We start from the raw sequence: 457995 nt of genomic DNA on the forward strand, positions 1-457995 counted from the left end.
GTGATCGCGACCGCCTTTTCAACGAACGCGTCGAAGTGCCGTTCGGCAACATAGATGCGCTCGATGCCGCAGCAGCACTGGCCGGAATTGTACATCGCCGCGTCGACCAGCGTGGCAGCCGCCGCGTCCAGGTCGGCATCGTCCATCACATAGCCCGGGTCCTTGCCGCCAAGCTCGGTGGCAACGGCGGTGAAGGTGCCGGCCGCGGCTCGCTCCATCGCCTTGCCGCCGCCGACGGAGCCGGTGAAGTTGACGAAATCGAAGGCGCGTGAGGCAATAAGGCCGGAGGTCGTATCGTGGTCGAGGAAGACGTTCATGAAGACGTCTTCCGGCACGCCGACGGAATGGAAAGCGCGGGCCATGCGCTCGCCGACCAGCAGCGTCTGCGTTGCGTGTTTCAACACCACGACATTGCCGGCAATCAGCGCCGGCGCGATGGTGTTGATGGCCGTCATATAGGGGTAGTTCCAGGGCGCCACGACGAACACCACGCCATGCGGCACGCGCCTGATGTAGCGGCGGAACTGCGCGTCGTCGGCAACCTTGATATCGGCAAGCGCTTCTTCGGCAATCGACGCCATATAGGAGGCGCGCTCGGTGAAGCCGCCGAACTCGCCGCCATAACGCACGGGCCGGCCCATCATGTGCGCAAGCTCGGGCACGATCTCGTCATTCATCGCGCCGACGGCTGCAACGCCGGCCAGCACCAGATCGATGCGCTCGCGCATCGGGCGCGCGGCCCAGGCGGCCTGTGCTGCGCGCACGCGGGCAATGGCGTCGGCAGCCTCGTCTTTCCCCATCACGGGGCGTTCGGCAAACACCGATCCGTCGATCGGCGAAATACATTTCAGGGTCTCAGTCATGATGTTTCCGGTTCAGGCCTTCTCGAAGCCGCGTGCAATTTCATAGTCGGTGACGACACGGTCGAAGTCTTCAAGCTCGACCTCCGCCGCGCGCACATAGTGGTCGATGACGCCGCTGCCGAAGGCTTCGCGCAACATTTTCGAGCGCTTCAGCGTAGCGGCGGCGTCACGCAGGGTTCTGGGTATCTGCTTCGCCTTCGCCGCCTCATAGGCATCGCCCTTGAGCGGCGGCTGCAGCTCCAGCTTCTCTTCTATGCCGGCGATGCCCGCAGCCAGAAGTGCGGCCATCGCCAGATAAGGATTGAGGTCGGAGCCGCCGATGCGGCATTCGGCGCGCACCGCCTTGGTGCCTTCGCCGCACAGACGGAAACCCGCCGTGCGGTTATCGATCGACCAGACGATACCTGTCGGCGCAAAGGTGCCTTTCTGGAAGCGCTTGTAGCTGTTCACATAAGGCGCCAGGAAGCAGGTCACGTCAGGCGCATATTTGATCATGCCGGCGAGATACTGGCACATCAGTTCCGACATGCCGTAGTCGCCCTTCGGATCGTAGAAGGCCGACTTGCCGCCTTTCCAGAGCGACTGGTGGATATGCGAGGACGAGCCTACGCGGTTGTGATGCCATTTCGGCAGGAAGGTCGCCGAATGACCGTTCTGCCATGCGATCTCCTTGACCGCGTGTTTGGCAATCGTGTGGTGGTCCGCCGTTGCTAATGGTCCGTCATAGCGGATGTTGAGCTCCTCTTGCCCAGCCTCCGCCTCGCCTTTCGAATTTTCCACCGGAATGCCCGCCGCCCGCAGATGGTTGCGGATCGGACGCATGACGTGCTCTTCCTTGGTGGTCTGGAAGATATGGTAGTCCTCATTGTAGCCGCTGATCGGTTTCAGATCGCGGTAGCCCTCGCGGCGCAGTTCGTCATAACCCTTCTCGAACAGGAAGAATTCGAGCTCGGTGGCCATCGCCGCCTCGAAGCCCATGGCCTTCAGCCGCGCGATCTGCACCTTCAGTATCTGGCGCGGCGAATGCGGCACCGGCTCATGCGTGTGGTGGTCGAGCACGTCGCACAGCACCATCACAGTGCCTTCGAGCCACGGCACCGGGCGCAATGTCTCAAGGTCGGGCTTCAGCACATAATCGCCATAGCCCTGCCGCCAGCTCGTCGCGGCATAGCCGTCCGGCGTTGCCATTTCGAGGTCGGTCGCCAGGAGATAGTTGCAGCAATGCGTTTCTTCCCAGGCGCTTTCCACGAAATGCTCGGCCACGAAACGCTTGCCCATCAGGCGGCCCTGCATGTCGACCATACAGGCGAGAACCGTATCGACGCTGCCATCGGCGACGCGTTTCTTCAGCTCGTCGAAACCAAGCATTGCAGTCATTAAGCTGGCCTTTCTGCCACTTGCGGTTCAGCCGGGCGCCAGAAGCGCCCGGCCAGGTTCTTGAATCCGACGTTAGCTGTAGCGGTAGGGCCGCCCTGCCTTCTGCATGTCGGAATTGTACTTGCGGAAGATCTCGACGATCTTGGCCTTGGTTTCGGACTCGGCCGCAATCTCGTCCCAGAACTTGATCGCAGCATTCTCCACCTGCGCCCATTCGGCATCCGGGATCGACGTGAGCTGCATTTTGGTGCCGTTGACGCGAAGATCTGCCTCGCCGCCCCAGTACCACCACTGGCGGTAGTAGTGGCTCTGCTCCATGCAGACCATCAACAGCGCCTGCAGGTCTTCCGGCAGTTCGTTCCAGCGCTCCATATTGGAGAAGAAATGGCCGATCCAGGCACCGGAGATGTTGTTGGTGAGGAAGTAGTTGGTCACGTCAGCCCAGCCCACCGTGTAGTCCTCGGTGATGCCGGACCAGGCGATGCCGTCGAGCTCGCCGGTCTGGACGGCGACCTCGATGTCTTCCCAGGGCAGCGTTACCGGCACGACGCCGAACTGCGCCAGGAAGCGGCCTGCGGTCGGGAATGTGAAGACACGCTTGCCCTGAAGATCGGCCAGCGAGTTGATCGGGTCCTTGGTGGCGAAGTGGCACGGATCCCACGAACCGGCGGAGATGTGCTTGACGCCCACCTTCGCATATTCCTCTTCCCAGATTTCCTTCAGGCCGTACTGGTTGAACAGCACCGGCACGTCGAGCGAATAGCGCGAGCCGAAGGGGAAGTAGCCGCCGAACACCGTCACCTCGGTCGGCGAGGCCATGGAATCGTCGTCGGACTGCACCGCGTCGATCGTACCGCGCTGCATGGCCTGGAAGAGCTCGCCGGTCGGCACCAGCTGGTCGGCAAAGAACAGCTCGATCTGCATGCGGTCGCCGGCGATCTTGTTGAAGGTGTTGATGGCCGGAACCACCACATGTTCGGCAAGTGCGGCGCCGGCATAGGTCTGCATGCGCCATTTGATCGTGGACTGCGCGATTGCCGGCGCAGCGAGGGCGGTGGCGGGCGCTGCGAGTGCTGCACCCTTGATGAATGTGCGTCTTGTGGTCATCGATGTTCTCCTCTTTGCTTGAGCGTGTTGCGCTTCTTGTCGTCGCTTATTTTCCGTAGACATATTCAGGCAGCCAAAGGGCTATCTGCGGAAAGGCCATGATGATCGTCAGCGCCAATATCATGACGGCGACGAACGGAATGATGGAACGGTAGATATCGCTGAGCGCGATCTCGGGCGGAGACATCGCCCGCATCAGGAACAGGTTGTAGCCGAAGGGCGGCGTCATATACGCGATCTGAGTGGTGATGGTGTAGAGCACGCCGTACCAGATGAGATCGAATTCCAGGGCGCCGACCAGCGGGATGTAGAGCGGCGCAACGATGACCAGCATGGCCGTGTCGTCGAGAAACGTCCCCATCAGGATAAAGCTCAGCTGCATCAGGATGAGGATCATCCAGGGCGAAAGGCCGAGCCGTTCGGTGAACAGGCTCTCGATCGCTTTCACCGCGCCCAGCCCGTCGAACACCGCGCCAAAGGCGAGTGCGGCAAGGATGATCCACATGAACATGCAGGTGATGCCAAGCGTGTTCTTCACCGAGGTCTCGAAAACCTGCCAGGTCATGCGACCCTTGAGCACGGCGGCCATAAAGGCTGTGATCGCGCCGATGGCCGAGCTTTCCACCAGCGATGTCCAGCCGTTCACGAACGGGATCATCATGGCGAAGAAGATGGCGAGCGGCAGCAGACCGGCGAGCAGCAGGCGGTATTTCTCACGCGGCGGCAAGTTGCGCTCTTCCTTCGACAGTACCGGCCCGAGCTCGGGATTAATGCGGCAGCGAATGGCGATGTAGAGCACGAACATGCCGGCCATCATCAGGCCCGGAATGATGCCCGCGAGCCAGAGCTGGCCGACCGGCTGGCGCGCGATCATGGCGTAGAGCACAAGCACCACCGAAGGCGGCACCAAGATGCCGAGCGACGACCCTGCCTGAATGACGCCGGTCACCATGCGCTTGTCGTAACCGCGACGCAGCAGCTCGGGCAGCGCGATGGTGGCGCCAATCGCCATGCCGGCGACAGAGAGGCCGTTCATCGCCGAGATCAGCACCATCAGGCCGATCGTACCGATGGCCAAGCCGCCGCGCAGGCCGCCCATCCAGACATGGAACATGCGGTAGAGATCGTCGGCGATGCGGCTTTCCGAAAGCACATAGCCCATGAACACGAACATCGGCACTGTGAGCAGCGGGTACCAGCGCATCAACTTGATCGACTGCGAAAACGCGATGTCGAATCCGCCGCGGTCGCCCCAAAGCGCCAGTGCGGCGATGACCGCGACAAAACCAATCGCACCAAAAACCCGCTGGCCGCTGAACAACAGCAGCATCATGGACGCGAACATCAGCAGCGCGATCATCTCGTAGGACATGATCAGGCCTCCTCGCCGCGCAGATGCATGATGTCCTTGGCGAGTTCGGACAAAGCCTGCATCAGCATTAGAAGCAGGCCAAGGCACATGATCGCCTTGATCGGCCAGAGGTAGGGTCGCCAGATCGTGCGGCTGCGCTCAAGCGTGCCGATGTCCTCGGAACCCGTGATCAGGCCGGCAAAGAACGAAAGCGGCTCGGAACCGAAATAACCGAGCGAATAGGCCGTCGAGCTGATGCCGCCCCACAGCATGACCACGAGGTAACCCATCAGGCACAGCACGGTGACGGCATCGACCGCAGATTTCCGCTTCAGCGACCAGTTCTCGTAAAAGAGGTCCATGCGCACATGCGAGCCGGTTTGCACTGCGTAGGGGCCACCGAGAAAGAAGTAGGCGATCATAGCGAACTGCGCCACTTCCAGCGTCCACAGTGACGGCCGGTCGCCGAACTTGCTGAGTGTCGACCAAAGCAGCACCGCCATCATGACGAAGATGCCGTACATGACGATGCGGCCCACACGCAGATTGATGGCGTCGACCACGGCGACATAGCTGCGCAGGAACCTCACTTGGCGGTCTCCCCGAGCTGCGGCTGGCGAGGCGTCGCCAATGCGGCCTCGAGCCAGCGCGCGAGATAAGCAGCCATCGCCAGGCACTGCTCCGGCGTGGCGATGAGATCGTTGCGGATTTCGATCATCACGTTGTTTATGCCGCGCGGCAGTGCATGCCGCTTCAGTGTGTGGGTGACGCCGTCGCCGGGACCATACGGCTCGTTACGGCGGATGTCGTAGCCCTCAGCCATCTCCAGCATTGCATCGGCGAAGCGGCTGTCGGCGTCGTGGAGCACGCCGATTTCGACGTCGCGTTGCACGCCGTTGTAGACCGGCGTGAAGCTGTGAAGGGTCACGATCACCGCATCGTCGCCGCGTTCGTTCAGCACCTCTTCAATGCGCTGCTCGAAAGGCCGGTAATAGATGTCTGTTCGCAGCCGGCGGTCGGCTTCGGTAAGATCGGCGTTTCCCGGGACGGTGTAGATTTCGCTTTTCGCCGGCATTGCCCCGCTCGCCTCGGGCGGGCGGTTGCAGTCATATACGAGGCGCGAAACGGTGCTGTAGACGAGTGCCGCGCCTAGCCGGCCGGACAAGGCCAGCGCCGTCTCCATCGCGCCCGGGTCCCAGGCAATGTGGCTGGTCAGCGCATCGGCCTCCAGCCCGAGATCGTGGAACTCCGGCGGGATACGGGAACTGGCGTGCTCACAGATCAGCACAATGGTATGGGCCCCGCCCGGATTGGCGGTCCTGACCACATCGTCTTCGGCAAAAGCTCCGGCCGGTAGCTGCACGCACGATCTCCCTGGATGGGCCAATGTTCGTCGTGTCGCGCGGCCGAGTCAATTCATTTCGTACAAATATTTTCAATCGTCATGTTTCTGTGAATTTTTTGACAGAAGTGCGCGGAACGCTATACGCTGCGCGTCGATGCACAGGGAGTGGACGCAAGTGAGCGCGAAGACGGTTGCGGAAAAGCTGCGCGCGGGCACCGACGATCTGACCCGGTCCGAACGGCAGCTCAGCAGCGTCATCCTGCAAAATTATCCTGTTTCCGGCATGGGCACGATCACCGCGCTTGCCGAGGCCGCCAACGTGTCTACTCCAACAGTCGCGCGGCTTGTGCAGAAGCTCGGCTTTTCCGGCTTTCCAGACTTTCAGCGAGCGTTGCGCGCGGAGCTGGACGAAAAGATCTCCAGCCCGCTCACCAAACGCGCCACCTGGGTGGACGACGCGCCCGATGCTCACATCCTCAACCGCTTCACCAAAGCCGTGATCGAAAATATCGGGCAGTCCATGTCGACGATCGACCCGGCGGATTTCGACACTGCCTGTACGCTTCTGAGCGAGCCCAAGCGGCGGGTCTTCGTGGTCGGCGGACGTATTACGCGTACCCTTGCAGACTACTTTTTCCTGCACATGCAGGTCATCCGCGACGATGTGGTTCATATCGCGTCAAACTCGAACGCATGGCCGCACTACATCCTGAACCTGAAACCGGATGATGTGGTCGTCATCTTCGATATCCGCCGCTACGAAAACAGCACGCTGCGGCTGGCCGAACTCGCCAGCGAGCGCGGCGCGAGCATCATCCTGTTCTCAGACCAGTGGGTTTCGCCGATCGCCCAGCATGCCGAAGTCTGCTTCAAGAGCCACATCGCGGCACCGTCGGCCTGGGATTCCAACATCGCGGTGATGCTGATCGCCGAAATCGTGATTGCCGAGGTACAGGAGCGCAACTGGAAAGAAACCCGTCAGCGCATGGAGGCGCTTGAGGAAATGTTCGACCGGACGCGTTTCTTCCGCAAGTTCTGACCGGTGCCGCTCTATGTGGCGTCCCAGCCTTGCCTGATATGGCGGTAGCCATCGCGATAGACCGCCTCCGGGCTTTCGGAGAAGTCGCGCCATACCTTGGTGGCGGCTGCAAGGTCCGGCAAGCCGCGCCCGAAGGCCTCGATGGTAAGCCAGTCGTCGTAGCCGCTTGCCTTGATGGCCGCGAAAGTCTCGGCCCACGGTATGTTGCCCCTGCCCGGCACACCTCGATCGTTTTCCGAAATGTGCACATGAACGATGTTGCGCAGGTTGCGGGTGAACGCGCCGACCGGGTCGGTTTCCTCGATATTGGCGTGGAAGGTGTCGTACATCGCCTTGATGTTGGGATGCCCGACATCTTCGACCAGCTGCGACAGATCATCCATCGTGTTGACCAGATAACACTCGAAGCGGTTCAGCGCTTCGAGGCCAAGCGTTGTTTTCCTGTCGGCAGCGTAGGGGCCCACCGCCTTTAACGCGTCCACGGCGCGCGACCATTCCGCATCGCTGGGGCCCTCGCCGCTGAAATGGCCGAGCGTGGAATGCAGCGGTCCGCTCACCTTGTCCGCGCCGAGCGCCGCGGTGCAGTCGATGACCCACTTCAGACGGTCGATGCCGGCCGCGCGCTCGTCCGCATGGGGCGAAATCAGGTTCATCGCCGGGTCGCCCATTGCCGCCACCGCGGTGCGCTCCAGGCCCAGATCGTCAAGCATGCCGCCGAGCTCGGCAAAATATGCCGGCTCGCCTTCGAAGACCGGCACCTCCACGCCATCGAAGCCGGTCGCCTTGATGTCGCGCAGCAGGGGAACATGGTCACGCGTCAGATGCGTGGTCCACAAGAACATGCACATCCCGATTTTCATGACCTGGCCGCTCCGCCGTACAGCTATTCGATCAAAGTGCGAGCTTCGTCCATTTCGCATTCGCCTTTGCCGACTTCACGCAGGCGTCCACAAAGGCAACTCCCTCGACGCCGTCGGCGGCGGTCGGGAAGATGACGTTCTTGTCGAGTTTGCCGGATTTCGGGCGGGCGGCGCGGATGGCGCGTGCTGCCTCGGCATAGATGTTGGCGAACCCCTCAAGATATCCCTCGGGGTGTCCGGGAGGTACACGCGAGACGCGGGCCGCCGCGTCTCCAGCGCCAGCGCCACCACGCGTTATCAGCCGCTTTTCCTCGCCGAACGGCGTGTACCAGAGATGGTTGGGGTGCTCCTGCTCCCACTCCAGTCCGCCCTTTTCGCCATAGATGCGGAGCTTGAGCGCGTTTTCATTGCCGGGCGCGACCTGGCTGGCCCAGATCATTCCCTTGGCGGCGGGGGCCGCACCCTTTTTCTTGAAGCGCAGCATGATGTGCGCGTTATCGTCGACCCGGCGGCCCTTCACGAAGGCGTCGAGGTCGGCCGACAGCGCATCGAGTTCCAGCCCGGAAACGAAGCGCGCCAGATTGTAGGCATGGGTGCCGATATCGCCGGTGGCGCCGCCGGCACCGGACTGCTTGGGGTCGGTGCGCCAGGAGGCCTGTTTCTGCCCGGTCTTTTCGAGATCGTTGGTCAGCCAGTCCTGCGGGTATTCCGCATGCACGAGACGGATGTTGCCGAGCTTGCCGGACTGCACCATTTCGCGCGCCTGCCGGACCATCGGATAGCCGGTATAGTTGTGGGTGAGCACAAAGAGCTTGCCGCTCTTTTTCACCAGGGCCGCAAGCTTCTTTGCGTCGGCCAGTGTCGAAGTCAGCGGCTTGTCGCAGATGACGTGAATGCCGGCTTCCAGAAATGCCTTGGCAGCGGGCCAGTGTACGTGGTTCGGGGTGACGATGGCGACCGCCTCGATACCGTCCACGCGTTTCGCCTCGGCCTTCGCCATCGCCGCGAAGCTCGGATAGGACCGGTCCGCCTCGATGCCGAGCTCGGCTGCGCTCGCCGCCGCGCGCTTGGGATCGGACGACAGCGCGCCGGCCACAAGCTGAAACTCGCCGTCGATCCGCGAGGCGATGCGATGTACCGCGCCGATGAAAGCGCCCTGCCCTCCGCCGACCATGCCAATGCGGATCGGGCCGCTGCCCTCCTGCGATCTGGATGCGCTGACCATCTGGTGCTCCTTTGAGGCGGGTTAAGGGTGTAGGGGAATAGGGGAGTAGGGTTAGACCGGCAGCGGGCTATCGGACCAAGGACCTTGGTAGAGACAAAGCTCCATCTGCTATTTCCCTGTTCCCATACTCCCTTATTCCCCTATTCCCCTAGATTCCCATCATCTTCCTGAGTGCGGCCTTGTCGGTCTTGCCGCCGGCGAAGTCGTCGAAGGCAACGTCGGTCACCTCTATGATGTGGGCGGCGATGAAAGGTGCGCCTTCGGCCGCGCCCTGCTCCGAACTCTTGATCGCGCATTCCCATTCGAGCACCGCCCACGACGTGTAGCCATACTGCGCGAGCTTGGAGAAGATGCCGGGGAAATCGACCTGGCCGTCGCCCAGCGACCGGAAGCGGCCGGCGCGTTCCATCCAGCCCGCATAACCGGAATAGACGCCCTGGCGGCCCGTCGGGTTGAACTCCGCATCCTTCACATGGAAGGCCGAAATGCGCTCATGATAGATGTCGATGAAAGCCAGATAGTCGAGCTGCTGGAGCACGAAATGCGACGGATCGTAGTTGATCATGCAGCGCTTGTGGCCGCCCAGCGCATCAAGGAAGAGTTCGAAGGTCGCGCCGTCGAACACATCCTCGCCGGGGTGGATCTCGTAGGCATAGTCGACGCCGTTGTCCTCATAGATGTCGAGGATCGGTTTCCAGCGCTTTGCCAGCTCGGCGAACGCTTCCTCGATGAGTCCGGCCGGCCGCTGCGGCCATGGATAGAGATAGGGAAAGGCGAGCGCGCCGGTGAACCCGACAGAGACGTCGAGCCCCATGTTGCGCGACGCCTTTGCAGCCTTCGTAACCTGATCGACCGCCCATTCCTGGCGGGCCTTCGGATTGCCATGCACGCTCTCGGGCGCGAAAGCATCGAATGCGGAATCATAGGCCGGGTGAACCGCAACCAGTTGACCCTGGAGGTGCGATGACAACTCTGTCACCTCGACGCCGGCGTCGGCACAGATGCCCTTCACCTCGTCGCAATAGGCCTTGGAAGATGCGGCCTTGTCGAGGTCGAACAGGCGCCCGTCCCAGGTCGGTATCTGCACGCCCCTGTAGCCGAGATCAGCCGCCCATTTGGCGATCGAGGGGAGCGAATTGAACGGAGCCGCGTCCCCGGCAAATTGCGCCAGAAATATCGCGGGGCCTTTCATCGATGCTGGCATGAAACTGTCCTCCCAGATGTTTCGTCCGACCGGCAAACCCCGCATCTGGTCCGGCCAATTCGCCGGGCTATACCTACGGAGCGGCACTTAAATCGTTTCATCTGGTATTACCAGCCACACGCCGCAGGTCAAGAGATGACCGGGTGCAGTTTGCGCCCATTCCGGCCATTCACAGCGCATTATATGCCTGTTTTTAGCCAATCCATCGGGTACGCCGCAAATTTCCGGCATAGCTTGCGAACACCTGCATAATACGATACTGGATTTTCAGCAGCCGAAATTGGTCTAACCAGATTGAGGCGGCAGAGAAAATCTAGCGGCCTGACCACGGGATCGAGGACCGCGGCCAAACCGGGAGGAATTGGGTCATGCACCTTTCAACGCACAACTGGATGCGCGCCGAACCACTGGAAGTCACGCTGAAGCGCATCAAACAGTTCGGCTATGAATCGATCGAGATTTCCGGCGAGCCAGAACAGTACAAGACGAAAGAGACCCGCGCCCTTCTCAAGGAGCATGGCATTCGCTGCTGGGGCGCCGTCACGCTGATGCTCGGCGAGCGCAATCTGGCCGCGAAAGACCAGGGCCAGCGCGAGCGGTCGGTGCAGTATGTCAAAGATGTGCTGACCATGGTGAGCGAGCTCGACGGAGAAATCATCACGCTGGTGCCTGCGACTGTCGGCAAGGTGGTTCCTGACGGCACCGAGGAAGAAGAATGGGGCTGGGTGGTCGATGCCACGCGCGAGTGCTTTGCCCACGCCAAGAAGGTCGGCGTCCGCGTTGCGGTCGAGCCGCTCAACCGTTTCGAGACCTACCTGTTCAACCGGGGCGAGCAGGCGCTTGCGTTGGCGGATGCCGTAAGCCCCGAATGCGGCGTATGTCTCGATGCCTATCATATTCACATGGAGGAGTTCGACGTCGAGGAAGCCATCCGCAAGGCCGGCAAGCGCCTGTTTGACTTCCACGTCGCCGACAACAACCGCTTTGCCGCGGGCGTCGGCACGATCGACTGGCCGAAGATCGTCGGCATTCTCAAGGACATCGGTTACGACGGTGCGCTGACCAATGAGTTCGTCGCGCCGGTAGACCGCACGCCGGCCAACCGCTACCCCGACATGGTGGAGCGCAATCCGGTGGATATCTCGCCCGAGCAGCTGAAGTTCATTCAGGACCACGGCTCGAGCCTGCTCACCGAGAAGTTTTATACCGACCAGATGCGCATCACGGCGGAAACGCTTCTGCCGCTGATGAAGTGATGGCGCGCGCGGCGCCCAAGCGCGCCGCGGCCCGCACCGACATGGTGAGTTTATGATGCGTATCCGGACCGTCAAAGCCTGGTGGGTACAGATTCCGATTGAAGCCAGCCGGCAGCATCGGAGCGATTTCGGCCAGCTCAAGACCTTCGATGCGGCAATCGTGCGGATCGAGACCGACGACGGCCTCGTCGGCTGGGGCGAAGGCAAGAACGCCGCCGGCAGCGCCGGCAAATACGGCACGCTGGTTGCGCTCATCAATAACGAGATCGCGCCGGCGCTGATCGGCCGGCACGCCGGCGACATAACCGCCATCTGGGAGATGCTGTACAATGGCGTGCGCAGCGAGCTTGCCTCGACCTCCGGGCACGCAATGCCGGAGCTCTCACGCCGCGGCCTCACCATCGCCGCCATCAGCGCAATCGACATCGCGCTGTGGGACATTCTCGGCAAATCGCTCAACCAGCCGGTCTGGCAGTTGCTCGGCGGACGCAAGGCGGAACGTTTGCCGGCTTATGCCTCGGGCGGATGGGCCGGCGTCGACACAATCGGCGAACAGCTCGCCTCCTATGTCGAGGCGGGCGGCTTCAAGACCGTGAAGATGCGGGTAGGCGCCATGGATGGCGCACCGCATGCGTCGGCAGCGCGTGTGCGCGCGGCGCGCAAGGCACTGGGCCCCGAGGTGGAGATCGCGGTCGATGCCCATGGCACCTACACCGTGGCCGACGCCAAGCGTTTCGTGCATATGGTCGCCGATTGCGACCTGGCGTGGTTCGAGGAACCGGTGATTGCGGATGACAAGCGCGGCGCCGCCGAAGTGCGCGCCGCAGGCCCGGTTCCGATTGCAACCGGCGAATCGGAAGCGACACGCTTTGCCTTCCGCGAACTTGCGCTTCTGCGCGCGGCCGACATCTTCCAGCCCGATCCCGGTTTCTGCGGCGGAATCACCGAGGCCATGCGCATCGGCGCCATGGCGAGCGCCTTCAACCTGCGCTTCGCTCCGCATCTTTGGGCCGGCGCGCCATGCTTCTTTTCCGGCCTCCACATCTGCGCGGCGTCCCCAGCAAGTTTCGTTATCGAATATTCGCTTGGCGCCAATCCGATGATACATGACCTCGTGGAAGAGACTGTGGACGTAGAGGATGGTATGGTGGCAATCCCCGACGCACCGGGACTTGGCTTCACCATTTCAGAATCATTTCTGAAGAAACACGCGCAAAGCTGCTGACATGAAGGAAGACGGGCTGCTGCCAGAACTGGCGGCGTATCTTTACACACACTCCGATCCGGAGCGGGGGCGCACGCCGTCGGAGCGCGAGCTGGCGGAGCATTTTTCAGTCAGCCGCGGACAGATACGCGAGGCGCTGGCGATACTGGAAGCCATGCGCATCGTGGAGCGGCGTGCAAAATCGGGCATCTACCTCACCACCAACGACACCAGCGTGGAAGCGCTGGCGCTTTTTGCCAAGGCCGGGCTGCCGCTCGATCCGATCCAGATCTACGAAACGGTGGAACTGCGCAAAATCCATGAGATCAAGGCGGCGGAGCTTGCCTGCGAAAGGGCAACTGACGAAAATTTCGACAGGCTGCGCGAAATCCTGAAGTCTTCGGAAGAGAAGCTGAAGACAGGCGAAGCCCTGTCGCGCGAGGATCGCGATTTCCATCTGGAGATCGTGCGCGCAACCAAAAACAGCGTCTTTTACCGCATCTGCAGCATCTATTACGTGCTGGGCGAACAACGCCTGCCGGTCTACTTCTCCGATCCCGAACGCGGACACAGGTCGCACCAGGAACACATCCAGATTTTCAACGCGCTTGAGCGCCGTGACGGCAACCTGGCGCAGGCACTGATGAGCTCGCATCTGCAAGGCGCGGAAAGCTACTGGAAGGGCCTCATCAGCGGCACAGATGCGCCATCGCCGGTCCAGGCCCTCGAAAAGGCCTGAAGCATTGGCGGAGATTTTCTCCACACATAATCTGCACCCCGATGCGGTGGCCATGCTGGAGCGAATGGGCACGCTCACTTTCGCGACACGGCCAGACCCGGATACTCTCCTGCGGGAAGGCACCGGCGCCGATATCCTCATCGTGCGGGCGCCTATCCCGCCGCAGCTGTTCGAGCGGGCGAAGAACCTGCGCGCGGCAATCCGCCATGGTGCCGGCCTCGACATGATCCCCATGGAGGCGGCAAATGCTGCGGGCGTGCTGGTCGCCAATACGCCCGGCGTCAATGCGCGCACGGTTGCCGAGTTCGTGTTTTTCGCCGCCATGGCGCTGCTGCGCCGGTTCCGCAACACCGATCATGACCTTCGCAGCGAGGGCTGGACAGTTGCCCGCCGCCAGGCCGACCTGACCCGCGATCTGCAGGGCCTGACACTCGGCGTTGTGGGTCTCGGCAATATCGGACGCAGGGTCTGCGAGATCGGCCATCACGGCTTCGGCCTCGACGTTCTGGTTCACACCCGTACACAAAAGGATGCGCCGGCCGGCGCGCGCTTCGCCGAACTCGACGAACTCGCATCGCAGTCAGACGTGATCGCTTTGTGCTGCCCGCTGACCGACCGGACGCGCGGCCTTGTCGACGCGCGTTTGCTTGGCCTGATGAAGCGTGACGCACTTGTCGTCAACATCTCCCGAGGTCCGGTCGTCGACGAGAACGCGATGCTGGCCGCACTGCGCGAGAACCGCATCGGCGGCGCGGCGCTCGACGTATTCGCGACACAGCCTCTACCGTCGGACCATCCCTATTTCGGCTTCGACAACGTGCTCATCACCCCGCATATGTCCGGCATTACCGAAGGCAGCATGCGGCGCATGGGCGTCGGCGCAGCACAGGAAGCTGCGCGCGTTCTTGCCGGCGAACTGCCGCTTAATTTCTGCAATCCCGAAGTGCTCGGCGACTACCGGAACAGGTTCCCGGAATAGAAAAGGGCGGCAGCCGCCCTTTTGCGCAGACAGCTGCCGCCCGGCGCGGATTGCCGTGCGAGGGAGGGCGCCCGTCAGGCGCTGTGGCGCAGGCTCAACCCGCTGGTTTTGTCGAACAGAATCACCTTCTCCGGATTCCATGAGAAGCGAACAGTCTCGTCGATGGCGAGCTTGTCGCGCGCCGATGTCGTGAGGCGAATGACGGCGTCGCCGGCACGCAGCGTGACGATCTTGGCGACGCCATGGTTTTCGATGTCGTGGACGGCACCCTCGGCCGGCGCACCGGCTTCGAGGAACATATCCTCCGGGCGTATGCCGAAGGTGACCGGCCGGCCGTCAGCCGCCTGACCGGCGAATGGCAATGCAAAACCCGCATCGGCAACCGCCTCGCCTTTCGACACGGAACCGTCGAGCAGATTCATCGGCGGCGATCCCACCGAGCGCGCCACGAAGGTGTTGCGCGGGTTGGCGTAGATCTCGGACGGCGTACCCACCTGCACCAGCTTGCCGTTGTCGAGCACGCCGATCCTGTCGCCCATCGACATCGCTTCCACCTGGTCGTGCGTGACGAACAGGAAGGTCGCGCCCAGGTTCATCTGCAGGTTCTTCAGTTCGGTGCGCAGCGCCTCGCGCAATTTTGCGTCGAGCGCCGACAGCGGTTCATCCATCAGGAAGACGCGCGGCTGGCGCACGATTGCGCGACCGATGGAAACGCGCTGCATCTCGCCGCCGGAAAGCCGGTCCGTCTTGCGGTCGAGCAGGTGCGTGATCTGCAAAGTCTTGGCGACCCGGTTGACGCGTTCGTCGATGTCGGCCGCATCGACGCGCCTGATCTTCGACTTGAGCGGGAACTCCAGGTTCTCGCGCACCGTATAGCGCGGATAGAGCGAATATTGCTGCAGCACCAGCGCGACATCGCGCTCGGCCGCGCCCCATTCGTTCACGTTCACGCCGTCGATCAGCACGTCGCCCTCTGTCGGCTTTTCGAGGCCGGCGACAATGCGCAGCGTGGTTGTCTTGCCGGCACCCGTCTCGCCCAGAAGCACGAAGAACTGACCATCCTCGATCTCAAGATCGAGCCCGCGCAAGGCCGTCTTCGCGCCGAATACCTTGGAGATGTTTTTGAGTGCGATATGGGCCATGGACTAGAGCCTTATTCCGAGCGACTTGCCGCTTGCCGTGTCGAAGAAATGCGCTTGCGCGGGGTCGATGCGCGCATGCACCTTTTCGCCCACCTTGGGCACGAAGCCGGATGGCGTGCGCGCCCGGATCATGCCTTCGCCGACCTGAAGATCGACGATATCGTGAGAGCCGAGAGGCTCGATGATATGCGCTTCCAGCGGCACGTATCCGGGTGCGGCTTCGTGCGACACGAGCACGCCTTCGGGGCGAATGCCGACCGACAGGCCGCCCGAAGCATGGCCGTTCAGCCTCGACACCAGCTCACGCGGGAACTCGAACCCGGCATCCTTGGGATCGATGCGCACGCGGACCGTGCCGCCCTCATCGCTGACACTGGCCTCGGCGATGTTCATCACGGGGCTGCCGACGAATTGCGCGACGAAGAGGTTTTCCGGGTGGGCGTAAACCTCTTCAGGCGTACCAACCTGCTGAAGCACACCCTCATGCATGATCACGATACGGTCTGCGAGGCTCATCGCCTCGACCTGGTCATGCGTGACGTAAACCGTGGTCGAACCCTGCTTCACATGCAGGCGCTTGATTTCGGCGCGCATCTCCTCGCGCAACTTTGCGTCGAGCGCGCCGATCGGTTCGTCCATCAGCATCGCCTTGGGCTGGCGCACCAGCGCGCGGCCGATCGCAACACGCTGCATGTCGCCGCCCGAAAGCGCGGAAGGCTTGCGTTGAAGCAGATCGGTGATGCGCAGCACGCCTGCAACCTCGCGCACCGATTTGTCGATATCGGTTTTGCTCAACCCGGTCGCACGCAACGGAAATGCGATGTTCTCGTAAACGCTCATATGCGGGTAAAGCGAGAAGGACTGGAACACCATCGCGATATCGCGGTCGGAGCATTTGAGATGCTGAACCGCCTTACCGTCGATGAGGATGTCGCCCTCGTCGATGGTCTCCAGCCCGGCAATTGCGCGCAGGGTGGTCGTCTTGCCGCAGCCCGACTGGCCGAGCATGACGATGAACTCGCCGTCGGCGATCTCAAGATTCATGTCCTTGATGACCTGGTTGGACCCGAACCACTTCTGGACGCCACGAAGCTCGATATGGGTCATGCCTTGCCCTCGCGATGGTCCGAGACGTCGAACGCCTCGTCTTCCACATCGTCATCGCTGCCGATCGAGCCCGGCCCGATATGTGACGTGATGATGAAGCCAACCAGTCCGACGATGATGATCGTCACACCGTAGCGGTGCAGGAAGAAGTTCCAGGGCTGGCACAGCGCCACGATGCCGAAAATCATCAGCCACATGGAGCCCGGCTCGAGGAACCGCCTGTTCAACTCGCGAAAACTCATTTGCGTATCGCTCCGAAGCTCATGCCTCTCAGCAGATGGTTACGCAGCAGGAAGGTGAAGATCGCCACCGGCAGCAGGAACAGGAAGGTGCCAGCCGCGATCACCGTCCAGTCCGGCAGGCCGGAACCGACCTGGCTTGGAATGAAGGGTGGCGCCGTCTGTGCGGTGCGCCGCGTCATGATCAGCGCGAAGGCATATTCGTTCCAGGCGATGATGAAGCAGAACACGGCGGTCGCGGCGATGCCGGTCGCGGCCTCGGGCAGAACGATCTTGAAGAAGGCTTCCATGCGCGTGTAGCCGTCGACGAGCGCTGCTTCCTCGTATTCGCGCGGTATCTCGTCGATGAAGCCCTTCATCAGCCACACCGAGAAGGAGAGGTTGAAGGCTGTGTAGAGAATGATCAGGCCGATATGCGTGTCGTTGAGCCCGAACCATCGGTACATCAGGAACATCGGGATCGCGACGACCACGGGAGGCAGCATGCGCGTCGACAGTATGAAGAACAGCCAGTCCTGTTCGCCCGCGACCTTGAACCGCGAGAAGCCATAGGCGGTGAGCGTGCCCATGCCGACGGCGAGCACGGTCGAAACCACAGCAACGATCAGCGAGTTGGCGAAGCGGCTCGGATACCCCGAAAGCTGCACATTGCCCCTGCCGTCGCGGACGATCTTTTCGCCGCCATCGAATACCAGCCGCTCCCACCATGGCGCCGCCGCGTACTCTTCGGGCGTCGGCTGCTCGCGCAGCTGAGAGCGGCGCAGGAAGAGCTTCACGAAGGGGGAAATCTCGGGCTCGAACATGACCGTGGGCGGGATCGTGGTGGCCAGGTTGCGCGGTTTGAACGCTGTCGACGTGATCCAGTAGATCGGCGCCAGGAAGATGATCGTCACGATGAGGACGGAGGCAATCGCAATCCGGTTCAGCGCGACTTCGGAGCGTGTCTTTACGGCGGCCATTCTAGCGCTCCTTCACCTTGTTCAGATACTTCACGTAGATGTTGGTGATCGCCACGACCATGATCAGCATGATGTAGGCGAGCGCACATGACATGCCGGTCTGCCACTCCTGGAACGCCATCTTGTAAAGGCGGATCGAGATCACCTCCGTCGTCGGCTGGCTGGTCAGGATGTAGGCCAGGTCAAACGTCTTGAACGCTTCCATGGTGCGGAAAATGATCGCGATCATCAGGATCGGCGCGACCAGGGGCAGAGTGATGCGGAAGAACGTATAGAACGGGCCGGCGCGGTCGATGGCAGCGGCTTCGTAAAGGTGCTTGGGCACCGCCGAAAGGCCGGCCAGCGACAGAAGCATCACGAAGGGCGACCACATCCAGATGTCGGTGATCGCGACGGCGTAGAGCGCGACGTCGGGGTCCGAAAGCCATTCGAACCGGTCGAGCCCGAACGCATAGTTGATGATGCCGAATGACGGATCGTAGAGCAGCTTCCAGAACAGTCCCACCACCGCCATGGACAGCATCATCGGCAAAAGCAGCAGCGTCGTGATGAAGCCCTTGAACGGAATCGACCTGTTGAGCAGCATGGCCACGCCGAAGCCAACTACCACCTGGCCCGCGACCGAGACGATCACATATTTCGCGGTGATCGCGAAGTTGCGCCAGATGAAGGGGTCGTTGAGCAGCGCCTTGTAGTTCGCCAGACCGACGAAATTGGCCGGCGCGTTGGTGGAGGCGCGGAAATCGGTGAAAGAATAGCCGAGCGAATACAGCAGCGGAAAAATGTTGAAGACGATCAGGAAGACGATCGTTGGAATGATGAACATATTCCGGATCGTCAGATCGCTCCAGCCGCGGCGCGCCGCGCGCGACTGCGGATCCAGCGTCGTCATTGCCATACTGGCCAAACCCCAATCCTCCCACTGCGGTTTGCGGGATTGCCCCGCCAAATGAAGCGAGGGGGCAGCAGGCTGCCGCCCCCTCGCCTGTCACCCCCGCATCAGTAGCGGTCGTACTTCTCGAAGGTTGCCTTCCAGTCGGCGGCCAGTGCGTCCAGCGCGTCCTTGGCCGTGCCTTCGCCTGCCGTGATGAACGGGTAGATACGCTGGTTCATCTGGATCAGCAGTTCGGCATATTCCGGCGTCGCCCAGAAGTCCTTCACCTTGAACATGGTCTGGTAGAAGGCCTCGTTGTAAGGTGTGGCGTTGCGGAACTCCTCCGATTCAAGTGTCTTGGCGTGGGCGGTGTAGCCACCGAGTTCGGCCCAACGCTTCTGGACGTCATCGCGGATGAACCATTCGAGGAACTTCATCGCCTCGTCCTTGTTCTCCGAATAGGAGACCACTGAAATGCCCTGCCCGCCGAGCGCGGCAAACTGGTGGCCGTCCGGTCCCGTGGGGTTGGCAAAGAAGCCGGTTCCCGCCGCATGCGGGTTGGAGGCCTCGTTCACGAGGGCCGGGAAGAAGGCGAAGTAGTTCATGCTCATCGCGGCCAGGCCTTCGGTAATGGCCTGGTTGTTTTCCACGAAGAAGGTCTTTGCCCAGCCGGGCGGCGTGAACTGATAGAGCTCACGATAGGCTTCGAGCGCCTTGACGTTCTGGTCGGAGTTGATGATGCCCTCGACCTCGTAAGTGGCGTAGTTGCCCAGCTCGCCGCCGTAGGAGAAGATTGCGTTCTCAACACCCATCACCAGCGCGTCATAGGAATTGTCGGTGTAGATGGCGACGCCGTAGCGGTTCTCGTCCGGGCGATGGAAGAATTCGGCGATATCGCGAAGCTGAGCCCAGTTTTCGGGCGGAGCGAGGTCGTAGCCGTATTTCTCCTTGAAGGCGGCCATTTCGGCCGGATCTTCGAACCAGTCCTTGCGGTAGGACCAGCCAACGGCGTCACCCTCAGCCGGGATCGACCAGTATTTGCCGGAGTCGGCGGGATATTCGGCGTAATATTTCACCGTCGCCGGAGCCATCACCTCGTTCAGATTGTGCTCGTTGAAGAACTCCGTCAGATCGACATAGTGGCCGGCCTCGGATGCGGCGCCGGTCCACTGCGAGTCGCCGACGACCATGTCATAAGCGGAACCGCGTGCATTGAATTCGGTGAACGCCTTGGTCTGGAAATCGGACCACGGCGTGGTTTCAACGATAACCCGCACGCCGGTTTCGGCCTCGTACTCGTTGACGAGTTCCTGCAGGTAGTTGGCCGGATCCCATTCCGCCCAGAAAATTGTCAGCTCCTGCGCGAACGCGGACGTTCCGCAGGCAAGCATGAAGCCGGTACCGGCGAGCAGGCCGGTTAGTTTCTTGCGCATGTCCTTTCCTCCCTTGTGAACACGGCCGGCATTGCCCTGGCCCTGTCTTTTGGCGACTGCCGAAGCAATTCCTCCCGCTTCGTCTTCGCCTCAATCGATCCTGTCATCGCGATCGGATGCAGAACCCATTCAACTCTGACCTTCACCCTCAATCTGGTATTACCAAATGTCAGGGTGCGTCAAGCCCCCTCCAAAGGTATCAATCTACGGCGATAAGCGGCAATTTCGGTTCAGCTGTCCGAAATTCGGCATATTTCTGCAGAAAATCTGCCGAACAGCGCGCTGATCGCTTCATACAGGAGGGAACGCACCGTCGCCGTAAGTCAACAAATCTGGTCTAACCAATTTTGCGATCCACATCATTTGGACGCCTTGGCCGCGATTGCGGCCCGCACCAGAGATTGCGCGGCCCAGTCGATGACCGACACGGCTGCCTTGTCGTCCAGACCCCATATGTCCTTGAGCACGACGAGCATCTCGATGCCGTAAAACAACGACAGCGCCTGTGCGAGCCTTTCGGCATCCTCGGGCGGCAGCGTTCCGGCTAGCGGACGGACGGCATCGCGCAGCAGGTCAACGCGGTGGCCGCGGGTAAACCGGGGCTCTCTGTTTTCAGCGCTGCCGGTCGCGGCTTCAGGCTCGAGCGACAGTTTGAGTGCGGCGCGAAAGGTCGCCTCGAACTCGATGATGCGCGGCATCGAGGTGCCTATCAAATCCTCAACGCGGCTCTCGACATCCTGTGAGGACGATTGCCAGTCAAGGATCGGGCCCAGCGCTTCGTCGACAACCGCATGCACAAGCGCCGCCTGGCTCGGAAAGTAGCGATAGGCCGTTGCGCGGGAAACCTCCGCCGCTTCCGCCACTTCGGAGACGGAAGGCGTCTTGCCCGCCTGCATCAGCCGCGTCGCGGTTTCGAGCATGAGCCGCCGCGTCCGGGCACTCGGGCCCTTCTTGGCCTGGCCGGCAACTTGTTGACGTGAGACTTGCATACCAATATGATACGTACGTCTCAAAAAAGATGCAACCGGTCTCGCGACCGGGTTCGGGCGGAGGAGAAATGGGGCGCGTCTACGTCGTCGGCACGGCCGACACCAAAGGCGAGGAGATGGCATATCTGGCGGGCGTCATCCGCGCTGCCGGGCGCTCTGTTGCAACCATCGATGTCGGGACGCGCAATCCGGCAATCCCGGTCGATGTCACGGCGGAGAAGGTTGCCGCCCACCATCCTGATGGCGCCACAGCTGTGCTCGGCATTGATGACCGCGGCACGGCGGTTGCCGGAATGTCAGCGGCGTTTGCAGCATTCGCCGAAACGCTCGACGACGTTGCCGGCATGATCGGTCTCGGCGGTGGCGGCGGCACGGCGATCATCACCGCCGGCATGCGTCGCCTGCCCTATGGCGGGCCCAAGGTGATGGTGTCGACACTCGCATCCGGCGACACCGCGCCCTATGTCGACGTGTCCGACATCATCATGGTGCCGGCGGTGACCGACATTGCCGGCCTCAATCGACTGAGCCGCATTATTCTACACAATGCCGGACAAGCGATCGCCGGCATGGCTGGCGCACCGGCTCCTGCCGCCGACGACAAGCCCTCGATCGGTCTCACAATGTTCGGCGTCACCACGCCCTGCGTGACGGCCATCGCCGACCAGCTGCGCGCCGATTATGACTGCATGGTTTTCCACGCCACCGGCACTGGCGGCCGCACCATGGAGAAACTCGCCGACAGCGCAATGCTGGCCGGCGTCATCGACATCACGACGACCGAGATCTGCGACCTGCTTCTCGGCGGCGTGCTGCCGGCGACCGAAGATCGCCTCGGCGCGATCGCGCGTACAGGCATTCCCTATGTCGGCTCGGTCGGCGCGCTCGACATGGTCAATTTCTGGGCGCCGGACACTGTGCCTGCGCACTATGCCGGCCGCACGCTCTACAAGCACAATCCCAACGTGACGCTGATGCGCACTTCAGTCGAGGAATGCGCCCGCATCGGCTCCTGGATCGGCGAGCGGCTCAACCGGTGCGATGGACCCGTGCGCTTTCTCATTCCCGAAAAGGGCGTCTCGGCGCTCGACATCGAAGGCGGTGCGTTTTTCGATGCAGACGCCGACGCCGCCCTCTTCGAAGCGATCGTGGCCACGGTAGAACAAACCGACAGGCGCCGCATCGTCCGCCTGCCGCTCCACATCAACGATCCCGAATTTGCCGAGGCGGCGGTCGCTGCCTTCAAAGAAATCGCCTGACAACGAGGTCGCTTCATGCCGTCCATCCCCCGCAAGGAAATCCTGCAACGCTTCCGCACCATGATCGCGGCAGGCAAACCGATCGTCGGCGGCGGCGCGGGCACCGGCCTTTCGGCGAAGTCGGAGGAAGCAGGCGGCATCGACCTCATCGTGATCTACAATTCAGGCCGCTACCGCATGGCGGGGCGCGGGTCAGCCGCCGGTCTGCTTGCCTATGGCAATGCCAATGAGATCGTGAAGGAGATGGCGGTCGAGGTTCTGCCGGTCGTCAAACACACGCCGGTGCTTGCCGGCGTCAACGGCACAGACCCCTTTGTGCTGATGCCGCAGTTTCTGGCCGAGTTGAAAGCGATGGGCTTTTCCGGGGTGCAGAACTTTCCGACCATCGGCCTCTTCGACGGCACAATGCGGCAGTCCTTCGAAGAGACGGGAATGGGTTACGGGCTTGAGGTCGACATGATCTCGGCTGCGAACGCGCTCGACCTTTTGACCACGCCTTATGTGTTCAATCCCGACGAAGCCACCGCAATGACGAAAGCCGGCGCCGACATCATCGTCGCTCATATGGGCGTCACCACCGGCGGGTCGATTGGCGCCACCTCGGCGAAGTCGCTCGACCAGTGCGTCGCCGAAATCGACGCGATCGCCGCAGCCGCCCGCAAGGTGCGCGACGATGTGATTGTGATCTGCCATGGCGGCCCGATCTCGATGCCGGACGATGCCGGATACGTGCTGAAGAACTGCAAGCTGTGCCACGGCTTCTACGGCGCAAGCTCCATGGAGCGGCTGCCGGCCGAAGCCGCCATTCGCCAGCAGACCGCCGATTTCAAGAACCTGCCGATGAAAGCCTAGCCGGGAGAAGAAGCATGAGCGCCGAAAATGAGAAGTTCGTCTATCCGAAAGATGTCAGCGCATTCGGGTTCGACTGGGGCCGCCTTGCGCTCACCGTCGCACCGGAGGTGAACGGTGCAGAGCGCTTTTCCGGCGGCGTAGTGGATGTGAAGCTCGGCCAGGGCCATGCGCGCCACAACCATCCGGGTGCGGAAGAAATCATCTTCGTTATCTCCGGAACCGGCGAACAGATGGTGGAAGACGAAGACGGCAATCCGGTCACGCGCCAGGTCGGGCCGGGATGCACGGTCTATGTGCCCGAGAGCCGCTACCACTCCACCCTCAACACAGGCTCGGAGCCGATGCAGCTTTTCGTGGTCTATTCGCCGGCCGGACCGGAGCTCGCATTGCGCGACCAGCCGGATTTCAGGCTGCTGGCACCGGGCGAGTAGTCGCTCCCAGTAATCGCATTGTGAGTGCAAACAGCTTCGTATTCCGCTAAGCGCCGAAGCTGACCGGCGGCCGCCAATCGAATCACGCCGCCGGCACTTCACTGCGGAACCCGAAAAATGAAAAACGGCATCCTGCTGGCGCTGCTCGCCTACGCTACATATGCGTGGAGCGACGCGGCAATAAAAGCGCTCGGCGGCAGCATGTCGGTCTTCCAGATCGGCTTCTTCCAGCTGACGATCGCCGGCAGCCTGCTGGTTTTGCTGACGCGCCCAGAAGGCAATGGCTGGCGCGATTTCTGGCGCATGAACCATCCACTTCCGGTGCAGGCGCGAGCGATCATCGGGCTGGTCGCGGGCGTGATTGGCGTCTACGCCTTCACAACGATCCCGCTTGCCGAAGTCTACGCACTGGCTTTCCTTTCTCCGCTGTTTGTCACCATTTTATCCATGGTGTTCCTGAAAGAGCAGATCGGCCCTTGGCGCTGGGCAGCAGTGATCGTCGGTTTTCTGGGCGTTCTCGTGGTCGTTCGCCCCGGCTTCCGCGTTCTCGAACTCGGGCACGGGGCGGCGCTGATGATGGCGGTGTTGAGCGCGGCCAGCATCATTCTGCAGCGATCGCTTGCGGCACGCGAGCGCACGACCACGATACTCGGATATCTCATCCTCTACGCCGTGCTGTTCAATGGCGTGGCCACTGCGGCGACGGGCTTCAAGGTGCCGCAATGGAACGAAGCCGCAATCCTGCTGGTTACGGGTGCCGGAGCTGCGGCCGGCCACATGTTTCTCATGCGCGCCATCAGGATGGCGCCGGTCAACCAGTTGGCCCCGACTCATTATTCGCAGATCGCCTGGGCCGTGCTTCTGGGCGCTGTGCTGTTCGGCGAGAAGCCCGACGTCTGGTCGCTGGCCGGCCTCGCCGTGATCGCGTTTTCAGGACTGCTGATTGTGGCGCGCGAGCGCATCCGCCTCGGCACAGTTCGCTGGAACCCTTTCGGCAGGACCCGGCTTTAGTTTAGCTCCCGCCGCGGTTCCAGCCGCGGCCGCGCTCGCCGAACATCTCGTAGCCGTCGGCAGTCACCGCAAGCGTGTCCTCAAGCTTGATGAAGCCGCGCGCGGGGTGAAGCATGGTGGTTTCGACCGAAAGCACCATGCCGGCCTCGAGCGGGCGCGCGGCATCGACGCCTTCATAGGTGACCGGATGGTTGGTCATCAGGAACGGCACCTCGTGGCTGATCAGCCCCATGCCGTGGGCAAAGAAGTCGGTGTACTGGGCGACAGGAGACGACTTAAGCCGCTCCTGGCCGGCGATGACAAGGGCGCCGCCCGCCGCACCCGCTTTCACTTCGGCGAATGCCGCCTGCTGGACAGCTTCCACCTCGCCCAGCAAATCCTCGAGCTCGGCGTCGGGCTCGCCCAACACGCCCATGCGGCACAGGTCACCGATGTAACCTTCGTAATTGCCGCCGGAATCGATGGAGAGCACCTCGCCCGGGTTCCACGCCTGGTCGGACGATGCCCGGTTGTGGCTCCCGCCCAGGGTCAGAAGGCAATATTCGAAATGCAGGCCGCGATTGGTTTCCTCGCGCCGCAGATGCTCGATGATCTCGGCCTTGGTGGAGCCTTCGCGCGCGACCGAAATCGTTGCCTGCATGGCGTCGGTGATCATCTCGGATGCGTGCTTCAGCTTGGCGAGTTCTGACGGCGACTTGATGGCGCGCAGGCGCTCCAGCACACCGGTCGCGTCTACGAATGTCGCGCCTTTCAAGTTGCTGGTGATGCGGTGGTAGGCGTCGATGGGCATGAAACCCGGCTCGATGCCAATCCGGGCATTTTCCTTGCCGATCTTCTTTACATGCGCCACCGCGAGGTCGGAGGCTTCCGCCGTGTTCCAGCAGGATGCATGCAGGGTTGGCGGCCAGAACGGACGGTTTGCATGTTCACCGCCTTCCATGCGGTTGGCGATATAGGCGCTGTGGTCAGGCCTGCCCTTCTCATAAGCGACGATTGGCAGGTAGCGGCTATGGCCGATGGCATCCATCGCAACAAAGAAGATGAATCGGTATCCGCCGAGCAGATATTGAGCATTGTGTTTGGAGGTCGTGAGCAGGACGTCAATGCCGGCTTCATCCATCAGGCGGTCGAGCCGCTCGGCATCGAAGGGAACGGCAAGCCGCTCTCCGGCAGCAGTCTGATCGTTCATTTGCATCCTCCCAAAGCCGGCCATCCCGGCGCCGGCACGGCCTTCCTATTGCATGCGATCCTATACGTCAAAATCTGGTAGGACCAGATTCAAATTTGCGGTCCCTTGCCGCACTCCCAGCGAAGTGCGCCCGGCCGATACCTGCCAATGACACTCTAGTTTAGAACTCCTCTAACCTATTGATACGTTAAGGATTTTTATCGAGTTTAATTGACAACCCACCTGTGCGGACATATTTCCGGTCTGCTGCATATGGTCGGGAGACCGGCCATGTCATGGAGCTGCCACAAGTCAGCCCCACACTGTCTGGAACGAAACTGCCGCGGCGCGCATGCGCCCCAAGTAACGCACCGATGCTGATCTGCCACTGCAATCTGATCACGGAAAAAGAGATCGAGCAGACGATCCGTTCACTGCTTGCCGCAGACCCGTGGGGCCTGATCGTGCCGACGAAGGTTTACCACGCGCTCCAGAAGCGGGGGCGCTGTTGCGGCTGCTTCCCCAGTGTGGTTGAAACCATCATCCGCGTCACCGAGGAATTTCATCGCGAACTTGGCGAAGAGGCGGCGGAAAGCGTAACGTTCCTTGACCGCGTGCGCGGTCTTCGAAGACAGAATGAGGAAAACCATGAAGGGCGACAAAAAGGTCATAGAGCGGCTTAACGAGGCCCTTTTTCTGGAGCTCGGTGCCGTCAACCAGTACTGGGTGCATTACCGGCTCCTCGAAGACTGGGGTTACGGCAAGCTGGCCGCCAAGGAGCGCGCCGAATCCATCGAAGAGATGCATCACGCCGACAAGCTGATCGAGCGCATCATCTTTCTCGAAGGCCATCCCAACCTGCAGAAGGTGGGCCCGCTGCGTGTCGGCCAGAACATCAAGGAAGTGCTGGAAGCCGATTTGGCGGGCGAGCACGATGCGCGCGCCTCCTACAAGCAGTCGCGCGATATCTGCAATGAAGCCGGCGACTACGTTTCGATGAAGCTGTTCGAGGAGCTGCTGGCCGACGAGGAAGGCCATATCGACTTCCTCGAAACGCAGCTCGAACTGCTGGAGCAGCTCGGCGAAAAGAAATACGGCCTTCTCAACGCCAGCGACGCCAACGAAGCCGAGTAGGTTTCTTTCAGACCAGTCCGGAAAGGGCGGCCCTTGCGGCCGCCTTTTCTATGACCGCAACCAGCTTTCCCGCCGCCTCGCCGGAGAGCCCCTTGTTTTCGACGATCACGGAGCCGGGCAGGTCGGCGATCAGCGTAGCACGATCGAGCCGCGCCAGGATATCGTCACGCGTTTCGCGTCCGCGCGATGCCAGGCGTTCGGCCAGCATTTCGCGTGGCGCCGTTACCTGAACCACGACGACGTTTTCGTAGCGTTCGGAGATCGCCGCGAGGGCCCCGCGCGAGCTGTTGGCGACAACCACGCCGCCGTCGGCGATGACACGGTCCACGTCCGCGGGCAGGCCATAGCTCAGCCCGTGCGCCCGCCAGGTCACCGAAAAGCTCCCGGCCGCCTCGGCAGCAGCGAATGCCGCCTCGTCCATGGTGTCGTGATCTTCCGCCGAAGCGTCCGCCGCACGGGTAATCACCCGACGCGCAAACACGGTATCGGCACCGGCGGAACTGCTGCGCAGCATCTCGCGCGACAGGTTGAGGAGCGTGTCCTTGCCGGCCCCGCTCGGTCCGACAACGGCGATGAAGACACCGGGTCCGATCGGCAGCCGCGCCAGCGCGTCGGCGGCTGGGCCGGCCAGATCTTCGCAAGCGTCATAGGGCATGGAGACCTCAAGCATTTTCGAGCTGCGCCATCGCGCCAAGCATATGCGACGAGCGTACCATGAACGGCGCTCCAGGTTCAGGCTCGACAAACAGCGTCAGCGCATCGACTTCGAGCGGCTCGTCGAGCAGCGGACCGAAATGCGCGTTGATCGCATGCTCCACCCTGTTTGCCTGCGCGCCGGCAACGCGGCCTGTCAGCGTCATGTGGAAGCGGAAGCTGCCAAACACATAGGGGTAACCCCACAAATAGAGGTTCTTCAGTTCCTCCGGCGCCAGCCGGTCGGGGTTTTGTCTTTCGATGTCGCGTTCCGTCATCGGCGCGCGGTAGATGTCGAAACCGGAAACGATATCGCCGGCGAGGCGGTCAAGCGCGGCAGAGTGCTCGAAGGGTGTAATGGCGAAAAAGCCGTCGAGACGCGAAAGCGTGACGCGCGGCAGAACCACCGGCGCCGTGGTGGAGGCGAACTGGTCGAGCGCGGTAAGCAGTGATTGTTCGGTCTCGCCTTCGGCCAGCGTGAATGGCGATTTCAAGGTCGCATGGAAGCCGTAGCGGCGGGGCGCGGCGGTGTGAAATGCGACCTCCTCCGCGCTCAGGCCACCGGTCATGCGCGGCTGCGCGGCCGCAGCGCCGAACGGATCGCGCCCAAGCCACGCGGCAGCGGCGCGTGTCAGCGGGTCGTTTTGCGGCGGTGTGAAGTAGATGGCGTAGCGCATGGGTTCCTGTTCCTGCCCTTCGCGCTGCACTAGTTGATTTGCGTGACAGATTGACGAATCCGTGCCGCTTACTGGATCACGAATGGGCCCTCGGGTTTACGGCGCGGGCTGGGCACAGCTCTGGTCGCCCACCCCTTCGCAGGGAACGAATGTGAGCGCCTCGGACTCTGCGCCGTCCGACCACACGACCTGAACAGTCACGGATTTCGCTTCGCCCGGCGCAAGTTCGATCGCGATCGCCTCAAGACCGGCGTCGGATGGCAGGCTGAACGGCAGCGCCGGCACGCAGTCGACCAGCGGAAAGGTCCGGTCCAGCGCCTCGGAATTTACCGAATAGCGGATTTCGGAAAGCCGGCAGTGCATGGTCTGCAGCGGCGTGAAATAGACCAGCTGTCGGCCTCCGAACTCACGGAACTGGACCCAGCCGGAAGCTTTGTTGGCATCCAGCATGGCCTGATAGACCGCGACGGGCGGCAATTCCTGCGCGGCGGCCGGCAATGCCAGGCTGGCGGAGAGGCCAAGAGCCATAACTGGAACGATGCTGCGTTTCATGCCGTTCACCTATTCTTCGACCCGACAATTCTAGCCGCTGGCGACCGCGCCGCGCAAATGGCAAGCCACCTTCGTCACGCTGCTTTCACGCCATGTTGAGGAATGTCCACGCCCGTTTCATTTGACCCGTTCCACCTCGCCATGCTCAATCGCGACCACTTTTTCCGGGAATACCCAGGGGGTTCGATTGAAGAAACTGCTTGCCGCCGCCGCGCTGATCGCCGGCCTCACGACATCCGCACTCGCCGAGGATCCCGATCCGGCCAAGTGGGACACGGTCGTGGAACAGGCGCGCGGGCAGAAGGTCTATTTCAACGCCTGGGGCGGGTCCGAGAGCATCAACGCCTATATCGAATGGGCCGGCAGCCGGATCATGGAGAATTACGGCGTCGAACTCGTCCATGTGAAGCTCGACGACACCGCCAATGCGGTCGCCAAGGTGGTGGCGGAGAAGGCGGCCGGCCGCAACGATGCCGGCACGGTCGACCTCATCTGGATCAATGGCGAGAACTTCGCCTCCATGAAGCGGCAAAGCCTGCTGCTTGCCGGCGAATGGGCAACGAAGCTGCCCAACTGGCAATATGTCGACATCGAAAACAAGCCGACGATCCTGACCGACTTCACGATACCGACCGACGGCCAGGAAAGCCCCTGGGGCATGGCCAAGCTGGTCTTTTTCTATGACGGCGCCCGCACGGATGCCGGCACCCTGCCGCAATCAGCCGACGGACTTCTCGAATGGGCGAAGGCCAATCCGGGCCGTTTCTCCTATCCGCAGCCGCCGGATTTCATCGGTTCGTCATTCCTGAAGCAGGTGCTGAGCGAAAAGGTCGTTGACCGCTCGGTCCTGCTCAAGCCCGTCGTCGAGGAAGAGTTCGACGCTGTGACGAAGCCGCTGTTCGACTATCTCGACCAGCTCCACCCAGTGATGTGGCGCAGCGGCGGTGCCTACCCGCAGAATTATCCGGCCATGCGCCAGCTTCTGGCCGACAGCGAGCTCGACATCATCTTCGCATTCAATCCGGCGGAAGCCTCAAGCGCCATCGCCAATGGCGAACTGCCCGACACGGTGCGCTCGTTCACCTTCCCCGGCGGTACGCTCTCCAACACGCATTTCGTGGCGATCCCCTACAACGCGGCGGCCAAGGCCGGTGCGCTGGTGCTGGCCAACTTCCTGATCTCGCCCGAGGCTCAGGCGCACAAGCAGGACCCTCAGGTCTGGGGCGACCCGACGGTGCTCAATGTCGGCAAACTCGATGCCGAAGACAAAGCAAAGTTCGACGCGCTCGACCTCGGCATCGCAACGCTTGCGCCGGAGGATCTCGGCCCGGCGCTCGACGAGCCGCATCCGACCTGGTTGGACCGGCTGGAGACGGAGTGGAAACGCCGCTACGGGGTGGCGAACTAGATTTTAAGAGCGCGGTTTTCACAAACCGCGCTATCCTGCTCCCATGTTCTCAAGGCTCGGTCCGCCGCTCACCATTCTGCTATTGGCCGGGCCGGTGTTCGCCGGACTGGCCGGGACGCTGCTCCCGGCTTTCGGTTATCTGCCGGCGCTTGGCGGCGATACATTCGGCTTTGGCCCGTTCGCGGAGCTTGCCCAGCAGACAGGCATCTGGCGTTCGGCCTGGATGAGCTACTACACAGGGGTTGCCGCCGCTGCGGTATCGCTACTCCTGGTTCTGCTGTTTGTCGCCGCATGGGCCGGCACACGCGCCTTCGCCACCATCCAGCATCTCGTTTCGCCGCTGCTTTCGGTACCGCACGCGGCGGCTGCCTTCGGCTTCGCCTTCCTGATCGCGCCCTCCGGGGTGCTGTCGCGCCTTGCCTCGCCGTGGCTGACCGGCTGGGAGCGACCGCCGGACGTCATCATCGTCAATGACGGGGCGGCGCTTTCGCTGATCGCCGGGCTGGTGGTGAAGGAAGTGCCCTTCCTGCTGCTTGTGACGCTCGCCGCGCTGCCGCAAGTACCCGTGGAGCGAACACGCAAGATCACCGCGCTGTTGGGCTACGGCCGCATTGCCGGCTTCATCTATGCCAGCTGGCCGCAGATCTACCGCCAGATCAGGCTGGCAGTGCTGGCCGTGATCGCATTCTCGGCCTCGGTGGTGGACGTCGCCGCGATCCTCGGGCCGACGCTGCCTGGCACACTCGCCGTGCGCCTTGCCGGTTGGATGAACGACCCGGAGATTTCCATGCGGTTCCTTGCATCCGCAGGGGCGCTGCTGCAGCTCGGCGTAGCGGTGGCGGCGATCCTGACCTGGATTGCGCTGGAGAAAACCCTCGGCCCTCTGGTGCAGGTGATGGCGCAGGCAGGCTACAGTCTGCGCCGCGACCGCTGGTTGCGGCTGGCGGTTCTGTGGCTGATGGCGCTGGCGGCCGGCATCGTTTTTGCCGGGCTTGGCGCACTTGCCATCTGGTCGGTCGCCGGCCTCTGGCAGTTTCCCGACGCGTTGCCAGACAGCGTGACGCTTAAGAGCTGGATGCGTGCTGCGCCGCGCATAGCGGGTCCACTGCTCACCACATGTATCGTCGCAGTATGTGCGACCGCGATCGCGGTGGCGCTGGCGATGATGTGCCTTGTGCGAGAAGATGCGACCGGCAAACGGGCCACGCGTTTCGCGCTGCCGCTCATCTATCTGCCGCTGGTCGTGCCGCAGGTGGCGTTCCTGTTCGGGTTGCAACTGCTCTTCATTCTGTCGGGCACCGTGGCCAGCCTGCCTGCGCTTATCTTCGCGCATGTCGTGTTCGTGTTGCCTTATGTATTTCTGTCGCTTTCCGACCCCTGGCGCGCCTTCGACAAACGCTACGAGGCTGTTGCCGCAGGCCTTGGAAAATCGCGCAGCACGATGCTGTGGCGCATTCGTGCGCCAATGCTGCTTCGCGCCATCCTGACCGCCGCCGCCGTGGGCTTTGCGGTCTCGATCGGGCAATATCTGCCGACGCTGCTCGTCGGTGCCGGCCGCCTGCCCACGATCACCACCGAGGCCGTCGCGCTGGCGTCCGGCGGCAACCGCCGGGTGATCGGCGTCTATGCGTTTCTGCAGATGCTGCTGCCGCTGGCCGGCTTCGCCGTTGCAACGCTGGTTCCGGCGCTGCTATTCCGGCGCTTTCGCGCGATGCGCGCATAATCCCGGAGGCGACGTAGTTGAACGACAAGGGCTTGCGCCTCGACGATATCCGGATCTCGCTCGGCGGCACGCAGCTTCTGTCGATCACGCACACGATCGAACCTGGCGACGTGCTCACCGTGATGGGGCCGTCGGGCTCGGGCAAATCGACCTTGCTCGCCTTCATCGGCGGCTTTCTCGACCCTGCATTCGAAGCCTCGGGCAGTGTCTTCATCGACGGCGAAGACCTGACCTCGATCGCTTCGGAAGACCGCCATGTCGGAATCCTTTTTCAGGACCCGCTGCTCTTTCCGCACATGACGGTGGGGGGCAATCTCACCTTTGCGATCCCGTCCAGCGTCCGTGGCCGCGCGTTGCGGCGCGATATTGCCTGTCGTGCTCTCGAGGGTGTCGAACTCGCCGGCTACGAGGACCGCGATCCCGACACGTTGTCGGGCGGGCAGAAGGCGCGTGTCGCGCTGGCTCGCGTTTTGATTGCGGAACCGCGTGCGCTGCTTCTCGACGAGCCGTTTTCCAAGCTCGATGCGGCGCTGCGCCAGCAGATGCGGGACCTGGTCTTCTCGAAGGCACGGCAAAACGGCCTGCCGACGCTTTTGGTTACGCATGATGAGGCGGACGCCGCAGCCGCCGGCGGAACCGTGATCCAGCTCGGCAATTGATCGCGATGGCGCTGCCTGACCTGCCTGTTTCGGCGGCCCTGCCCGAGCTGTCCGCCGCGCTTGAGAGCGGCGGACAGGCTGTGCTCGTCGCACCGCCAGGTGCCGGCAAGACGACGCTCGTGCCGCTGCATCTGCTCGATGCGCCCTGGCTCGGCGATGGCATGATCGTCCTTCTTGAGCCGCGCAGGCTGGCTGCCCGCGCAGCGGCCCGGCGCATGGCCGAGCTGCTCGGCGAGAAGCCCGGCGAGACCGTTGGTTATGCGATGCGGCTCGACCGCAAGGTCTCGGCGCGCACCCGTATCCTTGTCGTCACCGAAGGCGTCATGGCCCGCATGATCCTCGACGATCCCGAGCTTTCCGGTATCAGCGTATTGATCTTCGACGAATTTCACGAGCGCTCCCTCGACGGCGATTTCGGCCTGGCGCTGGCGCTCGACGTCAAAGGCGGCCTACGCCCCGATTTGCGGCTGCTCGTCATGTCGGCGACCATCGACGGCGCGCGTGTGGCCGAGCTTTTGGGCGGCGCGCCTGTCGTCACCAGCGAAGGCCGCAGTTTTCCCGTCGACATTCGCCACGACGAACGTCCGGCCGGGGAAGCGATCGAGGCTGCGATGGCGCGCGCGATCCGTACGGCGATCGCGGAGCAGGAAGGCAGTATTCTCGCCTTTCTGCCGGGACAGCGCGAAATCGAACGCACCGCCGAAGCGCTCGCCGGCCGGCTGCCGGCCAATGCCGACATCACTCCGCTCTTCGGCGCCATGGAGGGCGGAGCGCAGGATGCCGCGATCCGCCCCGCAGCTACCGGGCGTCGCAAGGTCGTGCTCGCCACGGCCATCGCCGAAACGTCGATCACCATCGAGGACGTACGCATCGTCATCGACAGCGGGCTCGCCCGCCTGCCGCGCTACGAACCTGCAAGCGGCATCACGCGGCTGGAGACGGTACGCGTTTCCCGTGCATCGGCCGACCAGCGGGCCGGACGTGCCGGACGTACGCAACCGGGTGTCGCGATCAGGCTATGGCGGTCCGAGCAGTCGGCTGCCCTGCCCGCCTTCACGCCACCTGAAATCCTGCAGGCGGACCTGACCGGCCTTGTGCTCGACTGCGCAGCGTTCGGCATCGCAGATCCGGCCGGCCTCGCCTTTCTCGACGCCCCTCCGGCACCGGCACTGGCCGAGGCACGCGCGCTGCTTACCAGCCTGCATGCCATCGACGCCGATGGCCGCATCACCGAGGCCGGAACCGCGATGCGCAAGCTGGCGCTGCCGGCCCGGCTTGCTCACATGGTCGCCGAGGCGGCGAAAAAAGACATGGCACTTCAGGCGGCCGAGCTCGCGGTGCTGCTCACCGAACGCGGTCTTGGCGGCAACGATCCCGATCTCGAACACCGCGTGACGCGCTTTCGCAGCGACCGCTCGCCCCGCGCCATGGCTGCCAAAGGGCTCGCTGAGCGGCTGGCGCGTGCGGCCGGCGGCGGCAACAAGCCCTCGGCCAGCGCCGGCGAACTCCTCCTGCATGCATGGCCCGACCGGGTTGCCAGGGCGCGCGGTGCGGCCGGCCACTATGTGCTTGCCAATGGCCGCGGCGCGATGCTCGACGAAACGTCGGCACTTGCCCGCCGGGAGTGGCTGGTGGTCGCCGATTTGCAGGGCGGCGCGAAGAATGCACGCATCACCGCCGCGGCGGCGACCAGCGAAGACGAGATACGCTTGGCGCTCGGCGACCAGATCGAAAGCACGACGGCAACATCCTACGACCCTCAAGCTCGCGCCGTCAGAACGCGACAGACCGAGCGGCTCGGCGCCGTCACGCTTGGCGAAAGGCCCTTGCCCGCGCCTTCGGGCGAAGAAGCCAATACGGCTATCGTAGACTTACTCAGGGAACACGGTCTCGGCCTACTCGACTGGAGCAAGGAAGCCGCGACACTGCGCGCCAGGCTCGGCTGGCTTTACCGAGGGCTTGGAGACCCCTGGCCGGACGTCTCGGACGAAACCCTGCTCTCAGGCCTCGACACGTGGCTTGCGCCCTTTCTGCCCGGCGAAGCCTCGTTCGCGCGCATTAGCGGCAAGATCGTCGAACAGGCGCTTGCCGCGCTTGTCCCCCCAGGCGAGCATGGCCGTTTCGGGCAACTGGCGCCGACACATTACGACGCGCCCTCCGGAAGCCGGCTGCCGATCGACTACGAGGGCGAGCAGCCGGTGCTCGCGATCCGCGTGCAGGAGCTTTTCGGCCTCCATAAGCACCCCATGATTGCCAACGGGACGGTACCGCTGACCCTTGAGCTTCTTTCACCCGCGCACCGGCCCTTGCAGACGACCCGCGACCTGCCTGGCTTCTGGGCAGGTTCCTGGAAAGACGTGCGCGCCGAAATGCGCGGCCGCTACCCCAAGCACGAATGGCCGGAAGACCCGGCGAATGCACAAGCCACCAGCCGCGCCAAACCGCGCAAGTAACTCGCTTTAGAGCTTGGCCGAGCGGCCATACAATCGCATAACAGGCACATGTCCCACGAGGTTTCGACCCCCGATCCGTCAACCGTTTACCGGCTCAGGCTGAACACGCTGATCCGGCTGCGGTGGCTGGCCGTCATCGGCCAGACCGTGGCGGTACTCGCGGTTGCCTTCGGGCTCGGCTTTCCCCTGCCCGTCGGCCCCTGCCTGGCGCTGATCGCCAGTTCCGCCTGGCTCAACCTGTTCCTCTCGTTCCGCTACGCTGCGACCCACCGGCTCGAACCGAAAGCTGCGCTCGGTATCCTGACCTTCGACGCGCTGCAGCTCGGCGGCCTGCTGTTCATGACCGGCGGGCTAACCAACCCGTTTGCGGTTCTGATGGCTGTTCCGGTGGTGATTTCGGCCACGTCGCTGCCGCGCAACTTTACCGCCCTGCTCGGGGTCATCGTGGTTGCCGCCACAACCGTGCTTGCGTTCTTTCATCTGCCGATCCCCTGGTATCCGGGCACCCAGCTCATCATGCCGCTGGTTTTCATCGCCGGGGTGTGGATGGCTGTGGTTTCCTCGATCGCCTTCACCAGCATCTATGCCTATCGCGTCGCCGAGGAAGCGCGGCTGCTGGCAAATGCGCTTGCGGCGACCGAACTCGTGCTGCAGCGCGAGCAGCACCTTTCGGCGCTCGACGGGCTGGCCGCGGCGGCGGCGCACGAACTCGGCACACCGCTTGCCACGATCACGCTGGTGGCAAAGGAGATGGAGCGCGCGCTCGAAAACGATCCGCGGTTCAAGGAAGATGTCAGCCTGCTGCGCTCGCAGAGCGAAAGATGCCGCGAAATCCTCAAGCGCCTGACCAACCTTTCCTCCGAAGGCGAAGCGCATCTGGCACGCATGCCGCTCACCTCGCTTGTGGAAGAAGCTGTAGCGCCGCATCGCGAATTCGGCATCGAGCTGCGGCTTGAGCCCGGGAATTGCGAAGGTCCGGAACCGATCGGCCGCCGTAATCCCGGTGTGATCTACGGCCTCGGCAATCTGGTCGAAAACGCAGTCGATTTCGCCCGCACCACCGTGGTGATCCGCTGGGAATGGAGCGCCGAAAAGGTCGCCATCTCGGTCACCGACGACGGGGCCGGTTTCTCGGCCGAAATCATGGACCGGATCGGCGAGCCATATCTGACGCGGCGCAGCGGCGTGAGTTCCGGCGGAGGGCTCGGGCTCGGACTGTTCATCGCCAAATCGCTGCTGGACAGGTCCGGCGCGGCCATTGCCTTTTCCAACGCATCGGAGCCCGGCATGGGTGCTGTCGTCACGGTGGAATGGCCGCGGAGCGATTTTGTCAGCGGGCCTACCGCCTCGTAATGCTGGACTTGCCGTCAAATATGGCTAAACAGGCCCGAAATGCGCATAATCGGCCAGGAAAAAGAAGAAACCTCCATGTCTGAGCCTCAGGATACGAATGCAGACGTCGCGCTGGGCGCCGACCGTTCCCTGCTGATCGTAGAGGACGACCGCCCCTTTCTGACGCGCCTTGCCCGCGCCATGGAGAGCCGCGGGTTCACCGTCGATACGGCGGAAAGCGTCGAAGAGGCGCTGGCCAAAGTGAAAGCCGGAGCGCCCGCCTATGCGGTGGTCGATATGCGGCTGGGCGACGGCAATGGCATCGACGTCGTGGCGGCCATCCGTGAGAAGCGCGGCGATTCGCGCACCATCATCCTCACCGGTTACGGCAATATCGCCACGGCGGTGACGGCGGTGAAGCTTGGCGCGGTCGATTATCTGGCCAAGCCGGCGGACGCTGACGATGTCTATGCCGCACTCGTCAATACGGGCGAGCGCCCCGACCCGCCCGAAAATCCCATGTCGGCCGACCGCGTCAGGTGGGAGCACATCCAGCGTGTCTACGAGATGTGCGACCGCAACGTTTCGGAAACCGCGCGGCGGCTCAACATGCACCGCCGCACATTGCAGCGCATTCTGGCAAAACGGGCGCCGCGGTAAGGCAACCGGCATTGCCGGCAATCGCAGTTTTCCAACTGCCTGCAGCCGATGGCCTAGTCGCCTTCATTCTCCAGCGCAGCCACCGGCACGCCGGCCATTTCGGCCGCTGTTATGCGCGCCGCGCTCGCGCGTGCAAAGCGCAGCGTGAGCGCCTTGCGGGCCGGCGCTGCGAGGCGGTGCTCCGGTGCTTCGCGCAGGATTTCCGCGCCATAGCCATCGGACAGGATGAAACCGCAATCGTCGGGGAATATCTCGGCCGGTACGCCGGGATGGGTGGCAAAGAAGAACCGGTCGCAGAAAGCCCGGTATTCAGGCCATTTCCGGTCGACCCGGAAATCCTCGATCGAGGATTTGACCTCGATAATCCAGATTTCGCCCAGCCGGCTGAGTGCCACGAGATCGGCGCGCCGTCCGGTTTTCAGCGACAGTTCCGGCAGCGTGACCGCACCGGTTTGAGACAACAGCCGCTGGACGCCCCGGCGCACAAGCAGCGCGCGGTCGGATTGGCGGCCGTCGGCCAGCGGGTTGGCGGCGAAGGGAGATACAATCGGCATCAAACGACACTGCCACAAAATGTTCTTGTTTTGAACCCGTCGAGTCACATGGGGTCTTAATGTTTCCGCGCCAGTTCTTCCGCCGCCAGCGTCTCGTCGATCATCTGCTTCAGCATCGGCAGGTCGGAAAGCGTGAGCGCCAGGGCGATTTCGCCTCCGCCCTCAAGCGCCAGAATGATGCCCGGCTGGCCATGCTCGTTGAGGCCGAACGTCATGCCGGTCGTCTGCAACGCCTGGGATGACGGCCGTTCGTTCCCTGGCAGATGCTCGGTCGCCTTGCCGACAAGGCTCGCAAGCGCGGCAATAACGGCGGGGGCGACACCCGCGTCGAACTCGAGCCCGAACATTTCCCTGTCGGCCGTTCCCAGCAAAAGCGCGACCGACTTGCTTTCAGGACGGGCCTCGCCGCTGAGAACGCGCACGAATTTCGGCGCCGTGTTGACGATTTCGGTCAATGATCGCTCCTTCTGATGCCGGCCGTTGAAAACGCTGAATGCGCCTCACCCGGCCTGAGGTGGCGCCGGAACGCAGAAATGCGAGGAAACAGGCAGTCGCAGCCTCACATTTCCGTGAGCTGTTGCCGATTTGCAATATCAACGCCGCAACATTCCCCGACGTCAGCGCATGGACGATTATTCGCTTGGTCGACCTGAGGCCGCGCATTAACAATAATGTCGAAAATACGGCTCGAATCGAGCCAGGGTCACATCAGCCGGGGGAACAGGATTCCAATATGAAAATCAAAACGATTCTGGCGGTTGCCGTTGTGGGGTTCGCGACCGCATTGGCTGGCTGCACAAGCGGGCAGGTTTTCACATCCAGCTACCGCACCGTACGAGATGCGGGCTATCAGATTCCTCCGGTGCCGGTCAGCCGGCTGGATCGCAAGTATCACCGGCAGGTGGTCAAGTTCGAAACCAAGGAAAAGCCCGGCACCATCATCGTCGATACAGGCGAGAAGTTCCTCTATTTCGTCATGCCGGAAGGCAAGGCCATGCGCTACGGCATCGGCGTCGGACGTGACGGTTTCACCTGGTCGGGCACGCACCGTGTCACCCGCAAGGCCGAATGGCCGGGCTGGACCCCGCCTGCGGTGATGCGGGCGCGCGAGCGTGCGAAGGGCAAGATCCTGCCGGCATACATGCCGGGCGGTCTGCAGAACCCGCTTGGCGCACGCGCCATGTATATCGGCTCCACGATCTACCGCATCCACGGCTCGCCGGAATGGAACTCGATCGGACGCAACGTTTCGTCCGGCTGCATCCGGCTGATCAACCAGGATGTGATCGATCTCTACAACCGCGTCGAAGTTGGTGCGAAGGTCATCGTCAAACGCTGAGCGGCGGACCTGCTGCACAAAAAAACCGGGCCTTCGAGCCCGGTTTTTTTGTGCGCCGCGGAGCGTCCGATCCGCGTGTGAAAGAGTGCTTCCTCAGACGATCTGCTCAACCTGCTGCACTTCGGGTACGAAGTGGCGAAGCAGGTTCTGAATACCGTGCTTCAAGGTGGCAGTTGACGAGGGGCAGCCCGCGCAGGCGCCCTTCATATTGAGGAACACGGTGCCGTCGCGGTAACCACGGAAGGTGATATCGCCGCCATCCTGAGCCACCGCCGGGCGCACGCGTGTGTCGAGCAGTTCCTTGATGGTGAGCACGATTTCCTTGTCTTCGTCCTCGAAGAATTCGGAGCCCTCATCGGCGGCGGTGTCGTTTTCGGTGCCGTCGGCCATGACCGGCATTCCGGACATGAAGTGCTCCATGATCGCACCCAGAACGGCCGGCTTGAGATGCTGCCAGTCGGGTTCGTCTTCCTTGGTCACGGTCACGAAATCGTAGCCGAGAAATACGCCTGTGACGCCCGGCACATCGAATAGGCGGCCCGCCAGCGGCGACGTTTCGCGGGCGCTGTCGGCATCGCGGAAATCGGCTGTGCCCGACCGCATGACTTCCTTGCCGGGAAGAAACTTGAGTGTCGCGGGATTCGGGGTTGCCTCGGTCTGGATAAACATGGCGGACCCATCGCCTCCTGGTTCTTTTGAATAGTTCTAAGTAAGCTCAAGCGGGCGCCGTTTCAACCCGCCTGGGCGTCACATCTCGGTCATCAGGCGAGGCTGTCGATATCCTCGTCGGTCAGGTTCTGCGGCACGACCGTGACCGGGATCGGAAACGCCGCCGCCTTGCCCGCGATCGACGAAACAAGCGGGCCCGGTCCTTCTTTCGCGTTGCCGGAGGCCAGAACCAGGATCGCGATATCCTGGTCCTCTTCGATCAGCCGGTGAATCTCCTCCACCCGCGACCCCTCGCGAATCGCGACCTCCGGTTCGATGCCGACGCGCTCGCGAACCTTGCCGGCGTGCTGCTCCAGAGCCGCTGTGGCGACCGATTGGGCTTCCTCGCGCATGATCTGCTCGACGCCGAGAAACTGCTGAAAATCAGCGGTATCGATGACAAAAAGCAGGACCAGAACGCCGCCGGTCGATTCGGCGCGCCGCGACGCGTAGGCAACTGCCCGCTCGCACTCTTCGGTTTCGTCGATGATCGCGAGAAACTTGCGCCGGTGGCCGGCTTCCCTGCTCAGGCGTTTGGATACCATTGGCGCCCCTTGTCAGTTTTCCTCGTGGCGGGCCAATCTGCCACCGGACCAGGCTGGCAGCAAGCTGGTCCGATGGCTCGTTGAACGCCGGTGTCTCTCCGGATAAGGAAAGATCAGTTCCCCAGCAGGCCGATAATCTTGCGCGCCATCGCCAGCGTTTGCTCGGCTTCGGCCGCGGCGCGTTCGCCGCCTGCACGCAACACGCCGTCGACATATGCGTGGTCGGCCGAAATTCGGCGCATTTCAGCCGCGATGGGTGCCAGCTTTTCCACCGCAAGCTCGGCAAGCGCCGGCTTGAACTCGGAAAACTGCCTGCCGCCGAAGTCCGAAATCACCGCGGCGCGCGACGTTTCGGCGAGGGCCGCGAAGATGGTGACGAGATTCTCGGCTTCAGGCCGGCCTTCCAGACCCTCCAGTTCGGAGGGCAGCGGCTGCGGATCGGTTTTTGCCTTGCGCACCTTCTTGGCGATGGTATCGGCATCGTCGGTCAGATTGATGCGCGACAGGTCCGAAGGGTCCGATTTCGACATCTTCTTGGTGCCGTCCCGCAGGCTCATCACCCGCGGAGCCGGCCCCTCGATCAAGGGCTCAGTCAGCGGGAAGAAGCCATTCACCTTTTCCTCGCCGACCATCATCTCCACGCCCAGGCCCAGCTCCGCGATACGCTCCGAGAAGTCGTTGTTGAACTTCTGCGCAATGTCGCGCGTGAGTTCCAGGTGCTGTTTCTGGTCGTCGCCAACCGGAACATGGGTGGCCCGGTACGCCAGAATGTCTGCCGCCATCAATGTCGGGTAGGCAAAAAGCCCCACGGAGGCGTTTTCGCGGTCCTTGCCGGCCTTTTCCTTGAACTGGGTCATCCGGTTCAGCCAGCCCATGCGGGCGACGCAATTGAATATCCAGGCCAGTTCGGCATGCTGCGCGACGCGGCTCTGGTTGAAAACGATGTGTTTTTCGGCGTCGATGCCGGCGGCAAGGAAGGCCGCCGTTACTTCGCGCGTTGCCTTTTCCAGCTCGGCCGGCTCTTGCCACAGCGTGATCGCATGCAGGTCGACGACGCAGTAGATGCAGTCGTGGTCGTCCTGCAGGGCGACGAAACGCCTGATGGCACCGAGATAATTGCCGAGATGAAGGTTTCCGGTCGGTTGAACGCCGGAGAACACGCGTTCTTTGAAGCTGGTCATGATGATGTTCCGTGGCTTGTGGAGGGCCGTTTCGCGCGCGGCGAAAATCGGTGCGCGGCTTATGGACGAGCGTCAATCACTAATCAAGTCGTCTTGCGCCGCCGCCGCAGCAGACCGGTCAACTCGCGTCTGTCGATGGCGCCGGTGCCGATGGCGATAACGAAATAGGCGGCCGCGGCGCACAGGATTACGGCGGTCACCGCCAAAACCCGCACGCCAACCAGCGCGTGGCCGACATAGGGCGCGATCGCATCGGCGGAAATCCACACAAGCGCGCCCATGGCGGCGCTGGCGACAGAAAGCAGCGCAACGCGGCGCATGGTGCCGCCAGACGGACGGAAATCGCCACGCCGCCACAAAGTGCCGGCAAGCAGCACGAAATTCACCCACGCCGCGAGCGACGACGCGGCCGCGATCGCGACATGGCCGTAATAGGGAAACAGCGCCAGGCTGGCACCGATATTGACGACGACGGTGGCCAGCGCGAACCACATCGGCGTGCGCATGTCCTCGCGGGCGAAAAACCCCGGCTGAAACACCTTGATCAGCACATAGGCCGGCAGGCCGGACGCGAACGCCGCGAGCGCGGCAGCCGTCATGATCGTATCGGCGCCGGTGAATTCGCCACGCTCGTAAAGCACGTTGACGATCGGCCCCGGCAACACCATCAGCCCGACGGCGGCAGGCAGCGTGAGCGCCAGCGCAAACTCCAGCGAGCGGTTCTGCAGATGCAGCGCATCACCGGTGTCGCCCGCCCGCAGCGAACGGGCAAGCTCGGGCAGCAGCACCACCCCGACCGCGGTGCCGATCACCCCGAGCGGCAGCTGGTTGATGCGGTCGGCGAAGTTCAGAAGGCTTATGGCGCCATCCTGCGCCGACGCAATGATGCGCCCGACGAGAAGGTTGATCTGCATGATCCCGCCGGTCAGAACGGCGGGCCCCATCAGGATCAGCAGCCGCTTTACGCCGGGCGAAAGGGCGGGCGGCTTGAGGCGCAGCGCAAGACCTTGCCGCCGCACGCCGGCGATCAGCAGGACAAGCTGCAGAACACCGGAGGCAAGCACGCCCCAGGCTAGCAGCAGGCCCGTCTCGCGCGCAGCCGCGCCAGTGGCCAGCGCTACGAGCAGAATGCCCACCAGAATGACATTCAGCAGGGTCGGCACCAGCGCGGCGAAGAAGAAGCGGCGCATGGAATTCAGCACGCCCGACAGCATGGCGACCAGCGACATGCACAAAAGGTAAGGGAACATGATCCGCGTCATCAGGACGGTGAGATCAAACTTCTCGGGCGTGTCGGAAAAACCCGGCGCGATAACCGAGCCGACAAGAAAGGGCATGAAGATGATGGCGAGCGCCGACAGCGCTATGAGGAGCGTAAGCAGTACCGACAGCACATCTTCAGCGAATTTGCGTGCGGCTTCCAGGCCGCCGCCCTCGAGCTCCTTGGCGAAAAGCGGCACGAAGGCGGTGTTGAACGCACCTTCGGCGAAGATGCGGCGGAACAGATTGGGAAACAGAAAAGCGGCGTAAAACGCATCGGCAACCTGGCCGACGCCCAGAACCGCAGCGACGAGTGCCTCGCGCACGAAGCCGAGCACCCGGCTCGCCATTGTGGCGCTGCCGACACTGGCGAATTTGGTGATGAGGCTCATGTTGTGCTGCTCATTCTGCAGCCTCTGAAACGCGCGAGCGGCCATTTGCGGACGCTGCATTTCCTTCCAATGTCTCCAGCAGGCCATTCCTGACCGCGGCCATGCGGGTTTCGCTTTCCAGTTTCTGGCCGGTCAGGTCAGTCACGTAGAAGGTGTCGATGACCTTTTCGCCGAAGGTGGTGATGTGGGCCGAAGCGATGTCCAGCGAGAGGTCGGATATCTTGCCGGTGATCTCGGAGAGAAGTCCCGGCCGGTCGAGGCAGGTTACCTCGATCACCGAAAAGCGGTTCGACAGCGCATTGCGGATCTCGACCCGCGGCTCGACTCTGAAGGCCTTGGTGGAGCGTTTGGGCCTGGAACGCTCCTTGATGACCTCGGGCAAGTAACGTTTGCCCGACAGCACGCTCTCGATCAGCTTGCCGACACGCGCGGCACGCCGGCGCTCATCGTCGTCGAGATCGAATTCACGGTTGATAAGGATGATGTCGAGCGCACGGCCGTCGGAAGTGGTGAACACCTGCGCGTCGACAATATTTGCGCCGGCGGCCGAACAGGCGCCGGTGATGACGCTGAGCAAGCGCGGGTGGTCTGGTGCGAGCACAGTGATCTCGGTCACCGCCTCGAAGGTCAGCGGGCGGCTCATCGTCGCCAGATGGCGGCCCTCGCTGTCGGCCTCGCGCACGAAATTCGCCTGCCGGACCTGATCTTCAAGATCGACAGTCAGCAGGTAGTTTTCATAGAGCAGCTTGAGATAACGCTTGCGGTCCTTTTCCGGCCAGTCGGACAGCGCTTCCGACAGGCGCATGCGGGCCCCTTCGGCCCGCTCGTTGCGCGACATTTCCGAAAAACCGCCGCGCAGCAGAAGCTCTGTCTCGAAATAAAGCGTGCGCAGCAACTGGCCCTTCCAGCCGTTCCACACGCCCGGACCCACACCGCGGATGTCGCACACGGTAAGAACCAGGAGCAGTTTCAGCCGCTCGACCGACTGCACCACATTGGCGAAATCCTCGATCGTCTTGCGGTCGTTGAGATCGCGGGTCTGCGCTGTCATCGACATCAGGAGATGATGTTCGATCAGCCAGGCGATCGTCTCGGTGTCTTCCTTGCCAAATCCCATATGCGGGCACAGCCGGCGTGCTATGCGCGCACCGGCGGTCGAGTGGTCCTCCGGCCTGCCCTTGGCGATATCGTGAAACAGCAGCGCCACATAAAGCAGTTTGCGGTGCTCTTTCAGGTCCGGCATCAGCGAATGCGCAAGCGGGTGCGTTTTTGCAGCGTCGCCGCGCTCGATCTCGGAAAACACACGTATGCAGCGCAACAGATGCTCGTCCACCGTGTAGTGGTGGTACATCGAGAACTGCATCATCGCGACAATCTTGTTGAAGTCGGGAATGAGCTTGCCGAGCACGCCCGCCTCGTTCATGCGCCGCATGTTGAGTTCGGGATCCCTGCCCGACGCAAGCAAATCCATGAACAGCCGGTTGGCTTCCTCGTCGCGGCGCAGATTGCGGTCGATCAGTTTCAGCGAGCGCGTGACAAGCTGCATGGCGTCGGGGTGGTATTCCAGCCCGTGCTTGTCTGCGAGCCAGAACAGCCGCAGCAGGTTGACCGGGTCGCGCTCGAAGACCTGCGGGTCGGAAATCGTGATGCGGTGGTTGTCGACCAGAAAATCGGACGTGCCGGCCAGCTTGCGGCGGCGGCGCGAAAAACTCGAAAACAGGGAGAAGCCCGGCACCTGCTTGGCCTGCTCTTCCTCGAGCGCGGCGCAGAAAATGCGCGTCAGGTCGCCCACGGATTTCGCGGTCAGGAAGTAATGCTTCATGAAACGCTCGACTGCCGACAGCCCGGGATGGCTCTGATAGTCCAGCCGCTCGGCAATTTCGCGCTGGATATCGAAATGCAGCCGCTCCTCCGCCCGGCCGGTGAGGAAGTGCATGTGGCAGCGGACCGCCCACAGAAAGTCCTCGGCCTTGCGGAACTGGAGATACTCCTTGCGGGTATAGACGCCCTTTTCGACCAGCTCCTTCGCCGTCCTGACGCGATAGAAATATTTGCCTATCCAGAATAGCGTGTGCAGGTCGCGCAGCCCGCCTTTGCCGTTCTTGACATTGGGCTCGACCAGATAGCGGCTCTCGCCTTCCTTCTCGTGGCGCTGGTCGCGCTCGGCAAGCTTGGCCTGGACGAACTCCGGCCCGGTCTCGCGCATCACCTCGTCGTCGAACCGTTCGAGAAGCTCGTCATTCAGCTCTGAATCGCCACAGATGAAGCGCGCTTCCAGAATCGACGTCCTGATCGTCATATCGGTACGCGACAGGCGGACGCATTCGTCGATATTGCGGGTCGCGTGGCCGACCTTCAGGCCAAGGTCCCAGAGCAGATAGAGCACATATTCGATGACCTGCTCGCCCCAGGGCGTCTGCTTGTAAGGCCGCACGAACAGAAGATCGATGTCGGAGCCCGGCGCCAGCGTGCCGCGCCCGTACCCGCCGACGGCGACCACTGCCATGCGTTCGGCAGCACTCGGGTTGCGCGAGCGGTAAACATGCACCGCCGCATATTCGTAAAGCGCGGCGATGATCTCATCCATCAGATGGGAAAGGCGCGCCGCACAGGCCGTGCCGCCGCCGTCTTCGCCCAGCAGGCGCTCGGCTGTGCGGCGGCCCTCGGCCAGTGTGGCCTTGATCAGCTCGACGACATCGGCGCGTGCCTCCGTACCGCCGCCCTCGCCGCCATGGTTCGCGGCAATCGCCGACAGTCCTTCGCGCAGCGCTGCGCGGTCAACGATAAGCTCGAGCTTGAGGGGAATTTTGGCCATATGTTCAGGTCGTTGCGTCGGCGGCTTCTATAACGCCAATTGACGCGCTGCGATATGGGGCCCGCGCGCGGCTATTTCGAGGCCGCCTTCAGCCGGTAGAGCGCTTCGAGCGCTTCGCGCGGCGTCATCTCGTCGGGATTGAGACCGTCGAGCTCGTCTCGAAGGCTATCGCGCGCGGCGGGTTTTGCCGGTTCGCGGGAGACAACCGCGTTGAAAAGCGGCAAATCGTCGGCGAGCGATGCGGTCGTTCCCGTCACCTCGCCTTCTTCCAGCCGGTGCAGAACGTCGCGGGCGCGCTCCACCACCGGCTGCGGCAGGCCGGCCAGCCGCGCGACCTGCACGCCGTAGGAGCGGTCGGCCGCGCCCTTGGCGACTTCGTGCAGGAACACCACCTCGCCGTCCCACTCCTTGACCCGCATCGTCACGTTGGCGAGCCGGTCGAGCTTGTCGGACAGCGCGGTCATTTCGTGGAAATGGGTGGCGAAGACTGCGCGGCAGCGGTTTTTCTCGTGCAGAAATTCCACCGTCGCCCAGGCGATGGACAGACCGTCGAAGGTCGCTGTGCCGCGGCCGATTTCATCCAAAATCACCAGCGAACGCTCGCCGGCCTGGTTGAGGATCGCTGCCGTCTCGACCATCTCGACCATGAAGGTCGAACGGCCCCGCGCCAAATCATCGGAAGCTCCGACGCGGCTGAACAGCCGGTCCACCACGCCGATATGGGCGCTTTTGGCCGGCACGAAGGAACCGGCCTGCGCAAGCACCGCAATCAATGCGTTCTGGCGCAGGAAGGTCGATTTGCCGCCCATGTTCGGGCCGGTGAGCAGCCAGATCGCGCCGTTCTTTGCCTCACCCTGAGGCGACAGATCGCAATCATTGGCGACAAAAGGATCGGCGAGCTGTTTGCGCAGCGCCTGCTCCACCACCGGGTGGCGGCCCTGCTCGACGATGAAGGCCAGACTGTCGTCCACCGTCGGGCGGCGGTAATCGTCGGCTTCTGCAAGCACCGCAAGTGCGGCAGCCACGTCGAGCTCGGCGAGTGCCGCCGCGACTTTGCGGATCGCGTCCGCGCAGGCCGCCGCCTCCGCCACCAGCCTGTCGAACACGCCGTGCTCGATCGTCAGCGCGCGGTCGGCGGCGTTGGCGATCTTGGTCTCCAGCCCGGCCAGTTCGGTGGTTGTGAAACGCATCGCATTCGCCATCGTCTGGCGGTGAATGAAGCGCGCTTTAGCCTCGTCGGTGCCGGTCAGGGTGCCGTGATGGTTGGCCGTAACCTCGATGTAGTAGCCCAGCACATTGTTGTGCCTGATCTTGAGCGAGCGGATGCCCGTCTCCTCGATCAGGTCGCGTTCCATCGCTGCGATGACGCGCCGGGATTCATCGCGCAGCGCACGCACCTCATCGAGTTCGGCATCGTAGCTGGAGCGCACGAAACCGCCGTCGCGGCGCAGCAGCGGCAGCTCGTCGGCAAGGGCGGCTTCGAGGTGGCCGGCGAATTCCTGCGGCGCGGCCCGCAAATCGCCGAGCGCGTCGGCAATGCCCGCCGGCAGCTCGGCGGCGCCCAGCAAAGCAGCGATCTCCGCACCTGCTGCCAGGCCTGCTCGCAGCGCCCCCAGATCGCGCGGACCGCCACGCCCCAGCACCAGCCGAGAGAGCGCACGGGCAATGTCGGGGGCGGCCTTCAGCGAAACGCGTAGCGCTTCGCGGGTCCGATCCTCGTCGACGAACCAGCTCACCGCATCGAGCCGCGCATTGATAACGCCGGGATCGGTCAGCGGCGCGGTCAGGCGTTCGGCGAGCAGCCGCGCGCCGCCGCCTGTCACCGTGCGGTCCACCGCGGCAAAGAGCGAGCCTTCGCGCGCACCGGACAATGTGCGCATCAGTTCGAGATTTGCCCGCGTCGCCGCATCGATAAAAAGCGAGGCCGCCGCATCTTCGCGCGCCGGCCGTTCCAGCGGCGGGCGGGCGTCGATCTGCGTCTTCTCCACATAGCCGATCGCTGCAGCGATCGCCGCCAGCTCGGCGCGGGCGAAAGTGCCGAACCCTTCCGTCGTGGCGACGTCATAGAAGCGGGCAATGCGGCTTTCGGCGAGCGCGGAATCGAACATCGGTGCCGGCTGCGGCACCGCTATGCGGCCAAGCACATCGAACACCGGTCTGAGTTCGGGATCGGCGAACACCGCGTCGGCCAGTATCAGTTCGCGCGGGTCGACCCGCAGAATGTCCGACAGCAGCCGGTCTGCCGCGCTTTGCATCACGCGGAAAGCACCGGTCGAAATGTCGATCCAGGCGAGCGCGAAACCGCCGTCGTCCGTGCCTTTCACGCGCGCCAGCGCCATCAGCATGTTGGCCTCGGCCGGCGCGAGGATTTTCTCCTCGGTGATCGTGCCCGGCGTGACGAGCCGCACCACATCGCGGCGCACCACCGACTTCGAGCCGCGCTTCTTCGCTTCGGCAGGGTCTTCCGTCTGCTCGCAAACAGCGACACGATGGCCGGCGGCAATGAGCTTTTGCAGATAATCGTCGGCGGCATGCACCGGCACACCGCACATCGGGATATCTTCGCCCTGATGTTTGCCGCGCTTGGTAAGCGCGATGCCCAGCGTGCGGCTCGCCATCTCGGCGTCGTGGAAGAACAGCTCGTAGAAATCGCCCATGCGATAGAAGAGCAGCGAATCCGGATTGGCCGCCTTGATCTCGATATACTGCTCCATCATCGGCGTCGCGCCGACGGCAGAGAGCGGCGCCGGCGTGGCACCCTCGGTCTTGCGATGGATCGGCGTTTCGTCGTTCACGGAACCGGAATTTCCTCGATCAGGCCATTCCTGCTTGGCGCTTCGGCGAGCAAAAGTGTAGCGTTAAAGACGGTTGACGCACAAACCTCCACAACAAGACCAATACAAACATCAAATCGCGCTCAGGATTCGCACGCTCCCAAATGCCAGCTAAAGACATCAAGGACGCCGAAGGCCCGTCGGTCACCACCGAAGAGGCCCTTGAATTTCACGCTTCCGGCCGGCCCGGCAAGCTCGAGGTGAACCCGACCAAACCGATGGCGACGCAGCGCGACCTGTCGCTGGCCTATTCGCCGGGCGTCGCGGTGCCGGTCAAGGCGATTGCCGACGATCCTTCGCGCGCCTTCGACTACACGACGCGCGGCAATCTGGTCGCGGTGATTTCCAACGGCACAGCCATTCTGGGCCTCGGCAATCTCGGCGCGTTGGCGTCGAAGCCGGTGATGGAGGGCAAGGCGGTGCTGTTCAAGCGCTTCGCCGATGTCGATTCCATCGACCTGGAAGTCGATACCGAAGACGCCGAGGCCTTCATCAACTGCGTCAAACTGCTTGGGCCGTCCTTCGGCGGCATCAATCTCGAGGACATCAAGGCGCCCGAGTGTTTCATCATCGAGCAGCAGCTGCGCGAGCTGATGGACATCCCGGTCTTTCACGACGACCAGCACGGCACCGCGATCATCGCCGCGGCCGGCCTCGTCAACGCACTCGAAATCACCGGCCGCGACATCAAGACGACAAAGCTCGTGTGCAACGGCGCGGGCGCTGCCGGCATCGCCTGTATCGAACTCGTCAAGGCCATGGGCATGCCGCCCGAAAACGTCATCCTGTGCGACACCAAGGGCGTGATCTATCAGGGCCGCCAGGACGGCATGAACCAGTGGAAATCCGGCCATGCGGTCAAGACCAAGGCACGTTCGCTGGCCGACGCGCTCGACGGGGCGGACGTGTTTTTCGGCCTGTCGGCCAAAGGCGCGCTGACCACGGCCATGGTTCAGTCGATGGCCAAGAACCCGATCATCTTCGCGATGGCCAACCCGGACCCGGAAATCACGCCGGAGGAAGTGGCCGAAATCCGCACCGACGCCATCATGGCGACCGGCCGGTCGGACTATCCGAACCAGGTCAACAATGTGCTCGGCTTTCCCTACATCTTCCGCGGCGCGCTCGACGTGCGTGCAACCACCATCAACGACGCGATGAAAGTGGCGGCCGCGGAGGCGCTGGCAGCGCTGGCACGGCAGGATGTGCCTGACGACGTGGCCGCCGCCTATCGCGGCAACCGGCCGAAATTCGGCCCCAACTACATCATCCCGGTGCCGTTCGACCCGCGCCTGATTTCGGCCATCCCCGTCGCGGTTGCCAAGGCGGCGATGGATTCGGGCGTTGCGCGCCGGCCGATCCTCGACTTCGAGAAATATGCGCAGGAGCTCTCGGCGCGGCGCGACCCCATCGCCTCTACCCTGCAGCGCATCTACGAGCGCGTGCGGCGTCAGCCCAAGCGCATTATTTTCGCCGAGGGCGAAGAAGAGCAGGTGATGCGGGCCGCCGTCTCCTACGTGAACCAGAAGCTCGGCACGGCGATCCTGCTTGGCCGCGAGGAGCAGATCAAGGAAACGGCCCGCAATGCCGGCGTCGATCTCAACAAACCCGGCATCGAATTCATCAACGCGCGGCTGTCGCGCCGCAACCAGATCTATGCCGATCACCTTTACGAGCGCATGCAGCGCAAGGGTTTCCTGTTCCGCGACTGCCAGCGGCTGATCAACAACGACCGCAATCATTTCGCCTCCTGCATGGTGGCGCTGGGCGATGCCGACGGAATGGTAACGGGCGTGACGCGCAACTATTCCACGGCGCTCGACGATGTGCGGCGCGTGATCGACGCCAAACCCGGCCACCGGGTGATCGGTGTGTCGATCGCGTTGTGTCGTGGGCGCACCGTGCTTGTGGCCGATACTGCCGTGCACGACATGCCCAACTCGGTACAGATCGCCGACATCGCCGAAGAAGCCGCCGGTTTCGCGCGCCGCATGGGTTACGAGCCGCGCGTCGCGCTGCTTGCCTATTCGACCTTCGGCCACCCGCAGGGCGAACGTTCGGAGCGCGTGCAGGAAGCGGTGAAGATACTCGACCAACGCCGCGTCGACTTCGAATATGACGGCGACATGGCCGCCGACGTGGCGCTTAATCCGAGACTGCTGAAACAGTACCCGTTCTGCCGACTGTCAGGCCCGGCAAATGTGCTGGTCATGCCGGCGTTCCACTCGGCATCGATCTCGACAAAGATGCTGCAGGAGCTGGGCGGTTCGACGGTGATCGGCCCGCTGCTCGTCGGCCTCAACAAGCCGGTGCAGATCGTGTCGCTGAACGCAAAGGACAGCGACATCGTCAATATGGCAGCGATCGCGGCCTATAACGCCGGCGCGTGACCGCGCAGGCAAAACACACGCATACCGAAGGCAGAACTATGCAACTCAACGTCTATCTGGCGGGTGAAATCCACACCGACTGGCGCGAGACGATCATCGAAGCCTGCAAGGGGCTCGACATCGATTGGTACGGGCCCGTGACCGACCATGACGCCTCGGACGATTGCGGGGTGGAGATATTCGGCGCCGAGAACGACAAATTCTGGCACGACCGCAAGGGCGCGCTTCTGAACGCCGTGCGCACACGGACCGCCCTCGACCGCGCCGACGTTCTGGTCGTCTGTTTCGGCGAGAAATACCGGCAGTGGAATGCGGCTTTCGACGCAGGCTATGCGGCGGCGCTCGGCAAGCCGGTCATCGTTCTGCAGCCGCCCGAGTTCGACCATGCGCTCAAGGAAGTCGACGCTGCGGCAAACGCCGTCGCGCGCACGCCGCAAGAGGTGGCGCGGGCGCTGCGTTACGTGGTTTCGGGCAAGCTGTAAGTTCAAAAATTCTGCAAGCGGGTCTAGACCCGGATGCAGAATTTCACCTTTGCGACGGCTCAGATTTGGCGATAACTGAATAGCCCTCTGACAAACGAGGGCCACGAAATGTCACTGCTTCAGATCGCCTATCTGCTGATTGCCTTGTCCTATGTGATAGCCGCAGCGGCTCTGTTCTGGTCGCATTAGCTAGCCAGTGCCGCCGCGCCAGCCGGACCGGCGCCTGCCAGACATGCCGGCCAGTCAAGCCAGGAAGCGTTCGGCCTCGGCGCCGTAATAATTGATATAGCGCGGCGAAATCGATTCCACGCGCAGGATCATGAAGACGTCCGTCGTGCCGAAATCGTAATCGACGACGCACCCGTCTCCCACCTTGGCGCCAAGGCGCATGTAACCCTTGATGAGCGGAGGCATAGCGGCGAGCGCCGTGCGCACATTGACCGCCTCCTTGGGCATCAGGTCCATCGAAACATGGCGCGAGGGCCGCGCCCTGACGTCCCACTCGGGAAGCGGACGGCATTCATGTTCCAGGAAAGAAAGCGCCTGTGCGTGGGCGGCCGGCACCGTACCGTGGAAGGAGGCACAACCCACCATCACGTCGATATCGTGATGGCTGACATAGACCCAGATGCCCTGCCACAGCGCCTCGATGGTGCGCTTGGAGCGGTATTCGGGCAATACGCAGGAGCGGCCGAGTTCCAGAAAGCGCTGGCCGCGCTGGCGAACGACCAGCGAATCAAGCTCGAATTCATCGCTGGAGTAGAAGCCGCCTGAAGCGTAGGCGAGTTCGTCGCGCAGAAGCCGGTAGGTGCCGACGACCCTGCTCAGCTCCGGGCCGGGGAGCGCCGTGTCGAAGACCAGCAGATGGTCGCAGATATCGTCAAAACGGTCGGCGTCGCGACGGTCAAGAACCGCAGCCGCGGTCGAACGCGCACCAAGCTCTTCGTGAAAGACGCGGTAGCGCACTTCCTGCGCGGCCGCGATCTCCTCCGGCCCGCGCGCCAGCCGGACCTCGAGCGAACCTATGCGTCCGAGCGGCAAACCCCGTTCGAAGGCATGGCCGAAACGCATATTCCCTGCATTGACGCCGGCTTCCGCATCAACACGCGGGAGAATTGCGCTGCGCATGGTGATTCTCCTCACATCGCGTGGCCGGGACATAGATCACGCACTGCGACACTACCATGACAATAACGTTTGCCGGTCGTGCTCACAAGCGGAGGCCAGGCGCGGGCGCGGCACAAACCGGCGGAATCAGGCGCTGGCGTGCTGCTCCACCGCAGCCACAAGATCGGCTGGGTCCAGGGGTTTTGTGAGGAAGCCGTTGGCACCGCGAACCAGCACGGATTGCCGTGTTTCGTCCTGGCTGTCGGCCGAAAGCACGAGCACCGGTATCGGCGGAAAACCATTCGTTTCCTCGTGGCGCCGCAACCCGGCGATGGCATCCATGCCATCCATCACCGGCATGTTGAGGTCCATGAGAACGACATCGAACCGCTGCCTCGACCCGGTCAGCGCCTGCAGCGCGGCGCGGCCGTTGGGCACCACCTCGACACGGTGACCAGCCTTGGTCAGCGCGGAGCGCGCAAGCAGCGCGTTGATCTGGTTGTCCTCGGCAATGAGCACGGATGCGCCAGTTGCAGGCTGTGCCTTCAATTCGACACCCGTCCCGGCCACGACGCGCCCGGCCTGCCCGGCGCTATCCTGCAAAAGCAGACGCAGCAGGGTGTCGCTGCGCACCGGCCTTGGCAAAAATGCCGCATAACCGCCGCCGCGGAGTTCCGCCAGCCGACCGCGGTCGGACGGGGTGATCAGGGTGATCGCCTTGCCGTCAGGAAGTAGCCTGCGCAGGCTCTTCAGGCTTGCGCAATTCGGCCGTTCGAGCGCCGAGTCGATCAGGATCGAGGCATATTTGTTGCCTTCGCTCGCCAGCCGGATCGCCTCGTCAATCGATTTCGCCGTATCGACGACACCGCCGAACGCTTCCACCATGCGGGCAATGGCATCCATTTCCATCGCATTTGCGGAGACGACCAGGGCGCGCGTGCCGGCAAGTGCAGAACCCTGCTCGATCGACGCCGGCGAGGCTTCCTCGAGCGGAAGTGTAACCGTGAAGGTAGCACCCTTGCCCGGCGCGCCTTCCACTTCGATGCGGCCGTTCATCGCCTCAACGATGCGAGAGGTGATCGCCAGACCGAGGCCTGCGCCGCCATGCTTTCGCGTCGGGCTGCCGTCGGCCTGTTCGAATTCCTCGAATATCCGTTTCAGATCGCTCTTTTCGAGCCCCGGCCCGGTGTCCTTGACGCGGATTGTGAGCGTGCGCTCGGACCCGGAACCGGAACCGGCGATTTCCACGAGCACCCCGCCCGTGTCGGTGAATTTTATCGCATTTCCGACCAGGTTAAGCAGGATTTGCCGGAAACGGCCGGGATCGATCATCGCCGTGGCGGGTACATTCGGCGCGACAAAGCAGCCGAGGCCGATATCCTTGGCGAAGGCGCGCGCAGCCAGCAGTTCGACCGTGTGTTCGGCGAGCTCGCGCGGTGAACTCAGCCGCAGTTCCAGCTCCAGCCTCCCCGCCTCGATCTTGGAAAAGTCGAGCAGGTCCTCGATCAGCGCCAGCAAGGCACTGGCCGATGTCGAAATCGCACCGACATAAGTGTTCTGCTCCGGCGACAGATCGGTGCCGCGCAGCAGCTTTGCCATCCCCATGATGCCGTTCATGGGGGTGCGGATTTCATGGCTGACCGTGGCCAGGAACCGGGATTTCGCCTTGCTTGCCGTTTCGGCGCGCTCACGGGCGCTGTTCGCAGCCAGTTCGGCGCGCTTGCGGTCGGTGATGTCGCGCGCAATGGCACGGTGCGAAACGGCTTCGCTTGTCTGGTCCCGCACGGAAAGTTCAATCCAGGAATACCAGCGCGTCCCGGCTTTGGTGCGGATTGCGACATCGGTCGAGCTCAGATACTCGCCATCGTTGAACGCGGCATCCATGACAACGCCGATGTCGATGCCGACCTCGGCAAGGGTCTTGCCCTCCAGTTCTTCCACCTTGCGATCCAGCAGCGCCGCCAGCACACGGTTGGCGTAAACGATACGCCCTTCGCGGTCGCGGTGGACAACGATATCGCCCAGAGCATCGACGAGACCTCGGAAGCGTTCCTCGCTTTCCTCGAGCTCCCAGAGGCGGTCGGCCAGTTCTTCGATTTCGCGCTGTTCGCGTTGCTGCGCGTTTGCTTCGACCGCCTGCGAGCGGGCCGCCATGCTGCGCATGCGGGCGACTGTGCCTGCTCCCAGGACGCCCACCGCCGCCGCCAGCGCCTGCAGCAGAAGCGGCGCCCCCGCATATACGCTGAACCCGGCAGCTGCCACGCTTGCCGCGACCAGGGTTGCCTGCATCGCGATATCGAGCGTGTTGGTTCCGGCGCCCGGCAGCATCTGCACGGGCAGCCGGTGTTTTGGGTCATTGCGGGTGTTTTCGACACGCGAAGACGCCGGCGTTCCAGACGCCGGCTCGCGCGCCGTCCCCGCCAGGTCGAGCTCCGCCAACATAGGCAGGACGGTAACAGGCAGGCATTAGAGAAGCTTTTGGCAGTTCGCTCAAATTTTAACGGTGCGCCAAATCGTTTCCCGCGGCGGGCTACATCTCCACCACAACGCGGCCGCGCACCTTGCCCTCGACAATATCGCTGGCCGCCTGCGTGATCTCCTCGAAGGAAATCCGCTTGGAAAGCGCGGCAAGCTTCTTGTGGTCGAGATCGTTGACGATGCGCTTCCAGGCCTCGACGCGCAGCGATTTGGGCGCCATGACGGAATCGACACCAAGGAGCGAGACCCCGCGCAGGATAAACGGCGCGACGGATGCCGGCAGGTCCATTCCCTGCGCCAGCCCGCAGGCTGCGACCGCGCCGCCATACTGGGTTTGCGCCAGGACATTAGCCAGCGTGTGGCTGCCGACAGCATCGATACCGCCCGCCCAACGCTCCTTGCCGAGCGGTTTGCCGGGCTCGGAAAGCTCGGCGCGATCGAGGATCTCGGCCGCCCCCAGTTCCTTCAGGTAGTCGGCTTCCGATGCACGCCCCGTGGAGGCGATCACGTGGTAACCCAGCTTGCCCAGAACAGCGACGGCGACTGAACCGACACCGCCTGCCGCCCCGGTCACCACGACCGGGCCGCGCTCCGGCATCACGCCGTGGCGTTCCAGCGCCATCACGCAAAGCATTGCCGTATAACCCGCAGTGCCCACGGCCATCGCGTCGGCCGCGCTCATGCCGTCGGGCAGCGGTACCAGCCAGTCGCCCGAAACGCGGGCGCGTCCGGCATAAGCGCCGTAGTGGGTTTCGCCCACGCCCCAGCCATTCAGCACCACCTTGTCGCCCGGGTGCCAGTCGGCATGGTCCGAGGCCGTCACGGTGCCGGCGAAATCGATACCGGGGATCATCGGCCAGCGGCGCACGACAGGCGACTTGCCGGTGATCGCCAACCCGTCCTTGTAGTTCACCGTAGTGGCTTCCACCGCAACGGTGACGTCGCCTTCCATCAGTTCGTCCTCGGTCATGTCGACGATTTCGACCGATTGCGACTTGTCTTCGTTGCGCGATACGCGGATGGCCCTGAATGTCTCTGACATATCGTTTCCTGCGTGTTTGGCGGGTTCGTTGGAAATGTGCGGCGCGGCGGGCGCCGGGTCAACGGGCTGCGGTTCGGCGCCCGGCGCTGCCGCGGCTTCGGCACGGGTACGGCGACGCCAGTCGACAACTTCCTGCAGGATCACGAACCCGGCGCCCACCGTGATGGCGGCGTCGGCAAGATTGAACACCGCGAACGACCAGCTCGGCGTATGAAAAAGCACATAGTCGACGACATAACCGAGCATGGCGCGGTCGATCAGATTGCCAAGCGCGCCGCCCAGAATGAGCGCGAAGCCAATGCGCGCAATCCACTGATGCGCGGCAGATTTGAAGGCCAGCCAGGCGATGAACGCCAGCACCGCAAGAACAAGTCCGATCAGACGCCAGTCGTCTGCGCCCGCGAACATGGAGAATGCGACGCCGGTGTTGTGGGTGCGAAAGAGCGACAGGAAAGGCAGCAGCACGATCTGCTCGTGCATACCCATGCCGGCCTCGACCAGATGCTTGATGATCTGATCGGCCACCACCACGACGGCGCCCAGCAACCCGTAGCCGAAGAGCGGCCGCATCAGCCGGTCACCTTCAACGCGGCACGACGAACTTCGTAGAGCATCACACCGGTCGCTACGGAGAGATTGAGCGAATCCGCCCTGCCCGCCTGCGGGATCAGCACCAGCCGGTCGCATGCCTGTGCAAGGTCATCGGGCAGGCCCTGCTGCTCGTTGCCCATGAGCAGGATCACCGGGCCGGCATAATCCACTTCACGGTAGTCTACCGCACCTTTGAGATGCGTGCCGACCATCATGCCGCCGGCGCCTCTTCGCCAGTCGAGAAATGCGGCGGCGTCGCACTTCGCCAGCCTTGTCGCGAATATGGAGCCCATGGAGGCGCGCACGGCCTCCAGCGAGTACGGGTCGGTCGTGTCGCCGACGAGGATCACGCCGGCTGCCCCCACAGCGTCCACCGTGCGGACGATGGTGCCCAGATTGCCGGGATCGCGCACCCGGTCGAGCGCCACCCAGACCTCGCCCTCCGCCGGCTTTATGTCGGCAAGCGGCTGATATCTTTGCTCGAAGACCGCCAGCACCGCCTGCGGGTTGTCGCGGCGCGTGATACCGGTCAGCACCTTTTCGCTAACTTCCAGCACCAGACCGCCGGCGGCAACGGTGCGTGCCGCAACCTTGCCGACGGCAGCATTCGCCTTTTGAGACTTGGCGATCACCAGCGTGCGGATCTCCCAGCCGAGATCGAGCGCCTCGATGACGAGTTTTAGCCCCTCGGCCATGAAGGTGCCGCTCTGATCGCGGTATTTCTTCACGCCAAGCGCGCGAATGTCCTTCACGATCGGGTTGGCCAGGCTGGTGACTTCCTTCACCTGGCCGGGGGCTCCCCTGCCGCGCTGCCCGCTCATTGCGCCACCCATCGCGCAAACATGGAGGTCGACAGCGCCCGGCCTGCAGTTTCCTCGCGGATGATCAGTTCGCCCGATTCCACCACGCCGCCCTTGCCGGCCATAGCGCCGCGCAGAAGGCCGTGGATGGAAAAGAAGGACGAACGCACCGCATAGGCCGTCAGCACCATTGCAAGCGCCCTGTCGCTCAGTATTTCGCGGCACAGCGCCACCATTTCCGGCAGATCCTCGAAGAGTTGCCAGACCTCGCCCTTCGGGCCGCGCCCGAATGCCGGCGGGTCGAGCAGAATAATATCGTAGCGGTTTCCGCGGCGCACCTCGCGCTCGGCAAAACGCATCGCATCCTCGCATATCCAGCGCACCGGCTTGTTTTCCAGACGTGCTATCGCCTGGTTTTCGCGCGCCCAGCCGATCGCCTTCTTGGAAGCATCGACATGGGTGACCTCCGCTCCGGCTTCCGCCGCCACCAGCGAGGCAAGCCCCGTATAACCGAACAGGTTGAGCACCTTCACCGGGCGGCCGGCAGCGCCGATGAGCCCTGCCATATGGCGCCAGTGCGACGCCTGCTCGGGAAAGACGCCGACATGGCGGAAGGAGGTGAAACGGCCGAGATAATCGATGCCGTCATGGCGCATCGGCCAGGTTTCGCCGAGCGGCTGCCTGGGAAAACGCCAGCGTCCCAGGCCCTCCTCGTCGGTGTCGCCGGTGAAGACGGCATCGACGTTCTGCCACACATGCTGCGGCAGCGCGCGCGGCCAAATCGCCTGTCCCTCGGGGCGCACCACACGGTATTCACCGAAGCGCTCGAGCTTTTCGCCGTCGCCGGAATCGATCAGCGCATAGTTTTCGTCAGGCCCGACCTCCAGAATGATCGGCAGGCGCTCGGCCGGAAGCTCGCCCTGCCTGAAAGCAGGCCGCTGGCGTTCGCCGCCAACGGGCCTTGCCGCCGCCTGCTCGGCGGGGGGCTGGTTGCGCCCCGGCGGGCGGTTGCCGCGCTTCCTGTTCCTTGCTGGCTTCAAGCAAATGCTCTCCGGCTGGTCGCGGCGCTTTTGGCATAGGCCCGGAAGGCGCGCAACGGTTCGCATTGTTGCCCGCTGCCCCGCTTTCAGCCAATTTGGCGCATAGAAGGATTTCCGCGGCATTGGGAATGCAGGACGGGTTGGGCGGAATGAGCATTCGAATGTGTCTGCGGGCTTTGGTGTCCGCCGCCTTTGCAATTGTCTTGATCGCCGGCCAGAGCGACAAAGCTTGGGCAGCAGCGGTGCTTCTCGACAGCAAGGAAATCGCGCGCCGGGAGGAAGCCAAGCAGGCGGATCGCGCAGCACGCGAAGCCGAGCTCAAGACACTGCTCGACTCGCTGAGCACAGCTCCGACGATTGGTAGCAACGCAGGCAGCAACGGCCAAAAGCGGGTCGCGCTGGTTGTCGGCAACAACGACTATGCGGAGCTGAAAGACCTCGACAAGGCGGTCGGCGATGCCGGCACGATCGCCGATGCGCTCGAAGGTCTCGGTTTCACCGTGACCATGCTGGAAAACATGAACGTCGACGATTTCGACGTGGCGCTGTCGGCATTCTACGAGAGCATCGGCGAAGGCGATATCGCCTTCTTTTTCTATGCCGGCCACGGCATTGCGGCAGAGGGCGTGAACTATCTGCTGCCGGTCGACATGCCGGAAATCAAACCGTCGGAAGTGCGTCGGGTTGAGCGCAACGCAATCGATGCGACGCGCATCGTTTCCGAAATCACGGCGCGCGGCGCGCAACTCGCCTTCGTGGTGCTCGACGCCTGCCGCGACGATCCGTTTCCGCAGCACGACACGCGCGGAGCGTCGCGGCTTGGCGGCCTTGCGCGCATGACGCCCGACCCCGGCGCATTCGTCATCTATTCCGCTGGCACCGGCCAGACCGCGCTCGATCGGCTTTCGCCGCAGGATGAAGACCCGAATTCGATCTTCACACGCAAGTTTCATTCGATCCTGACGACGCCGGGCATGCCGATCGTGGAAATCGCCAAACGCACGCAAGTGGAAGTGAAAGCGCTGGCAGATCGCGTACGCCACGACCAGGCCCCGGCCTATTACGATCAGGTGATCGGCCAGTTCTATTTCCGCAATCCGGAGCCGAAGCTCTACGGCCTCGTCATCGGCATCGATGAATACAACCGCGCGCAGCAATTGCGCGGCGCGGTGAACGACGCGCGCTGGGTGGCCGGCGCGCTGCGTGACGCGGGGGCCGCCGACGTCATCGAAATCACCGACCGGGACGCGCGGCCGCAATTCATCGAATTCGCCTGGAAGCGTCTCGTCGATCAGGCGAAGCCCGGCGACACGATCGTGTTTTCCTATGCCGGCGCCAGCTCGCACGAAAATGTCGAGGGCAAGCCGGAGGAGCCGGACGGGCGCGACGAATATCTGGCGCTCGCCGATTTCGACTGGAATGTACTGCATCAGGCAGGCGAGCGGCCGGAAGCTTCGGCGGTTCTCTATGACGATGTGCTGACCGGCTGGATGGAAAAAGCTGCGGCGAAGAACCTCAACGTCATTCTGGTGGTCGACGGCTGTTATGGCGGTGGTCTGCTTGACCGCGAGTTTGCCAATGTCAGCTTCATCGGCGGCAGCGCCGAGGACGAGGTTGTGCTCGAGTATGAAGTCGCCGGCGAGTACCACGGCATCGTCAGCGCGCTTTTCTCCGACGCGATTGACGGCGCGGCCGACCGCAACAGCGACGGCTTCGTCTCACAGAAGGAGCTCTTCGCCCACATCCAGGCCCGCACCTTCGACTATGTCGGGTTCGACCAGACGCCACAGTTTTTCCCGGCCGTCGAAAGCTCGTCGACCGACCTGGCGCTGTTTCGCATCGGAAGCGCGAAAGCGCCGAAGGAATAAGTCAGGCGAGCCGGCCTGCGACGTAGATGGCGGCAGCGAGATCCTCCAGCGCCGCACCTACCGACTTGAAAAGTGTGATCTCATCCGCCCCGCGCCGGCCTTCCACTTCGCCGCGGGCGAGCTGGAACAGATCGCCGGCAATCGCCTCTTCGGCAAGCGCCCCCGAGGAAATCGCCTGGACTATGTCGCCCGCCTCTTTCAGCGCGCCGCCGCGCGTGTCGACATAGACCCGCGCCCGGCGGATCGCATCGTCGTCGCTTTCGCGCATGGTGGGCGAAAAGGCGCCGACCAGATCGACATGCGTGCCTTCTTTCAATGCAGCGCCGTGGATCAGCGGCACGGTCGAGATCGTTGCCGCGGTGACGATGTCGGCATCTTCGAGAGCGGCATCGATGTCCTCGACCGCGCTGGCCTGAAAACCTTCTGAAGCGAGGTCTGCCGCCACACGCTCGGCGTTGTGCGGCGTGCGGTTCCAGACCGCGATTTCGCGGATTGGTCTCAGGGCTGAGTGAGCGCGTGCCAGATAGGGTGACAGCGCACCGGCGCCCACCACCAGAAGGCGGCTAGCATCGGGCCGCGCCAGATAATCGGCGGCGAGTGCTGAGGCGGCAGCGGTACGCCAAAGCGTCAGGCTCGCGCCGTCGATCAATGCCTGCGGTTCGCCGGTGGTGCCGTCGAGCAGCAGATATTGCGCCATTACGGCCGGCTTGCCGATCTTATTGTTATCGGGCGAAACGCTGGCGATCTTAACGCCGATATGGCCGCTACCCTCAAAGCCGTCGGCGGCAAAGTCCGTCCATGCAGGCATCAGAAGCAGCGTCGTCGCTTCGCCCTGCGGCCGCTCGACGGTGTGGTGGTGCCGCACGGGCTGGATTGCGCCAAGGCGGAAGGCATCGCGCAAAACGTTGATCAACGCGCGAAAATCCAGCGTCTCATTCACCTCGGCTGCGGAGATAATGCGCATTCGGGCAAGCGCTACGCGTTCGGTTTCGGCAGCGCGGTGGTAGACACTTGCGGCGGCTGATTGCGCAAGCTGCGGACCTCCGCGCCACGCTGCCGCGCCAGCTTGCGGTACTGGCCCTGTCGAATCCAGGTAATCACCGCGCCCAGCATGAGCCCCAGCGCCAGCGCCGCGAACAGGAACACGAACAGCGGCAGGTGAACCGTCAGCGCCGGGTTGCCGGGGTTGAAAGGATCAATTGTGAAGGGGACCGAGGTCCGGTTTGCCACGGCAAGGGCGATCAGCACCACGGCCAGCGGCAGAAAAACAACGAAAACGAGAATCCGGTTCATTGCGCGTCCATCACTTCAGGAAGTCGGTCCCGGAGCCGGCCTCCCGGTCGGGTTGCCTAACTACTGCCCCCGTTGAGGCGCTCGCGCAACTCCTTGCCGGTCTTAAAGAACGGAATCCACTTCTCCTCGACCTCGACGGACTCGCCGGTACGGGGATTGCGACCGACGCGGGCCGGCCGGTTCTTGACCGAGAATGCGCCGAAGCCGCGCAACTCGACGCGGTTGCCTTCGGCAAGCGCTGTGGTGATTTCCTCGAAAATCGCATTCACGATGTTTTCTACATCCCGCAGGAAGAGGTGCGGATTGCGATTAGCGATGGTCTGCACGAGTTCCGACTTGATCATAGCCACCCCTCCTCGTTTGAGCGCCTTTGCCGCGTAGCGGAATGATTTTTAAGTGTTTATTCTGTTCAACGAGCTGTTTCAGGGTGCCAGACCGACACCAGACCGTCAAGGAAGATACGGTCCGCGCCGACCTCGGAGAGCAAGTCGCCACCGACCGGCAGTCCGAGCAGGCGCGCAATCGCGGCGGTCGCGCTACCGGCCGTAAGCCATGCCTGAGCGCCGGTATCGGCTTTCCATTCGATGACTTTCAGGTTCTTGGCGAGCCCCTTGCCCTCAAGCCAGGCACGCGCCTCGTCTTCACCGCCAAGCGAGTCGACCAGTTTGTTTTCGAGCGCCTGGCGGCCGGTGAAAACCGAGCCATCGGCAAGCGCCAGCACCTCGGCGCGCGACAGCGGCCGGCGCTCCTCCACGAGGCCGACGAACCAGTCGTAACTGTCCATGATCATGGCGCGGATCATTTCCCGCTCCTCGTCGGTGGTCGGCGAAAACGGCGACGGCTCTGCCTTGAGCGGCGACGACTTCACGCCTTCGAGCTTGACGCCGATCTTGTCCATCAGGCCGGTAACGTCGGGGAATTGGAACAGCACGCCTATCGACCCGACGATGGAAGACTGGCGCGCGACGATATGATCGCTCGCGCTTGAAATCATGTAGCCGGCGGAAGCGGCAAGTGTTCCAACCTGGGCGACAACCGGTTTCTGCGCAGAAATCTTGCGTACCGCCTCGTAGATTGCCTCGCCGCCGGCCGTTGTTCCGCCCGGTGAATCGACCGCCAGGATTACGCCTTTCACAGTCTGCGATTCCGCCACCGCCCTGAGGCGCTTCAGCAGTTCCTCGTCGTCGGTGATGGTGCCCTCGATGCGCACCTTGGCGATGTGGTCGGTGGCTTTTGGCCCTAAGCTGTCGGCGAAAAGGCCGAAACCGGACGCAATGATCGCAATCGCGGCAATGGCCAGTGCAACCACACGCCAGAAGGTAAGCTTGCGGCGCAAACGGCGGCGATCGATGATCTCATCGGCGGTGTTGGGCATGTCGGGCCTCACAGGTGAACCAGAGCGCTGATGTAGAGCATCGCGGCCTCGGGTTGAAGGGCCGCAAGCGGCCGAGTTGACGCGCCATCGCGCGCGTTCCTTCCTTTCATCCCAAAATAACCATAATGGGGTATAGGTTTCGGCTTCAATACGGTCGCCCGGGCTGAGCGGCCGAATGACGACATGTCGGGGGTTGCTTCACCTCTCAGGTTGGACAATCTCGAGCGCGGCATGCGATTCGTGGCGGGGCGCAGATGACAGATGCATCACATTCCAGCATGACGGCCCGCCTCAGGGCCGCGGTGTTTGGCCTGACATTCGGCGCCGCAGCCGCCGTTACCCCGGTGCTTGCGCAGGACAATGGCGGCAATGGCTTCGTGTTGTCCGGCAACTCGCCCATCGAGATCGTCAGCGACAGGCTGGAAGTGCGCGAAATCGACAATACCGCGGTTTTCACCGGCAATGTGTCGCTGCAGCAGGACAATTTCCTGCTGCGCACGGTGCGGATGGTCGTCCACTACGTTAATTCGGGCGGCAGCTCTGGCGCTGCGGGCTCGACACAGGTCGAGCGGATCGAAGCCGAGGGCAAAGTCTATATCAAGTCGGACGAACAGGTGGCGACAGGCGACCGCGGCACTTTCGAAATGGCCAGCGGCATGATGGTACTGACCGGCAGCGAAGTGGTGCTCACCGAAGGCGACAATGTGGTGGTGGGATGCCGCCTGACAATGAATACGCGCAGCGGCGAATCCCAGATCGACGGCTGCGGTCGCGACACCGGACGTGTACGCATGCTCTTGCAGCCCGAATCGGCGGAGAACTGATGCTGCGGATGCTTTCATCCGGCGGCAAGAGCGACGCAGCTGTGAACGCACCCGACCAGGAAGCGCGGCGCGCTGCGTTCAAAGGCACGCTCGTCGCCAGCAAACTGACCAAGAGCTACAAGGGCCGCAACGTCGTCGCCGGCGTTTCGCTCGCGGTGCGGGCCGGCGAAGCCGTCGGGCTGCTTGGGCCCAATGGAGCGGGCAAAACCACCTGCTTCTATATGGTCACCGGCCTGGTTCCGGTCGATTCCGGCAACATCTTCATCGACGGCTACGACGTGACGGCGATGCCGATGTACCGGCGTGCGCGTCTTGGCATCGGCTATCTGCCGCAGGAAGCGTCGATTTTCCGGGGGCTTACTGTCGAGGGCAATGTCCGGGCGGTGCTCGAAGTCACCGAAAAGGACCGCCAGGCGCGCGAACGCAAACTCGACGAGCTGCTTGAGGAGTTTCATATCGCGCATCTGCGCAAGGCAATGGCGATTTCCCTCTCGGGCGGCGAAAGGCGGCGGCTGGAAATAGCGCGGGCACTGGCAAGCAACCCGAATTTCATGCTGCTCGACGAACCCTTTGCCGGCGTCGACCCGATCGCGGTGGCCGACATCCAGCAACTCGTGCGTCACCTGACGCAGCGCGGCATCGGGGTCCTCATCACCGATCACAATGTGCGCGAAACGCTCGGCCTCATCGATCGCGCCTATATCATCCATACCGGCAAATTGCTGACCCACGGAACGGCGTCGGAGATCGTCGCCAACGAGGACGTGCGCCGCTACTATCTGGGCGAACGGTTCAGCCTCTAACCCGACTTCTTCCCTGCCTCGGAACGCCCGATCGCAAGTGTAACGCTGCGGTAAGGCCTTTCGGTTAGCTTGACATGCAAAAGCCGGGCCAGTTTCATCCCGGTGCCCTGATCGGCAATCGACCAAGGCTTTGCGTGCGTTCGCAGGAGTGGTCAGCGGAAGATGGCACTTTCGGCCAAGCTTCAGTTACGGCAGTCGCAATCACTTGTGATGACGCCACAGCTCATGCAGTCGATCCGGCTGCTGCAGCTGACTCATCCCGAACTCGAGCGCTTCATCGACGAAGAAATCGAGCGCAACCCGCTTCTCGACCGGGGAACGGACGACAGCAACCCCGTTCCGCCGCAGGACGCCGAAGCCGCCGACAGCGCGGAATGGAACGCCGAGGAGACGGAGTGGAGCTCCGAAGCGATGTCGGAGACCTTCGACAGTTCCATGGAAAACGTCTTCCCGGACGACCCGGGGCGTCGCGAGCAGGTCGGGCCGGATCTGAGTGCCCAATGGAAATCAGCCGGCGGCAGCGGGCGCGAGACAACCGGCAGCGGCGAGGGCTTCGACCTCGATGCCATGGTGGCCGCGCCGCAGTCGCTGGGCGACGTTCTGCTGGAGCAGATCGCCTTTGCCTTTGCCGATCCGCTTGAGCGCAACATCGCCGCCGCCCTCGCCGACGCGGTGGACGATGCCGGCTATCTCGATGGCGATGTCGAAGAATTTGCCGAGCGGCTCGGCGTCGAAGCACCTATCGTGGAAAAGGTGCTTGCCGCGTGCCAGCGCTTCGACCCGGCGGGCGTGTTCGCGCGCAATCTCGCCGAGTGCCTGTCGCTGCAGCTTGAGGCGCGCGGCCGGCTGGACCCGGCAATGAAGGCGCTGACGGCGCATCTAGAGCTGCTCGCCAAACGCGACTTCGCCGCGCTTTCGCGTATCTGCGGCGTCGGCAGCGACGATCTCGTGGACATGCTGGCGGAAATCAAACTGCTCGATCCGAAACCCGGCCTCGTCCATTCGAGCGGCACCAGCGAGCCGGTGATCCCGGATGTGGTCATATCTTCCGCGCCCGACGGAAGCTGGGCCGTCGAGCTCAACCCCGACGCCTTGCCAAGGGTCCTGGTGGACAACGCTTATTACGCCGAGGTTTCCGGCCGAACCAAAGATGCGCAAGGGCGCGAATTCCTGGCCAACTGCCTGCAAAGCGCCAACTGGCTCACCCGCAGCCTCGACCAGCGCGCACGCACCATTCTCAAGGTCGCGACCGAGATCGTACGCCAGCAAGACGCCTTTCTCGTCCATGGCGTGCGGCACCTGAAGCCGCTCAACCTGAAGATGGTGGCCGACGCGATCGGCATGCATGAATCGACCGTCAGCCGCGTCACCGCCAACAAATACATGCTCACGCCGCGCGGCGTATTCGAGCTGCGATATTTCTTCACCGCAGCCATATCGTCGGTCGAGGGGGAAGAAACACATTCTGCGGAAGCCGTGCGGGCGCGCATCCGCGAACTCATCGACGCCGAAAAGCCCGTCGATGTGCTGTCTGACGATGCGATTGTGGACATTCTGAAGAAAAACGGGGTCGATATCGCCCGCCGCACCGTGGCCAAATACCGGGAAACGATGAACATCCCCTCTTCGGTGCAGCGGCGCCGCGAAAAGCGCGCATTGGCGCGCCATGCTCATTGAGCGGCACGCCAAACCACGGTTTTCCACCGTCTGAGGCGCTTCGTTGACAAGCGCATTTTTAGGGAATAGAAGCCCGCCCGCAACCGGGATAACCGGCATGAAGACGGGTCAGCATGTGAACGGCCTGTCGGCCCGGAGTGAATAAATCCGAATTGGTGCTGTGCGGGATTTCCCTTGGCGGGAGATGACCGGTATGGTTCAGCACAGACAAATTGCCGTGCTTACAGGATCGTCGGTCTGAAATGAATTTGCGCATATCGGGCAAGCATATGGACGTCGGCGATGCGTTTCGCTCCCGGATCGAAGATCGCATCGACGACGCCGTTAACAAATATTTCGATGGTGGCTACACCGGCCATGTAACGGTCGAGAAAGCGGGATCGCGTTTCTCAGCCGACTGCCTTGTGCGGCTCGATACCGGAATCGTGCTACAGGCCACTGGCCAGGCACAGGAACCACAGGCGGCGTTCGACGCCGCCGCGGAGCGCGTCGAGAAGCGCCTTCGCCGCTACAAGCGGCGGCTGAAGTCGCATAGCGGCGCAAGCAAGGAGGCTACCGAGTCGATCGATCTTGCCTACCGCGTGATTGCGCCGGTGGCCGACGAAGACGACGAGGTTCCCGAGGACTACGCTCCAGCCGTTATCGCGGAACAGACGGTCGAACTGCGGACCATGTCGGTTGCAGAAGCCGCGATCGAACTCGATACCAAGGACAACCCCGTCTACATATTCCGCAATGCGGGCAATCGGCATGTGAGCATCGTCTACCGCCGGCCCGACGGAAATATTGGCTGGATCGACACAGCATCGGCCGAAGGCCGGTAAACCAACCCGTTGCGGCCCGCCGCTTGCCGAGCGGGCCGGACAAGGGCCAAGTCAAAGGACCCGATTATGGATCTCAGCGATCTGATCGATGTTTCGGCAGTCATGCCGACCCTGAAGGCCAATTCCAAGAAGCAGCTTCTGCAGCTGATGTCCGAACGCGCGGCGGCCATTACCGGGCTTCCGGAGCGCGAAGTCTTCGATACCATCCTGCAGCGCGAGCGCCTGGGTTCGACGGGCGTTGGCAACGGCATCGCCATTCCGCACGGCAAGCTGCCGGGCGTCGACAAGATTGTCGGCGTGTTTGCGCGGCTGGAGCAGCCGGTCGATTTCGAGGCGCTGGACGATCAGCCTGTCGATCTCATTTTCATGCTGCTGGCACCCGAAGGCGCAGGCGCAGACCACCTGAAGGCGCTTTCGCGTATTGCGCGCGTGTTGCGCGACGCCGAAACGGTGCAGAAAATCCGCGGCACCAGCGACGCGACCGCGATCTACACGTTCCTGTCGCAGACACCGGCATCTCACGCCGCCTGAGGCGCCTCGCTGACGTCATCCTCGCCCTGTAGCGAGGCCGCCAGTCGGAATCTTTCACGAACAGCTTCGCCGCCCAGGCGTGGATATCATCGCAGATCCTCGGGACAGGCCCGAGGATGACGGGTGAAACCGAAGCCGCTCACCCCGGCGGAAACGAACGCGCCCTAGTGTACGCTGACCGGTGTCAGATCGTTCTGCATGGCGCCGGCAAGCGCGCTTGCCTGTGCATCTGCCAGCAGAATGGGCGTGCCGTTGGCCGCAAAAACAGCCCAGAGCCTGGTGCCGGGCGCCATTTCGGGCGCGTCGGGGAAACGTTCCTTTAGTTCGGCGCTGTCGAATTCGCGAAGATAGGCCACGGTGCCTTCGCCAAGATGCGCCAGCTCCTCTTCGGAGAGGACATTTCTGGTCTCAAATTCAGTCATGCAAGCCTCCTTGCGTGCAGGAAGTCCCTTCTGACCAACCCGCTACAGAGCTTAATTTCGTGCGGGGCTGTAATCAGTCTCGCACCGAAATGTTGATTTTTCGTACCAGCTTCTCGGGCTGGGGACGGTCGAGGTCGATGGACAACAGACCGTTCTTCAGCTCCGCGCCGGTGACGCGCATGCCTTCGGCCAGGACGAAGGTGCGCTGAAACTGCCGGGCGGCGATGCCGCGATGCAGAAATTCGCGCTCGGTGTCGTCGGCCTGGCGGCCACGTACGATCAGCTGGCTCTCTTCGGTCGACACGTCGAGCTCCTCGTCGGAGAACCCGGCCACTGCAAGCGTGATGCGCAGCTTGTCGGTGCCGCCTTCGGCGCCACGGATGCGCTCGATATTGTAGGGCGGGTAGCCGTCGGCTGATTTGGCGACGCGCTCGAGCGTCTTTTCCATCGTATCGAACCCCAGAAGCAGCGGGCTCGAGAAAGTCGACATACGTGTCATACCGTGTCCTCAAAGAGCGACGTGGACAGACGCAAACCCTTGTGGCGTTTTCGTCTTTGACACTGATATGGTCCGCCGCAATTTCGAGTTCAAGGGCAAGGAGTTGGGTTGAACATGAGCGGCGCGCGCAAGATCATTATCGATACGGACCCGGGGCAGGACGATGCGGTGGCGATACTGCTTGCGCTGGCCAGCCCGGAACTCGACGTCGTCGGGATCACCGCGGTCGCGGGCAATGTGCCGCTTTCGTTCACCGAAAAGAACGCCCGCAAGATCTGCGAACTCGCCGGCCAGCCGGAAACACCCGTCTTTGCCGGTGCGGACCGGCCGCTTGAGCGGAAACTCGTGACTGCGGAGCATGTGCACGGCAAGACCGGGCTCGACGGCCCCGAGTTACCTGAACCCGCAATGCAGCTGCAGGACAGGCATGCGGTGGATTTCATCGTGGAGACGCTCATGGCGGCCGAACCCGGGGAGATCACACTCTGCCCGCTCGGCCCGCTCACCAATATCGCACTGGCGCTGCGCAAGGAGCCGGCCATTGCGCCGCGCATCCGCGAGATCGTCCTCATGGGCGGCGGCTTCTTCGAGGGCGGCAACATCACACCGACGGCCGAGTTCAACATCTATGTCGATCCGGAAGCGGCCGACATCGTTTTCCGCTCCGGCATACCGGTTACCATGATGCCGCTCGACGTGACCCACAAGGCGCTCTCGAGGGCCACGCGGGTCGAGGCCTTCCGCGACATCGGCAACCGTGCAGGGACCGCCGTCAGCGAGATGCTGTCCTTCTCGGAACGCTTCGACGAGGAAAAATACGGTACCGACGGCGGCCCGCTTCACGATCCCTGTGTGATCGCCTGGCTGATCAGGCCCGAGCTGTTCTCCGGCCGCGACTGCAATGTGGCAATCGAGCTGAAGTCCGAGCTGACGCTCGGCATGACGGTCATCGACTGGTGGCAGGTCACCAGCCGTCCGCACAATGCGCATGTGGTTCGCGACATCGACGCGGACGGCTTTTTCGCGCTGCTGACCGAGCGGCTGGCAAAGCTGCCCTAGGCCGAAACCCCGGCTAGCGCGGTATCGACCTCCGCGGCAAGTGGAATGGCGGGCTGCGCGCCGGGCTTGAGGCAGGCGAGCGAGCCCGCCGCGGCTGCGCGGCGCAGTGCATCGGCCAGGCCAAGGCCGGCATCGAGCCCGGCTGCCAGGTAACCGCAGAAGGTATCGCCCGCCCCGACCGTGTCGACTGGCGTGATCGGCAGCGCGGGCACGCTGAACTCATCGTCCGGCGTCACGGCCAGCACACCGTCGCCCCCGAGCGTGACGATCAGCGCACCTCCGGTCCTGGCCACGAATGCGCGCATGCGCTGTTTGCGCTCGCCCGCTTCCAGACCCAGCGCATCGGCATAAAGATCGAACTCGGTTTCGTTGGCGACGACATAGTCGGCGCGTGGCAGGAGCGGTGCCGCCGAAGCCACGAACGGCGCCGTGTTGAGCACCGACACCGCGCCTGCCTTGCGCGCGGCGCCTAGGGCCGCTGCCACGGTCTCGACCGGGATCTCGTGCTGCAGAAGCAGATGGTCGCCGCGCGTAATCGGGCTCCCGGCCAGATCGCCTTCGGCAACCAGCCCGTTCGCACCGGGCACCACGGCAATCATGTTCTCGCCGTCGCCTCCGACAAGAATGAGTGCCGTGCCGGTCGCCGTTTCGGCTTTTTTCACGCTGGAGAGGTCCACGCCTGCCTCGTCCAGCAGTGCCAGCGCTTCGCCGGCGAAGGCGTCCTTTCCGACCGCGCCGACCATGCATACCCTTGCGCCGGCGCGGCGCGCGGCGAGTGCCTGGTTCGCTCCCTTGCCGCCGGGGGCGGTCGCGAATTGCGAGCCCGGTACGGTTTCGCCTGGCCCGGGCAGCCGCCCGACATTGGCAATGAGATCGAGATTGATTGAGCCGACGACGATGATCATGAACGCACCCGTTAGATTCGCGCCGCCAAAAGAGCAGCTGCGCGCCGCTTTGGCCAGTGCCGCTATTCACATCGCACAAGGACCTGCGCCTGGTAACTGCCGGCCGGAAACGTTCCCGCGGCTCGGCTCGCCGTGAGATCGACTGCGACCGTGTAGGTGCCGTTGACCAGCCGCGTCACGACGGCCCCGCTGACCGGCGCTCCGCCATCCACCGCATAGGAGGAAGCGTAGGTGACGCTGTCGCCGCCACCGGCCGGAGCCGACAGAAATGCAGCAGGCGGCGGCGCGGACAGTCCGTAGCAGTCGAGCAGATTGAGGATCGAACAGACCAGCGAGTCCGGTTCCACGGTAACAACCGCCGCGTTACCGCCAGCCTGGTTAGAGGCCAGAACATTGAGGGCGCCGTTCGTGGTCATCGTGCCTGCGTTGACCACGGTGATCGTGCAGGTGCCGATGATCGCCGCCTGCGCCTGCGGGCCGAGTGCTGCCTGCAGCGTCATGCAGCTCACCAGCCCGGCAAGGCTGCACCGCCTCATTTGTCGCGGCCGCTGGACCAGCCTTCATTCGCCCAGCCGGCGTCGACCTGCTGGGCGCCGCCATGCCCCATGCCCATTTTCAGCATGCGGATTTCCATCTCCAGCCGCTGGATCTCAAGCGCATACAGCCTTGAACAATCGATGCGGGACGGGCGCCGTCCCAGCGGCACCACGACACGGCCATAGGTCGCCATGCCCTCGGTGGCCGAGCGCCCGCCAACCACGCCGACATCGAGATATGCACCGCTGCCTGAAATCGAGGAGCGGCAGGTCGTGCCGTCCGCGGCACGCACCTCGTCCTGGCCCTGCGGCAGAGACACGCCCGGCAGGGTGAAGCCGGTCTGGTTGAGATTGTAGACGTCGTTGGCCGCCGCGGGCGCCGAAACCATGGCTGCCAGCGCCGCCAGCAGCGCTACATGCGCCGCGCGAGAAACTTTCCACATATCTGCGCCTTTATCTGAGTTTGCTGCCCTGGGAATGGAACGCTTTCGGTACAGATACGCACTTTGCGGGACGCAGCGCCCTCAAAGGGCACAATGACGAGAACGGGGCGCGACGCCTGCCCGCCGAGCATGAAACTCGACGGCGTAATGCGGGCCGCGACTGGCGCGAAATCCTGATCGTAGACCCGCACCTCCACGCGAATGCGATGGCCGTAAGGGTTGGCGGGATGAACCCGCACGGCAAAGACGTCGGTGAAGCTGGTCACCACGCCGCGCATCGGGCTCATCGACTGGCCGAGCGCGGGCAGCGCGGCGAACAAGAAGCTGATAGCGAGAGCTATTCGCATCGCACTGTCACCGTCGCCTGATAGTTGCCGGAGGTGAAACGGTCGCTGCCGCCCTTGGCGCCGACCAGATGCACGGTCACTGTCGAGAGGCCCGGATCGTTCAGCGTGGTGGAACCGCCCGTCTCGGCGACCGTGTGCGTGCCGGCGGCGGAGTAGGTCGGGGTCCAGGTGGTTGCCGAAATGTCAGCCGGTGGCGCGGTCACCACCGTGACCGGGTCGACGCTCAGATCGACACCACCGGTGGTTGCAAGCGTGACACTGCCCGACGCGCCGCCGCCAAGCTTCGAACTCAGCGTCTGCAGGTCCGGGCTCGCCACGAGCGTGCCGTTGGAGACGATGGTCAAAGTGCAGGTCGGCGCGATCGTGGCGTTGAACAGCACGTTCTGCGTCGCAGCTATCGCGCCTGCGCCAGCCAGGGCGATCGAGACAGTTGTTGCCAGAAACAGGCCGGCGCGCATTGTTTGCACTCTTAAGTTGTATATCAACCCTAGTGCAACCTTAGATATTTTATGGTTAAGCCATGGTTAAAGCCGCGAGGTCACCCCGCGGCGAGTTGGCCTGCCTCCCAGCCCAGGATCGCGCGTTTGCGGGTCAGCCCCCAGTGATAGCCGGTCAGCGCGCCGGATTTGCCGAGCGCGCGGTGGCACGGCACGACAAAGGAAATCGGGTTCGCTCCCACCGCCGCGCCAACAGCGCGGCTTGCGCTCGGCGAACCGATGGTCTGGGCGATATCGGAATAGGCACAGGCCTTGCCCATCGGGATGCGCAGCAGCGCTTCCCACACCCGCACCTGAAAGTCGGTGCCGATGAGCACGACGCGCAGCGGTTCCTCCGAGCGCCAGCGGCCCGGTTCGAAGATGCGCGCCGCGTAAGGCTGTGTGGCCGAAAGGTCCTCGACATAACCGGCATTCGGCCAGCGGCCGCGCATGTCGTCCAGCGCAGCGCGCTCTTCGCCCGGATCGCAGAAGGCAAGACCGGCCAGGCCGCGGTCGGTGACCATCACGAGCGCAATGCCGAAAGGCGATACATGCCAGCCGTAGCGGATCACCAGACCTTCGCCGCGCAGCTTGTAGTCGCCAGGCGACATCGCCTCGTGGGTGACGAAGAGATCATGCAGGCGGCCCGGCCCAGACATGCCAAGTTCATAAGAGGCGTCAAGCAGCGGCATGCCTTCGCCGAGCAGCCGCCGCGCATGGTCCAGCGTGACCGCCTGCAGAAAGCTCTTCGGCGACAGCCCGGCCCAGCGGGTAAACAGCTTCTGCAACCCGGTCGGCGTTTCGCCGACATCGGCAGCGAGCTCTTCCAGCGAAGGCTGGTCGCGATAATCGAGGCTGATCTTCTCGATCACACGCCGCACGATCTCGTAGTCGATGCCTTCAGGCGTGATGTCGTTTTGAAGAATTGCTGTCATTGCGTTCATGGTCGTTCTCCTTGTCCGCACATATCGCGCGCATGAGAGCCGACCGCCACCCGATTCCTGACTATCTGCCCTTTGCTGTCGCAAGAGCGCGGCCGAAGGCCGACGCAAAGCTTTCCCGGTCGTCCGGGTTGAGAAAACCGCCGATGGAGACCTGGCGTCCTTCGGCTTCGACCGCCATCCGGGTGATGCCGATCTCTTCATGGCGGCGCACCGAAAAACGGGCCCAGAACGGGTTGAAACTGTGTGCCTCGGCGCGGCCGGACGGTGCAACCTTGCGGATGTCGAGGCTGGTGCGCGATACCGTCACTTCCTCGCGCGCCCTTGCGGCCCGATAATTCCAGCGGAAGGCGAAATAGATCGCCAGAACGTCCAGCCCGAAAAAACCGAAGACCGGCCAGGCTCCGATCCGCCAGAAGGCGATGCCAATACCGATCCAGATCGCGATCAGCGCGCCCATCAGCACCGCAAAGCCCCGCTTGCCCAGCGAGCGGTGCGGTCTCAGCAGCGCGCTGAAAAGCGTTTCGTCGGCGGCATGACTTGTGGCCATAACCCGGATTATAGAGGGCGCATGACAAAGCCCAAGACCAAAAGACAGCCTGCGGCAAAAACCACCGCACAACGCAGCGGCGCCAAATCCAAGCCGAGGCAGCGGCGCGCGCCTGCCACACGCTACAGCCCGGCGGAGATCGAGGAGATCTTCCGCCGCTTTTCGGTGCAGCGGCCCGAACCGAAGGGCGAGCTGGAGCACGTCAACGCATTTACGCTGCTGGTGGCGGTGGTGCTGTCGGCGCAAGCAACCGATATCGGCGTCAACCGCGCCACGCGCGCGCTGTTTGAAATCGCCGAAACGCCTCAGAAGATGGCGGCGCTCGGCGAGGAAAAGGTCGGCGAACACATCCGCACCATCGGGCTGTGGCGCAACAAGGCGAAAAACGTCATCGCGCTGTCACAGTCGCTGATCGCGGAACATAACAGCGAGGTGCCGGCCGACCGCGATTTGCTGACCAGACTGCCCGGCGTCGGGCGCAAGACCGCGAATGTCGTGCTCAACATGGCGTTCGGCCAGCCGACAATGGCGGTCGACACCCACATTCTGCGCATTGGCAACCGGCTTGGCCTCGCGCCCGGCAAGACGCCAGAACAGGTGGAAGCGACGCTGGTTCGCGTAATCCCCGAATATTATCTGCGCCACGCCCATCACTGGCTCATCCTGCACGGGCGCTATGTCTGCAAGGCGCGCAAGCCCGACTGCGAAGCCTGCGTCATCGCCGATATCTGCAAATGGCCGGAGAAAAGCTGCAACAGCCCGGCACCGCTGGTGGAGCTTCAAACCCCGTAGCCGCGGGCCATCATCGCCGCGAAGCCGATCACCAGGGCGAGCACCAGCACCTCCAGCCAGAGATAGCGGCGGGTCGCCGCGATTTCGGCTTCGGGTACGGCATAGTCGGGCTCAGCTGCCGCCCTGTTCCAGCGAATGATACGCAAAGTGGGCGGAACGGAGAGCAGCCCGACGATCAGGAAGGCGCCCATCTTGGCCCAGAATACGTGATTGTAGACGTAATATTCCCAGCCCTTCAGCCCGAAATAGACACGGGCCACGCCGACGACGATGATCGCGCCGGCCAGTGCGCCGTAATAGCGGTCGATGCCGCCAAGCAGTTTCAGTTGGCGCCGGCCGATTCCCGGCCGCAGCAGCGCAATTTCGGCGGCAAGAAGTGCTGCGATCACAAACACCAGCCAATGGTGCAGGACAGCAAGTAGCAGGTCCGTCGTCATTTTCCCCTCCCCGGCCCTTGGGCCAACGTCTAGGCCCGCGCGCGCGAACGCTCCGCAGCCGACACCATCTTGTGCAGATGAACCATCATCGCCGCTGCAAACAGCGGCGTCAGCAGATTGACCAGCGGTATGGCCATGAAGGCCGCGATCACGATACCGGCCAGAAACACCGTGCCGCCATTGCGCCGGCGCATCGCCTTGGCGTCGGGTTCGGAACGGAAACGCATCGCCGCGAATTCGAAGAATTCACGCCCCAGCAGATAGCCGTTAACGAGGAAAAACGCCGCGATATTGACGCCGGGCACCAGAAGCAGAAGCAAGGCGCCGAGATTGGCGAGAAGCACGACCCCCAGAAATTTCGCCGAAAGCACGATGCCGCGCACAAGCGGTACCGCCTTGCCGGGCGGGTCCTGCGGATAATCCCGCGCCTCCACCACTTGCGCCACATCGTCGATGAAAAGGCCCGCAATCGCCGCCGTTACGGGCGCGATCAGGAATGCCAGTCCGACGGCAATGCCCAGTGAGGCAGCAACACCCGCCAGCACGCCGAACCAGCTCGTCCAGTCGGGCATGCTGGGCAAAAACGCGTCGATCCACGGGAATACAAAGCCGGTGAGCACACCGCGCAACGCCAGCCAGGCCAGCACCAGCAAAAGCAGCGTCAGGCCCAGCGACTTGAAGAACACGCCGCGGAATTCCGGCGTGAGCAGGCGCGAAACTGCGGCGCGCGCGGCGTCTAGGATCATCGACAGGCTCCCTTTTGCGTTTTGCACATAGGTGCGCCAACGGGCCGCTGCAACGCGCGGGTTTGCAAATGCCGGTCCAGCGGCTAAACCCGCGCGGGGATTTTCACTGCCACCGCCCGGAGACCTTCATGGCCAAGTATGACGTGCTGTGCATCGGCAACGCGATTGTCGACATCATTGCGCGCTGCGACGAGACGTTTCTCGCCGACCACGGCATCATCAAAGGGGCGATGAACCTGATCGACGCCGAACGCGCCGAACTGCTCTACAGCCATATGGGACCCGCGATCGAGGCCTCGGGCGGAAGTGCCGGCAACACGGCGGCCGGCATTGCGAGCTTCGGCGGCAAGGCGGCCTATTTCGGCAAGGTGTGCAACGATCACCTGGGCCATATTTTCGCGCATGACATCCGCGCGCAGGGTGTTGCGTTCGACACCCGGCCTCTCGACAGCGAACCGCCGACCGCAAGGTCGATGATCTTCGTCACGCCGGACGGCGAACGCTCGATGAACACCTATCTGGGAGCCTGCGTGGAGCTCGGCCCCGATGACGTGGAGGTCGAAAAAGCCAGCGGCTCCAAGGTGGTCTATTTCGAGGGCTATCTCTGGGATCCGCCGCTTGCCAAGGAAGCGATCCGCATGACGGCGCGCCATGCGCACGGCGCCGGGCACGAAGTGGCCATGACGCTGTCCGATCCGTTTTGCGTCGACCGCTACCGGGGCGAATTCCTGGAGCTGATGAGGTCGGGAACCGTCGACATCGTGTTCGCCAATGAGAGCGAACTGATATCGCTTTACCAGACGTCGTCATTCGAGGAGGCGCTGAAACTCGTTGCCGGCGACTGCAAGCTTGCCGCAGTCACACGCTCCGAAAAGGGCTCGGTCGTGGTGCGCGGCGATCAGAAGGTCGTGGTCGACGCCATCGAAATTTCAGAGCTGGTCGACACCACGGGTGCCGGCGACCTTTACGCGGCCGGGTTCCTCTATGGCTACACGCAAAACCGTAGCCTGGCCGATTGCGGCAAGCTCGGTTCGCTGGCTGCCGGCCTCGTGATCCAGCAGATCGGCCCGCGTCCGCGCCAGAATCTGCTCCAGGAAGCCGAACAGCGCGGACTGGTCTAGGGAATATCCTCCGGCCTGCGGCCCGGCCGGCTGCGGTAGGGCGGGATAGACCAGCCGAAACGCAACGCTCCGCCCCGGATCGCGAACGCGGCGGCGAACCCGAGCAAGGCCGACAGAAAGAGCTCGACATCGAATATCGCGGCCGTCGTGTAGACACCGGCACCGGCAAGTGCTGCCGTGACATAGATTTCCGGCCGCAAAAGTACACTTTGCTCACCAGCCAGCATGTCGCGCAGAACGCCTCCGAAAGTGGCGGTCAGCACCCCGGTCACCACCGCGACCAGCGGCGAGCCCGTCAAGGTCAGCCCCTTCCAGGCGCCAAACACGCAATAGGCGGAGATGCCCACCGCATCGAGCCACAGGAGGAGTTTGTAGCGCGACTCAAAAAGATGCGCAGTGAAAAAGACGGCGACCGCAACCACCGCCGGTATGATCAGATAGTCGGTGTTCTCGACCCAGAAAACCGGCGCGTCGAGCACGATGTCGCGCAAGGTGCCGCCGCCGATCGCGGTCACGCCGGCAAAGAACAGGAAGCCGACAATGTCGAGCTCCTTGCGCGAGGCAGCCAGCGCGCCCGTCGCAGCAAACACGGCAATGCCCGCATAGTCGAAAAAGACGATAGGATTCATGCGCCCCTCCGCGGCCTTTAGTAACCGAGAGGTGGCGCTGACGGTAGTCAGGACGTCGTTCAGGCGTCCTTTTCGGCTTCCGGCGCGGGCGGGCCGGGTTCGGCTGCCTCTGCGGCTTTCGGTCCGCCCTTGGATACGCCGACCATGGCAGGGCGCAGTACGCGGTCGCCGATCACATAGCCGGTCTGGACCACCTGCACGACCGTGTTCGACGCCACGTCCTCGCGCGGCACCTCGAACATTGCCTGGTGGAAATTCGGATCGAACCTCTCGCCTTCGGGATCGAGCTTCTTCACGCCGTGACGTTCCAATGTCGAATGCATTGCACGCTCGGTCATCTCCACGCCCTCGATCAGCGCGGTGAACCCCTGATCGCCCGCTTCGCGCGCTTCCTGTGGAATCGCCTCGATAGCGCGGCGCAGATTGTCGGAAACCGACAGCATGTCGCGGGCGAAATTCGCAATCGCATAATTGCGCGCATCATGAACGTCGCGGGTGGTACGGCGGCGCAGGTTTTCCATCTCCGCCGCGGCGCGCAGCCGCGCGTCCTTCAGCTCCTCGTTTTCAGCCATCAGGCGCAACAGCACCTCGTGATCGTCCACGGGCGCTTCCGCCGCTTCGGCGGCGGCGTTGGCTTCCGAAACAGACGCCTCGGTGTATTCCTCGTTCATATCGTCCTTGCCGGGCGCAGGCTTGTTGTTGGGCTCGTCGCTCATCGCCTCGTCCATTATCTCGGGAGTTGTCACATTTGCGCCCGATATCGAGGTTCGGCGCACGAAAATCAAGAGCAGGTGGGCCCGGGACGGCGAGCGCGAGGCAGATCGCCCGAGAGACAGCTTCTAACCGGGCGGAAGCCCCGCGCCGCCAAGCGGCGCAGTCACGATCTGGCTTTCAAAGCCGGCGATCAGCGGACGCCCCACCGCGATCGCGGCCTGAACTTCGGGAAGCTGGAGCGAGGCGCGGTGGCTGGTTTCGTCCTGCCAGACCTCGGTGATCCACAACGCATCGGTGTCCACGACATCGTTTGCGATGATATAGCTCAGGCAGCCGGGCATGGTGTCGGTGCCCTGAAGCAGAATTGCCGCCAGTTCGTCGCGTTTGCCGGGCTGCGCCCGCATCTTGCCAATCAGACCGTACATTTCGTCCTCGCAAATGGAAGTCAGCGCAACAGCCGCGAAATCACCTGTGCGGTGTAGTCCACCATCGGCACAATACGCGCATAGTTCAACCTGGTCGGCCCGATGACGCCCAATGCGCCAATGACGCGTGAATCCTGATCCCGGTATGGCGCGACCACCAGCGACGAACCCGACAGCGAAAACAGCTTGTTTTCGGAACCGATGAAGATGCGCACGCCGGCACCGCCCTCGGCGAGATCGAGAAGCTGAATCAGTCCTTCCTTGGTCTCCAGATCCTCAAACAGATGGCGCAGCAGGTCGAGATCGGCCCCATCGCCGATATTCTGGAGCAGATTGGCGCGCCCGCGCACGATCAGCCGTGCAGGTGCAGCTCCTTCCGCGCCGGCCCAGACCGCCAGACCGCGTTCCACAAGGTCCTGCGACAGCTCATCGAGAGCAGCGCGGGTTTCGTCCTTCAGCCGCGCTATCTCCTGCCTGGCCTCGGCCAGCGTGCGGCCGCGAATATGCGCGTTGAGGAAGTTCGACGCCTCATGCAGCTGCGACAGCGTCACGCCCACCGGCAGGTCGAGCACGCGGTTTTCGACATCGCCATTCTGTGCAACCAGCACGGCCAGAGCCTTGCCGGGTTCGAGCTGGATAAACTCGATGTGCTTCAGCGCGAGTTCGCTTTTCGACGCCAGCACAAGACCTGCGCCGCGCGACATGCCCGACAGCATCTGGCTCGCCTCGGTCAGCATGTGCTCCAGCGTGCGGCCATTGCCGGAGGCCAGCACCTGCGCCTCGATGACGCGGCGTTCCTCGTCGGAAAGATCGCCGATTTCCATGAAGGCATCGATGAAGAAACGCAGGCCAAGCTGCGTCGGCAGGCGGCCGGCGGAAATGTGCGGCGAATAGATGAGACCGAGCTGTTCGAGATCGCTCATCACATTGCGCACGGTGGCCGGCGACAGCGACTGCGGCAACAGGCGCGACAGGTTGCGCGAACCCAGCGGGTCGCCGTCGCGCAGATAGTTTTCCACGATCGCCCGGAAAATCTCGCGCGAGCGCTGGTCAAGCAGCTGGGCGCCGGGCTCGGTCGCTGGCATCGTCATGCGTGGTGCTCGAAATTCGACATGTGACAAAGATATAGACGGGCATTGGAGGCACGCAAGCGCCGCGGTTCCGGCATCGTGCCGGTATTTGAGCTGTTTGGCTTTGCATCGCCGGGCACGTGAGCTACAAGCCCCCGCCTAAATCAATGACAGCGGGTGAACCTGAAAATGCGGCCATCGGGGCGAAAAGCCGACGAAATGCGCGCCATCTCTTTCGAGCGCAACATCTCCAAACACGCGGAAGGCTCCTGCCTCGTCAAATTCGGCGACACGCAAGTTCTGTGCACCGCCAGCCTGGAGGAGCGCGTGCCGCCATGGCTGCGCAATGCCGGCAAGGGCTGGGTGACGGCCGAATACGGCATGCTGCCGCGCTCCACCGGCGACCGGATGCGGCGCGAGGCTTCTAGCGGCAAGCAGGGCGGGCGAACGCTCGAAATCCAGCGCCTGATCGGCCGTTCGCTGCGCGCGGTGGTCGATTTGAAACAGCTCGGCGAAGTGCAGATCACCGTCGACTGCGATGTCATCCAGGCCGACGGCGGCACACGGACCGCCGCAATCACTGGCGGCTTTGTCGCGCTTCACGACTGCATCTCGTGGATGGAACAGCGCAAGATGACCACCGTACAGCATGTCATCAAAGACCATGTAGCGGCGATCTCCTGCGGCATATCCAATGGCGAAGCGGTCATCGACCTCGATTATATCGAGGACTCAGCCGCAGAGACCGACGCCAATTTCGTGATGACCGGCAAGGGCGGCATCGTCGAGGTTCAGGGCACCGCGGAAGGCGAGCCGTTTTCGGAAGACCAGTTCAACCAGCTCATGGCAATGGCGAAAACCGGCATTGCGCGCCTCGTCGACCTGCAGAAGATGGCGCTCGGTTAGGCTCAAGCGGCCATGACCCCCTCCGCCATACTGGAAACGGCGATCTACGCGGATGACCTCGACGCCGCCGAATCGTTTTATGGTGGTGTGCTGGCGCTGGAGAAAATTTCCCGCGCCGGCAACCGTCATGTGTTTTTCAGATGCGGAAACAGCGTGCTGCTTGTCTTCAACCCGGCCGAGACGGTGAAGCCGCCTGCGCCCGACGCCAGGCTGCCCGTGCCGCCGCATGGAACGCGGGGCGACGGGCATGTGTGCTTCCGCGCCAGCGAGGCCGAGATCGACGGCTGGAAAAAGCGGCTGAGCGAAGCCGGTGTCGCGATCGAAGCGGAATTCGAGTGGCCGCAGGGCGGACGTTCCATCTATCTGCGCGACCCGGCCGGCAATTCGGTCGAGTTCGCCAATCCGGCCATCTGGGGGCTTTGATGCGCAAACTCGAAGGCAAGGCGATTGTCGTCGCCAGCCACAACAAGGGCAAGATCGCCGAGATCGTGGAGCTGATCGCGCCTTATGGGCTCGACGCCAAATCGGCGGCCGATTTCAACCTGCCCGAGCCGGCCGAGGAAGGCACGACCTTCGAGGAAAACGCCTATACCAAAGCGTTCGCTGCGGCGTCTGCTACCGGCCTGCCGGCACTCTCCGACGATTCCGGCCTTGTGGTCGACGCACTCGACGGCGCGCCCGGCGTCTACACCGCCGACTGGGCGGAAAAGCCGGACGGCTCCGGTCGCGACTTCCTGATGGCGATGACCAGGGTCGAAGATGAACTGAAAGCAAAGGGCGCCAGCGACCCCGCGCAGCGCACGGGCCGCTTCGTTGCCGTGCTGTGCATGGCCTGGCCCGACGGCCACGCGGAATATTTCCGCGGCGAGGTCGAGGGAACGCTGGTGTGGCCGCCAAAGGGCGACAACGGTTTCGGCTACGACCCGGTGTTCAGGCCGGACGGCTATGAACAGACATTCGGCGAAATGAGCGCCAGCGAAAAACACGGCTGGGAAGCCGGGCGCGGCGATCTCGGCCTTTCGCACCGGGCACGCGCCTTCGCGCGCTTCGCGACCGCGATGCTTTCAGCGCAATGAACGACAGTTCGGCCGATCCCGGCTTCGGCCTCTACGTTCACTGGCCTTTCTGCGCGGCCAAGTGCCCCTATTGCGATTTCAACAGCCATGTCCGCCACCAGCCGGTGGATCAGCCGCGCTTTGCAGCCGCACTGGCGCGCGAGATGGCAGCGATCCGGCAGCGCACCGGGCCGCGGACATTGACCTCGATCTTTCTCGGCGGCGGCACGCCGTCGCTCATGGACCCTGCAACCGTTGGCGCCGTGCTCGATGCCGCTGCGGCCAACTGGGACATGCCTGCCAATATCGAAATCACGATGGAGGCGAACCCCTCCTCGGTGGAGGCGGAGCGCTTCCGCGGCTATCGCGACACGGGCGTGAACCGTCTTTCGCTCGGCGTGCAGGCGTTGAACGACACCGATCTGCGTTTCCTCGGCCGGCTGCATAATGTGGAGGCCGCGCTCGGCGCGATCCGGCTGGCGCGCGACATCTTCCCGCGCATGTCCTTCGACCTCATCTACGCCCGGCCGGGGCAGACGCCGGAAGCATGGGCGGCGGAACTCGGCGAGGCGATCGGCTACGCCGCCGACCATCTGTCGCTTTACCAGCTCACCATCGAGGAAGGCACGCCCTTCTTTGCGCTGCATGCGGCCGGCAAGATACCGGTGCCCGATCAGGACGCCGCCGCGGCGCTTTATGAAATCACCCAGGAGGTGACCGCCGCGCATGGGCTACCCGCCTACGAGATTTCCAACCACGCCCGTCCAGGCGCGGAAAGCCGGCATAATCTCGTTTACTGGCGTTATGGCGAATATGCCGGCGTCGGCCCCGGCGCGCATGGTCGCTTCATCGAAAGCGGCAAACGCGTCGTTACCTTCACCGAAAGATCGCCGGAGGGCTGGCGCGACCTTGTGGAAGCGAAAGGCCACGGCGTGATCGGCGGCGAAACGCTGACGCGGCCGGAAGAGGCGGACGAATTTCTGCTCATGGGCCTCAGGCTGCGCGAAGGTATCGACCTCGTGCGCTACGAAACGCTTGCCGGCCGGCCGCTGCCGGCCAAACGCATATCCGATCTGCGCGACGACGGGCTGGTGGAACCGCTCGGCAATTCGCGGCTGCGCGCCACACCTGCCGGCATGGCCGTACTCGACGCGGTGGTTGCCGACCTGGCGCGTTAGCTGCTCTTGGCCCTGCGTCAGCCGCCGCCCAGCAGACGGCCCATGGAGCGGTCGTAATCGCCACGCAGGCAGCCCAGCGTGTAGGGGAAGTCCCAGGTCGCGTGATAGTGGTACATCTCCACCCGGCGGCCGTCCCAATCGACTTCATGCGTGTGGCCGTGACACTCGTCGAGATCGGACGAACTCAGCGCCTCGCCGCCAACATCCTTGCGGCCGAAAATGCCGAAACCGTCGATCGCGTAGCCAACCAAAGCCGAGTGCCCGTCAGACTGGGTCTCGGTATCAACGCAAGTGGAAACACTGTGGTAGTGATAGACGCCCGTGCGCTGCGGGTGGCCCTGGCATTTGTCCTGCGTTTCCCAGGCGACCGCGTCGCGGCCGGGTTCGTCGAGTGGGCTGAACAGCACCGTACCCGAAAGCAGAATTCCCACCGCGCCTGGCAGACATTTGGGCTGGCCGATTTTCGGCTCTGCCGGCAGCGTGAAAGAGATGCTCTGTTCTTCGATGCTGTTCGGGTTGCGGTCGTATTTGTAGGCTTCAGAATTCCGGTCGACCGGGTAAACGCCTGTGCCGTGATTGGGCAAATCGTTGGTTGAGAACACGCGGTCGCTGCCGCGCTTTTCAATCGCGAATTTCGGGTTCCAGGAAACGTTGCCGGGCACGATCGCCTTGGCGGTCAGGTCATAGGTGCCGTCGCCGTTGAACCACGGGCCCTGCTTGTACGCGCCGCCCGCCGTGGGATCGACCCGGCACGCCCATGCCCAGCCGACCCTGGCGCCGCTGTCGGTAACGTAATCATCGCCCACCGGAAGCCGTTTCAGATCCACCTCATGCGCGGACGCGCCTCCACAGGCCATCCCTGCAAAGACCGCCGCCGCGACGGCACCCGCAGCAAATCTCAGCGTCGATTTCAACATTCTTTGTCCCTCTCTTGCCCTGAAGGACCCCCTCCCGGTCTTTTTCGCATCCGGCGTCCCACGGATCAAGAACGCGGCTTTGCCGGCCAATGTGCGCATGCCATAAGTTCGGCCATGAAACCGGCATCCAACCCAGAGCCCGGCCGCGGCTTCATGATCGGCCAGGCGCCAATGCGCGCAAAGCAGCTGGAGCCCGCGCTCTATCTGGTCGCCACGCCGATCGGCAATCTGGGCGACGTTACTTTGCGGGCGCTCGAGGTGCTGGCTGCCTCGGACGTGCTTGCCTGCGAAGATACGCGCGTGACGCGGGTGCTTCTGGAGCGCTACGGCATCCGCCGCAGGACGACCGCCTATCACGAACACAACGCCGCGGATGCCGGACCGCGCCTCATTGCCGAACTCGAGGCCGGCAAAAGCGTCGCGCTGGTCTCGGACGCCGGCACCCCGTTGATTTCCGATCCCGGCTTTCGCCTTGTGGATGCCGCTGTGAATGCCGGCATCAAGGTTGTCCCCGTTCCAGGTCCATCGTCGCTATTGGCCGCGCTTGCGGCATCCGGCCTGCCTACAGACGCATTCTTCTTTGCCGGCTTTCTTCCTGTAAAGAATGGACAACGTAAGTCGATACTTACTGAAATGACAACCATCCCGGGAAGTCTGATCTTTCTGGAATCGCCGCGCCGGCTCGCAGCATCGCTCGCTGCGATGGCGGAGGTTTTCGCAGGCCGCCCCGCTGCCGTCTGCCGCGAGCTTACAAAGGCGTTTGAGGAAATCCGGCGCGGCTCCATCTCCGAACTTGCCGCGCACTATGAAAGCGCCGGTGCGCCAAAGGGCGAGATCGTCATTTGCGTAGGCCCGCCGGCGGCGGGGACCGAAGCACGGAGCCAGGACGACATCGACAAGGTGCTGCTTTCGCTCGCCGCCGAGATGCCGGCCGCCAAGGCAGCTGCGGAAGCGGCGCGCATGACCGGCGGCCGAAAAGGCGACCTTTACCGCCGCCTGCTCGCGCTCAGAGACGATGGCCAACAGGCCTGAAAAGCTCGCCGCCTACCGGCGCGGACATCGCGGCGAATGGTTCGCCGCACTGGCGCTTTCGCTCAAGGGCTTCCGCATTCTGGCAAGGCGCTACCGCACGCCTGCGGGGGAGATCGACCTTATCGCGCGGCGCGGCAATCTGGTCATCATGGTCGAAGTAAAGGCCCGGCCCACTCTTCTGGCCGCGATGGAGGCGGTGACCTACAGTGCGGAACGGCGCATCGAGGCTGCCGCCGATTTGTGGCTCTCAAGGCGCTCGGATTATGCCAAACTGTCGGTTCGTTTCGATCTCGTCGCCATATTGCCGCGCCGCTGGCCAGTTCATGTTCCGAACCTGTTTCAGGGACGCGACTAGGAGGTTTCATGGCCACCTATGACTACGTCATCGCCGGCGGCGGTTCGGCCGGCTCCGTGCTGGCCGCCCGCCTTTCGGAAGATCCCGCGGTTTCGGTCTGTCTGGTCGAAGCCGGCGGCGACGGCACAAGCGCCGTCATCCGCATGCCGGCGGGAGCGGCCGCGCTGCTGCCGGGTTATCTGAAGGGCGGCAACTGGGCTTTCCAGACCGAACCGCAGGCCGGGCTCAACGGGCGACGCGGCTACCAGCCGCGCGGGCGTGCGCTCGGCGGCTCAAGTACGATCAACGCCATGCTCTATGTGCGCGGGCATCCGTCCGATTACGACGAATGGGCCAATCTCGGCTGCGAAGGCTGGGACTGGAAAAGCGTGCTGCCCTATTTCCGCAAGGCCGAACGCAACCAGCACGGCGAAGACAAGCTGCATGGCGGCGAAGGGCCGCTGCAGGTTGGAGACCAGCAGGAGCCGAGGCCTGTCACGCATGCGTTTCTCGAGGCCTGCGAACAGAGCCAGGTCAGGCTCAACAAGGATTTCAACGGTCCAAGCCAGGAGGGTGCGGGGCTTTATCAAGTCACGCAGTTCTTCGATGGCGCAAAGCGCGGCGAGCGCTGTTCGGCGGCAGCGGCCTATCTGCACCCGCAGATGGAGCGGCCCAACCTCACCGTCATCACCGGCGCGCATGCCAGCAAGGTGGAACTCAAACGCAAGCGCGCGGTGGCGCTGCGATACCTGAAAGGCGGCAAGGAACACAGGGCCGAGGCGAAGCGCGAGATCATTCTGTGCGGCGGCGCGTTCGGCTCGCCGCAATTGCTGCTTCTGTCCGGTATCGGCCCCGCGGTGGAGCTTGCCGCGCATGGCGTGCCGCTTGCGCATGAACTGCCAGGCGTGGGGCGCAACCTGCAGGACCATCTCGACTTCATTCATCTGTGGAAGTCGAAAGACCGCGACATGATCGGCATCAGCCCGCAAGGCACGCTGGCGCTGGCCAAAGCCACGCAGCAATGGCGACGCGACGGCACCGGGCTACTGACTACGCCCTATGCCGAAGCCGGGGCGTTCCTGAAATCCGACCCGGCGCTCAAGCGGCCCGACCTGCAGCTTCATTTCGTCATTGCGCTTGTGGACGACCATTCGCGCAAACTGCACATGGGGCACGGCTATTCCTGCCATGTCTGCGTGCTGCGCCCTTTTTCGCGCGGCGAAGTCGGCCTGCAAGACGCAAATCCCCGATCGGCGCCCCGCATCGACCCGCGGTTCCTGTCCGACAAACGTGACGCGGAATTGCTTCTGAAGGGCGCCAAGATCACGCGCGATATTCTGAGCGCCCCGGCGCTTGCACCGTACCGCGACCAGCAGCTCTACCTCACAGGGGAAGAGACCGACGCCGAACTGATGGAGCACATCCGTGCCCGCGCCGACACGATCTACCACCCGGTCGGCACCTGCCGCATGGGCACCGGCAGCGATGCCGTGGTCGATCCGCAATTGCGCGTCCGCGGCATCAAGGGGCTGCGCGTCGCCGACGCCTCGATCATGCCGACGCTTGTCGGCGGCAACACCAATGCGCCAACGATCATGATCGCGGAAAAGGCAGCTGACCTGATCCGAAACGCCGGCTGAGCGCTTTCGCCGCCCCCGCATTGCATGTGCGGCCGGCCATCGGTGCTTGACTTCTTGTGCCGGAGCCACAACATGTCGCTCATGTATATGATCGACCACCGCCGCTTCACTTTCTGCAGGGTGTGCCCTATCGCGGGCACCTGACCCCCGGCCCGGTCGCGTCGCGCCCCGGCCGCGGGGCATCAGACAGGCTCGCATTCCTGCGTAATGTAGCCTGATCTCCAAAGCGGCAATCAACCACCAGACACAGATCGCAGAGACGCCGACGATGCGTCCCGCGAGTACATTTATCGCCAGGAGGCTCGAAACATGGCTTCTGAAAACAAGAATGGGCGCAAGCCCGCCATTACCCTCACCCGCAGCGACCACGAGCGGCTGTTTCGGCTGGCGCAATCCTATTCCAGCCGAAACCACGACGTCGCCGAAGTGCTCATGGAGGAGCTCGACCGGGCGCGCGTGGTCAAGGACGACCACAGCCGCACCGATTTCGTGCGCATGGGGTCCACGCTGCGGTTCACAAGCGACCTCGGCGAAGACCGGACCGTGACGCTGGTCTTCCCCGCCGAGGCAGATATCGCGGAAGGAAAAGTCTCGATTCTCACGCCCATCGGAGCGGCCCTGATTGGATTGTCTGCCGGACAGTCGATCGACTGGGCTTCGCGCGACGGCCGGGTTCATCGGCTGACCGTCGAAAGCGTGGAAACGCCACGGCAAACGCCGCCATCGGAGACCACGGCCGAATTGGAGGCCGCGCCGTGATGGGCCTTCCCCCACCCAGCCGCCTCTCGCTGTTCGGAGGCTGCCTGATCGCAGGATCGTAGCCCCTGCGCCGCCAAGCGCGGCCAGGGGATTTCTCCTTTTTGTTTCAACGCAACCGCCCTGCCGGGACGGAGCGATGGAGAACTGCGATGACAGACGACATATGCATGCTGACGACCAAGGACTTCACGATACTTGAGGTGATGCGCGAACGCTGCCTGGGGCGCGACGATCCTCTCGCACCCCTGCTGGACAGGAAGCTCGAATGCGCAACGGTCGTGTTCAGTGACGACATTCCCGAAAACGTTGCCACGCTGAACAGCCGGGTCACATTCCGCGCCGGCGACAACGATCCCGATACGCGGATCCTGTCACACGACCAGATGCAACATGCGCCTGTCGGCATGTACCTGCCGATCAACTCACTACGCGGGCTGGCGCTGCTTGGGCTAGGCGAAGGGCAGGAAATCGTTCTGCCAGGCAACCACGGCGTGCAAGAGCGTATTGCGCTGCAAAAAGTACGATACCAGCCGGAGGCGGCGAAACGCGAGCGGACGTCCGAAGCTCTGGCCGCGCAAGCATTCCGTAGGCCAAAACTTACTCTTGTCCATGACGCAACCAGGGATTTGAAGCCCTCGCCCGGTGCCGGGCCCGACGGGTTCGGCGGTCCGGGCCCGACAGCGGCATGACCATAACGCCAGCGGCGCGGCGGGTTTGCCGCCGCGCCGCTGCAAGGCCGGGCGGATTTGCCCGGCAGTACCGGAATCAGCAATCGGAAAGATCATCATGAAGGTATTGGTACTGGGGGGCGGGGTCATCGGCGTCACGACCGCCTACTATCTCGCGCAGGCCGGGCACGAAGTCGAAGTGATCGAGCAAAGCGAGGGGCCGGCCACCCAGACCAGCTTTGCCAATGCCGGCCAGATTTCGCCCGGCTATGCCTCGCCGTGGGCCGGGCCGGGCGTTCCGCTGAAGGCGATGAAATGGCTGACGATGCGCCATGGCCCGCTGGTCGTACGCCCGAAGCTCGATCCGGCCATGTGGACGTGGATGTTGCGTATGCTGCGCAACTGTACCTCCAGCCGGTATGCCCTCAACAAGGCCCGTATGGTGCCGCTCGCCGAGTACAGCCGCGACTGCCTGCGCGATCTGCGCGCCGAGACCGGCATTTCCTACGACGAGCGCAGCCTTGGCACGCTGCAGCTCTTTCGCACGCAGCGGCAGCTCGACGACGTCTCGAAGGATGTCGACGTTCTGCGCGAATTTGGCGTCGACTATGAAGTTCTGGACCGCGAAGGCTGTATCGCCGCCGAACCCGGATTGGCCAATGCATCTACCGAATTCGTCGGCGGCCTGCGCCTGCCTGGAGACGAGACCGGCGACTGCCAGCTGTTCTCGGCGCGGCTTGCCGATATGGCGGCCGCCAAAGGGGTCCGCTTTACCTACGACACACAGTTCCTCCGCTTCCAGCGACAAGGCAGCACGGTTACGGGCGCGGTCACCTCGCGCGGCACGCATAGCGCTGACGCCTGCGTGGTGGCCCTGGGCAGCGGGAGCCCCGCAGTGGCCAGAACCGTAGGCGTCAAGCTGCCCATCTACCCGGTCAAGGGATATTCACTGACTATCCCGATCCGCGAAGAAGGCGCCGCGCCCGTATCCACCGTCATGGACGAAACATACAAAACGGCGATCACCCGGCTTGGCGACAGAATTCGCGTCGGCGGCACCGCGGAGCTGACCGGTTTCGACCGTACACTCGGTCCCGCGCGCAGGGCCGCACTTGAGCATTCCTTTTCGCAACTGTTCCCGGGCAGCGGAGATTTGTCCCAGGCGACCTATTGGTGCGGACTGCGGCCCATGACGCCGGACGGGCCGCCCATCGTATGCGCAGCACCCGTCCCCGGCCTTTTCATCAATTCCGGCCACGGCACTCTTGGATGGACCATGGCGTGCGGATCAGGCCGGGTCATTGCCGATATCATCGGCGGCGGGAAACCCGACATAGACCCGCAAGCGCTGAGTTTCAGCAGGTACCATCGCCCCTAGGCAGATGGGAGCCGGCTAATTATACTGGAGATCCGAGTGTCGCTTGCAAAGTCGGCCAGCGCAAATCCGAGCCGTATTTCCGATCTGTCGCAGAGCGCCGTGGCGCCTTTGTCCGAAAGAGCGATGCGCCATGTATCGTAAGCCGTGGGTTGCCCAGCGGCAAAGACGGTGCAGCGCAAGATAGCCAGATTTGCGCGGCCTTTCGGGTCGCGCACCGAACGGTAACGAATGATCCCGAGCCCGGCTTCGTGCGCGGCATCGGCGAGACTAAGACACGCCGCGTAGTCGCTCGGATGGGTCCAGCGCTCCTCGTCGGCACTGAAGGGCGGCACCATCAGGTCGATGGCCTTCTCCGTTGCGTAAGCTGCTTCGAACGCAGTGAATTCGAGCGGATTGCGCGGCCAGGGCGTATCGGGGCTCTCGGCGAAGAACAGCAGGCGGTAGAATACCGTCTCCGCGACCGCCGTTTCGGCTGCATCGCTGGCGTAGAAAACGCCCGGCGAATAGCCCTCGCGGCGGAAGCGCGAATTGCCCGGGTAGCGCCCGCAGCGGAAAGGCGTTGCGAGCAGATAGTGCAGGCCGGCGCATTCGGACGGCACGGGCGGCTTGGTGCGCTCGATCTCTTCTTCGAGCAACGCCTGCTCCTCCAGCGTGTCGACGAGTTTCATGGTGGAAACGCGGTGCTGCGCTTCCACCAGCCGCCAACCCGAACCCGCGGCCGGCCGGGCCTCAGACCGGAGCGCGGCGGGCGTCCAGATAGGCGAGGACATGGGTCAGCCCGTCGATGGTGCGAATGCGTGAAAGCGGTGCGCCGCCAAGCGCGGTGTTTTCAGCCCGCATCCAGCGCCGCGAAACGGCATCGTCGCCGCCGGCGATCGCATCCAGCGAGCGGTAGAGCCTGATGAACAGCAGCGCCAGCTCATAGGGCTTGCCGGTCAGCCCTGCCTGGCCCTGGCCTTTCTTCAGCCGCGACAGCGTGGCTTCCGAAACGCCAATGACGGCGGAAAGCTCCTTCGCCGACATGCCGAGCAGGTCGGCGGCGCGCAGCATCGCCTTCGACACCGTCGCGCGACGGTCGCTCGATCCTGCGTCTGGCTGCAATTGCGCTAACGCCATCTCATTTCCTTTCACATGAAAGAAAATATAGATAATGTTTCATGTGAAATCAACTCACCGCGCCGTCACGCGCATCGGCAGGCCGCCATCCGGCTGCGTCGTCAGCTTCTGCACCGGCCAGGGTTTGGTTTCGGGCAGCGTGTCGAAACGGTAGCGCGACATCAGCACAGCCAGAATGATCATCGCCTCCTGCATGGCGAAGCTGGCGCCTATGCACACGCGCGGGCCGGCGCCAAACGGGAGATACTGGAACCGGTCCATCTGCTCCCGCGCGCCAGGCTGGAAGCGCTCGGGCAGGAAGGCGTTGGGCTTTTCCCAGAGCTTGCGGTGGCGGTGGATCGTCCAGGGCATGATCAGCACCTGGGCGCCCTTCACGATTTCCAGCCCCTCGTAGCGGTCGGCCTCGATTGCTTCGCGGTTGATCGAGGGTGCGGGCGGGTAGAGCCGCATCGCCTCTTCGAAAGCGGCGCGGGTGAGCGGCATTTTTTCGAGCCATTTCGACGGGTCGGGCTCGCTCGCCACGACAGCGTCGATCTCGGCCTCCACCGCTTCGCGTTCCCAGGGCGCTTCGGCCAGGCAATAAAGCGTCCAGCCCAGCGCGCGGGCCGTCGTTTCGTGGCCGGCACCTATGAAGGTGATGATATTGTCCTCGATCTCGGCGCGCTGCAGGCCGTCCGGCCCTTCGGCGCGCAGAAGCAGCGTCAGGAAATCGGTCGGCACGGCATCCGGATCGCCACGCATGCGGCTTTCGCGCATTGCGATGGTGTCGGAGACAATTTTGCGGAAGAACTTCATCACCTTGCGGCCGCGAATGCGGGTGATGCGCGGCAGCCAGTCGGGCGCTGCCAGAATATCGAGCGGGTCGACGCGCGCCATCGTCTCGAACAACCGGTCGATGTGATGCGCAAACGAACCCGGTTCGCCCGCGATCTCGTTGGTGAACAGCGTTTCGGCCAGAATATCGTAGGTGAGCATGGTCATGTCGCGCGCCATGTCCACCCTGCCCGCCTCGCCTTCGTAGCGCGCGGCAAAAGCCTCGCTGCGCTCCAGCATCGGCCTGGCGAATGTGTTGATGTGGCGTGGCGTGAACACCGGCGCCATTGCCTTTCGCGAGCGCTTCCACACATCGCCTTCGGCGGTCAGCAGCCCGTCGCGCAGGATCGGCCGCAGGATCTTCTGGCGCACGCGCGCCATCCTGTAGTTGGCGGCGTTCTCCACCAGCACATGGCGCACGAGCCCCGGATCGTTGGCGATCACCAGCGGTCCGCCGACGCCGGTGCGGATCGAAATCCAGGGCTGGTTGTAGGACGGCTCGCCCCACAGCTCGAGCGGGTTCTTGTAGACGATGCCCATCATCTGGATCAGCGAAGGCGGGCTGGTGCGCGGCGTTGGCGCCGGCGGCTCGAATGGCTGCGGTTTTGTGTCCATGAAACGTCTCCGGCCGACCCCGTCAATCTAGGGCCGGCCGGAGCAAATGTCAGCGCTGCCGCGTCGTTTTAGTCAGGATCGCTGCCTTCCGCCTTGGTCTCGTCGGCGATCTTCGGCCGGAAATAACGGCCGACGATCAGCGGCGCGATGAAGCCCAGTATCGCCAGCGTCCAAAGCCCGATCGCCAGCGGCGAGGCAACCAGTGCGGTCCAGTCGCCATCGGAAATGGTGAGCGCACGGCGCAGGTTCTTTTCCATCTGGTCGCCCAGAAGCACGCCAAGGATCACCGGCACCAGCGGCACGTCCAGCTTGCGCAGCACCCAGCCGAGCACGCCGAAGATGATCATCACCTGCAGATCGAAGGACGATCCCGAAATGCCGTAAATGCCCACAAAGGAGATCATTGCCACCGCCGGCATCAGATATTTCGGCGGCACCAGCAGCACACGTACGAACATCGTCACCAGCGGTATGTTCATCGCCAGCAGCATGAGGTTGCCGATGAACAGCGCCGCGATCAGGCCCCAGACGACATCCGGGTTCGACTGGAAGAGCAGCGGGCCGGGCGTGATGTTGAGCGCAAGCAGCATGGCCAGAAGCACGGCCGTGGTGCCCGAACCCGGCACGCCCAGCGCCAGCATCGGCACCAGCGCGCCGCCGGCGGCGGCGTTGTTGCCGGCCTCCGGGGCGGCCACACCGCGCGGATCGCCCTTGCCGAAAGTGCCCTTGCGGTCGGAATAGCGCTTCTCGAATGTGTAGGCGATGAAGGAGCCCAGCGAGGCACCCGCACCCGGCAGAACCCCGGCGATGAAACCCAGCACCGTCGAGCGCGACATCGCACCCCAAGTCTTGTTGAGCATCGACATGGGCGGCGTCACACGCCCGATTTTCATCGATTCCGCAGTCGCCTCCGCCGCCGTCCCACGACGCTCGAGAAACACAAACACCTCCGAAAGCGCGAACAGGCCGACGATCGCCACCAGGAAATCGATGCCGTCATAAAGATGCACTTCGCCGAATGTGAAGCGCGGCACGCCGGTCTGTCCGTCAACGCCGATGGTCGCGATACCCAGACCGAGCGCGGCCGCCAATGCCGCCTTGGCCTGGTTGCGGCTGGCGATGCCGCCAAGCGTGGCAAAGGCCAGCGTGAACAGGGCAAAATATTCGGCTGGACCGAACAGAAGCGCCACCTTCACCAGCTGCGGCGCTAGGAAAACCAGACCCCAGGTGGCGAAGAACGCACCGACAAACGAAGCGATGCCCGACAGCGCCAGCGCTTCGCCAGCCATGCCCTGTTTGGCCATCGGGTGGCCGTCGAGCGTCGTCATCAGCGCCGGCTCGTCGCCCGGAATGTTGAGCAGGATCGATGAAATTCGGCCGCCATACATGGCGCCGTAATAGACGCTGGTGAGCAGGATCAGCGCCGGTGCCGCCGGCAGGCCGAGCGTGAAGGCAAGCGGAATGAGAATGGCAACGCCATTCGAGGGACCGAGGCCCGGCAGCGCGCCGAACACGGTGCCGAGAAAGCAGCCGAGCAGAGCCAGGCCGAGATTCTGCCAGGTGAGCGCGACGGCAAAACCATCTGCGAGAGCGGAAAGCGTTTCCATGATCAGAACCCCCAGGGGCCGCGTGCGAGCGACAGGCCCAGCACGAGATGGAACATGACATAGATGCCGAGCGAGGTGACAATGCCGGCGATAACAGCCGCAATCGCGTGCGCTCCCAGACGCCAGGCCAGAAAGGCGGCGGCAACGGCGGTGGACACGACAAATCCCGCCTCGGGCAGCGCCATCGTGTAGCCGACCATGACCGCGACGGCGAAGCCGATCTCCGCCAGCCGGCCGATTGCCGGCCACTCAGGCTCGGTATCTGGACGCCAGATGAAATAAGCCGCCGACAGCAAAACCACCGTGCCGATGATGAGCGGAAACGCCTTCGGTCCAACGGGGTCGGATAAAAAACTCTCTTCGATGATTGTGGCCCGCCAGATGTACAGAACACCCAGCAAAAAGGCACATGCGCCCAATATCCGGTCGCTCATTGTCGTGTCCTCCCCACGCCAAGATACAATTCGGCCCCCGCTGCCACAAGAACTGCGGGGGCCGAAGGGAAATCCTACTTGAGGATGCCGATCTTCTTCGAAAGGTCGGTGATGGATGCTACGGATTCGGCAACGAAAGCCTGGAACTCATCGCCGCGCAGGTTAAGCGGGGCTAGGCCGTTCTGTGCCATGACCTCTTTCCACTCCGCCGAATCGTAGACCTTGCCGACGGATTCGACCCAGTAGTCGTAGGCGTCGTCGGACATGCCGCCCGGCGCGTAGAAGCCGCGCCAGTTGGCGCCAACCACGTCAATGCCCTGCTCCTTGGCCGTCGGGAAGGACGCGAAGTCGCCTTCCAGGCGTTCCGGTGCAAGCACCGCGATCACGCGAATGTCGCCGGAGTCGACAAAACCCTTGGCTTCCGAAGCGTCGCCGGTGAAGGCCTGCACGGAACCAGCGAGCAGCTGCGTCACGGCCTCGCCGCCGCCGTCGAAGGCAACATATTTGATGACACGGACGTCATCGATGCCGGCCTTGTTGGCTGCGAGCAACACCTTGAGGTGATCCCAGCCGCCAACGGCCGAGCCGCCGGCGATCGACACGGAGGTCGGATCGGCCTTGATCATGTCGATCAGCTCGGGGAGCGTCTGGACCGGCGAATCCTTGGCAACGGCGATGATGCCGTAGTCGGCGCCAACCGAAGCGACCCAGCGAACCTGATCCATGGTGTTGCCGGGGTATGCGCCCTGCGCGAGGCGCGTCGAGGTGGCCGAAGATGCCGCAACGATGAGGTTGTTCTCGTTGTTGCGCTTGTTGACGACCTCGGCGTAAGCGACGCCGCCGCCGCCGCCGGCGAGGTTGACGACCTGCATGGTGCCCGGGACGAGCGACAGATCCTGCAACGTCTTGCCGACCTGGCGGCAGGTGAAGTCCCAGCCACCGCCCGGGTTAGCAGGTGCGATACATTCGGTGTTTGCGGGATCGAAGGCAAAAGCCGACGTAGCCAGTGACGCCGCGACCACCGCTGCGGCCGCAGTTATTTTTGCGAATTTCATATCTTCCTCCCATGAGCGACGAGCGCATTGCGCGCCCGCTCAGGCAGTTCCTATAATCAGTCCAGCTGTCATGAAGCTGTCAGCGGGAGGAAATGTGCGGCTGCTTGTTGTTGAAGATGCTGGCGACGTCGCCGACGCCATAACGGCGCGGCTGTCCCGCCACGGCCATGTCTGCGACAAGGCCGGTACGCTGGACGAGGCGCGGCAGCTGATTGCCGTGCAGCCGCTCGACCTCATTATTCTCGACATCAACTTGCCCGACGGATCCGGCTTCGACCTCGTGCGCGAACTGCGCCGCCAGGGCAACGAGACGCCGGTGCTGGTGCTGTCGGCCCGCATGGGCGTGGATGACCGTATCGACGCGCTCGATTCAGGCGCCGACGATTACCTGGTTAAACCGTTCGACCTGCGCGAACTTGAGGCACGCGTGCGTGCGGTGGCGCGCCGGCGCCATGGCGAGACGGACGCGGTGCTTGAGGCCGGCGATATTCGTTTCAACACCGCGACCCGGCAAGTGACTGTGGGCGGGACGGCATGCGAACTCACGCGGCGCGAGCAGACGGTGCTGGAAATCCTGCTCAATGCGCGCGGGCGCGTCATCCCGAAGGAGGACCTGCACGCACGCCTGTTCGGCCTCGACGAGGAAGCCGGGCTCAATGCAGTCGAGGTCTATGTTGCGCGGCTGCGCAAGAAAATCCCCTCCGATTCGCTCGACATACGTACCCTGCGCGGTCTCGGTTATCAGGCTTTCGTGAAATCGAATGACACCCGCATCTGAGGCCCTGAATACGGCGCGGCCGGCGCGGCGCAAGCCGTCGCTTGCGCTCAGAATCGGCGTCGCCGTCACGCTGGTCGTTGCGCTGGCCGCAACGGCTGCGCTGTTTTCGGCCTGGCGTTATGGCTGGCAGGCCGCTAACGAGGCGTTCGACCGGCTGCTGACCGGTGCGTCGCTGCAGATCGTCGAGCGCATTGGCGTGGTCGACGACAGCATCGTCGTCGACATTCCGGCCTCGGCCTTCGAACTTCTGGCACTGGCGCGGGAAGACCGCGTCTTCTATCGCGTCATCGGCCCTGACGGCACAACTCTGACCGGTTATGACGACCTGCCGGCGCTCGAGGTGCCGGAAGATGGCGGCACCGAAATCTACGAGACGCAATATTCGGGCGAGACGGTGCGCGCCGCCGTTACCGGACGGCAGCTTGTGGAGCGCAATGTCAGCGGGCTGGTCACGGTCGTCGTTGCGCATACGATGCGCGAGCGCACGGTGCTTGCGCATGATATTGCGACCAAGGCAGCGATCCTGGTCGGCGCAGCCTCTCTGGCCATCATCGCGCTGGCGCTGGCCGGCGTGCTTTATGGCCTTTCGCCGCTGACGCGGGTGGAGCGGGCATTGCTGTCGCGCGATCCCAACGATCTGTCGCCCTTCGAGATCGAGACGCCGCGCGAAATCGAGACCGTTGTCGATGCGATCAACCGGTTCACACGCCGTCTCGACCGCCGCATAGGTTCCGTGCAGGCGTTCGTTGCCGATGCGGCACATCAATTGCGTACACCGATCACCGCCATTCGGGCGCAGGCCGAAATCGCGGCGGAAGAGAAAGACCCGGAGCGGTTGGCGCGGCTCAACAAGCGTATTCTCGACCGTGCGATCGGCGTCAGCCGCCTTGCGGACCAGCTGCTGAGCCATGCCATGGTGACGCACCGCGCCGACGCGGAGCCGCGCGAGCTGCTCGATCTCAGGCGCATTGCCATGGAGGCGGAAGAAGAAAGCCAGAGGCTCGGCGATGCCGACCTGCCGCCGCCGAAACTCGATCTACCGGACGAGGAGGTGCTGATTGCCGGCGACCGGTTCAGCCTGCGCGAGGCGGTGAAGAACCTGATCAACAACGCGCAGACGCACGGCAAGGCGCCGGTTTCGATCAACGTGCGCATGCTCGATGGGTTTGCCCGGGTCAGCGTCAGCGATTTCGGCCGCGGCATACCGGCAGACAGGCGCGACCAGGCCGGTGAACGGTTCCGCGGCGGCGGTGCGTCCCGCACGGGAGCGGGGCTCGGCCTTGCCATCGTAGCCGAGGTGGCGCAATCGCATGGCGGCAAGCTCGAGTTCGCCGACCTGCCCGGCGGCGCTTTCGAGGCTGCGATCATCTTGCCGACAAAGGCTGATCAATGATGCGGTTCGTCGTCCCTGTGCTCGCCTGCCTCATGCCTTGCGTGTGCGCGGCGGAAGACTATTCGTTTCCAGCCATCGCCGATGAAGGAAGCCGCCTCGTAATCGGCAGCACCACCGATATCGGTGTCATACGGACCGTGATCGACGCCTTTCAGGTGTTAAATCCAGGCATCGCCATTACTTACCGCGAGGAAACAACCCAGCAGCTATTCGTTGAGGCGGGGGAAGCCTGCGCGGGCAACCGCCGGGCCGACGACCTCATCATTTCGTCGGCAATGGACCTGCAGGTGAAACTGGTCAACGACGGCTGCGCCAGCGAGATCGCAGCCACCGCGCTTACCGCCCTGCCCGACCACGCACGCTGGCGCGACGAGCTGTTCGGGCTCACCTACGAACCGGCGGTCATTGTCTACAACCGCAAGCTGATCGCGCCGTCGGAAGCGCCGCTCGACCATATCGCGCTCGCCGACCTTCTGCGCCAGCCCGACCGTTTCCACGGCAAGATCGGCACCTATGATATCGAGCAGTCCGGCGTCGGCTATCTGTTCGCGACCTTCGATGCCGCGCAGTCTTCCACCTGGGGCCGGCTGATCGAGGGCATGGGCCGCAACGCGGTTCAGCTGTTCTGCTGCACCTCGGACGTGCTCGACCGTGTCGCCGACGGGCGGCTTGCCATCGGCTACAATGTACTCGGCTCCTATGCGCTGACGGAGGCCGAACGGTATCCCGACATGGCAATCGTGGTGCCGAGCGACTATGCGCTGGTGCTTTCGCGTGCCGCCTTTATCCCCGTCGGCGCTTCGAACAGCGGCGACGCGCTGAAGTTTCTGGAGTTCACCCAGTCGCCCCAGGGGCGTGCCGTGCTTGACCGGGACGCGCGGCTGTTTTCGCCCGTCAATGGCGCCGAGCAGCTGCTCGACGTAGCGGGGATGGCTGAAAACGCCCACCAGTCGCTGCGCCCCATCCCGCTCGGCACATCGCTTCTGGTGGGCCTCGACGCGATGAAGCGCCGGCAGTTTCTGAAGCTTTGGCGGGACTCGCTGGCGACCGGCCGCGACTGAGGCACGGCCCGCGAAATTGCCGCCCGGCCGACTTGCCATCGCCGCATTCGCGGGCAAGATGTTCCGCGGGCTTGGGTTTTTGATGCGCTTTATCGTCGGATTTCTGTTTTTTCTCCTGATCGGCAGCTGCGGCGCACACGCAGAGCGGCGTGTGGCGCTTGTCATGGGTGCGGACGGCTACGAAACCATCCGGCCGCTGGACAATGCAGTCTCCGACGCCATCGCCATGAAGGACGCACTGGAGACGCTTGGTTTTGAGGTGTTCCTCGAAACCGACCGCGACCTGAGGCGCATGCGCCGGGCGCTGGAGGATTTCGTCTACGACGCGGAGAAGGCCGACGTCGCGCTCGTTTTCTTCGCCGGTCATGGCGTCGAGATCGACGGGCGCAACAGACTGTTGCCGGTGGATGCCGACGCAAGCTCGCTCGAAGCGCTGGAAAAAAGCACGCTGGCGCTTGAGGAGGTCCGCGACACCGTGGCCGAGATTGCGCCGATCGGCCTGATCGTGCTCGATGCCTGCCGCGACGACCCATTCGGCGCGCCGGGCGATGCCGGAGGGCGCGGAGCAACCGCGTTGTCCGCCCCTGAGTTGCCGGCGTCGGTGAAACCTGGCCTTGGCCGCATGGGGCGTTCGGAAAACGTCCTGTTCGCATTCGCGGCGGCACCGGGCGAAACGGCAGCGGACGGGACCGGAGACAATTCGCCATTCACCGCGGCACTGACCAAATACCTCGCCACGGACGGGCTCGAAATCCGCTCGGTTCTGACGCTTGTCCAGCAGGAGGTTTACGACAGGACACGCGGCCGCCAGCTCCCTTATGTCGAGAGCGGTCTGCCGAAGACGTTCTTTGCCTCGACCTCACGCGATGAACTGCCTGAGCGCGAGCGCCTGTTGCTGGCGATGGCGGATGTGACGCCGCAGATGCGCGATGAGGTCGAGCGCATCGCGGCGGAAAACGACATGCCGCTCGCGCCGCTCTATGGCGCTCTGGTCGGATCCGACCTGGTCGGGCTTTCCATCGACGACAGGCGCGCCAAGCTGACGGAAGCGGCCGTGGCCTTCGGCGAAACCCGCAACAGGCTGCGGCTATTGTCGTCAAGCGATCCCCAGGTGACACAGCTGCGGCTTCAGGCCGAGGACAGCCTGTCCCTCGGTGCGCTTGCCGAAGCGGGCGATCTACTTGAGCACGCCATCGCCATAGACGACGAATCTCGGCGCACCGTCGGCAATGCCTTTCTGGAAAGAACATTGTCGCAGGCGGCCTCGCTGCAGGCGCGCGCCGGCGTGGCGCGAACCGCGCTCGCGCATACAGCTGCGATCGCCGCATTGGAGGATGCCGCCGAGCTTCACCGGCAGATCGCTGCGCTCGACGTTGCCGACGGCGCGCGCGGCGACCGCAACCTGCTTCTGATGGAACTCGGCAATCTCTACAGGCTCGTCGGCGATACGACGAAGGCGCTCGATGCGTTCCAGCGCATGCGCGATGCGGCGACCCGAAGAGCTGAAGCCTCGCCGGAAAATCCGGCTGCAAGACTTGACCTATCGACAAGCCACAACGGGATCGGTTCGCTCCTACTGGCGCGCGGCGATCTCGCCGGTGCGCTGGAGGCTTACCGGGAAGCCACTGCCATTCGCGAGCGCCTCGCCGCCGCGTATCCCGACAACTACAGCCTGCAGGGCGACCTTTCCGAGAACCTGAGCAGACTGGCCCGCGTGCTGGCCGAGCAGGGTAACCGCGCCGAAGCACTCGATTCATACGGGGCCAGCCTCGCCATTCGCCAGCGGCTGGCCGAAATCGATCCCGGCAACGCCGACTGGAAGCGTGCACTCGCAATCACTCACAGCCGCATGGGCGATCTTCATGCGACGTTCGGCGACTTGCGCCGTGCAACTGCCGACTATGAGGCGAGCCTCGCGATCTCCATGCAGCTGGCGGACCAAAACCCGGTCAACACCGACTGGCAGCATGGGCTTGCGCTTGGTCATGCCAAGATGGGCGATGTGCTGGCGAGGCAGGGTTTTCTCACACACGCGCTGACAGCCTACCGCGCCAGCCTCGATACGCAGTCGCGGCTCGTTGCGTCTGACCCCGCGAACACGACCTGGCAGCGCGATCTGTCGGTGATGCAGAACGAAATCGGCAACGTGTTCGCAAAGATGGCGAACTACGCCGAGGCGCTGGCTGCCCACCGAGACAGCCTTGCGACCCAGGCGCGGCTCGTCGCGCTCGATCCCACCAATACGACCTGGAAACGCGATTATGCGCTAGGCCAGGTAAGTTATGGTGATCTGCTGTCGGCGACCGGCGATCTTGACGGAGCGCTGGCTGCCTTCCGTGCAGGTCAGGCTCTGCTGCAGCAGCTTGCGGCGGTCGATCCCGGCAACATGTTCTGGCAATGGGATATCGCCAGCGGCCACGACCGCATCGGCGATGCACTTCTGGCGCGGCGCGACCCGGAAGGAGCCATAAGCGCTTATCGGAGCGCACTAGAGATTGCCGAGCGGCTCGTTGCGGCGGATCCCGGCAATATGGAGCTGCAATTCAGCCTTTCGTCGGTCCATATCAGCATCGGGGATGCGCTCAGCCAGGACGGAAACCACGCCGAAGCGTTGAAAATCTACGAGGCCGCGCTTGCTGTTCGCCAGCGGGTGGTCGCCTCCAATCCCACCAATTCCGGCTGGCAGCACGGCCTCGCAATCGCATACGAGAGGGTTGGCGATGCGCGGCGCAGGTCGGGCGATGCTGCCGGTGCACTGGCGGCATACCGCGCCGATCTGGCAATCATCGAAGGCCTGGCATCGGCGGAACCTGCCAACGCCGCCTGGCAGAACAGCCTCTTGCTGGTTCAGGTCAGGATCGGCGACGCGCTCAGGGCGCGCGGCGACCGAGAAGGCGCACTGGCGGCCTATCAGGAAGCTCTCGCCATCCGCGAACGCCTGGCCGCCGCAAACCCCGGACAGGCCGTGCTGCAACATCGCCTTTCGGTTCGCCAGGTCGTCGTCGGCGACATGCTGCGCGAACTGGGCAAGCCGGAAAGCGCGCTGAAATATTATCGGGCCAGTCTGGCCATTCACGAAACGCTTCTGGCCGCCGACCCGCACAATGGCGCGCGCCAGCGCGACCTGCTCATTTCGCATTACAAGATCGCAAAAGCCGGGGGCGAACCGCATAAGCATTTCCGCGCCGCGCTCGACATCGCCGAAAGGATGGAAAAGGCCGGTCGTCTGGCGCCAGCCGACCGCTCGATGCCGGACATTTTGCGGGCGGAACTCGACGCGCTCGGCGCTGCCGCCGACTAGCCGCCGCGCAAATCCCGCCGGCGCTGCGCTGCCGCCCCGTGCCGCGGGCATTTCCTCCCCACCCAAATCGCCGGCAAACCTTCCAAAACGGGGCCTGAATCCCTATATCTTGGGGACCTGAATCAATGCGATTCGCCGCACTTTGACCGTGCTGCCGCGCAAACGCCTCGCAACGGATATTCATGACCGAAACGCCCGACACCGCGCCCAGTGCCGAAGCCGACTACGGCGCCGAATCCATCAAGGTTCTCAAGGGCCTGGACGCGGTGCGCAAGCGCCCCGGCATGTATATCGGCGACACCGATGACGGCTCGGGCCTGCACCACATGGTCTACGAGGTGGTCGATAACGGCATCGACGAGGCGCTGGCCGGCCATGCCGACCTCGTCACGGTGACGCTCAACGCCGACGGGTCGGTGACGGTCATCGACAATGGCCGTGGCATTCCGACCGACATTCACAAGGGCGAAGGCATCTCGGCGGCCGAGGTCATCATGACCCAGCTGCATGCCGGCGGTAAGTTCGACCAGAACTCCTACAAGGTTTCCGGCGGCCTGCACGGCGTCGGCGTGTCGGTGGTCAACGCGCTGTCGTCGTTCCTGAAGCTGAAAATCCGCCGCAGCGGCAAGACCCACGAAATCAACTTCACGCACGGCGTGGCCGATGCGCCGCTGGCGGTTACCGGCTCCTACACCGAAAACAAACAGCCGGGCGAATTCGACGGCCGCAGCGGCACCGAGATCACCTTCCTGCCGTCGACCGACACCTTCACCAAGACCGAATTCGATTTCGCCACGCTGGAGCACCGTCTGCGCGAGCTCGCATTCCTGAATTCGGGCGTGCGCATCGTTCTTACCGACGCACGCCATGCCGACGTGAAGAAAGTCGAGCTGCATTATGATGGCGGGCTCGAAGCCTTCGTGCGTTATCTCGACCGCGCCAAAAAAGCGCTGATCGACGCGCCGATCGCCATTTCGGGCGAGCGCGACGGCATCACCGTCGAAGTCGCCATGTGGTGGAACGACAGCTACCACGAGAATGTTCTGGCCTTCACCAACAACATTCCGCAACGCGACGGCGGCACGCATCTTGCCGGCTTCCGCGGCGCGCTGACCCGCCAGGTCACCGGCTATGCCGACAAGGCCGGCCTGACCAAGAAGGAGAAGGTCTCGCTCACCGGCGACGATTGCCGCGAAGGGCTGACCGCGGTGCTTTCCGTAAAGGTGCCCGACCCGAAATTCTCCTCCCAGACCAAGGACAAGCTGGTCTCGTCGGAAGTCCGCCCCGTGGTGGAAGGCCTGGTCAACGAAACGCTGGCCGAGTGGCTGGAAGAGCATCCCGGCGAAGCCAAGATCCTCGTCGGCAAGGTGGTGGAAGCCGCCGCCGCACGCGAAGCCGCCCGCAAGGCGCGTGAGCTGACGCGCCGCAAGGGCGCGCTCGACATCACCTCGCTGCCCGGCAAGCTGGCCGACTGCCAGGAGCGCGACCCCGCCAAGTCTGAAATCTTCATCGTCGAGGGCGATAGCGCCGGCGGCTCGGCCAAGTCCGGCCGCAGCCGCAAGAACCAGGCGATCCTGCCGCTCAGGGGCAAGATCCTCAATGTCGAGCGCGCGCGCTTCGACCGCATGCTCTCCTCCGACATGATCGGCACGCTGATCACCGCGCTCGGCACCGGCATCGGCAAGGACGAGTTCAACCTCGAGAAGCTGCGCTACCACAAGATCATCATCATGACGGACGCCGATGTCGACGGCGCCCATATCCGCACGCTGCTCCTGACCTTCTTCTTCCGCCAGATGCCCGACCTCATCGAGAAGGGGCATCTCTACATCGCCCAGCCGCCGCTCTACAAAGTCACGCGCGGCAAGTCGGTGCAGTATGTGAAGGACGAGCGCGCCTTCGAGGAGTTCCTCATCGGCTCCGGTCTCGAGGAAGCCTCGCTCGAACTCGCAGATGGCGAAGTGCGGGCGGGCGAAGACCTGCGCGCCGTGATCGACGACGCGCTTGCGGTCCGCACGCTCATTCACGGGCTCCATTCGCGCTACGACCATGCGGTGGTCGAGCAGGCGGCGATTGCCGGCGCGATGAGTGCCGCCGTGCTTGCCGATCCGGCGCAGTCGCAGGAGGCGGCCGACTATGTCGCGCGGCGTCTCGACATGATCTCGGAAGAGACCGAGCGCGGCTGGGAAGGCCGGCTCAACCCTGCCAATGACGGCACCGGCGGCTATATTTTCGAACGCACCGTGCGCGGCGTGAAAGAGACGATCGTGCTCGACGCCTCGCTGATCGGCTCGGCGGATGCGCGCGCGCTCGACCGTTATGCCGGCAAGCTGCAGGGTGTCTACACACGCCAGCCGACGCTGCGCCGCCGCGACACCAGCCAGGTGATTGCCGGCCCGCTGGCGCTGCTCGACGCGATCTTCGCCACCGGCCGCAAGGGCCTCACCATGCAGCGCTACAAGGGCCTGGGCGAAATGAACGCCGAGCAGCTGTGGGAAACCACGCTCGACCCGGAGGCGCGCTCGCTGCTGCAGGTGAAGGTCACCGACGCAACCGACGCCGACTCGCTCTTCTCCCGCCTGATGGGCGACGAGGTGGAACCGCGCCGCGAATTCATCCAGGACAATGCGCTGTCAGTGGCGAATCTGGATGTGTGAGCGACGCTAGTAGAACTGCAACCGGCATCGCTACCAGCCACGCAGCCGGCGCCGTACCTTCGCTTCGGTATCTTCCCACTGAGCCTCGCGCTCGTAGGAGTCCGCGATACTGCTCAGAACGTTCGCGACATACGGAAACTCATATCCAAGCTTCGTTGCCCAGCCTCGGTATTTCGCCGCAAGCTCGCGTTCTTGGTCACCGCCTTCGCCTCGCCAATGAACGCCGCGGCTGTTTCTGGTTCCAACCTGGAAACCGCTACTGACTTCAGGCGAGCTCATCCATTCCAGAGCATCGCACACTGCACGGCATGGCCAGACACCATCGTCATCGGCAGGCGCCTTGCAAAGTAGTTGCCCGATCCGCCCGTCGGTGACATCAGCCCTCGCCAATTCGTTGGCTTGCTCGCGAACTGCCATAAGCCAGTCCCTAAGTTTGTCGGGCTGAATCACCCCGTTCTTATCCGTTCCCGGAATCTTTCGCATGCGCTCCAGCAGGTGGAACGCCGATCGCGCCATGTCAGCGCCGCGCTCGGGATCGACTTGAAGCTCTTCCGGATCGTCACTTTCATCGTCGCGCTTGAAGACATAGGCGATTGCTTGAACGAACAGACTCGGCGATTCCGCGATCTGATTCTCCAGATTAGGAATGCCATGTTCCGAGTCTTCAAGTACGCGCAGATAAATGAACTCGAGTTGCGCCATCTCGTCGGGCCTAATCCCGGGGCGACCGTTGAGTTCCTTGATCGCTTCACCAATGTCATAGGCGGACAGTTGGTGTGTAGTTACGCTCTCGGGTTCGGTCGTGGCCAACGCACGAAGCAGGCGTTTGAGGCGAGATGTTTCTATCTTTTTCCAATCCAGGTGGAGAACGTTGAATGCTGCCGCTGGCCTATCGACCTCCAATAGCCGGTCGACAATTTCATTGACTTCGTCCGACCGGTGGTCGGCCCAATATGCGTTCACCTGCCGCCAATAGTCGCTGCGGAAAGCCTCAGGCTTGGCGTCCATCAACCGCCAAGTTTGCTCGCGAAAGGGCATCGACAGGAAAAAGAAGAGCACTTCATCCTGTCCAAATGATTTCTCCACCTCAGTTGCCAGGAATGATACACGGTCTTCGTCGAGCTTGCCCCGAAGCAGGCCACCCAGGCAGTCCGCAAATTTTGCTCGCAACTCCCCGGACGCGGCAGTGACACAATTCTTCGCGAACTCTGCCAGTGCCTCCCGGCCCTTCAGAAGCTCGACCATCAACTGGCCGACAATGTGAGGTGCGCCACTTCCCGCAACCAAATGCTTGATGCCGTCAAAACCCCGCGCTTTCCAGATTTCACGCAACGCTTCCAGCCGCTGATCATGGATCAGTTTGTGCCGGTTCTCGAAGCTGAAATCCTCGTCCTCGTATTCGCCATAAGACGGTTCGATCCAATGCGCTGCAAACAGCCACGCATGGCGGGCAACAAGATCGTTGGGTAGCAGCTTCTCGAGAACCTTTGCTGCGCGATCGGCGTGGGCCTTCGTTATTCCTCTCTTGCGGCTTCTCCTGGATAGCGTATGACGACGGATGCGCTCGCGCATTGTCGCCTTGGCGTCTTCACTCGCCGTTCCATCCGCCCACTTTTCCACCAAGTCCCAAACCTTGGCTTGATCTTCCGGTGCGAGAACGGTCAGCCGTTCAATGAGATCGCCAAGAGTCGATTCATCATGGTTGGGCCAACCCAACGCAATATCGACCGCGCGCAGAACGAATTGGTTTCGCTCACCCACCGTAATTGGCTGGCCGGCACCGGAGGCGTCGGCACGCCAACGCGGACGATGATTATAGTGGCCAACCTCCGAATGAGCCCGAAATTGTGCCATACAAATCTTCCAGCCGACATCGGGGTATCGCTTGACCAGTAGATTGAGCGCGCTGATCCGATCGACCAGTCGGGCAGCTGTTTGCGGCATCCATGATCGAAAGATCGATCGCAGCGTTTCCTCAGGCTTGTTGACCCAATTGTCGTCGATCTTCGGTCGCGACAACTGCGCCAGAATGTCTATGACCCGCGTCAGATGGGCCGGGTCCCATGCGATATTCTCCAATGCCCACAGCAGGCCAGTACGGGCCGGACTGCTTCCAAAAACCGAGTTGTCAACCGGCTTCAAGAGGCCGAAAATAACTGGCGCGGGACTCGCTAGGTCCTCCTCCAATAGCCGCAAGAACACGTGCGGGGCGGCCTCGGCATAATTCGGCAAATCGCTGTTTTGTGAGTGGAACTTGTCGAGCGAAAGTGGCTTCATGAGGCTGCGGACCAAGGCCTTGACCTCGCTGTCGGCGTCGAACCCAAGCCGCTCAAAGAAGAGCGTGTTACCGTGAACGGCAAGCAAGACGAGCGTCTCGCAAACCCCACTTCTCAGTGCTGACGAATGATCGCGTACCTTGCCATAGACACCCGCCATCCAGCGCTGATCTTCCGGTAGGTCAAGTGCGGGGTCCCGCTCAGACAAGACGTATTCTGCAGCCACCAGGAAGTCGCGAAGGTCCTTGTTAGTGATCGACCCAGCGATGGCAAACAGCGCATCAATCTTCGACGTCACGCCGCGATACTGGCCCGCGGACCAGAGAGGTGGATCATCAAACTTCAAAAAGCGCGGTATCTCGGCCTCAAAAGCGTCGTATTCGATTCCGGCCAGAAGCGAGACCACTTCTCGATCCGCCTTTGAACTGGCATGCCACGCGCCGATGAGGACAGCAGGAATGAGCCTACGGGCGACATCGTCGTTCTGCGCCCATTCCGGCGTTCGAATGCTGCCAGGATGATGCAGACGGCGGCGGAGTATCGTGGGGGAGCGGGCCGACTCGCGCGCGAGGCGATCGGCGGCATCTCCCTCGATTCCCATGTCTCCCAGTGCCTTCTCAAAATCCTCCGATCTCAGGAGGTCCAGACTTGCGTCGGGGTCGGAGTCCACGGCATTGCGCGGTCGAACGATAACGCAGTGGAACTTCTTGAACAGGGGTGCCAGCTCCCGCTCGATTTCGGGCTGCTCCGCAATGGCGACGAATGATCCCGAAGATGCCTTCGACATCATTCGCACGGCTTCCACTGTATCAAAGACGATCGAATCGTCCCCGGAGCGCGGAGCCGTCATCTTTTCGGAATCAACTAGGCAAGCCAGAAAGGCCAGTGCCTCTGCGCGGGAATCGGCGGCAACCATGAACGGCCTGCTGGGTGGCTGGCTCAGCCAGCGCGAGAACGTCTCCGCGTAGCTGTTAATGGCCGGTGCGAAAAGTAGAGGCGACAATTCATAGTCGCCTGCCGGAGCCCAATTAGCCCAACACTGGCTGAGCGATCGATACCCGGTCGTCGGCTTTCCGAGCCGCTCGGCCAACCAAACCTGAACAGGGGCCGACTGTTCCAACCACTGTTCGATATCGCTGGCATCAAATGCCTTTACATCTTTCCACTCCCCCAGTGCTTTCTTCGCCTGCGCCCACTCCTTCTTTGCCGGCCAGTTGCGCGGCGTGAAAAAGACGAAGGTGGTTTCCGTGCGTTCCTTGGCAGGAATTGACGCAACCCGCGCATCAAAATCCCCGTCGGCCTTGGTCTTGGGGTTCTTGTTGCATCCGAACTCCCATCCTGATTTTCCCTGTGGAATCCAAGGGGTCGGTGAACCGGCCTCAACAAACCCGTCCCATCCCTTGCGCTCTGCATTATCAAACGCGGGAAAATCAACCGTTGTCAGATCAAGGCCTGTCGAATTGACGAGCCTTCTCAGCAAGGCGGGCAGTTCGGACCTTGCAGCAATGTCATCCGCCCATGCGGAAAGTTCTGCCGCTTTGGTCAAGGCGACCGTCGGCGTGTACCCACGGATCACGACAGGCTTGCTTGTATCTTCCTTGGCCCGCGCGTCGAAGCGGCTCTGCATTTCGATGAGCTTGTTTCGATCTGCACCAAACGCTTTCTCAAGTCGCGCTGCCATCTCTGTTGAGAGCGCTGCCTTGCCGTTGAGAAAATTCGAAAGGGCCGGGCGGCCGACACCCAAAAGTTTTGCCGCGTCTTTCACCGTCACGTCCCGGGGAATGACGTGCTCCTTTACAAACGCGCCGGGATGGCCGGCATTTGCAGGCATTTCGAGTCCTCTCGCAGCTTGAATTGGTGTAAACTTTAGCCAATTATATCGTGTTGCGTCACACGCTACAAGTTCTTTCTTTGTACTGAATTAGTGCTGAATTGGGCGAGGATATTGCCTGCAGTAAATGTCGCCCAACCCTTTGCCCCGCCTGACAATCGCATTTTTCGCCCGCCGATTTATCCCCGCCCTTTCCACCTCCATTACGCTTCTCCGCAGTTCTTCTCGCGGGAACGCCGATCATGTCGGAGCGGGCGCTGGAGGCGATCAATCGACAACGAGGCAGGCATGATGGAAGGCGCAATAGAGCAGGAACGGGCGGCGCTGATGCGTATCATCACTCTGCTGCTTGCGCTGGCCGGTCTGGCCGAGCGCGCGGCCGCCCGTTCGCCTGCCATGCGCGGTTTCGTGCTCTGGGTCCTGCGCCGTGCCGAGGCCGTGGCGCGGGATTTCGTCGCCTGCGGCCACGATGCGCCATCGATGCCACCGGCGGGCACGCGCCCGGCGGACGCGATGCGACTCGCCCTCAGCCTTCGCAGGCTCGCGCGGCAGCTAAAACGGCAGATAAAACGTCAGGCCAAGCTGTTGATTGCGGCCCGTAGCGCGGGCTCCGCCGGGACACACGCGCGGCAACCGGTGCCGGCCATACACGACGTCGCGCATGCACTGACCATGCTCATGGGCCTCGCCTGGCCGATCCCCGCGCCCGACACGTCATAACCGGGCGAGGAAGCGATAGAGCTCGAAATTCTGAAAGGTGAGTGGGTCGTCAGCGCTCAGGCATGGATCCTCGGGTCAAGCCCGAGGATGACGACCGCTATTCGCCGCGATGGCACACGACCGAAGGCCGAGCGCGCGACTGCGCGCCGCAAGCCGCGATGCGCAGCGAAGCATAGCACGCAATACGGAGAAAGTTCGGCGCCCCCGCGGGGCCGGTGACCCCGGACGTGTTCCGGGGGAACTCGGCGTGAGCGAAATAAAGCGCCTAGCGGCGGCCGCCGGCGGCGGATTTCTTCTTGGGCAGCAGGCCTTCGCGCTGCGCCTGTTTGCGGGCCAGCTTGCGCATACGGCGCACGGCCTCGGCGCGCTGGCGCGCGCGGCGTTCGGACGGCTTTTCGTAAGAGCGGCGTGCCTTCATCTCGCGGAACACACCTTCGCGCTGCATCTTCTTCTTCAGGACCTTCAGCGCCTGGTCGACATTGTTATCGCGTACGAGAACCTGCAATTGTTCGTCCTTCTGTTGGGCGGCAAAAAGAGATGCGCCGCCGGCATGGGGGTCAGCCGCTTCGGTATCCGAGAGAAACGACAAGCAAAGGCGCGGGAAGCTTCCGTGAAGGCGCCGCCACCTCGAATCGGCGGCGCGGAGCCCGCGCAACGTGGCCGGAACATAGGGTTTCAGGCGCGAAAGGCAACCCCTGCGGGACCAACAATCGGGCTTTGGCGGGGCAAAAAACGCCCCAATTACAGCCGGCGAGGGCGGGATTCAGCCTGCGGCGCGGCGGCGCCAGGCATACCCGCCGGTCTTGTCGGATGCCTTCGCGGTCGGCTGATACTGATGCGCGATGCCGCCCGTCTCGCCCTTTTCCAGCCGCTTCAGCGTCGCCGGATTGGCGATTTCGAGTTCCGAAAAGCCGGTACGGATCATATGCGCCACCTGGTCGATCAGCACGTCGCCGGCCGCGCGCAGCGGCCCCTGATAGCCGTGGCGCGTGCGCAAGAGCTCGGCCTTGGAGTAGCTGCGCCCGTCGCCAAAGGCAGGGAAGGTCAGCGAGATCAGCGCGACATCTTCCAGAAACGGCAGCAGAGCATCCAGCGCTTCGCCGGGCGCGACCTCGACGCCGATGCGGCCGGCAAATTCGGCGCGGCTGTTGTCGCCCAGCGCCAGGAACGCGCCAAGCGGCAGCAGGTAGCGCCCATCGCCAGCATGTGCCGGCAGATCGTCGACGCGCTGCCAGCTGTCGTCGCGAAACCCTTCGGCCGGCGTCCAGAGCCGGGTGTCGTTCTGTTCGGTCATGCTCGCCTAGTTCTGCCGTGATGAGAGCGAGCTTTCCAGCCCGGTCAGGTGAATGCCGCATTCGGTCTTGGCCTGCCCCGCCCAGCGGCCGGAGCGCGCATCGCCGCCGGCTTCCACCGGCTGCGTGCAGGGGAAGCAGCCGATCGACAGATAACCATAGGCCACCAGCGGGTTTTCGCGCAGATCGTGCGCGCGCATATAGGCGGCGAGATCTTCGGTGGTCCAGTCGGCAATCGGGTTGATGCGGATGCGCTCGCCCACCGCCTCGAACACCGGCATCGTCGAACGCGTTGACGCCTGGTGGCGCTTGCGGCCGGTGAACCATGCCTTGTAAGGCTCGACGGCACGCGCCATCGGCTCCACCTTGCGGATGTCGCAGCAGGCCGTGGTGTCGGACTGATGCAGCAGCCCGTCGTGATCGCCCGCAAGCAGTGCGTCGTCCAGCGGGTGGATGATCTGAACGTTGGTCAGGCCCAGATCGTCGGCGAGCTGGTCGCGATATTGCAGCGTTTCGCCGAAATGCTTGCCCGTATCGAGAAAGGCGACCGGCACCGAAGGGTCGACATCGGCGATCAGCTTCAACAGCACGGCCGAATCCGCGCCGAAGGACGACACCACGGCGATCTCGCCGGGAAACCATTCGGTGATGGCCCGCTTGATCAGCTCATGCGCGTCGAGTGCGGCAAAACCCGCCTCAAGGTCGGCCGCTCTGGCGGCGGCGCCTGCGGCGTCAGGCTGCGCGAACTTCACGTCCATAAAGCGCCTCCTTGAACGGTGCCGCGCCCAGCCGACGATAGGCGGCGAGGAAGTCTTCGGCCTTGTCGGTGCGCTTGGCAAGATAGGTCTCGACCACGGTCTCGATCGCGTCGGTGATTTCCTCCGCCGCGAAGCCGCGCCCGACGATCTCGCCGATCGAGGTGTTCTCGTCGGCCGAGCCGCCCAGCGTGATCTGGTAGAGCTCGGTGCCCTTCTTCTCGACGCCAAGTATGCCGATATGGCCGACATGGTGGTGGCCGCAAGCGTTGATGCAGCCCGAAATCTTGATCTTCAGATCGCCGATTTCCTCCTGCCGCTCCTGCGCGCCGAAGCGCGTGGAGATTTCCTGCGCCACCGAAATCGATCGCGCATTGGCGAGCGCACAATAATCGAGGCCGGGGCAGGCGATGATGTCAGTCACCAGCCCGGCGTTGGGTGTGTGCAGGCCGATTGCAACCAGCGCGTCGTAGACGGCCTTCAGGTCGGCGCGCGCGACATGCGGCAGGATGAGGTTCTGCTCGTGGCTGACACGGATTTCGTCGAAAGCGAGCTGTTCGGCGAGATCGGCAACCGCATCCATCTGCGTGTCGGTCGCATCGCCCGGCACTTCGCCGATGCCCTTCAGCGAGATCGTCACCGAGGCGTAGTCAGGGTGACGGTGCTCGTGGACATTGCGGCGCAGCCATGCGTCGAAGCCGGCGTCTGCCTTGCGCTCAGCGGCGACAGCCGCCCAGCCATCGGCACGCTCGGCAAGTGCCGGCGGTGCGAAGTAGCTTTCGATGGCGCGGATGTCGGCCTCGGGCAGCTTCAGCTCCTCGCCGGAAAGTTTCAGCGCCGCGAACTCCGCTTCCACCTGCCGGGTCAGCTCCTCGGTGCCGGTTTCGTGCACCAGTATCTTGATGCGGGCCTTGTACTTGTTGTCGCGGCGGCCGTTCAGATTGTACACGCGCATGATCGCGGTGGTGTAGGTCAGCAGGTCTTCCTCGGGCAGGAAGTCGCGGATCAGCTTGGCGACCATCGGGGTGCGGCCCTGTCCGCCGCCGACATAGACGGCGAAGCCAAGCTTGCCGCTGTCGTTCTTCTTCACATGCAGGCCGATGTCATGCGTCTGGATCGCAGCGCGGTCGTGCTCGGCACCGGTCACCGCGATTTTGAACTTGCGCGGCAGGTAGGAAAATTCAGGGTGCACGGACGACCACTGGCGCAGAATTTCCGCGTAGGGCCTCGGGTCCGCAAATTCGTCGGCAGCGGCACCGGCGAAATGATCCGCGGTGACATTGCGAATGCAGTTACCCGACGTCTGGATGGCATGCATCTCGACGCTCGCCAGCTCTTCGAGGATCGCGGGAATGTCCTTCAGCGCCGGCCAGTTGAACTGCAGGTTCTGGCGTGTGGTGAAATGGCCGTAGCCCTTGTCGTATGTGCGCGCGATATGCGCCAGCATGCGCATCTGCTTCGACGACAGCGTGCCGTAGGGGATCGCGATCCGAAGCATGTAGGCGTGAAGCTGCAGGTAGACGCCGTTCATCAGCCGCAGCGGCTTGAACTGATCCTCGGTCAGTTCACCGGCCAGCCGGCGCTCCGCCTGATCGCGGAACTGGGCAACGCGCTCAGCTACAAAGGCATGATCGAACTCATCGTAACGGTACATGGTTTCTCTCTTTCAGGCGGCGCTTTCAGCGCCCAGCCATGCCTGCTTGCCGAGGTCGCGGCGATTGGTCGGGCCGGCGGCGCGAATGCGCTCGCGCAGACGGATCGGAACTGCCTTGCCATCGACCATTTCGACATCGACGAAATTGACATCGACGACGAGATTGGCGGCGATTCCCTGCGCGCCGATGGCTTCCATACGGGCCTCCGCGTCAGGATTCGCCGCGACATCGGCATGGGCGATGGTCTCGGCCCAGCTGTGATCGGCGGCCAGCCACACGGCCTCGCCATCGACGAGACGATTAGCGGTGAGGATTTTCATCGCGAGGCTCCACAGTCGGCGGTTACATTGCGCCGGGCGGCGATCGGCTCCGAGCGGTCGAAGCGAGCGCCGGCAACCGTGTCGCCGATAATCGTCATCACCGGACCGGTAAGTTCCGTGCGCTCGGCCAGTGCCGGGAGATCGGTCAGTGTTCCGTGCAGCAGGCGGCGGCCCGGCTGACCGGCGTTTTCGACAACCGCGACGCCGGTGTCGGGCGAGAGGCCAGCCTTGATCAGGCGCAGCGCCACGTCAGCAGCATTGGAGCGGCCCATATAGACAGCGACGGTAGCGCCATCGATTGCAAGACGCGCCCAGTCGGGCAGGCTGGCGCCTTTGAGATCGTGGCCGGTGGTGAAGACCATCGAGGAAGCAACGCCGCGCAAGGTGAGCGGCAGCTCGAAATCGGCGGCAGCGGCAAATGCGGCCGTTACGCCCGGCACGACTTCATAAGAGATATTGGCGTCGCGCAACGCCTGCATTTCCTCGCCGGCACGGCCGAAGACCAGCGGATCGCCGGCCTTGAGGCGAACGACACGCTTGCCGGACAGCGCCAGCGAAACCAGCAATTCGTTGATCTCGGCCTGCGATTTGGAGTGGCAGCCCTTGCGCTTGCCAGCTGCAATGCGCTCGGCGTCGCGGCGGCCGAGCGAGACGACCGCTTCGGGAACCAGAGCGTCATGGACGATGACATCGGCTTCCATCAGAAGCCGGTGCGCGCGCAAGGTGATCAGGTCTTCGGCACCCGGGCCAGCGCCCACCAGCGCGACATGGCCGGTGGCTTCCTCGGGATGAAGCAGGAGCTGATCGGCGGCGCGGCGGGCGCTCTCAATATCGCCTTGCTCGACGTTCCGCGCGGCTTCGCCGGCAAAGAAGGCGTTCCAGAAACGGCGGCGGGGCTGACCCTTTTCAACCAGCTGCTCGGCGAGGGAGCGATAGCCGGTTGCAAGTGCTGCAAGCGCACCGAGCGACGGCGGCAACAGGCGCTCGATGCGCGCCCGCACCTTCTGGGCGAGAACGGGGCCTGCACCTTCCGTACCGATCGCGACAGCGAGCGGCGCGCGATTGACGAGCGCCGGCGTGAAGAAATCGCAGAGTTCGGGGCGGTCAACGGCGTTGGCGGGAATACCGGCCGCCCGCGCGGCCTCGACCACCCGGCGGTCGGCGGCTTCATCTCCGGTCGCGGCAAAGACAAGTGCTGCGCCTTTAAGTAAGGCTGCATCGAAAGGTTGGCCGAGCAGCGCGATTTCGTTTTTCGCCAGCCAGTCGGCGAAAGCCGGCTCTACCTGTTCGGCAACGACGACCAGCTCCGCGCTCGACTGGGCAAGCAGCCGCGCCTTGGCGAATGCCTCCTCGCCGCCGCCGACAATGATGACAGCACGGCCAGCCACCCGCATGAAGACGGGAAAAGCATTCAGTTTGTGAACAGGCTCAAGCGCGCCCAACGTAGTTCTCCTTGTCGGGCGGCATCATCGTGCCAGGCAACAGATTTCAGAAGGTACGCGCTGGCGCGCCAGTGGGCGGCGCGAAATCGGTTTTCTCCGCGGATCGTGAAACGCGAAATGCGATTCCCGTAAACCGGCCGCGACGAACATTCCAGGCCGGAATTCCGCCTTTGCTACTGCGGCATCGTGCTCAGATGCGAGAGCAGTTCGGCGACATTGCCGGCGCCGTATTTCTTCAGAAGCCGGGCGCGATATGCCTCGACGGTGCGCGGCGAAATCGACAGCGTGCGCGCGATTTCCTTCGAGGTACGCCCCTCGCCCAGATGCATGACGATCTGACGTTCGCGCGTGGTCAGCTGCCCGACGGGACGATAGTCGGACAGGTCGGCGAAGCTCCACACGGCTTCACGCAGCGGGTCATCGTCGGGCGTGAGCGTGTGCCCCCTCACCCTGCACCAGAACAGCGAGCCATCCTTGCGTGCCATGATGCGCTCGTCCGAATAGCGGTTGAACCGCTTCAGCGGTTCGACGCCGACATCGCGAATGCGCACGAACTCCTCGATCGTGGGATAGAGGATCGCGAAGGATTTATCGAAGAGCTCTTCGCACTTGTAACCGAACATCCCGGCAAATGCCGGGTTGCAGGTTTTGATCATTCTTTGCGCCGTCATCACAATGCCGATGGGCGAGTGATGGAAGGCTGCAAGGTTCAGTTCTTCGCGTGTGCTCGACATGCGTATTTATACGATATTGCAGTGCAATCGACCCCTTGCCGATAATACAGGCCAGCTTGCAGCACTCCAAGAGTTCATCGCTCCGGAGTGTGCCGGCAAGCTGCGGGAGGAAAGCCAACATCGCCAATCGCGCCGCCATTCGGGGCAGCGCGCACCCGGCGTTCCATTCCGCGAACAACCAATCTTGCGCACCGGCCATGCCGACGGGACCGGCTGCGCATCCGGCATTGTTACGTCGCGCTTCGGAGGAATGGCTATGAAAAAGCTCTTTGCCGCACTGACGCTTACCGCCGCCGTGTTGGCCACGCCCTATGCGGGCGCGCAGGACGGCCCGGCCAAAATCGCACTGGTTCACGGGCTGTCCGGCTCGGCGTTCGAGGTGTTTTCCAAACAGACCACGACGGGGTTCAACCTCGGTCTCGAATACGCCACCAACGGCACCATGGAGATCAAGGGCCGCAAGATCGAGGTTATTGAAAAGGACACCCAGTTCAAGCCTGACGTCGCGCGCTCGGTGCTCGCCGAAGCTTATGGCGACGATGACGTTCTGATCGCGGTGGGCGGAACCTCGTCCGGCGTGACGACAGCTATGCTGCCGATCGCGGAGGAATATGAGCGCATCCTTCTGGTCGAGCCTGCGGTGGCGGACTCGCTTACCGGACCGGATTCCAACCGCTACGTCTTCAAGACCTCACGCAACTCGTCGATGGACATGCAGGCGCAGGCGCTGGCCCTGAAGCCCGACGCGAACCTTTATGTCGCGACGCTGGCGGAAGACTACGCTTTCGGCAAGGACGGCATTGCCGCCTTCAAGAAGGCGCTCGAAGGCACCGGCGCAACCGTGGTGACCGAAGAATACGTGCCGCAGAAGACGACCGATTACACCGCAACCATCGAACGGCTGTTCAACGCGCTCAAGGACAAGGACGGCCGCAAGGTCGTGCTGATCTACGTCGCAGGTTCGGGCGACCCGATGGGTGCGCTGGCCTCGGCCGAGCCGGAGCGTTTCGGCATCGAGATTTCAACCGGCGGACACATCCTGCCCGTGCTTCCGACCTACAAGCGGGTGCCCGGCATGGAAGGCGCGATCTACTACTATTACGAAGCGCCGAAGAACGAGATCAACGACTGGCTGGTGGCCGAGCACCAGAAGCGCTTCGGCAGCCCGCCCGACTTCTTCACCGCAGGCGGCATGGCGGCGGCACTCGCGATCGCCAAGGCGCTGGAAACGGCGGACGACTGGGAAACCGAAACGCTGATCTCGACCATGGAAGGCATGAGCTGGGAAACGCCGAAGGGCACCATGACTTTCCGGCCTGAAGACCACCAGGCGCTGCAGTCGATGTTCCACTTCAAGATCCGCGTGGACGACAATGTCGACTGGGCGATCCCGGACCTCGTGCGCGAGATCAAGCCCGAGGAAATGGATATCCCGATCGGGCGGAACAACTGAGCAGGGCAACAGGTGAGTAGGGCAGTAAGGCAATAGGAATTTTCCACCTGGCCACGCTGCCCTACTGCCCTACTGCCTTATTGCCCTCGCGACCCTGCTGACAGGCGCTCAACTTCGATGACCCCTTCTCTTCGCACCGAAAACCTGACAATACGCTTCGGCGGGCATGCCGCGGTGAACGATGTCACCTGCGCGTTTCAGCCAGGCGAGCTGACGGTCATCGTGGGGCCGAACGGCGCCGGCAAGACGACGTGGTTCAACCTCGTGTCGGGTCAGCTCACGCCAAGCGCGGGGCGCATTTTCAAGGGCGACGAGGAAATCACCCGGCTTTCGCCGTCGGCTCGCGCCGGCATGGGGATTGGCCGCGCCTTCCAGCTCACCAGCCTGTTTCCGAAACTCTCCGTGGAAGAAAATGTGCGGCTTGCCGTGCAGGCGAACCACAAGGCCGGTTTCCAGATTTTCCGCCGCGCCGCAGCGCTGACCGAGCTGCGTGACGCAGCGCATGAGTTTCTCGCCCGCGCCAGACTTCAGAACGTGGCGCACCTGCCCGCGGCGACGCTGCCGCATGGCGACCAGCGCAAGCTTGAAGTGGCGATGCTGATGGCGATGCAGCCCGACATCTACATGTTCGACGAACCGACCGCCGGCATGTCGGTGGACGAGGCGCCTGTCATTCTCGACCTGATCGCCGAGATCAAGAAGGACAGCTCGAAGACGATCCTGCTTGTCGAGCACAAGATGGATGTGGTGCGCGCACTCGCCGACCGTATTGTGGTGCTGCACAATGGCGAGCTGATTGCCGACGGCAAACCCGACGAGGTGATGGCGCTGCCGATCGTGCGCGAAATCTATCTCGGCATTTCGCAGGAGAAAGCGGCATGAGCGACGCGATCCTGCGGCTCGACGATGTGCACACCGACATCGCGCAATACCGTATTCTGCACGGGGTGAGCTTCGATGTGCCGGAAGGCGGCGTGCACGTGCTTCTTGGCCGTAACGGCGCCGGCAAGACAACGACGCTGCGCACGATCATGGGGCTCTGGCGGGCACGCTCCGGCGCCATCGTCTTTCGCCATCACGACATCACGGCGGTTCGCACGCCCGACATTTCGCGGCTGGGCATTGCTTATGTTCCGGAGAATATGGGCATTTTCGGCGGACTGACGGTCGAGGAAAACATGCGGCTGGCCTCGGCCACCGGCGCGTTCGACGCAGCAAGGCTCAAGCGGATCTACCAGCTGTTTCCGGCCATGGAAAAGTTCTGGGACAAGCAGGCCTTCGCGCTTTCGGGCGGCCAGAAACAGATGCTGGCGATTTCGCGGGCGATCATCGAGCCGCGCGATCTCATCCTGATCGACGAGCCGACCAAGGGGCTGGCGCCGTCGATCATCAACGCGATGATCGAGGCATTCCAGGAAATCGGCAGGGATACGACCATCCTGCTGGTGGAACAGAATTTCCATTTCGCCCGCTCGCTGGGGCGTGGCGCGACGGTGATCGACGACGGGCGGATAGCCTGGAACGGCTCGATGGAAGAACTCGCGCACGACGAAGCGCTGCAAACGCGGCTGCTCAGCCTTTCAATGGCGGAGGCGCATTGATGGACACGCTGAACGCAACCTTTTCGCGGCTGGGCGGCGTCTATCTCCTCCCCGTCATCATGGGCGTGCTGGCTTTCGTGCTGATCGGCAGCCCCTCGACCTGGGTAACGCTGACGGTTGCCGGGCTCGCAATGGGCATGATGATCTTCCTCATGGCGTCCGGCCTGTCGCTCGTGTTCGGGCTAATGGACGTTCTGAATTTCGGCCATTCTGCCTTCGTATCCTTCGGCGCCTTCATCGCCGCTTCGGTGCTGGCCGCGCTTGGCTCCTGGCTGACGGGATCAAGCGTAGCGCTCAACATGATTGCGCTGATCATGGCGATCTGCGCTGCAACCGCCTTCGGTGCGGCGGCGGGCTGGTTTTTCGAGCGCGTGATCGTGCGGCCGGTCTATCGCGACCATCTGAGACAGATCCTGATCACGATGGGCGCGCTGATCGTGGCCGAGCAGCTTCTGCTCGCCATCTGGGGCGGTGCGCCGGTATCGGTGGCACGACCGGCGGTGCTGGAAGGTTCCTTCGTCTTCGGCACGATAGCCATCGAGATCTACCGCGTGTTCGCCTTCCTGCTCGGGCTCCTCGTCTATGTCGCGCTTTATCTCGTGCTCAACCGCACGCGCATCGGGCTCCTGATCCGGGCCGGCGTGGAAAACCGCGAGATGGTGGAAGCGCTCGGCTTCCGCATCGACCGGCTCTTCATCGGCGTCTTCATGGCGGGCTCCGCGCTGGCCGCGATGGGCGGGGCGATGTGGGCCGGCTATCAGGGGCTGATCACGCCGGCACTCGGCGGCGAGATGCTGATCATCGTCTTCATCGTCGTCATCATCGGCGGGCTGGGTTCGATCGAAGGGTCGCTGCTCGGCGCGATCATGGTGGGGCTCACTGCAAACTATGTGGCGTTTCTGATGCCGAAGCTGGCGCTGGCTTCCAACATGCTTCTCATGATGGCGGTGCTGCTGTGGCGGCCCTATGGCCTGAAACCGGCGATCAAGGGGTGAGAGAATGATCAGCCAGCCCCTTGCGAATGATACCATTTCAGCGCCCGGGATGAGCAAGGCCCGCACCGGGCGCATGATCGTCTATGCGATCGTCGGGCTGATCGGGCTGGCGCTTTTGTTCGCGCCGTTCCTTTTCCCCGAAGTTCGCAGCCAGGAAGTGGCAGCGCGTATCTGCGTCTTCATCGTGCTCGTTGCGAGCTACGACCTGCTGCTCGGCTACACCGGCATCGTCTCCTTCGCACACACGATGTTCTTCGGCCTCGGAGCTTATGGCGCGGCGATAGCATTGAAGACGATGGGGCGCGGCTTCGACGCGATCCTGCTCGGCGGTGCGGCCGGCGTTGCGGCAGCACTTGTGCTCGCGATCCTGATCGGGCTTCTGTCGCTGCGCGTGAAGGCGATCTTCTTTGCCATGATCACACTTGCCGCGGCCTCGGTGATGCTAGTGCTGGCCAGCCAGCTCTCGGACTTCACCGGCGGCGAAGACGGAATGACCTACCAGATCCCGCGCTTCTTCTCGCCTGCCACCAAGCTGCTGACCGACGCCGACGGCAAGGTGTTGCGTATCTTCGACGTGGCGCTCGATGGCAAGATCGCGCTCTACTATTTCGTCTTCCTGACTTCGCTGGCACTGTTTCTCGTCATGGCGCGCATCGTCGCCTCGCCGCTCGGCACCGTGCTCGAGGCGATCCGCGAAAACGAGCTGCGAGCAGAAGCAATAGGCTACCGCGTCGTGCTTTACCGCACCGCGATCTTCTGCATCGCCGCCGTCATCGCGGCACTCGCCGGCATCGTGCGGGCGGTGTGGCTCAAATATACCGGGCCGGAGGTGGCGCTTTCCTTCGCCATCATGATCGACATTCTGCTCATGGTCGTGATCGGCGGCATGGGAACACTGATCGGCGCGATTATCGGCGTCGTGATCATGAGCCTCGCGCAGTTCTATCTGAAAGACCTGATGCAGGTGGCGGCGGACGCGACGAGCGGCGTTCCGCTGTTGCCCGAACTGCTGAACCCCGACCGCTGGCTACTTTGGCTCGGCGTGCTTTTCATCCTTCTCGTCTATTTCTTCCCGGCGGGCATCGCCGGCACACTGCTCGGCAAAGGCGGCACGAAATGACCCAGCCGAAATCGACCTATATCCCGGCGGCAGGTTTCGAAATCCATGTGACTGAGTGGGGCAAGCCGTCGAATCCCGCACTGGTGATGTGGCACGGACTGGCGCGCACAGGCCGCGACTTCGACGAGGCGGCACAAGCGCTCAGCGACAGCTATTTCGTGATCTGCCCAGACACCCCCGGGCGCGGCCTCTCGAGCTGGGCCAAGGACGCCTCGACCGACTATTCGTATGCGCGGTTTGGCGACGCTGCCATCGAACTGTTCGATCATTACGGCATCGACAAGATGCGCTGGGTGGGAACCTCGATGGGCGGGCTGATCGGCGTGACCCTTGCCGGCGGGCGGCTGAAGGATCGCATCACCCATCTCGTGATCAACGATATCGGTCCCGACATTCCCGAGGCCGCCACCGGGCGCATCGCCGACTATGTCGGCAATCCGCCGGCCTATGACACAATGATCGAGATGGAGACCTGGCTGCGCTCAAACTATGCGCCGTTCGGTCCCAATTCCGATGCCTTCTGGCGGCGGATGGCTGACACGTCGGCACGGCGGATGAGCGACGGCCGCATCACGGTGCATTACGACCCGCAAATCGTGACCCAGTTCACCTACCACAAGGCCGATCTCGACGTGTGGGACGCTTACGACGCGATTGCCGCCAGGACGATGCTGTTCCGCGGCATGATATCGGATGTGCTGCCGGCGAGTGTGGCAGCGCAGATGCAAGCGCGCGGGCCTAAGCCCGAACTTCACGAATTTGCCGGCGTCGGCCACGCGCCAACGCTGGCAACCGACAAAGAGATCAGGCTGCTGCGGGACTTTCTCGCCAGCTAGGCGCAGCTCAATTGCCGAGCAGAATGTCGAGGATCGATGTCACCCGGCTGCGCGGCGGGGCGGTTTCGTTTTCGCCCACGGCCTCGGGTGGGATGGATGCCGTGCGATCACTTGAAATGAGCGTGCCGATATCGTCGCGGCGCGCGAAGTTCGGCTGGACAGCCGCGCCGGACCAGCCCGGCAGGGACGCGACGGGAATGCCGCTATGGGCAGCGGCCATGTAGTCGTGCCATGCCTGTGCGGGAAGCGAGCCGCCGGTGACCTTCTTCGTCGGCGAATTGTCGTCGTTGCCGAACCAGACGCCGGTCGTCAGATTGGCGGTGAAGCCGACGAACCAGACATCGCGCGAGCTTTGCGTGGTGCCGGTCTTGCCGGCGGCGGGCCAGCCGAAATAGGCCTTGCGGCCGGTGCCTTCTTCCAGCGTGCGCGACATCATCGTGTTCATCATGCCAACGACGCGGGCATTGACGACGCGCGGAATGCCGCCCGAGCGGCGCTGCCACAGCACCTTGCCTTCAGGCGTCGAGACCTTCTCGATGAAATGCACGAATGGCCGGTAGCCGCCATTGGCAAACGGCACGTAGGCGGCGGTGAGTTCCAGCGGCGTTACTTCCGATGTGCCGAGCGCAATCGAGGCGTTGTTGTTGAGATCGGATTCAATGCCCATGCGATAGGCAGCTTCGATGACGCTCTTAGCGCCGACCTGGCTGACAAGGCGCGCAGCAACGGAGTTCAGCGACCGCGACAGCGCGAAGGAGAGCGAGACATCGCCATAATATTTGTCGTTGAAGTTTGACGGCGACCATTTGCCGATGCGCACCGGCGCGTCGCGCACCATGGTGTCAGGCGTCATGCCGTTTTCGACAGCGGCCATATAGACGAACGGCTTGAAGGCGGAGCCCGGCTGGCGGCGCGCCTCGGTCGCGCGGTCAAACTGGCTGTTGGCATAGTCGTAGCCGCCGACCATGGCGCGCACCGCGCCGGTATTGTCGAGCGAGACCAGCACGCCCTGACTGACATGCAGCTTCTTGCCGTTTTCATCGATCAGCCGGCGAATGGTATTCTCGGCGACTTTCTGCAGGCCGAAGTCGAGCGTCGTTTCGACCACCACATCGCTGGTGATTTCACCAATCAGGCCCGGAAGCTCCTCCATTACCTTGTCGGCGACGTAGTGCTCCGCGCCTGTCCAGAACGCAGTTGCCCGCGTGGCCGGCGCGCTCATCGCCGTAGTCATCTGGCTGTCGTCGATCATGCCGGAATCGCGCATGGCCTGCAGCACGACCTGCGCCCGCTTTTCCGCAGCCTTGGGGTCGCGGGCGGGCGAAAGTCGCGACGGTGCTTTGAGAAGTCCGGCCAGAAGGGCCGCCTCCGACAACGAAACGTCGCTGGCAGGCTTATCGAAGTAGCGGCGCGAGGCCGCCTCCACGCCATAGGAGCCCGAGCCGAAATAGACCCGGTTCAGATACATTTCGAGGATTTGCTGCTTACTGTGCTTGTGCTCCAGCCAGATCGCGAGCAGGACTTCCTGAACCTTGCGCTCGACCGTACGGTCGGGCTTCAGAAACAGGTTCTTGGCCAGCTGCTGGGTGATAGTGGAGCCGCCCTGCGAGATGCGCCCCGTAGTCAGGTTTTCGAATACCGCGCGGGCAAGGCCGATCGGATCGATGCCGAAATGGGAATGGAAACGGCGGTCTTCGATCGCGATGACGGCTTCCGGAATGTAGGGCGACATTTCGTGCAGGCCGACGGCTTCGCCGCCGGTCATGCCGCGATTGGCGACCAGCGTGCCGTCGACGGAGACGATGCGCACATTGGGCGGGCGGTCAGGGATTTCCCAGGTCGTCATGGACGGCATCTGGGCGCCATACCAAAGCACAACCCCGGCAGCAGCGATGCCTGCCCAGATTCCGAGCACAACGCACCAGTAGGTGACCGTCTTCAAAAATCCGAACAAGCCGCCGCCACGTCTTGTGCGGCGGCGCGAGCGGGCGGACGAACCCGACTTCTTGCGCGGCCGGCGCGCCGGGGCCGCGCGCCCGCGCGCACCAGCGGAGGCCGACGATGGCCTGGTGCCGCGTCCAGGCACATCCAGCCGCGGCTCGATCCTCGTGCGGGGCTTCTTTCTACGTGTCATGACATCCCTTGCAGCATCGCGCGCGATACGCACGAAACGCCGTCCCTCGGCGAAATTAGGGCGACCTGTTTAAGGGGGCGTTAAGCTTAGCGGGTGCGGCCTGACCCGGCGTTAACGGAAACGGCACGCGCCACGGCTAGAATCGCGCGACAGAAATGCCCGCAGGAAGTCATCGAAATGTCAGCGTCCGAAAGCTCCCGCATACCCTGGGTCGATACGGCAAAAGGTATCTGCATCATCATGGTCGTCATGGTGCACGCGACGCTTGGCGTGGAGGTCTATGCCGGCGCCGAAGGCTGGATGGGCAAGGTCGTTTCCTTTGCCCGGCCCTTCCGCATGCCGGACTTTTTCCTGATTTCGGGGCTTTTCCTCGGTCTGGTGATCGACCGGCCCTGGCTGCGCTACATCGACCGTAAGGTCGTGCATTTCGCCTATTTCTACGTGCTGTGGCTGACCATCCAGTTTGCATTCAAGGCACCCGGCATGGCGATGGAGCAAGGGCCCCTCTACGCGCTGTCAGCCTATGCCGAAGCTTATATCCAGCCCTTCGGCACGCTATGGTTCATCTATATCCTGCCGCTGTTTTTCCTGGTGGTGAGACTGACCAAGACCCTTCCCGCCTGGCTCGTGCTTGCATGGGCTGCGGCGCTTGAAATACTGCCCGTCGAAAGCGGATGGATCACCTTCGACGAGTTCTGCGGGCGCTTCTTCTACTTTTATGCCGGCTACCTGTTTGCCACGAACATCTTCGCAATCGCCGACTGGGCACGCGAAAACGCCGGCAAAGTTCTCGCCTTCATCGCCGTGTGGGCGCCGTTAAACGGCATTCTTGTCTTCACGCCGGCGCCGGAAGCACTTGCCCTATTCGTTCAGCCGGATATCGGCCATTCCGGCGCGACGGGCGGCATCGCCGAACTTCCATTCGTATCCATCATGCTGGCCAGCGCGGGCATTTTCGTCGTGATCAGCGTTGCGGCGCTGATATCAGGGCATCGCTGGAGCGCCTGGCTAACCTGGCTCGGCGCGCATTCCATCGTCGTCTATCTGGCGTTCTTCCTGCCCATGGCGGTGACGCGCACGGTGCTGCTGAAGACGGGCATCATCGCCGACATCGGCACGATCTCGCTGCTGACAACAATCGCTGCGGTGGCCGGTCCGGTCATTCTCTACGCGATGGTGAAATGGAGCGGCTACGGTTCGTTCCTGTTCGAGCGGCCGGACTGGGCCAAGATCGACCGTCCCAGCAATCGATCCGACAAGTTGCAGCCAGCGGAATAGCTGGCGCGCCAAAGCAGAGGATGCAACCTTGACCACAGCGTCCGCGACCGCGTTCCGCTATCCGGCCTACCGCATCGCCCTGCATTGGGGCGTTGTCGTACTGATCCTAACGCAATGGCTGACATCGGGTGCGATTCACAGGACGCACGGAACACTGCTGCCACCCTCTGCCACCGACCTTTTGCTCCACGCCATTCACAACTACTCCGGAATGACGATCGGACTGCTCGTCGGTGTCCGCGTTCTGCTGCGCATTTTCCGGCCCGTGCCGGCGCCGTCCGGGCAGCCACAGATGCTACAGCGCTTGTCCGGAGCTGTTCATTGGGGATTGTATCTTTCCCTGATGGCGCAAGCCGCAACAGGTTTTGTGACGGCCTATCTGTGGGGTGGTGCAGGCCAGGTCCATGTCCTGTTGTGGAATGTCACCTTGGCACTGGTCGCCATTCACGCCGGGGCGGCACTTCTGCACGCCGTGCGGCTGGACGGTGTGCTTTCGCGCATGCTGCCGGCGTTTGCAGGGTTGCGCATGCGAGCCAGCGAGGCAGATCCCGGCTGAGCCACGCGGCTACCGGGCTCTCTAGCTGTGGGCGAAGATGTCTTCTTCGTCCCAGCCCATCAGATCGAGTTTCGCCCTCGTGGGCAAAAAGCGGAAGCAGGCGTCGGCCTCCTTCGCCCTGCCCTCGCGCTCCAGCCGCTCCACCAGCACATCGCGCAGCCGGTGCAGATAAAGCACGTCGGACGCGGCATATTCCAGCTGTTCGGGGCTCAGCGTTTCTGCCGCCCAGTCAGACGATTGCTGTACCTTGGACAGGCTGATGCCGAGTAATTCCGAGCAGATGTCCTTGAGGCCGTGGCGGTCGGTGTAGGTGCGGGTCAGCCGCGAGGCGATCTTCGTGCAGAACACCGGCTGCGGCATGACGCCAAAGGTGTGAAAAAGCACTGCCAGATCGAAGCGGCCGAAATGGAACAGCTTGGTCACCTTCCGGTCGCGCAGCAGGCTGACGAGGTTCGGAGCCTTCTTCTGCCCCCTGGATATCTGGATCACGTCGGCGGTACCGTCGCCCGGCGAAATCTGGACGACACAGAGCCGGTCGCGCAGCGGGTTAAGCCCCAATGTCTCGGTGTCGATCGCAACCGCATCGACATCATAGTTTGCGAGGTCGGGCAGGTCGTGGCGATGAAAACGAATCGTCATTGGGCAGCTCCGGCTTGGTTGTCGGCCTGATTAGCCGGATGCCGGGCACGGAGCAATGCGCACAGACCTTTCAATCCTTTTCGTTCAGGTTCGAAATCAGCCGCTGGAGTACGGAGAGGGTCGTCGCCATCTCTTCACGCGAAATTCCGCGCCCGGCGCGGCCGATCATGGCTTCGACATGGCCAAGCATGCGCGGGAAGAGGTGCTCGGCTTGCGCCGACAAACCAATCAGGGTGCGGCGGCGATCCTTTTCATCCGCCGCGCGTGTCACCAGCCCCTTGCCGGAAAGCGTGTCGAGAAAGCGTGTCACCGTCGTGCGATCGCGCATTGTGAGCTCGGCCAGAGCCCCTACCGTCAGCGGCCTACGCTCCCGCAGCACCATCAGCAGGGCCCATTCCTCCGGCGTGATGTCGATCCCGTCCGCCGCGAAGGCGCGCTGAAGCTCGGCGCGGAAGAGGAAGGCGGCGCGGTTGATCCAGTATGGCGGCTTGTCGACAAATGAGTTCATAGCTATTATGTGTATATTACACCTATTTGGCGGACTGATACCGCCAAACTGCTGAAAGCGGGAAAAAATGACAAACCACGACCTCGTCAGACTGAAAGATGCCGGCACTTTTCCAAAGGTTTCGCTCACGGAACCCAACGGCCGGGGTTATGTGCTGCTTGCGGGCGAAGTCGATCGCCGTCCGCCGATCGGCTATTTCATCGAAAGCGCCGCCAAGAAGCGCCTGATCGCCGACATCAAGGCGCTGCTTCCGACGCTGAAAACGCATGCCGCTGTCGAGGAAGCGACCCTATTCAAGGCGCTGCTCATTCCGCCAGGACGCGGAGCTTTTCTCGAGAAGCGGCCAGATGTGCATATTGCACGGTATGACGTTGCGCTTCTGGTAAGGGTCACGACGCCGGAAGAAGCGGCCACAGTGGCTGCGCTGCCTGAATTCGCCGCCATTGAAGCCCGCATGAACGAGGCGGCAAAACACTGCTACCGCATGGTGGGCGCCAATCTAAGGCGCATCGGCGAGGTGGATCACAGCCGAGACGGAGTGTTCCTTCTCAACTATTTCTTTGCTGCCGACGAAACCCAGAATCTGGCCGTGTGGGATTACACGGCCGGCTGGTTCCAGGACCAGACCGGCCTCGACAATTCGGTGCTGACGCGGCCACTCGACCAGCAGGGTGCACGGTATACGATCATCAATCACTGCCGGTGGGACAGCCTAAGCGACATCGTGCCCTCGCTGCTCTTCAAGCGCAGCTTCGGCCGCTATGTGCTGGCGCATTTCGAGGCGAACGATACCGCCGCAATTCCCATCCTCTACCGGCTGGCCTGACCCGGCCTACGACGCGATCGCATCCAGAATGCGCGCCCAAGAGCGCTGCCCCTTGTGGAAGGACGTGACGTTGTACTTCTCATTGGGCGAATGGATGCGGTCGTCATGGAGACCGAAGCCGACCAGCAGCGAATCCATGCCGAGCATCGACTGGAAGTCGCCGACAATGGGAATAGAGCCGCCCATCGCAATGGTGAGCGCGGGTTTGCCCCATTCGTCGGAGAGAGCGGATTTCGCGCTTGTTACCATCGGCGAATCGAATGCCAGCTGAATGGCAGGCCCGGAGCCGTGCTTTTGAAACTCGACCCGGCAATCGGCCGGCAGGCGCTGCTCGACGAAGGCGCGGAACGCGGCCCTTATCTTCTCCGGGTCCTGCTGGTGAACCAGCCGGAACGACACCTTGGCCGACGCCTTTGCGGCAATGACGGTCTTGAAGCCGTCGCCCTCGTAGCCACCGGAGATGCCGTTGAACTCGGCCGTCGGCCGCGCCCATACGAGTTCCAGAACGGACCGGCCCTTTTCGCCGGAAGGGACCGAAAGTCCAATCTCGCCGAGAAACTTCTCGGCTGTCATGCCGAGCTTGTCCCAAGACTGCTTGACCTGGACAGGCGTTTCCTCGACGCCATCGTAAAAGCCGGGGATCGTGACCCGTCCCGTCTCGTCATGCATGTCGGCCAGGATTTTCGCCAGGATGCGGATCGGGTTGGCCGCGGCGCCGCCATATTCGCCGGAATGCAGGTCCCGGTCGGCGGCATGGATCGTGATCTCCTCGCCCACGAGGCCGCGCAGCCCGGTGGTGATGGCCGGCGTCTGTGCGTCCCACATGCCGGTGTCGCAGACCATGGCAAAGTCGGCCTTCAGCTCATCCGCATTGGCCTTGAGAAACGGGTGCAGCGACGGCGAACCGGACTCCTCCTCGCCCTCGAAGAGAAGCGTCACCCGGCAGGGGAGAGAGCCGTGGACCGCCTTGTAGGCGCGGCATGCTTCGACAAACGTCATAAGCTGCCCCTTGTCGTCGGACGAACCGCGCCCGGTGATGACACGCACGCCATCGACCTCCTTCACCGCCGGAACAAAGGGATCGTCGTTCCAAAGCGACAGCGGATCGACCGGTTGTACATCGTAATGTCCATAGAAAAGAACGTGCGGCGCATCAGGCCGCGGGCCGTCATGGTGACCGACGACCATGGGGTGGCCTTCGGTATTGCGCACGCTTGCTTCGAAACCGATCGACTTCAGGTCTTCCGCGAGCCATTCGGCTGCGGCGCGGCATTCGGACTTGAAGGCCGGATCGGTCGAAATCGAAGGGATGCGAAGCAGTGCAAAAAGACGTTCGAGACTGGCGTCCAGATCGGTGTCGATCCGGGCGAGGACGGAAGCGAGTTCGGACATGAAATTTCCTCGGAATGCAGGAGCGTAGAATTGCTGGCGATCCTATCTCCGGCTGACGGGAAAAGGAAAGGCGGTAGCAGCTCGGCCGGAAAATCAGGCGTCGGCGAATTCGAGATCGACGATGGCAACCAGTGCAGCGAAGACGACCGGCTCAAGATGCTCCTCGCGTGCGCCGAGTTCGCCTGCTCCCTCAGACACGAACACCCAGTCGTGGGTCGCAAGAAGCCCCTTCAGCCGACCGACCATACCGGCGGACCTTTGTCCGCCGCGCGGCAGCCGCACGAGTTGGCCAAGCGGTTTGTCGCCCGCAAGGCAAAGATAGGTGCAATTGCTGCCGTTGAGGACCGAACGCAATATTTGCCGGGAGACCGATGCAGGGTCCACGAACTCGGCGAGCACGTCATTCTGCGCGGAGGTCAGCCGGATACCGGATTTCAACCCGCCGCGCCGCGAAGCAACAGCGACAACCGCGCCGCCGGCGTCGATGAGACGCCACGTCCCCGGCTCGCGCGCCGACCAATCGACCGTCAGGGCCTGCCCGTCGGCGCCGCGGCATTGCGCACCGCCCCCCAGATGCGGCTTTTCGAGGTCGAAAACGATGCGCGGCTCCGCAATCTGGCCGTTCACATCGGAACAGACAGCGTACCGGACCGCAATGCCGGCGGGCAGATCCGCCGCGCCGGACCGCTGTTTCAGAAAACGGAGATGTGTTGCCATCAATTTATGCTCCGCCGGACAATTTTCGCGCCGAATATGCCGGGAAATGGCAAGATTTCCGTTAAGCAGCACAAGCGTATCGAACAAAAAAGTGCCGCCGTGGTGGAGGGGGAACCACGGCGGCGTTACTTCAAACTGGACGGCAGCCCGGAGAGGGGGATGAGGCTGCCGTCTTAGATGTCCGGGTAGGCGGGGGACGGGCCTATGTCCGGACCCGGCGAAAATTGCCGATGACTAGGATTTGTGACTGCGATGATGGCGATTCAAGGGCGTCAACATTACAGTTGTGTAACGAAGGCGTGAGCATGCTGCACTGCGTCAGGAGCGTTGTCAGGAACGGCTCTTAGCAATGGACACAGCGGCGAGCGCAGGCTACCCCTTCGCCCCATGGCAAAAGGCGATCATCTCTTCCTCATTGACGGTTCCGGCTACATTTTCCGCGCATACCACGCGCTGCCGCCGCTGACCCGCAAATCCGACGGCCTGCCGGTGGGCGCGGTGTCCGGCTTCTGCAACATGCTGTGGAAGCTGATGCTCGATGCGCGCAACACCGATGTCGGCGTCGTGCCGACCCATCTGGCGGTGATTTTCGACTATTCGTCGAAGACGTTCCGTCATGAAATCTATTCCGACTACAAGGCGAACCGCTCCGAGCCGCCGGAAGACCTCATTCCGCAGTTCGGGCTGATCCGCGAGGCGACCAAAGCCTTCAACCTGCCCTGCATCGAGCTGGAAGGATTCGAGGCCGACGACCTGATCGCCACCTATGCCCGGCAGATGAGCGAAGCGGGCGGCGACACCACGATCATCTCTTCAGACAAGGATCTGATGCAGCTCGTGACCGACCATGTCGGCATGTACGATCCGATGAAAGACCGTGAGATCGGCATTTCCGAAGTGATGGAGAAATGGGGCGTCGGGCCCGACAAAATGATCGACCTGCAGGCGCTCACCGGCGACTCGGTCGACAATGTACCGGGCGTACCCGGCATCGGCCCGAAGACAGCGGCGCAGCTGCTGGATGAATATGGCGATCTCGACACGCTGCTTGAGCGCGCCGGTGAAATCAAACAGCAGAAACGCCGCGAAAACCTGATCGAACACGCCGAAAAGGCGCGCATTTCGCGCGAGCTGGTGCGGCTGAAAATGGACGTTCCGGTCAAGGAGACGATCGACCAATTCGCGCTGCAGCCGCCTGACGGACCCAAGCTGATCGGCTTTTTGAAGACGATGGAATTTTCCTCGCTGACCCGGCGCGTTGCCGAGGAAACGGGCGCGGAAGCCGGCGAGATCGACCCGGTGCAGGTGAAAGTGGAGTGGGGCAGCGACGCGCACGGCCCAGATGTCGGCTCCGGCAATACCGAAAACACAGCCGACGGCGATGGCGCCAACACGTCCGGCGAAAAGGAATATGCGCCGGCGGCCCTTGCTGCGAAGCGGGCTGAGCAGATCGTTGCGCAGGACGTGGATAACGCTGGATACGAGACCGTGCGCGACGTCGACACGCTGCAGAAATGGGCGGAGGAAGCGCGGGAGCTCGGGCATTTTGCGTTCGATGTCGAGACCACGTCGCCCGATCCCATGCAGGCCGAGCTGGTCGGTTTCGCGCTGGCGATCACACCCGGCCGCGTGGCCTATGTGCCGCTGGCGCACAAGGACCGCGACAGCGATTTGCTCGGCGGCGGGCTGGTGGACGGCCAGATAGCGGTGCGCGATGCGCTTGCCGTGCTCAAGTCGGTGCTTGAGGACCGCTCGATCCTGAAGATCGGCCAGAACCTCAAGCAGTATCTCGTCGTGATGAACAGGCATGGCATCGACATCGTCAACTATGACGACACGATGCTGCTGTCCTATGTGACCGACGCCGGCTCGGGCGGGCAGAACATGGAAGCGCTCGCCGAGCGCTGGCTCGGCCACACGCCAACCGCGCTCAAGGAACTCACAGGCAGCGGGCGCAGCGCGGTCACTTTCGACCTGGTGGCGGTAGACAAAGCCGCCGCATACGCAGGCGAAATCGCCGACGTTACGCTGCGGCTGTGGCTGGCGCTCAAACCGAGGCTGATCTCGAAGGGGCTGGCGAGCGTATATGAGCGCCTGGAACGCCCCCTCGTCAGCGTGCTTGGCCGCATGGAACAGCGCGGCATCTCGGTCGACCGGCAGATCCTGTCGCGGCTTTCGGGCGAATTCGCACAGAGCGCGGCGGCGCTGGAAGACGAAATCTACGAGCTTGCAGACGAGCGCTTCACCATTGGCTCGCCGAAGCAGCTCGGCGATATTCTGTTCGGCAAGATGGGGCTTCCCGGCGGCAGCAAGACCAAGACCGGGCAGTGGTCGACCTCCGCGCAGATACTTGAAGAGCTGGCGGCAGAAGGGCACGAGCTGCCGCGCAAGATCGTCGACTGGCGCCAGGTCACCAAGCTGAAATCGACTTATACGGACGCCCTGCCCGACTATATCAACCCGCAGTCGAAGCGCGTTCACACATCCTATGCACTGGCCTCGACCACGACCGGACGGCTTTCATCGTCGGAGCCGAACCTGCAGAATATTCCGATCCGGACAGTGGAAGGCCGCAAGATCCGCGCCGCCTTCATCGCAGAACCCGGCAACAAGCTGATCTCGGCCGACTACAGCCAGATCGAACTGCGCGTGCTCGCCCATGTGGCCGACATTCCGCAGCTCAGGAAAGCGTTCGAAGACGGTGTCGACATTCACGCGATGACGGCATCCGAGATGTTCTCCGTACCTGTGGAAGGCATGCCGCCGGAAGTGCGCCGCCGCGCCAAGGCGATCAATTTCGGCATCATCTACGGCATTTCGGCTTTCGGCCTTGCAAATCAGCTCGGCATCGAACGCTCGGAAGCGAGCGACTACATCAACAAATATTTCGAACGCTTTCCCGGCATTCGCGACTACATGGAAAACACCAAAGCGTTCTGCCGCGAGCACGGCTATGTGGAAACGATATTCGGGCGACGGGCGCATTATCCCGAAATCCGCGCGTCCAACCCGCAGCATCGCGCATTTTCCGAACGCGCTGCGATCAACGCGCCGATCCAGGGCTCGGCCGCCGACATCATCCGCCGTGCGATGGTGCGTATGGACGCCGCTCTCGACAACGCCAAGCTGACGAACGTGCAGATGCTGCTGCAAGTGCATGACGAACTGATATTCGAAGCGCCCGAAGCGGATGTGGAACCGGCCATGCCCGTGATCCGCGACATCATGGAGAATGCCGCAATGCCGGCAATTTCCATGGCGGTGCCGCTGCATGTCGACGCCCGCGCCGCCGACAACTGGGACGAGGCGCACTAGACGGCCAGATGTTCGCATTCGACCCCGCCTATCTGCCGGTCATCGCGTCCTTTGCGCTCACCTCGTTTCTGATCGAGCTGACGCCTGGGCCGAACATGGCCTATCTGGCGCTGGTTGCCTCCTCGGAGGGCCGGCGGCCGGGCTTTGCGACGGTAGCCGGGGTGGCGCTCGGGCTTGCAGTCATCGGCGCGCTGGCCGCGTTCGGCGTGGCGGAGCTGATACAGGCATCGGACGTTGCCTATGACGCGCTGCGCTGGGCAGGAATTGTGTTTCTGCTCTACCTCGCATGGGACGGCTGGCGGCAAGGCACCGACGTTGTATCGCCAACCGGCCAGTCAGACCGGCGCTATTTCATGCGCGGGCTGGTGACCAACATTCTGAACCCGAAAGCCGCTGTGTTTTATGTCGCCGTGCTGCCGACCTTCATTGAGCCGGCTCTCCCAATCATGCAGCAGACGATGCTGCTGACAGCGGTCTATGTGCTTGTGGCAACTTTAATTCACGCAGGCATCGTAGCTGCCGCAGGTGCACTGGAGCCCCTGCTCAACGATCCCCGGCGTGAAATGATGGCGCGACGCACACTTTCCCTGCTGCTTGCCGCAGTCGCCATCTGGTTCGGCTGGTCCACGGCGCGGTAGCGGCGGCGGCGCCTCCCCAATCCCGCCCCATTCCTGTAGAAGCTGAGCACGGCTTGGGTTTCTTTGGGTTGGGAGATTTGAATGAGAATCGGGATTTGTGCGCGCACGCTCGCGGCCACCGTGACGCTGCTTGCCGGCGGGGCGGTGCTGACTGACGCGGAAGCGCGCACCAACCGCGCCGTTCTGGTTGCGGTGACCAAATATCCGAACGTACAGGGCGCCGACCTCGTCGGCCCCAACAACGATGCCCAGCTCGTGCGTGAATATCTTACCACCAGCGCGCCGGTGCCGTTCGCGCCCGAAAACGTGACCGTGCTTGCCGACGGGCTCGAAGGTGCGACGATCTCGCCGACACGGCAGGCCATTCTCGACGCGCTGGCCGAAGCCGCCGCGAAATCCGAGCGCGGCGACTTCGTTTATCTGCATTTTTCCGGCCACGGCATCCAGCAGCCCGCTGCGGATGTGACCTCAGAGCCAGACGGGCTGGACGAGGTGTTCCTGCCCGCCGACATCGCACCCTGGGTCGACCGTTCCAAGGGCATTCCTTCGGCCTTTCCCGATGACGAAATAGGTGCGGCGGTGCAGGCGATCCGCGACAAGGGCGCGTTCGTGTGGATCGTCATCGACGCCTGCCATTCGGGCACGGCGACACGCGCGCTCGACGGCGACGTGACCAACCGCAAGATCGATCCCGATCAGCTCGGCATTCCCGAACAGGCCTTTACGGATGCGCTGAAAGAAGCCGCCGGTGCATCCACCCGCAGCCTGGAGCGCGAGGAAACCCGCGCGCTGGCACTTTATGCCAAACAGACGGCCGGCGATGGCGATGCCTCGCCAACCGGCGCGGAGGCTATCGCGCCCGGCGGCATGGTGGCGTTCTTCGCCGCCCAGACCGTGGAGACCACGCCCGAAATGCCGCTGCCGCGCGGCAGCGAGGATGCAAAAAAACTCGGCCTCTTCACCTACACGCTTTTTTCCAAGCTCGCACAGAACCCTGCCATGAGCTACCGCCAGCTCGGCCAGAGCGTGATGCAGGAATACGCCGCGCAAAACCGAACACGCCCGACGCCGCTGTTCGAAGGCAATCTCGACACGCCGGTGTTCGGCACGTCGAGTGGCGAATTCGTGCAGCAATGGCGCGTAAAGATCGAGCCCAGCGGCATGACCATTCCCGCCGGCACCCTGCACCGGCTGGCGCCAGGCACGCGGCTTGCGCTGCTCAATTCGCCGGCCGACGCCATAGAAGACGCGATCGGTTATGCCGAGGTGCGCTCCGCGCAGTCGCTCACGGCAAAGCTCGGCACGGTGGAATTTGCAGGCAATGCAAGGATCAACCCCCGCGACGTTCCAGACGGTGCCTATGCGCGCCTGACAGAAGTAGCGTTCGACACCGAACTGGTGGTTGCGCGCCCGGCGGCGAGTTCGACGTTTGCCGGAGAAGTAGCGGCCAGCAACCGATTGCTCGATGAAATTGCCGCCAACGAGGACACACCGGTCAAAATCCGCCTTGTCGACCCCGAGGACGATGCCGACCTGAAGATGGCGGTTCTCAGCGAGCAGGACGTTGCGCTGCTGGTGGCCGACGCCGGACCGGGTGCCATGTCGGCGACAATCGACACCGGCACACGCAACGCGATCAGCGACGCGCCGCGGCTGTGGTTCCTGCCGCCGACGGCAGAGATTTCGCTCATGGAAGGCCGCCGCCCACCCTCGATCGGGCTGCAGGGCAGCACGCAGGAGGGTCTCAAGACCGAGGTTGCCGACAATCTGACCCGGATATTCCGCGCCACCAACCTCGCGCGTCTCGCAGCCGCCAACAATTTCGACGACAGCGAGTTCGAGGTCGCGTTCAAAGTGAAGCCAGCGGAAAGCAACGAACTGGCCCCCCTGGAAGCAGCGACCACACCGGTGGTGCATCCGGGCGACCAGGTGCATCTGGAAGCACATAACCGCTCCGGGCGTCCCGTCGATATCAACGTACTCTATATCGGTTCCGACTATTCGATCAGCCATATGTATGCCGAGCGGCTGCATGACGGCGCAGACGTCGAGCTGCCGCTGCTTCAGTTCAACGACGAGAGCTTCGGCGTAGAGCGCATGGTGGTGGTGCTGACGGAAGGAACCGCAATCACCACCACGGAAGACCTGAGCTTTCTCGCTCAGGAAGGCGTGCGCGTGATGACGCGCTCGGCGGCGCATCCGGAAGGCTTTGCAGGCCTGCTGCGCGACATTGGCGATGCGCCCTCGACACGCGGAGCGATGAAGCTTGGCCAGGCGCCCGCTTCGAAGGGTGCGGTGCTGATCTACCCGCTCGAGAATAAGCCAACCGAATAATGAGCAGCCTGCCGCCGCTATCCAAAAGTCGCGGCGGCGGCTATTTTCACCGCAGCAGCCGCAACCGGACGAAATCGAATGCTGAGACGAACGATTGCCGCATCGCTTTCGCTGATGCTCGCCGGCGCCCACGCAAGTGCGGCGGCAGAGCAGGCATGCGGGCTTTGCGCGAAATCGGTCGTCATTAATTCCGCGCTGGCCAGCTGTTTCCTGGAGCAATACCCGCTGCTTGAAAGCCGTTCGGCTGCGACAGTGGCAATCAATCTCGAAGACTGCGAAGAGGAACGCGGCGTGGTGGCTGCACTCAAGGGCCCCAGCGCGGCCGGCTCCGCGCAGCCAAGCCGGAAGTTCTTCCTGTCCCTTTCGCAGCTTGTGTGTCTGAAGCGAAAGCTGGAAGACCCGGAAACGGAGCTCGACCCCTCCGCGCAGATCGATCTCGGGGATTGCTGATGACGAGCCTCGGGCCCGCCACCGCGCAACAAATGAGCCGGCGCGCATCGCAGACCGAACCGGATTCCGATCTGGAAAACGGCGACGACAACCCCTTCAAATCCCGTGACTGGCGCGTCTGGTCCTATGCCTGGTCCGGCTTCGCGGTGCGCGTGCTGATCATCGTCGGCGGCATTTTCTCGGTGCTGCAATATCTCGACACGCGGGAGGAAAACCGCGTCGAGCGCACGCTGCAACTCATCGAGCTATGGGAGAAGCCGGAGTTTCAGGCCGCGCAGCAGGCGATCGGCGAACGGCTCGATGCGCTCAACGCCCAGTTCGGCGAATTGCTCGACAAGAATGCGACCGCTGCGGAACGCGCCGTCTATTTCGACCGCCTCGGCGTGGCGGCGATGCAGTCCGATGGCGGCACGATGCCAGCCGATACGTTCCAGGCGCATTTCGACCGCATGCTCTATTTCCTCAACCGCATGGCCTTCTGTGTCGATGGCGGCTTGTGCTCGAAGGAGGTCGTGGACGGATATTTCGGCGATTTCGCTTCGTCGTTCTGGGCATATTTCGGCGGCTATATCACCGAGCAGCGCGGCGGCGTGGCGCCGAACTACGGCGCGCCGCTGGAAAAATATGTCGCGAGCCTGAAGGGCTAGGAGCCAGCTCCGATTCAGACATGGGTCATGGCTGACCTACTGTGCTGGTTCGGCTGACCCCGCCTTCTCCAAATGAGCTAAGATTCGGAACGCCAATCCGAATATGAACGCCCACCAAAACGCGCTGGCCAAGATATCCAGAGCGCCGATTGCATATGTGGCAATCAGCGTTTGATTGAAGGTCCATGAATTCTCGACCGCGATGCTCGCAATATATTCGAATCCGAATTTCGACAGGAAGCGCCAGCCGACGTCACATATGGCGGAGGCAATCCCAAGCGGGATGAACTTCTCGGCCAGCCAATCCTTCATCCGCACCTCCTCCGTGTTCTCACGAAGGAAATTCTAGCATGTGGTGCGCGTCATTCCCATTTTTACTTTGGAGATATCAATCTTTCGTGCTGCTCGAAATATTGACAATACAACGGAATAAAAAAGGCCCGCCGAAGCGGGCCTCTTTTCAACTCTGTATTTCCATTCAGCCGTTGGCGGCTGCGACCGCGCGTTTCGCCATCACCACGACGAGATTGGCGCGGTAGTCGGCCGAGGCGTGGATGTCGCTCATCAGTGAGCCGGCAGAAACCGACACGCCATCGAGCGCCGCGGCATCGAAGGATTTCGAAAGTGCCGACTCGACTTCAGACGACCGGAACACGCCGTCATCGCCAGCGCCGGTGACCGCAGCCTTTACGCCGCCACCCGAGCTTGCCACGAACACGCCGGTCATGGCGTAGCGCGAGGCCGGGTTCGGGAACTTGGCGTAGCCGCATTTGTCGGGCGCGTTAAAGGAAATGGCGGTGACGATCTCGTCTTCATTCAATGCCGTTTCGAACAGGCCGGTGAAGAAATCCGCCGCAGCGATTTCGCGCTGGTTGGTAACGACCGTTGCGTCGAGCGCCAGAAGAGCTGCCGGATAATCCGCCGCCGGGTCGTTGTTGGCAACGGAGCCGCCAATCGTGCCCATGTGGCGGACATGCGGATCGCCGATATGCGCCGCCAGATGGCACATGGCCGGGCACACTTTGGCGAGGTCGGCATTGCTGGCGACTTCGGCGTGGGTGGTGGCGGCGCCGATGGTGACCGACTTGCCCGAAACCTTGACGCCTTTCAGGTCCTTGATGTGACGCAGGTCGATCAGGTCGGAAGGAGCGGCAAGCCGCTGCTTCATCGCCGGAATGAGCGTCATGCCGCCGGAAACGAATTTGCCGTCATCGGCCTTCTTCAACAGACCGGCCGCCTCATCGACGGAGGAAGCGCGGTGATAATTGGTCTGATACATCTATTTGTCCTCTTGGCTCGCGGGCCGCGCCTTCTGGCGCAGGCCCTGCGGTTGCTTCCTCAATCTCAGGCGTTCAATGCTGCCCACACCTTCTGCGGCGTGGCCGGCATTGTCAGATCGTTGTTGCCGATCGCGTCGGTGATGGCGTTGATGACCGCCGGCGGTGAACCGATCGCGCCTGCCTCGCCGCAGCCCTTGATGCCGAGCGGGTTGGACGGGCACGGCGTGTTCGAGGTCGAAACCTTGAACGAGGGCAGATCGTCGGCTCGCGGCATGGTGTAATCCATGTAACTTGCCGTCACGAGCTGGCCGGAGCCGGCGTCATACTGGCAGCCCTCAAGCAGCGCCTGGCCAACGCCCTGGGCGATGCCGCCATGAACCTGCCCTTCCACGATCATCGGATTGATGATGTTGCCGAAGTCGTCGGCGGCCACGAACTGCACGATCTCGGTGCGGCCCGTTTCAGGGTCGACCTCAACCTCGCAGATGTAGCAGCCGGCGGGGAAGGTGAAGTTGGACGGGTCATAAAACGCGCCTTCTTTCAGGCCCGGCTCCATGCCTTCGGGCAGGTTGTGCGCGGTATAGGCAGCCAGCGCCATCTGGAACCAGGGCACTGTCTTGTCGGTGCCTGCAACCTTGAGTTCGCCGTTTTCGATGACGATGTCGCCCTCGTCCGCCTCAAGCAGATGCGCGGCGATCTTCTTGGCCTTGGCCTCCACCTTGTCGAGCGCCTTGGCAATGGCCGACATGCCGACCGCGCCGGAGCGCGAGCCGTAGGTGCCCATGCCCATCTGCACCTTGTCGGTGTCGCCATGGACGATGGAAACCGAATCCAGCGGCACGCCGAAACGGTCGGCGACAAGCTGGGCGAATGTGGTCTCGTGGCCCTGGCCGTGGCTGTGCGAGCCGGTCAGCACCTCGATAGTGCCGACGCCATTGACGCGCACTTCCGCACTTTCCCAAAGGCCGACGCCGGCGCCGAGCGACCCAACCGCGGCAGACGGCGCGATGCCGCATGCCTCGATGTAGCAACTCATGCCGATGCCGCGCAGCTTACCGTTCTTCTTCGCGGCGTCGCGGCGGGCGGCGAAGCCGTCATAGTCGGCGGCTTTCATCGCGGCGTTCAATGAGGTTTCGTAGTCGCCCGCGTCATAATTCATGATCACCGGCGTCTGATACGGAAACTCGCGGATGAAGTTCCTGCTTCTGAAATCGGCGGGCGACATGCCGACCTCGCGCGCTGCGGTCTCCATAATGCGCTCCAGAAGATATGTCGCCTCCGGCCGCCCTGCCCCGCGATAGGCATCGACGGGCGCGGTGTTGGTGTAGACCGCCCGCACGTTGCAGTGGATTGCCGGGATCACATACTGGCCAGACAGCAGCGTCGCATAGAGATAAGTCGGCACCGCGCTGGAAAAGAGCGACATGTAGGCGCCGAAATTGGCGATCGTGTCGACCTTGAGGCCAGTGATCTTGTTGTCAGCGTCGAGCGCCAGTTGAACCTCCGTGACATGGTCACGGCCATGCGCATCGGTGAGGAAGCTTTCTGTGCGGTCGGCCACCCATTTGACCGGCACGCCGGACTTCTTGGAGGCCCACAGGCAGACGATCTCTTCGGGGTAGATGTAGATCTTGGAGCCGAAGCCGCCGCCGACATCTGGCGCGATCACACGCAGCTTGTTTTCGGGCGCCACATTGTAGAACGCGCTCATGACGAGGCGCGCCACATGCGGGTTCTGCGAGGTTGTCCAGCAGGTGTAGTGGTCCTCGGCTTTGTCGTAGTGGCCGAGCGCCGCGCGCGGCTCCATCGCATTTGGCACCAGCCGGTTGTTGACGATATGCATCGTCGTCACATGCGCAGCCGATGCAATCGCCTTGTCGGCAGCTGCGGCGTCGCCGATCTCCCAATCGTAGATCAGATTGTTGGCGGCCTCGGGATGAAGCTGCGGAGCGCCATTCTTCAGCGCCGAAACAGCGTCCGTGACCGCGCCTTTCTCCTCATATGTGACATCGACGGCCTCGGCCGCATCGCGCGCCTGGCCCTTGGTGTCCGCCACTACGATGACCACAGCGTCGCCGACATAGCGTACACGATCCACCGCCAGCGGCGACCAGGCGCCCATGTTCATGGGCGAGCCGTCCTTGGAGTGGATCATCCAGCCGCAGATGATGTTGCCGATACCGTCTGTCTTGAGTTCCTTGCCGGTCAGCACGGCAATGACGCCAGGCATCTTTTGCGCCGCGCTTACGTCGATGCCCTTGATCTCGGCGTGCGCGTGTGGGCTGCGCACAAACGCGGCGTGTTTCATGCCCGGCACGACCATGTCGTCGACATAGCGGCCGGCGCCGGTCACAAACCTCTTGTCTTCCTTGCGCGCCACCCGGGCGCCAATGCCTTCCATACCCATCAGAGTTCTCCTCCAGAACCAGTGCAGGAAGGGAGTAAGGGAGTAGGGCAGTAAGGCAGCAGGGAGGTCGGCTATGGTTTCCCTGCTGCCTTACTCCCCTACAACCCTGTTCCCCTCACTAGGCGGCCTTCTTGCTCTTCGCCATCGCTTCGGAAGCAGCAAGAATGGCCTTGACGATGTTGTGGTAGCCTGTGCAGCGGCAGATATTGCCCTCAAGCTCGGCGCGCACGGTTTTTTCGTCGAGACCGCCTGGATGCCGGTTGATCATGTCGACAGCCGCCATGATCATGCCCGGCGTGCAGAAGCCGCATTGCAGGCCGTGATTTTCCTTAAAGGCAGCCTGCACAGGGTGCAGGTCGGCGCCCGGCGCCAGCCCCTCGATGGTGACGACCTCGGAGCCCGCAGCCTGCGCGGCAAGCACCGAGCAGGATTTCACGGCCTTGCCGTCCAGATGCACCACACAGGCGCCGCACTGGGACGTGTCGCAACCGACATGGGTGCCGGTCAGGCCCAAAGTCTCGCGCAGAAAATGCACGAGCAGGGTCCGGTCCTCAACGGCTCCGGAAACCTCCCTGCCGTTCACGACCATTGAAACCTCAGACATGAATCCTCCTCCAAATGCCTCGCTCGCACGCCTGACTGTGCGACTGGGTACTGGAAGATTAGCGCAGCGGGGGCAGGAGTCCATGGCAGTTAAACCAATTGCCAATGCGCGGATCGGGCTGGCCCAAAACTGCCCGATATTTATGCGCGATCGCGCATAGGTGCGAATTGAAGCAGGTTAAGGTGGCGCTTGATCTCGCACAGCGGAGCGGCTATCACGCGCGCAATCCGGCGGCGCTTTGCCGCTCCGGAGCCGCTTTAGCTCAGTTGGTAGAGCACATCATTCGTAATGATGGGGTCACGTGTTCGAGTCACGTAAGCGGCACCAGCCTGTCCTCCAGTTTTGACAGCCTCCGGCGTCGCTTTAGATAGCGTCGCATTTTCAATGGGTTATCCGCTAGAGACCGGGAATTCGGGGGCATCCGAGGTCAGGTAGACGCCGCAGTCCCGTTTTCTCTCCGTGGCATCGGGAGGATGTCGCTGACATCGTCCGTGCTGCCCGGCGTGCAGGCGCAATGACTATCACGGCACCGCGGGTTACGTTCTATGGCGGTACGCTGGCTATTTACTGATATCCTGACGGACACCTGTGGGAAGTGGCCCGGAACCGCAGATGCCGCGGGGCTGATGTCGCGGAAGGGTGCGCCCTGACTTCAAACAGGGGATCCCGGTCCCTGCCTCGCCAGAGACCGGCCATCCTCCGCTGAGATATCTCAAAAGGGCCGGCAGCGTGGGCGGCCGCCCAGGCCTTCATGCGATACTTCGACTTGGCGGCAACTCATGCCCAATCCCGAAACCTGCTAAGTCAGGCTCGGGTCCTTGTATCCGCTGGATGTCGCGATAAGTGCGACACGCGAATTTTGGGAGAGCTCGTCCCGCGCCAGCAGCTTCCGGAGCCCAGCGACGGTCGCTGCTGCCGATCTTTCCAGATAAAAGCCGCGCCGTCCCATTTCCTGTCGCGCGGCGTCAGTCTCGGCGTCATTGACCGCAACGGCTCCGCCATCGCTGCCCCGTACAGCGTCGACCGCCTGATAGGTGACCGTGCTGCCTCCGATCGACGACATGCTTGTCGTACCAGGAAAATCGCCGGCCAGCGGCTCCCCCGCCAGCACCCTCGAGAGTCTCGGATACGGTTCAACGGCAAACAGGCGGGGCATCCTGGCGGCAAGGCCGGCATCGATCAGGTCGCGATATCCCTTGTAGATGCCCCACATAAGGTCTGCGCGCGCTACCGACACCACAACCGCATCGAGCCCATCGGGCCTTTCCTCATGCATTTCATAGGCGACTGTCTTGTAGCCCTCGACACCAAACGGGTTGCTGCCGACCGGCGGCACAAGAAAATTGGTGGCTGAAAGATATCCCTCGTTGCGAACAAGGTCTGCCACGATAAGCCAGCGCGCTTTCGCGTCGTTTGCATAGAGCACATTTGCGCCGGTGATTTCGATGGCTTCGCGCCAGGTGGGCGCGACATGCTGCGTGGTGACAATCGTGCACGGCAGACCGGCCGCGGCGGCATATGCGGCGACGGAGGCACCAGCGTTTCCGCTTGAGGCCGCTACAACAGGACGTCCGCCGAGATCCAGTGCCCGCGCGCACACCAGAGCACTCATGCGATCTTTGTGCGAACCGGTCGGATTCTGAAATTCGTTCTTCAGATAAAGTTCCCCAACGCCAAGCTGGGCCGCCAGATACCGGTCCTCGACCAGAGGTGTGTCGCCCTCGCCCAGCGTGAGGAAATCACGATAGGGAAGCAAAGCTCCGAAGCGAGCCATCCCCCGCCCCGCGCCCGCTGTCTGCCACTCCGCCGGCGAGAACTTCTTGCCATAGGTTGCAGCCAAGCTCGAAGGCTCGCTGCTGCCGGCACACTGCGGACACCCTTCCTGATAGTCATCAACCGGAAGGTTGTGGCCGCATCGGATGCACTTGAATCCCTGGAGCTCCCCGTTCAGGCGAGCCGGATAGTTGGACGACTTGGTTTGCATGTACATTCTGATCAGCTTTCAGCGGTTGGAGAGCGCCTTGCCAACAGCAGGGCATTGAGAAAAGCGACAACGGCAAGCACCCGCAAGCAGCCCGCGCCATCAGGTCCGATCCGGCTTCGGTCCGACATCGACGCATCTTCCGTCGTCCTTGCTTCCGCCTGATCCAGGGATCGATAGCGCTGGCCGGACCGGCCATCAGACCGCATTGATCAATCTGTCGAGCGGACACCCCAAGCGACGTGAAACGTTGTCGGCGGCCTCGGTAACAAGCCGCGCAGCCGCTTCGATCGTCTGCTGCGGTGAAATCTGCGGAGAATAGGCAACGCTCAGGCCAGCCACGGCCTTGCCGCTGGCATCACGCACGACCGCGCCGACACCGTGAATGCCTGGAAGGTTCTCTTCAATCGACGTAGCGAAACCGGTGCGGCGTACAGTTCCCAGATCGTCCAGAACAGCGTCGATTTCCGTCATGGTTCTTGATGTGAGAACAGCGAGAGGTTCGCTCCCAAGCAAAGCCCTCGCAGTCTCCTCATCGGTCGCGGCAAGCAGCGCCTTGCCCATCGCAGTGGAATGAAAATGCGATACCGTGCCAGGTGCACTGCGAATGGCAACCGGGCCACTGCTCTGTACTGCCAGTACGTAAACCAGACTGTTCCGCTGTACGACGCCGAGATAGCAATTGAGATTGCGAAGATCGGCCAGCCGACGCAGTTCCGGCATGGCACTCGAAACGAGCGCATCGTCGCTCAGCATGTTAGATCCCAGCGAGAGAGCCCTGTAGCCGAGTTTGTATTTCCTGCTGTCGGGGTCCTGAGTCACATAGTTGTACTCAGATAAGGTCGAAACCATCCTCTGCGTTACCGCTGGGGCCATCGACAAACGGCGCGCGATCTCCCTGATGCCCAATGGTTGTTCTGTGCCATCAAGCAGATTGAGAACGAGCAACCCTTTTTCCAACGAAGCGCTTTTTGTCACCTTTGCTCCAATGTCACGAATGTGCCGTTCAGTTTTCCTCATGGGGCAATCGAAACAACCGGCCGCATTGCACGTCTTCGAAATTGCACCCCGCCGCTGCCATGGCACGCCAGAGCGTTGCCGAATTGGATGATATCACCGGTCTGTCAAATACCTCTTCGAGCTCGGTCAGCACATCCATTGTCTGCATATTCGTGCAGCTTAGGAACACGGCGTCCGCCTGCTCGACCGCGGCGCGGTCTTCAAGCAAGGCTCTGCGTACCCTATCGGCGCCCAGCTCGCGGACTTGCCTGCTTTCTGCGCACTCGAACGAATAGGATGCGCTCACCCTGAAACCGTAATGGTCGAGGAAGCGGATCTCCTGATCGGCGATATCGAGTGGATAGGGGGTCAGCATATAGACCGAGCGCGCCTTCACAGCAGCCAGCGCGTCAACAACCGCGCACGAGGTCGTGAAGCTTGGAATACCAGTGCGGTCCGCGACGCGGTGCGCCAATTCGTCAACCTGCGGCGTGTCGCCGAAGAATGTGCCGCTGGTGCAGGCGCACATAATGACGCGGACATCGATACGTTTCAGGAGTTCGGCATGGTCGGGGGCGTTCAACATCATGCCGACCAGATCGTCGCCCTGCATCTGGGACCCACGTCTAGGCAAGCGGGTGAAATGACAGCTCACCCCTTCCGGCACCCGCCGAGGAAACTCGCTTTCGCACATGACATTCAGCTGCGGAATGAGAAAGCCAAGCCGAGTCGGCGCTGAGCCGGTGCCTGCCTGCGTGTCCGAAGTCATCTGAACGCCCTCACTCATCGGTAAAGCAGTTCTGGAAGGAACAGGGCGATCGAAGGAAATGCCAGCAGCAGAGCCATCATCAGGAACAGGACGCTGAGGAACGGTGTGATGCCGATGAAGACATCGCTCAGCGACCCGCTTTTGCGCACGCCCTGCACCACGAAACAAACCATGCCGATCGGCGGAGTGATCAGCGCAGTTTCGCACAGGATCATCATCAGAATGCCGAACCAGACCGGATCGTAGCCCAGCGACACGACGATTGGCGTGACTAAGGGAATGGTCAGAACCATGACCGCAAACGTGTCCATGAACATGCCCATGAGGACATACATGACAATAAGCGCCAGCATGATGAGCAGCGGCGGCCAGGCGAGTGCCGCGATTGCCTGGTTAACGACACTTACAAAGCCAATCGAGGCCAGAACGAAATTCAGGTAGTAGGCCACGAAGATGATGATCAATGTCATCCCCGTGGTACGCAGGGTCCCCTCAATGCAGCGTGCGAGCATCGGCATATTGAGCTGCCGGTTGGCTGCGGCCAGGATGAACGCGGCTACGACGCCGAGTGCGGCCGCCTCGGTGGGAGTGGCGAAACCGGCGTAGATGCTGCCGACGATAATAATAAAGAGCACCAGCGGGATCAGCAGATCCGGAAGCGCTGAAAACCGACGCTGCCAGTCGGTCTTGACGGGATTGCCCTGCAGCCTGGGGTTCCATTTGCAGGCAACGATGATCGCCATCGAGAACAGGCCAGCCATGATGATGCCTGGAATGATGCCTGCGGCATAAAGCTGAGGTACCGACGTATCGGTTAGCGCGCCGTAGAGGATCATATTGATCGAAGGCGGAATGAGGATACCGAGCGTGCCGCCGGCAGCCAGACTGCCGAGGAACAGTCTCTCGTTGTAACCGTGGCGCTCGATCTCGGGCAGCGCGACGGTACCAATCGTCGCCGCAGTGGCAACGCTTGAACCCGACGTCGCGGCGAACAGCGCGCTCGTGCCGACATTGGTGTGCATCAATCCTCCCGGCAACCAGGAGATCCACTGACCGACAGCGGCATACATTCTGGCGGCGATGCCGGCCCGCAGCATGATCTCGCCCAGAAGAATGAACAGCGGAATCGCGAGCAGAAGATATTCGTTGGAATGCTGCCAGATCACTTCCCCCATCACGCGCGTCAGCGGCATGGGCGAATAGAGGTAATCGAGGGACATGCCGATCAGAGCCAGAACGGCCATCACAGGCAGCCCCAAGGCCATCAAAATCAGCAGAAGAATGAAAGCGGTAAGCAACATCAGCGGTCACCAGAGATATTGGATGCCTGGTTCCGTTCCCGCTCGGCGGCGAGCTCGAACTCAACCTCCTGCTCGGTATTGTGCGCGCCTATCTCTCTTTCGAGACCAGCGAAATCGCCACGGAGGATGAGCTGGGCGGCACGCGCCAGCAACATGAAAACGCAAAGGCAGAAGAAACCGAGACCGGCCAGCCACAAGCTCTGCGGGATCCACAAAGGCGTCGCCAATGGCGTGCTTGCCTTGGCGCCGAGCCGCAGCGATTCGTGCAACACGCCCGAGGCGTGCCAAACCAGCGTGCCGAACACCAGCGCCAGCGCCAGAAGCGCTGCAACGTCGAGGATGCGGCGAAGCGGTGCTGGCAGATGAACATAAAGCGCGTCGATCCGGATATGGCCCTTCTGCAGCAGCGTATAGGAAATCCCCCAGGCAACGCTTATCGCCAGCGCGTATCCGGACAGCTCCTCAACGGCCAGGAGAGAGTGATTGAAAAGCTTGCGGCCGACCACCTCGAAGGTGATCAGACCGACACAGCCTAACAGGAGCGCGCCGCAGAAATAGACGGACCAGCGCGATATTCGCTCAACGGTGCTTTGCAGATAATCCACGAACTGCGCTCCTGTTTCGACAGTCAATTATTCGGCAGACGCCTGGATGCCGAGCACTTCACCAACCGTAGCGTTCCATTCCTGGACGCACTCCGTACCGCAACGCTCAGCGAATTTCGGCAGCTGAACGGTACGAACCAGTTCGCGAATCTGCGCCTTGTCCTCGTCGGTGACCGGCACGAGCTCGAGGTCGTAAGGGGTAACGAATTCGGCTTCGCCGTAGGTGCAGCGACTGTCGCCAGTCGAGCACCAGATTCCCTGCTGGTCGCCATCCCGCGCCAGCTGCCATGCATCAGCGATCATCTCCGAGTGGAGCTTGTCGAGAATGAAGTTCCGGTTTTCCTCAGAAAGCGCATTCCAGTTGGTTGTGTTGGCTACGACCAGATAGAGGCTCCAACCCATGTTGATCGGATAGAGATGGGTGGTGACTTCGGGCCACTTCGAAATGTTGCCTGACAAGGTTCCGGTAACGGCGCATTCGATTACCTTGCGCTGAAGCGCGGGCACAACCTCGGCAAATGCCAGCGTTACCGGCGTGCCGCCGATCGCCGTGATGAGGTCGGCCTGGGTTGCGGAGAATACCCGCACCTTTTTGCCCTTGATGTCTTCAAGGCCGGATATCGGCGCCGCACACCACAGACCTTGCGGAACAGAGGGATAGAGACCAAGGACGGTCACACCGACGCGCTCATCCATGATCTTGGTAATTGCGGGCGTGTAGGCGTCGACAACGTTCTGCAGCGTATCGATATCCTGGACCGCACCAGTGAGATCGTAGCCGTCGAGCTCGGCCACCTCGCCGGAGGTATAGCCGGCGACCGTGGTCGCGATGTCGGTTACACCGAGACGCACGAGGCGAAACACCTCCGGCCCCTTGATGCCCATGTCGGTTAGGCTGGTCAGCTCGACATTGATTTTACCCTCCGACATTGCGGGCAGGGTTTCCTCAAAAAACGGCCGATAGAACATCTTCCAGCTTGTGCCGTTGTTGGCCGGGCCAATGACCCGCAGGGTGACGGGTTCCGCAGCCGCGGCCAGGCCCCCAGCCCAGGTCAGAGCGGCTATCGCTCCAATTCTAACCAGCATCTTCAATGCCATGACGTTTCTCCCTCAAAGCGCGTTTGCAAAACATACAAATTTTGTTCCTATTATCGGAACAAAGTTATCATTTATTACGATTATCATCAGGAATTGCCACGGTCAACCGGCAGGTTGGCCGGGAATCGCAGCCTCCCCACAGGGACGGCCAGGATTCACCGGCACCCAGCATTTTCCTAATATTTTTAGGCTTTTTCGAGAAATGTCGCCTTGCCGTCGCGCAAAAACCGGCCTCTTTCCACTCGAGCGCACTTCCTGGCGATTGACCGGAATTCACCGGTGATGCACAATAAAACGACGTTCCAATTATAGGAACAATTATGACTCTTCTACCGGAACCCAGCTGAATGAACACTGCCTTGAATCACAAGACGCTCCAGTCCGGAGCGATCAATGTGGACCTTCGCTCGTTGGCTCGCCAGCGGCTCGCCCGGCTTCGCGACAGGATGCAAAAGTCGGCAATTGACGCGCTTTTGGTCTCGAGCCCGGAGAACGTTCTGTACGCGAGCGGCTATGAAAGCATGCCAGCAACCATCAACCGCCGATACGGCTATTGCGCTATCGTCACCGCAGACGAGTTGATCATGGTTGCCCCCACTGCGGACTGCGCCGCCGCCGAAGAGGCCGGCTTCAAGGCCGATGAATTCTATCCATTCGGCGAGTTCTACTTCTCCGGAGATCGTTCAGGCATGCATGGACGACAGTGGCATAACGATTTCGCCGATGCGCTGGCGGCGGCAATGACCCGGATCAAGCCGAAGCAGATCGGCATTGAGTTCGATCACCTGCCTGCGTCGATTGCGGAGTCACTCAAGAATTCAGACTTCGACACGACGGATGCCACAAGTTTCATGTTGCAGACGCGTGCACAGAAGTTCGGCGACGAAATTGCGCTTCTGCGTCATGCGGCGAGTATCACCGAGCAGGCGATCGATGCCGGAATCCGGGCCGCCGAAGTGGGTGTCAGCGAAAAGGAAATTGCCAGTATCGTGGCCGCAACCATGTCGATGGGCGGTGGCTTTACACGTAACGTCACCGTTGTCGGCGGGCCTCGCAGCGCCTATTGCGACTGTTTCCCGGCGAACCGCGCTCTGAAGCCGGGGGATTTGCTTCGCTTTGACGTTGGCTGCAGTTACTTCGGCTACAAGTCCGATCTTGCACGCACAGCGGTCGTCGGTGAGCCCACGAAATTACAGGCCAGCCGGTATCGCGCCCTCCTCAAAGGGCTGGAGGCGGAAATCGAAGTCGCGCGCGCGGGCACAGCTGCAAGCAAGGTATTCGAAGCCGGCATGCGAACTGTCGAACGGGAAGGTTTCGCCAATTTTCGCCGACACCACCTCGGCCACTCCATCGGCCTTGCAGTTTACGAAGCACCGGTCATCAACGCGCACAGCGAAGCAAGGCTGCAGGAAAACGCAACGTTCTGCCTAGAGACCCCCTATTACGAACCTGGCTGGGGCGGAATGATGTGCGAGGATACCGGCATTGTTACCTCATCAGGTTTCGAACTCATCAGCAGCCTCGACCGCTCCTTGAGGGTTATCCCCTGCTAGGCAGGCATACTGCACAGCTCAACTTGGCGCATGAACGCACGCACCACACCTTTGGGGTTGGGTGAACGGCGGCGAGGCGCGATCGAACGGACTTTCTCCGAGGGTATGCTGACGGCCGCTACCCGGTTATGCGGCCAACGCAAACGCGATGGCCATGCGGAAGCCGTCGTCCGGCACCTTCACCTAACAGAAGCCGAGACCGGTTCGCTGGCGACCACACCACCCCTTTACAGGTCGTCACCGCGCGAAATGCTTGGATTTCGCGCGGCGCCGGCACGATCCTATTCAGGATCGGCGATGACGTCCTGTCGCTGGGAACCGAGGCCCTCGATGCCAAGTTCGACCACATCGCCCGGCCTGAGATAGCGCGGCGGCTTCTGGCCCATGCCAACACCGGGCGGCGTTCCGGTGGAGATCACATCGCCCGGATGCAGGCTCATGAAACGGCTCAGGTAGGAAACGAGGTGCCTGACCCCGTAGACCATGGTGCGGGTCGAGCCGTCCTGCTTGGTCTCGCCATTCACCTTCAGCCACATTGAGAGGTTCTGCGGGTCTTCAACCTCGTCGCGGGTGACCAGCCATGGTCCGATCTGGCCGAAATTGTCGCTCGACTTGCCCTTGGTCCACTGACCGGCACGCTCGATCTGGAAAGCGCGCTCGGAGACGTCATTGGTCACGGCGTAACCGGCCACGTAATCGAGAGCGTCCTCCTCCGACACGTATTTCGCGCGTTTGCCGATAATGACCGCAAGCTCGACTTCCCAGTCGGTCTTTTCGCTGCCGCGCGGAATGAGGATCGGGTCGTTCGGGCCGCAGATGGCGCTCGTCGCCTTCATGAAGATGACCGGTTCGGGCGGCACGTCCATGCCGCTCTCGGCGGCGTGGTCGGCATAGTTCAGGCCGATGCAGATGAATTTGCCGGTACCGGCCACGCAGGGGCCGAGCCGCGCAGCGGCCGGCGCCAGAGGCAGCGATGCGGGGTCGACCGCCGCCAGCCTCGCCAGGCCCGCTTGCGAGATCGCATCGCCGCCGATATCGGGCACCAGCCCGGAGAGGTCGCGGATCGCCCCATCTGAATCCACAATGCCAGGCTTCTCGGCGCCGGGCTCACCAAAACGTACAAGTTTCACATTCCGCTCCTTCAGATATTGGCCCAGCCGCCGTCGATCACGTGGATCCCGCCGGTGGTGTATGCGCTTTCGTCCGATGCAAGATAGACCACGAGTGCCGCGATTTCCTCAGGTTTGCCGATCCTGCCGATCGGCTGGCGGGCCACGAAAGCGGCCCGTGCTGCATCATAGTCCCCCCCTGCGGAAAGCCGCTGTTCGAGCGACGGGCTTTCGACAGTGCCGGGGCAAATCGCGTTGCAGCGGATGCCCTGTGTCACATAATCCGCGGCAATCGACTTCGTCATGCCGATGACGGCCGCCTTGGTGGTGCCGTAGACGAAGCGGTTGGGCGCCGCGATCACCGAAGATGCGACCGAGGACATGTTGATGATCGACGCGCCGCCAGCACCGATCATGGCCGGCAGGAAAGCCCGGATCATGCGGTACATCGCCGTGACATTGAGGCTGAAGGAAAACGCCCACTGATCCTCGTCGCAGTCCATTATCGTGCCGCCGGCGACGAAGCCGGCACAGTTGAACAGAACATCGGGCGCACCAACCTCGGCCGCCGCCTGAACGATCGCCTGCGGGTCGAGCACATCGAGGATACGCGTCTCGATGCCTTCACGTGCAAGCTCGGCGAGTGCCCCGGCATTGATGTCAGTGGCGATTACCCGCGCGCCCTCGCGGGCCATTGCCAGCGCCGACGCCCGGCCTATGCCCTGCCCGGCCGCGGTTACCAGACATGTCTTCCCCTCTAGGCGCGACATTCGTTTCTCCTCAATTGTCTGTACCGGCAGGCAAATGGGCCCGACCGGTACCAATGATCAACAGAAAACACGCCAAGCGTTTTCGGCTTTGTCTCCCGGCCCAACGCTTGCGGCAAGGTACGAAACCCGCTGTTGTGTCGCCTCGCCGAAAAATACTCCTGGCGACCGGCGACGTATTCGCGCCGCCCAGCTAGTAGGTGGCGCGCCCGCCCGACAGGTCGAAGACAGCGGCGGTCGTGAAGGAATTCTCTTCCGTCGACAACCAGGCGATCATCGATGCTGCCTCGTCGACTTCCAGAAAACGGGCGCGCGGGATTTTGGAAAGCATGTAGTCGATGTGGCTTTGCTGCATCTGGTCGAAAATGCGCGTGCGTGCTGCGGCCGGAGTTACGCAATTGACGGCGATGTCGTACCCCGCCGTTTCCTTGCCCAAAGATTTTGTGAGCGCGATGACGCCGGCTTTCGATGCGGAATAGGCTGCTGCGTTGGGGTTGCCTTCCTTGCCAGCGATGGAGGCCACGTTGACGACGCGGCCGTAGTTGCGCGCAATCATGTGCGGAATTACCGCGCGGCAGCAGTTGAATACCCCGTTGAGGTTGATATCGACGACGCTCTTCCATTCATCGACAGGATAGTCCGCCACCGTGGCATTGGGACCCGCGATCCCCGCATTGGCGACAAGGACATCGATCCTGCCGAACCGCTCGGCAACTTCGTCGGCGGCGGCCTTGACCCCGGCGGTATCCGTCTGGTCGAGCACGACCGCATGCGCCTGCTCGCCGAGGTCAGCGGCTGTCGCTTCCACAAGAGAGCGGTCGCGGTCCCACAGGCTGACCTGGGCACCCGAGGCGACCAGCCTTTTTGCCACGGCAAGCCCGATGCCCTGCGCGCCGCCCGTTACAATCGCTACCCGGTCCTGGAGGTCATACTGGTTCATTCGAAACTGCCCGCGTGCATGGTGATTATGTGAAAAGGCCGGCTGCGTCCGGCGCGTATTTTGCTACCCGTTCGGGATCGAGCGAAACGCCAAGACCGGGCAGATCGGGAATGCCCAGCATTCCCTCTGCGTCGAGAGCGAACGGTTTGGCCATAATGTCGTCCACATAAGCGCTGCCGCCGATATATTCGACGAGATCGACATTCGGCAGCGCCGCCGCCAGCTGCAGGTCGGCCGCGAGACCAAGCGCGGTGTTCCACCCATGGCCGACATACCGCACGCCGAAATCGTCTGCCATGCGGGCGATCCTGCGCTGTTCGCTCAAGCCGCCGACTTTCGTGACGTCCGGCTGGACGATATCAAAAGCGCCGCGCATCAGAAACGGAAGGTAGGCCTGCCTCCTCGTCAGTACCTCGCCGCCCGCGATGGGTACCCGGCTTTCGCGCCGCAGGGTGACGAAGTCATCGATATCGTCCGGCCTGAGCGGTTCCTCGAACCAGCACACGTCGTGATCTGCGAGCATATCCGCCGTACGGAGCGCCCATTTGAGACCGTTCGGCCAATAAGCATCGCTGGCGCCCGCATCGACCATCAATTTTCCGCCTTCAGGCAAGGCACGCCTTGCCGCCTCGACAATCGCCTCGTCGAGCTTGTAGTCGTCGCGGCGGCCAAACGGACCCCAGCCGATCTTGAAGGCGCGGAACCCGCTTTCGCTGTAGCCGGCGATCTCGTCCGCCATGATGGAGGGCTCGTCCATAAGCAGTGAGCAATAGGGTGTGACACGGTCCCTGTACCGCCCGCCGGCAAGGCGGCCGATCGAGAGCCCAGTGAACTTGCCGAGAATGTCCCACAGCGCGATGTCGAGCCCGCTGATGCAGTGAGTCAGGGTGCCGCCGCGGCCCATCCAGAACGTGTTCTGGTGCAGCTTTTCGCTTACGCGTTCCGGCTCCAGCGCGTTTTCGCCGACAATAAGCGGTTCGAGCACCTTCATGCCCGCAGCCACCAGGCGGCCTTCGGCAAATGCACTGCCATATCCTGTAATGCCCGCGTCGGTGTGAACCGCAATCAACGCGTGGATCGAGTCGTCGGCCTTGATTTCCTCAGACCAGCCACCGGGCGGACTTTCGCCTACAAGCGGCGCCACCGCGACCCGCGTGATGCGAACGGCCGAGGTGCTTTTTCCAGCGGGCCCATGCATGTCGTCCTCTCCTGTTCGCGGTTTCCGAACCGTGTTGACAGCAATGGATATAGTATACAATTATACAATTCAAGAGTCATACGAGGGTTCGTTGATGAGCATGACGACAGAGAAGAGCCGCATTGCCTGCGAAATAGATTTTGACAGGAACGGCAGGCAGGCAGGGTATCTGCGGGCTCCACTATCGCGCAATACTTCGGGTTGGGGAATTGTCGAAATCCCGATCATTGTCGTGAAAAACGGGACCGGGCCGACAGTTCTTCTGACCGGCGCCGTTCACGGCGACGAATATGAGGGACCAATTGCCATCTCGCGCCTGTCGCAGACCCTGGACCCCGGTGCGGTGCAAGGGCGCGTGATCATGATGCCGGCCGTAAATGTGCCGGCGGTGCACAGCGATACGCGCCTGTCGCCGGTCGACAACAGGGACATGAATCGCTGCTTTCCAGGCAATCCCAAGGGCACGTTCAGCGAAATGCTCGCTCACTTCATGGACAGTGTGATCCTGCCCATGGCCGATATTTCAGTCGATATGCATACGGCCGGGCACTCCGGCGATTCCGCCCTGTCAACCAATATGCACGATGTCGGCGACCCGGAGCGCATGAAGCGCACGCTTGAGGCCGCGGCGGCATTCGGAGCACCCTACAACGTCGTGTTCAGCGGAGTCGACGAAGGCGCGACCTTCACATCCTGCGTTGAGCGCCGCGGCATCATCTCGCTTGGCACCGAACTCGGCGGCTGGGGCCGGGTCAGTGTCGAGGGTGTCCGCATCGGGCGGCGCGGTGTCGACAATATTCTCAAATACTTCAACGTCATTGATGGCGACCCCGAAACCGCTCAGGCCGACGGCAGTCCCGCCACGCGCCACATGATGGTGGCCGAACCGGACCTTTATTCGTTTGCGCCGGCGGTCGGTACATTCGAGCCGTGCAACGTCGTCGGCGAACAGGTCTTCGCCGGCCAGGCGGCGGGATATCTGCATTTTGTCGAAGACGTGGACCGTGCCCCCATCGAGATCAAATACAAGCGCGACGGCATTTTGTGGATGTCAGCCGGGCCGGGCCGGGTCGGGCGCGGCGACACCGTTGCCGTGGTCATGACCGACTACGCACCCTCAAACTAGCCCAACATCCAGCCGTTGCGGTTCGCGCCGCACCGGCTACGGAGAACCCCATGGCGCGAATACTTGTCCTCGACTGCAAGCAGGAAATCTCCTCGTTCAATCCGCTGCCGTCGGAATACGCAAATTTTCACATCTCGCATGGCGACGAACTGTTCAACCATCGCGGGCTGAACACCGAACTCGGCGGTGCGTTCGAGGTTTTCGAGGCCCGGCCCGATGTGACGGTGGTGCCCACCGTCGCCGCACGCGCCGGCAGCGCCGGGCTCCTGTCAGCCGACGGGTGGAAGCGGCTTTCGACCGAAATACTCGACCAGGTTCGCGCCAGTATCGACGGCGTCGATGCGGTCTATGCATCGCTGCATGGCGCAATGGGCGCCGACGGCGAGCTCGATCCGGAAGGCTATCTGCTTGCCGAAATCCGCAAGATGGCCGGCCCCGACATTCCCATCGTGATCTCGCTGGACCTACACGGCATTCTGACTGACAGGATGCTGCGGCAGATCAACGGGCTGGCGCTCTACCACACCTACCCTCATGTCGATTTCGCCGACACCGGAGCGCGTGCCGCAAGGCTGCTGCTGAAAATCCTCGACGGAACGGCAAGGCCCGTCATCGCGCGCGTTGTTGTCCCCGCACTCGTGCGCGGCGACGAGTTGATCACCGCGACAGGCTGCTATGGCGATCTCATCCGCGAATGCCAGCGCATCGAGCGTGACGGCACAGCGCTCGCCGCCGGCATCATGATCGGCAATCCGTTTACCGACGTGCCGGAACTTTGCACGCAGGTGATCGTCGAGGCCGATGACGACCCGACAGTCGCCGAAGCCGAGGCGATCCGGCTCGCAAACGAGTTCTGGCCGCAGCGTTTCCGCATGCAGGGGAAGCTGATTTCGCTCGACCGTGCGATCGCACAGGCCCGCACGATGAACGGAACGGTGGTTTTCACCGACGCGGCGGACGCGACCTCGTCAGGTGCAACGGGCGACTCCAACGCGATCATCGCGGCGCTGCGGGATGCCGGATACGGCAAGCGCGTGCTGGCGCAGATCGTCGATCCTGCTGCCGCCGCGGCGGCGCACAAGGCGGGCGTTGGCGGCACGGTTTCGGTTACGCTTGGCGGCGCGATCGATCCCGGCCGCTACAGGCCGATGCCGGTGACCGCGCGGGTCAAGCTCCTGTCCGACGGGCATTCGCGGCTGGAGACCATGCAGACGGAACTCGACGCAGGTCCGACCGCGGTCCTGACCTTCGACAATTTCACAGTGGTGGTATTTTCTCAGACAATCAGCCTGTTCGACCGCGCGATGTATTATGCCAATGGCTGCAATCCCACGGATTTCGATCTGGTGATTGTCAAATCGCCGCATACCGAATTCCACATGTACGACGCGTGGGTGGAGAAGAATTTCAACATCGACGCGCCGGGCGCGACCTCAGCCGACATTCCAAGCCTCGGCCACACCATCTGCGCGCGTCCGATGTATCCGCTCGACCCCGATGTCGAGTTCAAACCCGAAGCGACGATCTATCCCGGCCACCAGGGCCGCTGATCCAACGAGGCGGTCCAGTCCATGAAAATTGAAACGGTCGATTTCTTCTATTTCGCCATGCCGGAGGTGACGACGGATGCCGACGGCAGCCAGGATGCGCTTATCGTGCGCGTATCGGCCGGAGGCCACATCGGGTGGGGCGAATGCGAAGCGGCGCCGCTGCCCTCGATAGCGGCATTCATATGCCCCATGTCGCATGGCGCGTGCCGGCCCGTCGCAGCGTCGGTTCTGGGACAAAAGCTGGAAGGCCCCGACGACATCGCCCGCATCAGCGCGCTGGTTGCGCGCGACAGTATGGACCTGCTTCAGGCGCCTCACACGCTTTCCGGTATCGAGATGGCGCTTTGGGACCTGCTTGGCCGGCGGCGCGACGAGCCCGTGTGGAAGATGCTGGGCTACAAGCGCTCCGAACCGAAGATTCCCTACGCATCGCTTCTATTCGGCAATACGCCGGAGGAGACACTGGAGCGCGGCAGGAAAGCCCGCGCCGACGGCTTCGGCGCCGCCAAATTCGGCTGGGGGCCCATCGGAACGGGCAGTGTCAAAGCCGACGCCGACCAGTTTGCGGCCGCGCGCGAGGGTATCGGGCCGGACGCACATCTCATGGTCGATGTCGGGCAGATCTTCGGCGAGGACATCGATGCCGCTTCCCAGCGTCTGGCCGGCCTCGACGCCGCCCGGGTGCTCTGGTTCGAGGAACCGTTTTTCGGCAGCGCCTATGAAGCCTATGCTGCGCTGGCCGGCATGAAATCCAAGGTCCGGCTTGCCGGCGGCGAGGCGGCCCACAATGTGGCCATGGCCCGGCATCTGATGGACTATGGCAAAGTCGGTCATATCCAGATCGACTGCGGGCGTATCGGCGGCATCGGGCCTTCGAAGATCGTCGCCGACCTCGCCGTGGAACGCGGCATCACCTACGTGAACCACACCTTCACAACCCATCTGGCGCTGAGCGCTTCGCTGCAGGCCTATGCCGGTATCGCCGATGACCGCATCTGCGAATACCCGGCAGCTCCCCGCCCGCTTGCCCTTGCGGTGGCGGAGAACCCTATTTTGCGCGACGGCAATGGTGAAATATGTGCGCCGGAGCGGCCTGGTCTGGGCGTCGATGTCGATCTCCCGGCTCTCAAGCCATATCTGGTCGATGCGGAAATCAAGGTCGGCAACCAGACTCTCTACAGGACACCTCGGATCGACTGACGGGACACCGGCGAACGGCATGGCGAAGCGACCGAACATTCTCTTCCTGCTATCCGACCAGCATTCCTACAAAGTTGCGGGCTGTTACGGCGACGCACTTGGCGCGACACCCAACATCGATCGGATCGCCCGCCGCGGCGTGACGTTCGACAACGCGTATTGCGCTTCCCCGATCTGCACGCCAAGCCGCATGTCGCTGCTTACCGGTCAGTGGCCGCACAAACAAAGCTGCTGGACGCTGGAAGATCAGCTCGCTTCCGATCTGCCGACATATGCCCACGCGCTGGGCGCCGCCGGCTACAGGACGATCCTGGCTGGCCGGATGCATTCGATCGGCCCCGACCAGTTGCATGGTTTTTCAGAGCGCCATATCGGCGACTGCTCACCGAACTGGCTGGGCGGGGGCCGGCAGGACCTCGGCGTTCTTGCAGGCGCACAGGGACCCTCGGCGCCGGCTGCCAGCGGTGAGGCTGTGCCGGCGGTCAGCATCAGCAGATCGGGCCGCGGTCAATCCGGCTACGAGGTGGTGGACGACGCGACCACCGACGCCGCCTGCGCGCGCCTTGCGGAGCTGGGCGCCGAGCGAACTGCCGGTTCCGACCAGCCGTTCCTGCTCGCTGTCGGCTTTATTCTTCCGCACTGTCCGTTTGTCGCACGAGCAGAGGATTACGACCTGTTCGAGGGCAAGGTGGGCCTGCCGGAGCTGCCGTGCCCCGACCCTTCGGCGGAACACCCCTGGCTGGTGAACTGGCGTCGGTTCAGCGGCTGCGAGGACGCCGCTCCGGACGACAGCATCCGAGCCCGCACGGCCTATTACGGTCTGGTGCACGCCCTCGACCGGAAGATCGGCAGGATTCTTGACGCGCTTGAAGAGGCCGGGTTCGGCGATGATACGCTGGTGGTCTACGCGTCCGATCATGGCGAGCAGATCGGCGAACGTGGCCTGTGGTGGAAGAACACGTTCTACGAGGAATCCGTGCGCGTGCCCCTTGTAATGTCCTGGCCGGGTGTTCTCCCGCAGAGCGAACGCCGCGCGCACATTGTCAATCTCAGCGACCTCAACGCGACAATGCTCCAGGCCGCCGGCGCAGCCGCACTGCCGAGGTCGAACGCAAGGAGCCTTCTGCCGGTTGCCGCGGATGCCGACGCCGTGTGGGACGATGAGACCTTCAGCGAATACGTCACCGATCTGTCGTCAGTGTGGACCGGGCCGGAAGCGACCACCCAGCGCATGATCCGCTCGGGCAGATACAAATACGTCCATGTCGAAGGCCACAGGCCGCAACTGTTCGACCTAGAGACCGATCCGTCGGAACTGCACGATCTGGGGGACGACCCGGAATATGCGGAGCTGCGGCAACAGCTGGCGGCGCGGGTCCTGGACGGGTGGGACCCGAAACGGATCAGGCATGAAGTCGACTTGCGCTGCGCCGAAAAAGCGGTCCTGCGCCAATGGGGCCAACAGACGCAGCCGACGAGCACGTATCAGTTTGCGATCGCCGCCGGCGACAGCTGGGTGGACCCGCCGTCGAAATAGGCTCACGCCTTCTCCAGAACCTCAAGGCGCGGGGCGATCGACTTCGCAACGTCACCGGCGAGCTCAAGCCCACGCTCGTCGCCCATCGCGTCGGCCCAGTTTTTCATTCGCGCCACCAGTTCGCCGATGACGGCCGCATAGTCCGGATAGTGCTTGAAACGCTGGAAACCGCCATCGTCGCGCGGTGTGAGAAACACATTGAGTTCTTCTTCGGGATCGGCCTGGAGATTGTAGAGTTCATGCTCTCCATTGGCCGACGCGATCAATTTCCACCCCGCCGTCCGGATCGCGCGCTGCTCGATCTTGCTCACATGGGTGATATTCTGGACGTAATAGTCGTCGCGCCAGCCGCCGGCATCGCCGTCCAGCAGCAGCGGCTTGAGGCTGCGGCCATGCATGGAAGACGGTATTTGGGCTTCCGCGAAATCGAGCATCGTCGGCGCCAGGTCCTGCAGGCCGACCGGAGCATCCGAGCGCGTCGCGGGATCGATGCCCGGCCCTTCGACGATGAAGGGAATACGGATCGCATCGTCATGGCAGACGAATTTGTGCTCGCCTTCCCGGCGATACCAGAACGTATCTCCGTGGTCGGAAAAATAGATAACGTAGGTGTTGTCGGCGAGGCCGTTTTCTTCCAGTGCCGCGCGGACACGCGCCAGGTTTTCATCCAACGCGCTGACCGCCGCGTAATAGCCGGCGAAGGGCACTCCCTTGCCGCGATAGGGCTCATAAAAGCGCTCCGGCGCCGAATAGGGATCGTGCGGAGGATAGAAGCTCAGCACCATGGCGAATGGCTGCGTTGCGTCCTTTCGCTCATCCAGAAAGGCAACGGCGGCATCTGTCTGCCGGTCCGGCCGGTATTCGCCATCGAGTTTTCCGTCCATCCAATGTCCCTTGCGGGAGTTGAACGATTCCACCCACACATCGAAGAAGGGCGGCTGAATCTCACCCAGGTGCCATTTGCCGAAATGCGCGGTGAGGTAGCCGGCATTCCGCAGATGGTCGAACACCGTCTTCTTAACGGCAGCATGGGAGGCAAATGCGTTGTCGACACCATAGAGGTTGTCGATGAGCTGATGCCGATGCGGATAGACCCCGGTCCACATCGTGCCCCGGGCCGGGGTGCAAACCGGCCAGGGCGTAAAGGCAGCGTCAAAGGACTTGCCGGCCGCAGCCATCGCATCCGTACCCGGCGTGACCGTGAAACGGTTGCCATAGGAAGCGAGCGAGTCGGCGCGCTGCTGGTCGGAAAGGACGAGGACGATGTTGGGACGGTCGGTCATATGAGTTCCTCGGTGTGCACTGGATTGGCCGGCGTTCCCGCCAGGTGACACGCTGCCAGATGTCCCGGCATGACTTCGCGCAGCGCCGGGCGTTCGCTTGAGCAGCGTTCGACGGCGATCGGGCAGCGGGTGTGGAAGCGGCAGCCGCTCGGCGGATTGGCGGCGCTCGGGATGTCGCCCTCGATGGTGAAAAAGGATTTGCGCCCTTTCGCCGCCGACGGCACCGATTGCAGCAGCGCCTGCGCGTATGGGTGCGCCGGACTTCGAAAGATCGAGCCTTTCGCACCCATCTCGACTATCTGGCCGAGATACATCACCGCGACATTGTCCGATATGTGCCGGACCACGCCGAGGTCGTGCGAGATGAAAAGATAGGTCAGGCCAAGATCGCGCTTCAGGTCCTGCAACAGGTTCAACGTCTGCGCCTGTACCGAAACATCGAGAGCCGACACCGCCTCGTCGCAGACGATAAAGGCCGGCTCCAGCGCCAGCGCCCGCGCGATACAGATACGCTGACGCTGTCCGCCTGAGAACTCATGCGGGTAGCGTCCGGCATGAAACGCGGCGAGACCCACGCGGTCGAGCAGATATCTCAGCTTCCGCTCGCGCGAGACGGCGTCACCCACACCGTGGATAACGAGCGGCTCCACGATCAGCTCGCCGGCCGTCATGCGCGGATTGAGCGCGCCAAAAGGATCCTGGAAAATGATCTGCATGTTGCGCCGCACGGCGCGCAGCGCGTCTCTTTCGAGAGACAGGATGTCCTCGCCCTCAAAGTGAACGCTGCCGGACGTGGCTTCCAGAAGGCGCAGAACAAGCCGCCCGGTGGTCGTCTTGCCGCAGCCGCTCTCGCCGACCAGCCCCAGCGTTTCGCCCCGGTTGATCGTGAAGCTGACCTCGTCGACCGCCCTTATGGAGCGGCTCTCGCCGAAAAGGCCGCCCTTGCCGACGACGAAGTCCTTGCTCAGGCGATCGACGACCAGAATGGGTTTGCCGGCGCGCTCGGTCGTCATCGCGAAATTTCCTGTAGGAATTCATAGCCTGTATTGCGAATACATGCGGCCCGGTGCGCCGGCTGGCATTCGACAAGGCTCGGAACAGCCGTTGCACAGGCGGGGCGCGCATAACCGCAGCGCGGTTCGAAACGGCATCCGGGCGGCAGGTCGAAGATCGGCGGCACGGTTCCCCTGATTGCCTCCAACCTTTCCTCGTCGCGATCGACCGGCGGAATGCTCGCAAGCAGGCCCTCGGTGTATGGATGCAGCGGCTGAGAGAAAATCGTTTCGGCCTTGGCGTCCTCGAGCACCTGCCCGAGATACATGATCATGACGCGGTCGGTGAACGCCGACACCACACCGAGATCGTGGCTGATCAGGATGATCCCCATCTTGTACTCGTCCTGCAGGTCGAGCATCAGGTCCAGAATCTGGGCCTGCACGGTCACATCGAGCGCCGTTGTCGGTTCGTCCGCGATCAGCAGCCTGGGCCTGCAGATCAGCGCCATCGCGATCATCACGCGCTGGCGCATCCCGCCCGACAGCCGATGCGGAAAATCGTCCATGCGCTGCTCGGGCGAAGGAATTCCGACGCGCCGCAAAGCCTCGATGCCGCGCTCGCGCGCTTCGCGCCGCCCGACCTTCAAATGCCTGCGAACCGTTTCCATGATCTGGTCCCCGACGGTCAGCACCGGGTTGAGCGCAGTCATGGGCTCCTGGAAAATCATGCCCATCGAGGCACCACGCAGCTCTTCCAGCCTGGCATCGCTGGCGCCGAGCAAATCTTCGCCATTCAGCCGCAGCCGGTCCGCCGCGATCACGCCGTTTTTGGGTAGCAGCCGCATGATGGAGAGCGCGGTCATGCTTTTGCCCGAGCCGGATTCGCCGACGATTCCAAGGATTTCGCCGGGCGAAAGCGAGAAGGACAGACCGTCGACAATGTTCACGCCGCTGAACGAAACGCGAAGATTTTCGACCTCCAGAAGCAGACCGGCTCCAGCCTCGGCCGCCGCGCTCCGCTTTTCGTTTTCATCGACTTCAGCGTTCAATGTTCCACCCAAAAACCGTCTTCATCAGATTCATGATTGTATACTATTATACGATTTGCAAGGATAGACCCATAGAGAATGTCCGTCTCGGAACGGGTGTTCCGGCCTGAGAATCCCACCGTATTACCCAACCAGGGGCGAAAAAGATGAACAAGCCGAACATAATAGTGGTCCTGGTCGATCAGATGCGGCGGGATGCGATGAGCTGCGCAGGCGACCCGAATGTGCGCACACCCAACCTGGACCGAATGGCCCAGAACGGCGTCCGCTTCACCTCGGCTTGCGCGACGTTTCCGGCCTGCGTGCCATTTCGCTTCTCGATGATCACCGGCCAATATGCTCATTCGCGCAACGTTCCGGCACTTGGTTTCAGGCTATCACCAGCCGAACGGACAATCGGGGACGCGCTGAAAGACGAGGGTTACGCTACCGCCTATATCGGCAAATGGCACCTTTATTCGGCCTATGGAGTGAGCGGCGGACTGACCCTCTCGCAGGCGTGCCGCACTCCGATCCCGGCCAGCCATCGGCGTGGCTTCGACTACTGGCGGGGCTTCGAGCTGCGCAATGAATTCTACGATACCTACTATTTCGCAAACGACGATCCGCAGCCCCGCCGGATCGATGGCTATCAGACGGACGGGCTGTTCTCGCTTGCTCTGGAGTATCTGGAAAAAGACCGCAGCGGCGACCAACCCTTTGTCCTGATGCTGTCGGTCGAGGCACCGCACCCGCCCTTCACTGCTCCGGAGGACAGCCTTCGGCGCGTTCGCGATCGGGGCCCCCTGTTGTTTCGGCCTAATGTCGACCTTGGCGGCATCAGGTTTTTTCCGCCCGAATGGTTTGAAGAAAGCGGCCCGGCCGGGAAAGTGGACCCGGACGACCCGGCTTCGGTTGAGCGCGTCGCGGAGGCCAACATGCAAGCCTATTACGCGATGATCGAGAGAATCGACGACAATATGGGCCGGTTGAATGCGGCGCTTGAGAAGGAAGGCCTGGCGGACAATACCGTGGTCGTATTCCTGTCCGACCACGGCGAGCTCGGGGGCAGCCACGGCATGCTGGGCAAAGCCGAGCCATGGGAAGAATCGGTCGGAATTCCCCTGATCGTTTCAGGCCCGGAAGCTCTGGTTGCGCGGCGCGGGCAAACCGCCTCGGTCCCGGTCAATACGGAGGATCTCTTCCCGACGTTCCTGGGGCTTGCCGGAGGAAAGGCCGGCGATGGCCTGCCCGGCATGGATATCTCGCCTTTCATTCGCGGTGAAACAGGGGAACCGGACCGACGAGGCGTACTGCTTGAATTCGTGACGGAGACCCGTGCCAATCGCAGCTACTATGACGAGACGTGGCGAGGTGTGCGGACCGCGCGCTATAAATATACGGTGATCGGAGACCGGACAGGCGCCCGGCCCTGGCAGCTGTTCGACCTGCATACCGACCCCCATGAAATGGACAATCTGGTCGATCGGCCCGAACACGCCGCACTGGCGCGTGACATGCATCGCCGCCTCTGCGAATTGCTGGACGCCACGGGCGACGATTTTGCCCTGGCCGGTTCTTTCGGGATCGAAGCGCGCAACACCGTTGCGCCCGTTGCCTAGTCCGGTTGCGCCGCAAAGCGCACCGGCGGCTCAGCTGGCCTTGCGCCGGCTCTCCAGCTTGCGGAGCTGCTCGACCAGCTTCTCGTAATCGACGGCGCGCGAATAATCGAGGATGTGGACCTCCATCAGGCTGTCGAACGCTTCGATATCTCCCCGGCGGATCGCTTCGATGACGTCGTCATGCTCGGCAACAATACTCTTCACGCCTTTTTTCAGGGTCGAAAGGCCGAATATGATGGTCAGCTGCCTCGAAAGCGGTTCCCAGGCGCGGACGAGAATATCGTTCTGCGACAGCTGGCAGAGGCAGTGATGAAACTCGGTGTCGAGGCGGGCAACCTGAAAACTGTCGCCGGCGTCCGCCGCGGCGTGCATGCGCTTCAGAACTTCTTCCAGTGGCGCAAGAACCGACGGGTCGACCCGCGCCCGATTAATCACCTCGCCCCCGGCCAGCTTCTCCAGAGCCAACCTGACCTTCAGCGACTTTTCGAGACGGTCGATATTGACGCTCATCAGGCGCATGCCTCGATAACGTTCGCTGACGACAACACCCTGGCTCTCCAACAGACGCAGCGCTTCGCGAACGGGAATTCGGCTGACATTCAGCGAGCGGGCCACCTCCGCCTCCACGATGCGGTCGCCGGGAAGGAAGACGCCCATAGCGGTGGCCTCCACAATCGCGTCAACTACTTGATCTACAAGTGTTTTCGCAGACAGCGGCGTGAGCGTAGCGAGTTTGCTGGACGTCTTTTGCGTGGTGTCGGTCGGCATGTTCGGCGAATTCCTTGACATTCAGGTCCTATGCGAACATTGTATACGATAATACGATTATACGAAATCCTTAGAGGCACCGATATAGCGGCAATGGGCCGTAAACCACAAGTCTCTGAGGGCGCCACATACCAATCCAACAGGGAGCTAGAGAGAAAATGGGAGTGCATCGCCGACTGAAAACGATGGGACGGGTGCTAACCGTGACTGGGGCGCTCGCCCTTTCGGTAGCATTTTTCCCGAGTGACGCCCTGGCCCAGACGATGGGTGGCGACGTCATTGTCGTACAGGGTTCCAACCCACCAAGCCTCGACGCGATGTCGACGTCTTCTCAGGCTTCGCGCAACATCAACATGAACATCTACGAGACGCTGTACGGCTTCAGCGAGGGCATAACACCAATCCCGATTCTCGCCGAAGACTGCATCATCTCCGATGACGGGCTGACCTACCGCTTCCCGCTTCGCAAGGGCGTCAAGTTCCACAACGGCGATGAGATGACCGCCGCAGACGTCAAAGCCTCGCTCGAGCGCTACCGCAAAGTCGGCGCGACCGGCAACCTCCTCGACCCGGTCGAAAGCATCGAAATCACCGGCGACTACGAAGTCACGTTCACGATGAAGAAGGCGACACCGACCTTCCTGGAGGCCTTCTCGTCGCCGCGTGCTCCGGCAGTTATCATTCCGGAGGAAGACGCAGACACCGAAGCCGGCAAGAACAGCTTCGTTGGCACCGGCCCGTACAAATATGTCGAATATGTTCCGGACAGCCATGTCAAACTGGAACGCTTCGCCGATTACAGCGCCGACACGCGCTATTCCGGCGTCGACGGCTTTGGCGGCAACAAGACTGCCTATTTCGATACGGTCACCTTCCGTATCATCACCGAGCCCGGCGCACAGGTGGCGGCTCTCGAAGCCGGCGAAGTGCATATTCTCGAGCAGATTCCGGTGCCGTCGGCCCGGCGCCTGGAGAGCAACGCCGACATTGTCACCTACGAGAACATTCCGTGGGCGTTCAACACCTTCATCTTCAACATGAACGTGTCTCCGTCCGACAACGTCAAATTCCGTGAAGCAGTGCAGGTGGCGCTGAACATGGAAGAGGTCATGGGCATCACAACGGAAGGGCTGTTCCAGCTCGACCACGGCTGGCAGTACGAAGGTACGACCTACGATGCAGGTGATATCGGCAAGGACTACTACAACCAGGCCGACGCCGAACGCGCCAAGGCACTGCTTGCCGAAGCGGGCTATGCCGGCGAGGAATTTTCCATCCTGACCGATGGGAACATCCCCGGTCACTCCAAATCGGCCATCGTGATCGCCGAGCAGCTGAACGCGATCGGCATCAACGCTGTCGTCAATCAGGTCGACTGGCCGACTGCCCTGAAGATCAGGCTGCAGCCCGAGGGCTGGAACGGCTGGACGCTGCAGATGGGCATCGAGCCCTATCTCGGCCCGGTTGGCCTGATCGCCACGCTCACCGGCGAGAAGCCGCACTTCATCAAGAACGACCCGCAGCTCGACGCGCTTTATGAAGAGCTGATCTCGGGCACCACGGTGGAAGCCCGAAAGGAGACCTTCGCGAAGATCCAGACGCGCCTCTACGAGTTCTTCGGCGTGGTCAAGCTCGGCAATATCGGACTGATGCAGGCCAGCCGTTCTTCGGTGAAAGGGTTCAAGCCGTTCCGTTTTCCGCGCATGTACAATGTGTGGTTCGAAGGCTGAACACACTCTAGTATGACAACGCCGCCGGGGAGTGCATCGCATTCCCCGGCGGCCACGCGGACAAACATAGCAGGGGACTCCATTGTTTCGGTTTGTCGTCGGGCGCCTCTTGAGTGCCATTCCCGTTCTACTTGTTGTTTCCGTCGTGACCTTCCTGATCATCTGGCTCGTGCCGGGTGATGTGACAGCTGAAATCGCGGGCGGCGACGCGACACCTGAAGAAATCGCCGCTATCCGGCAGAATCTCGGTCTGGACCGCCCTCTGCTCGAGCGGGCGCTGGCCTGGTATGGCCGGCTGCTGCAAGGCGACCTCGGACACTCATACCTGCTCAACCGTTCCGTGGCAGAGGCTGTATTCGAGCGGCTTCCGGTGACACTATCGCTGGCCGGGCTCGCACTGCTGATCTCGACCGCAATCGGCATGCTGCTGGGCATACTTGCCGCTGTCAGGCAAAACACCTGGCTCGATCAGGGCGCAATGGTCGTTGCACTGGTCGGACTTTCGGTTCCCGATTTCTGGTTCGGGATCGTCATGATCATCCTGTTCGGCGTTTTCCTCGGCTGGTTTCCCACCGGCGGCTACGTTCCGATGACGGAGGATTTCTTCGGATGGGTCCAGTGCATGACCCTCCCCGCATTGACGCTGGCGTTCACCCAGATGGGTGTCATTGCCCGCATGACGCGCTCAAGCATGCTGGACGTGCTCAATCAGGACTTCGTTCGTACGGCAAAGGCGAAGGGCATGCGCGCCCGTACGGTGATATTCAAACATGCGCTCAGAAACGCCCTGGTTCCGATCGTTACGGTGGTCGGGGTGATAACCGGCGTGCTGCTGAGCGGCGCGGTGGTGATCGAATCGGTCTTCTCATTGCCCGGTGTCGGACGCCTGATCATCGGGTCGATCCAGCGGCGCGACTTCCCGATCATCCAGGGCGGGCTTCTGGTAACTGCCTTCATCTTCGTCTTCGTCAACATCATTGTCGACGTTCTCTACGTCTGGTTCGATCCAAGGGTTCGCGATGATCGCTGACGCCAAAGCTTCCGACGACACGATTTCCCTCGGCGCCGAAATGGCGGCCGCGCGCCGCAGGCGCTGGCGGTTGCTGGCGGGCAGGCTGCTGGGGCACCGGTCGTTCCTGTTCGGACTGGTTATCCTCGGCATTTTCTTCGGGCTCGCGATTTTCGCCGACCTGCTGGCGCCCTACCCGCCGGACAAGAGCGACTACCGCTCGATACTGATGCCGCCGTCCTGGGAACACTGGTTCGGCACGGACGGCTTCGGCCGCGACATCGCAAGCCGGATCATCTACGGCACCCGCGTTTCACTGCGCATCGGCCTGGTCGTCGTCGTGACCACCGGCATTCTGGGTACGATCCTGGGCACGCTGGCGAGTTACGTGCGCTGGCTCGACGGCCTTATCATGCGCGGGCTGGACGGGCTGATGGCCTTTCCCGGCGTGCTTCTGGCAATCGCTCTGGCAGCGGCCCTTGGACCGTCGGAGATAAACGCGATCATAGCACTCACGATCACCTTCACGCCGCGTACCGCGCGCATCGTGCGCGCCAGCGTACTCGTGGTCCAGGGCATGCAGTTCATCGAGGCCGCCCATGCCGTCGGTGCCAGTCACGCGCGCATCATCTTCCGCTACATACTCGCGAACGCGCTGTCGCCGCTGATCGTCCAGCTCACCTTCGTGTTCGCCGTTTCGATCGTCGCTGAAGCCATATTGAGCTTCCTCGGCGTCGGACCGCCGCCGCCCGCGCCATCCCTCGGCAACATCATCGCCGACGGGCGCACCTATATTCAGGAAGCATGGTGGATCGCCGTGTTCCCCGGCGTTGCAATCGCAGTCGCCGTTCTGAGCCTCAATCTGATGGGCGATGGCCTGCGCGACATCATCGATCCCCGGCAGCGCAATATGCGAGACGCCTGAGAGAGAGGCCGAATTGGCGACGCGGACGCAACCGGTAGATGCTGCCTCGACCAGCCGGGTAGACAAACCCTGTTGCGTTCCGGCCGCAGGCGGGAGCCGCGCCGCCCAGCCGGAGAATTTCGCGTCAGGCTGCGCCGACCGCAGCGAAATCGTATGGATCGGCGCCAGCGACTCCACCGTGGGGACAGACAGTCCGCTTCTGGCGATCGACGGCGAAGGGCCGGCCCGCAAAGTCCGGCTTCGCCCATACGGCATCGACCGTTGTGCCGTCAGCAACCAGCGTTTCGCTGCCTTCGTGGCGGATACCGGCTATGTAACGGAGGCGGAAAAGTTCGGCTGGTCCTTCGTGTTCAAGGGTTTCGTGCAGCCGGCTCTTGTCCATACCCTGCCGGCCGCACCCGAGGCACCCTGGTGGATACGCATCGAGGGCGCATACTGGAAGCACCCCGAAGGCAAAGGGAGCCACATCGAGGACCGGGAGACCCATCCCGCGGTCCATGTGTCATGGGCGGATGCACGCGCATTTGCCTCCTGGGCAGGTGGGCGGCTGCCGAACGAAGCGGAGTGGGAAAACGCTGCGCGGGGGCGTTCCGGCGGTGTCTATCCATGGGGCGATCGCGAACCCGATGACAGTGCGTTTTTCCCCTGCAATATCTGGCAGGGGCGGTTTCCCGACATCAACGATGCCGCCGACGGATATGCCGGTACGGCGCCAGTCGACAGCTTCGCGCCCAACGATTTCGGCCTCTACAATATGGTCGGCAACACCTGGGAGTGGTGTGAGGATCCGTTTCGCGTCAGGTCGCTCACGCGCGCCGCGAAAATTCGCAATCAGGTGGCGCGGTCGCAACAGCAGCGTTTGATGAAGGGCGGCTCCCACCTCTGTCACACAAGCTACTGCCACCGCTACCGCATCGCCGCACGTCTCGGCTGCCCGCCCGACAGCGCAACCGGCCATCTGGGCTTCCGCCTGGCATATGACGCGCGGCCAGATTCCGCTCAGCCATGAGCGGCAAACCACGAACCGCGCTTCTTCGCTTGCTCAAGGTGGGTGCCGTTTTCGCGGTTGCATATGTTGCAGGCGCGGCTGCGAATACGGTGGGCGTGCCGCTCGCATGGATGATCGGCCCAATGTTCGCAAGCGCCTTCATAACGCTGGCGATGAACGCATCTGCACCCCCCGTTTCCCTGCGCGTACTCGGCCAGTTGATCATCGGCGGCGCGCTCGGACTGCACCTGACGCCGGACGCGTTCGACCGAATATTGTCCAACGTGGTGCCAATTGTTGCCGGCGCGCTGACGCTGACCTTCATCGCGATCGCCTATGGCCTCGCGCAGGCCCGGTTCTTCGGAACCCATCGCGCAACCGCACTCTACGCCTCCGTGCCCGGCGGTCCGATTGAAATGGCGGTGCTTGCCGATCAGAATGGCGGGGACGGCGCAAAGACTGCCCTCGCGCAGACCTTGCGTATCGTCTTCGTCGTTCTTCTATTCCCGCCGATCATGACTCTGGCAGCCATACCGGGTTCGGCACCAGAAGCGATCGCAGGCGGGTGGCTCGATACGATTCTGCTTGTTCTTCTCGCGGCGGCAGCCGGAATTGCCGCCCATTTCGTGAGGCTGACCAGCCCGTTCTTTCTCGGGCCAATGATCGTGGTCGGCGCAATGGCCGCCTCGGGCGTCCCGCTCGACGGCCATCACGAAGGCGTCGTCCCCGCCGGGCAGATACTCATCGGCGTCTCGCTGGGCGCGATGTTCAGGCGAGACCTTTTTCGCGGTGCCCGTCAGTTTCTGGGTGGCCTCCTGTTTTCCACCCTGTTTCTCATATGCGCCTCCGCGCTGGTGTCGGTCGCGCTTTCGGCGGTATTTGACCTGGACCTTTCGACAATGGTCCTTGCCAATGCTCCGGGGGCTGTAACCGAGATGGTCATCACCGCCGAAGTGCTGCATCTCGACGTTGCCATGGTTGCCAGCTTCCAGTTTGTCAGGGTCATGATCGCGCTGCTTATCGTCGACTTTATCAACTACCTGATGCAACGGCCCAGGGGACGCGGGGCGCGATCCCCGTAAATGCCCATCCGCCGGCAGCAGGCTGTGTAGGCGCATTCGATGCGCAACTCGCCCGCCGCAAAGGCCCGGACTGGAAATTTCGCTCCCGGCGTCGTATCCGGGTTTGTCCCAAATATCGGAGCCGCCGTGACCTACCGCAAGCTAGCAGCCCTGTCCGCCGCACTTCTTCTCACCACGTTGAGCGCCGAGGCCGAGACCTTGCGCTGGGGACGCGCCGGCGACGCCGCGACGCTCGATCCGCATGCCGCAGCGGACGGTTACACGCAGCAGCTGCTCCACAATATCTACGAGCCGCTGATCCGTTTCGAGCCGGGCGGCGCAGCGAGCGGTGTACTCGCCGCCTCGTGGCTGGCAAGCGCCGGCGATCCCAACCTTTGGGTGTTCAATCTCAAACGCGCCACCTTCCATGACGGAGCGGAGTTCGATGCCGAGGATGTGGTGTTCTCAATCAACCGGGCGCGCGCCGAGGGATCGGCCTTCGCCGGCGAAGCGTCGCAGATCATCTCGGTCCGCGAAACCAGCCCGCGCACGGTCGAAATCCGGATGGCCGAGCCTGCCGCGGCACCGCCCGCGGTGCTGACGCGCATTCTGATCATGGACAGCGGCTGGGCAAACGAAAACGGTTTGGCAAGCGCAAACAGCACTGCCGCCGACAAGGCAAACGGCACCGGGCCCTACAAACTCGAATCGCGCGATGCGGCGGTGCGCACCAAGCTGACTGCCAACGACCGTTATGCGGGACCGCCGCCTGCAGCGAAAGAAGTGGTCTACCTGCCGATCGCCGATAGCGAATTGCGCGGCAAGGCACTGGCCTGGGCCGAGCTCGAAATATTGCAGGACGTTTCGGCAGCCGATCTGAAGCGCCTCGACGGCATCGAAGATGTTGCCGTCGAGACCGCGCCGGCGAATTCCGTGCTCTATCTTGGTTACAGATTCGGGGCCGGCGGTGCCGACGGCAACCCGTTCGACAATGCTCTGGTGCGCGAAGCTATCGACCGCACGGTCGACCGCGACGAAGTGGCTTCTTTTGCGAACAGCGACGCGACCGCCATTCTGGCACCGTCATTTGCAGAAGGCTGGTCGAAGGGGTTGGCCGCGCAACTTTCGCCGAACCCCGCCAGGGCAAAGGAACTTCTGGCGGAGGCCGGCTACCCGGATGGTTTCGGCGTGAAGCTCGATGTCGCACGCGGCGACGAGGCAACCGCCAACCGGATCAAGGCAATGCTGACCTCGATCGGCATCTGGGCCGATGTCGTGGCGCGGCCTCAAGCCGATCACGATGCGCATGTGGCCTCCGGCGAGAGCGCGTTTCATCTCAGCAGCTATTCCGCGCCGGGCTACGGCTCCGCGCCGATACTCAGCTGGCTGGTCGACGGCCAGAAAGGCTACGCCAATGCCGAGCTTTCGTCACAGGTCGCCGCGCTCGCAAATATCCGCAACAGGAACGAGCGCCGGACGGCGCTGGCCGGGCTCTGGCTCAACGTGCAGAAGGAGCGCATCGTGCTGCCGCTGGCGCAGCGCCGCGTCGCGCACGCCATGCGTGCCTCCGTGTCGGTTCAACCGGATCCCAACGGTCTGACCAGGTTCGACACGGTGCGTTTCAACGACTGAGCACCAATCTACACGAGGTTACTCCCCATGGCCGACGGCAACTGGGTTCAGGACGTTCTGAGCTTCTGGTTCGATGAACTGACGCGCGAGGACTGGTATTCCGGCAGCGCCGAGGTCGACGACAAGATCCGCACGAGGTTCGGCGCGCTTCATGCACGGCTGAACGCAAGCCCGCCCGCCGAAGCGCGTACCGACGCGAACGCCGCGCTGGCCGCGGTCATCGTGCTCGACCAGTTTTCGCGCAACATGTTCCGCAAGAAGCCGGCAGCGTTTGCAAGCGACGCGGCGGCGCTCGATCTGGCGCGCAACGCGGTCGAGGCGGGCTTCGATATGCAAGTCGCGGAAGACCGGCGGGCGTTCTTCTACATGCCGTTCATGCATTCCGAGGTCCTTTCCGATCAGGAGCGCTGCGTGGACCTGTTCAAGCAGCATGGCGGAGAGGAATCGCTCAAATACGCCATCGAACATCGGGATATCGTTGCGCGCTTCGGGCGGTTTCCGCACCGAAACTCGACACTGGGGCGGGAACTGACCGAGGAAGAGGCGGCATTCCTGCAGGGCCATAGCGGTTACGGGCAGTAGCGGCCCGAAAATCGAGAGCCTTGCGTTCGTCAAATCACTGGCCCTACATACAGTATATAGCATCGCGTGACCGGCGAACCGGCTTTTCACGGCTGATGAGAAGAATGGAGCCGCGCCCCGTGCGCCGGTCTCTTACGAGGGAGGACAATTTGGCGAAGGCAACTACACCGGCAAAGGGCAAAACAACAAAAGCGGCGACGGCACGCAAGGGTGCCGCCAGCGGCGCCAAACCTGCGGGCACCAAAGCTTCCGCGCCCAAAGCCTCCGCAAAGAAAACAACGGCCAGCGCAGCGGCAAGAGCGGCAGCCGCGAAACCCGCCGCCAAGCGCACGGCCTCGAAACCCGCGGCTGCAGCGAAAGCTGCTTCGAAGCCTGCCACGGCTCGCAAGCCAGCAGCGAAGGCCGCCGCCACAGCGAAGACCGCGAAGCCCGCAGCGGCGCGCAAGCCGGCCGCCAAGGCGCCGGCAAAGAAAGCTGCCTCCAAATCCGGCGCGAAGCCCTGGCACAAAAGCTATCCAGCAGGGATTCCGACCGAAATCGGCGAGATCACCGACAAATCGATTGCCGAACTCATGGTCAGTGCCTGCAGGCAGTATGGCAGCCGCCCGGCCTTCACCTGCATGGACAAGACGATCACCTTCACCGAACTGGAGGAGCTGTCTCGCTATGTGGCGGGGTACCTGCAGTCGACCGGGCTAAAGAAGGGCGCACGCGTTGCGCTGATGATGCCCAACATCCTGCAATATCCCGTGGCGCTGATGGCGGTGCTGCGCGCAGGGTACACCGTCGTGAACGTGAACCCGCTCTATACGCCGCGCGAACTGGAACACCAGCTTAACGATTCCGGCGCCGAGGCGATTTTCATCCTGGAAAATTTTGCGACGACGCTCGAGAAAGTCATTCAGAACACATCGGTCAAACATGTCGTTGTCGCGGCGATGGGCGATCTTCTCGGCGGCATCAAGGGCGCGATCGTCAACCTGGTCGTCAGGCGGGTCAAGAAGATGGTTCCTGCATGGAACCTGCCCGGCCATGTGAAGTTCAACGACGCCCTGAACAAGGGCAGAACCGCCACGTTCCGCCCGGCCGATGTCGGACATGACGACGTAGCCTTCCTGCAATATACGGGCGGCACGACAGGTGTTTCGAAGGGTGCGGTGTTGCTCAACCGGAACGTGCTTGCCAATGTCGCGCAGAACGCGATCTGGGTCGAATGCGCGTTTCTGGACAAACCCAAGCCGGAGCGGATGATCTATATCTGCGCGCTGCCGCTCTACCATATCTATGCGCTTACGGTGAACGCGATCATGGGCATGCAGCAGGGGGCGCAGAACATTCTGATCCCCAATCCGCGCGACCTGCCCGCCTTCGTGAAAGAGCTGCGCAAATACAAGTTCAACGTGTTCCCCGGTCTGAACACGCTGTTCAACGGACTGCTCAACAATGAAGAGTTCCAGAAGCTCGATTTCTCGAGCCTGTACATCACCTTCGGCGGCGGCATGGCCGTCCAGAGCGGGGTTGCAGAGCGCTGGAAAAAGCTGACCGGGCTGGTGATCGCGGAAGGATACGGCCTTTCCGAAACCTCGCCGGTGGCAACGGCGAACCGGTTCGATGCCAAGGAATTCACAGGCACTATCGGCCTGCCGGTTCCCTCGACCGAAGTGGTCATCCGCGATGAGGACGGCAAGAACGTGCCGACCGGCAAGGTGGGCGAAATCCTGATCAAGGGCCCGCAGGTGATGGCCGGTTACTGGAACCGGCCGGACGAAACCGCCAAGGTCATGACCAAGGACGGCTACTTCAAGTCCGGCGACATGGGATTCATGGACAAAAACGGTTTCGTGAAGATCGTCGACCGCAAGAAGGACATGATCCTGGTATCGGGTTTCAACGTCTATCCGACCGAAATCGAGGACGTGGTCGCCAAACATCCGGGTGTGCTCGAGGCTGCGGTCATCGGCGTGCCGGACGAGCATTCGGGCGAAGTGCCGAAGCTTTTTGTGGTCAAGAAAGATCCCGGGCTCACCGAAGAGCAGATCCACGCCTACTGCAAGGAAAACCTGACCGGCTACAAGCGGCCGAAGCTCATCGAATTCCGCGACGAGCTGCCCAAGACCAATGTCGGCAAGGTGCTCCGCCGCGCCCTGCAATAGCAGCCTAACATGCGGGGCGCTCAGCGCCCCGCCAAGAGGGCCGGCAGTTCTGCTACGGAAGCCAGAACGACGTCGGCAAGCGACGCGAGCGTCTCACGCGTGCCGGTGCCGGACAGCACACCGACAACAAGACCGCAGCCGGCGGCGCGCCCGGCCGCCATGTCGTGGCCGTTGTCGCCCACAAAGGCGATCTCCGGCGCTTCAATACCATTCAGCTGCGCAAAGCGATGGATCATGTCCGGCGCGGGTTTGGGGTTGGTCACGCTGTCATAGCCAAGCGCGGCGCTGAACAATTCGGCTACGCCGAGCGCTTCCAGCGTCCGGGCGGCGCCATCGGCGGAATCATTCGTTGCCACGCCCAGCAAGTAGCCTGCGTTGTGGAGGTCGCTCAGGGCCGGCAGCACGCCTGCCACCGGCACGGCAGAGGCTGCGCCCGCGACGCTGGTGCGCGCATCGTAGTAGCGGACACGATCGGCGAGGGGCTGGCCTTCAAGCGCGGGATGCCACAGACGCACAACGTCTTCGTTTGTCCCGGCGGCAAAGACAGAGTCGGCGACAAAGCTGCCCGAACGCTCGTCGAAGCCGGCGAGCGTCAGAAACTCCCGCGCGCGTGCCGCATCGCCCTCCGCAGCATCAAGCGCCATCGCACGGGCAACCGCGCTCCAGGTCGCCTCGAAATCGACAAGCGTTCCGTCCTTGTCGAACAGGAGGCCGCGGATCGCCGGCATCAATTACCGGCGCGCAATTCGCCGATGCGGCGCACCAGACCGGCGGTAGAGGAATCGCTGCCATCGGCCGGCTTCTTTCCCTCAACGACCGGCAACAGAGCCGTCGCCAGTTCCTTGCCGAGCTCGACGCCCCACTGGTCGAATGCGTTGATGCCGAACAGCGATGCCTCAACGAAGACACGGTGTTCATAGAGTGCGATCAGGCGGCCGAGCGCATACGGGTCGAGCTTGCGGTAGAGAATGGTAAGCGAGGGCCGGTTGCCGGGGAACGTCTTGTGCGGAGCAAGCCGTTCCGCCTCATCCGCGCCTACGCCCTTTGCCAAAAGCTGCTCACGTGCTTCCTCCGTCGTGCGGCCTTTCATCAGGGCTTCCGACTGTGCGAGGCAATTGGCGACAAGCAAATCGTGGTGGTGTTTCAGCGCCGGCTCGTGGCTTTCGGCCGCGAGGATGAACTCAACCGGAACGATATCGGTGCCCTGATGCAGCAGTTGGAAAAAGGCGTGCTGGCCGTTGGTGCCCGGCTCACCCCATACGACCGGTCCGGTCGGACCAGCAACAGGCGAGCCGTCAATCGTGACGCCCTTGCCGTTCGATTCCATATCCAGCTGCTGCAGATATGCCGGCAGGCGAGCGAGCCGCTGATCGTAAGGGATCACCGCCCGCGTGGGATACCCGCACAGAACACGATGCCAATAGCCGATCAGGCCCACAAGCAGCGGAAGGTTCTCGGCCGCGGGCGCTTCGGCGAAATGCCGGTCGAGCGCGTGGGCGCCATCCAGCAGGCGGGCAAAATTCTGCGGGCCGACAGCGATCATGATCGGCAGGCCGATCGCGGCCCAGAGCGAGTAGCGGCCGCCCACCCAGTCCCAGAAGCCGAAAACACGATCGTCACCGATGCCGAACTCGGCAACCTTGTCGAGCGCCGTCGAGACAGCGGCGAAGTGATGGGCCACAGCACCGCTGCCCAGCCACTCGGTGAGCCAGGCGCGCGCCGTCTCCGCGTTGGTCATGGTCTCGACCGTGGTGAAGGTCTTGGACGCGACGACAAAAAGCGTCGTCTCGGCGTTGAGGCTTTTCAGCGTGTCAGAGACATGGGCGCTGTCGACATTGGAAACAAAGTGGGTGCGCGGACCGTCGTGATAGGGCGCGAGCGCCAGTACCGTCATCGCTGGCCCAAGGTCCGATCCGCCGATGCCGATATTGACGACGTCGGTAAACGGTTTGCCCGTAGCGCCCCTAAGCTCGCCGTCACGGACGGCGTCGGCGAAACGGCCCATCGATTCCAGGACTGCCAGAACGTCGAACATGACATCCCTGCCATCCACGAACACGGGCGCACCGGAACGGTTGCGCAGCGCCGTGTGCAACACAGCCCGGCGTTCAGTCGCATTGATCGTTTCGCCGGCAAACATCGCCGCGCGACGTGCCTCGACACCTGCCCCGCGCGCCAGATCAAACAGCAATTCGAGCGTACGTTCGTTCACCGCGCATTTGGAAAAATCGACAAGCAGATCGTCCAGCCCGGCGGAGAAGCGACCGAATCGCTGCGGGTCTGAGGCAAAGGCGGCGCGGAGGTCAAAGTCGGCGTTTTCCGACCGGTGACGTTCTAGCGCGGCGCTTGCAGCCTCGAATGCTGCGCTGTCCATAGAACATCTCCGTTTCTGGGGTGTACGGCGGCAGAAGCCATATTCGTGCGCCGTATTCAATAGCTTTGGCTGAAAAAGAGGCGGGGCCCGGCAGCACAATGGCATAACGCCAATTCATCAGTGGTACAAAATCTATTCATCAAAGAAATTCATTGGAGCAATCCATTGGACCAGACGTAGGTTTGCGTGACGCCAATCAGAATGTCCTTCCCCAGGAGCATTACGTATGGTTTCGCGAAACGATGCCGCGATATGGTCTGGCTTGTTCCGGATATCCGCCGATTCAGGCCAGACGCTTCAGGCGCAGATACGGCAGGCCATTGTCGCGGCGATCCTGGACCGGCAAATTGCCGCTTCCCTGCCGCTTCCCTCATGCCGCATGCTCGCCGAGAAACTGGGTGTTGCACGCGGCACCGTGGTGCTTGCTTTCCAGCAACTCGTGGATCAGGGCTTTCTGATCGCCCGCGAGCGGCGCGGCCACTTCGTCAATCCGGAATTCGTTTCGGGTCTGGACGCCGATACGCACCGGCCCGAACCGAAACCCGACCGCATCGACTGGGGCGCGCGCCGGCGTGTGGCTTCCAGCGAGCCGCCGCAGCCGGCCTATCAGGGCAACTGGATCAAGGCCCCTTACCCGTTCGTCTACGGCCAGTTCGATCCGGCGCTGTTTCCGACCGCCGAATGGCGCGAATGCAATCGCATGGCACTGGCGGTGCTGGAAATCCGCAATTGGGCCGGTGACGTCGTCGACCGTGACGACCCGCTGCTGATCGAGCAGATTCAGGCGCGGCTGCTTCCGCGCCGCGGCATCTTCGCAAACCCGGATGAAATCATCGTCACGCTTGGCGCACAGCATGCCCTCTACATGCTTTCGACGCTGCTCATGGGGCGCGGGACGAAGGTGGCAATGGAAGAACCGGGCTATCCGGATGCGCGGGGCATATTCCGGCTCTCCGGGGCCGAAGTGGCGCCCGTTCCCGTCGACAAGGATGGGATCGATCCGTCCGCGATACCGGCGGGCACGGACTTTGTGTTCACGACACCCAACCACCATTGCCCGACCATGGTCCCGCTTTCCGAAGAGCGCCGGCGGAGACTGCTTGAGGACGCGGAAAAGCATGACCGCATCATCATCGAGGACGGTTACGACAGCCAGCTCGTCGACGACTCCCCGCAACAGGCGCTGAAAGGCACCGACGCGTCTGGCCGCGTGATCTATGTCGGCTCGATGTCGAAGACCCTCGCGCCCGGCCTGCGCATTGGCTACATCGTCGCCGATGCCGGACTGATCGCGGAGTTGCGTGCGCTGCGGCGATACATGCTGAGGCACCCGCCGGCAAACAATCAGCGTGCGGTGGCGCTTTTCCTTTCGCTCGGCCATCACGAGGCGCTGGTGCGCAGGCTTTCGACGGCGTTTTCGGAGCGCCGGCTGAAACTGGCGGAAGCGATATCGGAGCACTTGCCGCAGTGGCGGCCTTCGGGCGCGCCGGGCGGTACGTCGCTCTGGCTGAAGGGACCTCCGGGCACCGACGCCCGCGATCTTGCCGTCGATGCGGCCGAACGCGGCGTGCTGATCGAGCCCGGGGGGCGTTTCTTCAACGAACCCGACACGCAAACGCGCTTTCTGCGCCTCGGGATTTCGTCAATCGCGCTTCATCACATCGAGCCCGGAATACGGGAACTCGCCGACGCGGTCGGGCGGCTGAGGTCGGCCGCCTGAATTAGCTCATCGGCCAATGGACAAGCCGGACGCCAGCACTTAACTCATAGTGCCGGCGAACAGGAAAGGGCTGCGCGATGGCAATGGACATGTCCGGAGAAGAGCGGATCGCCGCACCGATCGGCAAAGTGTGGGAAGCACTTAACGACGCTGAAATTCTGAAAGCCTGCATTCCGGGCTGCGAGAGCCTGGACAAGAAATCCGACACCGCGTTTTCAGCGGTTGTCTCGGTGAAACTCGGGCCGATCAAGGCCAAGTTCAACGGCGAGGTCGAACTCCAGAACCTCAACCCGCCGCACTCCTACACGATCGCGGGCGAAGGCAAGGGAGGCATAGCGGGGTTTGCAAAAGGCGGCGCCGATGTCAGCCTGACTGAAGACGGGCCAGACGCAACGATCCTGACCTACAAGGCGAAAGCCGATGTCGGCGGCAAAATCGCCCAGCTCGGCAGCCGTCTGATCCAGTCGAGCTCGAAGAAGCTGGCCGGTGAATTCTTCTCCTCGTTCAACGAGACTGTAAGCGCCGGCTAATTCCCTCCCCTCAAGAGGGAGGGGTCAGTTCATACCTTGCGGAAGTTCGCTTTGCGCTTCTCGCGGAAGGCGGCAACGCCCTCGCGGTAGTCGTCCGAATAGCCCGCCTCGCGCTGCAGCTCACGCTCCAGATCCAACTGCGCATCGAGCGTGTTGGAAGACGCCGCCTGAATCGCCTTCTTGGCCAGCGCATAGGCAGCGGTGGGACCATTGGCGAGTTGAATGGCAAGAGCGACAGCCTCGTCCATCAGCACCTCGTCGTCGACCACCTTCCAGATCAGGCCCCATTCGGCAGCCTTCTCGGCTGGCAGCGGTTCGGTGGTGAGCGCCAGCGCCTTGGCGCGCGCCTCGCCCAGACGCTGGGTGAGCCACCAGGTGCCACCGGCATCCGGGATGAGGCCGATGCGGGCGAAAATCTGGATGAAGCTTGCCGAGCGCGCGGCAATCACGATGTCTCCGGCCAGTGCGATATTGGCACCTGCCCCCGCGGCAACGCCGTTGACAGCGCAGATAACCGGCTTGTCCAGCGCACGCAGGCGGCGGATCAACGGATTGTAATATTTCTCAAGACCGGCACCCAGATCGTATTTCTGTGTCGCGTCGGTGAAATCGCGTTCGCCCAAATCCTGCCCGGCGCAGAAGCCGCGCCCGGCGCCGGTCAGCACAACGACGCGGCAGTCGTCGTTCTTCTCGATCCTGTCGAGCGCCGCAGCCAGCGCCTGATGCTGCCTTTCATTGAACGGGTTGAGCCGATCGGGCTGGTTGAGAGTCAGGACGTCGTAACCGTCGTGCTGCTCGTGGATTACCGTATCGTTCATATCTGTCCCTCGCCGTCCCGGCGGCTATTCGAACACGATTGCTGGCGTCGCAGCCTCAGCCGCCGCCGTTTCCTCTTTGAGCCGCTCCAGAACACGGCCGGCGATTTCCCTGTAGATGGCGGCTTGCGGGCCATCCGGCTCCGACGCCACGACAGGTTCGCCGCTGTCGGAGCGCTCGCGGATGTTCATCGTCAGCGGGACTTCGCCGAGGAACGGGACGCCGAGACGCTCCGCATCGCGACGTGCGCCGCCATTGCCGAAAATATCGTAGCGCGTGCCGGTATCGGGCGCGATGAAATAGCTCATATTCTCGACAATGCCGAGCAGCGGCACGTCAACGCGGCGGAACATGTTGAGCCCCTTGCGGGCGTCGATCAGCGCCAGATCCTGCGGCGTGGAAACGATGATTGCGCCGGCAAGCGGCACCTGCTGCGCCATGGTGAGCTGGGCATCGCCGGTACCAGGCGGCATGTCGACCACCAGCACATCGAGCTCGCCCCAGGCGACTTCGCGCAGCATCTGGGTCAGAGCCGACATCACCATCGGTCCGCGCCAGATCATCGGCGTTTCTTCCTCGACCAGAAAGCCCATCGACATGACCTTGATGCCGTAGGCCTGCATCGGCTTCAGCACCTTGCCGTCGACGGTTTCCGGCTTGCCGCTCAGGCCGAGCAACCGCGGCATCGAGGGGCCGTAAATGTCGGCATCCAGAATGCCGACATTGAGGCCATTGGCTGCAAGGCCGAGTGCGATGTTGACGGCCGTGGTCGACTTGCCGACGCCGCCCTTGCCTGAGGCGACCGCGATAATCGACTTCACGCCGGGTACGCCGCGCTTGGCAGGCTGCCTGCCCTGCTGGGGCGACTGCTGGGGTGCCGGGCGCGGCTGTGGCTGCGGAGCGCGTTCCATGCCACCCCCTTTGCGCTCGGCAGTCAGTGCCACGACGGTGCCTTCCACACCGGGCAACGACTTCACCGCCGTTTCGGCGGCGGCGCGCAGCGGTTCCATCTCACGCGCTTTCTCGGCGGGCACGGTGACGGAAAAGAACACCTTGGCATCGGCGATGAAAATTTCAGAGACGAGCCCGAGCGAGACGATATCGCCGTCCATGCCCTGCGCCCGAATACTGCGCAGCTTTTCGACGACGGCTTCCTTGGTGACGGTCATAACAATCCTGTCCTGTCTTCCCCCTGCCAGATAGTCGGTTTTGGTCGCGAGTCCAACGCAACCGATTGGCACAGGCGTTTAGAGTTGAATTTAATCAATCGATCGATTAAACTCACTTGATGACTGAAACCCGTGAAAGCGGCGCCGACGCCACCCGTAACTCACTCATCCTGGCCGGGCTCGATCTTTTTGGCCGGCATGGCTTTGAGGGCGCATCGACGCGCGGCATTGCCGGCGCTGCCAAGGCGAATATCGGCTCCATCGCCTATCATTTCGGCGGCAAGGACGGGCTGCGCGCTGCCTGTGCGCGTTTCGTCGTCGAAACAATCAAGTCGGTGGCCGGCCCGGCGGTCGGTCTCACCGAGGCGGCGCCCAGGAACGCCGAGGAGGCCGAAGAACGCCTTGTCCGGACGGTTGAAACGGTGGTTCGATTTCTGGTTGCCGGCTCTGTCGCACCGCGCGTCATCCAGTTCGTGCTGCGCGAGATTTCGCATCCCGGCCCGGTGATCGACATCATGTATGCCGGCGTTTTCGAACCAGTCCACAAGCGGCTTTGCCAGCTTTGGGAACAAGCGACCGGCGAACCTGCGGAGAGCGAAGAAACACGCATCACCGTTTTTACGCTGATCGGACAGGTCGTTTATCTGCGGATCGGGCGCGAGGCCGTGATCCGCCGCATGGACTGGCCCTCGGTCGGTCCTGAAGAGGCGGCGAAGCTCGCCTCGATTGCCGGCAGCAATGTCCGCGCCATCATTCGTGCGCGCAAAGGAGCGCAGCCATGAGCCTGCTATGTTCACTGCCGCTCGCGGCATCGCTATTCACATCATGCGGACCCGCCGCGCCTCTCGCGGTCGGTTATGTCGAGGGCGAGTTTGTCCGCCTGGCGCCGATCGAAGCAGCCGAAGTGCGGGTGATCAATGTCAGGCGCGGCGACCGGGTGAAAGCCGGGCAGCCGCTGGCGGTTCTGGAAGACACCGACGCGCAGATTGCTGTTTCGCAGGCAAGCGCCGCGCTAGCACAGGCGAAGGCGCAACTCGCCGATTTGCGGCAAGGACGGCGGCCGGAGGAAATCGCCGTGCTTGAAGCCGCGCTCCGCTCGGCAAAGGCACAGGCCGAGGAAGCGCAGCGCGTGTTCGAACGCACGCAGGACCTTTTCAAGCGCGGCATCGCCACCCAGGCCGATCTCGACAAGGCGCAGACCTCGGTCACCACCGCCGAGGCGATGGTTGGCAAGGCGGAGGCCGATCTCGACGTTGCCCGCCTGCCGGCGCGCACCGAGACGATCACCGCCGCCGAGCATCAGGTTGAACAGGCGCAAGCCTCGCTCGAACAGGCGCGGTGGCGGCTTTCCAAGCGCACGATCACCGCGCCGGAACAAGGGCGCGTGAGCGACGTCATCCGCAATCCGGGTGATCTGTCAGGCCCCTCGGCACCGGTGATCTCAATCCTTCCCGAAGGCGCCGTGAAGCTGAAGCTCTATGTGCCGGAGGAGCAATTCTCCACGATCCAGATCGGGGACCGACTGGCGGTATCCTGCGATGGCTGCCCTGGCGACCTGACGGCGCTGATCAGCTATGCGTCGCCCGAGCCCGAATTCACGCCGCCGGTGATTTATTCGCTTGAGACGCGGCAGAAGCTTTCGCATCTGATCGAGGCGAGGCCTGAAAACGGCGCGGCGCAGCTCAAACCCGGGCAGATCGTCGATGTCCGGCTGGCGGACGACCAGCCGTGAACGCCATCGAAGTTCATGATCTCGTCAAGCGCTTCGGCGACCGCACCGTTGTCGACCATGTGTCGATGACGGTGGAGACCGGCGAGATCGTGGGCTTTCTCGGGCCCAATGGCTCGGGCAAAACCACGACCATTCGCCTGATGTGCGGGCTGCTCACCGCCGATGGCGGCGGCGGCACGGTGCTCGGCTACAACCTCGAAACCGACGCGCTGAAGATCAAGCGTGAGGTCGGCTACATGACCCAGCGCTTCTCGTTCTACGAAGACCTGACAATCGCCGAGAATCTGGATTTCGTGGCACGGCTCTACCAGCTCAAGCCGCGCAAGGACTATGTGGACCGAACGCTCGAAGACCTTGGCCTGACCTCGCGGCGCAACCAGCTTGCCGGCACGCTTTCGGGCGGCTGGAAGCAGCGGCTGGCGCTTGCCGCCTGCATCATGCACGAGCCGAAGCTGCTCTTGCTCGACGAGCCGACAGCGGGCGTCGACCCCAAAGCGCGGCGCGAATTCTGGGACGAGATCCACCGGCTGGCGGCTGGCGGGCTGACGGTGCTCGTCTCCACCCACTACATGGACGAGGCGGAGCGCTGCCACCGCATCAGCTACATCGCCTATGGCAAGATGATTGCGACAGGCACGGTTGAAGATGTCGTGCGCGACGCCGGCCTGACCACCTTCGTGCTGCGCGGCGCGCGACTTGGCGAAGTTGCGCGGGCGCTTGCCGAGACACCCGGCGTCGACCAGGTGGCGCCCTTCGGCACCACGCTGCATGTGGTGGGCTCCGACGCCAAAGCGCTGGAAAAAGCACTCGAACCTTTCCGCAAGCGGGACGGCGTGACCGTGGAACGGGGCGAAACCAGCCTCGAAGACGTGTTCATTCAGTTCATGTCCTCTTCGCAGGACAATATGCAATGAACCGGTTCTTCTCCCTCACCCGGCTCTTTGCCCTGCTCGCCAAGGAGTTCATCCAGATGCGGCGCGACCGCATCACCTTCGGCATGATGCTTGGCGTGCCGCTGATCCAGCTGGTGCTGTTCGGGTTCGCAATCAACAGCGATCCCAAGGCACTACCTGCCGCTCTCGTCGTGCTCAGCCAGGACCAGTACACGCGCGCCATGGTCTCCGCGCTGGAGACGACCGGCTATTACCGCTTCGATCATATCGTCAACAGCGCCGAGGAAGGTGAGTTCCTGATCGCACGCGGCGATGTCGTGTTCGTGGTGACCATCCCGTCCGACTTCGCGCGCCGGGTGGAGCGCGGCGACAGCCCGCAAATCCTGATCGAGGCGGATGCCACCGACCCTTCGGCCGCCAGCGGCGCCATCTCGACGCTGAGCACGGTGGCACGCAGCGCACTTACGCGCGAACGGGGGCTCGACGCCACCGCAGGCGATCCCAGCCAGCTCGAAGTGGTGGTTCACCGGCGCTACAACCCCGAAGGCATTTCGCAATACAACATCGTTCCCGGCCTGCTCGGCGTCATTCTGCAGATGACCATGGTGATGATGACCTCGATCGCGCTGACGCGCGAAACCGAACGCGGCACCATGGAAAACCTGCTCGCCATGCCCGCCAGCCCGTTCGAGATCATGCTTGGCAAGGTATTGCCTTATCTCGGTGTCGGCGCCGTGCAGGTGGTCGTGGTGCTTGTGGCCGCCAAGCTGATGTTCGGCGTGCCGTTCGTCGGCTCGATAGCACTTCTGATGAACGCGATCCTGCTCTTCGTTCTCGGCCTCGTGCTGCTCGGCTATTTCATCTCCACCATGGCGCGCACGCAGATGCAGGCGCTGCAGCTGACGTTCTTTTTCTTCCTGCCATCGCTGCTTCTGTCAGGCTTCATGTTCCCCTATCGCGGCATGCCGATGTGGGCGCAGTGGCTGGGTGAAATCTTCCCGCTCACGCATTTCCTGCGGGTGGTGCGCGCCATCATGCTGAAGGGGGCCGAGTTCCCTGCCGTCGCCTGGGAAACCTCGACGCTGATCATCTTCATCGTGGTCTATGCCACGATCGCGCTCGCACGCTTCCGCCGCACGCTGGACTAAATTTTTCGCACTCCTGTTGGATCGGACATCGCTGCTGCGTCCTCGGCATATGAGACGAAACCGGGAGATCGAGATGAGCAAAATCAGCACATGGATGTGGTTCGAAACCGAGGCCGAAGACGCGGCGCGCTTTTATGCCTCGGTATTTCGGGACGCGCAGCTGGGCAGTATCGAACATGCGTCGGCGGGCGGCGAGCCCTATACGAAAGAGGGCCAGGTTCTGACGGCGGAGGTGATCATCGACGGCCATCAGGTCTTCTGCCTCAACGGGGGACCTCACCCCGAGGCGAAGCCGAACGACGCCGTGTCGTTTCAAATCATGTGTGCGGACCAGGCCGAGGTTGACGAATACTGGACCAAGCTCACCGCAGATGGCGGCCGCGAAGTGCAGTGCGGCTGGGTGAAAGACAAATACGGTTTCGCATGGCAGATCGTGCCCGAAGCCCTGCGCCGGCTCACTCAAGACCCTGACCGCGAAGTCGCCAAACGCGTCACCGAGGCGATGATGAAAATGGTGAAGCTCGACGTCGCGGAACTTGAGGCGGCGGCGCGCGGCTGACCCTCATTTCGATTGGCGCGAGGCTCTCACGCCGCTAGTTTCGCGCCATGATCGACAAGCTCGAAGTTTTCATCGCGCTGGCGCGCACCGAACATTTTGGCCGCGCGGCCGAGGAACTGGGTATCACCCAGCCGACATTGTCAGCGGCGATCAAGCAGCTCGAGGACCAGCTCGGCGTGCTTCTCGTCAAACGCAGTTCGCGCTTTCAGGGCCTGACGCCTGAGGGCGAACAGGTGCTTGCCTGGGCGCGGCGCATCGTCGGCGATGCGCACACGATGAAAGAGGAGATGCGGGCGGCGCGGCACGGCCTTTCCGGACGGCTGCGCATCGCGGCAATTCCGACCGCGCTGGCGATGATCGTGGACCTGACGACTCCATTCCGCGAAAAGCACCCCGGCGTCAGTTTCTCCGTACTGTCGCGCAACTCGGTCGAAGTACAGACGCTGCTCGGCAATTTCGAGATCGATATCGGCGTCACCTATCTCGACAATGAACCACTGGGGCGCGTCGTCTCGGTGCCACTCTACTCCGAGCGCTACCAGCTCATCACCGCCATCGGAAACCCGCTGTCGGACCGTGACAAGGTAAGCTGGGAGGAGGTCGCGGAGCTGCCGCTCTGCCTGCTGACGCCCGACATGCAGAACCGGCGCATTATCGACCATCATCTGGCCGAGGCCGGGGTAACTGCGCGGCCGACACTGGAATCCAATTCCATGATCGTGCTGTTCTCGCATATCCGCACCGGCAAATGGTCGTCGATCATGCCGCTCAATCTCGCCGAGACATTCGGTTTCGCGGAGCCGATCCGCGCCATCCCGATCGTGGAACCGGACGCCAGCCACATCGTCGGGCTGATTGCGGCAAAGCGTGAGCCGCATACACCGCTGGTCGCGGCGTTTTTGAACGAGGCCACGGCGCTGGCAGACAAACTCGAAAAGCGCGTCTGATCTAACTCTCTCCCAGGGAGCCGTTTGATAGAAGATTTCTATCAAACAACGATTCTGCTTTATTGAAATGGCGCGTTTGTTCTGATTTCGTGATCGCCGAGCAAATGCCGGCCGGTTTTCAGGGAGGGCGCTGCATGACGATGCAGCCGCACAGTACCGAGGTTACAGCCAAGACTTCGACGATCATCGACGAATTGAAAGGGCTCGAAGGCCCGCTGCTGCCGATCCTGCATGGTGTGCAGGAAGAGTTCGGCCATGTGCCGACAGAGGCGCTGCCGGTGATTGCACATGCGCTGAACATCTCGCGCGCCGAGGTCTACGGCGTGGTGTCCTTCTATCACGATTATCGGCGTGAACCCGCCGGGCGGCATGTGCTGAAGCTGTGCCGCGCCGAAGCCTGCCAGTCGATGGGCGGCGACGCGGTTGCCGAAAGGCTGCAGGAACTGCTCGGCATCAAGTTCCACGAAACCACGGAAGACGGCTCGGTGACGCTGGAGCCGGTCTACTGCCTCGGGCTGTGCGCCTGCGCGCCGTCGGCTATGCTGGACGGCGAGGTGATCGGCCGGCTCGACAATGCCAAGGCCGAAGAAATCGCGGCGGAGGTGCGAGCATGACCACGCGCATTTACGTTCCGCGCGATTCCGGCTCACTGGCGCTCGGCGCCGACAAGGTGGCCGCCGAGATCGCGAAAGAACTCAAGGCGCGCGGCGTGACGGCCGAAATCGTGCGCAACGGTTCGCGCGGGCTCTACTGGCTGGAGCCGATGGTGGAGGTGACGACCGACAAGGGCCGTATTGCCTACGGGCCGGTGAAACCGTCCGACGTGAAGTCGCTATTCGACAACGACTTCCTGTCCGGCGACCAGCACAAGCTCTGGCTCGGCAAGCCTGAAAACATTCCCTTCCTCGCCAAACAGACCCGCCTCACCTTCGCGCGCTGCGGCATCACCGATCCGGTGTCGCTGGCCGACTACGAGGCGCGGGACGGGCTGAAGGGCCTCAAAAACGCACTCAAGCTTTCGCCGGCGGAGATCGTGGCGCAAGTGACCGAGTCCGGTCTGCGCGGGCGCGGCGGGGCCGGCTTCCCGACCGGCATCAAGTGGAAGACCGTGCTCGATACGCAGGGCGAGCAGAAATACATTGTCTGCAATGCCGATGAGGGCGACAGCGGCACCTTCTCCGACCGCATGGTGATGGAGGGCGATCCCTTCGTTCTCATCGAAGGCATGACGATTGCCGGCATCGCGACCGGGGCCACCAAGGGCTACATCTATCTGCGTTCGGAATATCCGCACGCCAATATCGTGCTCAACGAGGCGATCGCGGCGGCGCGCAGGGCCGGCATTCTTGGCCGCAGCGTGCTTGGCTCGGACCATGCATTCGACATCGAAGTTCGCATCGGCGCCGGAGCCTATGTCTGCGGCGAGGAGACGGCACTTCTCGACAGCCTGGAAGGCAAGCGCGGACAGGTGCGCGCCAAGCCGCCGCTGCCCGCGCATAAGGGCCTGTTCGGCAAGCCGACCGTCATCAACAATGTGATCTCGCTCGCCTCGGTGCCGGTGATCATGGACAAGGGTGCGGCCTTCTATCGCGACTTCGGCATGGGCCGTTCGCGCGGCACGATCCCAATCCAGCTAACCGGCAATATCAAGCATGGCGGACTGTTCGAAGCCGCCTTCGGCATGACGCTCGGCGAGCTGGTCGACGACATTGGCGGCGGCACAGCGACCGGCCGGCCGGTGCGCGCGGTGCAGGTTGGCGGGCCGCTCGGCGCCTATTTCCCACGCGAATTGTTCGACACGCCATTCGACTATGAAGCATTTGCCGAGCGCGACGGACTGATCGGCCATGCCGGTATCGTCGTTTTCGACGACACGGTGGACATGCTGAAGCAGGCGCGGTTTGCGATGGAGTTCTGCGCCATCGAAAGCTGCGGCAAGTGCACGCCCTGCCGCATCGGCTCGACCCGCGGCGTGGAGGTGCTGGACAAGGTCAGGGCGAATATCGAGCCTCAGAAGCAGCTCGAACTCGTGACCGACCTCTGCAACACGATGAAATTCGGTTCGCTCTGCGCGCTGGGCGGTTTCACGCCCTACCCTGTCATGAGCGCTATGAAACACTTTCCGGAAGACTTCCGACCGACGCCGATGCGCGAAGCGGCGGAATAGGAGACGGCCAATGTCATTCGTCAAGGAAATCGACTACGGCACCCCGGCCTCAAAGGCCGAAAAAACGGTGACCCTCAGCGTCGACGGCAAGCAAGTGACGGTGCCGGAAGGTACGTCGATCATGCGGGCGGCGATGGATGCCGGGATCGAAATTCCGAAGCTCTGCGCCACCGACATGCTGGAAAGCTTCGGCTCATGCCGGGTCTGCCTTGTCGAGATCGAAGGACGCGGCGGCACGCCGGCCTCCTGCACCACGCCGGTGGCGGAAGGCATCGAGGTGCACACGCGCAGCGACCGGCTCGACGCAATCCGCAAGGGCGTGATGGAGCTCTATGTCTCCGACCATCCAAGCGCATGGAACGAGCAGCGCGGCACCGGCGCCAGCGAGTTCGACCATGTGGCGGAACAGGTGGGCCTGACCGAAAACCGCTACGGCACCGACGGGCGCAACCATGTCGAGCCGGGCGTCGCGCCCGGCGAAGGTTCGCTCAATATCGACTACATCGCCCGCGACGAGAGCAACCCCTATTTCACCTACGACGCCTCGCAATGCATCGTCTGTTCGCGCTGCGTGCGCGCCTGCGAGGAGGTTCAAGGCACATTCGCGCTCACCGTCGAGGGGCGTGGCTTTGAAAGTCGCATCTCGGCCGGCATGCACGAAGACGATTTCCTGGGCTCGGAATGCGTTTCCTGCGGCGCATGCGTACAGGCCTGCCCGACCGACGCGCTGCGCGAAAAGACCGTGCTCGAGCAGGGCATGCCGGACCGCTCGGTGGTGACGACCTGCGCCTATTGCGGCGTGGGCTGTTCCTTCAAGGCCGAGATGAAGGGCGACGATGTCGTGCGCATGGTGCCCTACAAGGACGGCAAGGCGAACCGCGGCCATTCCTGCGTGAAGGGCCGCTTTGCCTGGGGTTACGCCAGCCACAAGGATCGCATTCTCAACCCGATGGTGCGGGAGAAGATCACCGACCCGTGGCGCGAAGTCTCCTGGGAAGAAGCATTCTCGCATGTCGCCGGCGAATTCAAACGGCTGCAGGAGAAATACGGACGCGGTTCGATCGGCGGCATCACCTCATCACGCTGCACGAATGAAGAAACCTATCTCGTGCAGAAGCTGGTGCGGCAGGGTTTCGGCAACAACAATGTCGATACCTGCGCGCGCGTCTGCCACTCGCCGACCGGTTACGGGCTGAAGACGACGCTCGGCACCTCGGCCGGCACGCAGGATTTCGATTCCGTCGAACATACCGACGTTGTAATGGTGATCGGTGCCAATCCGACCGACGGCCATCCCGTGTTTGCCTCGCGGCTGAAGAAACGGCTGCGGCAGGGCGCCAAGCTGATCGTGGTCGATCCGCGCCGCATCGACCTCGTGCGCCAGGCCCATGTCGAGGCCTCGCACCATCTGCCGCTGAAGCCCGGCACCAATGTCGCCGTGCTGACCGCGCTGGCGAATGTGATCGTAACTGAGGGACTGCACGACGAGACCTTCATTCGCGAGCGCTGCGACTGGTCGGAATTCGAAGACTATGCCGCATTTCTGGCCGAGCCGCAGAACAGCCCGGAAGAAGTGGAAAAGGTTTCCGGCGTGCCGGCTGAGACGATCCGCCAGGCGGCGCGGCTTTATGCGCGCGGCGGAAACGGCGCGATCTATTACGGTCTCGGCGTCACCGAGCACAGCCAGGGTTCGACCACGGTGATGGCGATCGCCAACCTCGCCATGCTGACCGGCAATTATGGCCGGCCCGGCGTCGGCGTGAACCCGCTGCGCGGCCAGAACAATGTGCAGGGCGCCTGCGACATGGGCTCCTTCCCGCACGAGCTGCCCGGCTACCGCCACATGTCGGACGATGCGACGCGCGACATCTTCGAAAAGATGTGGGACGTGAAGCTCGACGCAGAGCCCGGCCTGCGCATCCCCAACATGCTGGATGCGGCGGTCGATGGTTCGTTCAAGGGCATCTACATTCAGGGCGAGGACATTCTGCAGTCCGACCCGAACACGCATCACGTGGCCGCCGGTCTGGAGGCAATGGAATGCGTCGTCGTCCACGACCTCTTCCTCAACGAGACGGCGAACTACGCCCACGTGTTTCTGCCCGGTTCGACCTTCCTGGAAAAGGACGGGACCTTCACCAATGCCGAACGGCGCATCAATCTGGTGCGCAAGGTCATGGAGCCGAAAAACGGGCTCGCCGACTGGGAAGTCACGCAGCGTCTCGCGCAGGAGATGGGGCTTGGCTGGAGCTATAGCCATCCCTCCGAGATCATGAACGAGATCGCTGCGACCACCCCGTCCTTCGCCAATGTGACCTATGAGCTGCTCAACAGCGAAGGTTCCGTGCAGTGGCCGTGTAACGACAGGGCGCCGAAGGGCACGCCGGTTATGCACATTGGCGGCTTCGTGCGCGGCAAGGGCAAGCTGATCCGCACCGACTATGTAGCGACCGACGAGAAGTCCGGCCCGCGCTTCCCGCTGCTTCTGACCACCGGGCGCATACTCTCGCAGTACAATGTCGGGGCGCAGACCCGGCGTACGGACAATGTGGTGTGGCACCACGAAGACCGGCTGGAGATCCACCCACATGACGCCGAACAGCGCGGCGTGCGCGACGGTGACTGGGTGCGGATTGCAAGCCGCGCCGGCGAAACGACGCTTCGCGCGCTGATCACCGACCGGGTGGCGCCGGGTGTGGTCTACACCACGTTTCACCACCCCGACACGCAGGCCAATGTCGTCACCACCGACTATTCCGACTGGGCGACCAACTGCCCTGAATACAAGGTGACGGCGGTGCAAATCTCGCCTTCCAACGGTCCGACCGACTGGCAGGAGGAATATGAGGAACTTACGAAAAAGAGCCGCCGCATTGCCGGCCACATGGAAGCGGCGGAATAGGCGCTGTCATGATCCGGCCGCCGCTCACCTCCACCAGCCGCATTGCCCGCCGTGCCAATGGCACGCGGGCAGCCGCGCGCATGGTGCCTGAGGAAACGCCGGTAGCGCTGAGCTATGCGGGAACCACGCATGCCGTGATGATGGCAACGCCGTCCGATCTGGAAGATTTCGCGATCGGCTTTTCGCTGACGGAGGGCGTCATCGCCTCCGCCGACGAAATCGAAGACATCGCAATCGAGGAAGCGGGCGCCGGCATCGATATCCAGATCCGCCTGAAGGACGAGGCCAACCACCGCTTCGAGGCGCGCAGGCGACGCCTCGCCGGACCTGTGGGCTGCGGGTTGTGCGGTATAGAATCGATCGATGAGGCGATGCGGTCGGTTGCCTCCGTCGCCGAGGCGGAACTGTTGCTGTCATCGACGGAAATCTCGAATGCTGTACGGCTTCTGACCAAACAGCAGCCCATGCATGCCGAAACCGGGGCCGTCCATGCCGCCGGCTTCTACGTGCCCGGCGAAGGCATTGTTGCGGCGCGTGAGGATGTCGGCCGGCACAATGCGCTCGACAAGCTTGCTGGCGCGCTGGCGCGGTCAGGCACCAGCGGCGCGACCGGCATCGTGGTGATCACCTCGCGGGTTTCGGTCGAGATGGTGCAGAAGGCGGCGCAGCTCGGCACCGGAATGATCGTGGCGGTTTCCGCGCCCACCGCGCTTGCCATCCGCACGGCCGAGGAAGCCGGCATGACGCTGGTTGCGCTGGTGCGCGGCGACGAGTTCGATATCTTCACGCGGCCCGACCGCATCCAGGCTGGAGCATCCGCCGATGTCGCATGACGCCGAGACGGCGATGAATACGGACCAGAAGCTGGTCTACATGGCCAACCAGATCGCAACATTCTTCAAGTCGATGCCCGAAGACGAGGCCCTGGCAGGCGTCGCGAAACACATCAACGATTTCTGGGACCCGCGCATGCGCCGGCGGCTGCGCGAACTGATTGACGCCGGCGGCGACGGCCTGTTGCCGCTCGTATTGTCCGCATCGAGCGACGTTCGATGGCCTGAGCCGGCGAATTAAGCGCCGAAATCAGCTGCCGTTCGGCGCGCCTGACATTTGACATAACACCGCGCGATTGATGTATTTCCGTTGGGTTAGGCGGAGATCGATATCATGTTCAGGCGCATAGCTTGTTTGCTGGTTCTGCTTGGCGCGGCACTGTTGCCGGCAAGGGCCGAAATCACTGACCCTGAACTGCTGACCATCGCCGAAGCCTATGAACGCTCGCTGGAAGCGCAGCAGGGCGATCTTTCCGTCACCGAAACGCTGCGGCAGATCAGCGAAGCGCGCGCGCAGGGCCGATCCGTGGACGTTGTGCGGCTGAGCGAAAATCTCGTCGCCGGCGACCGCCAGAATGTGCAGCTGTGGCTCAACCTCGCCCGCGCCTGGCAAGCCGCTGACGCCGGGGCCAATAACGGCCTGGCCGCTGCCGTTCGCGCCACCCAGCTTGCCGACAAACAGGCCGACCGGCTGGAAGCGCTGCTGGTCGCGTCCGCCTATTTGCGCGTGCAGCTCGCCGACCACCGTGCCCGTTATGACGACGCACTGCAGGCCGTGAAAGCTGCCAACGCGGCGATCGCCGAAGCCGAAGGCCTGGCGCTCGACAACGATTTCGCGGCGCCCGACGGAGACGATCCCGACGGACGCATCAGCGCGCTGGAACGCTCGCGTGACGAGGCCGTGCAGGCAAGCGAAGTGGCCGCTGCCGACATCGCCAATGCGGCATCCGCGCTCGACGATGTCTATCGCGAAATCCAGTCCAGCCTGCCGAACGCCAACCTCGCCGAAATGAAGGGTGGCGATGCTCGCCTCGAATTTTACGCCGTCGAAGGGCAATACGGTTATCTGGCGCCCTCCTACCGGATCAACGGCAACGACATCGAAGTCTGCATCGGCTTCAACAAGGCGCTGGAAGAAAACAGCCGTGTATATGCCGACATGGTGGAGCTGAAATCGGACGGCGACATCCTTCCGGCGACAGAATTCGACGTCAGGGCAACGGGCCGCGACCTCTGCCTTTTGCGGCTGGAACCCGGCCGCAGCTATGAGGCAACGCTTGCCGCCGAACTTGCCGCAGCCGACGGCACGATGCTCGGCAAGGCGCTGACGACCTATCCGAGCCTGCCAGACCTGCCCGGCCGCATCGGTTTTGCCGACGGCGAATTCATGCTGCCGCGCAGCGGGCCCGGCGACCTGCCGGTCTCGCTGACGAATATCGAAAGCTTCCCGCTGACGATCAACCGCGTCATCGACAGATCGCTGCACCGGCACCTGGCGCTCGGCCATATCCGCAACGGCATTCCGTCATTTGAATACCAGCAGCTGATCACGCAGTTTTCGGAGCTGTTGTGGGAAGGCACTGCGGAGCGGCCTCTCGGTGAGCGAGAGCGCAACACGACAGTGCGCAGCTTCGTGCCGGTGCGCACGATCTTGCAGGACCGCGCCGACTGGCTGGAACGCGGCGACCAGGCGGACTGGAACCGCAAGGGGCTACTGCGCTCGATTGCCCAGCCCGTGCGCGGTATTTCGGATGCACGTCTGGAAATCACCGGCAGTTTTGTGGCCGGTCCGCTCGATGTGGATTCCGGCATCGCCACAACTTTCGTTCCGGGCGTTTACGCGCTGGCGACACCGGTGCCCGACGATGGCCCGAACCGCGACTTCCATTGCGCGGTCTCACCGCTCGACCCCTGCCAGGTTTATGCCGCGCAGTGGTTCGTCATCACCGATATCGGCCTGACCTTCTACGAAGGCGAACGCGACTTCACCGTGGTGGCGCGCTCGCTGACGACAGGCGGCGCGGTCGAAAATGCGCGCATACAGCTCGTCAGCAAGGGCAACCGCGTGCTTGCCGAAGCGCGTACCGACGCAAATGGCGCCGCAAAGTTCGCCCGCAGCCTGACGATCGGCGATGCCAGCAACGCGCTTGTGGCGGTGATGGCGGAGACCGACACCGACTTCAATTTCCTGAGCTTCGGCCCGGAGCGGCTCGATCTTTCGCGGCTCAATGTCGAGGGGGCAACCGACGGCTCGCCCACCGGCGCGATGATGTACACCGACCGCGGCATCTACCAGCCCGGCGAGAACGTGGAAGTGTTCGCGCTTCTGCGCAACCGCGCCGCCGACGCCAATGCGGCGCGCGGAATGGAGCTGCGGCTCGAGATCGACGACTACGTGGTGAAGGCGCAACCGCTGGAAGCGCGCGACTGGTTCGAGGGCGGCTCGCTGACGCGTTTCGGCATTCCCGAAACCGCGAAACCCGGCCGCGCGGCGCTTAAGCTCGTGTCAGCGGCCAATGAAACGATGGCCGAAGCGGCCGTGCAGATCGGCAAGATCAGGCCAGACCGGGCGCGCATCAATTTCCCGACCGACCAGCGCGATGCGTTCCGCGTGCGCGCCGGCAGCGGCGACACGGTGGAAATCACCGGTACGGCGCACGCGCAATATCTCTATGGCGCGGAAGGCACCGGCCAGGCGCCGGCGGCAAATCTGAAGGCCGAAGTGACCGTGCGGGTATCGCCTGTCGCGACCCCGGTCGACCGCTGTTATGGCGACATCGTTTTCGGTCGCTTCGACGACAAGAGCCTGCCGGCCGTGTCGCGCAACGACGTGATGTACACCAACGACGAAGGCATGCTTTCGCTTCGCCTTTCGCGGGTGCGGCTGCCGGCATCGACCCGTCCGCTTGCGGCCACAATCGAAGTGACGCTGTTCGATGCCGCCGGCCCGGTGGCAAGCGGCCAGCACACCATCCCGGTGCCCGGCCGAGAAGCCTTGCTCGGTGTTTCGGCCGTTCCAAAACCGGTTCTGGAAGAGACCGGCGGTTACCGGCTGGCGATCGACATTGCCTCGGTGGATGGCGAAGGCCAGTCCGCACTCGGCCGTGACGTGGAAATTCTGGTCGAGCGCGAACGCGAATCCTACGCATGGGAAAATGTCGACGGGGTGTGGCAGCACACGCAGCTGCGCAGCCGCGAGGAGGTTTCGCGCAGCCGCGCTTCGCTCGACCGGCTGAGCGAAGTGGGCGGCCCCTGCCCCGGCGTCGTGACGCTGCCGGAAGCAGCCTCCGGCATCGATGACGGCCGCTATGTGGTGACGGTTTCCGACGCGCGCGGCGAGGCGATCGCTTCGACGCGGTTCACCACCGGCGTGGCGCAGACTTCGGTTGAGGACCTTGAGCCAAATATCTTCGTGCTGACCTCCGACAAGCAGCAATATGCTCCCGGCGAGACCGTTTCGCTCGGTATCGAAGCGCCGTTCCGCACCGGCGAGGCGCTGGTGGCGATTGCCGCCGGCGACATCGTGCAATGGGCGAAGGCAGAAGTACGCGGCGGCACCGGCACGGTGAGCTTCACTGCCGATCCGGAATGGTCGGGCCGCGGTCTCTATGCGCTTGCGACCGTGTTCAAGGCAGACCCCGGCGACGTGCGCTCCTATGGGCCGGCGCGTGCGATAGGTGCGGCTTATTTCGAAGTCTCGGCCGGCACCGAGGCATTTGCGCTTTCGATCCGGCGCGAAGGGGCGGGGCTTGAAAACTTCATACGGCCGGACGAGCCGCTGCGCTTCGATGTCTGTATCGACGGACCGAACGGCGCGTGCGGCGCAGCCGACATGCCGGAAGCGTTTGCCGTGGCATATGTCGTCGACGAAGGCCTGCTCAGCCTGACCGGCCACAAGGCCGAGGCCGCGCGGCTTGAGGAAGAGTTTGTCGGCAATGCGCAGCTCGGGCTTCGGGTCATGGACAATTACGGCCGCCTGCTGCTCAAGGAAGGCGGCGACCGGCCCGGGCGGCTGGCGCTGACCAACTACACCTCGACCAACATCGTGGCGGCGGCCAGCGGACCGGTGCCAATGCGCGGCGGCAAAGCCTCGTTCGACTTCGGCGATCTGGAATTGCAGACCGGCTCGCTGTCCATCTTCGTTGTCGTGTGGTCTGCGGAGCACGTCGCCTCGAAGGGCGAGATCCTGCCGGTTCGGCATTTCGTGGTGTCGAGCCTCGGCGTGCCCGAATTCTTCCTGGCAGGCGACCGGCCCTTGCTGCCGCTGCGGCTCGAAAACATCAGCTTCATCGACCATATGGGCGATTACCGCCTCGCGTTCGAAGCCGAGGGCGGTATCGAAATCGGTCTCGCAGGGCTCGACGGACGCGACATCGCGCCCGCAGCCGACGGGGCTTTCCTCGTGAAGATACCGCAGGGTGACCCGCAGGACCTTTTCCTGCGCGTGAATGTGCCCGAGGGAACGGAAGGGCATTATCAGCTTGCGCTGAACCTTTCGGCCGTCGATGCGCAGATACCGCTGCCCGCTGCCGAGCAACGCCGCGAATGGCGGATGGCGGTTCGCCCGTCTGCGGTGGCCGCGCAGGAATATCTCAGCTTCCCGATGAGCGACCGGCCGACCGATCTTTCCCAGCTGCTCGCCGGCCTCGTGGAAGGACGCTACGACCCCGACACCGTCACCGTGGTGGCGCGGTTTGCGAGTAACGAGAACGCGCTCAGCCTAGCAAGCCTCGGCGGCGCGGCTGACGACCCGAAGGCGGTGCTCGACCAGATGATCTGGCAGGGCTTCGTGGATTTGCAGGCTGCCAATGCGGGCAGTGACGAAGGCCGGAGGCTGCAGGCGAATATCGATGGCATACAGGCGCTGCAGATCGCCGATGGCGCATTCGTGCCCTACCGGACCGACGGTGAGTTCATTCCGAGCGAAGTCGGTTTCGACGGAACGATCTCATCCGGCCCCGTGCGCCACGGGCTGCTGCGTAATGCCTCTGCGCTCGACTTCCTGATCCGCGCCCGCAAGGCAGGTTATTCGGTCTCGGAGGACTCGATCACCAACTCCATGTCCTTCATCAAGAAGCGCGTGTCGGACGCCCTGTTCGCACCCGATTTCTCATCCGATATCGCGGCCGAGCTGCTGTGCACGCTCGAAACCCGGTATGCGATGCTGATACTGGTTCAGCAGGGCGAAATGAGCGCCGATCAGGTGGAACGGCTGAGCTATTGCAGTGAAACCGGCCAGGACGAAGAAGGCATCGAACCCGAAGACCTGCCGGGCGACGGGCTGATGGAGGTTTCGGCCGGCCAATCGGCGCTTTCAGAGCTGATCACGCTGGCTGTGAAATCGGAATATGGCGAGCCGGTGAATGCCGAGACGACGCTTGCGGCCTATTACGAAGACCCGCGGCAATATCTCGGCGACCTCGACGAATACCGCAAGGCGATCGCCGTCAGCATGCTTACCCATACCGGCATCAGGACCGATGTGCTCCGCGAACTGGCCGGGTCGTTTCTCGACCGCACACGGCCGCTCGATCTGCGCACGCGGGCGTGGCTGGCGCGCTCGGTCGCCAATCTCGACATTCCGCAGGAAGCGCGGCTCTCGGAAGCTGACATAAGCCCAAGCGATGCGCGGCTGGTTTCGCTTACCGCACGGCCGGACGGCGTGGTCGAGAGCGGCGAAATCGCATATGCTGTGCTGCAAGGCACGTCGCTTTCGATCGGCCAGTCGAGCGGGCCAAAGGCGCGTGCATTCGTGCGCGTCGGCGGCAAACTCGTAAACGGTGAAGACCTCGCACTGCCCGAAAGCGCCATTCGCCGGCGGATATTCCATGCCGGCAGCGGGCGCGAATTCGACCCTGCGAGCGAGCGGCTCGAAGTGGGCGATCTGCTCGTCGTTGTGCTGGAAGTTTCGCCCGAAGCGCTCGCGCGCTTCCAGGACGACAGCCTCTCCGATCTCGGCTTCACCTACGGGCCTCTTGCGATCGAAACGCTGCTGCCGAGCGCCTTCACGCTGGTCTCGCCCGACCTTTCGTCGGTGACGCCGAATGGCGACCTCGAGGGGTTCTCGGCGGTGGGCAATGTGCGCGCCGTCGATGAAGACCCGCAAAGCTGGCGGGTCATCGTGGTGCCGAAATCGAGCGGCGCGGTTGAAACGCTGAATGGCGCCGAGGAAGAAGAAACCGATGACGGTCTCGAATTCCGTCAGGCATTTGTTGTCAGCGTTTCATCGGCAGGCACCTTCCTGTTCCCTTCAACGACGATCGACCCGCTCGACTTTCCCGGCAACACGCTGCTCAGCCAGGCGGCGCGGCTGGAGGTTGACATTCCAGCTGGACCACGCAGGTGAAACTCGCCCGGCATGCGGCGCGGCTTTTCTCGCAAGGCGCGCTCGCGTTCCTAACCTGCGCGCTTGCGCTCGAACTTGCCGTGCGCAGTGTCGGCCTGCCTGCTCCGGAGCGACTGGCCGGAGAGGCGCGGCTGGTACTTGCCGAAGACGGCAGCATTCTTGGCGGGCACCTTTCGCCCGACGCGAAATGGCGGTTTACGACCGAGCCGGGCACCGTCGACCCGACCTATCTCGACATGCTGATCGCTTACGAGGACCGGAACTTTCGGTCACATAAGGGCGTTGATGCAGCGGCCGCACTGCGCGCAGGCGGCCAGGCGATCCGGCACGGACGCATCGTCTCCGGCGCGTCAACGCTGACGATGCAGCTCGTGCGGCTTCAGGACCCGCGTGCGCGCGGCTTGCAGGCCAAGGTGCTGGAGACGCTGCGTGCGGTGAAGCTGGAGCGGCATCTCGGCAAGGATGAAATCCTGCGGGCCTATCTCACGGCAGCGCCGTTCGGCGGCAATATCGAGGGCGTGCGCGCCGCGTCGCTCATCTATCTCGGCAAGGAGCCTTCCGAGCTTTCCCTTGCAGAGGCAGCATTACTCGTTGCGCTGCCCCAGGCGCCGGAGACGCGGCGGCCCGACCGCGCGGCGGAGACTGCACGTGCGGCTCGCGACCGCGTGCTCGCAAATCTCGCTGCCCGCGGCGTGATCGACAAGCGCGAGGCGGAGCGCGCGGCGGCAAAACAAGTCGCCATACATGGAAACGCGCTGCCACGTCACGCTTTTCATATGGGCAACAGGCAGCAGGCGAAGAGTACCGGCGGGCCCATCGAAACGCTGCTCGACGCCCGGCTGCAGGCAAAAACCGAGCAGATCGCCGCGCAAGCCCTTCGCGGGCGCGACCCCGGCGTCAACATCGCCATCATGGTGATCCGCAACGAGGACGGAGCGGTGGTCGGTTATGTCGGCTCCGGCGCGCCGGGATCGCGGGCGCGCGACGGTTATGTCGATCTGGCGCGCGCGGTGCGATCGCCGGGCTCGGCGCTGAAACCCTTCATCTATGCGATGGCGTTCGAGCAGCTCATCGTGCATCCCGACACGATCGTCGCCGACCAGCCGATCGACATTGCCGGCTACCGGCCTGACAATGCCGATGGTGTTTTCTCCGGCGATATCTCGATGCGCCAGGCGCTGATCCTGTCGAAAAACACCGTGCCGGTGATGCTGCTTGATGAAGTCGGCATTCCCGCGTTTCTGTCGCGCTTCCGCACCGTCGGCAAACCGCTGCAGCTGGGCGCATCCGACGCGGAGGCCGGCCTGGCGGTGGCGCTTGGCGGCGTCGGCGTTTCGCCAGAACAGCTGACCTGGTTCTATTCCGCCTTTGCCAATGAGGGCGAACTCAAGGAGTTGCGCCTTGCGCCGCAGGATCGGCGCCGCACGCTCGGCAATCTCTTCAGCCCGGCTGCGGCCAACGCGGTCGCCGACATTCTGGCCGACGTTCCGCCGCCGGCCGGGCGCGCCCGGCTCGCTGCACAAGACGGAACAAGGCGCGTCGCTTTCAAGACAGGTACTTCCTACGGCTTTCGCGACGCCTGGGCGGTCGGGTTCGACAAGCTGCACACAGTGGGTGTGTGGATAGGGCGGCCCGACGGCGCGCCGCATCTGGGCGCTTATGGCGTGTCCGCGGCGGCTCCGGTGATGATGCAGGTGTTCGATGCGCTGCCCGTTCCGAAGAAAGGAGCTGCCGCCGGGCGCAAGCCGCTCGGTGCGCTGGCCAGCCCCCGAGCCCTGCCTGAAAGGCTGCGGCGTTTCGGGGCCGCGCCTGCCTACCAGACACGCGAGCCGCTCGAAATTCTCTACCCGCGCGAGGGCGCGCAGATTGCGGCTCAGCGCGATCAGGGAGAAACCTTCTCGCTGCCGCTCAAAGTGGCGGGCGGGCGCCCACCTTATCGCTGGACAGTGCTGGGGGAAGAGCTTGCGCCGGAACCGACCGGCGAACAATGGGCGGCGATTTCAGGTCGCGGGCAAATCGACATCGCCGTCACCGACGCCGACGGCAAGGTCGACAAAACGACGTTCTGGTTCGATTAGGCGCCGGCTACTCGTCCACCGCCAGACTGGCCGAGGCGATGAACTGCTGCACGCCCGCGACATCGATGACTGTGTTGAACGAGTTGTAATAGGCAAGCAGCGAGGCAAGCGCTGCAGCCCCGAAGCCGATATCCGCGCTGGCCGGGCTAAGATAACCGCCACCGGTCAACATCTCGGCCAGCTTGTTGCGGCCGTCGCTATGCAGAGCGTTGAGGCTTTCCAGCACGGGCGCCGACAGCGACTGGCCGGAGCGTATGCGCAGCTCGTATTCCCCGACATCTGTGACTGCGACGACCTTCAGCGTGTAGTCGCCCGGCTCAAGATCGGCGAGAGTGAACTCGCCCGCACTGCCGCGATTGGACGATATAGCCCGCACGCTTCCATTGGCGTCCACCAGCACGAGGTCGAGATCGCCGTCGAGCGGCAGGGCGGACGCTGCCACATCGGTTGCTTTGTCGAGCGTGAAACGCACCTCGTATTCGAGGCCCGCACCAAAGCGCAGATCGCGAAAACCGAAACCGCCCGACAGCTCGCCGGAACTGAGCGCGAGGCTGCCTGCCCGTGCCTGCTGCGAAGTCAAGAGCTCCAGATTCGGATCGGGATCGCGGCGGTCGACAACCAGCTTTTGCCCGAAAACAAAGCCCATCCAGCCGACATCGCCACGGCCGGCGCCATGCCGGCCAACGGCGAGAACGCGGCCATCGGACCCGAGCGCGGTGGCAAAGATATCGGAGCCGGCCTCGCGCGTAACGAAATTGAGCGGGCTTGCCGGCCCCATGCCCGGTGCCTGCACGCGCCAAACTCCCTGATTGCGCGCCTGGCGGCTTTCCGACACAGAACCGGAGACGACGACCGAACCGCTGGCCAGCCTCGTGAGCGCACGGTACCGGTCACCACCGGAACTGTCGGAACCATCGTCCGGGAACGGATCGTTGCGCAATGCGGGTGCGGTACCAAAAAAACCGAATTCCGCCAGGAGTGCGGCACGCGCTCCTGTTTGGGTATCGGTGCCCTGACCGGCAATCAGAAAGGTTCTGTTGTCGAGTGCCGATACGGCGAATGCCACTTCATTCTCGTCCGGCGAGCCGATCTGAAAGCGCGGGCTCACCGACCATTGCGATGTCGCCCCGCCCCTCACTTGCACGGCAACCGCATTGTCCTGGCAGCCGCCGCCCGGGGCCGGAGCCGTTGCGAAGCCGGTAGCCACGAACTCGCCGCGGCCACCCGTGGGCGCGATATCATAGAATGCGACACGATTTTCCAGCCCGGCTTCCTGCGGGCCTTCAAAGTAGGCGGCAAGGTTGGTGATGTCGCTTTCAGGGATCGACAGAATGAGCCCGCGCGACCATTTCGAGCACGAGCCCGTGTCCGCCCCGTTGGTATGGCGACCGACGACAAGATACCGCTTTTCGGCAGGGTCATAGGCGCCGGAATAAAGTATGACGCTGCTTTCGGCATCGACGAACAGAGCCGCGGACCACTGTGTCCGGTTGTCGGGCGACAGGTAGAACACCGCACCGATCTGCTGGTTGCCGGAGGCGACCGTACCAACCCCCATGACCGAGCCGGCTGCGCCCGTCACGAGCTTCTCGATCGCGGGCATGTTGGTCTGGTTGGGCAGCCAATCGGGCGCCGGCAGGCGGAACCGGTCGACAATATTGGCGTCCAGATCGAGGCGCAGCACCTCCAGATCGCTACCGGCTGCTGCGATCGCAGTGTAACCGCTATCCGTCGCGGTGAGAGCGCTGATCGTGATGTATTCGGGGTAACAGGCGCCGGTCGTAGCCTCCTCGCAGGCCTGCTGCGCGCGCGCGCCGACAGCCGAAAATGCGAGGGCGATGGCGGCGAGCAACAGAAAAACGCGCCTCATCGAAATTTCCTCCCGCCATCTTGAAACCAACTTTGTGGACAGAAACTATGGCCGGGCAAATAATGCGGTCAAAACAGAGTGACTGCAAGGTTGGAGGTTCGGCCTGAGGCCGGATTACATGGCGTGGGCATGAAGAGACTGGCGCTCGCATTCGGGCTGTTGGCGGCCATTTGCGCTTCCGGCGCAGCACAGGCGCAGACCATCAAGCTTTTCCTCAACGACGGGTCGGCGGTCGACCTCTACGAGGAAAAGAAGAGTTATGCGCTGGTCATCGGCATCAACGAATACCGCAAGCAGCGGCGGCTGAATTTCGCAGTCAGCGATGCCCGCAAGGTTGCACGCGAACTGGAGGACAAGGGTTTCGAAGTCATCCTTTATGACGACCCGAACCTGACCGGCGAGCGGCTGAGCGATGCGATCCAGGATTTCATCGACGACTACGGCTATGACGAAAACTCGCGCATCCTGATCTGGTATGCCGGGCATGGCATGACGATCGACGGCGAAGGGTATCTGCTCGGCGTCGACGCGCCGGTGCTCGACATCGATTCCGAGACGCTCGATCAGGACCTGCGCGGGTTCTACAAGTCCGCGGTGCCGCTCAGGACCTTCGGCGTTCACCTGCGCCAGATGCGCACCCGGCATGTGCTCCTGGTACTGGACAGCTGCTTTGCCGGTACGATCTTCACCAATACCCGCGCCAACCCCTCGGTGACGCGCAACCGCGAAATGGCGCGGCCGGCGCGGCAGATCATCACTGCCGGGCTTGCCGGCGAAGAGGTGGCCGACAATGGCCGCTTTGCCGAAATGTTCGTTCGCGCAATCAATGGCCGGCCAGGGCCGAATGGCGAAACGGCGGATCAGAGCCGGGACGCGTATCTGAGCGGCACGGAGCTTGGAAATTTCCTCGCGCTGACCGCGCGGACCGGAGACCAGACGCCGCAATACGGCAAGCTCCGGCGCGAACTCGACAGCGCGGCCGAGCCGAACGGGCTGTTCGTCACCAACCAGCTCGACCTGGAGAAGGGCGAGTTCTTTTTCCTGCTGCCCGAGTTTCAGCCGCCGGTGGATGTGGCCAGCGTCGATACAAACGACCAGACCGCAACGCGCGGACCGGCCCCTGCGATCTGGCGGCCGCTGACGGCCGGAACCCAGATTGCAAATGCGCGGCCGGACCCGGTACCGATTTTCGGCAGCGAACCGCCGGCCGTCGGCGACCGCAAATTTGCGCTCAGTACCGGACAGGTGTTTCCGCCGGCAGGCGACAACACCGTTTTCGAGAAAGCGACGATCGAGGATCAGGAGTGGCTGCGTTTCAAGCGCAACGGACAGGATCATTTCGTGCTTGCAAGCGATGTCGAAATCATCCGCCCGCAATAGGCCCCGCCTGAGCGGCCCGGCCAGGCTGCGCCGAGCAAGTCTGGGCATTGCCATATGTCTCTGCCTATTGCTGCCGACGGCACAGGCATGGGCGCAGAAATTCGCACTCTTCGTCGCGGTGAACGACTATCCCCTGCTTGGCGACGAAGCCACACTCCATGGCCCGGCGAACGATGCCGACCTCATGTCGCGTTATCTTCTGGCGACGCCCGAGCTCGGTTTCAGCCGCGAACGCGTGACGATCCTCGCCAATGGCGGCATCGCGGCCGACGGCGAACCGACACGGCAGGAAATCGGCGACCGGCTCGAAGCATTGGTGCGCACGGTATCGGCCGGCGACTTCGTCTACATCCACTTTGCAGGCCATGGCTCGCGACAGCGGGCTCGAGACCCGCGCACCGAGCCGGACGGGCTGGACGAGATCTTTCTGCCCTCCGATACGGGGCCGGCCGAAGACGGCACCTATCCCAACGCGTTGGTGGATGACGATCTGGGCGCGGCACTCGATGCGATCCGCGCCAGGGGCGCATTCGTCTTCATCCTGTTCGACAGTTGTCATTCGAGCACCGCGACACGCGCCTCCGGCGCGGAACCCGAAGGCACGCAGTACCGCTGGTTGCCGGAGCCGTACGAACCCGGCGAGGTTCCCGGCGCTGCTGACGCCGCTGCGCGCGAGGCAACGCTGGCCGCCGGCGAAAGCAAAGGAGATGCGGGCGGGCTTGTCGCGTTCTACGCCGCGCAGACGATCGAAAAGACACCGGAGATGCCGCTGCCGCGCGATGGCGAACAGGCCACAACCTACGGGCTTTTCAGCTACACAATGCTCAGCGTATTGGCCAAGAACCCTGGTATTACCTATCGCGAGCTAGCACAGGGCATTCTGCACCGATATGCGGCCGGCAATTTCACCAAACCGACGCCTCTCTTCGAAGGCGAGCTCGACCGTGTAGTCTTCGGCGAGACGGACCGTGCACCGCGCCTGGCATGGCCGGTCGCAGTCGATGGCGGCAAGGCGCGGATCGCGGCTGGGGCACTGCAAGGGCTGGAACGCGGCGCCATTCTGGCGCTGCTACCGGACCCGCTGGCGGACGAAGGGCAGGCGCTTGGCTTTTTGAGAGTTCGCACCAACGACCCGCTGGCGGCAGAGGCAACGCCGGCCCGCTATGGCGGCCTCAACCCGCCGGTGCTCGCCGAGCTGCCCGCAACGGCGGTGGCGCGCATCGTCGAAAAGCCGCTGTCGTTCAGGCTGCGTGTCGAACTCACCGCCCTGCCCGGCGGTGCGCATAACGATGCTGCCGCCTATGCGCGTCGCGAGGTGGAGAAGATTGCTGCGGACGAACAGCTTCCCGCCAATCTTGTGGTCGTGCCGCCGGGCGAGCAGGCGGACCTTCAGCTGATCGTTGCATCAACCGGGGAGTTATATCCCAACGAAAGCGGCGGCGAGCCACGGCTGTGGTTCCTGCCGCCGGGCGGCGAGCTGCCGGCCGACGCCCGCGACAAGCCACACTCGATCGGCCTTGCAGGCGGCATGACGCCGGAGCAGCAGGCGCAACTGCGTGAAAACTTCGTCGCCGTGTTCCGGGCGACCAGCCTGGCGCAACTGACAGAGCTTTCCGAACTCGACCGCGGCAAGGTTCGCTTCGGGCTCGAACAGCAGCCAGCGGGTGCCGGCGCGCCACGCAAACTCGAGCGCTCGACCGTTCCGGTTCTGGCGCGCGGCGACCAGCTCATCTTCAGCATAGACAACCAGTCGACCAAAGCGGTGGATGTGGACATGTTATTGATCGGACCGAACTATTCGATCAAACACATGCTTGGCCTGCGCTTCCAGCGCGGCGACAACATCAAAGGCGCGCTTGGCGACATCGCCGATGCGGGCACGGGGTTATGGCGCCTGGTGGTGGTGATGCGCGAGGCAGGCCGCAACTCGGTTCACAGCGACCTGAGCTTTCTCAACCAGATCGGCACGCAGACGCGCGCGCAAGCGGCCACCGGTGCACGCGATTTCGGACAGCTGCTGAAAGATATCGGCGGCGGCGCGGCAACCCGCGGCGCATCGAGCCTGGCCGGCCGCAATGCTCTCAAAGGTTCGCTCGATATCTTCAATCTCGAGGCGGTAGGCGGCTGACGAAGCCCGGCCCGCCTGACCCTGACCAAAACTCCGAGCAGTTGCCGCCGGCCCCTACAGTTCTCCCTGCGCGACCTGCCAGCCGGCCTCACCGGTCCCCGCAGATGGAAGCCGGTCCCACATACTTGTCGCGGCGTTATGGGCGGCGTCGAGTATGTCCTCGGCAATTTCGGTTTCGGGGATTGCGCGAGCGACAATCATTCCGCCGATACACAGCGCAGTGAGCGAAAGAGCCTGGGAGCGCCTGCTTGCTGGGTCCCCTTCCAGATTCATCTCAAACAGCCATGCCATGGCCTCGACCAGACGCCGGTAGCTGTCACGCACACGCGGGCCCGAATTGGCGACGTCGGTGGCGTACGCAATCAAGGGACACTGTCCGTCGCGGTCCCGCAGATGGCGGCGCGACAGGTAGGCATCGACCATCCGTTTTGCCATCACCAGCTGGCAGGCGGCCGGATCGATACCTTCGTCCCGTCGCCACTGCGCGCCGCGCCCGTCGAGAAACCCGATCATGGCATCGGCAAACAGCTCTTCCTTGCTCGTGAAATGAGAGTAGAAGCCTCCGCGCGTCAGATCGGCTTCAGCCATGACCTGGTCGATCGTTACACGATCATAGCCGTGCCGGTTGAACAGAACGCGCGCGGCTTCGAGTATCCGCAGCCGCGTTTTTGACTTGTGATCCTTGGGGTACGGCATAGCCACTTCTCCATATGTCACCAGCCTTAGCAGGAAGCAGAATATGTTCTTGAACATATTCTGCTTCCCCACATTCTACCACTCGGATTCAACTTCAACGTACATATGGAGAGAGACCAATGCCAAAATTTGTTCTCGCGTTCCGGGGCGGCATGCCAAAAAGCCCGGACGAAGGCCAGAAGATGATGACCGAATGGAATGCATGGATGGCCGAGCTCGGCCCAGCCCTGGTCGACAAGGGTGCCGGCTTCGGCAAATCGCATTTTCTCACCGGCCCGGACAGTGAGGGAAAAGCCGGCGACGCGCTTTCAGGTTATTCGCTGGTGGAAGCCAAGGATACCGACGCGGCACTCGCCATGGCGCGCAAGAACCCGATCTTCTCGCTCGGCGGAACGATCGAAGTTGCCGAATGCATGCAGATGTAACGTCAGAAGAGGGGTGAACGAGCACCCCTGGCGAACATTTCCTCGTCAATAGAGCCCATTATGCGCGCCAGAGCATCATGGCGGCAATTCGGGAGAAGGGCCGTGCTGCATCAGCCGGCACGGCCCTGACGCCAAGCACACTTTCACGGACATCGCTGCCCGCCTGCAATGAGGGAATTGTTGTGAAATGGCGCGCCCGAAAGGATTCGAACCTCTGACCCCCAGATTCGTAGTCTGGTGCTCTATCCAGCTGAGCTACGGGCGCGTTGCGGACAGCCAATTGGCCACCGCAATCTCCGGCCAAAGCCGAAGATTGGGCTACCTAGCGAGTGAAGGCCGGAAAAGCAAGAAGCTCCGCCCTCAATTTTTCGAGGGCTGCCAGATTTGCCAGGACCGGCCCTTTGCCGGCGCGCGCCGCAGGACAAGAGTGCGAAACGATACAGGCCAGCGGGTCCAATCCGCTCTCGCGTGGATTATGCAGGCCGGCGCATCGCGGTTCGAGCTTCGTCCAGATTGACCGGCTGATCGGGAATGGTGATGGCGAAGACGGTGCTGCCGCCGATGCTCTCCACAAGCTCCAGCGTGCCGCCATGGGCCCGCACCAGCTCGTTGGCAATCGCAAGGCCAAGCCCGGTTCCGCCGCTGCGAGCCGAACCGCGGAAAGCCGCGAACAGATTCTCCCGCGCTTTCTTCGGCAAACCGGGGCCGGTGTCGGCAACCGTGACCTTGCAGACTGTGCCGGTGCGCTCGGCAGCGATGGTGAGACGCCGTACCAATGCCGCATCCCTATCTCCGGCCATCGCCTGGACGGCGTTGCGGCCGAGGTTGGACAGGACGCGGAAAAACTGCTCGGCGTCGGCATCGATTTCGAGGTCGGGGGCAACTTCATTCACGAACTCGATGCCGGGTGAGGAATCGATGCTCAGCAGTCCGATGACATCATCGACCAGCATGGATAGCCGCACACGGCGGCGCGAGGGTGGCGCTTCCTGCGTGCGGCCATAAGCGAGCACGCCCTCCGTGTAAGCCACGGCGCGGTCGATGGCGCGGACAAGCTTGGGCGCGAAGGTCTGCACAGTTGGATCCTTCACCAGCCGCAGGCGGTCGGAGATGAGCTGCGCCGAGGCCAGGATGTTGCGCATGTCGTGATTGATCTTGGAGACGGCGAGGCCAAGGTCGGCCAGATGTTTCTGCTCGGCAAGGGTGCGCTGCAAGGTCGTCTGCATGCTCGCCAGCTCGCGTTCGGCAACGCCCAGCTCGTCGGCCCGCTCGCGCGGGCTGATGATGCGACCGGCATCCTCCGGCGCCTGAGCAAAGGTCAGCATCGATTGCGTCATGCGCCGCACGGGACGGATCATCATCCGGTTGATTGCGTAGAAGACCAGCGTCGCGGTGATCAGCGAGATCAGCAGCGACAGCCCGGCAACGTTGCGTGAAAAGGTCAGCATCGCCTGGCGTAGTTGCGTGTCCGGAACGATAAGCTCGAATACCTTGTCGCTGTCGCCGACGGGGCCGGTAACCCGCAGCGTCTTGTCGCCACCGTAGAACAGGGTATCGAGCGCACCTGCAATGGCCAGCATCGGGCCGCCGGCCTCCAGATCGATATGCAAATCGACATGCGGCGGCATTTCGGTCACCACCAGCAGGCGCGATTCGCCTTCATCGCGCACGGCGATGGCCTTGGCACCCAGCGACATCAATACGTCGTCCTGCGCCACCTGGGACAGGTCCATCGGGTCGGCATGCATGAGCACGGTTGCGACAGATGCCGCCGTGCCCAACCGCTCACCCAGCCACTGCAGGCGGAAATTCGCTACCGATGGCAGGAATATCAGAACCTCGGCCAGCATCACGAACAACACCGTGAGCAAAAGCAGCTTGGTCGAAAGTCCGCGTGTCAAAGGGACATTGCGGGCACTCTCGCCTCGCGAGTGGCTGCCAGTTTCCTCACCTGCCGACATCGCCGTCCTCAAGCGGTCCTGCGCGCCGCCGGTGCAGGTTCAGCCGAAGCGGCGCAGAAACCGAACCAGCCGGCGCACAGAAGGTTTGCGCGTTGCAGAAGCAAAATAGGTGATTGCCGCGCGTTTGCCAATTTCGGTCATGGTCGGATAGGGCGGCACGTAGGCCGTCATATCCCGCAGAGTGAGCCCCTTGGAGATGGCGAGCGCCCAGATGTTGATCATCTCGCCGGCATTGGCGCCGACGATGCCGGCACCCAGTATGCGGCCACGCTTTCCTGCAATCACCTTGATGAAACCGCCGGTCTTGCGTTCGGCCTGCGCGCGGTCGTTTTCCGCATAGGGCCAGCGCAGCACGGAGAGCTCGCCGCCCTCGCTGACCGCGTCCGCCTCGGTCATGCCGACCTGCGCGAGCTCCGGGTCGGTATATGTCGCCCACGGGATGATGGAGCGGTTTTCTCGCGCCGGGAGGCGAAACAGAAGCGCGCGCACGACAAGCCCGCCATGATAACCCGCCACATGGGTGAACTGCAGGCCGCCGGCAACGTCTCCGATCGCGTAGACCCTGCGATTGGTGGTCCGCAGCTTGTCGCTGACCTTGATGCCACGCCGTTCATAGGCGATGCCGGCGTCGTCGAGGCCAAGGTCCGAAACATTGGCGGAACGGCCCGCGGCAACGAGAATGTGCGAACCGTCGATATGGGTCGCGCCCGACTTGCTCTCGACATGCACGCGCACGCCGGAGCGGCCGCGCTTTTCGGCCTTCACCACCCTGGTGCCTTCGTGGATGACGATGCCTTCGCCGCGCAGGCGCCGCAATGCGATGGCCGCAAGTTCGGGATCGTCCTTGCCCAGCGCGGTCAGCGCCTCGACGACGGTCACGTCGGAGCCCAGCCGGCGATGCGCCTGCGCCATCTCCATACCGATCGGCCCGCCGCCGATGACAATCAGATGGGCCGGCTTGCGCGTCTGTTCGAAGACCGTCTCGTTGGTGAAGTAGCCGACATCCTCAAGACCGGGAATGGGCGGCACCAGCGGCGAAGAGCCTGTAGCGACGACAAAGCGCCGGGCGCGTATCTCGAATTCGCCTGCACGCACGGTCCTGCGGTTGACGAACTTCGCCTCGTCCTGAATGACCCGTACACCGAGCGCGGTGAAGCGCTCCACCGAGTCGTTGGGTGCGATGGCGTCGATGACCGAACGGATGTGCTTGTGCACTTTGCGGAAATCGACTTCGGGCTCGACATCGGAAATGCCGAAGGCGGAAGCCTGGCGCATCGACTGCGCAATTTTTCCGGCGGCGATCATCGCCTTGGAGGGAACGCAACCGTAGTTGAGGCAGTCGCCGCCCATCTTGCCGCGCTCGATGAGTACGACGGGAACACCGAACGCAGCGCAGGCGGCGGCGACGGTGAGCCCGCCGGACCCGCCCCCGATCACACAGACGTCGGGCTTCAATAGCGTGGACATGAAACGGCGATCCTCTTCGATGGCTATTTGCGGGCCAACCGGCCGCGCACCGTGCGCACAATAGTGGGAATTGCGGCGACGACAGCCAGAAATACAAAGGCCAATGTAATCTCAGGCGTGACCAGATTGGCAACCGACGGCTCTTCGCCGGCGGCCCGCGCTGCGTCGAGTACGGAGCCGACGCCCTGCCCGAGCCAGGCATAAGCGAAGGTGCCGGGCAGGATGCCGATGAACGTCGCGGCGACATAGCTGCGCAGCGGCACCTTGAAGAGCGCCGGCACAATGTTGATGACAAAAAACGGGAACACAGGCGCAAGGCGCAGCACGAGCAGGTAGCCGAAAGCGTTTTCCTCAAAGCCATCGGCCAGCCGCGCGGCCGGGCCGCTGACGCGCCGCCGCAAGGCATCGCCAAACGCGCTGCGGGCGGCGAGGAAAAGGAACGTTGCACCGAGGGTTGCCGCGAACGCCACAAGCAACCCGCCCTGAAGCCAACCGAAGAGGAAACCGGCAAAGATCGTCAGCACCGACGCGGCGGGAAACGAAAACGCCGTCGCCAGCACATAAACCACAAAAAAGAGCAGCGGCGCCGCAACGGGGTAATCCGCCACCATCGCCAGCAGCGCGCCGCTGCTTTCGGAGAGATAGCCAAGGCTCAGAAATCGATGCCAGCCCATGGCATATCCGAATGCGAGGCCAGCCAGAACGACCAGAAACGGGAGATACCGCCAGTAACCCTTACCGCCTCGCTCGACGGGCGCATCGTCACCTTGTGGTGCCATGACCTCCTCAGGCCTCGTTGAGTTGCCAATCATATCGGTAGCCCCCGATCGAAGCAGTTTCAATTTGTCGCGCATGCGCCGGATTGGCAAAAGCGAGCCAGTGCCGCTTCAAACCACGGCGGCCGCCGAAATCTCCGGCATACCAAGAGTAGATTTTCGAGGCGGTGATCCTGCCCTTCGAAACGGCGATACCCCGGGGATGATTGACATATTCCGCTGCGCCCTGCGCCAGCAGTGCCTCGACGTTTGGGCCGGTGTAGGCGCGGGTGGCAAGGTTCGGACAGGAGTATGAGGCGCAGTTGAGACCGTAGTGACTGAGGGGGTCCCCGAAGAGCGGCCGAACAATCTCGTGCTCGATGTCATCGAGCGACAGCTCGATGCCCGCAATCGAAAGCAGCTTGCGCGACCACGGCCCGCGCCCGAAGAGCCCGCCTCCGCCCAGGTCGATTTCGCGAATGGAGCCGACCGGGTAATGGTCGAGCACGACTTCCAGCGTCTTGGCGTTGTAGAGGTTGATCCAATAGGCATGCGCCTCGGCGGCCGACAGCCAAGACGGCTCGACCTTGCCCAGCTCTGCAAGGTAAGCGCGCAGCGCGTCCAGTCCTTCTGCCCTGAAACGCCTATAGTTCACGGCATTGTAGCCGCTGCCGTCCGGCACGACATAAGCCTGTAACAAACGATCGAAACCGCTGTGGTCAGCGGCAATGCTTCCGCGCGGCGCAAGCTGCCGCATTGCGGCTCGAGCGACGGTCGGCACTGCTGCCATGGCGGCCACCGCTGCGGTGCCTGCCAGGAGTCGTCGGCGGCTGAAAATCTCGGCGGCGGGGTTCTCGGTCAACGGTCACTTCACTATCAATCTCGGTCGCGTGCTCAAATGAGGCCGGACCGGCAGCCAGGCAAGCACCTCAGCCCGGGTCTCACTGCCTTTTGAGTGCGTTTCCCGATACTTTCACCGAAGCGTGAAAGATCCCGCGCTGCGCCCGCCAACGCAAGGAGCGGTCGGCAAAATGCCGACGATTGACTTCGAGGCCCTTCGTTTCTATAAGCCGCGCACGCTCGGGCGCCCCGTCCGGCGACTGTTTTTTTGCGCACCGGGGCAGCCTGCGACAAACGCTCCTGATCTTGACCATCGAGACAGACCCAAGAAGGGCCGCACACCGCGGTATTGAAACAAATGAAGCGTACCTATCAGCCATCCAAGCTCGTCCGTAAGCGGCGTCACGGTTTCCGATCGCGCATGGCCACCACTGGCGGCCGCAAGGTCGTCGCGGCGCGCCGCGCACGTGGCCGCAAGCGGCTCAGCGCCTGATCAATCCGGAGCCGGGAAGCTGGCCCAAGCGGCAAAACGCGGTCTCCCGCGCAAACTGCGAAAAAGGGCCGAGTTTCTCGCTGCCCGAAAGGGCGAGAAGCGGCGGGGTCCGCTGTTTCTGATGGAAGTACTGGAGCGTGGCGACGACGCGCCGCCACGCTTTGGCCTCACGGTTACGAAAAAAACCGGCCATGCGGTGATCCGGAACAGGATCCGCAGGCGGCTGCGTGAGGCAATTCGCACCCACGCCGCCGATGACATGTCGGGTGGCAATGACTATGTGATCGTCGGGCGGGCCGACATTCTCGAGGCGTCTTTCGACCGGCTCAAGGCCGAACTTTCCCGGCGAATGCGCAAGGCGGGCTGATTACCTAATGATGGAAAATAATCGCAACTTCTTCATCACGATTGCGCTGTCTGTCGCGATCCTGACGCTGTGGCAGGTGTTCTACATGAACCCGCGCATCGAAGCGCAGCAGGAAGCCGCTCGCATCGAGGCGGAACGCCAGGCAAGCGAAGAAGCGACGACCGCCGGAAGCGGCGACCTGCCGTCCGCGCAGGCCCGCACCTCCGGCGATCTGCCTGCCGGGAACGAGACCGCGCCAGGCGGCGACGTGCAGGCCAGCGCAAGCAGCGGCCGCGTGCGCATCGACACGCCCACTCTTTCGGGTTCGATCAATCTGACCGGCGCGCGCCTGGACGAGCTGGTACTCAAGGACTACCGTGTCTCGGTCGATAAAAACTCGGCAAATGTCGAACTGCTGCGCCCGGCCGAAAATCCCAACGGCTATTTCGTCGAGCTCGGTTATCGCGGCGAAAACCTCGACTCCCTGCCCAACAACAACACGGTCTGGTCAGTCTCGGGCGAGCCGGTTCTGACCCCGGCCAATCCCGTCGAGCTCACATTCGACAATGGCGAAGGCCTGACTTTCAAGCGCACGATCGCGGTCGACCAGGCCTATATGTTCACTGTCACCGACAGTGTCTCGAACTCCGGTTCGGCCGCAGCCGATATCACACCCTACGGCCGCACGATGCGGTTCGGCACACCCGAAACCGTCGGCATCTATGTGTTGCATGAAGGTCTGATCGGTGTGACCGGCGAAGAGGGCCTGCAGGAGATCGACTATGGCGATCTTCAGGAAACGCCCGAAATCACACCCGGCAAATCGAACGATGGCTGGCTCGGCTTCACCGACAAATACTGGGCCGTCGCGCTCATTCCACCGCAGGGCAGCTTTCAGCCGACCTACGCCTATTTCGACAACAATGCGCGTCCGCGCTATCAGGCCGCCTATCTCGCCGACCCGGTCTCCGTTCAGCCGGGTACCGCCACCACGATCGAGAGCCGCTTTTTCGCCGGCGCGAAGCAGGTTGCCGATATCGACGCCTATGAAAAGGACCTCGGCATTCGCCAGTTCGACCTGCTGATCGACTGGGGCTGGTTCTATTTCATCACCAAGCCGGTCTTTTATCTCATGGACTGGCTGTTCAAGCTCCTGGGCAATTTCGGCCTGGCCATCCTGGCCACCACGGTCGTGGTCAAGGCCATCTTCTTCCCGCTCGCCAACAAATCCTACAAGTCGATGGCGAACATGAAGAAGGTACAGCCTGCCATGTTGGAAATTCGCGAGAAATACGCGGATGACCGCATGAAGCAGCAGCAGGCGATGATGGAGCTCTACAAAAAAGAGAAGATCAATCCGCTGGCCGGCTGCTGGCCGATCCTGATCCAGATTCCGGTCTTCTTCGCGCTCTACAAAGTGCTCTACGTCACCATCGAGATGCGGCATGCGCCCTTCTTCGGCTGGATCCAGGATCTGTCGGCTCCAGACCCGACATCGGTCTTCAATCTCTTCGGCCTGCTGCCCTATGACGTGCCGTCATTCCTGTTGATCGGCATCTGGCCGCTCATCATGGGCATCACGATGTTCCTGCAGATGCGCATGAACCCGACACCGCCGGACCCGACGCAGGCGATGATATTCAACTGGATGCCGGTGGTGTTCACCTTCATGCTGGCCACCTTCCCGGCCGGCCTGGTGATCTACTGGGCCTGGAACAACTTCCTGTCGATCCTGCAGCAGGGCGTTATCATGAAGCGCCAGGGCGCCAAGATCGAGCTTTGGGACAATCTGGTCGGGCTGTTCAAGAAGAAGCCCACCCCGGCCGAATAACAACGGCGAACTAACGAATTGGCCCCGCTCCGGCGGGGCTGATGCTTGATGTTCCCGGGAAAATCGCTAATCCAACGAGGGATATCGGCGTCCCTGGGTGCGCCTGATTGGCGCCGCTTGGAGGTTGCATGTACGGGCCTAAGCCGGAAATCAAACATCCGATCGAGATGCATCCGCGGGTCGGCTTTCTCAGCCCTCTGGTCGATGCGCCTAATATCGAGGTCGGCGACTATACCTATTACGACGATCCCGACGGACCCGATACGTTTCAGTCGAAATGCGTTCTGCACCATTATCCCTTTATCGGCGACAAGCTGATTATCGGACGCTTCTGCGCCATCGCGGAAGGCGCGCGTTTCATCATGAACGGCGCGAACCACGCCATGTCGGGCTTCTCGACATACCCGTTCAACATATTCGGCCATGGCTGGGAAAAGGGGTTCGACCCCGACACATGGACGCGTGAACTGCGCGGCGACACGGTGGTCGGCAACGATGTCTGGATCGGCATGGAAGCGATCATCATGCCAGGCGTCACGGTCGGCGATGGCTCCATCGTTGCGGCACGCTCGGTGGTTACCCGCGACGTGCCGCCCTTCGCGATCGTGGCCGGTAACGCCGCGGAAGTGGTCAAGATGCGGTTCGACGCCGGCACGATACGCCGGCTGCTCGAGATCTCCTGGTGGGATTGGGATGCCGAAAAGATCACCCGCAATCTCGATGCGATCAGAGGCGCCGACATCGCCGCGCTCGAGGCAGCCGCTTGAGCGTGGAAGCGACAGTCTTTGCGCAGCCGTGGGTCTTCATCCGCGGCGTGCCTTCGATGAAGTTCCTGCCACCTGAGGGGCCGCCGGAAATCGCTTTTGCCGGCCGCTCCAACGTCGGCAAGTCGTCGCTCATCAACGCGCTGCTCGGTCGCAAGGGCCTCGCACGGACATCGAACACACCCGGACGCACGCAGGAACTGAATTATTTCGTGCCGGATGGCCACGCGGGCAGCGCCGACGACCTGCCGCCGATGGCGCTGGTCGACATGCCGGGCTACGGCTATGCAAAAGCGCCGAAAGAGACCGTGGAACAATGGACCCGGCTCGTCTTCGACTATCTACGCGGCCGCGTGACGCTGAAGCGGGTGTATGTCCTAATCGATGCCCGCCACGGGCTCAAAGCCAATGACGAGGAGGTGCTCGACCTTCTCGACAAGGCTGCGGTCTCCTACCAGATCGTGCTGACCAAGACCGACAAGATCAAGCCGCCGGCAGCGAAACGGCTCGTCGCGGAAACCTTGGAGAAGATCCGCCGCCGGCCAGCCGCCTTTCCGGAAGTCGTTGCGACATCCTCAGAAACGGGCAGCGGGCTGGACGAGCTGCGTTTGGCGATCGCGCTTGCGCTGAACTAGGCCGACCGCGGCTCCCATGCGGAGATTAGGGCGCCTATTCTCCGCATAATGTGCGGTGAATAGCCTCGCCGGCCTCGCTACTTAAGCCTGTGACGGCTTGAAGCTCAGTGCCAGTCCGTTGATGCAGTGGCGCTTGCCAGTGGGCGGCGGACCATCGTCGAAGATGTGGCCGAAATGGCCGCCGCAGCGGCGGCAGTGGCACTCCGTGCGCCGCATGAAAAGCGAGTTGTCGGGTTTGGTGCCGACGGCATTCGGCAGCGCTTCCCAGAAACTCGGCCAGCCAGTGCCGGAATCGTATTTCGTATCCGAGGGATAGACCGCAAGGTCACAGCCGGCACAGTGGAATGTGCCTGCGCGCTTTTCATTGTTCAGCGGGCTCGTGAACGGCCGCTCGGTCGCTTCCTCACGCAGCACCGAGAACTGTGCAGATGTGAGGATGGTACGCCACTCGTCCTCACTCCTGGTGATCTCGAAACTGCCTTCGGCGGCAGCTTGTGCCGACGTCATGGCGCGACCTCCGAAAAGCGCGGCTCCTCCGGCAAGAAGCGTCAGGGCTCCCGTTCCATAAAGAAGTTCGCGTTTGTTCATGCTGGGATCTCCTTGTCGTCGGGACGGGCATACACCGGCCAGGCGCTCGCGAAACAATCAACTTGGCTTGAGCGGGCCGGCGTGGATCGCCCCGCCATGCGCTACGGGTGCAGCACGGCGCAGAGCGGGGCGAGAATGCCGCGCGGCGGCGTACGGGGATCGGGAGCGCCGCGCGGCCGTTTCGTCAGGCCTTCGGCAGAAGAACCTTGTCGATCACGTGGATGACGCCGTTCGACTGGTCGACGTCGGCGATGGTGACGGTCGCCACATTGCCGTTCTCGTCGGTGAGCGTGATGTTATCGCCATCCATCTTGGCCTGCAGGGTGCAGCCGCCGACGGTCGGAACCGGGTGGTTGCCGCCATCATCGGCGATCATGCCCTGGATTGCGTCGGACATGGCATCGGCCGCGACGACGTGACAGGTCAGGATCTTGGTCAGCTGATCCTTGTTTTCGGGCTTCAGCAGCGTGTCGACTGTGCCGGCGGGCAATTCATCGAACGCCGCGTTGACCGGTGCAAACACGGTGAACGGACCGGGACCCTGCAGGGTTTCGACCAGGCCAGCAGCCTTCACGGCCGCAACCAGCGTGGTGTGGTCGGCCGAATTCACGGCGTTCTCGACGATATTCTTGTCGGCATACATGGCGGCGCCGCCGACCATCGGATTTTCCATGGCATAGGCAGCGCCAGCGATGGCAGCTGCTGCAACAGCACCGGAAAGAAAAGCGGAAGTGAACTTACGCATTGGGGTAACTCCTCTGTTTCCCTGTTTTGGGCCCTGTGGGGTTGGGCAAGAGAAGCAACGCGGGCATGTGGAGAAAGTTTCGGCTCGCCGCACATTTTTTGCGAACCTCCTGGAAACAAACAGGAAAAAGGGTGCCTACAAAGCACCCTCCCCGACTGCGCCAGGCGAAAAATCAGATGGTTGTGAGATCGCCGACGGCGACCACGGGCCCGGTCGGGGCGCCCGTCGGCGAGCCGCCGAGAGGTTCAAGGCTGATTGCGAAAGCCGCGCCAGCCTCGATGCGGCGCTTGAGCTCGCCGGCCACTGCCAGATGCACATTGGATCCGACCGGTATGACGCCGAGCGATGCGGGCGCATTGCCGCCTTCGATGACCCAGAGTTCGAAATCGCGCCCCTCGGCGCGGGCGCCGGTCACGTGCGACAGGCCGACATCCGATTTGGCGGCGTCATAGACAACGAAGTAATGCACATCGGTGTCGTCATGCGACAGCGATGCGACCAGCCGCTCGGTGGTGATGCTGCCCGGATCGACCAGCAGATAGGGAATGGCAAGCGCGACGACCATCGCGACCAGCGCCGCGGCCGTAGCCGTACGCCAGAAGGCGAGGCTGTTCCAGAAACCAACACGCCCGGATGGCGCTGCACTACCGGCAAACAGCCTGCTGTCCAGCGCCTGCTTCAGGTCCGCCGGCGGCTCGACCGGCTCAAAAGCCTCAGCCATGCCGGAAAGCCTGACCTCCCAGGCGTCAACTTCGCGGGCAAATGCGGGATCGGAATCGATGCGTGCGGCTGCCTCGCGCCGCTCGGCATCCGGCAGGACGCCGAGAACATATTCGGCAGCGAGCATGTTCTCGCCTCCGTTCTGTTCCATGTCCCTGTCGTCCACCGGTGTCATCGTTCCAGACACTCCCTGAGTTTCAGCAGGCTGCGCCGCAGCCAGGTCCGCATCGTGTTGAGCGGCACCGCGTACCGCTCCGCAAGTTCGGCGTAACTGTCGCCATTCAGATATGCACCGCGCACGGCATCCGCGCGATCGGCCTCCAGTTCATCGAGGCAGCTGTCGATCGCCAGCCGTTCCCCGCCGGCAACCGCCATAGCCTCGGGTCCGGGGGCGGGGTCGGCGACATCCAGCGCCTCATCAATATCGTCCGCGGCGGGGCGGCGAGCGCGAATCCGGTCGATCGAATGATTGCGCGCCACGGCCGCCAGCCACGAGATCGGGCTGAGATCGGAGACGGCGAAGCGATCGGCCTTCGTCCATATCTTGACGAAAACCTCCTGCAGCGCCTCATCGGCCTCCGCCCGGTCATTCAAGATACGCAGGCACACGCCATATAGTTTCGCGCTCGTTTGCCGGTAAAGCAAATCGAACGCTGCGCGGTCACGCATCGAGACCCGCACTATGAGCTTGGAAATGTCCTGTGGCGTCATTGGGGTCAGATTAGAGGCTCCGTGTGCATTTGCAATGAGGCAGATGGCGGCACGCGACAGCGTTGCGCCTCGTCACCTGCCATCCTACGTTCCCCCATCAGCGGAGGGGTTCATGGGCATCGACAAATTACTTTGGTCGCACGACGCGACTTTTCTCGCACAACAGGTCAACAAGGGAGCACTCGATCCTGTAGAACTGGTCGACGCGGCAATAGCGCGCGCCGAGCTGGTCAACCCCGAACTCAACGCAGTGGCCGAGAAGCTCTACGACCGGGCGCGGGAACGCGCAAAAACCGTTGACCGCAAGCTGCCGCTTGCCGGTGTTCCGTTTGCGATCAAGGATCTGGCTATCGCACAGCGCGGCGTGGCAACACATTCGGGCAGCCGCGTGGAGCCATTTGTGCCGGATTTCGATTCCGTTCTCACGGAGCGCTACCTTGCGGCCGGTCTGGTTCCTGTCGCGACCAGTACGAGCCCGGAGCATGGGCTGCGGCTGGTTACGGAGTCCAAGGCGTTCGGCCCGACGCGCAGCCCCTGGAACACCAGCCACACAACCGGCGGCTCGTCTGGCGGATCGGCGTCTCTGGTTGCCGCCGGGGTGGTGCCGGCGGCACATGCATCGGACGGCGGCGGGTCGATCCGGGTGCCGGCGGCGACGACAGGACTTGTCGGTATGAAGGTGTCGCGCGGCCGGGTGCCGCTGACGCCGGTTGCGTCGGAAAGCTGGTACGGCTTCGTGGTCGATCACGCGGTCACACGCTCGGTGCGCGACAGCGCTCTTTTGCTCGATCTCACCCATGGGCCTGACCCGCTTTCGCCCTATCAGGCCTTTGAGCCGCAAAAGGGCTCGTTCCTGCAGGCGGCAAAGAGGAAACCCGGCAAGCTGGCCATCGCGGTTTACCGCGCATCGCCGCTCGGCCTGCCTGTTTCAGACGAGACGATGGCCGCGCTAGATGCAGCAATAGCGCTTGCACGCGAAGGCGGACACAGCGTGGAAGAGATCGACCTGCCGATGGCCAACCGCGCCTTCATCGCAGATTTCGCCCGCTCAGTCGCTTCGTCGGTTGCCGGGCAGATGCGACTCGAGGCAACGCGCGTCGGCCACAGCGTGATCGGCGAAATCGAGCGCGCGACGCGGGTGCTGGCGCGGCTGGGCGGTCTGCTGTCGGCCGGCGAGGTCTATGAAGGCGTTCAGCGGCTGCATGCGGCCTCACACCAGCTGATCGCGGCGACGGCCAAGTATGACGCGGTGCTGATGCCGGTCATCGCGCATCCGCCGGTCAAGGTCGGCGAGATGGACGCCACCGGCATGGACGAGGTTCTGGAAAGCCTCCTCGACAAGCTGCATCTGACCCGGCTGCTCAAGCTTGACGCATTTCTCGGCCAGTTGATGGACAAGAGCCTTTGGTTCACGCACTGGACACCGATCCAGAACGTGACCGGACAACCGGCCATCTCGCTGCCGGTCCATGTCACGAAAACCGGGCTGCCGATCGGCATCCAGGCGGTCGGACGCCCGGGCGACGAGGAGACCCTCTATTCACTCGCCGGGCAGATCGAGAAACTCTCGGGATGGCTCGATCGCCGCGCACCATTTCACGTGCCGCAATAGGCTATCCGCCGTTTGCGGGTGACCGCGAATGCCGGTATGAGACTGGCGATATTTCCCGCCGAGGATGAAATGACTACCGACACTGCCGCCAATCCCGCAGAACAGGCAAGGCTACTCTCCGCCGCCCTGCCCTACATGCAGCGCTACGAGAACAAGACCGTCGTCATCAAATATGGCGGCCACGCAATGGGCGATGCCGGTCTCGGCCGCGCCTTCGCGCGCGATGTCGCTCTGTTGAAGCAGTCGGGCGTCAATCCGATCGTTGTGCATGGCGGCGGCCCGCAGATCGCGGCGATGCTCGCCAAGATGGGTATTGAATCGAAGTTCGAGGGCGGGTTGCGGGTCACCGATGCCAAGACCGTCGAGATCGTCGAGATGGTTCTCGCCGGCTCGATCAACAAGGAGATCGTTGCGCTCATCAACGCCGAAGGCGAATGGGCGATCGGCCTGTGCGGCAAGGACGGCAACATGGTCTTCGCCGAAAAGGCGCACAAGACCGTGCGCGACCCCGACAGCAATATCGAGCGTGTACTCGATCTGGGATTTGTCGGCGAGCCGGCCGAGGTGGACCGCACATTGCTCGACCTGCTTGCAGGGTCGGAGATGATCCCGGTGATCGCGCCCGTGGCGCCCGGCCGCGACGGGCACACCTACAACGTTAACGCCGACACCTTCGCCGGCGCGATTGCTGGTGCCGTGCAGGCCTCGCGCCTCCTGTTCCTCACCGACGTGCCCGGCGTTCTGGACAAGGACAAGAAACTGATCGACGAGCTGACGGTTTCAGAAGCAAAGGCGCTGATCGCCGACGGCACGATCGCCGGCGGGATGATCCCCAAGGTGGAAACCTGCATCGAGGCGATCGACCGCGGCGTCGAAGGTGTGGTCATCCTGAACGGCAAGACGCCGCATGCGGTGCTTCTGGAGCTGTTCACCGAACATGGCGCCGGCACGCTGCTGGTGCCCTAGCTACTGCGCCGCTCGTCTTTCGCCATAAGGGCTTCCGGTTCTACTTCTACTCGAACGAAGGGTATCCCAGGGAGCCTCAGCACGTACACGTGATGAACGACGGCGTGGATGCCAAGTTTTGGCTTTGGCCCGAAGTTAGCGTGGCTTACAATGACTGTTTCAATGCAAAGACGCTTCGCGAACTCGTTGAGGTCATAGAAGTGCGCAGAACAGAGATTGCACAAGCTTGGGATAACCACTTTGGCTAAGGCAACCAGCGTCAGTTTCGATCAGGACAGCATGTGGGTCGACCTTTCGGATGGAAGGCGGCTTGCAGTGCCGCTGGCCTGGTTTCCGCGCCTGCTCCACGCTTCGCCTGCCGAGCGTGAGGATGTAACGATCAGCACGCGCGGCCTGCATTGGGACAAGCTTGACGAAGACATTTCTGTCGATGGGCTGCTTGCAGGGCGAGGCGACCAGACACAGCCAGCGCCACAGGCAGCAGCGGAATAGATTACCGCCGCAGGTGCCCGAGCGGCACGCGGTAGGGGCCCTTGATATTCGACAACACGAGTTGGGTGTGCACGTCGCGCACGCCCTTCAGCCGCATCAGACGCTTCATAATGAACTCGTTGAGGTCGTCGACGGTGGGTACCATGACGTGCATCAGGAAGTCGTGGTCGCCGGTCATCGTCCAGCAGGACGTCACCTCGTCCATATCCTGAACCGCGGCGATGAACAGCTCCGGCGACTCGTCGCTGTGGCTGACCAGCCGCACCTGAACGAACACTTCCACCGCCAGACCCACCGCACGGCGGCTGATGACGGCCTGAAAGCCTTTCAGAATGCCCGTTTCGCGCAGTGAATCGAACCGGCGCGCGCAAGGCGTGGTCGACAGGCCGATTTCCTGCGCCAGCTCCGAGACCGGCTTGCGGCCGTCTTTCTGCAGCGCTTCGAGCATCGCAACTTCAAATTCATCCAACCGAGGCATTTCAACTCCATTCCGTCATCTCTCGAGTGAATATACCTCCGTTCGCCATTCTGCGCGCCCAAAAAAGCAAAAGCGTGCATCGGGTTCCCGCTATCATGGCGCGCAGAATCCACCTTCGATCCAGGGAGGCGAAGAACCATGGAAATCAGCGTTCAGGACTACGCGCGCGAATGCGCAGAACAGGGGCTGCGCGGCGACTACCTGGCCTGCCGCAGCGACTTCACGGTCGAGCAAGCCTACGACTATGACGACGCTCAGCAGCGGGTCTGGCGCCTGTTGTGCGACCGGCAGACGGAGCTCACCCGGCGGCTGGCGCATAAATCATACCTCGACGGCGTAGAGGCCCTTGGCCTGCTGGAGCGCATTCCCGATTTCGACGAGGTAAGCGACAAGCTGCGGGCGCGCACCGGCTGGGAGCTGGTAGCCGTGCCCGGCCTCATTCCAGCCGAACCGTTTTTCGATCACCTCGCCAACCGCCGCTTTCCGGTGACCAACTGGCTGCGGCGCGAGGACGAGCTCGACTACATCGTCGAACCCGACATGTTCCACGATTTCTTCGGCCATGTGCCGATCCTCACCCAGCCGCAGTTTGCCGATTTCATGCACATGTACGGTGCACGCGCCGGCGACGCGATCGCGCTTGGTGGCGACGAAATGATCACGCGGCTTTACTGGTATACGTCCGAATTCGGTCTGATCCAGGAACCCGGCGGGCCGATGAAGGCCTTCGGCGCCGGGCTGATGTCATCCTACAGCGAACTGCAGTTTGCGGTTGAAAGCGCCGACGCGCATCGCGTGACCTTCGACATCGAAACGGTGATGCGCACCGGCTACGAGATCGACAAATTCCAGCGCGCTTATTTCGTACTGCCGTCCTTCGAGGCGTTGAGCGAAGCCTTCAGTGCGCTCGATCTCGAGGCGCTGGTGAAACGCTGGAAGGATGCCGAGCCGCTCGACCCGGCGACCGTTTAGCCGAGCAGCACCAGCACAACGATACCGGCCACAATCAGCAGGCAGCCGGCGGCCTCGAGCGGCGATATCTTTTCGCGGAAGAAAAACACCGAGGCCGCGAAGGTGAACAGCATCTCGACTTGCGCGAGCGCCTTCACGATTGCCGCCTGCTGCAAGGTCATCGCCGTGAACCAGCCGAATGAGGCGCTGGCGCCCACCAGCCCCGTGAAAAGGGCCGGGCGCCAGGCGCGCGCAACGCGGCCAAGCTCGGCGCGGTCGCGCCAGATCATCCAGACCGCCATCAACACGGACTGGAAGACGATCACCCAAAGCAGTGTATAAGCCGCCTGCATCAGCGCGTTGGGCCCGCCAAGCGATAGCGACGCGGCGCGATAGGCGACGGCCGCGATGCCGAACAGCGTGCCCGACGCCAGACCGATCAGCGCGTTGCGGCTGAGCACCGCTGTGAACAGGTTGCGCAGGCTCTTCGGCTCGTGCGCCACCGAGATCAGCATCACGCCGAAGACTGTGATCGCAATCGCCGCTAAGGCGCCTGACGATGGCCACTCAGCAAGAATGAGCAGGCCGAATATCGCCGCCTGTGCCGGCTCTGTGCGCGAATAGGCCGTACCGACGGCGAAGTTGCGGAAAGAGAACAGGTAAATCAGCAGAAAGGTCGCACCGATCTGCGTTAGACCGCCGACAACCGCCCACAACAGAAAAGCGCTGTTCGGTGCTGGCAGTTCGTACCCAAGGCCGCCATTCAGGAAAGCAACGAAGGCAAGCGCGAAGGGCACGCCGAAGCCAAAGCGCACAAAGGTGGCGCCGGTCGTGCCCATGACCGATTTGAGATGCTTCTGCGTCGCCGAGCGCAGATTCTGCAGGAACGCTGCGGCGATCGTTATTGGTATCCAGAGTTCCATTGGCGGGAGCGATGTCCGAAAGCAGGCAGCGTTCTGTAACCGCGATCCCCCCTTCCGCGCAACGTCGCGGCCGGCATGTCGACTAGCTCAGCCGGCGCCGGTATCAGGCTGCCTTGGCCAGGTCCGGTTCGAACACCACGCGGTTGCGGCCGCCGCGTTTGGCCGCATAGAGCCTGCCATCCGCCTCGCGCATAAGATCCGAGAGCTTCATTCCCGGAACATGGCTGGCTGCGCCCAGGCTGACGGTAAGCGGCACGAGGGAGCCGTTTCCGGGATCGAACCTGATGTTCTGAACCGCACGTCTAATACGCTGCGCCACATCCATGGACCGGGCCGGGGTTGTGCCCTTCAGGAAGACGGCGAATTCCTCGCCACCTATACGGCCGCGCAGGTCATTTTCCTCAAGCGCACCACAGATCGCTCCCGCGATTGCCTTCAGAGCCTCGTCTCCGGTGAGATGACCATAGGTGTCGTTGATGCGCTTGAAGAAATCCGCATCGATGATCATCAACGTGCCGCTGTCCGCTTTGGCGCGACGCTGCTCCAGCGCCGAGAAGAAGCCCTCCCGGTTCAGCATGCCGGTCAAGTCATCGTGGCGCGCCGCCTCCGACAATTTGCTGTGGGCAACCGCAAGTTCGGCATGGGCGCCAGCGAGACGCTCATGTGCCTTGCGCAATTCCTCATGTGCATCGGTGAGCCGCTTGCTGCTGAGATTGCTCCACAATGTGACGGGAGTGGCAATGAGCAATGGACAAATGACGCACATTGCCAGTGCCACCGGTCCGAAAGTCGCACCAAGGGCCGGCAGCAGCACGGCACCTATGGTCACCGACGCAACGATCGAGCCAAGCGTGGCAATGATGGACTTCCGCAGTACACGACGCATCGAAATCTCCCCAGTGGCCGGGTTCTATCGCAGCCACCTCAAATCGATGTTTCGGAATTCGATAAAATTGGAACGATCCGGGAGAATCGTGCCATAGGAGCGCATGACCAATCAGCCTGACGCAAAAGCCTTCTCCCACGTCCGGGAGTGGGTATTTGACCTCGACAATACGCTTTATCCGCACCACTCGAACCTGTTTGCGCAGGTCGACGTACGCATCACCTCGTTCGTGTCCGAGCTGCTTTCGCTGCCGCGCGATGAAGCGCGCGCGCTGCAGAAGGAGCTCTACCGGGACTACGGCACGACCATGAACGGGCTGATGGCGCTGCACGGCATCGACCCCGACGACTTTCTGCAAAAAGTCCACGACATCGACTATTCAGGGCTCTCGCCCGATCCCGCACTGGGTGACGCGATCCGGGCCCTGCCCGGCCGCAAGTTCATCTTCACCAATGGCGATCGCGGGCACGCGGAGCGCACAGCGCGGCAACTCGGCATTCTCGATCATTTCGACGAGATTTTCGACATCATCGCCGCGGGACACGAACCGAAGCCGGCAGCCGCCACCTATGGCCGCTTCCTCGAGCGCCATGGTGTGGAACCAGCGCAGGCGGCGATGTTCGAAGACCTCGGCCGCAATCTGGAGGTGCCCAAATCGCTCGGCATGCGCACCGTACTGATCGTGCCGCGTAACTTCGAACCGACATTCAGCGAGATCTGGGAGCGGGACGCCGCATATGAAGACGCGGTCGATTTCGTGACCGACGATCTCGCCGTATTCCTCAACAACATCACCCCGGCCCCCCAGCATTGAAGCGCTTTACGTCGCTCGAAGCGAGCATCGACGCTGCGGCGCATGCGGTTCTCGACCGGCTTCCCAAATCGGGGCTTTCAGGCGCGCTGGTCGAGTTCATCGTCTTCGGCCTCAAGCAGGCCTGGGCGTGCCTGTTCGGCGGCGCGATGCTGGCGCTGATCATCGGGACGCGGATTCTGTGGCCCGACGATGCGGGCCTTACCCGCTACGACTTTCTGTTTCTGGCCGCCCTTTCCATCCAGCTCGCCATGCTCGCACTCAAGCTCGAGACACTGGACGAAGCCAAGGTGATCCTGGTCTTCCACGTCGTCGGCACCGCGATGGAGGTGTTCAAGACGTCCGCGGGATCATGGATCTATCCGGAGGAGAGCATTTTTCGCATCGGCGCGGTGCCGCTGTTTTCAGGCTTCATGTATGCGGCAGTCGGCTCATACCTTGCCCGCATCACCCGCATCTTCGACATGCGCTATTCCGCCTATCCTCCGGTCTGGACGACGGCTGTGCTTGCGGCGGCGATCTATATCAACTTCTTCGCACACCACTTCACGGTCGATATACGGATTGGCCTGTTTGCAGTGACGGCGTTGCTGTATTACCGCACCAGCGTGCATTACCGGGTCTTCCGCTTTCGCCACCGCATGCCGCTTTTGCTCGGCTTCCTGCTGGTCGCGCTTTTCATCTGGTTTGCGGAGAATATCGGCACCTGGTCGCGTGCATGGCTCTATCCCGGCCAGGAGGCCGGATGGTCGCCGGTTTCCATTCAGAAACTCGGCGCCTGGTACCTGCTGATGATCATCTCATTCGTGCTGGTGACGCTGATCCACCGGCCGCAGCCGCCGGACGAGCCAGTGAATTGAAGGCGCGGAGCAACCGCTCTCCGCGCCCGTCTTGCGGTCAGTGGTTGCCGTGCCCGTCCATCATGACCGTGCCATCGAAGCTGGACAGCAGAGCGACCTGTTTCGGGTCCATCGCAGCTTCGGCATCCGCAAGCAATGTTGCCAGCTGATCCGAAACCGCCGCCGGCACACCCATCTGCCGGAGGTTTGCCGCCTCCTTCACCGCATCGCCAGTGCACAGATGCACGGTCCATCTGCCATGCATACGCCGCATGAGCGCACGGCCGCCGCGTTCGTCCTGCATCCAGCCGGCGACGGCATGATCGCCAAGGATCACGAGGGGCTGAATGGAAAGCGGCGCCTCCGGCGTATCCCAGGTCGCCTTGAGGACGCCCCGGATCGCATCCTCGTCGCTCAAGGCGCCATGATCTTCTCCGTGATCCCCATGGCCGCCATGCCCACCATGACCACCGCCTTCGGCCTTGCGAACCGGGAAGGCGATTTCCACGGCGCCGGCTTTTTCGAACTGCAGCGTTACGGGAACCGTGTCACCATCCTTGAATGGGGTTGCGACGCCCATGAACATGACGTGCAGTCCACCAGGCTTGAGCTCGACGGTATCTCCGGCCGGGATTTCGAGACCGCCATCGACCGGGCGCATGGTCATGACGTCGTTGACAATCTCCATGGTGTGGATCTCCACCTTCGCAGCGGCCGGCGAAGAAGCGCCGACGAGGCGGTCGGCCTCTGCACCATGATTGGCGATGGTCAGATAGCCGCCGCCGGCCGGCTGGTTGGGCAGCATGGCGCGGGCCCAGGCCGAACTTATCTCCAGGTCGCCGGCAGTCACCGTGGCGTCCATGCCGGCATGTGCGCCGTGGCCGCCATGGCCGCCCTTGCCAGCCGCAAGGATGACAAGCCGCGGCGCAGGCTGCTCGAGTTCATGCGGGTCCTGGCCCTCGGCCGGCATCTCCTTCCACGCGACTTCTCCGTCAGCGCAAAGCTGCGTGGTCACGAAATAGAGCGCCTGGCCCGCATCAACCCCAGACAGCGAGCCCGACAATATGAACTCGTCATAATGACCGTCCTCGAGCTGGCCGCCGGACCAGGTCACGACCCGCGTTCCGGATGACATCTCGCGTCCATGGAGGGAATAGGTTTTTGCGTAGTCCCCGGACTCTACGTCCAGGACCCAGCCGGCCTTCGGCATCGGCTTCACGCCGATGTAGCCTTCCGGCACCTCAACGCGGACGGTATGTGTGGCCTGGCCATCGCACCCATGAGGTACGCGAAGAACGGCCTTGTAACTGCCAGCCGCAGCTTCCGCCTTCTCCAGGGTGGCGTGGGCACCGGCCGGAACGGCGGTGATGAGAGCAACGGCTCCCGCTGCTGCGAGCGAACCGAAAAGATGACGCATGATACGTCCTTTCAATGTCTGAAAACGAGATGTGGCCCAGCGCGGGCCGGTGATTTTCAGACGATGAAAGGCGGTGCACGAATTGCCGGTGGCGGCCCGGCAGCAGTGCCGGGCGGGATCAAGCCGAATTCCGCAGACAACCGGGCTTCAGCAACAGCGGCAGGCGGCGCAAATGCCGGTTCCGACGCAAGTGCTGCCTTGAAAGCGGCCGCGCCGGTACAGTGATGAACGCCGATGCATGCCGGGCAGCCTTCAGGCATTCCGCGCGGCTCGCCCTCGTCGCCGGCAGCGCCGGCAAGGGTGCATATAACAAAATCCTGGCCGGCGGCCTGAGCGGCGCCAAGCGGCTGAAGCGCATTCAAAACAGTGAGGAGAACCGCAAGCGCGGCAAACAGGCCACCCTCGCGGCGCAGACTTTCGAACCAGCTTGTTCGGCGCGAAACCTTGCTCATGGTTTCGCTCTAGGCTCTTTCACTCCCGTTGGAAAGTGGTCGGCTTGCCACACCGGCAGCGGCACCGGTGCAGGCTGGCGGAGCAAAAAGACGCCGGCAATTCAGAACCGGTGCCGCCTCGCCCGTTCAGTCCGCGATTTCGTAGAACGCCTTGATCACGCCCCAAGCCTCTTCCGCCGTATCGACCAGCGAGATCAGTGTCTCGTCGCCCGGTGATACCGTCCCCTGTTCAACCAGGAAATCGATGTTGATCGCCCGGTCCCAGAACTCCCTGCCGAACAGCAGAACGGGCACCCGCTCCATGCGTCCCGTCTGTATCAGCGTCAGGGTTTCGAACAGTTCGTCCAGCGTGCCGAAACCGCCGGGGAACACGGCCACGGCCTTCGCCCGCATGATGAAGTGCATCTTGCGGATCGCGAAATAGTGGAAATTGAAGCACAGATCCGGCGTGACGTATTTGTTGGGCGCCTGCTCGTGCGGCAGCACGATGTTGAGGCCGATCGAGGGCGCGCCGCAGTCTGATGTGCCGCGGTTGCCGGCTTCCATCACGCCGGGGCCGCCCCCGGTTACAATCACATATTCGCGGTAGTAGGATTTCGCCGAATGTTCGGAGCATATCCGGGCGAATTGCCGAGCCTCGGCATAATAGCGGCTGTTGGCAGTAAGATTTTTCTTCTGGGTCTCGTTTTTGGCTGCCCATGCGTCTCCACCCGGCTCGGGGATACGCGCGCCGCCAAAAATGATGACGGTTGAGCGAATGCCCTTCTCCGTCAGCACCATTTCAGGTTTCATCAATTCGAGCTGAAGCCGCACCGGGCGCAGCTCGCGCCGGGTGAGAAAATCCTCGTCCGAGAAAGCCAGCCGGTATGTGGGTGCCTCGGTCTGCGGAGTGCGTGGCACACTGCGCGCGCGCTGCAGATCCTCATCCGAATGCGGGAGCGGCGTCCAGCCATTGTCTTCTGTTGCGGTCATTGCATTAATCCCCGGTCTCAAGTCGAAATGCGTCCCGTCGAGACGCTTCCCGCAATTGACCCCCCGGCGCGCTTGACATAGGTTCCGCGCGGCCTTCGGGCCAGTCCCTCCCGGACCCTACGGGCTTCCCCTTAACAGCCAGTGTAGTGGAGCACTTGCCATGGCCAAGGCAGATCAATCGGCACTCGAGGCAACGATCGAAAAAGCGTTCGAGGAACGCGACAAGATAAGCGCCGACACTGGCGGCAGCGTACGCGCGGCGGTGGATGCAGCGCTCGATTTGCTGGACCGCGGTGAAGCGCGCGTCGCCTCGCGCGGCGACGACGGAATCTGGCATGTCCATCAATGGCTGAAAAAGGCGGTGCTGCTGTCTTTCCGGCTCAACCCCATGGAAGTGATCAAGGGCGGACCCGGCGAAGCAACCTGGTGGGACAAGGTGCCCTCCAAGTTCAATGGGTGGGGCGGCGCGGACTTCGACAAGGCCGGTTTTCGGGCCGTACCGGGCGCCATCGTGCGGCGTTCGGCCTATGTCGCACCCGGCGCGGTGCTGATGCCTTCTTTCGTCAATCTCGGCGCCTATGTCGGTGAAGGCACGATGGTCGACACCTGGGCAACCGTCGGCTCCTGCGCGCAGATCGGCGCGAATGTGCATCTGTCCGGCGGCGTGGGCATCGGCGGCGTACTTGAACCTATGCAGGCCGGACCGACGATCATCGAAGACAATTGCTTCATCGGCGCGCGCTCCGAAGTGGTCGAAGGCTGCATCGTGCGCGAAGGGTCGGTACTCGGCATGGGCGTCTTCATCGGCAAGTCGACGAAGATCGTCGACCGCGCCACCGGCGAGGTATTCCTGGGCGAGGTTCCGCCCTATTCGGTGGTGGTGGCAGGCACCATGCCCGGCAAGAACGTGCCTGGTGAAAACTGGGGTCCGAGCCTCTATTGCGCCGTCATCGTCAAGCGCGTCGATGAAAAGACCCGGTCGAAAACCTCGATTAACGAGCTGCTGCGCGATTGAAATCCGCGTCCAACGGTCGCACTCTGTCCGCCCCTGCGGACCGGATTCGGCCCGCGCAACAGAGAGAGGGGGCATTTACCATGGACTGGAAGTATCTGCTTACGAGCTTTGAAGGGCGAATCAACCGCGCGAAATTCTGGGCCGGTGTCGGCGTTCTGTTTGCCGCCGGGCTGCTCGCCAATCTGATCGACATGATGCTTGGCCTGCAGATCGCCGAGGGTCTCGGCGTTCTCGGGGCGATCGTGGGACTGGTATCGATCTATCTCGGTATCGCGCTATACGCCAAGCGGTGGCACGATCGCGACAAATCCGGATGGTGGACGCTGATCATCCTGATCCCGATCATCGGGCCGATCTGGCTGCTTGTCGAATGCGGAATTCTGGAAGGCACCAAGGGTGCAAATCGCTTTGGACCGGATCCCCTTGGATAGCAGATCGTTTCTTTGGTTGTTCTTCGGGTTATCCGGCCGCATTGGCCGGATAACCCATTTTTGGGCCGGGCTGCTGCTCTATCTGGCGCGGCTGTTTCCCGTCTACAAGATCATCGCCAACACCGGCAACGAAGCCGCACAGACGACCTGGGGCGGCGTGTTCCTTGTGGTTCTCGGCGCGGCGATCGTGTGCCACATCGCACTTGCGGTGAAGCGGCTGCATGATTTCAACGCGTCCGGCTGGTTCGCGTTTTTCTTCCTGATCGGCGATTTTCTGTTCTGGATCGTGCTCAGCCTGATACCGGGCCAGACCGGGCCGAACCGGTACGGCTCGCGGCCAAACGCACCGAAATAACCACATGCTGCGATTTGAAGTCGCCATGCCTGGTTCGGCGTCGTGACAGCCGGGGCCGTTTCCAGTATCTGATCGCCAATGCGCCAGCCAACAGATCCCGCAGAAATCCTTGCCGCCCTCATCCGCTGCCCGTCGGTAACACCCTCGGAAGGCGGTGCTCTCGCGGCACTTGAAAAAATCCTCGCCCCCCTCGGCTTCAGTGTCGAACGCCCCACATTTGCCGAAGTCGGCACGCCGGATGTCGAAAACCTTTATGCGCGTCTTTCCGGCAACGGGCCGCATCTTATGTTCGCGGGACACACCGACGTGGTGCCGCCGGGCGACGAAGCCGCCTGGAGCCATGCGCCCTTTTCGGCCGAAATCGTTGACGGCGAAATGTATGGCCGTGGCGCGGTGGATATGAAAGGCGGCATTGCCTGCTTCATCGCCGCGGTGGCGCGCCACGCTGATAAACACGGCACGCTGCCCGGCAGCGTGTCGCTGCTGATCACCGGCGACGAGGAAGGCCCGTCGATCAACGGCACCGTCAAACTGTTGGAATGGGCAGCAAACAAAGGCGAGAGCTGGGACGGTGCGATCGTCGGGGAGCCGACGAACCCCGACGCGATGGGCGACATGATCAAGATCGGACGGCGCGGCTCCCTCTCCGCTACCGTCACCGTCAACGGCACCCAGGGCCACGCCGCCTATCCGCACCTGGCCGACAATCCGCTGCCGGGGCTTCTGGCACTTGCCGGCGCGCTGCTCACGCCGGCCTTCGATGCAGGGACAGCCGACTTTCAGCCGACCAATCTCGAGATCACCTCCATCGACACCGGCAATCCGGCGGTCAATGTGATTCCAGCCAAAGCCACCTTCGCCTTCAACATCCGGTTCAACGACAGCTGGACGCCGGATACCCTGAAGGGGGAAGTCGTTGCGCGGCTCGACAGTGCCGCGCAGGCACGCGGCGGCGCCAAGCCCGTACGCTACGATCTCAGCTGGCGCGACCGGCCGAGCCCGGTGTTCCTGACCCGCGACGAAAAGCTGATCGGGCTGCTTTCCGGCGCAGTCGAGCGCGTCACCGGCCGTGCACCAAAGCTGTCGACCTCCGGCGGGACGTCGGACGCGCGTTTCATCAAGGATTACTGTCCTGTCGTCGAGTTCGGTCTTGTGGGGCAGACGATGCACATGGTGGACGAGCGGGTTGCGCTTGCGGACCTCGAAACGCTCACCGCGATCTATGAGCGTTTCCTGGAAAACTGGTTCGGGCGCTGACGATGCCGAGCGCCGACGACATTCAGAACTATCTGGGCGGCGTATGGAAGCTGATGAACGGCCGCTCCGAGGGGTTGCGCCAGCTGGATCTCAGCATTGACGGTTTCTGGAACTCGTTCTTCGCCATATTCGTCGCGCTGCCCGCACTTGGCGTCGGCTGGGTCTCCTTTGCAAACGAACTGGCCGGAGGCGATCCATTTGCGTACCGCTTGTGGATTTTGGCAAAGCTGGCAGTTATCGACCTCATAAGTTGGGTCGGGCCGATCATCCTGTTTGCCGCGGTCGCAAAGCCGGTCGGGCTGATCGACCGCTTTGTGCCTTATGTGGTTGCCTCGAACTGGGCGTCCGCAGCCTTTGCCTGGCTGCTGCTGCCGCCAGCGCTGATCGACCTTTTCTGGCCGGAATCGGTGGAACTGACCGATCTGATCTCGCTCGTGGCGGTTATTCTCACACTGGTGCTCGCCTGGCGGCTGACGAACACCGTGATAGCGCGTGGCGCTGCGGTCGCGACGGCGGTATTTTTCGCCATGATCGCGGTTTCGGTGACCATTCTGCTGGTGCTGCAGCCACTTCTTGGCCTGGCAATCGCCTGACCTGACCTCAGCGCCAGGTGCCGGTACCCGGCGCCGCCCGGGCGGCCGTATCCGCTCAGTAGTCCACGCGCATCAGAAATAGCCCATCCGGAGGCGCGACCGGTCCGCAGGCTGAGCGGTCGGCAGCTTCCAGCGCCGCACTTACGTCACCGGCCGTCCAGGCGCCCTCGCCGACCCGCTTCAGCGTGCCGACCATGGAACGCACCTGGTTGTGCAGGAACGAGCGCGCTGAGGCGCGGATTTCGACCACGTCGCCGTGGCGCGTGACATCCAGAACATCAAGGGTTTTCACCGGGCTCTTCGACTGACACTGCACCGACCGGAACGTCGTGAAGTCGTGTTTGCCGACCAGAGCCTGCGCGGCTGCATGCATGGCGTCCGGGTCGAGCTTTCTTGCCACATGCCAGACCTGGCCGCGCTCGAGCGCCGGCGGCGCGCGCCGGTTCAGGATCCTGTAGAGATAGTGCCGGGCAGTGGCGGAGAATCGCGCGTCGAACTCGGCATCGACCGCCTGAGCCGCGACGACGGAGACCGTTTCGCCCGCTGAGGTGAGATGGGCGTTGATCGCGGCCATAACCCGGTCTGCCTGCCATTCGCGTTCGAGATCGAAATGCGCAACCTGTCCGCGCGCATGAACGCCGGCATCGGTGCGGCCGGCCCCGCGGATCGTGACGGCCTCACCACAGAAGCCGTGGATCGCCTGCTCTATAGCGGCCTGAACCGAATGCTGGTCGGCCTGTCGCTGCCAGCCGGCATAGGCGCCGCCGTCATACTCGATGTCGATCCGGTAACGCGGCATTGTCAGCGTACCACAACGCCCGGCGCGAGCTTGGCGCCGCGCTGAAAGTCTTCCGCGGAAAGCGGCTTGCCGCCGGCGCGCTGCAGCTCAACCAGCCGAACCGCGCCCGCGCCGCAGGCGATCGCCAGTTCGTCGTCGAGCACGGTGCCGGGTTCGGTGTATGCGCCATTGGAGCCCGCCGAAGGCAGCGTGTCGACGGTGGAGCGCAACAGCTTCACGCGCTCGACACGGCCGGCGATTTCCATCTCGCACCAGGCGCCCGGGAACGGCGACAAACCGCGAATATGATTGTGGACTTCATCGGCGGCGCGCGACCAGTCGACCCGTGTTTCGTCCTTGGCGATCTTGTGCGCGTAAGTCGCGCCCTCTGGCGGCTGCGGGGTCAGCGCAAGCTTGCCGGCTTCCAGCAGTGCAAGCGCCTCGACCATGAGTGCCGCGCCCGACCTGGCGAGCTCGTCATGAAGTTCGCCGGCGGTCATGTCCGGATCGATCGGAACGCGGTGCGTCAGCGCAACCGGTCCGGTATCCAGGCCCTCATCCATCTTCATGACCATGATGCCGGTTTCGGTATCGCCGGCCATGATGGCGCGCTGAATGGGTGCCGCACCGCGCCATCTGGGCAGAAGCGAGGCATGGCCATTGAATGCGCCGAGACGCGTACCCTTGAGCACTGCTTCGGGAAGCAGCAATCCGTAGGCGACAACGACAGCCGCGTCGGCATTCAGCGCAGCAAATGTCTGCTGCTCGGCCTCGCCGCGCAGGCTTTTCGGTGTGCGGACTTCGATGCCGAGATCGTCGCCAAGCCGGTGCACGGGCGACGGCTTGAGCTCCAGCCCGCGCCGCCCCGCCGGGCGCGGCGGCTGAGTATAGATCGCAGCAATTTCGTGACCTGCACCGGCCACCGCACGCAACGTTGCGGCGGCGAAATCGGGCGTTCCCATGAAAACGAGACGAAGCGGCATTTTTGAAACCGCCCCTCAGCCCACCATGCGGGTCGGGGCCTTGTCCTTCTCACGCGCCAGCTTCTTGAACTTGCGCACCACCATGTCGCGTTTCAGCTTCGACAGGTGGTCGATGAAAAGCACGCCATTCAGATGGTCGATCTCATGCTGGAGGCACGTCGCCATCATACCGTCGGCCTGGAGTTCCCGCGTTTTGCCGTCGATGTCGACATAGGTGACGGTTACCGAGCCCGGACGCTCGACTTCCGCGTAATAATCGGGGATCGACAGGCAGCCTTCTTCATGGATATTCGGTTCGTCGCCACGGGCGACGATTTCCGGATTGATGAATATATGTGGCGCCTTCGGCTCGTCTTCGCGGGCAAGGTCGATAACCAGCATGCGCAGCGGGATGCCGATCTGGATCGCGGCGAGACCGATACCCGGCGCGTCATACATGGTTTCGAGCATATCAGCCGAGAGCTTGCGCAGCTCTTCGCCGACGGTTTCGACGGGCTTGGAGACCTCACGCAGAACAGGGTCGGGAAGAATGACGAGCGGGCGGATCATGATGGCTCTCAGGTAATGGCTGTACAGGCGGGCGTCAACGTGAACAGCATGGAACGTTCACGTTTTGGTCTTATGCCGGGCTGCCGAATCGTCTAAGGTTTCGTGATGCAAAGCTTCTCCGACCTTTTGGCCGCGCCGATTGCGCAATTCGGATCGGCCACGATCACACTGGGCCATCTGATGTGGGCGGCCGGGATTGTCGGCGTGCTTATCGTTGCCGTGCTTGGCGTTTCGCTGTGGCGCATGTCACGCGGGCGCGCGGAGGCCGGACGCGAAGCCGATGCGCGCCTCGCCGAAATTACCAGGGCACAAGCCGAGATGCAGGGCAGGCTCGGCACGCTGGCGGAGGTGTTTTCCAACCGCCAGGCTGAACTCAACAAGGCCATCGGCGAACGGCTCGACGGCATGACGTCGCGGCTCGGCAGCTCGATCGCGGAACAGACGAAATCGACGCATGACAATCTCGCCAGGCTACAGGAACGGCTGGCGGTGATCGACACAGCGCAGACCAACATCCAGTCGCTTGCCGGGCAGGTGGTGCAGCTGCAGCACATCCTCTCCAACAAGCAGACACGCGGTGCTTTCGGGCAGAGCCGGATGGAGGCGATTATTGCCGACGGGCTGCCGCACGGTGCCTACGAGTTTCAGGCCACACTTTCCAACGGGTCGCGGCCGGACTGTCTGATCAGAATGCCGAACGATCAGCCCTCGCTGGTGATCGATGCGAAATTTCCGCTGGAATCGTGGAACGCCATCCGCGCCGCCGCCGAGAGCGACAGCTCAGGCGAAGCGCAGCGGCAGGTCTCCCAGGCTTTCCGCCGCGACATCGAAGTGCATATCAAGGCGATTTCGGAAAAATATCTTATCAATGGCGAGACGCAGGACACGGCCTTCATGTTCGTGCCGTCGGAATCGATCTTCGCCGAGATCCACGAGAACTTCGAGCAGCTGGTGCAGCGTGCGCACCGGGCGCGGGTGGTGATCGTGTCGCCCTCGCTGCTGATGCTTTCGATCCAGGTCATACAGGCGGTTCTGAAAGATGCGCGCATGCGCGAGCAGGCTCATCTCATTCAGGGCGAGGTGATCCGGCTGATGGAGGACGTGTCGCGGCTCGACGACCGTGTGCGCAAGCTCAAGGGCCATTTCGATCTGACCAACAAGGACATCGACCAGATCCTGACGTCGACCGATAAGCTCACCAAACGCGGCGCGAAAATCGAAGCGCTCGAATTCGGCGAAGCCCACGCCGCCGAAGCCGCGGCCGAACAGCCGACCAAAAAGGCCGTCGAGGCCGGCAGCGGGCAATTGCGGTTGCGGGTCGTCGACGAAGACTAGCGTTCTGCACTCCACGTCGTCATCCTCGCCACAAGGGCGAGGATGACGGCAATGAGGCGGGCCAGACAGACGACCTAGCCGATATCGCGCACCAGCGCAGCCAACTCGGCCAGTGTTGGCATTTCGTGGAAACGTTCCGCTTCGCGCGGGGCCTCGGCGTGCTCCAGCTCCCAGGTGAGATCGTGCGGGACCAGGACACCCCAGCCACCAGCCTCGATTGCCGGTATCACGTCCGACTTCAGCGAATTGCCCACCATCATCGCTCGCTCTGGCCCGTCACCGTGGCGCGCGAACAGCGTGCGATAGGTTTCGGCCTTCTTGTCGCTGACGATCTCCACCGCATCCAGCAGATCGCCCAGCCCGGAAGCCGCCACCTTGCGTTCCTGATCGAACAGGTCGCCCTTGGTGATGAGCACCAGCCGATGCGAACCGGCCAGTTCCGTCAGCGTTTCGCGCGCATGCGGCAGTGTCTCCACAGGATGGCGCAGCATCTCGCGGCCGGCATCGAGAATATCGGCGATGACCCGCGACGGCACCTTGCCGTCCGTCACCTCGATTGCGGTCTCGATCATCGAAAGCGTGAAACCCTTGATGCCAAAACCGTAGTGGCCAAGGTTGCGGCGCTCGGCCTCCAGAAGCCGTTCGCCAAGGTGGTCGGCCGCAGCGAAGTCCGCCAAAAGTTCAGCAAAGTGGTGCTGTGTCATGCGGAAAAACTGTTCGTTCTGCCACAGCGTGTCGTCCGCATCGAAACCTATGGTCGTAAGATGCTGCATACGTACCTCCGCACAACGCTGATCTAGACCAGCTTTACCGGACATAAAACCCTGCCCCGATATGGTCGCCTTTGCATCGTGAAATCCTAATTCGCGAAGGGGACAATTCGTGCCGGACCAATCCTTTCTGCCAGCGAGGCGCATCGTTTTGCTCGGTGTGGGCGCCGTGGCACTCATGCCATTGTCCGCCTGCGTTTCCGTGCTGCCGACGATGACGGTGGACGGTGTAGGCATGTCGTCCGAAGCGGAGCGCCAGATCGCGCTCGCACGCCGCGCAAACGACCAGGCACCGCTTTCGGCGGACCGGACACTCGAAAAGGCAGCCATCCAGCAAGCGGGCTACATGTCCGCAGGCGGCAAGATGGAGCACACGGCGCTACGCGGACGCGATTTCGTTTCGCGGATGGAAGCCAGCGGCATCGCGGCGCCCGCGGCCGAAAATCTTGCGCATGGCCGCTTCGATGTTGCACGCGTCATCGATGTCTGGATGGCGTCGCCGCCGCACCGGCGCAACATGCTCGACGGCCGCTTCGGAAAGTTCGGACTTGGATATGTGAGCGAACCGGACGACCGCCGCTTCTGGGCGATGGTTCTGGCGGCCTGACACCACCTGACGGGCAGCATTCAATAATCCTGACTGGCAGGGCGCGCGATATCTTCCTATTTCGTGCGGGATGAACGTCGTCGAGGTAAGAAGCAACGTAGGCCGATGATACCGATTTCGGTTCTGGATCTGTCACCCGTCACTGAAGGGAGCGACGTCTCCCAGTCGCTCGCCAACACGCTCGATCTTGCCCGCCATGCCGAGCGGCTGGGCTTCCGGCGCTACTGGCTGGCCGAGCACCACAACATGCCGGGCATTGCGAGCGCAGCCACCGCCGTCGTCATCGCCCATGTCGCGGCCGGCACATCCACGATCCGGGTCGGTGCCGGCGGGATCATGCTGCCCAACCACGCGCCGCTGGTGATTGCAGAACAGTTCGGAACGCTGGCAGCACTTCACCCAAACCGCATCGACCTCGGCCTTGGCCGCGCGCCCGGCACCGACCAGGTGACCGCGCAGGCGCTGCGCCGCACGCTCGCAAGCGATGTCGATACATTTCCGCAGGATGTGGTCGAACTGATCCGCTATTTCGAACCCGAACAGCCTGGCCAGCGCGTACAAGCGGTGCCGGGAACCGGACTTGCCGTGCCGGTCTGGATACTCGGTTCCAGCCTGTACGGTGCGCAACTGGCGGCCATGCTTGGGCTGCCATATGCATTCGCATCGCATTTCGCGCCACGCGAACTGATGAACGCCATTGCGATCTACCGCGAGCGCTTCCAGCCGTCGGAGCAGCTTGAGCGACCCTTTGTGATGGCAGGGCTCCAGATTGTCGCGTCCGAAAGCGACGATGAGGCCAGGCGCCTTTTCACGTCGTCGCAGCAGGCATTCATGCGGCTTCGACGGGGGATGCCGGGCAAGCTGCCGCCACCCGTCGACGATATCGAACCGCTGCTCGACCCGGGCTCACGCGCCATGCTCGACCACGCACTGGCGGAAGCAATCGTGGGTTCGCCCGAAACGGTGCGGCAGGGTTTGTCCGAATTTGTCGCGCGCACCGGAGTCGACGAGATCATCGTCACCGCGCAGGTCTACGAACACAAGGCCCGGCTACGCTCCTACGAGCTGCTCGCGGAGATCCGCGACGAGCTTGCCAAGGCCAGATGAGCTTGTCCGCTCAACAGCGGCCACCGTGGACGATCCGGTAGCCCGCAGCCCGGGCCTCGCAGGCATTGCCGAAAGTCTTGCGGCGGGAACCGCGCTTTGCGCAGACGGGATCATATTCCTTGGTACACATGACGGGCTGTTCGCGGACGCGACCGCGGCCCAGCCTGCAGATCCCTTTTGATGTCACGAAATAGCCGGACACCTGAGCCTCGCAGGCGTTGCCGAATGTCCGGTAGCGGGTGCCCTTACGGGCGCAGACAGGGTCGTATTGCTGCGTACATACGCGGCGCGAGGATTCGGCTTGTGCAAACCGTTCCTGCGCCTGCGCGCCACTGGCCGCAAAGAGGATCACAAAGGCTGCAATGATGCTGATACGCGCGAACATTCTTGTCTCCGTTTGCCCATCCCGTCCGGGCAACGCAGCAATAGGCAACAAGGTCCTGATTTTTCGTTTCGCTAACGCAACGCCGCAACGATCCCGGCGTCCGGGAAACAGGTCGGCTTGCGGCCGTTCTTCGCCTGCCAGTCGCCGATGGAGCGGCGGGTCTTGAAGCCGGCCAGCCCGTCGGCGCCGCCGACATCGTAGCCGAGCCGCTCCATGCCGCGCTGCATGGCCGCGACATCGGAACGGTAGAGACCTCCGACCTTGCCCCAGCCGCCGACGAACGACTTGTCGCCATAGGTCATGCGGTCTGCCGCATGACCGACGAAGAGCGCGTAGAGATCGCTCTCATTGTAGTCCTTGAGCACGTAGAAATTCGGGGTGACGATGAAGGCAGGACCATAACGGCCAGCCGGCATCATCAGATAACCTTCCTGCCGCGCCTCGTGATCCGGGAACGGACGACCGCCGACGCGCGCGATACCCATCGCCGCCCAGTCGGAAATCTTGCGGCCGCGGTCCGGCCCTTCCAGCGCACATGAAACACTTTCGGGCACGGTGACCTCGAAACCCCAGTCGCGGCCGCGCACCCAGCCATGATTGGCGAGGTAGTTGCCGATCGAAGCCAGCGTGTCGGCTTCCGAGTTCCAGATGTCAGCACCGTCGCCGTCGAAATCGACCGCGTGGCGCAGATAGGAGGTCGGCAGGAATTGCGGCTGGCCGAGCGCGCCGGCCCAGGAAGACTTCATCGCCGACGCCGGCACGCCGCGCTGCATCATCACCAGTGCGGCCAGTATCTCGGCGCGGAACATGTCCTTGCGGGTCGACATGAAGGCCTTTGTGCCCAGCACCTCGATGGCGTTGTGCGGTATCTTGGCGTTACCGAAGCCGGATTCGCGACCCCAGATCGCAAGCACGATGCCCGCCGGCACGCCGTAATTCTTTTCCACCGCGGCCAGCACATTCTTGTAGCGCGCCATGCGGCTGCGGCCGCCGGCCGTCACGCCGCCGACGACATTGGGTGCGAAATATTTGCCGGGAGAACTGAACTCCGCCTGATGCTGAACCTTAGGCGTCTGCTCTTCCTTGCCGGGCATCACGAGGTCGGGCAGCTTCAGGTTCGGCTTTACGCCGGAGAACGCGCCGTTGAAGGTTTCGGCGGAAACGCCATTGGCGCTTGCCTGCGGCCACAGATCGTTGACCAGCCAGTCACGGAAAAGCGCGTTCACATCCTGAGCCGAGGCAAACGAAGGAGCGAGAAGCGATGCGCAGAAGAAGGCAGCTGCAATCAGCGAACGTTTCATCGTTCCTTCCTGTCCGCGAAATGCGTCAAAAGGCTGTCCGCGATTTCAGGGCGGCGGCGATCGTGCCCTCATCCAGATAGTCGAGTTCGCCACCGACGGGTACGCCATGGGCAAGCCGCGTGACGCGGGTCTCGAAGCCGGCCAGCCGGTCGGTGATGTAGTGCGCAGTCGTCTGCCCGTCGACGGTGGCGTTGACGGCAAGTACCACCTCGGTCACGCCACCCTCGGCCACGCGAGCGACCAGCTGGTCGATGGTGAGGTCGTCGGGGCCGATACCGTCAAGCGGCGACAGGGTTCCGCCCAACACATGATAACGGGCGGAAAGTGCGGCCGAACGTTCCAGTGCCCACAGGTCGGCGACATCCTCGACAACGATGATGGTGGAGCCGTCACGGCGCGGGTCGGTGCACACAGTGCAGGGGTCGGCGGTATCGATGTTGCCGCAGGTGGAGCAGACCTTCACCTTCTCCACCGCCTCGGCCATCGCGCCGGACAGCGGAATGAGAAGCTGCTCCTTCTTCTTGATCAGGTGAAGTGCCGCTCGTCTGGCCGAACGCGGGCCGAGCCCTGGCACCTTGGCCAGGAGCTGGATCAGCCGTTCGATCTCTGGGCCGGCGATTCGCTTGGACGACATGGGCGATGTGTAGCGGGGAATGCCGCAATTGGGTAGCACGGGACGTCTAAGAGACGCGGGCTGGTGCCAACAAATCGAAAGGCTCCGGATTTGACGAAGGAGACGATCTCGATCCGCATTGCGCGGCCTGAGGACGAAGCCGTCCTCTCCGCGCTCATTGCGGCATCATATGCCACCCTTGAAGATGGCCGGTACGACCTTTCCCAGCTCGCCAAGGCGCAGGAGCTGATGTCGAAGGCAAATCCGAAGCTTCTCGCCAGCGGCACCTATTTCATCGCCGAGATCGATGGCGTTGCCGGCGCGTGCGGCGGCTGGACCTTCGAAAAACCGGGCAGCGATGAGGTGGAAGATGGCGTGGCGCATATCCGACACCTCGCCACGCATCCCGACTATCTGAGGCGCGGGCTCGCCCGCATGCTGATTGAGCGCTGTCTGACTGAAGCCAGAGCGCACGGCGCGCGGCTGATGAGAACCCAATCGACGCTTCCCGCCGAACGCTTCTATGCATCCGCCGGGTTTAGCCGGGTCGGGCCTATCGAAGTTGCAATGGGGCCCGGCGTCTTACTGCCGGCGATCGAAATGGAACTGCTGCTCTAGAACGGCAGTTTCATGCCGGGCGGCAGCGGCATGCCCGCTGTCAGCTCGCTGGTTTTCTTCTGCATCTCGGCTTCGACCTTGACCTTTGCGTCGTTGTGCGCGGCAAGCACCAGGTCTTCGAGTATCTCGACATCGTCCTCCTTGAAGATGGACGGATCGATCTTCAGCGCGCGCATCTCGAATTTGCCCGAAAGCGTGACCTGTACGAGGCCGCCCGCGGATTGGCCGGTCACTTCCAGGTTGGCGATCTCTTCCTGCATGGCCTGAAACTTGGCCTGCATTTCCTTCGCCTTGCCCATCAGGCCCATGAGGTCCTTCATGAGGTCTCCAATCTAGTTGTCGTCGTCTTCGTCCGGCGCTTCGAGGCCGGTATCATCCAGGTCGGCGCCCACATCGTCGCTGCCCGCATCGGGAATGCGCACGTCGATGATCTTGGCGCCGGGAAAATTCGACAGGATCGCTGCCACTGCCGGGTCGCTGCGCGCATCGGACAGTACGTTTTCGCGGTGCTGTTCCTCCAGTTCGGACAGCGTCTGCCCGCCCTCTTCGCGCGACAGCGAAACGATCCAGTTGCGGCCGGTCCATTCCTTCAGGCGGGCGCTCAGATCGTTGAGGAGCAGCTTGGGCGCATCGTCGGTCAGGCTGACTTCCACCTTGCCGGTCTGAATGCGTACCGGGCGGACATAACGCTTGAGCAGAATCTTGAACTGCATGTCGCGATTGGCGTCGGCCAACGCGGCAATATCGGCAAGCGACTTGATCTCGACATGCGGGATCACCTCGGCGCGCACTTCCGCAGCGGACGCAGGTTCGGGTTCATGCCGAGGCTCAACCAACCGCATGGTTTGCGCGCCGCCCGCCGGCTGAGGCGACAGACGCGATGCGCTGACCGCACTTGCCGGCGCAGCGGCGGGTTCGGATGCGCGCGGCGCCGAGCCATTGGACGATTGAGGTGCCGTGCCCTGCCCGCCCGAGCGGTCGAAGCCGGCCAGCGCTTCATCCAGCGTCGGCAGGTCGGCGGCATGCGCCAGCCTGATCAGCACCATTTCGGCGGCACTCACCGGCTGGGTCGAACCCTGAACCTCCGTGATACCCTTGAGCAGCATCTGCCAGGTGCGCGACAGCACGCGTACGGAAAGTGCCGCGGAAAATTCAGCGCCGCGCGTGCGTTCGTCTTCCGAGAGCGAGGCATCATCGGTCGCACCAGATACGAAACGCAGCCGCGTGACGAGATGGCAGAATTCGGCAAGGCTGGTCAGCACCGCCGCCGGTTCAGCGCCTGCGTCATAAAGCGTGCGGAACTGGGCAAGAGCGGCTGCCGTGTCGCCCTTCATGATATGCTCGAACAGGTCGATGATCTGTGCCCGATCGGCGAGACCAAGCATGTCGCGCACCGTTTGTGCCGTAACCTTGCCGGAGGAATGGGCAATCGCCTGGTCGAAGATCGACTGTGCATCGCGCATCGAACCTTCGGCGGCACGCGCGATCATCGCCAGCGCGTCATCCTCGGTCTCGACCCCTTCGAGGCCGCCAATGCGGGCCAGATCCTGCTTGATGAGCGAGGCATCGATGCGCCGCAGGTCGAAACGCTGGCAGCGCGACAGAATGGTGATCGGAACCTTGCGTATCTCGGTGGTGGCGAAGATGAATTTCACATGCGGCGGCGGCTCTTCCAGCGTCTTCAGCATCGCGTTGAACGCCCCGCCGGAGAGCATGTGAACCTCGTCGATGATGTAGACCTTGTAGCGGGCCGAAACCGGGGCGTAGTGAACGCGCTCCAATATGTCGCGCATATTGTCGACGCCGGTGTGAGAGGCGGCGTCCATCTCGATCACGTCGACATGGCGGCCTTCAAGAATCGCCTGGCAGTGTTCACCCGGCACGGACAAGTCGACTGAGGGCTGGTCGATCTCGTCGGTCTTGTAGTTCAGCGCGCGGGCCAGGATGCGGGCGGTCGTGGTTTTGCCCACCCCGCGCACGCCGGTGAGCATCCAGGCCTGCGCGATGCGCCCGCTCTCGAAGGCGTTGGTGAGCGTACGCACCATCGGCTCCTGGCCGACAAGCGCGGTAAAGTCGCTCGGACGGTATTTGCGCGCCAGTACGCGATAGCCCGTCTTGCTGGCTTTCGTGTCCGTCGCGGTGTCATTCATCGGCTGGGTCAGCTCCGTGTCGCCAGGCGCATTTAGGCGCTTTGCGCGGCACCCGCAATGTCACCCTGTGCCGCCACTCACGTCAATGGCGGGAGGCGGATGGGGCGTGGATGAACTGACAAAAGAAAAGCGGCGGCGCGTCGGCACCGCCGCTGTCGCAATGCTTCAACCGCCTGAACGGCCGGCGGGCGCTACATATCCATCAGTTCGGCGACCTCCACCGAGCCGCCGTCGTCCAGAATGGGGCAGCCTTTCGCGATTGCAAGCGCCTCGTCCATGCTGCCGACATTGACGACTGCATAACCGGAAATCGGATTTGCACCGCCATTGTCTGCAACGCCGCCGGAACTGACCGTCTTCGACACACCGGCCGGCTTGCCGGGATTCGTCATGGCAGCGCCGGACTTCTCGATCCACGACATCCAGGCCTGCATGACCTTTGCTCCTTCCTCGGGCGATTCCGGCGCCTTGCCGCCATGATAAGCGAAAATGTATTCAGCCATTGTCTGTCTCCCTTATTCCGGTTTTCGTGTTCACGGCGACTTTCGTCGGGTCAATAGTCAACCATTAGGTTCATTAATTGCGGCTGCATGCCATTGTCAACCTAGAGGTTCAGCTTTACTGACGGGTCATGATGAATCTCGATTCCACTTTTGCCGCCCTCAGCCACGAAACCCGCAGGGCGATACTCAAAGAGCTCGCCAGCTCGGGAGAAACGCGGCTTTCGGACCTCGCGAAGCCATTCAACATGTCGCAAACAGCGGTTTCAAAACACGTTCGCGTGCTCAGCGACGCCGGGCTTTTGACGGTCGAGAGACGCGGGCGCACCCGCCATTGCCGGCTGAATGCGGAGCCCATGAAGCAGGCCGCGGACTGGCTGACCGACTATGAGACGTTCTGGACCGGGCAGTTCGAGAAGCTTGCACGCCACCTCGCCGCGAAGGGGAAAAAGTAGCCATGCAGTTCGTGAAATCCACGCCTGGCGACGACCCGATCGTCGTCGAAGGCTATTTTGCCGCGACGCCGGAGGAAGTCTACGAGGCGTGGACGACGCCGGAAATCATCGTGCAATGGTTCGGGCTTGAGCGCGACTCCCTGCACTCGGCGGATATCGATCTGCGCCCCGGCGGAAGGTGGCAGCTCCTGCACTCCAAGGACGCCGAGAAGTCGGTCGGCTTCGAGGGCCGCTATATCGACATCAAACCACAGGAGAAGCTCGTCTACTCCTGGTCCTATGTGGTCGAACACATGAACGGCGATCGGGAAGCAACTCCGGATTCCAGGGTCGAGGTCGACTTCATACCGAAAGGCAAAGGCACTTTCGTCCGGCTCGTGCACTCACTGGTGCGCTCCGAAGATGCGCGCCGCGGCATTGGCGGCGGCTGGCAGGCCTCGTTCACCTCGCTCGGCGAAGTGCTGGCGGTGCAAAAGCCTGCGTAGCAGTGCAATGGAAACAAAGGGAAAGGTGGGAGGCTGGAACGGTGACCCGTTCCGAGCTCGTTAGGGCTGCTTCCTTCCGGACCTGACCCGGTTGGCGAGTGGCTCGTCCACCACCAACCTCCCGCGCCTCATATCGTTCATCGGGACGGCGATTGCAAGCTTTGCCGTGTGCAAGGCCCTGATCATTGCGTTGCGGACGCAAAAGGCCCAATCTGGATGTCCCGAGGGGTGAAACCGGGTAAAAAGGATGCTGCCGGGCACCAAGAGCGGCTTCGAACTGGATGCGCGACTGGAGTCGAACTCGGTTCCCGTCATGTGGCTCGGCTTGTGCGAACTCAGGCTTGTCGATGACGGCCGCTGGGTACGCCTGATGCTGGTGCCGCAGCGAAACGGCATAGAGGAGGTGCACGAACTTTCGCCACTCGACCAGGCCATGCTGACTTTCGAGATCTGCATGGTTTCAAAGGCGCTGAAGCAGGTGGCTCAGTGCGATACCGTCAATATGAGCATCGCATGCAACGCCGTGCGCCAGCTCCATGTCGAGATGACTGCCCGCTCGCTGGGCGACGCCGGCTGGCCCGACCCGGTGTTGGACGACGAACCGCGCAAGCCGCGCGAGCGCAAAAGCCAGCGTGCGCTACTGGACAAATTGCGCGCCGCCATGTGACCGTCCGGCACGCTAGTTCGAGGCAATCCATGACGTTCTCCCTTTTCGACGCGCCGCAGCGCGAACCCAGCCAGTTTGTCGGGTTCGCGGGAAACCGGATCGACCGGCAGTCCGAAAACCGGACGGAGAGTTCGCTCGCGACGGCGCTTGCCGACCCTGCGGCGCAAATCCTGCTCACCCGGGCGGGACGCATCCATCTCAAACTGGCCGACGGCGTTTTCGACGCACATTACAGCCTTGAAGAGGCTCGAACACTCGGGGCCAAGCTTGAACACGCCGTCCTGCTTGGCCGTTCCGACAAAGGCCCGGTCATTGCAGCGCCGGCCGGCCGCGACGCGGAGGAACTGCCTGAGACGATCAAGGCGATCGACTACCGCTCGGTTTATATACAGGGGCTTATCGGCCCTGAGGAGCTTGGCGAACTGGCGCAAGGCGCATCGCTGCTGCACTGGAACCATACGCACCGCTTCTGCGGACGCTGCAGCGCGAGAACCGAGATGCGCATCGGCGGCTACAAGAGGGTCTGCACCGGCTGCCAGGCCGAACATTTTCCCCGCACCGACCCGGTGGCGATCATGCTGGCGGTCCAGCGCGACCGCTGCCTGCTGGGACGCAGCCCGCATTTCATGCCAAACATGTACTCCGCGCTCGCCGGTTTCATCGAACCCGGCGAAACGATCGAGCAGGCTGTGCGGCGCGAAACGCTTGAGGAATCAGGTATCGAGATCGGACGCGTGGTTTATCATGCGAGCCAGCCCTGGCCGTTTCCGCATACGCTGATGATCGGCTGCTTCGGCGAGGCGGTCAGCGACGAGATCAGCTTCGATGGCGACGAACTGGAAGACTGCCGCTGGTTTTCGCGCGACGAGGTGCGCTCAATTCTCGCGGGCGAGCACCCGGACGGCATTGGCTGCCCGCCGCCCGGCGCGATCGCTCATCACCTGATCAGGGCGTGGGCGGAAAGCGAGTAAGCGGTAACGTACCACACGAAAATAAGTTTGTGTGGTACGCGCCGGAAATCCCCCTGAGCCTATTCGTCCTCGCCCTGTGCAACCCGGAAGGGATGCGCGTCGTAGACACCCAGAATGCGCACTTCACGTGAGAAGAAGTTGAGCTCTTTCAGCGCCTGAGCGGCGTTCTTGTCATCCGGGTGGCCCTCGATGTCGGCATAGAACTGGGTTGAGAAGAATTTGCCGCCCAGTTGGTAGCTTTCCAGCTTGGTCATGTTGACGCCGTTGGTGGCAAAGCCGCCCATCGCCTTATAGAGCGCGGCGGGGATGTTGTGCACCCGGAAGACGAAAGTCGTCATCATCAGACGGTCGTCCTGGCGCGGCGCCCATGATTTTTCCTTCGACAGCACCACGAAGCGGGTGACGTTGTGATCGGCGTCCTCGACATTCTCGACCACGATATCGAGCCCGTAGAGTGTCGAGGCCAGCCGCGGCGCAAGTGCAGCCCATGTGCGATTGCCCTCGTCGCGAACCACGCGCGCCGCCCCGGCCGTGTCTCCGGCCACAGCCGTGTTCCAGCGGTGTTTCCTGATGATCTTGCGGCACTGGCCCAGCGCATGGATATGGCTGTGCACGGTCTTGATCTCCTCGATCTTGACGCCCGGCAAGACCATGAGGTCGAAATGGATGGGCAGAAAATACTCCGCCACGATATGCAGCCGCGATTCGGGCAGCAGGTGATGAATGTCGGCGACGCGGCCGGCAATCGTATTTTCGATCGGAATCATCGCCAGCGCCGCCTTGCCCGTTTCCACGGCGTTGAACGCGTCCTCGAAGGTCGCGCAGGGCAGCGGCTCCATGTCCGGATACATGTTGCGGCAGGCCGTGTCCGAATTCGCGCCCGGCTCGCCCTGAAAGGCGATAATGTTGGTCTTCATCGATTTTCCTGGAGGGTGGAGGCGTTTCAAACGGGCCGCCAGCGTCTCGTTTCACTTGGGTCACAGGGCATATTTGCCGAAGGGAAGCGCCCGCAAGCTGCCGCCGGCAAAGTGGCAAAAGGTCTCACATGGAAGGGCCCTTATATGTGTTGCATGCATGAAGCAAAAGACCTAGTTTCCGCGCGATTTTGAAGCTTGGCCGGGATGCGCGCACGGCGCGCGCGTGCGTTCCATGATAGGCGCAAGGCAGGGTCGGGCACAGGAGCTGCGGTCAGATGGATTCGTTCGAACTCAACAAGATTGTCGGGGCATTGCTCGGCACCGTATTTGTGGTCTTTTCGGTCACGTTGGTTGCCGACGCGCTTTTCGCCGCGCATTCACCCGAAACACCGGGTTATGCGATCGAGGCAGCGGAAGAAGGCGGTCATGGCGGACCCGCGGTCGAAGAAGAGGCCGTGTCCATTGCCGCGCTTTTGCAAGACGCAGACCCAGCGAAGGGCGAAGCGGTGTTCCGCAAATGTCAGGCCTGCCACACCCCCGACAAAGGCGGCGCCAACAAGGTCGGCCCTAACCTGTGGGGTCTGGTGAACCGCCCGATTGCGTCGCATGAGGGGTTCGCATACTCCGCTCCGATGCGCGAGTTCGCGGCCGGCGGCCAGGAAGTCTGGGACTATGAGCACCTGAACGGCTTCCTGCTCAACCCGAAGGGCTATATCAAAGGTACGGCCATGGCATTCGCCGGCCTGAAGAAAGATCCCGAGCGGGCCGATCTCATCGCCTATCTGCGCACCCTCGCCGACAGCCCCGCACCCCTTCCGGAAGCGCCGGCGGCTGAAACCGAATCCGCTGCAGCAGCTGAGGGCGACGCTGCAACGGCAAATGAGGCAGCGCCGGCAACCGGCTCGGAACCGGCCGAAGAGGCGGCACCTGCCGACGGCGGAGAAGCCGCACCGGCGGAAGAGAGCTCCAACTAGGCAAGCCTCCTCGTTCCTCCACCCAATCAGAAGCCGGGCCGGTGCGCCCGGCTTTTTTGTGCCCGAAGACTGCCGGCGGGGCGAATATTGCTGCCTGGACGCTTTCTTTTGCCGCAGAGCGGGCTAGTTTTTGCAGGAAGATCGAGTGAACCGGCAAAAGGGTTGGAGATGTTTGAACATATGCGCCTGGCCATAACGGTGCCTGCGGCCGCTGCGATGATGCTGGCGGCGGCAGCGGGCATATCGCCAGCCGGTGCCGCCGAAGAGTGGCTTACTTCGTCGTCGCTCATCGACCCCGACCGCGAACGCGGCGCTTTCGAGCGTTACGACCACGTGAATCCGGACGCACCCAAAGGCGGGACACTGAACTCGGCGGCGTTCGGCACTTTCGACAGCTTCAATCCCTTCATCGTACGCGGCACCCCGGCTGCGGGACTGACACAGTTTGGCGGGCTGTTGTGGGAAACGCTGATGCAGCAGTCTATCGCGGAGCCCAGCACCAGCCATCCGCTGATTGCCGACGCCTACAGGCACCCTGAAGACTTTTCCTCCGCGACCTACCGTATCGACCCCGACGCGAAGTGGCACGACGGCACGGCAATCACCGTGGACGATGTCATCTGGTCGTTCGAAATGCTCAAGGAACACAGTCCGCTTCACAACCGCTACTTCGCCAATGTGACCGGCGCGGAAGCCGTCGGCGAGCGCGAGGTTTTGTTCACCTTCGACCAGACAGGCAACCGCGAGCTGCCGCATATCATGGGCGATTTGCCCGTATTGCCGAAACACTGGTGGGAAGGGACCGACGCCAGAGGCAATGCGCGGGATATCACCCAACCGACGCTAGAGGCGCCGCTCGGCAGCGGTCCCTACGCGATCGAAAGTTTCGAGCCCGGATCGAGCATCGTCTGGAAACGGGTCGCGGACTATTGGGCCGAAAACAACGCCGTGAACATCGGCCGTAACAATTTCGAGCGCCGCCGCTACACCTATTTCCTCGACGACAATGCCGAGTTTCTCGCCTTCACCAAGGGCGGCATCGAAGATGTCCGCCGCGAGCTGAGCACGAGGCGCTGGTCGACCGCGTACAACTTTCCGGCCTTTGAAACCGGCGACGTGGTGAAACGCGAATTCGTCTCGAACAGTATCGAAGGCATGCAGGCGTTTGTCTTCAACATGCGCCACCCGCGCTTTCAGGACCGCCGCGTGCGCAAGGCGATTACGCTTGCCTATAATTTCGAAGCGCAGAACCGGACGCATTTCTTCGGCCTCAACAAACGCTTCTCCAGCTATTTCGAAAAATCGGAACTCGCCTCGAGCGGATTGCCGGACGGCACGGAGCTTCAGATCCTGGAGGAGTTCCGCGACCAGCTTCCGCCTGAGCTCTTCACGGAAGAATTCAAGCTGCCGGTCTATGACGACCCGCGCGCTGAACGGAACTATCTGCGCGAGGCAGTGGGACTGTTTCGCGAGGCCGGCTGGGAGGTGAAGGGCGGAAAGCTCGTCAATGCCGAAAGCGGCGGGCAGTTCAAGATCGAGTTTCTCGGCAATTCGCCAACTTCGGAGATTATCGCCGGTGGGCTGGTGGAGACCCTTCGCAAGGTGGGTATCGACGCGACGCTGCGTATCGTCGACACCTCGCAATATATTCAGCGTTTCCAGGCATTCGATTTCGATATGGTGACCGGGCGTTTCGCGCAGTCGCTGTCACCCGGCAACGAGCAGCGCGACTTCTGGTCGTCGCAGGCCGCCGACATTCCAGGCTCCCGCAATGTCGCCGGCATCCGGAGCCCGGTGGTCGATGCACTGATCGACAAGATCATTTTCGCCGCCGACCGCGAAGCACTGATTGCCACCACGCGCGCGCTCGATCGGGTGCTGCTGTGGAACTATTATATGATCCCGCAATATTTCCAGCCGACGCTGCGCTACGCCTATTGGGAAAAGTTCGGTATTCCCGAGACTCAGCCGGATTATCTCGGCATCGATGTCGATTCCTGGTGGATCGACCCTGAGAAGGAAAAGGCGCTGGAGCGGAAATACGGAGGCTGACAATGTCCAACCGCATAGCCTTCAGCCGGCGCGAGATACTCGCCATGGGTGCGGCGGCCATTGCGCTGCCGGCCGTGCCCGGGCGCGCAATCGCGGCGCTTGCGCCGGAAGTACCGCTGCGGGGCATTTCCACCTTCGGCGACCTCAAATACGGGCCGGACTTCAGCCATTTCGATTATGTGAACCCGGATGCGCCGAAGGGCGGAACGTTCAACTTTTCACCGCCCAACTGGTACTTCAACCAGTCGACCAACACCTTCAACACGTTGAATACCTTCGTGCCGCGGGGCGATGCACCGCCCCGCATGGAGATGTGCCACGACTATCTGATGAAGCTGTCGCTCGACGAGCCGGACGCACTTTACGGCCTGCTTGCCGAGAGCGTCACGATCTCGGCCGACCGCAACAGTTTCACCTTCGCGCTGCGTCCGGAAGCGCGCTTTCACGACGGATCGGATATCACGGCTGAGGACGCCGTTTTCACCTTCGAGATATTGAGGGAGAAGGGCCATCCGGAATTCCAGCTGCCGCTGTTCGACATGACCGAAGCGGTTGCCCTTGGGCCCAAGACCTTTCGCATCACCTTCAATGGCGATCAGTCGCCGCAGACGCTGTTTCGCATCGCCGAATATCCGGTACTTTCCAAGGCCTGGTTCCGGGATCACCCGTTCGATGGCTCGGAGCTGGAGGCGCCGCTCGGCTGCGGGCCCTACAAGGTCGGCTTCATGGCGCCCGGACAGACGATCGAGTACCACCGCGTCGCCGACTATTGGGGCAAGGACCTGCCGGTCAATCGCGGCTACAACAATTTCGACCGCATTCGTATCGAGTTCTTTCGCGACAGGCAGGCGGGTTTCGAGGCGTTTAAAAAAGGCGATGTGCTTTTCCGCCAGGAATTCACCTCGCGCGTATGGGCTACGGAGTATGATTTCCCGGCCATCCGCGACGGTCGCGTTGTCAAACGCGAGTTTCCTGCCGAGTTGCGTCCCGCAATGCAGGCATGGGCGATCAACCAGCGCCGCGAGCGCTTCCGCGACATCCGGGTGCGCGAGGCAATTGCGCATTGTTTCGACTTCGAATGGACCAACCGGAATATTTTCTACGACGCCTATGCGCGATCGCAGTCGAGCTTCGAACGCTCGCCCTACAAGGCGGAGGGTTTGCCGGGTGCGGAGGAACTGGCCCTGCTTGAGCCATTCCGCGACGAGCTGCCACAACAAGCCTTTGGCGAGGCCGTCATGCAGCCGGTATCGGACGGTTCGGGCCGAGACCGCAACATGCTGCGCCGGGCCCGGCAGCTGATGGAAGAGGCCGGCTGGACAGTTGAGAATGGTGCTTTCCGCGGTGCGGGCGGGCAGCTCTTCCCGGTCGAGCTCCTGGTGCGCGATCAGATTTTCGTTCGCGTGTTCACACCGTTCCTGGAGATGCTTCGGGCTGTCGGTTTCAACGCCTCTATCCGCCTGGTGGATGAAACCCAGTTCCAGTCCCGCCTTACGGACTTCGATTTCGACATGGTCGGTATGGCCGCCTCGTTCGGCGGAACACCGACCCCGGCCAGTCTCGCGAACATCTTCCATTCGTCAGCCGCCGACCTGCCCGGCTCGCGCAACTATCCAGGCACGAAAAGCGCTGCCATGGATGCGCTGATCGACACAGCCGGGCGCGCGGAGACACGCGAAGAGTTCACCGTGGCGATGCGGGCGCTCGACCGGGTCTTGCGCGCGCGGCGCGACTGGATTCCAAATTGGAACGCGGCGAATCACCGTGCCGCGTTCTGGGACATGTTCGGGTTCAAGGAACCGAAGCCCGACTACGGGTTCCCCGTCGAAGAAATCTGGTGGCTGGACGAAGAAAAGGCAAAGGCGATTGGCAAGGCCTGACATTCCAGACAACGGCACGCAAACCGAAAAGCCCGAGACAGCCGACTGATGGGTGCCTATGTCATTCGACGGCTGCTGCTCATGATCCCGACGCTGTTCGGCATCATGGCAGTCTCCTTCATCGTTATTCAGTTTGCGCCTGGCGGGCCGGTGGAACAGGTCATCGCGCAGCTTTCGGGCCAGGATGGCGGCACGCTGGACCGCATTGGCGGTGGAGGCGGCGGCGACGGCGGGGGGCAGGAATTCGGCGGCGGCGAATCGCAATATCGCGGCGCCCAGGGGCTCGACCCGCAATTCATCGCCCAGCTGGAGAAGCAGTTCGGCTTCGACAAGCCCCCGCTCGAGCGCTTCTTCACGATGCTGTGGAACTATGCGCGGTTCGACTTCGGAGAGAGCTATTTCCGCGACATCACGGTGATCGACCTGATCCTGGAAAAGATGCCGGTCTCGATCTCGCTCGGCATCTGGATCACACTGATCTCCTATCTGATCTCGATCCCGCTCGGCATTCGCAAGGCGGTAAAGGACGGCTCGGCCTTCGACATCTGGACAAGCGGCATCGTTATCATCGGCTACGCGATCCCCGGATTTCTGTTCGCAATCCTTTTGATGGTTCTGTTCGCCGGCGGCTCGTTCTTCGACTGGTTTCCGCTGCGCGGCCTGACCTCGGAAAATTTCGCCGAACTCTCCTGGCCGGAGAAGATCGCCGACTATTTCTGGCATCTCACGCTGCCGCTCATCTCGCTGGCGCTTTCGGCCTTCGCTACCACGACGCTTTTGACGAAGAACTCGTTTCTGGAGGAAATCCGCAAGCAATATGTCGTCACCGCGCGTGCCAAGGGGCTGACGCAAAGGCAGGTGCTTTACGGCCACGTGTTCCGTAACGCGATGCTGATCATCATTGCCGGATTTCCGGCCGCGTTCATCTCGGCCTTTTTCACCGGATCGCTGCTGATCGAGAACATATTCTCGCTCGATGGGCTCGGCCTGCTCGGGTTCCGCTCCGTACTCGACCGCGACTACGCGGTGGTATTTGCAACGCTCTACATATTCTCGCTGCTCGGGCTCGTGGTCAGCCTGGTCTCCGACCTGATCTACACCTGGATCGATCCCCGCATCGATTTCGACCGGCGGGACGTCTGACAATGGATACCATCGCTCGGACCGACCCGGCATTGCAGCCAGCGAGACGGCCCTGGCTTTCGCCGCTGAACCAGCGGCGCTGGCAGAACTTCAAGGCTAACCGGCGCGGCTACTGGTCGCTGTGGATTTTCCTCGTTCTGTTCGTGTTGTCCCTCGGCTCCGAATTCATCGCCAACGACAAGCCGATCCTCGCCTACTACAAGGGCGAGCTGCTGGCCCCGGTGATCATCGACTATCCGGAAGAGAAGTTCGGCGGCTTCCTCGCCATAACCGACTATCGGGACCCGATCATCGCAGAAGAGATCGAGGCCAATGGCTGGCTGATCTGGCCCCCGGTTCGCTACTCCTACCGCACCGTCAACAACGAGATCCCCGAAGCGGCGCCGGCCAAACCGTCATGGCTCTATGATAAGGAGACGCGCTGCGGACGCTACGTTGACGGCGTGGACGACCCCGACTGCCGGCTCGGCAACTGGAACTGGCTGGGCACCGACGATCAGGCGCGCGACGTACTGGCCCGCATTATCTACGGCTTCCGTATCTCGGTGCTGTTCGGTCTGGTGCTCACAGCGGCCTCCGCCGTCATCGGCGTGTCGGCCGGCGCGGTGCAGGGCTATTTCGGCGGCTGGACCGACCTCATCTTCCAGCGTGTGATCGAAATCTGGTCCTCGATCCCGGTCCTTTACCTGATCCTGATTATCGCGGCTGTGCTGCCACCGGGTTTCTTCATCCTGCTCGGCATCATGCTGCTGTTCTCATGGGTCGCCTTTGTCGGCGTGGTGCGGGCGGAGTTCCTGCGCGCGCGCAATTTCGAATATGTGAATGCGGCGCGCGCGCTCGGCGTGCGCAATGTGACGATCATGTTCCGCCACCTGCTGCCGAACGCGATGGTCGCCACGCTGACCTTCCTGCCCTTCATCCTGAACGGCTCAATCACCACTTTGACCTCGCTCGACTTCCTTGGCTTCGGCCTGCCGCCGGGCTCCGCCTCGCTCGGCGAGTTGCTGCGACAGGGCCAGCGCAACCTCAACGCGCCGTGGCTGGGTATCACCGGCTTCCTGACTCTTTCGGTGATGCTGTCGCTGCTGATCTTCATCGGCGAAGCGACACGCGACGCCTTCGATCCAAGGAAGACGTTTCGGTGAACAGCGAACCCCTCCTTTCTATTCGCGATCTTTCCGTTGCCTTCCGGCAAGACGGCAAGGACGTGCCGGCCGTCGATCGTATCTCGTTCGACATCGGCAAGGGCGAGACCGTTGCGCTGGTCGGCGAGTCCGGTTCCGGCAAGTCGGTGTCGGCGCTGTCGATCGTGAAGCTGCTGCCCTACCCGGCCGCGAGCCACCCATCGGGATCGATCACATTCCACGGGCAGGATCTGCTTGCCGCCGACGAACGCAGCCTGCGCAAGGTGCGCGGCAACCAGATCAGCATGATCTTTCAGGAGCCGATGACCTCGCTCAACCCGCTGCACACGATCGAGCGGCAGATCGGCGAGATACTCGACCTGCATCGCGGCTTGAGCAAATCGGAGGCGCGGGCGCGTACGCTTGAGCTGCTCAACGAGGTGGGCATTCAGGAGCCCGAGCGGCGGCTCGGCGCCTATCCGCATCAGCTTTCGGGCGGGCAGCGGCAGCGCGTGATGATCGCGATGGCGCTCGCCAACGAACCCGAGCTGCTGATCGCGGACGAGCCAACAACGGCGCTCGACGTCACCGTTCAGGCGCAGATTCTGGAACTGCTCGCGGAGCTCAAGCAGCGCAACAACATGTCGATGCTGTTCATAACCCATGACCTCGGCATCGTACGCAAGGTCGCCGACCGCGTGTGCGTGATGACCGACGGCAAGATCGTGGAGAGCGGACCGACGGCGCAGATTTTCGAAGCGCCTGCGCATGAGTACACACACCACCTGATCGCCGCGGAACCGAAAGGCCGTCCGCCGAAGACAGACGCCAGCGCCGAAACCGTGATCCGGGGCAGCGACATCAAGGTCTGGTTTCCGATCAAAAAAGGGTTCATGCGCAGCACCGTCGACTATGTGAAAGCGGTCGACGGCATCGACGTTTCGGTACGTGCCGGCGAAACGATCGGCATCGTCGGCGAGTCAGGCTCCGGAAAGACGACACTCGGCCTCGCGCTCACCCGCATGATTTCGTCGGAAGGCAGGATCGACTTCGGCGATACCGAAATTTCCGAACTCAGCTTCTCCGGCATGCGCCCGTTGCGCAGCGAAATCCAGATCGTGTTCCAGGATCCGTTCGGGTCGCTCAGCCCGCGCATGTCGATCACCGAAATCGTCGCCGAGGGGCTGGAAATTCATGAGCCTGCGCTCAGCCCGGAGGAACGCGAGCAGCGCGTGGTAGACGCTCTCAAGGAAGTCGACATCGACCCGGCGACACGCAACCGCTACCCGCATGAATTCTCGGGCGGGCAGCGCCAGCGTATCGCGATTGCCCGCGCGATGGTGCTGAAGCCGCGCTTCGTGATGCTGGACGAGCCGACGTCGGCGCTCGACATGAGCGTTCAAGCTCAGGTGGTCGACCTCCTGCGCGACTTGCAGCGGCGCCATCGCCTCGCCTACCTTTTCATTAGCCATGACCTGAAAGTCGTGCGCGCGCTCGCCAACCAGGTGATCGTGATGCGCCACGGCAAGGTGGTGGAGGCCGGACCCTCCGAGCAGATATTCGACAACCCGCAGACCGATTATACGCGCGCGCTCATTGCCGCCGCGTTCGATATTGCGACTGCGCCCAAAGGAGTGGTCAATCAGTGAGCCAGACCGGAAAAGGACGGGTTCTGCTTTCGGTCACGGGTTACGATCCGAAACGGTGGTACGAACTGCTGTCGACGGAACGCGACGTCGTGCTGGAGCCTGAAGGCGCGCGCGATCCGTCGATCCGCTATGCGGTGGTGTGGAAGCAGAAACCGAATGTTCTTTCGGCGCTGCCAAATCTGCGCGCCGTCTTTTCGGTCGGCGCGGGTGTGGACCATCTTTTTGCCGATCCCGGGCTGCCGGACGTGCCGATCGTCCGTGTGGTCGCCGAAAACCTCACCCAGTACATGCGCGAATACATCGTGTGGCGGGTGCTCGATCATCACCGCCAGGGCATACAGTATCGTGCGCAGCAGATCGGCAAGATTTGGGACGAACCGTATCAGCCGCCGGCCGGCGACATAAGCGTCGGCATAATGGGCATGGGCCATCTCGGCCGCGCGGCGGCCGGCGTGCTGCTGAATCTCGGCTTCAGTGTAAACGGCTGGACACGCACCGAGCGGCCGATGGAGGGCGTCTCGTGCTGGCATGGCCGCGACGGCCTGCCCGGCTTTCTGGCGGCGACCGACATTCTGGTCGTGCTCCTGCCCTTGACGCACGACACGCGCGGCATTGTCGACTACCGGCTTCTGTCGCAACTCCGGCAAAAGAACGCGCTCGGTGGCGCGGTGCTGATCAATGCCGGCCGCGGCAAGCTGCAGCGCGAGACCGACATTCTGCGGGCGCTCGACGAAGGTATATTGAAGGAAGTCAGTCTCGACGTTTTCGAGCAGGAGCCGCTTCCCGAAACCAGTCCGCTCTGGACGCATCCTAACGTCTTCGTGACGCCGCATGCGGCGGCTACGTCGGACCCCGCACATCTGGTGCCGCCTATGCTGGCGCAAATGGACGCCCATGAGCGCGGCGAGCCGCTGACCAATCTGGTGAACAGAAGCGCCGGCTATTAGGGACGGCGATACCGCGTCGGCGGGCCGTAGAGCGCGGCGATGCGGGCAACCGCGTCGGCAATAGGCTCGCGGGTGACGAGCATCGAACGGCCCGACGCATGAATGGCATTTCTGCCGTCGGTCATGATCACAACATGGCCCTTCCAGAAAACGAGATCGCCACGCTGGAGCTTCTCGAGCTCGGCCCCCGGGTCGATTTCCTCGCCCAGCGCGCGTTCCTGCATGTCGGTGTCGCGCAACACGTCGCGACCGGTCATCCGCATCGCAAGGTGAACGAGGCCGGAGCAATCGACGCCGAAGCCGCTCGCGCCGCCCCAAAGATAAGGCGCGCGCTCGAGCATTTCGGCGATCGCAACATAGTCGGCGGCGTGCTCACCAAGCGGTCTCAAATGTTCCGCGACCACTGATTGCCCTGTTGAAAGCGTCGCGTAAGCAGTACCCCGGCGTTCCGTCTGCCCGGTCACCCGCACGGCACAGCCCATTGAAAGCGGTTGAACAGGCGCTGATTTCAGATCGTCGGTTGGATAGGCAAAACTGCGCGGCACGGCGACAATGTGCGTTCGCTTCGGCCCGGCCGCACCCAACACATCCTGCCGCACATAGCCGACATAGCCGTCGCGCACAGACTGGACCCAAGCCCATCCGTTCATGCGCTCGAAAATTTCGACCGGATCGCCCATCAGAAGCTGGTGGTCGACGCCGGCGCTGCCATCCGGAGTGCCCTTCAGGTCGGCGACCGCCACCACGATTTCCGCCGCCTCGCCGCTTACGAATTTCGCTGCATCGATTTCGCCCTTCGGCCTGATGTCGGCAAGGTCGGGCCGATACGCATTCAGGCGGCGGTCCGGCGCAGTCATGTCGGCAGCTCCGCCGCCTTGGCGATCACCGCATCGCCAAACCTCTCGACAAAAAGCGCGCCTGTCACGGTCCGTCCGATCAGCACATTGCGGCGGTCGGCCTCGTCGCGACGGCGCGACACCAGCTCAAGCGCGCCCATCGTGTCCAGCGCGCGGGTGATAACCGGCTTGGAAACGTTCAGCCGCGAAGCCAGCCCGCGCACCGTGTGCGGCGGCGGATCGAGATAGATCGTCAGAAGGATCGACAGCTGCCGCGTCGAAAGATCGGGCATGCCGTTTTCGACCTCGTGTAGCGCGACCTGCTGCCACAAGCGAAGGGCTTGCGATGGACGCAATGCGACCGCCATTGCCTGCTGTTCCTGCATCGTTACGGGGCCGTATCATTCAACCCCCGAACAAAGGCAATAGCAAGCCGCTCAGCCGGCATAGTGTTTCGCGATCACGCTATCCAACGCCCGGATGGCCTGCGCCTCGCCGCCGACCGGACAATGCGGCCGCTCCAGAGGGCTCCAGCCGAATACGTCGAAATGCGCCCAGCCCTTCGCCTTTTCGACGAAACGGCGCAGGAAGAGCGCGGCGATGATCGCACCGGCAAAGCTGTCGCTGCTGATGTTGTTGATGTCGGCAACGCGCGAGGAGTAGCGGCTGTCATAGGGCGACCAGAGCGGCATTCGCCACACGGGATCGGCACGCTCTTCGGCAGCGCGAGAAATCCGGCCGGCAAGCTCCTCGTCATCAGTAAAGAAGGGCGGCAGGTCGGGACCGAGCGCGACACGGGCCGCGCCGGTCAGCGTCGCCATGTCGATCAGGAGATCGGGCTTCTCCTCATCGGCATAAGCCAGCGCGTCGGCCAGTACGAGCCGGCCCTCGGCGTCGGTGTTTCCGACCTCAACTGTGATGCCTTTCCGGCTTTTCAGTATGTCCCCGGGCCGGAACGCGTTCGCTGAAATCGCATTTTCGACGGCCGGAACCAGCACGCGTAGGCGCACCTTGCGGCCAGCCGCCATGATCATCGACGCGAGGCCCAGCACATTCGCCGCGCCACCCATGTCCTTTTTCATCAAAAGCATGGAGGACGGCGGCTTGATATCGAGGCCACCTGTGTCGAAAGCAACGCCTTTGCCGACCAGTGTAACCTTCGGCGCGTCCTTCGGCCCCCAGCGCATGTCGATCAGCCTCGGCGCTTCGGCCGATGCACGCCCGACGGCATGGATCATAGGGAAATTGCGCGAAATGAGCGCCTCGCCCTTGATGACTGAAATCTGCGCCTTGTGGGCGCGGGCGAGCTTGCGTGCAGCCTTTTCGATGCCCTCCGGCCCCATGTCGTTGGCCGGGGTGTTGATCAGGTCGCGCGTCAGGAAAACACCACTCGCCACCCTGCTTGTCTCACCGGCATCGGCGCCCTTCGGCGCGATCACGCGCAAGTCGGCGGTGCCGGATTTGCGGTAACGGTCGAACACATAGCCGCCGAGCGTGAGCCCCAGCACCGCTAGATCGGGCTCGCTGGGGCTGGCGGCGAAATACCATTCGCCGGCCGGCAGCGCCTTGGCCAGCTTGCCGAAAATCAGCGGCGAGAAGCCCGCGCGCCGCGGCTCGACACCGAAGAATGCACCGGCAACGCTGCCGTTCTCCCCGGGGATCACAAGCGTGCGGCCGGGCTCGCCGTCAAAGCCGTTCGCCTTCGCCCATGCCAGTGCCTCGACGCCGGCCTCGCTTGCGGCCAGTTCGCCCCTGGCAACGCAATAGACCGGCAGTGCGTTTTTCGATCTGCGGCTGACGAGGGTCACGGGCATGCGGCGGGCCTTTTCCTGCGGCCGTCATAACCGGCCTTAACCAACCGTTAGGGTTAACAGAATATTTCTCGACTGGAAGACGACCGGCCGAAGACACACAGAATCAGGAGACCGCGCCGCGATGTTGCCAGTTCGCCAGTCCACCCATGCGGCGAGTAAGCTCGCCCTGATCTCGGCAACCGCCATACTGGCGCTTGGCCTGGCCGGTTGCGCCAGCAAGAAGCTGACAACAGGATCGATCGACAGAACCAGTTCGCGCCCGGTCGAATCGCTTTCGCAGGCCGAAGTCGATGCCGAACTGCAGTCGCTCGGCAGCGCCTATACGAAAAACACCAAGAACGCGAATGTCGCCATGCGCTACGCCGCCGTCCTGCAGATGGCCGGCCGCACCGACCAGGCGCTCGCGGTGATGCGCAAGGCCGCAATCGATTTTCCGCAGGAACGATCGGTGCTGGCTGCGTATGGCAAGGCGCTCGCCTCCGCCGGGCAATTCGAACCGGCGCTCGATGCCGTTCGCCGCGCGCAGACGCCTGAATATCCGGACTGGAAGCTCGTGTCCGCCGAAGCCGCGATCCTGGATCAGCTTGGACAGCGTGCAAAAGCGCGGGAGCTCTACGGCAAAGCGCTGGAGCTTCGTCCCCAGGACCCGTCGATCCTTTCGAACCTCGGCATGTCGTATGTGCTGGAGGGCGACCTCAAGACTGCCGAGAAGCACATGCGCGCAGCGGTGCAGGCGCCGGGCGCCGACAGCCGTGTACGCCAGAACCTGGCACTCGTCGTCGGCTTGCAGGGCCGCTTCAAGGAGGCGGAACAGATTGCCGGCCAGGAACTCGCACCCGAACAGGCGAAAGCCAATGTCGCCTATCTGCGCACCATGCTTTCGCAGCAGAACGCCTGGAGCCAGCTCGAAGACGAAGAGCGGAATACCAACTAAGGGAATAGGCCTTACGGCAATAAGGCTTTAAGGCAGTAAGAAAAAGGGCGCCCCAGGCGCCCTTCGCTTTTTTCGGCTGGAGAGATGGGCGAGGAAGTCCTCTCCCTACTGCCCTAGAATATCCCCTGCTCGCTCACCTGGATGCCTGCCGGCCCCAGGATCACCGCAAAGAGCACGGGCAGGAAAAACAGAATCATCGGCACCGTGAGCTTCGGCGGCAGCGCGGCGGCCTTCTTCTCTGCCGCGTTCATGCGCGCATCACGGCTTTCGCTGGACAGGACACGCAGCGCGTGACCGACCGGCGTGCCGTAACGCTCGGCCTGGATCAGCGCCTGCGAGACGCTTTTTACCGATTCGAGCCCGGTCCGGTTGGCAAGGTTCTCGTAGGCCTGACGGCGCTCCTGAAGGAAGGAGAGCTCGGCGTTGGTCAGCACCAGCTCCTCGGCCAGCTCCACCGACTGAACGCCGATTTCCTCGGCGACACGCCTGAACGCCGCCTCGATCGAAATGCCGGATTCGACACAGATGAGCATCAGGTCCAGGGCGTCCGGCCAGGCCATCTGAATGGACTGTTTGCGTTTCGACGCCCGGTTGGAGACATAGACAACCGGCGCGTAGAAGCCGGCATAGGCAAAGAGTATGCACACGAAAAGCTTCACGAAGACCGGCTGTTCGGCCAATCCGCCAAGCAGGAAGATGTAGATTACCGCCAGAACCAGGCCGACCGCGGGCAGCACCAGGCGGAAGAAAAGAAACCGCGTCAGCGGGTTCTGGCCGCGAAAGCCGGCCATTCGAAGCTTGGCGACGGTTCCTTCGTCGGCGAGCGCACGCTTCAGATCCAGCCGCTCGACAATGGAGCGCATGCCGGACGAATCTTCCTCGCGCAGCCCCTTGCGGCGCCGGTCTGCCTCGCTGGCAAGCCTTGCGCGCTGCTTGGCGCGCAGCTCGTCACGTTCCAGCGCAACCGACTTCATGCGTGTCTTCAGCTGATTGCCGCTCAGCGCCGGCATCGCAGTGAAGAAGGTGGCGAACACCGCAACACCCACCAGAAGGGCGATGAGGAACCCCGGATCGAGAATAGCTTTGACGACCTGATCGACCATTGCCGGCTACACCTCGATATTGATCATCTTTTTCATCACGAAAATGCCCATCGCCATCCAGATGGCAGAAATGCCGAGGATCAGATGGCCCTTGCTCGTGGTGAAAAGCGGCATGATGTATGAGGGGCTCGTGAGGTAGACCAGAAACGCGACGATAAACGGCAGCGCGCCGATAATCGCAGCCGACGCCTTGGCTTCCATCGACAACGCCTGCACCTTGGCTTTCATCTTCTTGCGGTCGCGCAGCACGCGCGAGAGATTGCCCAGAGCTTCCGACAGGTTGCCGCCGGCCTGCTGCTGAATTTGAATGACGATGCCGAAAAAGCCCGCTTCCGGGCACGGCATCGTTTCCTGCATGCGCATCGCGGCTTCGGCGGTCGGCATGCCGACCTGCTGCGCCTCGACAATACGCCGGAATTCGGTTTTCACCGGTTCCTGCGATTCCGTCGCGATCAGCCGGATGCCGTCATTGAGCGGCAGGCCCGATTTCACGGCACGGACGATAACGTCGAGGGCGTTCGGGAACTCGTTGAGAAACGCCTTGACGCGCCTGCCGCGGCGAAACGACACGAACCAGCGCGGCAGTCCGAGCGCCCCTGCAAGCAGAGCGCCCGGCAGCGCAATCAGCGGTGCGCCGGCAATGAAAGCGATGACCGTGATGAAGACACCGGTGAGTGCCGAATAGACGTAGAAGCGCTCGATACTGACGCTCATACCGGCCTGGCGCAGCTGAACGCGCAAGGGCGGCTTCTTGATGTTGCGGTCGCGATCTTTCTGACGTTCGTCGAGGTCCTTCAACGAGTCCTGTACCGACTTGCGCCGTTTCGCGGCCTCGGCAAGGCGGTCTCGCGACGCTTTCACCACGGCGCGATCGGTTTCCGCCTTCTTTACGGTGTCGAGGCGCTTGGCTGCTTTGGCCTCGTTGCTGATGTTTGTGTACATCAGCGCGTATGCGACGGCGCCCGCGCTCACCGTGGCGAGCAGGACGAAGATCAGAAATGTCATGTCGAGACCGAACATTGCGTTCAGCGCCCTTCGTCGCTCATTGCGCCTGCTTTTCCATGGCCTCAAGTGCCTGGGCGAGCCGGCGCTCCTCGTTGTAATAGCGCGCCCGGTCCCAGAACGCGGGACGCCCGACGCCGGTCGAGACATGGTTGCCGATCAGCTTGCCCGAGGCGTCCTCGCCGGTGATGTCGTAGAGAACCAGGTCCTGGGTGATGATCACATCGCCTTCCATGCCGATCACCTCGGTGATGTGGGTGATGCGGCGCGAGCCGTCGCGCAGACGGGCTGCCTGGATGATGACGTCGATCGATCCCACGATGATCTCGCGCACCGTGCGCTGCGGCAGCGAGAAACCGCCCATCGCAATCATCGATTCAATACGGCTCAGGCATTCGCGTGGGCTGTTGGCGTGGATCGTACCCATGGAACCATCGTGGCCGGTGTTCATGGCCGACAGCAGGTCAAACACCTCGGGGCCGCGCACCTCGCCGACGATGATGCGTTCGGGACGCATACGCAGACAGTTCTTGACCAGATCACGCATCGTGATCTCGCCCTCGCCTTCAAGGTTCGGCGGCCTGGTCTCCAGGCGGACGACATGAGGCTGCTGAAGCTGGAGCTCGGCAGAGTCCTCGCAGGTGATGACACGCTCGTCCTGATCGACGTAATTCGACAGGCAGTTGAGCAGCGTCGTCTTGCCCGAGCCGGTACCGCCCGAAATGACGACATTGCACCGGACCTTGCCGATGATCTTCAGCACCTCCGCGCCTTCGGGCGTGATGGCGCCGAAGCGGACCAGCTGATCCAGCGTCAGCTTGTCTTTCTTGAATTTGCGGATGGTGAGCGAGGGACCGTCGATCGCAAGCGGCGGCGCGATCACGTTGACGCGGCTGCCATCGGGGAGGCGCGCATCGCAGATCGGCGACGATTCATCGACGCGGCGGCCGACTTGACTGACGATGCGCTGGCAGATGTTCAGCAGCTGCTGGTTATCGCGGAAACGGACATTGGTCTCTTCCGTGCGGCCGTTCACTTCGATGAACACCTGACGCGCGCCGTTGACCATGATGTCGGCGATATCATCGCGAGCCAGCAACGGCTCCAGCGGACCGTAACCCAGGACGTCGTTGCAGATGTCCTCGAGTATTTCCTCCTGCTCGGAGATCGACATCGCGAAATTCTTGATCGCGATGATGTCGTTGACGATGTCGCGGATTTCCTCGCGCGCATTGTCAGGTTCGAGTTTGGCGAGCTGCGAAAGGTCGATCGTGTCGATCAGCGCGGAAAACACCTGCGCCTTGATGTCGTAGTAATTTTCGCTGCGCTCCCGCACGGCGGGGCGGCGGGGCGCCTCAGGCGCCATCGCCGGTGCTTCGACCTTGCGCTTTTCCTGCACCTTGGACGGTTCAGCGGCCGGAGCCGCGGAGGCAGGCTCCAGCGGCTGGCTCGCGCTCGCCGGCGAATTGCCGCGAAGACTGGCTTCCGGCGGCGCCCTATCCGGCTCGCGGCGCGGTTCAGGCGCGTCAACGGGCTGCGCGATCGGCTTCGGAGCCGGTACGCTGACCGTGTTGTCTACATTGCCTCTTTTGCCGAACATATCCCCAGCCGTGTCCTTTGACCGTGGTGCCTCCAAGCCGGCCTGCCCGGCGCGCGGGCGGGCCGGTGCCGAATTACTTCTTGCGTTTCAGTTTGCCGAGAATCCCGCCCAAACTGCTCTTCTTTTTCGATTTTGGCTCGATGCGCCCCGTCAGTACATGTGCAAGCTCACGCACCGAACCGACGATTGCGTGGTTGGCGTCCATTTCCCCGAGCATGCGGCCGTTGTTGGCGGCATTGCCGAACAGCTGCGGTTCAAACGGAATCACCGCCGTCGGCTCGATCTCGAGCGGCTCGGTGAAATCCGCCACTGAAATCTCCGGCCGTTTCGGTATGCCAACCTGATTGATCACCAGCTTCGGCGGCGGGTCGTTGGGCCTGAGTTTCTTGAGCGTATCGATGATGTTTTTCGTATTGCGCAAATTCGCCAGTTCAGGTGTTGCGGTAACGATCACGTCGTCGGCGCGCGCCAGAACGTTGCGGCTCCAGCCGGACCACAGATGCGGCACGTCGAGCACGAGAAGCGGCGCGCTGCGCTGAGCGATGTCGATGATCTGGGCAAACGCGTCGGCGTCGAAATCGTATATCCGGTCCAGCGTCGAAGGCGCGGCGAGCAACGACAGATGTTCGGCACACTGGGCGAGCAACCGGTCGAGATAAACCTCGTCGATGCGCTCCGGCGCGAACACCGCCTCAGCAATCCCCTGGGCGGGGTCCTGATCGAAATTTATGTTGGCCGTTCCGAATGCGAGGTCAAGATCGGCGACCACCACCTCGGACTGGAACAGCGACGACATTTCCCACGCCACATTGTGCGCGATCGTGGAAGAACCGACGCCACCCTTTGCGCCGATAAAGGCCATTGCCTTGCCGATCGGCTCGGCTTCGGGGTCGACGAATATCTGCGCGATTACTGAGACAATGTCGGCCATCGATATCGGCGCGACGACATATTCCGAAACGCCCGAGCGCACGAGCTCACGATAAAGCCAGACATCGTTGTAATGGCCGATGATGATGACCTTGGTATTCGGGTCGCAAACCTCGGCGAGCTGGCCGAGCGACTCCAGAAGCTCGCGCGGCTCCTGACGCGATTCAAGGATGATCAGATTGGGTGTCGGCGCCGTCTGGTAGAACTCGATGGCCGTGGGGGCACCGCCCATATGAAGCTTGAGATGCGCCTTGGCCATACGGCGGTCTTCGCTGGCCCGCTCGATCGGGCTGGCGACGCTCTCGGTCTCGCAAAAGGCCTGGATCGAGATGCGCGGGATCGGCCGCAGGTCACTCATGGAGTGGGTGTCCGTGTCGACGCGGGTCTCTTCCGGCGAAGTCTCGTACGCTAGATTGCTCATGTGCTTCTCACCCGATCTGCGGCCTAATAATTCACCTCGGACGCGGCCGAGAATTCTTCTGTCACGCCGCGCGTCTTGTAGAGTTCGATCGCCGCGGAACGATTTTCAGGATCGATTTCCGTCCGCTTGCGCGGGCCGAGGATGTCCATTGGATTGTCGAGCTGGGCGGCAAGGTTTTTCTGATAGGCGCAACCGAAGTTGGCGTAGTGGCGGTTTTCGCTGGTCTCGAGGATATCCTCGGGCCAGCGGCCGCACGGTCCCGTGCCAGCGGTGATTGCCGCGTAGGCAACGCGTACCGGCGCCGAGGCATCAGGCTGCGCAACCGAATAGTGGCTGATCAGAATGAGGCCTGAGTGGACGCCCTGCGAGCGCGCGAGCTCGGCGATCTCTTCGGCTACGAAGGATGCAGCACCCGCATTAAGCGAACCCGACGGAACCAGAATGCGGAGCGCAGCGCCCGAGTCCTTCTCGTAACCCGAGATATGCCCGGCCACCACCTGGCGCTGCGCATAGCTGAGTTTGCTGGTCGAAGCACCGACGGGTACATCCAGAACCTGATCCCGCTCGGCAACCACGATCGGGTGGTTGGTCCGGTAATCATCCGGAATTGAACCCACGGTGATGTGGTGCCGTTTGGCGCAACCGGCCAGCAAGGCAGCCGAAAGCGTGATGAGAACGGCAGCCGTGACCGATGGCCTGTTGGCAGCGCGCTTTGGCAAACCCGCCTGTGTCATTTTCTGGCTCCCGATCACTTGTAGATGAACCCGACAACGCCGTGATAGCGGCCGTTGGGCTTGCTGGTTTCGGCGGTCCCGTAGACCCGGTTGATCCGGCCGAGCAGCATCGCCGCGCCATCGTGTGCCGGATTGAAATTGTCGTCCGGACGGGCAAGGTCGTTCCTGGCGACCGGCCGGGTCATGTAAGGTGTCACGATGATGACGAGCTCGGTTTCGTTGCGCACGAAATCGCGGCTGCGGAAGAGCGTGCCAAGAACCGGGATCTTCGAAAGCCCGGGCAGGCCGGATGCGGTCTGCCGGATTTCGTCGCGCACCAGGCCGGCGATCATCATAGAGCCGCCCGACGGAAGTTCGACGGTTGTGTCTGCAAGGCGGCGGCGGATCGACAGCAGGTTGGTCGAGCCGCGACGGCCGCCGACGCTGAGCTGCACGGAGGATTCGTTGGTGGGCTCGGAGACCTGGGTGCGAATCTTCAGGCTGATGCGGCCAGGCGACAGAACGACCGGCTGGAATTCAAGCCCGATGCCGTATTCAAGCCGCTCGGTGTCGTAAGTGACGGCGTTGGTATCGCTGTCGATCGACTGGCCGGTGATGAGGTTGAATTCGCCGCCGACGCGGAAGGTGGCCTTTTCACCCGAAACGGCCGTCAAGGTCGGCTCCGCGAGCGTGCGCATCACGCCGGACTGTTCCATCGCGTTGAAATAGGCGTCGAGGAGACCCGAATTGAAGCTGGCGCCGGAGCCGCTGATGCCCTTGCCGAGGCCGGCAATCGTCTCCCCAACGACACCCCAGCTGATGCCGTTTGAGGTGTTGTTGGCAAGCAGGTTGACCGAGAGCTGCTTCATCACATTGCGGCTGACTTCGGCAACGGTGACCTTCAGCGTCACCTGGTCCTCGCCGATAACCTGCAGCAGGTTGACGATCTGACTGGTCCGCCGCTCCTGATCGGGATTGTCGATGTCGACGCCGCCCGCATCGCTGCCGCCCGTGGCGGTCTGCGAATACTGGCCCGTGGTCGCTTCACCGCCGGTCACGAATACTTGCGCAAGCTGGGCCGCGCGCGCGGCATCCAGAGGCGTCTGGACGGTGCCCGAGAGCACAACGTTGTCGTTCAGTATCTCGACTTCGATATCCGAGTTCTGAATGAAGCGCTTCAGGTAGTCCTTGAGGCCCGATACATCGCGCTCGACGGCCAGGTCGAGGCTGACGATCTGTTCGCCGTTGGCACCGAATACGAAGATGTTGGTTTCGCCGACCTGCTTACCGAAGAGGTATATTCTGCGCGCCGTACGCGTTACCGCGTCGGCGACGGTCGGATTGGCCACCAGAATGTCATAGGCATCGGCAGGCAGATCGACCACGATCGACTTGTTCAGACCCAGCTTCAACCGCTGGTTTCCCGCAGATGAGGAACTGATCCGCAACTCGCCGCTCTGTGCCTGCGCCGAAGATATGCCGGCGACCTGCGTGGTGCCGCTCACCAGCGCCAATGCCAGCACCGAAAGGCCCGACCAGCGCTTCAAACCAGCGACAGTCCAGGAGTTCGACATCCAGCGCCGCATCGTCTTTTCCCTTGTCATTATCTGGCCCCCTCTTCCGTCACCTGACCGGAGCGAATGATGCGGACCGTGCCGCGGCGGCCATTGCCGGATACAAGATACTCGCCGGCGCTTTCGACCGGATCCTGCGCGTCAGCGACGGCGCGAAGCGCCAGCGTCAGCCTGTCTGCCATCTGCTGGGCGACGGTGATGATTTCGGCCTGGTCGGGCGTCAGCTCGAGCGTTGCCGTGTCGCCGACACGCACGCGACGGCCTTCTTCGTCTTCCTGAATGGCCTGATCGATGGCCAGCACCCGAATGTTCTTCAGGATCGTTTCAGTGATGAAGCCATCCGCGGTGCCGCCGCCGGCGGCATTGGAACGGCGGGTCATAATGACGTCGACATAGTCGTTGGGCAGAATGAAGCCGCCTGCCGATGTATCGGCGGCGATTTGCGTGGCGACCGCCCGGCGGCCGCTTGGCAGAATGGACGACATGAAGCTCTGGCCTTCGCCGATCAGCTTGGAACGGCGAAGCGGCTCGCCGGAATAGAGAGGCACGCGCGCGATCGCTCCCCTGAGCTCTTCAAGAGCGTTGGGATCGCTGCTGCGGGTCAGGAAGGCTTCGCTGATGGCGTCGGCGGGCCAGGATTGCCAGTTGAGCGCGTCGCCGACCACAGAACCCATCGGAACGTCGGCATCCAGTATCAGAACTTCGGTAAGTTCGATCGCAGGCTGCTGCGGCGCGGTTTCAACGATCACCTGCGGCGGAGGCGGCGTCAGCATGTTCTTTGCGACGTATCCCGCGCCTATGGCCGCAACGACTGCAACCCCCAGGATGATGATGCGCGATGTGTTCATTGATCCGGACCTCGTACTCGGCGGAACCCTTCACCGAGCCGGACAATGGACGGCCAATCGTCAAATTACGGTTAATGGACCGCTTACAATCGTGCTTAATTTAAAGTTTATGAAAATGCCGCGCATGCACATACAGCCCGGCCGCGCAGGTCAACGCCCGGCATCAACTGGATATGCTTGAAGAGGTAAAGCTAGCCGGCGATCTGTGCGAGCGCCCAGCGAACCAGCTCTGTTTCCGGGTAGGTCATCAGGCCTGCGACACCCAGCGCAACGCCGTAGGGGATACCCGCTTTTTCGTCCGCGAAGTGGCGCAGAAAGACATTGCTCGAAGAAAAAGCCGCCATCGGCGAGTTGCGGAATAAAAGTATGAGAAGCGTAAGCGCGCCACCCAGCATGGCACCAAGCACCAGATACTGGAGCAGCGTGATGTTAAAGCCCATCCAAAGCGCGGTTGCGGTGAGGAGCTTGGCGTCGCCGCCGCCCATACCGCCGATGGCGAATACGGTGAAAGTTACCGCAAGCACGGTGCCGCCGGCGGCGAAATGCCAGCCATAGGTTGCCCAGTCCATTCCGGTCAGCGGCGCGATGATCGCAAACGCGGCGATCAAAATGACCGATACCCGGTTGGCAATGGTCATGGAGATCATGTCCGAGACCGCTGCAAACAGCATGCAGAACGGAAAAATGACGAAGATCGATGCAGCCAGCATGTGCGGAACCAGGATAATTCGTGGCCTTCAGGCTAACGGCTTGTCGTTAATAAAGGTCGAACCCCTGAGGCCGAAGCGGCAAAATAAAAGGCCGCCCCGAAGAGCGGCCCTTTAAAGCAGTTCGCGTTTGCGAATTAGTTGCCAGCGCTCGAAAGGCTGGTCGCGATCGAGCTGAACTTGTTGTTCAGTGCGCCGCCGAGCGAGGTCGCGCCGGCAGTAATCGCCAGAGCGATCAGGGCGGCGATCAGGCCATATTCGATAGCCGTTGCGCCGGACTCGTCTTTGGCAAAGCGAGCGATAAGCTTGGACATTTGAGAGCTCCTTACTCCACGTTGTGAACAGCACGTCCGTCAACGTCTTGCTGCGTCAATCGGATGGAGCGAACTTACGTGGAAGCTCTTTCAAACGGCTTAACAAACACCATTACCAAAACCTTTCCCGGCACGAGCGGCCCGTGTGGTTAATCCCGGTCTAAGGCCGGCACCGAAATTGTTCTGAAGCGGATGCTGCCTAATCGACAACATGAAACGGCAGGGCGATCGTGCCTTCCTTGTCGCTCGCGACGTCGCGCACGCGATACTCTATCGTATAGGAGCCTGCCGGAGCGCCATCGACCGTCAGTGTCAGAACCAGCATGAACTCTCGGTTGCGAAACCTGCTGTTGAGTTCCAGCTGCTGGAAATTCTCCTGGCCGGCAACGATCCTGCCCTCATCATCCTTGAGCAGGAAGTCCACATTGAAGCCGAATGTGTAGGTGCCGTCCGGACTTTCGTGCCAGCCATAACCGACGGGTTCGGCGTAAACGATTATGGGTTCGCCCGGCGCATATTCGTTGTGCGCCCTTTCTACATAGATTCCGAAACCCTGTGGCTTGGAATCGGCAAAAAGCGACGTTCGAAAGGTCAGCGGCGTCTGTTGCCAGGCGGCAATGACTGCCTCTTCGGCCGTGACAATGTCATCAAGGGTCTGACCCGAGGCGGGAACAGCCACAAGCATCAACCCGAGCAAGGCAGCCCCGCAGATTTTCGTTTTCGCCTTCATGTTCGCATCTCCTGTGTCGGCCGTATTCCATCAGAATCCTGACGCTCGCGCTTAACGCTTGGTTCACCAATCTCGTTCATGGTTCGGGAACGTTCTGGTTCCGGAGGACGCCATGGTGCGTTTTGTATCTCTTTCCCGCAAGCACGTGCGCACCGCCGCGGCGGTTGCTGCGGCATCCATGCTGATGGCAGGCGCGCAAGCTCTTGCCGCGCAGGGTATCGAGGTCGTGATGAACCAGGCCAAGATCGTGAAGCTGGCCCGCCCGGCGGACACGATCGTGATCGGGAACCCGGATATCGCCGATGCGTCGGTGCAGGATGCCACGACGATCGTTCTGACGGGCAAGGGTTTCGGGGTGACAAATCTCGTCGTGCTCGATGCCGACGGCGCGCCGATTGTCGACGAACAGATCTTCGTTTCCCGCAGCACGGCCAATTCGGTTCGCGTCTATCGCCGCGCGTCCGTGCAAACGCTTTCATGCACTCCCTTCTGCGAAGGCGCCTACAAGAGCGCAGCCGAACAGACCTCGGACCAGGAAATCAGCGCGAGCCAGTAGCTGACCTTCGGGCGGTTAACCGTCCATGAAGGAGATTGAAGGCATTCTTTCTGCCGGACAAACCGGACTGAAACTGGTGTGCGCTAATGTCCGCACAGCGGTCAGTTCAGGATCGACCTGGGGCAGAAGATGCAAGACGTCCAGACGAAAAACTCCGATATGACATCCCGGTGGAAGCTGTTTCGCCGATTTGGGCGCAGCCGCGACGGCGCAGCTGCGATCGAGTTCACCGCTCTTGCCATACCTTTTGGCTTGCTGGTTTTTGCGATTTTGGAAAGTTCGATCTCATTTGCGGCCCAGCAAGTGCTGGCCAACGCGACGGACGATATCGCACGGCAGCTGCGGACGGGGCAGATCAAAGCCGCCGATGTGAATGAGACCTCGCTGAAAACGCTTGTGTGCAATCGCATCAGCATCATCGTCGCCAATGACTGCCCCGGGCTCGAGGTCGACCTGCGGGAATTTGCGACATTTGCCGAAGCCGCGCAGGTTCGGGTCAAGATCACCTCCGGCGGCGAACTCGATACCACCGATTTCGATGTCGATCCCGGACCCTCGCTCAGCAAGAACATGCTGCGGGTGTTTTACCGCTGGCCGGTGATCACCGATTTCATGCGCAGTTCGATGTCCAATCTGAAGGACAACAAGACACTGCATTTTGCGACATCAACCTGGCAGAACGAGCCGTTCGATGACTGACCGGACTATTCACATGCCGGAAACCCGGCCGTCGGGAAAAGCTCGCACCGGCCTGCTGCACGCGGCTGTCGGGCGGGCCCGTGCATTGGCGGGCACTTTTGCAAAGGCGCGCGGCGGCGTTGCTGCGGTTGAATTCGCCTTCATCGCGCCTGTGCTGCTTTCGCTCTATTTTGTCTCGATGGAGGTTTCGCAGGCCATCGAGGTGAACAAGAAAGTCGGGCGCGTCGGTTCCATGGTCGCCGATCTGATTACCCAGCAGCAGGTGACGAACAAGTCCGAGGTCGACGCCATCCTGAAGATCGGTGAATCGATCCTTCAGCCGTACAACCGCACCAAGGGCAAGATTGTCGTCACGGCAATCCAGGTCACCGATGAAGACAGCCCGAAGGTCAAGGTTGCCTGGTCGCGCCAGCTGGTGAACGGATCGACCTCGCCCGGCCTGGCGGCGGGAACGACGACAACCGTCCCCGCAAAGCTCAAGATCCGCAACACCTTCCTGGTGCGCGTGGAAAGCGAACTCTCATACGCACCGGTCATCACCTGGGCCGCCGGCCAGAAGCAGGTGCTGGGTCTTGCGGCCGCCTTTGACGGCATTTCCATGAAAGAACGCTACTACCTGCGCCCGCGCATGAGCCCTACGGTGCCGTGCAGCGACTGCTGAGCTTCATCGGCGCGCGACTGAAACCTCTGCAATCCGGGCCGCGGCTTCATAGTCAGCGGCCCCTATTTTCTTGAAACCGCCACCGCGATACGGTTCCAGCAGGGCATAGATTTCAGGGTTGGCATTGTACAGGTTCTCCAGAAAGCTGCCGAGCCTGACCTTCAACTGTACCGGGATGTCGCGACGCACAGCGTGCGGGCCGAATGCCACGACGCCTGACGTCCAGATGATTTCCAGTTCCGACGGCGCTATCCCTAATTTTTCCAGCCTCTTGACGGTGCCCGACCGGGATACCGCCCGGTCGTCGGCGAAAGCCGGCACCCAGCCGACCAGCACCTCGGCCTGACCCTCAGCGAAGGCGGCCTCTGCCTGGCTCTGGCTGCCGGAATGCAACACCGCGCCGTAGCCTCCGGGCGACGCGATATCCTGCAATGCCGCCAGCGCCAGCACCTGGGGGCCGACCTCGTCGACAGACCCAGCGACGACCCGCGCCCGGCCGAGCTCCTGCATGGCCTGGCCGCGCCGGGCGATCAGGGCGCCACGCACGCCGATAGCGCCATCCACTCCTCGCGGGGCAGCCAGCGGTTCCACACATTGGCAATATGCGTCGGCGACGGCATAGCCAGTGGCCGACAGAAGCGCATAGTGGACCCGCCCGGAGGCAATTGCCCGTATCAGCGCCTCGGAATCGCGCGCGACAAATATCTCGGCGGGCACGCCCCCAGCTTCCTCAAAGGCGCGTGTCATCTTGCCAAGCCCCGCAACAGCGCGGCTGCCAGAGGGTGAAACCATGCCGATACGCAGCGTGCCGAGCTCGTCCTGCCAGTTGGCTGACGCGGGCAGGGATGCCGCCAAAGCAAGCCCCGCCACGGCGCCCAGCCAGGCAGTTCGCCGCCGAATTCCTTTGCCGCCTGTCAACACCATCGCAATGCCCGATACTCCACAGCTTGCGATCATCGTTCGAAGGCGTTGCGTTTTGGTTTCCTGTTTGCCAATCGGGCATCGGAATTCTATGTGTGAACGACATTCAACAGCATCACATCCCCATGGCCCGCGCGTTCTTATTCGTTCTCGACTCTTTCGGCATTGGCGGCGCGCCCGACGCGAAGCAGTTCGGCGATGAAGGATCCGACACCTATGGCCACATCGTCGAACGCTGCGCGCACGGCCAAGGCGACAGGCCCGGTCTGCGCTCAGGTCCGTTGCAGCTGCCCCATATGGACAGTCTGGGCCTTGCCCATGCGGCTGCGCTGGCAACCGGCAGGCCGGCGCCGGCCGGCAACCCGCCAAACGGGTTCTTCGGAGCCGCCAGCGAAATCTCTTCCGGGAAAGATACCCCGTCGGGCCATTGGGAAATTGCCGGCGTACCGGTGACCTTCGACTGGGGTTATTTTCCCGATACCGTACCGACATTCCCTGCCGAACTTACCGACGCAGCCATCAGCGCGTGCGAACTGCCTGGCATCCTGGGCGACTGCCACGCGTCCGGCACCGAAATTATCGAACGCCTGGGCGAAGAGCATGTCGCTTCCGGCAAGCCGATCTTCTACACCTCGGCAGATTCCGTCATTCAGATTGCCGCCCACGAAACGGCATTCGGCCTGGAGCGGCTCTACGCTGTGTGCGAGACGGTGCGGAAACTGGCGGAGCCCTACAACATAGGCCGCGTTATCGCACGGCCCTTTGCAGGTGAAAGCGCATCCGATTTCCGCCGCACAGCGAACCGGCGCGACTACGCGGTTCCGCCGCCGGAGCCAACCCTGCTGGACCGCCAGCTTGCCGCCGGCCGGCGCGTACTCGGCATCGGCAAGATCGGCGACATCTTCGCCCATCGCGGTGTATCGGAAGTACGCAAGGCGCCGGACAATATGGCCATGTTCGACGCAGCGCTTGGAGCGATGGACGACGCCGGGGATGGCGATCTGGTCTTTGCCAATTTCGTCGATTTCGATTCCATGTTCGGCCACCGCCGCGACGTTCCGGGCTATGCCGCGGCGCTGGAGGAGTTTGACCGCCGGGTTCCGGAAGCGCTCGCGAAACTCAGGACCGGCGACCTGCTGATATTGACGGCAGATCACGGCAACGACCCGACCTGGCATGGCAGCGACCACACCAGGGAACGTGTGCCGGTGATCGGGACCGGTCCCGGTCTCGCCAATGTCTCAATCGGTATCCGCGATACTTTTGCCGATATCGGCGAGACCGTTGCCCAGCACCTCGGCCTTGCCGCGGGGCCGCACGGCACCTCGTTCCGTGACCGGCTTGGCGGCGATGCCTGAACTTCCCGAGGTGGAGACAGTCCGCCGGGGCCTGCAACCTGTCATGGAAGGCGCTCTGGTCGAACGGGTCGAACAGCGGCGTCCCGACCTCAGATTTCCGTTTCCGGACAACTTCGCCGAACGGCTCACCGGCCGCACTGTGACGGCCGTTTCGAGACGGGCAAAATATCTCACTTTCCATTTTGACAGCGACCCGATCCTGATCAGCCATCTCGGCATGTCCGGTTCCTTCAGGATCGAGGACGATCGGGAAGTGGCGGCGCCCGGCGTCTTTCATCATGAGCGCTCCAAGCTTGCCGCGCACGACCATGCGGTCTTTCATCTCAAATCGGCATCGGGCCTGCGTTCTCGTGTCGTTTTCAACGACCCTCGACGATTTGGTTTCATGCTGTTTGCCGAAGCCGCGCGGCTGGCGCAGCATCCCATGCTCGCCGGGCTCGGTGTGGAACCGACCGGCAACACGCTCGACGGCAGGCTGATCAACGCGCTCTTTGCCGGGAAACGCGCGCCGTTGAAGGCTGCTCTGCTCGACCAGCGGCTGATTGCCGGCCTCGGCAATATCTATGTTTGCGAGGCCCTGTGGCGCGCAGGCCTGTCGCCCAAGCGGTCCGCGGGATCGATTACGTCGGCCCGCCGGCAATCGACGGACCGCACCGAGATGCTCGCGCAGACGGTGCGCGAGGTCATTGCCGACGCCATCGCCGCCGGCGGCTCATCCTTGCGCGACTATGTTCACACCGATGGCTCGCTCGGCTATTTCCAGCATCGCTTCGACGTCTACGACCGCGAAGGCGAGCCCTGCCGACGAGAGGGCTGCAAAGGCGGTGTGCAGAGGATCGTGCAGTCCGGCCGCTCGACCTTCTATTGCGCCGCCTGCCAGCGCTAGGCTAAGGCAGGCTGAACCAGCAATCCATCCGGAGGACTGCATCTTGGCTTATGAGACGATCCTAACCGAAACGCGCGGCAAGGTCGGGCTGATCACCCTCAACAGGCCCAAGGCGCTCAATGCGCTGAACACCACCGTCATGGCGGAAGTGATCGAGGTTGCCGAACGCTTCGACAAGGACGCCAAGGTGGGCGCGATTGTCATTACCGGCTCCGAGAAGGCGTTTGCCGCCGGTGCCGACATCAAGCAGATGCAGTCGAAGTCCTACATGGACACCTTCTCGGAGGACTTTTTCGCCGACTGGGACGCCCTGACGCGCGTGCGCAAGCCCATCATCGCTGCAGTGGCAGGCTACGCGCTCGGCGGCGGCTGCGAACTGGCAATGATGTGCGACTTCATTCTTGCCGCCGACAACGCGAAGTTCGGCCAGCCGGAGATTACGCTCGGCGTCATTCCCGGCATGGGCGGCTCCCAGCGCCTGACCCGTTTCGTGGGCAAGTCGAAGGCGATGGATATGTGCCTGACCGGGCGCATGATGGACGCCGAAGAGGCAGAGCGCTCGGGGTTGGTCTCCAGGGTCGTGCCGGTGAACGACCTGCTTGAAGAAACGCTGAAGGTGGCGGGCAAGATCGCCGATCTTTCACTGCCCTCGGTGATCCTGGCCAAGGAAGCGGTCAACCGGTCCTATGAGACGACACTGGCCGAAGGGCTGCGGTTCGAACGCCGAGTGTTCCATTCGCTTTTCGCGACCGAAGACCAGAAAGAAGGGATGGCGGCATTCGTCGAGAAGCGGTCGCCCAGCTTCCAAAACAGATAAGGCCGCGCGGAGCGCCAATCGGCGTTGACTGACCGCATAAGCTGCACTATAAGCCGCCGCACTTGAGGCGGCCTGTGGCTGCCGTTTTGTTTTATTGGCCTGTCCAGCGATGGGACGTTGGCCACCCCAGTTCGATAGAGAGGCATTATGGCCAACACGTCTTCGGCCAAGAAGGCTACGCGCAAGATCGCTCGCCGCACCGAGGTCAACAAGAACCGCCGCTCGCGGGTTCGCAGCTTCATCCGCAAGGTTGAGGAAGCCCTGGCTTCCGGCGACAAGGATGCAGCGGCTGCCGCGCTCAAGGCAGCTCAGCCGGAGCTGATGCGTGCCGCATCCAAGGGTGTGTTTCACAAGAACACGGCTTCGCGCAAAGTCTCTCGTCTCGCCAACCGGGTGAAGACCCTTTCGGCTTGAGCTGACCCTTCAGCCCTCAGATTTGTTTACCCGGCGCAAGGCGCCGGGTTTTTCGTTTTGGCAGCAATGGCTTGTGGCAGAACGCGCCAAACGCGCGCGGTCCAAGGGCCTGTTTTATTTGCCGGCATATCTGCAGACCAGGGTGCCGGAAAGCTCCCTTTCACATGCTGGCCGACGAAATTATCCTTTTAAAAACAGTACGTTACCGGAGTTTATCCACAGCTTGTCATTTCGCCCGCACGACAAGACAGCAGTTTCATAAGTCAAGGAATTTTTTTTAACTTTTTTTTGCCGGCGCCGTGACCGCTCGCCAATTGGAGAAGGTTTTGATTCACAACGGTTTCGCCACAATTGAGCCAAACACGGGCCATCCGGCAAGCCGGTCAAGCGCCGTGAATCGCGAAAATTGGGCTTCGGCGCACTTGCTCTTTCGGCGCCGGTTTTTGTACAGTCCAGCCATCAGAGGGGGCGGGCGCTAAGCCCAGCTATCCAGCCAAAAAAGCTGTCGCATTCGGTGCGCGTATTGTTGCGCGCGGGGATGGTTTTTGCCCGCTTTGATCGAAAAGCAGAGGTAACATTATTGCCCTCACGGGCAATTGCAATCCGGCGCTGCAAGCGCCGGCACGGGATTAGTGCGCGCGCATTTCAGATGCCGACAAGGGGGCAAAGGTTAGGCATCGGCAGCGGCAAGGAAGAGTTGGATCGAGAACGAGGAGCGGTTCCGGACCCGTGGCCAACGAGGGGCTGAAGGTCCGCCGCACAATAAGAGAGACAACAGGGACATGATCATGGAAGGCGGCGTTGGTCGAGAAGGTGGGGCGAGCTTTTCTTCGACAAAAACAACAATCGGGGGGTCCGACACAGCTGGCGGCGGCGATGCGGACAAGAACTTCGATAGGGTGAAGGCGCAGCTCAAGGCGCGGCTGGGTGCCGAGGTCTATTCGAGCTGGTTTGGCCGCATGAAGCTGGCGGAGGTGTCGAAAGGTGTCGTGCGCCTTTCCGTACCCACCGCGTTTCTCAGGTCCTGGATCAATGGCCACTATCTCGACCTCGTGACCGATCTCTGGAAACAGGGTGACAGCTCGCTGCTGAAGCTCGAGGTCATTGTACGCAGCAGCGTGCGACCCGGCCGGGCGCTGATCGACGAGAGCCAGCCCCAGCAACGCGAGGCGAAGCCGGTCGGTGGACAGCTCGGCGCACGCCCGGGCACCGATATCCGGCCCGACAAGCCGCAGCAGCGCGGACGCAGCGCCGATGGCGGGCGCAGCAGCGTGCTCGGCTCGCCGCTGGACGGCAGATATACATTCCAGTCCTTCATCGAGGGGCCGTCGAACCGCGTGGCACTCGCGGCGGCACGCGCTATTGCCGAATCCGGTTCCAACGCAGTGCGTTTCAATCCGCTTTTCCTGCATGCATCAGTGGGCCTGGGTAAAACCCACCTCCTTCAGGCGATAGCATCGGAAGCGCTGAAGAACCGGCCACAGTCGCGCGTTGTCTACCTGACGGCCGAGTATTTCATGTGGCGCTTCGCCACCGCGATCCGCGACAACAATGCGCTGACGCTCAAGGAGCAGCTGCGCGATATCGATCTGCTCATCATCGACGACATGCAGTTCCTGCAGGGCAAGTCGATCCAGAACGAGTTCTGCCACCTGATCAATATGCTGCTCGACAGCGCACGGCAGGTGGTGGTTGCCGCCGACCGGCCGCCGGCAGAGCTGGAATCGCTGGAGCCGCGGGTTCGCTCCCGTCTCAATGGCGGCGTCGCGCTCGAGATGAGCTCGCCGGACTATGAGATGCGCTTCACGATCCTGAAGCAGCGGCTCGCCGCCGCCCAGGAGGAAGACAAGTCGCTGGAAATCCCAATGGAGATCCTCGAGCACATCGCGCGCTCGGTGACGGGCAGCGGGCGCGAGCTTGAAGGCGCCTTCAACCAGCTCATCTTCCGGCATTCCTTCGAGCCGCAGATCAGCATCGACCGGGTGGACGAGATACTCGGACATATCTGCCGGGCAGGCGAGCCGAAGCGGGTGCGCATAGAAGACATCCAGCGCATTGTCGCGCGCCACTACAATGTCTCGAAAACGGAGCTGCTGTCGAACCGCCGCACGCGCACGATCGTCAAGCCCCGGCAGGTGGCAATGTATCTCTCCAAGGTTCTGACGCCGCGTTCCCTGCCCGAAATCGGGCGGCGCTTCGGCGGCAGAGATCATACCACAGTGCTTCACGCTGTTCGAAAGATCGAGGGGCTTTCGGGCAACGACAACACGCTCGCGCAAGAGATAGAGTTGCTCAAGAGGCTGATCTCGGAACAGGCCTGAGCGGCCAAAAGACGGAGATGCGGCGAGGCCGGGCGCATGCGCCCGGCCTTTTCCCCAGCTAGACCCCAAATGCTGGGGTGCGCCGCGCCACCGGGCTTGCCTTTCGCCGGGAATTCCTGTCAGTTTGCTTCGATTCTGGCCCATTTCGAGGCTGATCGGGAGCCGGCAGGTTCTGCCTTCGGCGACCGCATTCCTGGTGAGACCATTCCGTCATGCGCGTGATTCTCGAACGCTCCAATCTGCTTAAGTCGCTCAACCATGTTCACCGCGTCGTGGAGCGGCGAAATACGATTCCGATCCTGTCCAACGTGCTGCTGGGCGCCGATGGCGCAAGCCTGGAGATGAAAGCGACAGACCTCGATCTGGAGATCACCGAGGCGACACAGGCCAATGTCGAACAGGCCGGTTCGACAACCGTGCCGGCGCACCTTCTCTACGAGATCGTGCGCAAGCTTTCCGATGGCGCTGAAGTGATGCTGAAGACGGATGAAAGCGGCAGCTCCATTTCGGTCATCTCCGGCCGCTCCAATTTCAAGCTACAGTGCCTGCCGCAATCCGATTTCCCACAGCTCAGCGCCGGTTCGTTCAGCCATGTGTTCCGGCTCGATTCCACGTCGCTGAAGGCGCTGATCGAGAGCACGCAGTTCGCCATCTCCACCGAAGAGACGCGCTACTATCTGAACGGCATTTTTGTGCATACGCATGAAGAAGGCGGCAAGCTCATGCTGCGGGCCGTGGCCACCGACGGGCACCGCCTCGCCCGTGCCGAGGTAGAGGCACCGGCCGGTTCGGAGGGCATGCCCGGCATCATCATACCGCGCAAGACGGTGAGCGAGTTGCAGAAGCTCGTCGACGATCCGGACGTCGCGGTGACCATCGAACTTTCCGACACCAAGATCCGCTTCACCATCGGCTCCGTGGTGCTGACCTCGAAGCTGATCGACGGCACTTTCCCCGACTACGAGCGCGTGATCCCGACCGGCAACGACAAGAAACTCGTCATCGACCGGCAGAGCTTCGCGGCGGCGGTTGACCGGGTCTCCACGATCTCGTCGGAGCGCGGCCGCGCGGTGAAGATGTCGATAGCCGAGGGCCAGGTAACGCTTGTGGTCAACAACCCGGATTCGGGCAGCGCGACAGAGGAAGTCGCCGCCGACTATTCGTCCGATCCGATCGATATCGGCTTCAACGCGAAATATCTGCTCGACGTGGCGGCACAGCTTACCGGCGGTGAAGCCACCTTCATGCTTGCCGATGCCGGCTCGCCCACGCTGATCCAGGATCCGGCCGACGAGCGCACGCTTTACGTGCTGATGCCGATGCGGGTGTAAGACGTGTGTCCGCAGGCACCGACGACGCCTCGCCAGCCGCGCCGCCGCAGGTGCATGTCGCGCGGCTGACGCTCTCCGACTTCCGCAATTACGATCGATTGGCGCTCGACCTCGGGCCGGGACCGGTTGTGTTCACCGGCCAGAACGGCGCCGGCAAGACCAACCTTCTTGAAGCCGTCTCGTTCCTGACCCCCGGCCGGGGGCTGCGCCGTGCACAGCTGAGCGACGTTGCGCGCAGCGGTACTGCGGCCGGGTTTGCCGTCCATGCCCATGTCGAGGGCCCCGGCGGCGACGTCGAGATCGGCACAGGAACCGCCGGCGGCAATGGCGAACCTGGCGAAGGCGGGCGCAAGGTGCGCATCAACGGCGCCACGGCACGCAGTGCCGACGCGATGCTCGAATGGCTGCGCGTGATTTGGCTGACACCGGCGCAGGACCAGCTTTTCACCGGGCCCGCCGCCGACCGGAGGCGGTTTCTGGACCGGCTGGTGCTTTCCGTCGATCCAGGTCACGGGCAGCGTGCGCTCGCTTACGAGAAGGCGATGCGCGGGCGCAACCGGCTGCTTGCCGACGACGCCCATGACGACGCCTGGTTCGAGGCGATCGAGGCGCAGATGGCGGAGGCCGGAACGGCGATCGCCGCGGCCCGCGCCGAGCTGGTGCGTTTGATGACGGCCATGGTCGGGCGCCAGCCGCAAGACGGGCCGTTTCCCAAGGCGCTGCTCGCGATCTCGGGCACATTGGAGCAGGATGTCGGCGACAGACCGGCGGTCGACGTGGAGGAGGAGTTTCGTACCGCCCTCGCCCGCGGCCGCGCGCGCGACCGTGCCGCGGGGCGTACACTCGAAGGCCCGCACCGTTCCGATCTTCTCGTGCGGCACGCACCGAAGGACCAGGCGGCGGAGTTCTGCTCCACCGGCGAGCAGAAGGCGCTGCTGGTGGGCATGGTGCTGGCGCATGCGCAGCTGGTCGGCGAGATCGCCGGCCTTGCACCCATTTTGCTGCTTGACGAAATTGCCGCCCATTTCGACGCCGACCGACGGGCGGCGCTTTTCGACATCCTCGAGCGCCTCAACTGCCAGTATTTTGCGACCGGAACCGAGACCGGCCTTTTCGAAAGCCTGCGCGGGCGGGCACAATATCTGACCGTCGATGCCGGCCGTGTCTCGCCAACCGAAGCCGCATGACAGGACGCCGGACGGCAGCTAATCTCCCTGCATCATGGACGATCGCGTAACACAACTCGACCCAGCCGAACTCGAGCGCTATGCGCGCCACATCGTGCTGCCGGAAATCGGCGGGCCCGGACAGCAAAAGCTGAAGCGCGCCCGCGTGCTCGTCATCGGGGCCGGAGGCCTCGGTGCACCGCTAATCGCCTATCTCGCTGCCGCCGGCGTGGGTACGCTGGGCATCGTGGACGACGACAAGGTCTCCCTTTCCAACCTGCAGCGGCAGGTGATCCACGACACCGGTTCGGTCGGCAAACCGAAAACGGAAAGCGCAGCGGTCGCGGTCGGGCGGCTCAATCCAAATGTGCATGTTATTGCACACCCGCACCGTATCACCGCGGCCAGCGCCACCGAACTCGTGCGCGGCTACGATGTGGTCGCCGACGGTTCGGACAATTTCGATACCCGCTACGCCATGGCCGATGCCTGCGAAGCCGCGCGCAAGCCGCTCGTAACAGCCGCCGTCGGCCGCTTCGACGGAACGCTGACGGTGCTCACGCCTTTCGAGACCGATGCGCAAGGCAAGCTCAATCCCGGCTATCGCGATCTTTTTCCCGAACCGCCACCTGCAGGCATGGTGCCGTCCTGCGCCGAAGCGGGCGTGCTTGGCGCGCTGACCGGCGTGATGGGCACGCTGCAGGCAATGGAGGTCATCAAAATCGTTGCCGGGATCGGCGAACCGCTGGTGGGCAGGCTTTTGATGTATGACGCGCTCGGCGCGAGGTTCGACACGGTGCGCTACAAGCGCGCCGATACCTGACATCTCTCGCACGCAATGGCGCTGCACCTCAAAGACGAAGAACGGGAAATTGCCGCCGGTGCACGAGGCGAAGGCGCGGCCATGGCCATGCGGATCGTGACCGATGCGGCCAAGCTTCTCGGCGCAGACCGGCTGATCCCCATCAAATCCGCTCATATAGACGGCGCGCTCTTTCACGGCGATTCCGGCACATTGTTTGCAGAGAAGCTGGTCGCCGGAGGCGCGAAGGTCGCCGTGCGCGCCACGCTGAATGTCGGTGCGCTGGACCTTACCGGTTGCGCGCAGATCCGCCTCGGTGAGCCGCAGCGCGGCATGGCGCGACGCATGATGGATGCCTATACGGCCATGGGCTGCGAGGCGAGCTGGACCTGCGCCCCATATCAAGCCGGCCATCGGCCGGAATTCGGTACCGATGTCGCATGGGGTGAATCCAATGCCGTCGTCTTCTGCAATTCCGTGCTCGGTGCCAGAACCAACCGATATGGCGATTTCCTCGACATAGCCTGCGCCATCTCCGCCCGCGCACCGGAGACCGGGCTGCATTTGCCAGCCAATCGCATACCAGCCGTCAGCGTGGATCTCAGCGCGCTCGAAAGAGCGTTCCTGGCCAGCGACGTTGCCTGGCCTGTGCTTGGGAGCCTTTACGGCCGCCTCGTGGGCGACGCGATCGGCATCATCACCGGCGTTGAAACCGATCCCGGCGAGGACAACCTCAAGGCCTTTGGCGCCGCCGCCGCATCATCGGGTGCGGTGGGGCTGTTTCATATCGACGGCATCACGCCGGAGGCGCGAAACGAAGGGGACGATTGGCAAACGGGCGAAACCATAGCCGTGACGCCGAAGATGGTCGCGGATGCCCAAAGCCGGTTGTCGACCGCGCACCGGCCTGACCGGATCGACGCTGTCGCCACTGGCAGCCCGCATCTTTCGATCGACGAATTGCGCCAGCTTGAAAGGGCGCTGGCCGGCCGTAAGCTCTCCGTCCCCCTTTATGCCTGCACCGGCCGGCACGCGCTCCACTGGCTGGAAGAGAGCGGCCGCCGCAAGACACTTGAAGCCCTCGGTGTTGTTGTCGTCGCCGATACCTGCGTGGTCGTCACGCCGATCATGCGCGAACTGGACGGAGGGGTGCTGATGACCAACTCCGGCAAGTTCGCACATTATGCGCCGGGCAACACCGGTTACGACGTGCTGTACGCTTCGCTGGAGGAATGTGTGGAGAGTGCAGTGAGCGGGCGGCCAACGCTGAACGGAATGCGCCATGGCCCTTGAGATCGGCGATGTGCTCGTTGGCGGCATGGACGGTGCGGCAGATGCTCTGGTTTTGTCCCGGCCGATCAGCTTCTGGGGCGGCATCGACCCCGCAAGCGGCACTGTGATCGACCCGCGCCATCCGGACCACCGTGCATCGATCGCCGGCAAGGTTCTGTTTCTGCCCGGCACAATCGGCTCCTCATCCGCATCCGCCGTGCTGATGGAGCTTGTACACGCCGGCAAGGCACCGGCAGCGATCGTCCTGCACGAGCCTGACGCCATCCTGCTGGTCGGACTGATCTGCGCCCGCGAAATGGCATGGAATACGCCGCCGGCATTCAAGCTGAACAGGGAGCGGCACGGCCAGTTTGCCGGTCACCGCGTAAGCTTCGATAGCGGTGGGCGAATAACGTCGCCTTAGGCCGCGGGGTCAGGCCCGCGCTGGCAGCACCCGGTCGGGCGGCCGGTGACCGTCGAAATAGGTCCGAATGTTGATGATGACCTTCTCGCCCATGTCGATGCGGCCTTCGATCGTTGCGGACCCCATATGCGGCAGCAGGACGACCTTGCCCTGTGCCGCGAGTTTCACCAGCTTGGGGTTGACCGCCGGCTCGTGCTCGAAAACGTCGAGCCCGGCACCGGCGAGCTTGCCGTCGCGGATCAGCCTGACAAGCGCGTCCTCATCCACGATGTCGCCGCGCGCGGTGTTCACGACATAGGAACGCGGCTGCATCAGCTCCAGGCGCCTGGCCGACAGAAGGTGGAATGTGGCCGGTGTCGAAGGACAGTGCACCGAGATTATGTCCATGCGGGACAGCATCTGGTCGAGGCTTTCCCAATAGGTCGCCTCAAGCTCGTCCTCGATCGCCGGGGCAACGCGATTGCGGTTGTGGTAGTGAATCGACAGACCGAACGCCTTGGCGCGGCGGGCCACCGCGGTGCCGATACGGCCCATGCCGACAATGCCGAGCCGCTTGCCCCAGATGCGATGCCCGAGCATCCAGGTCGGCGACCAGCCCTGCCATTTGCCGCCCGCCTGCAGGACCGCAGCGCCTTCGGTCAGGCGCCTGGGGGCCGCCAGCATCAGCGCCATCGTCATGTCGGCAGTGTCTTCGTTCAGCACATTGGGCGTGTTGGTGACCGTGATGCCTTTCTGACCAGCAGCCGTGACATCGATATTGTCGACGCCATTGCCGTAATTCGCGATCAGCTTCAGCTTTTCCCCGGCCTGCGCAACAAGCGCGGCATCAATTCTGTCCGTGATGGTGGGGACCAGAACGTCGGCTTCCCGCACCGCGGCTACCAGTTCGGGCTGTGTCATCGGCGTATCGTCGACGTTTAGCCTGGCGTCGAAAAGCTCGCGCATGCGCGTTTCGACCTGGTCCGGGAGCTTGCGGGTGATAACGACGAGGGGCTTTTTCTTGCCTGCCATCGAATCCTCAAATTGCGGGCCGTTGAGACCTCTTTAACCAAGACAGGCGACACTGACCGGAGGTGTCGGCCTCCTTTGTCTATCAAGTAGGCCGGCCGAAAACAAAGAAAAAGGGCCGGTTGCGAAGTGTGATGCCGGCCTGGTTTCAATGTACCGGAATGTCGATGCCATCACGTCTCGCGTTGTGTCTGTCCGCAGCAGCCATTTTGACCGTCACCCCCGTAGCGCTCCCCGTTGAGGGTGCCATTGGCACGGCTCATGCGGCCGCCAATCTGAGCGGAACCGCCACCGGCCCAAGCGGCCTGCCGCTGCCGCGCTTCGTGAGCCTCAAATCGAGCCGGGTCAATCTGCGCATCGGGCCGGGCCTCAACTACGCCATCGACTGGATGTATCTGAAATCCGGCCTGCCCATGGAAATCATCCAGGAATTCGACAACTGGCGCCGGGTCCGCGACCCCGACGGCACAGAAGGCTGGATCAACCAGTCGCTGCTTTCGGGCAAGCGCACCGCAATCGTCGCGCCGTGGCAACGCGGCAAGCCGGCGCTGGTCGCACTGCGGGCCAATGCCGACGAAACATCGCGCGTGGTCGCCGAGTTGCAGCCCGGCGTAATCGGCACGATCGATGTCTGCAATGGCGACTGGTGCCGCATGGAGTTCGGTGCCGCGCGCGGCTGGCTCAAGCAGTCGATCGTCTGGGGCGCCTATCCGGGCGAGACGATCGAAGACTGATTCCCGGGGTTGGCGGCGCGCCTAGCGCCGCTTGCGCCGCAACCTCACAATGACATCGACATTTGCGATCTCCATGCCTTCCGGAGGCTCGGGCAGATTGTGCAAAGCGACCGTGCCGCTATCGATGTCCACCAGCCGGTTTTCGTCCTCGACGAAAAAGTGGTGGTGGTCGGAGGTGTTGGTGTCGAAATAGGTCCGCGCGCCTTCGACGGCCAGGATTCGAAGCAGGCCGGCATCGGTGAATTGATGCAGCGCGTTGTAGACCGTCGCCAGCGAGACGGCCACGCCCGCGGCCTGCGCTTCCTCGTGCAGCTCTTCCGCTGACAGGTGACGGTCGCCTTTGTCGAAAAGGAGTTCGGCCAGCGCTATGCGCTGGCGGGTCGGGCGCAGGCCCGCCTTTCTTACCCTTTGTTCAATCTGTGTTTCCGTCACCGTAACGTCCACAATCGCTCTCGAGTTCCGGCACTATGCCTGAAAAGCCGTCATTTGCGCGACCAAATGAGGGGCTTGGCTGTCAGTTCTATATATTTTGTGTGCCAAGCGCGATCAATAGCAGTGGAGGGAACATGGTTGACCGTACAAGCGGGAAATGTGGAGTTTCCAGCCGGTTAACGTCTGTGATAGGGAAACCCGAACCATAACGACTTCCGGTGGAAGCAAGCGCGAGGATTTCATGGCGGAACGCAAATCGAGCTACGGGTACGAGGATTTGCTGGCATGCGCCAACGGCGACCTGTTCGGACCTGGAAACGCACAGCTTCCCGCACCGCCGATGTTGATGTTCGACCGGATCACCGAAATTTCGGAAGATGGCGGCACGTTCGGCAAGGGCTGCGTGCGGGCAGACTTCCAGATCAAACCGGACCACTGGTTCTTTCCATGCCACTTCCCCGGCAACCCTGTCATGCCGGGCTGCCTGGGGCTCGATGCGCTTTGGCAGATGACAGGGTTCTTCCTTGGCTGGCTCGATCTTCCCGGCAAAGGGATGGCGCTGTCGACCGGCGAGGTCAAATTCAAGGGCATGGTGACGCCGAACACCAAGCTGGTGGAGTATGGCGTCGACTTCAAACGCGTCATGCGCGGGCGCCTTGTGCTCGGCATCGCCGACGGGTGGCTCAAGGCCGACGGCGAACAGATATATACCGCGACCGACCTGCGTGTCGGTCTCGCACAGCAGGGTTCCTGATTTTCACTAGCGTTTCGGGCGGCTGACCGGCCTGCCCAGGGAGAACAATATGAGACGTGTCGTCGTAACCGGCCTCGGGGTCGTTTCTTCGATCGGCAACGATGCCTCGGAGGTGACGGATTCGCTGCGCAATGCGAAATCCGGGATCAGCTTCTCGGACGATTTTGCCGAACACGGCTTCAAATGTCAGGTCTGGGGGGCGCCCACGCTCGATGCGTCGGAACTCGTTGACCGCCGGGCCATGCGCTTCCTGTCCAAAGGCGGAGCGTGGAACCACGTCGCGATGCAGCAGGCGATCAGCGATTCCGGGCTCGAGGAAGGCGACATCACCAACGAGCGCACGGGCATCGTCATGGGATCGGGCGGGCCTTCCACCCGTACCATCGTGGAAGCGGCTGCGATCACAGAGAAAAACGGCTCGCCGAAACGGATCGGTCCGTTTGCGGTGCCGAAGGCGATGTCGTCGACCGCATCGGCCACGCTGGCCACATGGTTCAAGATTCACGGTGTGAATTACTCGATTTCGTCCGCCTGCTCGACATCGGCGCATTGCGTGGGCAACGCGGCGGAGCTGATCCAGTGGGGCAAACAGGACGTCATGTTTGCCGGCGGACATGAAGACCTCGACTGGACGATGTCGAACCTGTTCGACGCTATGGGCGCGATGTCTTCCAAGTACAATGACCGCCCCTCGACCGCCTCGCGGGCATATGACGCCAATCGCGACGGATTCGTGATCGCCGGCGGCGCCGGCGTGCTGGTTCTGGAAGAGCTGGAGCATGCGAAGGCGCGCGGCGCCAAGATCTATTGCGAGATCGTCGGCTACGGCGCAACGTCGGACGGCTACGACATGGTCGCACCTTCGGGCGAAGGCGCGGTGCGCTGCATGAAGCAGGCGCTTGCCACCGTCGACGGCCAGGTCGACTACATCAACACGCACGGCACTTCGACGCCTGTTGGCGATTCACGCGAGATCGCGGCAATCCGCGAAGTGTTCGGCAACGACATCCCGCATATCGCCTCGACCAAATCGCTGACCGGGCACTGCCTGGGAGGTGCCGGCGTACAGGAGGCCATCTACTCCATCCTGATGATGCAGGAGCGCTTCATCGGCGAGAGCGCGCATGTGGAAGAACTCGATCCCGAGTTCGAAGGCATGCCGATCGTGCGCAAGCGCATCGACGACGCCAAGTTCGACATCGCGCTTTCGAATTCCTTCGGCTTCGGCGGGACCAACGCGACGTTGGTCATGCAGCGCTACAACGGATAACAGGACCACGCCTGCATGGATGGACTGATGAAGGGCCGCAGAGGCCTCGTCACCGGCATCGCCAATGATCACTCGATCGCATGGGGCATCGCCAGAACGCTGCACAGGCATGGCGCCGAGATAGCGCTCACTTACCAGGGCGAGGCTTTCGGACGGCGGGTGAAGCCGCTTGCCGAGCAGATCGGCAGCACGCTTGTCATGCCATGCGATGTCGAGGACAGCGCTTCGGTTGAAGCGGTGTTCGAGACGCTGGGCAATGAGTGGGGCGAGATCGACTTTATCGTCCACGCGATCGGCTTTTCCGACAAGAACGAGCTGAAGGGGCTGTATGCCGACACCAGCCGCGAGAACTTTTCACGGACGATGCTGATCTCCTGCTATTCCTTCACCGAAATGGCGCGGCTGGCCGCGCCTTTGATGAAGAATGGCGGCAGCATGGTCACCATGACCTATGCCGGTGCGACGCGAGTGATGCCCAACTACAACGTCATGGGCGTTGCCAAGGCGGCACTTGAGGCAAGCGTCCGCTATCTGGCTAATGATTACGGGCCGCGCGGCATCCGCGTGAACGGCATTTCCGCCGGCCCGGTGCGCACGCTCGCAGGCGCTGGAATCTCGGACGCGCGCTACATGTTCTCGTTCCAGCAACGCAACTCTCCGTTGCGCAAACCGGTGTCGCTCGACGAAGTCGGCGGGTCGGCGCTCTATCTGCTTTCGGAACTGTCGGGCGGCGTGACCGGCGAAATACACTTTGTGGATTCTGGTTACCACATCGTTTCCATGCCATCGCTGGATGAGCTTAAGCGCTTCGATTCAAACGATAATTAGGTTCTGCGCTCGCGCAACCTGAATCGAGTGCGGAAACGGATTCTAAGGAGATTGTCTCTAAGCTGAGGCTGAATGAGGCAATCTCCTATGCAAGAAAACAACCATCCGTTTCGTACACCAGTCTTCCGCCTTTTGACCATCGGAGCCGCCGGCCTGTGCAGCTTCATCATTGGTCTGTGGGGGCTGCGCTACGGCATGGGCGATCAGATTGCAGGCATGCCTGCCGAAGTGATCGGCGCAATCATTGCCTCGCTTTGCGCGCTGGCAGCAGCGGGTTCTTCGCTCTCATTCTTTGCCGGTGTCGATGAATCCGCGAGCTATGTTTTCCGCGAAACCCAGTTCGACAAACTGACCGGACTCAATTCTCGGACCGCCATGATCGGCAAGATCGCCGAGGCTGCCGTGGAGACCGGGCGCACCGGCCAGCCGGTCTATCTTATCGATATCGACATTGACCGCTTCAAACACATCAACGATTCGATCGGCGACCAGCAGGGCGACGAACTCCTCAAGCTGTTTGCCGAACGGCTGACGCGTAACCTGCCGGAAGGCATCGAGATCGGGCGTATCGGCGCCGGCGAGTTCGGCGTGCTTCTTCCGGACGGCGCCACGCCCATTCAGATCGATGAACTGGTCGAACAACTCATCGAGCTGATGATGAAACCCTATCAGCTCAAGACGCACCTGCAATCGATCAGCATTTCGGTGGGTATTGTCGCCATGCCGAAAGACGGCGACGACCCGATCGTGCTTTTGCGACGCTCCAATCTTGCACTGCAGCAGGCGCGCTCTCTGGGTGTCGCGAGCTGGGCTGTGTTCCATCCCGATATGGGACTGGTCGCCGAACACCGGCAATGGGTCGAATCCGAGCTGCACTCGGCGTTCAAGCGCGGCGATTTCACGCTGCACTACCAGCCTCAGCTGGATCTCGCGAGCAAACGGATCGTCGGCTACGAGGCGCTGATCCGCTGGAACCACCCTACCCGCGGCATGATCCCGCCGATGGAGTTCATCCCGATCGCCGAAGAAACCGGCATGATCGTACCAATCGGCGAGTGGGTACTGCGCAAGGCGTGTACCGACGCCCATATGCTGCCGGACGACTGTTTCGTCGCCGTCAACATCTCGCCGGTACAGTTCATGTCCAAGGACTTCATGTCCATGGTGCGCTCGATCCTCAGCGAAACAGGCGTCAGCCCGCAGAAGCTGGAGCTGGAGGTCACTGAAACCGCCATGATGCAGGACCGCGAACGCGCGGCCAAGATTCTGGAAGAGCTCTGCCAGATGGGCATTTCAATCGCGGTCGACGATTTCGGAACCGGATATTCGAACCTCAGCTATCTGATCGACTTCTCGTTCCAGAAGCTGAAGATCGACAGATCCTTTATCGCCCGGATGGAAAAGGACAGCAATTCAGGCGCCGTGGTGTCGACAATTGTGGGCCTTTCGCGCGCGCTGGGCGTTCACACCATTGCCGAAGGCGTCGAGACGGAAAGCCAGGCAACCCTGCTCAAGGCCGCCGGCTGCGAGGTCGTGCAGGGCTATTTCTACGGCCGCCCGGAACCGCTGGTCATCAACCACGCACCGGAAATGCAAAAGGTCGCCAACCTTCACTAAAGCATGCACGGGGAGCGGTACTGCAGCCGCTCCCGGCTATTTCTTCGCCCAAAGCACCTTGTAGCGCCCGTCCGAAGCCAGTTCGCCAAAAGCGGACGAACCGGCCTGCAGGTCCCGCTCGTAAGGTAGACCGCGGTTGGCAACGAGAAACAACCTTCCACCGCGTTTCAGCGCGCCGAGTGCCGCCTTGACGAAAACCGAGCCGATCCCGGGTTCGGTCGCGCGCCCCTGATGGAATGGCGGGTTCATCACAATCGCGTCGTACTGCCGGCTGACAGGCTCCGACAGAAGATCGTGCCAGAAGAAGCCCAGCTCAATGCGCCCGCCTCCGCCCAGATTGGTCTTCGCGGCCTGCAGCGCCGCATGAGACGCCTCATAGAGGTCGAGCGAGGCTACGCCCGCGCGGTTGGCCAGCTCAGCGGACAGATAACCCCAGCCAGCACCGAAGTCGGCCACAGAGCCCCCGATATCGTCAGGCAGATGCCGCGCCAGAAGCTGTGAACCGGTATCGACCGCGTCGGCGGAAAACATGCCCGGCCCGGTCTCGAAACGGCCTTCGACCAGGCCGTTCGGATGCGACAGTGCCTCCACTAACCCGGCAGCTTCGGCAGGCCGCCGCAACCAGAACGCCATGCCGTGAAACTTGGCCTGGGCACCAGCCAGATCATGAAGTGCGGAAACGCGCTTTTTCAGGCTCGCCATGCCGTCGGTCTTCATGCCGGCAACCAGGACGCTGCCGCCCGGTTCCGTGCGGGCGGTCGCATCGGCGATCCAGGCTTCATTCTGGCGGCGGTGGCGCCCGGCAAAAATCACGGTCAGATCGAACCCGGCTCCTTCCGGAGCAGGATGAACATCGCAACCCTGGCGGCTCAGCGCCAGGTAGCCGGGCCGAAGATCCTGCACATATGTCGTATGCGCGCCGAACCCTTCCGGCCAGCGCAGCGCCGCCTGCGCGTTCACCACCAGGCAGCGCGATGCAACACCGTCGACAAAACCGTGTTCGATGACGTGAAGAGCTATCGCCGGTCTGTTGTCCATCATCCCGCCAGTTATTGCGCCTAGACCCGGCCCGGCAATGGGGCCTCATACAGAAAAGGCGCGGCCACAGGACCGCGCCCTTTCGATCTCATAATCGCGGCTGCGATCAGGCGTCGGTTTCTTCCGACTTCTTCTCGCGGGCGATTTCCTTGCCGGTATCCTGGTCGACGACCTTCATCGACAGACGCACCTTGCCGCGCTCGTCAAAGCCCATCAGCTTGACGTAGACCTTGTCGCCTTCCTTGACGACGTCGGTCGTCTTGCCGACGCGCTCCTGAGCGAGCTGCGAGATGTGGACCAGACCATCCTTCGGGCCGAAGAAGTTGACGAACGCGCCGAAGTCGGCGGTCTTCACGACCGTACCTTCGTAGATTTCGCCCACTTCCGGCTCGGCCGTCAGCGAGTGAATCCACTTCTTTGCGGCCTCGATCTCCTTCGCGTTCGACGAAGCGATCTTCACGGTACCGTCGTCCTCGATGTTGATCTTGGCGCCGGTCTTCTCGACGATTTCGCGGATGACCTTGCCGCCGGTGCCGATCACGTCGCGGATCTTGTCGGTCGGAATGGTCATGACCTCGATGCGCGGAGCGAATTCGCCGAGCTCCGAGCGGCCCTCGGAGATGGCCTTGCCCATTTCGCCCAGGATGTGGGTACGGCCGTCCTTGGCCTGGCCCAGCGCCACCTTCATGATCTCCTCGGTGATGCCATCGATCTTGATGTCCATCTGCAGCGAGGTGATGCCGTCCACGGTGCCTGCAACCTTGAAGTCCATGTCGCCGAGGTGATCCTCGTCGCCCAGAATGTCGGAAAGAACCGCGAAACGCTCGCCTTCCTTGATCAGGCCCATGGCGATACCCGCAACCGGCTTGGCCAGCGGAACGCCCGCATCCATCAGCGCCAGAGAGGTGCCGCAGACGGTGGCCATCGACGACGAACCGTTGGACTCGGTAACCTCCGAAACAACGCGCAGCGTATAGGGAAACTGCTCCGCCGCCGGCAGCATCGGGTGGATCGCACGCCAGGCAAGCTTGCCGTGGCCGATTTCGCGGCGTCCCGGCGACCCCATGCGGCCCGTCTCGCCCACCGAATAGGGCGGGAAGTTGTAGTGCAGCATGAAGGTTTCTTTGTAGGTGCCGGTGAGCGCATCGACGAACTGCTCGTCTTCGCCCGTGCCAAGCGTGGCAACCACCAGTGCCTGCGTTTCGCCGCGTGTGAACACGGCCGAACCGTGCGTGCGCGGCAGGACGCCGACTTCCGACACGATCGAGCGCACGGTCTGCAGGTCGCGGCCGTCAATGCGGCTGCCGGTATCGAGGATATTCCAGCGGACGATCTTCGCCTGCAGTTCCTTGAACACCGAGCCGACCTGCTCCGACGACCACTTTGCTTCTTCGCCATCGGCCGGCGTGAAAGCTTCCTTCACCTTGGCCTTGACCGCGTCCACAGCGGCATAACGCTGCTGCTTGTCGGTGATCTTGTAGGCTTCGCGAAGCTCGCCCTCGACGAGCTTCAGCATCTCGCCCTCGAGCTCCGAAAGATCTGCTGTGGTGTGTTCGCGCGGCTCCTTGGCGGCGGCTTCAGCCAGCTTGATGATCGCGTCGATCACCGGCTGGAAGGCCTTGTGGCCGAAGGTCACGGCACCGAGCATGATCTCTTCGGAGAGCTCATGCGCTTCGGATTCAACCATCATAACTGCGTCGCCGGTGCCTGCGACCACCAAGTCGAGCTTGGTCTCAGGCATCTCGTCGACCTGCGGGTTGAGCACATACTCGCCACCGATATAGCCGACGCGCGCCGCGCCGATCGGGCCCATGAAAGGCACGCCCGACAGGGTAAGAGCGGCGGACGCACCGATCATCGCCACGATGTCCGGATCATTCTCCAGATCGTGCTGAAGCACGGTGAGAACAACTTGCGTGTCGTTCTTGTAGCCATCAGCGAAGAGCGGGCGGATCGGACGGTCGATCAGGCGCGACGTCAGGGTTTCCTTCTCGCTCGGACGCCCTTCGCGCTTGAAGAAGCCGCCCGGGATCTTGCCGGCGGCAAAGGTCTTTTCCTGGTAGTTCACGGTCAGCGGGAAGAAGTCGAAGCCGGGCTTCGGTTCCTTTGCCGACACGACAGTGGCCAGAACCACTGTTTCGCCGTAGGTGGCGAGCACCGCACCGTCTGCCTGACGGGCGATCTTGCCGGTTTCCAGAATGAGCGGACGGCCGCCCCATTCCATTTCAACTTTATGATGTTTGAACATATCTCGTCCTTGTTGGGAAAGCGCGCGCCCTCCATGGCGCGGTCCGCTTCCCTGCTTCGTTCGCCGGCTGCCACGACACGCGGCGCAAGGCCACCAGATGGCGCTGCCGGTTATGCTATCGGACCCGACACCCTGCCCTGGATGGGCCGGTGGAGGTCCGGAACGAGCCACGGGCAAGACAACGGGGAGCTCGCCGGTACGCGCGTCGCCTCGACGCGCCGAGCTGCCTGCAATCCTGCCCCATGACCCGGTCCTGGGGTTGCGCCGTCTGCGTTTCGATTGTCGCGGCGGCGCGGGGTTCGGGGCGTTTCAAAGCCCCGGCGATGCAAAAACGGGCGGACAAAGCCGCCCGTTCCCGCAACAATCAGCGGCGCAGACCGAGCTTGCCGATCAACGTCGTGTAACGGCCTTCGTCCTTGGTCTTCAGATAGTCCAGAAGACGACGGCGCTGCGAAACCAGCTTCAGCAGACCACGGCGGGAGTGATTGTCCTTTTTGTGGTCCTTGAAGTGTTCGGTCAGGTTCGTAATACGCTCAGAGAGAATAGCGACCTGCACCTCCGGCGAACCGGTGTCGCCCTTGGCCGTTGCATATTCTTTCATGAGGTCCTGTTTCCGCTCAGCGGTTATCGACATCGGAATTCCTTTCAAAACTCGGGAGGAAAAGGGACGCCCACGGCCGGGATGTCGTCCAGCGGGGGCCGGTAAAGGCAGCGTCTTACGCTGCGCTGCGGCGCATATAGTCCAATTCACCGGCAAATGCCAGCCCATTCGGAAAAGCTGCGGACTGATGCCCGCCGGCTGATTTCCGCGCAGGCGCAGCGCATCTGCAGCACGCCATCCGCAGATCAGGATTCGGGTGGCGACTTCCCCCGGCCCGACCGTAGGTAGCGCCAAACCACAAAGGAGATGCGACGTGGAACTTGAAGGTAAAACAATCATCGTAACCGGGGCGAGCAGCGGGATAGGAGCCGCAGCTGCGTCGCTATTCGCAGAGGAAGGGGCCAATGTGATCCTTGGCGCAAGGCGGTCGGCGGAACTCGAAAGCCTCGCGGAGCGCATCAAAGGCAGCGGCGGAAATGCCACCTGGCTGGCCGGGGATGTGAGAGATCAGAATTACTCGGAAGCACTCGTAGAATTGGCGCTGAAGGAATATGGCGAGCTGGACGGTGCATTCAACAATGCCGGCATTGTGGGCGATATGAGCCCGGTGCCCGAAATGCAAATCGACAACTGGCACGACGTACTGGGTATCAACCTTACAGCGGCGTTCTTTGCCGCCAAGGCGCAAATCCCTGTGTTCCGGAAGCAAGGGCACGGTTCAATCGTCTTCACTTCGTCATTCGTGGGGTTCAGCAATGGCGGCATGTCGGGCATGGGCGCCTATGCGGCGTCGAAGGCAGGACTGATTGGCCTGGCACAGTCGCTGGCCACTGAGCACGCGTCGGAAGGGATCCGCGTCAACGCGCTGCTGCCCGGAGGCACGGTTACGCCGGCAGGCGGCGAGGGCAATCCCGACGTTCTCGCCTACATTGCCGATCTGCACCCGATGAAACGAATGGCAAGTGCCGCGGAGATTGCGCAAGCCGCCTTGTTCCTGCTGTCGGATCGCTCATCCTTCATGACCGGCAGCCCGATGATCGTGGACGGTGGCATGTCGGTCAGGCTCGCCTGACGCGCCCAGGCCAAAACGGTGGGAGAGGTGAGCCTAACGACCTGAGGTCACAGCCACTTCTTCCATCGAAACAGGAGCAGCAGCGCGATGGCGATCGACGCCATCACGCCCAGCGCCAGCGGATATCCGTATGGCAGTTCGAGCTCCGGCATATTCCAGGCCGAATTCGGATCAAAATTCATGCCCCATATGCCGGCCAGGAAGCCGAGCGGAATGAAGATGGTGGAGATGATGGTGAGAACCTTCATCACCTCGTTCATCTTCGTGGAGACCGACGACATGTAGAGATCGAGCAGACCGGTGGCGAGTTCACGATAGGTTTCGGTCACATCGATCAGCTGAATGGCGTGGTCGTAGGTGTCGCGCATATACTGCTGGATGTCGCGTGGGATCAGACCAAGTTCCTCCCGGGTCAGGGCAGAGAGCATTTCCCGCGACGGCCAAAGCGCGCGCTTGACGGTCAGCAGCTGGCGCTTGATGGCGTGGAGTTCGTTGATGTCCCTGGGGCGCGGGTCGAAGGTGATACGATCCTCAAGCTCCTCGAGCTCCTCGCCGATCGCCTCAAGCAGCGGAAAATAGGCGTCGAGAACGGTGTCCAGGATCGCGTAGACCAGATAGGGCGCGCCACGCTTGCGGATGCGACCCGTCGGGGCATTGAGGCGCTTGCGAACGGGGTCGAGACAGTCGCCCGGACGCTCCTGAAACGTGACGACATGCGTCTTGTCGAAGGCAATGGCAAACTGCTCCTTGGAGCTTACGCTCTTGCCGTCGAACATGTGGACGATGATCAGCGGATGGCCGTCGTAAACGTCGACTTTCGGCCGTTGGTCGGTGTTGGCGACATCCTCAATCGCCAGCGGATCCATGTTGAAGAGCTCACCGATAGCGGCAATCAGTTCGAGGTCGGCCAGACCGATGACATCGACCCACAAGCGCTTGCCGGATTTGTGCGCGGCACGCACATCCCCGATGCCGACATCCGCCTTCTCGGTAATCGCATCGTCTTCGATGATCGTCATGCGCATCGACGTCGGCGAAGCGTGTTCGTCCGGAACAAGCAGCCCCGGAGGCGCGCCTACCGGCGAACGGCGATGGTGGACCAGGGTCTTCTTTCGGCTCATGAACCAAGGTTGCGCAGATGACGCACCGGCGGCAAGCCAAAAGTTCGATTGTTCAGTCGCTGAAAACGCGGCGCGGATGGAACATGCCTGCCTCGATCGCTCCCAGGGCAACGAGGCGTCCCCGCGCCACCGCGCAGGCATCCTCCGCTTCTATCGGCGCGCCTGCGCCGCGTATGATTGCCGGGTTACCGAGCCTCACCTTGCGGGCGGCATCGTCCGACAGCATCACCTGCGGCAGGAAAGAAAGGGCGGCGCCGGTGTCGAGCACCAGTGCGTCGAGCGCGCCGAAGGCATCGGCAGGAGGAGGCAGCGGGCGGTTGTCTTCACCAAGCTCCCGCTCCGGCGATGCCTGCTCCAGCGTTGCGAGGGATACGAGCTGCCCGGGCGTGAATGGATCGACCTCGGTGCGGCGCAGTTCGGCGATATGGCCGTAGCAGCCAAGCTCGCGCCCCATGTCGCGGGCGAGCGAGCGCACATAGGTGCCCTTGCCGCATTCGATCTCGAAGACGGTATGCGTTGCGTCCGGCATTTCCACGATGTCGAGCCGGCCGATCTCCACTTCGCGCGCAGGAATGTCGATCGCTTCGCCTTCGCGTGCGAGATCGTAGGCACGCTCGCCACCGATCTTGATCGCCGAGAATTGCGGCGGCGTCTGCATGATGACACCGGTGAATTGCGGCAGCAGCGCCCGGATTTCGGTTTCTGAGGGCCGCTTTTCGGATATTTTCGTCGCCTCGCCTTCCAGGTCGTCGGTCGAGCGCTCCTCGCCCCAGGCGACGGTGAACCGATAAACCTTGGCACCGTCCATCACGTAAGGCACGGTCTTGGTTGCGTCACCCAGCGCGATCGGCAGCATGCCGGATGCCAGCGGGTCGAGCGTGCCGGCATGGCCGGCCTTCGCCGCATTGAACAGCCATTTGATCTTGGCGACGGCCTCGGTGGAGCCCATGCCCACCGGCTTGTCGAACACCACCCAACCCGAAATCGGGCGGCCCTTCTTCTTGCGGTTGCGGGGCATCAGTCGTCTTCCCCGTCCTCGTCGAGGTCGCGCGCGACTTCCGGCGAGCGCAGCAGCTGGTCGATCTTCGCCATATTGTCGAAGCTGGTGTCGAGCCTAAACCTGATCTCGGGCATGTATTTCATCTGCCTGAGTTCGGGCGTGACCTTGCCGCGAATGAAGCGCGCATTGCGGTTGAGCGCGGCAACCACCGCGTCGTCATCCCTGGCGGCCAGCGGCGCAACGAATGCGGTTGCGATCTTCAGATCGGGCGACATACGCACCTCGGATACGGAAATGACGGTGGCCTCAATCAGGTCGTCACGCACCTCGCCGCGCTGCAGCACGGTGGAAATTGCGTGGCGGACCTGCTCGCCGACGCGCAACTGGCGCTGGGACGGGCCGGAAGATGAAAATCTCGACACGGTTAGGTTCCCGAAATCGTGCAGGCCGGGATCGAACCGACCTGCATGTTTCTGTTATCGTTCAGTATTAGGAGCGGCAGCGCATCCGCGCCGCCTTCCCGATTCCGCTAGAGCGAACGCGACACCATCTCGACGCGATAGGCCTCGATGACGTCGCCCTGGCGAATGTCCTCGTAGTTGGCGAAAGCCATGCCGCATTCCTGACCGGCGGGAACCTCGGCAACCTCGTCCTTGAAGCGCTTCAGCGTCTTCAGCGTACCTTCGTGAATGACGACGTTGTCGCGGATCAGGCGCACGCCGGCGCCGCGTTCCACCTTGCCTTCGGTCACGCGGCAGCCGGCAACCTTGCCGACCTTGGTGATGTTGAAGACCTCCAGTATCTCGGCATTGCCGAGGAAGGTCTCGCGACGCTCGGGCGACAGCAGGCCCGACATCGCCGCTTTGATGTCATCCACAAGGTCGTAGATGATGTTGTAGTAGCGGATTTCGATGCCGGCCTGTTCGGCGGCGTCCCGCGCCTGGCGGTTCGCACGCACGTTGAAGCCGATGATCGCTGCCTCCGATGTCTCGGCAAGCGAGACATCGCTTTCAGTGATGGCGCCCGCGCCCGAATGGACAATGCGCGCCTGCACCTCGTCGGTACCGAGTTTGTCGAGCGCAGCGACAATCGCCTCGATCGAACCTTGTACGTCGCCCTTGATGACCAGCGGGAATTCAGCCAGTTCGTTGGCTTTCGCCTGCGCCATCATCTGCTCGAGCGAGCCGCGCTGACCGGCCTGGCGGGCAACCGACTTCTCGCGTGCGAGGCGCTGACGGTATTCTGCGATCTCGCGTGCCTTGGCTTCGTTCTCGACCACGGCAAAGCGGTCGCCGGCAAGCGGCGTGCCCTGGAGGCCGAGAATCTCGACCGGCATCGAGGGACCGGCTTCCTTGAGCTGGCTGCCCTTGTCGTCGACGAGTGCGCGCACGCGGCCCCATTCGTTGCCAGCCACGATGATGTCGCCCGGATGCAGCGTACCCGCCTGCACCAGAACGGTCGCCACCGAGCCGCGGCCCTTGTCGAGCTTGGCTTCGATAACAACACCTTCGGCGGTGCGGTCGGGGTTGGCCTTGAGTTCGAGAACCTCGGCCTGCAGCAGGATTGCTTCGAGAAGACCGTCAAGGTTGGTGCCCTTGGTGGCCGAAACCTCGACTTCCTGCACGTCGCCACCCATCGACTCCACGAACACCTCATGCTGGAGCAGATCGGTGCGCACCTTCTGCGGATTGGCCTCCGGCTTGTCGATCTTGTTGATCGCCACGATTATCGGAACACCGGCGGCCTTGGCGTGATTGATGGACTCGATCGTCTGCGGCATCACCGCGTCGTCGGCGGCAACCACCAGAATGGCAATGTCGGTCGACTGCGCGCCGCGGGCGCGCATGGCGGTAAATGCCGCGTGGCCCGGCGTATCGATGAAGGTGATCTTCTGGCCGTTCTGCTCGACCTGGTAGGCACCGATATGCTGGGTGATGCCACCGGCCTCGCCCGAGACGACATTGGCATGCCTGATCGCATCGAGCAGCGAGGTCTTGCCGTGATCGACGTGGCCCATGATGGTGACCACCGGCGGACGCGACTTCATGTCCTCGGGCTTGTCCTCGATATCGAAGAGGCCCTGCTCGACATCCGATTCCGAAACGCGCTTGACCGAGTGGCCGAATTCGCTCGCCACCAGCTCCGCCGTATCGGCGTCGATCACGTCGCCTGGCTTCATCATCTGGCCCTGCTTCATGAAGAACTTCACGATCTCCACTGCGCGCTCGGCCATACGGTTGGCGAGCTCCTGGATGGTGATGGTCTCCGGCAGCACGACCTCGCGCGCGATCTTCTCACGCGGCTCCTGATGCTGGGCACGCTTGAACTTTTCCTGCCGGCGGCGCATGGCCGAAAGCGAACGCCCGCGACTGCCTTCGTCGCCCGAAAGGGCCGACGACAGCGTCAGCTTGCCACGGCGGCGATCGTCGTCGCTCTTGGGACGAGCCGGACGCGGCGCAGGCATTTCAGGCCGCGCTGCGGCGCGCTTGGCGGCAGGACGGGAGTCGGAACCCTCATCCTCACTTGCCGCGGCCTCAGGTTCGGGCGCACGGCGGCGAGCTTCTTCCTCGGAGCGGCGGCGTGCCTCGGCCTCGGCCTGAAGACGCGCCTCCTCTTCGGCCTGACGGCGGGCGGATTCCTCGCGCTCGCGGGCGCGGCGCTCGTCTTCCTCTGCGCGACGCTTTGCGTCCTCGGCTGCCTTCTTGCGGTCCTCGACTTCGCGAACCTTCGCGTCTTCGAGCGCGCGGCGGCGAGCCTCCATCTCCTCGTTGGACAGTTCGTTCAGCACAACGCCGGCGCCACCCTGGGACTGCTTCGGTTCCGGAGCAGGGGCCTCGGGCGCACGGGGTGCAGCCGCCGGCCGCGGTTTGAAAACCGTCGCCGCCTCAGACTTTTCGTCCGGGCGCGAAAACTTGCGCTTCTTGGTTTCGACAACGACCGACTTGGAGCGCCCGTGAGAAAAACTCTGGCGCACCATTCCCTGTTCGACGGAAGGTCTCTTCAACGTCAGCGTCTTCTTGCCGCCAACGCTCAGGGTCTTGTCATCGCTCGATTTCGTATCGCTCATTCCGTATCCTTTGTCGGCGTCGTCTGCTCAGGCTCCGGTGCACTGGCTGCCGCCGGGGTGTCGAACCCGGAACGGTAGCGGTCGAGTGCAACCGCGCGCCTCAGCGCCGCCTTGCCCGCCTCGGAGGCGAGCAGGGCAGCATGTATCACATTTGTTGCCCCCAATGCCAAACCCAATTCCGTTTCGGAAAAGAGCCTGAATGCCGGAATATCGGGGCCTCCGGCAGATTTGGTTGCGTGTCTGGCCTGGGCGAGCTTGCGCACCCCGTCATCGGACGCTTCCGCCGCATGGAAGACGGCGGCCGCTTTGCCGGAGCGCACCGCGCTATCCACTTTCGCTGCGCCAAGTGCCACAAGGCCGGCCTTGCGGGCAAGTCCCAGAGCGCCAAGCGTTGCCGTGGCCAGAAGACGATCGACCATGTGCCCGAGTTCGGGCGGCACGGTAACGCCGGTCTTCAGCGCCCTGGAGAAAAGATTCTTTGCGGCAGCCCGCTCGACTGAAACGCGGTCCGCCGTGACCCAGCAGCCGCGCCCCGGAAGCTTGCGCTTGATATCTGGAACGACCGAGCCGTCAGGCCCCGCGACAAAACGCAGTAGCGCATCGGCTTCCTGCGTCTGCCGCGTCACAATGCATGTGCGGTCGTTCATTTCGATCAAGGTCCACTCCGGACTGGGCAGCCAGCGGCAACATGGCTTACGCTTCGGACACGGCCGCTTCGGCCTCGTCCTCAGCATCTGCATTGTCGCCGGCAAGATCTTCCTCGGTCACCCAGCCAGCCATCAGGCGGGCCGACATCACCATTTGCTCGGCGTCGGCGCGCGTCACATCAAAGGGTGAGAAAACGCCGTCGAAGAACTTGGTCTCGCCGTCCTTGCGCTCACGCCAGCCGACGAGATCGTCAACCGCGTAACCGGCGAAATCCTCGACCGATTTCACGCCGTCCTCGCCCAGCGCCACCATCATGGCGGTGGTGATGCCGGGGATTTCGCGCACTGCGTCCTCGACACCCAACTCCTTGCGGCGGGCGTCGCGTTCGGCCTCGATGCGCTCCAGATATTCGCGGGCGCGCGCCTGAATTTCCTCGGCGGTCTCGTCGTCGAAGCCTTCGATGGACGCAACTTCGTCCTGATCGACATAAGCGACTTCCTCTACCGAGGAGAAGCCTTCCGAGGCCAGCACCTGGCCGACCATCTCGTCGACATTGAGCGCCTCCATGAAGAGGTTCGAGCGGTCGACGAATTCCTTCTGGCGGCGCTGCGATTCCTCTTCCTCGGTCAGGATGTCGATGTCCCAGCCGGTCAGCTGCGAGGCAAGGCGGACATTCTGGCCGCGGCGGCCGATGGCCAGCGACAGCTGATCGTCGGGAACAACGACTTCGATGCGCTCGGCATCCTCGTCCAGCACCACCTTGGCGACTTCGGCCGGCTGCAGCGCGTTGACGATGAACGTCGCTGCGTTGTCGTTCCACGGAATGATGTCGATCTTCTCGCCCTGCAGTTCGCCGACGACTGCCTGCACGCGCGAACCGCGCATACCGACGCAGGCGCCGACCGGGTCGATCGAGCTGTCCCGCGAAATGACCGCGATCTTGGCGCGCGAGCCCGGATCGCGGGCAACCGACTTGATCTCGATGATGCCGTCGTAAATCTCCGGCACTTCCATGGCGAAGAGTTTGGCCATGAACTGCGGATGGGTGCGCGACAGGAAAATCTGCGGGCCGCGCTGCTCACGGCGCACGTCATAAACATATGCGCGCACGCGGTCGCCATATTTGAACAGCTCGCGCGGGATCAGTTCGTCGCGGCGCACGATCGCCTCGCCGCGGCCGAGGTCGACGATCACGTTGCCGTATTCGACACGCTTGACGGTGCCGTTGACGATCTCGCCGATGCGATCCTTGTATTCCTCATACTGGCGGTCGCGCTCGGCCTCGCGCACCTTCTGCACGATGACCTGCTTGGCCGACTGGGCGGCAATACGGCCGAAATCCATCGGCGGCAGCTGCTCGGCAAGGAAGTCTCCGGGCTGAGCGTCGGGATTGCGGGTGCGTGCGTCCTTGACCGAAAGCTGGGTCGCGGGATCCTCGACCTCGTCGACCACTTCCATCAGGCGCTGCAGCTTCATCTCGCCGGTCTGCGGGTTGATGTCGGCGCGGATATTGGTCTCCTGGCCATAACGCGAGCGCGCCGCCTTCTGGATGGCGTCGGCCATCGCGTCGATGACGATCGTCTTGTCGATCGACTTCTCGCGGGCGACCGCATCGGCGATCTGCAAGAGTTCCAGCCTGTTCGCACTGACTGCCATGGGTGTCTCCTTATGCGCGCCGCCTGCCGGGCGGCCTGTGCATGTTCTCTATTCCGGCCCGGCCTTACCGCCGGCGCGTTTCTGTTTCTTGCGCTCGTCGCGCAATTTACGGTCTTTCGCCAGTGCCTCTCGCACCAGCTCGTCTGTCAGAATCAGCTTGGCTTCGGCCATTGCTTCGTAGGGGATCGTCTGAGCCGCCTCTTCGCCCTCGGCTACCTGATCGCGCTCAAGCACGATGCTGTCGGCGCCAGTCTCCACGATCTTGCCGCGAAAGCGCTTGCGGCCGCCCACCATCACCGAGGTTTCGATCTTGGCGATGTGGCCAAGCGCGGCCTCGAAATCCGCTGCGCGGACCAGCGGCCTGTCGATACCGGGCGACGACATTTCCAGATTGTAGGCGCGGTCGATCGGGTCTTCGACATCGAGTGCCGGCGAAATCGCGTTGCTCGCCTCCTCGCAATCCTCGATGGTCATCGACCCATCAGGCCGCTCGGCCATGATCTGCAGCGTCAGGCCGTTCTGCGAGGACAACCGCACGCGCACCAGCCGCATACCGATCGTGTCGAGCACGGGCGCGACAATGGCCGCAACGCGCGCATCGACACCGCTTTCACGAATGAAGCGGTCATCCTCGAACGGAGCGTCTGTATGTGCCGGTTCCATCAAGCCCCTGGTGACATGCTCAGGGCCGGTAACAAAAAAGAGCGGGACCGGGTGGACCCACTCTTCGTCATATCGACCAAGAATTTGAAGCCGATATAACGCCGCGGACGCTCGGATGCAAGGGCCGCGGCTGTTTCAGGCCGGCTGCGGCTCGGCCCGCATCAGCATACCGAACAGATCGCGCGGATCGTCCGGGTCGGCCAGAAGATCGAGGCGGTCGAAATAAGGCAACTTGCCGAGCAGGCCCCGCACATAACGAAGTGCGGAAAAGTCCTCCACCGCGAAGCCGACCGAATCGAACAGCGTGATCTGATCCCGCCCGGTCCGGCCCGCGATGCGTCCGTCGATCACCTGCCAGAGCTCATTGACTTTGTGGTCCGGGTCGAGCTGCTGGATTTCGCCCTCGATGCGGGTCTGCGGCGGGTATTCGACGAAAATTTCGGAACGCAGCAGGATGTCGCGGTGAAGCTCCGTCTTGCCAGGACAGTCGCCGCCGACCGCGTTGATGTGGATACCGGGGCCGACCATGTTGTCGGTCAGGATCGTCGCATACTGCTTGTCGGCGGTTACGGTGGTGATGATATCGGCACCCTCGACCGCCTCCTGCCCGGAGCCGAAGATCTCGATATCGAAGCCGTGTGGTGCCAGGTTGCGCGCGCAGCGCTCGCTCGCCGAACGGTCGATATCGTAGAGGCGCAAGCGGTCGGTTCCGACCAGTGCCTTGAAGGCGAGCGCCTGAAACTCCGACTGCGCGCCATTGCCTATGATGGTCATCGTGCGACTTTCCTGCGGTGCCAGATAGCGGGCGGCAAGCGCCGACATCGCAGCCGTGCGCAGCGCAGTCAGCATGGTCATTTCAGTGATCAGGACCGGGTAGCCGTTGCCGACTTCGGCCATGACGCCGAATGCCGTCACGGTCTGGCGGCCCGACTTGGTGTTTTTGGGATGGCCGTTCACATATTTGAAGCCGTAGTTGATGCCATCGCTCGTCGGCATCAGCTCGATGACGCCCTCGTGCGAGTGCGACGCCACGCGCGGCGTCTTGTCGAACAGCTCCCAACGCCTGAAATCGGCCTCGATGCAGCCTGCCAGTTCGGTCATGAACCGCTCGATGCCTGTCGCATGCACGATACGCATCATGTTCTCAACGCTGACAAACGGCACAAGCGCCAGATCGGACGGGGCGTAACCCATATCAATAACTCCGGGTCGGGCGGTCCATAATGCGACGGCCCATCAAGCTTGCGGTGAGATCGACGAGCAGCTTGGCGGTGCGGCCGCGCTCGTCGAGGAAGGGGTTGAGCTCGACGATGTCGAGGCTGGTGACGAGCCCGCTGTCGGAGAGCATCTCCATCACCAGATGCGCCTCGCGGAGCGTGGCACCGCCCGGTACCGTGGTGCCGACCGCGGGCGCGACTTCGGGGTCGAGAAAGTCGACGTCGAGACTGACATGCAGCATGCCGTCGGCGGCTTCGACGCGGGCGGTGAAGTCGCGCAGCAGAGGCGCCGCGCCATGCTCGTCAATGGCGCGCATGTCGTGCACCGTCACACCCTGCGCCGTCAGCGCAGCGCGCTCGGCAGGGTCGACACTGCGGGCGCCGAACACACAGATCCGTTCCGGCTCGACCCGCGCCGCAAGCGGAGGAAAAATCCCCTCGAAGCCCGGTTGCCCGCTGGCGTAGGCGAGCGGAACGCCGTGCAGGTTTCCGCTCGTCGTCGTATCAAGCGTGTGGAAATCCGGATGCGCGTCGAGCCAGAGCACAAAAAGCGGGCGCCCTGCTTCAGCTGCGCGCCGCGCGACGCCCGCCAGGGTGCCTGCGGACAAGGAATGGTCGCCACCGAGGAAGATCGGCATGGCACCGCCGCTGGCCTCATACGCTGCGGCCGACAGCGCCTCGGTCCAGGCGACGATCTCGGGCAGCGACTTCAGCGAGCCGTTGTCGTGCCGGATCGGACGCGGCGGCGGCGGAACGACCGCGCCATGATCGGAGACGTCATGGCCAAGTTCCCTGAGGGCTGTGACAAGCCCGGCGGTGCGTAGTGCGCTCGGCCCCATTTCGCAGCCCAGCTGGCTCGCGCCGTCCTGCACCGGTGCACCGACCACATGGCATCGCATTGCCAACTCCCAAATCAGTTTCCGGCCTCAATCAAGAGCTTTGCGATGGCAATGTGAACAATGATATTTGGCAGAAATTGATATATGCATTATCATTTCGGCAGACTGTTCGATCAAATTGGAAAAATGGACGATCTGGACCGCTCGCTGGTGACGCTGTTGCGTCACAACGCCCGCCGCAGCATATCCGATTTTGCGCAGGAGCTCGGTGTATCGCGGGCCACCGTGCGCTCGCATATCCAGCGGCTGGAGAACAGCGGCGAAATTCTCGGCTATACCGTTATCCTGCGCGCCGACGCGGTGGATCAGCGCGTGCGCGGCATCATGATGATCGAAGTCGAGGGGCATTCGGCCGACAAGGTTATCCGCGCGCTTGGAGGACTGGCCGAGGTCGGCACCGTTCACACCACAAACGGGCGCTGGGACCTTATCGCCGAAGTCGGCACCCACACTCTGACGGATTTTGATGCGGTGCTTCGGCGCATCAGGCTTATCCCCGGCATCACCGGCAGCGAGACGAGCCTGTTTCTGGCGACACCGCGCAGCACCACCGCACGGCTTTAGAGCTGGACTGCTGAAGCGATCAAACTCGTATGAAGGTGAGGTAGGCGGGGGTGCGTTCCTCGCGGATCGCCTTCGCCTCATACCGCGTGCCCGGCCACCCGGGATACGGCTTGCGCCAGTCATCGGCGGAGGCTGCCTGCCATTGAAACGCCGGGTGCGAACGGCAGGCCAGCAGCGTCCAGTTCACATAGGTGTCGATGTCGGAGGCGAAGCGGAATTCCGCACCCGCGCGCATGACCCGCACGAAACGGTCGAGATTGACGGCACTAACGAAGCGGCGTTTCCAATGGCGCTTTTTCGGCCAAGGGTCGGGATAAAGCAGGTCGATACCCGCAAGCGATGCCTCCGGCAGCCAGTCGAGCAGCTGCGTCGCGTCATCGTCATAGAGGCGCAGGTTCGGCCGCGGGTCGTCCGACAGAGCCGAAACCAGCTTCGCCATACCATTGTGAAAAGGCTCGACGCCGATAAACCCCGCCTCAGGCATGGCGGCCGACCGATGATGCAGGTGTTCACCGCCGCCGAAGCCGATTTCGAGGCGGACTTCGGTAACCGGCACCGGGAACAGTTTTTCCAGAGGCGCGGGCGGCGCCGAGGCCAGGTCGACCTTCAGCGCCGGCAGTGTCTTTTCGAGCGCAGCCTGCTGCGCCGGCCTGAGCGCCTTGCCGCGACGGCGGCCGAAAAAAGCCTCCGTCGCGCGGCTTGGTCTATCGCCAGGCATTGCGCATCACGCGTCTCAGGAGCCGATCGCATCCTTGAGCGGCTTGACCAGGTCGGTGCGCTCCCAGGAAAACGATCCATCGCGGCCAGGCTTGCGGCCGAAATGGCCATAAGCGGCCGTGCGGGCATAGATCGGCTTGTTGAGATCGAGGTGCCGGCGAATACCGCCGGGCGACAGGTCCATGACCTTGCGCAGCGCGACTTCCACCTGCTCTTCGCTTACTTTGCCGGTGCCGTGCAGATCGACATAGACCGACAGCGGCTGGGCGACGCCGATCGCATAAGACAGCTGGATCGTGCAACGCTCGGCAAGCTTGGCGGCCACAACGTTTTTGGCCAGGTAACGGGCGGCATAGGCGGCCGAGCGGTCCACCTTGGTGGTATCCTTGCCGGAGAATGCGCCGCCGCCGTGCGGGGCCGCACCGCCATAAGTGTCGACGATGATCTTGCGGCCGGTCAGGCCGGCGTCGCCATCGGGGCCGCCAATGACGAACTTGCCGGTCGGGTTGATGTACCAGTTGCAGTCGGCGGCGATCTTCAGGTCGCCCAGCGCTTCGCGGATATAAGGCTCGACGACCTTGCGGACCTTCTTGTTGTCCCAGCTTTCATCCATGTGCTGGGTCGAAAGAACGATCTGCGTAACCTCGGCCGGCTTGCCGCCCTCATAGCGGATCGTCACCTGGCTCTTGGCGTCGGGACCGAGCTTGCCGGCATCGCCCTCGCCGGCGTGGCGGGCGGCTGCCAGGAGCTCAAGGATCTTGTGCGAATAATAGATCGGCGCCGGCATCAGGTCCGGCGTCTCGTTGCAGGCGTAACCGAACATGATGCCCTGGTCGCCCGCGCCCTCTTCGCCCTGACGATCGGCGGAATTGTCCACGCCCTGTGCGATATCGGCCGACTGCGGGTGCAGGAGCACGTCAACCTTGGCCGTCTTCCAATGGAAACCGTCCTGCTCATAGCCGATCTTGCGGATCGCCTTGCGCGCAGCCGAGCGGAACTTGCTCGGGTTGATGACCTTGTTGCCCTTCTTGTCGGTCTTGAAGAGAGTGTCGGGAACTCTGACTTCGCCGGCGATGACTACGCGGTTCGTGGTCGTCAGCGTTTCGCACGCGACGCGCACGGACCAAGGGTCGGTACCGGTCTTCTTGGCTTCACGGTAAACGAGATCGACGATCTCGTCGGAAATCCGGTCGCACACCTTGTCAGGATGGCCTTCGGAAACGGATTCTGAGGTGAAAAGGTAGTTTTCGCGCGACACGGGTGACCCCTCTCGAACAAAAGAAAAGCGGCATGCGCTGCCGCCGGAAGCGGCTTTGCATTATCCAGCGCGTTCCGGTGCGTCAAGCGCGCCGCATCGCTTGGGCGATCCGTGGGCGGTAATTTGAGGCGATAACGGACTGAAACCCGCCTGGACTACTTTTCGTCAGCCAGACTTTCGGTCAACTCGACGATCTTCTTGCGCACCGCAGGGTCGGTGATCTTGACGAAGGCGCGGTTGAGCCGGAGCCCTTCGGTGCTTGAGAGGAAATCGACGACATAGTTGGCAGACGCGCCTTCGGCGAGGCCTCCGCCCGGGGCATTGTCCATGCCGGGCGCTCCTTCAAAGAAGAAGGCGGGCGGTACGCTGAGGATGGAGGCGATCGCCTGCAGCCGGCTGGCACCAACGCGGTTCGTGCCCTTCTCGTATTTCTGGATCTGCTGGAAGGTGATGCCCAACATCTCGCCGAGCTTTTCCTGGCTCATCTCGAGCATGTTGCGGCGCAGCCTGATGCGACTGCCAACGTGAGCGTCGATGGGATTCGGCTTCTTTTTGTTATCGCTCATGAACCGGCTTCATTTGCCCTTGCGTTCAGGTGTATCCCGCCTGACGTAGGGGAACCTGCCAACCATTCTGCACAACCGGAAGTTAGCTGACAATGCAGATTTACTCCCTTAGCGATTTCTGACGCCACTGAAGCAATGCCGCAAGCAGGGTGAAAGCCAGAACGATGGCCCATCCTGTCGTACCGGCGAACGACGTCCGCAAACTGTCGGCAGGCGCCAAAGGCACAGCAACGTCGAGCGTGCCAACGGCATCGAGCGCCAAAGCATCGACCAGACGCCCACGCGAGTCGATCACAGCGGACAGGCCGTTGTTGGCCGCGCGCACCAGAGGCCGCCCCGCCTCCACGGCGCGCAGCTGCGCCTGCCTCAGATGTTGATAGGGACCGGGCGAATACCCGAACCAGCCGTCATTGGTGACGTTGACGATCAACGCGGCATCCCGGCTCTCGTGCACGGCGATGCCGGGAAAGATAACCTCGTAGCAGATATACGGGACAGCGCTGACGCCATCCGAGACATCGATGGCGTGGCGCGAGCCGCCGCGCGAAAACCCGCCCGGCAGCTCGACAAGCTTGGTTATCCCCAGCCTGGAAAGCACCGCCTCCAGCGGAACGAACTCTCCCAGCGGCACAAGGTGAACCTTGTCCACGGCATCATACATCACGCCAGCCGAGTTGATGGCCACAACCGAATTGTAGAAGCGCGCCTCCGGGTCGGCAGCGTTTTCGCCTTCGATACGCACGGCGCCGGCCAACAACACCTGGTCGTCCCGCACCAGTTCACCGATGGCCGATAGCGCGTCCGGCCGGTCCTGGAGAATGAAAGGTACTGATGTTTCGGGCCAGAGGATCAGTGCGGGGCGTATCGCTTCCTGCGTGTCCTGTTCGGCCGACAGATCCAGAAACGTCCTGAAAATGCGGTCGCGGACAGCCGCGTTCCATTTTTCCGACTGGTCGATCGAGGGCTGGACAATTCTGGTCTGGAGCGTGGCGTCGCCCTCGGCAGGCAGAGAAAGCCGCACAAAACCGAACCCTGCATGAAGAACCACCAAAAACGCCGCAAGCGCCATGCCGGTGCGAACGTGTTTATTGCCGGCCAGCAGGGCGGGCAGCGCAAAAACGAAAACCGCAAGCGCGTTCATACCGGTCATGCCGACAATGCCGGCCGACTGCATGAGCATCGGCGTCGGCATGACGGCATAGCCGACCGCGTTCCACGGAAAGCCGGTGAAGAGCATGGCGCGCAGCCACTCCGCGATGCCGAATGCCGCGGCAAGTGCCGCAATGCGGCCAAGTCCATCCGCCCAGAACGGGCGCGCGAGCGCGGCGGCAACGCCATAGAACACGGCGAGAATCGCGGGAAGAACAAGAACCGCGATCGGAAGCGCCCAGGCATAACGCTCGAAGTCGGTCAGCATCGCGTTGCCGACCCACCACAGGCCTCCGGCGAAATAACCGAAACCGAACCACCAGCCGGTGACAAACGGCGCGGCGAACCTTTGCATCCTGCCGCTTCCCGAATCCGCCGCGGCACCATCGAGCAGCCAGACAAGGACTGGGAATGAAATCAGGCAGACGGCGAAAAAGTCGAACGGCGCCTGCGAGAAGGATGCGAGACCGCCGGCAGCGAATGCCAGGATCAACCGGCGCCAGCCATGCAGGAGGAGCAGCCGCGAGGCGAGACGGCTGAGGCGGCCTTCCCGCGCCTCGAACGCAACACCAAAAACGTCATCGGCCGAGTCTGCGGTCGATCCCGATTGCGCATTGTCGAGGTTCTGGGTGCGAATCACCCCGCTGTTCTACCAGCGCCCGACTCCGGTTCCAATCTGTGTCGCGGCGGCCCCGCATCGAAGATGCCGTGCGTCAGCTGTCGGCCGGTGAGGCAACCTTGTGAACGCGGCGCTTGCGGTCGGCGGCGCGCAGCTGAACGATACGCACGCGCTTGACCCGGCGCGGGTCGGCATCAAGCACATGAAACTCGAACCCCGGTATGGCCTGAACCACCTCGCCGCGGGCCGGAACACGGCCGAGCGTGTTGAAAATCATGCCGCCGATCGTGTCGACATCCTCTTCATGCTCGCCGGCCTTGAAGGCATCGCCGACCTGTTCGGCCACATCGTCGATCTCGGCGCGGGCATCGACCACGAATACGCCCTCACCCGACTGGGTGATCATCGGCTCGTCTTCGTCGTGCTCGTCCTCAATGTCGCCGACGACCATCTCGACGATATCCTCGAGCGAAGCCAGACCGTCGGTGCCGCCATATTCGTCGATGACCAGCGCCATCTGGATGCGGGCGGCCTGCATGCGCGTCATCAGGTCGGATGCCAGCATGGACGGCGGCACAAACAGCAGCGGCCGCACCAGACTGAGATCGCCGATCGAACGCGTGAGGTCGACCTTGGCGAGGTCGAGCGGCTGTGCACCGGCGTTCTTCTTGCTGCCGCGCCCGCGCTTGGGTTCGCGCGACATACGCAACAGCTGGCCGACGACGTCGCGGATGTGAACCATGCCGCGCGGGTCGTCCAGCGTTTCGGCATAAACCGGCAGGCGCGAATGGCCGGATTCCTCAAATATCCGCAGCAATTCGCCCAGCGGCGTCGAGATATCGACGGCTTCGACATCGGCGCGCGGTATCATCACGTCTTCGACGCGCACCTCGCGCAGGCGCAGGATGTTGTGCAGCATCGCCCGTTCGCCGGGCGAAAACTCCGCGGCGTCGGCAGCTTCCGACAGAGCATCCGTCAGGTCCTCGCGCAGCGAATTGCCGTTGCGCGGCCTGAAAAATGCGCCGAGGCGCTGCAGTATTGTCGTGCGTTCGGGTGCAGGTTGTCGTCCCGGCTCGGGACTTTCTCCTGGCTGTTCCTGGCTGCCCGTTTCCGTTTCGGAGGGTGCAGCGTGAACCTGAGTTGTGTGTTCGTTCATCTTCGTCTGGCTAAAACCAGCGTTCACTTAGGCATATGGATCGGGAATCGCAAGTCGTTCGAGGATACGCCGTTCCAGCGCTTCCATCGTTTCGGCTTCGTCATCGTTCATGTGGTCATAGCCTACAAGATGAAGCAGGCCATGCACCAGAAGGTGCGTCAGATGGTCAATGAAGGGTTTTTCCTGCTCCTGGGCCTCGCGCGCGACCGTTTCGAAAGCGATCACGATATCGCCCAGCATCGGCGGCATTTCGGCACCGGGCGTCAGCTCAACGAGCGGGAACGACAGCACATTGGTCGGGCCCGCCCTGCCCCGCCACTGCCGGTTGAGTTCGGCGATGCAGTCATCGTCGGTGAAGGTGACGCCCAGTTCAGGAGGCTGCAGCACGGCAACATTCAGTTCGGCCAGGCATGCGTCTGCAACACGCTGCAGAACAGCCTCTAGCTCGCCCTCCGCCGGCCAGTCTCCAGCTTCGACTTCAAGCGCGATGTCAAGCTGACGGGCTGCGGTCACTGTTCCGTCTTGGGTTTCCGCGGCGCAGGCCCCAGTCCAGCTCCTGCCCGGTCGTAGGCAGCAACGATCTCGGCAACCAGCGGGTGGCGCACCACGTCCTTTTCGTTGAAGCGCACGGTGACGATGCCTTGCACATCGGCCAGCACATTCAGTGCCTCGACGAGACCTGATTTCGTGTTCGGCGGCAAATCGATCTGGCTCGGGTCGCCGGTCACGATCATGCGCCCGCCTTCGCCCATGCGGGTCAGGAACATCTTCATCTGCATCGGCGTGGTGTTCTGCGCCTCGTCCAGGATGATCGCGGCGTTGTGCAGCGTGCGGCCACGCATGAAGGCGAGCGGTGCAATCTCGATCACGTCCGCAGCAATGGCACGCTCCACCTTGTCGGCGGGGATCATGTCGTAAAGCGCGTCGTAGAGCGGGCGCAGATAAGGATCGACCTTTTCCTTCATGTCGCCCGGCAGGAAACCCAGACGCTCGCCGGCTTCAACCGCCGGACGCGACAGGATGATGCGGTCGACCATGCCGCGCTCAAGCAGCATCGCGGCGTAGGCAACGGCGAGATATGTCTTGCCCGTACCGGCCGGCCCGATACCGAACACCAGCTCGGAGCGTTCCAGCGCGCGCATATAGGCGTCCTGATTTACCGAACGGGCGTGGATCGTCTTCTTGCGGGTCGAGAACTGCGCCGCGGCAAGTTTGCCCTTGCGCTCGAGCGTCGGCAGCGTGAGCTGATCGTCGGCGGCAACCGCCATGCGCACGGCGCCGTCGACATCGGACTGTGCCAGATCTGAACCCTTCTGCAGCAGATCGTAGAGATAATCGAGCGCGCGGCGCGCCTGTTCAGCGACGCCCGCCTCCCCCTGGATGGAAAGCTGGTTGCCCTTCGAGCGGATATCGACGCCGAGCTTTTCCTCGATACGGGCGAGATTCTCATCGAACTGCCCGTACAGCGCGCTTGCGAGCTGGTTGTTGTCGAAGGTCAGTACGATATGCGCCATGTCGGATGCCCCGGAGGGCTGCTTCAGTTGCGTAGCGGCGCTCAAAAGCCTCTCCTTATACGCCTTCGGCGAACAGGCTGTTCGCCCCCGTGCGCGTGATTCGTACCGGAACAATGTCGCCGATTCCGCCGGCATTTTCATCAACAATCACCGGCTGAAGCCAGGGCGAGCGGCCGATGAGCTGTCCGGCGTGGCGACCGTGCTTTTCTAGCAACAGATCGATCTCGCGCCCGACCAGACTTTCTGCAAATGCATGCTGCTGTTTCGTCAGTAACGCCTGCAATTCCTGCAGGCGCTCGTTCTTGACCGCTTCGGCCACCTGCTCGCCGCGCTCCGATGCCGGCGTTCCGGGCCGAGGCGAGTATTTGAACGAGAACGCCTGCGCATAACCGACCTCACGCACGATGGTCATCGTATCAGCGAAGTCGGCATCGGATTCACCCGGGAAACCGACGATGAAATCGCCCGACATCGCAATATCGGGCTGGGCGGTGCGAATGCGCTCGATGAGCTGCAGATATTCGGCGGCCGTGTGTTTGCGGTTCATTGCCTTCAAAATGCGGTCGGAACCCGACTGAACCGGCAGGTGCAGGTAAGGCATCAGCGCCTTCAGGTCGCGATGCGCGGCGATCAGGGCATCGTCCATGTCGCGCGGATGGCTCGTCGTGTAGCGCAGCCGTGCGACGCCCGGCACCTCTGCCAGCTTGAACAGCAATTCGCCAAGGCCCCATTCGCGGCCGTCCGGCCCCGCGCCGTGCCAGGCATTGACGTTCTGGCCAAGCAGCGTGATCTCGCGCACGCCGGCATCTGCGAGACGCCGGGCTTCGTCGACGATCTGGCTGACAGGGCGGGAAACCTCGGACCCGCGCGTATACGGCACCACGCAGAAGGTGCAGAACTTGTCGCAACCTTCCTGCACGGTGAGAAACGCTGTCACCCCGCGTGCACGCACCGCCTTTGCCTGCTGGCCCGGCAGATGAGCGAACTTGTCTTCGATCGCGTATTCGGTCTCGACCACCTTCGCACCGGCGCGCGCCTTCTTCACCACGTCCGGCAGGCGGTGATAGGTCTGCGGTCCGATCACCAGATCGACCACGGGCGCGCGGCGGATGATCTCCTCGCCCTCGGCTTGCGCGACGCAGCCTGCTACGCCGATCAGCGTTTCGCGCCCCGCCTGTTCGCGCTCCGCCTTGATGCCGCGGATGCGACCGAGCTCGGAATAAACCTTTTCCGCGGCCTTCTCGCGAATGTGGCAGGTGTTGAGGAGCACCAGATCGGCATCCTCTATCGCCTCGGTCGCGACATACCCTTCGGCAGCCAGTGCGTCGGCCATGCGCTGGCTGTCATAGACATTCATCTGGCAGCCATAGGTCTTCACGAAGACCTTGCGGGCCGCTGCGGTGTCTTTATCGGTAACGATACGGTTCATGGGCGCTCTCTAGACCAAGTTCAGCCTGAAATGAAGCGCCGAGATGGCGGCGGCTAAGGCTCGCCGCTCTTGATCGGGTGGCTGATCGCGGCGTTGAACATCTCCGTCACGCGCCGCTCAACTTCCCTGGCAAGATCCTTGCGTCTGACACCGGCGCGATACTCGACCGGCTCGCCGAAATGCAGCTCGACGTCCACCGCGCCTTCCTTCAGCAGCGTCACGATGTGCGGCGCGAGAAGACGGTCGCCGATCCAGGCAGCATGGGTGCGATGCAGGCGCCCCATGGGCATGCCGTGAAAGCGGGTGTAGACGATCGCCATCGGCTGCACAAAAACATGCTCCGCTTCACCGCGATCGACCGCCATGGAGGCCGCGCCAAACAGCGTCGATTTGAACGGCAGCATGAGATTGCCGTCGGCGGTCAGCCCCTCCGCGAACAGCAGCATCGGATCGCCGTCATTCATGCGTTGGGCAATTTCGCCAGCCTGATGACCCGATTTGTGCTTGCGTTCGCGCTCCACGAACACGGTGCGCTGGAGGCTCGCGAGCTTGCCGATCATCGGCCAGCCGGAGACCTCGGATTTGGCGATGAAATTCACCTCGGCGACGGCGCCCGCGACCATGATGTCGGTCCACGAAATGTGGTTGGCCGCGATCAGCAGGGGGCGCTTGTCCGACATCCTGCCGCGCACATGCAGCCGGAAGCCGAGCACAAAAAGCACGAAACGATGCCACTGGCGCGGAAGGTAGCGCTCATTGCCGATGCCGGTCTTGAGGATGAATATCTGGGCGAGCGCCATTGCCGGCGTGACGATGGCCACGAGCAAGAGCATGAACGACACGCGTATCCAGCCGAGCATGCGTCTCCCTGACTCTACTCTCTTGTTGGATCGTCGCTGGCTAACGAAGATCGCTGCGCATGACAAGCGCGCTGCTTTTGCGTCCGTCCTTGACCGAATAATAGCCTTCGCGCCGTCCGACATCGCGAAAACCCAGCCGGCGGTAAAGGCCGGTCGCGGCGGCGTTGCTTTCGTCCACCTCGAGAAACAGCGCCTCGGCCCGTTCGGCATACAAGTGGCGCATCACCGCATCCATCAGCATCCGGCCGAGACCGGCACGGCGGTTGGCGCGAGCAACGACGATGGTGAGGATTTCAGCTTCGCCCGCTGCCAGCCGGGCAAGAACGAAACCCTGGATCGGCGGCTTGCCCCTGGAAGCAATGGGCCGGACGGCGAAACCGAACACCGTATCCTGCACCAGAAGTGCCTCGAATTCCTCGTCCGACCAGGGCCGGGCGAAGGCGCCGGCATGCAACTCGGCCATCGCCGGCGTGTCGTCGAGTGTCAGGTCGCGCGCCACATATTCCTGGCTGCCGGACATGAAAGGAATGCGCATCAGGCTTGGCGCTCCACCGCAAAACCCTGCTGCGGCTTTGCATCGGCACTGCGCAGATAAAGCGGGCGCGGCGGCCCGGACGCCGTGTCCATGCCGGCGGCAAGCTCCGCGTAGACAGCAATGTCGGCGGTGGCGTCCGTTGCAGCAATTGCAACCTCTCTTCCGGCTTGCCCGGCGATCATTTCCGCTGCGCTGCCGGTGAGCACCATGTCCGTTGCGAGCATGCCGGCGGCCTCGTCGAGCTTTGCGATGGTGGGGCCGAAGGTGCGCTTTCCGCTAATGTCGAAGACGGCGACATAGATCTGTTCGCGCCTGGCATCGATCGCGGCCAGCAGCCCTTTGCCGGCAAAATTGCGCCAGGCTTCCGCCGCCATGGCGTCGAGCGTCGTGACACCGACAGACGGGATACCCAGAGCCAGTGCCAGCCCGCGCGCCGCGGCAACGCCCACCCGTATGCCGGTGAAGGACCCCGGCCCAACCGAAACTGCAATCAGGCCGAGATCGGCATAACCGGAGTTCGCCGCCGCCAGCGCCTCATCGATGGTCGACATCAGATGTTCGGCGTGGCCTTTGCCAAGATCGTGGACCGCACGGCCGAGCTCGCCGGCCTGCGTGTCGAATATGCAAGCGGCACAGAGATTTGCGGCCGTATCGATGGCGAGGATTTTCATTGCACGTATTCCCTCCCGCTTGAGGGGGCGGGAAATCCGCCGAGCCTAACCCACCCGGTCACGCGCCTTCAGCTCCAGACGACGTGCGTGAAGAACCGGCTCCGTGTAACCGCTCGGCTGCTCGCGGCCCTTCAACACCAGGTCGCAGGCGGCCTGGAATGCAATCGAACCATCGAAATCCGCCGCCATCGGCCGATAGAGCGGGTCGCCCTCGTTCTGCCGGTCGACCACAGCCGCCATGCGTTTCATGGTCTCCATCACCTGCGCCTCGCTGCACACGCCATGGTGCAGCCAGTTGGCAATGTGCTGCGAGGAAATGCGCAGCGTGGCGCGGTCTTCCATCAGGCCGACATCGTTGATGTCCGGCACTTTGGAGCAGCCGACACCCTGATCGACCCAGCGCACGACGTAACCCAGAATGCCCTGGGCATTGTTGTCGAGCTCCTTCTGGATTTCGTCCGACGTCCAGTTGGGGCGGCTCGCCACCGGCACCGACAAAATGTCTGAGAGCTTGGCTCGCTCGCGCGATTTGAGCTTGGCCTGCACCTCCTTGACGTCGACCTCATGATAATGCGTGGCGTGCAGCGTGGCTGCCGTCGGCGAAGGCACCCAGGCGGTGTTGGCGCCGGCCTTCGGATGGCCGATCTTCTGCTCAAGCATCGCCGCCATCATGTCGGGCATCGCCCACATGCCCTTGCCGATCTGGGCATGGCCGGACAGGCCGCAGGCAAGGCCGATATCGACGTTCCAGTTTTCATAGGCGTTGATCCAGGCGGCCTGTTTCATATCGCCCTTGCGGATCATCGGGCCGGCTTCCATCGAAGTATGGATCTCATCGCCGGTGCGATCGAGGAAGCCGGTGTTGATGAACACCACGCGCTCACGCGCGACCCGGATGCACTCCTTCAGGTTCACCGTCGTGCGGCGCTCCTCGTCCATGATGCCCATCTTGATCGTGTTGGGCGCCATGCCGAGGGCGGCTTCGACGCGGCCGAAGATTTCGACCGCGAACGCAACTTCCTCAGGCCCGTGCATCTTGGGCTTAACGACATACATGGAGCCTTCGGCCGAGTTGGCGCGGCGGCCGTTCGGCCCGATATCGTGCAGCGCAATCATCGCAGTCATCATGGCATCCATGATGCCTTCGGGAATCTCGTGGCCGTCCTTGTCGATGATCGCTGGGTTGGTCATCAGGTGGCCGACATTGCGCACCAGCATCAGCGAGCGGCATTTGACCACAAAGGGCGAACCGCCGGGCGCGGTGTATGTGAAGTCGCTGTAAAGCTTGCGCGTGACCGTCTCGCCGCCCTTCTGGAAGGTCTCGCTGAGGTCGCCTTTCATCAGGCCGAGCCAGTTGCGATAAACCAGCGTCTTGTCTTCTGCATCGACCGCAGCGACAGAGTCTTCGCAATCCATGATCGTTGTCAGCGCCGCTTCCAGATTGACCGCGGCCAGCCCGGCGGGATCGGTCTTGCCGATATCCCAGCTGCGGTTGAACAAGAGCTCGATACCGAGCCCGTTCTTTTTCAGAAGGACATGGCGCCAGCCGCCGTCACCTTCGGCATGGCCGGCATATTGCTGCGGGTTCTGCAGTTGCACGGGGCCTGACGCGGTCGAAAGCTTGAGTTCGGAGCCAGCTTCGACATCGGTCAGATCGGCCCATTTTGCGCCTTCGATCGGCGCTGCCCGATCAAGAAAATCCTTCGCCCATGCAATCACGCGCGCGCCGCGCTCCGGGTCGTAGCCGCCGGGCTTCGGCAGATCGCCCAGCGCGTCGGTGCCGTAGAGCGCGTCGTAGAGCGAGCCCCAGCGCGCATTGGCGGCATTGAGCGCAAAACGCGCATTCATGATCGGTACGACAAGCTGAGGGCCTGCGACATCGGCGATCTCGGGATCGACATTCGACGTCGAGACCTGGAAGTCGCCGCCCTCAGGCAGCAGGTAACCGATCTCGCGCAGGAACGCTTCATAGGCCGCAAGGTCGGTGGGGGCGCCATTGTCGCGGTGCCACTGGTCGATTGCCGCCTGCAATTCGTCCCGGCGGGCAAGCAGAGCGCGGTTTTTCGGCCCCAGATCGTGAACGAGCGCGGCAAGGCCTTTCCAGAAGGCCCCGGCGTCAACGCCGGTTCCGGGCAACGCTTCGTCATTGACGAAATCATAAAGGCCGCTATCGACCCTGAGCCCGTTGATCTCGACGCGTTCCGACATGTGGTGCACTCCGTTAAAAGTCAGTCCGGCAGCTTTCACCACGCGCGACGGGCGGGGTCAATTCTCCGATGGTCGCGAAACACCTTCAGATGCAACGCGCGGCCGGCCCTGCGCCTGCGCGACGATACGCGCCTCGACGAATTTGCGCTGATCCTCAACCGTTGCGGCCACGATGTCGGTTTCGGTCTCGACATGACACTCGGCGGCACCTGCTTCGGCAGCACGGGAGAGCGCAAGCCGGGCCGCAAACTCGGCTGCGGCATCAAGCGCAGCATCCTCGTTGGCGAAGTCTTCGACGTGCTCGCCGACAGTGAGGCGGAAACGACCTTCTGCCGGCTGCGTGACCATTGCCTCGACCGCGATGCGTACCTGGCCGACGACCGCGCCGACGGCGTTGGCGACATCGGCATTGGCCGGCAAAACGCATTCGGAGCCGACCAGTTTGTCCAGCCCGGCATAATGCAGCGGTGCGGAGGCGCCGAGACCGATCACCGGCCGGTCGAGCGCGATCGTCAGCCGCGCGAAACGGCTGGCACCATCCAGCGCGCGCTGGACCAGCGCATGCGATACGGCGGCCTGGCCGTCGTGACCGTCTTCAGCGAGCGCCGTATCCAGCACCGCCTCCGCCGACTTTCTCGTGAGAAGCGACAGCACCTGACCGGCGAGCGCCCTGCCACCGGCGGCGATGGGGCTGCCCGAAGCATCGCGGCGGCGGGCGAAGATATCTGCACCGAGCTTCGCGGCATCCGCGCTCCAGGTTGTCTGGCGACCGAGCACATGAGCGGCATCCGACGGTGTAAAGCCGGCGATCATGACAAGGCCGCGCGCAACAAGCCGGTTGAGCACAGCCGTATGTGCGCTTGCCGCCAGCAGGCGGTCGAGCGGCAGCGGCGTCGCGGTGATGGCATCGTAAAGCCGCTGCTCCGACGGCGAGAGGCCGACCGCAAAACGATCGTCCATGCCGGTGCGGAAGGCGAACCGGCCGTCCAGCTTGCCCGAATTCGGTGCGCCGAGCTGGCGCTCAAGCTGGGCGACAATCGCCGTGCCATGTTGCTGCGCGGCCAGCGACAGCGGCACCAGCCGGCGCGGGCCGAGCCGCAGCCGGGCGCTAAGGCCACCATCTTCGATGGAGACTTCCGAATCTCCGCCAAGGCCGAAGGTGCGCATCGCCACCGCCTCGACATGGGTGCGCATGCCGCCGACACGGGCGCCGTCTGGATCGAGCCGGGGCCGGCCAGCTTCGAGCACGGCGACGTCGGTCGTCGTGCCGCCGATATCCGACACGATCGCTTCGTCGAGGTCGGTCAGATGGCGGGCGCCGACAATCGACGCGGCAGGGCCCGAAAGGATCGTTTCGATGGGGCGGCGGCGGGCGAAGGCGGCGGAGACCAGCGCACCGTCGCCGCGAACGACCATGAGGGGTGCGCGTATTCCCCGCGCATCCAGAAAGCCCTCCGTCGCGGCGATCAGCCGGCCGATCAAGCCGACCAGCCGCGCATTGAGCAGCGTGGTGAGCGCACGGCGCGGGCCGCCGAGCTTTGCCGACAGTTCATGGCTCATTGTGACCGCAAGTCCGGTCGCTTCGCGTATCAGCCGGGCGGCGGCGATTTCGTGCGCCGGGTTGCGGACGGCGAAATAGGCGCAGACGGCAAAGCCGGTTACGGACTTCGCGAGTTCCGGAAGCCGCTCCGTCAGCGGCGCGAGGTCGAGCGGCTTTTCGTTGCCATGGACATCATGCCCGCCGGGGAGAAAAAGCACCGGGTCGGCGCCGAGTGCCGCTTTCAGCCCGTCGCGGTCGAGGTCGCTCTCGCCGAAGCCGATCAGCACCAGGGCCGCGCGCCCGCCCTGCCCCTCCACGATGGCGTTGGTGGCGAGCGTGGTGGACATCGACACCAGCGCAATGTCGGCGGGGTTCGCGGCCGCGCTTTCCAGCACCGCATCGACCGCGCCGGCAATGCCGATGGCGAGGTCGTGGCGCGTGGTGAGCGCCTTGGCCTTGGCGACCACGCCACCCCCGGCCGCGCCTTCCCGGAAGAGGACAGCGTCGGTGTAGGTGCCGCCGGTATCGATGCCCAACATCAGCGGGCCGGAACCGGCGGTCATTATACGGCGGGGGCGAAGGGCGGGGACATCATCCCCGCCCTTTAGCGTGCGAGCCCGGCCAGTGAAAGCGGCACGTGGCCGGTTATTTCTTCTCGCAGACCACGGTCATCGGGTAGAACAGGTCGGCGGCGCGGGTCTCGGAATTGCCCTGCACACGGCCATTGCGGATTTTCGACGGCGAGGCTGCCGCGGCGTAGAAGTGCAGCACGACCTTGCCCGACAGGTTCCACTCGCGCGACAGCACCCAGGACTTCGATTTCCCGCGGCGGAGCTGCTCCGCCATGTTGTCGCGGCACAGCTTGCCGGGCGTGACGATCCAGTGCACGTCGCGCATGTCTGCGGTGAAGGTGCGCGTCGTCTTGTAGACGCCCCATCCGTCATCCGGCGTGCGCTGGAAATAGTGCCATTTGCCGGCGGTGACTTCGACCGGGTCCATGCCGTTTTGGTTGCCGATACCGACACGATGAATATTGTTGTTGCCCTTGCCTTTGGCGAAGAGCCGTACGGTGAAACGGTGCTCGGAGCCGGCGAAACCGGAATAGCCGTCGCCGGTGGCGCGCACGCGGGCCGGCACCAGGTCTATGCCCTCGCGGGCGATGCCGATCTTCTCGATCTTGGCGCCGGCATGCGCGGCGGTTGCGGTGGCGGCGGCCAGCAGGGCCGCGGATACGAGCTTCGAAATCAGATGCGTCATTGTTCCTCTCCTTTTGGCTTTGCACGCACAAGGAATGACGCTTCGCCGCTGAACCTTCTCTGATGGGGCGGTTTATGCGGCGTTCATTTTTCAACAGCGCTCACGCCGAGCTCGCTGCGCTCACCGGCTCCGCGGGGCGCCGGACTTCCGGCGGGCAGCAGTCGCCGCCTCGGCCTTCGGCCGGATGGCAAGCTTCATCATCGCCACGCCCCGCTGCCGGTCTGGTCATTGCGCTTTGCGCCGTTTCGCGACGATCGCTTTGCGATCGCGCTGGGCGCTGTCGCCAGAACCCATGCGGGTTCGGCGTGGAAAGACGGGCGGCCATTCAGTCGCTCATCTGTATGTTACGTGCGGCCAAAAGGCCGCCCGTCCGGTGTTCTTGCCCCGAGTACCTCCGTAGAGGTCACCTGACCGCCTTAGATCAGGATGTTGTCCGCTCGTGGCGCTCCGCAGCTTTCGCCTCAGAGCGCCGGGCTCGCCACTCAATCAAGAGGCGAAGACACAGCTACCCGTGGGCCCGGAGCTGGGGGCTCATCGCCCACACGGACTCTCGATGTCCGCGCGATCCGGCACCGACCGCTGCCCGGATGCTCGGAGTGCACACCCGTTTCCCGCGCAGCGGTATTTGCGAGGGGATGGTAAGGGAGGTTGAGAAGGCGGGGATAGATTTTGTCCGGATCGCCTGACATGCAGGCTTTCAACTCGAATCTGTCCCCCGACAGCCGTAGTGAGGCTCTCGGCCAGAGCGGAACAATACGATCTTGGCACTCCAGTATGCACGAGCCAGCCGGCAAACCACGTGCAACAAAATGCACCTGCGGTTTGTCCGAGGGAGAACACAGAAGTCCTTCCCCCTCCCGATTATGCAAAATGTCAAAGCGGCCTTGTCGATGGCCCATTGATGGAGGCAAACTCCGCGTGATCAAACGCTACATTCACTCTTGATCCGACGGCGCTCGGTAAACTCGACGGAAGTGACAAATAAGATGATAAAAATATTTCACTCTTCAAGAGATGAAGTTATCCGAAGCTCTTTTTCTGCTGCGTATGCGGATTATAAATATGCGCTTGGAAATTTACTCCCGCTTTTGAATCGGTTTGAGCAGCAGCGCAAAATTCAGGGGCGCAAATTTTATGCTAGACTCCGTAAAGACATACTTTCCGGCTGCATAATGCCGCCAATAACACTTGCCTTCGTTGACAAAAAGATGTCTTCGTCGACCGACGCAGACGATTTGCAGAAATTTGCCAATGAGAATATTTCTGACGGTTATGTTCTTGATGGTATGCAGCGGCTAAACACACTTAGGGAAGCGTCCGAAGACGAGGACTTTGATAGTAGCCGACCGATATACATAAACATTATTGTAGCTGAACGTTATGATTTTCTTCTCTACCGAATGATTACGCTCAATAATGGGCAAAAGCCCATGACCGCTCGTCATCAAATCGAAATGCTAACAAAAGGAATTCTGGATACAGAGAAATTAGATATTCAGATTATTACTGAGAAAGAAACTGAAAAGGCGAAGCCGCACGGAGCATTCCGTCAGGGCGATGTTTCTGAAGCCTACACGGCATTTTTGACGGATAGCGTGCACAACCAAAACACCAAAATCATCGAGAGCAAGCTCGACGAGATTTTGGTTGGAAAGGTAATGGATTCGAAAATTACCGAATCTGACATAAGCTTTCACGACGTTTTGCTCGCCGTAGATCACCTTTCGGCGAACCAGGAAGCTCGAGATTGGCTGCGTCTTGGCAACAACCTTATTGGATTCGCGGTGGGTGCCAAGGAGTCACTTGCTAGCCTGACAAAATATGATCCGGAGAAATTTGCGAGCGCTACCGCCGTGTTTGAAAAAGCATTTGAGTCGATAAACGTATCTAAGGTGAACGTTGGTAAACTGCGGCGTGAGTTGGCAATGAAGTTTGTTGCACACATCGACGATTACATCGATACAGATGCGGACTCGTTGACGGAGGTATTCTTCGAAGAGACGATGACCGACTGAGATGGCCAGCCGGTACACCATGCGCGAGCCGAACCACGGAGGTTACGCGCCTCCAGCGCCGTTCGGGTTGTACGAAAATGGGCTGATCCCCCATGAAATACTGAGATTATTAGTTGGAACGGTAAATCTGTTCGACAAAGATAACGAAAGACTCGTAAAGGTTACGGAAAACGAACTACGCAATGGACGCATTCTGAAACCAGAACCCAATCGTGTTCTCAATAAGATTTTTGAGGGCGGGGTAACCGAGGACGATTATGTAAGGGTATTGCGCGAGATCGGGGCGAGAAATCGCCGGTATTTTGAAAAACTTCGCGGTGAGTTGATTCATTGTCTAGCCGCAAAAAAGGAAGGTTTTCATCTGGAGTCATTTCTGCATTTGTACCGGTGCGTCGAGCTAATTTCGACACTGATGCCGATGTTGTACGCTCGAAGTCAGGACAATTTTCAAGATACAAAGAGCTTTTTTATGGACCTGATGAAAGACGAGAAGGAAGGTGAACTAAAGGTACTTGAGCGCTTTATTTCGCATATTTCCCGATCTACTCAGATAAACGATGTCGTTTTTGTCTTCGATTTGTCGAATCTGCCAACCCGCTACCTTGAAGTTACAAAAGACCAGATTGCTAGGAAGGTTCTGTCGGCGCTTAAGGATGACCAATATGAGATAGACGATACTTCTGAAACCGTTACGGTAAAATTCTTGGCAATGTCTAAGTATATTGTTTCTCTACGTAATAGAATATTTCATTACAGTGCCAGCAGGTCCAATATAGATATATCTGAAATAGGAGGCGCATCGCACGTCGCGCGAATTTCAACTAAAGAAGGGATATATTGGTTTTCTATTATTTACGCACAAATATTGGTTAAGCTTATTTCAACTAAAATATAGACTTTAACATATTGATAGCGGTTAATCCCCCATCTTCAACGCTTCGATAAACGCCGCCTGCGGGATTTCCACGCGGCCGAACTGGCGCATTTTCTTTTTGCCCTCTTTCTGCTTCTCCAGCAGCTTGCGTTTACGCGTCACGTCGCCGCCGTAACATTTGGCCGTCACGTCCTTGCGCAGCGCCGCGATGGTTTCGCGGGCGATGACCTTGCCGCCGATCGCCGCCTGGATCGGGATCTTGAACATGTGGCGGGGGATGAGGTCTTTCAGCTTCTCGCACATGGCGCGGCCGCGCTTTTCGGCAGCCGTGCGGTGGACGAGCATGGAGAGCGCGTCGACCGGCTCTTCATTGACCAGGATCGACATCTTGACCAGGTCGCCCTGCTGATAGCCGGTGAGCTGGTAGTCGAAGCTGGCATAGCCGCGTGAGATCGACTTCAGCCGGTCGTAGAAATCGAACACCACCTCGTTGAGCGGCAGGTCGTAGGTGAGCATGGCGCGGGCGCCGGCATAGGAAAGGTCGTGCTGGACGCCGCGGCGGTCCTGGCAGAGCTTGAGGATGGCGCCGAGATATTCGTCCGGCGTCATGATGGTGGCGCGGATCCACGGCTCCTCGATGGCCGCTATTCTGACCACGTCGGGCATGTCGGCCGGGTTGTGCAGCTCGATCGTCTTGCCGTCCGTCATGTTGAGCCGGTAGACGACCGAGGGCGCGGTGGCGATGAGATCGAGGTCGAACTCGCGCTCCAGCCGCTCCTGGATGATTTCCAGATGCAGCAGGCCGAGGAAGCCGCAGCGGAAGCCGAAGCCGAGCGCGGCGCTGGTTTCCATCTCGAAGGAGAAGCTGGCGTCGTTCAAACGCAGCTTGCCCATGGCGGCACGCAGATCCTCGAAATCGGCGGCATCGACCGGGAACAGGCCGCAGAAGACGACCGGCTGGGCGGGCTTGAAGCCCGGCAGCGGAGTTTCGCAGGGGCGGCGGTCGTCGGTGATAGTGTCGCCGACGCGGGTGTCGGCCACTTCCTTGATCGACGCGGTGATGAAGCCCAATTCGCCGGGGCCAAGCTCGCCGGTGAGCACCATCTTCGGCGTGATGACGCCGACGCGATCGACCGGGTAACGCGCGCCCGTGCCCATCATGCGGATCTGCTGGCCCTTTTTCAGCTTGCCGTCGATGATGCGCACCAGAACGATGACGCCGAGATAGCTGTCGTACCAGCTGTCGACCAGCATGGCCTTGAGCGGGGCGTTGGCATCGCCATGGCTGGGCGGCGGCAGGCGCTTGACGATGGCCTCCAGTACCTCGCCGACGCCGAGGCCGGTCTTGGCCGAAATCTGCACGGCGTCGGAGGCATCGAGGCCGATGACGTCCTCGATCTGCTCCCTGATGCGCTCGGGCTCGGCAGCCGGCAGGTCGACCTTGTTCAGGACCGTGACGATCTCGTGGTCGGCATCGAGCGCCTGATAGACATTGGCCAGCGTCTGCGCCTCGACGCCCTGCGAAGCGTCGACGACGAGCAGCGAGCCCTCGCAGGCGCGGAGCGAGCGCGAGACCTCATAGGCGAAGTCGACATGGCCGGGCGTGTCGATGAGGTTCAGCACATAATGCTCGCCGTCGGCCGCGTCATATTCGAGGCGCACGGTGTTGGCCTTGATGGTGATGCCGCGCTCGCGCTCGATGTCCATGGCGTCGAGCACCTGCTCCTTCATCTCGCGCTCCTCCAGCGAGCCGGTCATCTGGATGAGCCGGTCGGCGAGCGTCGATTTGCCGTGATCGATATGGGCAACGATGGAGAAGTTGCGGATGTTTTTGAGAGGCGTGGTCATGGGGCGCGCATGTAGCAGCGGCGGGGGAGAACGCAAAGCGGGAAATTGCGCGCGGGGCAGCCGCCATATGCGCGTCAGGCTGCCGGGCGGGTTCTGTATTGCCGTGCGCCGGTTTGGCGCTGCCCTCTCACCGCCTGGCCGCCTCCGGCACATTCGGCCTGCGGGACGAGGCCCCGCCAAGCCAACCCCGCGACGAAAAACGGCGCTGCTGCCAGCGGCGGAAGGGCACAAGATTGTGCGGGAAGGTGGGCACGGGTTCGCGGATCGCATTGTCGCGGGCGCGGCGGCGGTAGACTTCGGCCTGCATCATGCGCGACAGCCGGCCGACGGCCCAGGTGTGGTTCCAGACGAAGACCGGGTGGATCGCCTTCACGAAACGCCGCACCCAGGGATGGGCGACATCGACGGTCCAGCGGAAGGTGGCGGCGAGATGATCGGGACCGTCGGGCTCGACATGCATCCTGCCCCGGCCGACGAAATCGCCGCTGATGTCGAAATCCATCCAGCGATGCGCCTCGCCGCCGGTCACCTTGCCGACGAAAAAGAAGGAGTGCGGCAGGAAACCCTTGGTGAACAGCCGCACTTCCATGCCGAGCCCGTCGGGCGCGCCGCGCTCAACCACTTCGCAGGCCATGAAAACCGACGTGCCCCAGCGCGAGATGATCTCGGGGTCGAGGATGATTTCGCTGAGCTCCTCGGCGCGCGCTTCCATGCGCCAGCGGGTGACGATGTCGAAATCGGTCTTTGCGGTCGCTGACGTCATTGTTTGTCTCCCGCCCGGCCGTGCGCAAGGCCGGCTGCCATGCCGCGCCGGGCCAGTGAAGCCGGACTGCGCCGCAGCGCGGCAACCGCGCCAACCAGCGCCAGCGGCAGCATGGTGGTGGCGGTCAGAAAGGCAATGCTGGCGAAAATCTCCGCCACCGGCATATGCGCGCCATCGACCATAACAGAATCCAGGCGCGCCGACACGAAAGGATTGAGCAGATATTCGCCGGCGAAAGCGGCCCAGATCAGCGGCACGGACAGCCACAGATAACGGCGCGCCGACCGCGGCACCCTTCGCGCCGGCGGTTCATAGCGGCCGGTGACGACGAGCGCGAAGGACTGGAACATGATCCAGGTGACGAACGCCCAGCCGATGTAGTTTTCCAGCGGCACGCCGAAATGCACGCCGCCGCCGCTCCACACCCAGCGGCCCTCAACCGTGGCGCGCAGCGGGTCCATCGACAAATCCCACACGACCATCAGCATGGCAGCCAGCACGGGAACGCCGAACCGCAGAACGTTGTCGGCCGACCATTCGGTGCGGGCAAGCAGGAGCCTTGCCATCGACCAGGAGGCATAACCCATCACGCAATAGGCGGGCATGACGGAGACAGGCACATGGCCCAGAAACGGCGCCATGAGCTCCGTGTAGTGATAATTGCCGACCGGAAAGCCGGTCATCAGCGACACGGTTTCGAAGAACCAGCCGATCAGAAACACCAGAACGACGAATGAAAGCAGCTGGCGGCCCGAATATGTGCGGCGGCCATGGACCACCAGAAATGCGATCATCGCGCCCGCCACGAGCGCCGGCGACCACTCCTTCAACAGGCCGCCCGGCGATCCCAACGCATAAAGCACGTTGCCAAACCAAGCCGCCAACCCCAGGCCCATGCAGGCCACCACACCGCCAAGCTTACCCAATGCCCTACCCATGCCATTCCGTGCGCCCGCCGGCGCAAGTCCCTTGCCGGCGCAGTTTGCAACGTAAAACGCGCCGATGCCAACCCTGCTGACGTCACGGAAGCATTGACGGTAAATGCGGCAGCCAAAGGATGGCATTGGGGTCATATTTCGATAATATGACAATTCTAATCCACTATTGCCTCCCATAAAGATGACCTCTATGGTCAACATAATGCACGCCCAAGGGACATGGGTGCCTGCCGGCTGCGGCCGGAGATTTCGTTATTGCAATCGCCGTACATGGAGAGGCCATCATGAGAACCGCAACCGGAACCGCAATTCTGTTGATGGCGCTGGCAGTGCCCGGCAGCGCAGTAGCCGCGGATCCGGGCAAAATCCTCGTCACCTATTCCGACATCGCGCTGGCCGGATATGAAGACAGCCTGACGACCGCGAAGTCGCTTGATGCGGCAATCGAGGCGCTTGTTGCAGCGCCTTCGCAGGAGACGCTGCACGCTGCGCGGGCGGCATGGATCGCAGCGCGCGTGCCCTATCAGCAGACGGAAGCGTTCCGCTTCGGCAATGCGATCGTGGACGAGTGGGAAGGCCGGGTGAACGCATGGCCGCTGGATGAAGGGCTGATCGATTATGTCGATGCCAGTTACGGCACCGAGAGCGACGCCAACGCGTTCTACACCGTCAATGTGATCGCCAATGCGCAAGTCAGCATCGGTGGCGAGACGGTCGATGCCTCGACCATCACGCCAGAGGTGATCCAGTCGCTGCAGGAAATCGGCGGCATCGAAGCCAATGTCGCGACCGGCTATCACGCGATCGAGTTTCTCTTGTGGGGCCAGGACCTCAACGGCACCAATGCGGGCGCGGGCAACCGGCCGGCAACCGACTTCGACACCGCCAATTGCACCGGCAGCAACTGCGACCGCCGGGTTCAATATCTGACCGCGGCTTCCGACCTGCTCGTCGCCGACCTGGAAGAGATGGTGGCGAACTGGCAGACCGGCGGCGGCGCGCGGGCAGCACTCGCCGAAGGCGACGAGGCAAAGGGGCTGACGGCGATCCTGACCGGGCTCGGCTCGCTCTCTTACGGCGAACTTGCGGGCGAGCGCATGAAACTCGGCCTGCTGCTCCACGACCCGGAGGAAGAGCATGACTGCTTCGCCGACAACACGCACAACTCGCATTATTACGACGTGAAAGGCATCACCAATGTCTATCACGGCCGTTATGAGCGCATCGACGGCTCGACCGTGAACGGACCGAGCCTGGCGGAGCTTGTGCGCGAAACGGATGCCGCGCTCGCCGACGAGACCGAAACGAAGCTGGCAGCAACACTTGCGGCAGCCGAGGCGATGAAGGCGCGGGCGGAAGGCGGCGAGGCCTATGACCAGATGATCGGCGAAGGCAACGAGGCCGGCAATGAAGCCGTGCAGGCGGTGATCGACGGGCTGGTCGATCAGACGCGCTCGCTGGAACGTGTGATTGCGGCGCTCGATCTCGGCGGCGTGACCATCGAAGGCTCCGACAGCCTGGATAATCCGGGTGCGGTGTTCGAATAGGCGCATCGGCGGCCGGGCATAAGCGCCCGGCCGCTGCCCGCATTTCTCATGACAGCCAAACCGCTTCTAACCGCCTTTGCGCTTGCCGCCGCCGTGACCGCGGCGGCAGCGGCGCTGACACGCGACGACCTCAGCGATGCGGATCGCGTACGGGTCGAGGCCGTCACGAAACCGACCACCGATTTCTCGATAGGCGAACCCTTCGAGGCGATGCCGGGCGGCAAAGCGACGACACGCAAGACCCGCGACGCCAACGCGCTGTCACACCCCTCGGCCAATCTGAGCTTCGAGGACCAGCAGCTCTTCCTCGTAGGCAACGGGCTGTTTCGAAAGGAGTGGGTGTCGTCACCCTCGTCCACGCAGGCCTCCGACGGGCTCGGGCCGCTGTTCAACGCGCGTGCCTGCCAGTCCTGCCACATCAAGGACGGACGCGGACACGCGCCGGCAAGCGCCGAGGACGACGCGATCTCGCTGCTGGTGCGCGTGTCGCTGCCGCCGGACGAAGCCGAGCAGAAAGCAATCGAGGCCGGGCTGAGGGTGGCGGTTCCAGAGCCCGTCTACGGACTCCAGATTCAGGATTTCGCGGTGGCCGGACTGCCGGCCGAAGGCAAGATCGAGATCGCCTATGAAGCCGTGCAGGTGGAACTTGCCGGCGGCGAGGTGGTGGAACTACGCAAGCCAGCGCTTTCGATTGGCAATCCGGGTTTCGGCGCGCTTGCCGACGGCGCAATGCTGTCGGCGCGGATCGCGCCAGCCATGAGCGGAATGGGGTTGCTGGAAGCCATCCACCCGGCCGACATTCTGGCTCTTGCCGACCCAGCGATGCCGATGGCGACGGCATTTCGGGCCGGCCGAACATGATCGGCGACGGCGCGGGCGGACTGACGATAGGCCGCTTCGGCTGGAAGGCGATCCAGCCGACGGTGGAGATACAGACCGCCCACGCGTTTGCCGGAGATATGGGGCTTTCCACCCCCGTGCTGCCCGACCATTGGGGCGACTGCACGGACGCCGAACCGCCGTGCCGCACGCTGCCGCATGGCGCGCAGCCCCGGCTGGGCAATGAGGAGGTGCCCCGCGCACTGCTCGACCTTGTGGTGTTCTATTCCGAGAACCTCGCGCTGCCGGCCCGAACGCAAAGCGAGGACCCGCAGGTCCTGCGCGGCAAGCAGCTGTTTTACGAAGCCGGCTGCGCCTCCTGCCACACGCCCAAATTCGTGACCAGCCGCGAGGCCCGCCACGAGGCTCACCGGTTTCAGCTGATCTGGCCATACACCGACCTGTTGCTGCATGACATGGGCGATGGCCTCGCGGACGGCCGGCCGGAAGGCCAGGCGAACGGGCGCGAGTGGCGCACGCCGCCGCTCTGGGGCATCGGCACCGCCCGAACCGTCAGCGCTGAAGCTGGCTTCCTGCATGACGGGCGTGCGCGCACGCTGGAAGAAGCGATCCTGTGGCATGGCGGCGAGGCACAGGCTGCGCGCGACGCCTATGCCGCTTCGGACAAGGCCGAGCGCGATGCGCTGATCGCTTTTCTGGAGTCGCTGTAATGCCCGGATCACACCCCGCCCTGCACAGCGCACCGGTTCGCCAAGCACCGAAAGGCATGGCGGCGGCGATTTCGATCCTTGTTTTCGCCTCGACCGCTCAGGCCGCAGGCGATGGATCCGGCGCGCGGATAACCGACAAGTTTGCGCAACCGGCTTTCGCCGAGCTCCAAAGGGCGGCAGCGGCAACCGAACAAGAGATCGGCGCGCTGTGCACCGCGCCTTCGGCCGAAGCGCTGGCGAAAGCGCAGGGCGCGTTTGCCGAACTGGTCTCCGCATGGGGCAAGGCGAGCGTGTTGCGGTTCGGGCCACTTGCGGACGAACACCGAATGGAGCGGATCTATTTCTGGCCCGACCCGCGCGGCATTGCTTTGAGGCAGGTGCAGGCAACGATCGCGGGTGAGGACGAAAGCGCCACGTCATCCGAAAATCTGGCGCAAAAGAGTGCGGCGCTTCAGGGCCTGCCGGCGCTGGAGTTCGCGCTTTACGGCAGCGGGGCCGATGATCTGGCAGGCGGAGCAGCTGCCTATCGCTGCCGCTTCGCAGAGGCGATCGCTGGCAACATCGCATCGATTGCGAACGAACTGCTTGCCGGTTGGGCGGATGGCACGGACTTCACCGACGCATTCACCGCGCCGGCCGCAGATACGGAACCATACCGTAGCGCCGGGGAAGTCGATGCCGAAATCGTCCGCGCACTTTCCACACAGCTGCGTTTTGTGCACGAGGCGCAGCTGCTTCCGGCGCTCGGCGCGGACATTGGCAAGGCGCGCGGCAAACGCGCGCCGCTGTGGCGCTCGGAACTTACCTTCGTGCTGGCTACGGCGCAGCTCGATGGCGTGCGCGACCTCTTGAATGCAGCCGGTTATGAATCGGCCGTGGCCGAAGAGACAAGCTGGGTGCCCGGCGCGATCCTGTTCGAAATCGGAACGGCCAGAGTTGCGTTGGACGGCATCGAAACCGTTCCCTCCGACGCATTTGCGGACGAAACCGCTCGCGACAAAATCGCGTTTGCCGGCTTCACCATCGAAAGCGCCGCCGCCAACATCACCGAAAAGCTCGCCGCAGCGCTGGGACTGATCGTCGGCTTCAACGCTCTCGACGGTGACTGAGCCATGGCCGCACACCTAACGCCGATCGGGCGGCGAACGTTTCTCGCACTTTTGGCATCGGCCTGTGTCGCGCCGGCGGGCCCGTCCATGTCGTCCGGCAATTCCTTGCCCTCAACAGAGGATGACGGACCGCTCTTCCTCGGCGCGCGCTTGAACAGCGGCAGTCACGAAGTTGCGGTGATCGACGAACATGGCCGCGACCTGCTGGTGCTGCCGGTGCCGGCGCGCGGTCACTCATTCGCGATCGATTCAGCGCGGCGCAGGGCGGTCGCCTTCGGGCGCGCGCCCGGCCGCTTCGCCGTGGCGTTCGATATCGATGGCGGGTCGGCGCCGCACGCCATCGCGCCGCCGGCCGACCGGCACTTCTTCGGCCATGGTGCGTTCACGCCTGGCGGACGGCTGCTGCTTGCCACGGAGAACGATTTCGGGGCCGGCCAGGGTGTCGTCGGTATCTATGATGCAGGCAAGGGGTTCGCGCGCATCGGCGAAATTGCCAGCGGCGGGATAGGGCCGCACGAAGCGGTTCTGCTCGGCGACGGCAAGACGCTTTGCGTCGCCAATGGCGGGATACTCACCCATCCCGACTATGGCGGACAGAAACTCAATCTCGACACGATGCAGCCGGGCCTGGCCTATATCGACGTTGAGACCGGCGACCTGACCGATCAGGTGTTTCTGGCGCCCGAACTCAGCCGGCTTTCCATTCGCCATCTTGCGATCGATGCACTGGGGACCATCTGGTTCGGCTGTCAGTATCAGGGCGAGCCGGCACAGCGGCCTCCGCTGGTCGGGCGTCATCGGCGCGGCAGAGAACCGGAGCTTTTTGCCGGGCCGGACGAAACGCTGAAGGCGATGAACAATTATGTCGGCTCGGTCGCGGTGGATGCGTCTGGCGAAATTGTCGCCACCTCGTCGCCGCGGGGCGGGCTGGTCGCCTTCTGGGACGCCGCGACGGGGCGGCATCTCGGCAACCGCGAACTCGCCGACGGTTGCGGGGTCGCCCCGCTCGAAAGGCATCATGTGCTGGCCACCAGCGGGCGCGGCGCGGTGACCGACCTGTCGCCGGGCGCAACCGGGCTTTTGCTGCCCCCGGCACCCGGCAGACCGGCATGGGACAATCACCTGCGGCGCATGGGCTGATGGCGGCACGGCGGGCAGGCTGGACCAACGGAACCTCATGGACCCCGGCCGTGATCCGCGATACCGGCTGCGGACAGTTTTCGTGCAGGCGGCAGAAAGCGCAGCTTTGACCGATACCGCAGTGGCTCACAAATCGACGCAGGCGGCAGGATTTCTGGTGATCCTGGCGCTTTCGTTCAGCCACATGCTCAACGACATCATGCAGTCGCTGCTGGCAGCGATCTACCCGATGCTGAAAGCCGATTTCCGGCTCGATTTCTGGCAGATCGGGCTGCTGACCATGGCGTTTCAGGTAACTGCCTCGCTGCTGCAGCCGGCGATCGGGCTCTACACCGACCGCAAGCCGCTGCCCTATTCGCTTGCTTTCGGCATGGGCTCGACCTTTGTCGGCCTGATCCTGCTCGCCTATGCGGGCCAATATGCCGTGCTGATCGCCGGCGCGGCGCTTATCGGTTTCGGCTCGGCGATCTTTCATCCCGAGGCTTCGCGCATTGCGCGGCTTGCTTCGGGCGGCCGCTTCGGGATGGCACAGTCGGTGTTTCAGATCGGCGGCAATCTGGGCACGGCAATCGGACCGCTGCTGGCGGCGTTCATCGTGGTGCCCTACGGGCAGGCCAGCGTCGCATGGTTCTCGGTAATCGCACTTATCGGCATGGCCGTGCTGTGGCGCGTCGGCGGCTGGTACAGCCGCGAACGCAAGCAGGCGGGAAAACCGGGCGCGCCGGGACCGATCTACGCGCTGCCGCGGCGCATCGTGTTCACCGCCCTTGCGGCGCTGATCGTGCTGACCTTCTCCAAATTCGTCTACATGGCCAGCCTGACCAGCTACTACACGTTTTTTGCGATCGAGAAGTTCGGCGTCTCGGTTCAGACATCGCAGATGCTTCTGTTTCTGTTCCTCGTCGCTTCGGCGGTCGGGCTGGTCCTCGGCGGACTGGTCAGCGACAAGGTCGGGGCGCGCAGCGTGATCTGGTTCTCGATCCTGGGCGCGCTGCCTTTCACCCTTGCGCTGCCGCATGTCGGCATTGTCGCGACAGCTGTGCTGACGGTGATTATCGGCATCGTCCTGTCGTCGGCCTTTTCGGCCATCATCGTCTTTGCACAGGAGCTGGTGCCTGGCCGGGTCGGCCTGATAGCGGGGCTGTTTTTCGGCTTCGCCTTCGGCCTTGGTGGCCTGGGCGCGGCATTGCTCGGCATCATCGCCGACTATACCAGCATCCGGTTCGTGTTCGCGATGTGCTCGTTTCTGCCGGTGCTCGGCCTGGCGGCGATTTTCCTGCCCAGCCACGCCGCGATGCGGCAGTAAACAAGGCGCTTGACGGCAGGCTCCGCCGGGCGCAAAGAGCGATCGGAGATCACGTCCGGCGCGACCGGCGGCAATCCTCCCGGGATCGTACGCATGTCACCAGCCGGCCTCGCCCAACTCGGCGTATCGACATTTGTTTTCATGCTGGCGGCCGCCGCCGCCAAGAACTGGACGATTTCGCCCAGCGGCTGGCGGCTTGTGCTGGTGCTCGGCCTCTACACGCTCGGCAATCTGATCATGCTGCGGCTGATCCGCGAGTTCGGCATGGGCGTGGCGCTCAGCCTTTCCGGTGTCATCCAGCTGGCGGCGGTCAACCTGGTGGCTTTCGCCTGGTTCGGCGAACGCGTCAATCTGGTGCAGGGCACCGGCATCGTGGTGGCGATAGCGGCCATCGCGCTGATCACCATGGGGCCGTATATTTCTCCGCGCTAGGGCGTACGGCGCGGCGGCAAGCTCTTTCTGAGGCTCGCCGATGGCACCGAACTGCCGGTGAGCCGTAGTTTCCAGACTGCCGTGCGCGAGGCCGGCCTGCTGCATTAGCCAATTTTTCGCCGGCGGCTGTCACACAAGCCGGTGCTGTCTCGTCAAAGTCGCAGGAGGTATCAACCCATGCGACTTCTTCTGATCACCGTTGCCATCTATCAGGGCGTGAACGGCGCCGTGATGCTGGCGGCACCCGAATTCTGGTATGGCATCGCGCCCGGCGCAGACCATACCGGGCCCATCAACACTCATTTTGTCCGCGATATCGGGCTGGCGTTTCTCGCCTCGGCCGCCGCGCTTGTTATCGCCGCGCTGACGCGCAGCACCACGGTGCTGTGGCCGGCACTGGTGTTTCTCGGCGGCCATGCCCTGCTCCATCTCGTGGAGATGGTCGCGCATGGCACCACGCCGGCGGTTGCGCTTCGCGACATCGCCCTGATCGTGGTGCCTGCGTTCCTGCCCGTCGCGGCATTCCGGTGGAGGGCGGCACGATGATGCGCGGCTTTCTGAAAAGCCAGTTCGACAAGTTCGGCAGGCAGTATGACTACGATACAGGCTATATGAAGGAAGTGGCCGATCTCGATGCCGGCGGCGCCATGAAGCTCGGCATGATGGCGCCGTTTACCTCACACCGGTTCGGCATTGGGGCTGCGCCCTATTTCGCGGCCAAGGTGACGGCAGCCAGATGGGCCGATTGCGGCTCCTGTCTGCGGCTTGCGATCGCAATGGCCGTGGAAGCCGGGCTCGCCCGCGCCGACCTTGCGGCAATGCTCACCGGCCAGAAAAACGTGCCCGAAGACATGGCGCTGGCCGCCCGCTACGCGCAGGCGGTTATCGACAACGGCCCCGAGCTGACCGAGATCATAGCCGAATGCGAACGCCGCTGGGGCCGCAGCGGCATAGCCGGTCTTTCAGCCGCAACCGTTTCGGGTCTCGTTTATCCGCTCTTCAAACGCGGTCTCGGATACGGCAATGTGTGCGAACCGGTGATAGCCGCGCTGGAAGCGGAAACCCGGCACGTACCAGCGGAGCTGATGAATGGGTGAGACTCAGGGCGAGGCAGCGAAGCTCGATGCGTATCTGGCGCAGCGCAGCCGGCTGATCCGCCTCGCCTACCGTTACCTCGGCTCCGCAAGCGAGGCGGAAGACGCCGTGCAGGATGCGTGGCTGCGTTATGCCGAGGCATCGGGAGTAAGCGACCCGGCGCGCTATCTCTCGCGCATCGTCACCAATCTCTGCCTCGACCGGCTGAAATCGGCGCGGGCGCGGCGCGAGACCTATGTCGGGCCGTGGCTGCCCGAACCTATCGCCGGAACTACGGATCCGGGCGACACGAACGACGCGGCCCTCGACATTTCCTACGGCGTTATGCGGGCGCTGGAACAGCTCACACCGGAAGAGCGGGCGGTGCTTTTTCTGCACGATCTCTTCGATCTGACTTTCGAGGAGATTGCGGAAACGCTGCAGCGCAGTTCGGCCGCATGCCGGCAGATGGCGGTGCGGGCCCGCAACGCGCTGTCGCGTTCGAAGCCCCGGTTCAGCCCGAACGAAGCCGACCTCAACCGCTTCATGGCCAGCTTTTCGCAGACCTTGCAAAGCGGCGACATCGAACCGCTGAAAGCGATGCTTACCGAGGATGTCGAGTTCGTTTCGGATGGCGGCGGAAAGGTCGCATCGGCACTCAATGTCGTTGCCGGGGCGGAGAACGTTGCCCGCCTGCTTTACGGCCTGGCGCGAAAATTCGTCGGCAACGCCGAACTGGGACTGCGGCTGGTAACGATCAACGGCGCCCCCGGGCTGCTGGTTGCGATCGACGGCAAGCTCGACCAGACGATGAGCTTTACGGTCGACGAGAACGGAACGATCGCTGCGATCTATGTGGTGCGCAATCCCGACAAGCTGTCCGGTTTTGCGCCGCCGCGCGCCGCCGAATGACGCCGACTCAGCCCTCTTGTTTGCATTCGCCTTCGCTGGCGATGCTCACGCCCTGCGAGGCCGCCGCGCAGGCGTTTGAATAGGTTTCGCCGTCGCAGCCGCAAACGGGATCGTACTCCCGGGTGCAGAACTCCGGCTTCGCCCGGCACGTGCCCATGCGGTCTGCAGCGCCGCACATTGCTTCAGGCGCATAGTCGCAATATTCGCCGGCGTCCGGACATGCGAGCCCGGCAATACCGCCGCATTGCTGATCTCCATCGGCGTGCAGAAGCGGCGACCACATCAGCGCTGCGATCCCGATCACGGCTGCAAACTTCCTCATGGTTGCTCTCCCAAACGTGGACCTATCCCTTGCCGGGGTCAGGCACGGTCTCTCCCTGATTTTCGGCACCGGCAGCCGCGGCCTGAGCGGCGGGCTCGGTATCACCCCTCGACGGGTCAGCCCACACCAGCGATTTGTAGTCGAAACCGTAAGCAAGCGTAGGTTTCACAATCTCGAAGAATGGCGACAGGTCGAAGTCGCGCGGCGTGTACAGCGAGTGGTGACGAATGTGCATGATTTCACGGCGCGAATAGGCCGACTGCGCGGAGGCGCGGCCAGGCGCGCGGGTGATCTCGGGCAGTATCGGATACCGAATGCCGGCATATGCCTGTGCGATCAGGGAGGAACAGATGGCGCGCGTCGGGTCGCCCGAGCCGAAAGCGAGCATACGGCGGCGCCAGCGGACGGGCACAGGCGGTGTCGGCAGGAAATAACGCAACATGTCGAAGATGTTCTTCATGTCGTAGCGCGTGCCGAGTTTGCCGACCATGAAGTCGACCACCTTCTTGCGGTCGTCCGGCGTGAGGCCGCTGGGGCGGCAGATGCGGGTGTTGTAGGTGCGGTATTTCGACAGCGGCACGGCGACGCAGCCGTCACCCAGAATAACCTCGATGAGGCGCGGACGTTCCGATCCGTCGTCGGGTTCGGGCAATTCATCGCCGACATAAAGTGCCGCGTGGGACCAGGTGGACTGGGTGAGATATTTGATTGCCGCCGACACCCGCTGGTTGCCCTCGACGAGGAGAATGTCGCCGGAGCGCAAGGTGCGATGGAGCGTTTCCGGATCTGACGGCGTGTAGGGCTGGTAGCCGGAGGATTCGCTCTGCAGCCGGCCCGCTACCCAGCGGCCCAGCCGGTCGAGCAATGTGTCGCTACCGGAACTCATGCATATCCTCCTGCGGCCGGACTATGCCTGCGACGGGTTTCCGGGTGAAGGCCCGGCAAGCAAAGCGAGTGGCTCAAGGGACATATGAGCGGCAGGTAGTTGTTGCAACCGGCGCCGCTGGCATTACATTGGAACAATTCTAAAGAGGTTCCGATGCTTTCGCGTGTTTTCGGTTTTGGCCGCCGCTCCTTCGATTCGCTTTCCGAGCAGGAAATTCTGGCGCTGGCAATTTCCTCCGAAGAGGATGACGGGCGCATCTACCGTGCCTATGCGGACGGTTTGCGCGACGATTTTCCGCAGTCGGCGAAGGTCTTCGACGCAATGGCCGACGAGGAGGATGAGCACCGCGCGGCTCTGATAGAGCTGCATCGCAAGCGCTTCGGCGAGCGCATCCCGCTGATCAGGCGCGAACATGTTCGCGGCTATTACGAGCGCAAGCCCGACTGGCTGGTGAAGCCGCTCGGGGTGGAAAAGGTGCGGCTGCAGGCGGAAGAAATGGAACTGCAGGCCGGCCGCTTTTATGTCGAGGCGGCGAAGCGCGCCACCGACGCGGCGACACGCAAGCTTCTGGGCGATCTGGCGGCCGCAGAAAGCAACCATGTCTCGCTGGCGCAGCGGCTGGGCGAAAAGCACCTGCCGGACGACGCACGCGAAGAGGAAGACCGCACGGAACGCCGGCAGTTCATCCTGACCTATGTGCAGCCGGGGCTGGCCGGCCTGATGGACGGCTCGGTGTCGACACTTGCGCCGATCTTCGCGGCCGCCTTTGCCACCGGAGATACCTGGCAGACGTTCCTCGTCGGCCTATCCGCCTCGGTCGGCGCCGGCATCTCGATGGGCTTTACCGAGGCCGCACATGACGACGGCAAGCTCTCCGGGCGCGGTTCGCCGGTGAAGCGCGGACTGGCCTCGGGCATCATGACCACAATCGGCGGTCTCGGCCACGCCCTGCCCTATCTCATTCCGCATTTCACGACCGCGACGGTGACGGCCATTGCCATCGTTTTCGTCGAGCTATGGGCGATCGCCTACATACAGAACCGCTTCATGGAAACACCGTTCATGCGCGCCGCATTCCAGGTGGTTCTGGGCGGCGGCCTGGTGCTTGCGGCCGGTATTCTGATTGGCAATGCCTAGGCAGCAGCGTCGCCATGCGGCGCGGAAGCGAGCCGCAGGAATATGCGATCTTCCTTGAGAATGAACCGCTTCGCCCGGGCAAACTCATAATTTTCGCGGCCAAGCGGATCGGCGGCGAGGCGCGCGCGGTAAGCCTCATAGGCGGCCAGATTTTCGATGTTGTAGACACCGTAAGCCGTTGTGGCCGAGCCCTCATGCGGCGCGAAATAGCCAATCAGGTCGGCCCCGCAGCGCGGGATAGCCTGGCCCCAGTTTCGGGCGTACTGGACGAATTCGTCGCGTTTGAAAGGGTCGATCTCGTAGCGGATGAAACATGTGATGGGCATGAGCGGCTCCTGACAAGAACAGTTTGACCGGGATCGAAATAGAGCGTTGCCGGTGAGCGTTATGATCGGCGTTCAGCACCAGAAGGGCTTGCTGATCTCGTGCCTGGCTTCCTGCGACGTGACGCCGATATCTTCCAGCATGCGGCTGTCGAGTTCGGCCAGCACGCGGCGCTGCAGATAGCGGTCGTACCAGCGGGCAAATGTCTTCAGCGGCACCAACCGCAACCTGCCGCCGAAACCCAGAACAGGCCGAGGCGGCGAGGACAGTCGAACAGGGGTCGAAACGGTCATAGACATCTCCTTCTCGATTGGCCCGACCATAACGATTGTTCTGCAGTGATACTTTGATTATGATCGAATGGTGAGCGTAGAAACGAGAACGAAACGATGAAGGACGGACCGGACCTCTCGCGGATTGCATCGCTGGTCGGCGACCCCGCCCGCGCCAACATGTTGTCAGCGCTGATGAGCGGCGCGGCACTTACGGCCAGCGAACTGGCGCTGGAAGGCGGGGTCGGCCTGCCGACGGCAAGTTCGCATCTGGCCAAGCTTTCCGAGGGAGGCCTGGTGACGGTCGCCAGCCAGGGGCGTCACAGATATTACGCGCTCGCCGGAAGCGAGGTCGCAGCGATGCTGGAAGCGATATCCGGCGTGGCGGCCTCGGTCGGTCCCAGGCGGGTGCGGCCCGGCCCGCGCGACAGCGCCATGCGCGAGGCGCGCATCTGCTACGACCATCTGGCCGGCGACAAGGGTGTCGCGCTTTTCGATCATCTGACGCAGAAGCGGCTTCTCAAAGCCTCCGGGCAAGAAGCGGCGCTGACGCCGAACGGGCGTGCGTGGTTCGCCGATTTCGGTGTCGACGTCGCACAACTGGAAAACAAGCGGCGGCCGCTTTGCCGCGCCTGCCTCGACTGGAGCGTGCGCCGGTCGCATCTCGCCGGCTCACTGGGCGCGGCCACACTTGAACATATGTTCGCGCTCAACTGGGCGCGCCGCGAAGCCGGCAGCCGGGTGGTGCGTTTCACGCCAAAGGGGCGGGCGGAATTCGAGCGGCTGATCCGCGCCTGAATGGTGGCAATTCGGCCACAGCAGAACGGCTTCGGGCGCGGCGGATCAAATGCCGCCAAAAAGCCTCAGATACGTCCAGTTTCGGAACAGATTCGGCTCCTAAAGGCGCGGGCGATTCACGCAGTATTCATGAGTCTCGCGTAGGATCGTCCGCAATTCGGAAGGGACATCCGAGCGACAGGGGTCGGGACAATGTCAGTCATAAGCATCATGGCGCGTTATGCCTGCGCTATGCGGGAATTCGTGGCGCCGAGCTACAGGCCGGAACGCCACTACATGCGCGGACCGGGACCGGCATGCGCCAAGCGCGGCACGGCTGCGATTTCGCACGAGCCGAGCTTCCAGTAAGCGATCACTCGCCGCCGCACGCCCGGATCACCACCGGGCTGCCGGCAGACGTACCGCCGATCTCACGGCAATCTTCCTCAACGCAAAGCTGCCAGCCGCCACCGGTTGCGCCCGAGCGGGCCAGCACCAGCTTTTCCTGCGGCGGGATCGCCGGGCGATAAACCCACCAGCCATCCTGCAGCACCGAACCCTCGGGCGGCTCCATGCCGGCGCCAGAGCCGCGCACCCGCGCCTCCACAACGCGCAGCCGGTGCTGCTCCAGCACCCAGTGTTCGCGCCACTCGGTTTTTTCGACCGAATGGGTCCAGGACAGCGTGAAGGCCGTGGCGGCAATCGTTGCCGTGATCGCGCCTTCGATGACGCAGAGCGGCATGGCTAGTCGCCGATCGGCCCGGCGGCCGATGCGGGCTGCGCGCCGCGCGTGCGCCACCAGTGCTGGCCCAGCACCAAAGCGGCGAGCGCAAAGCCGATCTCGTCGGTGAGCGGCAGGGCCGCCACCAGCGTAAACGCCGCCGCAGCGGCCAGAAGCCGCTCCCAGACGGCCATGCGCGTACGCAAGAAGCCGATGACGGCAACACCCCACAGGCCGATCGAAAGTGCCGCCTTGAAGATGATGTAGGCGACCGCCGGCAAATAACCGATCGTCTCCGCAAGCGGGCCGCCATCCTGAAGCATCAAGGCCGGCGTGTAGACGGCCATGAAGGGAATGACGAAACCAGCGGCGGCGATCTTGATCGCTTCGAACGAAATCTTCAGCCCGCTTTCGCGCGCAATGGGTGCTGCGGCGAAACATGCAAGCGCCACCGGCGGCGTCAGGTCGGCGAGGATGCCGAAATAGAACACGAACATATGCGACACGATCAGCGGCACGCCGAGTTCGAGCAGGGCGGGGCCGGCGATCGTGGAGGTGATGATGTAGTTGGGGATTGTCGGGATGCCCATGCCGAGGATCAGGCAGGTGATCATGGTCAGCACAAGCGACAGGAAGAGCGAGTTCTCACCGACCGAGACGATGTATTGGCCGAAGGTGTTGGCAAGGCCGGTCAGCGTCATCGTGCCGATGATGATGCCGACGACCGCGCAAGCGACGCCGACGGGGAGCGCGGTCTTGGCGCCCTCGGCGAGCGAATCCCGGCAGACAGCGAGCGTCTGACGCCCGCCGTCGACGAAGATGTTGGCGGCGATAAGCGCAGCTGCCGCGGCCAGCACGACATTGATGCCGAACTGAAAGAAGCTCGCCGCGACCAGCCCGAGGCCTATCCAGAAGACGACCCGCAGCACCTGGCCCGGCAGTCCGAGCGCCACCGAACCGCCGAGGATCAGCAGCACGGTGAAGGACAGGCCGATGGTGCCGGCGAAAAGCGGCGTGTAGCCGGAAAACAGCAGATAAACGAGGGCCGCCAGCGGCAGCACAAGATACCAGCCGTTGCGAACTGCTCTGAGGGCGGAGGGAAGCTCCTCCTTCGGCAGGCCGAGCAGGCCGCGTTTGCCGGCTTCCAGATGCACCATCCAGAAGGCGGAGGCGAAATAGAGTATGGCCGGGATGACGGCCGCCTTGACCACCTCGTAATATTCGATGCCCAGCGTCTCGGCCATGATGAAGGCGACCGCGCCCATGACCGGCGGCATGATCTGGCCGCCCATGGAAGAGGTGGATTCCACGCCGCCGGCAAAGGCGGCGCGGTAGCCGAAGCGCTTCATCAGCGGAATGGTGAACTGGCCGGTCGTCACGACATTGGCGACGCCGGAACCGGAGATGGTGCCCATCAGGCCGGACGAAATGACCGAGACCTTGGCCGGGCCGCCCTTGGCATGGCCAACCAGACCCAGCGAGACATCGGTGAAAAGCTTGATCATGCCGGCGCGTTCGAGGAAGGCGCCGAACAGGATGAACAGGAAGATATAGGTCGCCGAGACGTAGGTCGGGATGCCGTAGATACCCTCGGTGCCGTAGGCCATGTGGTCGATGACCTGCTCGAAGGCGTAACCGCGGTGGTTGAACGGACGCGGCAGATACTGGCCGAACAGGCAATAGGCGAGGAACAGGCCGGAGATGATAGGCAACGCCGGGCCCATGATCATCCAGGCAGCGGCAAAGACGGTGATCAGCGCCACGACGCCGAAGAAGATATCGAGGTCGGTCGGGAAACCGGCACGCAGGATGAGCGGCTCGTATTCGACGTACTGGTAGGTCGCGACCGCCATGCCCGCCAGCGCCAGCCCCCATGCGAGCGCGCGCAGCGGAAGCGGCCTGTGCTGCATCGCCGCCACCAGCGGAAATGCGAGCAGCATCAGGAAGCCGACATGGAAGGCACGGACGATCTGGCTCGGCAGGTTGATGACATGCGCGGCCGTGCCGATCTGATAAAGCGAAAAAACGAAGGCGATCCAGAACAGGACCTTGCCCTCGCGCGACAGCGGAAAGCTGCCATGCGTTGGATCGTGAATAGCGGCGCTTGCCGCTTCGTCGGTGGTGTTGCTCACAAGGAAGCTCCCCCGGTTTCCCCGCGCCGGATGGAAAACGGGCCGGGCGTGACGCCCGGCCCGCGGCTGGACCTTACATCAGGCCCTTTTCCTTATAATAGCGCTCGGCGCCGGGATGAAGCGGAACCGGAACGCCCATCGGACCCTTGTCGAGCGAAATCGCCTTGGCGGCAGCGTGCGCGGCGACCATCGAATCGAGGTTCTCGAAGAGCTGCTTGGTCATCTGGTAAGCGACCTCGTCCGACACGTCGGAGTGGGTGACCAGAATATTGGTGATGGCAAGCGTGGGAACATCTTCGCCCTGACCCTCATAAGTGCCGGCGGGAATGGTGGCGGCGAGGAAGGGAGCGCCCAGCGTTTCGGCGACGGATGAGGGCACCGCGACCATGGTGATCGGCAGAGAGGTCGCGAGATCCTTGATCGAAGACACGCCGAGACCGGCCGACTGCAGCGTGGCGTCAAGCTGGCGGTTCTTGATCAGTTCGACCGACTCGCCGAAGGGCAGATATTCGGTCTGGCCGAGATCGTCATAGCTCATGCCCATGGCGCCGAAGATGCGGCGGGCATTGAGCTCGGTGCCGGATTTCGGCGCGCCGACCGAGAGACCCTTGCCTTTCAGATCCTCGAAATTCTTGATGCCGGATTCCTGGCTGGCGACGATCTGGATGTAGTTCGGGTAGATGGCGGCAATGCCGCGCAGCTTTTCGAGCTTGGCCGGGAAGCCCGCTTCAGCGTCGCCTTCCCAGGCGGACTTGACGGAATCGCCGAGCGCGAAGGCGATCTCGCCACGGCCCTGCTGCAAAAGGTTGAGGTTCTCGACCGATGCCTTGGTGGATTGAACCTGCGTCTGCACGCCCTCAATGGTCTTGCCGTAGATGTCAGCCAGCGCAACGCCGAGCGGATAATAGACACCGGACGTGCCGCCGGTCAGAACGTTGATGAACTCCTGCGACTTGGCGGCGAAAGTGGATGCGCCGAGCGTGAGCGCGACGGCGCTCGCGGTAAGCAGTTTCATGGCTGCGGATTTCATAAAAACCTCCCTGGTTTCCTCCCTGCCGTCGCGGGTGCGACCGGCAAGCCGGATTCATAGTAGCACGCGGCGTGCCAGACTCCGCGCTGAGGCAATACTTTGAGATTCAATGACTTAAAGAGGCTACGAAGGGCGAGCATGGCGGAAATTTGCCAAATGAAGTGCCTGGCCCGGCAAGAAATTGCCGAACACTCAACCGGCGGCATCGAGGTCTTCGTCGCGGCGCAGCCGATAACGCACCATCTTCTCGTTGAGCGTACGGCGGGGAATGCCCAGCGCCTCGCTCGCTGCCATCGCATTGCCGTCATGGGCGTCGAGCGCCTGACGGATGAGTTCGGCCTCGAAGGCCGCCACGCGCTCCGGCAGCGGCGCATCGTCCTCTCCCGCGCTCTGGGCCACGAGCTCAGGCATCGCGAACAGGCCGAGCACATGCCGCTCGGCGGCGGCCTTCAACTCGCGCACATTGCCCGGCCAGCGCAGGGCACGCAGCGCGTCAAGGAGTGCGGGTGCCGCAGGCTGGAGCGCTACCGAATGGCGCTCGGCAGCAGCGGCACAGAAATGGCGGAAGAGAAGCTGAATGTCGGCGGCGCGTGCGCGCAGCGGCGGTATCTGCAGCGATACGGTGGCGAGCCGGAAATAGAGATCGGAGCGGAAGCGACCCGCCTCGCTTTCGGCCTTCAGATCGGCCTTGGTGGCGGCCACAAACCGCACGTCGACGGGCGACAGCTTGTTGGAACCTACAGGCTCAACGGCGCGCTCCTGAATGACGCGCAGCAGCTTGGCCTGAAGCGCGAGCGGCATGGATTCGATCTCGTCGAGCAGCACCGTACCCCCGCGCGCGAACTCGATGCGGCCGATGCGTTTCTGGATGGCGCCGGTGAAGGCGCCGCGCTCGTGCCCGAAAATCTCGCTCTCGAAAACGGTCTCAGGGATGGCGGCGCAGTTTATCGCGACGAATGGCCGGCCCTGACGCTTGCCGAAATCGTGCAGCGCGCGGGCGACCACCTCCTTGCCGGTGCCGGTTTCGCCTTCGATGAGTACGTCGACATCGATGTCGGCGAGCTGACGGATTTTGCTGCGCAGCGCGGACATGGCCTGCGTTCCGCCGACCAGCCTCAGATCGAGATCACCGCCGGCGCCGCTCCTCAATCGCTCCAGTTCGCCGGATATGCGGCGCTCGGCAACGGCCCGGTCGAGCACCGCGACCAGATGCTCGGCATTGTAGGGCTTTTCGAGAAAATCATGCGCACCGCGGCGCATGGCATCGACCGACAGCGCGACATCACCATGGCCGGTCAGAAGCACGACCGGCATGCGGGCATCGCGCACGCGCACCGCATCGAGAAGCTCGAAACCGTCCATGCCAGGCATGCGGACGTCGGTGACGAGCACATCGAAAAGCTGATCGTCGAGAAGCGACAGCGCTTCCGCGCCGCCCTGTGCGACGGTGGCCACGAAGCCCATCAGCGACAGGTATTCCGCCGCCGATTCCCGCAGCTCCTTCTCGTCATCGACAAAGAGGACGGCGCCGCGGCTCATTCGGCCGCTTCCCGCATGGGTGCAGCAACCGGCAGCGATACGGTGAAGACCGAACCGCCCTTTTCGCCCGGGGCGAAGGTAAGCGAGCCGCCGAATTCACCGATGATGGCGCGCGAAATCGAGAGGCCGAGGCCAAGCCCCTCTCCCGTTTGCTTGGTGGTGAAAAACGGCTCCGCAATGCGGCCGACCAGATCGGCGGGAATGCCAGGGCCGTTGTCGGCAACGCGGATGGCGACATTGCCGCCGCCCTGTTCCACCGAGATCGTCACTGCCGGGTTTTCGACATCGGCGACCGCGTCGAGCGCGTTCACAATGAGATTGAGTACGACCTGCTCGATCCGCACCGCATTGGCCATCACGGTCGCCGGCGGCGCGGCAACGACTTCGAGCGCCACGCCCTCCTGCTCGGCGCGGTGGCGGGTGAGCTCCACCGCCGCCTGAATGCTGCGCTCCAGCGATACCGGCTCGCGGGTGCCTGGCTCCTTGCGGGCGAAGGCGCGCAGATGCTTGACCGTGCGCTGAATGCGGCCCGCCAGATCGCGAGCAGCGGACATCTTGGCACCGGCGGCCGTGGCATCGCCCCGGCCGGCCAGAACGCCCGCCGTGGCAAGCGTGTTTTCGAGCGCCGACAGCGGCTGGCTGACCTCATGCACGATTGCCGCCGACATGCGGCCGAGCGCGGCGAGCTTTGCCGTCTGGATGAGCGTGTCCTGCGCAGCGCGCAGCTCTTCTTCCGCGTGGCGGCGCTCGTCGATTTCGCGGTTAAGCTCGGCGGTGCGTTCAATGACGCGCCGTTCCAGCCGGTCATGCTCGTCGAGTTTGGTGCGGATCAGCAAACGGCGCTGATGCAGATAGAAGCCGACCGAGCAGGCCAGCATGCCGACCAGCGCCGTGATGCCGGCGAGAAGCAGCGCATTGCTGTAGATCGAGGCCATGCTGCGCGCGCCGATCAGCCGCCAGTTCTCCGGTTCGATGCGGGCGGAGCGCAGCAGATGGTTCTGGTCCGAGCCGTCGATCACGGTGTCGCGCGGCAGGCCGGTGCCGGGCCCGAATATCGGCTCGGCGGTGGCGAGTTCGACGCCATCATATTTTCGCGTGCGGGCGATGTCGTTGAGCGCGGTGTCCTCCAGCGCATGCAGCGGGCGGTATTTCCACGGCTCGTGCCCGGACAGGAAAACGACGCCGTCGGCATCAGCCAGCGCAGCGAAGATCGAGGAGTTGCGCCAGGCGGTCTCGATGCGCTCCATGCCGATCTTGACCACTGCGACGCCGACCAAGCGGCCATCGAGGCGGATTGCGGAAGACAGGAAATACCCCGGGCGTCCGGTGGTGACGCCGACAGCGTAGAAACGGCCCTCGCCGCGCTCGACCGCATCCTGGAAATAGGGTCGGAAGCGGTAATTCCTGCCGACGAAACTGGTCGGTTCGGCATGGTTGCTGGCCGCCACCGTCAGCCCGTCCGGGGTCATGACATAGAGCTCGTCGGCGCCGCTGTCGGTGCGCACTTCTTCCAGGTAGCGATTGGCGGCGGCGGCGTTGTCATCGCTGACAAGCGCCGCGACGACGCGGCCATCGCGGCCGATCACCGCCGGCAAATAGCGAAAGCGCTCGATCTCGCTCTCGAGCGAACTGGCGATGACCTGCAATTCGTCGTCGAGCGCGGTTTCGGCTGCACGACTGCCGGCTTCCACAGCCGCAAACCACGCAGCGATGGCCGCCGCAGCCGTCACGAGCGTGACGAAAGCCAGTATCAGACCGCGATTGCCCAGCCGGTGACCGATCATCGTCCTCCCTTCCAGCCTGGCGGTATTCTTACGCCGGCTCGGACGAAAGACAATTCACGCCCGGTGTGACGGGTTGTCAGCGGTAGTGTTCGGCGAGGAAAGCCGCCGTCTCGCCGTGCAGAGGTGCGGCCCGGAAGCGGGCGAGCGTGGCAGCGTCGAGCCTGCGGTAGCCGTAACGCTCGACAAGCTCGGTGATCGGCACCGGCTCGCCATCGAAAGGAGAGAAACCAAGCTCGTCGCCCACGGCGACGGCACCCTCATTTATGACCCTGCAATAGAAGCCGGTGCGGTTGGCGCGGAAGAACTTCGAGACAAACTGGCTGTCATCCATATGAGCGGCGAAGGTAGCGCAGGGGATACGCGGCGAGGTGACCTCCAGAACAAGGCCGCCACCTGTCAACCGATCACCCACCGCGATATCGGCGGTGGTGATGCCGCTCAGAGTGAGGTTTTCGCCAAATCGTCCGGCGGCAAGCTCCAGGCCGAGCTCCGCCGTCCACCATTCGTAATCCTGCCTGCAGTAGCAATAGACTGCCTGATCGAGCCCGCCGTGATTTTCGGTGTCGACTATCTGGTCACCTTCAAGGCCAAGCCAATGAACCGCCACGGCGCCCTGGCGCGGACGTTTGTCGATGCCGGAAAAGCCAGACTTGGTGGCGATCGGTGCCGGCTTGCCGGTCGAGACCGCCTCGACGGCAACCTCGCGCGGCGCCCGGTTCACGAACTGCCCAGCCCGTCGAAAAGGACGGTGGAGAGATATCGCTCGGCAAAGGAGGGGATGACCACAACGATCAGCTTGCCGGCGTTTTCCGGCCGTGAGCCGACCACGGCCGCAGCCTGAAGTGCCGCGCCAGACGAGATGCCGACCGGGATGCCCTCGATGCGGGCCAGCAGGCGCGCATTCGCCACCGCGTCATCGTTCGAGACGGTGACCACCTCGTCGAAGATTTCGGTGTCGAGCACGGGCGGAACGAAGCCTGCGCCGATGCCCTGTATCTTGTGCGGGCCGGGGTTGCCACCGGAGAGCACCGGCGAATCCTTGGGTTCGACAGCGACCATCTGCAGGCCGGGCTTGCGCTTCTTCAGCACCTGACCGACGCCGGTGATCGTGCCGCCTGTGCCAATGCCGGAGACTACGATATCGACCGCGCCGTCAGTATCGTTCCAGATTTCCTCGGCCGTCGTGCGGCGGTGGATCTCGGGATTGGCCGGGTTTTCGAACTGCTGCGGAATGATGGCGTCCGGCATCGAAGCCTGCAGCTCCTCGGCGCGGGTGATCGCGCCGCGCATGCCCTTCGCGCCTTCGGTGAGTTCCAGCTCGGCGCCCAGCAGCGCCAGCATCTTGCGGCGCTCGAGCGACATGGTTTCCGGCATGGTGAGGATCAGCCGGTAGCCCTTGGCGGCGGCGGCGAAGGCGAGCGCGATGCCGGTGTTACCGGAGGTCGGCTCGACCAGAACGGTGCGGCCGGGCGCGATGCGGCCAGCCGCTTCCAGCGCCTCGATCATCGCAACGCCGATACGGTCCTTGACGCTGGCAATCGGGTTGAAGAATTCGAGCTTGGCAGCGAGCCGGGCGCCAACGCCCTTTTCGGCGGCGAACTTGTCGACGCGCACCAGCGGCGTGTCGCCGATCGTCTGCGTTATGGAATCGTAGATGCGGCCGCGGCCGGGTTTGTTGTCGCTCATGTGGTCACTCCAGCTTTGCACCATGATTGCCTGCGCACCGACCGGCTGCCAAGGCATGGCATTCCGATAATCGCGCTTTCCCCGGCATCGGCTGCGCGGCGGATGGCCACTCAGCGCAACAGAAACCCGCGGCCGAGTTCGTCGTCTTTCTCCAGCGTGAAATCCGCTGTGCCCGTGTAGTGCGCGTTGCCGGCCACCCGGACGGTGACCGCAGGGTATGGGCCGGTGCGGGTCAGCGTTTCGACAGCGCCGGTGAAGTGCGATCCGGCAATGCTTTCGAACAGGCGTTCTTCGCCCGGCTTGACCTCGTCGCGCGCGTGCATGGCCGCAAGACGCGCCGTGACGCCGGAGCCGGTCGGCGACCGGTCGATCTGGGCATCGGCAAAGACGCAGACGTTGCGGGTCGGCACGCCGCCGGCGCCGCTGCCGCCATCCGTGAGGATGGAACCGTAGAGGAACGCCAGATCGGCATCGTCGGGATGATCGAGCGGGAAGGCAGCCTTCACCGCCTCGGTGAGCGCGGTCGCCGCGTCCTGAAAGTCCCGCGTGCGATGACGCCCGAATTCGAGGCCGAACTGGGCGGCATCGGCCAGCGCGTAGAACGCCCCGCCATAGGCGATGTCGAAGACGATGCGGCCAAAGCCCGGCAATTCCACCGAGCCATCGCGGGTATGGAGGAAGGCCGGAACGCTTTCGAAGGAAACGGCGTGGGCCTTGCCACCCGCAACCGCGACCCGGGCACGGACCAGGCCGCAGGGGCATTCGATGCCGACTTCTGCCTGCGGTTCGGCTGCCGCGACAAACCCATTGTCCACCGCATAGCGGCCGAGCGCGATGACGGCGTGACCGCACATGGTGGAGTAGCCCTCATTGTGCATAAAGAGCACGGCGAGATCGGCGCCGGGCAATTCGGGTTCGACCAGCAGCGCGCCATACATGTCGGCATGGCCGCGCGGTTCGAACATCAGCATGCGGCGCAGATGGTCGGCATTGTCGCGGACCCAGGCACGCTTTTGCAGGATCGGGCCGGCCGGGATTTCGGGATAACCGCCGGTGACGATGCGCACGGGCTCGCCGCCGGTGTGCATGTCGACTACCGAGATATTTCCTGTCATCCACCCCTCTCCGCGCCGTCTCCGCCGCCAGCATGCCTTCATGAACAGCCGGTGAACCAGCCCTTCAATAGGAGTTCAGCGCGCCGACTCCAATAGAAGCCGGTCATTCGTTATGAAGAACCGAAAAGGGGGTACATCATGTTCAAGAAGATAGCCGGCCTGCTGGCCGTTGCCGCAGCTGCATTCGTTTCCACCGCCGGGCTTTCCGCCAGTGCGGAGGAGGTTTTTCTGCGTTCGAACCATTCCGGTAAATATGTCTCGCGCACAAACGGAATGCTGGCCGCCACAGCGGCAAGTTCCGGGCAGGCACTGAAACTCGACATGGTGCGCCTCGACGGCGACAAGGTTGCATTTCGCGTGGTCAGCGACTCGTCCTTCGTGCGGGCCGGCGTTGGCAGCGGTACGTTTCTGGCGGGCGGCAGCCCGCATATTCGCGGTTGGGAGACATTCCGGCTCATTTCGCTCGGCGGCATGGCGCACGCGCTGAAATCCGAGCAGAACGGTAAACTTGTACGCGCCGGTGTGGGACAGGGTTCGCTGCTGGCGGCGGTTTCGGACGGCAAGCCGCGAGCCTGGGAGATTTTCGACATTGTTCCCGCACGCGCTGTGCAGGGGAACAGCGGCGGCCGCGCCGCGGTCTCCAATGCCGTTCGCGGTTCGTGGCGCATTCTGAAAGTGGCGGCTATCCAGAGCGGCCATCTGACCACGCTGAGCGATGCGCTCTCCGACGGAACACGCATCGACATCGCAGCCGGTGGCAGCATGAGCGCCAATGTCGGTTGCAACCGGATCACCGCATCGATTGCCCAGAGCGGCGGCAGCTGGCAGGCCAGCTCGCCCATTCAGACAAAAATGCTGTGCCCCGATCAGGCGGTGATGAGCATCGAGCGCTCGTTTACCGCAGCACTGCCGGCCGCGACCCAGATAACCAAAAGCGGCCCTGACCTGATGCTGAAGAACGCCAGCGGAGAAACCATCCTGGTGTTGCGCAAGCGCTAGGTGCCACCGCCTGACCGGAGCCCGGGCCCGCGCCAGCGGATCCGGGCTTATTTCATGGCGTGGCTAGGAAAACAGCTTCTGGAGTTCGGCGAAGGGCATCTCGTCCCTGCTGAATTCGAAACTGCCGCCGTCCAGCATTTCGCGCGCGGCCTTGCGGACTGCGCCGAATGCCGCGGTTGTGAGCTTGGAGCCGAGCGACAGCCGCTTTGCGCCCGCATCGCGCAGCGCGTCAGCCGTGAAGCCCGGCCTGACCAGGACGTTGACCGGCTTCGAAACGGACGCGCAGACCGTGCGCACGGTTTCCACATCCGGCAAGGCAGGGGCGTAGAGCACATCAGCACCGGCCTTCTCGAAGGCCTGAAGGCGGCGGATCGTGTCGTCCAGGTCGCGCACGCCCCAGAGGAAATTCTCAGCGCGGGCAGTGAAGACGAAATCGCGCGAGAGCGAGCGCGCAGCTTCGGCGGCGGCGGCCACGCGTTCGACCGCGTGACCGAATTCATAGATCGGCTTGGCAAGGTCGCCGGTGGAATCCTCGATCGAACAGCCGGCGAGGCCCGCCTTCTCGGCGGCGAAGATCGTTTCGGCGGCGCTGTCGGCGCTATCGCCCTTGCCATGCTCAAGATCGGCCGATACCGGCAGCTCGGTGGCGGATACGATCTCCTTGCAATGCGCGATCGTCATGTCGAACGGCACGCCGCCATCGGGCAGGCCGCGCGAAAACGCAAAGCCGGCGCTGGTGGTGGCCAACGCCTTGAACCCGAGATGGGCGAGCAATTTTGCCGTCCCGACATCCCATGGGTTGGGGATGATGAAGGTGTTTTCATGCAGATTGCGGAATGCGGCGCCTATGTCCAACGGAACCTCCCATCGCGAAGCTGCCGAAGGATAGCCTGCGCGGTGGCGGGTTCAAGAAAAGTCGGATGGTCCAGGATGGCCTGCCGACAGAACGGGAGGCTCAGCCCGTTCCTGTCGAACCGAAACCGCCGGCACCGCGGGCGGTGTCGCCCAGCGCCTGCGTTTCGAGAACGCGCACCCGGGTAACGGGCGCCACCACGAGTTGGGCAATGCGCATGCCGCGTGCGATTTCGAAATCCTCGTCCGAAAGGTTGGCGAGCAGCACCTTCACCTCGCCGCGATAGTCGCTGTCGATTGTGCCCGGCGTATTGAGGCATGTCACGCCGTGCTTCAACGCGAGACCGGAACGCGGGCGCACCTGACCTTCGTAGCCTTCGGGGATCTGCATGGTCAGCCCGGTGGGCACCAGTGCGCGGCGGCCTGCGACAAGGATGAGCGGATGATCGTCGGCAACGGCGGCGCGCAAATCCATGCCCGCCGCACCGTCCGTCTCGTAAGACGGCAGGGCGAGCCCTTCGCCATGCGGCAGGCGCACGACCGAGATGACTGGCGACGAATCGACGATGTGCATGTTGCCGACCGTAGTCGCGCAGGGGCCCCGGTCAATCTCGTGGCGCGTCTATCCAGAAGAATTGGGCTCAGCGGCTGGCGAGCGGTGTGTACCTTGCTGACATTATGCTGTCAGTAGAGGGCGGCTAGATGCTGCCGCGACGAGGAGAACCGCAATGACAGAACAGGCAGCTGCGCCGGCGCTGAAGGAAATCTTCAACCGCGAACGGTTCGAACATATCGCCGCGCAGGCCAAGGCGGTGGCGCCTGATTTCGACGCCGAACTCTACGAGGCCGAGGCGACGAAGGACCTCGAAGCGCTCGGCATCATGCAGCGCATGCGGCAAGGCGCGGCGGCGCTGCGGGCAGCTTATCCGGTCGACTACCCGCAGGCGCTGGAGGCGTTCTATAAACTCGCGCCACGCATCGGACACAGCTTTGCTTCGCTGGTTCTGCCGGAATATGTCGCGATCTACGGCCGGCACGATTTCGAGCGCTCGCTGGACGCGCTGCGCTTCTTCACGCCGTTCGGTACATCCGAGGCTGCTATCAGGCCGTATCTGGAAGACGACCTCCAGCGCGCGCTCGCAGTTATGCTGAGCTGGACGAAAGACGAGAATGACCATGTACGGCGGCTGGCCAGTGAGGGCTGCCGCCCGCGCCTGCCCTGGTCGCCGCAACTCAAGCAGGTGATCGCCGATCCGGAGCTCACCTGGCCGATCCTCGATGCACTCAAGGCGGACAGCAGCCTTTATGTGCGCAAGTCGGTGGCCAACCATTTGAACGACATCGCCAAGGACCATCCCGGCTGGCTGCTCGACCGGCTTGAGGCCTGGCCGCAGGACGATGCCAACACGAAGTGGATTATCAAACATGCGCTGCGCACGCTGATCAAACAGGGCGAGCCGCGCGCGCTGGCGCTGATTGGTGCCGGTGGCGAAGCGAAGGTGCGCGTAGAGGGTTTCTCAGTGGCACCGCAGACAGTGAAGCTCGGCGGACATGTGATCATCAGCGCCGATATCGTTTCCGCTTCAAACAAGGCACAGCAGATCGTGGTGGACTACGCGGTGCATTATATGAAGGCCAATGGCGGCACGTCGCGCAAGGTGTTCAAGCTGAAGCAGTTCGAACTGCCGGCAGGCGGGCATCAGCCGCTTTCGATCAAACGCGCGATGCGGGATTTCACGACCCGCAAACACTATCCCGGCATGCACCGGGTCGAACTGATGGCAAACGGCAAGACCGTGGCGGAAGGCGAGTTCGAGCTGGTTGTTTGATCAGCGTATCTCCACCGGCACGACAGTGGTTTCCTTGATTTCCTCCATCACGAAGGAAGCGGAAACGTCGCTCAGCGGAACCCGGGCGATGAGGCGCTGGTAAAGCCGGTCATAGGCCTTCACATCGGCAACGCGGGCGCGCAGCACATAGTCCAGATCGCCGGACATGCGGTAGACGCCGGTGATTTCGGGAAAGGATACCACCGCCTCGCGAAACTTGCGCAGCCAGTCGGGATCGTGATGCGACGTGCGGATGATAACGAACACCGAAAGCCCAAGCCCGACCTTCTCGGCATCGACCAGCGCCACCCTGCCGGTGATGACGCCCCGCTCCTCCAGCAGTTTCATGCGCCGCCAGCAGGCGTTGCGCGACAGGCCCAGCCGCTCCGACAACTGATCGACCGTCAGCGTGGTATCGCGCTGGAGCTCGGCAAGCAGCCGGCGGTCCGTGGAATCCAGTTCAGCACTCATCGCGGGATGATGTCCCAACAAAGACTGCCGTTCAAGGACAAATTGGGACAACCTTGTCCACAATCAGTGTCATTGTTCCGGACATCCTAGGAGGAACGCGCCATGACCACACGCATTGCCCGGCTTTTCACCGAACATCCGGCCAGCGTCGACGAAAGCTATTTCGAACATATGGCCTTCGCGGCCTGGTTTTCGTCGCGCCTCCTGCTGGCAGCCGGCGCAGCGCTCGTGCACGCGATTCTGCCCTTCATGTTCGAAAAGACTGCGAGCCAGATCGTGCGCGGCCTCTACGAACGCACCCATAATCGCGGCCGCTAGGTCAATCGCATATGTGCCGCTGGGCCGCCTATCGGGGCGGGGCCATTTTTCTGGAAGACATCGTTTCCGCGCCGTGCCACTCGCTGGTTGCGCAGAGCCATTGCGCGCAGGAGGCGAAGACCGCCACCAATGGCGACGGCTTCGGCGTTGCCTGGTATGGCGAGCGCGCCGAGCCCGGCCTCTACCGCGATATTTTGCCGGCGTGGTCGGACCCGAATTTGCGGCATGTGTGCCATCAGGTGCGCTCGCACCTTTTCCTGGCGCATGTACGGGCTTCGACAACCGGGGCGACCAGCCGCGACAACTGCCATCCTTTCGTGAGCGGCAATTGGAGCTTCATGCATAACGGCCAGATCGGTGGCTTCGAACAGATCCGCCGGCGGCTGGAAAGCAGCTTGCCCGACCATCTTTATGCCGAACGTCACGGTTCGACCGACTCAGAACTGCTGTTCCTGATCATGCTGGCCGAAGGGCTCGACCGCGACCCGCATGGCGCGACGCAACGTGCCGTGAACCGCGTGAGCGAAGCCGCGCGCGATGCCGGCGTCGAACCCTTCGTGCGGCTCACCGCAGCTTTCTCCGACGGCCAGTCGCTTTATGCCGTGCGCTACGCAAGCGACCGCTTTGCGCCGACGCTCTATCTGTCGACCGGCGCGCATGGCCACTCGCTGGTTTCCGAACCACTCGATAGCGACGGCGCAGCATGGCAGCCGGTGCCTGCCGGAAGCTTCGTGAAGGTGGATGCGTCCGGCGCGCAAATCCGTCCGTTTGCCCCTGCCGCCGACGCGCTGGCCATCGCCGTCTGAAATACCAGCCTGCCGTAAGCCGCATTGCGAGGCACCGCCGTGCAGGATTGTGTTATGGTCGAGCAAACCAGGGAACAGCTCGACCATTGGATGCAGGCGAAACCCGGATAACGCCAAGCGGCATCGCCGCGCTGATGGCGGCATGGCTGCTTGTGCCGGGAACAGCACGGGCCGATCCCTCACTCGACGCCCTCAAGGCAACACTGCCCGAAAAGGTGCAGTCGGCACTCGATCAGATGAGCAGCATCGGCCATCAACTGCTGGCGATGCGCACCTATCTGCGCAGTGTGCGTTCGCTCGACGCGCGATGGAGCTGGACCGACGCCGAAATCGCGGAATACGAACTCACGAAGGCGCATGACACGGCGATGGCCGCCGTTGATGCCGTCATCAAGACCTTCGAGCAACAGAACCCGGGCTATTCGCTTTATGTGAACCGGCATATTCGCAGCCTCGACGAGCAGATCGACAAGTGGAACCGCAACGAGTCGGTCGAGGTTGCCGCCGCTGAACTGGAAACGGACTTCAGCACCTGGCGCGGTGAAAACGAGAATGGGTCGTTACCCGAGGCGCAGGCGTTTCTGAGCGGATGGCGGCCGTCGTCTACGGTCTATCTCGCCGCGCCCGGAATGTCGCTGCACGGCCAAGGCCATGCGTTCGACTTCCAGATATCGAAAGACGGGGCGATCTTCGTTGGCGCCAACACGCATATCATCGAAACGGAATGGGACGGGGGCGGCTGGGCGGACAAGCTGAACCTGGCTGTCATGGGGTCCGGTGTGCCTTTCTCCGGCCCTTTGGAAAAGCCTTACGAACCATGGCACTACGAATATGATCCGGCGCTCGCCGAATGATGCAGGCGCGCCGGCAAAGCCATAAATTCGGTTCGACACAATGGCCCGGCACCGTTATAAGCCCGCGCAACGAACGGAATTCCTGACATGGCCGAGAAACTGGAACAGGCGGTTGCGCGCCGCCGAACATTCGCGATCATTTCGCACCCGGACGCGGGCAAGACGACGCTGACGGAGAAGCTGCTTCTCTTCGGCGGCGCGATCCAGCTTGCCGGCGAAGTGAAAGCCAAGCGCGACAAAATCCAGACCCGCTCCGACTGGATGAAGATCGAGCGCGAGCGCGGCATCTCGGTCGTAACCTCGGTGATGACCTTCGAATTCGGCGACCATGTCTTCAACCTGCTCGATACGCCGGGCCACGAGGACTTTGCCGACGATACCTACCGCACGCTGACGGCGGTCGACAGCGCGGTGATGGTGATCGACGCTGCCAAGGGCATCGAGCCGCGCACGCTGAAGCTGTTCGAAGTGTGCAGGCTGCGCGACATCCCGATCGTCACCTTCGTCAACAAGATGGACCGCGAGACGCGCGACCCGTTCGAAATTCTCGACGAGATCGAGCAGAAGCTGGCGCTCGACACCGCGCCGGTGACCTGGCCGATCGGCCGCGGCAAGAGTTTTGGCGGAACCTATCATCTCGCAAACAACGCGGTGCGGCATGGCGATGGCGACGAAAACTGGACGCAGGTCAACGGCCCGCAATCGGAGCAAGTCGCCGGGCTGTTGCCCGAACATGAGCGCGATGCGCTTACCGAAGAGATGGAGCTGGCGCGGGAAGCCTGCCGTCCTTTCGACCTCGAAGCGTTTCGCGAGGGCCATCTGACGCCGGTCTTCTTCGGCTCGGCCTTGCGCAATTACGGTGTCCGCGACCTGATCGAGGCGCTGGGCGCATGGGCCCCGCAGCCGCGCGCGCAAGACGCCGACCGTCGCCGCGTTGAAGCGAGCGAGGACAAGATGACCTCCTTCGTGTTCAAAATTCAGGCCAATATGGACCCCAACCACCGCGACCGCATTGCCTTCGTACGGGTGTGTTCGGGCAAACTGGAGCGCGGCATGAAGGCAAAACTGACGCGCACCGGCAAACAGATGAGCCTGTCGGCGCCGCAGTTCTTTTTCGCCAAAAGCCGGGTGACCGCCGATGAGGCCTATGCCGGCGACGTGGTGGGCATTCCCAACCACGGCACGCTGCGGATCGGCGACACGCTGACGGAAGGCGAGGAACTCAATTTCCGCGGCGTGCCCAATTTCGCGCCCGAAATATTGCGCCGCGTGCGGCTTGGCGATGCAATGAAGGCGAAGAAGCTCAAAGAAGCGCTGCAGCAAATGGCCGAGGAAGGCGTGGTGCAGCTGTTCCTGCCCGAAGACGGCTCACCGGCAATGGTCGGCGTGGTCGGCGCGCTGCAGCTCGACGTGCTCAAGATGCGGCTCGAAGCCGAATATCAGCTGCCGGTCGATTTCGAAGCGGCGCGGTTCACGGTTTGCCGCTGGATCAGCGCGGAGAAGGCCGAGCTTGAGCGCTTCATCAACGCGCACAAGGGCGACATGGCACGCGATCTCGACGGCGACCCGGTATTCATGGCGCCGCACGCATTCGGCCTCAATTACGAGGCCGAACGCTGGAAGGATGTGCGCTTTGACGCTGTTAAGGACTACCAGGCGGCAGGCGAAGCAAGGGCGGCCTGAGCCGCTCCGCCACATCTCAGGCGGTTGACCTGTCGTCGCCGGTGAACACGATCCAGCCGAACAGGATGACGCCGGCGAATACGACCAGCGATCCGACGGCGACAAAGGGCTCGAGCGACGCATTGCCCTTGAGCATGAGGTAGAGCGCCGGAATCATGATCACCAGGCCGATCATGTGGATTGCGTATTGCAGCATCGGCAGGCGGCCCGACGCCTTGCCGGGATGCAGCGCATAATAGACGCCGAACAGCGCCCCGGTGACCCAGCCGAGAAGGTTGAGATGGGCATGTGCGCCCATCGGGCTGTGATCGCCGGCCATCGACATGTGAATGCCGACGCCGATCCCCACGATCAGCAGAAGAATGGCGGTGCGGAAATACAAGGTGGCTATGAATGGCATTGGCTTCCCCGTTGAAGACCGACACCGCAGGCTGCCGCCCTCCCCAGGGCACTACATGCCGGCGGTTCGAGGCGCTCGCCGCGCTTACCGGCTTCAGTCGGATGGTCGGCCGGCGCTTCACGCTACGTCCGGCCCGGGCGAATTTCAATCGCGATCGCAGGGGTTGTCCAGGCCGCACGCGTGGCCCATCCTTCAGCCCGGCGCACACCGGCTTGGAGGTCGACAATGATCGTAACGCTGCTTGCACTGCATGTTCTGTCGGCCACCTTCTGGGTGGGCGGCATGGTCTTTGCCTATTGGATCCTGCGGCCCGCGGCGGCGGCGCAGGAGCCGGCGCAGAGGCTGCCGCTGTGGCGGAGCGTATTCGCAAGCTTCCTGCCCAAGGTGGGTTTTGCAATCATCCTCTTGCTGGTCACCGGCTTCTGGCTGGTGTTTGCCGCCTATGGCGGTTTCGCCACGCTGCCGATGTCTGTTCACCTGATGATGGGCATAGGCATCCTGATGATGCTCATCTTTCTGCATCTGGTGGCAGCGCCCTGGAAGCGCTTTCGCACAGCTGTCGACGCCGGCGATTTCGCGACAGCAGCCGTCCATCTCAACCGCATACGGGTGACGGTGGGTATCAACACGCTGCTGGGGCTTGCCACAATCGCGATCGCCGCGACGGGCAGATACTGGTGAGAGCGGCCGGTCCCGCAGGCCGGGCCGGCCTAACCCATCCCCAGGAAAAGCGCGGACACCCTACACCGACCGGGTGATGCCGCCGTCGACGCGGATGTTCTGGCCGGTAATGTAGGAGGATTTGTCCGAGGCCAGGAACGCGATCAGCTCCGCCACCTCCTCCATCGTGCCGTAGCGGCCCATCGGAATGCGCCCGCGCCGGTCATCCTTTTCCGGCAGGGAATCGATGAAACCCGGCAGCACGTTGTTCATGCGGATATTGCCGGCCGCATATTTGTCGGTGAAAAGCTTGGTGAAGGCGGCCAGCCCGGCGCGAAACACGCCCGAGGTCGGAAAGGCGGCCTCCGGCTCGAAAGTCGCGTAGGTCGAGATGTTGACGAACGACCCGCCGCCGTGCGCCTGCATGGCCGGCGTCAACAACCTTGCGATGCGCACGACATTGAGCAGGTAGAACTCCATGCCGCGCTGCCAGTCGGCATCGGAGATGTCGAGAATATCACCCTTGGGACCGTGACCGGCGCTGCTGACGACCGCGTCGACGCGGCCGTAACGTTCGAGCGCGGCATCGACGAAACGCTTCAGGTCGTCCGGTTCGAGATTGGAGCCGGTAAAGCCGAAACCGCCGAGCTCCTTTGCCAGGGCCTCGCCCTTGCCCGAGGACGACAGAATAGCAACGGCGTAGCCATCCGCGGCAAGTTTGCGCGCGGCCGCCGCTCCCATGCCGGAACCGCCGCCGACGATCATCGCGACCTTGCCGTTCATGCCTCGGCGCCTTCGACGGCTTCGATCAATGCACCGAGACCGGTCATCAGGCCCTGGAATTCGGGGAAGCTGGTGGCAATGACGCCGCTATCATCCACGGTGACCGGCTTCTCGGCCGCCAGCCCCATGACCAGAAACGCCATCGCGATACGATGGTCGAGATGGGTTTCGACGGCAGTCGCGGCACCGGTTCCGCCATACCCCTTGCCGCCCGGCCTGCCCCTCACGGTTAGCGATGCCTCGCCCTCGGTGCAATCGACGCCATTGGCCTCGAGCCCGCGCGCCACGGCGGCCAGCCGGTCGCTCTCCTTGACCCGCAATTCCTCAAGACCGTCCATTACCGTCTCGCCTTCGGCAAAGGCAGCGGCAACGGCCAGAACCGGGTATTCGTCGATCATCGACGGGGCGCGTTCGGGCGGCACGGCAACTCCCTTGAGGTCGGAATGCCGCACGCGGATGTCGGCCACATCCTCGCCGCCGGCGGAGCGCGGATTGATGAGCTCGATCGCGCCGCCCATTTCCTGCAGGGTGATGATGAGGCCGGTGCGGGTTGGGTTCATCAACACGTTTTCGATCGTCACGTCCGAACCCGGCACAATCAGCGCTGCCACGATGGGGAAAGCGGCAGAGGAGGGGTCGCCGGGCACCGCGATCGTTTGCCCGGTCAGCTTGCCGCGGCCTTCGAGGCGGATGTGGCGCACGCCGTCAGGGCCGGTTTCGACGTCGAGCTGGGCGCCGAAACCTTTCAGCATGCGCTCGGTGTGGTCGCGCGTCATTACCGGTTCGATAACCGTTGTGATGCCGGGCGTATTGAGTCCGGCGAGCAGCACGGCGGATTTCACCTGCGCCGACGCCACGGGTACCCGGTACGTGATCGGCGCAGGCCGCGCCGCGCCGCGCATCGTCAGCGGCAGCCGATCGCCAGACGCGGCCTCAAGCACCTGCGTGCCCATCTGCCTGAGTGGGTCGAGCACGCGGCCCATGGGACGCTTGGAAAGCGAGGCATCGCCGATAAAGGTGGAGGCCATATCGTAGGAGCCCACCAGACCCATCGTCAGCCGCACCCCGGTACCGGCATTGCCGAAATCCATCGGCCCGGCCGCCTCCAGCAGGCAGCCATTGCCGACGCCCTGGATAATCCATTCAGAGCCGGTCTTTTCCACCAGCGCTCCCATGGCGCGCATGGCGGCTGCCGTGCGGATCACGTCTTCGCCCTCAAGCAGGCCTGTCACACGCGTCTGGCCCGCCGCCAGCCCGCCGAACATCAGCGAGCGGTGCGAAATCGACTTGTCGCCCGGTACCTTGACGGCACCTCTCAACGCTTGCGAGAAGCGTGCGGTCGTCGGTCTTGGTGCGGTATGGTGTGTCATCAATGATCGTCCCGGCTGGCGGAGGCGTCCTATCATGGCCGACCGGCAGGGTCATCCCCGTTTGCTGCCCGGCGGCCGGATTTGAGAGTTGTTCGGGCCCTGCTTTTTCACAGGCGCGGAATGCCTTTGACAGCCACCGAACTTGTGGTTATGGGGACCGACCTATTTACGGACTGAAAATTGCCGGACGCCGCGCCTCCCCCGGACGTACCGGCCAAGGATGAGCAGAGGCAGCACGTGGCAAAACTCGAGCTTGGAACCAAAAGAATTTGCCCCGAAACGGGCCGGAAATTCTACGACCTGAACAAGGATCCAATCGTCTCGCCTTACAGCGGCAAAAGTTATCCGCTCAGCTTCTTCGAAGACGACGTGAAGGAAGTCGAGGAAGAAGAGGAAGCGGAAACCGCGGAAGCGGAAACCGAGAATGAGGATGTAGAGGTCGTTTCGCTGGAAGACGCCGAGGACGACGACGACAACAAAAAATCGTCGAGCGATCCGGATGTCGACCTTGAGGACGATGACGACGTCGATCTCGGCGACGACGACGACGACGATACCTTCCTTGAAGACGACGAAGATGACGATGACGATGTGTCGGGCATCATCGACGTCGATGACGACGACGACGACAGCTAATGAATGCGGCGCCGCACCGCCCTGGCGGGTGCGGCGCATTTAACCGCTTCGGCGGGTCTTGATCTTCGCTGGTGACGGGTCTAGAAGCCGCCAGCACGTTGGCCAGCCGCGAGGCGGGCCAGACCTCTTCGCCGGAAACGGCGCCGGCATATGCCGGAAGTGTGGGGCCATAGCTCAGTTGGGAGAGCGCTTGAATGGCATTCAAGAGGTCAGGGGTTCGACTCCCCTTGGCTCCACCAATTTTTTCGCTCACGCCGAACTCGCTTCGCTCGCTGGCTCCGCGGGGGCGGGCGAAAGCCCGGGCCGCAGTCGCGGCCTCGTTCCAGTTCGAGGATACTCCTCTCACCTGCACCAATTTTTTCGCTCACGCCGAACTCGCTGCGCTCGCCGGCTCCGCGGGGGCGGGCGAAAGCCCGGGCCGCAGTCGCGGCCTTGTTCCGGCTCGAGGATACTCCTCTCACCTGCACCAATTTTTTCGCTCACGCCGAACCCGCTGCGCTCGCCGGCTCCGCGCGGGCGGGCGAAAGCCCGGGCCGCAGTCGCGGCCTTGTTCCGGTTCGAGGATACTCCTTTCACCTCCGCCGATTTTTCGCTTGTGACAAGCTTGCCTCTCCGGCCTGCCCGCTAGGGTTGGCGAAAGCCGCAGCCAGCTAGGGCTCGCGGCAAAGCCCTTCTGCGGCGAGTGCCCGGCGCAGCGCCAGGACCTGCTCGGCATTGTCCCGCGCCAGGCAGCCGTCCGGGCGAAGCAGGTTGTTCTCGAAACCGATCCGCATCCTGCCGCCGCGCCGCGCCGCGGCAAGCAGGCACGCCTGCTCCGGCTGCCCGAACGCGCAGACCGCCCACTCACTGCCTTCGGGCATTTCGGCCGCCGCATCCATGAAACCTTGCAGGTCTTCGGGGCGGCCTTCGCACGGTGTCGCATAACGGCCGAGTACGAACAGCATCTGCAATGGCCCCGGCACATCGCCGGCAGCGGCCAACGCCAGCAGGCGGCTGACGTCCTGAGGCGCGTACAGAATATGCTGCACGGCGATACCGGCCTCATTGGCCCAGACATAAAATCGCGCGGCCTGCCTGTCCGGGCCGGCCAGCGGCCACATTTCCCGCAGCGCTACCGACACGCCCTCCGGCATCACGTCGCGCACCACCCGCTGCTGCTCGGCCGGCGTGTAACGCCCGACGGCTTCTGTGGTGATCTGCACCGGCATAGCCGGCACCGCGCGCGACATTTCGGCTATCAGCTCGCGATAGCGCCCTGCGTCCAGCACATGCCGGCCTTCCGCATCCCGCACATGCGCGTGGAGCGCCTTCGCACCCGCTTCACTTGCGGCGCGGGCCGCCGCAACCGTTTCGGCGACCGTCACCGGGAGCGCAGGATGATCGGCCTTGCCAAGGCGCGCGCCGTTGGGCGCCAGCATGATGTCGGGCAGGCCGGCCAGCCGGTTCACGCGGCCAACGCCTGCTCAACCGCCTTGGCGAGCCGCGCCGTGACCTCGTCGAGCTCCGCCTCGCTGATGATGAAAGGCGGAGCCAGAAGCACGTGGTCGCCGGCCCTACCGTCAAAGGTTCCGCTTCCGGGGTAACAGAACAGCCCCTCTTCCAGCGCCGCCGCCTTGATCCGTGCATGGAGCTTGCGCGAAGGATCGAAGGGCTGGCCCGTCGCACGGTCTTCCACCAGTTCGATGGCACGAAACAGCCCCCGGCCCCGGATGTCGCCGACATTGGGATGCTGGCCGAATGTCCGGTTCAGCGCGGCTTCGAGATGGCGCCCCCGGCTTTGTACCTGTGCCAGGAGATCTCGGCCCAGAAGCGCCTTCACGACCGCCCCGCCCGCGGCAGCCGCAAGCGGGTGCCCGTGATAGGTGTGGCCGTGCTGGAAGCTGCCGGAGCCCTGCGCGATCGTGTCGTAGATCGCGCCACTGCACAGCATGGCACCGATCGGCATGTAGCCGGCGCCCAGTCCCTTTGCGACCGTTACAATGTCGGGGGCAACGCCGTCCTGTTCGCAGGCGAACAGCGTGCCGGTGCGACCCATGCCGCACATCACCTCGTCGAGGATCAGCAGCACGCCAAATTTGTCGCAAATCTCACGGATGCGGCGGAAATAGCCTTCGACGGCGGGCACCGCGCCCAGCGTGGCGCCGACCACGGGTTCGGCAATGAACGCCATCACCGTTTCGGGCCCAAGCCGTTTCAGCTCCGCTTCCAGTTCGTCGGCGGCGCGCCGGCCGTAGTCGAGAGCGCTCTCGCCCTCTTCGCGAAAGCGGTATTCGTGGCAGGGTGCGATGTGGAAGGTTTCGACCAGCAGCGGCGCGTATTTCTCGCGCCGGGCCGCATTGCCGCCGGCTGCCAGCGCGCCAAGCGTGTTGCCGTGATAACTTTGCCGCCGGGCAATCAGGCGATGCCGAGAAGGCTGGCCGATCTCAAGAAAATATTGCCGCGCGAGCTTGATTGCGGCTTCATTCGCTTCCGAGCCGCCGGAAAGCAGATAGACCCGATCGATCCCGGCAGGCGCATTGGCGATGAGCAAATCCGCCAGTTCTTCGGCGGCTTCGGAGGTGAAAAATCCCGTATGGGCGAAAGCGATGCGGTCGAGCTGTTCGTGGATCGCCGCACGCACGCCCGCGTCGGAATGGCCGAGGCAGGACACTGCCGCCCCGCCGCCGCCGTCCAGATAGGCGCGGCCGGACTTGTCGAAAATGTAGCAGCCTTCGCCGCGCTCGGCAGTGATAAGTTCGGATGTCGACCTTCCGAAGAGGTGACCCGACATGCTGGTTAGCTCCCCCTGACCACGAAGACGCTTTGCTTGGCATGCCGCACCACACGCGCCGCGTTCGGCCCGAGGAGATAGTCGGCGAGCTCCGGCGTATGTGCTGCAATGACGATTGCATCGACGTTCAGCTTGTCGGCCGCGTTGATGATCTGCTCATACACACGGCCGTGCGTCACATGTGGATGCACGTCGATCCCTTCCTCGACATTCGACCCGACCCACGCCGCCAGCTTCTCGCCGACTTGTCGCAGCGCCTTTTTCTCGAAACCCTTCTCGAAGAAGCTGCCGACAACCGACATGCCAAAGTCGGGGACGACGGTCAGCACATGGAGCGTGCCGCCCTCTCCCATCATGTGGCGCGCGGCCGGCAGCGACTGCGACCAGCTGGCCGGCGCCGAAAGGTCGATCGGCAGAAGGATGGATTTGTACATGGCCGTTCCCCCTCAGAATGCCGGTTTTGTCTGGCGCCGGCGCTGCATGGCAATCACCAGGCCGAGCAACAGCAACGCCGGAATGTAGAACACCTGCTCGGGCAGCCTGTCGCGCGGCACCTGCACGGCAGCCAGGAAAACGGGCGAATCGGCATAGAAGTCGAAATTGCCCAGCGCCTCCGCCGCTTCCGTGCCGAATGCCGGCTCATCGAGCCGCACGATGTCGCCCTCCGGAATAAGCAGCAGACCCGAATTCCGTATGCGCTCGGCGGGCGTCGCCCCCTCCGCATTCATCGTCAGCGTCGTTGCCGCTGTACCGCCTGTGTTGAAGTCCGGCCCTTCGATCTGCAGCCTGAGCTGCGTGCCCTCGGCCACTTCGCCGAGTACGGTTTCGAACTGGGCCGGCGGCACCTCACGGAACGGGGGCTGCAGCATGTTGAGCCACACATTCGGCACGAACAGCGTGAATGCGACCAGAAGCAGCGCCGCGCTTTCGTGGATACGCGATCGGGCCAGGAAATAGCCCTGCGTGGCAGCCGCGAAAAGCAGCATGGCGAATGTCGCGATGATGAACACGAACACCGCCTGGGCGACGCCGCTCACCGTTCCAAGATCGACGCCGTAGAGAATGAGCGTCGGATTGAAGATGAAAAGGAACGGCAGCGCCACGGTGCGCAGCGAATAGAAGAACGCCGTGAACCCGGTTCGGATCGGGTCGCCGCCCGATACCGCAGCGGCGGCGAAACTCGCCAGCCCGACTGGCGGCGTGACGTCTGCCATGATGCCGAAATAGAACACGAACAGGTGCGCTGCGATGAGCGGCACGATCAGCCCTTCCTGCGCGCCGAGCGACACCACCACAGACGCCATCAGCGACGACACCACGATGTAGTTGGCCGTTGTCGGCAGACCCATGCCGAGAATGAGCGAAAACACACCCACCAGTATGAGCATGATGATCAGCACGCCGCCCGAAAGCTGTTCGACCAGCCCGGCAAGTTCGGTGCCGATGGGCGTTTTTGTGACGGTGGCCACGATGATGCCGGCCGCCGCGGTGGCGACGCCGATGCCGATCATGTTGCGGGCGCCGGCGATCAGGCCTTCCTTGAGGTCGTCGAAGCCCTGCCGGGCCTCGTTCCACATATTGTCGGCCGTTCCGCGCATCAACGCCTTCAGGGGCCGCTGCGTAACGATGATCAGAAGCATCAGCGAGGTGGCGTAAAAGGCCGACTTTGCCGGGCTTTGCCGTTCGACCATCAGGAACCAGACGAGGACGACGATGGGCAGCACGAAATGCAGGCCCGTCGCGTAGACGTCGCCCACCTTGGGCAGCTTGATCTCCGCGGCATTCGGATCGTCGACCTCAAGGTCCGGCCGCCTCGCCGCTATCGAGACAAGCCAGACGTAAACCGCCAGAAGTGCGACCATCATGATCGGCCCAGTGAGCGTCGGCACCACCGAACGCAGCGCGCCGACCAGATAGATCAACCCGGTGAATGCCGCACCGGCAACCGCGAAACCGATAAAGAACTTCAGGATCATCGCCGGGAAGGACTTCGCCTCGCCAAGTGCTGGCATGTCCTTCTTCAGCGCTTCCAGATGCACGATGTAGACCAGCGCGATGTAGGAAATCACCGCCGGGATGAATGCGTGTTTGATGACCTCGACATAGGAAATGCCGATGAACTCAACCATCAGGAAGGCGGCAGCGCCCATGACGGGCGGCATGATCTGGCCATTGACCGACGAGGCGACCTCAACCGAACCGGCCTGTTCGTTGGTGAAGCCGACCCGCTTCATCAGCGGGATGGTGAAGGTACCGGTGGTCACCACATTGGCGATGGAGGAACCGGAAATCAGGCCGGTCATGGCCGAACCGACGACGGCCGCCTTGGCAGGGCCGCCGCGCAGATGGCCCAGCCCGGCAAAGGCGAGCTTGATGAAGTAGTTGCCGGCACCCGCCTTATCGAGCAGCGAGCCGAACAACACAAAAAGGAACACGAAGGCGGTCGAGACGCCGAGCGGAATGCCGAACACACCCGCGGTATCGAGCCACTGCGCATTGATCAGCGCCTTGAAGGACAGGCCTTCGTGTTCGATCAGTTCGGGGATCAACCAGCCAGTGCCCATATAGGCATAGAGCAGGAACAGCGAACCCACGACGGTCAGGGCGGGGCCGAGCGCGCGCCGGCTCGCCTCCAGCAGAACGACCAGACCGACGCTGCCGACGATGATCTGCGTCTGCGTCGGCAGCCCGGAGCGCGCCGTCAGGGCCAGGTGTTCCGAAAAGACAAAAATGTAGAGCGTGCAGAACCCGCCGATCGCCGCGAGCAGCCAATCGCCGACCGGAATATACTGGCGCGGCGAGGATTTCAGCGCCGGGTATGCGAGAAATGCGAGCACGATCGCGAAGAACAGATGAATCGGCCGTGTTTGCGAAGAATTCAGCACAGGCAGATATTCGCCGAACCATAGCTGGGGTTGGGCGATCCACAGCTGAAACAGCGACCAGGCAAGCGCCAGCCCCGATATCAGCAGCGCAATCTGACGGTTTGCGGGCGACCGCGCGCCGCTATCCGTGCTTGCTACGAGATCCTGCAGTTCCTCGTCGGTGAACTTTCTGCCTTGCGGCTCGCCGTCCTGCGCGCTCATCCTGCTCCCCTCCTCCCGCTAAAACCAAAATGTCCCGGGCGCGTGGCACCCGGGACAAACAGTCTGTTTCATCTGGCCGGCACGGTTACTCGATCAGTCCGGCTTCGCGGTAGTACTTCTCGGCGCCCGGATGCAGCGGAGCCGAGAGACCGTCATTGGCCATCTCCTTCGGATCGAGATTGGCGAATGCGGGATGCAGGCTGCGGAACTGATCCATGTTTTCGAACACGGCTTTCACAACCTCATAGACGACATCTTCAGACACGTCAGCGGAGGTGACGAAGGTTGCACCGACGCCGAATGTCGTCGTGTCATTGTCATTGCCGCGATACATTCCGCCGGGGATGGTCGCGACGCGGTAGAAAGGATTGTCCTCGACCAGCTTGGTCACCGCGTCGTTCGCGACATTCACAAGCACGCTGTCACAGGCGGTGGTTGCCTCCTGGATCGAACCGGACGGGTGGCCGACCGTGTAGACCATGGCATCGATGTTGTTGTCGCACAGCGCCTGGCTCTGCTCGGCGGCCTGGAGCTCGGAGGCGACCGCAAAATCGCCCATCGACCAGCCCATCTCCTCCATCAGCACTTCCATCGTGCCGCGCTGGCCGGACCCCGGATTGCCGACATTAACGCGCTTGCCCTTGAGATCTTCGAAGTTGGCGATGCCGGCATCGGCACGCGCAACGACGGTGAACGGTTCGGGGTGGACGGAAAACACCGCCCGCAGGCCTTCGAACGGCCCCTGTTCCTCGAACCGCGAGGTGCCGTTGTAGGCATGATACTGCCAGTCGGACTGGGCGACACCGAATTCGAGCTCGCCGCCTCGCACGGCGTTGATGTTGAACACCGATCCGCCCGTCGATTCCACGCCGCAGCGAATACCGTGTTCGGAACGGCCGCGATTGACGAGCCGGCAGATGGCGCCGCCTGTCGGATAATAAACGCCCGTCACACCGCCGGTACCGATCGTCACAAAGGTCTGATCCTGGGCGATACTCGGAGCGGCGAACAGCGCAGCGGCGACCGCAACGGCTGCACCGATAATTTTCTTGGACATATGTCGAATCTCCCGTTTTTGCCGCTCGGTGGTTGCGGCTGGGGGTATGATGATACAAACAATTGAAAACGGTCAAGGATCGAATACAAATGTATCGGAATGACTGCCGCCACCGAACCATCCATTGATGCCCTCAGGCACAAGCTGTCCGGCCTGAAGAAGACGGCCGCGCCGGAGGTCGCCCGGCTTGCCGACTGGGTTTTGGCCCGCCCGCACGAAGTCGCGTTTCATTCCGTTCGCGGGCTGGCGGAAAAAGCCGGCGTCAACGCAAATACGGTCGTGCGCCTGTCGCAGGCGCTGGGTTTCGACGGTTTCGAGGCATGCCGGCTGAGCTTTCAGGATGCGCTGCGGCAGCGCTCGGACCTCTATTCCAGCCGCGCCGCAGAGCTGCAGAGCAAGGCAAGCGGCGATCTCTACAGCGCCCTTCGCGATGCCGCGCATGCCAATATCGATGCCCTGTTCGACGACGACTCGCTGCGGAAGATCGGCATGGCGGCCGATCTGCTCCTGAAAGCGCGGCGCATTCACTGCGTCGGGGTACGGAGCTGCTATTCGCTCGCCCGGTACCTGGCTTACACGGGCGCGATGGCGTTTCCCGCCTTTGCCCAGCGCATGAGCGAGCCTGGCGACATATACGACCTGATTTCCGAGACCGGACCGGACGATGTGGTGATTGCAATCACCTTTCCGCTCTATTCGGTCGAGACCGTGCTTGCCGCCAGTCTGGCGAAAGGGCAGCGGGCGAAAACCATCGCGATCACCGACGGGTTCAGTTCGCCGGTCGCCGAGGGTGCCGAGATCGTGCTCGTGCCGCCCATGATGGGGCCGCAAACGCTGCCCAGTCTGGTTGCCGCATTTGCGACGGCCGAAATTCTGATTGCAACGATGGTGTCGCGTTCGGACCAGGCACCGGCTCGGATCGCGAGCTACGAACAGCGCCTGCACAACAGCGGCGCGTATGTACGCTGAGACCTGTTGCCCGTCTTGAGCCTGCCGGAGGGTTTGCCGCGGCCCAGCGCCGCCGCGGCTACTTCTCGAAGAAGCTGAAACGGTTGCGACCGCCACTCTTGCTGCAGTAGAGCGCGTTGTCTGCTTTCATGAGCAGATCGTCCGAGGTGGCGCCGTCGTCGGGCCCGAGCGCGATGCCGATGCTGATGCCCAACTTGACGCTGGTGACGCTCAGTTCGAACGGTTTCTCGAAAAGCGCCAGAACGCGATTTGCCAGAACGGCCGCGTCGCCGCGCTGGTTGATACCGGTCTGCACAATGGCGAATTCGTCGCCGCCGAGGCGTGCGACCGTGTCGTTCTCGCGCACTGCCTTCCTGATTCTTTCAGCGACGCCGATGAGCATCTCATCGCCAGCCTTGTGGCCGAAACTGTCATTCACCGGCTTGAACTTGTCCAGGTCGAGATAATGGACCGCCATCAGCCCCCGGCGCTTCACCTGTGCCACAGCGGTGGTCAGCCGGTCGTTGAAGAGCATGCGGTTGGGCAGATCGGTCAGCGGATCGTGATGGGCCATGTGCGAAACCAGCTGCTGGTTGCGCCGCTGCTCCGTCACGTCCAGATATGTGGTTACGAAACCACCGCCCTCCAGCGGCATGCCGCGCACCTCGAGGACCGTGCCGTTGGGCCGCGTCCGGTCGTAGCAATGCGGCTCCATCTTGCGAGCCAGTTCCATCCGGCGGCGGACATGCATTTCGATGTCGCCGGAACCATATTCGCCGCGCACCGCATTGAAGCGGAACAGCTCCTCCATCGAGGGATAGCCGTCGGCCATCAGCTCGTCGGGATATTCGAGCAGGACCTTCTGCTGCCGGTTGCACAGAACCATCTGCAGATTGTCATCGAACAACGAAATGCCGCCCGGAAAATTCTCCATAACCGCTTCGAGCAAGCGGACCCTTTCGCGCAGGTCGCCAATCAGCCCGACCATGTTGACGAATGACCGCGCCTGTTCCGCGTGTCCAGTCTGCGCGACGGTTCGCGCTGCTTCGGCTGCCATTGTCACGTTCCCCAATCCAGACAATGCGGCCAGCTGTTCGGCCGGCTCGATTGAAGGACCTTACGCAGGGAAAGCTTGCCTTTGAATTAATTGCGGCGGGGTTTTTTGGTCCGGCCAGATGGCCGTTCAGGCTTCGAGGGCAGCGGCGATGCGGGCAGCAAGCGCGACATTGTTCTTCACCAGAGCAATGTTCGCCTTGAGGCTGGTGCCGCCGGAAAGCTCGTTGATCCGCGCCAGCAGGAAAGGTGTCAGTTCCTTGCGGCCGATCCCCTGCTCGGTTGCCGCGGCAACGGCGTCGGCGATCATGCCATCGATAAAAGCCGGATCGAGCGCATCCGCCTCGGGAATCGGGTTGGCGATCAATATGCCGGTGCCGGTGCCAAGCTGCCCGTGAATCGCGATCGCGCGCGCCATCTCTTCGGGCGTGTCCAGCCGGTGATCGGCCTTGAGGCCGCTGGAACGCGTGTAGAAGGCCGGAAAATCATCGCTCCCGGCGGCAATGACGGGCACACGCTGCGTTTCCAGATACTCAAGCGTGAGCGGGATATCGAGGATCGACTTCACGCCAGCGCAAACGACGGTAACCGCCGTTCGGCCCAGCTCGACGAGATCGGCCGATACGTCGAACGTTTCCTGCGCGCCGCGGTGGACACCGCCGACACCGCCGGTGGCGAATATCCTGATGCCGGCAAGCGCGGCGATGCGCATCGTTGCCGACACGGTGGTACCGGCCGAGCCGCCCCGGGTCATCACCGCCGCGAGGTCACGCCCCGATGCCTTGACGACGCCGCTTGCCGTCGCGAGGTTCTCGAGCGCGTCCGTGGAGAGACCGACCGCTATCCGGCCGTCGATGACGGCGATGGTTGCGGGCACTGCGCCGTTGGCGCGCACGATTTCCTCGACCTCGATCGCGGTCCGCACATTCGCCGGATACGGCATGCCGTGCGTGATGATGGTCGATTCCAGAGCGACGACGGGCCGCCCCTGATCGAGTGCGGACTGGACGTCGGGATGGATGGAGAGGAATTCTGGCTTCATGATGCAGGTCCGGGCATTGCGCGGCCGCCGCCAGCGAAAAAGCCGGGCGACAGGTCGGGCAACACGCTTTCGAGTGTTTCGGTTGTACGCGCGGCGAGCAATGCACCAGAGCGAGCAGCAAGCGCAAGCCCGTCACCGGCAAACAGGCGCGAAAGGGTCCCCGCGACGAAGGCATCGCCAGCGCCGGTGATGTCGACGGGGCTGGCCTCGACCGCCTGATGCCAGCTGACGGCACCGTTCTCCAGGATCGCGTATCCGTTGCCGCCATCGGTGACCACGGCGGCGGCAAAACCGCAGTCGCGCAGCGCCTCCGCAGCACTTCGCGGATCGGCGGCGATATCGCGCCCGATGAGGGTGTTGGCTTCATCGCGGTTGGTGAACAACAGGCCGACCGCAGACCCAAGGCCATTCAGCCTCACCGCCTTGGGACCGGAAACCGTGTTGACGGCAAAACGTGCTCCCGCGCCTTCGCAGCGCCGCGCAAGCGCCTGCAGGACACCGGTCTGCAGATTGCAGTCGGCGAGTATCCAATTCGCCTGCGCGACCCGCGGCCAGACCGCGTCCAGATGCGCCTCGGAGTAGAGATCGAAGATCGCCATGTCGGCAATGCCGAGTGCAAGTTCGTGATCGGTTTCGAGCACCGCGACATATTCGGCCGTCGGACGCTCGCTGCTGCGCACGACGCCCCCAACATCGGCCCCGAGCCCGCGCAGCCGCTCCACCAGCGCCTCACCCGCCGCATCGGCGCCGACGATGGAATGAAACGCGGTCGGCACGCCGAGCCGGACCAGATTTTCCGCGATGTTGCGCGCCACGCCGCCATGGCTGCTGCTGGAATCGACCGGGTTGGACGTACCCGGCACCAGGCGTGCCCGCGCCTGGTACTTACGGTCGAATACCGCACCGCCGAATATTGCTACGCCGGCCCCGGCGCGATCGGAAGAATCGTTCATCGCCGGACGATAGAAGCCCGCCCGCGGCCGCACAATCGGCCCGCATCACATGGTCGCAGGCTACAGGGCGGCAGCGTCCTACCGGGTGCACCTGCAACGCGAATTGTCCCGGCAAACGAGCAGACCGGCCGCCGCCGCTTCGAGACGCATCGTTGCATGTCGGGCTTTGGAGAAATGGCGCGCCGTACCGGGCGAAGATGATAACTATGTCTACGCTATAGCCCTCCTTTAGATTGGTTCGAATCCCGCGCTTCGCCGCTGTGTCTCGACGGTGACCATCACAGCGCAGAGGAACGCACTTTGTGGGCACGTCCGGCTACCCGCCCCGATACGCTGCCTTTCTCAAACCGTCATCACCCAGGTTCCGCCGTAGCTCTCTAGCCCACAGCGCCTGTGACAACCTCGTTAGTTCGTACGTGCGACGCCACACTCCGCTATGAAACGTGATGGCCGGTCTCTGTAGTCCATTTGGTGAGAGGCAATAAGCAGCAGCTTCTTAGCCCGCGAGATTCCGACGTACATCAGGCGCCGCGCCTCATCGAATTCGCTCTGCGTCCTGGCGCTGAAATGCGGGACGCTTCCTTCATTCATGCAAACTAAGGCTGCCGCGTCAAACTCACGCCCCTTGGAATTGTGCAAGGAGATGAGTTTTATGGCTCGATCCGGATTAGCGAATAAACCCAGATCGGCAATCTCAAGGTTTGCGACATCGACATTGCGTCTAACCATGTCTGCTTCCATCTCATTTACCGACTGACGCAACAGCCACTTGTCGGCCTCCGGCAGCCAGCCATCGCGCGCGAGAATCTCGGCGCTCTCGGCCGAGCAAGCCCTTAACCACGCAAGCCCGCCAGGCTTCCAGTCTGCAATCTTCTTGGCTTCATAGACCAGCGACAGCGCCGTCCGCCGTCCCTCGTACGAGAAGACATCGAAACGCGTGATCCCGAGCACCTCTTGCAAGATGCCGAAGATCGCCTTCTCCACGCCAGGTAGACCGAGAAGGTGTTCCTGCTCGACACAAGCACCAAGTTGTTCAGCCATGGCTGCAAATGTTCGCTTGCGCTGATACGGCCGCGCACCTGGTCCAAAGACCGGCACGCCAAGGGCGCGGAGGTGTCGCGCGATAGGGACAAGGTGCGTCCACCAGGGCGCAAGAATTGCGCATTTGCCAAGCGGAATATTTTGGGCCTCAACCCAGGGCAGAAAATAGTCGGTGATGGCGACTTTGGGATCGTTCACATGCACGTAGATCGGCGCTTCGGTGAATGCCGCTGCCTTACCAACGCTCGTCATCCTTGGCGTTCGCGCGATCAACGTCTCGGCAACATCGACGATCCTCGGACCTGAGCGGAAATTCCCCGAGAGGGCGTAGTCGAGCGAGGCTTCGATGTGAGTGGCGAAATCCTGCGCCAATGCAGGCCTAGCCCCCGCAAAGCCATAGATCGATTGATTTTCATCTCCCACAAGAAAGAAACCGCTCTGCTTGTGCGTGAAGATCGCCTTAAAAATCTCGATCTGTACGGCCGTTGTGTCCTGGAATTCGTCGACCAGAAACCACTTGAACTTGGATGCCACGCCGGTCGCGACGAACGGGTGTTGCTGAAGAATCTGATAAGAGTAGTAAAGGATCATCGAGAAATCGATGAAGCCTCCCGCTAGCATGAACTGCCAGAGCCGCTTGGCAAGTGGGGCCGTTACGATGCCACGCTCAATGCCCGGACCGTACGGCTCACCATCCAATCCCATGGATATTGAGGCATAGTCGTCGAACGTGGTGCGGCCGATGGTGCGCCCGATTTCATCTTCGACGGCTGTCACCAACCGCTCGAAGTCAGGCGACTCGCGCGTTAGTATCCTGAACCTTGCCGGAACATCCTTCGCCAGCCACCGATATGGCCGCAAGATATATTGAAGACAGAATGAGTGAATCGTGCTGACTTCGGTGCAATCGATAATCGAGCGGCTCCCCATTTGCTTGAGGCGGGCCTCGATCTCATCGACGGCGGCATTTGTGTAAGTGATGCAAGCGATAGAACGTGGCGAGCCCACTTGCCCTTCCGCAAGCAGCAGAAGCTTGGCAGTGATCACGCGGGTCTTTCCGCTACCAGGGCAAGCGGAAAGATAGATGTTTCCGTCTTCGATAACGGGGGCGCGCTGCTCCGCGGTGAGGCTGATCATTGGCTTAGCCAATCGATCGCTTGGTCGATGTAGTCTGGCAGACCATTGCATTTGTCGGCATGCCGGGCGGCGACTTGCGCAAATCGAGCCTTCCCGAAACGCTTTGCGGCGGCAAGGACTATACCGCCAGCGTCCGCCAATATTTGATCAGTGTCTGCATCGCCAAAAATGTCATTAGAGAGCTCGGCATAAGCTTCCTCTAGCGATTTCACAGTGCGCGTTGCCCCGAGGTCTTTGAGAGCTGCGATGAACATCGGCAAGGTATCTTCCGATACGAGCTCGCGCTCGAAGGTCGTCGCGCCTGCGAACACCTCAACGTATAGCCCTCTAAGCGCAGCGAGATCCGCTGCATCTTCATCGATGTCGAAGCTGTCGTCGGCATCCGAAGGGGCAAGATCGGCATCAGCTACGATGGCGCAGCGCTTTTCGAGAGAGCCTGCGCGGAAGAGCTTCGCATAGACGCCAAAATGAACGCCGTAGATAGCGATCACTGAGATGCCGGAACGCTCGAGCGAGATACCCTTCACCGCTTCCACCATCGCGGGAATAAGGAAGATTTCTGCGGGGCCCTCTACCAGCATGACACGGCGTGCAAATAGAAGATTGCTCTTGGTTGCATCGAGGTAGCGCTCAAGATCGGCGATGTCGTCTTTCGAAAGCGCATCGTTTTTGGCGAGCGCAGCAGCAGCCACTTTGGAGTCGTCCCTGCGTGTAAGCGAAACGAACGTCTTGAAAGGCGCTTGTGAGGTCACTTGCGGACTGTGCGTCGTGAGGATCACTTGGATACCGAACTGACGCAGGGCGATGAGCAGCGCGATTTGAAGTTGAGGATGCAGGTGTGCTTCGGGCTCTTCGATGAGGAGCAACTGCCCAGCGGAAGAAGCACGTGCGATGCGCTTTTGAAGATATTCAACGAGAATCGCGATGTACAAAATGTTGTTCATGCCGAGCCCGTTGCGAGCGGGCTCGAATTTCATCAACGTCGCATCGGACAGAAGCACTTTGAGATTGCGGATAATCGACTGAAATGTGGCCGAGGCCAGCCCCAATCCGACATCCATTTCGAAGGCGGGACCGGACACCGTCTTGAAGGATTTATCGACGGCCTCCGCAACATCGGAAATCGTTTTCGCGGCCTCGATCTGCTTGTTCGCATCATCGAGTATCTTGATGAGCGCCTGCTGCTCAGCAGGAGGAACATCGAAGGCTTCGATCAACCGCACGAGCGGGGAAACGCGAGCATTTCGAAGATCGGCTTCAACATCGCGCAGCGCCGCAAGCGACACCACGAGGTAGGATTGAAGGTCGGCAAACCTGACCGGTTCACCTACATCCTCGTCGTTCCACTCGATTGTCGCCAGGTCCAACGCGGGATCACCGCCCCCCCGTAGGTCCCAGGAATAATCCTCAACCGTGAGATCGCCGGGCTTGAGCTCCTCGTTATTCAGTCGTTCTCGAATGCTCGGCTTAGGACGGAATCGATAGAAGATACGCGCTTTATCAGGCCCTATCTTCCATGTGCTGACGAGCGCTTCTTCGTTGACCTTGCCCTGAAAGTCCGTGAGCTCGACCCCAATAAGCACCTGGCTCGGGCGCGATACGTCAACTGACGTATGAATATCCTCTCGTATCAGCGCCCGGTAGCTGGACGGCAGAGACACATCGAGGCAAATTTGTATCGCTCTGAGCAGGGCGCTCTTGCCGGTGTTGTTTTCCCCAATAACACAACACAGGTCCTCACAGACACTTACATCAACATTCTCAAGCGCGCGATAGTTGCGCACGACCACCCTAGAAATCTGCATTTTCTGCCCCCCAACCCCAGAGTAATAAACAAATGACGCTCGCCAAAAATCCTCTCTCCGCCGCTAGAATAGCGGTAATCATATCGCGTTGCGAAAGATCGGAGCACAATGGAGCATTTTGCTCCATAGGCGCGTGGCGAGGCGCTATCTGAACTCGCTTATATTTTATCGAATACGGACCCCATGCGCGGGCTGAATAGACGATCATATGTTTTTAGGAGGAAGCCGTCTGTCATTCCGGCGACGTAGTCGCAGATCGACCGGAGGTCGTTTCCGGTCGCCTTATAAGCCGCAAAGGCATCCGCAGGGAGCATCGCTTCGGGATCGCAAGCGAGCGCTTCGAAAACGGACACCACCATCTTTTGCCCCTTGACCTCAAGGTGCTGCACTTCTGCGCTCTTGATCACTTTCGTCACGATTAGATCTTGAAGAGCGTCGAGAAATTCTCGCTCGCCCCCGGCTAGCACCGCATTATAGCGGATGAGCGGCTCGAAGAAATCCACGTTCTGTATGATCCCTACGCCGGTGATGAAGTGATGCACCAGCCTGCCGATGTAGTGTTTGCGCTCTTTGCCGCTGCCGAATAGCGACGACACGATCGAATCGTAGAGACTGTTGTGGTTTCCATCGGGTTTTCGCCGCTTTAGCATCTCGATAAACGAGGCGCACTTCTCCTCAGGCACCGAGGAACGGAAATCGCGCTCCGTTATCAGACCCATAGCGATTGCATCTTCCAGATCGTGAACGCCGTAAGCGATGTCGTCCGCGACATCCATGATGCTGCAATCGAAAGACTTGAACATCGTCTTCGAGTGCTTCTTCTCGACGGGGTTTACAGAAATGAACTGCTTTCGTTCGGCCGGATCGAGCGGGCTGAGTATCCAGTCGACCACATCGCGCTCGCTGTTCAGATAGCATTTGGGCGGCTTCGACGATTTTCGCTCAATCAATCTGATCGACTGAGGCTCCTTGGCCATCGTCGGCACGAGAAGCGGATTCGCTGCCTCATCGTAGCTCGCAGGGTACTTAAGCACACCCAGAAGGGTGCGACGTGTAACGTCCGTCCCATGCGACTTCGAAAAATTCTCCAGACGAGCAAGAATTCGAAGCGTGTGCCCGTTTCCTTCGAATCCGCCATGACCCCGCATGCAATAATTGAGTGCGACTTCGCCGCCATGGCCGAATGGCGGGTGACCTAGATCGTGCGCGAACCCAACCGCCTGAATAAGACTTGTAGACGGCAAATGAGGATGGACGGGATGATCCGTATGCGCCGAAAGTTGACGAACGATACTGTTCGCAATCTGCGCTACCTCTAACGAATGCGTCAGGCGCGTTCGGTAGAAGTCGCTATCGCCGAGATTGAGGACTTGCGTCTTCCCCTGCAAGCGTCGGAAAGAACCGGAATGCACAATGCGGGCGTAATCCACATCGTAAGGCGTTCGTTGATCCTCTGGCTGCTGTACCCAATCGCTCCGACGCTTTTCCCAAACAGACATGCCCCCTCCACACATATCGTCTATCGGTACTCCCTAATTGCTTTTCTATCGAGTTCATCTGCCGGTACCAAGCAGTAGTGTCGCTCCTCCACGCCCTTCACTTGCCCGTCGTCGAGCGTCAGCTCGAAAAGGGCAATGACTCCCTCGTTCATAAACTGCGCAGCGACAGGGCGGCAGCGCATGTCTGGGAACTTCTCAGCGCCGAAAGCAATATCCTGGCCTGTTTGCACAGCGCCGATCTGGTCTTTTCCGTCTTTGGCTTGAACGGGAATGACATAGTGGCAGCCATACTTGTCGAGCCCGATATAGAGATCATCGATCTCGATCTGACCGACTCCCTTCACGATCGTGCGGAGATGTCGACTACTCATCGCTACCCCCTCTGCCCGCGAAAAGGTCGCCCTGGTCTGTGTCGATTTCGCTAAATGCACCCAAAACCGCAGACAGAGCATTATCGTCTAGCGGCTCCGATAAGGCATCGCTATTGAACTCCAGAACGCGCAAAACCCTGATATTTTTGGGTGAGTTGACTTTTCCCTGAAATGCCCACTGCACCTTGATCGTGTCCATGATGTGGATGTTGAGGCGTTCGGCTTTTACCAATCCCCAGAACTGCTCATCTTCAATCCGGAAAAGCCGCTCGCGGCCCTTGGCGTCCTTCGCCTTCCAAGCACGCTGACGATCTTCCCTTTCCCAATTCGGGGACGTGACCTTGAGGTCAACAATGGCCGTTTGCCACGGCTCGTCGTTCTCGTCTTTCAGCGGCGGGAGAACAACCTGTAGGCGTGCAAAGTCGCTTCGGTCGATCGGGAAAACAGGCTCGTCCTCGAACCCAACTGCACGGATATCAGGTGTGGCGGCGCAAGCTTCGTAAAACTCGTTCCGTGCGGCGAATCCATCGCGGAAGCGCGTCGTGGTTATCCCGACCGATTCCAGTTCGGCGACATCTGTTTGAAGAAAGGATTTTGTTGTTCCGACAAGGAATTCAGCGGCGGCAAGGCATTTCGCTTCGTCGTCTTCTGGCTCTTCGTCCGCTTCCTCGATGGCTTCGTCATCCTCATCAGAAACGATCTGTTCCCTGATCGCCGAACCGGCCTGCTCGGCCCAATGTGCCGGCTCCTGCAATGTCAGACCACGGATGAAAGCCTGACCGATGTCGCTTTCTGTAAACGTCCAAACGGCAAGCCATCCGCCGAACAAATAGACGCCGATCTTGCTTTTAAAGGAGCCTTCCTGCGGCGGAAGCACCAGAATTTCGTATTTCAGCTTTCCATCAAACAACTCTCTGTTCAAAGAGGCGATGATGGCTTCCGTCTGTTCGGCGGTGCGCACAAACGTATTGAGGGGTATGGCATGGGCCGGTAAATCAAAATGGATCGGCAGGATGGCAAGCACGCCATCCCTTCTTGATTTCGATTGTACCATCCCCGCGCCCCTCCCGACGCAGCCAGTTGCGGCTGCTTACATTTGAATTGATCCCAACATGACAAAGATACTCATTCGCCGATATCCAACGCCGGAAGACTGCGGACGATTTTCATCGTCTCCAAGCTGACGGTGATGACACGCTGAAACAGTTCCAGCGGATAGGCCGGATTGCCAACCGTTTCGATAGCATAGCGGTTGGCGTCGTTGACGATGCCGCTGTCCTTATCTGTCTTGACGCATTGGCGCTCCATCACCCATTCAAGGGCAGGCTTACTGTTGACGACATATTCATATGCCTCAAGCGGGATGTCCTGCATGGTGATGTTGGCATTGTAGATGACGACGGATTTATCCTTAGATTTCCCACTACCGCCGAACTTCATCTTCGTGACGCGGTAGAACGCTTCTGGATCAGGGATGTTAGCAAGCCGCAAGTCTCCCTGTTTGAAAGTGACTGGATACGGCTCCACGCGTTCGTAACCGACATGGAGATCGCCAAGGGTGCGGCCAGCGTCGCGGAAGGCGCGGAAGTCAGCAAAGGTTTTCACCGCCGGGATGCGGGGGAGCTGCTTGGCGAGGTTGTTGGCGAACCTCGCGCGATAATCGGGTGAGTGAAGCAGGCCGTAGATGTAATAGAACAGGTCTTCCTTACTGATATCTTCCCCCGGATAGGCGGCTTGGAAATGGGCAAGGCCCTCATCGGTGATCGCATCACGGCGAGTGAGGCCGCCGTCCTGATCGCTCGATGCGGCGAAGAGGCCATCATCGGGTTGGGTTTCTTCGTAGAGGTACAGGGGGAAGCACTGATAGCCGCCCATGTTTGGCGCAAGATTTAGGTCAGGTATCGCAGACACCATGAACCCCGAAAACAAACCGGGGCTACATCTTGCGGGCACGCAAATGCACAAGTTTTCGACACCTTCGTTCGGGTATACGCGCGGCATCTGATAGACAACTTCATTGAGTTGTCGGTCAAAATAGAGCCATTGCGCCGTGAAGGGTCGGTAAGTGGACCGACGAATTTTGCTCGGATCAAATTTGATCTTGGTCTGCTTGCCGACGGATGCTTTTAGGGCGCGGCTCCAACTGATGCGCTTTGTTTCATCTGTTACAAAACTATCGACATAGTCGTTTCTTGCCTTGGCGTTGGGGAAGGTTTTGCTGAGTGCCGCGAAGCGTTCTCGCTCTTCATTATAAACCGAGATCATCCTCTGCATGTTATCGCGGAGTTTCGTGGGCGAAGAATTCAGCGCCCATGCATCCCTTGCAGTAACAACGCCAAGAGAGTGCAGGCTAAAAACCTGCGGCCCAATGGCTTCATCTTTGCTAGCAATAGGAAGAAATGTTTCAAAGGCCTCATCCGTCTGGTCTAGCCAGTCATTGTTCTTGTCTGGCGTGATGCCCCTCCATCCATCGATCTTGGAGATGCCACTGATAGAATGGAAATCTCTGATGATCCCGAGCTTTTGTTTCTGGTCGAGATAGTCGCCAATGTCGTGAAAATGAATGTGCCCTTTCTCAGCTGCATCAGGATTCTTGACGAGAACCGAAATCGCAATCGGCGCTCGGCTGCCTGAGCCGAAAATCTTTCCCCCTTCCTTGCGAGAAAGCTCGCCAGAAGTGCGCTGATTGCCCCGTAGATGGAAGATGTATAGATCACTGAAGTCTTCCGCCAGGCATTCGCGCATCCCATCTGCTGTTGAGGTTTCCACCCAACCCGCGCTGCTTACGAACGCCAGCACACCGCTATTACCGATGCGATCGCTTGCCCAACGAAAGGCTCTAACATAGCTATCGTAGAGTGCACGCGACAGTTTTCGCTTTGATCTATGCGCGTAGGTTTCGCGAATCCTCTCATCCAGCTTCGGATAGACAATGTTTGCAGCATTGTCGTTCTCGCTGTCCTGACCAATCGAATACGGCGGATTACCCACGATTACCCGAATATCGGACGCCTTCTGCCGCTTCCGTCGTTCCGAGTTGTCCGGCATGTACCGCGATACTAGGTCGTCGCTCTCGTACATCTGGAAGGTGTCGGTGAGGCAAATACCCTCAAATGGCACATAATCACCGCCCATGATGCCGTGATAGACGGCTTCGATGTTGATGGCGGCGATATAGTACGCCAGTAGAACAATCTCGTTGGCATGGATTTCATGCCGGAACTTGTGTTCCATTTCCTCCGGGGCAATCAGGCCTGATTGCAAAAGCCGCGTGATGAAAGTGCCGGTTCCCGTGAACGGGTCGATGATGTGGACGCCTTCGGAACCAAGCGTCTGCCCGAATTCCTGCTGCAAAACCTCGTTCACCGAATGGATGATGAAGTCCACGATTTCGACCGGCGTATAAACGATGCCAAGCTTGTCCGTCGTACGTTTGAAGGCTTTGGCAAAAAACTTCTCGTAAAGCTCGACAACAAGCCGCTGCTTGGCCTGCGGATCGGTGATGCCTGATGCACGCATCCGCACACTGGCATAGAACTTTTCGAGATCTTTTGATTCCTTGTCGAGATTGGCTTCGTCCAGCACGTCCAGTGCTCTCTGCATGGCGCGGGAGACGGGGTTCTCGCTGGTGAACTGATGGCCTTCAAACAGCACCTCGAACACCGGACGGGTGATGATGTGCTGCGCGAGCATTTCGACGGCATCATCTTCGGTGATGCTGTCATTCAGGTCATCTTTCAGCTCGCCGTGGAATTCGTCGAAGGCACGGCAGGCTTCGGTATCCGGATCGGCAAGGATGCCTTTTAGGCGGCTGATATGGTTCTTGGCGATTTCGGCGATGTTGGTCGCCCAATCTTCCCAATAATCACGGGTGCCGCACTTCTTGACGATCTTCGCCATGATAGCGCGCGAGAATTCGTCAACGGAGAAGGCAAGCTCGCCCTGCACCTCGCCGGTGACGATCGGATCGCGCCCCGGTGTGCCGATACCCGACCGCTCGGGTTTCGAGCGCGTCGGCAGGTCTTCAACAACGGCAGTGACGGCCTGCAACTCGGCATTCCGGGTGACGCCGATGATCTCGATCGCATTGCTGACATCCTGCCCCAGCGATGCCTTATTGATGGTCGCATCGAAACGATCGTCATGGGCGCGCAAGGCGTTGAGGATTTGCCAGACAACGCGATACTTCTCGTTGTCGTTCAATGCCTGTTCCGGTGGAACGCCTGCGGGGACGCCGACGGGCAGGATCACGTAACCCATCTTCTTGCCTTCGGCGCGGCGCATCACGCGCCCGACCGATTGCACGACATCGATCTGGCTCTTACGCGGATGCAGAAACATGATCGCGTCGAGCGCGGGAACGTCCACGCCTTCCGATAGGCAGCGCGCATTGGTCAAGATACGGCAGATATCGTCACCGGCATTGGCTTTCAACCAATCAAGCAACGCCCCACGGGACTTGGCATTGAACGTGCCGTCAACGTGTTCGATCTCGCACCGCAACGACAACCTGTTTTCAGCGTCGTCTTCGTCGGTATAGTCGAGATATTCATCAACAACCGTGCTGAACTCGTCGCGGATCAGCTTGGAACTGCGGATATCTTTGCAGAATGCCAAGGCGCGGCGCATGGGATGTGGATCGGTGGCAAGGTCGGCTTTCATGTCGGCTTTGGTCAGAGCTTTGTAGCAGCCGATGATCTTGGTCGCGTCATCAAGGACAAGCTCGGAGCTGCCGTCACCAAGACGCTTCTGGATCGCTGAACTGACAAGTCCTTCATCCATCGCTAGCACGACAACCTTGTAGTCGGTCAGAAGGTTGTTCTGCACCGCCCATGAGAAGCCGCGATAGAAGAGCGTCTTTCCGAACAGCTTCTCGTCATCCATCGAAGCCAGAACAGCGTCCGCTTCATCGGCACGGCTCTTCACGTTGTCGCCGAAGATGCGCGGCGTGGCCGTCATATAGAGGCGCTTCTTGCCACGAATAATGTCGTTGGAATGGACTTTGACGAAATTGGATTCGTCCTCGCCCGCCAGAGTTGCGCCCGTGGTGCGGTGCGCCTCGTCGCAAACGATGAGGTCGAATTCCGGCAGGCCGTGCTTCTGCTGTGCGTCCGCGACAACCTGAATGGATTGGTAGGTCGCAAACACCACGGTCATCTTGTCCGGCACGGCCTCGCCCGCGCTTTCGGAAAGCTTGGCGGCGTTGGTCGTGGCAGGGAATGCGAGGTCCAGCACGTCGATTTCGGCAATGTCATCCTTGCTCTGACGACGCTTGCCGACCTGCGTATCGGAACATACCGCAAAGGATCGCAACGGGGTTTCGGTGTCCGCCGTCCATTCGCGTACCGTCTGCGACATCAGGGCAAGGGACGGCACAAGGAACAGGACAAGCTTTCCTTCCCCTGCAAGGTCTTCGGCGATCTTGAGACTAGTGAAGGTCTTGCCTGTTCCGCAGGCCATGATGAGCTTACCGCGATCGGCTTCGGCCAGTCCGGTGCGCACCTCACGCAAGGCGTCCTGCTGGTGTTCGCGGAGTTTCTTTTTGTCGGCCAGCACCACTTCGCCCTTGGCGGCGAAGGTTTCCCAACGGATAGGACTTTCCTGCATTTCGGAAAGGTTGATCCGAAGGACGGGGATGGCCTGCCCACGGATCATGGTTTCGGCGTTTTCGCTCCAAGCCTTTTCGGTGCTGTCAATGATGACGCGCCGCTTGAACGGGGCCTTGCCCGATGCCGATATGAAGCTGTCGATGTCCTCTTTCCTGATGCGGTAGGCGGCATCATAGAATTTGCACTGGATCGCGGCGAAACCGTCTTCGTCGCGAAGCTTGGCTACAAGGTCGATCCCGGTGTCGCGGGCATCCCAGCCGTTAGCGTCGGCCCAATCCTTGAAGGTCTGGACCTGCTCATACTGTTCAAGCTGGATCGGATCATGGGTGAGGTAGGCGATGGCGAAACGCTCGAAATACGTTCCCTTTTCCCGCTCGGTACGCGCTGCATCACGGTAGGTCTGCAAAAGCGATTGCAGCGTCTGTTCGGCCATGTCTTCCCCCAAGCCCCTGTTCGGGCATTCACCTGCTGCGCCGGAACTGGCTTTCGCGCGTGTTCCATCAGCGCGTCGTCACGTTCGGTTTCGTTGCGGGTTGCGCGTCCGACGACGCGCTGTTCCTACGGACAAAATCGCGCATGAACTCCCGTATGACCTGCGCGGCAGGCCGATCCAGAACCTGACAGGCTGCAAGGAATTCATCCCGCAGCTCGCGCTCGATCCTGATTCGCATACCGGCGTCTTTTTTCATAGTTCGCAGTGTATCCGGCGGATACACAAAAACCAGCCCTGAGGATATGCTTACCGCCAGCAAACACCGTGAATTCGTCTAGCGGCCGTCTAGCTCTCTACCACGCAATCTGTGAGCGCGTTCGCCTGCGGGCCGGCGCGGCTTTCGCCGCGTCCCATCTGATAGCTATTTCTAAGGGCGCTGCCCTCGCGCGGCGCAAGAAAACTCTCCGGCCTTTCGCGGCATAAACGGCCCGCTCCCCGCAAGCGGGTCCCCTCCATTTATTCCACGGTGCCAAAGGGTTGTCTGGCACCTTACTACCCCGGTCTCGCCGACGGGCAAGGGGTCAGGAGCGGCGCTTCGCTGCTCTGAACCCCAAACCCGAAGGAACAGAGACATGACCAGCGCAGCCGACAGCAATCCTCGCATCTATGTTGCCTGCCTTGCCGCCTATAATAACGGCTATTTGCATGGAGCGTGGATCGACGCGGATCAGGACGTGGACGAAATCAGGGACGAGATCGCGACCATGCTCGCACGGTCCCCCATCGAGCACGCGGAGGAATATGCCATCCATGATTATGAGGGCTTCGAGGGTGTCGCGATCAGCGAATATGCGGGCATCGACACCGTAGCACGCATGGGCGCTTTCATCGCAGAACATGGCGCACTTGGCGCGGGCCTGCTGGAGCAGTTCAGCGGCGACATGGAACAAGCCGAAACCGCCTTGCAGGATTGCTATCATGGTCAGTTCGCCAGCCTCGCCGACTACATGGAGGAATTGACCACCGAGAGCGTCACGATCCCCGAGGCGCTACTCTACTATGTCGATTGGCAGGCGATGGCGCGCGACGCTGAGATGGGCGGCGACCTGTTCACCATCGAAACTGCGCACGGTGAGGTGCATGTGTTTTCCAGCAGATGAGAACAAGGCTACCCATCCGTGCTGATAGGGGCAGGCGTCCCGGAGTTACCGGCTGTCGCCAAGCCAAGAATACCAAAAATGATCGAGTTAGCCGCTCAAGGTATCTGCTTTGAGTGGGTTCTATATTTCCAGTGATCCTTGAACCTCTTTTTGCCGGGCGCTGCCCAGCATCCCGGCTTGGGGAGGTGACGCCATGCTCAGCATTGATTGGCGATCTCCGGCGGCATACGGGCACACAAAGCACATCCCTGCCGCTGGTTTCGCTTGGGAATACCTGCGCCGCAACGACGAATATCGTCAGGACTTCCAGACCATCGCATCGACCGGCCAGCCGACCGGGCGCGACCTTGAAGCGTTAGCGCATCGCTGGGGTTTGCGATTTCCCATGCGATCCCGACGCGCCGCATGACCAGCAATCCCCGATCTGGACGCCGAGCCTTCAACCGCAAGCGGTAATGCTGTCGCCGGTCGGTCACAAGGACGGCGACACCGAACCGATATTGACGCTGGGGCATCTCGACGGCCTCGACCTGCGCCGCGCCGCCGATGGCTGGCACTGTATCTGGCAGGTGGATGGCGTCGCACATCAATTCTGGCTTCCCGAGGGGGTGCCCGACGCAGCCGCTTTCTATGCCGTCACCCTGCCGATGGATTCCTTTCTGGAGCTGCGCGCCCACGCTGCGCGCCGTCTTTGGCGGTCCCTCAACGGCCGTGCGCCCGGACCCGACTTCCGGGCCGTTCCCGCGCAGCTTCGGCAATGGCATATCCTGTCCCTGCGCGCGCTCGACGCCCGGCTGCGCGGCGAGAGCTATCGCACCATCGCCGAAGTCCTGCTCGGCTTTCGCGGCACCAAGGAAGACTTTGAGAACGATCCGCGCAAGAACAAGGCCCGCCGCCTGGTCGCGCACGGTATCAAGATGATGCGCGGCGGCTATCGCCTGCTTCTTCACTACCCGATCAAGCCCGGCAAGCGTTGATCGGGTGGCGTGGCCCTCACGCCTTGTTGGCTGCCGCCTGCTCCAGAATCTTGCGATAGCCCTCACGCGATAGCCATTGCGCACGTTCGAGGTGGCTTTGCCAGCAACGGCGGGTGCGAAGTTCATCGGCGACCGGATCGCGGTGCAGCACAATCCGCGCGACTTCCTTCCAGTCCGCGCCCTCGGCCTTCGCATCCAGTAAACGCAGATAGGTGATGTAATGTCGTTCGTCATAGACGGTTATGGTGTCGCCGGTCGGCGCTTCATCGTCCACATCTGGATCGAGTTCGACGGGAACCCGCATGGTCATTCCCCGTATCCGAGAGAGCTTGTCTGCGGTGCGCCCCCGCAAACGATTCTCTCTGACTCTTGGTGATCGGGGAGTTCGAAACCGTCACGAAACGGCCCCATGGCCTTTAGCTCGGAAAGCCTGTTGTATACGCCACAGGCTCCCCGACCATAAGGTCAAGGAGTTGGTGCCGTTCTGGCTGGCACCGGCCATTCGTGAGGGGTTTCGACGCCCCAGAGCAGCGCGTCTGCTCCGCTGCGATTCTTAACCGAACCGCGCGGGAATGTCTCCGGCTTTTCGGCGTGGCGGGCGACGAGCCGCTGAAATTCCTCATCTATTGGCAGCGCACCGCCCCGAAGGGGGTGCCGCCAGCGCATAGGCGCAAATGCGGCACGCTACGCGCCGCCGATCCCTCGCCATGGTTCGCCACAGTCCGCTGCCGCCCTCCGGCAGCCCAATCCCGACTGGAGGTGATCCATGGCAAATCCGCTTGCGGGCCTGCCGCCGCGCCTGTTGCGCACCAAGGAAGCCGCGCGCTTCCTCGGCATATCCATCCGCACCCTTGAGAAGCATCGCACCTACGGCACCGGCCCGACCTATCGCAAGGTCGGCGGCCGTGTCCTCTACACCGTCCGCGATCTGGAAGACTGGAGCGCGGTCGGCGAACGTAAATCCACCCGCGACAAGACCGCCGGCACCGTCTTTCCCGCGCGTCCGCTCACGCCCGAAGAACGGGGCGACTGCTAGATGCTGCGCGAGGACAATCACGCCGCCGCGCAGCCGACCGAAGACAGCGAGCGCAGCCGCCTAGACCCCTTCGTTGTCGCAACAGGCGACGCGCCACCACGCGACCAGCGCGATTTGATGGAACGGCCGTTCTTCTCGCTGGCAAAGACCCCGCGCACGAAGCCGATACTCTATAGGGCCGCCGACATAGAGGTGCAGGTGTTCGGGATGCCCGAGCACGGCATGGCGACCATATGGGATGCCGATGTGCTGATATGGGCGGCCTCGCAGATCGTCGCGGCTGAGAACAACGGCCTCACCACTTCGCGCTTTGTCCGGTTTACGCCTTACCATCTGTTGCGCGCCATCGGGCGGCCGACCGGCAATCACCAATACCGACTTCTGAAAGCGGCGCTGGCGCGGCTGCAATCGACCGTCATCGCCACCACCATTCGCAACGGCCCGCATTGGCGTCGCCGGCAATTCTCATGGATCAACGAGTGGGAGGAAATGACGACGCGCGTCGGCCGCGTCGAGGGCATGGAGTTCGTCCTGCCCGAATGGTTCTACAACAGCGTCATCGACCGCTCGCTGGTCCTGACCATCGATCCGGCCTATTTCCGGCTGACTGGCGGCATCGAGCGTTGGCTTTACCGCGTCGCCAGAAAGCACGCCGGCCACCAGCGCCACGGCTGGATTTTCGAGGTCGCGCACCTTCATCAGAAATCCGGCAGCGCGGCGCGGCCGTCCGACTTCGCGCTCGACCTGCGCCGCATCGCGGCCCGCCAGCCGCTCCCCGGCTACCTGCTCCAGATCGAGCGGGAAGACGGCCGCGAGCTGCTACGTATCCGCCCCGGAAACTCATCAACAGGCACTGTTGATAACCCTGTTAATGCCATCGGCAGATCAGGCGCACGGGGTATCGGCACATCAGGCGCATCACTATCGGCAGATCAGGCGCACGAACCGCAGCTAACGCTTTGGCCTGAAAAGCGGAATCCGGCCGCTAACTTATCTAACAGAAAATCTAACTCTTTTTCTTTGACGCGCGCGCAGGCGAAGCGTGGTGCCGGTTCTGCCCAAAGGGGCGAGCCATGACAGCCGCCGCGAATGCCGCCCCGCGCCCGCACAGTCCCCAGGACATCCCCGGAGATGAACAATGACCCGCCGCGCTCATCGCAGCGCGCACGGCCGTCCGCTGCCGAACGGCCCCGCGCCCTTCACAACATTGGTCGAGCTGACCTTCGAGAAACGCAAGGTCGAGCACTGGATACGCTTCGGCCGCAAGAGCTACGAACAGATCATCGACCGCCGCCGCAGCGTCGTCGGCTTCGCGCCGGGCAGCGTCTTCGCCTTCGTCCGTTGGGCATCTGGCGAGCACGGCACTGTCGTTTCGCGCATCGACATTGTGCGGGCCATCGGTCGGGGCGAGCCGTTCCAGACATTGCCCTTCGTGCGCCCCGGTGGCGAAATCCTGTTGCGCCTCGATGGCTGGCCGAAGGTGCAACGCGCGCTTGCCGCTATCGACGCCGTGGAATCGCTCGGTCTCGATCCGGCCGATGCCTCGCCGGACCACTGGCGGCACGTCCACAACCGTTTGACCGCCAATCTGGAGCCGCACGCCTACACCCCCGAACGACATTCCGCATGGCTTCATCGCCGAAGGATCGACCCATGACGCGCCGCCGCACCCTCACGGTGACGGCGCTCGCCGTCATCGGCATCGCCGCCGCAAGCGCGGTCGAGATGCCGACGAAACTCCTCTGGAACGCCACGGCCAGCGCGCCAGTCGGATTCTATACTGTCGAGCCGGCGGACCGGATCGACGTGCCCGAGCTGGTCGCCTTCATGCCGCCCGAACCGCTCGCCGCCTTCATGGTGGAGCGCGGCTATGTCGCGCGAGGCGTCCCGCTCTTGAAGCGCGTCTTGGGCCTGCCGGGACAGCGGGTTTGCCGCACCGGCCGCACGATCACGGTGAACGGGATCGAGATGGGCGAGGCGCTTGAGCGCGACAGCCTCGGCCGCGATCTGCCCGTCTGGCAGGGCTGCCGCGTCATCGGCGACGGCCAGCTTTTCCTCATGAATTGGCAGGCCCGTGACAGCCTCGACGGCCGTTACTTCGGACCCATCCCCGCAGCTTCCATCATCGGCCGAGCGGTCCCGCTCTGGACCGATGAGGACGGCGTCGGCCGCTACGAGTGGCGCGCGCCGAAGCACTGAAACCACCCCCAACCGCAGGAGATTTCCATGGCAGAAATAGGCACCTTCACCCGCACCGAAACCGGCTATGCGGGGGAGCTTCATTCGTTCGGCCTCCACGAAAAGCTGTTCATCGTCCCGGCCAAGCCCAGCGACGTGAAAAACGCGACCGACTATCGCTTGCGCCTCGATAGCGAGGACGGCCCGGACGCCGGCCCCGCATGGAAAGACTCCAGCGAGAACGCTGGCGAGTTCGTGTCGATGCGATTGGAGGGGCCAATCTTCCCGTCCCCGATCCGCGCCAAACTGTTCCAGTCCAACGACGATCCTTCGGTCTGGACCCTGCGTTGGAAGCACGCCCGGAAGATCGAGGACGAGGAATGACGGCCGCGCGCGTCCGGCCCGCCATCCGGTCCAAGATCGTCATCCCTTTGTTCGCGGAAAAGCCGTCTCATCCCTTCGTCCCGCTCGGCGACCAGACGGCCGGCGCGCGCAGCGAAGGTCAGGGGCGGCCATCGGCCGGCGCTTGCGCCTTGCCCTTGACCGCAGCGAGCACGCTGGCAGGCTGGCGGCGAAGCGGAGACAGGCCGGCATGGCATTATGCCGTCCTGCTGCTGGCGGGGGCGCTTTCCGTCTGCATCGGATCGGGCGTCGCTGTCGCGCAATCCGCGTCGGTCGAGCGCCCGGTCGCCGCCCATCCTTATGCGGCGCACATCGCCGAGGCGTCGCAGCGGTTCGGCATCCCCGAGCATTGGATCGTCGCGGTGCTGCGCGCCGAGAGCGCGGGCGACGTGCGCGCGATTTCGTCGGCCGGGGCGATGGGATTGATGCAGGTGATGCCCGACACATGGGCGGGCCTGCGCGTCCGCCATGGCCTCGGCCGCGATCCCTACGACCCGCGCGACAACATCCTCGCAGGCACGGCCTATCTGCGCGAGATGTTCGACCGCTACGGCAATGTCGGCGCGATGCTTGCGGCCTATAACGCCGGCCCCGGTCGCTATGACGAGCACCGCGCGACGGGCCGCCCACTGCCCGCCGAGACACGCGCCTATGTCGCCGCGCTCGCCCCGATCCTTGGCGGCGCGGCTCCATCGGATGCGCCGTCCCAGCAACCGGCACCGCCGCCCGATTGGCGCGAGGCACCACTATTCGTCATGCGTCCGGCCGACACGCGGGATGCCGCCGCGCCGCCGTCCGAGGTGCAAACAGGCGACGGCCGCGCTGCCGTTCCGGCGCGCGACCCCGCCCGTGCGGAGCCGCAGGACGGCAGCATTTTCGTGGCGAGCGCCAGCGACGGGGGAACGCCATGAGGGCGGCGTTCCCGCGCTCGGCGGCGCTGGTTTCGGCATCCGGTCGGGCAGGTTTGCGCCCGGCAGGATTCCCGGCAGGAGGGGCAGAAAAGACAGAAAGGGCGGAGGGCAAGATTAAAGAAGACGGCACCATGTCGGGCCGCTTCTGGAAATTATTGTTGTCTGCACACTGGTTAGGTGGCCGGTTCCGGCACCATGGTTTTGAGGGGCCGCGTGCCGCGATTTCGCGCAAAGCCTTGGCTTTGCAGGGTTTCGAGCGGCACCATAGGCCCATATCGGCCTGTTTTGGGCGGTTTTGGCTGGAGTCGCGCCCTTGAGCGCCGACGACGAAAACCGCTTCCGTCCGAAGCCCGGCCGCATCCGATCCGACACGCCCAAGGCCGGCAAGACCAAGAGCTTTTTCACGCAGGTCAAGAAGATCACCCGCCAGCATCAGGCAGCGGCCTCCCGCGATCCTTCCATGGCGTCATCCACCCGCCCGTCATCGCCGGGCCGTTCCCGTGCCGTGGTCGCCAGCGGCAAGGGCGTGAAGCGCGGCCGGGGTGCGAGCTTCGTGCGCGCCCGAAATATCTCCGGCCAATGGCATCATCGCCAGCCCGGCAGCCGTCGCGTGATCGTCAAGCAGCGCAGCGTCCGGGCCGCGTGGAAGGGCGGTCGTGCCCGCGCGCATCTGCGCTATGTCCAGCGCGACGGCACGTCACGCGACGGCGAGCGAGGCCGGCTCTATTCGGCGACCGACGACCGCGCCGATGGCGATGCCTTCCTTGATCGCGGCAAGGACGACCGCCATCAGTTCAGGTTCATCGTCTCGCCCGAGGACGGCGCGGAGCTGTCGGACCTCACGGCCTACACCCGCGATTTCATGAAACAGATGGAAACCGACCTCGGCACGAAACTCGATTGGGTCGCCGTCAATCACTACAACACCGGCCATCCCCATGTGCATGTCATCGTCAACGGCCGCGACGATACCGGCGGGGATCTAGTCATCAATGGCGACTACCTTTCCGCCGGCCTGCGCGAGCGCGCCAGCGAGCTTGCCAGTCTGGAACTCGGCCCCGTCACCGAGATCGAGCAGACCCGCAAGCTGTCTGCCGAGATCGACCAAGACCGCTTCACCCGGATCGACCGCGCCATGGCCGAGGAAGCCGATGCCCGTTTCCTCGACCTGCGCCATGAACTGGCAGAGCCGAGGCGGCAGTTCGAGCGCACCTTGCGCCTGCGCCGCCTTACCAAGCTGGAGAAGATGGGGCTGGCGACCGAGCACGCGCCCGCCGTTTGGGAATTGAGCAAGGACATGGAACCGGCCCTGCGCGAGCTAGGCGAGCGTGGCGACATTATCCGCACCATGCAGAAGGCGCTCGGCCCGCAGGCAGGCGAACGCGATCCCATGAGCTTCCAAATCCATGACGGAGCGCCCGAGACGCCTATCGTCGGCCGCGTCGTGGACAAGCACCTGTCCGACGAGTTGGGCGAGAACCTGACAATCGTGGTGGACGGGATCGACGGTAGGACGCACCACATCGCCGGCATCACGCCCGAGCGGCTGGAGGACGCCCGCATTGGCAGCGTCATCCAGATCGGCCCGGCCGAGGTGGCACCCCGGCCGTCCGACCGCACCATCACCGCCATCGCCGAGGACGGCATCTATCGGCCGAGCCGCCATCTGGAGCAGGCGAAATTCGAGGGCCGCGTTCCCGGCGGCGACGATGAGGGCTATATCGATGCCCATGTCCGGCGGCTGGAGGCGCTGCGCCGGGCCGGCATCGTCGAGCGCATCGACGCCGACCAATGGCGCATCCCAGATGATCTGGTCAGCCGCGCGGCTGATTACGATACCGGCCGCGACCGGCAGGCCAGCGTTCGCGTGCTTTCCCCGGTTGATCTGCAAAGGCAGATACGTTCGGACTGCGCGACATGGCTGGACCGGCGATTGGTCCATGGCGAAACGGCCGACCTTGCGCCGACCGGCTTCGGGCAACAGGTCCGCGAAGCCATGGACCAGCGCCGCGAGCATCATATCGAACAGCGCGACGCCACGCGCAACAGGGACGGCCGAATCTTCTACCGGCGCAATCTTCTCGCCACCCTGCGCGAGCGGGAAGTTGCGCGCGCCGGTGCGGAGATGACCGAGGGCAAGGCGCTGCCGTTCCGCGCCGCCAAGGATGGTGAGAGTGTCAGCGGCAAGTTCACCGGGACTGTCCAGCTAACGAGCGGCAAGTTCGCCATCGTGGAAAAGAGCCACGAGTTCACCCTTGTCCCGTGGCGGCCGATCATCGACCGCCAGCTCGGCCGCGAGGTCGCGGGTATCATGCAGGGCGGTTCGGTGTCGTGGCAGTTAGGGCGGCAGCGGGGGTTGGGGCTATAGGAGCCAACGATACCGCATTGCAACGCAACAACTAATTCGATAAGAGCTGCTATTCAATTTCGTAATCGTGGAGCCATCAGCATGGGAAATTCCAAGTCAGCAGACAAGTAAGCCGCAACATCAGAATTGTTGTTGCGGCGCTCTGTAAGACCAATCCCATCTGATTGCTGACGAGCAGACGCTGCCCGGTATCCTTAATCGAGCGGTTGATTCGTCATGACCACCACACGCCCCGCGTGGGCCTATACGCTGCCGGCAGCCTTGCTGCTTATGGCTCCCTTCGACATCCTCGCCTCGCTGGCGATGGATATTTATCTTCCAGTCGTTCCGGCGATGCCGGGCGTCCTGAACACGACTCCATCCATAATCCAACTCACGTTGAGCCTCTACATGGTGATGCTCGGTGTGGGCCAAGTGATCTTTGGGCCACTCTCCGATCGCGTCGGGCGACGGCCGATCCTGCTTGTAGGCGCAACGGCTTTCGTTGCTGCGTCTCTGGGAGCGGCTTGTTCTTCAACTGCATTAGCCTTTGTTGCGTTTCGTCTGGTTCAGGCTGTTGGAGCATCGGCCATGCTGGTGGCCACCTTCGCGACCGTGCGCGACGTATATGCCAATCGTCCCGAAGGTGCCGTCATCTACGGCCTTTTCAGTTCGATGCTGGCGTTCGTGCCTGCGCTCGGCCCTATAGCCGGTGCGCTGATCGGCGAGTTTTGGGGATGGCAGGCGATCTTCATCACACTGGCTGCACTGGCTTCGCTCGCACTCTTAAACGCCAGTTTCAGGTGGCATGAAACCCGACCGTTGGATCAGGCCAGAACGCAACGATCTGTTTTGCCGATCTTCGCGAGTCCGGCCTTTTGGGTTTACACGGTCGGATTTAGTGCCGGCATGGGCACATTCTTCGTTTTCTTCTCGACAGCCCCCCGTGTTCTCATAGGCCAAGCCGGCTATTCCGAGATCGGATTTAGCTTGGCCTTCGCGACTGTCGCGCTGGTCATGGTCACGACAACCCGCTTCGCAAAGTCCTTCGTTGCCAAATGGGGTATCGCGGGATGCGTAGCGCGCGGGATGGCGTTGCTCGTTTCCGGCGCGATCCTGTTGGGGATCGGCCAACTTTTCGGATCGCCGTCATTTTTCAGCTTCATCCTGCCGATGTGGGTTGTCGCGGTCGGCATTGTCTTCACGGTGTCCGTTACCGCCAACGGCGCACTTGCGCAGTTCGACGACATCGCTGGATCAGCGGTTGCGTTCTACTTCTGCATCCAAAGCCTGATAGTCAGTATCGTCGGGACATTGGCGGTGACGCTGTTAAACGGCGATACAGCGTGGCCCGTGATTTGTTACGCCACGGCAATGGCAGTGCTGGTGTCGTTGGGGCTGGCGCTCCTTCGATCCCGTGATGCTGCCACCGAGAAGTCGCCAGTCGTCTAGCCGACGACTGGAAGCAAGCCCGCTTTGATGCGGCGCAATAATCTTCGAAACCTCGTGAATGGCGGTATCCTGTCTGGCAAGATACCGCTCATTTCCCTTGTCCCGTGGCGGCCGGTCATCGACCGCCAGCTCGGCCGTGAGGTCATGGGCATCGTGCAAAGCGGATCGGTGTCGTGGCAGTTGGGGCGGCAAAGGGGCATAAGCCTCTAATCTGTTGTAGATGAACGCAGCCGCTCGAAACCAGCGATGAGGCTGTCGAGTCCGAAGTTGAACGCAGCATCCATGCCGTCTGTTTCCAACTCGTGAAACAGATCGTGCAGGAAGGACGACGGTGCTTGCTCGGACACATCTGGCCTGTCCGGAACTCTCTCATCGGCATCAGATGCCTGCTGCTCGAGAACGGAACCGACCACATAGTGACTGACCGCCCGGAGCGCCCAAACGGCGCGCTTCGGACAAAAGCCCTCCGCGCAGAGAAAGCGTATTTGCGTCTCGGCGGTGCCAAAATTCGGTTCTGTCGGTCGAGTGCCGGCATGGATACGCGCGCCGTCGCGATAAGAGAGCAACGCCGTTCTGAAGCTCAGGGCATTCTCTTTCAGGAACACCCGCCAGTCCTCATTCTCTTCGGGTAGCGAGCGGGTATGGCGTTCCGCCAGCATCGCCTCGGCGAGCGCATCAAGCAGCGCTCGCTTGTTCTGGAAATGCCAGTAAAGCGCAGGCTGCTGAACCTTGAGGCGTTCAGCGAGCTTCCGCGTCGTCAGGCTGTCCATGCCAACCTCGTTCAACAGCTCTAGCGCCGCCGCGATCACGGTGCCCTTGTCCAGTTTGGTCATTCACGTTCCTTCGCCAGTGCTTGACAATTTATCACCGATAAGTTCTATGTCCATCTCCTTATCGTTGATAAAGTCGCTCCATTGAGCGGCGCTGGAGTTTCAGGTGCGCAGCTCTGCCATCATTGCCCTGCTGATCGTGGGTCTTGACGCCATGGGTCTCGGCCTCATCATGCCCGTCCTTCCGACGCTTCTGCGTGAGCTTGTGCCAGCAGAGCAGGTCGCTGGACACTATGGTGCCTTGCTGTCGCTCTATGCATTGATGCAGGTCGTCTTCGCGCCCATGCTTGGACAGCTTTCGGATTCTTACGGTCGGCGTCCGGTACTTCTGGCTTCTCTTGCAGGAGCCGCAGTCGATTACACGATTATGGCATCAGCGCCGGTCTTATGGGTGCTCTATATCGGCCGACTCGTGTCCGGCGTCACGGGCGCAACCGGAGCTGTAGCAGCCTCAACCATTGCCGATTCGACGGGGGAAGGTTCTCGCGCACGCTGGTTCGGCTACATGGGGGCCTGTTATGGGGCGGGCATGATTGCCGGGCCAGCACTTGGTGGCATGCTCGGTGGTATCTCTGCTCATGCCCCGTTTATCGCCGCCGCCCTTCTCAACGGGTTCGCGTTCCTGCTTGCCTGCATTTTCCTCAAGGAGACTCATCACAGCCATGGCGGGACCGGAAAGCCGGTTCGCATCAAACCATTCGTTCTGTTACGGCTGGATGATGCATTGCGCGGGCTAGGTGCGCTTTTCGCAGTTTTCTTCATTATTCAACTGATCGGCCAAGTGCCTGCAGCCCTATGGGTCATATATGGCGAGGACCGTTTTCAGTGGAACACCGCGACCGTTGGTTTGTCGCTCGCGGCGTTTGGGGCAACACATGCGATCTTCCAAGCGTTTGTTACCGGCCCGCTTTCAAGCCGGCTTGGAGAGCGGCGCACGCTGCTGTTTGGCATGGCTGCGGATGCGACTGGCTTCGTTCTTCTGGCTTTTGCCACGCAGGGATGGATGGTGTTCCCGATTCTGTTGCTGCTTGCCGCCGGGGGTGTTGGCATGCCGGCCTTGCAGGCAATGCTCTCAAACAATGTCAGCAGTAACAAGCAAGGGGCTTTGCAAGGAACGCTAACGAGCCTCACCAATCTAAGCTCTATCGCAGGACCGCTTGGCTTCACAGCACTCTATTCTGCCACCGCCGGGGCATGGAACGGTTGGGTTTGGATTGTCGGCGCGATCCTCTATTTAATATGTCTGCCAATACTACGCAGACCATTCGCAACTTCATTGTGATTTAGTCATGGCGATTTGGCATGCGTAGACTTAGGAGAAATGACGGATTAAATCTGTTGAGCAATCATCTCCTTTCGGGGCGAGTGCCAATGATGACCTTAGTTCACACTCTCGCTGTCGCCGAATATCTCAACTTCCGTCACGCCGCCAACGCGCTCGGCGTTGCACAGTCCAGCGTCAGCGCCCGCGTGAAGGCACTGGAAGAAGACCTCGGCATCCTCTTGTTCGAGCGTCATGCGCGCGGCGTTCGGCTGACCGAGGCCGGACGCCATTTCGTCGAGCGGATAGCCGTAGGTATTGACCAACTCGACCATGCGGTGAAAACCGCCGGCATGGCGGCAGCCGGAGAAAGCGGCCGGCTTCGTATCGGTATCCATGCCCTGATTCCGCATAGCTTCCTCGCAAAGCTGATCGGCCAATACCGCAAGGATTACCCCGATGTTGAAGTCGAGATCGCCGAAGGCCCGGCCCGTGAAGCGGTGGTGCAGCTTCGCGCCGGCAGGTTGGACGTGGCGTTCGTCGCGGGCACGCCCCAACCACCCGACTGCCATTCCCGTCGCACATGGACCGAACCGCTCTTGGCGGTGCTACCGGAACGGCATCCGCTCGCCAAGCGGTCAGCCGTCACATGGCCCGATTTGGCAGGCGAGACGTTCCTTGTCAGGCATGGCGGCACTGGACCGCAGGTTCATAGCCATATCGTGCTACGCCATGCCGAGCGCTGGCCTGCGCCGTCGATCCTGCGCTTCGACGTGGGGCGTGGCACCCTTTTGTCTTTGGTCGGACAGGGCTTTGGCATCACCATCGTCGGCGCGGCCACGGCGCTGTTGCCGACAAACGGCATTGTCTTTTTGCCCTTCACCGACGAGCCGGAGCCGGTCGCCTTCTCGGCTGTCTGGTCGCCGTCCAATCGCAGCGCGGCGCTTCGCAACCTGCTCAGCCTCGCCAACGACATGGGCCGGAAGGTCTGCACGGACTACCGTTCGATACTACCACGGATAGCGAAGGCGTGAGCGACAAGTCCACCGGCACCGTACAATTATCCAGCAGCCAGTTCGCTGTGGTTGAAAAGAGCCATAAATGCACCCTTGTCCCGTGGCGGCCGGTCATCAACCGCCAGCTCAGCAGCGAGGTCTGCGCGGGCAGATAGGACCGGCGCTATAGGATCAATGCTCTATTCGACCTTCCTCTCAAAAGCGTTATCTGACCATCGTTGCGTAGCGAACCGAAGTGTTTGCGGAAGCACAGTCCGGGACTGTTACTGCCATCGCCGGAAAGCGACACTTGCATTAACACCGCCAAAGCCGAATCCGTTGGAAATGGCATGTTCCATGAGAATGGGCCGCGCAGATTGGCGAACGAGGTCGATACCAGCGGCAACAGGATCGGGGGTTTCTAAATTTCTCGTTGGGGGAGCAATTTGATCGCGCAAAGCGAGCACCGTGAAGATTGCCTCAATACCGCCTGCGGCACCAAGTAGGTGCCCCGTAGCCGATTTCGTGGCGCTTACGACCACATCATGATTGCCGAACACGGATTGTATCGCGGCAATTTCTCCTCGATCTCCTACGGGGGTGGAGGTGGAATGTGCGTTCAAATGTTGAATATCGATTGGTTTCAACCCAGCACTGTGGAGTGCAATTCCCATCGCACGGGCCGCGCCTCGGCCGTCATCTGGACCGGCAGTCATATGATGTGCATCGGCGCTTGTGCCGTATCCCACCAATTCCGCTATGGGCTTGGCACCCCGAGCGAGGGCATGTTCTAATTCCTCTATGACGATCAGACCCGCCCCTTCAGACATTACGAAACCATCGCGCCCGGTGTCGAACGGCCTCGACGCCAGTTCCGGGGTAGTATTGTAGCCGGTGGATAGTGCTCGCGCGGCAGCAAATGCCCCAAGACTAACCTTATCAATGCATGCTTCTGCCCCGCCGCACAGAGCGATGTCGGCCTCGTTAGAGCGTATCAGCCGCGCGGCGTCGCCGATGGCTTGAACGCTGGCAGCGCAGGCGGTTACAGGCGTGCCAATAGGACCTGTAAATCCATGCCTGATGGTAACATGTCCTGCCGCGAGATTGGCCAGAAACGATGGCACGGTAAAGGGTGATAGCCTCCGTGCTCCCCGTGTATCCGTTATACGAACTGCTGAAGCAATTGCAGGAAATCCGCCTATACCAGAGGCAATAATTGTCGCCGTGCGCTCACGTTCGTAGTCGCACGTAGGATGCCATCCCGCCGTTTCAAGAGCCTCCATCGCGGCCGCTAGTGCGAACAGAATGAAGCGATCCATTTTTCGTTGATCCTTTGTGTCAACGATCACATCGGGATCGAAACCGGCTTCGGAATCTTCAATCAGGCTGGGAACGAGTCCTCCGATTTTCACCGGCAGGTCGCTGGAGATTTCATCGGGCAAACTCCTAATTCCTGATTTTCCTTCCAAGAGCCTTTTCCAGCTTGTTTCGGTCCCGGAACCAAGAGGGCCCACCAGACCCATGCCGGTTATAACAATTCGACGCATTTGATTATTCCGCTTTTTCTGAGTTTACCCGCTTCACACGGTTTATGACGCGCATCGTTTCTTCCGTCGCCGCTGGGCCTGCTAGAAGAACCGTGTTTTCAGGAGTGATTTTTTCTCCAGTATCCGCATCGACTATGATGGCGTTTCGTTCCCTACCGGTTTCCCTGTCGCCAAGGCGCATGGCTATTTCATTGGGCGCAAGATTCCGGTTTCCCCATGCGAACAGGGCGATTGCTACCGGATAGAAATCTCGCCCCTTGTCGGTAAGGACGTATTCAAATCGAGGCGGATGATCATTGTATCGTTGCCTTTCAAACAACCCTTCGGCTGTGAGATGTTTCAATCGCCTCGCCAAAATGTTCGTGGAAATACCGAGATTCTTCTCGAATTCATCGAATTTGCTCAACCCTTGGAAGGCGTCCCGCAGGATCAGGATGCTCCACCAGTCACCGACGCTTTCCAGCGCTCGGGCTGCGGGACATTCGGATGATAGAAAGCTTGTTCGTTGCATGGCACATCCATAATGGCGTTACTTCCATTATGCAAGTTACATATGTGACAGCGGCGACATGACGCGAGGGCTATCCGAGGCATCCATTGCGGCGATTCGCCCGACCAGTTGAGCAGCGGCGATCACCCGGCCGGATGGCGGTGAATGCAACCCGTCCTATTTGCCGCCGATAGTATCCGGCAGCCCTCTCGCATCCGCTTTCCTGTTGCCTGTCCCGATTTTGCCTACTCTCTGATCGGCTCCGTCTCTTTTGCCGACTGGAGCCTGCATTGCGCGGAGGCCGAATCCTTTGGGGTCAGATCGCCGTAGTCTTCACCATCGTCTTGGTGATGACGTGGGCGGCGACGCAATGGGTAGCGTTTCGCCTCGGCTTCCAGCCCCAGCTTGGCAATCCGTGGTTCGAGCTGGTTGGCCTGCCGGTCTATTATCCGCCGGCCTTCTTTTGGTGGTGGTTTTCGTTCGACGCCTACGCGCCCGCGATCTTCGTCGAGGGCGGCATCATCGCCGTATCGGGCGGTTTCCTCGCCATCGCCGCCGCCATCCTCATGTCGATCATCCGGGCACGGGAGGCGCGCAACGTCGCCACCTATGGTTCGGCGCGATGGGCAGAGGATAGGGAAATCCGCACCGCCGGCCTGCTCGGTCCCGATGGCGTCCTGCTCGGCCGATACAACCGGGACTACCTGCGCCATGATGGCCCGGAGCATGTCCTATGCTTCGCCCCGACGCGCAGCGGCAAAGGTGTCGGGCTGGTGGTGCCGACGCTGCTGACATGGTCCGCATCCGCCATCGTCCACGACATAAAAGGCGAAAACTGGACGCTGACAGCGGGCTTCCGCGCGAAGCATGGCCGCGTGCTGCTGTTCGATCCAACCAACGCCAGATCGTCGGCCTACAACCCGCTGCTGGAGGTCCGGCAAGGGGAATGGGAAGTCCGCGACGTGCAGAACATCGCGGATATTCTGGTCGATCCCGAAGGCAGCTTGGACAAAAGGAACCATTGGGAAAAGACCAGTCATTCGCTGCTGGTCGGCGCGATCCTGCATGTCCTCTATGCGGAGAAGGACAAGACCTTGGCGGGCGTTGCCAACTTCCTGTCCGATCCGCGTCGCCCGGTCGAGGCGACCTTGCGCGCCATGATGGATACGCCGCATCTCGGCGAGGCTGGCGTTCATCCCGTCATCGCGTCGTCGGCCCGCGAGCTGCTGAACAAGAGCGAGAACGAGCGCAGCGGCGTCCTTTCCACAGCCATGTCATTTCTCGGCCTCTACCGCGATCCCGTGGTGGCGCAGGTGACGGCACGATGCGACTGGCGCATTGCCGATCTGGTCGGCAGCCGCCGGCCCGTCACGCTCTATCTGGTCGTGCCGCCGTCCGACATAAACCGCACCAAGCCGCTTATCCGCCTGATCCTCAACCAGATCGGCAGGCGGTTGACCGAGGAACTGACCACCTCCGGCAAGCGCCATCGCCTGCTGTTGATGCTGGACGAGTTTCCGGCGCTCGGCCGGCTCGACTTCTTTGAATCGGCGCTCGCCTTCATGGCGGGGTATGGAATCAAAGGCTTCCTGATCGCGCAGAGCCTCAACCAGATCGAGCGCGCCTATGGGCCGAACAACGCCATCCTCGACAACTGCCACGTCCGCGTCAGCTTCGCCACGAATGACGAGCGGACGGCCAAGCGGGTGAGCGACGCGCTTGGCACCGCGACCGAGTTGCGCGATTCCACCAACTACGCCGGCCATCGCCTTGCACCGTGGTTAGGTCACTTGATGGTTTCACGGCAGGAGACGGCTCGGCCGCTGCTCACGCCGGGCGAGATCATGCAGCTTCCGCCAACCGACGAAATCGTCATGGTCGCGGGCACGCCGCCGATCCGCGCAACCAAGGCCCGCTATTTCGAGGATGCGCGGTTTCAGGAACGCATCCTGACCCCGCCCGATCTGGTCGCCGCTCCGCTGGCGCCCAGCCCATCCGCCGATGACTGGTCCGGCCGCGTGGTCGCGGCGGGAAGCCGTTCCGCAACGGTCGCCGCAGATGCGACCGAGGGCGATCCGGCCAACGCCGGCATCCGCCGCGAGCCGGAATTGCCCGAGCATGAGGAAATCGTCACCCCGCCGCCATCCCCCGAACAGGAGTTCGACATTCTGGACGACGAGCCGGATGTTGACGCGGCCAAGGCCCGCACTATCCGCCAGCGCATGAGGATGGTGGCGCGGCAGGTGGCGATGAACCCCGATGATGGAATCGAGCTTTGAGGACACGCCTATGACCACACGCACCCGCCTGAATCTCTATTTCGACCCAGCGCTCATCCCGCAGATCGAGGCGATGGCGCTGCGCCGCTCGGCGGCGCTGCGCCGCAATGTCTCGAAATCCGCCATCGTGGAGGCGGCGGTCATGTCCTACCTGTCCGGCGATGCCGACGACCAGCTTGAAGCCGCCATGTCTCGCCGCTTGGATAAACTCGGCCGCCAGATCGACACGCTCGACCTAGATCTCGCCGTCCTCGGCGAGACGGTCGCGCAGTTCATCCATTTCTGGATGACCATCACGCCGCCGCTTTCAGGAGCCGCGCAATCTGCTGCCCGCGCGAAAGGTGCGGAACGGTTTGAAGGATTCATGCAGAATCTCGGCCGGCGTCTGGCGACGGGCGACAGGTTCTTGAAGGAGATTACGAGAGATGTTGGGCCTGAAGAAGGTCTTCCGGGGTTGAACAATCATCCAACGCAGGAGCGCTGATGAAGATTATTGCACCGACTATAGTCGCTATGCGCGGCGCTAGGTTCGCCTACTTCTCTCCGTCAACGCATCAATGTTATCTAGAGCTTCCGAATTGCTGAACTACCTCTCCGGTTATCCACGCGCTATCAGGCATCAGATCAAAGTGATTTCGCCCAGGGCGTTCGAGATACCGTGCTGATGGGAAATGTGCGACGGCGGCGGCTGTTGCATTCCGAAAAAAGCACTTTTCGCCTGCATAAAGTAAAACTGGCGCAGTGAACGACTCAGAAGCCGCACCCAAGGGCGGCCATTCAGCTTCAGCGGTGCGTAATGCATGAAGTGCGTTGGTGTTGACGCGAGCAAGACGGGTGGCCATGCCGTCCGGCACATCGAACATTTGCATCCAAACAGCAAGCCAAGCTTGTGCTCCACTGGAAAATGTTTCGGCAACCATATCTGTCGCCAAATCGACTTCAGAGTGAAGCTCGAACCCCCCAAGAATCAATCCTCGATAAGCCTCTGGATTTTGAACGGCGGCAGCGAGCGCTATTTTTGCGCCGAGCGAGTATCCCCAGACTAATGGATTTACTAGATCTAGGGTGTTGATTACCGTTTCAATGTCAGAAGCCATTTTGGGCAATGCGTAAGAGGACGAATTCGTGGGGCATGTGCTTAGCCCGTGCCCGCGAGGTTCGACACATACGACATGAAATTCCTTAGCCAATCCTGAGATGTAGCCAAGTTCTAACCAGTCCTCACAGGTCATGCTGATGCCAAAGATCAGGACAAGAGGCAGGTTCGTTTCATCACCAAACGTCTCATACCTCACGAGAACGTCGTCATTTTTAACATAGGGCATGACCATTAATAACGTGCGACAAGCCTGATCGCAACTTCGGTAGCAAAAAGGAGAGGTGGAAAGGCAGCAGAATCTCGGCCGGCGTCTGGCGACCGGCGACAGGTTCCTCAAAGAGCTGTCGCGCGACCTCGACTCACTTCCCGACGATCCGTTGCCGGACGAATCCGAGAGCAACGGCGATCAAGAATAAGTATTCGGACCCGTCCTATTTACCGCCGATGGCCGCCGATTGCCGCCGCCGCTTAGATACTTGTTGAACCGGCCCAATTCCGGGCTTTCTTAATCGACCCCGATCCGGGGACCGCCTGTTGCGCCCCGCCAGAAGCCGGGGCCGACATGACCACCAACCACCACAGACAGGAAGCGATCCAGCGCGGCGCGCGCATGTTGCGCACCGCGCTCGGCCCCGCCATTGCCCGGCTGCTCGAAGACCCGGCCGTGGTCGAGGTAATGTTGAACCCGGACGGTCGCCTTTGGGTGGACCGGCTGTCCGAAGGGCTTTCCGACACGGGCGAACGCCTGTCCGCCGCCGATGGCGAACGCATCGTGCGGCTGGTCGCGCATCATGTCGGCGCAGAGGTTCATGCCCGCAGCCCCCGCGTCTCGGCAGAGCTGCCCGAGAGCGGGGAACGGTTCGAGGGCCTTTTGCCGCCCGTGGTCGCCGCGCCGGCCTTCGCCATCCGTAAACCTGCCGTCGCGGTGTTCACGCTCGACGACTATGTGGCCGCCGGCATCATGTCTGCCGATCAGGCGGAAACGCTGCGCGAAGCCGTCGCAGCCCGCGCCAATATCTTGGTGGCGGGCGGCACTTCCACCGGCAAGACCACGCTCACCAATGCCCTTTTGGCGGAGGTCGCCAAGGGCGCGGATCGTGTCGTCATCATCGAAGACACCCGCGAGCTGCAATGTGCCGCGCCCAATCTGGTGGCGCTGCGCACCAAGGATGGCGTCGCCAGCCTGTCGGACCTTGTGCGGTCCTCGCTGCGCCTGCGCCCCGACCGCATCCCGATTGGGGAGGTGCGCGGATCGGAAGCCCTCGACCTGCTCAAAGCATGGGGCACGGGCCATCCCGGCGGGATCGGCACCATTCACGCCGGCACCGGCATCGGCGCGCTTCGTCGCCTTGAACAGCTCATCCAAGAGGCTGTCGTCACGGTCCCGCGTGCGCTGATCGCCGAGACTATCGACCTTGTTGCCGTCCTTTCCGGGCGCGGTTCCGCGCGCCGGCTGGCCGAGCTTGCCCGCGTCGAGGGGCTGGGGCCGGACGGCGACTACCGCATCACGCATCCCATCCCTTCGGCAATCCCCACCAGCACAGGAGAATCTTCATGATCCGCACCCTTACGCGCGGCTATCGCTTCGCCACGACCGCCGCATCTGCCCTTGCCATCAGCCTCATGCTTGCCCCGGCCGCCCATGCGTCCGGTTCGTCGATGCCATGGGAACAGCCCTTGCAGCAAATCCTCCAGTCCATCGAGGGGCCGGTCGCCAAGATCATCGCCGTCATCATCATCATCGTGACGGGCCTGACCCTCGCGTTCGGCGATACCAGCGGCGGCTTCCGTCGCCTGATCCAGATCGTTTTCGGCCTGTCCATCGCGTTCGCCGCATCGAGCTTCTTCCTGTCTTTCTTCTCGTTCGGCGGCGGGGCGCTCGTTTGATGGCGGGCGGCCTCGAACTGCTCGACGCGGTGCCGGGCTTCACGGTCCCGGTCCACCGGGCGCTGACCGAGCATATTTTGCTCGGCGGCGCACCGCGCTCCATCGCCATCATGAACGGAACGCTGGCCGGAGCCGTGGGCCTCGGTTTGCGCCTCTGGCTGGTCGGCATCGCCATTTGGGCAATCGGCCATTTCGCAGCCGTATGGGCGGCGAAGCGCGATCCCCAATTCGTCGAGGTCGGGCGTAGGCATCTGCGCGTCCCCGGCCATCTGGCGGTGTGAGGGCGCGGCCATGATGAACCTTTCCGAATATCGCCGCACCGCCGCCCGGCTCGCCGACTATTTGCCATGGGCCGCATTGCTCGGCTCCGGCGTCGTCTTGAACAAGGACGGCAGTTTTCAGAGGACCGCGAAGTTTCGCGGTCCCGATCTGGATTCCGCCGTCGCGGCCGAGCTGGTCGCCGTCGCCGGCCGCATCAATAACGCCGTGCGCCGCCTCGGCTCCGGCTGGAGCATCTTTGTTGAGGCGCAGCGCAGCGAGGCCGCGACCTATCCCGACAGCACCTTTCCCGATGCGGCATCGGCGCTGGTCGATGCCGAGCGCAAAGCCGGGTTCGAGGAAGCAGGCACGCATTTCGTGTCGGGCTATTTCCTGACCTTCCTCTGGCTGCCCCCGGCCGAGGAAGCCGCCCGCGCCGAAACATGGCTCTACGAGGGCCGCGAGAAAACCGGCGTGGACCCGTGGGAGCTGCTGCGCGGCTTCATCGACCGCACCGACCGCGTGCTGGCTTTGCTCGACGGCTTCATGCCCGAGTGCCGTTGGATGGATGATGGCGCGACGCTGACCTATCTCCACTCCACCATCTCGACCAACCGGCATCGCGTGCGCGTGCCCGAGGTGCCCATGCACCTCGATGCGCTGCTCGCCGACCAGCCCTTGACCGGCGGGCTGGAGCCGCGCCTTGGGACCAAGCATCTGCGCGTGCTGACCATCGTGGGATTCCCGACCGCGACGACGCCGGGCCTGCTCGACGAAATGAACCGCCTGCCGTTCCCCTACAGGTGGAGCACGCGCGCGATCCTGCTCGACAAGACCGACGCGACGCGGCTGCTGACCCGCATCCGCCGCCAATGGTTTGCGAAGCGCAAGAGCATCGCCGCGATCTTGAAAGAGGTGATGACCAACGAGGCGTCCGCGCTGGTGGACACCGACGCGGCCAACAAGGCGCTCGACGCCGACATGGCCTTGCAGGAACTCGGCGCGGACGTGGCGGGCATGGCCTATGTCACGGCCACCGTCACCGTATGGGATGCCGACCCGCGCCTAGCCGACGAGAAGCTGCGCCTGGTCGAGAAGATCGTTCAGGGGCGCGACTTCACCGCCATGCCCGAGAGCGTCAACGCGGTTGACGCATGGCTCGGCAGCCTGCCCGGACACGCCTACGCCAATGTCCGCCAGCCGCCCATCAGCACATTGAATCTCGCCCACATGATCCCGCTGTCGGCGGTGTGGGCGGGGCCGGAACGGGACGAGCATTTCGGTGCGCCCCCTCTGCTCTTTGGAAAGACCGAAGGCTCAACCCCGTTCCGGTTGTCTTTGCATGTCGGCGACGTAGGGCACACCCTTGTCGTCGGCCCCACGGGCGCGGGCAAGAGCGTGCTGCTCGCCCTTATGGCCTTGCAGTTCCGGCGCTACGCCGGATCGCAGGTCTTCGCCTTCGACTTCGGCGGCAGCATCCGCGCCGCCGCGCTCGCCATGGGCGGCGACTGGCACGACCTTGGTGGCGGGCTGACAGAAGGGGCCGAGGCGTCCGTCTCGCTCCAGCCGCTCGCCCGCATCCACGACACCTATGAACGCGCATGGGCGGCGGACTGGATCGCCGCCATCCTCATGCGGGAAGGCATCGCCATCACGCCCGAGGTCAAAGAGTATCTTTGGACGGCGCTGACTTCGCTGGCCTCGGCCCCGGTCGAGGAACGCACCATCACCGGCCTTGCGGTGCTGCTGCAATCCAACGATCTGAAACAGGCGCTCCGGCCGTTCTGCGTCGGCGGTGCCTATGGCCGGCTGCTCGACGCCGAAGCCGAACATCTCGGCTCGGCGGATGTGCAGGCGTTCGAGATCGAGGGCCTTGTCGGGACTGGAGCGGCCCCGGCCGTGCTGTCCTACCTGTTCCACCGCATCGGCGACCGGCTCGACGGGCGGCCGACGCTTCTCATCATAGATGAAGGCTGGCTTGCGCTGGACGACGAGGGTTTCGCCGGCCAGCTCCGCGAATGGCTGAAAACGCTCCGCAAAAAGAACGCCAGCGTCATCTTCGCCACGCAAAGCCTGTCCGACATTGACGGCAGCAACATCGCGCCCGCGATCATCGAGAGCTGCCCGACGCGGCTTCTGCTGCCGAACGAGCGCGCCATCGAGCCGCAGATTACCGAGATTTACCGGCGTTTCGGGTTGAATGACCGGCAGATCGAAATCCTCGCACGGGCCACGCCCAAGCGCGACTACTACTGCCAGTCGAGGCGCGGCAATCGCCTGTTCGAGCTTGGCCTGTCCGAAATCGGCCTCGCGCTCTGCGCCGCATCCGCCAAATCCGACCAGACGCTCATTGCACAGATCGTCGCCGAACACGGCCGCGACGGCTTCCTCGCCGCATGGCTACGCGCGCGCGGCGTCGAGTGGGCGGCCGAGCTGATCCCCAACCTCACCAATCTTGCCGACCGGCCGGAATCCGCCGCGCCGGCCCGGCTCGATACCCACCCCACACAGGAGATTCTTCCATGACCTATCCCAAGTTTGTCGGGGCTTCGGCCCTCGCGCTGGCGCTCGCAGTGCCCGTCGCGCTGTCGCCCATGCTGGCAAGCCCGGCCCATGCGCAATTCGGTTTCGGCCGGATCGTCTATGACCCGAGCAACTACGCGCAAAACCTGCTCACGGCAGCGCGCACGCTGGAGCAGATCAACAACCAGATCACCAGCCTCCAGAACGAGGCGCAGATGCTCATCAATCAGGCCCGCAATCTGGCGAGCCTGCCGTATTCGTCGCTCCAGCAGCTCCAGCAGAACGTGAGCCGGACGCAGCAGCTTCTTAGCCAAGCGCAGAACATCGCGTTCGAGGTCGGGCAGATCGACCAAGCGTTTCAACAGCAATACGGCAACGTCTCGCTTTCGACGACCGACGCCCAGCTTGTCGCCGATGCGCGCAGCCGGTGGGAGAACACGGTCGGCGGCTTGCAGGACGCAATGCGCGTGCAGGCGGGTGCGGTCGGCAACATCGACAGCAACCGCGCCGAGATGGCCGCGCTTGTCGGCCAGAGCCAAGGCGCGACCGGCGCGCTGCAAGCCACGCAGGCCGGCAACCAGCTTCTCGCGCTCCAGTCACAGCAGCTTTCCGATCTGATCGCGGTCATCTCGGCGAACGGCCGCGCCGACGCGCTGACCGAAGCCGAGCGCGCGACCGCCGCCGAACAGGGCCGCATCCAGCGCGAGCGTTTCCTGACGCCCGGCAGCGGCTATCAGCCGGGTAACGCGCAGATGTTCAACAACGGCAACAACTGACCGGGAGGCTCGCCATGGACGGCAAGATGCTGGTCCGGCTCGGGGCCGTGGTGTTCGTTGCGATTGCCTTGACAGTGACCGCAATCGACATGACGCGGAAGGACGAGCCTTCCGCGTCACGGCCGGCATCGGCCCTCCAGCCCCCGGCCGATCCCCTGCGCGAAACCCTGCGCCGTTGCCAGCAACTCGGCGAGGCGGCGGCGAGCGACACCGACTGCCTCGCCGCATGGGCTGAATCCCGCGACCGCTTCCTCGGCCGTGACCGCAGCGAGGCGCGCTGACCATGGGAAACACGGGCGTCATCGACAATTTCCTCGGCGTATTCACGCGCTACATCGACAGCGGGTTCGGGCTGTTGTCTGGCGAAGTCGCCTTCATCGCTACCACCCTGATCGTCATCGACGTGACGCTTGCCGCGCTCTTTTGGGCATGGGGCGCAGATGACGACATCATCGCTCGGCTGGTGAAGAAGACCCTTTTCGTGGGCGTCTTCGCCTACATCATCGGCAATTGGAACAACCTCGCCCGGATCGTCTTCGAGAGCTTCGCCGGCCTCGGTCTCATGGCGTCGGGCACCGGCTTTTCTGTCACCGGTCTGACGCGGCCGGGCCGCGTAGCGCAGACCGGCCTCGACGCCGGCCGCCCGCTGCTCGACTCCATTTCCGACCTGATGGGCTGGATCGCCTTCTTCGAGAACTTCATCCAGATCGCGTGCCTGCTGTTCGCATGGGCGCTCGTGGTGTTGGCCTTCTTCATCCTCGCCATCCAGCTTTTCGTGACCCTCATCGAGTTCAAGCTGACCACGCTTGCCGGCTTCGTCCTCATCCCCTTCGGCCTGTTCGGCAAGACCGCCTTCATGGCCGAGAAGGTCTTGGGCAACGTGGTGTCCTCCGGCATCAAGGTTCTGGTGCTCGCCGTCATCATCGGTATCGGCAGCACCTTGTTTTCGCAATTCACGGCCGGTTTCGGCGGGGCGACCCCGACCATCGACGACGCCATGGCGATTGTGCTGGCAGCTCTGTCGCTGCTCGGCCTCGGCATCTTCGGCCCCGGCATAGCAAACGGCATCGTTTCGGGCGGCCCGCAGCTCGGCGCGGGTGCTGCCGTGGGAACCGGGCTTGCGGTCGCAGGTGCAGCCGTCGCCGCTGGCGGCGGGGCCATGCTCGCCGCCAAAGGTGGTGCCGCTGCCCTGTCCGGCGGGGCCGCGGCCGTCCGCGGCGGCGCGGCCACCGCGGGCGCGGCGACCGCCGCCTATAGCGTCGGATCGCTTGGCCAGTCCGGCGCGGCAGGCGTCGCCTCCGGTCTCGGCGGCGTCGGCCGCGCAGCAGGTTCGGCCGCCATCTCACCCCTCAAACGCGCCGCCGCGCGGGCCAGCGAATCCGTCAAATCCAGCTTCTCCGAAGGTTCGAAGGCCGGATTCGGCGCAAGCGGCGGCAGCTCCACCATGGGAACGGTCGGCGGGAGCGATGCTGCGCCCGCATCGCCGGCACCATCCGCCGGTCCTCCGGCCTGGGCGCAGCGCATGCAGCGTTCGCAAGCCCTCAACCACGGCACGACCATGGCCGCCCATGCGGTGCGCTCCGGCGACAGCCACGGCTCCGGTTCCTCCATCAATCTTTCCGAAAGTGACCGCTCATGAGCATCTTCAAACGACCAGCAACTCATTACGGCAAGACGCCGGAACCCGAGACGCCTTATCAGCGCGCCGCGCAAGTGTGGGACGAGCGTATCGGCTCGGCCCGCGTGCAGGCGCGGAACTGGCGGCTCATGGCCTTCGGCTCGCTGATCCTCTCGGCCGGCTTCGCCTCTGCGCTGGTCTGGCAGTCCGCGCGTGGGACCGTGGTGCCTTGGGTCGTGCAGGTGGACAATCTCGGTCAGGCGCAGACCGTCGCGCCAGCCAATGCCGACTATCGCCCGACCGATCCGCAGATTGCTTTCCATCTCGGCCGCTTCATCGAACAGGTCCGCGCGATCCCGGCCGACGCGATCATCGTCCGCCAGAACTGGCTTCGCGCCTATGAATGGACCACGGATCGCGGCGCGGCGGCATTGAACGATTACGCCCGCGCCAATGACCCTTTCACCAAGGTCGGCCGCCAACAGGTCGCCGTCGAGGTGTCCAGCGTCATCCGGGCCTCGCCCAACAGCTTCCGCGTCGCGTGGACGGAAAGGCATTTCGAGAACGGCCAGCTTTCCACCACGGAACGATGGACGGCCATCCTCACTATCGTCATCCAGCCGCCGCGCGACGCCGAGCGCCTGCGCGCCAATCCGCTGGGAATCTACGTCAATGCAATTTCGTGGTCGCGGGAGATGAGCCAATGAAAACGTCAGCTTGCATCAATCACCTCGCTGATCTTTCCCTTGGAGATCATGAAGAACGAGGTGCCCGCTATCTCGATCTTCTGCCCAGCCTTCCAGCCGTTGGGCAGGTCGGCCTTGACCTTGGCGCGATAGCCGATGCGCACCGCTGCACGGTCCTCAATGGCGATGCAGTCGAGAATTGTCTGTTCTCTTTCCGCAAACAATTCAACACCCTGTTCCGCCAACGCGCGAAATGCCTCAATCCCATGCGTCTCGTTCGTCACTTCTCCGTTCGATCTGTTGATAAACCGAACGTCGCCCGACAGGCAGTCGAGCATCGCCTGAACATTCATCGTGTTGTAGGCGTCGATATACCGGGCAACAATCGTCGGGACAGTATCCATCCTGTCAGTTCCTCACTACTAATCCTAAAGCCGCTATCGTATGCTATTTTTGTGACGGTCGTGGCAATCGCTTTGACCGGCTGCGCCACCAATCGGATGCCGCAATTCAGCTATGACGCCAGCGTTCCGCCGCTGCCGACCGTGCAGGCGGCAGCAGTCGACAACACGCCCCGGCCGCTGCATGTGCCCCCGGCATGGACCGTGGCGCGGGGCGGTACGGCTGCCGGCACGCCGACCGGCCGCGTCGAGAACGCCAATGCAGCCGCCCGCGTCGAGCCGCGCCGCGAAGGCTACTACAACGCCATCCAGATATATCCGTGGTCGGAAGGCGCGCTCTATCAGGTCTATGCCGCAGTCGGGCAGATCACGACGATCGCGCTGGAGCCGGGCGAGAGCCTGACCGGCGCGGGGCCAATCGCGGCGGGCGACACCGCCCGCTGGATCATCGGCGACACGGAATCCGGTTCGGGCGCGAACCGCCGCGTCCATATCCTCGTGAAGCCGACGCGACCCGACATCGCCACCAACCTTGTCGTCACCACCGACCGGCGCACCTACATGATCGAGCTGCGCGCCCGGGAATCGCTCTACATGCCCGCCGTCGCCTGGGCCTATCCCGCGACGCCCGGCCAGCGCCGCACCGTTCCGACAGCCCCGATCATCCCCGCCGAGGCGGCGCGGAACTATCGCTACGCCTTGCAGGTGCAGGGCGATAGCCCGCCATGGCGGCCCGTCTCCGTCTTCGACGATGGCCGCCGCGTCTATGTCGTCTTCCCGGCGGGGATCGTGCAGGGCGAGATGCCGCCCATCTTCGTGCTTGGCGCGAACGGCGAGCCGCAGATCGTCAACAGCCGAGTCCACCAGAACGTCCTGATCGTGGACCGCCTGTTCGGCGCGGCCGAGCTGCGCCTTGGCTCTGGCAGCCGCCAGCAGGTCGTCAGGATCGTCCGCACCAACCCGACGCAGGCCGCCGACGCGCAGCCCGCCAGCGCGACCGGAGGCTCCCCGTCATGACCGACAACACCATCACCGAAACCGCAGCCCCCATGCGGCTGCGCGCCGAGCCGCCGCGCGTCACCCGCCTGTCCCGCAAGATGCTGGCGGGCGTCGGCGCGGTTGCGTTGCTCGGCATCGGCGGCGCACTCATCTATGCGCTCCAGACCCGCGACGGAGGGCCGGACGGCGGCGAACTCTACTCGACCGAGAACCGGCCCACGGCGGACGGCCTCGCCGGTCTGCCAAGCGACTATAGCGGGCCGGTGCTCGGCCCCGCGCTGCCCGGAGATTTGGGCCGTCCGATCCTCGACGCGCAGAACCGAGGGCAGCCCGTCGCACCGCCTACGATGGCGACGCCCGCCGTCGATCCCGCCGAGGAACGCCGCCGCGCCGAGGAAGAAGCCGCGCGCTTAAGCAATGTGTTCTTCCAGTCCGGCCCGCGCACGGGATCGCCGGCAGGGACGGCCATGCCCAGCCTTGCCGGTCTTGGCCTCGGCGGACAGCCCGCGACGCAGGACCGGCACGCGGCTTTCCTCAATGGACCCGTGGACCGGCAGACTGTCGCGCCGGATCGTGTCGCGCCGCCGGCATCGCCCTACATCCTTCAGGCCGGGGCCGTGATTCCGGCCGCGCTCATCACCGGCATCCGTTCGGACCTGCCGGGCCAGATCACGGCTCAAGTGACCGAGAACGTCTATGACAGCCCGACCGGGTCGCTGCTGCTGATCCCGCAGGGAACGCGCATCATCGGCCAATACGATGACGGCGTGACCTTCGGCCAGCGAAGGGTGCTCTTGGTGTGGAACCGCCTGATCCTGCCGGGCGGCCGTTCCATCGTCCTTGAGCGTCTGCCGGGTGCGGACGCTTCCGGTTACGCCGGGCTTGAGGATGGCGTGGATTACCACTGGTGGGATCTGATGAAGGCCGCAGGGCTGTCCACGCTGCTCGCAGTCGGCACGGAACTGGCGACCAGCGACGAGGACCGGCTTATCCGGGCCATCCGCGACGGGGCGCAGGATACCGTCAATCAGGCGGGGCAGCAGATCGTCCAGCGCCAGTTGCAGGTCGCACCGACGCTGACCATCCGGCCCGGCTTCCCGGTCAGGATCATCGTCACCCGCGACCTTGTATTCGAACCGGCAGGAGGTTGACCATGACCAAGCTGAAACTCGGCCCGCTGCCCGACGACAAGCCCGTGAAGATCACCGTGGAGCTGCCTGCGCCACTTCACCGCGATCTGGTCGCCTATGCCGAGGTGCTGGCCCGCGAGAGCGGCCAGCCCGCCGCCGATCCCGTCAGGCTCATCGTGCCGATGCTGGAGCGGTTCATCGCAACGGATCGCGGCTTCGCCAAGGCACGGCGAGCCGCCAACTGAGTCCCATCCCGGCAGGGGTGCCGCCAGCGCATAGGCGCAAATGCGGCACGCTACAGGCCGCCGACTGCCCTCCATGGTTCGCCTAATTCCGGGGCCTTGAGCGCCTCGGATTCCAACAGAACCAAGGAGGATTCCATGTGCGCAGAGCGCCGCCGCGCCCGGAGAGGGCGACCGCGACAGTCGATCCCCGAACCACTTCCCGACGATCTTTTCGACTACGCCGACGATCCTACGCCCGACGGCCGGACGCGAGCCGGCAACATGCCACTTCTCGGCCCGGATGGGCAGAGGATGCGTGTCACCGACGACTGGCCCGAAGACATTCCCGTCACCGAAGCCGAGATTGACGTGTTCGAGCGTTGGTTCGGCGATGTGTTCGACGAACTCTTGAACCCGAGAAAGCCGAATGACAGCTTGCAATACCTATCACAAACTGATAGGAAAAAGACGTGAGCGTGGATCGTGATCCAAGCCTCGACACGCTTCTGGACCTCGACGGACAGATGCTCTTTGTCGATCCCGAGGGCGGCCATTGGGTGAAGTTCGTCGTCACCCGCGTTCCGGCCTCGCCGGAAAAGCCGCACGGCCTCGATTATTCGCTCACGCTTCACGAGCTTTCGGGCGAACGGCTGGTCGGCTTCGACAATGCCCATCCGGTCGGCCGAGGCAGGCGCGGCGCGCCGATGGACCATCGGCACCGCTTTCAGACCGTGAAGCCTTACGCCTACGAGGATGCGGCCACGCTGCTGGCCGACTTCTGGCAGGCCGTGGACGCGGTATTGAAGGAACGAGGTGCCCTATGACCACATTGAAAGTCGGGATTGCCGACTATGAAGAAATGAAGGCCCGCACCATGCGGATCGCGCGCGGCGAGGAAAAACCTGCGCCCAGCGATCCGAAGGTGTGGTTCACCTCGACCGAATCCTTTGCCAAGGTGCTGTCGGCCGGCAACCGCGAACTGCTGCGCATCATCGCCGAGAAAGCCCCGGCATCGCTGGAGGAACTGGCGGAAATCACCGGCCGGGCCGGCTCCAATCTGTCACGCACCCTGAAAACCATGGAGAACTACGGTCTTGTGCGACTCGAACCGGGGCATGGGCGTAAGCTCGCGCCCAAGGTGGTGCATGACCGCGTGGAGCTGGCGTTGCCCCTGATCGACCACCCCAAGATGAAGAAAGCTATGGGAGGCCGACCATGAACATTCACAGCCCAACCACTACCGCCCGCGCCGCGCTCTACCTGCGCGTTTCGACTGCCCGGCAGGCGGAGCATGATATTTCCATTCCCGACCAGAAGCGGCAGGGCGAAGCCTATTGCGAGCAGCGCGGCTATCAGCTCGTTGAGACTTATGTGGAACCGGGCGCAACCGCCACCAACGACAAGCGCCCCGAATTCCAGCGCATGATCGAGGCGGGCACGTCGAAGCCCGCGCCCTTCGACATTGTCGTGGTGCATAGCTTCTCGCGCTTCTTCCGCGATCACTTCGAGATGGAGTTCTACGTTCGCAAGCTGGCGAAGAACGGCGTCAAGCTCGTGTCCATCACGCAGGAAATGGGCGACGATCCCATGCACCAGATGATGCGGCAGATCATGGCGCTGTTCGACGAATACCAGTCCAAGGAGAACGCCAAGCACGTCCTGCGCGCCATGAACGAGAATGCCCGGCAGGGTTTCTGGAACGGCGCACGGCCGCCCATCGGCTATCGCATCGTCGCGGCCGAGCAGCGCGGATCGAAGATCAAGAAGAAGCTGGAGATCGACCCGCTGCACGCCGACACCGTGCGGCTGATCTATCGCCTGTTCCTCGAAGGAGACGGCACGTCCGGCGCGATGGGCGTCAAGGCCATCGCCACCTATCTCAACGAGCGCCGCTTCTTCACCCGCGACGGAGGGCGTTGGGGATTGGCGCAAATCCACGCCATCCTGACCCGCACCACCTATATCGGCGAGCACAGGTTCAACACCCGCTCGCACAAGGATCGGGAGAAGAAGCCGGAGAGCGAGGTCGCCATCATGGCGGTGCCGCCCCTAATCGAGCGCGAGACGTTCGACGCGGTGCAAGCCCGCCTCAAGTCCCGCAATCCCATGGTGACGCCTGCACGTGTCTCCAGCGGCCCGACGCTCCTGACCGGCATTTGCTTCTGCGCCAAGTGCGGGGGAGCGATGACGCTTCGCACCGGCCAAGGCAGCACGGGCGCGACATACCGCTACTATACCTGCTCGACCAAGGCCCGGCAGGGCAAGACCGGCTGCAAGGGTCGCACGATCCCCATGGACAAGCTGGACCATACGGTCGCCGATTATATCGGGGACCGCCTGCTCCTGCCCAAGCGGTTGGAAACCGTCCTTGCCAGCGTCATCGACCGCCGACAGGAACGCACCGAGCGCCGCCGCGAGCATCTTGCCGAGCTTCAAAGGCGAATCACGGAAGCCGACCAGCGGCTCGGCCGTCTCTTTGACGCCATCGAAGCCGGCATGGTGGACAAGGACGACGCCATGGCAAAGGAACGCATGGTGAGCCTCAAGGCATTGCGGGATCAAGCCGCCGCCGACGCGGAGCGCACGCAGCTCGCGCTCGATAGTTCAGGCAATCAGGGCGTCACCCCCGATATGCTCAAGGGGTTTGCCCGCAAAGCCCGTGAACGGATCAGGCTCAACGATGGCGGCTACCGCCGCGACCATCTACGCGCGCTGGCGCAGCGTGTCGAGGTTGCCGACGACGAGGTTCGCATCATGGGATCGAAGTCGGAACTGCTGCGAACGCTGGTCGCCGCTTCAAGCGTAGAAACGGCGGCGTTCGGCGTTCATAGTTCTGTTCTGAAATGGCGCACCCGACAGGATTCGAACCTGTGACCTCTGCCTTCGGAGGGCAGCGCTCTATCCAGCTGAGCTACGGGTGCGCTGGGCGGCGCAGGCGCAAGGCGCGCCGCGTCGTTGGCGCTACATAAACGAAGCCGCGCCGGCCTTCAATGCGCAATGCGGCTTGCCGACGCCGAAACGGACGCCGGCATGGACGGCCCGCAGGCGCGATCCCCCGTGCCGTTCAGCATGAGGGCAATCGCTGCCCAGCGGCCAGTGGACATTTTCGCCGCCCTCTTCAATATTTTGCCTTGAGCATCCGCTAATGCCTGCGACGGGCTGGGTCGGATGACCCGCTTGGCGACAGGGCGACGGGAGAAGATATCCGGTGATTGCAATCGACGAAATCGGCGCCGCGCTCAGGCGCGCGGCATCCATAGCCCTGGTCGCACTGGCCTGCACAGCGGCGCCGGCGGCGGCGCAAAGCTTCGATCCGCTACTCGATATCAGCATCAGCGAGGCACTCGACGCCGACGATCCCGACCGGGCTCTCGAGCTGGTCGAAGCCGCGCTCGCTGCCTCGGACGACACACGGCTGACCGAAGACCTTCTCTCCCGCAAGGCGGAGATACTTGAAGCTGCGGGGCGCCACGCAGAAGCCGGCCAAGCGCTCGAAGAACTGGGTGCGGCGATAATGGCGCGCGAAGGCGAGACGGCGCCGGAGCTGATCCCGGTGCTGGAGCGTATCGCCGACAATTACGAGAAGGCCGGCAAAGTCGACGAGGCGGTGGCGGCGCTGTCGCGGGTGCTGGAAATCTGTGCTGCACTCAATCTCGGCGAACGCGCGGAAACTGCCATCGCCCGGCTCGAAGAGATCATGAAGTCGTCCGCTGACGGGCACGCGGAAGAACGTGCGTCCACGGCCGGCGCGGCAATCGAGCAATACCGCACCGCGGAAGAAGAGAATTCGCGCGCGGGGCCGTTCGGCGCCGATCCGGAGACCGGCTTCACCGCGGTGAAGATTTTCTATGCCACCGACCGTGCCCGCACCGGCGATCCCGACCCGGCGAATTTCTACGGCGGCGAGCGCGGCACGCTTGAGCTCGGCACGGCGACGGTTTCGATCCCGCCAAGGCACGTGCCCGGCAAGATCGAGCGGCCGAAGATCTGGCTGCTCGAGTTCCGCGAGGACCCGGCCAAACACGTGATCCTGAAATCGGTGGCGCCCGGCGACAGCGACGCCGTGTTTGCCGACATGCGCGACGAACTGGCAGCCAGGGAAAGCGACTCCGCCTTCGTGTTCGTGCATGGCTTCAACGTACCGTTCAACGAAGCGGCGCAGCGTACCGCGCAAATGGCCTATGACATGAATTTCAGCGGCGTGCCGATCCTGTATTCATGGCCTTCGCGCGGCTCGCTGCTGAGCTACATCGCCGACACGGCGGTGGTGAACCTTTCGGGCCGCAGGCTGACGCTGTTCCTTGAAGACGTGGTGCGCAAGTCCGGCGCCAAGCGTATTCACCTGATCGCCCATTCGATGGGTAACCGCGCACTCACCGACGCGCTGGAGCTTTATGCGCTGCGCCACGAGGGTGAGCCGCCGGCATTCGATCAGGTGCTGTTCACCGCGCCCGATCTCGACGCAGGGCTTTTCGCCGAGATGGCGAAGACGATCAAATCCACGGCCCAGCGCATGACGCTTTATGCCTCCAACAAGGATTGGGCGCTGGCCGTGTCGCGCAAGCTGCACGGCGATGCGGCGCGGGCGGGCCAGGGCGGCAACCGGATCATCCACGCAGACATTTTCGACAGCGTCGACATGACGAGCATCGGCGACGATATGCTGGCGCACTCCTACTACGCCAACAATCCCTCGGCGCTCACAGATATTCTCTCGCTTTTCTGGCGCGATGCGCCGCCGCAGGACCGCTGCGGCATGGTGCGGGCGGAGGGCGAGTTCGGAAATTACTGGCAGTATTCGCCCGAAGAATGCGGCGACACAAACGCGCTCCTGTCCACGCTGTCGGTGCTCAACCGCGCCAGCATTGTCGACCTGTCCGAGGCACGCGCGTTTCTGAACCGGTTCATCATGCCGGTGACCGCCGATCCTGAGGACCGCAGCCGACTGGAATCGGCGCTGGCGCGTCTCTTCAGGAACTGAACCTCAGCCGCGATGCGATCGGCCACCGGGCATGAAGCTTGCTTTCCAGGCAAGCGAGAGGAAACATGCCCGCATGACTGTCCAGAGTCAGGTTACCTGTCTTCAATCGCAACGCGTTGCCGGCGGCGGTTTGCTGTCGGTTGCCACGTCGCATGGCCGCACGCGTGTGGCGCGGCTGCGCGAAGAAGGTGCCGCCAAGATCAGGCTCCCGCACAGTGCGCATTCGGGCATGGAAGCGGTGCTGATCAACACCGCTGGCGGGCTGACCGGCGGCGACCGGCTTAGCTGGCAGATCGAGGCTGCCCCCGGCGCGGAACTGACGGTAACCACCCAGGCCTGCGAACGCGCCTATCGCAGCGCTGGCGGCCATGCCGCGGTCACCTCGCTTATCAAGGTGCGGGAAGGTGCGTCTCTCACTTGGGTGCCGCAGGAAACGATACTCTACGATCGCTCGGCGCTGCGGCGCAGCCTCAACGTCTTTGTTGAACCGGGCGGCCGCGCACTTATCCTCGAAGCAATCATCCTCGGGCGCCAGGCGCATGGCGAAACGGTCGAACTGGCCGAGTTCCGTGACCGTTGGCGTGTCCATCACGGCGGGCGACTGGTGCATGCCGAGGAATTTGCGCTCGGCCCGCGCGTCGCGGCCCAGATGGCGCGGCCGGTTTTCGGCAACGGCGCGCGAGCTTTCGCAACCATCCTTCTGATCGCTGATGACGCGGACCAGCTGCTCAGCCCGCTGCGCGACGCACTCGGCCCGTCGGGTGGCGCGAGCCACTGGCAGGCCGGACAATCTGGCAAGCTTCTTGCGAGGCTCGTTGCGGAGGATGGCTATCGGCTCAGGACCCGGCTGATCCCGGCCCTGCAACTGCTCAACGGGCAGGCACCTCTGCCCAAACTGTGGTCACTTTGACGGACATCCGATGAACCTGACGCCGCGCGAAAAAGACAAGCTGCTCGTTTCCATGGCTGCCATGGTTGCGCGCCGCAGGCTTGAGCGGGGCGTCAAGCTGAACCACCCCGAGGCGATTGCGCTGATCACCGACTTCGTGGTCGAGGGCGCGCGCGACGGACGCTCGGTCGCCGATCTCATGGAGGCTGGCGCGCATGTCGTCACGCGCGACCAGGTCATGCAGGGCGTTGCCGAGATGATCCACGACGTGCAGGTGGAGGCAACGTTCCCCGACGGGACCAAGCTGGTCACCGTCCATGAGCCGATCCGATAGGAGGCGCAGTTTTCCATGCTCGAACTCAGACCCAATTGCGAATGCTGCGACAAGGACCTGCCGCCAGGTGCGACCGACGCGATGATCTGCACTTTCGAATGCACCTTCTGCGCCGACTGCGCGCACGACGTGCTGGGTGACACTTGCCCCAATTGCGGCGGCAATTTTTCGCCGCGCCCGATCCGTCCGGCGCATTTGCTGGTGAAATACCCGGCTTCGGCAAAACGCGTCTTCAATCCCGATTGCCTGACAACGAAACAAGCGAGTTGAGGTCATGATGATGAAAGAGATATTCGCCGCCGCAGCGTGGGTGCTCCTCCCCGCAGCAGCCCTCGCGCATGAAGCGCCGGTCACGCATGCTCATCCACATGGTGACTGGAGCCTGGCAATTATCGCGCTTTTGGCAGCGGCGGGTCTGGGTGCGCTGTTCCTCTTGCCGCGCCGCGCCAGGCAGGGCGCAAAGGCGAAGCGCCGTGATCCCCGGTGAGGTCATAATCGCCGCCGGGGACATCGAGCTCAATGCCGGTGCTGTAACCGTCACGATACGCGTTGCCAATACGGGCGACCGGCCGGTTCAGGTCGGCAGCCACTATCACTTCTTCGAGACAAATGAGGGGCTGAGCTTCGACCGCGAAAAAGCGCCCGGCATGCGGCTCGACATCGCTCCCGGAACCGCCGTGCGGTTCGAACCCGGGCAGCAGCGCGACGTGACGCTGGTGCCATTTGGCGGCGCCCGCCGCGTGTTCGGGTTCCAGCAGAAGATCATGGGGTCTTTGTGAGGCGCGGCTGGCGTCAGGCACGAAAACGACGCGGGGATAACCCCGCGCCGTGGTTTGGCTGTCAGCGCCAGATGTTAGCGCGCATAGACGGTCAGCGAACCGTCGGCAGCGACATTGGCCGCCACGACATCAGCCGGCTCGACCGACTGCGCCTTGAGGGCCGCGCTCACCGCGGTGTTGCTTTCAAGCGAAGCGCGCAGATCCTGGATCTGGGCTTCGTTTGTGGCCTCCGCCTGGCTGAGCGCATCCATGTCGGCGCCCTCAAGGTCCTTGATCCAGATAACGTTGACGTTGCCGACGTCGGTCATGTTCTGGATCGAGGCGCTGGAGGCGCCGGCATTGCCCATCGCGGACAGTGCACCGTCGAACGAGCCGCTGATGGCCGCCGTTGTGTCGGTGTCGACCATGGTGTCGGCATCGGCCTTCAGCTTGATGTCCGCATCGGTATCGCCGGTCATCGTGCCGCTGGTATCAGCCGAACCGCTGATGCCCACATCCGCACCTGCGTTAACATCGAGCGCCAAGGCCGGAACGGCCAGCATGGAAGCGCCCATGAAGGTTGCGGTCGTCAGTGCGATAATGCGTTTCATCGTTGTTCTCCTCATGCGTTTTCCCGTGGGCCTGCTCTCGAAAAAGAGCACCGCTCGATGCGACAGCCCCGGGGTGCAGCTCCCCGCCACGGGCAAGGAGCTAGGAGCCGATCTTGGAAAATTCCGGGCCGGAAGATGGCGCGGATTGGGAATGAATTTGCCAACAATGTGAGGTGTGATGCCCGCTAAAATCTCACGCACCGACTATGCGGCGATGTTCGGCCCGACGGTCGGCGACAAGGTCCGGCTGGCCGACACCGAGCTTTTCATCGAGGTGGAAAAAGACCTGACGATTCACGGCGAAGAGGTGAAATTCGGCGGCGGAAAGGTCATTCGCGACGGTATGGGGCAGTCTCAGGCTTCCCGCGCGGACGGTGCAATGGACACCGTGATCACCAACGCGCTGATCGTCGATCACAGCGGAATCACAAAGGCCGATATCGGCATCAGGGATGGCCGGATCGCCAAAATCGGCAAGGCCGGCAACCCCGATACGCAACAGGGCGTAACAATTGTTGTAGGCCCGGGAACCGAGATTATTGCCGGCGAAGGCAAGATCATCACCGCTGGCGGCTTCGACGCGCATATCCATTTCATCTGCCCGCAGCAGATCGAGGAAGCGTTGATGTCGGGCCTCACAACCATGCTCGGTGGCGGCACTGGTCCCGCGCACGGCACACTGGCCACCACTTGCACGCCCGGCGCCTGGCATATCGGGCGCATGATCCAGTCCTTCGATGCCTTTCCGATGAATATCGGCCTGTCCGGCAAGGGCAACGCCTCGCAGCCCGCCGCGCTTGAGGAAATGGTGCTGGCGGGCGCCTGCGCGCTGAAGTTGCATGAGGACTGGGGCACTACGCCGGCCGCGATCGACTGCTGCCTGTCGGTTGCAGACGCGCTCGACGTGCAGGTGATGATCCACACCGACACGCTGAACGAGAGCGGCTTCGTGGAAGACACCGTTGCCGCCTTCAAGGGCCGCACGATCCACGCCTTCCATACCGAAGGCGCCGGCGGTGGGCATGCGCCCGACATCATCAAGGTCTGCGGCTTGCCGAACGTGCTGCCGTCATCGACCAATCCGACGCGACCCTACACGGTAAACACGATCGCCGAACATCTCGACATGCTGATGGTGTGCCATCATCTGTCGCCGTCGATCCCGGAAGACATCGCCTTCGCGGAAAGCCGTATTCGCAAGGAGACGATCGCGGCGGAGGACATCCTTCACGACCTTGGCGCCTTTTCGATCATCGCATCCGACAGCCAGGCCATGGGCCGCGTCGGTGAAGTGATCATCCGCACCTGGCAGACCGCCGACAAGATGAAGCGGCAGCGCGGCCGGCTGAAGGAAGAAACCGGCGACAACGACAATTTCCGCGTTCGCCGCTACGTCGCGAAATACACGATCAATCCGGCGATCGCGCATGGCATGTCGAAGGAGATCGGCTCGGTGGAACAGGGCAAGCGCGCCGATCTGGTGATGTGGAACCCGGCATTCTTCGGTGTCAAACCGGACATGGTCATCCTCGGCGGTTCGATTGCGGCGGCACCTATGGGCGACCCGAACGCGTCGATCCCGACGCCGCAGCCGGTGCATATGCGGCCGATGTTCGGCGCTTACGGTAAGGCCATTACCGCGTCGTCGGTGACGTTCGTCTCGCAGGCGGCGATGGATGCCGGGCTGAAGGGGAGCCTCGGCGTCGAGAAAGGCATGGTCGCGGTCGAAAACACGCGCGGCGGCATCTCCAAGGCTTCAATGGTGCTCAACAACGCGATGCCTTTGGTCGAGGTCGACCCCGAAACATACGAAGTGCGAGCCGACGGCGAATTGCTGACCTGCGAACCCGCGACCGAGCTTCCGATGGCGCAGCGCTATTTCCTGTTCTAGATTCCGAGCTCGAACGCCAGGGAGAAATTCATGTATCAAGCCGTCGGATCGCCCGGATCGCGCCTCACGCGCGTCACCTGGATGCTGGAGGAACTCGGCGAGCCCTACGAGATCATCAAGGCCAAGCAGCATTCCGACGTGATGTATCGCTACAACCCGTCAGGCAAGATCCCGGCGCTGGTGGACGGCGATCTGGTGCTGACCGATTCAGCGGCAATCTGCTTTTATCTGGCCGACAAACACGCCGACAAGGGGCTCGGCCCCAGCTCGGTGGAAGAGCGCGGCCTGATGCTCTCCTGGCTTTTTTTCGCACAGGCCGAACTCGAGCCGCCGCTGTGGAACAAGCTCAAGCATCGTCTCATCCTGCCGGAAGAGCTTCGCGTCGATGTCGGGCCGTGGACGAAGATGGAGTTCGACCGCGAGATCGCGACGCTCGAGAAGCGGCTTGGCGACAAACCCTATGCGATGGGCGACCGCTTCACGGCGGCCGACGTGATCATCGGCCATTGCGGCCAGTGGGCGGTCGGCGCCAAATTCGAGGTCGGCTCCGAGACGGTGCGGTCTTATTTCGAGCGCGTGCTTTCGCGCCCCGCCCTTGCCCGGGCCAGGAAACGCGAGGCGGAAGCGGTATGAAACTCGATATCAAGGACGATTTCACCAGCCTGCCGCGTGCCGAACGTTTTGTCCGCGCGGCTGAAGCGGGCAGCGACAAACCCTTCGATTTTGCATTGCTGGCACATGACGAGCGCCATCTGCGCCGCCGCGTCCTGATCCTGTCCGAAGGCGGGCGCGTGCTTGTCGATCTGACGGAGCCGACCGCGCTCGACCATGGCGACCGGCTGATGCTCGAAGATGGGCGCAGCGTCGAGATCAGGGCGGCGGAGGAAGAAGTCTATTCGATCAAGCCGCAGTCGCAGCTGCATCTTGCAGAACTCTGCTGGCACATCGGCAACCGCCATCTGGCGGCACAGATCGAAGCGGAGCGGATCGTGATCCTGCGCGACCATGTCATCCGCGACATGCTTGAAGGTCTCGGCGCCGAAGTTGCGGAAACGGTGGAGCAGTTTCGGCCTGTGCGCGGCGCCTATTCGGGCCATGGACACGATCACGGTCATCACCACGGACACGGCCATCACGGCGAGCCTGACCGTTTCGGCCGGCTGCCCGGCGACCCGCATTACGGACATAACCATGCCTGAGGCGCCGCCCTTGCTACGGCTGTTGGCGTGGCTGTCGCCTGCCTTTCCGGTCGGCAGCTTCAGCTACAGCCACGGGCTGGAAAGCGCCGTGAATGACGGGCTGATCGGCAACCGCGACGAACTTGAGGACTGGCTGTCGGGACTGCTCATCGCCGGCTCGCTGTGGAACGACGCGGTGCTTTCAGCGCATGCGCTGCGGGCAGCAGGCAAACCCGCCGAACTTGCACGGCTGGCTGAACTCGCCGAAGCCCTTGCCGGCTCGGCGGAGCGCCATCTGGAAACGACGAGCCAGGGCCGCGCTTTTCTCGAGGCTGCGCACACCTGGAACGGCGCGGGCATTGATGGCCTTCCCGACAACTGCGCTTATGCCGTCGCCTTCGGCGCAGCGGCGGGAAACGCCGATATTCCGGCTGACGAGGCAATTGCCGGCCTGCTGCAAGCCGCGATCTCCAATCTTGTACAGGCCGCGATCAGGCTTTCCGTCATCGGCCAGAGCGATGCGATACGCGTGGTTGCAAAGCTTGAAAACGAGATCGCGGCGACCGCGCACCGCGCCGTGCAGGCTTCGCTGGACGATCTTGGCAGCGCAACTCTGCTCTCGGAGATTGCGGCCATGCGGCATGAAGTGATGCACACAAGGCTGTTCCGGTCATGATGGCGGTTGGGCTGATTGTTGCCGCGGTGCTGGTCGCACTTGCAGGGCTGCATGCCTATTGGGCGACGGGCGGGGTGTGGCCCGGAACCGACGAAAAAAGCTGCGCGCGTACCATCGCCGGCTTCAAGGGCATCGAAGGGATGCCTTCCAGGCCGCAGGCGATAGCTGTTTCGGCAATCCTGTTCGCTGCTGCCATGCTGGCGCTTCTCCTCGGCAGCGGCGGCGACGTATTGCCCGCCGGGTTGATGCTTCTGGCCGGCACCGCCGCCTCATTCGTCTTCATCGGTCGCGGTGTGCTGGGATACCTGCCGGCGTGGCGGCGCATCACCCCTGAAATGCCGTTTGCGCTTTATGATGTGCGTTATTATTCGCCGCTTTGTCTGGCGCTGGGAGCAGGATTTGCCTTTCTGACAGCATCGGGAGTGACATCATGACCTCATCCAACGGCCCGCTTCGTGTCGGTATCGGTGGGCCGGTCGGCTCCGGCAAGACGACGCTGACCGAGAAGCTCTGCAAGGCGCTGGGGAGCGATTATTCCATCGCCGTCGTGACCAACGACATCTACACGCGCGAGGACGCGATGATGCTGGCCCGCCTGCAGGCCCTGCCGGAGGAACGTATCGTCGGTGTTGAAACCGGCGGCTGCCCGCACACCGCGATCCGCGAGGACGCCTCGATAAACCTTGCCGCGATTGCCGATCTCAACCGCAAATTTCCCGATCTCGACATCGTCTTCATCGAATCCGGCGGCGACAATCTGGCCGCGACATTCTCGCCGGACCTCGCCGATCTGACGCTCTATGTGATCTCGGTCTGCCAGGGTGGCGACATTCCGCGTAAAGGCGGGCCGGGCATCACGCGCTCCGATTTTCTGGTGATCAACAAGGCCGACCTTGCGCCTTACGTGAATGTCGATCTCGACCAGATGACAGCCGACGCCGGGACGGCGCGTAGCGGCCGGCCCTTTGCCTTCACCGATCTATCGCGCGGCAAAGGGGTCGAGGAGATCATCCGCTATCTGGTCGAGTTCGGTGGCTTGCCGGTCCGCGCTGCCGAAAGACGCGCCGCCGCTGGCTAGCTCTCACCACGAATTATTATGTCGGGCTCCAGCCTTGCGGCAATCACGCGCTCGGCATTGGTCATGTCGTTGGAGAACGCCCGTTCGCGGGCCTGCGCTTCGGGCAGTCCGTGATCCAGCCAGCGCTGCACGAGCCGATGCGCCAGCACGCCTCGCGGTACGTCCAGAAAAATGGTCAGGTCGAACGCGTCCTTCAGGCCACGCCACGGCGCCTCATCGAGAAGCAAGTAGTTGCCTTCCACAATCACGATCCGGTCTTGCGCGGCAACGATCGAAGCGCTCGCGCGTGCCAGGTCGGCTGCGCGGTCGAACACCGGTACTGCGATGTCCGCGCCGCCGGTGCGCAAACGCCCCAGCATCGCCTGCAGCCCCTCGAAGTCGAATGTCTCGGGCGCACCTTTGCGTTTGCCAAGCCCGCGTTCGTCGATCACCCGGTTGTCATAGTGAAAACCGTCCATCGGAACGAGGGCAGCCGGCGCTTCCTTGAGAAGTTCGGTCAACTGCTCCGCGAGCGTCGATTTGCCTGAACCCGGCGCGCCTGCAATTGCGACCAGAAACCGGTCGCGTCCTGCCGCCTTGCGAAAAACCGTTGCCGCCAGTTGTGCGATCTCCGACATGCCGCACATGCTGCCGCCAGGCACGGGACCGGTCCAGCAAAAAGAAACAAGAGAGTGGGAACGAAAAAAAGCCGGCCGCGAAATGCGCGGGCCGGCTTTCCTGATACTCTGGCCGAAGCCTACATGCCGCTGTGCTTGCCGATCAGTGTCTTGGCTTCCTCGTAGAGAGCCGCGCCATCCTTGCCCGCGGCGTCCATTTCGGCGATCCAGCTCGCGGTGATGTCGGATGCGGCGTCTTTCCAGCGCTGCGTTTCGGCCTCATCCAGCGTGATGATGTTGTTGCCGTGATCCTGGGCGATCTTGAGCCCGACTTCGTCGCCACCATCCATGACCGCGCCAAACATAGCCGCCGTCTCAATGCCGGAATTGTCGTCGATCACCTTCTTCAGATCGTCGGGCAGCTTGTCGTAGGAGGCCTTGTTCATCGCCACTACGAAGGTCAGCGTGTAAAGGCCGTTGTCGCCCGAGAAGCCGGTGTGGTTGTTGACCAGTTCGGCCACCTTGAGCGCCGGCGTCACTTCCCACGGGATCGTCGTGGCGTCGATCACGCCTTTCGACAGCGCTTCAGGCACCGCCGGAACCGGCATGCCGACGGGTTCCGAACCGAGTTTCTCGAGCAGCTGGTTTACCAGCCGCGACCCGCCACGAACCTTGAGCCCTTTCATGTCCTCCAGAGTGTTGACGGCCTTGGAGGAATGAATGAGACCCGGGCCGTGCGCATGCCAGGCGATGACTTTCACATCGGCGAACTCGTCCTGGCAGTGCATCTCGCAATATTCGTGGAAAGCTCTCGACGTCGCCACGCCATTGGTCATGATGAAGGGCAGCTCAAACACTTCCGTCGAAGGGAAGCGGCCGGGCGTATAACCGATCACGGTCCAGATGAGATCGACGACACCGTCGGTCACCTGGTCGATCAGCTGCGGCGGGGTTCCGCCCAGCGCCATGGCATCGAACTTGTCGACCTTGATACGCCCGCCGGACTCGGCCTCGACCTTTTCGGCCCACGGCACGATCGCCTTGGCCGGAATCGTCGCCTGCGGCGGCAGCATCTGGTGGAAACGCAACGTCACTTCCTGCGCCAGCGCAGTAGCGGTCATGGCGCACAGCGCCGCAGAAGCAATCAGCATCGATCTGAGTTTGATCATGGGTTCCTCCCTGGGTTTTTATGTAACTGTTATATCGTAGAACTGTTTTCCTGAACAGCGGATTTCGGCGCTTGCGCCTTGCCCGCGCCGAGAAGGATGGCGCCCTCGGCGGCGAGGAGCGGGAAATGCAAACTGCGTGTGTTGCCACGCAGTTTCGGCCCGAGCGAACGTCGGCCCGTCGCATACAGCGAAACGTGCAGCGCAGCCCCCTCCACAAGCGCCCAGAGGAACCGCCGATCCTCGCCGTCATCGTCTTCAACCGTAATTCGAAACTGGCTTCGCGGCGCCGGCAGGCACTCGAAAGTCCGGCTGCGCAGAAAAGGGCTGACCGCGGTTGCGATTTCCGCCCGCAGGCACATGCCAACGTCATGGAAGCCGCCATCGACGACGAAATCGATCATGCGCAACCTGCCAACAACCGTCTGAGCCCTGGTTACACAGGCGAGCCGCCATTGCGCTGTCGCGACCACCGGCGGCCCCGCTAACCCGAGACCAGCCGAAGGCCGGGCACACGCTCGGCCAGGGCGGAGTCTCTGATAACGACGTCCAGATTGAGCCTTGCAAGCCGCGCATGCTCGCGCGCCACAGCCTCCGCGCGGGCGCCTTCGCGCATCTCTATGGCATGGGCGATCGCCCTGTGCTGCGCCTGCCCGCTGATCAGCGAGGTTCGAAACTCCGGCATGTCGGTCTGGGCGTTCAAAAATGCACTCGGGCCGGCAAATGGCAGGTGCAGCACATGTTCGATTTCACGCTGGAGCACCTTGCTGCCTGAGAGTACGGCCAGCATGTCGTGGAACTGCGCGTTCGCGCTCACATAGGCGGAAAAGTCGAGCTCGGCAGGTGTCGTGCCAACGATTGTATCCAATCTTCTTACAATCGCCTTGAACGCATCTATGTCAGAACACGAGACGCCACGCTCCGCGGCAAGCCGTGCGGCAGTGCCTTCCAGGACGCCGCGCAGTTCGATCGCGTCATGAACGTCGGCAGCGGTAAATGTGCGCACGGCATAGCCGCCGGAGGGAATGGCTTCTAGGATGCCTTCCCGCCCGAGCCGCGCAAGCGCCGCTCTTACAGGGGTTCGCGAAAGGCCAAGCCTTTCGCTGACGCTGATTTCCGTCAGCCGCTCACCCGGCGCAACCTCGCCGGAATAGACCAGATCGCGCAGGCCAAGCAACGCTTTGAGGGACTGCGACGTGCCCCGCTGCGTTTCATTCGGCAATGCCATTCTGCCTCCCGCCAATGCCCGCCGTGACGGCAAGCGCATGGACTTCGGCACTACAGATTGTATACAAGCTCTTGTCAAGATAATGCCCGCATCAACGCCTTAGGCGGCGGGCGAAACTGAAGTCGGGAGGAATTCGCGTGACGGCACAGGCTCCAGTCAGACCGCCATTTCGCGCAGACCATGTCGGGAGCCTGCTGAGGCCGGACCCGGTCAAACAGGCGCGCAAGAAATTCTATGAAGACAAAAGCATCGACGCCGAGGAACTGGCGGGGATAGAAGACGCCGCAATCCGCGAGGTCGTGAAGCTGCAGCAGGATGCCGGCCTTCCCGTCGTCACCGACGGAGAGATGCGCCGCTCCTTCTGGCACTACGACTTCATGGGCGGGCTGACGGGGCTCGACCTTGAGGAGCGCGACGAGGGCGTGCAGTTTCACGGCGTCAAGCTGCGGCCGATTTTCCCCACGATTACGGACAAGCTCGACTTTCCGGACGATCATCCGATGCTCGAGCACTACAAATTCCTTGCCGGCGTGACCGAGGTGATGCCGAAGATCTCGATCCCCGGACCAAGCTGCAGCCATTTCCGCACGGCGATCGAGGATATTCACGTCAAGGAATACCGCGACGATCCCGAGGCGCTGTTCGCCGATCTCGCCAAAACCTACGCCAAAGCGGTGAAGGCCTTTTACGACGCCGGCTGCCGGTATCTGCAGATGGACGACATCTTCTTCGCCTATCTATGCGACCCGAAACACCGCGCGGCGCGCAAGGCGGACGGGCAGGACCCGGACTGGCTGATCGAACGCTACGCCTGGATGATGCATGGGGCGATCAAGGACCGCCCCGAGGACATGACAATCGGCATGCATATGTGCCGCGGCAATTTCGTGTCCACATATGCCGCCGAAGGCGCCTACGATCCCGCCGCCGACGCGATTTTCAACCAGACCGGCGTCGATATCTATTTCATGGAATACGATACCGAACGGGCCGGCGGCCTCGAGCCGCTGCGCCTGCTGCCAAAGGGCAAAAAGCGGGTGATGACCGGGTTCATCACCACCAAGACTGGCGACCTTGAAGAGCTGGACGACCTGAAGCGCAAATTCGACGAGGCGTCGAAACATGCCGACATAGCCCAGCTCGGCATTGCGCCGCAGTGTGGTTTTGCCTCCACCGAGGAAGGCAACAAGGTCACCATCGACGACGAAAAGCGCAAGCTCGACCTCGTTGTCAGGACGGCCGAGGCCATCTGGGGCGGCGTCGCCACCTGAGCGTCGCCCGGCACGAAAAGCTGTTCGCCTTTCGTTGATTTGACAAAGGTCAAGCCGAGCGGTGAAAAACACCGCTAGGTTCCGGCGCGGCTCGGGCTGCGCCTGGCGAGGGGCAATCCGACGCACCCGCGAAGGGCGTTTCGCCTTGCACGGGCGGCGTTATTTGCCGATATGGAACCAACAGCGACGCCAAGCAGGCGCAAACGAGAGCGTTATGGACTTCGAAGCCTTTTTTGCCACGAAGCTGGATGATCTTCACGCGGAAGGTCGCTACCGGATCTTTGCAGAGCTTGAGCGGCGCGCCGGGTCTTTCCCGTCCGCGACCCGCTATTCAGGCGCCAATACCGACGAAGTTACCGTCTGGTGCTCGAACGACTATCTCGGCATGGGCCAGAACCCGAAGGTGATCGGCGCCATGCATGAGGCGCTGGACAAATGCGGCGCCGGTGCCGGCGGCACGCGCAACATCTCCGGAACCAACCACTATCACGTGCTTCTGGAGCGTGAACTTGCAGACCTGCACAGCAAGGAAGCGGCGCTGATCTTCACCTCCGGCTATGTGTCCAACTGGGCGACGCTTTCGACGCTGGGCGCCAATATCCCCGGCTGCGTGATCTTCTCCGATGCCGGCAACCATGCCTCCATGATCGAGGGCATCCGCCATTCGAAGGCCGAGCGCCGCATATTCAAGCACAATGACGTTGCCGATCTCGACCGGCAACTGTCGGAATACGGGCCCGACGTGCCCAAGATCGTGGCCTTCGAGAGCGTCTATTCCATGGATGGCGACATCGCGCCGATCGAGGCCATTCTCGAGATTGCCGAGAAGCATGGCGCGATGACCTATCTGGACGAGGTTCATGCGGTCGGCATGTATGGCCCGCGCGGCGGCGGTATTGCCGAGCGCGACGGGCTGATGGACCGCATCACCATCATCGAGGGCACGCTGGGCAAGGCCTTCGGCGTGATCGGCGGCTACATCACCGGCTCATCGAAGCTGATCGACTTCATTCGCTCTTATGCCTCGGGCTTCATCTTCACCACCGCGCTGCCGCCGGCGGTGGCTGCCGGTGCGATCGCTTCGATCAAACACCTGAAGACCTCCGACATGGAGCGCCTGCGCCACAAGGAGCGGGTTGCGGCGGTGCGCGCAAGGCTCGATGCGATCGGCATTCCCTACATGCCGAACCCCAGCCACATCGTTCCGGTGATGGTGGGCGACGCCACCAAGTGCAAATGGATCTCCGACATACTGTTGGCCGAGCACGGCATCTATGTGCAGCCGATCAACTATCCGACCGTGCCGCGCAAGACAGAGCGTCTCAGGATCACGCCGACCCCGCTGCACAGCGACGCCGACATCGACAAGCTGGTCAACGCGCTGTCCAATCTCTGGTCGCAATGCGCGCTCGCAAGGGCGGTGGCTTAGACAGGTGTCACGCCGTCATCCTCGGCCCTGTGCCGAGGATCTGTTACCGGTGCAGATGCTCGGGACAAGCCCGAGCATGACGTGTCACACGAGGTTCACACCCGCAGCGCGCATCTTCTCCGTCATCGCGGCAAGTGACCCGCCGAGGTCGATCGCCCGGCAGCCTTCCATCACCACCGTGACCGAGAGACCGAGTTTCACCGCGTCGAGCGCCGAAAAGCCGACGCAGAAATCCGTCGCCAGTCCGGCCATCGTCACTTTCGATATGCCGCGCTCCTTGAGATAGCCGCCGAGGCCGGTGGGTGTCGTATGGTCGTTCTCGAAAAAGGCTGAATAGCTGTCGATCGCCTTGCGAAAACCCTTGCGCACCACCAACTCGGCTTTGGTCCAGTCAAGCCCGGCGTGAAACGCCGCCCCGTCCGACCCCTGCACGCAGTGATCGGGCCATAGCGTCTGTTCGCCATAAGGCATTTCGATGGTGGTGAAGGGGTCGTGCCCGGCATGCTGCGAAGCAAAGCTCGAATGGCCGGCGGGGTGCCAGTCCTGTGTCAGCACGACATGATCAAAGCGCTTGATGAGCCCGTTGATGACCGGCACCACCTGGTCGCCATTTTCGACGGCAAGCGCGCCGCCGGGGCAAAAATCATTCTGCACATCGATCACGATCAGCGCTTCTTTGGACACGGGTCACCTCGTTCGGATTCGTTTTGCGGCAGCGAAGCCGGAATTCTTGGCTTTGACAAGAGCCGCCCCGCTGATATCATTTGCATACGAATGAAATTCGGCCGTCCAGAAGCCGGAGTGGGAAACCTTGGTCCGCTACGCAAAGCCGCGAACGGTTGACGAAGCGCTGGGCCTTTTGGCCGACGGCGACTGGTGGATTCTGGCCGGCGGCACCGACTTCTATCCTGCGCTGGGCGCGCTGCCGCTGAAGCGCGATGTGCTCGACATCAACGGTCTCGACGAGCTCGACCGCATTTCCGCGACCGGGGACGGCGTGACGTTTGGCGCCCGCGCCAGCTGGACGCGTGTTGTGCGCGCCAGCCTGCCGCCGGCATTCAACGCGCTCAAGGCCGCCGCGCGTGAGGTCGGCTCCGTGCAGATCCAGAACCGCGCCACGGTTGCCGGCAATCTCTGCAACGCCTCTCCGGCTGCCGATGGCGTGCCGCCGCTGCTGGCGCTGGATGCCGAAGTGGAGCTTCGCTCGGCGAAGACAACGCGCCGGCTGCCGCTTGCCGATTTCGTGCTCGGAAACCGCGAAACGGCACGCCGGCCGGATGAGCTGGTGACGGCGATCCACGTCCCGAGACATGCTGTTTCCGGGCGGTCCGCTTTCGTAAAACTCGGTGCGCGCCGATATCTCGTCATCTCGATCGCAATGGCCGCGGCCAATGTCGAGATTGGCGCCGACGGCATGATTGCCTCAGCCCGGATCGCGGTCGGCGCTTGTTCGCCGGTGGCGCGGCGGATGCCAGCACTGGAGGCCGCGCTTGTCGGCCGACCCGCCGACGCGAGCCTGCTCGACCTGTTTGACGATGCGCATTTCGCCGGGCTCACGCCGATCGACGACGTGCGCGGGACTTCCGGTTACCGCCACGCAGCGGCGCGCGAGATCGTCGGACGCGCATTGCTTGCTGCTATCGGCGCAAACGATGAGGGGGAGCAGGCGGCATGATGCTCGAAAAAGCCCCGCTGACCTTCATGGTCAACGACAAGCCGGTGGCCGTTGAGGCTCCGCCGACAGCGCGCCTTTCGGCCGTGTTGCGTGACCAGCTCGGCCTCAAAGGCACCAAGGTCGGCTGCGACGCCGGCGATTGCGGCGCCTGCACGGTGGCGATCGACGGCGAACTTGCCTGCGCCTGCCTTGTGCCTGTGGCAAGTGCCGAAGGTTGCGCAGTGCGCACGGTCGAAGGGCTCGCCGGCGACACGCTGTCGGCCCTTCAGTCCTCCTTCATGCGCCATGGAGCGGCGCAATGCGGCATCTGCACACCCGGCTTTCTGGTGGCGGCGGCGCGGCTGCTGGAAGAAAATCCGCGCCCCGACGAAGCGTCGGTCAAGGACGCGCTGGGCGGCGTGCTTTGCCGCTGCACCGGCTATCGCAAGATTGTTGCGGCTGTGATGGATACACATTCCGCCTCCCCCGTTGCTGGGGAGGGTATCGCCGCAGGCGAGGCCGTCGGCAAACCCATCCCGCGCCTCGATGGCTTGCCCAAGGTGCTGGGCACGGATGCCTTTGGTGCCGATGCCTTCCCGTCCGACGCACTTGCGGCTCTGGTGATCCGCTCACCGCACTGGCATGCGGATTTCACCTTCAGTGATCTGGGCCCCTATGTCGCCGCCAACCCAGGCCTCGTCGCGGTTTTCACCGCGGCCGATATCCCCGGCATTAACAGCTTCGGCGTCATACCGCCCTTTGCCGACCAGCCGGCCCTGGCCGAGGGTTTCGCCCGCTTCCGCGGCGAAGCGATGGCTGTTGTCGTCGGCGAGAAGGATGCCATCGCCGGTCTCGACCCGGCGGAGTTTCCGGTTAGCTGGCAGGTGCGGGATCATGCGTTGACGGTTGCTGAAGCCAAATCCGCGCCGCCGCTTCATGCCTCGCGCCCCGGCAATGTGATGGCCGAAGGCAAGGTGCGGCGCGGCGATGCGGATGCGGCACTGGCAGCCTCGCACGTCACGGCGACCGGCCGCATCGAAACATCCTATGTGGAACATGCCTATATCGAACCGGAGGCCGGCGCGGCCTGGATGGATGGCGACACGCTCGTCATCCAGGCGTGCACGCAGGCGCCGGTGATGGACCGCGACGACACCGCGCGCGTGCTCGGCCTGCCGCCCGAAAAAGTGCGCATATTGCCGACCGCCACAGGCGGCGGTTTCGGCTCCAAGCTCGACCTTTCGCTGCAACCGCTGATTGGCCTGGCGGCACTGAAAACCGCCAGGCCGGTTGCGCTTGCCTACACGCGCTCCGAATCCATGATGTCGACCACCAAGCGGCATCCTGCCGAGATGGAAGCGACAATTGGCGCGGACAAGGACGGCCGCATCACAGGCATGGTGTTCGACGGGGATTTCAACACCGGCGCATATGCCAGCTGGGGCCCGACGGTCGCGACCCGCGTGCCGGTGCACGCCTCGGGACCTTATTTCACGCCGAACTATCGCTCAGTGGGCCGGGGCATCCACACCAACGGCCCGGTTTCGGGCGCGTTTCGCGGTTTCGGTGTTCCGCAAGCCGCGATCATGCAGGAAACGCTTTACGACGAACTGGCAGGCAAGCTGGGCATCGACCGGCTGGCCTTCCGGCTGAAGAACGCGTTGCGCAACGGCGAAGCAACAGTCTGCGGTCATGTCATGGAGAGTGGCATCGGCATCGTCGAATGCCTCGAGGCGCTTCAACCGCACTGGCAGCGCGCCTGCGCGGAGGCCGAGGCGCACAATGCCCAGCCGGGGCACATAAGGCGCGGGGTCGGGGTTGCGTCCTGCTGGTATGGCTGCGGCAATACCGGCATTCCAAACCCCTCCACCATGAAGCTCGGCATCACTTCAGACGGCCGGCTCGTGCTGCATCAGGGTGCGGTCGATATCGGCCAGGGCTCGAACACGGTGATCCCGCAAATCTGCGCGGAGGCGCTCGGCATGCCCCTGTCGGCCTTCACGCTGGTCGGCGCGGACACCGCGATCACGCCTGACGCCGGCAAGACCTCCGGCTCGCGCCAGACCTATATTTCGGGCAAGGCGGCAGAAAAGTCCGGCCGCGCGCTGCGCGAGACGATCCTGCGTTTCGCCAATGTCTCGGGCGATGCCGAGATCGCGCTCGAAGGCGGTGTGCTGGTGATCCGAGACGGCGCTGCCAGCCGCACGATCGAACTTGGTTCGTTGCCTGCCGACGCCGACGGTTTCGTCTTCCGTGCCGACGAAAGTTACGACCCGCCGACCGTGCCGCTCGACGAGAACGGCCAGGGCAAACCCTATGCGGTTTATGGCTGGGGCGCGCAGATCGTGGAGCTGGCGGTGGATACCAAGCTTGGCACCGTCGAACTCATCAAGATTACGGCAGCCCATGATGTCGGGCGCGCCATCAACCCTGCGCTGGCGGTCGGGCAGGTCGAGGGTGGTATCGCGCAGGGCATCGGCATGGCGCTGATGGAGGAATATGTGCCGGGCCGCACCGAAAACCTGCATGACTATCTGATCCCGACAATCGGCGATGTGCCTGAGATCGAGACGATACTCGTCGAGGTGCCGGACCCCGAGGGGCCGTTCGGCGCCAAGGGGCTGGGCGAGCACGTGTTGATCCCGACCGCGCCGGCAATCCTCAACGCCATTCGCGACGCTACCGGCGCGCTGGTGACCAAGGTGCCGGCGACGCCGTCGCGGGTGCTGGCGGCGATCTGGGCACAGGGAGGCGCGGCATGAGCGAGCTCTCCGAACGCTTCGAGACGCATGACCCGGGCGCCAAGGCGCAGGGCGAGAAGCTGCGCTGCGATGCCTGCCCGGTGATGTGTTACATCGCCGAAGGCCGCACCGGCGCCTGCGACCGCTACGGCAATTTCGGCGGCAGGATCGTACGCTCCGACCCGCTGGTGATCCTCGAACATGTCGAGGAAAGCGGCGGCGAGGTCGTGCCGTTTATGGAGGGTGCTGAGGAAAGCTGGGACGGCAACCCGGTCAGCACCGCACCTCGCACAGTGACCGCGATCGGCGCCGGCACCACCTATCCCGACTACAAGCCGGCTCCGTTCATCGTCAGTCAGGAGGTCGAGGGCGTCGATCTGGTGACTGTCGTCACCGAGGGCATCTTCTCCTATTGCGGCGCCAAGGTGAAAATCGACACCGACCGCCATCTGGGACCTGAGACGGCTACGGTGCGTGCCAAGGGCGAGCCGGTAGGCCATGTCACCACCGCCGAATACGGGTCGCAAATGCTGTCGCTCGGCGGCGTGCGGCATCTGACCGGCGGATCCAAGGCCGAGGGCCGCATCACATGCGAGACGCTGCTGGCTCTGTGCAACAAGGAAGCGGTGGAACTCACCATCGACGGCGGCTCCACGGTTATCGTGCAGGCGGGTGCCGCACCGGTCATCGATGGCGCTGTCGAAAGCCGCATGCGCGTCGGCTGCGGCTCGGCCACCATCGGCATGTTCGCCACGCAGTGGCGCGGGCTGGTCGACGAAGTTGTGGTGGTCGACGACCACATCACGGGCGTGGTGTCGGAACATCAGGCCGGCAAGGTGCTTGGCTGGGAAGACACCGGCATCAGGATCAACGGCCGCCGCTCCACGCCCGGCCGCTATTTCAAGGTCGCCGAGCCCGGCCTCGGATGGGGCGGCACCACGCTGACCGACCCGCTGGAAATCCTCGGCGAATGGAACCCGAAAAAGGGTGCGCGGCCGGGCCTCTCCATGCTCATGGTTTCGACCACGGGCGAGCAGTTCGCCTATTACGAGCTGGATGACGAGCTGAGGCCGGTGGCGCGTCCGTTCCCCGAAAAGCTGCAGAAATCGGTCGATCTGATCGAGGACAATTGCGAGCCCGCACTTTGCACCGTGCTTTTCATGGGCGGTGCCGGCGGCTCGCTGCGCGCCGGGGTGACGGAGAACCCGGTCAACCTCACGCGTTCCGTGCATGGGCTGCAGACCTATGTCACTTGCGGCGGCGCGCCGGTCTATGTCTGGCCGGGCGGCGGCATCACGCTGATGGTGGACGTCTCGCGCCTGCCCGACAACGCATTCGGTTATGTCCCGACGCCCGCGTTGGTCGCGCCAATCGAGTTCACGCTGCGCCGCGATGATTACATTGCGCTTGGCGGTTACGAAGGCGCGATCCGCTCCGTGCCCGACGTGCTGGAAAAGGGCGGCGAGTATTACAACGACAGGCGGCTGGCTGCTGCCGGCAAAGGTCAGGCCGCGCCGCGCATCCCATCACAGCGGACCAACGGCAAATGAACGGGCCGCAGATCGCCATGCTGCCGGACGGCCGGCGGCTGCACATGAACCACGGGCCGATCGACCTGATCGTTCAGGCGTTCGGGCAGCCGGACGAGTGCGAACGTGCCTACCGTCAGGCTGCCGACCGGTTTGCGACCGTCCTGGAAGAGCTGGTTGCGGAACTGCCAGTTTTGCGCAGCGAGCTTGGCGCGGATTTCAAGTTCCGTGGGCCGGTGGCGCAACGCATGGCGCAGGCGGTGGCGCCGCATTCGCATGGCTTCGTGACACCGATGGCTGCGGTGGCCGGCGGTGTTGCCGACGAGGTTCTTGCCGCACTTGTCGCCGACCGCACACTTGAACGCGCCTATGTGAACAATGGCGGCGACAGCGCGATCTTTCTGACGCCCGGTGCGGAAATGCGGCTCGGTATTGCGAGCGCCTCCAGCGGGTTCGGCGACCGGATTGTCATCGATGCCGCCTCGCCGGTTCGCGGCGTCGCCACCTCCGGCTGGCGCGGGCGGTCATTCTCGTTCGGGATCGCCGATGCGGTGACGGTGCTGGCGCGTTCCGCAGCCGATGCCGACGTCGCGGCAACGCTGATTGCCAATGCCGTCGACCTGCCGGGCCATCCGGCGATCCGCCGCCGCCCGGCCTGCGAATTGCAGCCCGACACCGATCTTGGCGAGCGCGCGGTTACTGTCGCAGTGAGCGGATTGACGGAGGCCGAAACGCGCGAGGCGCTGGCGAATGGCCGGGCCGTCGCAGAGGATTTCCGGCGGCGCGGCTTGATTCATGCCGCCGCGCTGGCGCTCAATGGTGAAAAACTGATCTGCTCGGAAGAGCAACGGCAACTGGTGGGGGAACATGCCTGAATTTCCGATCCGCAAGATCGCGGTCCTGTCCGAGGAGATTTCGCACGATGGCGGGCCTGCGGCCGCCGAGCCGCGCCGCCGCGCGGCTGCCATGGCGCTTGTCGGCAACCCTTTCGTCGGCCGCCATGAACCCGACCTGCAGCCGGCGATGGACGACCTGAAGCCGCTCGGTGCGCTGCTGACCGAACGGCTGATTGCGGCTCTGGGCGGTGACGCGACGGCGATCGATGGTTACGGCAAGGGCGCAATTGTCGGCGCTGCCGGCGAAATCGAGCACGGCGCGCTGTGGCACGTGCCGGGCGGTTACGCGATGCGCGAAAAGCTCGGCGCCTCGAAAGCAATCGTTCCGTCGGCGATGAAGGTCGGCGCGTTCGGCTCGTCCCTCGACGTGCCGCTCGGCCACACCAATGCCGCCTATGTGCGATCGCATTTCGATGCGATCACCGTCACCGCGCCGGACGGCCCGCGCCCTGATGAAATACTCTTCTGTCTCGCCATGGCCTGCGGCCCGCGCATCCACTCGCGCATGGGCGGCCTTGAGGCCTGGCAGGTGAAGGGCGAGGACGGGCTGCGGTGAGCGGCCCGGCGACAAAAGGGAAACCGGCGGAAGGCGAGCCCTATCGCCTCGACGAGCAGATCGGCTTTCTACTGCGCAAGGCAAACCAGCGCCACCTGGCGATCTTTGCCCGCCACATACCCGATCTGACGCCGCCGCAATTCGCCGTGCTGGCACGGCTGTGGGAGATCGGCGAGACATCGCAGAACCAGCTCGGCCAGCTCGTCGCGATGGACGCCGCGACCGTGAAGGGTGTCATCGACCGGCTGCGCGCCCGCAAGCTTGTGCAACTGTCGGAACATGAGTTCGACCGCCGCCGGGTGGTGGTTGGCCTGTCCGCAGAAGGTGCCTCACTGGTCGAGGCGCTGCTGGAGGATGCAGGGCGCATCACCGCGGAGACCGCGAAGCCGCTGACACAGCGCGAAACAGCTACCCTGCTGAGGCTGCTCGCACGTATCGGATAGCTACGAGCAGAAAAATTTGGACACTTAAAGCATTGATCCGGCAGCACTTTTGTCGGGTGAATGAATTCTGAACGACCGGTTCAGCGACCGTTCCGCGCATCGATTCTACCTCTTTCCCCGTCAACGCGGACAACCCGCAGGAACCTTCAGAGGAGAGAGAATATGACCCGCAAGCTCATCATCGCATCCGCAATCGTCACCGCCATCATGGGCGTTTCCGCCCCGGCAATGGCCAACAGCGTTTTCATCGAACAGTACGGCTTCGGCAACGGCGCCGGCGGTGAACAGGCTGGCTTCGGCAACACCATCGGCGTCTATCAGGACGGCGTCTGGAACACGACGATCAGCAAGCAGTATGGCAACGGCAACACCGCCGCGACCGGCCAGCACGGCTTCAACAACTCTTCCGACACCTGGCAGGCCGGTAACGGCAACGCAGCTGGCGTCGGCCAGTTCGGTGCAAACCACACTTCGGTGCTGACGCAGGACGGCAACGGCAACATCGCAGCAGGCGTACAGGTCGGCAACGGCTGCGATGCCAGCGTCTCCCAGAACGGCAGCGGCAACGTCGCGGCGTTCGTCCAGGCCTGCCCGTAAGACTGAACGCAACAGACCATCCATGTGGTTTGACCGGTCGAGGGGGCGAAAACCTTCTCGGCCGGTCGCTACGCCCAGCAAGGAGACCGATGTCATGTTTGCCAAATCCAAATTCATCAGCCGTGTGGCGCCCGCCATGATCGGCGTCGCGATCGCCGGTGCCGCTTATGCCGCGACGAGCGGCGAGGAAAAAGCAACCGGCTGCGAAATCAGGACCACCCAGCAGGGCTCCATGATTTCACTCGACGGCGTGTTCGTCGCCGATGCTGCCGTGAGCGGCAGCTACAAGCTCCTCATCACCAGTGTCGGCGGCGGTGGAAACACCAATATCCGCCAAGGCGGCGGCTTCTCCGCCCAGGCCGGCGAGGAAGTCACGCTCGGCCGTGTCATGGTCGGCGGCTACGGCGCTTCTTATGACGCAAGCCTCGAAGTCGAGGCAGGCGGCGAAACGCTGAAATGCAGCGAGCGTATCGGCGGTTCGATCTGACCGGTGGTCTTCAGGCAACATTGGAGGGGCCTCGGATTTCCGGGGCCCTTTCTCTTTGGCGCGGTGCTCTCTTTCAATGAACACTTTCTGAATGGGGGGTTCCGGCAGGGTTCAGCGGACGGCTGCAAAAGTGCGCTCATCGGCACGACAGACAAAGCCGCAGCAAAACTCAGAGGAGAGAGACAATGACCCGCAAGACCCTTACCGCAGCACTCGCCGCCGCAATGATCGGCACCGCTTCGCTCACCGCCGCACCGGCCCTGGCCGGGCAGATTTCGATCAACCTGACCCCGGCAGATGCCGACCAAGAAAAGGCCATGCGCATGGGCCTCGGCATGTACGCCCTGTTCAATGGCATCAAGAACGGCGGCATCAAGCAGAACGGTTCCGGCAACGCTGCCGGCCTGGCACAGAACGGTTCGGGCAATCTCGGTGTCGTGCATCAGGAAGGCAACGGCCACACCGGCACGCTCGAGCAGAACGGCATCGGCAATGCCTGCGGCCTGTTCCAGTTCGGCCAGAACACCAACGGCCATGTTCAGCAGAACGGCAATGGCGGCACCTGCGCTACGCTACAGTTCGGCTGGTAAGCCCTATGCCCGGGAGCGGCGCCGCCACAGCGCGACGCCCTTCCAGATCAGAAGAATGATCAGCAGACTATAGGCGACGGTCGAGACCGTCGCCTTTGTCGTTGACCACATGTTGGCGGTCTCGGCCATTTCGCGTGTCAGCCCGTCGGCGCCGGCTGCAAGCATCGCGGCAACGGCGCTGTTTTCCGCATAATCGAATACCGCGGTAAGGATCATGCTGGCGGCGATCACATGGCGCCAGATACCGAGCCCGCGCGGCAGCAGCGAGGCAAAAGCGAAATAAAGCACCGCAGCCATCATGCCCGGAAACAGCAGGTCGAGCTTGTGCTGCACCGTGCGGTAGAACGCGTTGCCCTCGGCGCTGAGAGCGGCGAGGAAGGCACGCGCCTCCTCGAACGAATAGCCGGTGGGGCGCATGTCGAACGGTGCAAGCCCGCCCGCTTCGACCGAGATGTAGGGAAGGCTCCAGGCGACCATCGTGCCGTAAATCGCGAGCGTGACGACTGTGAGCAGCCAGAACAGTCCGCGTTTCATCGCTCTACCCGTTGCCACCCTGTCAGGCGCGCCGTCTCGCGGTCGCCGCCCGATCCACGGAACCCGCCTCATCGAGCACCACGCCGAAAAGCCGCGCCGCCTCCTCTTGCGAATAGTAGCCGAGCGCTACGTCGCGCGCCACGAGGTTCGCATCGCGCGTCAGCGGATCGCCGTAACCGCCGCCGCCCGGCGTGCCGACCTCGACGCGGTCGCCGGCCTGCATGGTGATGTCCTGTTCTTTCGACAGATGCTCAGGAATATGCGCCTCGCCGCCGCGCCAGACCTTGACCGTGTTCGGCCCGCCGTCGAGACCGCCAAGCGCGCCCTGCGGCCCGAAGCGGCCGTGGTCCATAACGAAAGACGCGCGCGCATTGCCGCGCAGAAGCTCTACCTCATAGGAAAGCCCGAACCCGCCTCGCTGCTTGCCGGCTCCGCCTGAGCCCTCGCGCAGTGCGTAGCGCCGGTAAAGCACCGGGTAGTTCTGCTCCATGATCTCGACCGGCGGCGATTTCGAAATGCCGATGGTCGAGCAGCCGTTGGATAGCCCGTCATGGTCGGAATTGCCGCCATAACCACCGCCCGAGATCTGGTAGAGCACGAAGTCGCGCCCGCGTTCGGGGTCGTGCCCACCGAGACCGAAATTGCCGCTGGAGCCGGCGGGTGCTGCGGTCACCTTGTCCGGCACCGCTTTCACCATGGCCGAAAATACCGCTTCTGCGATGCGCTGCGAAACCTCCGCGGCGCAGCCGGAAACGGGGCGCGGATATTTGGCGTGCAGGAAGGTGCCCTCGGGGTCTTTGACTATCAGCGGCTCGAATGCGCCCGCCGACAGCGGCACGTCAGGGAAGATGTGGCGCATCGCCAGATAGACGGAAGAGAGCGTCGTCGCGAGCACCGAGTTCATGGGCCCGGTGCAGGGTGGGCTCGAACCCGCGAAATCGAAGGTCAGCGCCTCGCCCTTCTTTTCGACCGCGAGTGCGATCTTCAGCGGCTCGTTTACCACCCCGTCGGAATCGACGAAGGCCTCGCCCTCATAGGTGCCGTCCTCGATCTCGGCGATCGAGGCGCGCATGCGGGCGGCGGCACGCTGCCGAAGTTCGGCGACAGCGTCCGTCACCGTTGTGTCGCCATAACGGTCGAGCAGCGCCGCAAGCCGTTCGGCGCCGACGTGAAGCGCGGCCGCCTGGGCCTTGATGTCGCCGATGCGCTGGTCGGCCACCCGGATATTGGATGTGATGATGGCGTAGATTTCGGGGTCGAGTTCGCCGCGTTTGAAGAGCTTAACGGGCGGCAGCCGCAGACCCTCCTGTTCGACGGCGGTTGCGGAGGCGGAAAACCCGCCCGGCACCGAGCCGCCGATATCCGGCCAATGGCCGGTGTTGGAAAGCCAGCACCAGATCTTGCCGTCGCGCCAAACCGGCATGGCGAAGCGTACATCCATGAGATGCGTGCCGCCGAGATAGGGATCGTTGACGATGTAGATATCGCCGGGCTCGGGTTTCAGGCAGCGGCCGTCGGCGATCATCTCGATCAGGGTTCTGGTCGAATATTGCATGACGCCGACAAAGACCGGCAGCCCGCCCAGCCCCTGCGCGATCAGCGACCCGTCCTCGGCCGAATAGATGCCGTCCGAGCGGTCATTGGCTTCCGCGATCACCGGCGAGAAGGCGGCGCGGCTGAAGGCGAGGTCCATCTCGTCGCAAACCTGCTGCAGCCCGGCTTCGATGACAGAAAGCGTGATGGCGTCGAGGTCACCCTCCACCTTGTGGGGAGGGTCGGCGCGTAGCGTCGGGGTGGGGGTCTTCTGGGTCTGGGCAGATTGGTCTCCACCCCCACCCTGCTTCACTTCGTGTCGCGACCCTCCCCACAAGGGGGAGGGTGAAACCTCCACAATCAGATTGCCGTCGGCATCGCTTGTCGCGCGGTCGCCGGGTTCAAGAACCGTGGTGGCGTCGCGCTGTTCGAGGATCGCCGGACCCTCGACGACCGCATCCAGCGGCAGCTTCTCGCGCGCATAGACCGGTGTGTCGTACCAGGTGCCGCCGAACCAGACCTGACGGCGCTCGTTGAGCGCGTCGTCCAGCGTCGCCGCCCGCCCCGCTGCGTCGATCAGCAGCGTGAGATCGATTGCCTCGCGCTCGCCGATCACCGACGTATTGAGATTGACGAGGTTGGCGCGGATCTCCGGCAGCGAGACCCGAAAACGGGCGAAATAGGCCTCCTCGAAAAGCGCCTGTAGCTCGTCGATCGTGACGTCGGCCGAGGGCAGCGGAACGTTGATGATATGCGTCTGGCCGATGAACTGCATGTCGGCGGAGTGCACGGCGCGGACGGTTTTCGGCTTCACGGCCTCGCTCTCGATGAGCGAGATTCCTTCGGTCTTCTGCTCCTCGAGAACGGCCTTGATCGCCGCCGGATCGAGTGCGCGCAGCGGCCGGTTGAGCGTGCGTACGAAATCGTGCCGCAGATCTGCGACGACGCAGCCAAGCGCGTTGGTGATGCCCGGCCGCGCCGGCACCAGCACTTTCGGAATGCCGAGTTCGCGGGCAAGCGCCGTCGCGTGCAACGGTCCGGCGCCGCCGAAGGCAAAGAGCGCGAAGTCGCGTGGGTCGAGGCCGCGCGCCAACGACACCATGCGCACCGCGCCGGCCATTTTGAGATTGGCGATTTTCAACACCGCGCCGGCGGCTTCCGTGCCGTCCATGCCGATATGTCTGCCGATGCTTTCGGCAAAGACGGCCTCTACGGCATCTTTCGAAACCGGATTGTCGACGCTGAGCAGCTTGCGTGGCGAAAGCCGCCCGAGCACCAGATTGGCGTCGGTTATGGTCGGCTCGCTGCCGCCCCGGCCATAGCAGATCGGACCGGGCATCGCCCCGGCGCTCTCAGGCCCGACGCGGATCAGCCCACCTTCGTCTATGCGCGCGATCGAGCCGCCGCCAGCGCCCACGGTGTGGACATCGACCAGCGGCACGTGGATCGGCATCGCATATTCGATTTCCGTCTCGTTGGAGACAGCGGGTTTCGCGCCACGTATCAGCGCGACGTCGGTGGAGGTGCCGCCCATGTCGTAGGTGATCAGGTCGAGCTGACCTGCCCGCTTGCCGGTGTGCGCGGCGGCCATCACCCCCGACGCCGGCCCCGACATCACGGTCTTTGCGGCTTCGCGGCTGACCAGCGCAGAGGAAATCATGCCGCCATTGCCGTTCATCATCAGGAAGTCGCGGGCATAGCCCCGGCCGCCAAGCTCGGCGCGCAGCCGCTCGACATAGCGCTTCAGGATCGGCTGCACGGCGGCATTCACCGAGGCCGTCACGCCGCGCTCGAACTCGCGTGCTTCCGACAATAGCGAGTGCCCGGTGGTGATGTGTCCGTTCGGCCAGATTTCAGCGGCGATTTCGGCGGCCCGCAATTCGTGTGCCGGGTTGGCGTAGGCGTGCAGGAAGTGGATGACCAGGGTCTCGCAGCCGGCGTCGAGCAGAGTGCGCACAGCGGCACGCATAGCGCCTTCATCGAGCGGGGTGAGAACGCGGCCCTGCGCGTCCAGGCGCTCGTCGACCTCGAGCCGCAGATTGCGCGGGATAAGCGGTGTGAATGTGCCCGTCATGCCGTAGGGCTGGGGACGGGTACGCCGGCCAAGCTCGATCACGTCGCGGAAGCCCGCCGTGGTGATCATGCCGGTTTTCGCCAGCCGCCGCTCCAGCACCGCATTGGTGGTGGTCGTGGTGCCATGCACGATGAGGTCGATCTCGGCTGCGGGAATGCCGGCGTCCTCAAGCGCGGCGATGACGCCACTTGCCTGATTTTCGACCGTGGTCGGCGTCTTGGCGATCCTGACGCTGCCGGCCCGGCTGTCGACGAGGATCAGGTCGGTGAATGTGCCGCCCACATCGATGCCGGCAACCACATAATTCTCGATGGGCGCAGTATTCTCGTCCATGTCCGAAATCCGGAATATCCGTCCCGATCGATTGCCGAAATTGGAACGCTGCTCTAGGCGCTCACCTTGACGCAATATTCATTTGTATACTAATAAATTTCACTGACAAGCCGCGCCGCAGCGCAACCGCCAGCCGCGCGGCAAGATCGTGTTATGATCTTGCCGAAACTTCACAATTTCAGGGCAGATGACATGAATACGGTTGCACCCGGCAATCTGGAAAACGCCAAGCCGCTCGAGTTCCCCATTCCCTCCGGTGTGTTCGCCGAGAAAGTGGTGTCGGTCGAGCACTATACGGACCGTCTGTTCTCTTTCCGCATCACGCGGCCGCAGAGCTTCCGCTTCCGCTCGGGCGAGTTCGTGATGATCGGCCTGCCGAATGCAGAAAAGCCGATCTACCGCGCCTATTCGATCGCCAGCCCGGCCTGGGATGACGAGATCGAATTCTATTCCATCAAGGTACCGGACGGTCCGCTGACCCAGCATCTGCAGAAGATCCAGCCGGGCGACACCATCCTGATGCGGCAGAAGCCGACGGGCACGCTGATCGTCGATGCGCTGACGCCTGCGAAGCGCGTCTACATGTTCGCCACCGGCACCGGCATCGCGCCTTTCGCCAGCCTGATCCGCGACCCCGAGACCTACGAAAAGTTCGACGAGATCATTCTCACCAACACCTGCCGCGATGTCGCCGACCTGCAATATGGCGACAATCTCGTGCGCGATATCGTCAGCGACCCGCTGATCGGCGAGCTGACCGAAGGCCGGCTGCGCTACGTCGCGGCGACCACCCGCGAGGACTACCCGCTGATGGGTCGCATCACGACGCGCGTCGAGGATGGTTCGTTATTTGCCGGGCTCGGCGTCGAGCCGCTCAACCGCGAAACCGACCGCGCCATGATCTGCGGCTCGATGGATATGCTGCGTGATGTGAAGGCGCTGGTGGAAAAGGCCGGCCTTGAAGAGGGTTCCGTCTCCACGCCCGGTGATTTCGTGGTCGAACGCGCCTTCGTGGGGTGAATGGCCGGGGCAGTGCTGAGGATTGGCGTCGCTTCGCATCTGGGCTATTCTTCGCCCATGCAAAAAGGCCAACTGATCGAACGTCTACAAGCCTTGCACCCGCAGTTCGCGGACGAGGGCGTTGCGCATCTGTATTTGTACGGCTCCCGTGCCCGCCGCGACAACAGGGCGGACAGCGACGTAGATCTGCTGGTCGAGTTTGCGCCAACGCTGCAGCCGTCGATTCTTAACCTCATCGGCGTCGAACACATCGTCAGCGACAATACGGGCCTGGTTGCTCATGCAAGGCCGCGCGACGGATTGCGGGAAGAGTTTTACTCCCGCATTGCTTCCGACATCGTCGAAGTTTTTTGATGGACTTTCGTTCGTCCGATCGGCTTGACCATATCCTGGAGTCGGTCGAGCAAATCGAGACGATGCTCCGCGGCAAGACCTTAGAAGATATCAGGTCGGATCGCGTTCTGCGCGCTGCCTATGAGAGATTTGTCGAGATTATCAGCGAAGCCTCGCGTCATGTGCCCGCTTCGATGAAGGCGACTGCTCCTGAAATCCCTTGGCGAAGGGTTGCCGATATCGGAAATCATCTCCGCCACGGCTATGACGATCTGAATATTGTATCTGTGGAACCTCTTCGCCGGAGGCTCGCTGAGGCAGTTGCGCGTCACCGTAGAGCGTCTTGCGCAGGATGCGCGCAACGGCTCCTAAAACGCCTTGAAGGTCAGCGTCGTCAGCGAGCGCACGATGCCCGGCACATTGGCGATGTTGTCGTTGATGAACTTGCCGATGTCCTGGCTCTCTTCATCGACATAGATTTTCATCAAGAGGTCGTAGTCGCCGCTGGTCGAATAGAGCTCGGACACGATTTCGCGCTCAAACAACGTGTCGGCAACCTCGTAGGTCTTGCCGGGCTGGCACTGCAACTGAACGAATACGGCTCTCATCGGTCCTCCGGAAACGGTCCGGCACATTTGCCCCGGGCCGAGTGACTGTCAACCGCCCGCGATGTCTCAGGCAGAGCTGACAAGAGGCCGCTTCGATGCCTTGCTCGGCGCCCGCCCGACCGAACCCCGGACGATGAGATCGACCGGCCACACTTCGCCCACCGGTCCGGTTTCGGTCTGTGCAATGCGTGCGGCAAGCCGCTCCGCTATGCGTTCGCCTGCGGCGCGGATGGGCGAACAGGTGGTCGTCAAAGGCGTTGAGAACCCTTCCGGTTTCAGGAACGGAAACACGTCGTCATGCGAGATCAGCGAGAGATCGTCAGGGATCGACAGGCCGAGATCGCCAACAGCCCGCATGATGCCCAAAGCCTGCATGAGGCTGGCGCAGATCAGCGCTGTCGGCCGGTCGCCGCCCTCGAGAAGCCGGCGCGCGGCGCGATAGCCGTTCTCCTCCGTCATCGTCATGCGGCTGACAAAAGGGGCGGGCAGCGTCAGTCCCTGTGCCGCCAAGGCCTTGCGCATGCCGCGCTCCCGATGCACGGCAAAGGTCTGCCCCTCATTGCCATTGAGCAGCGCAATACGCTCATGGCCGAGCTGAAGCAGAAGCCGAGCGGCGTCATGAAACGCGCCTTCATTGTCGATGTCGAGGAACGGAAACTCGAAATCGTGGCCCTCGGAACGGCCGTGGACGATGTAGGGCATGCCGGATTCCTGCAGCAGCCTGATGCGCCAGTCGGCCATCGTTGGCGAGGAGACATAGACTGCATCGACCCTGTGCGCGGCAAGCAGCCGCCGGTAGGTTGCCTCCTCGTCGTCGAGATTAGTCGGGGACAGCGCCAGGTCGAGCTCGTGCGTCCTGGCGTAGTCGCCTATGCCCGACAGGAATTCGATGAAATGCGTATCAATGTGAACGGCATCGCCGGTCGGCATGACATAGCCGATCATGCCTGCCTTGCCGGTCGCCAGGCGGCGCGCACTCGGACTTGGCCGGTAGCCATAACGTTTCGCCGCGTCGGCGACGCGGCGGCGGGTTTCCTCCGCGACTTCAGGATAACCGTTGAGCGCCCGGCTGACGGTCGTTTGCGAAAGCGACAGCTTTTCCGACAGCTGTTTCAGGTTCAAGGCGAACTCCCCAGGCTCAAAGCGCTTTCAACCCATACAAGGCGACCCTTGCAGACAATAGAAACGCCGTCGGCTTATTAGCCGCTGCGGGCGCATGAATGAAGCCCGAATTGTGCTGCACCGCCTAACAGCGATGCTGCAACGCGTCATAATAAACGAATTTAAACCGATTAAAAGCATGGCCACTTGACTCCGCCGCAGTACGGTGGCGAGTATGCATCAGCCAAAGCGCTTTGGATCGCTTTGCGCTGGGAGTGAGATTTGAGAGCCGGACCGGCTCTGCGGATTTGATCCAGGGAGGAATCCATGAAAAAACTTTTGCTTGCAGGTGCTGCGGCGGCTGCCCTCGCCGGCTATTCCGGCGCGGCGAACGCCGAGCAGCTTACCGTATTCGGCCCGTGGCTTGGCCCGGACCAGGAAAACGTCGAGGCCGTGCTCAAGGTTTTCGCCGACAAGTCCGGCCATGACGTACGTTATGTCGGCTCCGACAGCTTCGAGCAGCAGATCGTCGTCGATCTCGAGGCAGGCTCGGCGCCGAATGTCGCGGTCTTTCCGCAACCGGGGCTCGCCTCGGACATGGCAGCGCGCGGCTTCCTGACGCCGCTGCGCGATGGTGTGGCCGACTGGCTGCGCGAAAACTACGCCGCCGGCGACTCATGGGTGGCACTGGGCACCTACAAGGATGGCTCCGGCGCAGATCAGTTTTACGGCTTTCCCTTCAAGAACGACGTGAAGTCCCTGGTCTGGTACGTGCCGGAGAATTTCGAGGATGCCGGCTACGAAGTGCCGACGACCATGGAAGAGCTCAAGGCACTTACCGAGCAGATCGTCGCCGACGGCGAAACGCCCTGGTGCATCGGCCTCGGCTCGGGCGCTGCCACCGGCTGGCCAGCGACCGACTGGGTCGAAGACCTGATGCTGCGCACGCAGTCGCCGGAAGACTACGACGCCTGGGTCTCCAACGATCTCAAGTTCGACGACCCGAAAGTGGTCGCTGCCATTGAGGAGTTCGGATGGTTTGCCCGCAATGACGCCAATGTGGCCGGCGGAGCAGGAGCAGTGGCCTCCACCGACTTCCGCGATTCGCCCAAGGGTCTCTTCTCGTCGCCGCCGCAGTGCTACATGCACCATCAGGCATCGTTCATCCCGGCCTTCTTCCCGGAAGGAACGGCCGTTGGCGAAGATGCCGACTTCTTCTACTTCCCGGCATATGAGAGCAAGGACCTCGGCACACCGGTGCTGGGTGCAGGCACGACCTGGGTCATCACCAGCGAGAACCAGGCCGCGCACGATCTGATCGCTTATCTACAGACGCCGGAAGCACATGAAACCTGGATGGGGCTGAAGGGCTTCCTGACGCCGTTCAAAAGCGTCAATCCGGACGCTTTCAGCGACCCGACGCTGCGCAAGATGAACGAGGTTCTGCTTAACGCCACCACGTTCCGTTTCGACGGTTCCGACCTGATGCCCGGCGGCGTGGGCGCGGGCTCCTTCTGGACCGGAATGGTCGACTACGCCGGTGGCAAGCCGGCAGCCGATGTTGCCGCCGAGATCCAGAAGTCGTGGGACGCGCTCAAATAGGCGCTCCAAAATTCATCTGACAAATCGGTCCGGGGCGTTTGCGCCCCGGGCAGACCCGACCAGATTGTTTGCGGGCTCGCACGGGGGAGGAGACCATGCATCCGGCAGTGCAGGGACTGATCACCATCATCGTCGGTGTCGGCGGTTGTGTCGGCTATTTCTACCTGTCCAACCAGTTTCTGGATAAGGTTCTGTTTCCCCCGCGGGGGCCGAATGCAGGGCGCAACATCAACCGCGCCAACCAGATACGGCCCTGGCTGTTCCTTTTCCCCGCCGTTTTCGCGCTGGGTCTTTACCTCGCCTACCCGGTTTTCGAGACCCTGCGGCTTTCCTTCACCGACCGCTCCGCAGGCGGGGCTTTCGTCGGTTTCGACAATTATTCCCAGATGGTCTCCGAACCCAAATTCTGGGAGGCGATGAAGAACAACATGCTGTGGCTGATCGTTGTGCCGGCGGCGTCCACCGCTTTCGGCCTCCTGGTCGCCCAGCTGACAGACCGTATCGCCTGGGGAAACATCGCCAAATCGCTGATCTTCATGCCGATGGCGATCTCGTTTGTCGGTGCCTCGGTCATCTTCAAACTGGTCTACGACACCCGCCCGGCCGAACAGGACCAGATTGGCGTCCTCAACGCGCTGTGGCTTTCCTTCGACGGCGGTGTTTGGGCTGTGCTGTTTTTGCGCTTGATGCCGGCGGCCATTCTCGCCGCCTTCGCAGCATTCATGTTCTACGGCATATATGTCTCCCTGCGCCCACTCCTTTGGGGTGAGGCTGAACGCGGCGGCGGTTCGTGGTGGACGGTGCCACTGCGCATCGTCGTCGCGCTAGGGTCGGCATGGCTGCTGTGGCTGTCCGTGCGGTCGATATTCCATCTGTTCACCGCAACGATGCCTTACGGTGAACCGCAGACCTGGCTGACCATTCCATTCTGGAACAATTTCTTCCTGATGGTGGTGCTGATCTGGATTCAGACCGGCTTCGCGATGGTCATTCTGTCGGCAGCCCTGCGCGGCATTCCCGAAGAAACGATCGAGGCCGCCATCATCGACGGCGCCGGCCCGTTCGACATCTTCTTCAAGATCAAGATCCCGCAGATCATGGGCACCATCGTCGTGGTCTGGACCACGATCACGCTCGTTGTTCTCAAGGTTTTCGACATCGTCTTCGCCATGACCAACGGTCAGTGGGAGACGCAGGTCCTGGCCAACTACATGTACGACAAGCTGTTCCGCGCCAATGACTGGGGCGTCGGCTCCGCCAGTGCGATCGTGATCATGCTTCTGGTGACGCCGATCCTGATCTGGAACGTCTACAACGCCCGCAAGGAAATGCGCTGAGGAGGCCTGATCATGTCATCGATAGCTGGCAAGAAATCCGGCCTCACATGGGCCGTTCACCTCTCGGTCGTGGCGCTGGTGCTGCTGTGGCTGTTCCCGACGGTCGGCCTCTTCGTGTCGTCGTTCCGCACCGCCGACCAAATATCGACCAGTGGCTGGTGGAAGTCGCTGTTCACGCAGGAACAGAACCTCGTGCTGCGTACTGCGGCGCCCGACACGCAGCGCCAGGAAGGCGCGCTCTATGTCATCGACGGCAACATCTTTGCAGACAATGATGCGAGCACGGACGCGACAATCTCCGTGTGGGGCACGTCGTCGCGCGCGATCTCGGACTACCAGCCCGGCGACACCGCCGACATGGGCGACGACGGCCGTCTGACGCTGCAGGCAAATGGCGATTACCGGCTCGAAAACGAGGCCGAGTTTTCAGGCAGCCGTGGCGAGCGCGTTTTCGTGACGGCGCAAACGCCGCCGCAATTCACGCTGGCCAATTACGAGCAGGTTCTGTTCAGCGGCTCGACCACCGATTCCATGGCCAAGGCGTTCTTCAACACGCTGACGGTGACCATACCCGCAACTATCATCCCGATCGTGGTGGCGGCCTTCGCGGCCTATGCACTCGCCTGGATGCGCTTTCCCGGCCGTGCCTTGCTGATCGCCATCGTCGTCGGCCTGCTGGTCGTGCCGCTGCAACTCGCGCTCATTCCGCTGCTGCGGCTCCATCTCGGCATTGGCATCGGCAAGGGCTATCTCGGCGTGTGGCTTGCCCATACCGGTTTCGGCCTGCCACTCGCGGTCTATCTGCTGCGCAACTACATGGTCGGCCTGCCGCGCGACATTATCGAAAATGCCAAAGTCGACGGTGCGACGGACTTCCAGATCTTCACCAAGATCATCCTGCCTCTGTCATTCCCGGCGCTCGCATCCTTTGCGATCTTCCAGTTCCTGTGGACCTGGAACGATCTGCTGGTCGCAAAGGTGTTTCTGATCGACGCCACCGGCGAGACGACGGTGATGACCAACCAGATCGTCGAGCTGCTCGGCACGCGCGGCGGCAACTGGGAAATCCTGGCCACCGCCGCGTTCGTGTCGATAGCGGTGCCGCTCATCGTGTTCTTTGCGATGCAGCGCTACCTGGTGCGCGGCCTGCTGGCCGGCTCGGTCAAGTAATCGGGAGATCGGCCTGGAATGTCGGCAGTAGCAAACATCGAACGTCAGCCCGAGAAGGCAGCCCAGCCCGACAAGGACTGGTGGCGCGGCGCGGTGATCTATCAGATCTATCCGCGGTCGTTCCAGGATTCCAACGGCGACGGCATCGGCGACCTGCGCGGTATCCTGACCCGGTTGACCCATATCGCCGAGCTCGGGGCCAACGCGATCTGGATTTCGCCGTTCTTCAAGTCGCCGATGCTGGACTACGGCTACGACGTCTCGGACTATCGCGACGTCGATCCGATGTTCGGTACGCTCGAGGACTTCGATGCCGTGGTCACCGAGGCGCATCGTCTCGGTCTCAAGGTGATGATCGACCTCGTGCTGTCGCACACCTCGATCGAGCATCCCTGGTTTGCCGAAAGCAGGCGTTCGCACCAGAACCCGAAATCCGACTGGTATGTCTGGGCCGACCCCAAGCCGGACGGCACGGCACCCAACAACTGGCTGTCGATTTTTGGCGGCTCCGCCTGGCAATGGGACACGCGCCGCGAGCAGTACTACCTGCACAACTTCCTGGCCGAGCAGCCCGATCTGAACTTCCACAACCCGGAAGTTCAGGATGCGCTGCTCGATGTCACCCGTTTCTGGCTAGAGCGCGGTGTGGACGGCTTCCGCCTCGATACGATCAACTTCTATTTTCACTCGCAGGGTCTGGAGGACAATCCGCCGCTCGACCCCGCATTGCGCGACAATTCGATCGCACCGTCAGTGAACCCCTACAACTATCAAGACCATATCTACGACAAGAACCGGCCGGAGAATCTGGCATTTCTCGGCCGCTTCCGGGCACTGCTGGACGAATACCCCGCAGCGGCCGCCGTCGGCGAGGTCGGTGACGCGCAGCGCGGACTGCAGATCGTGGCCGACTACACATCGGGCGATGACGGCATCCACATGTGCTACGCGTTCGACTTTCTGTCGCCGCAGAAAATCTCCGCCAAGCGGGTTCGTGCCGTGCTGGAGCAGTTCGGCGAGACTGCCGCCGATGGCTGGTCCTGCTGGGCATTCTCCAATCATGACGTGATGCGCCATGCCTCGCGCTGGGCCGAGGGTGAGGCGGATTGCAACGCCTATCTCAAGATCGTTTTTGCCACGATGGCTGCGCTGCGCGGCTCGGTGTGTCTTTATCAGGGCGAGGAGGTTGGGCTCACCGAGGCAGAGCTGGCCTTCGAGGATCTGCGCGATCCCTACGGCATTCGGTTCTGGCCCGAATTCAAGGGCCGCGACGGCTGCCGCACCCCGATGGTGTGGGACTCGGGCGAACCCAATGCCGGGTTCTCGGCTGGCAAGCCATGGCTGCCCGTGCCTGCCGACCACATCACCCATGCTGTGAACACGCAAGAGGGTGTCGAAGGTTCGGTGCTCGAACATTATCGCCGCATA

The 457995-nt window shown here is 62.8% G+C and carries 439 protein-coding genes, 4 tRNA genes, 1 other RNA gene and 9 pseudogenes (2 of these 453 only partly in view); 233 read left to right on the top strand and 220 right to left on the bottom strand.

The genetic code is table 11. The features are described from left to right. The 6 genes from EP165_RS02990 to EP165_RS03015 all read right to left on the bottom strand — a co-directional run. Window positions 1-863, bottom strand: the 5' portion of a protein-coding gene (locus EP165_RS02990; RefSeq protein ID WP_127520061.1) for an aldehyde dehydrogenase family protein. 517 nt of this gene lie to the left of the window's left edge; only the first 863 of its 1380 coding nucleotides appear in the window; it begins with the start codon at window positions 861-863; its stop codon lies off the left edge, out of view. Window positions 864-875: 12 nt separating this feature from the next. Continuing rightward, window positions 876-2240, bottom strand: coding sequence for a glutamine synthetase family protein (locus tag EP165_RS02995; protein ID WP_206075856.1), 1365 nt, complete (start codon window positions 2238-2240; stop codon window positions 876-878). A 72-nt stretch (window positions 2241-2312) separates the two neighbouring features. Beyond that, window positions 2313-3347 (bottom strand): TRAP transporter substrate-binding protein, encoded by a 1035-nt coding sequence (locus EP165_RS03000; RefSeq protein ID WP_127520062.1) that lies wholly within the window; start codon window positions 3345-3347, stop codon window positions 2313-2315. 46 nt (window positions 3348-3393) lie between these two features. Continuing rightward, window positions 3394-4719, bottom strand: coding sequence for a TRAP transporter large permease (locus tag EP165_RS03005; protein ID WP_127520063.1), 1326 nt, complete (start codon window positions 4717-4719; stop codon window positions 3394-3396). A 2-nt stretch (window positions 4720-4721) separates the two neighbouring features. Continuing rightward, complete coding sequence (locus EP165_RS03010) at window positions 4722-5288, bottom strand: TRAP transporter small permease subunit (protein WP_245439981.1); 567 nt, start codon at window positions 5286-5288, stop codon at window positions 4722-4724. After that, window positions 5285-6061 (bottom strand): N-formylglutamate amidohydrolase, encoded by a 777-nt coding sequence (locus EP165_RS03015; protein WP_206075857.1) that lies wholly within the window; start codon window positions 6059-6061, stop codon window positions 5285-5287. Before EP165_RS03015 ends, EP165_RS03010 begins: the two co-directional genes overlap by 4 nt. A gap of 157 nt (window positions 6062-6218) precedes the next feature. Between EP165_RS03015 and EP165_RS03020 the strand changes: the two genes are divergently transcribed. Further along, entirely contained in the window at window positions 6219-7082 is an 864-nt protein-coding gene (locus EP165_RS03020) for a MurR/RpiR family transcriptional regulator (protein ID WP_245439983.1), read from the top strand. Window positions 7083-7093: 11 nt separating this feature from the next. On the opposite strand, the gene EP165_RS03025 is transcribed toward EP165_RS03020, so the two are convergent. From EP165_RS03025 to EP165_RS03035, 3 genes are all read right to left on the bottom strand, one after another. Further along, window positions 7094-7942 (bottom strand): sugar phosphate isomerase/epimerase family protein, encoded by an 849-nt coding sequence (locus EP165_RS03025; protein ID WP_127520065.1) that lies wholly within the window; start codon window positions 7940-7942, stop codon window positions 7094-7096. Between the two features lie 31 nt (window positions 7943-7973). Continuing rightward, complete coding sequence (locus tag EP165_RS03030) at window positions 7974-9167, bottom strand: Gfo/Idh/MocA family protein (protein WP_127520066.1); 1194 nt, start codon at window positions 9165-9167, stop codon at window positions 7974-7976. Between the two features lie 148 nt (window positions 9168-9315). Beyond that, window positions 9316-10371: a sugar phosphate isomerase/epimerase family protein gene (locus tag EP165_RS03035; RefSeq protein WP_127520067.1), complete on the bottom strand. Its 1056-nt coding sequence runs from the start codon at window positions 10369-10371 to the stop codon at window positions 9316-9318. Between the two features lie 368 nt (window positions 10372-10739). On the opposite strand from EP165_RS03035, the gene EP165_RS03040 reads away from it, so the two are divergent. The 4 genes from EP165_RS03040 to EP165_RS03055 are packed head-to-tail and all read left to right on the top strand — an operon-like array spanning window position 10740 to window position 14549. Continuing rightward, window positions 10740-11627: a sugar phosphate isomerase/epimerase family protein gene (locus EP165_RS03040; RefSeq protein ID WP_127520068.1), complete on the top strand. Its 888-nt coding sequence runs from the start codon at window positions 10740-10742 to the stop codon at window positions 11625-11627. 55 nt (window positions 11628-11682) lie between these two features. Further along, window positions 11683-12852, top strand: a complete 1170-nt coding sequence (locus EP165_RS03045) for a mandelate racemase/muconate lactonizing enzyme family protein (protein WP_127520781.1) — start codon at window positions 11683-11685, stop codon at window positions 12850-12852. Window position 12853: 1 nt separating this feature from the next. Then, entirely contained in the window at window positions 12854-13570 is a 717-nt protein-coding gene (locus EP165_RS03050; RefSeq protein ID WP_127520069.1) for a FadR/GntR family transcriptional regulator, read from the top strand. A gap of 4 nt (window positions 13571-13574) precedes the next feature. Beyond that, window positions 13575-14549 (top strand): NAD(P)-dependent oxidoreductase, encoded by a 975-nt coding sequence (locus EP165_RS03055; RefSeq protein WP_127520070.1) that lies wholly within the window; start codon window positions 13575-13577, stop codon window positions 14547-14549. A gap of 74 nt (window positions 14550-14623) precedes the next feature. Here the strand turns inward: EP165_RS03055 and EP165_RS03060 are convergent, their stop codons facing one another. The 7 genes from EP165_RS03060 to EP165_RS03090 all read right to left on the bottom strand — a co-directional run bounded on the left by EP165_RS03060 (window position 14624) and on the right by EP165_RS03090 (window position 21292). Beyond that, a complete protein-coding gene (locus EP165_RS03060) occupies window positions 14624-15691 on the bottom strand; it encodes an ABC transporter ATP-binding protein (RefSeq protein ID WP_127520071.1) in 1068 nt (355 codons plus the stop codon). Between the two features lie 3 nt (window positions 15692-15694). Further along, window positions 15695-16798, bottom strand: a complete 1104-nt coding sequence (locus tag EP165_RS03065; RefSeq protein ID WP_127520072.1) for an ABC transporter ATP-binding protein — start codon at window positions 16796-16798, stop codon at window positions 15695-15697. Beyond that, window positions 16795-17040 (bottom strand): hypothetical protein, encoded by a 246-nt coding sequence (locus EP165_RS03070; RefSeq protein ID WP_127520073.1) that lies wholly within the window; start codon window positions 17038-17040, stop codon window positions 16795-16797. The genes EP165_RS03065 and EP165_RS03070 overlap by 4 nt, the downstream gene beginning before the upstream one ends. Then, window positions 17037-17996 carry a carbohydrate ABC transporter permease gene (locus EP165_RS03075; protein ID WP_127520074.1) on the bottom strand — a complete coding sequence of 320 codons (960 nt, stop codon included), beginning with the start codon at window positions 17994-17996 and terminating at the stop codon, window positions 17037-17039. Before EP165_RS03075 ends, EP165_RS03070 begins: the two co-directional genes overlap by 4 nt. A gap of 1 nt (window position 17997) precedes the next feature. Continuing rightward, window positions 17998-18888, bottom strand: coding sequence for a carbohydrate ABC transporter permease (locus EP165_RS03080; RefSeq protein ID WP_501981653.1), 891 nt, complete (start codon window positions 18886-18888; stop codon window positions 17998-18000). A 107-nt stretch (window positions 18889-18995) separates the two neighbouring features. Further along, window positions 18996-20303: an ABC transporter substrate-binding protein gene (locus tag EP165_RS03085; RefSeq protein ID WP_127520076.1), complete on the bottom strand. Its 1308-nt coding sequence runs from the start codon at window positions 20301-20303 to the stop codon at window positions 18996-18998. 359 nt (window positions 20304-20662) lie between these two features. Then, window positions 20663-21292, bottom strand: a complete 630-nt coding sequence (locus EP165_RS03090; RefSeq protein WP_127520077.1) for a TetR/AcrR family transcriptional regulator — start codon at window positions 21290-21292, stop codon at window positions 20663-20665. Window positions 21293-21360: 68 nt separating this feature from the next. Between EP165_RS03090 and EP165_RS03095 the strand changes: the two genes are divergently transcribed. The 4 genes from EP165_RS03095 (at window position 21361) to EP165_RS03110 (ending at window position 24845) form a co-directional block, all read left to right on the top strand. After that, window positions 21361-22551: a Tm-1-like ATP-binding domain-containing protein gene (locus EP165_RS03095; RefSeq protein ID WP_127520078.1), complete on the top strand. Its 1191-nt coding sequence runs from the start codon at window positions 21361-21363 to the stop codon at window positions 22549-22551. A gap of 15 nt (window positions 22552-22566) precedes the next feature. Continuing rightward, window positions 22567-23403: a phosphoenolpyruvate hydrolase family protein gene (locus EP165_RS03100; RefSeq protein WP_127520079.1), complete on the top strand. Its 837-nt coding sequence runs from the start codon at window positions 22567-22569 to the stop codon at window positions 23401-23403. A 14-nt stretch (window positions 23404-23417) separates the two neighbouring features. Then, window positions 23418-23834, top strand: coding sequence for a cupin domain-containing protein (locus EP165_RS03105; RefSeq protein ID WP_127520080.1), 417 nt, complete (start codon window positions 23418-23420; stop codon window positions 23832-23834). 117 nt (window positions 23835-23951) lie between these two features. Next, complete coding sequence (locus EP165_RS03110) at window positions 23952-24845, top strand: DMT family transporter (protein WP_127520081.1); 894 nt, start codon at window positions 23952-23954, stop codon at window positions 24843-24845. A 1-nt stretch (window position 24846) separates the two neighbouring features. On the opposite strand, the gene EP165_RS03115 is transcribed toward EP165_RS03110, so the two are convergent. Continuing rightward, complete coding sequence (locus tag EP165_RS03115; protein ID WP_127520082.1) at window positions 24847-26034, bottom strand: M24 family metallopeptidase; 1188 nt, start codon at window positions 26032-26034, stop codon at window positions 24847-24849. 353 nt (window positions 26035-26387) lie between these two features. Between EP165_RS03115 and EP165_RS03120 the strand changes: the two genes are divergently transcribed. Together EP165_RS03120 and bfr are read left to right on the top strand one after the other, a co-directional pair. Continuing rightward, a complete protein-coding gene (locus tag EP165_RS03120) occupies window positions 26388-26696 on the top strand; it encodes a (2Fe-2S)-binding protein (RefSeq protein WP_127520782.1) in 309 nt (102 codons plus the stop codon). Beyond that, complete coding sequence (bfr, locus tag EP165_RS03125; protein ID WP_127520083.1) at window positions 26662-27147, top strand: bacterioferritin; 486 nt, start codon at window positions 26662-26664, stop codon at window positions 27145-27147. Before EP165_RS03120 ends, bfr begins: the two co-directional genes overlap by 35 nt. Before the next feature lie 7 nt (window positions 27148-27154). On the opposite strand, the gene phnN is transcribed toward bfr, so the two are convergent. From phnN to EP165_RS03140, 3 genes are all read right to left on the bottom strand, one after another. Next, window positions 27155-27817 carry a phosphonate metabolism protein/1,5-bisphosphokinase (PRPP-forming) PhnN gene (phnN, locus tag EP165_RS03130; protein ID WP_245439984.1) on the bottom strand — a complete coding sequence of 221 codons (663 nt, stop codon included), beginning with the start codon at window positions 27815-27817 and terminating at the stop codon, window positions 27155-27157. Then, on the bottom strand, window positions 27810-28517 hold the full coding sequence (locus tag EP165_RS03135) for a DUF1045 domain-containing protein (protein WP_127520084.1): 708 nt from the start codon (window positions 28515-28517) through the stop codon (window positions 27810-27812). Before EP165_RS03135 ends, phnN begins: the two co-directional genes overlap by 8 nt. A 96-nt stretch (window positions 28518-28613) precedes the next feature. Further along, entirely contained in the window at window positions 28614-29069 is a 456-nt protein-coding gene (locus EP165_RS03140; RefSeq protein ID WP_127520085.1) for a hypothetical protein, read from the bottom strand. A gap of 187 nt (window positions 29070-29256) precedes the next feature. Between EP165_RS03140 and EP165_RS03145 the strand changes: the two genes are divergently transcribed. The 6 genes from EP165_RS03145 (at window position 29257) to EP165_RS03170 (ending at window position 37304) form a co-directional block, all read left to right on the top strand. Continuing rightward, window positions 29257-30477: an ABC transporter substrate-binding protein gene (locus EP165_RS03145; protein ID WP_127520086.1), complete on the top strand. Its 1221-nt coding sequence runs from the start codon at window positions 29257-29259 to the stop codon at window positions 30475-30477. A 43-nt stretch (window positions 30478-30520) separates the two neighbouring features. Continuing rightward, a complete protein-coding gene (locus EP165_RS03150; RefSeq protein WP_127520087.1) occupies window positions 30521-32200 on the top strand; it encodes an ABC transporter permease in 1680 nt (559 codons plus the stop codon). A gap of 17 nt (window positions 32201-32217) precedes the next feature. Further along, window positions 32218-32859 (top strand): ATP-binding cassette domain-containing protein, encoded by a 642-nt coding sequence (locus tag EP165_RS03155; RefSeq protein ID WP_127520088.1) that lies wholly within the window; start codon window positions 32218-32220, stop codon window positions 32857-32859. A gap of 5 nt (window positions 32860-32864) precedes the next feature. Then, on the top strand, window positions 32865-35312 hold the full coding sequence (gene hrpB, locus EP165_RS03160) for an ATP-dependent helicase HrpB (RefSeq protein WP_127520089.1): 2448 nt from the start codon (window positions 32865-32867) through the stop codon (window positions 35310-35312). Between the two features lie 48 nt (window positions 35313-35360). Then, a complete protein-coding gene (locus EP165_RS03165) occupies window positions 35361-36665 on the top strand; it encodes an ActS/PrrB/RegB family redox-sensitive histidine kinase (RefSeq protein ID WP_127520090.1) in 1305 nt (434 codons plus the stop codon). Window positions 36666-36740: 75 nt separating this feature from the next. Further along, window positions 36741-37304 carry an ActR/PrrA/RegA family redox response regulator transcription factor gene (locus EP165_RS03170; protein WP_127520091.1) on the top strand — a complete coding sequence of 188 codons (564 nt, stop codon included), beginning with the start codon at window positions 36741-36743 and terminating at the stop codon, window positions 37302-37304. A gap of 53 nt (window positions 37305-37357) precedes the next feature. On the opposite strand, the gene EP165_RS03175 is transcribed toward EP165_RS03170, so the two are convergent. Then, on the bottom strand, window positions 37358-37858 hold the full coding sequence (locus tag EP165_RS03175; protein ID WP_127520092.1) for an MmcB family DNA repair protein: 501 nt from the start codon (window positions 37856-37858) through the stop codon (window positions 37358-37360). Window positions 37859-37914: 56 nt separating this feature from the next. Further along, window positions 37915-38313, bottom strand: coding sequence for a hypothetical protein (locus EP165_RS03180; protein WP_127520093.1), 399 nt, complete (start codon window positions 38311-38313; stop codon window positions 37915-37917). A 278-nt stretch (window positions 38314-38591) separates the two neighbouring features. On the opposite strand from EP165_RS03180, the gene EP165_RS03185 reads away from it, so the two are divergent. Beyond that, window positions 38592-39197, top strand: a complete 606-nt coding sequence (locus tag EP165_RS03185; protein ID WP_127520094.1) for a L,D-transpeptidase — start codon at window positions 38592-38594, stop codon at window positions 39195-39197. A gap of 93 nt (window positions 39198-39290) precedes the next feature. Here the strand turns inward: EP165_RS03185 and EP165_RS03190 are convergent, their stop codons facing one another. The 6 genes from EP165_RS03190 to mutS form a co-directional block, all read right to left on the bottom strand. Beyond that, on the bottom strand, window positions 39291-39866 hold the full coding sequence (locus EP165_RS03190) for a NifU family protein (protein WP_127520095.1): 576 nt from the start codon (window positions 39864-39866) through the stop codon (window positions 39291-39293). A 92-nt stretch (window positions 39867-39958) separates the two neighbouring features. Beyond that, a complete protein-coding gene (locus EP165_RS03195) occupies window positions 39959-40450 on the bottom strand; it encodes a universal stress protein (protein ID WP_127520096.1) in 492 nt (163 codons plus the stop codon). A gap of 113 nt (window positions 40451-40563) precedes the next feature. Further along, a complete protein-coding gene (trpS, locus tag EP165_RS03200; RefSeq protein WP_127520097.1) occupies window positions 40564-41631 on the bottom strand; it encodes a tryptophan--tRNA ligase in 1068 nt (355 codons plus the stop codon). A gap of 83 nt (window positions 41632-41714) precedes the next feature. Next, window positions 41715-43283, bottom strand: a complete 1569-nt coding sequence (gene murJ / locus EP165_RS03205; protein WP_127520098.1) for a murein biosynthesis integral membrane protein MurJ — start codon at window positions 43281-43283, stop codon at window positions 41715-41717. A 10-nt stretch (window positions 43284-43293) separates the two neighbouring features. Next, the gene (locus tag EP165_RS03210; RefSeq protein WP_127520099.1) at window positions 43294-46098 is read right to left on the bottom strand and encodes a [protein-PII] uridylyltransferase; all 2805 of its coding nucleotides are present in this window, start codon (window positions 46096-46098) and stop codon (window positions 43294-43296) included. Between the two features lie 71 nt (window positions 46099-46169). After that, window positions 46170-48893 (bottom strand): DNA mismatch repair protein MutS, encoded by a 2724-nt coding sequence (gene mutS / locus EP165_RS03215; protein WP_501981644.1) that lies wholly within the window; start codon window positions 48891-48893, stop codon window positions 46170-46172. A 143-nt stretch (window positions 48894-49036) separates the two neighbouring features. Between mutS and EP165_RS03220 the strand changes: the two genes are divergently transcribed. Together EP165_RS03220 and EP165_RS03225 are read left to right on the top strand one after the other, a co-directional pair. Further along, window positions 49037-51322, top strand: a complete 2286-nt coding sequence (locus EP165_RS03220) for an NADP-dependent malic enzyme (RefSeq protein ID WP_127520100.1) — start codon at window positions 49037-49039, stop codon at window positions 51320-51322. 38 nt (window positions 51323-51360) lie between these two features. After that, window positions 51361-51804 (top strand): YtoQ family protein, encoded by a 444-nt coding sequence (locus EP165_RS03225; RefSeq protein ID WP_127520101.1) that lies wholly within the window; start codon window positions 51361-51363, stop codon window positions 51802-51804. 243 nt (window positions 51805-52047) lie between these two features. Here the strand turns inward: EP165_RS03225 and olsB are convergent, their stop codons facing one another. The 6 genes and pseudogenes from olsB to EP165_RS03250 all read right to left on the bottom strand — a co-directional run bounded on the left by olsB (window position 52048) and on the right by EP165_RS03250 (window position 58862). Next, window positions 52048-52875, bottom strand: coding sequence for a l-ornithine N(alpha)-acyltransferase (gene olsB, locus EP165_RS03230; protein WP_164742973.1), 828 nt, complete (start codon window positions 52873-52875; stop codon window positions 52048-52050). Window positions 52876-53058: 183 nt separating this feature from the next. After that, complete coding sequence (locus EP165_RS03235) at window positions 53059-55353, bottom strand: hybrid sensor histidine kinase/response regulator (protein ID WP_245439985.1); 2295 nt, start codon at window positions 55351-55353, stop codon at window positions 53059-53061. Between the two features lie 88 nt (window positions 55354-55441). Further along, window positions 55442-56431 (bottom strand): acrylyl-CoA reductase (NADPH), encoded by a 990-nt coding sequence (acuI, locus tag EP165_RS20620; RefSeq protein WP_245440054.1) that lies wholly within the window; start codon window positions 56429-56431, stop codon window positions 55442-55444. Between the two features lie 120 nt (window positions 56432-56551). Next, window positions 56552-57118, bottom strand: a pseudogene (gene lspA / locus EP165_RS20625) (signal peptidase II); the annotation flags it as partial. Continuing rightward, window positions 57001-57843, bottom strand: a complete 843-nt coding sequence (locus tag EP165_RS03245) for a TrmH family RNA methyltransferase (protein ID WP_127520104.1) — start codon at window positions 57841-57843, stop codon at window positions 57001-57003. The gene EP165_RS03245 and the pseudogene lspA, both read right to left, overlap by 118 nt. Further along, entirely contained in the window at window positions 57840-58862 is a 1023-nt protein-coding gene (locus EP165_RS03250) for an RsmD family RNA methyltransferase (RefSeq protein WP_245439986.1), read from the bottom strand. Before EP165_RS03250 ends, EP165_RS03245 begins: the two co-directional genes overlap by 4 nt. 149 nt (window positions 58863-59011) lie before the next feature. Between EP165_RS03250 and EP165_RS03255 the strand changes: the two genes are divergently transcribed. Then, window positions 59012-60730 (top strand): caspase family protein, encoded by a 1719-nt coding sequence (locus EP165_RS03255; RefSeq protein ID WP_164742941.1) that lies wholly within the window; start codon window positions 59012-59014, stop codon window positions 60728-60730. A 1-nt stretch (window position 60731) separates the two neighbouring features. Here EP165_RS03255 and lhpI read toward each other — a convergent pair whose 3' ends face one another. From lhpI to sppA, 4 genes are all read right to left on the bottom strand, one after another. Next, complete coding sequence (lhpI, locus tag EP165_RS03260) at window positions 60732-61694, bottom strand: bifunctional Delta(1)-pyrroline-2-carboxylate/Delta(1)-piperideine-2-carboxylate reductase (RefSeq protein WP_127520107.1); 963 nt, start codon at window positions 61692-61694, stop codon at window positions 60732-60734. 11 nt (window positions 61695-61705) lie between these two features. Continuing rightward, complete coding sequence (locus tag EP165_RS03265) at window positions 61706-62023, bottom strand: LapA family protein (protein ID WP_127520108.1); 318 nt, start codon at window positions 62021-62023, stop codon at window positions 61706-61708. 56 nt (window positions 62024-62079) lie between these two features. Beyond that, the gene (locus EP165_RS03270) at window positions 62080-62367 is read right to left on the bottom strand and encodes an integration host factor subunit beta (RefSeq protein ID WP_127520109.1); all 288 of its coding nucleotides are present in this window, start codon (window positions 62365-62367) and stop codon (window positions 62080-62082) included. 65 nt (window positions 62368-62432) lie between these two features. Continuing rightward, window positions 62433-63398, bottom strand: coding sequence for a signal peptide peptidase SppA (gene sppA / locus EP165_RS03275; protein ID WP_127520110.1), 966 nt, complete (start codon window positions 63396-63398; stop codon window positions 62433-62435). A gap of 254 nt (window positions 63399-63652) precedes the next feature. On the opposite strand from sppA, the gene EP165_RS03280 reads away from it, so the two are divergent. From EP165_RS03280 to ptsN, 5 genes are all read left to right on the top strand, one after another. Further along, window positions 63653-64222, top strand: coding sequence for an LptA/OstA family protein (locus EP165_RS03280; RefSeq protein ID WP_245439987.1), 570 nt, complete (start codon window positions 63653-63655; stop codon window positions 64220-64222). Further along, window positions 64222-65025 carry an LPS export ABC transporter ATP-binding protein gene (lptB, locus tag EP165_RS03285; protein WP_127520111.1) on the top strand — a complete coding sequence of 268 codons (804 nt, stop codon included), beginning with the start codon at window positions 64222-64224 and terminating at the stop codon, window positions 65023-65025. Before EP165_RS03280 ends, lptB begins: the two co-directional genes overlap by 1 nt. Before the next feature lie 162 nt (window positions 65026-65187). Beyond that, window positions 65188-66702 carry an RNA polymerase factor sigma-54 gene (gene rpoN / locus EP165_RS03290; protein ID WP_127520112.1) on the top strand — a complete coding sequence of 505 codons (1515 nt, stop codon included), beginning with the start codon at window positions 65188-65190 and terminating at the stop codon, window positions 66700-66702. Between the two features lie 242 nt (window positions 66703-66944). Continuing rightward, complete coding sequence (hpf, locus tag EP165_RS03295; RefSeq protein ID WP_127520113.1) at window positions 66945-67526, top strand: ribosome hibernation-promoting factor, HPF/YfiA family; 582 nt, start codon at window positions 66945-66947, stop codon at window positions 67524-67526. Window positions 67527-67592: 66 nt separating this feature from the next. Beyond that, window positions 67593-68057 (top strand): PTS IIA-like nitrogen regulatory protein PtsN, encoded by a 465-nt coding sequence (ptsN, locus tag EP165_RS03300; protein ID WP_127520114.1) that lies wholly within the window; start codon window positions 67593-67595, stop codon window positions 68055-68057. 164 nt (window positions 68058-68221) lie between these two features. Here ptsN and EP165_RS03305 read toward each other — a convergent pair whose 3' ends face one another. Further along, window positions 68222-68479 (bottom strand): BQ00720 family protein, encoded by a 258-nt coding sequence (locus EP165_RS03305; RefSeq protein WP_127520115.1) that lies wholly within the window; start codon window positions 68477-68479, stop codon window positions 68222-68224. 73 nt (window positions 68480-68552) lie between these two features. Beyond that, window positions 68553-68978: an Hsp20 family protein gene (locus EP165_RS03310; protein ID WP_127520116.1), complete on the bottom strand. Its 426-nt coding sequence runs from the start codon at window positions 68976-68978 to the stop codon at window positions 68553-68555. 114 nt (window positions 68979-69092) lie between these two features. Between EP165_RS03310 and EP165_RS03315 the strand changes: the two genes are divergently transcribed. After that, window positions 69093-70037 carry a nucleoside hydrolase gene (locus EP165_RS03315; RefSeq protein WP_127520117.1) on the top strand — a complete coding sequence of 315 codons (945 nt, stop codon included), beginning with the start codon at window positions 69093-69095 and terminating at the stop codon, window positions 70035-70037. On the opposite strand, the gene EP165_RS03320 is transcribed toward EP165_RS03315, so the two are convergent. The 7 genes from EP165_RS03320 to EP165_RS03350 all read right to left on the bottom strand — a co-directional run bounded on the left by EP165_RS03320 (window position 70034) and on the right by EP165_RS03350 (window position 74235). Further along, window positions 70034-70942 carry a ribokinase gene (locus tag EP165_RS03320; protein WP_127520118.1) on the bottom strand — a complete coding sequence of 303 codons (909 nt, stop codon included), beginning with the start codon at window positions 70940-70942 and terminating at the stop codon, window positions 70034-70036. The genes EP165_RS03315 and EP165_RS03320 overlap by 4 nt on opposite strands. Before the next feature lie 62 nt (window positions 70943-71004). Further along, complete coding sequence (locus EP165_RS03325) at window positions 71005-71442, bottom strand: hypothetical protein (RefSeq protein ID WP_127520119.1); 438 nt, start codon at window positions 71440-71442, stop codon at window positions 71005-71007. A 32-nt stretch (window positions 71443-71474) separates the two neighbouring features. After that, a complete protein-coding gene (locus EP165_RS20365; protein ID WP_245439988.1) occupies window positions 71475-71921 on the bottom strand; it encodes a hypothetical protein in 447 nt (148 codons plus the stop codon). Next, window positions 71891-72268, bottom strand: coding sequence for a hypothetical protein (locus EP165_RS03335; RefSeq protein WP_127520120.1), 378 nt, complete (start codon window positions 72266-72268; stop codon window positions 71891-71893). The genes EP165_RS20365 and EP165_RS03335 overlap by 31 nt, the downstream gene beginning before the upstream one ends. Further along, the gene (locus EP165_RS03340; RefSeq protein ID WP_127520121.1) at window positions 72259-72726 is read right to left on the bottom strand and encodes a hypothetical protein; all 468 of its coding nucleotides are present in this window, start codon (window positions 72724-72726) and stop codon (window positions 72259-72261) included. Before EP165_RS03340 ends, EP165_RS03335 begins: the two co-directional genes overlap by 10 nt. A gap of 80 nt (window positions 72727-72806) precedes the next feature. Next, complete coding sequence (locus tag EP165_RS03345; RefSeq protein WP_127520122.1) at window positions 72807-73688, bottom strand: methylated-DNA--[protein]-cysteine S-methyltransferase; 882 nt, start codon at window positions 73686-73688, stop codon at window positions 72807-72809. A 61-nt stretch (window positions 73689-73749) separates the two neighbouring features. After that, the gene (locus EP165_RS03350; protein ID WP_127520123.1) at window positions 73750-74235 is read right to left on the bottom strand and encodes a DUF2244 domain-containing protein; all 486 of its coding nucleotides are present in this window, start codon (window positions 74233-74235) and stop codon (window positions 73750-73752) included. 21 nt (window positions 74236-74256) lie between these two features. Here EP165_RS03350 and nth point away from each other — a divergent pair, with 21 nt between their 5' ends. After that, a complete protein-coding gene (nth, locus tag EP165_RS03355) occupies window positions 74257-75027 on the top strand; it encodes an endonuclease III (protein ID WP_127520124.1) in 771 nt (256 codons plus the stop codon). On the opposite strand, the gene EP165_RS03360 is transcribed toward nth, so the two are convergent. Both EP165_RS03360 and EP165_RS03365 read right to left on the bottom strand, forming a co-directional pair. Beyond that, window positions 75015-75464, bottom strand: a complete 450-nt coding sequence (locus tag EP165_RS03360) for a DUF2214 family protein (protein ID WP_127520125.1) — start codon at window positions 75462-75464, stop codon at window positions 75015-75017. The genes nth and EP165_RS03360 overlap by 13 nt on opposite strands. Before the next feature lie 29 nt (window positions 75465-75493). Further along, on the bottom strand, window positions 75494-76210 hold the full coding sequence (locus tag EP165_RS03365) for a sulfate transporter family protein (protein WP_127520126.1): 717 nt from the start codon (window positions 76208-76210) through the stop codon (window positions 75494-75496). Window positions 76211-76338: 128 nt separating this feature from the next. Between EP165_RS03365 and EP165_RS03370 the strand changes: the two genes are divergently transcribed. Continuing rightward, entirely contained in the window at window positions 76339-77331 is a 993-nt protein-coding gene (locus EP165_RS03370) for an adenosine kinase (RefSeq protein WP_127520127.1), read from the top strand. On the opposite strand, the gene EP165_RS03375 is transcribed toward EP165_RS03370, so the two are convergent. The 4 genes from EP165_RS03375 to hrcA form a co-directional block, all read right to left on the bottom strand. Further along, entirely contained in the window at window positions 77328-77960 is a 633-nt protein-coding gene (locus EP165_RS03375; protein WP_127520128.1) for a trimeric intracellular cation channel family protein, read from the bottom strand. The genes EP165_RS03370 and EP165_RS03375 overlap by 4 nt on opposite strands. A gap of 59 nt (window positions 77961-78019) precedes the next feature. Beyond that, a complete protein-coding gene (grpE, locus tag EP165_RS03380; protein ID WP_127520129.1) occupies window positions 78020-78676 on the bottom strand; it encodes a nucleotide exchange factor GrpE in 657 nt (218 codons plus the stop codon). A 123-nt stretch (window positions 78677-78799) separates the two neighbouring features. Then, window positions 78800-79099, bottom strand: a complete 300-nt coding sequence (locus EP165_RS03385) for a putative quinol monooxygenase (RefSeq protein WP_127520130.1) — start codon at window positions 79097-79099, stop codon at window positions 78800-78802. Window positions 79100-79119: 20 nt separating this feature from the next. Continuing rightward, window positions 79120-80190 carry a heat-inducible transcriptional repressor HrcA gene (hrcA, locus tag EP165_RS03390; RefSeq protein ID WP_127520131.1) on the bottom strand — a complete coding sequence of 357 codons (1071 nt, stop codon included), beginning with the start codon at window positions 80188-80190 and terminating at the stop codon, window positions 79120-79122. Window positions 80191-80358: 168 nt separating this feature from the next. Here hrcA and rph point away from each other — a divergent pair, with 168 nt between their 5' ends. Genes rph through hemW form a run of 4 tightly spaced genes read left to right on the top strand, consistent with a single transcriptional unit; the run spans window position 80359 to window position 83308 of the window. Continuing rightward, window positions 80359-81075 carry a ribonuclease PH gene (gene rph, locus EP165_RS03395; RefSeq protein WP_127520132.1) on the top strand — a complete coding sequence of 239 codons (717 nt, stop codon included), beginning with the start codon at window positions 80359-80361 and terminating at the stop codon, window positions 81073-81075. Window positions 81076-81087: 12 nt separating this feature from the next. Continuing rightward, complete coding sequence (locus EP165_RS03400) at window positions 81088-81498, top strand: VOC family protein (RefSeq protein WP_127520133.1); 411 nt, start codon at window positions 81088-81090, stop codon at window positions 81496-81498. Next, window positions 81498-82151, top strand: coding sequence for a non-canonical purine NTP pyrophosphatase (locus EP165_RS03405; protein WP_127520134.1), 654 nt, complete (start codon window positions 81498-81500; stop codon window positions 82149-82151). The genes EP165_RS03400 and EP165_RS03405 overlap by 1 nt, the downstream gene beginning before the upstream one ends. Beyond that, window positions 82148-83308, top strand: coding sequence for a radical SAM family heme chaperone HemW (gene hemW / locus EP165_RS03410; protein WP_127520135.1), 1161 nt, complete (start codon window positions 82148-82150; stop codon window positions 83306-83308). Before EP165_RS03405 ends, hemW begins: the two co-directional genes overlap by 4 nt. 17 nt (window positions 83309-83325) lie before the next feature. Here hemW and EP165_RS03415 read toward each other — a convergent pair whose 3' ends face one another. Then, window positions 83326-84225: a YHYH protein gene (locus tag EP165_RS03415; protein ID WP_164742942.1), complete on the bottom strand. Its 900-nt coding sequence runs from the start codon at window positions 84223-84225 to the stop codon at window positions 83326-83328. Window positions 84226-84339: 114 nt separating this feature from the next. On the opposite strand from EP165_RS03415, the gene rsmI reads away from it, so the two are divergent. The 6 genes from rsmI to EP165_RS03445 all read left to right on the top strand — a co-directional run bounded on the left by rsmI (window position 84340) and on the right by EP165_RS03445 (window position 90036). Continuing rightward, on the top strand, window positions 84340-85257 hold the full coding sequence (gene rsmI / locus EP165_RS03420) for a 16S rRNA (cytidine(1402)-2'-O)-methyltransferase (protein WP_127520137.1): 918 nt from the start codon (window positions 84340-84342) through the stop codon (window positions 85255-85257). After that, entirely contained in the window at window positions 85241-85612 is a 372-nt protein-coding gene (locus EP165_RS03425; protein WP_127520138.1) for a YraN family protein, read from the top strand. Before rsmI ends, EP165_RS03425 begins: the two co-directional genes overlap by 17 nt. Window positions 85613-85620: 8 nt before the next feature. Next, window positions 85621-87231, top strand: coding sequence for a GMC family oxidoreductase (locus EP165_RS03430; RefSeq protein WP_127520139.1), 1611 nt, complete (start codon window positions 85621-85623; stop codon window positions 87229-87231). Between the two features lie 309 nt (window positions 87232-87540). Next, a complete protein-coding gene (gene rnk, locus EP165_RS03435; protein WP_127520140.1) occupies window positions 87541-87990 on the top strand; it encodes a nucleoside diphosphate kinase regulator in 450 nt (149 codons plus the stop codon). A gap of 149 nt (window positions 87991-88139) precedes the next feature. After that, window positions 88140-88679 carry a GreA/GreB family elongation factor gene (locus EP165_RS03440; protein ID WP_127520141.1) on the top strand — a complete coding sequence of 180 codons (540 nt, stop codon included), beginning with the start codon at window positions 88140-88142 and terminating at the stop codon, window positions 88677-88679. Between the two features lie 97 nt (window positions 88680-88776). Continuing rightward, window positions 88777-90036: a D-amino acid dehydrogenase gene (locus EP165_RS03445; protein ID WP_127520142.1), complete on the top strand. Its 1260-nt coding sequence runs from the start codon at window positions 88777-88779 to the stop codon at window positions 90034-90036. Here EP165_RS03445 and EP165_RS03450 read toward each other — a convergent pair. From EP165_RS03450 to EP165_RS03475, 6 genes are all read right to left on the bottom strand, one after another. Beyond that, window positions 90033-90806 (bottom strand): RES family NAD+ phosphorylase, encoded by a 774-nt coding sequence (locus EP165_RS03450; protein ID WP_127520143.1) that lies wholly within the window; start codon window positions 90804-90806, stop codon window positions 90033-90035. The two genes, EP165_RS03445 and EP165_RS03450, sit on opposite strands and share 4 nt — an antisense overlap. Continuing rightward, window positions 90766-91152 (bottom strand): antitoxin Xre/MbcA/ParS toxin-binding domain-containing protein, encoded by a 387-nt coding sequence (locus EP165_RS03455; protein ID WP_127520144.1) that lies wholly within the window; start codon window positions 91150-91152, stop codon window positions 90766-90768. Before EP165_RS03455 ends, EP165_RS03450 begins: the two co-directional genes overlap by 41 nt. A 54-nt stretch (window positions 91153-91206) precedes the next feature. Further along, on the bottom strand, window positions 91207-92580 hold the full coding sequence (locus tag EP165_RS03460) for a cytochrome P450 (RefSeq protein ID WP_127520145.1): 1374 nt from the start codon (window positions 92578-92580) through the stop codon (window positions 91207-91209). A gap of 68 nt (window positions 92581-92648) precedes the next feature. After that, window positions 92649-94187 carry a tripartite tricarboxylate transporter permease gene (locus EP165_RS03465; protein WP_127520146.1) on the bottom strand — a complete coding sequence of 513 codons (1539 nt, stop codon included), beginning with the start codon at window positions 94185-94187 and terminating at the stop codon, window positions 92649-92651. Window positions 94188-94189: 2 nt separating this feature from the next. Continuing rightward, complete coding sequence (locus EP165_RS03470) at window positions 94190-94621, bottom strand: tripartite tricarboxylate transporter TctB family protein (RefSeq protein ID WP_127520147.1); 432 nt, start codon at window positions 94619-94621, stop codon at window positions 94190-94192. Window positions 94622-94695: 74 nt separating this feature from the next. Further along, window positions 94696-95676 carry a Bug family tripartite tricarboxylate transporter substrate binding protein gene (locus tag EP165_RS03475; protein ID WP_127520148.1) on the bottom strand — a complete coding sequence of 327 codons (981 nt, stop codon included), beginning with the start codon at window positions 95674-95676 and terminating at the stop codon, window positions 94696-94698. A gap of 94 nt (window positions 95677-95770) precedes the next feature. Between EP165_RS03475 and EP165_RS03480 the strand changes: the two genes are divergently transcribed. The 5 genes from EP165_RS03480 to gyrB all read left to right on the top strand — a co-directional run bounded on the left by EP165_RS03480 (window position 95771) and on the right by gyrB (window position 104866). Further along, window positions 95771-96454, top strand: a complete 684-nt coding sequence (locus EP165_RS03480; RefSeq protein ID WP_127520149.1) for a response regulator transcription factor — start codon at window positions 95771-95773, stop codon at window positions 96452-96454. Further along, on the top strand, window positions 96438-97847 hold the full coding sequence (locus tag EP165_RS03485) for a sensor histidine kinase (protein WP_127520150.1): 1410 nt from the start codon (window positions 96438-96440) through the stop codon (window positions 97845-97847). The genes EP165_RS03480 and EP165_RS03485 overlap by 17 nt, the downstream gene beginning before the upstream one ends. Continuing rightward, window positions 97844-98908, top strand: a complete 1065-nt coding sequence (locus tag EP165_RS03490) for an ABC transporter substrate-binding protein (protein WP_127520151.1) — start codon at window positions 97844-97846, stop codon at window positions 98906-98908. The genes EP165_RS03485 and EP165_RS03490 overlap by 4 nt, the downstream gene beginning before the upstream one ends. Before the next feature lie 82 nt (window positions 98909-98990). Then, window positions 98991-102209 (top strand): caspase family protein, encoded by a 3219-nt coding sequence (locus tag EP165_RS03495; RefSeq protein ID WP_164742943.1) that lies wholly within the window; start codon window positions 98991-98993, stop codon window positions 102207-102209. Between the two features lie 182 nt (window positions 102210-102391). Further along, window positions 102392-104866 (top strand): DNA topoisomerase (ATP-hydrolyzing) subunit B, encoded by a 2475-nt coding sequence (gene gyrB, locus EP165_RS03500; protein WP_127520153.1) that lies wholly within the window; start codon window positions 102392-102394, stop codon window positions 104864-104866. A gap of 30 nt (window positions 104867-104896) precedes the next feature. Here gyrB and EP165_RS03505 read toward each other — a convergent pair whose 3' ends face one another. Continuing rightward, window positions 104897-108973, bottom strand: coding sequence for a HigA family addiction module antitoxin (locus EP165_RS03505; RefSeq protein ID WP_127520154.1), 4077 nt, complete (start codon window positions 108971-108973; stop codon window positions 104897-104899). A gap of 288 nt (window positions 108974-109261) precedes the next feature. Here EP165_RS03505 and EP165_RS03510 point away from each other — a divergent pair, with 288 nt between their 5' ends. Next, entirely contained in the window at window positions 109262-109693 is a 432-nt protein-coding gene (locus EP165_RS03510) for a hypothetical protein (protein ID WP_127520155.1), read from the top strand. A gap of 265 nt (window positions 109694-109958) precedes the next feature. Here the strand turns inward: EP165_RS03510 and rpsU are convergent, their stop codons facing one another. From rpsU to EP165_RS20630, 7 genes are all read right to left on the bottom strand, one after another. Continuing rightward, window positions 109959-110198, bottom strand: coding sequence for a 30S ribosomal protein S21 (gene rpsU / locus EP165_RS03515; protein WP_127520156.1), 240 nt, complete (start codon window positions 110196-110198; stop codon window positions 109959-109961). A 258-nt stretch (window positions 110199-110456) separates the two neighbouring features. Further along, window positions 110457-110987 (bottom strand): DUF934 domain-containing protein, encoded by a 531-nt coding sequence (locus EP165_RS03520; RefSeq protein WP_127520157.1) that lies wholly within the window; start codon window positions 110985-110987, stop codon window positions 110457-110459. Between the two features lie 6 nt (window positions 110988-110993). Continuing rightward, window positions 110994-111743: a phosphoadenylyl-sulfate reductase gene (locus EP165_RS03525; RefSeq protein WP_127520158.1), complete on the bottom strand. Its 750-nt coding sequence runs from the start codon at window positions 111741-111743 to the stop codon at window positions 110994-110996. After that, window positions 111718-113394: a nitrite/sulfite reductase gene (locus EP165_RS03530; protein WP_127520159.1), complete on the bottom strand. Its 1677-nt coding sequence runs from the start codon at window positions 113392-113394 to the stop codon at window positions 111718-111720. Before EP165_RS03530 ends, EP165_RS03525 begins: the two co-directional genes overlap by 26 nt. A 12-nt stretch (window positions 113395-113406) precedes the next feature. Continuing rightward, entirely contained in the window at window positions 113407-113715 is a 309-nt protein-coding gene (locus EP165_RS03535) for a DUF2849 domain-containing protein (protein WP_127520160.1), read from the bottom strand. Further along, window positions 113712-115109: a siroheme synthase CysG gene (gene cysG / locus EP165_RS03540; RefSeq protein ID WP_127520787.1), complete on the bottom strand. Its 1398-nt coding sequence runs from the start codon at window positions 115107-115109 to the stop codon at window positions 113712-113714. Before cysG ends, EP165_RS03535 begins: the two co-directional genes overlap by 4 nt. A gap of 221 nt (window positions 115110-115330) precedes the next feature. Continuing rightward, window positions 115331-115891, bottom strand: a complete 561-nt coding sequence (locus EP165_RS20630; RefSeq protein ID WP_127520161.1) for a PAS and helix-turn-helix domain-containing protein — start codon at window positions 115889-115891, stop codon at window positions 115331-115333. 256 nt (window positions 115892-116147) lie between these two features. On the opposite strand from EP165_RS20630, the gene EP165_RS03550 reads away from it, so the two are divergent. From EP165_RS03550 to EP165_RS03575, 6 genes are all read left to right on the top strand, one after another. Then, a complete protein-coding gene (locus EP165_RS03550; RefSeq protein ID WP_127520162.1) occupies window positions 116148-117344 on the top strand; it encodes a substrate-binding domain-containing protein in 1197 nt (398 codons plus the stop codon). A 117-nt stretch (window positions 117345-117461) separates the two neighbouring features. After that, window positions 117462-118226: an ABC transporter ATP-binding protein gene (locus tag EP165_RS03555; RefSeq protein ID WP_127520163.1), complete on the top strand. Its 765-nt coding sequence runs from the start codon at window positions 117462-117464 to the stop codon at window positions 118224-118226. Continuing rightward, entirely contained in the window at window positions 118223-118945 is a 723-nt protein-coding gene (locus EP165_RS03560; protein WP_127520164.1) for an ABC transporter ATP-binding protein, read from the top strand. The genes EP165_RS03555 and EP165_RS03560 overlap by 4 nt, the downstream gene beginning before the upstream one ends. Next, the gene (locus EP165_RS03565) at window positions 118945-119940 is read left to right on the top strand and encodes a branched-chain amino acid ABC transporter permease (RefSeq protein ID WP_127520165.1); all 996 of its coding nucleotides are present in this window, start codon (window positions 118945-118947) and stop codon (window positions 119938-119940) included. The genes EP165_RS03560 and EP165_RS03565 overlap by 1 nt, the downstream gene beginning before the upstream one ends. 4 nt (window positions 119941-119944) lie before the next feature. Beyond that, entirely contained in the window at window positions 119945-121060 is a 1116-nt protein-coding gene (locus EP165_RS03570; protein WP_501981645.1) for a branched-chain amino acid ABC transporter permease, read from the top strand. Further along, window positions 121057-121896, top strand: a complete 840-nt coding sequence (locus EP165_RS03575; RefSeq protein WP_127520166.1) for an alpha/beta fold hydrolase — start codon at window positions 121057-121059, stop codon at window positions 121894-121896. The genes EP165_RS03570 and EP165_RS03575 overlap by 4 nt, the downstream gene beginning before the upstream one ends. 7 nt (window positions 121897-121903) lie before the next feature. Here EP165_RS03575 and EP165_RS03580 read toward each other — a convergent pair whose 3' ends face one another. After that, window positions 121904-124030, bottom strand: coding sequence for a transglycosylase domain-containing protein (locus EP165_RS03580; protein ID WP_127520167.1), 2127 nt, complete (start codon window positions 124028-124030; stop codon window positions 121904-121906). Between the two features lie 177 nt (window positions 124031-124207). Here EP165_RS03580 and EP165_RS03585 point away from each other — a divergent pair, with 177 nt between their 5' ends. Together EP165_RS03585 and EP165_RS03590 are read left to right on the top strand one after the other, a co-directional pair. Beyond that, the gene (locus EP165_RS03585) at window positions 124208-125308 is read left to right on the top strand and encodes an acyltransferase family protein (protein ID WP_127520168.1); all 1101 of its coding nucleotides are present in this window, start codon (window positions 124208-124210) and stop codon (window positions 125306-125308) included. Window positions 125309-125336: 28 nt separating this feature from the next. Then, window positions 125337-125864 carry a cytochrome b gene (locus tag EP165_RS03590; RefSeq protein WP_127520169.1) on the top strand — a complete coding sequence of 176 codons (528 nt, stop codon included), beginning with the start codon at window positions 125337-125339 and terminating at the stop codon, window positions 125862-125864. Window positions 125865-125885: 21 nt separating this feature from the next. On the opposite strand, the gene EP165_RS03595 is transcribed toward EP165_RS03590, so the two are convergent. Further along, complete coding sequence (locus tag EP165_RS03595) at window positions 125886-126503, bottom strand: ribonuclease D (RefSeq protein WP_127520170.1); 618 nt, start codon at window positions 126501-126503, stop codon at window positions 125886-125888. A gap of 70 nt (window positions 126504-126573) precedes the next feature. Beyond that, entirely contained in the window at window positions 126574-127011 is a 438-nt protein-coding gene (locus EP165_RS03600; protein ID WP_127520171.1) for a MarR family winged helix-turn-helix transcriptional regulator, read from the bottom strand. 67 nt (window positions 127012-127078) lie between these two features. Between EP165_RS03600 and EP165_RS03605 the strand changes: the two genes are divergently transcribed. Then, window positions 127079-127837 (top strand): hypothetical protein, encoded by a 759-nt coding sequence (locus EP165_RS03605; RefSeq protein ID WP_127520172.1) that lies wholly within the window; start codon window positions 127079-127081, stop codon window positions 127835-127837. 6 nt (window positions 127838-127843) lie between these two features. On the opposite strand, the gene EP165_RS03610 is transcribed toward EP165_RS03605, so the two are convergent. Both EP165_RS03610 and EP165_RS03615 read right to left on the bottom strand, forming a co-directional pair. Continuing rightward, window positions 127844-129229, bottom strand: coding sequence for a dipeptidase (locus EP165_RS03610; protein WP_127520173.1), 1386 nt, complete (start codon window positions 129227-129229; stop codon window positions 127844-127846). Between the two features lie 93 nt (window positions 129230-129322). Next, window positions 129323-129946: a hypothetical protein gene (locus EP165_RS03615; RefSeq protein ID WP_127520174.1), complete on the bottom strand. Its 624-nt coding sequence runs from the start codon at window positions 129944-129946 to the stop codon at window positions 129323-129325. Between the two features lie 387 nt (window positions 129947-130333). Here EP165_RS03615 and polA point away from each other — a divergent pair, with 387 nt between their 5' ends. The 5 genes from polA to EP165_RS03640 all read left to right on the top strand — a co-directional run bounded on the left by polA (window position 130334) and on the right by EP165_RS03640 (window position 137330). Beyond that, window positions 130334-133261, top strand: a complete 2928-nt coding sequence (gene polA / locus EP165_RS03620; RefSeq protein WP_127520175.1) for a DNA polymerase I — start codon at window positions 130334-130336, stop codon at window positions 133259-133261. Window positions 133262-133269: 8 nt separating this feature from the next. Further along, complete coding sequence (locus tag EP165_RS03625) at window positions 133270-133899, top strand: LysE family translocator (protein WP_127520176.1); 630 nt, start codon at window positions 133270-133272, stop codon at window positions 133897-133899. A gap of 81 nt (window positions 133900-133980) precedes the next feature. Continuing rightward, window positions 133981-136233: a caspase family protein gene (locus EP165_RS03630; RefSeq protein WP_127520177.1), complete on the top strand. Its 2253-nt coding sequence runs from the start codon at window positions 133981-133983 to the stop codon at window positions 136231-136233. A gap of 78 nt (window positions 136234-136311) precedes the next feature. Continuing rightward, complete coding sequence (locus EP165_RS03635) at window positions 136312-136683, top strand: hypothetical protein (RefSeq protein ID WP_127520178.1); 372 nt, start codon at window positions 136312-136314, stop codon at window positions 136681-136683. Beyond that, a complete protein-coding gene (locus EP165_RS03640; RefSeq protein ID WP_127520179.1) occupies window positions 136683-137330 on the top strand; it encodes a DUF4760 domain-containing protein in 648 nt (215 codons plus the stop codon). Before EP165_RS03635 ends, EP165_RS03640 begins: the two co-directional genes overlap by 1 nt. A gap of 36 nt (window positions 137331-137366) precedes the next feature. Here EP165_RS03640 and EP165_RS03645 read toward each other — a convergent pair whose 3' ends face one another. From EP165_RS03645 to EP165_RS03660, 4 genes are all read right to left on the bottom strand, one after another. Further along, window positions 137367-137642 (bottom strand): hypothetical protein, encoded by a 276-nt coding sequence (locus EP165_RS03645; RefSeq protein WP_127520180.1) that lies wholly within the window; start codon window positions 137640-137642, stop codon window positions 137367-137369. A gap of 166 nt (window positions 137643-137808) precedes the next feature. Further along, window positions 137809-138609, bottom strand: a complete 801-nt coding sequence (locus EP165_RS03650) for an FAD binding domain-containing protein (RefSeq protein WP_127520181.1) — start codon at window positions 138607-138609, stop codon at window positions 137809-137811. A 65-nt stretch (window positions 138610-138674) separates the two neighbouring features. Beyond that, complete coding sequence (locus tag EP165_RS03655) at window positions 138675-141017, bottom strand: xanthine dehydrogenase family protein molybdopterin-binding subunit (protein ID WP_127520182.1); 2343 nt, start codon at window positions 141015-141017, stop codon at window positions 138675-138677. A 118-nt stretch (window positions 141018-141135) separates the two neighbouring features. Further along, window positions 141136-141621, bottom strand: a complete 486-nt coding sequence (locus EP165_RS03660; RefSeq protein WP_127520183.1) for a (2Fe-2S)-binding protein — start codon at window positions 141619-141621, stop codon at window positions 141136-141138. A 251-nt stretch (window positions 141622-141872) separates the two neighbouring features. On the opposite strand from EP165_RS03660, the gene EP165_RS03665 reads away from it, so the two are divergent. Continuing rightward, window positions 141873-141948: transfer RNA gene (locus EP165_RS03665), tRNA-Thr, on the top strand. Between the two features lie 472 nt (window positions 141949-142420). On the opposite strand, the gene EP165_RS03670 is transcribed toward EP165_RS03665, so the two are convergent. The 6 genes from EP165_RS03670 to EP165_RS03695 form a co-directional block, all read right to left on the bottom strand. Further along, window positions 142421-143395: a threonine synthase gene (locus EP165_RS03670; protein ID WP_206075858.1), complete on the bottom strand. Its 975-nt coding sequence runs from the start codon at window positions 143393-143395 to the stop codon at window positions 142421-142423. A gap of 405 nt (window positions 143396-143800) precedes the next feature. After that, the gene (locus EP165_RS03675) at window positions 143801-144622 is read right to left on the bottom strand and encodes an IclR family transcriptional regulator (protein WP_127520184.1); all 822 of its coding nucleotides are present in this window, start codon (window positions 144620-144622) and stop codon (window positions 143801-143803) included. Continuing rightward, a complete protein-coding gene (locus tag EP165_RS03680; RefSeq protein WP_164742945.1) occupies window positions 144609-145370 on the bottom strand; it encodes a maleate cis-trans isomerase family protein in 762 nt (253 codons plus the stop codon). Before EP165_RS03680 ends, EP165_RS03675 begins: the two co-directional genes overlap by 14 nt. A gap of 14 nt (window positions 145371-145384) precedes the next feature. Further along, window positions 145385-146671 (bottom strand): TRAP transporter large permease, encoded by a 1287-nt coding sequence (locus tag EP165_RS03685; protein ID WP_127520186.1) that lies wholly within the window; start codon window positions 146669-146671, stop codon window positions 145385-145387. Beyond that, entirely contained in the window at window positions 146671-147276 is a 606-nt protein-coding gene (locus EP165_RS03690; RefSeq protein ID WP_164742946.1) for a TRAP transporter small permease subunit, read from the bottom strand. The genes EP165_RS03685 and EP165_RS03690 overlap by 1 nt, the downstream gene beginning before the upstream one ends. A 27-nt stretch (window positions 147277-147303) precedes the next feature. Then, the gene (locus EP165_RS03695) at window positions 147304-148374 is read right to left on the bottom strand and encodes a TRAP transporter substrate-binding protein (RefSeq protein WP_127520188.1); all 1071 of its coding nucleotides are present in this window, start codon (window positions 148372-148374) and stop codon (window positions 147304-147306) included. 347 nt (window positions 148375-148721) lie between these two features. Between EP165_RS03695 and EP165_RS03700 the strand changes: the two genes are divergently transcribed. After that, a complete protein-coding gene (locus EP165_RS03700; RefSeq protein ID WP_127520189.1) occupies window positions 148722-149927 on the top strand; it encodes a M24 family metallopeptidase in 1206 nt (401 codons plus the stop codon). Between the two features lie 281 nt (window positions 149928-150208). Here EP165_RS03700 and EP165_RS03705 read toward each other — a convergent pair whose 3' ends face one another. The 4 genes from EP165_RS03705 to EP165_RS03720 form a co-directional block, all read right to left on the bottom strand. Continuing rightward, on the bottom strand, window positions 150209-151057 hold the full coding sequence (locus EP165_RS03705) for a fumarylacetoacetate hydrolase family protein (RefSeq protein ID WP_127520190.1): 849 nt from the start codon (window positions 151055-151057) through the stop codon (window positions 150209-150211). Between the two features lie 11 nt (window positions 151058-151068). Next, complete coding sequence (locus tag EP165_RS03710) at window positions 151069-151806, bottom strand: SDR family oxidoreductase (protein ID WP_127520191.1); 738 nt, start codon at window positions 151804-151806, stop codon at window positions 151069-151071. Window positions 151807-151996: 190 nt separating this feature from the next. After that, window positions 151997-152743: an SDR family NAD(P)-dependent oxidoreductase gene (locus EP165_RS03715; RefSeq protein ID WP_127520192.1), complete on the bottom strand. Its 747-nt coding sequence runs from the start codon at window positions 152741-152743 to the stop codon at window positions 151997-151999. Between the two features lie 25 nt (window positions 152744-152768). Then, window positions 152769-153941, bottom strand: coding sequence for a mandelate racemase/muconate lactonizing enzyme family protein (locus EP165_RS03720; RefSeq protein WP_127520193.1), 1173 nt, complete (start codon window positions 153939-153941; stop codon window positions 152769-152771). Between the two features lie 94 nt (window positions 153942-154035). Here EP165_RS03720 and EP165_RS03725 point away from each other — a divergent pair, with 94 nt between their 5' ends. Genes EP165_RS03725 through EP165_RS03740 form a run of 4 tightly spaced genes read left to right on the top strand, consistent with a single transcriptional unit; the run spans window position 154036 to window position 159354 of the window. Continuing rightward, entirely contained in the window at window positions 154036-155067 is a 1032-nt protein-coding gene (locus tag EP165_RS03725) for a succinylglutamate desuccinylase/aspartoacylase family protein (RefSeq protein WP_127520194.1), read from the top strand. 50 nt (window positions 155068-155117) lie between these two features. After that, entirely contained in the window at window positions 155118-156617 is a 1500-nt protein-coding gene (locus tag EP165_RS03730) for a M81 family metallopeptidase (RefSeq protein ID WP_127520195.1), read from the top strand. Between the two features lie 21 nt (window positions 156618-156638). Continuing rightward, complete coding sequence (locus EP165_RS03735; protein ID WP_127520196.1) at window positions 156639-157817, top strand: mandelate racemase/muconate lactonizing enzyme family protein; 1179 nt, start codon at window positions 156639-156641, stop codon at window positions 157815-157817. 19 nt (window positions 157818-157836) lie between these two features. Further along, window positions 157837-159354, top strand: a complete 1518-nt coding sequence (locus tag EP165_RS03740; RefSeq protein ID WP_127520197.1) for a sulfatase-like hydrolase/transferase — start codon at window positions 157837-157839, stop codon at window positions 159352-159354. Window positions 159355-159356: 2 nt separating this feature from the next. Here the strand turns inward: EP165_RS03740 and EP165_RS03745 are convergent, their stop codons facing one another. The 3 genes from EP165_RS03745 to EP165_RS03755 are packed head-to-tail and all read right to left on the bottom strand — an operon-like array spanning window position 159357 to window position 162621. Further along, a complete protein-coding gene (locus EP165_RS03745; protein WP_127520198.1) occupies window positions 159357-160637 on the bottom strand; it encodes a sulfatase family protein in 1281 nt (426 codons plus the stop codon). Next, window positions 160634-161650, bottom strand: coding sequence for an ABC transporter ATP-binding protein (locus EP165_RS03750; RefSeq protein ID WP_127520199.1), 1017 nt, complete (start codon window positions 161648-161650; stop codon window positions 160634-160636). The genes EP165_RS03745 and EP165_RS03750 overlap by 4 nt, the downstream gene beginning before the upstream one ends. Further along, window positions 161647-162621, bottom strand: a complete 975-nt coding sequence (locus EP165_RS03755) for an ABC transporter ATP-binding protein (RefSeq protein ID WP_206075873.1) — start codon at window positions 162619-162621, stop codon at window positions 161647-161649. Before EP165_RS03755 ends, EP165_RS03750 begins: the two co-directional genes overlap by 4 nt. A 206-nt stretch (window positions 162622-162827) precedes the next feature. Between EP165_RS03755 and EP165_RS03760 the strand changes: the two genes are divergently transcribed. Further along, a complete protein-coding gene (locus tag EP165_RS03760) occupies window positions 162828-164282 on the top strand; it encodes a sulfatase family protein (protein WP_127520200.1) in 1455 nt (484 codons plus the stop codon). Window positions 164283-164312: 30 nt separating this feature from the next. Here the strand turns inward: EP165_RS03760 and EP165_RS03765 are convergent, their stop codons facing one another. Then, window positions 164313-165050, bottom strand: a complete 738-nt coding sequence (locus tag EP165_RS03765) for a GntR family transcriptional regulator (protein WP_127520201.1) — start codon at window positions 165048-165050, stop codon at window positions 164313-164315. A gap of 203 nt (window positions 165051-165253) precedes the next feature. Between EP165_RS03765 and EP165_RS03770 the strand changes: the two genes are divergently transcribed. The 8 genes from EP165_RS03770 to EP165_RS03805 all read left to right on the top strand — a co-directional run bounded on the left by EP165_RS03770 (window position 165254) and on the right by EP165_RS03805 (window position 175130). Then, the gene (locus EP165_RS03770; protein ID WP_245439991.1) at window positions 165254-166780 is read left to right on the top strand and encodes an ABC transporter substrate-binding protein; all 1527 of its coding nucleotides are present in this window, start codon (window positions 165254-165256) and stop codon (window positions 166778-166780) included. 82 nt (window positions 166781-166862) lie between these two features. Next, the gene (locus EP165_RS03775) at window positions 166863-167810 is read left to right on the top strand and encodes an ABC transporter permease (protein WP_127520203.1); all 948 of its coding nucleotides are present in this window, start codon (window positions 166863-166865) and stop codon (window positions 167808-167810) included. Next, entirely contained in the window at window positions 167800-168714 is a 915-nt protein-coding gene (locus EP165_RS03780) for an ABC transporter permease (RefSeq protein ID WP_127520204.1), read from the top strand. Before EP165_RS03775 ends, EP165_RS03780 begins: the two co-directional genes overlap by 11 nt. Before the next feature lie 13 nt (window positions 168715-168727). After that, the gene (locus EP165_RS03785) at window positions 168728-169723 is read left to right on the top strand and encodes a formylglycine-generating enzyme family protein (protein WP_245439998.1); all 996 of its coding nucleotides are present in this window, start codon (window positions 168728-168730) and stop codon (window positions 169721-169723) included. Then, window positions 169720-170784, top strand: coding sequence for an AbrB family transcriptional regulator (locus tag EP165_RS03790; protein WP_127520206.1), 1065 nt, complete (start codon window positions 169720-169722; stop codon window positions 170782-170784). The genes EP165_RS03785 and EP165_RS03790 overlap by 4 nt, the downstream gene beginning before the upstream one ends. Window positions 170785-170910: 126 nt before the next feature. Further along, a complete protein-coding gene (locus tag EP165_RS03795; protein WP_164742947.1) occupies window positions 170911-172395 on the top strand; it encodes an ABC transporter substrate-binding protein in 1485 nt (494 codons plus the stop codon). A 27-nt stretch (window positions 172396-172422) separates the two neighbouring features. Beyond that, window positions 172423-172977 (top strand): DUF924 family protein, encoded by a 555-nt coding sequence (locus EP165_RS03800; protein ID WP_127520208.1) that lies wholly within the window; start codon window positions 172423-172425, stop codon window positions 172975-172977. Window positions 172978-173081: 104 nt separating this feature from the next. Continuing rightward, window positions 173082-175130, top strand: a complete 2049-nt coding sequence (locus EP165_RS03805) for a long-chain-fatty-acid--CoA ligase (RefSeq protein WP_127520209.1) — start codon at window positions 173082-173084, stop codon at window positions 175128-175130. A gap of 20 nt (window positions 175131-175150) precedes the next feature. Here EP165_RS03805 and EP165_RS03810 read toward each other — a convergent pair whose 3' ends face one another. Continuing rightward, a complete protein-coding gene (locus tag EP165_RS03810) occupies window positions 175151-175858 on the bottom strand; it encodes an HAD family hydrolase (protein ID WP_127520210.1) in 708 nt (235 codons plus the stop codon). Then, entirely contained in the window at window positions 175858-177504 is a 1647-nt protein-coding gene (gene pgi, locus EP165_RS03815) for a glucose-6-phosphate isomerase (protein ID WP_127520211.1), read from the bottom strand. The genes EP165_RS03810 and pgi overlap by 1 nt, the downstream gene beginning before the upstream one ends. Before the next feature lie 226 nt (window positions 177505-177730). Between pgi and EP165_RS03820 the strand changes: the two genes are divergently transcribed. Both EP165_RS03820 and EP165_RS03825 read left to right on the top strand, forming a co-directional pair. Continuing rightward, window positions 177731-179224, top strand: a complete 1494-nt coding sequence (locus EP165_RS03820) for an aminotransferase-like domain-containing protein (protein WP_127520212.1) — start codon at window positions 177731-177733, stop codon at window positions 179222-179224. 77 nt (window positions 179225-179301) lie between these two features. Continuing rightward, window positions 179302-179754, top strand: coding sequence for an SRPBCC family protein (locus tag EP165_RS03825; protein WP_127520213.1), 453 nt, complete (start codon window positions 179302-179304; stop codon window positions 179752-179754). A gap of 29 nt (window positions 179755-179783) precedes the next feature. Here EP165_RS03825 and paaG read toward each other — a convergent pair whose 3' ends face one another. Both paaG and EP165_RS03835 read right to left on the bottom strand, forming a co-directional pair. Next, complete coding sequence (paaG, locus tag EP165_RS03830; protein ID WP_127520214.1) at window positions 179784-180572, bottom strand: 2-(1,2-epoxy-1,2-dihydrophenyl)acetyl-CoA isomerase PaaG; 789 nt, start codon at window positions 180570-180572, stop codon at window positions 179784-179786. Window positions 180573-180596: 24 nt separating this feature from the next. Next, the gene (locus EP165_RS03835; protein ID WP_127520215.1) at window positions 180597-181739 is read right to left on the bottom strand and encodes an Mrp/NBP35 family ATP-binding protein; all 1143 of its coding nucleotides are present in this window, start codon (window positions 181737-181739) and stop codon (window positions 180597-180599) included. A gap of 119 nt (window positions 181740-181858) precedes the next feature. Between EP165_RS03835 and EP165_RS03840 the strand changes: the two genes are divergently transcribed. The 13 genes from EP165_RS03840 (at window position 181859) to pbpC (ending at window position 201344) form a co-directional block, all read left to right on the top strand. After that, entirely contained in the window at window positions 181859-182521 is a 663-nt protein-coding gene (locus EP165_RS03840) for a CerR family C-terminal domain-containing protein (protein WP_127520216.1), read from the top strand. Beyond that, window positions 182518-183471 carry an HlyD family secretion protein gene (locus EP165_RS03845; RefSeq protein ID WP_127520217.1) on the top strand — a complete coding sequence of 318 codons (954 nt, stop codon included), beginning with the start codon at window positions 182518-182520 and terminating at the stop codon, window positions 183469-183471. The genes EP165_RS03840 and EP165_RS03845 overlap by 4 nt, the downstream gene beginning before the upstream one ends. After that, window positions 183468-184385: an ABC transporter ATP-binding protein gene (locus EP165_RS03850; RefSeq protein WP_127520218.1), complete on the top strand. Its 918-nt coding sequence runs from the start codon at window positions 183468-183470 to the stop codon at window positions 184383-184385. Before EP165_RS03845 ends, EP165_RS03850 begins: the two co-directional genes overlap by 4 nt. Continuing rightward, complete coding sequence (locus tag EP165_RS03855; RefSeq protein ID WP_127520219.1) at window positions 184382-185512, top strand: ABC transporter permease; 1131 nt, start codon at window positions 184382-184384, stop codon at window positions 185510-185512. Before EP165_RS03850 ends, EP165_RS03855 begins: the two co-directional genes overlap by 4 nt. Window positions 185513-185585: 73 nt before the next feature. Next, complete coding sequence (locus tag EP165_RS03860) at window positions 185586-186071, top strand: VOC family protein (RefSeq protein ID WP_127520220.1); 486 nt, start codon at window positions 185586-185588, stop codon at window positions 186069-186071. A 47-nt stretch (window positions 186072-186118) separates the two neighbouring features. Further along, the gene (locus tag EP165_RS03865) at window positions 186119-187018 is read left to right on the top strand and encodes a LysR family transcriptional regulator (RefSeq protein WP_127520221.1); all 900 of its coding nucleotides are present in this window, start codon (window positions 186119-186121) and stop codon (window positions 187016-187018) included. A 134-nt stretch (window positions 187019-187152) separates the two neighbouring features. Next, window positions 187153-187632 (top strand): formate dehydrogenase subunit gamma, encoded by a 480-nt coding sequence (locus EP165_RS03870; RefSeq protein WP_127520222.1) that lies wholly within the window; start codon window positions 187153-187155, stop codon window positions 187630-187632. After that, on the top strand, window positions 187629-189185 hold the full coding sequence (locus tag EP165_RS03875; protein ID WP_127520223.1) for a formate dehydrogenase beta subunit: 1557 nt from the start codon (window positions 187629-187631) through the stop codon (window positions 189183-189185). Before EP165_RS03870 ends, EP165_RS03875 begins: the two co-directional genes overlap by 4 nt. A gap of 10 nt (window positions 189186-189195) precedes the next feature. Further along, a complete protein-coding gene (gene fdhF / locus EP165_RS03880) occupies window positions 189196-192087 on the top strand; it encodes a formate dehydrogenase subunit alpha (protein WP_127520224.1) in 2892 nt (963 codons plus the stop codon). 8 nt (window positions 192088-192095) lie between these two features. Next, window positions 192096-192920, top strand: coding sequence for a formate dehydrogenase accessory sulfurtransferase FdhD (gene fdhD / locus EP165_RS03885; RefSeq protein ID WP_127520225.1), 825 nt, complete (start codon window positions 192096-192098; stop codon window positions 192918-192920). After that, window positions 192910-193161: a formate dehydrogenase subunit delta gene (locus tag EP165_RS03890; RefSeq protein WP_127520226.1), complete on the top strand. Its 252-nt coding sequence runs from the start codon at window positions 192910-192912 to the stop codon at window positions 193159-193161. The genes fdhD and EP165_RS03890 overlap by 11 nt, the downstream gene beginning before the upstream one ends. A gap of 93 nt (window positions 193162-193254) precedes the next feature. Next, window positions 193255-199266 (top strand): MG2 domain-containing protein, encoded by a 6012-nt coding sequence (locus EP165_RS03895; RefSeq protein ID WP_127520227.1) that lies wholly within the window; start codon window positions 193255-193257, stop codon window positions 199264-199266. Next, entirely contained in the window at window positions 199263-201344 is a 2082-nt protein-coding gene (gene pbpC, locus EP165_RS03900; protein WP_127520228.1) for a penicillin-binding protein 1C, read from the top strand. The genes EP165_RS03895 and pbpC overlap by 4 nt, the downstream gene beginning before the upstream one ends. A gap of 7 nt (window positions 201345-201351) precedes the next feature. On the opposite strand, the gene EP165_RS03905 is transcribed toward pbpC, so the two are convergent. Further along, on the bottom strand, window positions 201352-203214 hold the full coding sequence (locus tag EP165_RS03905; RefSeq protein WP_127520229.1) for a hypothetical protein: 1863 nt from the start codon (window positions 203212-203214) through the stop codon (window positions 201352-201354). 129 nt (window positions 203215-203343) lie between these two features. Between EP165_RS03905 and EP165_RS03910 the strand changes: the two genes are divergently transcribed. Both EP165_RS03910 and EP165_RS03915 read left to right on the top strand, forming a co-directional pair. Further along, window positions 203344-204594 carry a caspase family protein gene (locus tag EP165_RS03910; RefSeq protein WP_245440057.1) on the top strand — a complete coding sequence of 417 codons (1251 nt, stop codon included), beginning with the start codon at window positions 203344-203346 and terminating at the stop codon, window positions 204592-204594. A 67-nt stretch (window positions 204595-204661) separates the two neighbouring features. Further along, the gene (locus EP165_RS03915; RefSeq protein ID WP_164742948.1) at window positions 204662-206722 is read left to right on the top strand and encodes a caspase family protein; all 2061 of its coding nucleotides are present in this window, start codon (window positions 204662-204664) and stop codon (window positions 206720-206722) included. A 54-nt stretch (window positions 206723-206776) separates the two neighbouring features. On the opposite strand, the gene EP165_RS03920 is transcribed toward EP165_RS03915, so the two are convergent. Beyond that, window positions 206777-207475 carry a TetR/AcrR family transcriptional regulator gene (locus EP165_RS03920; RefSeq protein ID WP_245440000.1) on the bottom strand — a complete coding sequence of 233 codons (699 nt, stop codon included), beginning with the start codon at window positions 207473-207475 and terminating at the stop codon, window positions 206777-206779. A 62-nt stretch (window positions 207476-207537) separates the two neighbouring features. Between EP165_RS03920 and EP165_RS03925 the strand changes: the two genes are divergently transcribed. Next, on the top strand, window positions 207538-207843 hold the full coding sequence (locus tag EP165_RS03925) for a YciI family protein (protein ID WP_127520232.1): 306 nt from the start codon (window positions 207538-207540) through the stop codon (window positions 207841-207843). A gap of 188 nt (window positions 207844-208031) precedes the next feature. Here EP165_RS03925 and EP165_RS03930 read toward each other — a convergent pair. The 5 genes from EP165_RS03930 to EP165_RS03950 all read right to left on the bottom strand — a co-directional run bounded on the left by EP165_RS03930 (window position 208032) and on the right by EP165_RS03950 (window position 212888). Beyond that, window positions 208032-208108: transfer RNA gene (locus EP165_RS03930), tRNA-Arg, on the bottom strand. A 208-nt stretch (window positions 208109-208316) separates the two neighbouring features. Further along, a complete protein-coding gene (locus tag EP165_RS03935; RefSeq protein ID WP_127520233.1) occupies window positions 208317-209804 on the bottom strand; it encodes a sensor histidine kinase in 1488 nt (495 codons plus the stop codon). A 39-nt stretch (window positions 209805-209843) separates the two neighbouring features. Then, window positions 209844-211271: a dihydrolipoyl dehydrogenase family protein gene (locus tag EP165_RS03940; RefSeq protein WP_127520234.1), complete on the bottom strand. Its 1428-nt coding sequence runs from the start codon at window positions 211269-211271 to the stop codon at window positions 209844-209846. Between the two features lie 23 nt (window positions 211272-211294). After that, window positions 211295-212050: a TVP38/TMEM64 family protein gene (locus tag EP165_RS03945; RefSeq protein ID WP_127520235.1), complete on the bottom strand. Its 756-nt coding sequence runs from the start codon at window positions 212048-212050 to the stop codon at window positions 211295-211297. 7 nt (window positions 212051-212057) lie between these two features. Beyond that, the gene (locus tag EP165_RS03950) at window positions 212058-212888 is read right to left on the bottom strand and encodes a DUF547 domain-containing protein (protein WP_127520236.1); all 831 of its coding nucleotides are present in this window, start codon (window positions 212886-212888) and stop codon (window positions 212058-212060) included. 336 nt (window positions 212889-213224) lie between these two features. Between EP165_RS03950 and rpmH the strand changes: the two genes are divergently transcribed. The 5 genes from rpmH to yihA all read left to right on the top strand — a co-directional run bounded on the left by rpmH (window position 213225) and on the right by yihA (window position 216935). Further along, window positions 213225-213359, top strand: a complete 135-nt coding sequence (gene rpmH, locus EP165_RS03955) for a 50S ribosomal protein L34 (protein WP_127520237.1) — start codon at window positions 213225-213227, stop codon at window positions 213357-213359. A gap of 19 nt (window positions 213360-213378) precedes the next feature. Continuing rightward, window positions 213379-213726, top strand: a complete 348-nt coding sequence (rnpA, locus tag EP165_RS03960) for a ribonuclease P protein component (protein WP_127520792.1) — start codon at window positions 213379-213381, stop codon at window positions 213724-213726. Between the two features lie 10 nt (window positions 213727-213736). Next, complete coding sequence (gene yidC / locus EP165_RS03965; RefSeq protein ID WP_127520793.1) at window positions 213737-215536, top strand: membrane protein insertase YidC; 1800 nt, start codon at window positions 213737-213739, stop codon at window positions 215534-215536. Window positions 215537-215664: 128 nt separating this feature from the next. Then, entirely contained in the window at window positions 215665-216303 is a 639-nt protein-coding gene (locus EP165_RS03970) for a CatB-related O-acetyltransferase (RefSeq protein ID WP_127520238.1), read from the top strand. Beyond that, entirely contained in the window at window positions 216300-216935 is a 636-nt protein-coding gene (gene yihA, locus EP165_RS03975) for a ribosome biogenesis GTP-binding protein YihA/YsxC (RefSeq protein ID WP_127520239.1), read from the top strand. Before EP165_RS03970 ends, yihA begins: the two co-directional genes overlap by 4 nt. Window positions 216936-217016: 81 nt before the next feature. Here yihA and msrB read toward each other — a convergent pair whose 3' ends face one another. The 4 genes from msrB to EP165_RS03995 form a co-directional block, all read right to left on the bottom strand. Then, window positions 217017-217523 (bottom strand): peptide-methionine (R)-S-oxide reductase MsrB, encoded by a 507-nt coding sequence (gene msrB / locus EP165_RS03980; protein ID WP_127520240.1) that lies wholly within the window; start codon window positions 217521-217523, stop codon window positions 217017-217019. Between the two features lie 184 nt (window positions 217524-217707). After that, a complete protein-coding gene (locus EP165_RS03985; protein WP_127520241.1) occupies window positions 217708-218268 on the bottom strand; it encodes a fasciclin domain-containing protein in 561 nt (186 codons plus the stop codon). A 172-nt stretch (window positions 218269-218440) separates the two neighbouring features. After that, window positions 218441-219163, bottom strand: coding sequence for an anti-sigma factor (locus tag EP165_RS03990; protein WP_206075859.1), 723 nt, complete (start codon window positions 219161-219163; stop codon window positions 218441-218443). Next, window positions 219160-219699 carry a sigma-70 family RNA polymerase sigma factor gene (locus EP165_RS03995; protein WP_127520243.1) on the bottom strand — a complete coding sequence of 180 codons (540 nt, stop codon included), beginning with the start codon at window positions 219697-219699 and terminating at the stop codon, window positions 219160-219162. The genes EP165_RS03990 and EP165_RS03995 overlap by 4 nt, the downstream gene beginning before the upstream one ends. A 112-nt stretch (window positions 219700-219811) precedes the next feature. On the opposite strand from EP165_RS03995, the gene EP165_RS04000 reads away from it, so the two are divergent. From EP165_RS04000 to EP165_RS04015, 4 genes and pseudogenes are all read left to right on the top strand, one after another. Next, complete coding sequence (locus EP165_RS04000; RefSeq protein ID WP_127520244.1) at window positions 219812-221311, top strand: amidase; 1500 nt, start codon at window positions 219812-219814, stop codon at window positions 221309-221311. A 69-nt stretch (window positions 221312-221380) separates the two neighbouring features. Further along, entirely contained in the window at window positions 221381-222277 is an 897-nt protein-coding gene (gene argB / locus EP165_RS04005) for an acetylglutamate kinase (protein ID WP_127520245.1), read from the top strand. Between the two features lie 41 nt (window positions 222278-222318). Next, window positions 222319-222525: pseudogene (locus tag EP165_RS20635) on the top strand (DUF4160 domain-containing protein); the annotation flags it as partial. Then, on the top strand, window positions 222518-222769 hold the full coding sequence (locus EP165_RS04015) for a DUF2442 domain-containing protein (protein ID WP_281039987.1): 252 nt from the start codon (window positions 222518-222520) through the stop codon (window positions 222767-222769). The pseudogene EP165_RS20635 and the gene EP165_RS04015, both read left to right, overlap by 8 nt. Window position 222770: 1 nt before the next feature. Here the strand turns inward: EP165_RS04015 and EP165_RS04020 are convergent, their stop codons facing one another. Next, window positions 222771-223247: an Lrp/AsnC family transcriptional regulator gene (locus EP165_RS04020; RefSeq protein ID WP_127520246.1), complete on the bottom strand. Its 477-nt coding sequence runs from the start codon at window positions 223245-223247 to the stop codon at window positions 222771-222773. 138 nt (window positions 223248-223385) lie between these two features. Here EP165_RS04020 and phhA point away from each other — a divergent pair, with 138 nt between their 5' ends. Continuing rightward, complete coding sequence (gene phhA / locus EP165_RS04025; protein WP_127520247.1) at window positions 223386-224219, top strand: phenylalanine 4-monooxygenase; 834 nt, start codon at window positions 223386-223388, stop codon at window positions 224217-224219. Here phhA and EP165_RS04030 read toward each other — a convergent pair. Beyond that, entirely contained in the window at window positions 224216-225121 is a 906-nt protein-coding gene (locus EP165_RS04030) for an EamA family transporter (protein ID WP_127520248.1), read from the bottom strand. The two genes, phhA and EP165_RS04030, sit on opposite strands and share 4 nt — an antisense overlap. 103 nt (window positions 225122-225224) lie before the next feature. Beyond that, a complete protein-coding gene (locus EP165_RS04035; protein WP_127520249.1) occupies window positions 225225-226007 on the bottom strand; it encodes a GGDEF domain-containing protein in 783 nt (260 codons plus the stop codon). A 103-nt stretch (window positions 226008-226110) separates the two neighbouring features. Between EP165_RS04035 and EP165_RS04040 the strand changes: the two genes are divergently transcribed. Then, window positions 226111-226821, top strand: a complete 711-nt coding sequence (locus tag EP165_RS04040; protein WP_127520250.1) for a pyrimidine 5'-nucleotidase — start codon at window positions 226111-226113, stop codon at window positions 226819-226821. After that, window positions 226818-227678: a DUF817 domain-containing protein gene (locus tag EP165_RS04045; protein ID WP_127520251.1), complete on the top strand. Its 861-nt coding sequence runs from the start codon at window positions 226818-226820 to the stop codon at window positions 227676-227678. The genes EP165_RS04040 and EP165_RS04045 overlap by 4 nt, the downstream gene beginning before the upstream one ends. 37 nt (window positions 227679-227715) lie before the next feature. Here the strand turns inward: EP165_RS04045 and EP165_RS20815 are convergent, their stop codons facing one another. From EP165_RS20815 to EP165_RS04060, 4 genes and pseudogenes are all read right to left on the bottom strand, one after another. Further along, window positions 227716-228075 carry a copper uptake system-associated protein gene (locus EP165_RS20815; RefSeq protein ID WP_501981654.1) on the bottom strand — a complete coding sequence of 120 codons (360 nt, stop codon included), beginning with the start codon at window positions 228073-228075 and terminating at the stop codon, window positions 227716-227718. 36 nt (window positions 228076-228111) lie between these two features. Next, a pseudogene (locus tag EP165_RS04050) lies at window positions 228112-229074 on the bottom strand (copper chaperone PCu(A)C domain-containing protein); the annotation flags it as partial. Window positions 229075-229130: 56 nt separating this feature from the next. Then, window positions 229131-229526 (bottom strand): hypothetical protein, encoded by a 396-nt coding sequence (locus EP165_RS04055; RefSeq protein WP_127520253.1) that lies wholly within the window; start codon window positions 229524-229526, stop codon window positions 229131-229133. Between the two features lie 126 nt (window positions 229527-229652). Next, window positions 229653-230498, bottom strand: a complete 846-nt coding sequence (locus EP165_RS04060; protein ID WP_127520254.1) for an LOG family protein — start codon at window positions 230496-230498, stop codon at window positions 229653-229655. Window positions 230499-230658: 160 nt separating this feature from the next. Here EP165_RS04060 and dapD point away from each other — a divergent pair, with 160 nt between their 5' ends. From dapD to EP165_RS04085, 5 genes are all read left to right on the top strand, one after another. Continuing rightward, window positions 230659-231513, top strand: coding sequence for a 2,3,4,5-tetrahydropyridine-2,6-dicarboxylate N-succinyltransferase (gene dapD / locus EP165_RS04065; protein ID WP_127520255.1), 855 nt, complete (start codon window positions 230659-230661; stop codon window positions 231511-231513). 80 nt (window positions 231514-231593) lie between these two features. After that, window positions 231594-231944, top strand: coding sequence for a DUF805 domain-containing protein (locus EP165_RS04070; RefSeq protein ID WP_127520256.1), 351 nt, complete (start codon window positions 231594-231596; stop codon window positions 231942-231944). Next, window positions 231937-232299: a DUF805 domain-containing protein gene (locus tag EP165_RS04075; RefSeq protein ID WP_164742949.1), complete on the top strand. Its 363-nt coding sequence runs from the start codon at window positions 231937-231939 to the stop codon at window positions 232297-232299. Before EP165_RS04070 ends, EP165_RS04075 begins: the two co-directional genes overlap by 8 nt. A 78-nt stretch (window positions 232300-232377) precedes the next feature. Continuing rightward, window positions 232378-233556: a succinyl-diaminopimelate desuccinylase gene (gene dapE / locus EP165_RS04080; protein WP_127520258.1), complete on the top strand. Its 1179-nt coding sequence runs from the start codon at window positions 232378-232380 to the stop codon at window positions 233554-233556. A 2-nt stretch (window positions 233557-233558) separates the two neighbouring features. Continuing rightward, entirely contained in the window at window positions 233559-234149 is a 591-nt protein-coding gene (locus EP165_RS04085; RefSeq protein ID WP_127520259.1) for a transporter, read from the top strand. 55 nt (window positions 234150-234204) lie between these two features. Here EP165_RS04085 and truA read toward each other — a convergent pair whose 3' ends face one another. Genes truA through def form a run of 3 tightly spaced genes read right to left on the bottom strand, consistent with a single transcriptional unit; the run spans window position 234205 to window position 236462 of the window. Continuing rightward, window positions 234205-234948: a tRNA pseudouridine(38-40) synthase TruA gene (gene truA, locus EP165_RS04090; protein ID WP_127520260.1), complete on the bottom strand. Its 744-nt coding sequence runs from the start codon at window positions 234946-234948 to the stop codon at window positions 234205-234207. Window positions 234949-234950: 2 nt separating this feature from the next. Next, window positions 234951-235910 (bottom strand): methionyl-tRNA formyltransferase, encoded by a 960-nt coding sequence (gene fmt / locus EP165_RS04095; RefSeq protein WP_127520261.1) that lies wholly within the window; start codon window positions 235908-235910, stop codon window positions 234951-234953. 15 nt (window positions 235911-235925) lie between these two features. Further along, window positions 235926-236462, bottom strand: coding sequence for a peptide deformylase (gene def / locus EP165_RS04100; protein WP_127520262.1), 537 nt, complete (start codon window positions 236460-236462; stop codon window positions 235926-235928). A 102-nt stretch (window positions 236463-236564) separates the two neighbouring features. Here def and EP165_RS04105 point away from each other — a divergent pair, with 102 nt between their 5' ends. Continuing rightward, window positions 236565-237794 (top strand): DNA recombination protein RmuC, encoded by a 1230-nt coding sequence (locus EP165_RS04105; protein WP_127520263.1) that lies wholly within the window; start codon window positions 236565-236567, stop codon window positions 237792-237794. Between the two features lie 74 nt (window positions 237795-237868). On the opposite strand, the gene EP165_RS04110 is transcribed toward EP165_RS04105, so the two are convergent. Beyond that, on the bottom strand, window positions 237869-238567 hold the full coding sequence (locus EP165_RS04110; RefSeq protein WP_127520264.1) for an HAD family hydrolase: 699 nt from the start codon (window positions 238565-238567) through the stop codon (window positions 237869-237871). Between the two features lie 109 nt (window positions 238568-238676). Here EP165_RS04110 and EP165_RS04115 point away from each other — a divergent pair, with 109 nt between their 5' ends. Together EP165_RS04115 and EP165_RS04120 are read left to right on the top strand one after the other, a co-directional pair. Then, window positions 238677-239171: a CAP domain-containing protein gene (locus EP165_RS04115; RefSeq protein ID WP_245440004.1), complete on the top strand. Its 495-nt coding sequence runs from the start codon at window positions 238677-238679 to the stop codon at window positions 239169-239171. Between the two features lie 105 nt (window positions 239172-239276). Next, window positions 239277-240278, top strand: coding sequence for an LLM class flavin-dependent oxidoreductase (locus EP165_RS04120; RefSeq protein WP_127520265.1), 1002 nt, complete (start codon window positions 239277-239279; stop codon window positions 240276-240278). A gap of 10 nt (window positions 240279-240288) precedes the next feature. Here the strand turns inward: EP165_RS04120 and EP165_RS20540 are convergent, their stop codons facing one another. From EP165_RS20540 to recR, 3 genes are all read right to left on the bottom strand, one after another. Next, the gene (locus tag EP165_RS20540; RefSeq protein ID WP_206075860.1) at window positions 240289-240663 is read right to left on the bottom strand and encodes a Kazal-type serine protease inhibitor family protein; all 375 of its coding nucleotides are present in this window, start codon (window positions 240661-240663) and stop codon (window positions 240289-240291) included. Between the two features lie 71 nt (window positions 240664-240734). Next, entirely contained in the window at window positions 240735-241964 is a 1230-nt protein-coding gene (locus EP165_RS04130; protein ID WP_127520266.1) for a lytic murein transglycosylase, read from the bottom strand. A gap of 25 nt (window positions 241965-241989) precedes the next feature. Beyond that, window positions 241990-242598, bottom strand: coding sequence for a recombination mediator RecR (gene recR / locus EP165_RS04135; protein ID WP_127520267.1), 609 nt, complete (start codon window positions 242596-242598; stop codon window positions 241990-241992). 90 nt (window positions 242599-242688) lie between these two features. On the opposite strand from recR, the gene EP165_RS04140 reads away from it, so the two are divergent. Continuing rightward, window positions 242689-243195: a GNAT family N-acetyltransferase gene (locus EP165_RS04140; RefSeq protein WP_127520268.1), complete on the top strand. Its 507-nt coding sequence runs from the start codon at window positions 242689-242691 to the stop codon at window positions 243193-243195. Here EP165_RS04140 and EP165_RS04145 read toward each other — a convergent pair. From EP165_RS04145 to EP165_RS04155, 3 genes are all read right to left on the bottom strand, one after another. Further along, window positions 243192-243515 (bottom strand): YbaB/EbfC family nucleoid-associated protein, encoded by a 324-nt coding sequence (locus EP165_RS04145; RefSeq protein ID WP_127520269.1) that lies wholly within the window; start codon window positions 243513-243515, stop codon window positions 243192-243194. The two genes, EP165_RS04140 and EP165_RS04145, sit on opposite strands and share 4 nt — an antisense overlap. A gap of 12 nt (window positions 243516-243527) precedes the next feature. After that, window positions 243528-245345 (bottom strand): DNA polymerase III subunit gamma/tau, encoded by a 1818-nt coding sequence (locus EP165_RS04150; RefSeq protein ID WP_127520270.1) that lies wholly within the window; start codon window positions 245343-245345, stop codon window positions 243528-243530. Between the two features lie 191 nt (window positions 245346-245536). Beyond that, on the bottom strand, window positions 245537-245848 hold the full coding sequence (locus EP165_RS04155) for a YciI family protein (protein ID WP_127520271.1): 312 nt from the start codon (window positions 245846-245848) through the stop codon (window positions 245537-245539). A 128-nt stretch (window positions 245849-245976) separates the two neighbouring features. On the opposite strand from EP165_RS04155, the gene EP165_RS04160 reads away from it, so the two are divergent. Then, on the top strand, window positions 245977-246300 hold the full coding sequence (locus EP165_RS04160) for an ArsR/SmtB family transcription factor (RefSeq protein WP_206075861.1): 324 nt from the start codon (window positions 245977-245979) through the stop codon (window positions 246298-246300). Window positions 246301-246302: 2 nt separating this feature from the next. Then, window positions 246303-246785 carry an SRPBCC family protein gene (locus EP165_RS04165; protein WP_127520272.1) on the top strand — a complete coding sequence of 161 codons (483 nt, stop codon included), beginning with the start codon at window positions 246303-246305 and terminating at the stop codon, window positions 246783-246785. 25 nt (window positions 246786-246810) lie between these two features. Here EP165_RS04165 and ffs read toward each other — a convergent pair. Continuing rightward, window positions 246811-246907, bottom strand: an RNA gene (gene ffs, locus EP165_RS04170) — signal recognition particle sRNA small type. A 125-nt stretch (window positions 246908-247032) separates the two neighbouring features. Here ffs and EP165_RS04175 point away from each other — a divergent pair. Continuing rightward, window positions 247033-247452 (top strand): HIT domain-containing protein, encoded by a 420-nt coding sequence (locus tag EP165_RS04175; protein WP_127520273.1) that lies wholly within the window; start codon window positions 247033-247035, stop codon window positions 247450-247452. A gap of 29 nt (window positions 247453-247481) precedes the next feature. Next, on the top strand, window positions 247482-248423 hold the full coding sequence (gene nudC / locus EP165_RS04180; protein WP_127520274.1) for an NAD(+) diphosphatase: 942 nt from the start codon (window positions 247482-247484) through the stop codon (window positions 248421-248423). A 59-nt stretch (window positions 248424-248482) separates the two neighbouring features. Here the strand turns inward: nudC and EP165_RS04185 are convergent, their stop codons facing one another. After that, a complete protein-coding gene (locus EP165_RS04185; RefSeq protein WP_127520275.1) occupies window positions 248483-249340 on the bottom strand; it encodes a prephenate dehydratase in 858 nt (285 codons plus the stop codon). 275 nt (window positions 249341-249615) lie between these two features. Between EP165_RS04185 and EP165_RS04190 the strand changes: the two genes are divergently transcribed. The 7 genes from EP165_RS04190 (at window position 249616) to EP165_RS04220 (ending at window position 259109) form a co-directional block, all read left to right on the top strand. Then, window positions 249616-250314 carry a c-type cytochrome gene (locus tag EP165_RS04190; protein ID WP_127520276.1) on the top strand — a complete coding sequence of 233 codons (699 nt, stop codon included), beginning with the start codon at window positions 249616-249618 and terminating at the stop codon, window positions 250312-250314. A 180-nt stretch (window positions 250315-250494) separates the two neighbouring features. After that, window positions 250495-252366 carry an extracellular solute-binding protein gene (locus EP165_RS04195; RefSeq protein WP_127520277.1) on the top strand — a complete coding sequence of 624 codons (1872 nt, stop codon included), beginning with the start codon at window positions 250495-250497 and terminating at the stop codon, window positions 252364-252366. Window positions 252367-252368: 2 nt separating this feature from the next. Beyond that, window positions 252369-254246, top strand: coding sequence for an extracellular solute-binding protein (locus tag EP165_RS04200; protein ID WP_127520278.1), 1878 nt, complete (start codon window positions 252369-252371; stop codon window positions 254244-254246). A gap of 48 nt (window positions 254247-254294) precedes the next feature. Further along, on the top strand, window positions 254295-255389 hold the full coding sequence (locus EP165_RS04205; protein ID WP_127520279.1) for a microcin C ABC transporter permease YejB: 1095 nt from the start codon (window positions 254295-254297) through the stop codon (window positions 255387-255389). Between the two features lie 2 nt (window positions 255390-255391). After that, a complete protein-coding gene (locus EP165_RS04210; RefSeq protein WP_127520280.1) occupies window positions 255392-256534 on the top strand; it encodes an ABC transporter permease in 1143 nt (380 codons plus the stop codon). Continuing rightward, complete coding sequence (locus EP165_RS04215; protein ID WP_127520281.1) at window positions 256531-258162, top strand: ABC transporter ATP-binding protein; 1632 nt, start codon at window positions 256531-256533, stop codon at window positions 258160-258162. The genes EP165_RS04210 and EP165_RS04215 overlap by 4 nt, the downstream gene beginning before the upstream one ends. Next, a complete protein-coding gene (locus EP165_RS04220; protein WP_127520282.1) occupies window positions 258159-259109 on the top strand; it encodes a 2-hydroxyacid dehydrogenase in 951 nt (316 codons plus the stop codon). The genes EP165_RS04215 and EP165_RS04220 overlap by 4 nt, the downstream gene beginning before the upstream one ends. Here EP165_RS04220 and EP165_RS04225 read toward each other — a convergent pair. From EP165_RS04225 to EP165_RS04235, 3 genes are all read right to left on the bottom strand, one after another. Beyond that, window positions 259106-259966, bottom strand: a complete 861-nt coding sequence (locus EP165_RS04225; RefSeq protein WP_127520283.1) for a C40 family peptidase — start codon at window positions 259964-259966, stop codon at window positions 259106-259108. The genes EP165_RS04220 and EP165_RS04225 overlap by 4 nt on opposite strands. Beyond that, complete coding sequence (locus EP165_RS04230) at window positions 259963-260313, bottom strand: MarR family transcriptional regulator (RefSeq protein WP_127520284.1); 351 nt, start codon at window positions 260311-260313, stop codon at window positions 259963-259965. The genes EP165_RS04225 and EP165_RS04230 overlap by 4 nt, the downstream gene beginning before the upstream one ends. Window positions 260314-260382: 69 nt before the next feature. Continuing rightward, on the bottom strand, window positions 260383-261759 hold the full coding sequence (locus tag EP165_RS04235; RefSeq protein ID WP_127520285.1) for a leucyl aminopeptidase family protein: 1377 nt from the start codon (window positions 261757-261759) through the stop codon (window positions 260383-260385). A gap of 121 nt (window positions 261760-261880) precedes the next feature. Here EP165_RS04235 and EP165_RS04240 point away from each other — a divergent pair, with 121 nt between their 5' ends. Beyond that, entirely contained in the window at window positions 261881-262693 is an 813-nt protein-coding gene (locus EP165_RS04240; protein ID WP_127520286.1) for a tetratricopeptide repeat protein, read from the top strand. 113 nt (window positions 262694-262806) lie between these two features. Here the strand turns inward: EP165_RS04240 and EP165_RS04245 are convergent, their stop codons facing one another. From EP165_RS04245 to EP165_RS04290, 10 genes are all read right to left on the bottom strand, one after another. Beyond that, window positions 262807-263796: a type II secretion system F family protein gene (locus EP165_RS04245; RefSeq protein ID WP_127520287.1), complete on the bottom strand. Its 990-nt coding sequence runs from the start codon at window positions 263794-263796 to the stop codon at window positions 262807-262809. 6 nt (window positions 263797-263802) lie between these two features. Continuing rightward, a complete protein-coding gene (locus EP165_RS04250; protein ID WP_127520288.1) occupies window positions 263803-264816 on the bottom strand; it encodes a type II secretion system F family protein in 1014 nt (337 codons plus the stop codon). A gap of 22 nt (window positions 264817-264838) precedes the next feature. Continuing rightward, window positions 264839-266398: a TadA family conjugal transfer-associated ATPase gene (locus EP165_RS04255; protein ID WP_127520289.1), complete on the bottom strand. Its 1560-nt coding sequence runs from the start codon at window positions 266396-266398 to the stop codon at window positions 264839-264841. A 73-nt stretch (window positions 266399-266471) separates the two neighbouring features. Further along, the gene (locus EP165_RS04260) at window positions 266472-267749 is read right to left on the bottom strand and encodes a CpaE/TadZ family protein (RefSeq protein WP_127520290.1); all 1278 of its coding nucleotides are present in this window, start codon (window positions 267747-267749) and stop codon (window positions 266472-266474) included. A gap of 23 nt (window positions 267750-267772) precedes the next feature. Beyond that, window positions 267773-268483 carry a CpaD family pilus assembly protein gene (locus EP165_RS04265; RefSeq protein ID WP_127520291.1) on the bottom strand — a complete coding sequence of 237 codons (711 nt, stop codon included), beginning with the start codon at window positions 268481-268483 and terminating at the stop codon, window positions 267773-267775. Window positions 268484-268497: 14 nt separating this feature from the next. Next, window positions 268498-270036 carry a type II and III secretion system protein family protein gene (locus EP165_RS04270; RefSeq protein WP_127520799.1) on the bottom strand — a complete coding sequence of 513 codons (1539 nt, stop codon included), beginning with the start codon at window positions 270034-270036 and terminating at the stop codon, window positions 268498-268500. A gap of 29 nt (window positions 270037-270065) precedes the next feature. Continuing rightward, window positions 270066-270884: a Flp pilus assembly protein CpaB gene (cpaB, locus tag EP165_RS04275; RefSeq protein ID WP_127520292.1), complete on the bottom strand. Its 819-nt coding sequence runs from the start codon at window positions 270882-270884 to the stop codon at window positions 270066-270068. Between the two features lie 191 nt (window positions 270885-271075). Beyond that, on the bottom strand, window positions 271076-271594 hold the full coding sequence (locus EP165_RS04280) for an A24 family peptidase (protein WP_127520293.1): 519 nt from the start codon (window positions 271592-271594) through the stop codon (window positions 271076-271078). 134 nt (window positions 271595-271728) lie between these two features. Further along, entirely contained in the window at window positions 271729-271905 is a 177-nt protein-coding gene (locus tag EP165_RS04285; protein ID WP_127520294.1) for a Flp family type IVb pilin, read from the bottom strand. A gap of 199 nt (window positions 271906-272104) precedes the next feature. Beyond that, entirely contained in the window at window positions 272105-272635 is a 531-nt protein-coding gene (locus EP165_RS04290; protein WP_127520295.1) for a hypothetical protein, read from the bottom strand. A gap of 112 nt (window positions 272636-272747) precedes the next feature. Between EP165_RS04290 and EP165_RS04295 the strand changes: the two genes are divergently transcribed. The 3 genes from EP165_RS04295 (at window position 272748) to EP165_RS04305 (ending at window position 274551) form a co-directional block, all read left to right on the top strand. Beyond that, the gene (locus EP165_RS04295) at window positions 272748-273191 is read left to right on the top strand and encodes a pilus assembly protein N-terminal domain-containing protein (protein WP_127520296.1); all 444 of its coding nucleotides are present in this window, start codon (window positions 272748-272750) and stop codon (window positions 273189-273191) included. A 159-nt stretch (window positions 273192-273350) separates the two neighbouring features. Continuing rightward, complete coding sequence (locus tag EP165_RS04300; protein ID WP_245440006.1) at window positions 273351-273890, top strand: TadE/TadG family type IV pilus assembly protein; 540 nt, start codon at window positions 273351-273353, stop codon at window positions 273888-273890. After that, window positions 273883-274551: a TadE/TadG family type IV pilus assembly protein gene (locus EP165_RS04305; RefSeq protein WP_245440009.1), complete on the top strand. Its 669-nt coding sequence runs from the start codon at window positions 273883-273885 to the stop codon at window positions 274549-274551. The genes EP165_RS04300 and EP165_RS04305 overlap by 8 nt, the downstream gene beginning before the upstream one ends. 3 nt (window positions 274552-274554) lie before the next feature. Here the strand turns inward: EP165_RS04305 and EP165_RS04310 are convergent, their stop codons facing one another. Next, on the bottom strand, window positions 274555-275406 hold the full coding sequence (locus EP165_RS04310) for a phosphate/phosphite/phosphonate ABC transporter substrate-binding protein (RefSeq protein ID WP_164742950.1): 852 nt from the start codon (window positions 275404-275406) through the stop codon (window positions 274555-274557). A gap of 191 nt (window positions 275407-275597) precedes the next feature. Here EP165_RS04310 and EP165_RS04315 point away from each other — a divergent pair, with 191 nt between their 5' ends. The 10 genes from EP165_RS04315 to EP165_RS04360 all read left to right on the top strand — a co-directional run bounded on the left by EP165_RS04315 (window position 275598) and on the right by EP165_RS04360 (window position 286263). Then, on the top strand, window positions 275598-276830 hold the full coding sequence (locus tag EP165_RS04315) for a phosphopentomutase (protein WP_127520801.1): 1233 nt from the start codon (window positions 275598-275600) through the stop codon (window positions 276828-276830). Beyond that, a complete protein-coding gene (gene mutM / locus EP165_RS04320) occupies window positions 276823-277716 on the top strand; it encodes a bifunctional DNA-formamidopyrimidine glycosylase/DNA-(apurinic or apyrimidinic site) lyase (RefSeq protein ID WP_127520299.1) in 894 nt (297 codons plus the stop codon). The genes EP165_RS04315 and mutM overlap by 8 nt, the downstream gene beginning before the upstream one ends. A gap of 43 nt (window positions 277717-277759) precedes the next feature. Further along, window positions 277760-278533 (top strand): enoyl-CoA hydratase, encoded by a 774-nt coding sequence (locus EP165_RS04325; protein WP_127520300.1) that lies wholly within the window; start codon window positions 277760-277762, stop codon window positions 278531-278533. Window positions 278534-278680: 147 nt separating this feature from the next. Next, entirely contained in the window at window positions 278681-278947 is a 267-nt protein-coding gene (gene rpsT / locus EP165_RS04330; protein WP_127520301.1) for a 30S ribosomal protein S20, read from the top strand. A gap of 788 nt (window positions 278948-279735) precedes the next feature. Beyond that, a complete protein-coding gene (gene dnaA / locus EP165_RS04335; protein WP_127520302.1) occupies window positions 279736-281268 on the top strand; it encodes a chromosomal replication initiator protein DnaA in 1533 nt (510 codons plus the stop codon). 212 nt (window positions 281269-281480) lie between these two features. Continuing rightward, complete coding sequence (gene dnaN / locus EP165_RS04340) at window positions 281481-282599, top strand: DNA polymerase III subunit beta (RefSeq protein ID WP_127520303.1); 1119 nt, start codon at window positions 281481-281483, stop codon at window positions 282597-282599. A 5-nt stretch (window positions 282600-282604) separates the two neighbouring features. Beyond that, a complete protein-coding gene (gene recF / locus EP165_RS04345; protein WP_127520304.1) occupies window positions 282605-283786 on the top strand; it encodes a DNA replication/repair protein RecF in 1182 nt (393 codons plus the stop codon). A gap of 34 nt (window positions 283787-283820) precedes the next feature. Further along, entirely contained in the window at window positions 283821-284588 is a 768-nt protein-coding gene (locus EP165_RS04350; RefSeq protein ID WP_127520305.1) for a molybdopterin-synthase adenylyltransferase MoeB, read from the top strand. Between the two features lie 15 nt (window positions 284589-284603). After that, window positions 284604-285860, top strand: coding sequence for an aconitase X (locus tag EP165_RS04355; RefSeq protein WP_127520306.1), 1257 nt, complete (start codon window positions 284604-284606; stop codon window positions 285858-285860). Beyond that, on the top strand, window positions 285850-286263 hold the full coding sequence (locus EP165_RS04360) for an aconitase X swivel domain-containing protein (RefSeq protein ID WP_127520307.1): 414 nt from the start codon (window positions 285850-285852) through the stop codon (window positions 286261-286263). Before EP165_RS04355 ends, EP165_RS04360 begins: the two co-directional genes overlap by 11 nt. Window positions 286264-286272: 9 nt before the next feature. On the opposite strand, the gene EP165_RS04365 is transcribed toward EP165_RS04360, so the two are convergent. Continuing rightward, window positions 286273-287274: a 2-hydroxyacid dehydrogenase gene (locus EP165_RS04365; protein ID WP_127520308.1), complete on the bottom strand. Its 1002-nt coding sequence runs from the start codon at window positions 287272-287274 to the stop codon at window positions 286273-286275. 158 nt (window positions 287275-287432) lie between these two features. On the opposite strand from EP165_RS04365, the gene EP165_RS04370 reads away from it, so the two are divergent. Continuing rightward, window positions 287433-288005, top strand: coding sequence for an SH3 domain-containing protein (locus EP165_RS04370; RefSeq protein WP_127520309.1), 573 nt, complete (start codon window positions 287433-287435; stop codon window positions 288003-288005). A gap of 21 nt (window positions 288006-288026) precedes the next feature. Here EP165_RS04370 and irrA read toward each other — a convergent pair whose 3' ends face one another. After that, on the bottom strand, window positions 288027-288437 hold the full coding sequence (gene irrA, locus EP165_RS04375; protein ID WP_245440011.1) for an iron response transcriptional regulator IrrA: 411 nt from the start codon (window positions 288435-288437) through the stop codon (window positions 288027-288029). A gap of 241 nt (window positions 288438-288678) precedes the next feature. Between irrA and fabA the strand changes: the two genes are divergently transcribed. From fabA to EP165_RS04395, 4 genes are all read left to right on the top strand, one after another. Beyond that, entirely contained in the window at window positions 288679-289191 is a 513-nt protein-coding gene (fabA, locus tag EP165_RS04380) for a 3-hydroxyacyl-[acyl-carrier-protein] dehydratase FabA (RefSeq protein ID WP_127520311.1), read from the top strand. Window positions 289192-289240: 49 nt separating this feature from the next. Further along, the gene (gene fabB, locus EP165_RS04385) at window positions 289241-290461 is read left to right on the top strand and encodes a beta-ketoacyl-ACP synthase I (RefSeq protein WP_127520312.1); all 1221 of its coding nucleotides are present in this window, start codon (window positions 289241-289243) and stop codon (window positions 290459-290461) included. A 15-nt stretch (window positions 290462-290476) separates the two neighbouring features. Continuing rightward, the gene (gene fabI, locus EP165_RS04390) at window positions 290477-291289 is read left to right on the top strand and encodes an enoyl-ACP reductase FabI (RefSeq protein WP_127520313.1); all 813 of its coding nucleotides are present in this window, start codon (window positions 290477-290479) and stop codon (window positions 291287-291289) included. Between the two features lie 87 nt (window positions 291290-291376). After that, window positions 291377-292906 (top strand): putative bifunctional diguanylate cyclase/phosphodiesterase, encoded by a 1530-nt coding sequence (locus EP165_RS04395; RefSeq protein ID WP_127520314.1) that lies wholly within the window; start codon window positions 291377-291379, stop codon window positions 292904-292906. A gap of 36 nt (window positions 292907-292942) precedes the next feature. On the opposite strand, the gene EP165_RS04400 is transcribed toward EP165_RS04395, so the two are convergent. The 3 genes from EP165_RS04400 to rpsO all read right to left on the bottom strand — a co-directional run bounded on the left by EP165_RS04400 (window position 292943) and on the right by rpsO (window position 296826). After that, the gene (locus EP165_RS04400) at window positions 292943-293944 is read right to left on the bottom strand and encodes a class I SAM-dependent methyltransferase (RefSeq protein ID WP_127520315.1); all 1002 of its coding nucleotides are present in this window, start codon (window positions 293942-293944) and stop codon (window positions 292943-292945) included. 106 nt (window positions 293945-294050) lie between these two features. Continuing rightward, entirely contained in the window at window positions 294051-296192 is a 2142-nt protein-coding gene (gene pnp / locus EP165_RS04405; RefSeq protein ID WP_127520316.1) for a polyribonucleotide nucleotidyltransferase, read from the bottom strand. 364 nt (window positions 296193-296556) lie between these two features. Continuing rightward, window positions 296557-296826 (bottom strand): 30S ribosomal protein S15, encoded by a 270-nt coding sequence (gene rpsO, locus EP165_RS04410; RefSeq protein ID WP_127520317.1) that lies wholly within the window; start codon window positions 296824-296826, stop codon window positions 296557-296559. 280 nt (window positions 296827-297106) lie between these two features. Between rpsO and EP165_RS04415 the strand changes: the two genes are divergently transcribed. Further along, window positions 297107-297865 carry an SDR family oxidoreductase gene (locus EP165_RS04415; protein WP_127520318.1) on the top strand — a complete coding sequence of 253 codons (759 nt, stop codon included), beginning with the start codon at window positions 297107-297109 and terminating at the stop codon, window positions 297863-297865. 47 nt (window positions 297866-297912) lie between these two features. Here EP165_RS04415 and corA read toward each other — a convergent pair whose 3' ends face one another. The 9 genes from corA to rocF all read right to left on the bottom strand — a co-directional run bounded on the left by corA (window position 297913) and on the right by rocF (window position 308136). Beyond that, complete coding sequence (gene corA, locus EP165_RS04420) at window positions 297913-298986, bottom strand: magnesium/cobalt transporter CorA (protein ID WP_164742952.1); 1074 nt, start codon at window positions 298984-298986, stop codon at window positions 297913-297915. Window positions 298987-299038: 52 nt separating this feature from the next. Further along, window positions 299039-300004: a tRNA pseudouridine(55) synthase TruB gene (gene truB, locus EP165_RS04425; RefSeq protein WP_127520320.1), complete on the bottom strand. Its 966-nt coding sequence runs from the start codon at window positions 300002-300004 to the stop codon at window positions 299039-299041. Then, on the bottom strand, window positions 300004-300408 hold the full coding sequence (gene rbfA / locus EP165_RS04430) for a 30S ribosome-binding factor RbfA (RefSeq protein WP_127520321.1): 405 nt from the start codon (window positions 300406-300408) through the stop codon (window positions 300004-300006). Before rbfA ends, truB begins: the two co-directional genes overlap by 1 nt. Window positions 300409-300515: 107 nt before the next feature. Continuing rightward, complete coding sequence (infB, locus tag EP165_RS04435) at window positions 300516-303053, bottom strand: translation initiation factor IF-2 (protein ID WP_127520322.1); 2538 nt, start codon at window positions 303051-303053, stop codon at window positions 300516-300518. Continuing rightward, window positions 303050-303700, bottom strand: a complete 651-nt coding sequence (locus tag EP165_RS04440; RefSeq protein WP_127520802.1) for an RNA-binding protein — start codon at window positions 303698-303700, stop codon at window positions 303050-303052. The genes infB and EP165_RS04440 overlap by 4 nt, the downstream gene beginning before the upstream one ends. Window positions 303701-303746: 46 nt before the next feature. Further along, the gene (nusA, locus tag EP165_RS04445) at window positions 303747-305357 is read right to left on the bottom strand and encodes a transcription termination factor NusA (RefSeq protein ID WP_127520323.1); all 1611 of its coding nucleotides are present in this window, start codon (window positions 305355-305357) and stop codon (window positions 303747-303749) included. 48 nt (window positions 305358-305405) lie between these two features. After that, window positions 305406-306020, bottom strand: a complete 615-nt coding sequence (gene rimP / locus EP165_RS04450; RefSeq protein ID WP_127520324.1) for a ribosome maturation factor RimP — start codon at window positions 306018-306020, stop codon at window positions 305406-305408. Between the two features lie 135 nt (window positions 306021-306155). Continuing rightward, window positions 306156-307214: an ornithine cyclodeaminase gene (gene ocd, locus EP165_RS04455; protein WP_127520325.1), complete on the bottom strand. Its 1059-nt coding sequence runs from the start codon at window positions 307212-307214 to the stop codon at window positions 306156-306158. A gap of 1 nt (window position 307215) precedes the next feature. Beyond that, window positions 307216-308136, bottom strand: coding sequence for an arginase (gene rocF, locus EP165_RS04460; protein WP_127520326.1), 921 nt, complete (start codon window positions 308134-308136; stop codon window positions 307216-307218). Between the two features lie 126 nt (window positions 308137-308262). On the opposite strand from rocF, the gene EP165_RS04465 reads away from it, so the two are divergent. Then, window positions 308263-308700, top strand: a complete 438-nt coding sequence (locus tag EP165_RS04465) for an Lrp/AsnC family transcriptional regulator (RefSeq protein ID WP_127520327.1) — start codon at window positions 308263-308265, stop codon at window positions 308698-308700. A 19-nt stretch (window positions 308701-308719) separates the two neighbouring features. On the opposite strand, the gene trmB is transcribed toward EP165_RS04465, so the two are convergent. The 14 genes from trmB to EP165_RS04535 form a co-directional block, all read right to left on the bottom strand. Further along, complete coding sequence (gene trmB / locus EP165_RS04470) at window positions 308720-309418, bottom strand: tRNA (guanine(46)-N(7))-methyltransferase TrmB (RefSeq protein WP_127520328.1); 699 nt, start codon at window positions 309416-309418, stop codon at window positions 308720-308722. 15 nt (window positions 309419-309433) lie between these two features. Further along, window positions 309434-310675, bottom strand: a complete 1242-nt coding sequence (metK, locus tag EP165_RS04475; RefSeq protein WP_127520329.1) for a methionine adenosyltransferase — start codon at window positions 310673-310675, stop codon at window positions 309434-309436. Between the two features lie 155 nt (window positions 310676-310830). Continuing rightward, entirely contained in the window at window positions 310831-311241 is a 411-nt protein-coding gene (locus EP165_RS04480; RefSeq protein WP_127520330.1) for a helix-turn-helix domain-containing protein, read from the bottom strand. 100 nt (window positions 311242-311341) lie between these two features. Further along, entirely contained in the window at window positions 311342-312910 is a 1569-nt protein-coding gene (gene lnt / locus EP165_RS04485; protein WP_348629551.1) for an apolipoprotein N-acyltransferase, read from the bottom strand. A gap of 193 nt (window positions 312911-313103) precedes the next feature. Then, window positions 313104-314165 (bottom strand): hemolysin family protein, encoded by a 1062-nt coding sequence (locus tag EP165_RS04490; protein WP_127520331.1) that lies wholly within the window; start codon window positions 314163-314165, stop codon window positions 313104-313106. 27 nt (window positions 314166-314192) lie between these two features. Further along, complete coding sequence (ybeY, locus tag EP165_RS04495; RefSeq protein WP_127520332.1) at window positions 314193-314678, bottom strand: rRNA maturation RNase YbeY; 486 nt, start codon at window positions 314676-314678, stop codon at window positions 314193-314195. Continuing rightward, window positions 314675-315679 carry a PhoH family protein gene (locus tag EP165_RS04500; protein ID WP_127520804.1) on the bottom strand — a complete coding sequence of 335 codons (1005 nt, stop codon included), beginning with the start codon at window positions 315677-315679 and terminating at the stop codon, window positions 314675-314677. Before EP165_RS04500 ends, ybeY begins: the two co-directional genes overlap by 4 nt. 55 nt (window positions 315680-315734) lie before the next feature. After that, on the bottom strand, window positions 315735-317108 hold the full coding sequence (gene miaB, locus EP165_RS04505; RefSeq protein ID WP_127520333.1) for a tRNA (N6-isopentenyl adenosine(37)-C2)-methylthiotransferase MiaB: 1374 nt from the start codon (window positions 317106-317108) through the stop codon (window positions 315735-315737). Between the two features lie 53 nt (window positions 317109-317161). Then, complete coding sequence (gene olsA / locus EP165_RS04510) at window positions 317162-317968, bottom strand: lyso-ornithine lipid O-acyltransferase (RefSeq protein WP_127520334.1); 807 nt, start codon at window positions 317966-317968, stop codon at window positions 317162-317164. A gap of 40 nt (window positions 317969-318008) precedes the next feature. Beyond that, window positions 318009-318503 (bottom strand): GNAT family N-acetyltransferase, encoded by a 495-nt coding sequence (locus tag EP165_RS04515; protein WP_127520335.1) that lies wholly within the window; start codon window positions 318501-318503, stop codon window positions 318009-318011. Further along, window positions 318503-319174 (bottom strand): tRNA (adenosine(37)-N6)-threonylcarbamoyltransferase complex dimerization subunit type 1 TsaB, encoded by a 672-nt coding sequence (gene tsaB, locus EP165_RS04520; protein ID WP_127520336.1) that lies wholly within the window; start codon window positions 319172-319174, stop codon window positions 318503-318505. Before tsaB ends, EP165_RS04515 begins: the two co-directional genes overlap by 1 nt. A gap of 45 nt (window positions 319175-319219) precedes the next feature. Beyond that, on the bottom strand, window positions 319220-321382 hold the full coding sequence (locus EP165_RS04525) for a malate synthase G (protein ID WP_127520337.1): 2163 nt from the start codon (window positions 321380-321382) through the stop codon (window positions 319220-319222). A gap of 57 nt (window positions 321383-321439) precedes the next feature. Continuing rightward, window positions 321440-323485, bottom strand: a complete 2046-nt coding sequence (locus tag EP165_RS04530; RefSeq protein WP_127520338.1) for a hydantoinase/oxoprolinase family protein — start codon at window positions 323483-323485, stop codon at window positions 321440-321442. Between the two features lie 82 nt (window positions 323486-323567). Beyond that, entirely contained in the window at window positions 323568-324179 is a 612-nt protein-coding gene (locus tag EP165_RS04535; protein WP_127520339.1) for a hypothetical protein, read from the bottom strand. 986 nt (window positions 324180-325165) lie between these two features. Between EP165_RS04535 and EP165_RS04540 the strand changes: the two genes are divergently transcribed. Next, complete coding sequence (locus EP165_RS04540; RefSeq protein WP_127520340.1) at window positions 325166-326194, top strand: hypothetical protein; 1029 nt, start codon at window positions 325166-325168, stop codon at window positions 326192-326194. Window position 326195: 1 nt separating this feature from the next. Further along, window positions 326196-327089 carry a hypothetical protein gene (locus tag EP165_RS04545; RefSeq protein ID WP_164742953.1) on the top strand — a complete coding sequence of 298 codons (894 nt, stop codon included), beginning with the start codon at window positions 326196-326198 and terminating at the stop codon, window positions 327087-327089. Between the two features lie 21 nt (window positions 327090-327110). Here the strand turns inward: EP165_RS04545 and lepA are convergent, their stop codons facing one another. The 3 genes from lepA to EP165_RS04560 form a co-directional block, all read right to left on the bottom strand. Then, the gene (gene lepA, locus EP165_RS04550; protein ID WP_127520342.1) at window positions 327111-328916 is read right to left on the bottom strand and encodes a translation elongation factor 4; all 1806 of its coding nucleotides are present in this window, start codon (window positions 328914-328916) and stop codon (window positions 327111-327113) included. 127 nt (window positions 328917-329043) lie between these two features. After that, window positions 329044-329679 carry an SRPBCC family protein gene (locus tag EP165_RS04555; protein WP_127520343.1) on the bottom strand — a complete coding sequence of 212 codons (636 nt, stop codon included), beginning with the start codon at window positions 329677-329679 and terminating at the stop codon, window positions 329044-329046. Next, entirely contained in the window at window positions 329676-330617 is a 942-nt protein-coding gene (locus EP165_RS04560) for a carotenoid biosynthesis protein (protein ID WP_164742954.1), read from the bottom strand. Before EP165_RS04560 ends, EP165_RS04555 begins: the two co-directional genes overlap by 4 nt. A gap of 284 nt (window positions 330618-330901) precedes the next feature. Between EP165_RS04560 and EP165_RS04565 the strand changes: the two genes are divergently transcribed. The 9 genes and pseudogenes from EP165_RS04565 to sigJ all read left to right on the top strand — a co-directional run bounded on the left by EP165_RS04565 (window position 330902) and on the right by sigJ (window position 339687). Continuing rightward, entirely contained in the window at window positions 330902-332164 is a 1263-nt protein-coding gene (locus tag EP165_RS04565; RefSeq protein ID WP_127520345.1) for an imelysin family protein, read from the top strand. A 48-nt stretch (window positions 332165-332212) separates the two neighbouring features. Next, window positions 332213-333714, top strand: a pseudogene (locus EP165_RS04570) (di-heme oxidoreductase family protein). After that, window positions 333714-334823 (top strand): imelysin family protein, encoded by a 1110-nt coding sequence (locus tag EP165_RS04575; RefSeq protein WP_127520346.1) that lies wholly within the window; start codon window positions 333714-333716, stop codon window positions 334821-334823. The pseudogene EP165_RS04570 and the gene EP165_RS04575 overlap by 1 nt, the downstream one beginning before the upstream one ends. Window positions 334824-334826: 3 nt before the next feature. Then, on the top strand, window positions 334827-335963 hold the full coding sequence (locus EP165_RS04580) for a DUF1513 domain-containing protein (RefSeq protein WP_206075862.1): 1137 nt from the start codon (window positions 334827-334829) through the stop codon (window positions 335961-335963). A gap of 106 nt (window positions 335964-336069) precedes the next feature. Beyond that, window positions 336070-337269, top strand: coding sequence for an MFS transporter (locus tag EP165_RS04585; protein WP_245440015.1), 1200 nt, complete (start codon window positions 336070-336072; stop codon window positions 337267-337269). Between the two features lie 93 nt (window positions 337270-337362). Next, window positions 337363-337701, top strand: a complete 339-nt coding sequence (locus EP165_RS04590; RefSeq protein ID WP_127520348.1) for a hypothetical protein — start codon at window positions 337363-337365, stop codon at window positions 337699-337701. 177 nt (window positions 337702-337878) lie between these two features. Then, window positions 337879-338247, top strand: a complete 369-nt coding sequence (locus tag EP165_RS04595) for a hypothetical protein (protein WP_127520349.1) — start codon at window positions 337879-337881, stop codon at window positions 338245-338247. Beyond that, a complete protein-coding gene (locus EP165_RS04600; protein ID WP_127520350.1) occupies window positions 338244-338798 on the top strand; it encodes a hypothetical protein in 555 nt (184 codons plus the stop codon). The genes EP165_RS04595 and EP165_RS04600 overlap by 4 nt, the downstream gene beginning before the upstream one ends. Continuing rightward, window positions 338791-339687, top strand: a complete 897-nt coding sequence (gene sigJ / locus EP165_RS04605) for an RNA polymerase sigma factor SigJ (RefSeq protein WP_127520351.1) — start codon at window positions 338791-338793, stop codon at window positions 339685-339687. The genes EP165_RS04600 and sigJ overlap by 8 nt, the downstream gene beginning before the upstream one ends. Before the next feature lie 7 nt (window positions 339688-339694). Here sigJ and EP165_RS04610 read toward each other — a convergent pair whose 3' ends face one another. Continuing rightward, window positions 339695-340009, bottom strand: a complete 315-nt coding sequence (locus EP165_RS04610; RefSeq protein WP_127520352.1) for a Kazal-type serine protease inhibitor family protein — start codon at window positions 340007-340009, stop codon at window positions 339695-339697. Window positions 340010-340031: 22 nt separating this feature from the next. After that, the gene (locus EP165_RS04615) at window positions 340032-340895 is read right to left on the bottom strand and encodes a YiiX/YebB-like N1pC/P60 family cysteine hydrolase (RefSeq protein WP_127520353.1); all 864 of its coding nucleotides are present in this window, start codon (window positions 340893-340895) and stop codon (window positions 340032-340034) included. A 153-nt stretch (window positions 340896-341048) separates the two neighbouring features. Between EP165_RS04615 and mbfA the strand changes: the two genes are divergently transcribed. Further along, the gene (gene mbfA, locus EP165_RS04620) at window positions 341049-342032 is read left to right on the top strand and encodes an iron exporter MbfA (RefSeq protein WP_127520354.1); all 984 of its coding nucleotides are present in this window, start codon (window positions 341049-341051) and stop codon (window positions 342030-342032) included. Here mbfA and EP165_RS04625 read toward each other — a convergent pair. Beyond that, window positions 342029-342358 carry an NIPSNAP family protein gene (locus tag EP165_RS04625; RefSeq protein WP_127520355.1) on the bottom strand — a complete coding sequence of 110 codons (330 nt, stop codon included), beginning with the start codon at window positions 342356-342358 and terminating at the stop codon, window positions 342029-342031. The genes mbfA and EP165_RS04625 overlap by 4 nt on opposite strands. 72 nt (window positions 342359-342430) lie before the next feature. Then, window positions 342431-342649: a DUF1127 domain-containing protein gene (locus EP165_RS04630; protein WP_127520356.1), complete on the bottom strand. Its 219-nt coding sequence runs from the start codon at window positions 342647-342649 to the stop codon at window positions 342431-342433. Between the two features lie 96 nt (window positions 342650-342745). Here EP165_RS04630 and EP165_RS04635 point away from each other — a divergent pair, with 96 nt between their 5' ends. Then, complete coding sequence (locus EP165_RS04635) at window positions 342746-343426, top strand: ArsR/SmtB family transcription factor (protein ID WP_127520357.1); 681 nt, start codon at window positions 342746-342748, stop codon at window positions 343424-343426. Between the two features lie 192 nt (window positions 343427-343618). Then, the gene (locus EP165_RS20370; protein WP_164742955.1) at window positions 343619-343774 is read left to right on the top strand and encodes a hypothetical protein; all 156 of its coding nucleotides are present in this window, start codon (window positions 343619-343621) and stop codon (window positions 343772-343774) included. A 4-nt stretch (window positions 343775-343778) separates the two neighbouring features. Here EP165_RS20370 and EP165_RS04640 read toward each other — a convergent pair whose 3' ends face one another. The 8 genes from EP165_RS04640 to EP165_RS04675 all read right to left on the bottom strand — a co-directional run bounded on the left by EP165_RS04640 (window position 343779) and on the right by EP165_RS04675 (window position 353412). Beyond that, the gene (locus EP165_RS04640; RefSeq protein ID WP_127520358.1) at window positions 343779-344147 is read right to left on the bottom strand and encodes a DUF1850 domain-containing protein; all 369 of its coding nucleotides are present in this window, start codon (window positions 344145-344147) and stop codon (window positions 343779-343781) included. A 2-nt stretch (window positions 344148-344149) separates the two neighbouring features. Next, window positions 344150-346258, bottom strand: coding sequence for a TRAP transporter permease (locus EP165_RS04645; protein ID WP_127520359.1), 2109 nt, complete (start codon window positions 346256-346258; stop codon window positions 344150-344152). A 73-nt stretch (window positions 346259-346331) separates the two neighbouring features. Then, the gene (locus EP165_RS04650) at window positions 346332-347288 is read right to left on the bottom strand and encodes a TAXI family TRAP transporter solute-binding subunit (RefSeq protein ID WP_127520360.1); all 957 of its coding nucleotides are present in this window, start codon (window positions 347286-347288) and stop codon (window positions 346332-346334) included. Window positions 347289-347480: 192 nt separating this feature from the next. Next, complete coding sequence (locus EP165_RS04655; RefSeq protein WP_127520361.1) at window positions 347481-348827, bottom strand: sigma-54-dependent transcriptional regulator; 1347 nt, start codon at window positions 348825-348827, stop codon at window positions 347481-347483. Further along, window positions 348824-350611 (bottom strand): sensor histidine kinase, encoded by a 1788-nt coding sequence (locus EP165_RS04660; protein ID WP_127520362.1) that lies wholly within the window; start codon window positions 350609-350611, stop codon window positions 348824-348826. Before EP165_RS04660 ends, EP165_RS04655 begins: the two co-directional genes overlap by 4 nt. Window positions 350612-350687: 76 nt before the next feature. Next, entirely contained in the window at window positions 350688-351332 is a 645-nt protein-coding gene (locus tag EP165_RS04665) for an MOSC domain-containing protein (protein WP_164742956.1), read from the bottom strand. Continuing rightward, complete coding sequence (gene cysK, locus EP165_RS04670; RefSeq protein ID WP_127520364.1) at window positions 351329-352297, bottom strand: cysteine synthase A; 969 nt, start codon at window positions 352295-352297, stop codon at window positions 351329-351331. The genes EP165_RS04665 and cysK overlap by 4 nt, the downstream gene beginning before the upstream one ends. Before the next feature lie 110 nt (window positions 352298-352407). After that, window positions 352408-353412, bottom strand: a complete 1005-nt coding sequence (locus EP165_RS04675) for a proline racemase family protein (RefSeq protein WP_127520365.1) — start codon at window positions 353410-353412, stop codon at window positions 352408-352410. A gap of 138 nt (window positions 353413-353550) precedes the next feature. On the opposite strand from EP165_RS04675, the gene EP165_RS04680 reads away from it, so the two are divergent. Beyond that, window positions 353551-354411 (top strand): META domain-containing protein, encoded by an 861-nt coding sequence (locus tag EP165_RS04680; protein ID WP_127520366.1) that lies wholly within the window; start codon window positions 353551-353553, stop codon window positions 354409-354411. Between the two features lie 63 nt (window positions 354412-354474). Here the strand turns inward: EP165_RS04680 and EP165_RS04685 are convergent, their stop codons facing one another. Further along, a complete protein-coding gene (locus tag EP165_RS04685; RefSeq protein ID WP_127520367.1) occupies window positions 354475-355266 on the bottom strand; it encodes an isocitrate lyase/PEP mutase family protein in 792 nt (263 codons plus the stop codon). Between the two features lie 100 nt (window positions 355267-355366). Further along, window positions 355367-355837 carry a dUTP diphosphatase gene (gene dut, locus EP165_RS04690; RefSeq protein ID WP_127520368.1) on the bottom strand — a complete coding sequence of 157 codons (471 nt, stop codon included), beginning with the start codon at window positions 355835-355837 and terminating at the stop codon, window positions 355367-355369. Between the two features lie 154 nt (window positions 355838-355991). Between dut and EP165_RS04695 the strand changes: the two genes are divergently transcribed. Beyond that, window positions 355992-357092, top strand: a complete 1101-nt coding sequence (locus tag EP165_RS04695) for a DNA alkylation repair protein (protein WP_127520369.1) — start codon at window positions 355992-355994, stop codon at window positions 357090-357092. Here the strand turns inward: EP165_RS04695 and EP165_RS04700 are convergent, their stop codons facing one another. After that, the gene (locus tag EP165_RS04700; RefSeq protein ID WP_127520370.1) at window positions 357093-357563 is read right to left on the bottom strand and encodes an Lrp/AsnC family transcriptional regulator; all 471 of its coding nucleotides are present in this window, start codon (window positions 357561-357563) and stop codon (window positions 357093-357095) included. Window positions 357564-357665: 102 nt separating this feature from the next. On the opposite strand from EP165_RS04700, the gene EP165_RS04705 reads away from it, so the two are divergent. The 4 genes from EP165_RS04705 to EP165_RS04720 all read left to right on the top strand — a co-directional run bounded on the left by EP165_RS04705 (window position 357666) and on the right by EP165_RS04720 (window position 361224). Beyond that, window positions 357666-357881: a DUF6356 family protein gene (locus tag EP165_RS04705; protein WP_127520371.1), complete on the top strand. Its 216-nt coding sequence runs from the start codon at window positions 357666-357668 to the stop codon at window positions 357879-357881. Window positions 357882-357892: 11 nt separating this feature from the next. After that, window positions 357893-358687: a class II glutamine amidotransferase gene (locus EP165_RS04710; RefSeq protein WP_127520372.1), complete on the top strand. Its 795-nt coding sequence runs from the start codon at window positions 357893-357895 to the stop codon at window positions 358685-358687. 86 nt (window positions 358688-358773) lie between these two features. Then, window positions 358774-359541: a M15 family metallopeptidase domain-containing protein gene (locus EP165_RS04715; protein ID WP_127520373.1), complete on the top strand. Its 768-nt coding sequence runs from the start codon at window positions 358774-358776 to the stop codon at window positions 359539-359541. 87 nt (window positions 359542-359628) lie between these two features. Continuing rightward, window positions 359629-361224 carry a peptide chain release factor 3 gene (locus EP165_RS04720; RefSeq protein ID WP_127520374.1) on the top strand — a complete coding sequence of 532 codons (1596 nt, stop codon included), beginning with the start codon at window positions 359629-359631 and terminating at the stop codon, window positions 361222-361224. Window positions 361225-361240: 16 nt separating this feature from the next. On the opposite strand, the gene EP165_RS04725 is transcribed toward EP165_RS04720, so the two are convergent. Continuing rightward, the gene (locus tag EP165_RS04725) at window positions 361241-361624 is read right to left on the bottom strand and encodes a hypothetical protein (protein WP_127520375.1); all 384 of its coding nucleotides are present in this window, start codon (window positions 361622-361624) and stop codon (window positions 361241-361243) included. Window positions 361625-361849: 225 nt separating this feature from the next. Between EP165_RS04725 and EP165_RS04730 the strand changes: the two genes are divergently transcribed. After that, a complete protein-coding gene (locus tag EP165_RS04730) occupies window positions 361850-362305 on the top strand; it encodes a hypothetical protein (protein ID WP_127520376.1) in 456 nt (151 codons plus the stop codon). A 60-nt stretch (window positions 362306-362365) separates the two neighbouring features. Here EP165_RS04730 and EP165_RS04735 read toward each other — a convergent pair whose 3' ends face one another. After that, window positions 362366-363067, bottom strand: coding sequence for an SDR family oxidoreductase (locus EP165_RS04735; RefSeq protein WP_127520377.1), 702 nt, complete (start codon window positions 363065-363067; stop codon window positions 362366-362368). Next, a complete protein-coding gene (gene aroA, locus EP165_RS04740; protein ID WP_127520378.1) occupies window positions 363064-364437 on the bottom strand; it encodes a 3-phosphoshikimate 1-carboxyvinyltransferase in 1374 nt (457 codons plus the stop codon). The genes EP165_RS04735 and aroA overlap by 4 nt, the downstream gene beginning before the upstream one ends. A 237-nt stretch (window positions 364438-364674) precedes the next feature. Between aroA and EP165_RS04745 the strand changes: the two genes are divergently transcribed. Together EP165_RS04745 and EP165_RS04750 are read left to right on the top strand one after the other, a co-directional pair. Continuing rightward, window positions 364675-365073 carry a TIGR02300 family protein gene (locus tag EP165_RS04745; RefSeq protein ID WP_127520379.1) on the top strand — a complete coding sequence of 133 codons (399 nt, stop codon included), beginning with the start codon at window positions 364675-364677 and terminating at the stop codon, window positions 365071-365073. Between the two features lie 163 nt (window positions 365074-365236). Then, a tRNA-Ala gene (locus tag EP165_RS04750) sits at window positions 365237-365312 on the top strand. A 411-nt stretch (window positions 365313-365723) separates the two neighbouring features. Here the strand turns inward: EP165_RS04750 and EP165_RS04755 are convergent. The 5 genes from EP165_RS04755 to EP165_RS04775 all read right to left on the bottom strand — a co-directional run bounded on the left by EP165_RS04755 (window position 365724) and on the right by EP165_RS04775 (window position 371995). Further along, complete coding sequence (locus EP165_RS04755) at window positions 365724-366521, bottom strand: beta-keto acid cleavage family enzyme (protein ID WP_245440016.1); 798 nt, start codon at window positions 366519-366521, stop codon at window positions 365724-365726. After that, window positions 366518-367843 (bottom strand): aspartate aminotransferase family protein, encoded by a 1326-nt coding sequence (locus EP165_RS04760; protein ID WP_127520380.1) that lies wholly within the window; start codon window positions 367841-367843, stop codon window positions 366518-366520. The genes EP165_RS04755 and EP165_RS04760 overlap by 4 nt, the downstream gene beginning before the upstream one ends. A 5-nt stretch (window positions 367844-367848) precedes the next feature. Beyond that, a complete protein-coding gene (locus tag EP165_RS04765) occupies window positions 367849-368277 on the bottom strand; it encodes a universal stress protein (protein ID WP_127520381.1) in 429 nt (142 codons plus the stop codon). Window positions 368278-368289: 12 nt separating this feature from the next. After that, entirely contained in the window at window positions 368290-370929 is a 2640-nt protein-coding gene (locus tag EP165_RS04770) for a TRAP transporter permease (RefSeq protein WP_127520382.1), read from the bottom strand. An 85-nt stretch (window positions 370930-371014) separates the two neighbouring features. Then, the gene (locus EP165_RS04775) at window positions 371015-371995 is read right to left on the bottom strand and encodes a TAXI family TRAP transporter solute-binding subunit (RefSeq protein ID WP_501981655.1); all 981 of its coding nucleotides are present in this window, start codon (window positions 371993-371995) and stop codon (window positions 371015-371017) included. A gap of 90 nt (window positions 371996-372085) precedes the next feature. Here EP165_RS04775 and EP165_RS04780 point away from each other — a divergent pair, with 90 nt between their 5' ends. Further along, entirely contained in the window at window positions 372086-372955 is an 870-nt protein-coding gene (locus tag EP165_RS04780; RefSeq protein WP_127520384.1) for a MurR/RpiR family transcriptional regulator, read from the top strand. A 58-nt stretch (window positions 372956-373013) separates the two neighbouring features. Here the strand turns inward: EP165_RS04780 and EP165_RS04785 are convergent, their stop codons facing one another. The 9 genes from EP165_RS04785 to EP165_RS04825 all read right to left on the bottom strand — a co-directional run bounded on the left by EP165_RS04785 (window position 373014) and on the right by EP165_RS04825 (window position 387877). Then, a complete protein-coding gene (locus tag EP165_RS04785) occupies window positions 373014-373991 on the bottom strand; it encodes a diguanylate cyclase domain-containing protein (RefSeq protein ID WP_127520385.1) in 978 nt (325 codons plus the stop codon). A gap of 126 nt (window positions 373992-374117) precedes the next feature. After that, a complete protein-coding gene (locus EP165_RS04790; protein ID WP_127520386.1) occupies window positions 374118-375029 on the bottom strand; it encodes a pseudouridine-5'-phosphate glycosidase in 912 nt (303 codons plus the stop codon). Continuing rightward, window positions 375026-375982 carry a PfkB family carbohydrate kinase gene (locus EP165_RS04795; protein WP_127520387.1) on the bottom strand — a complete coding sequence of 319 codons (957 nt, stop codon included), beginning with the start codon at window positions 375980-375982 and terminating at the stop codon, window positions 375026-375028. Before EP165_RS04795 ends, EP165_RS04790 begins: the two co-directional genes overlap by 4 nt. Window positions 375983-376387: 405 nt before the next feature. Continuing rightward, complete coding sequence (locus tag EP165_RS04800) at window positions 376388-378160, bottom strand: ATP-dependent helicase (protein ID WP_100650094.1); 1773 nt, start codon at window positions 378158-378160, stop codon at window positions 376388-376390. Further along, window positions 378157-379965, bottom strand: coding sequence for an ATP-dependent nuclease (locus EP165_RS04805; protein ID WP_100650093.1), 1809 nt, complete (start codon window positions 379963-379965; stop codon window positions 378157-378159). Before EP165_RS04805 ends, EP165_RS04800 begins: the two co-directional genes overlap by 4 nt. Window positions 379966-380123: 158 nt before the next feature. After that, window positions 380124-381464: an anti-phage deoxyguanosine triphosphatase gene (locus EP165_RS04810; protein WP_100650092.1), complete on the bottom strand. Its 1341-nt coding sequence runs from the start codon at window positions 381462-381464 to the stop codon at window positions 380124-380126. A 20-nt stretch (window positions 381465-381484) separates the two neighbouring features. Continuing rightward, the gene (locus EP165_RS04815) at window positions 381485-381835 is read right to left on the bottom strand and encodes a hypothetical protein (RefSeq protein WP_100650091.1); all 351 of its coding nucleotides are present in this window, start codon (window positions 381833-381835) and stop codon (window positions 381485-381487) included. Continuing rightward, window positions 381828-382889, bottom strand: coding sequence for a hypothetical protein (locus EP165_RS04820; protein WP_100650090.1), 1062 nt, complete (start codon window positions 382887-382889; stop codon window positions 381828-381830). The genes EP165_RS04815 and EP165_RS04820 overlap by 8 nt, the downstream gene beginning before the upstream one ends. A 71-nt stretch (window positions 382890-382960) precedes the next feature. Then, on the bottom strand, window positions 382961-387877 hold the full coding sequence (locus EP165_RS04825; protein WP_100650089.1) for a DEAD/DEAH box helicase: 4917 nt from the start codon (window positions 387875-387877) through the stop codon (window positions 382961-382963). Between the two features lie 632 nt (window positions 387878-388509). Here EP165_RS04825 and EP165_RS04840 point away from each other — a divergent pair. The 3 genes from EP165_RS04840 to EP165_RS04850 all read left to right on the top strand — a co-directional run bounded on the left by EP165_RS04840 (window position 388510) and on the right by EP165_RS04850 (window position 390014). After that, window positions 388510-389037 (top strand): antirestriction protein ArdA, encoded by a 528-nt coding sequence (locus EP165_RS04840; RefSeq protein WP_100650086.1) that lies wholly within the window; start codon window positions 388510-388512, stop codon window positions 389035-389037. Between the two features lie 193 nt (window positions 389038-389230). Next, window positions 389231-389446 (top strand): transcriptional regulator domain-containing protein, encoded by a 216-nt coding sequence (locus EP165_RS04845; protein ID WP_127520388.1) that lies wholly within the window; start codon window positions 389231-389233, stop codon window positions 389444-389446. Window positions 389447-389492: 46 nt separating this feature from the next. Next, window positions 389493-390014, top strand: a complete 522-nt coding sequence (locus EP165_RS04850) for a DUF2285 domain-containing protein (protein ID WP_127520389.1) — start codon at window positions 389493-389495, stop codon at window positions 390012-390014. 16 nt (window positions 390015-390030) lie between these two features. Here the strand turns inward: EP165_RS04850 and EP165_RS04855 are convergent, their stop codons facing one another. Continuing rightward, on the bottom strand, window positions 390031-390318 hold the full coding sequence (locus EP165_RS04855; protein WP_127520807.1) for a DNA -binding domain-containing protein: 288 nt from the start codon (window positions 390316-390318) through the stop codon (window positions 390031-390033). Between the two features lie 462 nt (window positions 390319-390780). On the opposite strand from EP165_RS04855, the gene EP165_RS04860 reads away from it, so the two are divergent. The 10 genes and pseudogenes from EP165_RS04860 to EP165_RS20545 all read left to right on the top strand — a co-directional run. Further along, complete coding sequence (locus EP165_RS04860; RefSeq protein ID WP_127520390.1) at window positions 390781-391050, top strand: helix-turn-helix transcriptional regulator; 270 nt, start codon at window positions 390781-390783, stop codon at window positions 391048-391050. Then, on the top strand, window positions 391051-392127 hold the full coding sequence (locus tag EP165_RS04865; protein WP_127520391.1) for a replication initiator protein A: 1077 nt from the start codon (window positions 391051-391053) through the stop codon (window positions 392125-392127). 61 nt (window positions 392128-392188) lie between these two features. Further along, window positions 392189-392707, top strand: coding sequence for a DUF2840 domain-containing protein (locus EP165_RS04870; RefSeq protein ID WP_127520392.1), 519 nt, complete (start codon window positions 392189-392191; stop codon window positions 392705-392707). Further along, on the top strand, window positions 392704-393249 hold the full coding sequence (gene traF / locus EP165_RS04875) for a conjugative transfer signal peptidase TraF (RefSeq protein ID WP_127520393.1): 546 nt from the start codon (window positions 392704-392706) through the stop codon (window positions 393247-393249). Before EP165_RS04870 ends, traF begins: the two co-directional genes overlap by 4 nt. A gap of 27 nt (window positions 393250-393276) precedes the next feature. Next, window positions 393277-393612 carry a DUF736 domain-containing protein gene (locus EP165_RS04880; RefSeq protein ID WP_127520394.1) on the top strand — a complete coding sequence of 112 codons (336 nt, stop codon included), beginning with the start codon at window positions 393277-393279 and terminating at the stop codon, window positions 393610-393612. Further along, window positions 393609-394541, top strand: a complete 933-nt coding sequence (locus tag EP165_RS04885; RefSeq protein WP_127520395.1) for a lytic transglycosylase domain-containing protein — start codon at window positions 393609-393611, stop codon at window positions 394539-394541. The genes EP165_RS04880 and EP165_RS04885 overlap by 4 nt, the downstream gene beginning before the upstream one ends. 460 nt (window positions 394542-395001) lie before the next feature. Next, window positions 395002-395508 (top strand): annotated as a pseudogene (locus EP165_RS20820) (relaxase/mobilization nuclease domain-containing protein); the annotation flags it as partial. Further along, window positions 395482-396909 (top strand): DUF3363 domain-containing protein, encoded by a 1428-nt coding sequence (locus tag EP165_RS20645; protein WP_501981656.1) that lies wholly within the window; start codon window positions 395482-395484, stop codon window positions 396907-396909. The pseudogene EP165_RS20820 and the gene EP165_RS20645, both read left to right, overlap by 27 nt. Window positions 396910-397125: 216 nt before the next feature. Next, complete coding sequence (locus tag EP165_RS04895) at window positions 397126-398340, top strand: chloramphenicol/florfenicol efflux MFS transporter FloR2 (RefSeq protein ID WP_000214125.1); 1215 nt, start codon at window positions 397126-397128, stop codon at window positions 398338-398340. 93 nt (window positions 398341-398433) lie between these two features. Then, a pseudogene (locus EP165_RS20545) lies at window positions 398434-398550 on the top strand (DUF3363 domain-containing protein); the annotation flags it as partial. Here the strand turns inward: EP165_RS20545 and tetR(G) are convergent. Then, window positions 398547-399173 carry a tetracycline resistance transcriptional repressor TetR(G) gene (gene tetR(G) / locus EP165_RS04905; protein WP_000163574.1) on the bottom strand — a complete coding sequence of 209 codons (627 nt, stop codon included), beginning with the start codon at window positions 399171-399173 and terminating at the stop codon, window positions 398547-398549. The pseudogene EP165_RS20545 and the gene tetR(G) overlap by 4 nt on opposite strands. Window positions 399174-399276: 103 nt before the next feature. Between tetR(G) and tet(G) the strand changes: the two genes are divergently transcribed. The 3 genes and pseudogenes from tet(G) to EP165_RS20655 form a co-directional block, all read left to right on the top strand. Further along, complete coding sequence (gene tet(G), locus EP165_RS04910) at window positions 399277-400452, top strand: tetracycline efflux MFS transporter Tet(G) (RefSeq protein WP_001257840.1); 1176 nt, start codon at window positions 399277-399279, stop codon at window positions 400450-400452. A gap of 92 nt (window positions 400453-400544) precedes the next feature. Next, window positions 400545-401465 (top strand): LysR family transcriptional regulator, encoded by a 921-nt coding sequence (locus tag EP165_RS20650; protein WP_239498451.1) that lies wholly within the window; start codon window positions 400545-400547, stop codon window positions 401463-401465. Then, window positions 401402-401587: pseudogene (locus tag EP165_RS20655) on the top strand (DUF3363 domain-containing protein); the annotation flags it as partial. The gene EP165_RS20650 and the pseudogene EP165_RS20655, both read left to right, overlap by 64 nt. Before the next feature lie 123 nt (window positions 401588-401710). Here EP165_RS20655 and fabF read toward each other — a convergent pair. Continuing rightward, window positions 401711-402973, bottom strand: coding sequence for a beta-ketoacyl-ACP synthase II (gene fabF, locus EP165_RS04925; protein ID WP_084639837.1), 1263 nt, complete (start codon window positions 402971-402973; stop codon window positions 401711-401713). Window positions 402974-402977: 4 nt separating this feature from the next. Beyond that, window positions 402978-403484 (bottom strand): winged helix-turn-helix transcriptional regulator, encoded by a 507-nt coding sequence (locus tag EP165_RS04930; protein WP_031623797.1) that lies wholly within the window; start codon window positions 403482-403484, stop codon window positions 402978-402980. Window positions 403485-403753: 269 nt separating this feature from the next. On the opposite strand from EP165_RS04930, the gene EP165_RS04935 reads away from it, so the two are divergent. Together EP165_RS04935 and EP165_RS04940 are read left to right on the top strand one after the other, a co-directional pair. Further along, window positions 403754-405742, top strand: a complete 1989-nt coding sequence (locus tag EP165_RS04935) for a conjugal transfer protein TraG (protein WP_029074264.1) — start codon at window positions 403754-403756, stop codon at window positions 405740-405742. A 10-nt stretch (window positions 405743-405752) separates the two neighbouring features. Further along, window positions 405753-406226 (top strand): hypothetical protein, encoded by a 474-nt coding sequence (locus EP165_RS04940; RefSeq protein WP_029074263.1) that lies wholly within the window; start codon window positions 405753-405755, stop codon window positions 406224-406226. 76 nt (window positions 406227-406302) lie between these two features. On the opposite strand, the gene EP165_RS04945 is transcribed toward EP165_RS04940, so the two are convergent. Then, a complete protein-coding gene (locus tag EP165_RS04945; protein ID WP_031623917.1) occupies window positions 406303-407073 on the bottom strand; it encodes an alpha/beta fold hydrolase in 771 nt (256 codons plus the stop codon). A 49-nt stretch (window positions 407074-407122) separates the two neighbouring features. On the opposite strand from EP165_RS04945, the gene EP165_RS04950 reads away from it, so the two are divergent. From EP165_RS04950 to trbF, 9 genes are all read left to right on the top strand, one after another. Next, on the top strand, window positions 407123-407257 hold the full coding sequence (locus tag EP165_RS04950) for a hypothetical protein (protein WP_255302509.1): 135 nt from the start codon (window positions 407123-407125) through the stop codon (window positions 407255-407257). A 146-nt stretch (window positions 407258-407403) separates the two neighbouring features. After that, complete coding sequence (trbB, locus tag EP165_RS04955) at window positions 407404-408399, top strand: P-type conjugative transfer ATPase TrbB (RefSeq protein WP_029074262.1); 996 nt, start codon at window positions 407404-407406, stop codon at window positions 408397-408399. Further along, the gene (locus EP165_RS04960; RefSeq protein WP_029074261.1) at window positions 408396-408728 is read left to right on the top strand and encodes a TrbC/VirB2 family type IV secretion system protein; all 333 of its coding nucleotides are present in this window, start codon (window positions 408396-408398) and stop codon (window positions 408726-408728) included. The genes trbB and EP165_RS04960 overlap by 4 nt, the downstream gene beginning before the upstream one ends. Then, complete coding sequence (locus tag EP165_RS04965; protein ID WP_029074260.1) at window positions 408728-409009, top strand: VirB3 family type IV secretion system protein; 282 nt, start codon at window positions 408728-408730, stop codon at window positions 409007-409009. The genes EP165_RS04960 and EP165_RS04965 overlap by 1 nt, the downstream gene beginning before the upstream one ends. 10 nt (window positions 409010-409019) lie before the next feature. Then, window positions 409020-411512: a conjugal transfer protein TrbE gene (trbE, locus tag EP165_RS04970; RefSeq protein ID WP_029074259.1), complete on the top strand. Its 2493-nt coding sequence runs from the start codon at window positions 409020-409022 to the stop codon at window positions 411510-411512. After that, window positions 411509-412285: a P-type conjugative transfer protein TrbJ gene (gene trbJ / locus EP165_RS04975; protein ID WP_029074258.1), complete on the top strand. Its 777-nt coding sequence runs from the start codon at window positions 411509-411511 to the stop codon at window positions 412283-412285. Before trbE ends, trbJ begins: the two co-directional genes overlap by 4 nt. A gap of 14 nt (window positions 412286-412299) precedes the next feature. Next, complete coding sequence (gene trbK-alt, locus EP165_RS04980) at window positions 412300-412566, top strand: putative entry exclusion protein TrbK-alt (RefSeq protein ID WP_031623918.1); 267 nt, start codon at window positions 412300-412302, stop codon at window positions 412564-412566. Window positions 412567-412568: 2 nt separating this feature from the next. After that, window positions 412569-413924 carry a P-type conjugative transfer protein TrbL gene (trbL, locus tag EP165_RS04985; RefSeq protein WP_029074256.1) on the top strand — a complete coding sequence of 452 codons (1356 nt, stop codon included), beginning with the start codon at window positions 412569-412571 and terminating at the stop codon, window positions 413922-413924. Beyond that, on the top strand, window positions 413921-414610 hold the full coding sequence (gene trbF / locus EP165_RS04990; RefSeq protein ID WP_031623919.1) for a conjugal transfer protein TrbF: 690 nt from the start codon (window positions 413921-413923) through the stop codon (window positions 414608-414610). The genes trbL and trbF overlap by 4 nt, the downstream gene beginning before the upstream one ends. A gap of 5 nt (window positions 414611-414615) precedes the next feature. Here the strand turns inward: trbF and EP165_RS04995 are convergent, their stop codons facing one another. Beyond that, window positions 414616-414993: a nuclear transport factor 2 family protein gene (locus EP165_RS04995; protein ID WP_029074878.1), complete on the bottom strand. Its 378-nt coding sequence runs from the start codon at window positions 414991-414993 to the stop codon at window positions 414616-414618. Between the two features lie 96 nt (window positions 414994-415089). Between EP165_RS04995 and trbG the strand changes: the two genes are divergently transcribed. The 7 genes from trbG (at window position 415090) to EP165_RS05030 (ending at window position 420217) form a co-directional block, all read left to right on the top strand. Then, window positions 415090-416007 carry a P-type conjugative transfer protein TrbG gene (gene trbG / locus EP165_RS05000; RefSeq protein WP_200523655.1) on the top strand — a complete coding sequence of 306 codons (918 nt, stop codon included), beginning with the start codon at window positions 415090-415092 and terminating at the stop codon, window positions 416005-416007. Next, a complete protein-coding gene (locus EP165_RS05005) occupies window positions 416004-417140 on the top strand; it encodes a TraB/TrbI/VirB10 family type IV secretion system protein (protein ID WP_031623920.1) in 1137 nt (378 codons plus the stop codon). The genes trbG and EP165_RS05005 overlap by 4 nt, the downstream gene beginning before the upstream one ends. Window positions 417141-417142: 2 nt before the next feature. Then, window positions 417143-417364: a DUF2274 domain-containing protein gene (locus EP165_RS05010; RefSeq protein ID WP_029074252.1), complete on the top strand. Its 222-nt coding sequence runs from the start codon at window positions 417143-417145 to the stop codon at window positions 417362-417364. 135 nt (window positions 417365-417499) lie between these two features. Then, window positions 417500-417817 (top strand): hypothetical protein, encoded by a 318-nt coding sequence (locus EP165_RS05015; RefSeq protein WP_029074251.1) that lies wholly within the window; start codon window positions 417500-417502, stop codon window positions 417815-417817. After that, window positions 417814-418167: a toxin-antitoxin system TumE family protein gene (locus tag EP165_RS05020; RefSeq protein ID WP_127520397.1), complete on the top strand. Its 354-nt coding sequence runs from the start codon at window positions 417814-417816 to the stop codon at window positions 418165-418167. The genes EP165_RS05015 and EP165_RS05020 overlap by 4 nt, the downstream gene beginning before the upstream one ends. After that, window positions 418164-418562 (top strand): HVO_A0114 family putative DNA-binding protein, encoded by a 399-nt coding sequence (locus EP165_RS05025; protein WP_029074249.1) that lies wholly within the window; start codon window positions 418164-418166, stop codon window positions 418560-418562. Before EP165_RS05020 ends, EP165_RS05025 begins: the two co-directional genes overlap by 4 nt. Then, window positions 418559-420217 carry a recombinase family protein gene (locus EP165_RS05030; RefSeq protein WP_090612816.1) on the top strand — a complete coding sequence of 553 codons (1659 nt, stop codon included), beginning with the start codon at window positions 418559-418561 and terminating at the stop codon, window positions 420215-420217. Before EP165_RS05025 ends, EP165_RS05030 begins: the two co-directional genes overlap by 4 nt. Here EP165_RS05030 and EP165_RS05035 read toward each other — a convergent pair. After that, window positions 420188-420264: transfer RNA gene (locus EP165_RS05035), tRNA-Arg, on the bottom strand. The two genes, EP165_RS05030 and EP165_RS05035, sit on opposite strands and share 30 nt — an antisense overlap. Window positions 420265-420551: 287 nt before the next feature. Here EP165_RS05035 and EP165_RS05040 point away from each other — a divergent pair. The 6 genes from EP165_RS05040 (at window position 420552) to EP165_RS05065 (ending at window position 424326) form a co-directional block, all read left to right on the top strand. Beyond that, complete coding sequence (locus EP165_RS05040) at window positions 420552-422324, top strand: alpha/beta hydrolase (RefSeq protein ID WP_127520398.1); 1773 nt, start codon at window positions 420552-420554, stop codon at window positions 422322-422324. Window positions 422325-422397: 73 nt separating this feature from the next. Next, window positions 422398-423234 (top strand): urease accessory protein UreD, encoded by an 837-nt coding sequence (locus EP165_RS05045; protein ID WP_127520399.1) that lies wholly within the window; start codon window positions 422398-422400, stop codon window positions 423232-423234. A 10-nt stretch (window positions 423235-423244) separates the two neighbouring features. Then, entirely contained in the window at window positions 423245-423547 is a 303-nt protein-coding gene (locus EP165_RS05050) for an urease subunit gamma (RefSeq protein WP_127520400.1), read from the top strand. A 15-nt stretch (window positions 423548-423562) separates the two neighbouring features. Next, complete coding sequence (locus EP165_RS05055; protein ID WP_127520401.1) at window positions 423563-423817, top strand: DUF1272 domain-containing protein; 255 nt, start codon at window positions 423563-423565, stop codon at window positions 423815-423817. A 7-nt stretch (window positions 423818-423824) separates the two neighbouring features. Further along, window positions 423825-424034: a hypothetical protein gene (locus EP165_RS05060; protein WP_206075863.1), complete on the top strand. Its 210-nt coding sequence runs from the start codon at window positions 423825-423827 to the stop codon at window positions 424032-424034. Further along, complete coding sequence (locus EP165_RS05065; RefSeq protein WP_127520403.1) at window positions 424021-424326, top strand: urease subunit beta; 306 nt, start codon at window positions 424021-424023, stop codon at window positions 424324-424326. Before EP165_RS05060 ends, EP165_RS05065 begins: the two co-directional genes overlap by 14 nt. Window positions 424327-424400: 74 nt before the next feature. Here the strand turns inward: EP165_RS05065 and EP165_RS05070 are convergent, their stop codons facing one another. Then, window positions 424401-424916, bottom strand: a complete 516-nt coding sequence (locus EP165_RS05070) for a hypothetical protein (RefSeq protein ID WP_127520404.1) — start codon at window positions 424914-424916, stop codon at window positions 424401-424403. A gap of 178 nt (window positions 424917-425094) precedes the next feature. Here EP165_RS05070 and ureC point away from each other — a divergent pair, with 178 nt between their 5' ends. The 6 genes from ureC to ureG are packed head-to-tail and all read left to right on the top strand — an operon-like array spanning window position 425095 to window position 429739. Further along, window positions 425095-426807, top strand: a complete 1713-nt coding sequence (ureC, locus tag EP165_RS05075; RefSeq protein WP_127520405.1) for an urease subunit alpha — start codon at window positions 425095-425097, stop codon at window positions 426805-426807. A 30-nt stretch (window positions 426808-426837) separates the two neighbouring features. After that, on the top strand, window positions 426838-427440 hold the full coding sequence (locus EP165_RS05080) for a glutathione S-transferase family protein (RefSeq protein WP_127520406.1): 603 nt from the start codon (window positions 426838-426840) through the stop codon (window positions 427438-427440). Then, window positions 427437-428006 (top strand): urease accessory protein UreE, encoded by a 570-nt coding sequence (locus EP165_RS05085; RefSeq protein ID WP_127520407.1) that lies wholly within the window; start codon window positions 427437-427439, stop codon window positions 428004-428006. Before EP165_RS05080 ends, EP165_RS05085 begins: the two co-directional genes overlap by 4 nt. Further along, window positions 427999-428661, top strand: a complete 663-nt coding sequence (locus EP165_RS05090) for an urease accessory protein UreF (RefSeq protein WP_127520808.1) — start codon at window positions 427999-428001, stop codon at window positions 428659-428661. The genes EP165_RS05085 and EP165_RS05090 overlap by 8 nt, the downstream gene beginning before the upstream one ends. Beyond that, complete coding sequence (locus tag EP165_RS05095) at window positions 428658-429095, top strand: DUF3995 domain-containing protein (RefSeq protein WP_127520408.1); 438 nt, start codon at window positions 428658-428660, stop codon at window positions 429093-429095. Before EP165_RS05090 ends, EP165_RS05095 begins: the two co-directional genes overlap by 4 nt. Further along, window positions 429092-429739, top strand: a complete 648-nt coding sequence (gene ureG / locus EP165_RS05100) for an urease accessory protein UreG (protein WP_127520409.1) — start codon at window positions 429092-429094, stop codon at window positions 429737-429739. The genes EP165_RS05095 and ureG overlap by 4 nt, the downstream gene beginning before the upstream one ends. Here the strand turns inward: ureG and EP165_RS05105 are convergent. The 4 genes from EP165_RS05105 to EP165_RS05120 form a co-directional block, all read right to left on the bottom strand. Continuing rightward, window positions 429736-430356, bottom strand: coding sequence for a nucleoside triphosphate hydrolase (locus tag EP165_RS05105; RefSeq protein ID WP_127520410.1), 621 nt, complete (start codon window positions 430354-430356; stop codon window positions 429736-429738). The genes ureG and EP165_RS05105 overlap by 4 nt on opposite strands. A 119-nt stretch (window positions 430357-430475) precedes the next feature. Further along, complete coding sequence (locus tag EP165_RS05110) at window positions 430476-431504, bottom strand: TRAP transporter substrate-binding protein (RefSeq protein WP_127520411.1); 1029 nt, start codon at window positions 431502-431504, stop codon at window positions 430476-430478. A gap of 29 nt (window positions 431505-431533) precedes the next feature. Continuing rightward, window positions 431534-431905 (bottom strand): hypothetical protein, encoded by a 372-nt coding sequence (locus EP165_RS05115; RefSeq protein ID WP_127520412.1) that lies wholly within the window; start codon window positions 431903-431905, stop codon window positions 431534-431536. An 80-nt stretch (window positions 431906-431985) separates the two neighbouring features. After that, window positions 431986-432729, bottom strand: a complete 744-nt coding sequence (locus EP165_RS05120; RefSeq protein ID WP_127520413.1) for a GntR family transcriptional regulator — start codon at window positions 432727-432729, stop codon at window positions 431986-431988. 137 nt (window positions 432730-432866) lie between these two features. On the opposite strand from EP165_RS05120, the gene EP165_RS05125 reads away from it, so the two are divergent. Continuing rightward, window positions 432867-434000 (top strand): 5-methyltetrahydropteroyltriglutamate--homocysteine S-methyltransferase, encoded by a 1134-nt coding sequence (locus tag EP165_RS05125; protein ID WP_127520414.1) that lies wholly within the window; start codon window positions 432867-432869, stop codon window positions 433998-434000. Between the two features lie 214 nt (window positions 434001-434214). Then, the gene (hemA, locus tag EP165_RS05130) at window positions 434215-435429 is read left to right on the top strand and encodes a 5-aminolevulinate synthase (protein WP_127520415.1); all 1215 of its coding nucleotides are present in this window, start codon (window positions 434215-434217) and stop codon (window positions 435427-435429) included. Window positions 435430-435513: 84 nt separating this feature from the next. On the opposite strand, the gene pncA is transcribed toward hemA, so the two are convergent. Beyond that, window positions 435514-436113 (bottom strand): bifunctional nicotinamidase/pyrazinamidase, encoded by a 600-nt coding sequence (gene pncA, locus EP165_RS05135; protein ID WP_127520416.1) that lies wholly within the window; start codon window positions 436111-436113, stop codon window positions 435514-435516. A gap of 127 nt (window positions 436114-436240) precedes the next feature. Here pncA and EP165_RS05140 point away from each other — a divergent pair, with 127 nt between their 5' ends. The 9 genes from EP165_RS05140 to EP165_RS05180 all read left to right on the top strand — a co-directional run bounded on the left by EP165_RS05140 (window position 436241) and on the right by EP165_RS05180 (window position 444922). After that, complete coding sequence (locus tag EP165_RS05140; RefSeq protein WP_127520417.1) at window positions 436241-437104, top strand: FAD binding domain-containing protein; 864 nt, start codon at window positions 436241-436243, stop codon at window positions 437102-437104. After that, complete coding sequence (locus tag EP165_RS05145) at window positions 437101-439845, top strand: molybdopterin-dependent oxidoreductase (RefSeq protein WP_127520418.1); 2745 nt, start codon at window positions 437101-437103, stop codon at window positions 439843-439845. Before EP165_RS05140 ends, EP165_RS05145 begins: the two co-directional genes overlap by 4 nt. Further along, a complete protein-coding gene (locus EP165_RS05150; RefSeq protein ID WP_127520419.1) occupies window positions 439842-441374 on the top strand; it encodes a 6-hydroxynicotinate reductase in 1533 nt (510 codons plus the stop codon). The genes EP165_RS05145 and EP165_RS05150 overlap by 4 nt, the downstream gene beginning before the upstream one ends. Next, on the top strand, window positions 441371-442228 hold the full coding sequence (locus EP165_RS05155; protein WP_127520420.1) for a UPF0280 family protein: 858 nt from the start codon (window positions 441371-441373) through the stop codon (window positions 442226-442228). The genes EP165_RS05150 and EP165_RS05155 overlap by 4 nt, the downstream gene beginning before the upstream one ends. Next, on the top strand, window positions 442221-442805 hold the full coding sequence (locus EP165_RS05160) for an amino acid synthesis family protein (RefSeq protein ID WP_127520421.1): 585 nt from the start codon (window positions 442221-442223) through the stop codon (window positions 442803-442805). The genes EP165_RS05155 and EP165_RS05160 overlap by 8 nt, the downstream gene beginning before the upstream one ends. Beyond that, window positions 442802-443248, top strand: coding sequence for a MarR family winged helix-turn-helix transcriptional regulator (locus tag EP165_RS05165; RefSeq protein ID WP_245440018.1), 447 nt, complete (start codon window positions 442802-442804; stop codon window positions 443246-443248). The genes EP165_RS05160 and EP165_RS05165 overlap by 4 nt, the downstream gene beginning before the upstream one ends. Before the next feature lie 162 nt (window positions 443249-443410). Beyond that, the gene (locus EP165_RS05170; RefSeq protein ID WP_127520423.1) at window positions 443411-443845 is read left to right on the top strand and encodes a curlin; all 435 of its coding nucleotides are present in this window, start codon (window positions 443411-443413) and stop codon (window positions 443843-443845) included. Between the two features lie 94 nt (window positions 443846-443939). After that, complete coding sequence (gene csgH / locus EP165_RS05175) at window positions 443940-444332, top strand: curli-like amyloid fiber formation chaperone CsgH (RefSeq protein ID WP_127520424.1); 393 nt, start codon at window positions 443940-443942, stop codon at window positions 444330-444332. Between the two features lie 185 nt (window positions 444333-444517). Continuing rightward, window positions 444518-444922 carry a curlin gene (locus EP165_RS05180; RefSeq protein WP_127520425.1) on the top strand — a complete coding sequence of 135 codons (405 nt, stop codon included), beginning with the start codon at window positions 444518-444520 and terminating at the stop codon, window positions 444920-444922. A 3-nt stretch (window positions 444923-444925) separates the two neighbouring features. Here EP165_RS05180 and EP165_RS05185 read toward each other — a convergent pair whose 3' ends face one another. The 3 genes and pseudogenes from EP165_RS05185 to EP165_RS05195 all read right to left on the bottom strand — a co-directional run. Beyond that, window positions 444926-445456, bottom strand: a complete 531-nt coding sequence (locus tag EP165_RS05185; RefSeq protein ID WP_127520426.1) for a hypothetical protein — start codon at window positions 445454-445456, stop codon at window positions 444926-444928. 22 nt (window positions 445457-445478) lie between these two features. Then, window positions 445479-447218: a hydantoinase B/oxoprolinase family protein gene (locus EP165_RS05190; protein ID WP_127520809.1), complete on the bottom strand. Its 1740-nt coding sequence runs from the start codon at window positions 447216-447218 to the stop codon at window positions 445479-445481. A 120-nt stretch (window positions 447219-447338) separates the two neighbouring features. Next, window positions 447339-449396, bottom strand: a pseudogene (locus EP165_RS05195) (hydantoinase/oxoprolinase family protein); the annotation flags it as partial. Window positions 449397-449588: 192 nt separating this feature from the next. Between EP165_RS05195 and EP165_RS05200 the strand changes: the two are divergent. From EP165_RS05200 to EP165_RS20740, 3 genes and pseudogenes are all read left to right on the top strand, one after another. Beyond that, the gene (locus EP165_RS05200; RefSeq protein ID WP_127520427.1) at window positions 449589-450416 is read left to right on the top strand and encodes a ferredoxin--NADP reductase; all 828 of its coding nucleotides are present in this window, start codon (window positions 449589-449591) and stop codon (window positions 450414-450416) included. Further along, complete coding sequence (locus EP165_RS05205; RefSeq protein WP_245440026.1) at window positions 450417-450770, top strand: nucleotidyltransferase family protein; 354 nt, start codon at window positions 450417-450419, stop codon at window positions 450768-450770. It begins immediately after the preceding gene. Beyond that, window positions 450770-451018: pseudogene (locus EP165_RS20740) on the top strand (HepT-like ribonuclease domain-containing protein); the annotation flags it as partial. The gene EP165_RS05205 and the pseudogene EP165_RS20740, both read left to right, overlap by 1 nt. Before the next feature lie 99 nt (window positions 451019-451117). Here the strand turns inward: EP165_RS20740 and EP165_RS05215 are convergent. Further along, window positions 451118-451357, bottom strand: coding sequence for an Lrp/AsnC ligand binding domain-containing protein (locus EP165_RS05215; protein ID WP_127520428.1), 240 nt, complete (start codon window positions 451355-451357; stop codon window positions 451118-451120). Between the two features lie 66 nt (window positions 451358-451423). After that, on the bottom strand, window positions 451424-452479 hold the full coding sequence (locus tag EP165_RS05220) for a LacI family DNA-binding transcriptional regulator (RefSeq protein WP_127520429.1): 1056 nt from the start codon (window positions 452477-452479) through the stop codon (window positions 451424-451426). A 306-nt stretch (window positions 452480-452785) separates the two neighbouring features. Here EP165_RS05220 and EP165_RS05225 point away from each other — a divergent pair, with 306 nt between their 5' ends. From EP165_RS05225 to bglA, 4 genes are all read left to right on the top strand, one after another. Next, window positions 452786-454060 carry an ABC transporter substrate-binding protein gene (locus tag EP165_RS05225; RefSeq protein WP_127520430.1) on the top strand — a complete coding sequence of 425 codons (1275 nt, stop codon included), beginning with the start codon at window positions 452786-452788 and terminating at the stop codon, window positions 454058-454060. A gap of 95 nt (window positions 454061-454155) precedes the next feature. Then, window positions 454156-455397 (top strand): carbohydrate ABC transporter permease, encoded by a 1242-nt coding sequence (locus EP165_RS05230; RefSeq protein ID WP_127520431.1) that lies wholly within the window; start codon window positions 454156-454158, stop codon window positions 455395-455397. A gap of 12 nt (window positions 455398-455409) precedes the next feature. Further along, window positions 455410-456567 carry a carbohydrate ABC transporter permease gene (locus EP165_RS05235; RefSeq protein ID WP_127520432.1) on the top strand — a complete coding sequence of 386 codons (1158 nt, stop codon included), beginning with the start codon at window positions 455410-455412 and terminating at the stop codon, window positions 456565-456567. 18 nt (window positions 456568-456585) lie between these two features. Next, window positions 456586-457995 carry the 5' portion of a beta-galactosidase BglA gene (bglA, locus tag EP165_RS05240; RefSeq protein WP_127520433.1) on the top strand. It continues 264 nt past the right edge of the window, so 1410 of the gene's 1674 nt are visible here — the first part of the coding sequence; the start codon lies at window positions 456586-456588; its stop codon lies beyond the right edge, outside the window.

The sequence above is a fragment of the Mesorhizobium sp. Z1-4 genome (genome assembly GCF_004000235.1).
Classification (GTDB): Bacteria; Pseudomonadota; Alphaproteobacteria; order Rhizobiales; family Rhizobiaceae; genus RCIO01.

Coding starts and splice junctions, on each gene's coding strand:
- EP165_RS02995 (WP_206075856.1), bottom strand. CDS start 2,240: ATGACTGCAATGCTTGGTTTCGACGAGCTGAAGAAACGCGTCGCCGAT.
- EP165_RS03000 (WP_127520062.1), bottom strand. CDS start 3,347: ATGACCACAAGACGCACATTCATCAAGGGTGCAGCACTCGCAGCGCCC.
- EP165_RS03005 (WP_127520063.1), bottom strand. CDS start 4,719: ATGTCCTACGAGATGATCGCGCTGCTGATGTTCGCGTCCATGATGCTG.
- EP165_RS03025 (WP_127520065.1), bottom strand. CDS start 7,942: ATGAAAATCGGGATGTGCATGTTCTTGTGGACCACGCATCTGACGCGT.
- EP165_RS03030 (WP_127520066.1), bottom strand. CDS start 9,167: ATGGTCAGCGCATCCAGATCGCAGGAGGGCAGCGGCCCGATCCGCATT.
- EP165_RS03035 (WP_127520067.1), bottom strand. CDS start 10,371: ATGCCAGCATCGATGAAAGGCCCCGCGATATTTCTGGCGCAATTTGCC.
- EP165_RS03040 (WP_127520068.1), top strand. CDS start 10,740: ATGCACCTTTCAACGCACAACTGGATGCGCGCCGAACCACTGGAAGTC.
- EP165_RS03045 (WP_127520781.1), top strand. CDS start 11,683: ATGCGTATCCGGACCGTCAAAGCCTGGTGGGTACAGATTCCGATTGAA.
- EP165_RS03050 (WP_127520069.1), top strand. CDS start 12,854: ATGAAGGAAGACGGGCTGCTGCCAGAACTGGCGGCGTATCTTTACACA.
- EP165_RS03060 (WP_127520071.1), bottom strand. CDS start 15,691: ATGGCCCATATCGCACTCAAAAACATCTCCAAGGTATTCGGCGCGAAG.
- EP165_RS03065 (WP_127520072.1), bottom strand. CDS start 16,798: ATGACCCATATCGAGCTTCGTGGCGTCCAGAAGTGGTTCGGGTCCAAC.
- EP165_RS03070 (WP_127520073.1), bottom strand. CDS start 17,040: ATGAGTTTTCGCGAGTTGAACAGGCGGTTCCTCGAGCCGGGCTCCATG.
- EP165_RS03075 (WP_127520074.1), bottom strand. CDS start 17,996: ATGGCCGCCGTAAAGACACGCTCCGAAGTCGCGCTGAACCGGATTGCG.
- EP165_RS03080 (WP_501981653.1), bottom strand. CDS start 18,888: ATGACGACGCTGGATCCGCAGTCGCGCGCGGCGCGCCGCGGCTGGAGC.
- EP165_RS03085 (WP_127520076.1), bottom strand. CDS start 20,303: ATGCGCAAGAAACTAACCGGCCTGCTCGCCGGTACCGGCTTCATGCTT.
- EP165_RS03090 (WP_127520077.1), bottom strand. CDS start 21,292: ATGCAAGTCTCACGTCAACAAGTTGCCGGCCAGGCCAAGAAGGGCCCG.
- EP165_RS03095 (WP_127520078.1), top strand. CDS start 21,361: ATGGGGCGCGTCTACGTCGTCGGCACGGCCGACACCAAAGGCGAGGAG.
- EP165_RS03100 (WP_127520079.1), top strand. CDS start 22,567: ATGCCGTCCATCCCCCGCAAGGAAATCCTGCAACGCTTCCGCACCATG.
- EP165_RS03105 (WP_127520080.1), top strand. CDS start 23,418: ATGAGCGCCGAAAATGAGAAGTTCGTCTATCCGAAAGATGTCAGCGCA.
- EP165_RS03110 (WP_127520081.1), top strand. CDS start 23,952: ATGAAAAACGGCATCCTGCTGGCGCTGCTCGCCTACGCTACATATGCG.
- EP165_RS03115 (WP_127520082.1), bottom strand. CDS start 26,034: ATGAACGATCAGACTGCTGCCGGAGAGCGGCTTGCCGTTCCCTTCGAT.
- EP165_RS03120 (WP_127520782.1), top strand. CDS start 26,388: ATGCTGATCTGCCACTGCAATCTGATCACGGAAAAAGAGATCGAGCAG.
- bfr (WP_127520083.1), top strand. CDS start 26,662: ATGAAGGGCGACAAAAAGGTCATAGAGCGGCTTAACGAGGCCCTTTTT.
- phnN (WP_245439984.1), bottom strand. CDS start 27,817: ATGCTTGAGGTCTCCATGCCCTATGACGCTTGCGAAGATCTGGCCGGC.
- EP165_RS03135 (WP_127520084.1), bottom strand. CDS start 28,517: ATGCGCTACGCCATCTACTTCACACCGCCGCAAAACGACCCGCTGACA.
- EP165_RS03140 (WP_127520085.1), bottom strand. CDS start 29,069: ATGAAACGCAGCATCGTTCCAGTTATGGCTCTTGGCCTCTCCGCCAGC.
- EP165_RS03150 (WP_127520087.1), top strand. CDS start 30,521: ATGTTCTCAAGGCTCGGTCCGCCGCTCACCATTCTGCTATTGGCCGGG.
- hrpB (WP_127520089.1), top strand. CDS start 32,865: ATGGCGCTGCCTGACCTGCCTGTTTCGGCGGCCCTGCCCGAGCTGTCC.
- EP165_RS03165 (WP_127520090.1), top strand. CDS start 35,361: ATGTCCCACGAGGTTTCGACCCCCGATCCGTCAACCGTTTACCGGCTC.
- EP165_RS03170 (WP_127520091.1), top strand. CDS start 36,741: ATGTCTGAGCCTCAGGATACGAATGCAGACGTCGCGCTGGGCGCCGAC.
- EP165_RS03175 (WP_127520092.1), bottom strand. CDS start 37,858: ATGCCGATTGTATCTCCCTTCGCCGCCAACCCGCTGGCCGACGGCCGC.
- EP165_RS03185 (WP_127520094.1), top strand. CDS start 38,592: ATGAAAATCAAAACGATTCTGGCGGTTGCCGTTGTGGGGTTCGCGACC.
- EP165_RS03190 (WP_127520095.1), bottom strand. CDS start 39,866: ATGTTTATCCAGACCGAGGCAACCCCGAATCCCGCGACACTCAAGTTT.
- EP165_RS03195 (WP_127520096.1), bottom strand. CDS start 40,450: ATGGTATCCAAACGCCTGAGCAGGGAAGCCGGCCACCGGCGCAAGTTT.
- trpS (WP_127520097.1), bottom strand. CDS start 41,631: ATGACCAGCTTCAAAGAACGCGTGTTCTCCGGCGTTCAACCGACCGGA.
- murJ (WP_127520098.1), bottom strand. CDS start 43,283: ATGAGCCTCATCACCAAATTCGCCAGTGTCGGCAGCGCCACAATGGCG.
- EP165_RS03210 (WP_127520099.1), bottom strand. CDS start 46,098: ATGGCCAAAATTCCCCTCAAGCTCGAGCTTATCGTTGACCGCGCAGCG.
- EP165_RS03220 (WP_127520100.1), top strand. CDS start 49,037: ATGCCAGCTAAAGACATCAAGGACGCCGAAGGCCCGTCGGTCACCACC.
- EP165_RS03225 (WP_127520101.1), top strand. CDS start 51,361: ATGCAACTCAACGTCTATCTGGCGGGTGAAATCCACACCGACTGGCGC.
- olsB (WP_164742973.1), bottom strand. CDS start 52,875: ATGCGTTTCGGCCATGCCTTCGAACGGGGTTTGCCGCTCGGACGCATA.
- EP165_RS03235 (WP_245439985.1), bottom strand. CDS start 55,353: ATGTTGGCGGAGCTCGACCTGGCGGGGACGGCGCGCGAGCCGGCGTCT.
- acuI (WP_245440054.1), bottom strand. CDS start 56,431: ATGTCAGAGACATTCAGGGCCATCCGCGTATCGCGCAACGAAGACAAG.
- EP165_RS03245 (WP_127520104.1), bottom strand. CDS start 57,843: ATGAGCGGGCAGCGCGGCAGGGGAGCCCCCGGCCAGGTGAAGGAAGTC.
- EP165_RS03255 (WP_164742941.1), top strand. CDS start 59,012: ATGAGCATTCGAATGTGTCTGCGGGCTTTGGTGTCCGCCGCCTTTGCA.
- lhpI (WP_127520107.1), bottom strand. CDS start 61,694: ATGCGCATTATCTCCGCAGCCGAGGTGAATGAGACGCTGGATTTTCGC.
- EP165_RS03265 (WP_127520108.1), bottom strand. CDS start 62,023: ATGAACCGGATTCTCGTTTTCGTTGTTTTTCTGCCGCTGGCCGTGGTG.
- EP165_RS03270 (WP_127520109.1), bottom strand. CDS start 62,367: ATGATCAAGTCGGAACTCGTGCAGACCATCGCTAATCGCAATCCGCAC.
- sppA (WP_127520110.1), bottom strand. CDS start 63,398: ATGCCCAACACCGCCGATGAGATCATCGATCGCCGCCGTTTGCGCCGC.
- EP165_RS03280 (WP_245439987.1), top strand. CDS start 63,653: ATGACAGATGCATCACATTCCAGCATGACGGCCCGCCTCAGGGCCGCG.
- lptB (WP_127520111.1), top strand. CDS start 64,222: ATGCTGCGGATGCTTTCATCCGGCGGCAAGAGCGACGCAGCTGTGAAC.
- rpoN (WP_127520112.1), top strand. CDS start 65,188: ATGGCACTTTCGGCCAAGCTTCAGTTACGGCAGTCGCAATCACTTGTG.
- hpf (WP_127520113.1), top strand. CDS start 66,945: ATGAATTTGCGCATATCGGGCAAGCATATGGACGTCGGCGATGCGTTT.
- ptsN (WP_127520114.1), top strand. CDS start 67,593: ATGGATCTCAGCGATCTGATCGATGTTTCGGCAGTCATGCCGACCCTG.
- EP165_RS03305 (WP_127520115.1), bottom strand. CDS start 68,479: ATGACTGAATTTGAGACCAGAAATGTCCTCTCCGAAGAGGAGCTGGCG.
- EP165_RS03310 (WP_127520116.1), bottom strand. CDS start 68,978: ATGACACGTATGTCGACTTTCTCGAGCCCGCTGCTTCTGGGGTTCGAT.
- EP165_RS03315 (WP_127520117.1), top strand. CDS start 69,093: ATGAGCGGCGCGCGCAAGATCATTATCGATACGGACCCGGGGCAGGAC.
- EP165_RS03320 (WP_127520118.1), bottom strand. CDS start 70,942: ATGATCATCGTCGTCGGCTCAATCAATCTCGATCTCATTGCCAATGTC.
- EP165_RS03325 (WP_127520119.1), bottom strand. CDS start 71,442: ATGACGCTGCAGGCAGCACTCGGCCCGCAGGCGCAGGCGGCGATCATC.
- EP165_RS20365 (WP_245439988.1), bottom strand. CDS start 71,921: ATGTGGAAAGTTTCTCGCGCGGCGCATGTAGCGCTGCTGGCGGCGCTG.
- EP165_RS03335 (WP_127520120.1), bottom strand. CDS start 72,268: ATGCGAATAGCTCTCGCTATCAGCTTCTTGTTCGCCGCGCTGCCCGCG.
- EP165_RS03340 (WP_127520121.1), bottom strand. CDS start 72,726: ATGCGCGCCGGCCTGTTTCTGGCAACAACTGTCTCGATCGCCCTGGCT.
- EP165_RS03345 (WP_127520122.1), bottom strand. CDS start 73,688: ATGAACGCAATGACAGCAATTCTTCAAAACGACATCACGCCTGAAGGC.
- EP165_RS03350 (WP_127520123.1), bottom strand. CDS start 74,235: ATGGCCACAAGTCATGCCGCCGACGAAACGCTTTTCAGCGCGCTGCTG.
- nth (WP_127520124.1), top strand. CDS start 74,257: ATGACAAAGCCCAAGACCAAAAGACAGCCTGCGGCAAAAACCACCGCA.
- EP165_RS03360 (WP_127520125.1), bottom strand. CDS start 75,464: ATGACGACGGACCTGCTACTTGCTGTCCTGCACCATTGGCTGGTGTTT.
- EP165_RS03365 (WP_127520126.1), bottom strand. CDS start 76,210: ATGATCCTAGACGCCGCGCGCGCCGCAGTTTCGCGCCTGCTCACGCCG.
- EP165_RS03370 (WP_127520127.1), top strand. CDS start 76,339: ATGGCCAAGTATGACGTGCTGTGCATCGGCAACGCGATTGTCGACATC.
- EP165_RS03375 (WP_127520128.1), bottom strand. CDS start 77,960: ATGAATCCTATCGTCTTTTTCGACTATGCGGGCATTGCCGTGTTTGCT.
- grpE (WP_127520129.1), bottom strand. CDS start 78,676: ATGAGCGACGAGCCCAACAACAAGCCTGCGCCCGGCAAGGACGATATG.
- EP165_RS03385 (WP_127520130.1), bottom strand. CDS start 79,099: ATGTACGGTCTGATTGGCAAGATGCGGGCGCAGCCCGGCAAACGCGAC.
- hrcA (WP_127520131.1), bottom strand. CDS start 80,190: ATGACGATGCCAGCGACCGAGCCCGGCGCCCAGCTGCTTGACCAGCGC.
- rph (WP_127520132.1), top strand. CDS start 80,359: ATGCGGCCATCGGGGCGAAAAGCCGACGAAATGCGCGCCATCTCTTTC.
- EP165_RS03400 (WP_127520133.1), top strand. CDS start 81,088: ATGACCCCCTCCGCCATACTGGAAACGGCGATCTACGCGGATGACCTC.
- EP165_RS03405 (WP_127520134.1), top strand. CDS start 81,498: ATGCGCAAACTCGAAGGCAAGGCGATTGTCGTCGCCAGCCACAACAAG.
- hemW (WP_127520135.1), top strand. CDS start 82,148: ATGAACGACAGTTCGGCCGATCCCGGCTTCGGCCTCTACGTTCACTGG.
- EP165_RS03415 (WP_164742942.1), bottom strand. CDS start 84,225: ATGTTGAAATCGACGCTGAGATTTGCTGCGGGTGCCGTCGCGGCGGCG.
- rsmI (WP_127520137.1), top strand. CDS start 84,340: ATGAAACCGGCATCCAACCCAGAGCCCGGCCGCGGCTTCATGATCGGC.
- EP165_RS03425 (WP_127520138.1), top strand. CDS start 85,241: ATGGCCAACAGGCCTGAAAAGCTCGCCGCCTACCGGCGCGGACATCGC.
- EP165_RS03430 (WP_127520139.1), top strand. CDS start 85,621: ATGGCCACCTATGACTACGTCATCGCCGGCGGCGGTTCGGCCGGCTCC.
- rnk (WP_127520140.1), top strand. CDS start 87,541: ATGGCTTCTGAAAACAAGAATGGGCGCAAGCCCGCCATTACCCTCACC.
- EP165_RS03440 (WP_127520141.1), top strand. CDS start 88,140: ATGACAGACGACATATGCATGCTGACGACCAAGGACTTCACGATACTT.
- EP165_RS03445 (WP_127520142.1), top strand. CDS start 88,777: ATGAAGGTATTGGTACTGGGGGGCGGGGTCATCGGCGTCACGACCGCC.
- EP165_RS03450 (WP_127520143.1), bottom strand. CDS start 90,806: ATGTCCTCGCCTATCTGGACGCCCGCCGCGCTCCGGTCTGAGGCCCGG.
- EP165_RS03455 (WP_127520144.1), bottom strand. CDS start 91,152: ATGGCGTTAGCGCAATTGCAGCCAGACGCAGGATCGAGCGACCGTCGC.
- EP165_RS03460 (WP_127520145.1), bottom strand. CDS start 92,580: ATGGACACAAAACCGCAGCCATTCGAGCCGCCGGCGCCAACGCCGCGC.
- EP165_RS03465 (WP_127520146.1), bottom strand. CDS start 94,187: ATGGAAACGCTTTCCGCTCTCGCAGATGGTTTTGCCGTCGCGCTCACC.
- EP165_RS03470 (WP_127520147.1), bottom strand. CDS start 94,621: ATGAGCGACCGGATATTGGGCGCATGTGCCTTTTTGCTGGGTGTTCTG.
- EP165_RS03475 (WP_127520148.1), bottom strand. CDS start 95,676: ATGAAATTCGCAAAAATAACTGCGGCCGCAGCGGTGGTCGCGGCGTCA.
- EP165_RS03485 (WP_127520150.1), top strand. CDS start 96,438: ATGACACCCGCATCTGAGGCCCTGAATACGGCGCGGCCGGCGCGGCGC.
- EP165_RS03490 (WP_127520151.1), top strand. CDS start 97,844: ATGATGCGGTTCGTCGTCCCTGTGCTCGCCTGCCTCATGCCTTGCGTG.
- EP165_RS03495 (WP_164742943.1), top strand. CDS start 98,991: ATGCGCTTTATCGTCGGATTTCTGTTTTTTCTCCTGATCGGCAGCTGC.
- gyrB (WP_127520153.1), top strand. CDS start 102,392: ATGACCGAAACGCCCGACACCGCGCCCAGTGCCGAAGCCGACTACGGC.
- EP165_RS03505 (WP_127520154.1), bottom strand. CDS start 108,973: ATGCCTGCAAATGCCGGCCATCCCGGCGCGTTTGTAAAGGAGCACGTC.
- EP165_RS03510 (WP_127520155.1), top strand. CDS start 109,262: ATGATGGAAGGCGCAATAGAGCAGGAACGGGCGGCGCTGATGCGTATC.
- EP165_RS03520 (WP_127520157.1), bottom strand. CDS start 110,987: ATGACCGAACAGAACGACACCCGGCTCTGGACGCCGGCCGAAGGGTTT.
- EP165_RS03525 (WP_127520158.1), bottom strand. CDS start 111,743: ATGGACGTGAAGTTCGCGCAGCCTGACGCCGCAGGCGCCGCCGCCAGA.
- EP165_RS03530 (WP_127520159.1), bottom strand. CDS start 113,394: ATGTACCGTTACGATGAGTTCGATCATGCCTTTGTAGCTGAGCGCGTT.
- EP165_RS03535 (WP_127520160.1), bottom strand. CDS start 113,715: ATGAAAATCCTCACCGCTAATCGTCTCGTCGATGGCGAGGCCGTGTGG.
- cysG (WP_127520787.1), bottom strand. CDS start 115,109: ATGCGGGTGGCTGGCCGTGCTGTCATCATTGTCGGCGGCGGCGAGGAG.
- EP165_RS20630 (WP_127520161.1), bottom strand. CDS start 115,891: ATGTCGAGCACACGCGAAGAACTGAACCTTGCAGCCTTCCATCACTCG.
- EP165_RS03550 (WP_127520162.1), top strand. CDS start 116,148: ATGAAAAAGCTCTTTGCCGCACTGACGCTTACCGCCGCCGTGTTGGCC.
- EP165_RS03555 (WP_127520163.1), top strand. CDS start 117,462: ATGACCCCTTCTCTTCGCACCGAAAACCTGACAATACGCTTCGGCGGG.
- EP165_RS03560 (WP_127520164.1), top strand. CDS start 118,223: ATGAGCGACGCGATCCTGCGGCTCGACGATGTGCACACCGACATCGCG.
- EP165_RS03565 (WP_127520165.1), top strand. CDS start 118,945: ATGGACACGCTGAACGCAACCTTTTCGCGGCTGGGCGGCGTCTATCTC.
- EP165_RS03570 (WP_501981645.1), top strand. CDS start 119,945: ATGATCAGCCAGCCCCTTGCGAATGATACCATTTCAGCGCCCGGGATG.
- EP165_RS03575 (WP_127520166.1), top strand. CDS start 121,057: ATGACCCAGCCGAAATCGACCTATATCCCGGCGGCAGGTTTCGAAATC.
- EP165_RS03580 (WP_127520167.1), bottom strand. CDS start 124,030: ATGACACGTAGAAAGAAGCCCCGCACGAGGATCGAGCCGCGGCTGGAT.
- EP165_RS03585 (WP_127520168.1), top strand. CDS start 124,208: ATGTCAGCGTCCGAAAGCTCCCGCATACCCTGGGTCGATACGGCAAAA.
- EP165_RS03595 (WP_127520170.1), bottom strand. CDS start 126,503: ATGACGATTCGTTTTCATCGCCACGACCTGCCCGACCTCGCAAACTAT.
- EP165_RS03600 (WP_127520171.1), bottom strand. CDS start 127,011: ATGAACTCATTTGTCGACAAGCCGCCATACTGGATCAACCGCGCCGCC.
- EP165_RS03605 (WP_127520172.1), top strand. CDS start 127,079: ATGACAAACCACGACCTCGTCAGACTGAAAGATGCCGGCACTTTTCCA.
- EP165_RS03610 (WP_127520173.1), bottom strand. CDS start 129,229: ATGTCCGAACTCGCTTCCGTCCTCGCCCGGATCGACACCGATCTGGAC.
- EP165_RS03615 (WP_127520174.1), bottom strand. CDS start 129,946: ATGGCAACACATCTCCGTTTTCTGAAACAGCGGTCCGGCGCGGCGGAT.
- polA (WP_127520175.1), top strand. CDS start 130,334: ATGGCAAAAGGCGATCATCTCTTCCTCATTGACGGTTCCGGCTACATT.
- EP165_RS03625 (WP_127520176.1), top strand. CDS start 133,270: ATGTTCGCATTCGACCCCGCCTATCTGCCGGTCATCGCGTCCTTTGCG.
- EP165_RS03630 (WP_127520177.1), top strand. CDS start 133,981: ATGAGAATCGGGATTTGTGCGCGCACGCTCGCGGCCACCGTGACGCTG.
- EP165_RS03635 (WP_127520178.1), top strand. CDS start 136,312: ATGCTGAGACGAACGATTGCCGCATCGCTTTCGCTGATGCTCGCCGGC.
- EP165_RS03640 (WP_127520179.1), top strand. CDS start 136,683: ATGACGAGCCTCGGGCCCGCCACCGCGCAACAAATGAGCCGGCGCGCA.
- EP165_RS03645 (WP_127520180.1), bottom strand. CDS start 137,642: ATGAAGGATTGGCTGGCCGAGAAGTTCATCCCGCTTGGGATTGCCTCC.
- EP165_RS03650 (WP_127520181.1), bottom strand. CDS start 138,609: ATGTATCAGACCAATTATCACCGCGCTTCCTCCGTCGATGAGGCGGCC.
- EP165_RS03655 (WP_127520182.1), bottom strand. CDS start 141,017: ATGGGTATGGAAGGCATTGGCGCCCGGGTGGCGCGCAAGGAAGACAAG.
- EP165_RS03660 (WP_127520183.1), bottom strand. CDS start 141,621: ATGTCTGAGGTTTCAATGGTCGTGAACGGCAGGGAGGTTTCCGGAGCC.
- EP165_RS03670 (WP_206075858.1), bottom strand. CDS start 143,395: ATGGCTCGCTTCGGAGCTTTGCTTCCCTATCGTGATTTCCTCACGCTG.
- EP165_RS03675 (WP_127520184.1), bottom strand. CDS start 144,622: ATGAGGAAAACTGAACGGCACATTCGTGACATTGGAGCAAAGGTGACA.
- EP165_RS03680 (WP_164742945.1), bottom strand. CDS start 145,370: ATGACTTCGGACACGCAGGCAGGCACCGGCTCAGCGCCGACTCGGCTT.
- EP165_RS03685 (WP_127520186.1), bottom strand. CDS start 146,671: ATGTTGCTTACCGCTTTCATTCTTCTGCTGATTTTGATGGCCTTGGGG.
- EP165_RS03695 (WP_127520188.1), bottom strand. CDS start 148,374: ATGGCATTGAAGATGCTGGTTAGAATTGGAGCGATAGCCGCTCTGACC.
- EP165_RS03700 (WP_127520189.1), top strand. CDS start 148,722: ATGAACACTGCCTTGAATCACAAGACGCTCCAGTCCGGAGCGATCAAT.
- EP165_RS03710 (WP_127520191.1), bottom strand. CDS start 151,806: ATGTCGCGCCTAGAGGGGAAGACATGTCTGGTAACCGCGGCCGGGCAG.
- EP165_RS03715 (WP_127520192.1), bottom strand. CDS start 152,743: ATGAACCAGTATGACCTCCAGGACCGGGTAGCGATTGTAACGGGCGGC.
- EP165_RS03720 (WP_127520193.1), bottom strand. CDS start 153,941: ATGCATGGGCCCGCTGGAAAAAGCACCTCGGCCGTTCGCATCACGCGG.
- EP165_RS03725 (WP_127520194.1), top strand. CDS start 154,036: ATGAGCATGACGACAGAGAAGAGCCGCATTGCCTGCGAAATAGATTTT.
- EP165_RS03730 (WP_127520195.1), top strand. CDS start 155,118: ATGGCGCGAATACTTGTCCTCGACTGCAAGCAGGAAATCTCCTCGTTC.
- EP165_RS03735 (WP_127520196.1), top strand. CDS start 156,639: ATGAAAATTGAAACGGTCGATTTCTTCTATTTCGCCATGCCGGAGGTG.
- EP165_RS03740 (WP_127520197.1), top strand. CDS start 157,837: ATGGCGAAGCGACCGAACATTCTCTTCCTGCTATCCGACCAGCATTCC.
- EP165_RS03745 (WP_127520198.1), bottom strand. CDS start 160,637: ATGACCGACCGTCCCAACATCGTCCTCGTCCTTTCCGACCAGCAGCGC.
- EP165_RS03750 (WP_127520199.1), bottom strand. CDS start 161,650: ATGACGACCGAGCGCGCCGGCAAACCCATTCTGGTCGTCGATCGCCTG.
- EP165_RS03760 (WP_127520200.1), top strand. CDS start 162,828: ATGAACAAGCCGAACATAATAGTGGTCCTGGTCGATCAGATGCGGCGG.
- EP165_RS03765 (WP_127520201.1), bottom strand. CDS start 165,050: ATGCCGACCGACACCACGCAAAAGACGTCCAGCAAACTCGCTACGCTC.
- EP165_RS03780 (WP_127520204.1), top strand. CDS start 167,800: ATGATCGCTGACGCCAAAGCTTCCGACGACACGATTTCCCTCGGCGCC.
- EP165_RS03790 (WP_127520206.1), top strand. CDS start 169,720: ATGAGCGGCAAACCACGAACCGCGCTTCTTCGCTTGCTCAAGGTGGGT.
- EP165_RS03800 (WP_127520208.1), top strand. CDS start 172,423: ATGGCCGACGGCAACTGGGTTCAGGACGTTCTGAGCTTCTGGTTCGAT.
- EP165_RS03805 (WP_127520209.1), top strand. CDS start 173,082: ATGGAGCCGCGCCCCGTGCGCCGGTCTCTTACGAGGGAGGACAATTTG.
- EP165_RS03810 (WP_127520210.1), bottom strand. CDS start 175,858: ATGCCGGCGATCCGCGGCCTCCTGTTCGACAAGGACGGAACGCTTGTC.
- pgi (WP_127520211.1), bottom strand. CDS start 177,504: ATGGACAGCGCAGCATTCGAGGCTGCAAGCGCCGCGCTAGAACGTCAC.
- EP165_RS03820 (WP_127520212.1), top strand. CDS start 177,731: ATGGTTTCGCGAAACGATGCCGCGATATGGTCTGGCTTGTTCCGGATA.
- EP165_RS03825 (WP_127520213.1), top strand. CDS start 179,302: ATGGCAATGGACATGTCCGGAGAAGAGCGGATCGCCGCACCGATCGGC.
- paaG (WP_127520214.1), bottom strand. CDS start 180,572: ATGAACGATACGGTAATCCACGAGCAGCACGACGGTTACGACGTCCTG.
- EP165_RS03835 (WP_127520215.1), bottom strand. CDS start 181,739: ATGACCGTCACCAAGGAAGCCGTCGTCGAAAAGCTGCGCAGTATTCGG.
- EP165_RS03840 (WP_127520216.1), top strand. CDS start 181,859: ATGACTGAAACCCGTGAAAGCGGCGCCGACGCCACCCGTAACTCACTC.
- EP165_RS03845 (WP_127520217.1), top strand. CDS start 182,518: ATGAGCCTGCTATGTTCACTGCCGCTCGCGGCATCGCTATTCACATCA.
- EP165_RS03855 (WP_127520219.1), top strand. CDS start 184,382: ATGAACCGGTTCTTCTCCCTCACCCGGCTCTTTGCCCTGCTCGCCAAG.
- EP165_RS03860 (WP_127520220.1), top strand. CDS start 185,586: ATGAGCAAAATCAGCACATGGATGTGGTTCGAAACCGAGGCCGAAGAC.
- EP165_RS03865 (WP_127520221.1), top strand. CDS start 186,119: ATGATCGACAAGCTCGAAGTTTTCATCGCGCTGGCGCGCACCGAACAT.
- EP165_RS03870 (WP_127520222.1), top strand. CDS start 187,153: ATGACGATGCAGCCGCACAGTACCGAGGTTACAGCCAAGACTTCGACG.
- EP165_RS03875 (WP_127520223.1), top strand. CDS start 187,629: ATGACCACGCGCATTTACGTTCCGCGCGATTCCGGCTCACTGGCGCTC.
- fdhF (WP_127520224.1), top strand. CDS start 189,196: ATGTCATTCGTCAAGGAAATCGACTACGGCACCCCGGCCTCAAAGGCC.
- fdhD (WP_127520225.1), top strand. CDS start 192,096: ATGATCCGGCCGCCGCTCACCTCCACCAGCCGCATTGCCCGCCGTGCC.
- EP165_RS03890 (WP_127520226.1), top strand. CDS start 192,910: ATGTCGCATGACGCCGAGACGGCGATGAATACGGACCAGAAGCTGGTC.
- EP165_RS03895 (WP_127520227.1), top strand. CDS start 193,255: ATGTTCAGGCGCATAGCTTGTTTGCTGGTTCTGCTTGGCGCGGCACTG.
- EP165_RS03905 (WP_127520229.1), bottom strand. CDS start 203,214: ATGAGGCGCGTTTTTCTGTTGCTCGCCGCCATCGCCCTCGCATTTTCG.
- EP165_RS03910 (WP_245440057.1), top strand. CDS start 203,344: ATGAAGAGACTGGCGCTCGCATTCGGGCTGTTGGCGGCCATTTGCGCT.
- EP165_RS03920 (WP_245440000.1), bottom strand. CDS start 207,475: ATGTTCAAGAACATATTCTGCTTCCTGCTAAGGCTGGTGACATATGGA.
- EP165_RS03925 (WP_127520232.1), top strand. CDS start 207,538: ATGCCAAAATTTGTTCTCGCGTTCCGGGGCGGCATGCCAAAAAGCCCG.
- EP165_RS03935 (WP_127520233.1), bottom strand. CDS start 209,804: ATGTCGGCAGGTGAGGAAACTGGCAGCCACTCGCGAGGCGAGAGTGCC.
- EP165_RS03940 (WP_127520234.1), bottom strand. CDS start 211,271: ATGTCCACGCTATTGAAGCCCGACGTCTGTGTGATCGGGGGCGGGTCC.
- EP165_RS03945 (WP_127520235.1), bottom strand. CDS start 212,050: ATGGCACCACAAGGTGACGATGCGCCCGTCGAGCGAGGCGGTAAGGGT.
- rpmH (WP_127520237.1), top strand. CDS start 213,225: ATGAAGCGTACCTATCAGCCATCCAAGCTCGTCCGTAAGCGGCGTCAC.
- yidC (WP_127520793.1), top strand. CDS start 213,737: ATGGAAAATAATCGCAACTTCTTCATCACGATTGCGCTGTCTGTCGCG.
- EP165_RS03970 (WP_127520238.1), top strand. CDS start 215,665: ATGTACGGGCCTAAGCCGGAAATCAAACATCCGATCGAGATGCATCCG.
- msrB (WP_127520240.1), bottom strand. CDS start 217,523: ATGAACAAACGCGAACTTCTTTATGGAACGGGAGCCCTGACGCTTCTT.
- EP165_RS03985 (WP_127520241.1), bottom strand. CDS start 218,268: ATGCGTAAGTTCACTTCCGCTTTTCTTTCCGGTGCTGTTGCAGCAGCT.
- EP165_RS03990 (WP_206075859.1), bottom strand. CDS start 219,163: ATGACACCGGTGGACGACAGGGACATGGAACAGAACGGAGGCGAGAAC.
- EP165_RS03995 (WP_127520243.1), bottom strand. CDS start 219,699: ATGACGCCACAGGACATTTCCAAGCTCATAGTGCGGGTCTCGATGCGT.
- EP165_RS04000 (WP_127520244.1), top strand. CDS start 219,812: ATGGGCATCGACAAATTACTTTGGTCGCACGACGCGACTTTTCTCGCA.
- argB (WP_127520245.1), top strand. CDS start 221,381: ATGACTACCGACACTGCCGCCAATCCCGCAGAACAGGCAAGGCTACTC.
- EP165_RS04020 (WP_127520246.1), bottom strand. CDS start 223,247: ATGCCTCGGTTGGATGAATTTGAAGTTGCGATGCTCGAAGCGCTGCAG.
- phhA (WP_127520247.1), top strand. CDS start 223,386: ATGGAAATCAGCGTTCAGGACTACGCGCGCGAATGCGCAGAACAGGGG.
- EP165_RS04030 (WP_127520248.1), bottom strand. CDS start 225,121: ATGGAACTCTGGATACCAATAACGATCGCCGCAGCGTTCCTGCAGAAT.
- EP165_RS04035 (WP_127520249.1), bottom strand. CDS start 226,007: ATGCGTCGTGTACTGCGGAAGTCCATCATTGCCACGCTTGGCTCGATC.
- EP165_RS04040 (WP_127520250.1), top strand. CDS start 226,111: ATGACCAATCAGCCTGACGCAAAAGCCTTCTCCCACGTCCGGGAGTGG.
- EP165_RS04055 (WP_127520253.1), bottom strand. CDS start 229,526: ATGAGCAAGGTTTCGCGCCGAACAAGCTGGTTCGAAAGTCTGCGCCGC.
- EP165_RS04060 (WP_127520254.1), bottom strand. CDS start 230,498: ATGACCGCAACAGAAGACAATGGCTGGACGCCGCTCCCGCATTCGGAT.
- dapD (WP_127520255.1), top strand. CDS start 230,659: ATGGCCAAGGCAGATCAATCGGCACTCGAGGCAACGATCGAAAAAGCG.
- EP165_RS04070 (WP_127520256.1), top strand. CDS start 231,594: ATGGACTGGAAGTATCTGCTTACGAGCTTTGAAGGGCGAATCAACCGC.
- dapE (WP_127520258.1), top strand. CDS start 232,378: ATGCGCCAGCCAACAGATCCCGCAGAAATCCTTGCCGCCCTCATCCGC.
- EP165_RS04085 (WP_127520259.1), top strand. CDS start 233,559: ATGCCGAGCGCCGACGACATTCAGAACTATCTGGGCGGCGTATGGAAG.
- truA (WP_127520260.1), bottom strand. CDS start 234,948: ATGCCGCGTTACCGGATCGACATCGAGTATGACGGCGGCGCCTATGCC.
- fmt (WP_127520261.1), bottom strand. CDS start 235,910: ATGCCGCTTCGTCTCGTTTTCATGGGAACGCCCGATTTCGCCGCCGCA.
- EP165_RS04105 (WP_127520263.1), top strand. CDS start 236,565: ATGCAAAGCTTCTCCGACCTTTTGGCCGCGCCGATTGCGCAATTCGGA.
- EP165_RS04110 (WP_127520264.1), bottom strand. CDS start 238,567: ATGCAGCATCTTACGACCATAGGTTTCGATGCGGACGACACGCTGTGG.
- EP165_RS04120 (WP_127520265.1), top strand. CDS start 239,277: ATGATACCGATTTCGGTTCTGGATCTGTCACCCGTCACTGAAGGGAGC.
- EP165_RS20540 (WP_206075860.1), bottom strand. CDS start 240,663: ATGTTCGCGCGTATCAGCATCATTGCAGCCTTTGTGATCCTCTTTGCG.
- EP165_RS04130 (WP_127520266.1), bottom strand. CDS start 241,964: ATGAAACGTTCGCTGATTGCAGCTGCCTTCTTCTGCGCATCGCTTCTC.
- recR (WP_127520267.1), bottom strand. CDS start 242,598: ATGTCGTCCAAGCGAATCGCCGGCCCAGAGATCGAACGGCTGATCCAG.
- EP165_RS04145 (WP_127520269.1), bottom strand. CDS start 243,515: ATGAAGGACCTCATGGGCCTGATGGGCAAGGCGAAGGAAATGCAGGCC.
- EP165_RS04150 (WP_127520270.1), bottom strand. CDS start 245,345: ATGAATGACACCGCGACGGACACGAAAGCCAGCAAGACGGGCTATCGC.
- EP165_RS04155 (WP_127520271.1), bottom strand. CDS start 245,848: ATGGCTGAATACATTTTCGCTTATCATGGCGGCAAGGCGCCGGAATCG.
- EP165_RS04160 (WP_206075861.1), top strand. CDS start 245,977: ATGATGAATCTCGATTCCACTTTTGCCGCCCTCAGCCACGAAACCCGC.
- EP165_RS04165 (WP_127520272.1), top strand. CDS start 246,303: ATGCAGTTCGTGAAATCCACGCCTGGCGACGACCCGATCGTCGTCGAA.
- EP165_RS04175 (WP_127520273.1), top strand. CDS start 247,033: ATGCTGCCGGGCACCAAGAGCGGCTTCGAACTGGATGCGCGACTGGAG.
- nudC (WP_127520274.1), top strand. CDS start 247,482: ATGACGTTCTCCCTTTTCGACGCGCCGCAGCGCGAACCCAGCCAGTTT.
- EP165_RS04185 (WP_127520275.1), bottom strand. CDS start 249,340: ATGAAGACCAACATTATCGCCTTTCAGGGCGAGCCGGGCGCGAATTCG.
- EP165_RS04190 (WP_127520276.1), top strand. CDS start 249,616: ATGGATTCGTTCGAACTCAACAAGATTGTCGGGGCATTGCTCGGCACC.
- EP165_RS04195 (WP_127520277.1), top strand. CDS start 250,495: ATGCGCCTGGCCATAACGGTGCCTGCGGCCGCTGCGATGATGCTGGCG.
- EP165_RS04200 (WP_127520278.1), top strand. CDS start 252,369: ATGTCCAACCGCATAGCCTTCAGCCGGCGCGAGATACTCGCCATGGGT.
- EP165_RS04205 (WP_127520279.1), top strand. CDS start 254,295: ATGGGTGCCTATGTCATTCGACGGCTGCTGCTCATGATCCCGACGCTG.
- EP165_RS04210 (WP_127520280.1), top strand. CDS start 255,392: ATGGATACCATCGCTCGGACCGACCCGGCATTGCAGCCAGCGAGACGG.
- EP165_RS04225 (WP_127520283.1), bottom strand. CDS start 259,966: ATGACTGCGCCGGACCGCCGCCTGAATGCGTATCGGCCCGACCTTGCC.
- EP165_RS04230 (WP_127520284.1), bottom strand. CDS start 260,313: ATGGCGGTCGCATTGCGTCCATCGCAAGCCCTTCGCTTGTGGCAGCAG.
- EP165_RS04235 (WP_127520285.1), bottom strand. CDS start 261,759: ATGCCCGTGACCCTCGTCAGCCGCAGATCGAAAAACGCACTGCCGGTC.
- EP165_RS04240 (WP_127520286.1), top strand. CDS start 261,881: ATGTTGCCAGTTCGCCAGTCCACCCATGCGGCGAGTAAGCTCGCCCTG.
- EP165_RS04245 (WP_127520287.1), bottom strand. CDS start 263,796: ATGGTCGATCAGGTCGTCAAAGCTATTCTCGATCCGGGGTTCCTCATC.
- EP165_RS04250 (WP_127520288.1), bottom strand. CDS start 264,816: ATGTTCGGTCTCGACATGACATTTCTGATCTTCGTCCTGCTCGCCACG.
- EP165_RS04255 (WP_127520289.1), bottom strand. CDS start 266,398: ATGTTCGGCAAAAGAGGCAATGTAGACAACACGGTCAGCGTACCGGCT.
- EP165_RS04260 (WP_127520290.1), bottom strand. CDS start 267,749: ATGAGCAATCTAGCGTACGAGACTTCGCCGGAAGAGACCCGCGTCGAC.
- EP165_RS04265 (WP_127520291.1), bottom strand. CDS start 268,483: ATGACACAGGCGGGTTTGCCAAAGCGCGCTGCCAACAGGCCATCGGTC.
- EP165_RS04270 (WP_127520799.1), bottom strand. CDS start 270,036: ATGTCGAACTCCTGGACTGTCGCTGGTTTGAAGCGCTGGTCGGGCCTT.
- cpaB (WP_127520292.1), bottom strand. CDS start 270,884: ATGAACACATCGCGCATCATCATCCTGGGGGTTGCAGTCGTTGCGGCC.
- EP165_RS04280 (WP_127520293.1), bottom strand. CDS start 271,594: ATGCTGGCTGCATCGATCTTCGTCATTTTTCCGTTCTGCATGCTGTTT.
- EP165_RS04285 (WP_127520294.1), bottom strand. CDS start 271,905: ATGTCCAAGCTTATCGCTCGCTTTGCCAAAGACGAGTCCGGCGCAACG.
- EP165_RS04290 (WP_127520295.1), bottom strand. CDS start 272,635: ATGAAGGCGAAAACGAAAATCTGCGGGGCTGCCTTGCTCGGGTTGATG.
- EP165_RS04295 (WP_127520296.1), top strand. CDS start 272,748: ATGGTGCGTTTTGTATCTCTTTCCCGCAAGCACGTGCGCACCGCCGCG.
- EP165_RS04300 (WP_245440006.1), top strand. CDS start 273,351: ATGACATCCCGGTGGAAGCTGTTTCGCCGATTTGGGCGCAGCCGCGAC.
- EP165_RS04305 (WP_245440009.1), top strand. CDS start 273,883: ATGACTGACCGGACTATTCACATGCCGGAAACCCGGCCGTCGGGAAAA.
- EP165_RS04315 (WP_127520801.1), top strand. CDS start 275,598: ATGGCCCGCGCGTTCTTATTCGTTCTCGACTCTTTCGGCATTGGCGGC.
- mutM (WP_127520299.1), top strand. CDS start 276,823: ATGCCTGAACTTCCCGAGGTGGAGACAGTCCGCCGGGGCCTGCAACCT.
- rpsT (WP_127520301.1), top strand. CDS start 278,681: ATGGCCAACACGTCTTCGGCCAAGAAGGCTACGCGCAAGATCGCTCGC.
- dnaA (WP_127520302.1), top strand. CDS start 279,736: ATGGAAGGCGGCGTTGGTCGAGAAGGTGGGGCGAGCTTTTCTTCGACA.
- dnaN (WP_127520303.1), top strand. CDS start 281,481: ATGCGCGTGATTCTCGAACGCTCCAATCTGCTTAAGTCGCTCAACCAT.
- EP165_RS04350 (WP_127520305.1), top strand. CDS start 283,821: ATGGACGATCGCGTAACACAACTCGACCCAGCCGAACTCGAGCGCTAT.
- EP165_RS04355 (WP_127520306.1), top strand. CDS start 284,604: ATGGCGCTGCACCTCAAAGACGAAGAACGGGAAATTGCCGCCGGTGCA.
- EP165_RS04360 (WP_127520307.1), top strand. CDS start 285,850: ATGGCCCTTGAGATCGGCGATGTGCTCGTTGGCGGCATGGACGGTGCG.
- EP165_RS04365 (WP_127520308.1), bottom strand. CDS start 287,274: ATGGCAGGCAAGAAAAAGCCCCTCGTCGTTATCACCCGCAAGCTCCCG.
- EP165_RS04370 (WP_127520309.1), top strand. CDS start 287,433: ATGTCGATGCCATCACGTCTCGCGTTGTGTCTGTCCGCAGCAGCCATT.
- fabA (WP_127520311.1), top strand. CDS start 288,679: ATGGCGGAACGCAAATCGAGCTACGGGTACGAGGATTTGCTGGCATGC.
- fabB (WP_127520312.1), top strand. CDS start 289,241: ATGAGACGTGTCGTCGTAACCGGCCTCGGGGTCGTTTCTTCGATCGGC.
- fabI (WP_127520313.1), top strand. CDS start 290,477: ATGGATGGACTGATGAAGGGCCGCAGAGGCCTCGTCACCGGCATCGCC.
- EP165_RS04395 (WP_127520314.1), top strand. CDS start 291,377: ATGCAAGAAAACAACCATCCGTTTCGTACACCAGTCTTCCGCCTTTTG.
- EP165_RS04400 (WP_127520315.1), bottom strand. CDS start 293,944: ATGGACAACAGACCGGCGATAGCTCTTCACGTCATCGAACACGGTTTT.
- pnp (WP_127520316.1), bottom strand. CDS start 296,192: ATGTTCAAACATCATAAAGTTGAAATGGAATGGGGCGGCCGTCCGCTC.
- rpsO (WP_127520317.1), bottom strand. CDS start 296,826: ATGTCGATAACCGCTGAGCGGAAACAGGACCTCATGAAAGAATATGCA.
- corA (WP_164742952.1), bottom strand. CDS start 298,986: ATGAGCCGAAAGAAGACCCTGGTCCACCATCGCCGTTCGCCGGTAGGC.
- truB (WP_127520320.1), bottom strand. CDS start 300,004: ATGCCCCGCAACCGCAAGAAGAAGGGCCGCCCGATTTCGGGTTGGGTG.
- infB (WP_127520322.1), bottom strand. CDS start 303,053: ATGAGCGATACGAAATCGAGCGATGACAAGACCCTGAGCGTTGGCGGC.
- EP165_RS04440 (WP_127520802.1), bottom strand. CDS start 303,700: ATGAACGACCGCACATGCATTGTGACGCGGCAGACGCAGGAAGCCGAT.
- nusA (WP_127520323.1), bottom strand. CDS start 305,357: ATGGCAGTCAGTGCGAACAGGCTGGAACTCTTGCAGATCGCCGATGCG.
- rimP (WP_127520324.1), bottom strand. CDS start 306,020: ATGGAACCGGCACATACAGACGCTCCGTTCGAGGATGACCGCTTCATT.
- ocd (WP_127520325.1), bottom strand. CDS start 307,214: ATGGGTTACGCCCCGTCCGATCTGGCGCTTGTGCCGTTTGTCAGCGTT.
- rocF (WP_127520326.1), bottom strand. CDS start 308,136: ATGCGATGCCATGTGGTCGGTGCACCGGTGCAGGACGGCGCGAGCCAG.
- EP165_RS04465 (WP_127520327.1), top strand. CDS start 308,263: ATGGACGATCTGGACCGCTCGCTGGTGACGCTGTTGCGTCACAACGCC.
- trmB (WP_127520328.1), bottom strand. CDS start 309,418: ATGCCTGGCGATAGACCAAGCCGCGCGACGGAGGCTTTTTTCGGCCGC.
- EP165_RS04480 (WP_127520330.1), bottom strand. CDS start 311,241: ATGAGCGATAACAAAAAGAAGCCGAATCCCATCGACGCTCACGTTGGC.
- EP165_RS04490 (WP_127520331.1), bottom strand. CDS start 314,165: ATGAACGAACACACAACTCAGGTTCACGCTGCACCCTCCGAAACGGAA.
- EP165_RS04500 (WP_127520804.1), bottom strand. CDS start 315,679: ATGGCGCATATCGTACTGACCTTCGACAACAACCAGCTCGCAAGCGCG.
- miaB (WP_127520333.1), bottom strand. CDS start 317,108: ATGAACCGTATCGTTACCGATAAAGACACCGCAGCGGCCCGCAAGGTC.
- olsA (WP_127520334.1), bottom strand. CDS start 317,968: ATGCTCGGCTGGATACGCGTGTCGTTCATGCTCTTGCTCGTGGCCATC.
- EP165_RS04515 (WP_127520335.1), bottom strand. CDS start 318,503: ATGCGCATTCCTTTCATGTCCGGCAGCCAGGAATATGTGGCGCGCGAC.
- tsaB (WP_127520336.1), bottom strand. CDS start 319,174: ATGAAAATCCTCGCCATCGATACGGCCGCAAATCTCTGTGCCGCTTGC.
- EP165_RS04525 (WP_127520337.1), bottom strand. CDS start 321,382: ATGTCGGAACGCGTCGAGATCAACGGGCTCAGGGTCGATAGCGGCCTT.
- EP165_RS04530 (WP_127520338.1), bottom strand. CDS start 323,485: ATGACCGCCGGTTCCGGCCCGCTGATGTTGGGCATCGATACCGGCGGC.
- EP165_RS04535 (WP_127520339.1), bottom strand. CDS start 324,179: ATGACGCATCTGATTTCGAAGCTCGTATCCGCGGCCCTGCTGGCCGCC.
- EP165_RS04540 (WP_127520340.1), top strand. CDS start 325,166: ATGATAAAAATATTTCACTCTTCAAGAGATGAAGTTATCCGAAGCTCT.
- EP165_RS04545 (WP_164742953.1), top strand. CDS start 326,196: ATGGCCAGCCGGTACACCATGCGCGAGCCGAACCACGGAGGTTACGCG.
- lepA (WP_127520342.1), bottom strand. CDS start 328,916: ATGACCACGCCTCTCAAAAACATCCGCAACTTCTCCATCGTTGCCCAT.
- EP165_RS04555 (WP_127520343.1), bottom strand. CDS start 329,679: ATGACGTCAGCGACCGCAAAGACCGATTTCGACATCGTCACCCGCTGG.
- EP165_RS04560 (WP_164742954.1), bottom strand. CDS start 330,617: ATGGGTAGGGCATTGGGTAAGCTTGGCGGTGTGGTGGCCTGCATGGGC.
- EP165_RS04565 (WP_127520345.1), top strand. CDS start 330,902: ATGAGAACCGCAACCGGAACCGCAATTCTGTTGATGGCGCTGGCAGTG.
- EP165_RS04575 (WP_127520346.1), top strand. CDS start 333,714: ATGCCCGGATCACACCCCGCCCTGCACAGCGCACCGGTTCGCCAAGCA.
- EP165_RS04580 (WP_206075862.1), top strand. CDS start 334,827: ATGGCCGCACACCTAACGCCGATCGGGCGGCGAACGTTTCTCGCACTT.
- EP165_RS04590 (WP_127520348.1), top strand. CDS start 337,363: ATGTCACCAGCCGGCCTCGCCCAACTCGGCGTATCGACATTTGTTTTC.
- EP165_RS04595 (WP_127520349.1), top strand. CDS start 337,879: ATGCGACTTCTTCTGATCACCGTTGCCATCTATCAGGGCGTGAACGGC.
- EP165_RS04600 (WP_127520350.1), top strand. CDS start 338,244: ATGATGCGCGGCTTTCTGAAAAGCCAGTTCGACAAGTTCGGCAGGCAG.
- sigJ (WP_127520351.1), top strand. CDS start 338,791: ATGGGTGAGACTCAGGGCGAGGCAGCGAAGCTCGATGCGTATCTGGCG.
- EP165_RS04610 (WP_127520352.1), bottom strand. CDS start 340,009: ATGAGGAAGTTTGCAGCCGTGATCGGGATCGCAGCGCTGATGTGGTCG.
- EP165_RS04615 (WP_127520353.1), bottom strand. CDS start 340,895: ATGAGTTCCGGTAGCGACACATTGCTCGACCGGCTGGGCCGCTGGGTA.
- mbfA (WP_127520354.1), top strand. CDS start 341,049: ATGCTTTCGCGTGTTTTCGGTTTTGGCCGCCGCTCCTTCGATTCGCTT.
- EP165_RS04625 (WP_127520355.1), bottom strand. CDS start 342,358: ATGCCCATCACATGTTTCATCCGCTACGAGATCGACCCTTTCAAACGC.
- EP165_RS04630 (WP_127520356.1), bottom strand. CDS start 342,649: ATGACCGTTTCGACCCCTGTTCGACTGTCCTCGCCGCCTCGGCCTGTT.
- EP165_RS04635 (WP_127520357.1), top strand. CDS start 342,746: ATGAAGGACGGACCGGACCTCTCGCGGATTGCATCGCTGGTCGGCGAC.
- EP165_RS20370 (WP_164742955.1), top strand. CDS start 343,619: ATGTCAGTCATAAGCATCATGGCGCGTTATGCCTGCGCTATGCGGGAA.
- EP165_RS04640 (WP_127520358.1), bottom strand. CDS start 344,147: ATGCCGCTCTGCGTCATCGAAGGCGCGATCACGGCAACGATTGCCGCC.
- EP165_RS04650 (WP_127520360.1), bottom strand. CDS start 347,288: ATGAAATCCGCAGCCATGAAACTGCTTACCGCGAGCGCCGTCGCGCTC.
- EP165_RS04655 (WP_127520361.1), bottom strand. CDS start 348,827: ATGAGCCGCGGCGCCGTCCTCTTTGTCGATGACGAGAAGGAGCTGCGG.
- EP165_RS04660 (WP_127520362.1), bottom strand. CDS start 350,611: ATGATCGGTCACCGGCTGGGCAATCGCGGTCTGATACTGGCTTTCGTC.
- cysK (WP_127520364.1), bottom strand. CDS start 352,297: ATGAGCGACAACAAACCCGGCCGCGGCCGCATCTACGATTCCATAACG.
- EP165_RS04675 (WP_127520365.1), bottom strand. CDS start 353,412: ATGACAGGAAATATCTCGGTAGTCGACATGCACACCGGCGGCGAGCCC.
- EP165_RS04680 (WP_127520366.1), top strand. CDS start 353,551: ATGTTCAAGAAGATAGCCGGCCTGCTGGCCGTTGCCGCAGCTGCATTC.
- dut (WP_127520368.1), bottom strand. CDS start 355,837: ATGCACATCGTCGATTCGTCGCCAGTCATCTCGGTCGTGCGCCTGCCG.
- EP165_RS04695 (WP_127520369.1), top strand. CDS start 355,992: ATGACAGAACAGGCAGCTGCGCCGGCGCTGAAGGAAATCTTCAACCGC.
- EP165_RS04700 (WP_127520370.1), bottom strand. CDS start 357,563: ATGAGTGCTGAACTGGATTCCACGGACCGCCGGCTGCTTGCCGAGCTC.
- EP165_RS04705 (WP_127520371.1), top strand. CDS start 357,666: ATGACCACACGCATTGCCCGGCTTTTCACCGAACATCCGGCCAGCGTC.
- EP165_RS04710 (WP_127520372.1), top strand. CDS start 357,893: ATGTGCCGCTGGGCCGCCTATCGGGGCGGGGCCATTTTTCTGGAAGAC.
- EP165_RS04720 (WP_127520374.1), top strand. CDS start 359,629: ATGGCCGAGAAACTGGAACAGGCGGTTGCGCGCCGCCGAACATTCGCG.
- EP165_RS04725 (WP_127520375.1), bottom strand. CDS start 361,624: ATGCCATTCATAGCCACCTTGTATTTCCGCACCGCCATTCTTCTGCTG.
- EP165_RS04730 (WP_127520376.1), top strand. CDS start 361,850: ATGATCGTAACGCTGCTTGCACTGCATGTTCTGTCGGCCACCTTCTGG.
- EP165_RS04735 (WP_127520377.1), bottom strand. CDS start 363,067: ATGAACGGCAAGGTCGCGATGATCGTCGGCGGCGGTTCCGGCATGGGA.
- aroA (WP_127520378.1), bottom strand. CDS start 364,437: ATGACACACCATACCGCACCAAGACCGACGACCGCACGCTTCTCGCAA.
- EP165_RS04760 (WP_127520380.1), bottom strand. CDS start 367,843: ATGTCGGGTCACCTCTTCGGAAGGTCGACATCCGAACTTATCACTGCC.
- EP165_RS04765 (WP_127520381.1), bottom strand. CDS start 368,277: ATGTACAAATCCATCCTTCTGCCGATCGACCTTTCGGCGCCGGCCAGC.
- EP165_RS04770 (WP_127520382.1), bottom strand. CDS start 370,929: ATGAGCGCGCAGGACGGCGAGCCGCAAGGCAGAAAGTTCACCGACGAG.
- EP165_RS04780 (WP_127520384.1), top strand. CDS start 372,086: ATGACTGCCGCCACCGAACCATCCATTGATGCCCTCAGGCACAAGCTG.
- EP165_RS04785 (WP_127520385.1), bottom strand. CDS start 373,991: ATGGCAGCCGAAGCAGCGCGAACCGTCGCGCAGACTGGACACGCGGAA.
- EP165_RS04790 (WP_127520386.1), bottom strand. CDS start 375,029: ATGAAGCCAGAATTCCTCTCCATCCATCCCGACGTCCAGTCCGCACTC.
- EP165_RS04795 (WP_127520387.1), bottom strand. CDS start 375,982: ATGAACGATTCTTCCGATCGCGCCGGGGCCGGCGTAGCAATATTCGGC.
- EP165_RS04800 (WP_100650094.1), bottom strand. CDS start 378,160: ATGATCAGCCTCACCGCGGAGCAGCGCGCCCCCGTTATCGAAGACGGA.
- EP165_RS04805 (WP_100650093.1), bottom strand. CDS start 379,965: ATGCAGATTTCTAGGGTGGTCGTGCGCAACTATCGCGCGCTTGAGAAT.
- EP165_RS04810 (WP_100650092.1), bottom strand. CDS start 381,464: ATGTCTGTTTGGGAAAAGCGTCGGAGCGATTGGGTACAGCAGCCAGAG.
- EP165_RS04815 (WP_100650091.1), bottom strand. CDS start 381,835: ATGAGTAGTCGACATCTCCGCACGATCGTGAAGGGAGTCGGTCAGATC.
- EP165_RS04820 (WP_100650090.1), bottom strand. CDS start 382,889: ATGGTACAATCGAAATCAAGAAGGGATGGCGTGCTTGCCATCCTGCCG.
- EP165_RS04825 (WP_100650089.1), bottom strand. CDS start 387,877: ATGGCCGAACAGACGCTGCAATCGCTTTTGCAGACCTACCGTGATGCA.
- EP165_RS04840 (WP_100650086.1), top strand. CDS start 388,510: ATGACCAGCGCAGCCGACAGCAATCCTCGCATCTATGTTGCCTGCCTT.
- EP165_RS04845 (WP_127520388.1), top strand. CDS start 389,231: ATGCTCAGCATTGATTGGCGATCTCCGGCGGCATACGGGCACACAAAG.
- EP165_RS04850 (WP_127520389.1), top strand. CDS start 389,493: ATGCTGTCGCCGGTCGGTCACAAGGACGGCGACACCGAACCGATATTG.
- EP165_RS04855 (WP_127520807.1), bottom strand. CDS start 390,318: ATGCGGGTTCCCGTCGAACTCGATCCAGATGTGGACGATGAAGCGCCG.
- EP165_RS04860 (WP_127520390.1), top strand. CDS start 390,781: ATGGCAAATCCGCTTGCGGGCCTGCCGCCGCGCCTGTTGCGCACCAAG.
- EP165_RS04865 (WP_127520391.1), top strand. CDS start 391,051: ATGCTGCGCGAGGACAATCACGCCGCCGCGCAGCCGACCGAAGACAGC.
- EP165_RS04870 (WP_127520392.1), top strand. CDS start 392,189: ATGACCCGCCGCGCTCATCGCAGCGCGCACGGCCGTCCGCTGCCGAAC.
- traF (WP_127520393.1), top strand. CDS start 392,704: ATGACGCGCCGCCGCACCCTCACGGTGACGGCGCTCGCCGTCATCGGC.
- EP165_RS04880 (WP_127520394.1), top strand. CDS start 393,277: ATGGCAGAAATAGGCACCTTCACCCGCACCGAAACCGGCTATGCGGGG.
- EP165_RS04885 (WP_127520395.1), top strand. CDS start 393,609: ATGACGGCCGCGCGCGTCCGGCCCGCCATCCGGTCCAAGATCGTCATC.
- EP165_RS04895 (WP_000214125.1), top strand. CDS start 397,126: ATGACCACCACACGCCCCGCGTGGGCCTATACGCTGCCGGCAGCCTTG.
- EP165_RS20650 (WP_239498451.1), top strand. CDS start 400,545: ATGACCTTAGTTCACACTCTCGCTGTCGCCGAATATCTCAACTTCCGT.
- fabF (WP_084639837.1), bottom strand. CDS start 402,973: ATGCGTCGAATTGTTATAACCGGCATGGGTCTGGTGGGCCCTCTTGGT.
- EP165_RS04930 (WP_031623797.1), bottom strand. CDS start 403,484: ATGCAACGAACAAGCTTTCTATCATCCGAATGTCCCGCAGCCCGAGCG.
- EP165_RS04940 (WP_029074263.1), top strand. CDS start 405,753: ATGACCACACGCACCCGCCTGAATCTCTATTTCGACCCAGCGCTCATC.
- EP165_RS04945 (WP_031623917.1), bottom strand. CDS start 407,073: ATGGTCATGCCCTATGTTAAAAATGACGACGTTCTCGTGAGGTATGAG.
- trbB (WP_029074262.1), top strand. CDS start 407,404: ATGACCACCAACCACCACAGACAGGAAGCGATCCAGCGCGGCGCGCGC.
- EP165_RS04960 (WP_029074261.1), top strand. CDS start 408,396: ATGATCCGCACCCTTACGCGCGGCTATCGCTTCGCCACGACCGCCGCA.
- EP165_RS04965 (WP_029074260.1), top strand. CDS start 408,728: ATGGCGGGCGGCCTCGAACTGCTCGACGCGGTGCCGGGCTTCACGGTC.
- trbE (WP_029074259.1), top strand. CDS start 409,020: ATGATGAACCTTTCCGAATATCGCCGCACCGCCGCCCGGCTCGCCGAC.
- trbJ (WP_029074258.1), top strand. CDS start 411,509: ATGACCTATCCCAAGTTTGTCGGGGCTTCGGCCCTCGCGCTGGCGCTC.
- trbK-alt (WP_031623918.1), top strand. CDS start 412,300: ATGGACGGCAAGATGCTGGTCCGGCTCGGGGCCGTGGTGTTCGTTGCG.
- trbL (WP_029074256.1), top strand. CDS start 412,569: ATGGGAAACACGGGCGTCATCGACAATTTCCTCGGCGTATTCACGCGC.
- trbF (WP_031623919.1), top strand. CDS start 413,921: ATGAGCATCTTCAAACGACCAGCAACTCATTACGGCAAGACGCCGGAA.
- EP165_RS04995 (WP_029074878.1), bottom strand. CDS start 414,993: ATGGATACTGTCCCGACGATTGTTGCCCGGTATATCGACGCCTACAAC.
- trbG (WP_200523655.1), top strand. CDS start 415,090: ATGCCGCAATTCAGCTATGACGCCAGCGTTCCGCCGCTGCCGACCGTG.
- EP165_RS05005 (WP_031623920.1), top strand. CDS start 416,004: ATGACCGACAACACCATCACCGAAACCGCAGCCCCCATGCGGCTGCGC.
- EP165_RS05010 (WP_029074252.1), top strand. CDS start 417,143: ATGACCAAGCTGAAACTCGGCCCGCTGCCCGACGACAAGCCCGTGAAG.
- EP165_RS05015 (WP_029074251.1), top strand. CDS start 417,500: ATGTGCGCAGAGCGCCGCCGCGCCCGGAGAGGGCGACCGCGACAGTCG.
- EP165_RS05025 (WP_029074249.1), top strand. CDS start 418,164: ATGACCACATTGAAAGTCGGGATTGCCGACTATGAAGAAATGAAGGCC.
- EP165_RS05030 (WP_090612816.1), top strand. CDS start 418,559: ATGAACATTCACAGCCCAACCACTACCGCCCGCGCCGCGCTCTACCTG.
- EP165_RS05045 (WP_127520399.1), top strand. CDS start 422,398: ATGACTGTCCAGAGTCAGGTTACCTGTCTTCAATCGCAACGCGTTGCC.
- EP165_RS05050 (WP_127520400.1), top strand. CDS start 423,245: ATGAACCTGACGCCGCGCGAAAAAGACAAGCTGCTCGTTTCCATGGCT.
- EP165_RS05055 (WP_127520401.1), top strand. CDS start 423,563: ATGCTCGAACTCAGACCCAATTGCGAATGCTGCGACAAGGACCTGCCG.
- EP165_RS05060 (WP_206075863.1), top strand. CDS start 423,825: ATGATGAAAGAGATATTCGCCGCCGCAGCGTGGGTGCTCCTCCCCGCA.
- EP165_RS05070 (WP_127520404.1), bottom strand. CDS start 424,916: ATGAAACGCATTATCGCACTGACGACCGCAACCTTCATGGGCGCTTCC.
- ureC (WP_127520405.1), top strand. CDS start 425,095: ATGCCCGCTAAAATCTCACGCACCGACTATGCGGCGATGTTCGGCCCG.
- EP165_RS05080 (WP_127520406.1), top strand. CDS start 426,838: ATGTATCAAGCCGTCGGATCGCCCGGATCGCGCCTCACGCGCGTCACC.
- EP165_RS05085 (WP_127520407.1), top strand. CDS start 427,437: ATGAAACTCGATATCAAGGACGATTTCACCAGCCTGCCGCGTGCCGAA.
- EP165_RS05090 (WP_127520808.1), top strand. CDS start 427,999: ATGCCTGAGGCGCCGCCCTTGCTACGGCTGTTGGCGTGGCTGTCGCCT.
- EP165_RS05095 (WP_127520408.1), top strand. CDS start 428,658: ATGATGGCGGTTGGGCTGATTGTTGCCGCGGTGCTGGTCGCACTTGCA.
- ureG (WP_127520409.1), top strand. CDS start 429,092: ATGACCTCATCCAACGGCCCGCTTCGTGTCGGTATCGGTGGGCCGGTC.
- EP165_RS05105 (WP_127520410.1), bottom strand. CDS start 430,356: ATGTCGGAGATCGCACAACTGGCGGCAACGGTTTTTCGCAAGGCGGCA.
- EP165_RS05110 (WP_127520411.1), bottom strand. CDS start 431,504: ATGATCAAACTCAGATCGATGCTGATTGCTTCTGCGGCGCTGTGCGCC.
- EP165_RS05115 (WP_127520412.1), bottom strand. CDS start 431,905: ATGATCGATTTCGTCGTCGATGGCGGCTTCCATGACGTTGGCATGTGC.
- EP165_RS05120 (WP_127520413.1), bottom strand. CDS start 432,729: ATGGCATTGCCGAATGAAACGCAGCGGGGCACGTCGCAGTCCCTCAAA.
- hemA (WP_127520415.1), top strand. CDS start 434,215: ATGGACTTCGAAGCCTTTTTTGCCACGAAGCTGGATGATCTTCACGCG.
- EP165_RS05145 (WP_127520418.1), top strand. CDS start 437,101: ATGATGCTCGAAAAAGCCCCGCTGACCTTCATGGTCAACGACAAGCCG.
- EP165_RS05150 (WP_127520419.1), top strand. CDS start 439,842: ATGAGCGAGCTCTCCGAACGCTTCGAGACGCATGACCCGGGCGCCAAG.
- EP165_RS05155 (WP_127520420.1), top strand. CDS start 441,371: ATGAACGGGCCGCAGATCGCCATGCTGCCGGACGGCCGGCGGCTGCAC.
- EP165_RS05160 (WP_127520421.1), top strand. CDS start 442,221: ATGCCTGAATTTCCGATCCGCAAGATCGCGGTCCTGTCCGAGGAGATT.
- EP165_RS05170 (WP_127520423.1), top strand. CDS start 443,411: ATGACCCGCAAGCTCATCATCGCATCCGCAATCGTCACCGCCATCATG.
- csgH (WP_127520424.1), top strand. CDS start 443,940: ATGTTTGCCAAATCCAAATTCATCAGCCGTGTGGCGCCCGCCATGATC.
- EP165_RS05180 (WP_127520425.1), top strand. CDS start 444,518: ATGACCCGCAAGACCCTTACCGCAGCACTCGCCGCCGCAATGATCGGC.
- EP165_RS05185 (WP_127520426.1), bottom strand. CDS start 445,456: ATGAAACGCGGACTGTTCTGGCTGCTCACAGTCGTCACGCTCGCGATT.
- EP165_RS05200 (WP_127520427.1), top strand. CDS start 449,589: ATGAATACGGTTGCACCCGGCAATCTGGAAAACGCCAAGCCGCTCGAG.
- EP165_RS05205 (WP_245440026.1), top strand. CDS start 450,417: ATGGCCGGGGCAGTGCTGAGGATTGGCGTCGCTTCGCATCTGGGCTAT.
- EP165_RS05215 (WP_127520428.1), bottom strand. CDS start 451,357: ATGAGAGCCGTATTCGTTCAGTTGCAGTGCCAGCCCGGCAAGACCTAC.
- EP165_RS05225 (WP_127520430.1), top strand. CDS start 452,786: ATGAAAAAACTTTTGCTTGCAGGTGCTGCGGCGGCTGCCCTCGCCGGC.
- EP165_RS05230 (WP_127520431.1), top strand. CDS start 454,156: ATGCATCCGGCAGTGCAGGGACTGATCACCATCATCGTCGGTGTCGGC.
- EP165_RS05235 (WP_127520432.1), top strand. CDS start 455,410: ATGTCATCGATAGCTGGCAAGAAATCCGGCCTCACATGGGCCGTTCAC.